Source organism: Dechloromonas sp. ZS-1 (assembly GCF_039649255.1).
In the GTDB taxonomy this organism is placed as follows: domain Bacteria; phylum Pseudomonadota; class Gammaproteobacteria; order Burkholderiales; family Rhodocyclaceae; genus Azonexus.
The window spans coordinates 57672-460401 of record NZ_JBDIYD010000003.1; the positions used below are offsets into that span (position 1 = coordinate 57672).

Below are 402730 nucleotides of genomic sequence, written 5' to 3' on the forward strand. Positions count from 1 at the left end.
GGGGTCCGGATCTCATGGCTCATATTGGCCAGAAAATCGCTCTTCGCCTGGTTGGCCGCCTCGGCGGCTTCCATGGCACGACGCAGGGCTTGCTCAGCCTCCTTGCGCTCGGTGATATCGACAATGGTGCCCAGCAGGCCGCTGATCGAACCATCCGGACGGGTCAGTGCCGCCTTGCGGTAAATGGTCTCGTGCAGCACGCCATCGCGCGAATGCACCGTCGCTTCATAGACCTGTGCACCGCCCTGGCTGAACAGTTCCTCGTCCTTCTCGACATGCAGGCGAGCATCTTCCGGCGGCAGCAACTCGTGCAAGGTCCGCCCCAGCATGTCTTCGCGGCGCACCGAGAAAAAGAGTTCGAAGGCACGGTTGAGGCGCAGATAACGCCCTGAGCGATCCTTGAAATACATCGGCAGCGGGATGGCCTCGATCAGTTCTTCGACCAGGCGCAACTGCTCCTGCAAGGCCGCTTCCATCTGCTTGCGCCCGGTGATTTCCGTGCGGATGGCGATGTAGCGCGTTGGCAAGCCGGCCGCATCGAGGAAGGGGACGACTGTCGCCGAGACCCAATACAGCGCACCGGCCTTGGTGCGATTACAGATTTCGCCATGCCAGACCCGACCGCTGCTGATCGTCGCCCACATCTCCTGATAGACCGCAGCGTCATGCACACCGGATTTCAGCAACTGGTGGGTTTTGCCCAACAACTCGGCTTCCGTATACCCGCTGATTTCACAAAACCGGGGGTTGGCATACAGGATCACGCCCTGGGTGTCCGTAATGCTGACGATGGCATGCTGGTCGAGGGCGAATTTCTGGTGATCGAGCTCCCGACGCCCCTGCTCGCGGGCCTCGATCAATCGTCCCATCAGGCCCGACAAGGCTTCCAGATCGCCTTGGCGCATGGCTTCCAGCGCCACTTCATCTTCACCCAGCAGCGAAGCCGCCGTGTCGCGCAGGGAATGCAGGGCACGGTCGCGACTGCCCAGTTCTTCACGCAAGCGGTCATTGGCCTCGGTCAGTTCAGCAGAACTGACTTCCAGGCTACGCGTACGCAAGGCCAGATCCCGTTCATACTGGGCGTAACCGGCATCCACCTTGTCAATGAACTGATCCAGCTTGTCGAGCAGCGCCGAGAGCGCGGGCGAACAATGCCCGCTTGCCGAAAGCGCCTTGGCTTCTGCAAACACCGCCGCCAGCCCGGCCTCATCACTGATGCCGGTGCTGCGTTTGAGCAGCCGAAACAAGGCGCCATGCATGACCGTCAGTCCTCTCCCAAATAGGTGATGGTCATGGTCTGATTGTGGAGCTTGCAGGCCACACCCGGTGCAAAGGGGCTGATCTCGCCGTAGGAATAAAACCCGGTCAGGCAGGCCCCCTGCCCCAGCACATCGCCAACGGCCTCGACCTCCTCATCGACGCGCGCGCCCATGACGAGCTTGCGCCCCACGCAACTGACCAGAATGGCCAGACCGCCATCGGGTGCGGCCAACATCGCCTGCGTTGCTTCGGCTGCCGCTTCGGCGCCGTCGACCAGGCGATCGGTACTCGCATGCATCAGTTTGAGATAACCGCCTTCGATGATTTCCCCGGCCAGCGTCAGGCTGCCATCCGTTTCGGAAACCGCGAGAATGGTCCGGATCAGGCCGGTTTCATCGTGATCGGTACCGAGCATGGCAAAGGGGAACAGCAGGCCGGAAGCCGGCAAATCCTTGGCGTAATCGCCGAGGTAACGCTTATAGACATCCAGCGCCGGCGCACCATCGAGTTCGTAGAGGATATTGCCCACCGCCCGGGTCACCTTGCGGGCCGGGCCGAACGGCTCCCAACCGCCAAAGGAGCCATGGCCAAAGCGCAGTGCTTCGCCGGCAAAGCCGATGGCCACCACCTGATCGTCCTGCACACCGGCCGGACCGAGGGTCCAGGTTTGGGCAAAGGCACCACCATCCCCCGCCAGGCCGCCGGTCAACGGCACCTGCGGCCCCAAAACCGACGCCATCCCATCCACCAGCGCACTGCCGTTAATCGCCACACCGGGTCCCCAGACCATGACGGCGCGCAAATCGTCCGCCTGCAATTGCGTGCCCAGACGCACACCGGCCGCGCCGGAATCATCCATGCCCGCCAGTTTGGTCGTTGCACAACGCAAGGTCACGCTGTCAAAACGCACGGCATTGACGACGCAGGCATCGTCATGCACGCCATCCTGAGCGATTTCACCCGCTGTGGAGCAACCGGTCAGCAGGGCATCAGGAAAGGCCGCGCGCAGCGTCGGCACAAAATCCGGCTGGGTCAGATAACGCAGACTGCCGAAGACCTGAATCCAATCCGGCTTGAGTTCGACCAGCGCCGACAAGGCAGTGCCCAATGCGTCGGGCTGGGTAATCACCGTTTGCAGGGTTTTCATGGGGCATGCCTCCTGATTAGCAAACCCAGAAGATAGCAGATTTCACAAATACCCCGCCAACACATCCACTATTTGCCTTTTTGGGAGATTTTTTCATCCATCTCCTCGCCCAGGCCATGCCCTTCCTCTTCGGCAGCATGCAGCAACCAGACCAGATCGCTGCCCTGAACCGGCATCGGGATCATCTGGTTCCAGCGCCAGCGGAAAACCGGGCCGAACGGCACATAACGCGCAAAAACATCACCATGCGGGCTGGCCCCGAAAAAGGGCCAGGGCGACAGAAAAGCTTCTCTCAATTGCGCTTCGGTCATGGGCTACGCTCCTCTCCTGACAGCACCATCATGGCCTGCCATGACAAGACGCCAGTGTGCGCCGCCCCCGCCGCCGCTGCAAGCGGCTCAGTCGATCTTGCTGTGGCCGTCGCCATCCCGGGCCTGGCGGCCCAGCGTCAATTCCGTATCCTGGCTGATGGCTTCGAAGAACGCCTGAACCGACTTGGGATCGCCCGAGGCGGCAAAGGTCGTCTGCCCGCAATCGCATTGCCCGACCCAGATCGACTCCAGCCCGCGCAGGCCGCGCGTACTGACCGGATTGATCGTCGTCACATCGGCTCCGCAGCCATTACAGACCAGTTTCTCCGGGCGGTTTGCCTCCAGTTTGGCAAATGCCTGAGCGACCCGTGCGTCACGCGAACCGCGCAGTTTGGCTTGTCCCATGATGAATCCCTGACAATAAAAGGCGCGAGGATAGCTGTGGTCAACCCGGATGTCGAATCAGGGAGGGCTATGGCAAGATGCCCCCATGCATGCACTTCCACATCTCTCTGCGGTCGACTGGCTGGCACTGGCCATTTTCTTTGCTTCCTGGGGCGGCTATGCCTGGTACTCGGAACACAGCCCGCAAGGCCGGGGCGGCCTGATTGCGACCAGTCATCGCTTTCGCCTCAAATGGGCCTATCAATTACTCAAACGCGAAAATCGCGTCATGGACTCGACCCTGATCGGCAATCTGGTCTCCAGCGTCTCGTTTTATGCGAACACCACCATTTACATCATTGCCGGTCTGATTGCCCTGCTGGGTGCCTCGGACAAGCTGGTCAGCTTTACCGCCGACCTGCCTTTTGGTGGTGCGGGTACACAGGTGATGCTCGAACTCAAACTGATGCTGGTGCTGGCCTCCTTCGTCTTCGCCTATTTCAAATTCACCTGGGCACTGCGCCAGTTCAACCTGCTGACCATCCTCGTGGGCGCAGCGCCGAACGGTACGACAGGCACCCCGGCCATCGACGATTACGCCCAGCGCCTGGCCGGCGCCAACAATCTGGCGGGCGATGACTTCAACCGGGGCATCCGTGCTTATTATTTTGGCCTGGCCGCTGCCGGCTGGCTGATCAACCCGCTGGTGCTGGCCGTCCTGGCCGTCCTCGTCCTGGTCGTGCTCTTTCGCCGCGATTACCGCTCGTCCGCCCTGCGTATCCTGAGCGACGCACCGTGACCGGGAACGCCACGCTGGCGGGCATTGGCTTTGGCCTGCTGGCCTATTGCATCTGGGGCTTCTTCCCGCTGTTCTTCCGCCAGCTCGGGCATGTGGCCCCAATGGACATCCTGTCCAATCGTGCCGTCTGGGCCTGCCTTTTTGTCAGCCTGCTGCTCACGCTACGCGGCGGCTGGCCCAAGGTGGCGGCAACCCTGCGCACCCCCGCCCACGTTGCCCGCCTGGCCCTGGCAGCCCTGCTGGTGGGCAGCAACTGGCTGATTTTCCTGTGGGCCGTCGAACAACGCCAGGTGCTGGCATCCAGTCTGGGCTATTTCCTGACCCCACTGGTCAATGTGCTACTGGCCCTGGCCATTCTGAAGGAACGACTGAACCGGCTGGAGTGGCTCTCGGTCGGCCTGGCGGCACTGGCCCTGATCAATGAAGTCATCACCCTGGGCAGCCTGCCCTGGGTTGCACTGATGCTGGCCGCCACCTTTGGTACCTACGGCCTGGTGCGCAAACAGGTCCCGGTCGATGCCCTCTCCGGACTCTGGCTGGAAACCCTGGCCATGCTGCCGATCTGCCTGCTCTACGCAGCCTGGCAAGGCACGCAGGGCCATGCCGTTTTTGTGCCCCCGGACCTGTCGACCGCCGGACTCCTGGTTGCCGCCGGCATCCTCACCGCGCTCCCGCTGATGGCCTTTGCGGCGGCCACGCAGCGACTCGATCTGGCCACGGTGGGCATGCTGATGTACATCAACCCGAGCATGCAACTCATCACTGCCGTCCTGCTCTTCGACGAGCCCCTGGCCAGCGGCCGCCTGATCAGTTTCGGCCTGATTTGGTGCGGACTACTCTGCTTTAGCGTCAGTTTGTGGCGCAAGACACGGTCAACGGCCAAAAACCCGTTAAAATCGAGCTAAAACGCAGCTCAGGGAAGATCGTGCCAACACCGCAAAGCGACGAATTCCGCGCCTCACTTCAGGAAGCCATCCTGAACCAGGCGCCGGATGGCATTCTGGTCGTCGACCAGCATGACTGCATCGCTTCCGTGAACCGCCGCTTTCTGGAAATCTGGCGGATTCCCGTTCCCGTGTCGGGGCTGGACAGCCTGATCGGCACTCCGGACAAGGAACTCCTCCCGCTCGCTCTCCCGCTGATCGACGACCCGGCGGCTTACACGGCACGGGTCCTTGATCTCTATGCCCACCCGGACCAGGAAGATATCTGCGAACACCGCCTGCGCGATGGCCGCACGCTGCGCCGCCACTCCAACGTCCTGCGCGGGCGGGATGGCAGCTACCTCGGCCGGGTCTGGTACTTCCGCGACATCTCCGACCTGGTCAATTCGCGCCAGGCCCTGGAAGCCAGTGAACGGCGTTACCGCACTGCCTTCCAGACCACCATGGACGCGATTGCCATCACATCGCTGTGCGATGGCACCTACGTTGACGTCAACGATGCCTTCCTGAACATGACTGGTTTCAGTCGGGACGAACTGATCGGTCACACCTCGCTGGAAATCAACGTCTGGGCAGATCCGGAAGATCGCCACCAAATGGCGGCCTCCATCCTGGCAGGCACCCCGTACATGAGCCTGGAAACCCGTTTCCGGCGCAAGAACGGGGACATTTTCTGGGGAGTTTTTTCCGTCTCCCCCATGGAGCTGGACGGCCATCCCTGCCTGCTCTCGATCACCCGGGACACCACCGAAAACCACCGCACCCTGACCGAACTCGAAGCACGGGTCGAAGCCCGCACCCTCGAACTGAAGCGCGCCAAGGATGCAGCCGAAGCCGCCAGCGTGGCCAAGACCGCCTTCCTGGCCAACATGAGCCACGAAATCAGGACGCCCCTCAACGCCATCACCGGTATGGCCCACCTGATTCGCCGTGGCGGGCTCAACGAGCGCCAGGCCGACCAGATGAACAAGCTCGAGGGCGCCAGCAAGCACCTTCTGCGCATCATCAATGCGGTGCTTGAACTGTCCAAGATCGAGGCCGGCAAGCTCACCCTCCATCCTCAGGTTTTCTCGGTCGCCGGCCTGCTGCAGGAAGTCGCCGACATGATCCAGACCCAGGCCACCCATAAGGGCCTGCGCCTGAGCACGGAGATCGACCCCGCCTTGCCCCGCCAACTGATGGGCGATGTCACGGTCCTGCAACAGGCCTTGCTCAACTACGCCAGCAATGCCGTCAAGTTCACCGAGCGCGGGCATATCCGCCTGCAAGCCAGCCTGGTCGACGATGACGGCGGCTCGGCACTGATCCGGTTTGCGGTCAGCGACACCGGGATCGGCATTCAGGAAACCGTGCTCAGCCGTCTCTTCGATGCCTTCGAACAGGCGGACAATTCGATGACCCGAAAACATGGCGGGACAGGCCTGGGCTTGGCCATCACGCGCCAACTGGCCCATCTGATGGGCGGGGAAGCCAACGCCAGCAGCACGCTCGGCCAGGGCAGCACCTTCTGGCTGAGCGCCCGCCTCATGCATGCGCCCGCCGAAGTTCCCCTGAGCAACGACACCCTCGCCCTGCCCCTGCGCCGCACACTGGCCCGCCCCTACCGCATCCTGCTCGTCGAGGATGAACCGATCAATCGCGAAATCGCCGAATTCCTGTTGCAGGATGCAGGCTATCAGGTGGACTGCGCAGAAAATGGCGTGGAAGCCGTCACCCGGGCCAGCACCACCCCCTACGACCTGATCCTGATGGACATGCAGATGCCGTTCATGGACGGGTTGGAAGCCACCCGGCGCATCCGTCGCCAGGGCGGACGCCCGGTGCCCATCGTCGCAATGACGGCCAATGCCTTCCAGGAAGACCGGGAGCGTTGCCTGCGGGCCGGCATGAACGATTTCATCGCCAAACCGATTTCACCGGAGCTCCTGCTCGGCAGCATTGCCCGCTGGCTCGGCCAGCATGCTTAAGACCGCCGATCCGGCGGCATCGATGCCGCTCCGGCAGCTCTACCTGATCGTTTTCATCGAGGGCTTTTGCTCACTCGGGGCCGAAGTCATCGCCCTGCGCCGCCTGGTGCCCCATGTCGGCAGCGCCATTCTGGTTACGGCCCCGACCATCGGCTTCTTCCTCCTGGCCCTCGCGCTCGGCTACGCTGCCGGCGGCCGGGTCAGCCAGGATTACCGCCGTATCGTTGCCCGCAACTTCCTGCTCTCGGCCCTGATCGCCGGCCTCGGTCTGGCGGGCTGGACGGTCGATCTCCTGTTCAAGCACGCGCAGCCCAGCCTGATCGCTTATCTGCTCTTTGTTGGTGCGGTGTTATGCCCGATTGCCTGGCTGCTCGGCCAGACCGTCCCCATCCTGACCAACCTGATGCACCATGAGCGCATCGGCCAAGCGTCCGGACAGGCACTGTATGCCTCAACCCTCGGCTCTTTTCTTGGCTCGCTCGCCCTCTCGCTGGGTCTCATGCAATGGCTGGGCGTTTCGGCGGCAGTCGTGGCCTGCAGCCTCGGCCTGATTGGCGGCTGCCTGGTGCTGGCGGGGCGAACGCCGAAAATGGCCCTCGCCAGCCTGTTGACCGTCGCCGCGACCGTCGCCCTGAACCTGCATGCACCCGCGACCGCAGAAACGGCCTATGCCGACTATTCGGTCACACCGGTTCAACTCCCGGGCCAGGATCATCCCCGGGCCTTCACGGTCAATCAGTCGGTGGCCTCCCTGATCGACGACAGCGAGCCCCCCCATTACACCCGCTATATCCGGCACCTGCGCCAGATCCTGCTGGAAGACCTGGGCTTTCGCGAACGCGACATTCTGGTTCTGGGCGCAGGCGGTTTTACCCTCTCGCACCGCGAACCGCTCAATCGCTACACCTACGTCGATATCGATCCGGCCATCCGCGAACTGGCCGAACAGCATTTCCTGAAAATCGGGATCAATGGCCGCTTCATCGTCGATGACGCACGCCGTTATGTGGCCGGCACGAGCGAGCGCTTTGATGCCGTGTTGGTCGATGTCTACAGCTCGCACACTGCCATTCCGAGCCACCTCATTACCGAGCATTTCTGGGCGGACACCCGCCATGCGCTCAAGCCGGAGGGCGTCCTGCTCGCCAACCTCATTCTGGATGGCAAGCTGGAAAGCCCCTACGCGCGCAATCTGCTGGCCACGATCGAACGGGTTTATGGACGCTGCGCCGTCGAGGTGTTGCACAAAGGCCGCCCGCTCAGCAATGTCGAAGTGATGTGTTTTGCGAGCAGCCATCCGGCGCACACGCAGCCCTACACCGACGAACTCAACCGCGCAGATCTGGATCGCCTGCAGACGGCGCAATAAACCTCAGGCCGGCTGCAGACGCTGTGCGCGGGCGCCCGCCACCTCGTTGCCAACCAGCGCGAGCAGGACCAACCCGCCCCCAAGCAAGGTTTCCCGGGCTGGCACTTCATCCGCCCCCAACCAGGCCCAGAGTACCCCGAACAGCACTTCAAGCAGTGCCAGCAAGGCAATTTCCGGCGCCGGCAGGGCGCGACTGAGCCAGACCATCAACAGGCACGGCAGGGCCAGCTGAAACACCCCAAGGAAAGTCAGCAGGCCGACATCGTGCCAGCCAGCCTGCAGCGGCCAGGCCAGCGGTAACATGGCGGCGGCAGAAAAGCCCGCCCCCAGCATCACGGCGGGCAGCATGTCCGGCATCTGGCGAGCGCCGCCGGCATGCTCGAGCAAGGTCAGGTTCGTGGCGCCGGCCAGCGGGACGGCACAGGCCACCAGCATGCCGAGCATGGCCCCGCCCCGCCCCAGCTCTGCGCCGAACATCCAGGCGATACCGAGGCCGGCCAGGCCGATTGCGGCCCAGGTCCGGGCCGGCAAGCGACGGCCCAGAAAAACACGCGCCAGGATGGCGGTCAGCATCGGCCCCAAGGCCATGGTGACCAAAACATTGGCGACCGAGGTCAGCGTCAGCGCCAGCATGAAGGCGGTAAACATCACCGACCAGCACAGGCCGGAAGCCCAGACGATCCGCGGCGCACGGCATAGCGCCCCCCAGAAGGCACGACCACGCCAGAACGAGAGCATGAGGGCCAGCGACAGGCCATTGGCGGCGCTGCGCCAGAATGTCACTTCCACACTCTGGGCGCTCTCCAGGTGGCGCGTGACGACACCCGCCATGCTCCAGAGCAGCGTCACCAGGACCATCAAGACCACCGCACGGCGATGGCTCAGAGCAAGGGGCACGACGCTCAGCCGAGACGGCGACGCGCCTCGAACAGGCAGACGCCGGCCGCCACAGAGACGTTCAGGCTTTCCACACTGCCATGCATCGGGATGCGCACCAGTTGATCACAGTTTTCGCGGGTCAGGCGACGCATGCCCTCCCCTTCGGCGCCCAGCACCCAGGCCGTCGCCTTCGGCCATTCAGCCTGATAGAGATCGTGTTCTGCTTCGCCGGCCGTGCCCACCACCCAGATCTCGCGTTCCTGCAGTTCGCGCAGGGTGCGGGCCAGATTGGTGACCATCACATAAGGCACGGTTTCGGCCGCGCCACAGGCCGTCTTGGCCGCCACGTCGGTGAGGCCGACCGCGCGGTCCTTGGGTGCGATCACGGCATGCACGCCGGCCGCATCGGCCACGCGCAGGCAAGCGCCGAGATTGCGCGGATCGGTAATGCCATCGAGCACCAACAGGAAAGGCGGTTCTTCCAGGGTATCGAGCACATCGTCCAGATGCGCGATCTTGCGCCCGCCTTCGACACGCGCAATGACCCCCTGATGGCGTGCGCCCGGCGACATCCCGTCGAGCCGTTTGCCATCGGCGAGGATGATGCGTACATCCTGCAGTTCGGCATGCTTGATCAGGTCGCGCGCACGCGCATCCTGACGCGTCGCATCGATATAGATTTCCTTGAGGGACTCCGGATCGTGGCGGAGCTTGGCGGTGACGGCATGAAAGCCGTAGATCAGGCGGGAGGACATGGTCAAGCAGTCAAAATCGAAACCGCGATTTTACCCTGCGCCCGACGGTCGACCGTCGGAAAATGGTCAAAGCTGCTGCGTGACCCGCTGCGCCGCCGCGTGACGCGCCACCCAGCGCACCAGCAGCATGTCGTGCATCAGGACATGGTTGGTGATCCAGCGCCCGAGCAGGTCGTCGAGTTCGCGCAGCAACTGCACGGTCATCCGGTTATCGAGCGCGGACACCAGCTTCTGGACCGCCGACGAAATCGCCGCATGGTCCTCGATATGGGCTTCGCAGACTTCACGATCCAGCGCGAGCAGCAAGGAATCACGCATGATCTGCTCTTCGGTCTTGAAGTGATCGAGGATGAAGGAGAGGAGATCGCCCAGCAGGCGAACGAGCTCCGTCTCACACTGCCGACGGCGCGCCGGAATACAGCAGCTGCAGGAATCAAACTGGCGGATGTCGAGACAGATCTGCCGGGTGGCCGTCATGCAGGCCAGCAACTGCCGGTGCTCGAAATCGAGCGTCCGATGCCCGGTTTCGAGCTCGGGCGGCAAAGGGGCACCCGGGATCCAGTCCGTTACCGGCACGGCATCCCCGATGTCCTGTTTGCATCCGCGTTCGCAGAGGTCGTTCATGAGACGGGCTTGGCAGAAAACAATCACGAAAGACTAATATTTTAAGCCAAGCTACGCCTTACCGCATAGAACGAAAGTCGGAGGATTTACAAAACCCCACAAATTTAAGGCTCAGCGCCGTCCTTTTTTGCTCGCCACCTTTTTATTTGCCGCTTTTTTTGGGGGCTTGCTCGCCGCTTTAGGCTTGCCTGCCGCCTTGCCTGCTTTGGCTGGTTTGGCGACCGGCTTGGCTGCGGGTTTCGCGACCTTGCCCGTCTTGCTCCCGAGCGGGGCAGCCTTGGGGGCTGGCGCGGCACGACGCGACGCTGCCGGCAGAGAGGTGGACGTACGAGGACGCGGCGTGCTGCGTCCTTTGCGCGCCCCCTCCTCCTTGATCAGGGTGAAGTCGATCTTGTTGTTTTCAAGATTGACCCGGGCCAGTTTGACGCGCACCCGGTCGCCCAGACGGTAACGCTGCGCGGTCCGTTCGCCCAGCATCTGATGCTTGACGTTGTCGAACTGGAAATAGTCCTCACCCAGTTCGGAAACATGGACCAGGCCTTCGACATACACCGCATCCAGTGCAACAAAAATACCGAAGGAGGTGACGGCCGAGATCGAGCCCTCGAAGGCCTCGCCAATCCGTTCCTTCATGTAGAAACACTTCAGCCAGTTGGTCACATCGCGCGTCGCTTCGTCAGCGCGACGCTCCGTGGCCGAACAGTGCAGACCGATGTCTTCCCAGGATTCATCCGGCGTGTACTTCTTGCCGGCCAGTACCGCCTTGATGGCGCGATGCACCAGGAGGTCGGGATAACGCCGGATCGGCGAAGTGAAGTGCGTGTAGTGCTCATAGGCAAGGCCAAAGTGCCCGACATTGTCCGGGCTGTACATGGCCTGCTTGAGCGAGCGCAGCATGACGGTCTGCAGCAGTTCGAAATCGGGGCGCGGCTTGATTTTTTCGAGCAGCGCGGCATAGTCCTTGGCCGTAGGCTCCTCGCCGCCCGGCATGTCGAGGCCGAACTCCCCCAGGAAACTGCGCAGATTCTTCAGTTTTTCTTCGCCCGGCGCGGCGTGAATACGGTACAGGTAAACCTGCTTGTGCTCGGCCAGGAACATCGAGGCACAGACGTTGGCCGCCAACATGCATTCTTCAATGATGCGGTGCGCGTCATTGCGTGAAGTCGGGACGATATTCTCGATCTTGCCCTGCTCGTTGAAGAGCATCTGGGTTTCGGTGGTCTCGAAATCAATCGCGCCACGCTTCCAGCGCGCCTGATTGAGCACTTTGAAGAGTTTGTAGAGTTCGTGCAGATGCGGCTGCAGCGCCACATGCACCGGATCCTCCGCCTGCGCCTCGCCCGACAGCCAGGACCAGACCTGGGTATAGGTCAGGCGCGCCTTGGAGCGGAAGACGGCCGGGTAGAACCGATATTCGCGAATTTTGCCGGTCGGCCCGATTTCCATGTCACAGACCATGGCCAGACGGTCGACCTCGGGATTAAGCGAACAAATGCCGTTCGAGAGTTTTTCCGGCAGCATCGGGATGACCCGGCGCGGGAAATACACCGAATTACCACGCGCCTTGGCCTCGACATCGAGGGCCATGCCCGGCTTGACGTAATGCGACACATCGGCGATCGCCACAACGAGCCGCCAGCAACGGCCCTGCTTGGCGCAATAGACGGCATCGTCGAAATCACGCGCCGTCTCGCCATCGATGGTCACCAGCGGCAAATCGCGCAGATCTTCCCGTCCCTTGTGATCGGTTTTCTTGACCTTGTCCGGCACCGCCTCGTTCTCGGCCAGCGCCGCCGAGGAAAACTCGAAGGGCAGGTCGTGCTTGCGCAAGGCGATCTCGATCTCCATGCCGGGATCGGCATAGTTGCCGAGCACTTCGCTGATCCGGCCGATCGGCTGCGAATAGCGGGTCGGCTGTTCGATGATATCCACCATCACCACCTGCCCGGACTGCACCTTCAGCTTGGACTTGCGATCCGCCGGAATCAGGATGTCCTGACCAATCCGGCGATTCTCGGGCACCACGAAGATCACCCCGTGCTCGACGAACACACGGCCGACCACACGGGTATTGGCGCGCTCGGTCACCTCGACAATATTGCCTTCAGGCCGCCCCTTGCGGTCAATCCCCATGACGCGCACCAGCGCACGGTCACCATGCAGGACCTTGGCCATCTGATGCTGCTCGAGAAAGATGTCGGCACTGCCGTCATCCGGAATCAGGAATCCATACCCCTCCGGATGCCCCTGAATCTTGCCGGCAATCAGGCTGGCCCGCTCCGGCACGATGTACGCATCCTTGCGGTTCTTCATCAACTGCCCTTCCCGCTCCATCGCCTTCAGACGACGCAGGAAAAGATCACGCTCGGCCGTGGTGATATCGAGGCGCTCGACCAACTCTTCGAAACTCAAGGGCTGAGCGGCCTCGGCCATGACCTGCAGAATGTATTCACGGGAAGGCAGGGGAAATTCGTAACGTTCCAGTTCCCGTGCCAGGAAGGGGTCCGCCTTACGGACCTTGGTAAGCTTTTTTCTTGACATCCGGACATTATCCCCTATAATTTGCGCTCTTCGCACCTGTGCCCAGGTGGCGGAATTGGTAGACGCACTAGTTTCAGGTACTAGCGCTTAACGGCGTGGAGGTTCGAGTCCTCTCCTGGGCACCACGAATTCAGATCAAAGGCTTCGCATTTGCGAGGCCTTTTTTCTTTTCTGCCTGCCCTCATTTTCGCACATCCTCCAAAAGCAGCCTGTTCCGGCCGCCCGAAAAAAAGCAGTTCACATTTCCCGAGAAATCGATATAATGCGCGCTCTTCACCTGTGCCCAGGTGGCGGAATTGGTAGACGCACTAGTTTCAGGTACTAGCGCTTAGCGGCGTGGAGGTTCGAGTCCTCTCCTGGGCACCACGAATTCAGATCAAAGGCTTCGCAAACGCGAAGCCTTTTTTCTTGGCGCCAGCCGGAGGCCACGACCTCGGAAACAATTGCACACAACTGCAAGACCGATGTCGGTCATCCGGACATGGCAACAGCGCGTTAATCAGGCATGACCGGAAGAACCTGCCCATGAACAAGCGCCTCCTCTCCCTGATTGCCGCCGCCCTGCTTGCCAGCGCAACCCAGCCCGCACTTGCCGACCGGGACCATCACCGCAGTTACCGCTACGGCGGCCACGAGCACCACCATCACCGACACTGGGTTGGCCCCGCGATCACACTGGGCATTGCCGGCGCCGCCATTGGCGCCACGATCTATCAGCAAGCACCCAGCCCACCGCCCCCAGCCTTCATCTATGGCGCGCCCCCACCCAGCCCGCGCATTTGGTATTTCTGCCCCACCGTCGGGCAGTACTATCCTTACATCCAATATTGCCCGGATGGCTGGCAAGCCGTGCCGGCCCGGTAAACGAAAAACGGGCCCACAGGCCCGTGACCTTCAGACAGCCCGTCTTATTTGAACGGGTGCTGCTTCAGGATGGTTTCGTCACGCTCGGGGCCGGTCGACACGATGGCGATCGGCACTTCGCACAGCGCCTCCAGACGATTCAGGTAAGCCTGCGCATTGACCGGCAGGTCTTCCCAACGCTTGACGCGGAAGGTGGTGCCCTCCCAACCCGGCATGGTTTCGTAGATCGGCTCGCAACGGGCGACATCATCGGCACCGATCGGCAACAGATCGATCACCTTGTCGTCCAGCTTGTAGCCGGTGCAGATCTTGATTTCCTTCAGACCGTCGAGCACGTCGAGTTTGGTGATGCACAAACCGGTCAGACCGTTGATACGGGCCGAGCGGCGCAGCAGGGCGGCATCGAACCAGCCGCAGCGGCGCTTGCGGCCAGTCACGGTACCGAACTCCTTGCCCACCGAGAACATCTGGTGGCCCGGCGTGCCTTCGGTATCGATATCCAGCTCGCTCGGGAAAGGACCGCCGCCCACGCGGGTGCAATAGGCCTTGGTGATACCCAGCACGTAGTGCAGCATGCCCGGACCCACGCCGGCGCCCGCAGCCGCCTGGCCGGAAACGCAGTTCGAGGAGGTCACGAAAGGATAGGTCCCGTGGTCGATGTCGAGCAGGGTACCCTGCGCGCCTTCGAACAGCATGTTATGGCCGGCCTTGTTGGCGTCGTAAAGGGCTGCGGACACATCGACGACCATCGGCTTGATGATTTCCGCATCGGCCATGGCCTGATCGTAGACCGCCTGGAAATCGACCGGATCCGCCTTGAAATACTGGGTCAGGACGAAGTTGTGGTAATCCAGGATTTCCTTCAGCTTTTCGGCAAAGCGTTCCGGATGGAAGAGATCGTAGACGCGCAGGCCGCGACGGGACACCTTGTCTTCATAGGTCGGGCCGATCCCCTTGCCGGTCGTGCCGATCTTCTTGTCACCGGCCTTGGCGGCTTCACGTGCTTTGTCGATAGCGGAATGGTACGGCAGGATGATCGGGCAGCCCGGGCTGACCTTCAGGCGCGAACGCACGTCGATGCCGCCCTTTTCCAGCTCGGCAATTTCCGCAATCAGGTGGTGAATGTCGAGCACGACACCGTTGCCGATATAGCAATCAACGCCATCGCGCACGATGCCGGACGGCACGAGATTGAGCTTGTAGACATTGTCGCCCACGACCAGCGTATGGCCGGCGTTATGCCCCCCCTGGAACCGCACCACCCCCTTGGCGTGATCGGTCAGCCAGTCGACGATCTTGCCCTTCCCCTCGTCGCCCCACTGGGTGCCCACCACGATGACATTCTTGGCCATTTCTTAGTCCTCTTGTATTGCTTCAATAATCCATTGCTCGCCCAACCGAACCAGCTTGCGATCGCAACGCGGGCCCTCGCAGGCGAATTCGCCCGGCAGCAGTTCGACGACGATTTCACCCTGCTCACGCAGGGCAGTGATATGGCCGGCAAGCGATGCATCCTTGCCCGCGTAGGGTGCCAGAATGGCACCGGCGGATTTGCCGGCAGGGACCAGACGGGCCACTTCGCGCAAATCCATGGAAAACCCCGTCGCGGCACGCGCACGGCCAAAGGCCTTGCCCACGCCGTCATAACGCCCACCCAGCGCCACTGCGGCGGGGTAGCCATCGCAGTAAGCCGCAAAAATCACGCCGTTATGGTAGTGATAGCTGCGTAGGTCAGACAAATCAAACGACAGCGGCAAACCCGGCGCCTGTTCAGCCACGTGACGCAGGCTTTCCAGGGCGGCACGAATGGCCGGCAGGTCGGGCAGCACACGGGCCGCCTCGTCGAGCACGCCGGCATCACCATAGAGCGCCGGCAAACGCAGCAACGCCTCACGCCACGGCGCAGCCACATGCGCGGTCGCCTCGGCCAGGCCGGTCGCATCCTTGGATTGCAGCAGGCTCAGTACACTTTCTTCCGCCTCGGGCGGCAGGCCGGCAGCCTCCGCCAAAGCACGGAAAATCCCGACATGGCCGAGATCGATACGACGAATCGGCAGACGAATGGCCTCGAAGGCCCCCGCCATCAGGCGGATGACTTCAAGATCTGCCTCGATACCCGCGTAACCGTACAACTCGGCGCCCACCTGGACCGGCTCTCGGCTGGCAGAAATGGTGGCCGGCAAGGTATGCAGGACGCTGTCGCAATAGCACAGGCGCGTCACACCCTGATGATTGAGCAGGTGCGCATCGATCCGCGCCGCCTGGGTCGTCATGTCGGCACGGATGCCGAGGGTGCGCCCGGAAAGCTGATCGACGAGCTTGAAGGTCCGGAGTTTCAGATCCTGCCCGGAACCGGTGAGCAGGGAATCCAGATACTCCAGCATCGGCGGCATGACAAACTCGAAACCGCGCACGCGAAAATGATCAAGCAACTTGCGGCGCAAGCCCTCGATACGGCCAGCCTCATGCGGCAAGGCATCGGCAATGTATTCAGGTAACAGCCAGTTCATGAAAAGACCATGAGCAGGACGAGGCCGATGATCATCGACGTCAAGCCGACGAAACGGATCTGCCCGTCCGAGAATTGAATAAGGCGGCGGAAGGTTTCCCGCCACGCCGCCGGCGCAACAAAGGGCATCAGACCTTCCAGCACCAGCATCAGTGCGAAGGCCAGGAGCAGCGTCGAGGTCATTTGCCCTTTTCGTTTCCGCGACCGCTGTGCTTCATGTACTTGAAGAAGTCCGAATTCGGTTCGACGACCAGCACATCGTTCTTGCTCTTGAAGCTGCTGCGATAGGCCTCGAGGCTGCGGTAGAAGGCATAGAACTCCGCATTCTGACCGAAAGCCGCACCGTAGATCGCGGTCGCCTTGGCATCGCCCTCACCCTTCAGCTTCTGGGCATCGCGATAGGCTTCAGCAATGATGACTTCGCGCTGACGATCGGCATCGGCACGGATTTTTTCAGCCTCGGCAGCACCTTCGGAACGCAGTTCGTTGGCCACGCGCTTGCGCTCGGCTTCCATGCGACGGAAGACGGCATCGCTGACCTCGGTAGGCAACTCAACGCGCTTCAGACGGACATCGACAATTTCGACACCGATCTTGCGGGCATCGGCATCCGCCTTTTCGCGCATCTTGTCCATGATCTTGTCACGCTCGCCGGACACCACGTCATGCACGGTCCGCTTGCCGAATTCTTCACGCAAACCGGCGTTGACCGTCTGATTCAGGCGGGTACGGGCACGCGACTCATCGCCGCCGACCGAAATGTAATAAAGCTTGGGATCGACAATCCGCCACTTGATATAGGAGTCGACCAGAACGTTCTTCTTCTCGGAGGTGATGAAACGCTCCGGCTCGGCGTTATCCAGCGTGATGATGCGCTTTTCGAAATAACGCACATTCTGGATCATCGGCACCTTGAAGCTCATCCCCGGCTCGGTGATGACCTGCTTGACTTCACCCAACTGGAAAACCAGCGCGTACTGGCGCTGATCAACCGTGAAGATGGACATGGCAAGAATCAGCAGCGCCGCTGCAACAACGCCGCCAGCTACATGAATACGCGAGCTCATCAACGCCCCTCCCGATCACGCGAACGCAGCGATCCCTCGCGCGAACCGGATGAATATGCACCCCCACCGACCTTCGGTGCGGCCTCAACCTGCGGCGGCACCTCGCCACCCAGCGGCGTGCCGTTACGCACCGGCGCATTGGTCACACCCTCCGCCGGCGCGGCGCCGGCAACAGCAGGCACCGCACCCGCCTGCATCAGCTTGTCGAGCGGCAAATAGAGCAGATTGCCCTGCCCCTTTGCATCGACCATCACCTTGCTGGTGTTGCTGAAAATCTGCTGCATGGTGTCGAGATACATGCGTTGGCGCGTCACTTCCGGGGCCTTCGCATACTCGGTGACAACCTGCTTGAAGCGGGAGGCATCCCCCTCGGCAGAAGCGATCACGCGGGAGCGATAACCTTCCGCCTCTTCCATCAGACGGGCCGCCGTCCCCTTGGCTTTCGGAATGACGTCATTGGCATAGGCCTGACCTTCATTCTTCTGACGCTCACGATCCTGCCCCGCTTTCACGGCATCATCAAAAGCGGCCTGCACCTGCTCCGGCGGCTGGGCATTCTGCATCGTCACCTTGGAAATCAGGATGCCGCTCTTGTAGCGATCGAGAATGTCCTGCATCAGCTTGGCGGCCTGGGTTGCAATCTGCTCGCGGCCTTCATAGAGCACGAAATCCATCTTGCTCTTGCCGACAATCTCGCGCACCGCCGTTTCGGCCGCGCCCATGACCGCTTCGTCCGGATGACGGTTGTTGAACAGATATTCAACCGGATCCTTCAGGATGTACTGCACGGCAAACTGGATGTTCACGATGTTCTCGTCATCGGTGAGCATCAGGGCTTCTTTCAGCACCTTGTTGCGTTCGCTGCCGCGATAACCGATTTCGATCGTGCGCACCCCATTCAGGTTAACCAGTTCGTGTGACTGGATCGGGTAGGGCAAGCGCCAGCGCAAACCCGGCTCGGTGGTTTCCTTGAAACTGCCGAACTGGAGCACGACACCGCGCTGAGAGGCATCAACGATATAAAACCCGGAGGCCAGCCAGACTACGGCCACCAATCCGGCCAGCAAGCCAAGGCCGCTACCGACGAAGCGTGGATTGAAATCGATGTTCGGCATGCGTGGACCGTCGCCCCCGCCACCGTTGCCGCCGCCACCGTTCTTTTTACCCAGAACACCGGACAGCTTGTTATTGAAATCCCGCCACAACTCTTCCAGGTCGGGAGGCCCATCGTTGGGACGCCGGGAACCGCCCGGCTTGTCGTTGTCATTGCCGCCGCGATTCCCCCACTGCGGGTCATTCAGCGACATGAAGATACCTAGAGTTGGGATCATGGGTCTCGGGAATCAGTTAATGTAATCGTCAAGAAACTCGCGCTCGGCTTCTTCAATCGCCTTCTGGCGCGCCTCAGCCTTGGCTCTGGCGTATTCGGCCACGGTTTCCCGTAAATGTTCCAAACCTTCACCAGTGCGCGCACTCAGACGGACGCGCGCGATATTACCATACTCGCCTCGATCCACCCCGGGCGAGGCCTCGGTCAGATCGATCTTGTTCCAGACGATGACCTGCTCAACCTGATCAGCACCGATCTCGGCCAGAACCTTGTTCACCTCGGTAATCTGCTCGTCACGCGCATGGCTGGCACTATCCACCACATGCAGCAGGAGGTCCGCATCCGTCGCAACCTCCAGCGTGGCGTGGAAGGCATCGACCAGCGCATGCGGCAGATCCCGGATAAAACCCACCGTATCCGAAATCACGACATTACCCGCGCCCTCGATCCAGAGTTTGCGTGAGGTGGTATCCAGGGTGGCAAACAACTGGTTGGCCGCATAGACGCCGGCGCGGGTCAGGGCATTGAACAGGGTCGACTTACCTGCATTGGTATAGCCGACCAGTGAGACGGTGAGCATGTTGCCCCGTGTCCGGGCCTTACGCTGCACATGACGCTGACGCGCCAGTTTGGCCAGGCGCTCCTTGAGCAACTTGACCCGTTTTCCAAGGAGGCGACGATCTGTCTCAAGCTGGGTTTCGCCGGGCCCGCGCATACCGATCCCGCCCCGCTGACGCTCCAGGTGAGTCCAGCCCCGCACCAGGCGGGTCGACAAATGCTCCAGCTGCGCCAGCTCGACCTGAAGCTTGCCCTCTGCGCTCGCAGCACGCAAAGCAAAAATATCCAGGATCAGGCTGGTACGGTCGACAACACGACACTTGAGTTCACGCTCGAGGTTGCGCTGCTGCGCCGGTGAAAGCTCGTGATTGAACACCACCAGATCGGACTGGGTGGCGGCGATCATGGCCGCCACTTCATCGACCTTGCCCTTGCCTGCATAGGTTTTCGGATCGGGCGCCTGGCGCCGCCCGGTGACTTCGGCTGCGACAATGCCACCGGCCGATTCGACCAGCAGACGTACTTCTTCCAGTTGATCGGCGAGATCCATCTGGCCGAAGTCGAGCTGAACGAGCACCGCACGTTCACCGGCGGCGGGTCGTTCCATCATGGGCGTATCCTGAAAAGAGAAAAGGCCCGCCGCACCGGGCGGGCCAAATGGTGCGGCGGATTACTCCGCAGCCTGTTCCTGCTGGAGGTTGACCGGGCGGGCCGGGACAACCGTGGAGATGGCGTGCTTGTACACCATCTGGGTAACCGTGTTCTTCAAGAGCACGACGTACTGGTCAAAAGATTCAACCTGGCCCTGCAATTTGATCCCGTTTACCAGGTAAATTGAAACGGGAACATGTTCGCGACGCAGCGCGTTAAGGAAGGGGTCTTGTAAAAGTTGCCCTTTGTTGCTCATGGTGTGGACTCCATGTGTGTTGTTATGAGTGGCCTAATGTACAGAAAAAAGCGCGCAATGCCAAAACATTTACCGCTTATTTCTTCCCCTTGTCCGCAAACGGATTATTGCTGGTCACGAACTGGATACGCAGCGGCGTACCTTGCAGCTTGAAAGCTTCCCGGAAGGTGTGTTCGAGATAACGCTTGTAGCTGTCACCAATATGATCGACGGCATTGCCGTGAATCACGATGATCGGTGGATTGGAGCCCCCCTGGTGCGCGTAACGCGGCTTCGGACGGAAGACGTTATGCTTGGGCGGCGCCTGACGCGCCACGGCATCGGCCAGCACGCGGGTCAGGCGCGGCGTGGACATCTTGGTCATGGCGGCGGCGTAGGCCGAATCGACCGACTTGAACAGATTGCCCAGACCGACGTTCTCACGTGCGGAAATGAAGTGGAACTTGGCGAAATCCAGGAATTTCAACTTGCGCTGCAGCATCAGACGCGTTTGTTCGCGCACGTACGGATCGAGGCCGTCCCACTTGTTGACCGCAACGACCAGCGCCTTGCCGGATTGCACGATGAAATCGGCAATATGGGCATCCTGATCGGAAACATCGGCTTGTGCATCGACCATCAGGATGGCAACGTTCGCATCTTCAACCGCCTGCAGGGTCTTGATGACCGAGAATTTCTCGATGGCATCGAACACCTTGCCGCGCTTGCGCATACCGGCGGTATCAACAAGTACATATTTGCGACCATCCCGCTCGAAATCGATCTCGATCGAATCGCGGGTCGTACCCGGCGCATCGAAGGCGATGACGCGCTCTTCGCCCAGCAGGGTATTGATCAGCGTGGACTTGCCAACGTTGGGACGCCCCACGATGGCAACGCGGGTGGCATCGGAGTGCCACTCATCGTCTTCCGGCTCGGGGAAGGGTTCCAGCGCCAGTTCGATGATGCCGCGGACGCCTTCGCCATGGGAGGCAGACATCGCATTCGGCTCACCCAGACCGAGTTCATGGAACTCGGCCTCAACCATGCCGTGATTCATGCCTTCCGCCTTGTTGACCGCAACCAGCACCGGGCGGTTGATGCAACGCAGCTTGTTGGCAATTTCCTTGTCGTGCGGCGTCAGGCCGGTCCGGCCATCGACGACGAAAATCACGGCATCGGCTTCTGCAATGGCCTGCTCTGTCTGGCGGGCCATCTCATGGAGGATACCCTCCTTGACGAGCGGCTCGAAACCACCGGTATCGACCACCAGAAAAGGCTTTTTGCCCAGACGACCATGACCATAATGGCGATCGCGGGTCAGGCCCGGCAGATCGGCCACAATCGCATCACGCGACTTGGTCAAGCGGTTGAAGAGCGTGGATTTGCCGACGTTAGGCCGGCCAACTAGAACAATAGTGGGTTTCATTGCGCCTCGATTGCGCTGACATAACCGCCGGCCGTCTGGACCACCAGACCGCCGCCGAGGCCCTGCGGCTGGCTACGGATGGGATCGCCGTCGGTTTTCTGGCGAGCGACAAAACTGCCGTCCTCGCGAGAGAGAAAATGGACGATGCCTTCGGCATCGGCAACCGCCACGAGACCACGGCGGACGACCGGGCCTGAAACGCGACGATTGAGCAACTTGTCCTGCTTCCAGAGGCTGCTCCCCGACAAACGATCGAGGGCATACACCGCGCCCTTGTCATCCGTCACGAAGAGATAGCGGCCATCCAGCGCCAGACCATTGGACGAGGAAATATCGCGCGACCAGACCATGGCCCCGCCCTGCCCCATGTCAAAGCAGGCCACTCGGCCCTGAAAAGCGGCCGCACAAATCTGTCGACCGTCGACCACGGGCGATGCCACGATGTCAGCCACCCGGTCCAGTTCCGTCGCCCCCTTGGGCAGGGCAACCGCACCCTCCCAGACCGGCGCGCCATTCTGAAGCCCCAGGGCCACCAGCTTACCCCCTGGGAAGCCTACAAACAGGTAGCGGTCGGCAAATACCGGCGAACCCGCACCGCGCACAGACAGCGAGGGCGTGGCACGCTGATAGACCCACTTGCGGCTACCGTTGTTTGCATCGAAGAGGAAGACCGAGTTATCACCGCTCTTCACAGCCACACCGTCATCGCCGATTACCGGCGCAGCCAACACCTCGCTCGAGACACGGGCCGACCACAACGGTTTGCCATCGTCGGCCGCGAAGGCCAGCACCTCGCCCTTCGGCGTCGCCACAATGACACGCTGCGCATCAGCCGCCACCCCGGCGGACAGCCCCGGCGCTGCCTTGACCTTCCAGACAACCCGACCGTCCTCAATCCGGCTCAGCGCACCTTCCGCGCCGGCAACGTAAACCACATTACCCACCACGGCCGGCGTGAATATGTAATCAGCCGCCTTGCCTGCCTTGGCCGACCACAGAACACGGACCTCCGTCGACGCCTTGAAGGGCTGCAAAGCGGCCATCTTCGGCGCGGACGAGGAGAACGGATTCAGCGAGTCCAGGGTAGAACATCCAGCCATCAGGCCGGCAATCACCATCAAGGAAAGCAGGCGACGGGAAATCATCATGCGGCCTCGCCCAGGCTATCCAGTTTCTGCTGGAGCAATTCACGGGTCGGACCGGCTTTGTCGGTCATCTTGTCGAGTGCCGCCTTGTACGCGGCCTTGGCATCAGCACCCTTGCCCTGCGCTGCCAGAATATCGCCTTTGAGCTCAAGGAAACGGGTATCAAACGCCGGTGCATGAGCCGCCTCCAGATGCTTCAGGGCCTGATCGTAGGCCTTCTCGTCGAGTTGCACCGCAGCCAGGCGCAGACGCGCCAGATCACGGACCTCGTCCTTGCCATTCTCGACGGCCCAGGTCAGCTGAGCGGTGGCGGTCTTCAGGTCGCCCGCCTCAAAGGACTGGCGTGCAGCGACCAGCGCCCCCATGCCGGCATAAGCGGTACCGCCGAATTTTTCGGCCAATTCACCGGCAGCCGCCTTCACTTTTTGCGCATCACGCGCCGCTACAGCCTGCTCCAGCACACCGTAAATGGCGGAAGCCTGAGCAGCCTGGCCACGCTGATGCCAGTTCCAACCCTGCCACCCAACAACGGCGACTGCACCGGCCACCACCACACCCGTGATGAGGTTGCCGTACATGTTCCACCAGGTTTTCAGGGAATCAATCTGTTCCTGTTCTTCGAGGTCGTAATGCGCCATGCCCTTATTCCTCTTCGTCCGAATCGATCAGTTGGCCGATGATGGCTTCCGCCAGATCATCCACCTTCAATTTAAGCTGCGCCGCACCTTCTTCGCGCAGGAATTTCAGTTGGGCCTCGCCCGTTGCGGCTTCATCATCGCCGATCACGACGGCAAAGGTTGCGCCACTGCCGTCGGCTTTCTTCATCTGTGACTTGAAGGAACCGCCGCCGCAATGCAACAGCACATCGATGCCCTGATCGCGCAGACCTTCCGCCACGCGGAACGCCAGCCGCGAGGCCTGTTCGCCCTGATGCACAACATACACATCCGGCGCAGGCGCCGCCGGCTCACCGCCAGACTCCTTGATCAGCGCAATCAAACGCTCGACACCCATGGCGAAACCGCAGGCCGGCGTTGCTTTGCCGCCCAGTTGGCCGACCAGGCCGTCGTAGCGACCACCAGCACAGACCGTACCCTGCGCGCCCAACTTGTCGGTCACCCATTCGAAGACCGTCAGGTTGTAGTAGTCGAGACCGCGCACCAGGCGGGGATTGACCGTATAAGGCACGCCTGCGTCCTTCAGGACTTGCTGCACCCCTTCAAAGTGAGCCAGGGATTCTGCCCCCAGATAATCGATCAGTTTCGGCGCTTGCGCACACATTTCCTGCAAGGCGGGATTCTTGGTATCCAGAATGCGCAGGGGATTGGTGTAGAGGCGACGCTTGGCGTCCTCATCGAGGATGTCCTGATAGCGCTCGAAGTAGGCGATCAGGGCGGCGCGGTGCTGAGCGCGCTCTTCCGGCTGACCCAGACTATTGATCTGCAGTTCGATGCCATCCAGACCGAGGTCATCCCACAAGCGGGCGCCCATCAGAATCATTTCGGCATCGATATCCGGCCCGGCGAAGCCGATGGACTCGACCCCGACCTGATGAAACTGGCGATAACGGCCTTTTTGCGGGCGCTCGTGACGGAACATCTGGCCGATGTAGTACAAGCGACGCGGAATCTGATTCGCCAGACCGTGCTGAATCACGGCACGAACGCACCCGGCCGTCCCTTCCGGACGCAAGGTCAGCTGTTCGCCGTTCAGGCTGTCCTCGAAAGAGTACATTTCCTTCTCGACGATATCCGTCACTTCGCCAATGGCGCGCTTGAACAGCGGCGTCGGCTCAACGATCGGCATGCGGATCGGACGATAACCGTAGCTCTTCAGCCAGGAACGTACGGTTTCTTCAAAAACTTCCCAAAATTCGGCTTCATCCGGGAGGATGTCATTCATCCCGCGCACGGACTGGAGGGTCTGGCTCATGCTTGCAGTTTCTTCTTGTAAGTGCGCTGGACGTAGCGCTCGATGATGTCCTTGAACTCGGCGGAGATGTTGTCGCCCTTCAAGGTGACGGTTTTGACGCCATCTTCGTAAACCGGTGCAGACGGGGCCTCGCCGGTACCCGGCAAGGAAATCCCGATATTGGCGTGCTTGGATTCCCCCGGCCCGTTCACGATGCAGCCCATGACGGCCAGCGTCATGTTCTCGGCACCATCGTACTGCAGCTTCCACTCGGGCATGCGGGCACGGACAAAATCCTGCACATCACCGGCCAGTTCCTGGAAGAAGGTGGAGGTCGTCCGGCCACACCCCGGGCAGGCTGCAACCATCGGGGTAAAGGCACGCAAGCCCATGGTCTGCAGGATTTCCTGCGCCACGATGACTTCCTGTGCGCGCGAACCGCCCGGCTCCGGCGTCAGGGAAACGCGGATCGTGTCGCCGATCCCTTCCTGCAACAGAACGGAAAGGGCGGCGGTCGACGCGACAATGCCTTTGGATCCCATGCCGGCTTCGGTGAGCCCCAGATGGAGCGCATAGTCGGCACGCTTTGCGAGTTCGCGGTAAATGGCGATCAGATCCTGCACGCTGGACACCTTGCAGGACAGGATGATCTTGTCGCCGGCCAAGCCGACTTCCTCAGCCTTCGCAGCAGACTCCAGCGCCGAAGTCACCATGGCGTGACGCATCATCTCGGTCGCATCCAGCGGCTGCGGTCGACGCGAATTTTCGTCCATAATCCGGGCCAGCAGTTCCTGATCCAGGCTGCCCCAATTCACGCCGATGCGCACCGGCTTGTCATAACGACAGGCCAGCTCGACCATCTGCGCAAACTGCTCATCCTTCTTTTTGCCGAAACCGACATTACCCGGATTGATCCGGTACTTGGCCAGGGCTTCGGCACAAGCCGGATGTTCGGTCAGCAAACGGTGACCGTTGTAGTGAAAATCCCCGATCAACGGCACGTTGCAGTTCATCTTGTCGAGATGATCACGAATGTGCGGTACGGCTGCAGCCGCTTCCAGGGTATTCACCGTGATCCGGACCAGTTCGGAACCGGCACGCGCCAGTTCGGCACACTGAATGGCGGTTGCCAGATAGTCAGCGGTGTCGGTATTGGTCATGGACTGGACCACGACCGGGGCGCTGCCGCCCAGACGGACATGGCCAATCGCCGTCGCACGCGTCAAGCGCTTGCCAGGATGCGTCATGTATTACTCCAGAACCAGGCGCGCCACATCGCCCCGCGTATGGGGCGCCAAGTCAATCGGCTGGCCACGCCAGAACAGACGAACGCCGGGCGCATAGCCAATCACGAGGGAGAACGGCCCTTCGCCGGCCACCTGTTGCTCGCTGCCCATACCGTTACGCTGAGAAAAAATCACTTTATTGCTGCGATCCCGGACTTCAATCCAGGATTCCTTATCAAAAACGAAGCGCAAGGGTGCAGCCTCCAGGGCGGGCGGAGCTACCATTTCAGCCTGCGGATTCAACACCTGCTGCGGCGTCGTCCCAGGCGGAAGAACGGGATCCTGAGCGGTCGTTTCGGCGGCAGGCACCGGCTCCTCCTTACGGGAGAGCGAATCGAGCGCCCCCTGCAAGCCCTCTCGCCAAGCACTCAGATCATCCGGCAAGGCAATGTACACGACCGCAGCCAAAGCCACCGCAACCAAACCGCTCAGCACGACATTGCGATCGCGGCGGGACAATCCCCGGCCGGTTGTCGGCAGGACAGCGGCGCCGGATTCAACGACATCCAGACTGGTTTTGGGCTTAACCAGGGTCCGATCGAGACTGGCCATCAATTCAGCCGCATCAAGCTCGACCAGGCGGGCGTAATTGCGCACGAAACCACGGATGAAGGTATGTCCAGGCAAGGCCTCCCAATTCCCATCCTCGAGCGCCTCGACCTGCCGGGCTCCGAGTTTCAGTGTGTTGGCAATATCATGCAGGGAGAGTGAACGCGCCTCACGGGCGGCACGCAGACGCGCCCCCACGCTGGGGCCTGCTTCCGCAGGAGAAATCGGCTGCTCGACAAGCACCTCGGTGTATTGCTCACTCATTCAAAATTGCCCTTGAGGAATTCCTGATACTCCGGCGAGGTCGGATAACGATTGCGGAGTTGGGTCGCATGGGTGGCCTCCGCCGCCCGGTTGCCCAGACGCCGTTCGAGACGCAGCGCCAGCCACAACATTTCCGCACTGGGCGGATCAATCGCCTTCATCGTCTCTGCCAGATAAATACGGGACTCACTGAGATTGCCCCGACGGTAGAGCAAGTCAGCCAGATGGAAGCGCGCCAGATAAGCACCGTCACGCCCCACCCGGATTGCATTCAGCAAATAGCCCTGTGCGGCATCCAGATCGCCGGCACGAATCGAACACATCCCGGCATTCGTATAGGCGTGCCACGGCGTTTCATAGAGCGGATCCCTGAGCGCCTGGACGAAATAGTTCACGGACTGTTTGGCCCGCCCCGTCTGACAGAGAAACCAACCATAGTTGTTATTCACTTCGGGGTCGCGCGGCGCAATTTCCAGGGCGCGACGAAAATCGGCGTCCGCCTTGGCATCCTCTTTCAGATGGGCATGCACCAGACCACGCATGCTGTAGGCCGGCGCATACGCGGAGTCTGCCTCCAACGCGATCTTCAGCTCATCCAGCGCCGCCCCCATATGGGCGGCCTCGAAATACGCCGCCCCCAGTTCGGTATGGACCCGAGCGCGCGAACGCGCATCGGAGGCCGACATGCGCGCCCCGCCCTCATAAGACGACTGGGCAAAACTCCCGACACTGGTCAGCAGCACACACACCGACAAGCAGATCCGCCACACCACCTTGCTCATGAGTGCTCCTCACGCAAAGGAATCACGCGTCCGGCCGTACGCCGGGTCTTATCCTTGACCTGACCGGCCAACTGGCCACAGGCCGCATCGATATCATCGCCTCGCGTCTTGCGCGTTGTCGTCACGATACCCGCCTGCATCAGGATATCGGCAAAACGCCGCACCCGCTCAGCGGCGGAACGACGGAACGGCGACCCCGGGAAGGGATTGAAGGGAATCAGGTTGAATTTGCACGGCACATGGCGCACCAGCCCCAGCAACTCGCGGGCATGCGCATCCGTATCGTTGATGCCGTCAATCATCGTGTATTCGAACGTCACGAAATCGCGCGGCGCTTTTTCGAGATAGCGCTGACACGCCGCCATCAGTTCCTTGAGCGGATATTTCTGGTTGATCGGCACCAGTTGGTCGCGCAGCGCATCGTTCGGCGCATGCAGGGACACTGCCAGGGCCACCGGACATTCTTCACGCAGCCGATCCATGACTGGGACCAGGCCGGACGTCGACACCGTCACACGACGACGTGACAGACCGTATGCATGATCGTCCAGCATCAGTCGCAAAGCCGCGACCGTGTTCTCAAAGTTGGCCAGGGGCTCGCCCATGCCCATCATGACGACATTGGAAATCACCCGCTCATCACCGTGCACGACGCCCAGCGCATTGTTGGCCTGCCAAAGCTGGCCGATGATTTCCGATACCGTCAGGTTACGGTTAAAACCCTGCTTTCCGGTCGAACAGAATGCGCAATCCAGCGCACACCCTGCCTGAGTGGAAATACAGAGGGTCCCCCGATCATCCTCGGGGATGAAGACGGTTTCAACGGCATTACCGTTGCCGACATCAATCAGGAATTTGCGCGTACCGTCATCCGACAACTTATCGGACACGACAGCAGGCGGGGCCACGACCGCCCTTGCCTTGAGCTTCTCGCGAAGGCTCTTGGCAATGTCGGTCATGGCGTCGAAGTCCGCCACACCGGATCGATGCATCCAGCGCAACACCTGTTTCGCCCGGAAAGGCTTTTCACCCTGTTCGGCAAACCAGGCGGTCAGGCCATCGGCATCGAAATCCAGCAGATTGACGGTCATCGCTTTAAACGTCTACGCAGAATTAACGGCCAGCGTAGGTGTTCATGCCCGGGAAGAAGAAAGCCACTTCCACGGCAGCGGTTTCCGGGGCATCGGAACCGTGTACGGCGTTGGCATCGATGGACTCGGCGAAGTCAGCACGAATGGTGCCCTTCTCGGCCTTCTTCGGATCGGTGGCGCCCATCAGTTCGCGGTTCTTGGCGATGGCGTTCTCACCTTCGAGAGCCTGAATCATGACCGGACCGGAGGTCATGAAGGAAACCAGATCCTTGAAGAAAGGACGCTCTTTGTGGACAGCGTAGAACTGGCCAGCTTCCTGCTCGGACAGCCAGGTCATGCGAGCAGCGATGACCTTCAGGCCAGCGCCTTCGAAACGGGAGTAGATCTGGCCGATCACGTTCTTCTTGACGGCGTCCGGCTTGATGATGGAGAGGGTGCGTTCGATAGCCATGTATTTGCTCCGCAAAAGCTAGTCAGTTGAAAAACAGAACATTTTATCAGATAAGACGCCCGCCGGGCGGACGTACTGTGCCAGCGCTTATTTAAGCAAAGGATCGCGCAAGCGGGCGAAATCCCGAGGGGCAACATACTGCAGCAACTCCTTGCCCGCCTCATCAACCACCACATCGAGCCCCTTGTCCGGATAGAGCAGATGCACACGCTTGTCTCCGACCGCCACACGCTCGCCCGGTTCGCCAAAGCGCTGAATAATCGTGCCAATATCCAGGTTGACCGTCGGGATCACGCTGACCGAGCGAACAGGCAACCGATCCGCCGCGACCAGATCGTCCGGATGCAAGGAAATCTTGCGCGTGGCACTTTCCATGAATTCCGCTTTGGGTGCGCGCTCGCGCATCGCCTGCAACACGGCATCCGGCGCATCCACCGTCAGAATGACGCGGGCCATGACAAAACCCAGCGCCACCTGGTTGTAATACACCTCGAGCGCCCCGACCTCGTTCGGCGCCGCCACAATCGCCACCTGACGATCTTCGCCCAGACCCGCCTTCACTTCACCCAGCAGACTCTCCCCGGGACGAATGCCGAAAACACGGCTCCCCCCCTGGCCATCCAGATCAATCTGCCACGGCAAATTAGCCTGCGGATCCACGCCCGCCTGCGTGCCGATTCCCGGCAAAAAGAAAGGCAGCACAATGGCCGCCGCAATCAAGGCCAACACCAGCAAAACGCGTTTCATGGTCACCACTCCTGAACAAGTTCGCGATTCTGCCATACCCCCATGACAAAAAACCCCGCCGAAGCGGGGTTTGGTCACGGCCAGCGTCGATCAAAGCATGCCCAACTGACGCGGCAACCAGAGGGACAAATCAGGCCAGTAGGTCACCACAACCAGGAAGCCGAGCATCGAGAGCAACCACGGCCAGACCGCGATCGTCAGCTCGGTAATCCCCATCTTGGTGATCCCGGAGGCCACATACAGGTTCAAGCCCACCGGCGGATGGCACATGCCCACTTCCATATTCACCACCATCAGGATGCCGAAGTGCACCGGATGAATGCCCAACTGCATGGCCACCGGGAAGAGAATCGGCGCGAAAATCAGCACGATCGACGAGGGCTCCATGAAGTTGCCGGCCAGCAACAGGATGATATTCACCGCCAGAAGGAAGGTGATCACACCCAGACCGTTGCCCAGCATCCAGTCCGCCAAGGCCTGCGGGATATTCTCGTTGGTCATGATGAACGAGAAGAGCACGGCATTGGTGATGATGTAGAGCAGCATCGCCGACATGTTGGCCGAATTGAGCAGCACCTTCGGCACATCCTTCAGGCCCATGTCCTTGTAGATGAAAACAGCCACGATAAAGGCGTAGACCGCAGACATCGCCGCCGCCTCGGTTGGCGTGAAGATACCGGTATAAATCCCCCCCATCACCACAACGATCAGGAAGAGACCCCAAACCGACTTGCGGAAGCTATCCCAGCGCTCACCCCAGGATGCCTTCGGCTGACGCGGGTAGTTATATTTCTTGGCACGGTACCATGTCACGCCACCCAACACCCCCGCCAAGGCCAGACCCGGAATCACCCCGGCCATGAACAAGGCGCCGACCGAGGTATTGGTCGCCACCGAGTACATCACCATGACGATGGACGGCGGGATCAGAATCCCCAGCGCCCCCGAGGTCGCGATCACCCCGGCACCAAAACGGTTCGGAAAACCCGCCTTGACCATGGCCGGCAGCAAAATCGAACCGATCGCCACCACGGTTGCCGGGCTGGAGCCAGAGACAGCGGCAAACAGGGCGCAGGCCAGCACGCCCGCCAACCCCAGACCGCCATACCAATGCCCCACCATCGAGGTGGCAAAATTGATCATGCGTTTTGCCACACCACCATGGGTGAGGAAGTTACCCGCCAGGATGAAGAACGGAATCGCCATGATTTCGAACTTCTCGATCCCGGTAAACAACTTCAGTGCAACCGACTCCAGCGGAACCTGGGTCATCGTAAAGAGGAAGGTGAGCACCGTCAGGCCGAGCGAAATCGAAATCGGCATGCCGGTCAGCATGAGGACAGCCAGCAGGCTGAAAATCACCAGTGCGTTCATTGCTGGCCCCCTTTCTTGCCCTCATCGCCGATGGGCTTATGTTTCAGGTCATGCATGTGCAGGTTGTCATCCATGTTGTAGGGATTGGCTTCCACATGCGCCCCCTCCTCTTCCAGGCCGTCCACATGACCATGGTCGTGATGCGGCAGTTCGCCGGTTTTCAGAAAGCCCCAGGTCACCTGCAGGAAACGGAAACACATCAGGGAGGAGCCCAGCGGAATGGCGCTGTAGACAATCCAGGTCGGCCACTCGAGATCCGGCGTGATCGGCCCCTCGAACATCTCCGGCGTGGCAATCCCGAGCGCACTGTACAGCGCATAGTGCGCACCGTTTTCCCAGACGAAATGCCCGCCCAGGGTCGCCACAATCCCGGTAAACAACGCACCGGCCAGCAGACCAAAGACAATGAACTTGCTGCGATTCCGATCGTTGAGACGATTGATCAGCACATCCACACCCACGTGGATCCCGGTGCGAACACCGTAGGCGGCACCGAATTTCGCCATCCAGACAAACATGATGATGCAGAGCTCTTGAGCCCAACTGAAATTCAGGCTGAGCAGCCAATCCTGCAGACCGGGAATTTCCACCCCGGCAAGATAACGGTGCGCGACCGAAACGAAGATGATCAAGGTCGCCGCCCCCATCAGGAAGGTGACCAGCAACTCTTCCAGATGATTGAGTGCGCGGTTTAGCATGGTATTTCCCCCAGTTCAGCACCGGGAGCCGAAGCTCCCGGCAAGCGTGCAGCGAACAACTTACAGGCTATCCGGCTTGAAGCCGATATCCTTATAGACAGCCTGGATCACATCCTTGCCGACACGCCCTTCCATCTTCTGATGCACCGGCACCATGGCCTTCTTGAAGGCCAGACGCTCTTCCTTGGACGGGGCATACACGGTGGTCTTGCCGCTCTTCTTCACCGCATCCAGTGAACTGTCGTTCTCGACCTTGGCAATCTGGTTGGCATAACGAGTCGCCTGCTCCATGGCATCTTCCAGTTGGGAGCGCACATCGGCCGGCAACCCATCCCAGAACTTCTTGTTCACGATCACGGCATAGCCGAGATAACCGTGCTCGGTCAGCGTCAGATGCTTCTGCACTTCATGCATCTTCTGGGTATAGAGGTTGGAAATCGGGTTTTCCGTCCCGTCGACCACCCCCGTCTGCAAAGCCTGATAGACCTCGGAGAAAGCCATCACCTGCGGCATGGAGCCAAGGGAGCGCATCTGCTCTTCCAGCACCTTGGAAGACTGAATACGCATTTTCTTGCCCTTCAAGTCAGCCGGTGCCTTGATCGGCGTGTTGGCGGAGAAGGACTTGAACCCGTTATCCCAGTAGGCCAGACCGCGAATGCCCTTCGGCTCCAGTTTGGACAGCAACTGCTTGCCAACAGCGCCGTTGGTGACCTTGCGCAGATCGTCATAGTTACTGAAGATGAAGGGCAGATCGAATACTTCAAATTCCTTGACGCCGAGCGGGCCAAACTTGGCCAGGGAGGGCGCCAGCATCTGAACTGCCCCCAACTGCAGGGCTTCCATCTCTTCCTTGTCCTTGTACAAGGTGGAGTTGGCATAGACCTCAACCTTGACCTTGCCCTTGGTCAGTTCGCCGGCTTTTTTGGCGAACATTTCAGCCGCCTTGCCCTTCGGCGTATCTGCAGCCACCACGTGGCTGAATTTGATGACGATCGGCTGTTGCGCATAGGCACCCAACGAGGCAGCACACACGAACAGACCTGCAAGCAGTTTGGAAACTTTCATATTTTTCTCCTCCAGTGAGTTGTCGCAAATTACGACATGGTTGAAGTATTACGAAAGGAGTAAAAACTGCGTATTGTGGTTATCCACAACTGACAAAACTTCCTGACCGTTTCCTGACCACTCGACCAAGTACTCACCCGACGCCAAAAGTGACAGACAAAAAAACCGCCGGACCAGCCGGCGGTATTCAAGTGCAGCCTAAACGCAGGAATCAAATTAATTGTGCTCGACAATCGGGCGCGGCGAGTGCGGAATCACCGCCTCCGGCGCATCGTCCAGCACCAGTTCCGGATAATTTGCCTCATCATCAGTTTCGCCATTCAACACACGCGTCAGCTTGTCGCTATCCAGCGCCTTGCACCACTTGGCCACCACGAGGGTCGCCACGCTGTTGCCGACGAAATTGGTCAGGGCCCGTGCCTCGGACATGAAACGATCGATCCCCAGAATCAGCGCCAACCCAGCCACCGGCACCGTCCCGACTGCAGACAAGGTTGCCGCCAGCACGATGAAGCCCGAACCGGTCACGCCCGCCGCCCCCTTGGAGGTCAGCAACAGGATCAACAACAGGGTGATCTGGTGCTCCAGGTCGAGCGGGGTATTCGTTGCCTGAGCAATGAACACGGCCGCCATCGTCAGATAGATCGAGGTGCCGTCCAGGTTGAAGGAATAACCGGTCGGCACAACCAGACCGACAACCGATTTTTCCGCCCCCGCGTTTTCCATCTTCGCCATCAGGCGCGGCAGGGCCGACTCAGACGAAGAGGTGCCCAGAACCAGAAACAACTCTTCCTTGATGTACTTGATCAGCTTGACGATCGAGAAGCCGTGCAACTTGGCGATCGTGCCCAGCACCACGAAGACGAAGACAACACAGGTCAGATAGAACGCACCCATCAGGTTCGCCAACTGGACAAGGCTGCCCACACCATGCTTGCCGATGGTATAAGCCATGGCACCAAACGCGCCGATCGGGGCCACCTTCATGATGACGCCAACAATACCGAACAACACGTGCGAGAGCTTTTCGATCAGGTCGAAGACCGGCTTGCCGCGCTCACCGAAGGCGTGCATCGCGTAACCGAAGAGGACCGAGAAAAAGAGTACCTGCAGCATGTCGCCCTTGGCGAAGGCATCAACCACGCTGGTCGGAATGATGTTGATCAGGAAATCAACCGTACTCTGCATCTTGCCCGGGCCGACATACTTGTCGATCCCCTTGGTATCCAGCGTGGTCGGGTCGACGTTCATGCCCGCCCCCGGCTGCCAGACATTGACGATGATCAGGCCAATGACCAAGGCGATGGTACTGACCACCTCGAAATACAGCACGGCATAACCACCTGTTTTACCGACCTTTTTCATGTCCTCCATGCCCGCGATACCGACCACGATCGTGCAGAAAATGATCGGTGCAATGATCATCTTGATCAGCTTGATGAAGGCATCGCCGAGCGGCTTCATGGCCGCCCCGGTTTCGGGATAGAAATGCCCCAGGCCCACCCCGACCACGATCGCGACCAGAACCTGGAAATAAAGGGATTTATAGAACGCGCGTTTTGCCATCTTCTCCTCCGGCAAGCCCGGTATGGGCATTATTTTCGAGAGTCCGCAGTATCCGGATTCAGGTTCGCGGCTACCATTGTGGATTTCCGAATTGTGGATAACCACAATGGCCAGAGACGCCACTCCCCTGGGTAACATTCCCGGCATGCTGGATACACCGCCCGCACGCCATTTTTCAGCCCGTCACTGGCGCTGGGTACTCGCACTGCCCAAGTTCGGCATCGTGCTCCTGCTCTCTGCCCTGCTCGCCCTCCTCTGGCTCCTTCACCTCAACGAAATCGAGGAAGAGCGCACGGCGCTGATCAAGGATGTGCTCTGGCTGGAGCAAAACCTGCGCTTTCACCTGGGCGGCACGGAGGAATCCCTGCAGCAACTGGCGGTCGACATCGCCACCCTGCCTGAAACCCGCCGCATGTTCCGCTTGCGTGCCAGCCACCTGCTCAAGAACACCCCGGAAATTTCTCAACTGATCTGGTTCAATCCGCAACGCAAGATCATTGACGCCCTGCCCAGTACGGCCCCTCCCGATGAGGACGCCGAACCTTTCGGCCCCCCCGTCACCGAACGGGTTTTCGAATACTCGAGAAAACTGGCCAAGCTGACCTACAGCGAGCCTTTCCTGGTTGGCAGCAACCAGGCCATGATCGAAATTGCCGTACCCATCTTTCAGGAACAGCACTTCGCCGGCACGCTGATCGCCGTCGTCTCGCTGGACGGTCTGATGAACAATTTCGTGCCGTGGTGGTTCACCGAGAAATACAAGGTCGACATCGTCGACGACAACGACATCGTCTATGCCAGCAAAACCCGGGTCGAAGGACTGGGCAATCAAAGTTACGAAATCCCCTTTGACCCTCCCGGCTATGGCTTGCGCCTGCGGGTGACGAGCTATCGAAGCAGCAGCAATCCCCTGCAGATCATTCTGACAGCCGCCATCATCATTCTGGGCAGCGGCGTTTTCTGGAGTCTCTGGGTTGTCCGCGACCTGATGAAAAAACGGACTCAGGCCGAAGATGCGCTGCGTGCCGAGCATGCTTTCAGAACATCAATGGAAGACTCGTTGACCGTCGGGATGCGGGCACGCGACCTGCAGGGCAAGATCATTTACGTCAATTCGGCCTTTTGTCGGATGACCGGCTTCTCACAGGAAGAACTGGTCGGCGCCATCCCACCCATGCCCTACTGGGCGCCGGAGGAGATGGAAGAAAGCTACGCCATGCTGCACACCGTCCTGACCGGGAATGCCCCGCTGGACGGCTTTGAAATGATCTTCATGCGCAAGAATGGAGAACGCTTCCACGCGCTGGTTTATGAAGCCAAGCTGATCGATGGCAAAGGACAGCACACAGGCTGGATGGCCTCGATTCTCGACATCACCGAACGCAAACACGCCGAAGAACTGGCCCGACAGCAGCAAGAGCAACTCCAGTTCACATCGCGCCTGGTCACCATGGGCGAAATGGCCTCCACCCTGGCTCACGAACTGAATCAGCCCCTGGCCGCCATCGCCAGCTATAACAGCGGCTCACTCAATCTGCTGCAACACGCCGATTGCAAACCGGAAGACATCCGCCCGGCACTCGAAAAAATCGGCATCCAGGCCCAGCGGGCCGGCAAGATCATCCGGCGCGTTCACGACTTCGTCCGGAAAAGCGAACCCAAGCGCGCGCCCTGCCGACTGGCCGAGGTGATCGAGGACTGTCTGGGCTTTGCCGAACCGGAAGCCCGCAAACGGCAGGTCACCCTCACCGCCGAACTCCCCCCGACGATCCCCGACGTTCCCGCTGATCGCCTGATGCTCGAACAGGTTTTGCTGAACCTGATCCGCAATGGCATGGAGGCCATGTCGGACACCCCGGACGGCCTGCGACGACTAGATATCAGCGTCCGTGCCGAGCAGCAGGAGCTGATTGTCAGCGTGGCAGACAGCGGCAGCGGCATCGCACCAGACATCCGTGACAAGCTCTTCACCGCTTTTTTCACCACCAAACCGGAAGGCATGGGGGTCGGCCTGTCGATCTGTCGATCGATCATCGAGTTTCACCGAGGTCGACTGTGGGCAGAGGATCATTTTCAGTCCATCAGCGGACACGGTACGATATTCTTCTTCACCCTACCGCTGGAGGAAAATGCATGACCCTGCCGCAGGCCTATCTGGTCGACGATGACGAAGCCATCCGTGACGCCCTTTCCTGGATGCTCAAGTCACGCGGCATTCCATGCACCACCTTTGCCAGCGCCGAGGCCTTTCTCAGCGCCTGGCACCGCGACCTGGCCGGCTGCGTCGTCCTCGACATGCGGATGTCCGGGATGACCGGCCTCGACTGCTTTGATCGCCTGCGAGACATGGAAGCCACCTTGCCGGTGATATTCCTGACCGGTCACGGCGATGTACCCCTCGCGGTCGCCACCCTGAAAAAAGGCGCCTTCGATTTTTTTGAAAAGCCGTTGAACGACAATGAGTTGGCCACCCGCATCCAGGAAGCCATCGCATTGGACACTCGCCAACGGGAGGCCAATGCCTCCGTCGACTCGCTGAACGCCCGACTGGCCAGCCTGACCACGCGCGAACGCCAGATCATGGAGCTCGTGCTCGCCGGAAAATTCAACAAGGTCATCGCTGACGAGCTCAACATCAGCATGCGCACCGTCGAAGTGCATCGCGCGAACCTTTTTGACAAGATGCAAGTCAAAACCGCCGTCGAGCTTGCAAACCTGATGAAACCGGGACGCTAACCCTTCCCTAAGGTCCGGTTTTTCGCTAGCATCCGAACCAAATCCATGACGCGCCCCCTGGCGCGCAATTCTGATCCACCCCGCTTAACTCCACCCAAGAGGCATTTTTCATGAGCGAGCACATCCATTACGTCACCGACGACACCTTTGAAGCCGAAGTGCTGCAATCGCAGCAGCCGGTTCTCGTCGACTACTGGGCAGAATGGTGCGGTCCCTGCAAGATGATTGCTCCGATCCTGGACGAAGTTGCCGCCGAATACGCCGGCAAGCTGAAGGTCGCCAAGGTCAACATCGACGAAAACCAGGCCACGCCGGCCAAATTCGGCATCCGCGGCATCCCGACGCTGATGATCTTCAAGAACGGCAACGTCGAAGCCACCAAGGTTGGCGCACTCTCCAAGAGCCAGCTCGCCGCCTTTATTGACAGCAACCTGTAATCCCCGTACTGTCCTGACCTGAAGGTGCAAGCGCGCCTTCAGGCGACGCCCCGGCACCCACTGCCCAGCGCGTCATCCCTCTCTTACCCCCAAGCCCATACGCTCCTGCGCCCAATCCGGGCTCCTGCCCGCTTTGCCTATTGCGGCGCCCAAATTCCCAATGCAACTCTCAGAACTCAAGACACTACACGTCAGCAAGCTGCTCGACATGGCGACGGAACTCGGCATCGAGAACGCCAACCGCATGCGCAAGCAGGAGCTGATCTACGCAATCCTCAAGGCCAAGGCCAAGAATGGCGAAACCATTCATGGCGACGGCACGCTGGAAGTCCTGTCCGACGGCTACGGCTTCCTGCGCTCTGCCGACACCTCCTATCTGGCCAATCCGGATGACATCTATGTCTCGCCCTCCCAGATTCGCCGTTTCAATCTGCGGACCGGCGACACCATCGAAGGGGAAATCCGTACCCCGAAGGATGGCGAACGCTACGTTGCGCTGACCAAGCTGGACAGCATCAACGGCTTCCCGCCCGAAGCCAACAAGAACAAAATCATGTTCGAGAACCTGACGCCGCTGCACCCGACGCGTCACCTCAAGCTCGAGCGTGAGATCAAGTCGGACGAGAACATCACCAGCCGTGTTGTGGACATGATCGCGCCGATTGGCTGCGGCCAACGCGGCCTGCTCGTCGCCCCGCCGAAGTCCGGCAAGACCGTGATGCTGCAAAACATCGCCCACGCGATCACCGCCAACCACCCGGAAGTCGTGCTCATCGTGCTGCTGATCGATGAACGCCCGGAAGAAGTCACCGAAATGACCCGTACGGTCAAGGGCGAAGTCGTTGCCTCGACCTTCGACGAACCGGCTACCCGCCACGTTGCGGTGGCCGAAATGGTCATCGAAAAGGCCAAGCGCCTGGTCGAACACAAGAAGGATGTGGTCATCCTGCTCGACTCGATCACCCGTCTGGCCCGCGCCTACAACACGGTGCAACCGGCCTCCGGCAAGGTGCTGACCGGCGGCGTGGACGCCAACGCCCTGCAGAAGCCCAAGCGTTTCTTCGGTGCCGCCCGCAACATCGAAGAAGGCGGTTCGCTCACCATCCTCGCCACCGCGCTGATCGATACCGGCTCGCGCATGGACGAAGTGATCTACGAAGAATTCAAGGGTACCGGCAACTCGGAAATCCACCTTGACCGCCGCATGGCCGAAAAGCGCATGTACCCGGCGATCAACGTCAATCGCTCCGGCACCCGTCGCGAGGAGCTGCTGCTCAAGCCGGATGTGCTGCAGAAAATGTGGGTACTCAGAAAACTCTGCTACCCGATGGACGACCTCGAAGCGATGGAATTCCTGCTCGACAAGGTCAAATCGACCAAGGGCAACCAGGAGTTCTTCGACGCGATGCGCCGCGGCTAAGACTGTGGCGTACTGACAACAAGAACGGCGGGCGAGCCAGCAGGGACTTGCAAGCGCGTGATGATTCGATGATAATCACGCGTTTCCCAGATCGGCCAAATTCGCCGTTCGCTTGATTAAAGGATAAATCCATGAAAGCCGATACGCATCCGAATTACAAGGATCTGCAGGTTCAGTGCTCCTGCGGCAACACCTTCACGACCAAGTCCACGATGAGCAAGGACGCCTTCCACATCGAAGTCTGCTCCCTGTGCCACCCGTTCTACACCGGCAAGCAGAAGATCGTTGACACCGCTGGTCGCGTTGAGAAGTTCAACCAGAAGTTCGGCGCCATGCGCGGCAAGTCCGCTGCCTGATCGTTCAGACGGTCGACCGGATGAAAAGGCAGCCTTTGGGCTGCCTTTTTCTTTGTCAAAAAAGATGAGCGCCTTGTCACTGATCCGCCGCGGCATCCGCCTCCCGCCTTCGGGCTGGGTACTCGCCGCACTCCTCGCCTTCTACGTGCTGGCCGGCCTGTTCGGTCGCGACCCCTGGCGTGGGGAAGATGCCATTCATATTGGCACGGCCTGGCACATGCTCCAGTTCAACGACTGGCTCTCTCCTGATCTGGCCGGGCGCGCTTTCCACGAGCCCCCACTGTATTACTGGAGTGCCGCGCTCACCGGCAAACTGTTTGGCTGGCTCTTGCCGGCCCACGAGGCCATGCGACTGGCCAGCGGACTCTGGGTCACGCTGGCACTGGTGGGACTGTATTACGCCGCGCGCGAACTCTACGGCCAGCAATATGCCGCAGCCGGCCCGCTGATGCTGGCTGGCTCCGTCGGTCTGATCCTGCACGCTCATGATGCCCAGCCCATGCTGGTTGCCCTGGCCGCATACGGCGGCTGCATCGGCGCGCTGGCTGCCATCAACCGACGCCCCCGCCTGAGCGGCCTCTTCTTTGCGCTCTCCGTAGCAGGCTGCCTGCTCGGCGCAGGCATCGCGCCCACCTTACCCCTGCTTGCCCTGCTCCCGATTGCCTGGTGGTGCAGCAGTGACCGGATTCATACTCTGCAGACGCTGGCCATTGGCCTGACGGCAGCCGTGCTCATCGCCGCACCGTGGCCCATCCTGCTCTACACCCTCGAGCCACTGCGCTTCGCCCCCTGGCTGAGTGCGGAACTCAGCCCGCTGCTGACCCCGTTTTATTGGCACGATATCGGGCGCTACGCCGCCATGTTGCCCTGGTTTGCGTTCCCGAGCCTGCCACTCGCCATCTGGACCCTGCGCTTGCGCCGCCGGACCTGGCGGACACCCGCCATTCTCCTGCCGCTCGCCCTGCTGTTGCTGACCCTGGCCATGCTGGCACTGGCCTACCGCCCACGCGAAATCCCGGCCCTGCTCCTGCTCCCGCCCCTCGCGCTGTTGGCCGTTCCCGGCGTACTTGCGCTGCGGCGTGGTGCAACCAATGCCTTCGACTGGTTTGCGATGATGACCTTCACCCTGGCCGTCAGCCTCGTCTGGCTGGCCTGGTCGGCAATGGCATTGGGTTGGCCAACACGCCTTGCCGCACGCGTGGTGACCTTGCGCCCCGGTTTTTCGGGTGAATTCAGCCCGCTGGCTCTGGCCATCGGCTTGACCGCTTCTCTCTGGTGGCTGTGGCTGATTGTCACCGCACCGCGTTCGCCTTATCGCAGCCTGACCCACTGGACCATGGGCCTGACCACACTGTGGCTGCTGGCGACAACCCTGATCCTGCCCTGGTTCGACTATGGAAAGAGCTATCGCCCGGTCGCGCAAGCCATTGCCTCTGCCTTGCCGGCGGAGCACGGCTGCATCGCCGAGCGCGGACTGAGCGACGCCCAGCGGGCTTCGCTGTCTTATTTCATCGGACTGGAACCGGTTGCCCTCAACACACCGGCGGGACGCCAATGTGAATGGCTGCTCGTGGCGGGCGATACGCCCCAGGAACTGGCCTCACCGGATCGCCGCTGGCGCCTGGTGGCGGAAGGCATGCGCCCGACCAACCGCAAGGAAAAAATCCGCCTCCTGGCACGTTGACCGTCGCCCATCCCTGCGTTGCCCTCCGGCAACACAGGGTGGCGGACAACTCAGGCGCCAGTGCTCCCTTTCAGGAAATGCACCCGGTAATACTTGAGCTCTTCGATGGACTCATGGATATCGGCCACCGCCGTATGCTTCCCCTGCTTCTTGAAGCCCTTGTGGATTTCCGGCTGCCAGCGCTTGCACAGTTCCTTCAGCGTGCTGACATCCAGATTGCGGTAGTGGAAAAAGGCTTCCAGCGTCGGCATGTAGCGCGCCATGAAACGGCGATCCTGGCCGATCGAATTGCCGCACATCGGAGAATGTCCTTTCAGGGAATATTTCTCCAGGAAAGCCAGCGCCTCAGCCTCGACCTCGGCCTCGCTCTGGGTTGAAGCACGCACCTTGTCGATCAGACCCGAGCGGCCATGCGTCGTCTGGTTCCACTCGTCCATGCCGGCCAGCACCGCATCAGACTGATGCACGACCCAAGCCGGCGACTCTGCCACCATCTCCAGCTCGGAGTTCGTGACGACGATGGCCATTTCGAGAATACGGTCGCCATCGGGATTCAAGCCGGTCATTTCCATGTCCAGCCAGACGAGGTTGTTTGCTTTGCCTGCCATATAATTGCCTGACTTACTTAAAGACAGGATTTTCTCACAGTTGGCCCCCAGCGATTTCACCCAGTTTTTCCTCGGTTGTTTCCTGTTCAGTCTGGCTACCCGGCAATGGCTGAAACTCCGTCACATCCGCCACATCACCCAGCACCGCGAGCAGGTCCCGGCAGAGTTTGCCGAGCGCATCGCACTGAGTGCCCACCAAAAAGCCGCCGATTACACCGTCGACCGTAGCCGGACAGCACTTCTGGAAAACCTGATCGACGGCGGCCTCCTGCTCGCCCTGACCCTGGGTGGCGGACTGGCCGTCCTGCATGCCTTCTGGTCAGCCCAGCTGAGCGGCCTGAGTTATGGCCTGGCAATGATTTTCAGCCTGATGGGCATTTCCGCACTGATCGATCTGCCCCTCTCGCTCTACCGCCAATTCGTCGTCGAAGCCCGACACGGCTTCAACCGCATGACCCTGCGCCTCTTTTTCAGCGATCTCGGCAAACAGACGGCCCTGGGACTCGTCATCGGCACGCCGCTGATCCTCGCCGTACTCTGGCTGATGGCAAGCATGGGCGAGCAGTGGTGGCTGTATGTCTGGCTCTTCTGGAGCGCGTTCAACCTCCTGATGCTGTTCATCTACCCGACCTGGATCGCGCCCCTCTTCAACAAATTCCAGCCGCTGGAAGACGGCGAGATGAAGCAGCGCATCGAAGCCCTGCTCGCCCGCTGTGGCTTTCGCAGCTCCGGCCTGTTTGTCATGGATGGGTCCAAGCGCTCCAGTCACGGCAATGCCTACTTCACCGGCTTCGGCAAGAACAAGCGGATCGTCTTTTTCGACACCCTGCTCAGCCGCCTGACCCCGGCCGAAACCGAGGCCGTGCTGGCGCATGAACTGGGGCATTTCCACCACCGCCACATCGTCAAGCGCATTGCCTTGATGTTCCTGAGCTCATTGGCCTTCCTCTGGCTGCTCGGACAGCTCATCGATGCGAGCTGGTTTTACACCGCACTCGGCCTGCCGGCGCAGAACACCACATTGGGACTGATCCTCTTTTTCCTCGTGATGCCAGTGTTCACTTTCCCGCTGACGCCGGTCGGCAGCCTGCTCTCCCGTCGTGACGAATTCGAAGCAGACGCCTACGCGGCCGCCCATGCCGACCGGCAAGATTTGGTGCGCGCCCTGGTCAAACTCTACGAAGACAACGCCAGCACGCTGACCCCGGACCCGCTGCACTCCATTTTCTACGACTCGCACCCGCCTGCCGCCCAGCGCATTGCCCACCTGCAGGAAGCCACCTGATGCAAGGCCGTGTCGTTGCCGCCCATGGCCGCCAGTATTACATCGAACTGGAAGGGGGCGAACTGCTCCCGTGTTTTCCCCGTGGCAAAAAAAGCGATATTGCCTGCGGCGATGAGGTCGATGTGGCGCGCAGTTCCAAGGACCAGGGCGTCATCGAGGCCATCCGCCCCCGGCGCAGCCTGCTCTATCGCTCGAATGAGATCCGTCAGAAGCTGATTGCCGCCAATGTCGACCAACTGGTCATTGTCGTGGCGACCGAGCCGGCCTTTTCGGAAGAGCTGGTCACCCGGGCCCTGCTCGCCGCGACCAGTCAGGAGATCGAGATCCTGATCGTCCTCAACAAGATCGATCTTACCGACAAGCTGCCCGCCGCCCGCGCCCGCCTCGCCACACTGGCCGGCCTGGGCTACCGCATCCTCGAACTCTCGGCCCGCGACCACGCCGAAGACCTGCGCCCGGCCCTGCAGGGCAAGACCAATGTGCTCGTCGGCCAATCCGGGATGGGCAAATCCACGCTGGTCAATGCGCTGATCCCGGCGGCCAACGCCGCCACCCGGGAAATTTCCCAGGCCCTGGACTCCGGCAAACACACGACCACCCACGCGACCCTGTACCACCTGGATCCGGAAAGCGACCTGATCGACTCACCCGGCCTGCAGGCATTCGGCCTTGGACATCTGAGCCGTGACGATATCGAAGCGGCACTCCCCGAATTCCGCCCCTTCATCGGCGCCTGTCGTTTCCGGGATTGTCGGCACGATCAGGAGCCGGGCTGCGCGATCAAGGCGGCGGTCGACGCCGGTGAAATCAGTGAAAAGCGGTTTGAGGCCTATTGCCGGATTGTCGGCAGAAGCTAAATCTCCATCTCGCGACATCACACTCGCACGCTTCGGGTGAAAATCTGATAATCTGGCAAAAGTTCAAATAGTGGGGACAGCATGCCGGACGGCCAATTCACCATCCTGATTGTCGACGACACACCCGAGAACCTGGCCGTCCTGGGTGAGCTGCTGCATCCCACCTACCGTGTGCGTGCGGCCAACAACGGCCGTCGCGCCCTGCAGATTGCCCAGGGCCACCCGCCCCCCGACCTCATCCTGCTCGATGTGATGATGCCGGACATGGATGGCTATGCCGTCCTCAACGAACTCAAGGCACACGAGAAAACACGCAGCATCCCGGTCATCTTCGTCACGGCCATGGATGCCACCGAGGATGAGGAATACGGCCTCGACTGCGGCGCGGTCGACTACATCACGAAGCCCATTCGCCCCGCCATCGTCCTGGCCCGCGTGCGCAGCCAACTCGAACTCAAGCGGGCCCGCGATTTCCTGCACGACCAGAACACCTATCTGGAAGCTGAAATCGTGCGACGGATGGGGGAAAACCAGCTGATCCAGCAGATCAGCATTCACGCCCTGGCCCGCCTGGCCGAAACCCGCGACCCGGAAACCGGGAACCACCTGCGCCGCACACAGGAATATGTCCGCACTCTGGCACTGGCCTTGCAGACCCATCCGCGCTTTGCCAGTTCGCTCGATGCCCGCACCATCGACATGCTCGCCAAATCGGCCCCGCTGCACGACATCGGCAAGGTCGGCATTCCCGACCACATCCTGCTCAAGCCCGGAAAACTGACGCCGGACGAGTGGGAGATCATGAAAACCCATGCCAAGCTGGGTAGCGACGCCATCGAACAAGCCGAACGCGACGCCGAACGCCCCGTCGAGTTTCTCTCCATTGCCAAGGAAATCGCCCACTACCATCATGAAAAATGGGATGGCAGCGGTTACCCCGAAGGCCTCAAGGGCGATGCCATCCCGGTCTCCGCCCGGCTCATGGCGCTGGCCGACGTGTTCGATGCCCTGATCTGCCGGCGGGTCTACAAGCCGCCCATGCCCTACGATCAAGCCCGCGCTCTGATCGAAGAGGGACGCGGCAGCCACTTCGACCCGGATGTCGTGGACGCCTTTATCCGGCAGTTCGACGTGTTTTGCCGGATTGCAGACAACTATTCGGATTAGCCCCGGGGATCTCATCGCATGCCGGATGACCGCCTTCCAGCCAGTTCGCTCAGCGAAGCCCTGACTCAGGTTGTCCTGCCCTATCTGCTGCTGGGTGTTCTCTGGATCCTCGGTTCCGATGCCCTCCTGGCCGCCCTGATCGACGACCCCATCCATCAGCAACAGGCCCAAACCCTGAAAGGCTGGTTTTTCATCGGCCTGACCGCCGGCCTGCTCACCCTCCTGATCCGTCGCATGCAGTCCCGCCTGCTGCTCCAGCAAAGGGCGATCCTTGCTGCCAAGGCTGCCGTTGCGCTCGGCAAACAGGCTCAGGAAGACGACCACGCGCGCCTGCGTGCCCTGATCGACACCATCCCCGATCCGGTGTGGATGAAGGATGAGAACGGCGCCTATCTATTCTGCAACCGCCGTTTTTCCGCACTCTACGGCGCGCCTTTCTCCGACATCGCCGGCAAGACCGACTTTGATTTTGTCGATGCCGAACAAGCCCGCTTTTTCCAAGCTCACGATCAGGCCGCACTGGCAGCAAGCCAGCCGCTGAGCAATGAGGAGTGGGTGCGCTATGCCGCCGACGGGCACGAAGAGTTGCTGCACACCACCAAGGTCGCCGTCCGCGATGCGCACGGGAAAGCCATCGGGGTGGTGGGTATCGGGCGCAACATCACGCATGAGCATGAATTGCAGGCACGTTTCCGGGTTGCTTTCGAAGCCAGCCCGGCGGCGATTTCCATCTCCGACCTTGAATCCGGCGTCTTCCTCGACATCAACCCCCGTTACTCCGAAATGCTGGGCTGGGACAAGGCATCACTCCTCGGCAACAGCGCCGTCGCAGCCGGTATCTGGCCTTCCCTGGATGCCCGTGCGACCTGGCTGAACGCCCTCAAGGCAGCCGGCACACTGCGCGACTACCAGGCAAGCTGGGTCACGCACGACAAGCAGTTGCTGGATGTCAGCCTGTCGGCCGAAATCATCCGCCTGCATGAAAAAGCCTACGCCCTCGTCTTTGCCCTCGACGTTTCGGAACGCAAACGTGCTCAGGATGAAATCCTGCAACTGGAAATCCGTCTTGCCACGGCCTTTCGTGCCGCCCCTGTTGCGGCCTGCATCACACGCATGACGGATGGCCACATCATCGATGTCAATCAACGGCTGCTCAGCGAATATGCCTGGACGCGCGAGGAACTGATCGGCAAAACCACCCTTGAAGCCGGCTTGTGGGGGAATGACGCAGACCGGCTGGCGATGGTCGAGATGATCCGACAGGATGGCCGCGTCATCGACTTCGAAAGCATTGGCATGTCACGCGACGGCAAGGAACGCATCATCAGCATTTCAGCTGAGCGCGTGATGATGGAAGACACGCCGCATCTCGTGGTCTTCATCGATGACATCAACGAACAGCGCCACGCTGCAGTGGAACTGGAACGCCACCGGCATCACCTGGAAGAACTGGTCACGGCACGCACGGCGGAACTCGAACTGGCCCGCCAGCAGGCTGAAGAAGCCAATCGCGCCAAGAGTACCTTCCTGGCCAACATGAGCCACGAAATCCGTACGCCCATGAATGCCATCATCGGCCTGACCCACCTCGTTGAATCCCAGACCTCGGACCATAGCCAGCATGAGCGCCTGAGCAAGATCGACACCGCCGCCCACCACCTGCTCTCGATCATCAACCAGATTCTCGATATCTCCAAAATCGAGGCAGGCAAACTGGAGCTGGCCCCCGCCGATTTCTGGCTGCCACGCCTGATCGAGGAAACCGAGGCACTGATTGCCGACCAGATTGCCTCCCATCAGGTCCGCTTCCATTACACGCTCGACCCGGCACTGCCCAAGTGCCTGCATGGCGACGCCCTGCGCCTCGGTCAGATCTTGCTGAACTATCTCTCCAATGCGGCCAAATTCACCGAGCACGGCAGCATCGATGTGGATGTCCGCCTCACAGCACAAGACGAAGAAGGCTTTCTGGTCCGTTTTGCCGTGACCGATACCGGCATCGGCATCCCGCAGGATCAGCAAACCCGGCTCTTCGAGGTGTTTGAGCAAGGCGACCAATCGATGACCCGGCGCTTTGGCGGGACCGGGCTCGGCCTCGCCATCGCCCGCCGCCTGGCCCGCCTGATGGGAGGCGATACAGGGCTGAGCAGCGAGGTCGGCAAAGGCAGCACCTTCTGGTTCACCGCGCACCTCGGGCAGGGGCAGGAAACCGAGGAGCCGGCACGCATGAGCCACGCTCCGACGGTCAACGATCCCTTTGCCACCCGTTTTGCCCATTGCCGCATCCTGCTGGCCGAAGACAATCAGATCAACCAGGAAGTGGCACTCGATCTCCTGAGAACAGTCGGCCTTGAAGCGGATGTGGCCAACAACGGGCAAGAGGCCCTCGACAAGCTTCAGCAACAGCACTACGACCTGATCCTGATGGATGTGCAGATGCCCGTGATGGACGGCCTGGAGGCCTGCCGCCGCATTCGCGCCCTGCCCGATCCGGTCAAGGCAGGCATTCCCGTGCTGGCCATGACCGCCAATGCCTTCAGCGAAGACAAAGCCGTCTGCGAAGCAGCCGGCATGAACGCCCACGTTCCCAAGCCCGTCAATCCCAGCGACCTCTACACCGCCCTGCTCAAGTGGCTGCCGCCCCCTCAGGGTAACAGTGCATCCGCAGGCACGGCATCGCAGGCAACGCCCCCCCGCCCTGGAACCCCGGCCGCGGAAGGCAATGTGCTGGATCGCCTGAGTGCCGTGCCCGGCCTCGATCCCAGCCTGGGCTTGAATGCGGTCCGCGGCCGAATGAAGAGCTATTTGAGACTGCTCGGTGCCTTTATCGCCAACCATGCCGAAGATCCGCTCCTGATCGCCACCTCGCTCGACCAATCACGGCTGGATGAGGCGACGCGTCAGGCGCATACGCTCAAAGGCGCAGCCGCGACACTCGGCCTCCAATCCGTGCGGGAAGCCGCTGCTGCCCTGGAAGCCGCACTCCGCACCCAGGCCGATGCCAGCGATATTCATCGGCAACTGGACACCCTCAAGCTCGCCCACACCCGCATGCGCGCCGACCTCCAGGCCCTGCTCGACAGCTTGCCACCACCGCCTGCCAACGGACCCTGACGCCCATGTCGCACCACCCCACGCACGCTCGACTACTGGCCGAAATCAGCCAGGCCGGCACCTGGCAGTTCATGCAGGAACGCAGCATCTTCGCCATCGACCCGGCAACGGCACGCCTGCTGGGCTTGAACGAAGCCGCAAGCCAACTCACGCCAGCAGCGTTTCATGCCTGCTTTCACGCCGATGACCGGGCTCGCCTGGAAAGCACCTGGCACGACTTCACCCGGCATCAATCGTCGCGTTTCCAGTGCGAAGCCCGCCTCTCGGCACTTGGCCCCACGGATATCTGGGTCGAATTGCGTGCCGACTGGTTGCCGGACCACAAGGCCATCGCCGGCATCATCCTCAACATCAGCCATCGCCATGCGCTGGCCCATCTGCAGGACGCCCAGCATCGTGCCCTGCATCTGATGACCTGTGCCGCGCAGTCCCTGATCCGGCACGACAACGAGGTCGCCATGCTGGAAGACCTCTGCAACCAGCTGGTCGAACTGGGCGGCTACCAGCATGCCTGGATATCCCAGGCGGTCGACGATCAAAACAAGCAGGTTTTGCCGCTGGTCGCCTCGGACGTGATTCGGCAACTGGTGGCCGATCTGGATGTCAGCTGGGCGGATGTGCCAAGCGGCCAGGGCCCGACCGGACGCGCCATTCGCAACGGCGTGCCGGTGGTCATTCAGGACATTCTGAACGACCCGAGCTACCACCGCTGGCATGCCTTTGCCCTCGCCACCGGCGCCCGTTCGACGGTCTCGCTGCCGTTGCGTGTCGAAGGGAAGGTCATCGGCACGCTGAATCTTTATGCAGACCGGGCGAATGTCTTCGATGACCAGGAAATCCAGATGCTCTGCAATCTGGCTGGCGAGATCAGCATCGGCATTGCCATGCAGCGTTCGCGCGCTGCCCTCATCAAGCGCGAATTCAATCTGCGTCAGGCTGAACGCATGGCCCGCCTCGGCCATTTTGAATTCGACCCGCACCTGGATCGCTGGCGCAGTTCCCCCATGCTGGACGAAATCTTCGGGATCGATGCCGATTTCGTCCGCTCCAACCAGAGCTGGATGGAGATCGTCCACCCCGATGATCGCGCCCTGCTCAAGGCCGATTTCCGCCACCTGATCCGAACCCGGCAAACCCATTTCGACATCCATTACCGCATTATCCGGCGCGATGACGGCGCGCTCTGCCACGTGCACGGCATCGGCGAGATGGAAATGGACGAAAACGGCTGGATGACCCGGATGTTCGGGACCATCCAGGACATCACCGAACAACGCGAGGCAGAAGAGAACCTGCGCAAACGCACCCAGGCCATCGAGCAAAGCCCGCACAGCATCGTCATCACCAACCTGGAACCGAAGATCGAGTACGTGAACGCAGCCTTCACGCGGGTGACCGGCTACGGTCCACACGAAGTGATCGGCGAAAATCCGGCGATTCTCCACTCCGGCCTGACGCCAGCTGCCACCTTCCAGCAGCTGTGGACCACCTTGCAGCGTGGCGAAATCTGGCGCGGCGAATTCACCAACCGGCGCAAGAATGGCCAGACTTACACCGAATTCGCCATCATCTCGCCGATTCGCCAGCCGGATGGCAGCGTCACGCATTATCTGGCGATCAAGGAAGACATCACCGAGAAAAAACGGATCGAGGCCGAACTGGAGCAGCACCGGCATCACCTTCAGCGCCTGGTTGAAGAGCGGACACATGAACTGCGTCAGGCCAAGGAACAGGCCGAAGCCGCCAGCCACGCCAAGAGCGCCTTCCTGGCCAACATGAGCCATGAAATCCGTACCCCGATGAATGCCATCCTGGGCCTCACCCACATTTCCCTGCGGGAAAGCCAGGAGCCGGAACAGCAGCAACGCCTGACCAAGGTTTCCAATGCGGCCCAGAACCTGCTGGCGATCATCAACGACATCCTCGATTTTTCGAAGATCGAAGCAGAAAAACTGGTCCTCGAAGCACGGCCGCTCTGCCTCGACACCCTGTTCAAGAACGTCATCGGCATGGTCTCCGAACGCAGTGAAAACCGCGGCCTGCCCATCCTGACCCACATCGATCCGGAGCTACCCGGCACCCTGATGGGCGATGCCCTGCGTTTGCAGCAGATCCTGCTCAATTACCTGACCAATGCCCTGAAATTCACCGAGCGCGGTCACATCACCCTGCGCGCTTTTCAGGAGAGCCGCTGCCAGGACGGCATCCGGATTCGCTTCGAGGTACAGGACACCGGGATCGGCATTCCCCAAGACATCCAGCAACGCCTCTTCCAGCCCTTTGAGCAGGCCGATACATCGACCACGCGCCGTTACGGCGGGACAGGCCTGGGCCTGGCCATCTCGCGCAAACTGGCCGAAGCCATGCAAGGCGAAACCGGCGTCATCAGCCACATGGGGCAAGGCAGTACCTTCTGGTTTACCGCCTGCCTCGGCATCGACACGCCCGCTGTACTCAGCCCGGCCACGCCCGGCCTCCCAGCCATGCCCCCGGCAAGCGGGATGCAAGCCTGTTACCAGGCCATGCGCGTCCTGCTCGTCGAAGACAATCCGATCAATCAGGAAGTCACGCGGGAACTGCTGGAGAGCATCGGCCTGACGGTCGACATCGCGGACGATGGCAAAATCGCCTGCGAACGCGTGCAAGCACAGCCCTACGACCTCATCCTGATGGACATGCAGATGCCGGTCATGGACGGCCTGGAGGCCACCCGCTTCATTCGCAGCCTGCCCGCTTATCGCACCGTCCCCATTCTCGCCATGACGGCCAATGCCTTCAGCGAAGACCGGAATGCCTGCTTTGCTGCGGGCATGAACGACCATGTGCCCAAGCCTGTCCAGCCGGAAGTGCTGTATCACGCCATCGCCACCTGGCTCGCCCCGGAGCATGCTGCCGCCAGCACCCAGGCCATCCGGTACGACTTGCCGAGCACCATGCCCCCGCTGGAACAGCGCCTGAACAGCGTCATCGGCCTGGATGTCGCGGCCGGTCTGCATGCCGTCCGTGGCCGGCTCGACAGCTACGCCCGCTTACTGGGCAAATTTGCCGAAACCCATGCGGGTGACTTTGCGGCCATACGCCAGGCCCGTCGTCATGGCCACGATGATGAAGCCCGCCGCCTGGCCCATTCACTCAAAGGAGCGGCTGCCACGCTGGGGATTACGCCGGTACACACCATTGCCAGCAAGCTGGAAGCGGCCATCCGCAACCAGGAGCCCGGCGTGCCCGCCCTGCTCGCGGAGTGCGAGAGCCGCTATCACGAAATAGCACATCAGCTGGCCACTGTGCTGGTAGCGCAGAGCCCGACGCCGGAAAGCAGCCCGGTCACGCCGGACGAAATTCAACAGGTGCTGAGCAGCATGCGCCAACTCCTGACGGAGAGCGACCTCGGCTGCCTGATGCTACTCAAGGAAAATCGGGCAGCCCTGCGCGAAGGGCTGGGCGCGCGTCACGGTGCATTCGAAACGGCCGTGTCGAACTTCGACTTCGACGCAGCCCTGAGCCTGATTCGCGAGGCGGAAAAACAGATTTGAGACGCGGGGTCTGGCACGCCGCCAGCCCCACTCAAGCCCCCTCAGGCGAGGCGGATGACGGCGCAGACCTCGTTGCCCCTGCCACGGTACTCCAGCGCATCAAAGCTGATCATGCGGGACATGGCAATACCGCGGCCGTGCGTATCAAAAGCACGATCCGGGCTCATTTCAAGATAGCCGTTCCAGTCGAAGCCCTGCCCTTCGTCGCGGATCAGGAAAGAGAGGCTGTCCGCCGTCCGCTCGATTTCGAGGACCGCACGCCGTCCGGAGAACGGCGCCTGAGTGAGCAAACGGGCGATTTCATCCTGCAGGCAGCCGGCTTCGAGCAGGCGGGTTTTTTCGTCATACCCGATGCCCAGGTTGCCATGCTCGATGGCGTTCAACATGAGTTCGGACAAGCCGAGCACGACACGCCCGGGGTCCGGCGCCGCATTGGCCACCAGGGTCGCCAGATTGCGTGCTTCGTCCGGGGTACGGAAGACAAAGCGGGCCTGCTCCAGGCAGGTCAGCATCTTGCCCTGGCGCTGCACTTCCTCGGCGAGCAAGCGGTGACCGCGATAATCGCGGGTCGCCGCGGCCACGATGGCCAGCAGCGTATCGGCGGAGAAAGGCTTGGTCAGGTAGTAATACGCACCGGCGCGCAAACCGTCCAGAATATCGCCATCCCCGGACATGCCGGTCTGCATGATGACCGGGACTTCCATCATTTCAGGACGGGATTTGACGCGGCGGAGGATTTCGATGCCATCCATGTCGGGCATCATGCGATCCAGCAGGATCGCATCAAAACGTTGCGGCTCGGCATCCAGCAAGGCCCAGGCGGCCTGCCCGCTGCTGGCTTCGACGACGCAATACCCCTCTTCGGTCAGATTTTCGACCAGGGTTTCGCGTCCGATCGGCTCATCGTCGACCACCAGCACACAGGTTTGATCCAAGTTCATTGCTCCCGAACTGCCCGATCGGTATCCGTGATCGGGTACGTCCGCAAGAGTAACCGATTTTTCCCCTTGCGTGGGAGAAAAATCTAAATAATGAACAAAAATAACAAAATCATCACTTCGTGATATTCGCCAGCCATTCTGCCACGCCCAAGGCCGCACAACGGCCGCTGGCAAAACAGGCCGTGAGCAGATAGCCCCCGGTTGGCGCCTCCCAGTCGAGCATCTCGCCCGCCACGAAACAGCCGGGCAATGCCGCAAGCATCAAATGTTCGTTCAGGGCGTCGAATGCGACCCCGCCGCCCGAACTGATCGCTTCATCCAGCGGGCGCGGTGCCGCCACCTGCACAGGCAAGGCTTTGATCGCAGCAGCCAGCGTCGCGGGATGATTCAGTGTCTCCGGCGTACAGCATTCCCGGAGCAAGGCCGCCTTGACGCCCTCGATGCCGGCTCGCCGCCGCAGGTGATTGGACAAGGAGTCACGGCCGCGCGGCTTGGCCAGGTCGGCGCTCAGTCGGGCCAGATCACGGCCCGGCGCAAGATCCAGCGAGAGCGTCCCGGCCTCACCGGCCGCCAACTGGTCGCGCAATGGGGCCGACACGGCATAAATGAGCCCGCCCTCGATCCCGTTGGCCGTGATGTTGAATTCCCCCTGCTGGCGCAGGCGACCCACCGTCGCAATCACCGCCTTGACCGGCGCGCCGGCAAAACGCTCGCGAAACACCGGACTCCAGTCCACATCAAAACCGCAGTTGGCCGGACGCAAGGGGGCAACGGGAATCGCTTTCGCCTGCAGGATACTGACCCAGGCGCCATCCGATCCCAGGCGCGCCCAGCTGCCGCCCCCCAGTGCCAGCACGCAGGCGTCCGGGGCGACGGTCAACGGCCCCTGCGGGGTCGAAAACAGCAACTGACCGCGCTCATCCCAGCCCGTCCAGCGATGCCGCACATGAAAGCGCACGCCGGCCTCGCGCAACCGATGCAGCCAGGCGCGCAACAGGGGCGCCGCCTTCATTTCGGTCGGGAAAACCCGGCCCGAGGTCCCGACAAAGGTCTCGATACCGAGGCCATGAATCCAGGCCCGCAAGGCTTCAGGCGGAAACGCCTCGACCATCCGCCCGACTTCCGCCGCCCGCGCGCCATAGCGCCCGATGAAGGTCGGCAACGCTTCACTGTGCGTGATGTTCATGCCGCCCTTGCCGGCCATCAAAAACTTGCGGCCGAGCGAGGGCATGGCGTCGAAAACATCGACCTGCAGGCCGTCGACCGTCGCCAGATGCTCGGCGGCCATCAGACCGGCCGGTCCGCCCCCGATGATGGCAACCCGTTTCACGAATCGATCTCCGGCGGCGCCGCCTCGGCGAGCGGCGTCACCGTGACGGCAACCTCGGGCTCATGCCCGCCCCCGCCGAGAATGATGCCGCGCAGGGGCGAAATGTCGCCGAAATCCCGGCCAAAGGCGATGGTGATGTGTTCGGTGTCCGGCAAGAGGTTATTGGTCGGATCGAAATCTACCCAGCCCTGCCCCGGCACATAAACGGAAACCCAGGCATGCGACGCATCGGCACCGATCAGTCGGGGCTTGCCGGGCGGCGGACGCGTCAGCAGGTAGCCGCTGACATAGCGCGCGGCCAGACCGAGCGAGCGCAAACAGGCAATCATCAGGTGCGCGAAATCCTGGCAGACGCCGCGTTTCTTTTCCAGGACCTCGAGGACCGGGGTCGACACCGTGGTGGCGGCCGGATCGAACTTGAATTCCCGGAAAATCTTCGCCATCAGGGCCTGTACGCCGAGCAAAACCGGGCGCGCCGGCGGAAAGCAGTCTGCTGCATACGCCGCCAGTTCATGCTTGATCCGCACATAGGGACTTTCGAACAAGAACCGGCAGGCATCCAGGGCCGCCTCATCCGGCGCCGACGCATCGTAGGCCAGACAATCGCGCACGCTTTCCCAGGCGGGTGAATCCGCGAGATCGGCCGGCACGTGCGGCGTGACGGCCACCGTCATCACCGAGCGAATGAACAAGGCCTCATGCGGCGCATGAAAAGCCACCCAGGTCACCGGATTGCCAAAGGCATCAATGCCATCGCGCCGCCAGGAGGGTGCCGGCAGGATATCGATCTGCTGGCTATCGATCTGCTGCCAGGCCAGGATGCGCGGCGACAAATGCAGTTGCTGCTGCGAGAGGCTGACCGGGCTGCCGTAGACGTAACGCGTCTCGTGCAGCACGTGATAGAGAACCGGTTCAGGTGCGGACATCGTCATCGGGCTCACAAGGCCATGGTCTGCCGGCTGACATCGCCGACATGGGTAAAGAAGCGCATGGCCAGCCAATCGGACAGATGCCCTGCGGCCTCGTCCAACTGCTCCAGGCGCGCTGCCAAGCCGTCGATCGGCGAGCCCTGACGGCGACGCAGACCGCCCCCCTGCTCGAAGCGGGTCAGATCGAAGCTGCGCAATTCATCGAGTGCCAGCGCCAGCCGATCTTCGCGCGGCAACGCCAAGTCGCGGCACAGACGATCCAGATAACGGGCCAGCGCCATGCCCTGAAAGAGGACACCGTGCGGATTGCTGTCGTCAAAGACGAGCAGATCGAGCACCGGCAAGAGTTCCGGCGTGCGGGAATAGCGGGAACGATAGGTGATGATCGAATCGGCGAGTTCGAGCAGCCACTCAAGGCAGCCGGCGCGCTCCGCCGCCCCCATGCGCAGGAAGGATGCCAGCGTCTGGCTCAGGAAGCTCAGCCGCTCCAGGCGACGACCGATGATCAGGAAGCGCCAGCCATCGTCACGTGTCATGTTGTCCATGGCAAAGCCGGTGAGCGACGACGAAACGCCCAGCACGCGGTCGAGGAAGGCCATCGCCTCAGTCATCGACGGATGTTTTTTCTGCGCCGCCATCTGCTCGCGCTGCAAGCGGTTGAGCGAATGCCAGTGGTCGAGCGACAAACGCTCGCGCACGTGCATGGCCGACCACATCAGGCTGCGGATGTTGCCGGCCAGGCTGCCCGGCTGATTCGGATCATAAATCGCCTCGAGGAGGACATGCTCGCTGCCCGCCTTGACCGGCTCATCCTCGTCCGGCTCCGGCAGAACACCGAGTTTCTCGGCCAGCATCAAGGCGGTATCGACGGCCGGCGTCTTGCTCCCGCCGGCTTCGACAAGGCGCGACAGCGCGACGCGCAGCATGCGGGCGCTGTCATCGAAGCGCTCTGAATAGCGCCCCAGCCAGAACAGGTTTTCGACGACGCGCGAGGAAAGATTGGCCCCGGCCCGCACCAGATCCCGCACCCCGACCGAGGGCTTGAGCAGGGTGAAGTCGCTGACTGGGCCATCGGTCAGCACCCAGGCATCCTTGGAGGCGCCACCGCGCTGCATCGAGATGATGCGCGTGTTGGCCCCTGTTGCCACGCGGGCCAGACCGCCCGGCATCACGGAATAGCCATCCGGCGTCCACACGGCGTAAGCGCGCAGGCCGACCGGCCGGGCCAGCAGGCGGCGTTCATGCGCCCGGCTCCAGGTCGGGGCCTGCGACAGGTTGACCATTTCCTGAGCGACATAGGCATGCGGACGGGCTTCCATGCGGCGCAACATCTCGGCGCGCGCTTCGCCGGTCAGCTCGTTGCCGAATACCGGGTCCATGCGCTGGGTCGGGTAGGCGGGCTTGATGACCAGTTCGTCGAAATGCTCGCGCACGTACTCCAGCGCGGGCTTTTCGCCGCACCACCAGGTGGCCACCGACGGCATGGCCAGGGGCTCGCCGAGCAGCCGCTCGCTGATCGCCGGCAAGAAGCCCATCAGGGCGCCGGAGCCGAGCAGGCCGCTGCCCAGCGCGTTGGCAATCGCCACGCGACCGGCCCGGGCGACATTGAGCAAGCCGGGAATGCCGAGCGCGGAATCGCCCCGTAACTCCAGCGGATCGCAGAAATCGTCGTCCTGGCGGCGCAGGACCACATGCACCCGCTTCAGGCCGCGCAGGGTCTTCAGGTACAAGGTGTCGCCACGCACCGTCAGATCCTGCCCTTCGACCAAGGGGTAGCCCAGATACCGGGCCAGATAGGCGTGCTCGAAGTAGGTTTCGTTGTACGGCCCCGGCGTCAGCAGGACGATGTGCGGCTGTTCGTCGCCCTCAACCGGCGCCAGCGCCGCCAGGCCGGCTTGCTGGTCGCCGAAGAAACCGGCCAGATGCTCGACCCGCAGATCGCGGAACATTTCCGGGAAGACATGCGAGACGATCAGGCGGTTTTCCAGCGCATATCCCGCCCCGGACGGGGCCTGGGTCCGGTCCGCGATGGCCCACCATTGACCGTCCGGCGAACGCGCCAGATCGACGGCATAGTGATGCAGCCAGACATCGCCCGGCGGGCGCATGCCGTGGCAGGGCCACAGATAGCCGTGCTGGCCATAGACCAGCGCCGGCGGCAGCAGGCCCTCGGCGAGCAAGCGCTGTTCGCCGTAAAGATCGCCCAGCATGGCATTGAAGAGGCTGGCCCGCTGGGCCACGGCGGCCGCGATCTCGGCCCATTCATCCGGCGGAATGATCAGGGGCAGCGGATCGAGCGCCCAGGGCCGGTCTGAACCACCCGGCTCGGCATAAACGTTGTAGGTCACCCCGTTTTCCTGGATGCGACGATCGACGACCGCGAGACGCGCATGCATCTCGTCGGGCGACACGTCGTCCAGATGCCCGAAAAACTGCCGCCAGTGCGGACGGACGTCGCCGTCCGGGCGCAGCAGTTCATCGTAGCGACCGGCGGTCCGGGGATAGATTGCGAGTAAGGTACGGGCCATGCGTGAAGAAAAAGGGGGCCAGTGAAAAAGGCTGAAAAGCGGTCTTTGCGGTGCTTTTCAGCCCTTAGCGGCGGTCAACGCGCCTTTTTCGGTCAAAAACGGCGCAAGTCTAACGTAAACGGATGCTCGGCGCTGACTTCAGGCGCCCCGGCCTCCACCCTGCCCGGCGTATGCCCGAAGCGGAAGAAGCGCGCCAGACGGCGGCTTTCGGCCTCGAAGGCATTGACCGGAAAGACATCGAAATTGCGCCCGCCCGGATGCGCCACATGGTACTGGCAACCGCCCAGCGAACGCTGCATCCAGGTATCCACCAGATCGAAGACCAGCGGCGCATGCACACCGATGGTCGGATGCAGGCAGGAGGCCGGCTGCCAGGCGCGGTAACGCACTCCCGCCACGAACTCGCCCTGGATCCCGCTGGGTTGCAGCGGCACCGGCACACCATTGCAGGTGAGCACATAACGATCGGGCGCCATGCCGCTGACCTTCACCTGCACACGCTCGACGGACGAATCGACATAGCGCACCGTGCCGCCGATCGCCCCCTCTTCGCCCATGACATGCCAGGGCTCGAGCGCATGACGGACCTCCAGGGTCATCCCCTTGACGGCAAAATCGCCGTACTTCGGGAAGCGGAATTCGAAATGCGGCGCGAACCACTCGGGCTGGAAGGCGTAGCCGGCCAGGTTCATTTCCTCGATCACATCGCGGAAATCCTGCTCGACAAAATGCGGCAGCATGAAACGATCGTGCAGCGTGGTCCCCCAGCGCACCAGACGCTGCGGCGCATACGGCTCCTCCCAGAACCGGGCGATCAGGCCGCGCAGCAGGAGTTGCTGCGCCAGCGACATGCGCGCGTGCGGCGGCATTTCGAAGGCGCGCAACTCAAGCAGCCCCAGGCGTCCGGTCGGACCGTCCGGGGAAAACAGCTTGTCGATGCAGAATTCCGAACGGTGGGTATTGCCGGTCACATCGACCAGCAGGTTACGGAACAGCCGATCCACCAACCAGGGCGGACAGGCTTCGCCGAGCGGCGGAATCTGGCGGAAAGCGATTTCGAGTTCATAGAGGCTGTCGTTGCGCGCCTCGTCGATGCGCGGCGCCTGGCTGGTCGGGCCGATGAACAGGCCGGAGAACAGGTAGGACAAGCTCGGATGGTTGTGCCAGTAAGCGACCAGGCTGCGCAGCAGGTCGGGACGGCGCAGGAAAGGCGAATCGGCCGGCGTGGCGCCCCCAAGGACAAAATGATTGCCGCCGCCGGTGCCGGTGTGGCGACCGTCGAGCATGAACTTTTCGGAAGTCAGACGCGACTGGTGGGCGGCCTCGTAGAGATGCGTCGTCTGATCAACCAGTTGCGCCCAACTCTTGGCCGGATGGATATTGACCTCGATCACGCCCGGATCGGGCGTCACGCGGAAATGCGTCAGACGCGGGTCGGCGGGCGGCTCGTAGCCTTCGAGGATGACCGGCATGTCCATCTCCTCGGCGGTCGACGCCACCGCGGCCACGATTTCCAGGTAATCCTCCAGACACTGCGTCGGCGGCATGAAGATGTACAGGCGGCCATCGCGCGGCTCGGCACACATGGCAAGGCGCGTGATCCAGGCGGCCGATTCCTTGAAGCCCGGCACGGTCTCGGACGCCTTCTCCCAGGGATGGCGACCGCGCGTAGCCTGCTGCGTGGCCTGCGCCTGTCCGACGGTCGACGCCGCCCGTGCCCGCAAATGGGCGGCAGCAGGCAGAGGCCCCTGGCAGGCGGCGGCATCCGGCGCATGCACATAGGGGAACTCGCTGCGCGCCGTCCAGGGCTGTGAATCGAGCGGCAGGCGGTAGCCCAGGGGCGAATCGCCCGGCACCAGATAGCAGCGCTCCGTGCGCAGGAACCACGGGCCGGTCTGCCAGACCTGGGCGGTATTTTTCATGATCGGCAGGACATGCCCGACCGTGTGCGACAAACCCTGCGCAAATACCTTGGCCAGACGTTCGCGCTCCAGCGGATCGTCCAGACGGGCATCGAAGGGATCGACGTTGGCGGGCAGGCGGCGTTCGCGCCAGAGGTAGTAGAAAACATCTTCGTAGGCCGGGAAGACGTATTTCGCCGCCAGTCCCAGCTTTTCCGCGACACGCGACAGGAACAGCGCGGAATGGGCGCTGGTTGCGCCGTAATCGAGCTTTTCGTTGGCATACAGGCGCGGCGTCGGCCAGATCGGTTCGCCATCCTTGCGCCAGAAGCAGTTGAGCGACCAGCGCGGCAGCTGTTCGCCGGGATACCACTTGCCCTGGCCAAAATGCATCAGCCCGTGCGGCCCGTATTTCTCGCGCAGGCGGTGGAAAAGTTCGGTGGCGCGCACACGCTTGGTCGGCCCGAGGGCATCGGTGTTCCATTCCGCCCCATCCGGATCATCGGCCGCGATGAAGGTCGGTTCGCCGCCTTGCGTGAGGCGGACATCCATTGCCTGCAGGCGGGCATCGATCTGCCCGCCCAGCGCATCGATCTCGGCCCACTGCGCGTCGGTATAGGGTTTGGTGACACGGGGCGCTTCCCAGATCCGGGTCACGCTCATCTGATGCTCGAAGGTGGTTTCGCATTCGTCGAGGCAGCCCGTGACCGGCGCCGCCGAGGCCGGCTCCGGCGTACAGGCGAGCGGAATGTGCCCCTCCCCGGCGAAGAGCCCGGAGGTCGGGTCGAGCCCGACCCAGCCCGCCCCCGGCAGATAAACTTCACACCAGGCGTGCAGGTCGGTGAAATCGGCATCGGGGCCGCCCGGGCCATCGAGCGGCTTGACGTCGGCGGTCAACTGGATCAGATAGCCGGAAACGAAACGGGCCGCCAGCCCGAGGTGACGCAACAGCTGAACCAGCAACCAGGCCGAATCACGACAGGAGCCGGAACGCTTGCTCAGGGTTTCTTCCGGCGTCTGCACGCCCGGCTCCATCCGGATCGTGTAGCGGATGTCACGCTGCAGCTGGGCATTGAGGGCAACGAGAAAATCGACACTGCGCGCCGGTTCGCGCGAAATCCCGGCGAGATAGGCCTCAAACGCCGGGCCGCCGGGCACGGCATAGAGGAAGGGCGCCAGCTCGTGACGCTGCCAGGCCTCATAGGTAAACGGCACCTGCTCGGCATGCGGCTCGAGGAAGAAGTCGAAGGGATTGATCACCGACATTTCGGCAACCACATCGACCTCGATGCTGAACTCCCGGGTCGGCTCGGGGAACACAAGGCGCGCCAGATAATTGCCCTGGGGATCCTGCTGCCAGTTGATGAAATGCTTGTCCGGGCCGACTTTCAGGGCATAGGACAAAACCCGCGTCCGGGCATGCGGGCAGGGACGCAGGCGGATCACTTGCGGCCCGAGATTGATCAGGCGGTCATAGCGATACGTGGTGACGTGGTTCAGCGCAACATGAATGGACACAGGACAGCTCCCGAAATGGACTCAGCCATCCCGATAGCAAGACGCGAACCAGGCTGTAAAACGCTGTTTTAATTGAATTTCATGGCAGGGGCATTGCCTGCATGCACCAGTGCGAGGCTGCTTTCAGGCTGCCTCGCACCGCTTCGGTGCCTCAGCCGAGCTGGCCCAGGGCGGTACGCAGGGCATCCACCGTCCGCTCGGGCTGAGTCAGTTTATCGAGCCCGAAGAGACCGATCCGGAAGGTCCGGAAGCCGGCCGGCTCGTCGCATTGCAAGGGCACGCCCGCGGCAGTCTGCAGGCCGAGGGCGATGAATTTCTTGGCATTCTGAATATCCGGATCGGTCGTATAGCTCACGACCACGCCCGGCGCCTCGAAACCCGGGGCGGCCACGCTGGGATAACCCGCCTCGGCAAGCAGGGCGCGCACCGAGCGGCCCAGCGCCCATTGCGCCTCGCGCAAGGCCTCGAAGCCGATCTGTTCCATTTCCAGCCAGGTGGCGTGCAACTGGGCCAGGCCGTCAGTGGGCATCGTGGCGTGATAGGCATGGCCACCGGCTTCATAGGTTTCCATGATCTGCAGCCACTTCTTCAGGTCGCAGGCAAAGCTGGTGCTCGTCGTGCCATCGATGCGAGCCCGGGCGCGCTTGCCCAGCATGACCAGGGCGGCACAGGGCGTCGAGCTCCAGCCTTTTTGCGGGGCGCTGATCAGGACATCGACACCGCAGGCACGCATATCGACCCAGGCGCAGCCCGAGGCAATGCAATCGAGCACGAACAGGCCGTCGACTGCCCGCACGGCCTCGCCGACGGCTTTCAGGTAATCGTCAGGCAGGATCATGCCGGCCGCCGTTTCCACATGCGGGGCAAAAACCACGGCCGGACGCTCGCGCAAAATGGTCGCCACCACGGTGTCGACCGGCGGCGGCGCGAAGGGGGCGGTATCGCCGGCACTGATCTGGCCGGCCTTCAGAACCTGGGCCGAGGCCGGGATGCGCCCCGCCTCGAAAATCTGCGTCCAGCGGTAACTGAACCAGCCGTTACGGATGACCAGGCACTTCTGGTCGGTCGCGAACTGACGCGCCACCGCCTCCATGCCATATGTCCCCCCGCCCGGCACGATGGCCACCGAGGTGGCGCCATAGACCTGCTTCAGGCCGCGCGAGAGGTCGCGCATGACGCCCTGAAAGGCCTGCGACATGTGATTCAGGGAGCGGTCGGTATAGACGACCGAAAATTCGAGCAGGCCGTCAGGATCGACGGCGGGCAACAAACGGGACATGGGCGGCTCCGGCGCTGGGTGAGGAATCACGCAGCATAGCGGGCCGCCCCGCCCGCTTCAATCCCCCGCGCTCAGGCCGCCTCGCCCATCGGCACGAGGAAGTCGCGACTGATGCCGTTGCCCAGCTGATAAATGCGATCCATGAAGTCAGTCAGCCACTCATGCAGGCCCTCCGCCAGGATGTCTTCGACCCGCCCGTAGCGCAATTGCGCTTCGAGCAGACCGGCCTGACGGCGGGTTTCGCCGGATTGGCGATTGGCCAGCAACTCCAGGTTCTTGAGCACGCCTTTCATGCAGAAACGCAGGGAGCGCGGCATGTCCTGATTGAGGATGAGCAGTTCGGCAACGCGCTCGGGCGTGATCACATCGCGATAGACCTTGCGATAAACCTCAAAGCCGGAGACCGACCGCAGCAAGGCACCCCATTGGTAGAAATCGGTCGCCACTTCTTCCGCTTGCGGATGCAGGCCGTGGTACTTGATGTCCAGGATGCGCGCCGTGTTGTCCGCCCGTTCGAGCAGGGTGCCGAGGCGGATGAAGTGGAAGGCCTCATCCTGCAGCAGGGTGCCCAGCGTGGTCCCGCGCGACAGCGAGGAGCGCATCTTGACCCAGTCGAAATACTCGCCGATGCCGGCATTGAGAATCTGGTCGAATTTGCGGTCCTTGGCCTCCAGCCAGGTGTAGTTCATGGTTTCCCACATTTCCGTGGTCACCGTGCCGCGCACCGCATGGGCGTTTTCACGCGCCAGACGCAGGCAGCTGTGGATGGACGACAGGTTATCGGGATCGCTGACCATGAATTTGAGGACATTTTCACCGTTGACCGTGTCGTAACGGGCGGCGAAAGCCTCCTCCAGACTGTTCAGGGCGATGATCGCGTGCCAGCTCTGATTCGCCGCGCTTTCGGACTGCGGCACGAGCGACATCTGGTAAGTCACATCGAGCAAACGGGCGAGGTTCTCGGCACGCTCGATGTAGCGCGACATCCAGAACAGGTGATCGGCAGTACGGCTCAGCATGATTCATCCTCCAGCACCCAGGTATCCTTGGTCCCGCCGCCCTGCGACGAATTGACCACCAGCGAGCCCTTGGTCAGGGCCACCCGGGTCAGGCCACCCGGCACCATGTTCACGCACTTGCCCGAAGACAGCACGAACGGCCGCAAATCGAGGTGGCGCGGGGCAATGCCCTCCTCGACAAAGGTCGGGCAGTTGGACAGCGCCAAGGTCGGCTGGGCGATGTAGCCGTCCGGCTTGGCAATCAGCAACTGGCGAAAGCGCTCGATCTGTTCCTTGGTCGAGGCCGGCCCGACCAGCATGCCGTACCCCCCGGCCCCGTGCACTTCCTTGACGACGAGCTCCGGCAGATGATCGAGGACGTACTTCAATTCCTCCGGCTTGCGACACATGTAGGTCGGCACGTTGTTCAGGATCGGCGACTCGTCCAAATAGAAGCGGATCATCTCCGGGACATAGGGATAGATCGACTTGTCGTCGGCCACCCCGGTCCCGATGGCATTGGCCAATGTGACATTGCCTGCCTGATAGGCCTTCAGGATGCCCGGCACGCCGAGTGCGGAATCCGGACGGAAGGCGAGCGGATCGAGAAAGTCGTCATCGATGCGGCGATAGATCACATCCACCCGCTGCGGCCCCTGCGTCGTCCGCATATAGACCACATTGTCCTTGACGAAGAGATCGCGCCCCTCGACCAGTTCCACACCCATCTGCTGAGCCAGGAAGCTGTGTTCGAAATAGGCGCTGTTATACGCGCCGGGGGTCAGCACGACCACCGTCGGATCGGCCACGCCTTGCGGTGCCACCGCCCGCAGTTTTTCCAGCAGCATGTCCGGATAGTGCTGTACCGGCGCCACCTTGTGCTTGGCGAAGAGTTCAGGAAAAAGCCGCATCATCATCTTGCGGTCTTCCAGCATGTAGGAGACGCCGGAGGGCACGCGCAGGTTGTCTTCCAGCACGTAGAATTCGCCCGCCCCGGCCCGTACCACATCGACCCCGGCAATATGGGCGTAGATGCCACCCGGCACATCAACGCCCTGCATGACCGGCCGGTACTGGGCATTGTTCAGCACCTGCTCGGCCGGAATGATGCCCGCCTTCAGGATTTCCTGATCGTGATAGATGTCCCACAGGAAGAGGTTCAAGGCCTTGACGCGCTGGCGCATGCCGCGCTCCAGGGCTTTCCACTCGCTGGCCGGAATGATGCGCGGCACGATATCGAACGGGATCAGCCGCTCCTTGCCCGCCTCTTCGCCATACACCGCAAAGGTGATGCCGACACGGTGAAAAGCCAGATCGGCCTCGGCCCGCTTGCGCTCGATGCGCTCGCTCGGCGTTGATTTCAGCCAGGCATCGTACCCCTGGTAATGCGCCCGGACGCCACCATTGGCGTCATACATCTCGTTATAGAAGTTCATGATGGACACTCGTCTCTGAGGATGCTCCCGGCTTAACTACAGCAGCAAGCATGCCACCCGAAAAACATCCATCAAATCAAGGCCATTCCCTGCACCAAACATGACATACGCACCAGCGCGGTGCGATACAGCCTCAGCGTGGTGCAAAGAAAAAGCCCTGCGGGCACAGGCCGGCAGGGCTTGGGGCGAGACGGCCGGAAGGCCGTCGCTGCATCAGGCGCGTTCGAAGATGACCGCAATACCCTGACCGCCGCCGATACACATGGTGACCAGCGCGTACTTGCCGCCGATGCGTTCCAGTTCGTACAGGGCCTTGGTTGCGATGAAGGCACCGGAACAGCCAACCGGGTGACCCAGGGCGATGGCACCGCCGTTCGGGTTGGTCTTGGCCGGATCCAGACCCAGCACCTTGGAGACCGACAGGGCCTGCGCGGCAAAGGCTTCGTTGGATTCGATGACGTCCATCTGATCCAGGGTCAGGCCAGCCTTTTTCAGGGCCAGCTTGGTCGCCGGGATCGGGCCTTCGCCCATGACGTCGTTCGGCACGCCGGCCACGGCGTAACCAGCGATGCGGGCCATGGCCTTCTGGCCATTCTTGGCAGCCACATCGGCTGCAGCCAGCACGAAGAAGGCAGCGCCGTCGTTGATACCGGAAGCGTTACCGGCGGTGACCGTACCGTCCTTCTTGAACGCCGGCTTCATCTTGGCCAGGGTTTCGACGGTGGTGCCACGCTTGATGTACTCGTCGGCATCGAAGACCACTTCGCCCTTGCGGGTCTGCTTGACGATCGGCACGATCTGCGACTTGAAGTAACCGGCATCCTGTGCGGCAGCGGCACGACGCTGGGACTCAGCGGCGAATTCGTCCTGCTGTTCGCGGGTGATGCCATGCTTGGCAGCCAGGTTTTCTGCGGTGATACCCATGTGGCCGACGCCAAACGGGTCGGTCAGCACGGCCACCATGGAGTCGACGGCCTTGGTGTCACCCATGCGGGCGCCGGAACGCAGCGCCGGCATCAGGTAAGCGGCCTTGGACATGACTTCGACACCGCCACCGATCCCGTAGTCGGCATCGCTCAGCATGATGTTCTGGGCGGTCGTGACGATACCCTGCAGGCCGGAGGCGCACAGGCGGGACACCTGCATGGCCACGGACTCCATCGGCAGACCGGCCTGAATGGAAGCAACGCGGGAGGCGTAAGCGTAGCGGGAGTCGGTCGGCATGGTGGTGCCAACGGTGACATAGTTGATCTGCTGCGGATCGACGTTGGAGCGGGCAACCGCTTCCTTCATCACGATGCCGGCCAGTTCGCTGGTTTCGAAATCGGCCAGGGAACCACCGAAAGAACCGATGGCGGAACGGACTGCGCTCAGAACGACAACTTCTCTGCTCATGTAAACACCTCCACTAGAAATTGATTCAGCCCACCAGACTGGCGAGCCCCAACAAAAAGAGCAACAACATCCACAGCACCGTGGCTCGCCAGACGAGCCCCACGGCGCTTTGCATGAAATCGGCGTCAGGCGGATCCCCCACGCCCAGCGCGGCACGATCCGTCACTTCGCTGCCATCGACAATCGGCGAGCCGAGTTCGACCCCCAGCGCGCCCGCCCCTGCCGCCAGCACGATCCCAAGATCGCGATCCGGCCAGGCGGCAGCCTGATTGCGCCAGCAATACACGGCATCCTCGAAATCACCGACGATGGCAAAAGCGCTGGCCGTGGCACGCAACGGCAACCAGTCGATCATACCGAAAATGCGTTGTGAAAATGTAGCAAAATTGTTTCCCTCCGCGATCTCACGGCGCGACCAGCGCTCGTAGACGATGTGCGCCAGGCGGTAGAGAACGGCACCGCACGGTCCGGGCAACAGGACAAACCAGAACAGCACGGCAAAGACATGGCGATGCGAGGCCGCCAAAGCCATCTCGATACTGAGACGGGCAATCGCCTCGCTGCCCAGATGATCGGCCGAGCGCCCCTGCCAGGCGGCGAGTTGTTCACGCGCCCGCGGCAAATCCTCAAGACGCAGCGCCAGTTGGATTTCGGTGTAATGGTGGCTGAACTGCCGGAAGCCCATCGTCAGGTACAAGACCAGTACGTTCAGGATGAAGCCAAAGAGCGGATTCAAGGCACAGAGGGCAACGTACAACCCGCCGATCACGAGTACGGGCAAGGCCACCGCAATGCCCCAGGCGAGCACGCCATGCCGGTGCGCACCGGCATTAACCTGCCCCTCCACGAAATCCGCCCAGGCCGCCAGCGGGTCCGCCACGAAACGGCGGTAATTCAGCGGTTGCAGTTGCTCCAGCAGGAAAACGGCGATCAGGGAAAACAGGCTCATGGTGCGACGTCGACGGCCTCTATGGGCAGAAATTCAATCAGGCTCACCACCATACCACAGCACGACGCAGTCACGTGGGCAGCAATCCCATGCGGGCGCACAACGAGCGGATCATGCCGGCGGTCGCCCCCCAGATGAAATACTCTCCCCAGGGCATCGCATAGTAGCTACGTAATGCGCCGCGGTAATGCAGACTGTGCTGCTGATGATTGGCAGGATCAAGCAGGAAGGCGAGCGGAACCTCGAAGGCCTCGGCCACCTCGAAGGGATCCAGCTGCAGTTCAAAAGGCGGCTGCACCAGGGCCAGCACCGGCGTGACGGCAAAACCGGTACCGGTTCGGTATTCCGGCAGATAGCCAAGCGGTTCGACATGACGACGGGCCAGCCCGATTTCCTCTTCCGTCTCGCGTAGGGCGGTATGGAGCGGGCTCAGATCCTCCGGCTCGACGCGCCCACCGGGAAAGCTGATCTGCCCCGCATGGTCCTTCAGATGCGCCGTGCGCTGGGTGAGCAACACGGTCAAGCCGGTCGCATGCTGCACGATGGGGAAGAGGACTGCCGCCGGCGTCAAGGCCAGGGCATCCGATCCATCCTCCTGGACAACGACGCCCTGAAGCGGTTCAGGGGCAGCCGCCGCGCGCAATTGATCCAGGCTGATCGTCATGCTGCGTCGGAATCTTCCTCGATTTCGGCGTTGACCGCCGCCAGCGCATCCTGGAGCGTCTCTTCAGACAGCAGATTGATCGAGGTGGCGACCACATCGGCCGCCTCAACGGCAGCCACGGGCAGGCGCTTGCTGTCCAGGCTGGCGATCAGCGCAGCAGAAGCGCCCACCACCTTGAGGAGTGCTTGCCGCTCGCCCATCAGAAGTTCCAACTCTGTGCGCAGAAGCGCTATTTCCTGATCGCGTTGCGGCATCGTGTTTCTCCTAGAAGCGTTTTTTCAATGTCATCGTGTTGCCGTCCCGCTGCATTTCCATGCGATTGAGGAAACTCATGCCCAGCAAGGCTTCCGGCATTTCGGTCGGCATCACGACAGCCTCGACATTATGCAACGTAATGTCCCCGATCCGCACGGTATTCAACACAACACGGGAAACCACGGCGTTGCCGTTGGCCGTGCCGACCAGCCCCTTCTGCCCCTGATTGGGATCGATCCCGATCCGCCGGGCATCGGTGGGGCCAAGCGCGATGGAGGTCGCACCGGTGTCGACCAGGAAGCGCAAGGAAGTGCCATTGACGTTGCCGGTGGTGATGAAATGGCCGCGCCAGTCCGCGGTCAGGATCACCTTGCCGGAGCCATCTGCGGCCGGTGCCCCCACCGCATGCTGACCGACGCGCAGCGGACGCTTTTTGCCGCCGATCTCGACGATCACCTGATCCCCGCTGATCGAAATCACCCGGACCCCATCGAGCGACTGCCCCACCGGCACGGACTGAGGTTCGCTACCGTTGATGATCAGCATGGCCTTGCTCCCCATGATGCCGGCCAGCCCCACGTTTTGGGCGAGCACGGGCATCGCGGCGAGCGCCCCCACAACAGCCAACGTACAATACCGTGTCATTTTCTGGAGGCTGCCCACCATGTTGCCTGTTGCCATTTTTCGTCATGCTCCCATTGAAGGACCGGGCTATTTTGCCATATTCCTAGAGAATAACCGGATTCCCTGGCAGCTCATCGCAGTGGATGCGGGCGCCCCCATTCCAGCGCAAGCCGCCGACTTTTCCGGCCTCTGTTTCATGGGCGGCCCCATGAGTGTCAATGACCCTTTGCCCTGGATCGAACAGAGCTGCGCCCTGATCCGCGATGCCGACCGCCTCGGCAAGCCGGTGATCGGCCACTGTCTGGGCGGACAGCTGATGAGCAAGGCCCTGGGCGGCGAGATCACCCGCAATCCGATCAAGGAAATCGGCTGGGGGCCTGTTTTTGCAGAACGCCACGCCCTCGCTCAAACCTGGCTGGGCGAACAGGCCGGGCAATCTGTCCCGCTCTTTCACTGGCACGGGGAAACCTTCAGCCTCCCGCCGGGCGCAAGCCGCCTGCTGGGCAACACCGCCTGCGCCAACCAGGCCTTTGTCCGAGGTCCGCATCTCGGCATGCAATGCCATGTCGAGATGACGCCGGAGATGATCGCCAGCTGGTGCGAGCATTGGCCTGAGGAAGTCGCCGGCGTCGAGGTGCGCGAAGCGATCCAGACACCGGAGACCATGCTGCGCGAGGCGCCGGATCGCCTGCCGGCCATGCGGCGCTTTGCCGACGCGCTCTATGGCCACTGGATCCGCGGTCTGGCACGCTGAAGACCGACCGAGAACGCAGCATACAAAAAGGGGCCGCTTCCGCCGCCCCTTTCTCTTTCAGATTTTCCCGCCGCGCCGACGGTCGACCGTCGGGAAAAGCCAAAAATCGCCAAAAATCCGGTGCCTAATCAAGCGCCGATCAATCGCGGTAGTTGCCGTCCTTGATCGGGAAATCGGTGATTTTTGAACGGACGAGCGTGATGGCCTCGCGCAGTTCATCGATCTTCTTGCCGGAAACACGCACGGCATCGCCTTGAATCGAGGCCTGGGCCTTCAGCTTGGCATCCTTGATCAGCTTGACGATCTTTTTGGCGAGTTCGCTGTCGATCCCGTCCTTGATCTTCATTTCCTGCTTGGTCTTGTTGCCGGAAACGCTTTGCACCTTCTGGACATCCAGACGCTTGACGCTGTCCTTCTCCTTCTTTTCCATGGCCGGGAAAAGCAGGTCCTTGATCTGGTCGAGCTGGAACTCGGAATCGCCCCAGAGCGTGATGACCTTGTCCTTCTCGTTCAGCTCGACCTTGGCCGAGGTGCCCTTGAAGTCGTAGCGGTTGTCGATCTGGCGTGCGGCGACATCGACGGCGTTCTTCAGCGCCACCATGTCGGCTTCGGACGTGAAATCAAAAGACGGCATTTTGAAACTCCTGAAATGAAAAACCCGGCACGCAGCCGGGTTCCAACCGGTTAACCCGGAAAATCTTAGCCGAAGTGGCAGACGTAGTGGTACGGCTCGTCACAGGCGATCTCGAAGGACGAGTTGCCCGGCACGTCGAAGGACTGACCGGCACCGTAGGTGGTCCACTCGGTCTGGCCCTTGAGCTTGACGCGGCAGGATCCGCCAACGCCTTCCATGATTTCCGGCGCGCCGGTGTTGAAGGTCAGGCTGGACGGCAGGATGACGCCAACGGTCTTCTTGGTGCCATCGGCGAGGATGACGGTGTGGCTGACGCACTTGCCGTCAAAGTAGACATTGGCCTGCTTGACGACGGAAACTTGATCGAATTGAGACATTTAAATTCCCCAGATTTTCTGAATGACGGATTTGGCGATGAAGCCCACCATGCCGAAGGCCAGCACGAAAAAAAGCACAAAGGTGCCCGTCTTCCCGGCCTTCGACTTCCAGGCGATCTCGCCAATGATGAAGAGCATGAACAGGATGAAAGCACCGACCCCCCAGGTGGAGAAGAAGTCGGTGATCTGTTCTTCGGTCAACCCGAACAGGGTGCCGTTTTCCATCGTGACTTAGCCCTTGCGCGCTTTCAGGTTGGCGGCAATGCGCATGCGCAGCGCATTGAGCTTGATGAAGCCACCGGCATCGCGCTGGTCGTAGGCACCGGCATCGTCCTCGAAGGTGGCGATGGTCGGATCGAACAGCGAGTCGGTCTTGGAGTCGCGGCCGACGACGATCACGTTACCCTTGTACAGCTTGACGCGCACGTTGCCGTTCACGGTCTGCTGGGTGTGATCGATCAGGGTCTGCAGCGCAACACGCTCCGGGCTCCACCAGTAACCGTTGTACACCAGGCTGGCGTAACGCGGCATCAGGTCGTCCTTGAGGTGGGCGACTTCGCGGTCCAGAGTGACCGATTCGATGGCGCGGTGGGCCTTCAGGATGATCGTTCCGCCCGGGGTTTCGTAGCAGCCGCGGGACTTCATGCCGACATAACGGTTTTCGACCAGATCCAGACGACCGATGCCGTGCTTGCCGCCCAGTTCGTTCAGCTTGGTCAGCACCTGAGCCGGGCTCATGCGCACGCCGTTCAGGGCCACGATGTCGCCCTGCTCGAAATCGATGTCGAGGTATTCGGCGGCATCCGGTGCCTGTTCCGGCGACACGGTCCAACGCCACATGGATTCCTCGGCTTCAGCCGACGGATCTTCGAGGTGACGGCCTTCGAAGGAGATGTGCAGGAGGTTGGCGTCCATCGAGTACGGGGAACCGCCATTGCGGTGCTTCATGTCGATGGGGATACCGTGGGTTTCGGCGTAGTTCAGCAGCTTTTCGCGGGACAGCAGGTCCCACTCGCGCCACGGCGCGATGACCTTGACGCCCGGCTTCAGCGCGTAGGCGCCGAGTTCGAAGCGAACCTGGTCATTACCCTTGCCGGTCGCACCGTGCGAAATGGCATCGGCACCGGTCATGTTGGCGATCTCGATCAGACGCTTGGCGATCAGCGGGCGGGCGATCGAGGTACCGAGCAGGTATTCGCCTTCATAGACGGTGTTGCAGCGGAACATCGGGAAGACGAAGTCACGCACGAACTCTTCGCGCAGGTCATCGATGAAGATGTTTTCCGGCTTGATGCCGAACTGCAGAGCCTTGGCGCGCGCCGGCTCCAGCTCTTCACCCTGGCCGAGGTCAGCCGTGAAGGTGACTACTTCGCACTGGTAAGTGTCCTGCAACCACTTCAGGATCACGGAAGTATCGAGGCCGCCGGAGTAGGCCAGCACCACTTTCTTGATATCGCTCATCGTCGTTTCCTTACTTCGTTTCAATCCTGCCCAAGTGCAGGTATTCCATCAAAGCCTTCTGGACATGCAGCCGGTTCTCGGCTTCGTCCCAGACCACGGATTGCGGGCCGTCGATCACCTCGGCGGTCACTTCCTCGCCCCGGTGTGCGGGCAGGCAGTGCATGAACAGCGCGCCCGCATTGGCCACGGCCATCATTTCCGCATCCACGCACCAATCGGCAAATGCCTTCATGCGCGCTTCGTTTTCCGCCTCGAAACCCATCGAGGTCCACACGTCGGTCGTCACCAGATCGGCGCCGCGGCAGGCATCCATCGGATCGGCAAACACGTCGTAATGGGCGGTGTTCACGCCCTTGATCAGATCCGGATTCAGCTCGTAGCCCGGCGGAGTCGACACATTGACCTTGAAGTCGAGGACTTCGGCTGCCTGCAGCCAGGTGTTGCACATGTTGTTGGCGTCCCCCACCCAGGCCACCGTCTTGCCCTGGATCGAACCGCGATGCTCGATGAAGGTGAAGATGTCGGCCAGAATCTGGCAGGGATGGTATTCGTTGGTCAGGCCGTTGATCACCGGCACGCGCGAGTGCTTGGCAAAGCGCTCGATGATGTCCTGCTCGAAGGTACGGATCATCACCAGATCGCTCATGCGGGAGATAACCTGGGCCGCGTCTTCGACCGGCTCGCCGCGCCCAAGCTGGGAGTCGCGGGTATTCAGATAGATGGCGGCACCGCCCAGCTGATGCATGCCGGCTTCGAAAGACAGACGCGTGCGCGTGCTCGCCTTTTCGAAAATCATGACCAGGGTTCGGTCTTCCAGCGGCCAGTACTTGTTGAAGGACTTGAACTCCTTCTTGATCCAGGCGGCACGCTCGAAAACGTAGTTGTGCTCTTCACGCGTGAAGTCGCTGAACTGCAGAAAATGCTTGATTGCCATGCTCGTTACCCTGCGAGGAAAGCCTTGATCAACGGGGCGACACGGTCGACCAGTTCACGGGCCTCTTTTTCGGAGAAGATCAGCGGCGGCAGGAAGCGCACCACGGTATCCGCCGTCACGTTGATCAGCAGCCCTTCCGCCAGCGCCTTGCCGACGAGTTCGCCACAGGGGCGATCCAGCTCGATGCCGATCATCAGGCCATGGCCACGGATATCGACCACCCCTGCCTGCCCCGCCAGCGCGGTCGCGAATTCCTGACGGATCAAGGCACCGATACGGGCCGCATTGTCCAGCAGCCCCTCTTCTTCCATGACAGCCAGGGTCGTCAGCGCCGCCGTAGACACCAGCGGATTGCCGCCGAAGGTGGAACCGTGATTACCCGGCCCGAACAGGCCGGCCGCCTTGCCGCCCACCATGCAGGCGCCGATCGGCACCCCGGAGCCCAGGCCCTTGGCGAGCGTGGCCACATCCGGCTGGACACCGGCGGTCTGATAGCCGAACCACTTGCCGGTACGGCCCATGCCGCACTGCACTTCGTCGCACATCATCAGCCAGCCCTGGGCGTCGCACAGTTCGCGCACGCCACGGTAGAAAGCCGGATCGACGAGGTGAATCCCGCCTTCGCCCTGAATGATCTCAAACATCACGGCGACGACATTCTTGTTCTCTTCGGCCACCGCCTGAATGGCAGCCAGATCACCGAAAGGCACGCGCACAAACCCGCTGAGCAGCGGCTCGAAACCGGCTTGTGCCTTGCGGTTGGCGGTGGCGGAAACCGTCGCCATGGTACGGCCATGGAAAGCCTTTTCCATGACGATCACGGTCGGGAGGTCAATCCCTTTCTTGTGACCGTAAAAACGGGCCAGCTTGATCGCCGCCTCGTTGGCCTCGGCACCGGAGTTGCTGAAAAAGACTTCCTGCATGCCCGACAAGGCGCACAGCTTGTCAGCCAGCTGCTCTTGTTCGGCAATACGGTACAGGTTGGAAACATGCAGCATGCGCCCCGCCTGGTCGGCAATCGCCTTGACCAACTTCGGGTGGGCGTGGCCCAGCGTGGAGACAGCGATGCCGGACAAGGCATCAAGGTATTCCTTGCCTTCGGTATCGTACAAGCGGCAACCCTTGCCATGACTGAAGGTCACCGGCAAACGGGCATAGGTATTCATGACATGCGACATGAGGCCAACCCCAGAAAACAAAACGGCGGCCATCGCCGCCGGAACGACCGCCCCTTGACAGGCCGAAATGACCTGAAAAAGTTGCAGAAACCTGAATGTTAAGTGAAAAATAGAGCCTTGTATAGAATGACTGAGCCATGCGCATCGCCATTTTCAACCAGAAAGGCGGCGCCGGAAAAACCACGACGACCCTCAATCTGGGCGCCGCCCTCCAGCGCGCCGAGGCCCCGCCCCTGCTGATCGACCTCGACCCGCAAGGGCACCTCTCCAGCATCCATGGCGACGCCCCCCTGGAGGCCAACCGCAGCCTCTTTGCCTTCTACCAGCACAACGCACCGCTGCAGCAACTCGAAGTGGAATGGGCGGGCCTGGGCCAACTCCTGCCGGCCCATCAGCAACTGATCAAGGTCGACTCCATTTTCGGCAAAGGACCGGCGATTCTGAACAAGCTCCGCCACGGCCTGGAGGAACTGGACAGCGAACTGCCGGGCCGCCCGGTGCTGATCGACTGCTGTCCCTACATCGGCGTCCTGGCACTGAACGCCATTTTTGCCTGCGACCGGCTGATTGTCCCGGTCTCCACGGACTACCTGTCGCTGCAAGCCGCCGAGCACATCACGCGCACCCTCAAGGTGCTGGAACCCGTGCTCAAACGCCGTGTCGAGCGACGCTACCTGCTCACCCGCTTCGACCGACGCCGCCGCATGAGCGACGATGTCCGGAACAAGCTGCGCGAGCGCTACGGCGACGAACTGCTGGACACCGCCATCTCGGAAAACGTGGCCGTCGCGGAAAGCCCGTCGCTGAACCAGGACGTCTTCAGCTACAACCCGAGCAGCCCCGGCGCCCACGATTACAAGCAACTGCTGCACGAACTGCGCGAACGCGGCGACCTCTGATTTGCCCCCACCCCGACGGTCGACCGTCGGCGCAGGGCAAAAATGCCGCTGAAACCGCTTTTCACATTTTGGTAAGACCACCGTGTTCTGCTAGAATCCGCCTACCAAAGGAAGGTCGTACAGCCCGCATCCGCAGCAGAGTAAAACAATGACAACTCAAGCATCGACCACATTCATCATTGTCGGCCTCACCCGGGAAGGCCGCAAATTTCGGCCCAGCGACTGGGCCGAACGCCTGTGCGGCGTCATGTCCGCATTCGGCGCCGAACGCAAGATGAAATACTCCCCCTACGTCGGCCCCGGCGACTATAACGGCGAAAAAGCCGTGTTCGTGGATGGCCGCCTCGGCGAAATCGAGCCCATGGCTTATCGCTTCATGCTCAACTTCGCGCAGGACAACGATCTCCAGATCGTGGACGGCGTCTGCTCCCTGGAAGACCGGGACAAGAAATAAACCCCAAATACCCAATAAAAAACGCCCTTCAACGGGCGTTTTTTATTGGGTCAGAGAGGCAACAACCCGCCGGAAGCCCTGGCAAGCTTTCATTTCCACCTGCGACCACAGGACTGGCCCAAGCGCTCGCGAGCCACCCTGGCCCAATCAAAAAATGAGGCTCGCACACACAATACGCCAGCCTTCAAAAATTTTCAGGCAACAAAAAAGGCGCCTGCGGCGCCTTTTTCATCAACCTTGGTGCTGATTAAGCAGCAGCCAGGGCCTTGATCTGGGAAGCAAGACGGCTCTTGGTGCGCGAGGCCTTGTTCTTGTGAATGATCTTCTTGTCGGCGATACGGTCGACAACAGCAACGGATTGCTGGAAGACTGCCTGGGCGGCAGACTTGTCGCCAGCTTCGATTGCCTGGCGAACGCGCTTGATCGCGGTACGCAGGGTCGAACGCAGGCTGGCGTTGTGGGCGCGCTGCTTGTCAGCTTGACGGGCGCGCTTGCGGGCTTGTGCGCTATTGGCCATGAATTGAATCCAGGTTAGATGACAGTAAGCCGTCTACTATACGAGATGAAATATAAAAAAGCAAGAAGCAATGCCTACATTTTCCACTTATCACTGGGCGTCTTGGCGCCCGAGGTACTCAAGGTCAAGTTTCCATCCGTTGACTGAGCGCCACTCGACGTTGCCGTCACAGTAGCCACACCACCATTCACAGCACACGCCAATGCGTACATACTGGGATTGGTCGGGAGGTTCACACCACAATTACCCCCGTTTGCATAAGAGCCATTGACCGTGAAATATCGCTCCAGCGACTGCATGTACTCCACCATCACGCGCTGCGCATCCGCGCGACGCGACTCAATCACGTGACGGGTATACGACGGATAAGCAACACCAGCCAGAATGCCCATGATCGCTACTGCAATCATCAATTCAACCAGACTAAAACCTTTTTCACGCATGTTTTTCCTCCTCTTTCAAGCTGGGCACAACCATGTCACCACTTGCAGGATCACCACCGCATCAGCATCAGCCCCCTGCCCCCGCCCCATGATACTGTAGGCTTTGCAGTTCGCGTCAAATGCCCCCCCTCCTTTGGGCATACCTTGCCCAGCCGCATCACGAAAACGCGTGATTGCAAAAGACCCAGACGAATAACCTGCCTGCGCAGACGCCAAGTCCATGGGCACGGGTGTTCCTGCTGTTGCCCAGGTATTCGGCATCGATGTCGGCAAAGTTGTACCGGAAGGGATTGCTGTTGCCGTACCAGTAGCGGCCACACTGCAGCCAAGAGCAGATTCAAAACAAATCGTCGTATTTGACATGAGAAGGGCTTTTCCTTGCTGGACAGCCTGCTCCGCAGCTTGATATGCACGGGTACGATCCATGTAAGCCCCTGTCATACGCTCGTTCAGCACATTGCTACGCACCGCATTCAGCACAACAATACTGAGCAGCAACAAAACGATCATGCTCATGATCAAGGCAAATCCACGCTGTTTAGGATACATACAGCTCTCCTAGCGGTTACGCAACAAAACCGTCGTCCGGAAGGTTCGGTAGAGACGGTTATCACTGGCAGAACCCGCAATATCATTTCCGGAGCAATCCTTGATCACCGGCTTCGCAAGCGAGGTATCCGTCCGCTCCGTTCGAAGCACCAGACACGCCTTGACGGCCATAATCTGTGTCTGATTAGCCTGTGCCACAACCAAATCATAGGTATCCGGAACACAGTCGCGCGGACGGGTTGTCGGCGTAATCGTGTTACCACACCCAATCGATGCCGCCGTTGGGTTTGGTCCAGTATCCGTTCCATACTGCAAACGGAACGAAGCCACTTCCGTACCATTTCCTCCTGACGGAGCAATCCAGTTCACCGCCGCCCCCCCCTGCGCAGAACACTGCAACGACGTGCCATTCAGCGCAATGGTCAGCCGCTTGTTGCCATTCGACATCGAGCCATCACATTCCACACCGCTAATACTATCCCCCGTAAAACCGACGGTCACCGACGTTGCCGAGTTGGGCACAAGGTAATCATTCCCCAAGGCGAGACCCGGGTTATCGCGAAAACCCGCCTGACTTACCACCTGCTGAAACATATGCATGACGAAACGCCCATCCTGAGTGAGCGCATCTTGCATTTGCTGAATGCGATTAGTCTGCTTGGTTGTCAGATACATGGTCGAGCCTGCGAGCAATGCAATCAGGGCGATCATCATGGCGACCATCAACTCGACCAGCGAGAAGCCATGTTGCCGGGAATAAGAGGGATTCATTCGATCACCGTTGTATAACTGAATTCAGCCCCACTGGTTCGATCATCGCTCCAGGTGATGGTCAAGGTGTAGCGGTAAAAACCGGAAACGGGGCTGGTTGGCACGACAGATGCAGCTGTCTGAGCCAAAACAAACCGGGCATTGGGGAGTTGGTCGCGCAACGCAGTATTCCACTCCGACATTTCAATTTGAACCAAATAGGCTTGATGCCCCGCATCCTGCGCCGCACAGGTGACGGTCGCACCATTCTGTGTGCACTTGGCAAAATTTGGCGGCAATGCTGTCGCAAATGCAGGCTCGAGTGCTGTCGCACCCTGCATTGCAAGAAACGGCGTACGATTGACACGAATGCGCTCCGCCAGGTCTGCCGCCAGATCGGTCGCGATACTCCGATAAAAAACGCTTTGCGACACGGCAAGCGCCCGCCCCTGCAATGCAGCCAAACCCAGAATACCTGCCGCCAGTATCAAAACCGCCACTACGGACTCAACGAGCGTGACACCTTGTTGATGCTTGCGCATACCTCCTCCGTTACGGACAGACTGTCGCATTAATCTGTTTTGAAACACGGCCAACCAAGGAAACACTCACCTGTTGCTGACGCACGCCCGTTGCGCAAATCGTCCAAGAGGTTGCCGCCCGCGCCGCGCCAATGGCATTAGTGAAATCAATGGCCGTGGCAGCACTGGTAATCACGACACCTTGACCAACCTGAGCACGATGCACGATACCCGTATTGTCTACGATCAAGATTCCCTTGGACCAATCACCTGCCGCATTTGAGCACGCCGTGGCCGCGTTGGGGTCGGCACCAGGACAAACTCGCATAACAAAGGGGCCTGTACCTACTCCACTTAGATCAATCCCCCTGACTCGCCCCTCCTTGATGGCAGCCCCACGTGCCTGGTTAAGAATGGCAACCAGCTGATCCGACTGTGCTGACACACGTGCCTCAGACATCATATTTTGCATCGATGGCAAGCCCACAACAGCCAACATCCCGACAATCACCAGGCTCACCATGATTTCGACGAGAGAAATCCCTGACTGAGATTTACAGGCCGGCAGCATTACTTGATTTCCCGCCATAAGGTGGTTTCCATGCGAACAGCGTTACTACTTGAGGGCCCTGAACCACAGCTCACTGATGCAGTACCAGAAGCACCCACGCAAAGCTGGCCGCCGCCACCGCCCCCACCCTCATCCGGGCGACCAATGGGATTACCGGTCGTCACACCACCGCCACTGGGCTGCCCACCCGTAAACACCCCCATCGCATTCGCACCATCCAGGGCAATTGCGGCGCCCGCATCACCCAAACCAGAATTCCCTGCACCGGAAGGCATCGTGGTCGAACTCGAATTAGCCAGCCAAGTCAGCTCCGTTGGAATGCCTTGAATATCAAAGCCACTGGCAAACGCTTTCCCGCCAGCAAAGCTGATTTTGTCATCATCAGAAGAACGGCTGTCACCATTGATATCGATGAAGGAAAACTCCTGCCCGTATTTGCTCTTGGTCACGGATCCTGTCAGGGGATTGAGACCCATGATCCAGCCCTTACCCCCTGGCACACATTTTTCGGCTGCCTTAGGGATGCCCGTACCGAACATCAGACGATCCGGCAAGAGAAAAGGAGTCGTCACAAGCCGCTCAGTTTCTTCCGGCAAATCGAGATACCAGCCTTTGTAACTGCTTGTCCCTGAGCGAATATCAAATTCGGGCGAAGTCGATATCTGCCGATAATTTCCCGCTCGCAAGCCATTTGCACTCAATGCCTTCACGTCCAAGACGGTTCGAGGCGCCAATTCTGATCGACTGACTGTCGCCATCGTAGGGGACATCGTATCCAAGACGCCATAGACTGTTTGTGTAGCAGTATCAGTACGATCGCTATCGACTTGCAACTTCCCCGTGCCAAAGAAAATCATATGCCCCAGGGAAGAATCATCCGCACTCTTCGTCACGTGCAAAATGGCGGGGCGCGTCGTAATGGGCTTCCCTGCCTGAAAGAGAGGGGCAGAAGAGACCGAGAATGCGGCTGGCGATGAGGCCGTCAAGTCAAAACGCCACAAATTGCCATTGATATCGCCAGCGTACACATAATCCAGCACCCCATCCTGACCAATATCCACCCCTGCCGGCGAAGAGAGCCCCTGGCTGGTATAACCAATATTGGAAACAGAAATTTTTCTGAGCAGCGCCCCTGTTTCTGCATTCAGGATATACAAGGCCGACGTTTTGGCCGAATTTTTTTGACCTCCACTTGCCGTATCATCAAAATCGTTCTCGTACCCGTTGGCAATGATCACAGCCGGTACAGCGGTCGAATTAGAAGTACGAACGTCGTAGATCAATGGCGTCGGGAAGCTATACCCCATTTCTGAATCCTGTACATCCGTCCACTCCCACTTAACCGCCGCATTGGTCGACAACGAAGTCTCGCTGGTGGCATTCAAGGCGAAATATCCCTGCCCACCCTGAGCCAGCCCGCCAACCAACAAGGTTTGCCAAGCGCCCCCCAGTTTCACATCTGCCTTACGCTGTTCACCATTCACGTGATAGGCATGCGGCGTCCCACCCGAATCACCGTAGTTGGTTTCTTTCAGCGCCTTGAGATTTCGATAAACCGAAGAGGGAACATACCCCATTATCTCGGTCATGTCTGACATGCGAAAGCCATGCAACATCCCATCATTGGCACCGATAAACACCATGCCACGGTTGGCATACGTTTGCCTGAAGGCCTCGTAGGTCAAATCCGAGCTGACACTGACCGGGGGACCCACCGTCAATGGTTGACTGTCGATGATATCGCCCAACAAACCATTGGCACGAGAACGATAGCCGGAAATCGTGGTATCACCACGGACATATTTGATGACGTTTTTGCGCTCCAAAGCCGAGTTATCAGCGCTCCCCAACAACTCCTGCTGCTTGGCGGTCATTGTCGTCAGATTGGCGGTGGTGAAATCAAATGCGGTAGTCTGAAAGCCAACCACCTTACTCGAATAGATTTTTCGGGATGACTCGGCCGGAATTGTCGCTTTGGCATTGGGTGAGCATGCGGTGCCCAATGAATTACTCAGCAATGTCCCCGTGTTATCAAAGCAACGCAGTTCACCATACCAACCCTTTGGATTAAATACAGGTTGGAAAAACTTATTGCCAGAACCAACAACTGCGCTTTTTACCGCCAAGCCCCCCGCATTGGAGGTCATGTCGCCGATGCTGGACATCACATTCTTCAGGGAATCCGCCAGCTGTGTCTCATTATTCGCTTGATAATATTTCCCGCCACCAACTTTCGCTGCCGAGGGCAAAACGGCATTATTCACCGCAAACCCAACAGTATATGTAATCAGATTTTGTAGCGAGAACTTGGGATCATCGAAGCTCTTATTATCGAGATCATTCCCACCGACCCGCAAATCAGCGCGGTTCGCATACATCGCCACATCCCGCAAGGCACTCGGGCGATTTGAACTGTCACCAAAGGAGCGGGCAGAGCCATCGGAGTCATACGTAGACGGACAGGTCACGTTGTATCCATCATCGGTAGTGCTTCCGGATGAAGTGCAAATGGAAAAGCTTTTAGAAACAGCATTTCCACTCGCATCACGCGCCGTATAACTCTGCGCCCCCACAACCGAGTTACCATCCTCCCCTGCTCGCCCGGTACCCGGCAAATTTTGGTCATTAGAAGCATCACCATCCGTGATAATGATGGCGAAGTTTTTCTGACACCGATATTGAACTGGGCTTGAATAAGCTTGGCCACTATTCAACCCGTAAAGCGAAGTTTTACCGCTGTAGTAACGGGTAATTTCAAGCAGCCCTTCTGCCAGCGGAGTCGCGGTACGCCCATAGAGCCCAGTAATCGCATTGGTGATCACATCGCGGTCTGCATCACTCACCACATCCCGGACCCCCGCCCGCATGACGGCAGATTGAGCACGCTCGTTCCCACCGACATCCGCCTGCCGATCCCGGAACGAGAACACACCAAAACGCAACGAGCGATTTGCATTCACCAGATTTCTTGCCACTCGCTTGGCAATATTCATTTTGGTATTCGGCGAAGTTGTTTCGCTATCGATCGCAGTGCGATACCCGTTGGTGTTGTTATTAACGCAAGCCGACCAATTGGTGTTCGAGTTGCACAAGCCAGTCAACATCCAAGCATTGTTCTGATCCTGCAACATACTCCCCGAGGTATCGATATACAGCACGATATTCGGTGCGACGGAGGTCGAGAGTGAAGGCGGCAACGGCGGATAGGGCTCTGCGGCCCATGCCGGCATGAGCGGGAAGGCGGCCATGAGGGCCAAGCCGATGGTCTTCAGGCGAAATTCGCGTTGCATGGGAACCTCCAGAATCTGAATCCGGGCACGGATTGGCCCTGTTTGATGTGCAGATTAGCAGGCTTGCATGCGCGCAGGCAGGATGACCGGATCAGCGGTCATTTTCCGGGGCTGAGCGTTGCCCCGGAACAGTGCTTAAAACGGGAGCGGCTTAAGCCAGCTCTTTCGGCAGAGGGAAATAAACGCCCTCTTCGACCCCGCTCAACTGACCGACCTCAGCGCCGGTCAGGCTGCGGATACGGTCGACCACGCGTTCGACCAGGATTTCCGGGGCGGAGGCGCCGGCGGTGATGCCGATCCGGGTTTTGCCGGCCAGCCAGGCCGGCTCGATTTCGTCCGGGCCATCGACGAGGTAGCCGTCAATCCCGCGCGAGACGGCGACTTCCTTCAGGCGGCGGGAGTTCGAGCTGTTCGGGCTGCCGACGACGATAACCAGATCGCACTGTTCGGCCAGCGCCTTGACGGCATCCTGGCGGTTTTGCGTGGCGTAGCAAATATCGTCCTTCTTCGGCCCTTCGATGCTCGGAAACTTGTCCTTCAGGGCATCGATGACCACCATGGCGTCATCCACCGAGAGGGTGGTCTGGGTCACGAAGGAGAGTTTTTCAGGCTCGGCCACTTGCAACTGGGCGACATCGGCGATGGTATCGACGAGGTACATGCCGCCCTCGCTCTGCCCCATCGTCCCCTCGACCTCCGGGTGGCCCTTGTGGCCGATCATGACGACTTCGCGTTCCTGCTTGCGGACCTTGGCCACTTGCAGATGCACCTTGGTGACGAGCGGACAGGTGGCGTCAAACACCTTGAGGCCACGCGCTTCGGCTTCGGTCCGCACCGCCTTGGAAACACCGTGTGCGCTGAAGATCACCGTGCTGCCGGTCGGCACTTCGGCCAGTTCTTCAATGAAAATCGCCCCCTTGGCCCGCAGGTTGTCGCACACGAACTTGTTGTGCACGACTTCGTGGCGCACATAGATGGGCGCCCCGAATTTCTCCAGCGCCTTTTCGACGATGGCGATGGCGCGCTCGACGCCGGCACAGAAACCGCGGGGATTGGCGAGGACGATCTGCATTTACATGATTCCGATGATTTTCACCTCGAAGCGGATGGTCTTGCCCGCCATCGGATGATTGAAGTCGAAGAGCGCATGCGTGGCGCTCAGTTCGCGCAAAAAGCCGGCAAAGGTGCCGCCATTCGGCGCGCTGAATTCGACGACGGAGTTTTCCTTGAGTTCCATGCCGGGCGGCAAGGCATCGAGCGCAATACGCTCGACCAGGCGGGCATTGTGCTGGCCAAAGGCCTGCTCCGGCGGCAACTCAAAGACAAAGTGTTCCTGAGCCGGCAAGCCGATCAGGACATTTTCGAGGTTTTCGGCGAGTTGACCGCTGCCCATCTGCAGGGTGGCCGGGCTCATGTCGAAGGTGGACAGGAACTCCTCGCCATCCTGCGCCGTGATGCGGTAATGCAGGGTCAAATAGCTGTCGCCACGAACGGTATCACTCATCGGTAGACTCTTTTCTTGCGGTCAACGACGCCAGAACCAGCAAAACGGCGCCCAGGGTAATCGCCGAATCGGCGACGTTGAAAGCCGGCCAGTAGTAGCCGGCCACATGCCATTGCACAAAATCGACCACGGCACCAAAGCGCACGCGATCGATCACATTGCCGAGCGCCCCGCCCATGACGAGGGTCAGCGCGAGCGCCTGAAGGCGCGGCTGGGGACGTTTCAGCTCGACCATCACCCAGGCCGAGACGGCCAGGGCCAGGGCGGTAAAGAACCAGCGCTGCCAGCCCGGCTGATCGGCCAGGAAACTGAAGGCGGCGCCCGGATTCCAGGCCAGCACCCAGTTCCAGAACGGGGCCACGTAAATCACCTCGCCCGGCCCGATCGTGCTCAGGACCACCCATTTACTGAGTTGGTCGAGCACCACCACCAGACCGGCCAGCCCATACCAGCCAGCGGCTGTCTTAGGCACAGGTACGTACCTCACCCGCCCCGTGCAGGTTGCTCACGCAACGGCCGCACAGGCCCGGATGCGCGGCATCGGCACCGACATCCTCACGCACATGCCAGCAACGCTCGCACTTGGCGTGATCGAGCGGGGTGGCGCTGACGGCCTCGGTCTCATCCTCAACGACGACGGTCGACGAACAAATGAAGATGAATTTCAGGTCGTCGCCCAGAGAGGACAGCGCGGCAAACTTGTCACCGGCGCAGCGGATCTCGACGGCGGCCTGCAGCGCAGCACCGATCTTGCCGGCTTCGCGCTGCGCTTCCAGCGCCTTGGTCACATCGGCACGGGCGGCACGGATGATCGCCCACTTGGCGAGCAGTTCGCCTTCGGCGGCCGGTTGCGGCAGTTCGTGCCAAAGCTGGAACATCACGGAATCATCCGCCTTGCCGGTCAGCACCGCCCAGACTTCTTCGGCCGTGAAGGCGGTAATCGGCGCCAGCAAGCGCACGAAGGCCTGGGTGATGTGCCAGAGCGCCGACTGTGCAGAACGGCGCGCCACCGATTTCGGCGCAGTGGTGTAGAGACGGTCCTTCAGGATATCAAGGTAGAAGCCCCCCAGATCTTCGGAGCAGAAGGTCTGCAGCGCCTGCACGACGCGATGGAACTCGTATTTGTCGTAGTCGGCACGGCAGGTTGCCTGCAACTCGCGGGTCAGCGCCAGGGCGTAACGGTCGATTTCCAGCCACTCGGTGACCGGCAGCATGTCGGCGGCGGCATCGAAGTCGGACACATTGGCCAGCAGAAAACGCAGGGTGTTGCGGATGCGGCGGTAGCCTTCGACCACACGCTTCAGGATTTCGTCGGAGATCGACAGTTCGCCGGAATAGTCGGTCGAGGCGGTCCACAGGCGCAGGATGTCGGCGCCCATCTTGTCCGACACCTGCTGTGGCGCAACCACGTTGCCCTTGGACTTGGACATCTTGTGGCCCTTGCCATCGACCACGAAGCCGTGCGTCAAGAGCGCCTTGTACGGGGCACGGCCGTCGATTGCGGCGCCGGTCAGCAGCGAGGAATGGAACCAGCCGCGATGCTGGTCCGAGCCTTCGAGGTAGAGGTCAGCCGGCCAGCCCAGCTCGCTGCCGTGGGAGCCGCGCATCACGCTCATGTGGGTGGTGCCGGAGTCGAACCAGACATCGAGAATGTCGGTGGTCTTGACGTAATCCGCAGCATCGGCGCCCAGCAGTTCGGCGGCATCCAGCTGCGTCCAGGCCTCGATACCGCCCTGCTCGACGCGCTTGGCGACGGCTTCCATCAGCTCCAGCGTGTTCGGGTGCAGTTCGCCGGTCGCCTTGTGGGTGAAGAAAGGCAGCGGCACGCCCCAGTTGCGCTGGCGCGAGATGCACCAGTCCGGGCGGTTGGCGATCATCGCGTGCAGACGGTTCTTGCCCCAGGCCGGGTAGAAGGCGGTGTCCTCAACGCCCTGCAACGCGGCTTCGCGCAGCGTGTGGCCAGCCGGCTCGGTGGCGGCGACGCCCTGGCTATCGACGTCCGGCGCATCCATGCGCACGAACCACTGGCTGGTGGCGCGGTAGATCAGCGGCGTCTTGTGGCGCCAGCAGTGCATGTAGCTGTGTTCGATGGTCGCGTGCTTCAACAGCGCGCCGACTTCGGCCAGTTTCTCGACGATGACCGGGTTGGCCTTCCAGACGTTCATGCCGCCGAAGAAAGGCAGATCAGCGGCGTAGGTGCCATCGCCCTGGACCGGCGTCAGGATCTGCTCGTTGTGCATGCCGTACTGCTTGCACGACTGGAAATCCTCGATCCCGTAAGCCGGGGCCGAGTGCACGATGCCGGTACCGGCGTCCATCGTCACGTAGTCACCGAGGAGGACCGGCGACAGGCGATCGTAGAACGGATGACGGAAGGCAATGCGCTCGAGCGCGGCGCCCTGGCAGCTGGCAACGGTCGTCCCCGCCAGGCCGTAACGGGCCAGACAGGCTTCCTGCAGTTCGGCGGCAAGGATCAGGCAACCCTTTTCGGTCTGTACCAGGTTGTAGGTGATTTCCGGGTGAGCGTTGAGCGCCTGGTTGCCGGGGATGGTCCACGGCGTCGTAGTCCAGATCACGGCATAGGCTTCGCCGGCGGGCAATGCCTTGAGGCCGAAGGCAGCGGCGAGCTTGTCGCGTTCGGCAGCAGCAAAGGCCACATCGATGGCGGGCGATTTTTTGTCCTGGTATTCGACCTCGGCTTCAGCCAGCGCCGAACCGCAATCGAAGCACCAATTCACCGGCTTCAGGCCGCGATAGACAAAACCGCGCTTGACCATCTGACCCAGCGCACGGATTTCGTCCGCTTCGGTCTTGAAATTCATGGTCTTGTACGGATTTCCCCAGTCACCCAGTACGCCCAGGCGGATGAAATCCTTCTTCTGGCGCTCGATCTGCTCGCCGGCGTAGGCGCGGGCGAGCTTCTGCACTTCGGCGCGCGGGATGTTCTTGCCGTGGGTTTTCTCGATCTGGATTTCGATCGGCATGCCGTGGCAATCCCAGCCCGGGATATACGGCGCATCGAAACCGGACAGGGTTTTCGAGCGGACGATAATGTCCTTGAGCACCTTGTTGACCGCATGGCCGATGTGGATGTCGCCGTTGGCGTACGGAGGGCCGTCGTGCAGGATGAACTTGGGACGCCCGGCGCTGATCTCGCGAATGCGCTGATAAAGCTGCTTTTCCTGCCATGCGGCAACCCATTGCGGCTCGCGCTTCGGCAAATCGCCCCGCATCGGGAACGGCGTATCGGGAAGATTCAGAGAGTCCTTGTAGTCAGCCATCGTGTTTGCTCACAGCTTGAAAAAGGCCCGCGCAGCCGCAGCATCTGCTGCAATCTGCGCCTTAAGGGCGTCAAAATTGGGAAAACGTTGCTCATCGCGCAGCTTCTGAAGGAAACGCACGGCAATGTGCGCGCCATAGATGTCGCGATTGAAATTGAAAAGATGCACTTCCAGCAGCGGGCGCGTGCCGCCCACGGTGGGACGGATGCCGAGGTTTGCAACCCCGGGCAGGGGTTCCGGGCCAAGACCATCGACCGCAACTGCAAACACCCCGGTCATCGGCAGCGGGTTGTGCTTGATCCGCAGATTGGCCGTTGCGAAGCCCAGCTGGCGGCCGAGCTTCTGACCATGGGCAACCTGACCGTCCATGGTGTACGGACGCCCCAGCAGCGCGGCCGCCCGCGCCATATCACCCTCGGCCAGCGCCCGACGCACGCCGGAGCTCGAAACCCGGTCATCGTTCAGCTGCACGCTGCCAATCGCCTCGACCGTAAAACCATGGCGCTCGCCCGCCGCCTGCAGAAAGGCGAAATCGCCGGTGCGCCCCCGCCCGAAACGGAAGTCGTCCCCCACGATGACATGCCGCACCTGCAGCGCCCGCACCAATACCTCACGCACGAATGCATCAGCGGAGAGCGCCGCAAAGGCGGCATTGAACGGACACACCATGGTTTGCGCCACGCCTTCCTGGGCCAGCAGCTCCAGCTTCTCACGCAAGGTGCTCAAGCGCGCCGGGGCCGCCTGAGGTGCAAAAAACTCGCGGGGATGCGGCTCGAAGGTCAGGACCGTCGCGGGGGCACTGTAGCGCTGTGCGGCGGCCTGCAAACGCGCCAGCAACGCCGCGTGCCCGCGATGCACACCATCGAAATTACCGATGGCCAGCACAACAGGCTCAGGAACAGGACGGGAATGACCGCGAAAAACGCGCATGGCAAACGGAGGACGAAAAACGTTGAATTATAACGGTTTCACCCCGTCCCGGACCAAACCGGCGACACAGGATTCTTTCACGCCATCACCATAAGGCGGACATGCTTGGCGGTATAATTGACCGCCGAGCCCAGCCCCTGCGTCATTCATGATCAATCTCATCAGCCATATCGTGCATCTTTCTTCGTGCCGCGACCGCACGGAGATCAATGCCGCCATGGTCGATACGCTGAATGACCTTTTTCACCCGCTCGCCGTCACGATCTATCGCTGCTACCAGAACCGACGCCGCTTGGTGACCTTTTCCTGCGCCGGCATCAACGATCATGGCCGCTTTGTCCATAACGCCTACCAGCCCGATCCGCAGTACTGCCGCCCGATCGAGCGCGATCCGCAGTACTGCCGCCCGATCGAGCGCGATCCGCTGCTCAATCGCTGCCGCCAGGAGCGCTCCGCCGTGCTGGAGCCCACCGAGCGCGGAACGCACCGCATCGTCTTTCCGGTCAACCGCCTTGAGCATCCGGTTTACCTGATTTCACTTGAGCTCTCCGAGAGTTTTTCGGCAGACCAACGCGTTGCACTGATGGGGCTGATCGAATATTTCAGCAACCACATTGCCCTGCTCGACTACGGGGAAACCGACACCCTGACAGGTTTGGCCAGCCGCAAGACCTTCGACCGCCACCTGTTCGAACTGCTGGGCAAGGCCAGTTACGACGACCCCGACCTCACCACCGCACACCCCAAGCGCCGCCGCGGCACACGGGACGGCAGTTCGTACTGGCTCGCCGTGTGCGACATCGATCACTTCAAACGGGTCAACGATGAATTCGGCCACCTGATCGGCGACGAGGTCTTGATCATGCTGGCGCAGGTCATGCAGCAATCCTTCCGCTTTGACGACCAACTGTTCCGGTTTGGCGGCGAAGAGTTTGTCGCGCTGCTTCAACCCGCCAGCCAGGAAAACGCCCACGCCACATTTGAGCGCTTCCGCGCGGATGTCGAGGCAGAAAGTTTCAGCCGGGTCGGACGCATCAGCATCAGCATCGGCTACAGCGAACTGCGCCCGAACGACACGCCGACCGACGTCATCGACCGCGCAGACGAGGCCCTCTATTACGCAAAACGCCACGGACGCAACCAGGTGGCCTGCTTTGAAACCCTGGTCAGCCGTGGCGAATTGCCGGAGCGCGCAGCACCCAACGGGGAAGTCGAGCTGTTCTAGCCCAGCGCGGCGAGCTTGGCCTTCGGCCCGGGCGGATGCTTGATGAAGTACTGCCGCACACCGCGTACCAGCGCATCGGCCAGCTTGTCCTGATAGGCATCGTCGTTGAGACGGCGCTCCTCTTCCGGATTCGAGATAAAGGCTGTCTCGATGAGCGCTGACGGAATATCCGGCGCTTTCAGGACCGCAAAGCCCGCTTGCTCGACATTTGCCTTGTGCAGGGTATTGATCGATCCCAGTTCGCCCAGCAAATATTTGCCGAGTTTAAGGCTATCGTTGATGGTGGCCGTCTGAGAGAGATCCAGCAGGGTTCTCGCCAGAAAGAGATCCTTCGCCCCCAGATTCACGCCACCGATCATATCGGCCTCATTCTCGCGCTGCGCCAGCAAACGGGCCTGCGTACTCGAAGCGCCTTTTTCCGAGAGCACGAAAACCGAGGAACCGCGCGCATCGGGCTTGATCCAGGCATCGGCATGAATGGACAGGAAGAGATCGGCCTGCACGCGGCGCGCTTTTTGAACACGCATCTGCAGCGGCACAAAGAAATCCGCATCGCGCGTCAGCACCGCCCGCATATTGGGCTCGGCATCGATACGCGCCTTGAGGCGCTTGGCCACAGCCAAGGTGACGTTTTTCTCGTAGCTGCCACCCTGCCCGACCGCGCCCGGGTCTTCGCCCCCATGCCCGGGATCGAGCATGACCGTCACCAGACGGTCGACGATCGGGCGACCGGATTTTTTGCTGGTCTGCACTTCCGGCGCTTCGATGGACTTACGCTCCGGCTCGCCCCGCTTGTCTGCGGAGGCCAGTTCCTGATCCATCCTGAGCGGCTCAACCGCCTCCTTGCGCCCTTCCACCAGCGCCATCAGCGGGTCGGGCGGCGTCGTGGGATACACATCGAGGACCAGACGATGGCCGTACTCGCCCACCGGCTTCAATTCAAAGACCTGCGGGGTAACGCGCGTCTTGAGTTCCATGACCAGACGCACGACACCCGGCTTGAAACGCCCGGCGCGCAAGAGCTTGATATACGGATCATCCCCCGCCACTTTGCGGGCGAGACTGTCGAGCACCGTGTTGAACTCGACGCCTTCGATGTCGACCACCAGGCGATCCGGGTTCTCGACGGTGAAATGGGTGTATTTCAGCGGGGCGTCACACTCGAGGGTGACGCGGGTGTAGTCGGCGGCCGGCCAGATGCGTACCGCCAGGATCGAACTCTGCTTCACAGCCGCCCCGGCCAGCGGGGAGACGGAAAGGATCAGCGAGGCGCCGGCGTAACGCAGGAGCTGTCGGCGCCCGGCACTGGGAGCGCGTTTAGACATGCTTGCCCTTTCGGTGAATTTGCCACGGCTTCGAGGAGACGCCCGACACGCGCATGATGAAGGCGCAACTGCAGGTCTGGCGACGGCACGCAGCCTTGAGCGCGCTCGGGCCATTCGACAAGGCAAACAGAAGCGTCATTAAAGTATTCGTCAAAGCCCGCATCGAGAAACTCCTCAGGTGACTCGAAACGATAAAAATCAAAGTGATATAAGTATAAGCTCGAAATTACGTAAACTTCAACCAGCGCATAGGTCGGGCTCTTCACCGGGCCGGTGTGCCCAAGGGCGCGAATCAGGGCCCGCGACAGGGTGGTCTTGCCCGCCCCCAGGTCGCCTTCGAGATAGATCACCAATCCGGGCGAAAGCCTCTCCGCCAGGGCCGCACCGAAGGCCTCGGTCGCCGATTCGTCGGGCAGATTGAAAACAGCGGTAACATCGGGGCTATGCACGATCAGGACTCCACGGTGGATTACGCGGCCCTCAAGGAAAACATTCGCTCCCTGGGCCAGAAACTGGGCTTTTCAGCAATCGGCGTGGCGCGCGCCGAACCGGACGCCAGGGCCGTTGCCCGCTTGCGCGACTGGCTGGCTGCCGGCAAGCACGGGGACATGGATTATATGGCCCGGCACGCCGATTTGCGCGCCCGCCCGGCCGAGCTTCACCCCGGCACGCTGACCGTGATCTCGGCGGCGGTCGACTACCTTCCGCATGCCAAAATCGCCGACCAGCCCGAGCAGGCCGCCATCTCGCGCTATGCGCAGGGACGCGATTACCACAAGGTCATCCGCAACCGCCTGCAAAAACTGGCCGAAGCCATTGCCGCTGAAATCGGCCCTTACGGCTACCGGGTCTTTTCCGATTCGGCCCCGGTCATGGAGGTCGAGTATGCCCAGCAAGCCGGCATCGGCTGGCGCGGCAAACACACCTTGCTACTCTCGAAGGAAGGCTCCTGGCGCTTTCTTGGCGATATTTACTGCGATCTGCCGCTGCCGCCGGACGCCCCCATTGAACCGCACTGCGGTACCTGCACCGCCTGCATCGATGCCTGCCCGACCGGTGCGATCACCGCGCCTTACGAAGTCGACGCCCGGCGCTGCATTTCCTACCTGACCATCGAACTGGCCGGGCAGATTCCGAACGAACTGCGCCCCCTGATCGGCAACCGCATCTACGGCTGCGACGACTGCCAGCTCTACTGCCCCTGGAACCGCTTTGCCCGCCTGGGCGACGCCGACTTTGCGCCGCGCCACGGCCTCGACAGCGCCCGCCTGGTCGAGTTGTTTGCCTGGGATGAAGCCACGTTCAATGAACGGCTGGCCGGCAACCCGATCCGGCGCATCGGCCACGAACGCTGGTTACGGAATATCGCCGTCGCCATCGGCAACGCACCGCCGACGGTCGACCTTACGCAGGCACTTAAATCGCGGGCAGACCATGCGTCCGAGCTGGTCAGGGAACACGTCGCCTGGGCGCTGGCTCGGCACGCAAAGGCGGCCGACGACTAAAGCAAGCGAGGCCAAGCGAGCACCTGCGCTTGGCGATTCAGACCTAGCGTGCCACCGGCCGTGCCGGATCGGCACACCACTCGCTCCAGGAGCCGGCGTAGAGCCGGGACCCCGGCATGCCGGCCACTTCCATGGCCAGCACATTGAGACAGGCTGACACACCGGAACCGCACTGATGGACGACCGTATCGGCCGGCGCCCCGGCCAGGATGGCCTGCCATTCGGCACGCAGCACATCAGCCGGCTTGAAGCGACCATCGGGCAGCACATTGTCCTTGAAAAAGCGGTTGACCGCGCCCGGGATATGCCCGCCCACGGGATCGATGGTTTCGTTTTCACCACGAAAACGATCCGGCCCGCGCGCATCCACCAGGCGCATGGCAGGATCATTCAGATGGGACTGCACCCAGTCGACCGATACCCATGCTGACTGCAGACACAGCGGCAAGGTGCGGGGCTGCGGGGTAACCACTGTCTGCGTCAGCGGCTCGCCTGCGGCCAGCCAGGCCGGCAGCCCGCCATCCAGAAGCGCCACCCGGGTGTGCCCCAGCCAGCGCAACAGCCACCACACGCGGCCCGCAATCATGCCCTGCGCATCGTCATAGACCACAACCTGGGTGTTCGGGCCGATCCCCACGGCACCGAGCCGTTCGGCCAGCACCGCCGGATCCGGCAAAGGATGACGGCCGTTCTGCCCGGTCAAGGGCCCCGAGAGGTCACGATCGCAATGAAGAAAGACTGCGCCCGGCAAGTGGCCTTCGGCATAGACACGCTCGCCATAAGCGGTATCGCTCAACTGATGGCGCACATCGACGACCAGCCAGTCCGGATCGTCCAGATGCGCCTTCAGCGTGGGCACATCGACCAGGGTCGTCCAGTTCATGTCGCCTCGGTTTCTTCGTCCAGCCACTGCCGTGCCTTGACGGCGCTGTCGAAGACCTCGACATCGGCATTGACGAAGGTCTGGGAAATCCAGGCGCTCCAAGTTACCCACTGACTGTCGGTGACCACGGCGACACGATTGAAGTCATCGGCATGCGCCCGCGAGAACTTGATTTCCTCCCACGCCACGTCCAGCGTCAGCGCGGCCATTTGCGAGAGGTCGAAAAACAGATCGACCGGCCCTTCAAAACGGACCTTGTAATTGACGACTTCTTCGAATTCCTTGTAGTCGGCCAGGGTGAATTCCCCAAAGACAGCCACATTGACGCGATTCGGCTGATGGTCGATGACGATCATGACAGGACTCCTGTTGTGGTTCTTCTTGAGAACAGTTTAATCCTGTTCCACCGGGCTGGCGCGGGAAAAATGCGTCGCCGCGATGCCGGACAAAATGATCAGCACAATCGCCGCCCAGGCAGACGCATCCAGCACTTCGCCCCAGATCAGCATGCCGAACAGACTGGAAAAAATCACCGTCGAATAGGCCAGCGCGGCGGACACCAAAGTCTTGCCGCGCGAATAGGCACGCGTCATAGCGAGCTGCGCCAGGGTCGCAAACCCCGCCATGGCGAGCAAAATCAGGCCGGTTTTGAGGTCGACCGCATGCAACTCGGTAAACAGCAGCACCAGCCCCGTCCCCACCGATGCAACGAGCGAAAAATAGAACACCGTCCGCGTTTCCGGCTCGCCCCGCGCCCCGAGTTCGCGCACGCTGAAATAGGCCATGCCGGCAATCACCCCGGAACCCAATCCGACCAGGCCGCCGTAGAGCTGATCCGCGTGAAAGGTCGGCTTGAGCAGCAGCGCCACCCCAAGCAGCCCCAGGACCAGCGCACCGATGATCCCGGGCCGCATGCGCGCCCCATCAAGGACCAGATAGATGGCAAGGAAGATGGCCGAGGTGTAGTTCAGCGTCACGGCCGTCGCCAGCGGCAGCAAGGTGATCGCGTAAAAGTAGCTGAACACGGCGAGAAAGCCGACAAAGCCGCGAATCAACTGCCAGCGCCAATGCGGTGTCGCCAGCGGCACGCGCTGGACGCGGACCAGCACACAGAGCAGGAGCAGGGAAATGAAGCTCCGGTAAAAGGTGATCTCAACCGCTGAATGCGTGGCCGATGCGAGCTTGACGCACACGCCCATGCAGGCGAAGAGCAGGCTGGCAACGATCATCCACAGGGCTTGCATGCACGCTTTCAGAATCAGAAAACAAGGGCGCTGCGCCCATCAGAGACGAGCGCGGCTGAAAAAAAGGCGCCGGTTTTTGCACCCGGCGCCTCGTTGACCGTCGGCGGAGCGCTTAGCGGGCCTCGATCGCGGACTGCATGACGCGACGATAGAACTCGTGGAAATGCTGCATGCCGTCTTCCATCGGGCTCTGGTACGGCCCCACTTCGCTGCGCCCTTCGGCCAGCAGGGCCTTGCGGCCGCGGTCCATACGCTCGCCGATATCGTCGTCCTCGATCGCCGTCTCCATGTAGGCCGCGCGTTCGGCCTCGATGAACTCGCGCTCGAAATCGACGATCTCTTCCGGGTAGTAGAACTCGACCACGTTCATGGTCTTGTTCGGCCCCTGCGGGATCAGCGTGGACACGACCAGCACGTGTGGATACCACTCGACCATGATGTTCGGGTAGTAGGTCAGCCAGATGGCGCCCTGCGGCGGGGTTTCGCCCCGGTCGCCGTAATACTCGCGCACCACTTTCTGCCACTTGTCGTAGACCGCAGAGCCCGACTTCATCAGGGAGGTGATGCCCACCTTCTGCACCGAGTACCAGTCGCCGAACTGCCAGGTCAGATCATCACAGGTCACGAAGTTGCCGAGGCCCGGGTGATAGGGCACAACGTGGTAATCCTCCAGATAAACCTCGATGAAGGTCTTCCAGTTGTAGTTGCACGTGTGCATCTCGACATGGTCGAGCTTGTAGCCGGTGAAATCGAGATCGCGGGCAACATGCATGCCGGCGAGGTCGGCATTGGCCGAACGCGGCCCCTTGAAGAGCAGCCCGTTCCAGTTTTCCAGCTGCGCCTTGTTCAGGTTCAGGCAGGGATTCTGCGGAAAATGCGGGGCGCCGATCAGTTCGCCGCTCTGTTCGTAGGTCCAGCGATGGATCGGGCAGACAATCGGCCCTTCCAGCGTACCCGCCCCTTGCAGCATGATGGCCTGACGATGCCGACAGACGTTGGACATCTGCCAGATGCCGGCATTCGGCCCAGCATCGCCGCCATTGAGCAGCATCTGGCCGTGATCCTTCCATGCGAGCGAACGGTAATTGCCTGCCTCCGGCACCATCAGCTGATGCCCGACATAGCCCGGACCGGCATCGAAGATGAGCTTTTTCTCCAGCTCATGAATCGATTCGTCGAAGTACCAGTCCACCGGCAGTTGAGAAACTGCGGGGGCCAACCGGGACAAGGTCGCCAAGTCAGACATTGCACGCCTCCAGCAGGGTTATAACAGGCTAAACCGTTAATTTTACCCCAAAATTTGACCGTACTACCCCGGATGGAGTATTTTCGCTTGTTTTCCTGAATGCCCCGGACCATGGACCAGACTCCCATTGCCGACATGAAGTTCGAAACGGCGCTCGCCGAACTCGAAGCCATCGTCGCCAGCATGGAGGGCGGCAAGCTCGCGCTCGAAGAATCGATTGCCGCCTACAAGCGTGGCACGGCCCTGATGCAGCACTGCCAGGCCCAGCTTGACGATGCTGAAACGCAGATTCGCGTCATCGAAAATGGCCAGTCCCGGGACGTCGACCGTAGCCAACTGGAGTCCTGATGACCATGCCGTCCCGCACCGCGCCGTTTGCCGACTGGATGGCCGCCACACAGGCCCGGACCGAAGCGGCCCTGGCCCGCTTTCTGCCCGCCCAGGACACCATTCCGGCCCGCCTTCATGACGCCATGCGCTACGCCACGCTCGGCGGCGGCAAGCGCGTTCGTCCCCTGCTCGCTTTCGCCGCCGGCGAACTGACCGGCGCCCGCCCGGAAAACCTCGACGTGGTCGCCTGCGCCGTCGAGATGATCCACGCCTATTCGCTGGTCCATGACGACCTGCCCTGCATGGACGACGATGTCCTGCGCCGCGGCCGCCCGACCTGCCACGTCGAGTACGACGAACCGACCGCCCTGCTCGTCGGCGACAGCCTGCAAACCCAGGCTTTCGAACTCCTGGCCGGCAGCGCGCTCGGCGATGCGCGCCAGCAGCTTGAAATGATCACCCTGCTCGCCCACGCCAGCGGTTCGCGCGGCATGGCCGGCGGCCAGGCCATCGACCTGGCCTCGGTCGGCACGCCGCTGACCCAGCCCGAGCTGGAGCTGATGCACGCCCTGAAGACGGGTGCCCTGATTCGCGCCGCCGTGCTGCTCGGCGCCCTGGCAGGCGCCCCGCTCTCTGCCGAAGAACGTACCGGCCTCGACCGCTTTGCCAAGCGCGCCGGCCTGCTCTTCCAGGTCGTCGATGACATCCTCGACTGCACCGCCAGCACCGCCACGCTCGGCAAAACGGCCGGCAAGGATGAAGCCGCCGACAAACCGACCTATGTCGCGCTGCTCGGCCTCGAACGCGCCCGCGCTTACGCCGAAGAACTGCGAACCGACGCCCTCTCGGCGCTGTCCATGTTCGGCGAACGCGCCAGCCGCCTGACCCAGCTGGCGGATTTCATCTGCCACCGGCAATTCTGAACATGACCGCTGCCTCGACCTTTCCGCTGCTTGAAAGCATCAACGCCCCGGCCGACCTGCGCCGCCTGGAGCGCAAGCAACTCAAGCCCCTGGCTGACGAGTTGCGCCAGTTCCTGATCGAATCCGTCTCCCAGACGGGCGGCCACCTGTCATCCAATCTGGGCACGGTCGAACTGACCATTGCCCTGCACAGCGTCTTCAACACCCCCTACGACCGTCTGGTCTGGGATGTGGGCCACCAGTGCTACCCGCACAAGGTGCTCACCGGCCGCCGCGAGGGCATGAACCGCCTGCGCATGCGGCACGGCCTCGCCGGCTTTCCGAAGCGCTGCGAGAGCGAATACGACACCTTCGGCGTCGGCCACTCGTCCACGTCGATCTCCGCCGCCCTCGGCATGGCCCTGGGGGCCAAGCTGAAGGGCGAGGACCGCAAGACCATCGCCATCATCGGCGACGGGTCGATGTCTGCCGGGCAGGCCTTCGAAGCCCTGAACAATGCCGGCGTCGCCGATGCCGACATGCTGGTCATCCTGAACGACAACGAGATGTCGATTTCGCCGCCGGTGGGTGCGCTGAACAACATCCTGACCCGCCTGACCTCGAGCAAGACCTACAACGCGGCGCGCAGCGCCGGCCGCCACATGCTCGGCTTTGCGCCGCCGCTCCTGGAACTGGCCCGCCGCGCCGAAGAGCACGTCAAGGGCATGATCGCCCCCGGCACGCTGTTCGAGGAGTTCGGCTTCCACTATTACGGCCCGATCGACGGGCACGACCTCGACGCGCTGATCCCGACCCTGGAAAACCTAAAGGCCATCAAGGGCCCGAAATTCCTGCACGTGATCACCAAGAAGGGCCAGGGCTACAAGCTCGCCGAAGCTGACCCCATCCTTTACCACGGGGTAGCCAAATTCGCCCCGGAACAAGGCATCCAGTCCGGCAAGGGCGGCGGCAAGCTGACCTACACCCAAGTCTTCGGTGACTGGCTCTGCGACATGGCAAAGGCCGACTCCCGCCTGGTCGGGATCACCCCGGCCATGCGCGAAGGCTCCGGCATGGTGCGCTTTGCAGCGGAACACCCGGATCGCTATTTCGATGTCGGCATTGCCGAGCAGCATGCCGTTACCTTTGCCGCCGGCCTCGCCTGTGAAGGCCTGAAGCCGGTTGTCGCCATCTACTCCACCTTCCTGCAGCGCGCCTACGATCAGTTGGTGCACGACGTGGCCATCCAGAATTTGCCGGTCATTTTTGCGGTTGACCGTGGCGGTCTGGTCGGCGCCGATGGCCCGACCCATCACGGCACCTTCGACCTCTCCTACACGACCTGCATCCCGAACATGGTGGTCATGGCGCCTGCCGACGAAGCCGAGTGCCGGCGCATGCTGAGCACCGCCATGACCCTCGACGGCCCCAGCCTCGTGCGCTACCCGCGCGGCGGCGGCACGGGCACCCAACCCGCACCGACGCTCGACACGCTCCCTGTCGGCAAAGGCGAACGTCGCCGCCAAGGGAAAGACATTGCCCTCCTCGCCTTCGGCAGCCTCGTTCCGGCCGCCGAAGCCGCGGGCGAGGTGCTCGATGCCACCGTGGCCAACATGCGCTTCATCAAACCGCTCGATGCCGACCTGGTGGTCGAACTGGCAGGGAACCATTCCCTGCTTGTCAGCATCGAAGAGAATGCCGTGATTGGCGGCGCCGGCTCGGAGATCGAGCGCGTCCTCGCTGAACGTGGCATCCACACGCCCGTGCTGCGCCTCGGCCTGCCCGACCGTTTCATTGACCATGGCGAACAAGGCCAGTTGCTGGCCGAACTTGGCCTCGACAAGGACGGCATCGTCCGTGCCGTCCGCGCCGCCATCCAACCATAACATCGCAAGAACAGCCCCATGAGCACCCCCAACACCGCCATTCCCGACGTTCAGAATTCGGCCGACACGCGCCAGATCGCCATCAACAAGGTGGGCATCAAGGCCATCCGCCACCCGATCAAGGTGCAGGACAAATCCGAAGGCGTGCAGCACACCATCGCCGTGTTCAACATGTACGTCGGCCTGCCGCACAACTTCAAGGGCACCCACATGTCCCGCTTCGTGGAGATCCTGAACAGCCACGAGCGTGAAATCTCGGTCGAAAACTTCCCGGCCATGCTGCAGGACATGATCGTCAAACTCGAAGCCGAAACCGGCCACATCGAGATGAACTTCCCGTACTTCATCAACAAGACGGCGCCGGTTTCCGGCGTGCAGAGCCTGATGGACTACGACGTCACCTTCATCGGCGATATCGAAAACGGCAAGGTCAGCACCGCCGTCAAGGTCGTCGTGCCGGTGACCAGCCTCTGCCCCTGCTCCAAGAAGATTTCCGAGCGCGGCGCCCACAACCAGCGTTCGCACGTCACCGTCACGGCCCGCACGAACGATTTCATGTGGATCGAGGAAATCGTCCAGCTGGTCGAGTCCGAAGCCTCCTGCGAACTGTTTGGCCTGCTCAAGCGCCCGGATGAGAAATACGTCACCGAACGCGCCTACGACAACCCGAAGTTCGTCGAAGACATGGTGCGCGACGTCGCCGCCCGCCTCAATGCGGAAAAGCGCATCGACGCCTACATTGTGGAATCCGAAAACTTCGAGTCCATCCACAATCACTCGGCCTACGCCCTCATCGAGCGCGACAAGACCCAAGCCTGATTTTTGCTGGTTTCCGACGGTCGACCGCCGGAAACCAGCCAATTCCGGACATAAAAAAACGGGGTGCCAGGCACCCCGTTTTACATACTGCTCGGTAAAGAACCGAATCAGTCCTTCTTGGTCAGCTTTTCCTTGATACGTGCGGACTTGCCCGAACGCTCGCGGAGGTAGTACAGCTTGGCACGACGGACGTCACCGCGGCGCTTGACTTCGATGGAAGCCAGCAGCGGGGAGTAGGTCTGGAAGGTACGCTCGACGCCTTCGCCGGAAGAAATCTTGCGGACGATGAAGGAGGAGTTCAGGCCGCGGTTGCGCTTGGCAATCACAACGCCTTCGTAAGCCTGCAGACGCTCGCGGTTACCTTCCTTGACCTTGACCTGGACGACAACGGTGTCACCCGGGGCGAATTCAGGGATGGTCTTGCCAGCGGTCAGGCGGGCGACTTCTTCTTGCTCGAGTTGCTGAATCAGGTTCATGTGAGTTCCTTGTTAAGTTCATTGCTCACCGCATTGCTCCTCTCCGGAAATTTCCGTGAGGAGTTGCGTTTCTTCCGCAGTCAGACTGCGGTGCGCCAGCAGATCCGGCCGACGCCGCCGGGTTCGTGCCAGCGACTCCTTGAGCCGCCAGCGGCGAATTTTTTTGTGATCACCGGACATCAGCACCGCCGGCACCCCCATCCCCTCATAAACCTCGGGGCGGGTGTAATGCGGGCAATCCAGCAAACCACCAACAAAACTGTCCTCGACAGCGGAGGCCGCATCACCGAGGACGCCCGGCAACTGACGGACAACGGCGTCAATCAACACCATCGCCGGCAACTCGCCACCGGACAGGACAAAATCTCCGATCGAAATTTCTTCATCGACACAGCGCTCGATCAAACGCTCATCGACGCCCTCGTAGCGACCACACAGCAGGACCAAGCCGGCATCGCCGGCTGCCAACTGCATGACCCGCTCGTGGGTCAGCGGCGCACCCTGAGGGGAGAGGTAAATGACCCGGCTCGTCGCCAGACCTGCCTCGCGCTGCGCTGCCTTGGCGGCATCAATCGCCTTTTCCAGCGGACCGGGCTGCATGACCATGCCAGGCCCCCCGCCAAACGGGCGATCATCCACACGCCGCCAGGCATTTTCGGCGAAATCACGGGGATTCCAGCCCTGCCAGGCCCAGCGCGCTTCTTCAAGCGCCCGGCGTGTGATGCCACTGTGCGTGACTGCCGCAAACATCTCCGGAAAGAGGGTAATGCAATCGAACCGGATCACCGGCCGTTCCCGCGACTCACCAGTCGCGCCCCCACTCAACACGGATCTGCCCCGCAGCCTTATCCACCGACAGCACCACTGCCTCAACAAACGGCAGCAGACGCTCGGTGTCGCCATCCACCACCCGGAGAACGTCATGCGCACCGGTTTCGAGCAAGCCGGCCACCTGGCCCAAAGCTTCTCCTTCGGTATTCACAACGGCCATTCCGAGCAGGTCGGCCCAATAAAACTCATCCTCGTCGGTGTGCGGCAACGCATCGCGCGGCGCACCGACCAGCACCCCCTTCAAGGCTTCGGCGGCAGTGCGATCCGGAACACCATCCAGAAGCACCACCAGCCCCTCGCCGTGATTTTTCAAGCCACACAGCTTGACCTCACGCCAGGGGCCGCCTTCCTTGCCGAGCCACCAGACAGGCATCTCGGACCAGGACAAGGGATCATCCCCAAAGGGATGCAGCCTGAGCCAGCCTTTGATCCCGTAAGGATCGGCAAGCCGACCCAGGACAACGATATCTTGACTGGACAAGGTTTGAAACTGGATTAAGCAGCCTGCTTGGCGGCGTATTGCTTGACCAGACGAGCAGCCGTCGGGGTCAGCTGGGCGCCGTTCTGCTGCCAGTAGGTCAGACGATCCATAGCAACGCGCAGACCTTCTTCGCTTTCGGCAGCAACCGGGTTGTAGAAGCCGATACGCTCAACGAAACGGCCATCACGGCGGTTACGGGAGTCAGCAACAACCAGATTGTAGAAGGGACGCTTCTTGGCGCCACCACGGGCAAGACGGATAACAACCATGACAGTACTTTCGTAAGCTGGAAAAAAGACCCGGAATTATAGCGCTTTACCAAGGAAAAACAAGCCACTTAGAACACCACCCCGCGCAAACCGCTCAGACCGGCATTTCCGCCCTCCATCGGCCGGCTTGGCAAGGCTGTTAAGATTTGTATATGCTCGCCCAGAATGAGCACCCATTCGCCGACACTCGCTTCGCCGCATGATACCAATGTCAAGCTGATCCTTGAGTGGCTGGCGCTCGCCCATCACAATCCAGAGCAAGGCGATGCCACCCTGCTGCAGCAACATCTGCTGCTGCTGCGCGAAAGTCCGATTCCGGCCGGAACGCGCCTGAAAGTACTCGACCTGATCTACCAGCACGCGGAACAGATCGTTCATCACGAACTTCCGTCGCTGCGCAGCACCTCACTCCCCATCTCCCGCAGCCTGCGCCAGCGCATCCGCCCGCTGCTCGATGCCTTGAGCACACTGACACAGGATTACTTCAACTCGCTGGCCGATTTTTTCGACCCCGAGATCAGCAAACGCCAGGCGCCCCACACGGCACTGCGCCGGGTCATGCAGTGCATCGCCTGGCAGATCCACGTCGCCCACCTGAGCGCCAGCCCCCCCAAGCCGGGGATCTGGCAAGAGTTGCACGCTGCCTACAGCGCCGCTCGCAAGCTCGGCATCGAACAGGACGAAGGCCCACGCCAAGGGCAGAGCATCCACGCCATTTATATTGGCATGCTTCTGGGGGCCATCGCCCAGCCCGCCTCGTTCAATGGCGAGGAAATCGAATTCATCCAGGCCTACATTCAGCAACTGGCCAATCCTCCAGGGCTCTCCAGTTCAGCCGGCGACATGCCGGACTCAACCTTCTGGGTCGACACGGAAAAGGACACCCCGCCCAACGCGATGGTTCGCCGCCCGCCCCCTGCCAGCCGAAGCATTCTGTTTTTTTCCTGTGGCCAGGTAGCAAGACAAACCCGCGCGCTGATCGAGGCATTACCGACATCGCTGCCCCCAAGCCTGCCCGACTTTGCCCGCTCCCGTGCCGGCACGGCCATCCTGAAGCGACTGGAAGCGCTCTGGGGCAGCCCGCAAAAGCGCCGCTTTCCACGTCGCCGCAACAGCTACCGCGTCCGGCTCTGGACCGGCTTCGAAAATCTCTGGCAACTGGCGCGCACACCGGCCAACGCGGCAGAGTCCAGCGAATGGATGGTGACGGACGAGAGCCCGGACGGCTACGCCCTGATGCACGTGAGCGGCCCGACACGACACCTGAAGGTCGGCGACATCATCGCCATGCGGACGCAGGACGATCAGGAAGCGCAACGCCCAACCTGGCAGATTTGCCTGGTCAGACGCGCACTGTCTGAAAATCCGGAACACATTGAACTTGGCGTTCAACTCCTGGCCGCTCGCGCCACTGCGGCCGAAATCGCACAACCACACGACCCGCCGCTTCCGCCCACGGCCGCTCTGATCCTGCCGCCAACGCCCCCACTTCGGCCCAACGAGGCCCTGATCCTGCCCAGCGGCACCTTACAGGACGAGAACGCCAAGATCATCGTGATGATCGAGCGCAGCAATCTTGAAATCAGGGAAATGCGGGCCAGTCACCTCGACGAGCAGACCAGCACCCTCGAGGTGTTCAGCGTTTTGCCGGACGAAAACTAGCCACCAGCAAGCCGCCCACCAGCACGATCACCCAGGACAACTGGAGCCAGACAAGAAAGACGGGAAAAGCGGCAAAAGCGCCATACACGCTTTTCAGGACCGCCGTGCTGGCCAGATACAACTCGAACAGTTTCTGCATGCCGGCAAAAGCCAGGGCGGCAAAAACACCCCCGAGAAGCGCTGCGCCGCGCGACACCGAAACATTCGGCACGGCGTAGTACAAAAAAGAGAAAAAGAAGGCGAGCAGACCCACCGACATGCCTTTGAAGACAACCCGCCGCATCCACGCCGGCTCGTCAAACAAACCCAGCGATGTCGATACCGCAAACGAGGTCGCCGCGACCACCGCCCCGAGAATGAAGGGCCACACCATCATCACGAACGCATAGAGGCGCAAACGGGCCAACAAGGGTCGTGGCTGCACCCGCCAGACATGATTAAAGGCGCGCTCGATGGTATTCATCAGCATGAATGCCGTGATCGCCAGAAAACCGAGGCCAGCGGCGGTCAACTGCTGCGCACGCTGCGAAAAATTACCGATATTGCTGACGATCGGCGCCGCTGCCCCACCGGGCAGCAAGGCTTCACGAATCAAGCCTTCCAGACGCACTACCAGGGTATCGAGATACGGCAGAGCACCGGCCACCGCCAGCACCACCGCGACCAGCGGTACCAGCGAGAGAAGGGTCGTGAACGCCAGCGCGGCGGCCGTCTGCATCATGTTCTCGCTCTTGAAGCGATGCACGATGCCGGACAGGCGCCCTGTCGGCGGGCGTAAGCGGCGATAACGGGAGTGGGCTTGCATGGGGCCGTATAATAGCCGACCCCATGCACGACATCCTTGTTCTCTATTACAGCCACCGCGGGTCTGTACGCGCCCTCGCCGAGCGCATTGCCCGCGGCATCGAATCCGTTCCCGGCATGCAGGCACGCCTGCGCACGGTGCCGCGCGTGTCCACCGTCTGCGAAGCCAGCGAACCAAGCCTGCCAAGCAGCGGCGCCCCCTATGTCGAACCGATCGACCTCGCGGAATGCGCCGGACTCGCGCTGGGCAGCCCGGTGCGTTTCGGCAACATGGCAGCCCCGATGAAATATTTCTGGGACGGCACCATCGCCGAGTGGCAAAACGGCACGCTGACCGGCAAACCCGCCTGTGTTTTCACTTCCAGCAGCAGCCAGCACGGCGGCAATGAAAGCACGCTCCTGACCATGATGCTGCCCCTGCTCCATCATGGCATGCTGCTCATGGGACTGTCCTTTTCCGAACCCGAACTGGGGTCGACCGTCGGCGGCGGCACCCCCTACGGGGCCAGCCATGTTACCGGTCATACCGGCACGCCCACCCTGACAGAGGCCGAGAGCCGCCTGGCATTTGCCCAAGGCGCCCGCCTTGCCCAACTGGTCAAACAACTGAATCCATCGTGAATCCTGCCCGTTACCAATTCATCACCAGCGCCAGCCTGATCGCGCTCATCGCCCTTTGCCTGGCCTGGGAAGGCTGGCTTGCCCCGCTGCGCCCCGGTGGCTCCTGGCTGATCCTGAAAGGCTGTTTCCTGCTCCTGCCGCTGTTCGGCATCCTGCGCGGCAAGCGCTATACCTACAAGTGGCTCTCCCTGTTCATCCAGTTTTATCTGCTGGAAGGACTCACCCGCGCCACCAGCGACACCGGGCTGACCCAATGGCTGGCGATCGGCGAAACCGTCCTGGCCACCCTCCTGTTCATCAGCAGCATCCTGTTCATACGGTCAACCCGCCAGGACGCGCCAAAAACAGAACAGGCCGCCCAGTCAAACTGAAGCGGCCTGCCGTTTCGCGCGAAGGGGACGCTTAGACGTCGCCCTGCGCCTTGACCTTACCGGCGGAAGAATGCAGCTTGTTCAGGGCATTCAGGTAAGAGCGCGCCGAAGCGATCACGATGTCGGTATCCGCCCCATTGCCATTGACGATCCGCTCGCCCTTCGCCAGACGGGTCGTCACCTCACCCTGGGCATCGGTCCCGGTCGTGATCGCATTCACGGAATAAAGCAGGAGTTCGGCACCGCTGCTGGCGATGCTTTCGATCGCCTTGAAGGTCGCATCGACCGGACCACCGCCCTCAGCTTCCGCCTTATGCTCGGTGCCGCCGACATTCAGGATCACGGTTGCGCGCGGCATTTCACCGGTTTCAGAGCAGACGCGCGAATACACCAGCTTGTAGTGCTCCTGGTCCGGCGTCACCACCTCGTCGGAAACCAGCGCGTGCAGATCTTCGTCAAAAATTTCGTGCTTCTTGTCAGCCAGTTCCTTGAAGCGGGCAAACGCGGCATTCAGCGCCTCGTCACTCTCCAACTCGATCCCGAGCTCCGAGAGACGCGTCTTGAAGGCGTTACGGCCGGAATGCTTGCCCAGCACCAGCTTGTTCTGGGTCCAACCCACATCCTGTGCCCGCATGATCTCGTAGGTTTCGCGATGCTTCAGGACGCCATCCTGGTGAATCCCGGATTCGTGCGCAAAGGCATTCGCCCCGACCACCGCCTTGTTCGGCTGCACCGGATAGCCCGTGATCTGTGAAACCAGCTTGGAGGCCGGCACGATCTGGGTCGTGTCGATACGCGTTTCCACCGGAAAAATATCCGGGCGCGTCCGCACCGCCATCACGATTTCTTCCAGCGCGGCATTCCCCGCGCGCTCACCCAAACCGTTGATGGTGCACTCCACCTGCCGCGCCCCTGCGAGCACGGCGGCCAGCGAGTTGGACACCGCCAGCCCCAGGTCGTTGTGGCAATGCACCGACCAGACCACCTTGTCCGAGTTCGGCACGCGCTCAATCAGCTGGCGCATGGTTTCGGCGTACTGGAAGGGAATGGCATAGCCAACGGTATCCGGCACGTTGATGGTCTTGGCCCCGGCCTTGATGACCGCCTCGAAAATCCGGCACAGAAAATCGATCTCTGAGCGCCCGGCATCCTCGGCCGAAAACTCGATGTCATCGGTGTACTGACGCGCCCAGCCAATCGCCTTGACCGCCTGCTCGACCACCTGATCCGGGGTCATGCGGAGCTTCTTCTCCATATGAATCGGCGAGGTGGCAATAAAGGTATGAATCCGCCCCGAATTGGCCGGCTTGATCGCCTCGCCCGCCCGCGCAATATCGTTTTCGTTGGCGCGCGCCAGCGAACACACGGTGGAATCCTTGATGGACTGGGCAATGGCGTGGATCGAATCGAAGTCGCCCGGCGAGGCCGCCGCGAAACCGGCCTCGATCACATCGACGCGCATCTTTTCAAGCTGGCGGGCAACACGCAGCTTTTCTTCCTTGGTCATCGAGGCGCCAGGGCTTTGCTCGCCGTCGCGCAGGGTCGTATCAAAAATGACGAGATGCTGCTTCATGAAAACACTCCGACAATCAGGCCGGCTTGCGCTTGAGCAAACCAATGGCCGCCAGCACATAGCCGGACAAGCCGTAGAGAACAAAGAACCCAAAGAGGGCAATTTCAGGACTGTAAGCCGCGAGCGCGAAAACCAGCGCAATGGCGGCAATCACGAAGAAGGGCACGCTCTTCTTCAGATTCACATCCTTGAAGCTGTAGTAACGGATATTGGAGACCATCGTGACACCGGCAAAGATGGTCAGTGCACAGGCCAGCCCGCGCACATCCGAGCCCGGGATACCCGTTTCAATCATGACCCAGACCAGACCGGCCACCAGCGCCGCTGCTGCCGGCGACGGCAGGCCCTGGAAGAAGCGCTTATCAACGACTTCCAGCGTGGTGTTGAAACGGGCCAGGCGCAAGGCAGCACCAGCACAATAAATAAAGGCGGCGATCCAGCCCAGGCGGCCGAGGTCGCGCAAAGCCCATTCGTACATGACGAGCGCAGGCGCCGCGCCGAAGCTCACCATATCGGACAGGGAATCGTATTCGGCACCAAAGGCGGATTGCGTATTGGTCAGGCGCGCCACGCGACCATCGAGGCCATCCAGCACCATCGCAATGAAAATCGCCATGGCCGCCCGGGCAAAATCGCCCTGCATGGCCTGCACGATGGCGAAGAAACCGGCGAACAAGGCCGCCGTGGTAAACAGATTGGGCAGCACGTAAATACCGCGCCGCTTCACTTCAGGATTGAACAACGATTTACGGGGCTTGAGTTCGGTCATGGGTCAGGAAAAGAAACCGGGATGGTGCAAGGATACACCCATCCCTCAAACAATTTGGGCGGTGCAGGTAACCCACACCGCCCAAAGCGGGAGTCGCCTCATGCGGCGCTCGACAAACCGGCCATCAGCCAGCCTTGCCAGGCGCGCACGGCGCAACCAAGCTGATGCTCGACCAATCAGTTCTTGGTCTGGTCAACCAGCTTGTTCTTCTTGATCCACGGCATCATGTCGCGCAGCTGGCCGCCCACCTTTTCGATGGCGTGGTCAGCATTCAGACGACGACGCGCCGTCATGCTCGGGTAGTTGGTACGACCTTCGAGGATGAACATCTTGGCGTATTCGCCCGTCTGGATACGCTTCAGGGCGTTGCGCATGGCTTCGCGGGACTGAGCGTTGATGACTTCCGGACCGGTCACGTACTCGCCGTATTCGGCGTTGTTCGAGATCGAGTAGTTCATATTGGCGATGCCGCCTTCGTACATCAGGTCGACGATCAGCTTCAGCTCGTGCAGACACTCGAAGTAGGCCATTTCCGGGGCGTAACCAGCTTCAACCAGGGTTTCGAAACCCATCTTGACCAGTTCGACGGCGCCACCGCAGAGCACAGCCTGCTCACCGAACAGGTCGGTTTCGGTTTCTTCGCGGAAGTTGGTCTCGATCACGCCACCCTTGGTGCCGCCGTTGGCAGCCGCGTAGGACAGGGCGATGTCCTTGGCCTTGCCGGAGACGTCCTGGTAGATCGCGATCAGGGACGGCACGCCGCCACCCTTCAGGTATTCGGAACGCACGGTGTGGCCCGGGCCCTTCGGGGCAACCATGATCACATCGAGGTCAGCACGCGGCACGACCTGGTTGTAGTGCACGTTGAAGCCGTGCGCGAAGGCCAGGGTGGCGCCCTTCTTGATGTTCGGCTCGACGTCGTTCTTATAGACCTCGGGAATGTTCTCATCCGGCAGGAGAATCATGACCACGTCGGCAGCGGCGACAGCGTCCTTGACTTCAGCAACCTTCAGACCAGCACCTTCGGCCTTGGCCCAGGAAGCACCGCTCTTGCGCAGACCGACGGTGACATTGACGCCGGAATCACGCAGGTTCTGGGCGTGAGCGTGGCCTTGGGAGCCGTAACCCACGATGGTGACATTCTTGCCCTTGATCAGGGAGAGGTCAGCGTCCTTGTCGTAATAAACTTTCATGAAACCCTCTTCGTAATTTACAGATAGTCAGACTTTGAGAATGCGATCGCCACGACCGATGCCACAGACACCGGTACGGACGGTTTCGAGAATCAGGCCGGCATCGAGCGCGGCAATGAAGGAGTCAAGCTTGGCGCTGGCGCCGGTCAACTCGATCACATAGGTCGATTCCGTGACGTCGATGATGCGGCCTCGGAAAATATCGGCCATCCGCTTCATCTCTTCGCGATCCTTGCCGGTGGCGCGGACCTTGATCAGCATCAGCTCGCGCTCGACATGCGCGGCTTCGGAGAGATCGACCACCTTGACGACATCGACCAGCTTGTTGAGCTGTTTCGTGATCTGCTCAAGCACCTCGTCGGAGCCGGAGGTCAGGATGGTCATCCGGGACAACGAGGGGTCTTCCGTCGGTGCCACGGTCAGCGATTCAATGTTGTAGCCACGGGCCGAAAAGAGGCCCGCAACACGGGAAAGCGCACCCGATTCGTTTTCGATCAGGATGGAAATGATATGACGCATGTTCTATTCCTCCCCCGCTTACAGATCTTCGGCGAGGATCATTTCGGTCAGGCCCTTGCCGGCCGCAACCATCGGGAAGACGTTGGCCGCCGGATCGATGATGAAGTCCATGAAGACCAGATCATCCTTGTGTTCCGTAAAGGCCTTGCGCAATGCCGGTTCGACGTCTTCCGGCTTTTCGATGCGCATGCCGACGTGACCGTAGGACTCCGCCAGCTTGACGAAATCAGGCAGCGAGGTGACATACGACTGCGAGTAGCGCTTGGAGTAGAACATTTCCTGCCACTGGCGGACCATGCCCAGCATGCCGTTGTTCAGGTTGATGATCTTGATCGGCAGGCCATATTGCTTGCAGGTCGACATTTCCTGGATACACATCTGGATGGACGCCTCGCCCGTCACGCAGGCCACCTGCGCATCCGGATTCGCCATCAGCACGCCCATGCCGTACGGCAGGCCCACACCCATCGTCCCCAGGCCACCGGAGTTGATCCAGCGACGCGGCGCATCGAATTTGTAGTATTGGGCAGCAAACATCTGATGCTGGCCGACGTCGGACGTCACGAATGCCTTGCCGCCCGTGACCTCATAGAGCTTCTCGACCACGAATTGCGGCATGAGATGTTCGCTCTGGCGATACGCCAGCGAATTGCGCGCACGCCAGGCGTCGATCTGTTTCCACCAGTCGCCGACAGCAGGATCGGTCTTGTAGCCGGCATCCATCAGTTTCAGCATTTCATCCAGCACATCGGCCACGTTGCCGACGATGGGCACATCCACCTTGACGCGCTTGGAAATGGAGGACGGATCGATATCGATGTGGATGATGCGGCGCTTTTCGCTACCGAAATGCTCCGGATTACCGATCACGCGGTCATCGAAACGAGCACCGACGGCGAGAATCACGTCGGCGTAGTGCATGGCATTGTTGGCTTCAAAGGTGCCATGCATGCCCAGCATGCCAACGAACTGCGGGTCAGTGGCGGGAAAGCCGCCCAAGCCCATCAGCGTATTGGTCACCGGGAAATTGAGCTTGCGGGCAAGCTGGGTCAGCTGCGGCGCGGCATCCGAGAGAATGACACCACCACCAGTGTAGATGATCGGACGCTTGGCTTCCTGCAGCATCTGCACGGCCTTCTTGATCTGCCCAAGATGCCCTTTGACCACCGGATTGTAAGAGCGCATCTGGATCGACTTCGGATAGTCGAACTCGCACATCTGCGCCGTAATATCCTTGGGAATATCGACCACCACCGGGCCAGGACGACCGGTCGCGGCGATATGGAACGCTTTTTTGATCGTGACAGCCAGATCCTTGACGTCCTTCACCAGGAAATTGTGCTTCACGCACGGACGGGTGATCCCGACCGTATCGCACTCCTGGAAAGCATCCTGACCGATGTATTGGGTCGGCACCTGGCCGCACAACACGACCATCGGAATCGAATCCATGTAGGCCGTGGCAATCCCGGTGACCGTATTGGTCACACCCGGACCGGAAGTCACCAGCGCAACACCGACTTTCTGGGAAGAACGGGAATAGGCATCAGCGGCGTGTACAGCAGCCTGCTCGTGACGAACGAGAATGTGCTTGACCTCATCCTGCTTGAAAAGGGCATCGTAAATGTGCAGTACGGACCCACCCGGGTAACCGAACACACAGTCGACCTTTTCTTCCTGCAGGCACCTGATTACAATTTCCGCTCCGCTGATCATCATTCTTGAGCCCAAAAAAAGCTGTTGCCTAAAAAGGGCATAACCTTAATCGACGCCCCCCATGGCGGTCAAGGTAAACGGTACCCACCACTCGGCTCAAGACCACTTTTCGGGAAGAACACCCTGGCTTCACCCAACGAACTCTCGAATTTTCTCGAATCCATCGAGCGACGCGCCTTCAAGCAGGCCATGTTTGCTGTTCACGAAGAAGAGGCCGCCCTCGACATCGTTCAGGACAGCATGCTGAAACTGGCCGAAAAATACGGCGACCGGCCTGCGGAAGAATTCCCCATGCTGTTCCAGCGCATCCTCCAAAACACGATTCGTGACTTTTATCGCCGCAGCAAGGTGCGCTCGATGTGGACCACGCTGCTTTCGGCCTTCTCCTCGGACGATGACGAGGATCACGACCCGCTGGAAACGCTGGCTGCAGACGAAGATGACGCCGGCCCCAGAACTCCGGAGAGCAAACTCCTGCAGAGTCAGACACTGAATCTGATCGAAGACGAGATAAAAAAATTGCCGGCACGTCAACGGGAAGCCTTCCTCATGCGTTATTGGGAGGACATGGACGTCGCTGAGACCGCAGCGGCGATGGGCTGCTCAGAAGGCAGCGTGAAAACCCATTGCTCGCGCGCCACCCACGCGCTGGCAGCCGCCCTGTCGGCGAAAGGCATAAAACTATGAACGAAGAACGCTACGGATACCGCATTCGGCAAGCCCTCAATCACGGCCTGCCGGATATCTCACCTGCCGCCAGCCGTCGCCTGGAAGCGGCCCGGCACATGGCGCTGAGCCGTCAGAAGCAGCCCAGTCCTGCGCTGGCCTCGGCTACCTACGGGCAGAACAGCACCCTGCGCCTGAGCGCCCCAGGACAGCACCCCTACCTGCGCCAGGCACTGGCCATCATGGCCTTGCTGCTGGGTATGTGGATTTCGTTCTACTGGCATAGCCAGCAATATGTTTCCGAGGTTGAAACCATCGACAGCGCCCTGCTGGCAGATGATCTCCCCTTCGAAGCCTTTCTCGACAAAGACTTCCTCGAATGGCTAAAAGACGACTCTGCGGAATAATTCTGGCACTTCACCTTGCCGTTGCAATGGCCGATGGACCACCCACCACGGCCGTCATCGGCACCCCGCCGCAACCGAGCTGGAACCAGCTTTCAGCCCAGCAAAAAGCAACGCTTGCACCACTCGCCGGCAGCTGGGACCAACTGGAGCATATTCGCCGCAAAAAATGGCTGGGGATCGCAGAACGTTACCCCAGCATGTCTCCGGACGAGCAGCGCCGCCTGCAGGAGCGCATGCGCGAATGGGCCGCACTCACGCCCGACCAGCGCGCCCGGGCGCGTGACAGCTACAAGGATTTCAACCAGCTCCCAGCCGCACAAAAGCAAACCGTGAAGCAAAAATGGGAGGCCTACAACGGCCTGAGCGAAACCGAACGACAACGGATTCGCGAAAGCGGCAAGTCCTCGCGCCTACTCACCCCGACCACAGACACCCCCGCACCGACCCCGGCAGAAAGCCAAAAACCCTGATGACCGACACCCCCCCCAGCAGACGCCGCTTTCTGGCCTGTCTGCTTTACGAAAGCCTCGTCGTTTTTGCCATCCTGCTCATCGGCTTTTTGCTACCGCAAGTTGTTCTGTCAGGGTTTCACATGGAGGCTGGTGGCCGCCTGCTGTGGATGCATGTCGTTGCACTACTGGGCGCCTACTTTGTCTGGTGCTGGCTGAATGGCGGCCAGACACTCCCCATGAAAACCTGGCGCATTCGCGTGGTCGACCGTAGCGGCAAGCCACTCCGCCCACTGCAGGCCATCGTTCGTTATGGCGCCGCCTGGCTCAGCACGATTCTGCTGGGTGCCGGCTTCGCATGGGCCTTGCTGGACCCGCAGCGGCGCACGCTACATGACCTGCTGGCCGGGAGCATGCTCCAGCAGACGCCGGAAACGAAAAACTGACAGTGCGGCGCTGGTCAGCGCCGCTCAACCCACCACAACAAACCCGCTGCGGCCAGCATGAATAGGCCGGAAGGTGCAGCCGCACTGGCCAAGGGCGGCCAGGCATTGATCGCGCCCAGATTTGAGAAGAGGCCGTTCAGGGCATAGAAAAGAATCCCCAGCATCACGCCGGAAAAGATTTTCAGGCTGACGCCGCCGACTCGATCATGCGAATAGCCAAACGGCAAGGCCAACGCCACCATGACCAACGCGGAGAGGGGGTAGATCAGCTTTTTCCAGAGCGCGATCTGGTAACGCTCGGTCTTTTGACGGTTATCGACCAAATGCCGGGTGTAATCAAACAACCCAACGAGCGACATGCGCTCGGGCGACACCATCAACACCGCAAGCAGATCAGGGGTCACGGCAGAGACCCAATTCCGCTCATCAAAACGTTCGATGCGTGCCGCATCGCCATCAAGGCGGGTTTCAACGCCCGATTTAAGCACCCACTGCCCCTGATGAAACTCGGCAAAGCCCGCCTCGGTGACTGCCAGCAGGGCATTGCGCTCATCAAACTGATAAATACGCAGTTCTTCGAGCTTCGCATCCGGGGTTGCCCGCCGAACATTGACGAAAGCACGCCCATCCTTCAGCCACAAACCGCTTTCAAAGCCTGTCTGGGCAATCACCTGGCTCAATGCCTTCGCACGGATTTCCTGCGACAAGCGTTCAGAAAACGGTACCACAGCCTCACCCACTACAAAGGTCAGCAAGGCGAGCAACCCTGCCACGCGGAACAGGGTGCGCAGCAAATCACCGGTTGCCAACCCCGCAGCGCGCAGCACCGTGATCTCTGAATGGCGCGCCAGGGTCGACAAGGCGTACAAGGTGCCAATCAGCGTCGCAATCGGAATCAGTTCGTACACCAACCCCGGCAACGACAGAAGCACCGTCACCAATGCATGCCATAACTGGTAACCGTTCTGTCCGACCCGGCGCAGTTCGTTGATCACATCAAAAAAGCTGAAGAGGGCCAGAAACGCCGCCAAAACCAGGAATACAGCGGCCAAAGTCTCGCGCATCAAATAGCGCTGATACAGGGACAACTTGAACATCAGCGCCTCCAGACCGCCCAAAATGGCCGGACAACCATGCGCTTATAGAACAGCAAGGCCATCGGGAGCAACATGAACGCATGCACCGCCCAAACACCAACCCAGAACGACAGACGCCCTTGCGCAACCCAGGACTGGCTCACCGCCAGCAGATTGTTGTAGACCGCATAAACAAGGATCGCCATCAGCATATTGGCGGAACGGCCGGCACGAGGATTCACATAAGACAAAGGAATCGCCAGCAGAACCAGTACCAGCGCGGTGACCGGCACACCTATACGCCACAGGAGTTCGGCACGCGCAGCCACATTCTCCTGACCCAGCAACTCCGGCAAGGTCAGACGATTGGGCGAGAGTTCGGTCGGCTTGACCTCGGCATCCTCGGTACGAACCCGATAACGTTCAAATTCCATGATGCGAAAATCGAGGGCCCCCGGCTCAACCTCATAGCGCCGCCCCTTTTCAAGCACCAGGAAGCGGTCCCCATTCGGCGCAAACTCCTGGAACCCTTCTTCGGACACCACGACGCCCATCCGGCCTTCCTGAGAAAAGGCAACGAAGACATTGGCAACCTTGGAGGCGTCATCGGCCATCGCCTCGACAAACACAACACGCTGCCCCCGGCGCGCCTCCCGGAATGCCCCCGGAGAAATCTGCGAGAGATCGCTCCGCCCCGCCAAACGCTCCTTGTATTCCGCTGTCTTGTAATTCGCCCAGGGCGACAAAAAACCGGACAGGATGACAATACCCAGCACAACCGGCAAAGCAAAACGTAATACGGGGCGCACCCAAGCCGTGAGCGGCTGGCCGCAAGCAAACCAGACCGCCATCTCGGAATCGCGATACATCCGCGACATCGCCATCACGACCGTGACGAACAATGCCAAGGTCAGAACACTGGGCAAATAGTTCAATGCCGCAAAGCCCAGCAGGGACCCCACTGCTTCAGGCGCAATCCGCCCCCCTGCCGCATCCTTGAGCAGACGGATCAATTGGGTGGAGACCAGGATAGCCAGCAGGGCAACGGTGATGCCGGCAGCTGCCTGAGCAAATTCACGCCGGGCGGCGCGCTCGAATATCATGCTTTGACGAAACCAAAAAAATGCAGGGATAATCCCTGAAGATACTGATATTTCCTTGACCAGGAGCAGCGCGTGGAATTTAGCATAAAAAGCGGAAGCCCGGAAAAACAGCGTACGGCCTGCGTGGTCGTCGGCGTGTTTGAATCGCGCAAACTGACCTTGCCGGCAGAATTGCTCGACAAAGCCTCGAACGGCTACATCGCCGACATCATCCGGCGCGGCGACATGGAAGGCAAAGCAGGCACGACATTGCTGCTGCACAGCGTGCCCGGCACGCTCGCCGACCGCATTCTGCTGGTCGGCCTGGGCAAGGAAAAGGACTTCCGCGAAAAGGAATTCGGCAACGCCATCCGCGTCGCCGTCAAAACACTGAACGACACGGGTGCGTTCGATGCCACCTTTTTCCTCACCGAACTGGCCGTACGCAAGCGCAGCACCGCCTGGCGCATCCGTCAGGCCACACTGATTGCCCTCGACACCACCTACAAGTTCGATCAGTTCAAGAGCAAGAAGGACGATGTACGCCGCCCCCTGCGCAAGCTGACGCTCGCCGTCGAGCGCCGCAACGAGCTGAGCGAGGCTGAAGAAGCCCAGGCACAGGGCGTCGCCATTGCCGAAGGCCTCGCCCTGACCAAGACCCTGGGCAATCTGCCGCCCAATGTCTGCCACCCGAGCTACCTGGCCGACCAGGCGCGCAGCATGGCCGAGACCTTCAAGCTCGACTGCGAGATTCTCGAACGCGCCGACATGGAAGCCCTGGGCATGCACGCCCTGCTCGCGGTGGCACGCGGCTCGCACCAGCCGCCAAAACTGATCGCGCTGACCTACAAGGGCGCCAAGGCCGCCGACAAGCCGATCGTGCTCGTCGGCAAAGGCGTCACTTTCGACACCGGCGGCATTTCGCTGAAGCCGGCAGCCGAAATGGATGAAATGAAGTACGACATGTGCGGCGCCGCCAGCGTGCTCGGCACGATGCAGGCCGTGGCCCGCATGCAGTTGCCGATCAACCTGACCGTGATCGTCCCGGCCACCGAGAATATGCCCGGCGGCAATGCCACGCGCCCCGGCGACATCGTCACCGCCATGTCGGGCCAGACCATCGAAATTCTCAACACCGATGCCGAAGGCCGGCTCATCCTGTGCGATGCGCTGACCTACGCCGAGCGCTTCGATCCGGACACCGTGATCGATGTCGCCACACTGACCGGCGCCTGTGTCGTCGCGCTGGGCAATATTGCGAGCGGGGTCTTCTCGAACAAGGACAGCCTGGCGCGCGACCTGCTGGATGCCGGCGAGGAAGCGCATGACCGCGCCTGGCACATGCCGCTCTGGGACGACTACCAGGATCTCCTGAAGAGCCCCTTTGCCGACATGGCGAACATCGGCGGCCGCTGGGGCGGCGCCATCACGGCGGCCTGCTTCCTGTCGCGCTTCACCAAGAAATACGACTGGGCTCACCTCGACATCGCCGGCACGGCCTGGAAATCGGGTGCCGACAAAGGTGCGACCGGGCGTCCGGTACCGCTGCTCACGCACTATCTCCTGCAACGCGCTGGGAAACTCGATTGAGCCAGGTTTTCTTCTATCACGGCGCGGCCGACCGCATCGCGGCGGCCTGCGCCCTGCTCGGCGGTGCGTGGAGCAAGCGCAAGGCCATGCTGGTTTACGCCACGGAAAATGAGGTCGCCCATCAGGTCGACCGTCAGCTCTGGACCCATCCGGCGCTGAGTTTCGTGCCGCATTGCCGCGCCGACTCGCCGCTCGCTGCCGAAACCCCCATTCTGATCACCGACCAGTTGGGCGCACCGCCGCAGACGGAACGCCTGATGAATCTTTCACGCGACCTGCCGCCCGGCTTCGAACGTTTCGACAACCTGATCGAGGTGGTCGGGCAGGACGAGGCCGATCGCGACGCTGCACGCGAACGTGTCCGCCAGTACAAGCAACTCGGCCACGATGTCCGTTTTTTTGACTTGAGCGACCGAGGCTGACCCCATGCCCAGTCCCATCCTTGCACGCGCCGACGCCCTGATGCACCGCCGCCGGCAGGGCAGCACCGAAACCGCCGAGCCGCCCGTCCTGACCGACGCCATCGACGAAGACGACATTCCGCTCCTGCTCGACATCGATGACAGCCCTGCGGCCACCCCGACGGTCGACGTCCAAAACACGGCTGAAACCAACCCCGCCCCGCTCGAGACCACAGCCCACTCGGCCAACCCCGACCTCCCGCCCGACCTGCTGGCCGAACTGACCCGGCGTGTCGAGACCCACCTGCATGCCCTGCTCCCCGGCCTGATTCAACGCTGCCTCGACGAATTGCTTGCCGAACAAGCCGAACAGCCGCCCGCCTCACCACGTTAATCGCTGCTTCGACAGCACAAAGCGCAGCATCGGCGCCTGAGCGCCTCCCGGCTCCGGTATAATCGCGGGTTTTCCCCTTTCTTTCCAGACAGATGGAACTCGCCAAAGCCTTCGAACCTGCGGATATTGAACGCCGCTGGTACCCCGAGTGGGAATCCAAGAATTACTTCGCTGCCGGCGCCGACCGCAGCAAGGCCGACAATTTCTGCATCCTGCTGCCGCCGCCCAACGTGACCGGCACGCTGCACATGGGTCACGGCTTCAACCAGACCATCATGGATGCCCTCACCCGTTACTACCGGATGAAGGGCCACAACACCCTGTGGCAACCGGGCACCGACCACGCCGGCATCGCGACGCAAATCGTCGTCGAGCGCCAACTGGACGCTCAGGGCATCTCCCGCCACGATCTCGGCCGCGAGAAGTTCCTGGAAAAGGTCTGGGAATGGAAGGAATACTCGGGTGGTACCATCACCCGCCAGATGCGCCGCATGGGCACCAGCCCGGATTGGACGCGCGAGCGTTTCACGATGGATGCCGGCCTCAACAAGGTCGTCACCGAAACCTTCGTCCGCCTCTACAACGAAGGCCTGATCTACCGCGGCAAGCGCCTGGTGAACTGGGACCCGAAGCTGCACACCGCCGTGTCCGACCTGGAAGTCGTGCAGGAGGAAGAAGACGGCTTCATGTGGCAGATCCGCTACCCGCTGGCCGATGGCTCGGGCAGCCTGGTGGTCGCCACGACCCGTCCGGAAACCATGCTCGGCGACACCGCCGTGATGGTTCACCCGGAAGACGAGCGCTACAAGGCCATGATCGGCAAGATGGTCAAGCTGCCGCTGACCGATCGCGAAATCCCGGTCATTGCCGACAGCTATGTCGACCTCGAATTCGGCACCGGCTGCGTCAAGGTCACGCCGGCGCACGATTTCAACGACTACGCAGTCGGCCAGCGCCATAACCTGCCGATGATCTCCATCCTGACCCTGGATGCCAAGGTCAACGACCACGCACCGGAAAAATACCGCGGCCTGGACCGCTTCGATGCCCGCAAGGCCATCGTCGCCGACCTGGAAGCGGCCGGCCTGCTCGTCCAGATCGACAAGCACAAACTCAAGGTGCCGCGCGGCGACCGGACCGGCGTCGTCATCGAACCGATGCTCACCGACCAGTGGTTCGTCGCCATGTCCAAACCGGGCGCCGATGGCAAGTCGATCACCGAGAAGGCCCTGGAAGTCGTCCATTCCGGCGAGATCAAGTTCTATCCGGAAAACTGGGTCAATACCTACAACCAGTGGCTGAACAATATTCAGGACTGGTGCATCTCCCGTCAGCTCTGGTGGGGCCATCAGATTCCGGCCTGGTACGGCGTCAATGGCGAAGTGTTTGTCGCCCAGAACGAAGAAGAAGCCCGCAAGCTGGCCGATCAGGCTGGTTACGCCGGCCAGTTGAACCGCGATGCCGACGTGCTCGACACCTGGTACTCCTCCGCCCTGTGGCCGTTCTCGACCCTGGACTGGACCGGCAATGACGCCGAAGATGCGGCCAACCAGATGCTGCAGCAGTACCTGCCGTCGTCGGTGCTCGTCACCGGCTTCGACATCATCTTCTTCTGGGTCGCCCGCATGGTCATGATGACCAAGCACATCACCGGCAAGATTCCGTTCAAGCACGTTTATGTGCACGGCCTGATCCGCGATGGCGAAGGCCAGAAGATGTCCAAGTCCAAGGGCAACGTGCTCGATCCGATCGATCTGATCGACGGTATCGGCATCGACGCGCTGGTTGAAAAGCGCACCTTCGGCCTGATGAATCCGAAGCAGGCGGAAAGCATCGCCAAGAAGACCAGGAAGGAGTTCCCGGAAGGGATTCCGGCCTTCGGCACCGATGCCTTGCGCTTCACCTTCGCCTCGCTCGCCTCGCCGGGCCGCGACATCAAGTTCGACCTCAACCGCTGCGACGGCTACCGCAATTTCTGCAACAAGTTGTGGAACGCCACGCGCTTCGTGCTGATGAACGTCGAAGGTCACGACCTGGCCCTCGAACACCAGCAGGGTACCAACGGTGCCTGTACGGTCGACGGTGAAAAACGCCTCAAATTCAGCTTTGCCGATCGCTGGATCGTCAGCCAGCTGCAACGCGTCGAGCAGGAAGTCGAACGTCACTTCGTCGATTACCGCTTCGACCTGATCGCCCAGGCCATCTACAAATTCGTCTGGGACGAGTTCTGCGACTGGTATCTGGAAATCGCCAAGGTCGAGATCCAGACCGGTGACGAGGCCCAGCAGCGCGGCGCCCGCCGCACCTTGGTGCGCACGCTGGAAACCATCCTGCGCCTGGCCCATCCGCTGATTCCCTTCATCACCGAAGAACTGTGGCAGACCGTCGCCCCGATCGCCGGCCGCAAGACCGGTGACTCGCTGATGCTGGCAGCCTACCCGACGGCCAACATCGAGCGCATCGACGCCGATGCAGAAGCCAAGGTCGACCGCCTGAAGGCACTCGCCTACGCGTGCCGCAACCTGCGCGGCGAGATGGGCCTCTCCCCGGCCCAGCGCACCCCGCTGCTGGTCGCCGGCGGCGGTGACGAGATCGCCGAGTTCGCCCCGATCCTGGCTGCGCTGGCCAAGCTCTCGGAAGTCCAGATCGTTGCCGACATGCCGGCCGATGCGCTGGCACCGGTGGCCGTGGTCGGCGAAACCCGTCTCATGCTCAAGGTCGAAATCGACGTCGCCGCCGAAAAAGAGCGCCTGAAGAAGGAAATCGAGAAGCTGGAAAAGCAGATCGCCATCGCGCAGGGCAAGCTATCCAACGAGGGCTTCGTCGCCCGCGCGCCGGCCGCCGTGGTCGAGCAGGAGAAGCAGCGCGTCGCCGACTTCAGCGCCACGCTGGAACAGCTGAAGCCGCAACTGGCCAAGCTGGGGAACTGAGCGATGAGCGCGCCCGCCACGCAACCGGGAGATCGCTTCACGGCGATCTTCACGGCCTTCATGGTGTTTTGCGTGCTGGTCTGGCTGTGGGGGCTGGGGCTGTTCATGCTCTGGCCCTGGCAGAAAGGCGGCGACTGGCTGCCTGACTACCCGCTGGCCGTGACCTGCGCGGACGGTAGCGCCTGTGCGCTGCCGGTCGGTGAACTCCCCAAAGCCAAGGCCGAGGGCCGCATCAAAAGCGTGACGCCGCCGGAAACGAGCGGCGAAACCTTTTACGAGCTGATCACGGTTCAATGGCAGGCACACGCCATCGGGATCGAATCGAAAGCCAGCGCCTGGAACTTCCAGACCAAGGTGCGTTACCGCATCGCTGAAGACACGCCGGTCCTCGTTGAGTATCAGGAAATCGGCGGCAAGGTCTTCCTCTATGCCGTGCTCGGCGCCCTGGTCAGCCTCGGCCTGCTTTATCTGCGCAAGCTGAGCAAGTAATCGCCCTCATCCCGACGGTCAACCGTCCTGACTGCCTGAAAAACGGCCCGTTCAGGACGTTGACCGCAGGGCAACCGGAATCAGCCCACGCAGGGCATTCCCCAGCCAGAACCCGCCCGCCAGATCCGCCGGCATCAGCACCGCTTCGCGCGCGCGCCCACTGGCCAGCAACGCCGCCCGCAAGACACCAGGCAAGGCGCCACTGCTCAGCGGCGGTGTCAGCAACACACCATCCCGCTCGACGAACACCGAACTGCGCGCACCTTCTGCCACTTCGCCGCGCTCGTTCAGGAAAACCACGTCAAAAATCTCCGGCTGCGCCGCGATCCCGGCCAACGCCGCGTCATACACGGCCCGCGCGGTGGTCTTGTGCGCGCGCAACGGATCCGCACTGACAATCGGCGTTGCGGCCAAGGTGGCATGGCGCGGCCCGGCCGGCTCCGGCGCAAGCGGGAAATGGGCCACGACAAGCTGACCGGCTTTATCCAGGGTGACACGTACGCGCCAGACACCGGTCTTCGGCAACGCATCCAGACGCCCCCGCAAATCGGCCTCATCCAGCGGAAAAGCGAAACAGGCTGCGGAGCGGCGCAGACGCGCCACGTGCCCGGCCAGATGAGGAAACTGTCCGTTTTCCAGGCGCAGGGTTTCGATCAATTGCACGCCCGGATCGGCATCGGTCAAAAAACGGCCCTTGAGCAGGCACTCCTGCCATTCAGCCGAGGCCACGGAATCGGCGACGATGCCACTGCCCACGCCCATGCGCCCCCGCCCATCCGCCTCTAGCGCCAGGGTCCGGATAGCCACATTGAGACGGAAGTCGCCATTCGGCGCCAGCCAGCCGAGCGCACCGGTATAAAGCCCGCGCGGCATTTGCTCGAGTTCGGCCGCAATCTGCATGGCGCGGATTTTCGGTGCACCGGTGATCGAGCCACACGGAAACAACGCCCGCAGGATCGCCTCAAAGTCGCCCCCCGGCACGCGCGCCGAGATTTCCGAAACCATCTGCCAGACCGTCGGATAGGCCTCGATCTCGAACAGGCGCTCGACCCGCACGCTACCGTGTTCCGCCACTCGGCCGAGGTCATTGCGCAGCAGATCGACAATCATCAGATTCTCGGCGCGATCCTTGGTCGATTCACGCAGGACATCCGCCGACACGGCGCGCGGCGCCGTGCCCTTCATTGGCCGGGTACGCACGATCTCGCCCTGACGCTCGATGAAGAGTTCGGGCGAGAGCGACACCCAGGCCGACGCGCCATCCGACACGCAACCGCCATAGCGCACCGGCTGCCGTGCCCGCAGGCGACGATAGAGGGCAAGCGGGCTGCCAAACCAGCGGAAGGAGAGCGGAAAAGTGAAATTCACCTGATAGCAGTCGCCCTCGGTAATCCAGTGCTGGATACGGTCAACGGCCTGGCAATAGGCTTTTTCATCGAGTGCGGGCGACAGATCGACCACGCCGGCAGCCGCATCGCCGGCGTGTTGAGCCAGCCAGGCCTCCGCCACCTCGGCAGAACACGCGATCCGCTCGGAAAAACGCCAAAAGCGCGCCAAGGGGCGTGCCGGTGAAGGCATCCACCCCGCCGGGGCGGCATGCGGCTCAAGCACATAACCCAGCTCATAATCGAGGGCGAGTACGGTCCAGGCCGGTTCCGCAGCCAGACGCGCCAAGACCGCCGCCAGCGAGGCCGCATCGTGCGCCTGCAGGCAGTCGATCAGGCCCTCAAAACGCCACGCGGCAGGGTCGCCGGCGGGCGCCTGCCGATCTTCAAAAAACGCGACGGCGTGCAGCTTACTTACGCTTCAGGAAAAAAATGAAGGTGCGGTCATCCTGACCATCCGCCACCAGCTCGTTGCCGGTTTGCTTGGCGAAAGCCGGAAAATCCTTCAAGGAACCCGGATCGGTGGCCAGCACGCGCAGAATCTGTCCAGACTCCATTTCCGCCAGCGTTTTCTTGGTCCGCAGGATGGGCAAGGGGCAGTTCAAGCCCGTGACATCGAGATCGCGATCAAATTCCATGGTCAGTGCTTCTCAGGAAATCCAAGGGAGGGATTTTAACCCCAATCAGCGGCGTTCCCGCATTTCCTCGGCCAGTTGCTTCTTCAACTCGCGCAGACGCGCATCGATCACCGACTGCTCGTAGAAATTGGCATCCCCGGCCCGCTGGGCCAGTTGCAGTTGTTCAACCGCCGCACCGGTCTGCCCCTGCAACGCGAAGGCCTCCCCCAGGGCCTGGTGCTGCGGCGCCCGTCGTCCCTGGCCGGCAAAGCTTTCGGCACGCATCCGATGCAGGCGGACATCTGCCGGATAATTCTGGAGCTGGCTTTCCACAAATCGCAGCGACTCGTCAAAACGCCGCGCCTTGATCAAGGCCGCGCCATAACCGTAGACCAGGCCCATGTTGAGCGGAAAACGCAGCATCGCTTCGCGATACACCGCCAGCCCGGCCTGCGTCTCGCCCTGCGCCAGGCGCGTTTCGGCAAGCAGGCGTTCGAGCATCGCACTTCCGCCCTTCAAACGGCGTGCGGCGAGCAACTCGCGTTCGGCCGCCCCCCAATCCTGGGCCCGATAGTAGGCAAAGGCGAGGCCATAGCGCGCCGCAGCCTCGGAAGGATATTTCTGTTCTTTCAACAAGCTGCTGAAATCGCGCACTGCCTCGACCGGAATGCCGCGCATGGCGCGCAGCTTGGCCCGAACGAGCTGGAAATCGGGACTATCCACCACCTGCCGGTACGGCACACCGACCTCCCGGTTCTGCATGTCACTCATCCGCTCACCGGAGAGCGGGTGGGTTCGCAGATAGGCTGTGGCATTGTTTTCGTAGAGCCGGACCGCTTTCTGCAAGCGGCCAAAGAACGCCGACATGCCGCGCACGTCATAGCCCGACTTGCGCAGGATCTCGAAACCCAGACGATCCGACTCGCGCTCGAAATCGCGCGAAAAAGCCAACTGGGCGGACAAGACCCCCGCCTGTGTACCCGCGATGGCCGCCGTCGCCCCCTGCGTACTCGAACGTGCGGCCAGCAGGGCAAGCCCCATCGCCACCATCGAGGCAATGCTGAGCTTTTTCGATTGATAGACCTGGCGCGCAATGTGGCGCTGGGTCACATGGGAAATTTCGTGTGCGAGCACCCCGGCGAGCTCGGACTCACTTTCGGCCGCCAGCATCAGCCCGGCGTGCACGCCAATGAACCCGCCGGGCATCGCGAAAGCGTTGATGCTCTGATCATTGATCGGAAAAAAGAAAAAACCCATCCCGGGGTCGGTGCTCACCGCCACCAGGCGCCCCCCCAGTTGATTGAGGTAAGTCTCGATGTCCGGATCGTCGAGATAGGCCATGTCACGCGCCTGAATCTCATGCATGATCTGCTGGCCGATGCGCTTTTCTGTCGCCAGGGAAAGATCGTTGCTGGCCACATCGCCCAATTCAGGGAGGTTATCCGCCCCCACCGGCGGCACAGCCAGGGTCAGGGCAAGCAAGGCGGCGAGCAGGCGGCGGGTCAAAGGCATGGTGCTATGATAGCGCACCCTGTTCCAGGCCCCCGGGCCGGATCGTAACCAAACGTAAGCCAACGTGACCGAAAACACCCTTACCCACTTCGATGCCAGCGGCCAGGCACACATGGTCGACGTCGGCAGCAAGGCTGAAACCGCACGCGTTGCGCGCGCCGCCGGCAGCATTCGCATGCATCCCGACACCCTGACCCGCATCCAGGCAGGTAACGCCCAAAAGGGCGACGTCATCGGCATCGCCCGCATTGCCGCCATCCAGGCCTCGAAGCGCACCGGCGACCTGATTCCGCTGTGTCACCCGATCGCCCTCACCCGGGTTGCGGTCGACTTCGAAATCGATGCCAAAACCAGCACCGTACACTGTGCCGTCACCGCCGAGTGCCATGGCCGCACCGGCGTCGAGATGGAGGCCCTGACCGCCGTTTCAGTCGGCCTGCTCACCATCTACGACATGTGCAAAGCCGTTGATCGCGGCATGGTGGTTGAAAATATTCGACTGCTGGAGAAGAAGGGCGGCAAGTCGGGACACTGGACAGCGGACGAATAAGTCACAGGCTCATCGCCAGGCTTCGGACCGCGCCGCGCACCGATTTCTCAGATTCGGAAAGAGGATCGGGGTACGGAACCGCTGACCGGCCCCCTGCGAAACATCCTGCCCCATACTTAACCGATGGTTTATGCCCATTTTTATCCCAGCGGGGGAGAAAGGGCGGAGATCAGACGGTTTGGTCAACGCCCCTCAGCGCTCTGGCCAGCGCGGCGTCTGCTGCGGCGGGTTTTCGCAGTTATTGCACTCCCCGCAGAATCGCGCCAAGGCAAGCAGTGAACGGGCCGACTCGGAACACGCGGTCACCTTGCCACCACGGTCACGAACGGACAACATCAAGCCGACACCTGCGCTATCCATGCTGCGCACCCCGGCAAGACAGACTGTCATGCCTTGCATATCCACATCAAGCAGGGCTGGCCAAGCATCGAATCCCAGGTGACCTTCAACATGCAGGACATCGCGAGCCTGACGGACTGCATGCGTCTTGGCTCGCCCCGCCATTCCCACAGTTTTTCCCATTGCGCCTCCTGAAAACACACCGCACCCAATACTGAAGAGCGGACATTATCACCCTAGGATGACACCCAGGTTTAACCTATCGCAAAACATGGTTTGATTTTTGTTTTGCCAACCAAGCCCGCTAGAATGGGCGGTCAACATCCCTCACCTTTCAGACACCATGCCCCTTTCTCGACGGACCTTCCTCAAGGGTAGCTGCGCCACCCTGATCACCCCCTGGCTGGGCTCAGGCTTGCTGCTCCCCACCGCAGTGCTGGCAACCGAGTGGTCGCGGCCGGCCTTTACCGCCAAAACCCCCATGGACGCGCTGAAGGCCTACGGTGCAGCAAAGGCTGCCGAAACCCGCGACATCCAGATCCAGGCACCTGAAATTGCAGAAAACGGGGGCAAGGTCGAGGTCGAAATCACCTCGAACATCCCGAACACCCGCAGCCTGGCCGTATTTGCCGACAAAAACCCGATGCCGCTCTGTTCAACCCTGGAATTTTTACCCCCCGCCCTGCCCTACACGCGAATTCAGCTCAAACTCGCGGAGAGCACCCGGCTACGCATCGTGGCGAAGACCGCGGACGGGAAGCATCACGTTGCATTTCGTGAAGTAAAAGTCACCCTCGGTGGCTGCGGAGGCTGACATGGCAGATCAAATCAAGATTCGGGCACAAATCAACGGCGACCTGACCGACATCCGGGTACTCATGCAACACCCGATGGAAACCGGTCAACGCCGGGATGAACGCGGACAATCCGTGCCGGCCCACTTCATCCAGACCTTTTCGGTACTGCTGAACGGCAAGCCCATGATCAACGGCCAGCTGAACACATCAGTCTCGAAGAACCCGCTCTTCAGCTTCCGCGCCAAGGGCATCAAGAGCGGCGACAAACTTGCGGTCACCTGGACAGACAACCGTGGCGAACAACGCCAGGATGAAATCACGCTGAACTGAGCCCCAGAACTCAGGAGACACCGTCCCGACGGTCAACAAAAAAAGCCCGCCTGAAATCAGGCGGGCTTTTTAGCTTGATCGCTGGACCAGATCAGGCGCGCTGAATGTTCGACGCCTGCTTGCCCTTCGGGCCTTGAACCACTTCGAAGGAAACCTTTTCGCCTTCCTTCAGGGTCTTGAAACCGTTCATGTTGATCGCCGAGAAATGCGCAAAGAGGTCTTCGCTGCCATCATCCGGCGTAATGAAACCGAAACCCTTGGAATCATTGAACCACTTAACAGTACCGATTGCCATGCTTGAAACTTTCTTACAAAAAACACACGAATTTCCGGGTTTCCCCGACTCCCCTGTTTGTGCTCAACAGCGTGGTGCTCACGGCAACCTTGATGCAAATTGAATCCAAACAATTGCTTTCTACGCCCGATCAGATGGCGACGTCAAGTGATTTTTCGTGCTGCTCTGCAACAATGTAATCCAGTAGATTCAAGGCGCTGGCGCCGGAATCACGCGCTGGTTGCACATTGAAGCGAACCCATTAGAATCGGACTCATGGCTACGAAGTTTCAAGAAGATGGCGTGCTGCAGGCCAGCAAAGGCAAGCTGCAGCCGCCGCGGATGTATAAAGTGGTGTTGCTGAACGACGATTTCACCCCGATGGATTTCGTCATCGCCGTTCTGCAGCGTTTTTTTTCTATGGACACTGAACAAGCGACGCGAATCATGCTCAAAGTTCATAACGATGGCCGCGGCGTGTGCGGGGTTTTCCCGCGTGACATTGCTGCCACCAAGGTCGAACAAGTCAGCGCATTCGCTCGCCAGCACCAGCATCCGCTGGCGTGCATCATGGAGGAAAACTGATGATTGCCCAGGAACTCGAAGTCAGCCTGCACATGGCCTTCGTCGAGGCGCGCCAGAAACGCCACGAATTCATCACGGTCGAGCACCTGCTGCTAGCCCTGCTGGACAATCCCTCGGCTGCCGACACCCTGCGTGCCTGCGGCGCCAAAATTGACCTGCTGAGGAAGGATCTCAGCGAATTCATCGATGAGCACACGCCCAGCGTCTCCGGTGAAGACGACATCGACACGCAGCCGACCCTGGGCTTCCAGCGCGTGATTCAACGCGCCATCCTGCACGTTCAGTCGTCGGGCAAAAAGGAAGTCAATGGCGCCAACGTGCTGGTCGCCATTTACGGCGAAAAAGACTCGCACGCGGTCTATTTCCTGCAAAAACAGGGGGTCACCCGGCTGGATGTCGTGAATTACATCTCGCATGGCATCAGCAAGGTACCGCAACAGAAGGCCCCGGCAGAGGCGGAGTCCGAGAGCGAATCCGGCGAAAAGAATGAAGCCGGCCCGCTCGAGCAATACACGATCAACCTCAACGCCCTGGCCCTGCAAGGCAAGATCGACCCGCTGATCGGGCGCGACAAGGAACTGGAGCGCGTGATCCAGACCCTCTGCCGCCGCCGCAAGAACAATCCGCTGCTGGTCGGAGAAGCCGGCGTGGGCAAGACCGCGATTGCCGAAGGGCTCGCGCGCAAAGTCGTCGAAGGCGACGTCCCCGAGGTGCTGGCCAAGGCCAATGTCTTCGCGCTCGATATGGGCGCCCTGCTGGCCGGAACCAAATACCGTGGCGACTTCGAGCAACGCCTCAAAGGCGTCCTGAAGGCCCTGCAGGACAATCCGCATGCCATCCTGTTCATCGACGAAATCCATACCCTGATCGGGGCGGGCTCGGCCTCCGGCGGCACGCTGGATGCCTCCAATCTGCTCAAGCCGGCCCTCTCCTCCGGCCAGATGAAGTGCATCGGCGCGACCACCTACACCGAATTCCGTGGCATTTTCGAGAAGGACAGCGCTCTCTCCCGCCGTTTCCAGAAAATCGACGTCATCGAGCCCTCGGTGGCCGAAACCGTGGAAATCCTGAAAGGCCTGAAGGCCCGCTTCGAGGCACACCACGGCATCAAGTACTCGGCCACGGCCATCTCGTCTGCCGTCGAGCTTTCGGCCCGTTACATCACCGACCGTCACCTGCCGGACAAGGCAATTGATGTCATCGACGAAGCCGGCGCTGCGCAGCGCATCCTGCCGAAATCGAAGCAGAAAAAGGTCATCAGCAAGACGGACATCGAGGAAATCGTTGCCAAGATTGCGCGCATCCCGTCACAGCACGTCACGATGGACGACCGCAATGCCCTGAAGAACCTCGACCGCGACCTCAAAGCAACCGTCTTTGGCCAAGACAAGGCCATCGATGCGCTCGCCAAGGCCATCAAGATGGCCCGCTCCGGTCTCGGCAATCCGGGAAAGCCGATCGGCGCTTTCCTCTTCTCCGGCCCCACCGGCGTCGGCAAGACCGAGGTTGCCAAGCAGCTGGCCTACTTCCTCGGCATCGACCTGCAGCGTTTCGACATGTCCGAATACATGGAGCGCCACGCGGTTTCCCGCCTGATTGGCGCGCCCCCGGGCTACGTCGGTTTCGATCAGGGCGGCTTGCTCACCGAAGCGATCACCAAGAAGCCCTACTGCGTGCTGCTCCTCGACGAGATCGAGAAAGCGCATCCGGACATCTTCAACATCCTGCTGCAGGTGATGGATCACGGCACACTCACCGACAACAACGGGCGCAAGGCAGATTTCCGCAACGTCATCATTATCATGACGACCAACGCCGGCGCCGCTGACTTGCAAAAGACCGCGATGGGCTTCACCTCGACCAAGGAAACCGGCGACGAAATGGTCGAAATCAAACGCCTCTTCACACCGGAATTCCGCAACCGGCTGGATGCCACCATTTCCTTCCGCCCGCTCGACCACGACATCATCCTGCGCGTAGTCGACAAGTTCCTGATGCAACTGGAAGAGCAGTTGCATGAGAAGAAGGTGGATGCCAACTTCACGGAGAAGGTGAAGGAGATGCTGGCCGACAAGGGCTTTGATCCGCTCATGGGCGCCCGCCCGATGGCCCGCCTGATCCAGGACACGATCCGTTCCGCGCTGGCCGACGAACTGCTCTTCGGTCGCCTGGCCAGTGGCGGCAAGGTCACGGTCGACCTCGATGGCGAGGGCAAAATCAAGCTACAGTTCGAAGAGGAAAAAGCGACCGCCGAAGTCTGAGGATTGCCATCTCCCCAAAAAGCCGTGCAAGATTGCGCGGCTTTTTCATTTTGGGAGACAGAGAATGAGCTTCAAAACCCCCGACCTGTGCGATCAGTACGAAGCCGAGCTCGGCAAAAGCGTCCGCGTCGTTGCCCCGATGTTCCAGCGTTACGGCGGCCGCGCTGCCTTCAGCGGCGAGATCGTCACCCTCAAGATCTTCGAGGACAACACCCTGGTCCGCGAAATTTTCAATGAACCCGGCCACGGCAAGGTGCTGGTCATCGATGGCGGCGGCTCCCTGCGCTGCGCCCTGGTCGGCGACCAGCTGGCCATCCTCGCCCACAAGAATGGCTGGGAAGGCGTGGTCGTGTATGGCTGCATCCGCGATTCGGCCGACATCAACGGCATCGACATCGGCGTGCGCGCCCTCAACACCCACCCGCAGAAAACCGTCAAGAAGGGCATCGGCGACCGTGGTCTGGCCCTGACCTTTGGCGGCGTCACCTTCCACCCGGGTGAATACCTCTATGCAGATGAAGATGGCGTGCTCGTCGCCAACACACCGCTGATCTGACAAACCGCATTCGTGGACGTAAAAAGGGCGCCTTGAGTGAGCACACGCTCACCCAGGGCGCCCTTTTCCGTGAAAGTTAATCAGGCCTTGCCGGTACTCCCGAAGCCACCTTCGCCACGCAGCGAGGCGTCAAAGTCCTCCACCACGTTGAAGGCCACCTGCAGGACAGGCACGATCACCAGCTGGGCGATGCGGTCCAGCGGGTTCAGCGTGAAACTGCTCTGCCCGCGGTTCCAGACCGACACCATCAACTCGCCCTGGTAATCGGAGTCGATCAACCCGACCAGGTTGCCGAGCACGATGCCATGCTTGTGGCCCAGCCCGGAGCGCGGCAGGATCATCGCGGCCAGACCCGGATCAGCCAGGTGAATGGCCATTCCGGTCGGCACCAGCACGGTCTGCCCCGGCTCGATGGTCAGGCTCTCAGCAACACAGGCGCGCAGGTCCAGCCCGGCCGAGCCCGGCGTGGCGTATTGCGGCGGGGAATCATGGAGGCGGGCATCAAGAATCTTGATATCGATACGGTGCATCAGTCGTTTCCTGTCAAAAGTTGGGCAATGTGTTCGATCAACTGGCGCGCCAGCACGGATTTCGGCGCCGGCGTCAGTGGGTGAGTCCCCTTGTCGTCGAACAACACCAGTCGGTTGTCGTCCCCGCCAAATCCGTCCTGAATCAGGTTACCGGCGATCAGCGGAATATTTTTCTTGCGCCGCTTGGCCTGGGCGTAGGCTTCCAGATTCTGGCTCTCGGCCGCAAAGCCGACGCAGAACGGGCCATCCGGCAAGGCCGCGACGCCCGCCAGAATATCGGGATTCTCCACCAGTTCGATCGGCGGGATCCCGCCTGTGTCCTTTTTCAGCTTGTGTTCTGCTGCATTGGCAACCCGGTAATCGGCCACAGCGGCCACACCAATGAAAATATCGCTGCCGGCCGCCCGCGCCATCACGGCGTCGTGCATCTCCAGCGCACTCCGCACCGGGATACGGTCAACGCCCTGCGGGGCAGCAAAACCGACCGGTCCGGAAACCAGGGTCACCTTGGCCCCGGCATGTCGTGCCGCACGCGCCACGGCATAGCCCATGCGCCCGGAAGAGAGATTGGTGATGCCGCGCACCGGATCAATGGCCTCAAAAGTCGGCCCCGCCGTAATCAGGACCGAACGTCCAGCCAGCACCTTCGGCGAAAAGAAAGCGATCACCGCCTCAAGGATATCCTCCGGCTCCAGCATGCGCCCGGCACCCACCTCACCGCAGGCCTGTTCACCGCTGGCCGGTCCAAGCAACGCGACGCCGTCCGCCGCCAATTGCGCCATGTTGCGCTGGGTGGCCGGGTTCTCCCACATCTGGCGATTCATCGCCGGCGCCACCAGCAAGGGGCAAGTGCGCGCCAGCACCATCGTGGCCAGTAGATCATCCGCCATGCCATGCGTGATGCGCGCCAGAAAATCTGCGGAGGCCGGCGCCACCAGCATCAGGTCGGCCTGCCGGCTCAAGTCGATATGCGCCATGGCATTCGGCATGCGTGCATCCCACTGATCGAGATACACCGGCCGCCCCGAGAGCGCCTGAAAGGTCGTCGGCGTCACGAAATGCGTTGCCCCTTCCGTCATCGCCACCTGAACTTCCGCCCCCTGCTTGCCCAGCAGACGGACCAGTTCGGCCGCCTTGTAGGCGGCAATGCCCCCGGTAACGCCGAGGACGATGCGCTTTCCAATTAATTCCATTGTCATACAATGCCGATTCGAATGTTTCATTCTACTGGAAAGCCCATGTCGATCACCGATTGGCCCGCCGGAGAACGCCCGCGGGAACGCCTGCTGAGCCAGGGGGCCGGCGCCCTCTCGGATGCCGAGTTGCTGGCCATCTATTTAAGAGTGGGCGTGCGCGGCAAGAGCGCGGTGGACCTGGCCCGCGACCTGCTCCGACGCTTCGACGGTCGGCTCGCCTTATTAGTAGACGCCGCCCCGGGCGAGCTGGCCCGCACGCCGGGGATCGGCCTGGCCAAGGCGGCTCAATTGAAAGCGGCCTTCGAACTGAGCCGGCGCGCCCTTTCCCAACACATGCGCGAGCGTGATCTCCTCACCTCGCCCGGCCAGGTTCGCGACTGGCTGCGCCTCAAGCTGGCGCATGAGCCCAAGGAAATCTTCATGGCGCTCTGGCTCGACAGCCAGAATCGCCTGCTCGCCGCCGAGACGCTGTTCACCGGCACGCTCTCCCAAACAGCGGTCTATCCGCGCGAAGTGGTCAGTGCAGCCCTCACACACCGTGCAGCCGCGGTGATTCTGGCGCATAATCACCCCTCTGGCGTGGCCGAGCCATCCCGTGCCGATGAAGAACTGACCCAGCGTTTGAAAGCCGCGCTGGCGACGGTCGACATCCAGGTACTGGATCATTTCATCGTGGCCGGAAACAGCCAGCCCCTGTCCTTTGCCGAGCGCGGTTTACTCTGGGCCCCGGATAAAGGATGCAAAAAACACTTGTAATTACCTGAACTTATTCGCTACAATCGCGGGCTTTCTTCTAGCGAATTCTGGAGCACCAATCATGGCGCGAGTCTGCCAAGTCACGGGTAAAGCCCCGATGGTTGGGAACAACGTTTCCCACGCCAATAACAAAACGAAGCGCCGCTTCCTGCCGAACCTGCAGTATCGTCGCTTCTGGGTCGAAAGCGAGAACCGCTTCGTCCGTCTGCGCGTTTCCAACGCCGGCCTGCGTATCATCGACAAGAACGGTATCGATTCCGTCCTGGCCGATCTGCGCGCCCGCGGCGAAATCTGATTAAGGAAGGATTAAAAAATGGCTAAAGGCGGTCGCGAAAAGATCAAGCTGGAATCCACGGCTGGTACCGGACACTTCTACACCACCTCCAAGAACAAGCGCACGACGCCTGAAAAACTGGAGTTCATGAAGTACGATCCGAAGGCCCGTAAGCACGTCGCTTACAAGGAAGTGAAGCTGAAGTAATTCGGCTCCTTCTCCAGCTTTCGACAAACCCGCCTCACGGCGGGTTTTGTTTTTTCAGCCCGGCCCCCCCCCATCAGCAGCACATACCCGGCTCAAGCCCCGATACGCAGCGCAACCCCTGGGGCAACTCGGAAAACGGCACATTCTCGCTGTCGACCGTCGGACGGGCCGCAGCCCGCCCTCAAGGCCTGCGAGAAATCAGGAACGACGCGCGCGCGCCAGCAACAAACCAAACCCCAGGATGCCGGCAAACAGGATGAAAGACCAATTGGCCATCGAGAGGCCAAGCCACTCCCATTCGCGGCTGGTGCAAAAACCGGTCGCCAGGAAAAGGGCGGGATACTGCATGCCCAACCAATCGACCAGGCGCTCGATCAGGCTGGGATCACTGAAACCACACTCCGTCGCCAGTTGCGGAAAAGCCTGCATCCAGGTCTGATACCCGGCCACCCCGGCCCCCAGCAAGGCCACCGGCACCAGCGTCAGGGGAACCGCCTTTGCTGCACGCGGACACACCGCCCCGGCCAAACCCAGCCCCGCCGCCAGCAGATAAAGCAGACGCTGGAAGATGCACAACGGGCACGGCGCCAGACGGTAAGCCTCCTGCAGGTACAAACCGAAGCCGACCAACCCCAGACATCCCAATGCAAAAGCAGCCAGCCAGGCACGTACCGGATAACCCCAAAACATCATCACGACCTCATTCAGAATACCGCTCAACGGCAAGTTGAATATTCTACGTGAGCGCCGGACGGAAAAAAGGTATAACGAAAGCGATAGCCATCCATTCCATTTGGTACAAATCGGCTGTTAGAATCCAAGCATTCGACCAGAGGGAGTGCAACGCATGCGATTCCTGAAGCAACTGGCTGCTGCAGGTGTTTTCGCCTTTTCTACCGCAACTTGGGCCAACGACACCGGCATCACCGACACCAGCATCACCATCGGTATGTCCGCCCCGCTGTCCGGCCCGAACGGGGCGTACGGTATCGACATGCGGCAAACCATTTCCGCCTATTTCGAACAGGTGAACAAAAACGGCGGCGTACACGGCCGCAAACTCGATCTGGTGGCACTCGACGATGGCTACGAAACCGAACGCACCGTCGCCAACACGCGCACGCTGATCAACGACAAGCGCGCCTTCGCCCTGCTCGCCTACTACGGCTCCAGCCCGACCACCGAAGCCATGAATACGGTCTTCGGCCCGGCCAAGGTCCCGCTCATCGGCACCATCTCCGGCGCCGATACCCTGCGTGAGCCGGTCAGCGCCAATGCAAACAGCCGCTACATGTTCAATGTGCGCGCGAGCTACGCCGACGAAACCGAAGCCATCGTGAATCAGCTGGTTTCCCTCGGCCTGAAGAGCATTGCCGTGTTCTACCAGAACGACGGCTTCGGCAAGTCCGGCCTGGATGGTGTCACCAACGCGCTCAAGAAGCACAATCTCGCACCATCCGCCACCGGCACGGTCGAACGCAATGCCATCGATGTCAGCAAGGCCGTGACCAGCATCAGCAAAGCCAACCCGCAGGCGGTAATCATGGTCACCCTCTACAAGCCGACGGCAGCCTTCGTGAAGGCCATGCGCAAAGCCGGCCAGAGTCCGATGTTCATGACCCTTTCACCGGTCGGCACCGAGCATCTGGTGCAAGAACTGGGCATGGATGCGCGCGGCATCGGCATCTCGCAAGTGATGCCCTACCCTTGGAACGACATCCAGCCCATCGTCCGCGACTACCAGCGCCTTTTCCCGAAGCAAGGGACGACCTACTCCTACTATGGCATCGAGGCTTACATCATGGCCCGCACGCTGGTTGAAGGCCTGCGCCGCACCGGCCCCAAAGACCCGACCCGGGAAAAACTGGTGTCGGCCCTCGAAGGCATGAACAATGTCGATCTGGGCGGCTACCGCGTGCAGTACTCCGGCAACAGCCGGACGGGATCACGCCACGTGGAACTGACCGTCATCGGCCCCGGCGGCAAAGTCCTCAAATAGCGGGCAGCACACGGCACGCACCCGCATCTCGTCGGCGCCGCAAAACAAAAGGCCATCCACAAACATGGATGGCCTTTTTGCATCCCGGGAGCTGGAAAAAACGCCTCCCCCGGAAAGAGGACGCCTTACTTCTTCAGCGAATCGCGAATCTCGCGCAGCAGAACGATATCTTCCGGGGTCGGTGCCGGTGCCGGATCGGCTGCCGGCGCTTCCGGCGTACGCAGGCGGTTGAGTTGCTTGACCATCATGAAAATGATGAAGGCCAGGATGGCGAAATTGACCACGATGGTCAGAAACGAGCCGTAGGCAAAAACCGGAATCCCGGCTTTTTTCAGTTCAGCCAGCGTCAGGAGGTTGTTCGGGTTATCACCCAGCACGACGAAGAGGTTGGAAAAATCGATCTTGCCGACGACGCGGCTGACCAGCGGCATGATCAGATCGCCCACGATCGACTCGACAATCTTGCCGAAGGCACCGCCGATGATCACGCCGACGGCGAGATCCATCGCATTGCCTTTGACTGCAAATTCCTTGAATTCTTGAATCATGCCCATGTGCATTCCTTTTTAATAATGTGATTGAGGGGGTTGGTAGCGGATTATTCGTATCCTGGCCGATCCCGGTCAAGTCTCCATGCCGTGCTCATTACAAGACTTTACAAAGCCCGCTTCAAACGATGGGCCGCCTCGGCCAGCGTTTCCTCGCGTTTGGCAAAGCAAAAACGCACCACACGCTCATCCCGGCCATCGTGATTGAAAGCCGACAACGGGATCACGGCCACCCCGACCTCGCGGGCCAGCCACTCGGCAAAAGCCCGGTCGGGGAGATCGGAGAAATGGCCGTAGCGTGCCAATTGGAAATAGGTCCCGCGACAGGGCAACCACTCAAACGGTGTACCGGCCATCAGATCCAGGAAGCAATCCCGCTTCTGTTCATAGAACCCCGCCAGGGCCGCATGACGCGCTGCATCCTGCATGTAATCGGCGAGCGCCAGTTGCGACGGCGCATGCACGGTAAACACATTGAACTGATGCACCTTGCGGAACTCTGCCATCAGGGCCTGCGGGCCGACGATGTAGCCAATTTTCCAACCCGTGATGTGATACGTCTTGCCAAAGCTCGACACCACCAGCGAACGCGCCGCCAGTTCAGGATGCGCGCACAGGCTCTCATGTTGCGCCCCATCGAAAACAATGTGTTCGTACACCTCGTCCGAGAGCACCACAATGTCCGTCCCTCGCACGATTTCGGCCAGTTTTTCGAGGTCGACCGCCGAGAGCAGACTGCCGGTCGGATTGTGCGGTGAATTCACCACGATCATCCGGGTCCGCGGCGTCACCAGGGCCGCCACTTCCGACCAGTCCGGGGCGTAGTCCGGAAAACGCAGATGCGCATGCACCACCGTCCCGCCCACCGTTTCGATGGCCGGTGCGTAACTGTCATAGACCGGATTAAAGACGATTACCTCATCGCCCGGGCGGACGAAAGCGGCAATGGCCGTGAACAAGGCCTGTGTCGCCCCCGCCGTCACGGTGACCTCGCGCTCGACATCGAAGCGTGTGCCATAGAGGCTCGCCACCTTATCGACGATGGCCTGACGCAAGGCGGGCATCCCCGCCATCGGGGCATACTGATTGTGGCCGGCCAGCATGTGGCGATGCAAGGCATCGAACAACACCGGCTCGGCCTGAAAATCCGGAAAGCCCTGCGACAGATTGACGGCCCCGACTTCTGCCGCCAGGGCAGACATGACCGTAAAAATGGTGGTCCCGACCTGCGGGAAACGGGAGTCGATACGAACAGCGGATTCCATGCGGTCACCCGGCAATACACAGTGAAAGCCGCATGATCCGGAAAAGCGGCCTGCCGGGCAAGCAGGCCGCCGCCATCATGCTCAGTACTGGGCCGCCAGCGCCTGCAAACGATCCAGGCGCTGCAGCAAGGCTTTCAGTTCCTGCACATTGCCGGCGAGTTGATCCGCGCCTTCCAGGCGCTCGGCAATCAGGCCCTGTTCCCGCTGCGCATCGTCGTTCATCTGCCGGATCTGCCCCTGCGCGGCTTCGCTGCGCGCCATCAACTCACCGATGGCGCTCACCGTCTGCGCCGCAACCTGGCGGATGCTACCAATCGTGCTCACCGCCTGACGAATGCTTTCCGACGTCGCATCGGCCTGGCTCTTGGCCGATTGCGCCAGTTTGCGCACCTCATCGGCCACCACGGCAAAGCCACGCCCGGCCTCGCCGGCCCGCGCCGCCTCGATGGCCGCATTCAGGGCCAGCAGGTTGGTCTGGTCGGCAATGCTGCTGATGCCGCCGGTGATGGACTGGATATCCCTGGAGAGGCGCTCCAGATCATCCAGCCCTGTATTCAGGCTGGCCTGCGTGGCCTGCGAGGCCTGTGCGGAACGGCCTACCGAATCAATCAGGCTCATCGCCTGCGTCATGGTCTCGACCTGCCGGGAAAAGCCCTGCGCCAAGGCCGGCAGGGTCTCGACAAAGGGCTGCACGGACTCTTCGTAATGCACCACCTGATCCACCATGCCGCGCTGCATGTCGTTGAGCGTTGTCCAGCGCTGCAAGGCCCGCTGGGCATAGTGGGAATGAAAGGCGGCATAGCTGGCCGGGAAGCCATCCATGAACGGATCCGCATGGCGCCCGTTATCGCGGAAGAAAACCAGCGCCGACAAGGTCTGGTTGATCGGAATACCGAGAATTTCACCAAAGGTCGAGAACCCGGCAGCCGGCAAATCCGAGAAGAAGTCTGCGCGCGCCAGCGCCCCGGCATTGCCAAGACGGCGCAGGACGCAATCGTTGAGCAGCATGGCCAGCGGCTCACCTTTGCCTCCCAGAAACTGCTGCCAGTCACGCCGGGTCGTCTCCAGGAAATCCGTGGATTTTATGAGATGCAAACGATCGCCGAATTCGATATCGCAGAAGAAGGCCGTACGATCCTCGCCGAGGGCGGCAATCGAACGGATGAACATTTCGCCGTCGACCGAGACCGCAAAGGTATGGCCTTCCAGGCGCTTGGCCAATTCACCGATCGAACACCGGAAATGGGCTGCCAGTGCCGCCGCAAACCCTTCGGTCTGGCCATTGTCGGAGAACACGGAACTGACCGTACGGCCAACGGGGTCGGCATCTGCAACCAGCCAGCTCTTGCCGGTCGGCACGAAATTCTGCGACTTGAAGGGCGAGAAACGGATGCCGGGACGCACCTTGCAGAAAATCACCAGCGCCTTGCCGGTCACGATCTGCTGACCATCGTGCATGAAGGTCCCGGAGAAATCGAGCTTGCCACCGGCCGAACCGCCAATTGTCAGGCAGGGAAAACGCTTGCTTTGGTACCAGGCCTGCATCAGGAAACCTTCGGAAGCGGAGAGGCCATCGCAGAAGATCAGCGCAAAGGTATCGCCGGCATTGATCGGAAAGCCGGGACGTACCTTGGCCAACTCTGCACCGATCAGACTGACACGCTCGCTGACGGTTTTCCCCTGCCCCATGCGCAGATCCACCGCAAAAGTCTCGCTGCGTTCAATCAGGGCATCCGACAACCAGAGATAGCTCCCCTCCCGGTCACCGGGCTCGGCACCACAATAGGTCGTGGTACCGCCACTACAGAGCGCCCCGGTCGAGGACATGGCGGCAAAACGCCCGCCACTTGCTGCAGCCAGGCGCGCCAGCCCCTGACTGGTCGCCTCAAAGCGCGCATGCGGCGGCACGAAGGCCAGGAACAAACCGCCGGTACCGATGCCGAGTTCCGACAAGGATGCCGGCAAACGCTCGCTATCGAAGCGCCCGCGCAAGGCGGGCGGCATCGCTGACTGCGCCTTTGCCTCGGCCCCTTTTTTGAATAGCGAAAACATCCCTCTCTCCTTTCGTACCGGCGTACCGACGTACTGGGGCATGCCCCGCATCGCCTGATTTTGATCAAGCCTTTATTGATACGCTTGGCGCCATCGCAATGCAAGCCCCCGCCACTGCCCGGCCGGGCAAAGCCGCTACAATGCCGGGCATGAAAATCCACGGCATCCCCTCCCGCACCCTGCGCGCCCATCCGGCCTCGCAAACCCTCGACATCATCGACCAGACCCGCCTGCCCCATGCGCTCCACTGGGTCAGCGTACAGACGCTGGAAGAAGCTGCGCATGCGATTCGCGCCATGCAGGTACGCGGCGCACCGCTGATCGGTGCGACCGCCGCCTACGGCCTCGCGCTGGCCCTGAAAACCGGGGCGGACGATGCGCATCTGGCCCATGCAGTCAGCACCTTGTGGGCAACCCGCCCGACGGCGGTCAACCTGCATTGGGCACTCACCCGGATGCGCGCCCATCTGCAGCCCTTGCCCGCCGAGGAACGGCTTGCCGCTGCCTGGGCGGAAGCGGCCCGCATCGAAGAAGAAAATGTCGCGCAGAACACGGCAATTGGCGAACACGGCCTGCGCCTACTGCGGACGCTGAAGCCCGCCGGCAGCGCCTCCCTGAACCTGATGACCCACTGCAATGCAGGCTGGCTGGCCACCGTCGACCGGGGGACCGCCCTGTCGCCGATCTACGCAGCAGACGAAGCCGGTCTGCCGCTGCATGTCTGGGTCTCGGAGACCCGGCCACGCAACCAGGGCCTCCTGACCGCCTGGGAACTGGCCCAGCAAGGTGTGCCACACACCCTGATCGCCGATAACGCCGCCGGCATCCTGATGCGTGAAGGGAAAGTCGATGCCGTCATCGTCGGCGCCGACCGCATCACGGCCAATGGCGATGTAGCCAACAAGGTGGGGACCTATCTCAAGGCGCTGGCCTGCGCCGACAACGGGATTCCCTTCTACGTCGCCGCACCGCGCTCGACCATCGATTTCGCCCTCGCGGACGGCAGTGCCATCGAGATCGAGGCCCGTGACGGCGACGAATTCCGCGACGTGCACGGCCTCGACTCGCGCGGCACTCCGGCCTGCCTGCGCCAACTGCCCGCCGCCGAGGCCGTCGCCAACCCGGCCTTCGACGTGACACCGGCGCGCCTGATCAGCGGCATCATCACCGAACGTGGCGTCTGTGCCGCCAGCACGGCTGGCCTGCTCAGTCTCTACCCGGAGGCCCGCCGTGACTGATCTGCGCGACACACTCATTGCCACCGCCCGCACCATGCAAACGGCGGGGCTCAACAAAGGCACCTCCGGCAATGTCAGCGTGCGCCAGGGCCAGGGCTTCCTGATCACGCCCACCGGCCTGCCCTACGCCGATCTGGTCGCCGACGACATCCCGCTGATGGCCCTCGATGGCAGCCACACCGGCCGCTGCAAACCCTCCTCGGAGTGGCGCTTCCATCGCGATCTCTACGCCAGCCGCCCCGAAGTCGGCGCAGTCCTGCACGCGCACTCGCCCTTCGCTGTCAGCCTGGCCTGCCTGCGCCGCGAGATTCCGCCGTTTCATTACATGATTGCCCGCTTTGGCGGCGACACCATCCGCTGCAGCGACTACGCCATTTTTGGCTCGCAGGCGCTGTCGACCGCCGCCCTCGCCGCACTGGAAAGCCGCAAGGGCTGCCTGCTCGCCAACCACGGCCTGCTGGTCGCGGGGCGGGACCTCGCCGAAGCCTTCGCACTCGCCGTCGAACTGGAAGAACTCTGCGAGCAATACTGGCGCGCCTGTCAGTTGGGCGAACCTGTCCTGCTTTCGGCGGTCGACATGGCCGATGTCCTCGAAAAATTCAAAGGCTATGGCCAGCAATGACCGATCTTTCCACACCCCATGACCTGACGCGCTGGGCCCACCGTCACGACTACACCGTCAGCAACGCCCGCGCCGAGCGCAATACCCGCCGCGTGCTCTGGATCACGCTTGCCACCATGGTGCTCGAAATCGTCGCCGGCTGGTGGTTCAATTCCATGGCCGTGCTCGCCGACGGCTGGCACATGAGCTCGCACGCCCTGGCCATCGGTCTCGCGGCGTTTGCTTATGCTGCCGCACGCAAATACGCCAGCGACCCACGCTTTGCCTTCGGTACCTGGAAAATCGAAATCCTGGCCGGCTACACCAGCGCCCTCGCGCTGATCGGCGTGGCCGGGATGATGCTCATCGAATCGGTCAGCCGCCTCTTTTCTCCGCAGGCGATCCATTACCCTGAGGCCATGGCCGTGGCTGCCCTCGGCCTGACGGTCAACCTCGTCTGCGCCCTGATTCTCGGGCACGGGCACGGGCACGATCACGACCATGGCCATGCGCACCACACCGGGCATGACCATCACCATGCCGATCATAACCACACGGGCGACCTGAACCTGAAAGCCGCCTACATCCACGTCCTGACCGATGCACTGACCTCCGTCCTCGCCATCGTGGCGCTGGCCGGCGGCTGGTGGAAAGGCTGGGACTGGCTGGACCCGATGATGGGCATCCTGGGTGCCGTCCTGGTCGCGCTCTGGGCCAGGAACCTGTTGGCCCAAACCGGGCAAGTCCTGCTGGATCGCGAGATGGATCATCCGGTCGTCGCCGAAATCCGCGAGGTGATTGCCGACCTGCCGGGCGACACCACGCTCACCGACCTGCACGTCTGGCGCGTCGGCAGCGGCGCCTATGCCTGCGCCCTGTCGCTCCTCACGCACGATGCCGCGCTGACCCCCCTGGCGGTTCGGGCAGCGCTGGGCATCCATGACGAGATCGTGCACGTCACCGTGGAAATCCATCGCTGCGACCAGTGCCCGGCCTGAGGCCGGGCCGTTACTTCAAGCGCTGACCGAGAACGACGCTGCGGCCGACTGGTTGTGGCCATAGGCGTGCATCAGCTGCATGATTTTCAGCATGACCTGAGCCTCCGTATTGCTGGCCGTGTTGCTGCCACTGGCATCGCTCGAACTGCTGCCGGAGGCAGTCGTCACGGTACTGCTTGCCGTCGTGCTGCTTGAGGACTGGGACTGGTCATATGCCATCGCCTCCTGGCGGGTCACCTTGCCATCGCCATCCGCGTCCGCATCCTCGAAATTGGCCACAATATTGGAAATCAGCGACGCACGCTTGTTGTCCGTCGAGCCGATTTCGTCCAACTGGCTTTGCAGTTCATCCTGTGTGAAACCGCTGTCGTTCTCACCGGACGGCGGCGGGGGTGGCATGCCGCCCCCCATCCCCTGCGGACCATGACCATGCCCGCCCCCCTGCATGCGCATCTGGCCAAACTGCGCATCCAGTTCTTCCTGCAGGCGGCTCAGGGTTGAGGAAAACTCACTTTCCGTGACCTTGCCGTCACTGTCGCTATCCAGTGCCGAGAAAACATCGTCAATCGAGGTATCGCTGCTACTGCTCCCGCTGGCCAGACTTTGAAAGGCCGATTGGAAATCCGCCTTTTCCAGATACCCCTGCCCCTTGCTGTCCAGACGAGAAAAGAGCTGACTGAACATCTGTGTTGAACTGCCAATTGCACCAAGCATGATGAACTCCTTCATTAAAAGCACCCAAAAATGAACACTTCGGCAGCCTGCTTGAGCAATTTATCGGCCAAAACCCGCTCCATTTCTCCCGCAACGAGGTAAAAATCCGTTAAGGCGGGTTAAAAGACGATCAAATCACCTTTTAAAAGCCCTGCCAGGCGCCAAAAAGCGGCAAAATATGCCGACCATCACCCCAGCCTCTGATTGTTTTCCGTCTACGGAATTGCTTTCAGAACAATGACCTGCCGGCCGCCCCGTTGGCACCACCCGTAATATTTGCCGCTCATGCACAACCTTCTCCTGATCGACGACGACATCGAACTTTCGGACATGCTCGGGGACTACCTGCGCCACGAAGGCTATGCCATCACCCATGCAGCCTCCGCTGAAACGGGCCTGCAGGAAGCCCTGAGCGGGCGCCACGCGCTGGTCGTCCTGGATGTGATGCTGCCCGGGCGCTCGGGCATCGAAGTGCTGAGCCAGATTCGCCAACGGACCGCCCTGCCGGTACTCATGCTGACGGCGCGCGGGGATGATATGGACCGGATCGTCGGGCTTGAGCTGGGGGCCGACGACTACGTGCCCAAGCCCTGCCAACCGCGCGAACTGGCCGCCCGGATACGGGCCATCCTGCGCCGGACTCAACCCAGCACCCCGCAGCAGGAAGCCCTGTGCGTCGGCGCCCTCACGCTCCGCCCGGCCTCCCGGAGTGCCAGTTGGGGGGGGTGCCCGCTGGAGCTGACCAGTACCGAATTCAACCTGCTGGAACACCTGGCCCGCCACGCCGGACAAACCGTCAGCAAAAGCGTGCTCTCCGAAGCCGCACTGGGCCGCCCGCTGACCCGTTACGACCGCAGCATCGATGTTCATCTGTCCAGCATCCGCGCCAAGATCGGCCCCATGCCAGACGGACGATCCTGCATCCAGACGGTTTTCCGGCAGGGCTACCAGTTGATTCCGGAGTAAGCCGATGGGGCGCCTCTTCTGGAAATTTTTCCTGATGGTCTGGCTGGCACAAGCCACGGCGGTCGTCGCAACCAGCGCCTATTTCTGGCACGAGCGTCCGCCGCACCCGCACGCACCGCCGGGCATCCCCCCCGCGCCCCCGGATGGCCCGCCCCCGCCCGACCACAAACCCCACGGACCACCCCCACCCGTGCTGCATTTGTTGAGCGGGCTGCTCGCCAGCCTGCTCTCAGCGGCCGGGATTGCCTGGTATGTGGTTCGTCCGGTCCGCCGCCTGCAATCCGCATTCACCGAGAGCAGCCGGGGCAATCTGGCTGTGCGCATCGGCCCCAGCATGGGCACGCGCCGGGATGAACTGGCCGACTTGGCGCACGATTTTGATCGCATGAATGCCCAGCTGGCACACCTGATGGATGCGCAACGCCGCCTGCTGCACGACGTCTCACATGAACTGCGTTCCCCGCTGGCGCGCATGCATGCTGCCATCGGTCTGGCCCGGCAATCGCCGGAACGCATGCAGGAAACAATGGCAAGACTGGAGCGAGAAGGCGCACGCATGGACCATCTGGTCGGCGAACTGCTCACCCTCTCTCGCCTGGAGGCCGGCCCTGCGGCCGAAGCAGACTGGATTGACCTCGACGAGTTGCTGCATGAACTCGTCTGCGACGCCCGCTTCGAAGCCAGCCAGCGGTCCATCGAGATTGCCCTGCAGGCGCAGCCGGGCAGTGAAGTCTTCGGCAATCCGGCCCTCCTGCACCGGGCGCTGGAAAACGTGCTGCGCAATGCCTTGCGCCATGCACCGCAGGGTTCGGCGGTCACCATTCAGGTCACCCCGATGACGCCGGCGCGTCTGCGCATCGCCATCCTGGATGGCGGCCCAGGGGTTCCAGAAAGCTTGCTCACAGCCATCTTCGAGCCTTTCCGGCGCCATGGACAGCATGGCGGCTACGGCCTTGGCCTGACCATCGCCCAACGCATCATCGAAGGGGCGGCAGGCCAGATTCACGCCGAAAACCGACCGGAAGGCGGGCTGGCGGTCCTGATCGAGTTACCTAGCCGCTCAGGCGGCCAGCACGCCGCCGGAAGCCCACAAATGGGCGGCGACCAAGGCACGGAAGGGGCGGCAATCCGCTAACCAGCGCTCCACCGTCGCGGCGGAAAGCGGGCCATCACTGCCCAGCAAGGCCTGCACGGCCCGCCGCACCGCCGCATCGCCATGCAGCGCGCCGTCCAGCCAGCCATACCCGCGCAGCAGCGTGTAATTGACCGTCCACGGACCAATGCCCGGCACGGCCAGCAGCCTCTCGCGCATGGCCTCGACCGGGCACGTATCACGCCAGTCGTCGAGGGGCAGCGCCCCCGATTGCACCGCCTCGGCCACCGCCAGCAGGCACCGGGTCTTGCTGCCGGAAAAGCCCGCGGCGCGCAGCCCCGTCTCACGCATCCCCAACACGGCATCGGCATCCGGGTAAGCCCATAAATCCCCTACCGGCAGGGCGGCCGCCAGGATGAGTTTGCGGCGCAGGGCCACGGCGGCGGCAACGCTGATTTGCTGGCCGGTGATGGCCCAGGTCAGCGCTTCAAACGGCGTCGCCGTCTGCGGGACCCGCAAACCGGGACGCTCGCGGAGCAAGGGCCCCAGCACCGGATGCGCGGCAAATCGGGCCGCAAATTCCGCCACCGGCTGATCCAGCCCGAGCAGACGGGAAATCAGGGTTGTCAGACGGTCGACCGTCTGAAACGGCTCAATGTCATCCACCGTCGCATGGACCTGCCCCGGGACAAACTGCAACGAAAGGCGAACATGCTGACCGTTCAGGCAAAACGCCTTGTCCAACGTGATGCCCGCTGCGCCATGCTCGGTCCAGCGCTCCCCGATCTGCTGCGGATCGCGACGGTGAAAAGTGCTGAGATCGCTGATGCGATAATCGGCCGGCAGGTCCAGCGAAAGGGTCGTGGCAGACATCCGATCAGCCCAGCAGCTCACGGCGCTCGTGCTCGATACGCACGATGTAACGTTGCAGGCGATGCTCTTCCGCCACCGGCAGGTCGACAAAGGCGCAGCCGATACGCCACTGGCGCTGGCCATTGCGCGCGGTTTGCTCGGTCAGATGACGGATGCGCAGGTCGACCAAAGTCGGCTGCACTTCATCCGGCAGCAAAAAGCGTCCGCGTGCAAGGACAACGTCTTCCAGCAGCGTTTCCGGCAGCACGCCGGCAGTCAGACCCAAACCCGCCACGGACAGGTCATGGAGGGGAAGGGAGAGGGTTCCGCCGCCCGGCAGGCTCGCACTCAGCTGGACGGGACGCGCCTGCGGCAGGTCAATCCGGAAGGACTCGCGGCGCTGCAAACGCAGCACCTGCCGTGGCAAGGGCACGGAGAAGGCGCGCCCACCGTCAAAACGCGCCTCGACCGGCGCCGGCGTCTGGAACTGGACATGGATGCCCTCCGGCCGCCCGGCAAACACCAGGTGATCCGCCGAGAGCGCCAGCCGATTCATCTCCGGACTGCCGCTGTAATCGAAATACAAACGGCCCTTGTCGGCATCGACCCCGAGCAGGGTGGTCATGAACTGGGTTTCCGCCGTACCGAGACGGACCGAAAAGCCCACGGCATCACGCGCATAGCCGGCCAGCATGAAGCGGATCGGGGTCTGCCCGACAATCAGGAAACGGTCTTCGAAGTCGCTGTCGGCCAGCGGGGCGGGATGGCTCACATGGACTCCAGCACGCGCAACAGGGAAGCGGTATCGTCCTTGCCCCAGCCTTGCGCCATCAGCGCATTCAACTGCTGCGCCACCACGGCGGTCAGGGGCACGGGCGCCCCGGCACGCCGTGCCGCATCGAGCACCAGGCCATAGTCCTTATGATGCAGGCGCGCCTCGATCCCCGCCTTGAAATCACGCTCGACCATGCGCTGCCCCATGACATCGAGCACGCGAGATGCCGCCGAACCGCCGGCCAGAGCTGTCCGGACCTTGGCCGGATCGACACCGGCCGCACCGGCCAGACGCATGGCCTCGGCCACCGCCTGAATCGCCGCCACCATGATCATCTGATTGCAGGCCTTGGCCACCTGCCCGGCCCCATTCGGACCGATGTGGACAATACGCTTGCCCAGGCATTCCAGCAGCGGCCGGACCCGGTCGAGCACGGCCGCGTCGCCGCCAGCCATGATGGCCAGCGTCGCATCGATGGCGCCTTGCGCCCCGCCGGAGACTGGCGCATCGAGCATGTGAATGCCGCGCTCGGCCAGACGGGCGGCGATCTCCCGCGCCGCATCGGGGGCGATGGTCGAGCAATCGACCAGAATCGAGCCGGGCGCCATCCCCTCGCACAAGCCATCCTGCCCGAGCGCTACGGCCGCGACATCGGCACTCGCGGTAATGATGGTAAACACCACGTCGACCGCCGCCCCGAGCGCCGCCGGGGTGGCATGACGAACCGCCGGCAGATCCGCCGCGCTTTCCGGACGACGGGCCCAGACGTGCAATTCGTGGCCGGCATGCGCCAGATGCAGGGCCATCGGACGGCCCATCACACCCAGACCGATGAACCCGACTTTCATGCCTGCCCCGACAGCGATTCCAGCAATTTCAACACGGCAATCGAGTCGTCCTCGCCAAGCCCCGAGCCCACCATCGCGTTGAACATCTGGGCGGTGGCCGCCGAGCCGGGCAGGCACAAGCCCAGTTCATGCGCGGTCTGCATGACGATGTTCAGATCCTTTTCATGCATCCAGCTCTTGAAGCCGGGCTTGAAATTGCGGTCCAGCATGCGTTGACCGTGGTTCTCCAGGATACGCGAGTAGGCAAAGCCGCCGAGCAGCGCTTCCCGCACCTTGCTCCGGTCGACCCCGTTTTTACTGGCAAAAGCGAAGGCCTCCGCCACCGCCAGCACGCCCATGCCGGTGACGATCTGGTTGGCAGCCTTGGTCACCTGACCGGCCCCCGTGTCGCCCACGTGCACGACATTCTTGCCCATGCACGCGAACGCCGGGCGCGCCGTTTCAAAGGCGGCCGCCGTGCCGCCCGCCATGATGGAGAGGGTTGCGGCAATGGCGCCCACTTCGCCACCGGACACCGGCGCGTCGATGAAGTCGATGCCCGCCTTGGCCAGGTCCGCACCGATGCTGCGGGCCGCAGCCGGCGCGATGGTGCTCATATCGACGGCCACCAGACCCGGTGCCGCCGCCCGGACCACGCCCTGCTCACCGAGCATGACCTCGCGCACATCGGGCGCATCCGCCACCATGGAGATCACGAGGCTGTTGCCCCGTGCGGCTTCGGCCGGCGAAGCAGCGGCAATCGCCCCGGCCTCGAGCAAAGGCTGCATCGATTCGGCGCGACGCGCCCAGACGGTGACCGTATGGCCGCCCTTGATGAGATTGAGCGCCATCGGACGCCCCATGATGCCCAAACCGATGAACCCGATTTTCATGCTGCTCTCCTGAAGAAAGAGCGGGGATTGTAGGGGCGAGGCCGCCCTGCCTTCAACTGCTGGTTGCCAGTTCGGGCGAGGCCAGGGCGATATGCTCGGCCGCACCCGGACGGCAGAAATGGAAACCCTGGACCCGCTCGCAAGCGATCTCCCGCAGGAACGCCGCCTGCGCGGCATTCTCGACCCCCTCGGCCACCAGGCGCAGACCGAGCGACCGGCCCAGCGCCACGATGGAGGCCACGAGCGAGGCGGCTTCCGGATCGGACTCCAGATCGGCCACGAAGGTGCGGTCGATCTTCAGGCGGTCGATCGGGAAGCGCCGCAGGTAGGCGAGCGAGGAATAGCCGGTCCCGAAGTCGTCGATGGCCAGCTTGACGCCCATGGCCTTGAGTTCGCTCAGGGTCGTCACGGAGGAGTCGGCGCTATGCATGACGGCCGTTTCGGTGATTTCCAGCTCCAGCCGGTCTGCCGGCAGACCGGTGTCAGCCAGTACGCGACGGACGGATTGCACGAAATCGGGCTGGCGGAACTGCACGGCTGAAATATTCACGGCCATCTCGCCCATCTCGATCCCGGCGTCCATCCAGGCCCGGGCTTGCCGGCAGGCGGTCAGCAATACCCAGTGGCCCAGCGGAATGATGAGCCCCGTTTCCTCCGCCACGGGAATGAACTCGGCCGGGGAAATCATGCCGCGCTGCGGGTGACGCCAGCGCACCAGCGCCTCGACGCCGACCACGCCCCCGGCGAGCAGATCGACCTGCGGCTGGTAATGCAGCAGCAGCTGATTCCCGGCCAGGGCCTGCCAGAGCTCGCTCTCCAGAACCAGGCGGCGACTGGCCGCGACCGACATCGAAGGGTCGAAAAAGCGGTAGGTGCTGCGACCGCCCGCCTTGGCCTGATGCATGGCCGCATCGGCGTTGCGCAGCAGGGTCTCGGCCGAATCGCCATCCTCGGGAAAGACGCTGATCCCGACCGACATGCTGGCATGCAGCTCATGACCGTCGAGGGTGAACCCTTCGCTCACCACGTGCAGCAGGTCCTCGACACGATAGACGAGGTCATCGTGCACCTCCGCCTGGTCGATGATCAGCACGAAGGCATCCCCGCCCTGCCGCGCCAGACGATCTGCATCGCCCGCCAGGCGCTGCAGACGGCGCGCCAGCTCGCACAGCAGCTGGTCGCCGGCATCGTGGCCCAGCGAGTCATTCACGGTTTTGAAATTATCGAGGTCGAGCAGCATCACCGCGCAACGGCGCCCGCTCATCCGGGCGCGCTGCATGGCCTGTTGCAGGAAGCCAGCCAGGGCCGCCCGATTTGGCAAGCCGGTCAGGGCATCATGGTGTGCCAGGTATTCGATGCGGGCTTCTTGCGCCTTTTGCAGGCTGATATCGGAAAACACCGCCACATGCCGGCGCGGCATGCCCGGCAGGTCCACCTGCCGAATCGTCAGTTGCTGCAGGTACACCTCGCCCTGCTTGCTGCGATTCCAGACCTCACCAGACCACGCCCCTTGTTCGCGCACGGTACGGTACACATCGGCATGGAAACCGCCGCCCTGACGGCCGGACAGGAGAAAGGCCGTGGTTTCGCCCTGCACTTCGCGGGCCGCATAGCCGGTAATCCGCTCAAACGCAGGGTTGACCGCCAGAATGCACCCCGTTTCGTCCGCCAGAAGCATGGCTTCGCTGGAGAGGTCGATCAGCTGGCCCTGCAATTCGGCGCAGCGCTGCTGCGCCAGAACACGTTGCATCACATGGCGCCACAAAGCATAAAAGCAGGCACTCAGGGCCAGGATGCAGCCGACCGCCGGCCAGGCACAGTCGGCAAGCACGCAGGCCAGCAGCCCCCAGGCCAACAGCAGGCAAAGCAGCGCAAAGAGATAAAAACGGCGGCCCAGTACGGCCGGAGGATGAAGCAAGATTGAAACCCCGAAAAGCGAACAGTTCTTTTTTCGGGCAAAAGTTTAACTTAGCCTCAACACTGTTTCACCGAAAACACAAAGCGAACTGGAAATATTTCTTAAGTAATAGGCAATCAGGCGACAGGGGATTTCCCTAGCGCCTGTCTTGTCACAATCAGGCCGCCGTTTTGAGGCTGTGCCAGATATTCCGGCAACGCGTCTCGACAATCCACCAGGAACAGGCCGCCCCGGTCACCGCACACGCCAGCACCACGCTCAGGCCATGACGCCACGCGGCCAGATCATAGACACGCGCGCCGCCGACCATCTCGCCATGCCAGCCCTGATCCATGAGCCAGCCCACCAGCGGCTGCAACAAGGCCGCCGCCAAAAAGCTGCCCATGTTGGTCACGCTGGTCGACATTCCCGAGAGCATGGGTGGATTGACTTCCTTGGCACAGGCCCAAGTCAGGCTGAATCCGGCGGTCGACACGCCCAAAAGGGCAAAAAGCACATAGGACATCGAGGCCGGCAAACTGACGCCGGCCAGCAGGATGGCCCACACTGCGGCAAAAACGTGCGTGGTCGCGATGATCACCGGCTTGCGGCGTCCCAGGCGGTCCGAGAGCGTCCCCAGCAACAGGCAGCCGACGGCAAAACCACCGAACCACAAGGACAGATGCGTCGCGGCAACCGGACGCGACATGCCATGGACCTGCATCAGGTAAGGCACGGTCCACAGGCCGGCAAAGGTGAAAAAGGCGCCGCAGGTCCCGGTATTGACCAGGATGGCCGGCCAGGTTGCCCGGTTGCGAATCACCGACAGCAAGGCACCGAACAGGGCGGTACGGTCGAATTTCACAGCGGGGGCGGCCTCCGGGGCATCCGGCCGATCGCGCACAATGAACCAGCAGGCCGCTGCCAGCAGCAACGACAAGGCGCCTACCCCGACAAAAACGCCCCGCCAGCCGGTCGCCTGCGCCAGCGCCGACAGCGGTGCCCCCGCCAGGACCGAGCCCAGGTTGCCGATCAGCATGCACACGCCGACCAGCGTTGCAAAACGGTTTTCCTCAAACCAGACGGCAATCAGCTTGAGCATGGCAATGAAGGTGACGGACACCCCCAGACCGATCAGGGTCCGCCCCACCAAGGCAATATCCAGCGTCGGCGCCATCCCGAAGAGGACGCTGCCAGCACCGCCGATCACCCCACCCAGCATCAGGATGCGCCGCGGCCCCAGGGTATCGGCCAGCATGCCGGTCGGTACCTGCATGACGGTATAGACATAAAAATAGGTCGCCGCCAGGACACCCAGCGAGGCCGCCGAGGTCTGGAAGGAGGCCGCCAGATCCTGCGCGATACCGGCAGGGGCAAAGCGCTGGAAAAAGGACAGGACATAGGCCAGGGCAACGACGCCCAAGGCCAGCCAGCGGCGACGCCGCTGGGCAGGATTCAGGTTCAGCATGTTCTCTCTCGGGATTTTTATTATGCTGGCCGGGCCGCCAGCGGCCGCCCGGCCGAGGATCAGACGCTTATTTGAGCGTCAGGATCCATTTGGCGAGCGTGGCGGCTTCCGCCTCGGTCACATTGTTCGGTGGCATGGGCACGGCACCCCACTCGCCCTTGCTGCCCTGCTTGATTTTCTGTGCCATCGCTGCCTCGGTCGGCTTTTTGGCCAGAATGTCGCGATAGCTCGGCCCGACGATCTTGCGCTCGACCGAATGGCAAGTCATGCAGTTCTTTTCCTTGGCCAGGGCTTCGGATGCCTGTGCCTGCGCGCTCAAGCCCAACCCCAGGGCCAGTGCGGCGTATCCCAGATGACGGATCATGTTCTTTCCTCCATAAAGCGGGCCAGTCGGATGCCGGCCTCTGCGCCACAGTCTAACCCGCCCGGAATCGCCTTGGCGACTGCTTTGGCGATCGCCCAACAAAAAAGGCCGGGCTGCCATGCAGCACCGGCCTTCGGAATCGGATTCGGACGTTCAGCGGGCGTCGACCGTCGCCGGCACGGTGGCCGCCGGAGGCGCAGGGAGTTCAGCTGCACGATGCAGCGGCTCCGGATGCCAGCCCAGCACGACGGCCATGACTGCAAAACCGACCACATAGGCCAGCGCCACGTGCCAGCCGTGACGCAGCCACTGCCCGACCGACTTGGCTTCCGGATACATGTTGGAGAGCGCCACGCCAGCCGATGAGCCAAACCAGATCATGGAACCGCCAAAGCCTACGGCATAGGCCAGGAAGCCCCAATCGTAGCCCCCCTGCTTGATGGCCAGCGCCGTCAGCGGAATGTTGTCGAACACCGCGGACACGAAACCCAGCCCCAGAGCCGTCACCATCGAGGCCGAGGGCAATTCCTCAACCGGCATCATCGAAGCACAGAGCACCAGGGAAAGCAGGAAAACCGTCCCCTTGGCGGTTTCGGGCAGAATTTCCCAATCCGGGCGGCGCACGCCCATCGAGACCAGAATGGCCAGCCAGACCGCCACACCGATGAAGGGGAAGTGATCGGCCAGGTGGTTGAATTTCACATTGACCACCACATTGGTCAGGATGGCGGAAACCAGAATCAGGGCGACGATGCCCACCCGCCCCCAATCCACGCGGGTATGGTCATGCGACGCTTTCAAGATCGGCGAGTACGCATGCTGCTGCTTGGCTGCCACATAGCCGGTAATGCAGAGCGCCACGACCGCTGCCACATAAGCGTCCAGCACCTGCAGCGGCGACACGCCGGCAATCCACATCATGGTGGTGGTCGTATCCCCGACCACGGAGCCCGCCCCACCGGCGTTGGAGGCCGCAACAATCCCTGCCAGATAACCGATATGCACCCGCGACTTAAACAGTTGGTGCGCCATCGCCCCGCCGATCAAGGCGGCAGCAATGTTGTCGAGGAAGCTGGAGAGCACGAAAACCATGACCAGCAGGACAAAACCACCCTTCCAGTCATTCGGCAGATACTTCGGCAACACGACCGGCACATGGCTCTTCTCGAAGTGACGGGAGAGCAGTGCAAAGCCCATCAGCAAGCAGAAAAGGTTGATCAGGGTCACGGCTTCGTGCCCGAGATGGCCGACAAAGCCGAGGACCCCGGCACCGGTCTTGAAGCCCGTAAACAGGATCTTGTACAGCGCAATGGTCGTCGCCCCGGTCAGGGCCACATACAGCGTCGCGTTGTGAAACAGCGCCACGCCCAGCAGGGTCAGTGCGAAGAGGATGAAATCGACGGGAATACCGCCCACCGTCGGCCCCGTTGCCGCCAGCGCGGGAAGGGTGGCCAAGGCCAGGCTGCCGCCCAGCATCATGCGAATCAAGGACATGGCGATCTCTGAAATAAAAATGTGGCGGGATTCTAGCACCGCCCCCTGACCGCTCGCCGCCGTGGAAATCCCTTAGAAAACGCGCTCAGGCGGCCGCGTCGATCAACGAGCGTTCAATTTCCATGCGCCCCACCGGACTCGCCATGGCAATCAGCATGAAGCCCGGCTTGATCAGGAAATCCTCATCCGGATTGAACTGCCACTCGCCGTTGCGTTCGCGCACCGCCAGCAGCACATAGTTCGCGCTACGGAGTTGCAAGGCACTGATCGGCTTCGGGATAAAACCAGCCGGCACCGGCACCTCCTCGACACGCAGGTTCTTCTCCGACTTCAGCATTTCATCGAGGAAGGACACGACATGCGGCCGGATCATCGCGGAGGCAATCCGCATCCCGCCGGTGAAATCCGGGGAAACAATGGCATCGGCGCCGGCCTTGCGCATCTTCTCGATATTGCGGGTTTCCTGGCAACGGGCCACCACCCGGACCTCGGGCTTCAACTGCTTGGCCGTCAGGACAATCATCAGGTTACGGGAGTCGTCCCCGGTCACGGCAAAGACGCCCTTGGCATCGGCAATGTCGGCCGCCAGCAGCACATCGTCGTCGCTGGCATCGCCATGCAGATAGAGGAAGCCCGGATTGCGCTCCTTGTAATCGTTCAGGCGCAGCGTGTCTTCATCCACCGCGACGTAATGGCGATGCGTCGCCTCCAGTTCGTGCGCAATGTTGCGCCCGACACGGCCGAAGCCGCACAAAATGTAGTGTCCCTTGAGTTTCTTGATTGCCTTTTCCATACGTTTTCTCTGCAAGGTGCCATTCAAGTCCGTTTCAAGCAGCGCGACCGTCACCACCGAAAACAGCATGGAGAGATTGCCCGCGCCCAGAATGCCGATCACCACGGTGAGGATACGCGCGGGCTGGTTGCTCGACATGTCGATGATTTCACCAAAGCCGATCGTGGCCACGGTGATGAAGGTCATGTAAAAACAATCGAACCAGGAATACTTGCCATCCGTCAGGACCATGTAGCCGATCGTGCCAAACAAATGAACCAGCACAAGCGCGACCAAAGCCACATACAGCAGGCGGAAAATGTAGCCGACCTGCGTCGGGTTGACCGTAGCCGCCATCCGGTTCTACTCCGCGACCGGCACAGCCTGGCTGGTAAACACGACCGCCTTGCCGCCATCCAGATTGGCATGCAGCGCCTCGACCAGCGGCGGGTTCATCGCCTGATCCGCATCCCAGCGCAGGACAAAATTGGCACCGGACCCGCCGGAGGCATCGTTCAGTTCGACGAACAACTCCAGCGTCCCCAAGGGGGGAATCACAACGGGTTGGGTCAGACGCTCGCCAAGCAGTTTGCCGGCCGTATCGTAATAACGGGCGGTCTGCACCCGCAAGGCGCGCCGGGGATCAACGTTACGCACGCTGACCAGCGCCGAAAGCAGGATGTAGGATGCTTTGCCGCTTTTGCCGATATTGCCGTACAGCATGTGCGAATAGATGGGCAGATAGAGGGTCTGCCCCCGCGACAAGGGACGCGCCTCCTGTGCCTGCCCGACGGTCGACAGCACGGACAAGCCTAAAACCAGGCTGAGCACTCGCAGCAAACGGCGCATCATGTCTCCCTCCTTATTGTTGATGTCAGGCGTCCGCCTGATCAGCCGGCATCATACCGCCCCGGGCGTCTGTTCGCAGCAGTTCGCTGAATATCCCGGCAATCTCCTGCCAATCAATCGGCTTGGCAAGATGATGCGCCCCCAGCTCGGCACAGGCGGCCAGGAAGGCCGCATCCTGCCGCCCCGTCAGCAACACCAGGGGCACCCCGGCATAGGCCGGCATCTGGCGCATCAACCCGGCCAATGCCAGGCCATCCATGCCGGGCATTTCGACATCCAGCACGACCAGATCGAAAGCGGCCTGCAGTAGCGCATCCCGGGCCGCCAGCCCATCCTCAAACACACTCAGTGCAAATCCTTTGCCTGCCAGTGCCACCGGCATCAGCAAACGCATGGTCGGATCATCATCCGCCACCAGTACGCGATGAACGCGCTCAGTCATGTCCCGCTTCCTCGCTGATAAACTCAAAGGCCTGCTCAATCCGCGCCCATTCAGCCTGTGCGGCCAGCGCCCGGAAGCGCAGACCACCCCAATCCTCCGTTCTGGCCAGGGATTCGATTTCCTTCATCAGTTCGCCCAGACCGTTGGCCCCGACGTTGAAGGAACTCGATTTCAGCGCATGCGCCGCCTTGGCCAGTGCTTCCGTATCGCCCCCGGTAAAGGCTTGCTCGAATTTGCCCATTTCCCGCTCAGCCGCACCGCGGTAGGCTGTCAACAGTTCCGCCACGAGACCATCGGCCCGCTCCGGTGCCAAGGCACGAATCCGGTTGATCGCGGCCTGATCGAATACCGGTGGCAATACGTTGGCGGCAAAAACAGCCCCACTGATCGCCGGCTCGCTGACGGCCGCATCCCGACCGCCGCCCCGGCGCCGCTCCAAGGGCAGCCAGCGGCGCAGCACCTGGATCATTTCATCGCCGGTGTAGGGCTTGCCAAGGTAGTCATCCATCCCCGCCGCAAGACAGCGATCCCGGTCGCCTTGCATCACATTCGCCGTCAAGGCCACCACCGGGACATGCGCCCCCCTCGCCGCTTCCTGTTCACGCAGACGGCGCGTCGCCTCGAATCCATCCATTCCCGGCATCTGACAATCCATCAGGACCAGATCAAACGCCCCATCTGCCAATGCCTGCAGCGCCTCTTCACCATCCATGGCAATGGCCACATCGAGTCCGGCCCGCTCCAGATAAGCGCGTGCCACCACCAGATTGCTTTCATTATCCTCAACCAGCAGAACATGCCCACGCAAACGGGGCACCTGGCTCTCCTCCACCGGCGCAGCGGCAGCATGTACCTCACTGTGCAGTACGGCATCCACCGCCTTGAACAACTGTGCCTGACGCATTGGCTTGGCCAGACAGGCCGCCACCTGCAAGCCCTCCTGCTCCTGACGCCCGATCATGGCCACCGACGATGCCAGCATGATGATCCGCGTTCCTGCCAGCCCCGGCTCGCCACGGATGGCCCGCGCCACCGCCAGACCATCCAGGCCGGGCATGGCCATATCCAGCAAGACCAGATCGTAAGGCTCCCCTTCCGCAACCGCCGAACGCAAGGCGGCCAAGGCGCTCACCCCGGAATACAGGGCGTCGACCAACCAGCCACGGCTGCGCAATTGGCGCGCCATGATGTCCGCACTCAAGGCATGGTCATCCACCACCAACACCCGATGCAGCGCGCCCTCGCGGAACAGGGGCACGGCCTGTGAAAATTCCCGGTTACAGCGCAACGGGATACAAACGCTGAAGGTCGCCCCCAGCCCGGGTCGGCTATCCAGCAGCAATTCACCGCCCATCATTTCCGCCAGTTTGCGGCAAATGGCCAACCCCAGCCCGGTGCCACCGTATTTGCGACTGGTGGAGCCATCTGCCTGGGAAAAATGCTCAAAAACCCGCGCCTGGGCCTCGAGCGGAATCCCGATCCCGGTATCCCGCACACTCAAGGTCACCGGCAGGATCGCCCCGCGCGCCTGCCCGAACTCAAGGCGCAGCACAACCTCGCCCTGCTCGGTAAATTTGACTGCATTGCTGAGCAGGTTCGCCAAAATCTGTCGCAACCGGAGCGCATCGCCCTGCACGCTCAAATTACCGCCGGCCGGAATATCCGCCACCAGTTCGAGCCCTTTTTTATGCGCCAGATGGATAAACAACTCCAGCGACTCTTCCAGCAGTTGGCGCAGGTCAAACTGCACCACTTCCAGCTCCAGTTTGCCGGACTCGATCTTCGAAAAGTCCAGGATGTCGTTGATGATCCAGAGCAGATGCCGACCAGAGCGCTCGATCGCTTCCACGTATTGGCGCTGTTCGGGCTGCAGGTTCGAAGCCAGCAAGAGATCCGCCATGCCGAGCACGCCATTCATGGGCGTCCGGATTTCATGGCTCATGGTTGCCAGAAACTCGCTCTTCGCCCTGCTACCGGCTTCTGCGGCATCCTTGGCTGCGCGGAGTTCGCGGGTCCGCTGCTCGACCATCTGTTCCAGGCCATCCAGATGACCGGAAACGCGCCGGTCGCGTTCGCGAATGCGGCTCAGCATGCCGTTCAGACTCTCGACCAGCAGGTCGATTTCGCGAATCCCCGTCACCCGCGGATTAACGCGCATCAGGCGCCCTCCCGTTTCAGCCAGGTCATCGGCCAGCTGGCGAACGGGGTGGAGCAGACGATGCACGCGCAACCGGAGTAGCCCACCACCACACCAATGCACGATAGCCAACGTCAGCGCGGCAAAGAGCAGATAAATCAGCAGGCCGTCGTAAAAGGGCTTCATCCACAGACGCAGCATCGCGACATGCGTTCCGGCATCGGGAATGACAACAGTACTGGAGAGCACGACAAAACGCCCCTGCATGGCGAAATCCGGTGTGTTATATGGCTGCAGCACGGGGAAACGTCTTTCCGGCATCCGCGCCACATCCAGCACACGCCGCCCGGCAGGGTCGTAGAGCGCAAACGCATCCACCTGCTCCATGGCCGCCAAGCCGACCAGCAAGGCCCGCTCCGAACCGCGCGGATCATAGACAGAGAGTTGACCGTAGGCATTGGCCCAAAGCACCAGTTGCCCCCGCCCCGCTTCAATCAAATGCTGCCAGGCCAGCACGCCCCCAACGGTACCACCGAGCAATAACAGGCAAGCCGCCCCGATCAACGTCCAGCGTTGGGCAATACGACTCAGGAGGGCGACGATCGAGGTGCTCACGCGTTAACCGGCCATCTTCAGGCAATAACGGTAGTTCGCCTGCGCAGCCGCTCCATGTGCGGTCCGCCAGCAATCCCGCAGGTAGCCCCGAACGGAAGGGGGGATCATGACTGCTTTACCGGACAAGCGGACCAGCAGCAACTCTTCCAATACAGCCGCTGCACAACTGACCTGATTGGCCCCGACATTGGCTGCGCCGCTGCGCAGGGCGTGGACACAACGCCGCTCGGCGGCATCATCTCCCTGGGCCGCGGACCACTCCGCCTCCCAATTGGCGAAGTGCTGCAAGAAAAGACACAGCGCCTCCCACCAGAGATCTTCCCGCCCCAGCATGCGGTCAATTGCCGCAGGCACATCGAATCCTTCAAGCGAATTCGGCACCAACTCCGTTTTCTCCGTCATAATCTGCATTCGCTTCGCATTCTGGAAGCCCCTCATCCCAAATGAGGAATTGCAAAACATTAAAAATAGTAAAACAATCTGACTGACCCATGTTGGCGGCGACAATTCCAAATACGCACACCATGAAACACACAGCCCTCATCGTTGAAGACGATCCTGCCACCCGGCACGTCCTGGCTACCACGCTGGGCACTGCGGGGATCGAGACCATTTTCGCAGAGACCGGCGCAGCCATGTGGCAACGCCTGAAAGATGAGCCGGACCTGATCGTACTCGACCTCAGCCTGCCGGATGCAGATGGGCTCGAATTATTGCGCCAATTACGCCAACAGTCGGAAATCCCCGTCCTCATTCACTCCAATCGCTCAGATGAAATCGAGCGCATTATCGGCATTGAAATCGGGGCAGATGACTTCCTGCCAAAGCCCTGCAATCTGCGCGAATTACTGGCACGCGTTCGCGGCCTGCTGCGCCGCTGTCAGACCAAACCCACCAGCGCACGCACCGAAGGCGGAAACCGCTTGCACTTCGGCAATTGGGTCCTGAATACGGCCTCACGCGAACTCGCCACACTGGACGGCACCCCCACGGCGCTCGGCGTCTCCGCCTACGCCTTATTGACCGCCTTCCTGGAAAAGCCGTTCGAACCCCTCTCCCGCGAGCACCTCTCCCGTGTGCTGAAGCGTGAATACACGCCCTACGATCGGATCATTGATGTTCACGTCAGTCAGATCCGGCGCATCCTGGGCGCACAACCGGATGGCAGCGCCTACATCAAGACGCTGCGCTCCCAAGGCTACGTTTTCATTGCACCGGTAGAGTGCCACTGAGCCGCTCGAGCACAACGGTCATTCACCTGCACCCGGCCGCGCCGGACAAACCCCTGGCAGGCGCCCCCTGCAATGGCTGCGGGGTATGCTGCGCCCTGGAGACCTGCCCCTTGGCCCGGCTACGCTACTGGCGCAGCGGCGGCCCTTGCCCCGCACTAACCTGGTCGCCCACAACGGGACGCTATCTTTGCGGCTTGCTGGCCACACCGGAGCAACTGTTCCCCATGCTGCCGGAAAGCCTGCATCCGATACTGCAAAAAATTGTCCGCCGCTGGATCGCAGCCGGGCACGGCTGCGACTGCAACGCTGAAGTCACGCCACCGGCAAACTGATGCGGGCGGCGGTCAACGCAATTTCAACCCGATATTCCGGTTTGGCCAGCCGCGCCTGAACACAGGCCCGCGCAGGCGCACACCCGGCCGGCACCCAGGCATCCCAAACCGCATTCATACCGTCATAGTCCGCCATGTCTGCCAGATAAATCGTGGCCATCAGCAGATGCTGACGATCACTGCCCGCTTGTGCCAGCAAGCGATCGACACTCGCCAGCATGTTTTCGGTCTGCGCAACCACATCGGCGGCCAGATTGGAGGGCACCTCGACCAGATATACCGTCCCTGCATGCACCACGCTGTCTGAAAAGCGTTGCGTCGTCCCAAACCGTTCAATCGACATGATTTATCTATTCCACAAAAGCGCGAAGCCCATGCTGTCAGGCATGGGCTTCTTTGACACAGACCCCGGCGCATCGTGTCGGGGCAATCCGGCCGTCAGGCCGTCACGGGGTACAGCTCAATTCGTTCAAGAAATTCTTCCTGCAAAAACTGCCATGGAATCTCCTGCAGCACAGCCTGACTACCAGAACCTCACAGCGACCGGCTGCGAATCACTGTGACTTCAGCTTAGCACGGGTTTGAAAAAAATCCAGGCGAATCATCCCGGCGGGCTTGGCCCTCAGCGTGGTATCGGCGAGAATATGCCATACGCCATCCCGAGCGCGCCCCGATGGACAACCTGATCAAGGACACCGCTTCCCTCGAACTCTACTGCTGGCTTGACGCAGGCTCTGACCTGCCTGGCTGGGACATTCTCAAGGGCAGTCCGTTTGGCGCCACACTGGCCGCACCTGAAGGCGGCAGCCCGGCCCCCGGGGAACAGATGCTGTCCGTCCAAAACTATTTTGCGGAATACCATCTGGAATACTTCAGACAGCGCCGCTACAACCACTTCCCCAGCCGCCTGCACGCGCTGCTGCTCTTTGCTACCCAGACGGATGCGATGACTTTCCGCAACAAGCACCCGGAACGGGTCTTCGGCAAACAGCTCTCCTGCGCAACCACTCAGGGTGCGTATATCTGCTCCTTCCACGATGCCAGTTGGCTGGACTACCTGCGCTTGCCGCATAGTCTCTCCCTCGCCGCGCTCGATGACGTGGCAGACCATTACTGGTCGGGACGCACCGTCGAGGAAATCGGCCTGTCTTTCATGGACCAGCCCTGGCGCGAGCCCCCCGTCATCGAAGCCCTGTACCAAGGGACGCTCCAAGCAGCACCAGGGTCACAGCAATCGGGCTGGCTGCCGGGGTTCCGCTGATCCCCGGCGGGCGTGGTAGAGTGCGTGTTCCCGTCATACCAATTCACAACACGAGGAGTCCAGCAATGACGTATTACATCGACCAACTGCAACCGGGCATGTCTGCCAGCACGTCCAAGACCGTCACCGAAGCCGACATCATTCTGTTTGCCGGCATTTCGACCGACGTGAACCCGGCGCACCTGGACGAGGAATACTGCAAAGGTACGATGTTCGGCACCCGCATCGCCCACGGCATGCTGTCCGCCGGCTTCATCTCCGCCACCCTGGCCAACAAACTGCCCGGCCCCGGCACCATCTACCTGTCGCAAACCCTGAAGTTCAAAGCCCCGGTCAAGCCGGGCGACACGGTTACCGCCACGGTCACCGTGCGCGAAGTCAATGCCGCCAAGAATCGCGTCATCCTTGACACCGTGTGCACCGTCGCCGGCAAAACCGTGATCGATGGCGAATGCCTGATGATGCCGCCGGTCCGCCCGGCCGCCTGATCCACGCCAGCCCCGCATGCAAAACGCCGGCGATGCCGGCGTTTTTAATTGGGGAACTCAACGCAAAACTCAGGCGAGCGCCAGCAAGACCTCTTGCCGCACAGCGCGAATGATCTGGGAAACCCGTCCCGGCGTCAGGTCATAACGTGCCGCCACTTCATGCTGGGTCGAACCATACAGTTCGCACGCAATGAAGATGTTGCGATCTCTTAACGCACAGGCCTGCAGGGCATCAATTGCCTTACGCAACAGCCGGTTGGCCTCGGTTCGCTGCTCCGGGCCCGGCTGCGGATCGGCCAGCAGCGGCCCATCTTCCAGCGTGGGGTCCAGAGGCACCGCCGGCAACCAGGCCTCCGCCAGAAAACGCTCGGCCCAGGCGCGCTCGGCCGGCGCCACCTCCACGCCGGCAGCCACGGCTTCGCGGATGCGCCGAGCCTGCGCGTAGTCGCCGCGCGATTGCTCACCGGCGGCACGATAACCGTCGATCACCGCACCGCGGATCTTGAGGCCGGCGTAGCCCAGGAAGGCCGGATCGGTCACATTCCCTTTATGGGAGCGGATGGCCCGCAGGAGCCCGATCATGCCATCCTGATAGGCATCCGCTTCTTCCAGCACCGGCGGGCGCATGGCTTGCAGCGCACCGACGATGTGCCGGACCAGTGGCGCATAACGCGCCATCAGGCGGGCCTCGTCAGTGCCCGCCGTCATGTCAGAACGCCTCGTCCTGGCGCAGGAAACGCCACTGTCCGAGCGGCAGATCCCCCAGGCGGATGCGTCCGATACGCACGCGCTTCAGGCCGATCACCTTGAGGCCAACGAGTTCGCACATGCGACGGATCTGGCGCTTCTTGCCTTCCTTCAGGATGAAGTGCAGCTGATCTTCGTTCAACTGTTTCACCCAGGCCGGCTTCAGCGGCTTGCCATCGAGTTCCAGACCATGACGCAGCAGTTCAAGACCGCCCGGGATCATCTGGCCATCGACACGGACCAGATACTCCTTCTCGGCCTGACTGTCTTCGCCGATCAGCTTCTTGGCCACCCGCCCATCACTGGTCAGCACCAGCAACCCGGTCGAGTCCACATCCAGCCGACCCGCCGGCGCCAGACCACGCAGCATCCAGGGCTTGAAGGGCTGATCGCCCGACTGCGGCAACTGGTTTTCCTCGGTGATCAGGGTCACGGCCGGCACACAGCCCGGTTCGGGCTGCCCGGAGACATAACCAACCGGTTTGTGCAGCAGGATGGTAACGGCCTTGGCCTGATCGCGCTTGGCTTCCTGCGAAATGGTGATCTCGGCGGCCGGATCGATCCGCGACCCCAACTCAGCCACTTGCTCGCCATTGACGAAGACCCAGCCGCGCTCGATCCAGAGGTCCGCTTCACGCCGGGAACACAGGCCACGCTCGGACATCACCTTGGACAAGCGAACACCGCTCGGCGTCGGGCGATCGGCGACGGTCGACGCCGCCACACCGGCCTTTTCCACCGGGGCAACAGGACGCTCAGCACGCTCGCTCTGCGGACGGGCCGGCTTCTTGAACGACGCGTCGCCGCGCCGGGCTTGTGCCCAGGGATCCACCGCATTGTCACGCGGCGCGCGCGGGGCGCCATCGCCTCGCGGCTTTCCGGACGAGGGCTTACTGCCTTCGGCGCGTGCGGGTCGTGCCGTACCGCTCGGCCGATCTTTACCTGCCGGTTTCTGCTTCTCGAAACGGGCGGCTTTTTTCTGCAGACGCTCAGCCTCGGCAGCCGCCTTGGCGGCCTTGTTCACTCCCAATGTCCGCCGCTCGGCACTGCCCGCTACTTCACCCGGCTCGCCATCGCTCGGCGCAACAGCGGCGGGTTCCAAGACGGACTCGGCCGATTTTGCCGGTGCGGGGGTGTCGACCGTCGGGGCCGCCGGCTTGCGCCAACGGGCCCACGGGTCCTGCGAATGATCCTGATCGCTCATTGCACGTCGAGGAGTTCAACCTCGAAAATCAGCGTGGCGTTCGGCGGAATGACGCCGCCCGCGCCGTAAGCGCCATAGCCCAGATTGGACGGGATGGTCAGCTTGCGCGTGCCGCCCACTTTCATGCCTTGCACGCCTTCGTCCCAGCCCTTGATCACATGACCGCGGCCCAGCGGGAACTGGAAGGAATCATTGCGATCCTTGCTCGAATCGAACTTGCTGCCATCGGTCAGCCAGCCGGTGTAATGCACGGTCACGAACGCGCCGGCCAGGGCCTCGGCGCCGTTGCCTTCAACGGTGTCTTCGTAGATCAGGCCGGAGGCCGTGGTGATTTCAGCCATGAAAAAGCTCCTTTTCGAAAGGCGCGAAGTCTATCATAAGCCATTGAAAAGCCTTTGACTTATCGGTTTTTTTCCGTATAATGCGCGATCCTTTGCAGTACCCTTCGTTATTAATTCGGAGTCCAACTCATGTATGCGGTCGTAAAAACCGGTGGTAAGCAGTATCGCGTTACCGCTGGCCAAAAACTCAAAGTAGAACAGATACCGGCAGAAGTTGGCGCAGAAGTCACCCTCGATCAGGTCCTCATGGTAGGCGAAGGCGAGAGCGTGAAGATCGGCGCCCCCACCGTTGCTGGTGCCACCGTCAAGTGCACCGTGGTTTCCCACGGTCGTCACGACAAGGTCAAGATCTTCAAGATGCGCCGTCGTAAGCATTACCAGAAGCGTCAAGGCCATCGTCAGAACTACACCGAACTGCGCATCGACACGATCGCTGCCTAAGTTCAGAGAAGGAGCTAGTTAAATGGCACACAAAAAGGCAGGCGGTAGTTCACGTAACGGCCGCGACTCACAGGCAAAACGTCTTGGCGTGAAGCGCTACGGCGGTCAATTCGTTCTCGCCGGCAACATTCTGGTTCGCCAGCGCGGCACCGAATTCCACCCGGGCGAAAACGTCGGCTGTGGCAAGGACCACACCCTGTTCGCACTGAAGGACGGCATTGTCCAGTTCTCCATCAAGGGCGAAAAGAAGCGTCGCACGGTGACCATCGTTCCGGCCGCCGAATAATCGGCCCGGCGGAACCGAAGAAGCCCTATCCGCCGGATAGGGCTTTTTTTATTGCTGTGCAAATTACCCCAAAAAAGCAGGTCGACCGTCTGTGACGCGCCTGCCGTAGTTTGCAAAGCAATAAACCCCTCGCCCCGGACAACCGGAAGGAAAGCACATGAAATTTATCGACGAAGCCAAGATTTTCGTAAAAGCCGGTGACGGCGGCAACGGCATCGCCACCTTCCGGCGTGAGAAATACATTCCGATGGGCGGCCCGAACGGCGGCGACGGCGGGCGCGGCGGCAGCGTTTTTGTGATCGCCGATCGCAACATCAACACCCTGGTCGACTATCGCTACACCCGCAAATTCTTCGCCCAGCGCGGCGAAAACGGCGGCAGCGCCGACTGCTACGGCAAGGGCGGCGACGATATCGTGCTGCGCGTCCCGGTCGGCACGGTCATCTCCGACCTGAACACCGGCGAAGTCGTGGCCGACCTCAACGCGCACGACAAGAAAATCCTGATCGCCAAGGGCGGCAAGGGCGGCCTCGGCAACACGCACTTCAAGTCCTCGACCAACCGCGCCCCGCGCCAATGCACCAAGGGTGACCCGGGCGAGGAATTCGAACTGAATCTGGAACTGCGCGTCCTGGCCGACGTCGGCCTGCTCGGCATGCCCAACGCCGGCAAGAGCACCCTGATCCGCGCCATCTCCGCCGCCCGCCCCAAGGTCGCCGATTACCCCTTTACCACACTCCACCCGAACCTCGGCGTGGTCCGTGTCGATGCCGAAAAGAGCTTTGTCGTGGCCGACGTGCCCGGCCTGATCGAAGGCGCCGCCGACGGCGCCGGTCTGGGCATCCGCTTCCTGAAGCACCTGCAGCGCACGCGCATCCTGTTGCACATCGTCGACATCGCCCCGCTCGATCCGGACGCGGATCCGGTGCACGACGCCAAGGCCATCGTTGATGAACTGATCAAACACGACCCCACGCTGGGCAGCAAGCCGCGCTGGCTGGTCATGAACAAGCTGGACCTGATTGATGAAGACGAACGCCAGGCCCGCATGGATGAATTCGTCGCCGCCTACAAAGCGGCCACGCACTACGACGGCCCGATCTTCGCGATCACCGCCATCAGCGGCGACGGTACCCGCCCCCTCATCTACGCCCTGCACGAAGCACTGGAAAAGCTGGCCATTCCGGACGAAGTCCCGGATGAAGAGGCAGCGGACGCCGCCGCCCACACCGAAGTCGAGATCGACAGCGACGACGACCTGGAAGACGAAGCATGAGCCAAACCCGCCTCGCCCACGCCAAGCGCCTGGTCGTCAAAGTGGGCTCGGCGCTGGTCACCAACAACGGGACCGGCCTCGACCTCGCCGCAATCCACGACTGGGCCCGCCAGATCAGCGCCTTGCGCCGCGACGGCAAGGAAGTGGTTCTGGTCTCCTCCGGCGCCATCGCCTGCGGCATGCAGCGCCTCGGCTGGGAAAAGCGCCCGAAGAGCGTGCATGAATTGCAAGCCGCCGCCGCCGTTGGCCAGATGGGCCTCGCCCAGGTGTATGACAGCGCCTTTCTGGAACACGGCCTCAATACCGCCCAGATCCTGCTCACGCACGACGATCTGGCGGACCGCAAACGTTACCTCAACGCACGTTCGACGCTGACCACCCTGCTCAACCTCGGCGTCGTACCGATCATCAACGAAAACGACACCGTGGTCACCGACGAAATCAAATTCGGCGACAACGACACGCTCGGCGCGCTGGTTGCCAACCTGATCGAAGCCGATGCGCTGATCATCCTGACCGACCAGAAAGGCCTCTACACCGCCGACCCGCGCAAGGACCCGAGCGCCACCCTGATCCAGGAAGCGACCGCGGGCGACACCTCGCTGGAAGCCATGGCAGGCGGCGCCGGCACGTGCGTCGGCACAGGCGGCATGATCACCAAGGTCATCGCTGCCAAGCGTGCTGCTCGCAGCGGCGCCCACACCGCCATTGCCAGCGGACGTGAAGACAATCCCATCGTACGCCTGGCCGCAGGCGAGCCCGTTGGCACCCTGCTCGTCGCGACCACCCAGCCGCTTGCCGCCCGCAAGCAGTGGCTTGCCGACCACCTGCAACTGGCCGGCCGCCTGCACCTCGACCAGGGTGCGGTCGACGCCCTCAAGGCCGGCAAATCCCTGCTCCCGATCGGCGTCACCAGCGCAGAGGGCGACTTTGAACGCGGCGCCGCCGTCGCCTGCATTTCCCCCGACGGCATTGAAGTCGCCCGCGGCCTGACCAACTACGGCAGTGGCGAAGCCCGCCTGATCGCACGCAAGACCACCACCGAGATCGAAGAACGCCTCGGCTACGTGGATGAACCTGAAATCATCCACCGGGATAACCTGATCCTGACAGCCTGATCTAGAAAGCCACAAAAAGCAAAAGCCCCGTCAAAAGCGGGGCTTCTTTTTTGCCTGCAATAACGGCACACCAGAAAGCAACACAAAAACAGCAGACAATAAAAAACGGGTGCCGAAGCACCCGTTTTCAGTTCTGAATCTAGCTAGGCCAGATTAGAAGGAGTGACGCAGGCCAACCATGTAGCCGGTGTAATCAGCGCCGTTACCGTTGGTGGTGCCGTTGTTAACCGGGTTGTTGTAGAAAGCGTAGTTCACGCCATCCTTGTTAGCCAGGTGGCTGTAACGAGCATGCACGATGGTGCGCTTGGAGAGCTCGTAGGTGTAGACAGCGGTCCACAGGGAAGCGCCGGAGTTAGCAACTTCACCAGCTTCGGTCTTGGTCTTGGCGGCCTTGGCGTATTCGAGACCAACGGTGTTCTTGCCGAAGGACTGAGCAACACCCAGGGAGAAGGCGTTACGCTTCAGGTAACCACCAGCAACATCGGTGTCAGCCTTGGTGTTGTCGTACAGAGCGGTCAGCTTGGTAGCGGTCGGCAGGGTGTAGACAGCAGCCAGACGGTAGACGCGAGCGTCAGCATTGTCGTTGCCCAGGGTACCAGCGGCGGAGGAATTCACAGCCTTGTGGTAGCCAGCACCAACGAACAGCGGGCCATTGTCGTACTGACCAGCAACTTGGAAGGAACGGGCTTCAGCTTGGTCAGCACCGTTCTTCTGGGTTTCGCCGTTAACGTAAGCAACGGTACCAGTGAAACCGCCAAAGGACGGGGAAACGTAAGCAACAGCGTTCTTGGCGCGGTCGTCAGCACCAGACTTAACGCCCTTGATGGCGCCGGTCAGGGAAGCGGTGGTACCGAAGCCAGCAGCAGCCGGAGCCAGTTCAACCTTGGCACCGAAAGCGCGCAGCGGGTGGGTCAGGGTACCAGCAACAGCGGTACCGAAACCACCGGTCAGGCCCACGAAGGAGTCACGGTTGTTGTCGATAGCGCCGGTGTTGTCCGGAGCAACGGTGCTTTCGATCTGGAAGACAGCCTTCAGGCCGTTACCCAGGTCTTCCACACCCTTGAAGCCGATGTAGGAAGAGTTGCTGTCCAGGCGGCCAACGGTCGACTGGTTGTTGGACGGGGTAGCAGCGGCATTGCCAGAGGACTTAACAAAAGCTTGGCCCAGATCGACCACACCGTAAACGGTGACGTTGGTTTGAGCAGCGGCGGAACCGGCGACAGCGGCCAGGGCCAGAGCAATAATCTTCGTTTAAAGCATGCAAAAATCTGTCCTGATGGTTTCTTATAGTGCTTTATTTTCAATAACTTATAAAAAATACGCACTACAATCCTTGGAGCTGAAAACATGTCAAACACGAAGAGAATTCAACTTTTACTTTAAAAGACCTCGTTTTTTTAATTTAAAAGACCAAAGAGATCGGTTGTTTGCGCTGTTTTTAGCTTACACCGCATAATCTACGTTAGCATAATAAAAATTTTAAACTATTGTTTTAATTGAATATTTTTAACATCAACCTGAGCAAAATCCGTTACCGGCAAAACACGTCCGGATTGTCATTTAAAGGATGCACTTCAGGGTAGCAGAAGCGGTGCAGCCCTTCTCCTACCGAGCGTCAATTTCCTTGACGCTCAGACCAGTTCAACTGCATTACGCAGCACACCTGGACGCAGATCAATGTAGCGTTGCGTCGTGGCCATATTGGCATGCCCGGCCAAGGCCATCATCACCCGCACGCTGACACCCTTTTCAGCCAAGTTCGTCAAAAAGCCACGGCGACCACTATGGCTGCTGGCACCGTCTAAGCCTGCTTGCTTGTAAATGCCGTTGACCACCTGCGTCAGCGAGTTGGCGGTGAAAGCGTCGCTGCGCTGACTGGCGAAGAGGGCCTGCTTCGGGTCCGCCACTGTTACGCCCTGCAGGTAGCGGGTAAGTTCAGCTCGCATGCGCTCATTCAGCAGCACCGTGCGACCACGCTTGCCCTTGGTTTGTTCTGCAGTGAGATTGATTTCGTCACGCACGCTGCCATCACTGGACACTACATCGCAGATACGAACCGCAGCCACTTCACCAATCCGCATACCCGCCAAGTGCGTGAGCAACAGGATGACCCTGTTACGCTTCGCATTCTTGGTTTTCGCTACATAGTCCAGCAGGCGCTGCAGTTCGCGCTCGTTCAGTGTTCTTGCATGCTTCGTCATTTTCGCTTCTGGCTTTGATAATGAAATCGCGCATGCATTATGTTTTCGTATCGGCAACTTTCCTACCCCACTTTTTCGTTTCGCTCGACCATTAAAAATCAATGACTTAGCGCCACTGATAATATTTTGTGCAAAACATGCTCAGTCGTATTTAGCCCGAAACGTGTGGCAAATCTGCCACTGCGATCGGGTCCGCGGCGAAAAACGCCCTGCTAAAGGCTCGTGCGGACACAGTCTGACATGGGTAACTGAACTTGGGCGAAAAGCGGGGGTTGGTCTTGCGGTGTGCGCCACAATGGGGAGTAAAGGTTTTATTACTTCAAGCAATAAAATGCAGCCCAGCACTCCCTATATGTCGGATAATTAACTCTTGGACTGTGCCGCCTTCTTGGCGCCCGACTTAGATTTTCTGGCTTTTTCAGCTGCTTTTTCGGCTCGCTTACGGTCTGCAACTATTTTCCCCTGGAATTCGGCGTTAGCCTTGGCAATGCGTGCCTCGCACTTGGCCTTGTTCTCTGCAGCTTTCTTTACTGCCTCGTATCGTTTAAGCAGCTGCTTGCTTTTTTTATCGGCCAAGTGGCGCTCCTCATCACGCCTGATATCGAACCACGGTTTGTGGCCTGCACGCTTGGCACTCTCGGTGATGTAATCGAAAATCAGCCGCTCCAGTTGCTCCGTGACCGGGATCTGCAGCTGCAGTTCGAGTTGATCGAGTGGATCCTTGTGGGCCAGCACGAGGCAATAGCCCCTGTCATCGTTGCTGAACCGATGGCGGTTGCTGGAATCGAGCTGCACCCGGGCCACAACCGGTAAGCGCCAAAGCATCTGGTAGCTGGCCGCACGATCTGCTTGTTTGCCATCCGTGTGCAAAACGCCTGCATCAGCCTTGGCAACCTTTGCAAATGCATGGCGAATTTTCTCCAACCCGCCCATCTCGTCGACGAAGGCTTGGAAGCTCTTAGGCTCGATCTCGTAGTTGTATGCCAGCACAAAGGAGCGCGAATAACTCAGCAGGGTCTTGTCCTTGGCATCCTTGAACAAGAACTTCAGCAGCACCGTCGCCGTTGGTGTGTCGTAGTGGGTCGTCACCCCATCGATGGTCTTCAGCACGCTCCTCAACTCGTCAAACACGCTGAGCGCTTGCTCTGAGTTGCAGATGGCACGGTAAAGAGCGTAGGCGTCTGCGAGGATGGTGAAGAGTTTTTTACGGGTCTGCGTTTCGAAGGCCCGCACCCGCTGACGCAGCACCTTGGCGGAGGTCATGAGCTGCCAGCGATCAGCCAGCTCATGAAGCTCTCGCTGGGACAGCCTCACCCCTTCCTTGAACCTGTCGCACTCCGGATACTGATGCGCCAGTTCGCTTTGCACCAAGATCGGCTTCCCTTGCTGCTCGCGCATGCGGATATAGGCGGCGTCAGCTTCGGCATCGAGCTTTGCCTGTGCCTCGGCGGCTGCTTGTTTGGCAGCTGCCCGCTTATCAGCATCGACATACCACTGTTTCTGCTCGCGGAACATCCGCTCCCGATCCATTGGCGGCCTACCTGTTCGCTCAAACAGCCCTGCAAAACTGGCGATCTTGGCATCGACCTGTCGGTAGATTTCCTCGTCCGAGGGGATGTAGGTGGCATCTGCAGACATAACGGCGGTATCTCAGTATCCTGGATAAAGGCCACCAGTTTATTGCTTAAAGCAATAAATTCGCCAGCACTGCCGTCCGTGATCTCGATGCCCTATGTGACACTTGTGCTGATTGTTACTGGCACTGCACATGATCGCCCTTCGAGCGATCAACTCGTTGTCGTTGCCGTCGCTCACTGCCGTTCGTGACACAACGCCATCTCGTATTTTGAATGAAGAAGCTCAATCGAAGATTGAGTGCTTTTTGATTTTGTTAGATTCGGATTGCTCGGTCTGACCATGCCCAGTGTAGGGCATCGTGGTCCTGTTATTTTGTTGAGTTCCTCAAAACTCGGGCTATCACACAGCTTGCTCACGCAAGCGAAGGCAGGTTCTGCGATCATCCTTCATTACGTGCTGTCCTTACGCAGATCGTTGCAGCCATAGCCAAGCACACCAACGACCTTGTGGGTTTACGTCGTCCCCACTCACTTTTTTCACGCATCGCTGCGCTACCAACCACGACAACATCGCAAACGGAACTGCCACAGAGGGGCGTCGTTTCAGGCATCCAGCCATCAGCTGGGTAGTGCGATGAGGCGAACAGCAAGAAGTTCGTTTGCTTACCGTCACACATCAGAACGGATTTCGCGGCACAGTAACAGTCGGCGTGCCAACCTTCGCCTTGCTTGTATGTTTTTATTTATGCAGGCTGATATGAAAAGCCGTGAAATCCGGCGAAAAGCCATTCAAATCCCATGCTTCTCTCGGTTGCCCATGCGCCGAGGCCGACCATACAGTTGTTCTACCCGGTAACGACAGCCAAGGACAACGCAATGAGCACCCTTTCCAATCTCAAGTTGATTACCAGCAAACGCCAAGCCTCGGGCGGTGCCGTGGCCCATCGGCGTGGCAAGCTGGCAGAAAAGATCGACGAGCAGATCGCACTGATCACCGCGCAGCAAGAGGGCCGCGTCTACGCCCCAAAGAAGACCAAGATCATCGTGAACAAGGCCACTGGTCAACGCGGCAGCATCGAGGTTATCAAGCGGGTCAAGGAATGGTTTTGGTACGGCGAAGGCGGCAAGATCCATCTCAACATCCGCTACGGCAGCAAGATCATCGAACTGGCCAAGGGGAAAAATGCCATCGAGGTAGCCGACACCAAGGAACTGCTGGATACCCTGGCCTTGATTCGAACGGCGGTCATGGCTGGCGAGTTGGACAGCCAGATTGAAGCCACCAGCGAAAAACTTCGTGCCGTATTCACCAGGTAGCCCAAAAAGGATAACTACAACAAAGGGAGAGACCATGCGGCTATTTGAATTTACCAACGCGGAAGAACAACTGGCGCTGCTGCGAACCATCATTGACAACACATGGCGGGCCATCGAGCAACAGGCCCAGCAACAAAGGCAGGCCGCCAGTGAGACAAAGACAAAAACTGCATCGAAACCCCGTAAGGGCAAAGGTAGCAAAGAAGCAAAGTCAATCACACCGCCGCGCAGCCGGTCTGCTCCACCACCGTCTCCTGCTCAGCCTGTTAAAAATTTGCCGACCAACACGAAGCCCATATCGCCGCCTCAGCGTAATCGCGTTGGCAACATCAAGCCTTTTGGCGCGAAAACGCAGTTTTCCGGCGCTGATCAGGCTGCAGCAAGCCATCGATGAAGTGGCGATGTGGAAGACGCCAAAAATGGTCTGTGCCCGGCAATCTGTGTCGCGCAGTTTTTTCGGGTGAGCTACTTAAGTTTTCTGCCTGGTGATTTTTGACCATACCCCCTGCCCTGCAGCGTCATTTTTATTGACGCTTGACCAGCACTGCCAAGGATCATGACACGCAAGACCCCACACACAGCGCCGACTGCCACCTACCAGCAGGTGTTCGAGCAGTGGCAACGTTCATCGACCAAGCGTCGTATGACCACCGTTGTGGACTATCAGAAAGTTTTCGATGCGTTTGCCAGCTTTGTCCAGCACAAGGACTTGGCAAGCATCGAGAGGAAAGATGTGCTGGCCTTCCGCGATCACTTGCTGACGCTGGGGCAAAGTGCCGTAACCGCTAATCATAAGGTGGGCATTCTCAAGGGCATTTTCAGGGTCGCTGTGGAATACGAACAGATCCCCAACAATCCCGTAGCCGATGTGCGTTCGATAGGCACGCAGCGGCAAAAAGCTCGTGTGGCCTTTAGCGCCGATGATCTCAATCGACTATTTCAGTCGGAGGTGTTCACTGCTGGCCTGCGTCCCAAAGGTGGTGGCCGAGATGCGGCTTACTGGCTACCGTTACTGGCACTATTTACTGGGGCGCGAGTTGAGGAGTTGGCGCAGCTGTTGGTTTCCGATGTCAGGCACGAAGAGGGACTGGGGCACTATCTCAATATCACCGACGAAGCTGCACATGCTCAACTGAAAAACGCAGCGTCCCGTCGTCGCATTCCGCTACACACCGCTGTGCTCGATTGTGGTTTTCTGGAGTATCTGGCTCGATGCAAGCGCCCCGGATTGCTGTTTCCTGATCTGCGCGCGAACTCACGCCGCAAGTTGGGGGGCTACTTCAGCACGTGGTTTTCAATTTATCTGCGGCAGAAAATGGGCATCCACGATGCTCGTAAAGTCTTCCATTCGTTTCGCCATACCTTCAAAGATGCCTGCCGAGCCGTGGGCATCGAAGAGGAAGTGCATGATGCGCTGACCGGCCATACGGGTAATTCAGTCAGCCGGCGCTATGGCAACGATCAGTATCCGTTAGAACCGCTGTTCGAGGCCATAAATCGGCTTGAGTTTGCAGGGCTTGATCTCAGCCATCTTTACACCCGGCCGGTATCGCAGAAACTGTCGATGAATGAGCTCAGGATGATTTCGGCCTATCACGGCATCATCGTGGCTTTTCCTACGCCCAAAACCAGGCGTAGCAGTCAGCCCTTCGTGCTGGCAATGTGCGATGGGCTCCAAGCTGGTTTCGATATCGCTGCCAACAAACCCATCTTCGGCGAGTTACCGCGCAACAAGCAGATGCTGGTCAATGCGTGGGTGGAAATACACAAGGAAGAACTGGTGGCCAACTGGCACGCTGGGCAGATCACGGGCGAGTTTTTTAAACTGGACCCGCTACGCTGAATGTCGTTCAAAACGACAAACTGCGGGCAGCGTGATACAGGCGGGCGGCGCAAACTTGCAACAGGCCCCCTACAAACGCTGATCGCTTGAGGCCAAAGGCTCGGGCTGCTGGGCTGGGCTAAAAAGGCGCTATAGACGGCTGCAGGTGCTGATTTGCTTGATGTCGTTTTAAACGACACTTTTTCAACAGCACCATAGCAAACAGCCACCCGAAGGTGGCTGTTTTGGTTTCTAACTAAGTCTTAACTTAGATTAGAAGGAGTGACGCAGGCCAACCATGTAACCGGTGTAGTTAGCACCAGCAGCATCAACGGTAGCAGCACCTTGGTTAACCGGGTTCAGGTAGAAATTGGTGTTCATTTCGTCCTGATTGGCCAGACGGCTGTAACGAGCATGCAGCATGGTGCGCTTGGACAGCTCGTAGGAGTAAACAGCAGTCCACATGCTAACCTTGGTTTGGTCTGCGGTACCAGCATCGGTCTTGATCTTGCCGCTTTGTGCATATTCAACACCAACGGTGTTCTTGCCGAAGGACTGAGCAACACCCAGCGAGAAAGCATTACGCTTGATGAAGCCATCACCGCTAACCTTGGTATTGTCGTACAGAGCGGTCAGCTTGGTAGCGGTCGGCAGGGTGTAAACAGCGGCGAGACGAATAACGCGAGCGTCAACACCGTCGGCGGCAGCAGTAACCGGAGTCGCTTGGAAGGAGTTGTAACCCAGTTGCGGTTCTTTAGCCTTGTGGTAGCCAGCACCAACAAACAGCGGGCCATTATCGTACTGGGCAGCAACTTGATATGCGCGAGTATTCACGTTTGCGTCAGCAGTTGCAGACGCAGCAGCATTGGTCTTTTGCTCACCATTGATATAAGCAACGGTACCCGAGAAACCGCCGAAGGACGGGGAAACGTAGGCCACTGCATTATTTGCACGGTTATCAGCACCAGTGTGCAGACCAGCAATAGTACCCGTAACGGAAGCCATCGTACCGAAACCAGCAGCAGCCGGGGTCAATTCAACTTTGGCACCGAAAGCACGCAGCGGGTGAGTCAGGTTACCTGCGACAACAGTACCGAAACCACCGGTCAAACCAATATAAGCATCGCGGGTACCGTAGGTGTTGGTGGTGCCAATCACGCCAGTATCAGCAGCAAAACCAACTTCATACGTGAACAGTGCCTTCAGGCCATTGCCCAGATCTTCAACACCTTTGAAGCCGATGTGGGAAGAGTTGTTGTCCAGACGACCAACGGTGCCCTGTTCGGTGTTAGCAACGGAAGAGCCAGAGGACTTAACAAAAGCCTGACCCAGATCAACTGCACCGTAAACGGTAACGTTGGATTGGGCGAAAGCGGCGGAAGAGGCAGCAGCAGCAACGGCCAGAGCAATAATCTTCTTCAGCAGCACAAATCTGCTTTTAGGTTAGCAAATATTTTTCCTTTTAATAACAATTGACTAAATTAATTTCCGTTTGGTTTTTCTGCCAAAACATTACATTCCAAACGAATTTTTATACCAATTTTTATGCTAAACGACTGCAAATTTCGGTATAAAAGGCTGAGCTTTTTTCGCCATTCACATAAAACGCTCAGTTTTAACTTGCCATCAAGCCAGAAAGACCAAATAAAAACCGAAGGCAACAACGGCGGCGCAATGGAATAAAATGCTTTGTTCTAAAGCGCCCTATCGGCTTTACCGCGCAAAATGGCCTTTTACATTTTTTTTGGGATGCAAAGATGCCCGCACGAAGCGGGCTATCTTTAGCAGCGCAGCTACTGATCAGCGCAACTGACGTAACCCGGCACGCATTACATTGTGCGCAACATTACGCACCGAGCCATTACAGCCGGCAATGATGGCTTGTAGTTGCGTGTCGTCTAAAACGACGTTGAGTTGAGCACAGATTTTTTGTGCGAATGGCATTAACTGCTCAGTTTTCGCCGCGTTCATTTCAACGAGCACGCACCGATCGAGTAGGCCACGCTCGATAGCCGAAATATGATTAGTGGTTAAAACGAAGATTGCTCGGTTCGTGTTCATTGCCGACTTCAGACTTTGCTGGGCCAACTTTGTTAAGTTATCGACCTCGTCGAGTATGAAGTAATGAAGGCTGCTGCTGTTAAGGGATAACACACTAAGCTGCTTTTTGATCAGCTCCATAACTTGCGGCCCAGTAAAGCCTTGCTGGCACCCAATGAACTCGGGTTGCATAACCAAATCGTCATTATATTTAATCTGTTCAATAGCCTCTGGCAGCAGATTTGCCAGTGCTGTTTTTCCTGTTCCCCATACGCCATACAACAGGATGCCGCTCTTACCAAAAGCGGGCAATGGCTCCTCGCCGCTGATAATGTCGCAGATACGCTGCTTGGATTCGTCGTTTCCAAAGACAATATCGGCAACAGAGGTTGGCTGAAGATTATTGATATCAAACATAGTAATTTTCCTTTTAAAAGTGATTTCATTTGCACGGGCAGCAGCAGCTAAACTGCTGCCCGTTGCTATTTCGTTGTTAAGCTGCAGCCTTCATTGCACCGTCAGCTTCGTTTGCTGCCGTCAGTTCCTTTAGCGCCGCTTTGTGCTTTTCTTGTTCGCAGCCATACAACGACACAAACGCTGCATTGACTGCTGTATTGCTGCGCAGCACAGCACGAACGGCATAGGTGCTATCGGCTTGTTGCGTTGCCAGCAGCACACAATCGCAGCCGACAAAATCGCTGTCGCTGAGGCCAGACAATGCTTCCGAATGGACATTGGCCAGCACAGGCAAACTGTCAAAGTTTTGCTGTGCAATTTCTACTTTTTGCTTCGGACTGACAAACGTGGCACTACGCGACATACGAATTTCTTGCACCCCTCCTTCCTGCTCAATCCAGTCAGCCAGGTTAGTTGCCAGAACTTGTTCGGCTTTGGCTGCACGCAGCACGAGTGAGTAGGTGCTGAGACGACGACGATCTATGTCGCCGAAAACGGCACGCACAATGCGGGTCATTAACGGCGTATCTTTTTTAATGCGATAGCCGCGCTCTTTGTAGAATGCTTCGAGTGCAGCGCTGCGCTGTTTCGACTCAGTCACGCCCAGCTCGCCAGCGAAGGCGTAGCACTCGGCAAGAATGGCGTAGAGCTGTTGATTGCTCGTGCGATAAGCCCCCTCTTCCCATTCCTTGCGGCTGCATTCCAAGCGGCTAAGCGTGTCGATTGGCGAATAGGTTTTTGAGGGAGCCACACGGGTGTCGTTTTGAACGACATTGGCGGTTTCGTTGGCTACGGACTTGATAACGATTGCTTCCATTTTTAACTCCTTTGTTAGTGATTAAGTTGTTGTCTGAATGTCGTTTTGAACGTCGTTCAGCACAGGAGTTATTGTCTTACTTTAGGGTAAAATGCGAGACTGACTACATATTCGACGCAATTTACTTGATAAGAAATGAAAAGCCGATTTCTTGCACTACACCCCTTGCTCGGGACTAAGAACAAGCCAGCAGCCCTACATTTACAAGAACGCAGTCCCTATTACTGGTGGTGGGCGTATTTACGAAGGAATGCAGACTACTTGGCTTGCTGCGAAGCTGGTGGTGTCGGCGAACTGGGCTGGCTATATGCCGATTTCGGTGATGTGCGCACCGATGATTTCAGAAGCTGGTGGGGAGGCAGCGAGCAGCGCGGGGCCAAGCTTTTTGGGGAACAAGCCATTGAACATCGTCTGACTGAAATCACCGAAGTCGACGTGTTTCAAAATCATAAGGACATCGGACTTGCCGTTATTTCAGTCAATCTGAATATCAACAAGCGGAAGTTGCAGCAGTATTTTGCTAATTGGCTGACAACAGTCCATAAAGGTAAGCCCGGGCGGCGCTCACTGGGCAAGGAAGGCGTTAGTAGCGCCAAGTATCCATTACATCGAAATTTCAGCCAGCATAATCTGCGGCTGATGCTGGCCGTCTATGATGCGTGGACAGCCAATCAGGCCTTACCGAAGCCCGAGCGGAAAACAATGTGGCAAGTGGGCGAGGCATTGAAGCTGGTGCCTACTGCGATTACCAAAGCCAGAGATACGCAAGCCGAACGCACCAACAAGCTCAACGTAATGACCGTCGCCGTCAGTCGGTATGTCAAACAGGCGAAGGCCATCATTGCCAATACGGCGAAAGGCCAGTTTCCCAACAGCAAGCTATGAATGTCGTTTTGAACGACGTTTTAAATCAAGTTGGCCGCTGCTTTGAGTTGCGACGGACTGCTGTAAAGATAGACTGCCGTTGTTGAAATACTGCGGTGCCCAGCCAGCGTCTTCAATATGTGGATCGAAGTGCCTTTGTTAGCCAAATTTGTGAGGTAACTGCGCCGCCCACTGTGACTGCTTGCGCCTTCAATGCCCACTTTGCGATAAAGGGAGTGGAAGAACTGAGCGAGAGTGTTGGCAGTAAAACCGCGCGTTGCTTCTTTCTGTGTGGCAAAAAGCACAGCTTCGATTGAAGTAGGTGGAACTGCTTTTACATAAGCAGCCAATTCCTTTTGTAGTTTGCTGCCCAAATACACCGTTCTGCTGTGCCGTCCTTTCGTCTGCTCTGCTGCCAAGTAAATTTCCTCTTTCACAGCACCGCTACTGTGCAGCACGTCGCAGTAGCGTAGCCCCGCAATTTCCTTACAGCGCATTCCAGCCAAGTGCGACAACAACACAATGGCACGATTGCGTTCGGCGTGTTGTCGCGTCGACACATAGTCTAATACGCGTCGCAGTTCGGTGTTGTCAAAAACTTTCGCTTGCGCCATTGCTTCCTCCCAAAATCAAATAATTCGCGTGCAGTTATTATGTTTTCTTTGTTTTATGATTCGCAACCAAAATTGCAATCCGTTAAGTCGTTGAATTACAAATGAACCAAATACAATAGTAATTTTATTTATTTTTATGACTACAAAAAGCCTCGATTCGATCTGACATTAAACCAATTGCGCACTTCTTGATAATAATCCTTTGGCTCATCGGCTACATCTTGATCCAAAGTCATCTCATCGGTCTCCTCACTCCTAAAGTCAAAGCGCTCAATCGCATAGTGCACAGACTTGAAAGCCAAAGTATCCAAATTTTCTTCGATGTAATCAGCCCCTTCACCATTGAAGAGCCAGTCAACTGCATACTCAAACTCTCCATTTCGATCGGCTTTCTCAAGCCATTCAGAAATGATGTAATTTCCTTGTTCAATCATTTCCTCTTGAGCATTCCAGATCATCTTGTGCAGGGCGCTGTGGAGGTCATTCATTTCTTCACTCATCAAAAATCTCCAAATCAAATTAGACAGAGGGCCAAAGACCAAAACCGTAAATTATGCCAAATTTTACAGTAGCGCGAAAATTTTTAGGGAAGTACTTACGCTTTCTGCCTGGTGATTTTGCACCACTACACTACGTATAACTGAGTGCGTTGCACTCAGCAGCTTCAACGCTCGCACACTCGCGTTTCGCAGTATTTCTGTTTTTTATTTTAATGCTTTAAGCAGTTTGTTATTTTGCTAGATTCAAGTCACACTGAGCCTTAAGCACAAGGCCCAGTGTGAAAAGACGTCATTTGCTGAGTTCTTTATTACACACCTACTTCGGCACAACCATATACTGGCAAGGGCGGTTTTGCTGTCTCCTTTTACGTGCAGTGATAAACGCAACCAATGTATGCAGCAGAAGTAGCTACTACATACCGGTTCGCAAGTTACTGTGTTAAGCATTGCTTGCTCGTGTCGCTGAGCTTTCGGCTCCGACTTGTGCTGTTATTTGTTACCCCTTGTTCTAGTCCGACGTAGCAAACGTGGATAGCAGCCATAAATGGTTAGTAGAACAAGTCTCCGACACTACACGGAACTTCCATCCCTATGCACACGACTGGCTAGGTTTAGGGCATCTAATCGACTCAGCGATGCAACTGTTGATTTAGTGTTGATTGGGTGACGACTGTGTATCGCGCCATAGTTATTTAGCAAAACCAAATAAAATCAGAATATTTTTTAGGCCAATCTTCAGCCATTATCGGTTGTCCATATTGCTGGCCTGACCATAAAGTTAAGTCACATAAACAACTTTATGGATAATCAAATGGCAATCCTTTCTAATCTAAAGCTGGTTTCGGCACAACGCAATACCCACAGCTCGCCGGTCATTCAACGCCGCAATAAGCTTTTGAAGCAGCTCTTTCAGCAGATCAATTTGGCCAAAGCACAAGAGTCCGGCGAATGTTATGCGCCTACTTATTTGAAAAAGGTGACCAATTCAGTAACTGGCGAAACAGCAACGATTCAAGCGACCAAACAAGTAAAACAATGGTGGTCTTATTCCGACAACGGAAAAATCAATCTGTTTATTCGCTATGGTGCAAAGATTCTAACGCTCGGCAAAAACACGAATGCCATTGAGCTATCGGACAAGAGTAAGCTGGTTGAAACTTTGGAGCTGATTAAGCAAGCAGTCGAAGCCGGAGAAATGGATGCTGCAATTGAGACCGTAAGCCAGGCTACTCGAAAGCAATTCAAATGAGTTCGGTGATGCCAAATCCAAAAGCTCAATATCGGCACAGCACACACTCATTCGTCTATTTTGAATTGTCTTTTTAAACGACAGACGCATTTCGTCTTCATAAATACATAAAAGGAGAACGCAATGCGTCTATTTGAATTCGCCAGCGCAGAAGAGCAATTGGCATTATGGAAATTGGTATCTGGCAGCGTATGGAGTGCAATCAGCCTTCAAGCTAAAGAAGAGGCCGAACAGCAAGCCATAAAACAGCAAGCAGCAAAGCTCAAAAAGGGGGGCAAAGGAAAGCAACAGCGAGTAGCACCCAAGCCATATCAAGCCAAACCCCTACCTACCCCCAAGCAGGCCAAGCCCATACAGCAACCCAAGCCAACGCCCTCTTCCACACAAATACCCCAAAAAAATACTGTGGGAATCGCCCCAAATCCCACACAAACGAACGGGGCTCAAGCTCAGATTAATACCCCCAATCCGTATCGTCGGCAGGCATAGTTAAAATGGATATCGCAGTTAGCCAATACCATCCCAGCAGCACCGATAGTTCCTACCACTCGGATACTGACCACTATCAGCAGTTGTTCGAGCTTTGGAACAAGGCTAGTAAGTCGCGCCGCAATACGACGGTCGAAGAATATCAGCGGGTGCTGTTCCAGTTCGCCGACTTTGTGGGTTACAAGGCTCTGACGGAAATTACGCGACGTGACATAGCTGATTTTAGGGATTCAGTATTGGCCAGTGGCAAAAGCAGCACGACAGCAACGCACAAGGTTGGAATGCTCAAAAGCCTCTTTGTCACAGCGATCAATTACGAGCTGTTAGAACAGAACCCCGCCGAAACAATCCGCTCTCAAAGCAAGCCTCAAATCAAGCAGCGTGTGGCGTTTTCAGCTGAGGACTTACAACGAATTTTCACCAGTCGTATCTACAGCAAAGGCTTTCGTCCCAAGGGCGCAGGACGGGAAGCTGCCTACTGGCTGCCTTTACTCGCCTTATATACAGGCGCTCGGGTTGAGGAACTGGCACAGCTACTGGTAAGCGATATTTACTACGCAGAAGGCCTTGGGCATTACATCAACATTAGCGACGCTGGCGAAGATCAGAAGCTAAAGAATGCCGGGTCGCGTCGTCGAGTCCCCGTGCATCCGCTTTTGATCTCGTGTGGTTTTACTGATTACGTTGCAGCGTTGGGTCCTGCCCCACGCTTATTCCCACATTTAAAACCCAATCCACGCGGCAAGCTTGCGGGCTATTTCAGCAACTTTTTTTCGGGCTATCTTCGTAATGATGTGGGCATCAAAGACACTCGAAAGGTCTTCCACTCGTTTCGTCACACCTTCAAAGATGTATGCCGTAAAGTCGGCATTGAAGAAGCAGTGCACGACGCATTAACAGGCCACAGCAGCGCCAGCAGCATTGGTCGCCGTTATGGTAATGAGCAGTATCCATTGGAGCCGTTATTTGAAGCAATTGAGCGCTTTGAAATTACGGACTTGGACTTGTCGCATCTGTATGTGCGTCCTTTGACTCGACAACTAAGGGCCGGTGATCTAAAAATGATTTCGGTCTTTTTTGGAATCCTTGTCGCGTTTTCGGCAAGCAAGCAACAACGTGATAAAGCGCCCTTTATCATCGCTATGTGGCAAGGCAACGACGTAGCTATCGACATTGCCAGCAATGATGTAATTTGGGGCCAGCTTCCTGCCAACAAACTCCTACTGGTCAATGCTTGGGTAGAAATTCACAGAGACGAATTACTCGCCAGTTGGTATGCAGGGTGCTTAACAGGCGAATTCTTCAAACTTGACCCGTTGCGCTAAAACGTCGTTTTGAACGACAAACAGCAAGCGTCACAGATTTGCAGCAGGCGCCCTACAAGCGCTGATCTCAGAATTCCGAATAGCAGCGTAGCTGAGTGGGCCGCAAAAGGCGCTATGCGGCGTTTTTTGCTAATGTGCAAAATGTCGTTTTGAACGACAGAAAATAAAAAACGGGTGCCGAAGCACCCGTTTTCAGTTCTGAATCTAGCTAGGCCAGATTAGAACTTGTGGTTGATGCCCATTGCGAAGATGGAGCTGTTACCGCCGGTAGCCGGAGCGATAGAGTCCTTGCCAACGTAGGCGTTGCTGTTGCCAGCTTCGTAGATACCAAAGGCGCCCAGCTTGGCGTTATCCTGATTGGACAAGCGGGTGTAGCCAGTGTACAGGGTGGTACGCTTGCTCAGACCATGGGTATAAGCCAGGGTCCAAGCGGAGGTGCCGTCGTTGGACGTGGTGTTTTCATCCATCTTGTTCTTGGCGTACATCACGTGAGCAGCACCAGTAGCGGTGGTCGGAACGGTGGCGGAAACTTGCCACTTCTTGTTCTTGCCATCGGTTGCCTTGGAGTCAGCAACTTGGTACGAAGCATTCAGCTTGGCGACACCAAAGTTGTACGAACCGCGAACACCCCATTCAACCAGATCCTTGGCCAGGAAAGAAGCGGAGCCAGGGGTGGAGGTGCCAACGCCATTCTGATAAACGGTATTGCTGTCGCCGGACAGGTCAACACCAGCGTTGTTACCACTGATCTTGGAGTAAATAGCACCAGCCGAAATCGGGCCATTTTCATACGAAGCAGCCAGCAGGTTGGCGTAGATGTCCTTCGTGTTGGTAGCACCTGCGATTTCGGTCACACGAGCGTGGTTGTAGGACAGGGTCAGGCCACCGAAATTCGGGGAGACATAAGCAACAGCGTTGCTAGCACGGCCCTTGGCGCCGCAGCTCAGCAGGGCAGAGCCACCGGAAACCAGAGTGTAACCATCAAGCGGGCCACCAGCCAACGGGTTGGTAGCGCAAGCGAAGTCATAACCAGCGGTCTGCAGGTAGCCGGCGACGACGGTACCAAACTTGTCGCTGGTCAGGCCAACGAGCTGCTGGCGAGCCTGGTTGGAGGATTGGTCACCAATGAAGCTGTTCTGATCGATAGCCAGACCATATTCCAGGGTGAACAGAGCCTTCAGGCCATTGCCCAGATCTTCGGTACCCTTGAAGCCGATACGGGAACCAGACAGACCACCGGAAACGATGGCGCTAGTGCGCTTGGCACCAGAAGCAGAAACGCTTGCGAAGCCAGCATCAGCAACACCGTAGATGGTCACGTTGGTTTGAGCAGCGGCGGAACCGGCGACAGCGGCCAGGGCCAGAGCAATAATCTTCTTTTGCATCAGAAAATCTCCTTAGTGGTTAGTTTTTAGCCCGACCTTGCGGACCGGGCTAAGCTTTACCTCTCGGATCGAGAAGTTGAAACGATTGTGACAGAGGGCAATTCGGGAGGACAAGCTGGAATCGGGCTTAATCGAATGCCATGACGGCTTTTGTTGTGTTAACGCAACATGCGTTCACACAGAACTATACAAATAGACGCGACAGCTCCTGACCCGGCTCCTCTGCCCGCATAAAGGCTTCGCCGACCAAAAAGCTGTGAACGGCGTTTTTCCGCATCAGATGGACGTCTTCGGGTTTCAGGATGCCACTCTCGGTGACCACGATACGGTCTGCCGGCATACGGCCCAGGAGGTCCAGCGTGGTTTGCAGGGTGACCTCGAAGGTGCGCAGGTTACGGTTATTGACCCCCACCAGCGAGGTCTTGAGTTGCAGGGCCGCATCGAGTTCTTCACCGTTATGCACCTCGACCAGCACGGCCATGCCGTAGCCGTGGGCCTGTTGTTCCAAGGCCTGCATTTCCGGCAAGGTCAGCGCAGCGGCAATGAGCAGGATGCAGTCGGCCCCCATCGCGCGGGCTTCGGCCACCTGGTAGCGGTCGACCATGAAATCCTTGCGCAATACGGGCAAGGCGCAGGCGGCGCGGGCGGCTTGCAGGTATTCCGGGCAGCCTTGGAAGTACAGGCGATCGGTCAGCACGGACAGGCAGGCAGCACCTGCTTTTTCATAACTGCGGGCGATGTCGGCCGGCCGGAAATCCGGGCGAATCACGCCCTTCGAGGGGCTGGCCTTCTTGATTTCGGCAATCACGGCCGGTTGACCGTCGGCCAGCTTGGCGCGGATTGCGCCGATGAAATCGCGCGGTGCAGCCTGCGCTGCGGCCTCCGCCTCGACCTGTGCGAGCGGCTTGAGCGCCTGTGCGGCCGCCACCTCTTCGTGCTTGGTTGCGATGATTTTGTTGAGAATGTCACTCATTGGAAAGCCTTTGTTGCCTGGACGAATTGATCCACTTTGGCCCGCGCCGCGCCGCTGGCGATGGCTTCGCGGGCGCGCTCGATACCGGCACCAATGCTCTCCACCACATTGGCCGCATAGAGTGCCGCACCGGCGTTGAGACAGACGATTTCACGCGCACCACCCGCCTTGTTCTCCAGCGCGCCCAGCAGCATGGCCTTGGACTCCGCCGCCGTGCTGACCTTGAGGTTGCGCAGCGACAACATCTGCAAACCGAAGTCTTCCGGATGCACTTCATATTCGCGGATCACGCCGTCCTTCAATTCGCCTACGAGGGTGGTGGCACCCAGCGAGATTTCATCGAGACCATCCTTGCCATGCACCACCAGCACATGCTCGGCCCCCAGTTCGCGCATCACGCGCACCTGAATGCCGACGAGGTCCGGGTGGAATACGCCCATCAGGGTGTTGGGCGCGCTGGCCGGGTTGGTCAGCGGTCCAAGGATATTGAACAGGGTACGCACCCCCATCTCACGCCGCACCGGGGCCACATTCTTCATGGCCGAATGGTGGTTCGGCGCAAACATGAAACCGATGCCGGTCTGCTCGATGCACTCGGCCACCTGCTGCGGATTGAGCATGATGTTGGCGCCCAGCGCTTCCAGTACGTCCGCACTGCCCGAGCTGGACGAGACGCTGCGCCCGCCATGCTTGGCGACCTTGCCGCCGGCAGCCGCCACCACGAATATCGAAGCGGTGGAGATATTGAAACTGTGTGCCGCATCGCCGCCGGTACCGACCACGTCAACAAAGTGACGGTCATACGGCACCTGCACCGGCGTTGCCAGCTCGCGCATGACCTTGGCCGCCGCCGTAATTTCACCGATGGTTTCCTTCTTGACGCGCAGGCCGGTCAGGATGGCCGACACCATGACTGGCGACACTTCGCCTGCCATGATCTGCCGCATCAGGTGCAGCATTTCGTCGTGAAAAATCTCACGGTGTTCGATGGTGCGCTGCAGCGCCTCCTGCGGGGTAATCATGCGGCCTCCTTCTTCGGCGCGTGCTGGATCAGGAAATTATTGAGCAGATCATGCCCGCGCTCGGTCAGGATGGATTCCGGATGGAACTGCACCCCCTCGACCGCCAGCGTCTTGTGACGCACGCCCATGATCTCGCCGTCTTCGGTCCAGGCGGTCACTTCCAGACACTCCGGCAGCGAGGCGCGCTCGATGGCCAGCGAGTGATAGCGCGTACAGGTCAGCGGATTGGGCAAGCCCTTGAACACGCCTTCATCCTTGTGATGCACCGGCGACACCTTGCCATGCATCAGTTGCTGGGCATGCACGATCTTGCCGCCGAAGGCCTCGCCAATCGACTGGTGCCCCAGACACACCCCCAACAAGGGAATCTTGCCGGCAAATTCACGGATCGCCGCCAGCGACACCCCGGCCTGCGCAGGCGCACAAGGCCCCGGCGAAATCACCAGATAATCCGGCTTCAGTCGGGCAATCTCGGCCAGCGTGATGGCGTCGTTCCGGAAAACACGCACCTCCTGCCCCAACTCGCCAAAATACTGGACGATGTTGTAGGTGAAGCTGTCGTAATTGTCGATCATCAGCAGCATAGCCATTCCATCCTATCGAATTCGCACCTGCGCCCCCTGCCCTGGACTGTATCAGGGGCAGTACATCCATCCCGGTCGGCACGCGGCCCGGAAAAGTGACGCAAAGGTCGCCATTTTCGGTCAGAACCGGGGCGGCATCAACCGGCATGGCGCGCAAAAAGGGATTCAATACCCTCCCCAGAACAGGCACCGCGTACAGCCCGGGATAAAGCAAGCCCAAAAGCGACAGCGGCACGGCGATCGCCCATGACGCAATACACCCGCCCCATCGTCATCAAAACCCGTGACGAGCACGGCTAACGGCGTATGAAACGCCCTGCAACAGCTTGGTTACGCACGGATACACAGGCTTACGTTTGTGCTGACATCCGTGCAGTCTGCCGGCGCGTTATTCGCTCCAAGGTGCTGCAAAAAAGAGTCCGCACCGAACACCGAAGACACTCACTCAATCTGGAGAAATGATCATGCAAGTTACCAAGACCCTCATCGCCCTGACCGTTGCCGCTGGCTTTGCTTCCGCCGCCTTTGCCCAGGGCAGCACGGCCGCCCCGGCCGCTGCACCGGCCCCGGCAGCCAAGGTCAGCGCCCCGGTGGCCGCCGTGGAAAAGAAGGTGGAAGCCCCGAAGGCGGCCGAACCGGCCAAGGCCGAGGTGAAGGCCGAAGCCGCCAAGACGGACGCCAAGCCGGCCAAGAAGGCCAAGGCGCACGGCAAGAAGGCAGAGGGCGCGGCCAAGCCGGCTGAAGCCAAAGCCGCCCCGGCCGCCGCTGCCGCACCGAGCACCCCGGCACCGGCCGCCGGCAAGTAAGCCCCGCCTAACCGGAAGCCCCCGCAGGTTTATGCCTGCGGGGGCTTTTTTACGCGAGCAGATCGGTAGGCCGACGGTCAACAGCGCCAGCGGCATGAATTTGGGCTGAGCGGACGGAGCAAGGCGGACGATCGCGCCTCGTGCCAAATGAAACCACAGCGCACACAACAATGAAGCGCACAACTGAACCCGCCCTTCGGGCGCATGAGGCGCGGCAGCATGGCGCTGCCCGATGACGGCCCGGCCTAGAGAAAGCCGTATTTCTTCAGTTTGTCGTGCAGGGTGGTGCGCGCCACTTTCAGAGCTTCGGCTGTGCGGGCGATGTTCCCGCCCTGCCGTTCGTACTCGCTGGCGATGAGCAGGCGCTCGTAGTTATCCACGGCTTCCGGCAAGGACAAGGCGCCGCCCGCCGGAGAGGCTGGCTCACGGGCCAAGCCCAGGGCATGGCAATCGGCGGCGTTACGCAATTCACGGATATTGCCGGGCCAGTCGTGGGCCATCAGGCGGCGCAGGTGTTCCGATTTGATCTCCGGCGGAGGCCGGTTGTAACGCTTGGCGGCCTGCAGCAGAAAGGCATCGTACAGCGCCGGAATGTCTTCCCGGCGTTCGCGCAGGGGCGGCAGGTCGATACGAACCACATTCAGACGGTAATACAGATCGCTGCGGAAACGCCCCTGATCGGACAACTGTTTCAGGTCCGACTTACTTGCCGCCACCACACGGCAGGCGACGGGCAGCAACTGGTTGGAGCCCAGACGTTCGATGACGCGCTCCTGCAGGACGCGCAACAGTTTGATCTGCATGGGCATGAGCATCGTTTCCACCTCGTCGAGGAAGAGCGTGCCGCCGCGTGCGTATTCGATCTTGCCGATGCGCCGTTTCTGAGCGCCGGTGAAAGCACCCGGTTCATGGCCGAAGAGTTCGCTGTCGAGCAGGGTTTCCGCCATGCCGCCGCAGTTGAGCGCGACATAGTTTTCCTGGCCGGGACAGGAGAGGTCGTGCAGGCAGCGGGCGACCATTTCCTTGCCGGTCCCGGTTTCGCCATGAATCAGGACGTCGACCGCCGCCCCCGCCACATCGAGGATCAGGCGGCGCACCGTCTGCATCTGCGGCGAGCGGCCGATCAGGCGGGCTTCGAGGTCATCGCGATAATCGAGCCGACGGCGCAGGGATTCGACCTCCAGCACCAGTTCCCGCTTTTCCAGCGCCCGCCGCACCACTTCAACCAGATCGGCCGTGGAAAACGGCTTTTGCATGAAGTCGTAGGCCCCCGCCCGCATGGCCTCGACGGCCAGCGTGATGTCCCCGTGGCCGGTGATGATGATCACCGGCAGGTCCGCATCCTGCTCGCGCACCCAGCGCAGGAGGCCCATGCCATCCATGCCGGGCAGGCGCATGTCGGTGACGACGATGCCCGGGAATTCCGGCACCAGATGACGCTGCGCCTCTTCCGCACTGCCCACCGCGATGACGCGCATGCCGGCGAGCAGCATGGCCTGCTCGCAGCCCAGACGCACATTCGGATCATCTTCGACGAGCAGGACGCTGAGGGCGGATTTCATGCCTTGTCTCCTTGGGGCGGCACCGGCAGGCGGATGGTGAAGCGGGCGCCGCCGGTCGACGCCCGGGCGGCGCTCAAATCGCCGCCGAAGTCACGCAGGATGTCGCGCGAAATGGTCAGTCCCAGGCCGAGCCCCTCGCCGGGACGCTTGGTCGTGAAGAAGGGCTCGAACAGATGCGACAGGGCTTCATCGGTAAAGCCGCTGCCGCTGTCCTCGACGGTCAACGCCAGAAAACGGCCATTTTCTGGCTGCACGGCAAAAGCGAGCCCACGCGCAGGCGCGTCGCTCATGGCGTCCAGCGCGTTGGCGATCAGATTCACCAAGACCTGCTGCAACCGGTTCTGGTCGCACCAGGCAACCCATTGGCCGGGCGCGAAGGACTTGTCGACCGTGACCGCCATCTTGCGCAACCGTTGTTCAAACAGGAAAAGGGCAGCATCCACCGCCTGCGCCACATCGACCGTCTCTGCCACGGCGGGCGATTTGCGGGCAAAGGTCTTGAGCGGCGTGATCAGACCGCCCATCTGGCCGGCCAGTTGGCCGACGATGTTGAGATTTTTCTCGGCGGTTTCCAGATCGCCTCGCTTCATGAATTCGGCGGCATTGGCCGAGAGGGTCTGAATAGCGCCCAACGGCTGGCTCATCTCATGCGTGATGCCCGTCGCCATCTGCCCGAGCACCGCCAGTTTGGCCGCCTGAACCAGCTCGCCCTGCGCGGCGCGCAGGGTCTGTTCGGCCCGTTGGCGTTCCGCCACTTCGCGCTGCAGGGCGCCGACGGTCAACTGCAGATCGGCGGTTCTTTCGCCGACCTTGCGCTCCAATTCCTGGTTGGCATGCATCAACTGCCGGCGCGCCGCTTCCCGCTCATTGGCCCGCCGGCTGCGTTGCCCCAGGAAGAGCATGCCGAAGAGCAGGCACCCGAGGGCGGCCACGGCCAGCGCGGCATGCGTCACCGCCTCGGCCGACACCTGGCGCAGATCGGAAAAGACGATGAGCCGCCAGGCCGTCCCCGGCAGATTGCGCGACAAGGCCAAATAAGGCTGCGGCAGGCCATCGCCCTCGACATCCTCGCGCAGGTGTTTGGGCAGGCGCACGACCTGGCCGGCTTCCAGCCCGCCCCAACCGATATCGAGACTCATGCTGCCGATGCTCTGGCCGGCAAACTGGGCCTGGGCAATGCGCGACAAGGTTTCGGGCGGCAGCGGCTGCAGGCTGGCATAGCGCCACTCGGCCGGCGAGGCAAACAAGACGATCCCGTTGGTGTCGACCACCACGGCCGGCGCTTCCTGCGCCAACCAGTTGCGCTCCAGCTCGCGCAGGCCGGATTTGACCACCACCACGCCGATGATGCGCCACTCCTGCGCCGGGTCACGCACCGGTTGGGCGAAGTAGAAGCCCGGCTCCTGGCGGATGCTGTCGATGGCGTAATGGCGCGCGGCCACGCCCGACATGGCACTTTGAAAAAGCGGCAGGTAGGACAGATCGCGCCCAAGCAGGTTGTCCGAGAAAATCCAGTCGCTGGACGCGATCACCTTGCCGCGCGTATCGAGCACGAAGATGACCGGACCACCGAGGTTGTCGTTGAGCTGCTGGAGAAAGTGATTGGCATCGGCCTGATGCACGTCCTGCAGGTCGGACTGGGCGCGCAGCAGGGCCAGGATGTCCGGATTGAGTTCGACGGCAATGGGCATCGAGGCATGCCGCGTCACTTCGCTGTCAATGGCGGCGGCCAGGATGTCCAGCTGGTGGCTGGCGGCCTGGCGCAGGCGGCTCATGGCGGCGCCTTCGGCACCGCGAAAGGCCGCCACGGCGACCAGGATGAAACTGAGCACCAGCGCCCCGAGCACGAGCCCCCGCTGCAGCGGCGAAAGGCTCGAGAATCGGGGCAGGCGTTGCAGCATCGATCAGTGTTGCAGGATCTTGGCCAGGAACTGCTGGGCGCGCTCCGAACGCGGATTGGCGAAGAAGGCGTCCTTGCTGTCGTCCTCGACGATCCGGCCGTGGTCCATGAAGATGACGCGATGCGCCACGCGCTTGGCAAAGCCCATTTCGTGCGTGACGCACATCATGGTCATGCCTTCCTGCGCGAGTTCGGTCATCACATCCAGCACTTCGTTGATCATTTCCGGATCGAGCGCCGAGGTCGGCTCATCGAACAGCATGCAGATCGGGTCCATGGCGAGCGCGCGGGCAATCGCCACACGCTGCTGCTGGCCACCGGAAAGCTGCCCCGGAAACTTGTGGGCATGGGCCTTGAGGCCAACGCGGTCGAGTAGCTTGAGGCCCTTCTCGGTCGCCTCATCCTTGTTGCGGCCCAGCACCTTGACCTGCGCGATGGACAGGTTTTCGGTGATGCTCATGTGCGGGAACAACTCGAAGTGCTGGAAGACCATGCCGACCCGCGAACGCAGTTTGGACAGGTTGGTCTTCGGGTCACCCACCGAGGTGCCATCGACGATGATCTCGCCGGCCTGGAAAGGCTCCAGGCCATTGACGCACTTGATCAGGGTGGACTTGCCCGAACCGGACGGCCCGCACACCACCACCACTTCGCCCTTGCTGACGGTCGTGGAGCAGTCCTTGAGGACCTCGAAATTGCCGTAATGCTTGCTGACGTTTGCAATCTTGATCATGTTGGAATCTCCTGGGCCGCTCAGGCCGGCTGATATTTTTTCTGGAGGCGCTTCACGATGGTGGAGGCGCAGAAGCAGATGACGAAATAGACGAGGCCGGCAAACAGCAGCAGTTCGACGAGTCGACCGTCGCGATCACCCACCTTGTAGGCAGCACCGAAGAAATCGGCCAGTGCGGACACATAGACCAGCGAGGTGTCCTGGAACAGGATGATGGCCTGGGTCAGCAGGAGCGGCACCATGTTGCGGAACGCCTGCGGCAGGATGACCAGGCGCATGGATTGCCCATAGGTCATGCCCAGCGCCTGACACGCCGCCATCTGGCCCTTCGGCACGGACTGAATACCGGCACGGATGATTTCCGAGTAATAGGCCGACTCAAACAGGGCGAAGCCGATCATCGCCGAGGTCAGGCGCAGGTCGGTGCCCGGCGGCAGGCTGAACAGCTGCTCGATGAACTTCGGCACGATCAGGAAGAACCAGAGCAGCACCATGACCAACGGCACGGCACGGAACAGGTTCACATAGCCGGCGGCAAACAGCGACAGCGCCTTGATCGAGGAGAGGCGCATCATGGCCAGCAGCGTGCCCCAGACAATCCCGACGATCACGGCGGTCAACGTGATTTCGAGGGAGATTTTCATGCCATCCCACAGGAAGGGCAGCGCGCCCGGGATGGAGGACCAGTCAAATTCGTACGTCATGTCACTTCCCTCCCATGTAGCCGGGGACACGCACCTTGTCTTCCAGCTTCTTCATCAGGGTCATCACGACCACATTGATGGCGATGTAAGCCACCGTGACCGCGATGAAGGACTCATAAGGCTGGGCCGTGTAATCGACCAGCTGGCGACCTTGCGCGGCGAGTTCGAGCAGGCCGATCGTCGAGCAGACAGCCGAGTTCTTGAAGATATTGAGGAACTCGGAGGTCAGCGGCGGCACGACCAGGCGGAAGGCCATCGGCAGAAGCACATGGCGATAGGTCTGGCCGAGCGTGAAGCCGAGCGCCAGGCCGGCATTTTTCTGGCCTTTGGGCAGGGAATTGATCCCGGCACGCACCTGCTCCGCCACACGGGCACTGGTAAACAAGCCCAGACACAGCAGCGAAGCCGAGAACATCTGGAAGACCGGGTTGGACTGCTTGAAGGCATTGCCCACGGCTTCAGGCAGCAGTTCGGGGAGCACGAAATACCAGATGAACAGCTGGACGAGCAGCGGCACATTGCGGAACAGTTCCACCCAGGCCGTCGCAAATCCGGACAGCCATTTGTTCGGCACCGTGCGCAAGACACCGATCACCGAACCGATCAGCAAGGCCAGCACCCAGGCGGACAACGACAGTGTGATGGTCATTTTGAGGCCGGCAAACATCCAGCCCAGATAGGTATCATCTCCCGTCGCCGACGGCTGCAGGAAGATATCCCAATTCCATTGGTAGCTCATGGCACCCCCTTGTTATGAAAGCCGTCGCCCACCCGGCGGGCAGGCGACGGTCGACGCTCAGTATTCCCAGAAAATGCGTTGCAGTTCGCGCGAGTCCTGCGTCTTGGTCAGGGCAACCGAGGCCAGGATGCGGGCTTTCTGCGGGTTCAGGTCATGCGCCACGACCCAGTCGTACTGGTCATCGGGCTGCTCGGCGTTACGCAGCACGAAACCACCGCCCGTGACACGGGCCGAACGGATGATCTGCACGCCCTTGGCGCGCAAGTCGCGCAGCGCCGGCACCACCTGATTGCTCACCGAGCCATTGCCCGTCCCGGCGTGGATCACCGCCTTGGCGCCCTGCGCGGCAAAGGCCTGATAGGCGGTCGGTGCGGCATTGCCGTAACCGTAGGCGATCTCGACGGCCGGCAGGCTGTCGATGCGGTCGATGTCGAACTCGGAATTCACCGTGTGACGCTTGGCCGGCAGGCGGAACCAGTAGTTCTTGCCCTCGACGACCATGCCCAGTGCGCCCCAGGGGCTCTTGAAGGCATCGGTGCGGATATTGACGGCCTTGCTCACGTCGCGGCCGCTGTTGATTTCATCGTTCATCGTGACCAGCACGCCCTTGCCGCGCGCATCCTTGCTGGCCGCCACGGCCACGGCATTGAACAGGTTCAGCATGCCGTCCGCCGACATGGCCGTCCCCGGACGCATGGAGCCAACGACGACGATGGGCTTGTCGCTCTTGACGACGAGGTTCAGGAAATACGCGGTTTCTTCCAGCGTATCGGTACCGTGGGTGACGACCACGCCATCCACATCGGCCTGCTTGAGCAGCGCGGAAACGCGCTTGCCGAGCTGGAGCAAGTGGGCGTTGGTGAAGCTCTCGGAGGCGATCTGGAAGACTTGCTCGCCGCGCACCGCCGCCACATCGGAAAGGGTCGGGATACCGGCGATCAGCTTGTCGACCGGGACTTTGGCTGCCTGGTAGGTGGCGCTCTTGGCAGCATCTGCGCCGGCGCCGGCAATCGTGCCGCCGGTCGCCAGGATGACGACCTGGGGTTTATCAGCCGCGTGGGCCAGGGCAGCGAACAGGATGCCAGCAGCGAGCAGGCAGCGGGACAGCAAACGGGACATCATGGTGTGGGTCTCCTGCGGCAGGCGACGTGGCCTGCCGTCTTCTCTGTTGGGGTTGGGGAGGGCTTATTCGAATGCTTTGTCGTTCGGGGCCTTGTACAGCGCCTTCATGTCATCGGACAGCGGCATGTTCAGGTTCAGGCCCTTCGGCGGGATCGGGTTCAGGAACCACTTGGCGTAGATCTTTTCAGCATCGCCGGAGGTCATGGCCTTGGTCAGCGCGGCATCAACCACCTTCTTGAAGCCCGGATCATCCTTGCGCAGCATGCAGCCATAGGCTTCCTTGGACTGGGCGGTCCCCACCACGGTCCAGTCACCCGGCTTCTTGGCCTTGGCCATTTCACCGAAGAGCAGCGCATCGTCCATCATGAAGGCGACCGCACGGCCGGTTTCCAGGGTCAGGAAGGCTTCGCCATGGTCCTTGGCCGAGATGATGTTCATGTTCATCTTCTTCTCTTCGTTCATCTTGCGGATGAGACGCTCGGAAGTCGTACCGGCGGTGGTGACCACGTTCTTGCCCGCCAGATCCGGGAAATCATTGATGCCGGCATTTTTCTTGGCCATCAGCTTGGTGCCGATCACGAAGATGGAGGTCGAGAAACCCACCTGCTTCTGACGCTCGGTGTTGTTCGTGGTGGAACCGCACTCGATATCGACGGTACCGTTCTGCACCAAGGTAATCCGGTTGGCGGAAGTCACCGGCATCAGCTTGGTATCCAGCTTGGCCAGCTTCTGGTCGGCCTTGATGGCCTCAACCACCTTCAGCATCAGTTCATGGGAGTAACCGATGACCTGCTGCTTGTCATCGTAGTAGGAGAACGGAATCGAGGACTCACGATGGCCGAGGGTGATGCTGCCGGTATCCTTGATCTTCTTCAGGGTCTGCGACTCCTGAGCAACGGCGGAAGCAGAACAGGCAGCCAGGACAGCTGCAACGAGGGCGAGTTGTTTCATGCGTATGTCTCCAGTCAAGGGAAGCCGCCTCCGGCTCCTTGAATCATGATACGCAGGCAGCGTGCCAATTTAAAGAAAAATCAGCACGCGCATAAGCCACTGTTTTTAATTGATTTTTCACCAAAAAACAGGGGTAAATCATCGGAAATCCGACACCCACCCCAAAAGCCCCGTCGGATTTCCGATGCCCCCATGAAAAAACCGCCCCGGAGGGCGGTTGACCGTCGGGCAGGACGGGATCAGTCGAAGCGGGTATCCAGCCCCTGCTCGGCTAGCTCAGCCGCACGCAGCACGGCCCGCGCCTTGTTCTGGGTTTCTTCCCATTCCGACTGCGGATTGGAGTCGGCCACGATGCCCGCCCCGGCCTGCACATGCAGACGCCCGTCCTTGACGACGGCGGTGCGGATGGCGATGGCCAGGTCCATATCGCCATTGAAGCCGAGGTACCCGACCGAACCGGCGTAAATACCGCGCTTGACCGGCTCCAGCTCATCGATGATTTCCATGGCACGCACCTTCGGCGCCCCGGAAACAGTCCCGGCCGGGAAAGTGGCTTTCAGGACATCCAGCGCATTGAGGCCGGATTCGAGGCGCCCTTCCACGTTGGAGACGATGTGCATCACGTGCGAATAGCGCTCGATGCTCATGTTTTCAGTCACCTTGACCGAGCCGATCTTGGCCACGCGACCGCAGTCATTACGTCCCAGATCGAGCAACTGCGTGTGCTCGGCCAGTTCTTTCTGGTCGGCCAGCAGGTCTTCCGCCAGCGCCACATCTTCTTCCAGCGACGCCCCCCGCTTGCGCGTGCCGGCAATCGGCCGCACCGTGACCCGGTCGCCTTCCAGGCGCACCAGAATTTCCGGCGAGGCGCCGACCACGTGGTAATCCTCGAAGTCGAAATAGAACATGTAGGGCGAGGGATTCAGGCTGCGCAGGGTCCGGTACAGCGCCAGCGGGCTCGCATGGAAGGGCTTGGTCATGCGCTGCGAGAGCACGACCTGCATGATGTCGCCCTCGGTGATGTAGCCCTTGGCCTTGAGCACGGCCTGCTTGAAGGCTGCTTCGCCGAACACCGAGACCGCCGGTTCGGAACGGGCCGGCTGCTCGCTCGGGATGGAGACCGGCTGGCGCAGCTGCGCCAGCAATTCCTTCAGGCGGGCCCGTGCTTTCTGGTAAGCACCCGGATAGCCCGGCTCGGCAAAAACGACCAGAGTCAGCTTGCCGGAGAGGTTATCGACGACGGCCAGTTCTTCAGAGAGCAGCAGATGGATATCCGGCGCCCCGATCTCATCCGGACGCTGGGTCCGCGTCAGGCGGGTTTCGACATAGCGCACGGTGTCGTACCCGAAACAGCCGACCAGGCCGCCCAGGAAACGCGGCAGGCCGTTTGCCTCCGGCGCGCGGAAGCGCTGCATGTATTTGCCGATGAAGTCGAGCGGATTGGTATCGTCCTCACGCTCGGCGATGCGGTTGCCGGTCAGGACCAGCACCTCGTGGCCACGCACGACAATGCGCGTCGGAGCGGAGAGGCCAATGATGGAATAGCGCCCGAAACGTTCGCCGCCCTGCACGGATTCGAGCAGGTAGGTATAAGGCCCGTGCGCCAGTTTCAGGTAGATGGAGAGGGGCGTATCGAGATCGGCGAAGGTTTCCAGGGTTACCGGAATACGGTTGTAGCCCTGCGCCGCGAGCGCGTTGAATTCGGTTTCGGTCATGGGGTCAAGCCTCGAAAATGACGTTGGTGATCTTGCAGACTGGGTGCGCCCGGAGAAACTCGACGGGCGCGGGATGCGCGTGAGTTATGGACGCCAGGGGCGCCAACGCAGCTCGATGTTCCAGAAAAGCAAGGCAGTCATTTGATCAGGCAGTCTTGTGAGTGAGCGCTTGCCGGTACGCGGCAAGCAGATCGGATACTAGCGCATCGCAATCGACGGTGTCCACCGGCTTGCCCTCGTTGTAGCCATACGGCACGCAGTAGGCGGAAGAACCGGCAGCACGTGCTGCCAGAATGTCGTTTTCCGAATCGCCGATATGCAGATTACGATCCGGGCGCACACCAAACAGGCGGCAAGCGTGCAGGATCGGTTCCGGATGCGGCTTTTTATGGGTCGTGGTATCGCCGGAAACCACCACCTCAAAATAATCGAGCAGACCGGTACGTTCGAGCAGCACCTCCGTGAACATCCCCGGTTTGTTGGTCACCACCCCCAGTTTCAACCCACTCGCCTTCCAGGCCGCCAGCCCCGCCAGCACGCCCGGATAAATCACGGCCTGCGCGCCGTTGACCGTCGCGTAGTGGCGCTTGAAAGCATCAATCCCGGCCTGCAGCCGCTCAGCCGTCGGCGGCGTTTCCCAGGTCAGGCAACGTTCGACCAGCACCGCCATGCCTTTGCCGACAAAACGATGCACCTCGGCGACACTGCGCTGTGGTGCGCCAAGGTCATCCAGCATTAGCCGACACGCCTCGGCAAGATCGGCCACGGTATCGAGCAGCGTCCCGTCGAGGTCAAAGGTCACGGACTGGAAGTGCATCGTCGTCGCCCGCTCAGACCTTGGCCAGTTCAGCACGCAGGGCGCCGATGATCGAATCGTAGCGATGCGGGTCGCTGTCCTTGCCGGCGCCATACACGGCAGAGCCGGCGACGAAGGCATCGACCCCGGCGCGGGCGATCTCGGCGATGTTGGCCGTATTCACACCCCCGTCGATTTCCAGGCGGATGCGGCGCCCCGTCTCGCGCTCGTAGGCGTCGAGCTTGGCGCGCGCAGCGGCGGCTTTCTTCAGCGTGGCCGGAATGAACTTCTGGCCGCCGAAGCCGGGGTTGACGCTCATCAGCAACACAACATCGATCTTGTCCAGCACGTAATCGAGGTAGTCGAGCGAGGTGGCCGGGTTGAAAACCAGGCCGGCCTGGCAGCCCCCATCGCGGATCAACGACAGGCTGCGATCGATGTGCTCAGAGGCTTCGGGGTGGAAAGTGATGATATTGGCCCCGGCTTTCACGAAATCGGGGATGATGCGATCCACCGGCTTGACCATCAGGTGTACGTCGATCGGTGCGGTGGTGCACGGACGAATGGCCTCGCAGACCAGCGGCCCGATGGTCAGGTTGGGAACATAATGGTTGTCCATCACGTCAAAGTGGATCCAGTCCGCACCCGAGGCGATGACGTTGGCCACTTCCTCGCCCAGCTTGGCGAAATTGGCAGACAGAATACTCGGGGCGATCACAAAATCTTTGGCGGACATGCTGCTTCCTGAAAACGATAAACAGACGAAATTATCCCATGCCCGACGCCGACAAGTACCGCATTGAAGTTCGCCCCATCCCGCAATTCATCCCCGACCAGTCCGATCCGGAAAACGGGCGCTATGTGTTCAGCTACACGATCACCATCCGCAATACCGGGCGCATTGCGGCCCAGCTGATCTCCCGGCACTGGGTGATCACCGACGCCAACAATGCCGTGCAGGAAGTACGTGGCCTGGGCGTGGTCGGCCATCAGCCGCTGCTGCAACCGGGCGAAAGCTTTGAATACACCAGCGGCTCGTCGATTCCGACGCCAATCGGCACGATGAAAGGGACTTACCAGATGGTGGCCGAAGACGGCACGCATTTCGCAGCCGACATCCCGGAATTCGTGCTCGCCCTGCCCCGCGCCCTGCACTGAATGCGGTATTTCCGCGGCAGCGGCTGATAGCAACAGGCGCTGCCGCAGTCATCGATCAACGTAGCGTGTCGGTTTTGGCCGCCATGATGAAATCGTTCTCGTGCAGCCCATCGATCTTGTGGGTCCACCAGGCGACCGTGACCGATCCCCAAGCGACAGTCATCTCCGGGTGATGCCCCTCGCGCTCGGCAAGCGCGCCGACCCGGTTCACAAAATCCAGCGCACTTTGAAAATCCGCAAACGGATAGCGTCGGACCAGCCGCCGGCCTGTTTCAAACAACGACCAGCCCGGCGTGCGCGCCAAAAAAGCCTCGGCTTCCGCCAAAGTCAGCGGCGGGACACCGCCACGGCAGGGGGTACAGCTCAGTTCGCAAAGATTATCAGGCATGTGCTCTTGCTCCACAGTCAGCCGATGCGCTCAGGGATAGCGATCTGACACGGCACAACCGACAATCGTTCCTGGCGGCCCGCGAACGGGACATCAGGCGATCGTATCCTCGCGCTCATCCGGCCCCAAGGCATCCGCCAGCCAGGCCTGCAGCAGGGTCCAGGTGACGGCCAGCGCCACCGGCCCGATAAAGAGACCGATCAGGCCAAAGGACAACAAGCCGCCCAATACCCCGGCAAAAATCAGCAGCAGCGGCAGATCAGCACCACGCCGGATCAGCATCGGGCGCAGCACATTGTCGAGCGAGCCGACGATGAGCGCCCAGACAACCAGAAAAATCGCCCAGCCCGGCTCGCCGCTCCAGTACATCCAGCCGGCAGCAGGCAGCAACACCACCACAGGGCCGACCTGGGCAATACAGAGCATCAGCATCACGGCGGACAGCAACGAGGCAAGCGGCACCCCGGCCACCCCCAGGCCAACCCCGCCCAGCACGGTCTGCACCAGCGCCGTGCCGCCGACGCCAAGCGCCACGCCACGGATCGCCTGAGCGGCCAAAACCATGGCATGCTCGCCCCGGGCACCCGCCAGTCGCTTGCCAAAACGGCGCGCCAGCACGGCCCCCGCTTCACCCTGCCCGTACAGGATGGCCGTGATCGCCACGATGAGCAGGAACTGGATCAGCATGCCGCCGATCCCGCCCACCTGAGCGAGCACCCACTTACCGGCTTCGGCAGCATGGGGCGTTACTTTGGCCAGCAGGCCGGCATTACCGCCTGCGGCAAGCTGCGCCCAGGCGGCATGGAGCGAATCCCCGACCAGAGGAAGCGGCCTCACCCAATCCGGCGGTGGTGGCACACCGTTATCCGTGATTGCATGCAGCCCGACGGTCAACGTGTCCGTATGCTCGGAAATGGTATCAACGGCCAGCCAGAGCGGCAGCACCAGCACGACCAGCATGGCCAGGGTCATCAGGGCGATAGCCGGGCTGCGCCGGCCGCCCAGACGGGTTTCCAGCGACAGGAAAAGCGGCCAGGTGGCGACGACGATCATGGTGGCCCACACGGTGGCGGCCAGGAAGGGGCGCAAGACCCAGAGGCTGAGGCCAATCAGCCCGAGGATGCACAGGATGGCGAGCGTGTTGCGGGCCAGGTCGCGACGGATATCGGTCATGCATCCTCCTTGAACGGGGCGGCCAAGCCGCCCCAGAGGCGATCAGCTGCGGTAATCCGCGTTGATCTTCACGTAGTCGTAGGAAAAATCGCAGGTGTAGACATTGGCTGCGGCGGCTCCGCGTCCGAGGTCAACGCGCACGGTGATCTCGGCCTGGGCCATCACGCGCGCGCCATCCGCCTCCTGGTAAGCTGCGGCACGTCCGCCATTTTCGGCAACCAGCACCTCGTCCAGCCAGACCTTGACGCCATCAACATCGAGATCGGCAATGCCGGCATAGCCGACAGCAGCCAGGATACGGCCCAGATTGGGATCGGAGGCAAAGAAGGCCGTCTTGACCAGCGGCGAATGGCCGATGGCGTAGCCCACCTGGCGGCACTCTTCGACCGACTTGCCGCCCTGCACGGCGACCGTGATGAACTTGGTTGCGCCCTCGCCGTCACGCACGATGGCCTGGGCCAGTTCGACGGAAACGGCAATGATGGCGGCCTTGACTTCGGCCCAGCCGGCATCCTGCTCGGAGGCGAACTGCGCGCCGGACTGGCCGGAGGCGATCATCACGAAGGAGTCGTTGGTGGAGGTATCGCCATCAACCGTGATGCAGTTGAAGGAGGCATCGGCCGCCTCCTTGACCAGCGCATCCAGCAGCGGCTGGGCGATGCCGGCATCGGTGGCCAGGAAGCCGAGCATGGTGGCCATGTTCGGCTTGATCATGCCGGCGCCTTTGGAGACCCCGGAAATGGCAATCTTTTTGCCGTTGACCGTCAGGCTGCGCGACGCGGCCTTGGCGATGGTGTCGGTGGTCATGATGGCGTGCGCGGCGGCATGCCAGTTGTCCGCCTTGAGGTCGGCGGCCGCCTTGGGCAGGCCGGCCACGAGACGCTCGACCGGCAGCGGCTCCAGGATGACGCCGGTCGAGAACGGCAGCACCTGATCAGCCGCCACGCCCAACTGCGCTGCCACGGCATCGCAGGAGGCTTGTGCCGTCTGGCGACCCGGCTCGCCGGTGCCGGCATTGGCGATCCCGGTATTGATGACCAGGGCGCGCATCTCCTTGCCCGTCGCCAGATGCTTGCGGCAGAGCTGCACCGGTGCGGCACAGAAGCGGTTCTGCGTGAACACGCCGGCCACCGTACACCCTGCATCCAGGGCAACCAGCGTCAGGTCGCGGCGGTTTTTCTTGCGGATTTCGGCTTCGGCAACACCGAGGCGAACACCGGCAACCGGCAGAAGCTGATCGGCAGCGGGCGTAGCGTAATTGACGGGCATGGCACAGGCTCCAATGGCAGCAAGGCAGCCCGCAGGCTGCCTTGGGTCGGGGTCAGGAAAAAACGGGAATCAGGACAGTTTACCGTGGCAGTGCTTGTACTTCTTGCCACTGCCGCACGGACACGGATCGTTGCGGCCAACCTTCGGTCCGGCATCGGCCGGCTGCGGGGCAGCGGCGGCATTGTCGTCCGACTGACCGAGGGCTTCGTCGTAGTCGGCGTGCTGGTACTGAACGTTCTGGACCTCAGCGTGCGGCGCCGTTTCTTCGACATCTTCCGCCGAACGGATCTGCACGGTGAACACGATGCGGGTCACTTCGCGGCGGACGAGATCGAGCAGATTCTCGAAGAGCTCGAAGGCTTCGCGCTTGTATTCCTGCTTCGGGTTCTTCTGGGCGTAACCGCGCAGATGGATCCCTTGGCGCAGATGGTCGAGCGCCGCCAGGTGTTCGCGCCAATGCGTATCCAGGCTCTGCAGCATGATGTTGCGCTCGAACTGGCGGAAGGTGTTTTCACCCACCAGCTCGACCTTGGCCGCATACGCGGCGTCGGCCTGTTCGATCAGGCGGGCCAGCATGTCCTCGTCGGACAGCGTCGGCTCCTGCTTGAACCAGTCGGCCAGCGGGGAGTCGAGCAACAACTCGGCGGCGAGTTCGCGCTGGGCGGCTTCCAGATCCCATTGCTCTTCGACGGAATCGGCCGGCACGTGGTTGCGGAAGATTTCAGCGATCACGCTTTGACGCATGGCCGTGATCGTCTCGCCGATATCTTCGGTTTCCAGCAGTTCATTGCGTTGCTGGTAGATCACTTTGCGCTGGTCGTTGGCGACGTCGTCGTATTCGAGCAGCTGCTTCCGGATATCGAAGTTGCGGGCCTCGACCTTACGCTGCGCCGACTCCAGCGAGCGGGTCACGAGCGGATGCTCGATGGCCTCGCCTTCCGGCATCTTCAGCTTGTCCATGATGGCGCGCAGACGCTCGCCGGCGAAGATGCGCAGCAACTGGTCGTCAAGCGACAGGTAGAAGCGCGAGGAACCGGCATCGCCCTGACGGCCGGCGCGGCCGCGCAGCTGGTTGTCGATACGGCGGGATTCATGACGCTCGGAGCCGATGATGTGCAGGCCACCGGCCGCCAGCACCTGCTCATGCACCTTTTGCCACTCGGCTTTCATGGCGGCGACCTTGGCGGCCTTGTCGGCATCGGACAGCGCCGCATCGGCATTGACCGCATCGATCTCCTTCTGGATGTTGCCGCCGAGGACGATGTCGGTACCGCGACCCGCCATGTTGGTGGCGATGGTGATCATGCCCGGACGACCGGCCTGGGCAACGATTTCGGCTTCGCGGGCATGCTGCTTCGCATTCAGCACCTGATGCGACAGCTTTTCCTTGTCGAGCAGATGCGAGAGCAGTTCGGAGTTTTCGATCGAGGTCGTGCCGACCAGCACCGGCTGGCCGCGCTTCGCACAATCCTTGATGTCCGCGATGATTGCCGCGTGTTTTTCGTCCGCCGTCTTGTAGACCAGATCGTTCATGTCCTTGCGGGCCATCGGGCGATTGGTCGGAATGACCACGGTTTCCAGGCCGTAAATCTGCTGGAATTCGTAGGCTTCGGTATCCGCCGTGCCGGTCATGCCGGACAAGCGGGTGTACATGCGGAAATAGTTCTGGAAGGTGATCGAGGCCAGGGTCTGGTTCTCGGCCTGGATCGCCACGCCTTCCTTCGCTTCGACGGACTGATGCAGGCCATCGGACCAGCGGCGGCCAGCCATCAGGCGGCCCGTGAATTCATCGACGATGACCACTTCGCCGTTCTGCACGACGTAATGCTGATCCTTGTGGAACAGGGTCAGCGCGCGCAGGGCCGCATTCAGGTGATGCATCAGCGAAATATTGGCGGCATCGTACAGGCTGGAACCTTCGCGCAGCAGACCGGCCTCGGCAAGCAACTGCTCGGCACGCTCGTAGCCGGCCTCGGAGAGGTGAACCTGATGGCCCTTCTCGTCCACCCAGTAGTCGCCCTCGGCCTTCTCTTCGGCGGCGCGGCTGAGCAGCGGGACGACATCCTTCATGCGCAGATAGAGATCGGTGTGATCGTCCGCCTGACCGGAAATGATCAGCGGCGTGCGGGCTTCGTCAATCAGGATGGAGTCGACTTCATCGACGATCGCGAAATTCAGGGCGCGCTGCACACGCTGGTCAGCGGTGTAGACCATGTTGTCGCGCAGATAGTCGAAGCCGAATTCGTTATTCGTACCGTAGGTGATATCGGCAGCGTAGGCGGCCTGTTTTTCCTCATGCGACATCTGCGAGAGATTCACCCCCACGCTGAGGCCGAGGAAACGGTGCAGACGCCCCATCCACTCGGAGTCACGCGTGGCGAGATAGTCGTTCACGGTGATGACGTGCACGCCCTTGCCGGAGATGGCATTGAGATAGGCCGGCAAGGTGCCGACCAGGGTCTTGCCTTCGCCGGTCCGCATTTCAGCAATTTTGCCGTAATGCAGGACCATGCCCCCGATCATCTGGACATCGAAATGACGCATGCCCAGAACGCGCTTGCCGGCCTCACGCACCACGGCAAAGGCTTCGGGCAGCAGGGCATCGAGGCTTTCACCATTGGCGTGACGCTGACGGAATTCGTCGGTTTTGGCCCGGAGTTGGTCGTCCGTGAGGGCCTGCATGGCAGGCTCGAGCGCATTGATGCGCTGCACGGTCTGGGAATACTGCTTGATCAGCCGGTCGTTGCGGCTGCCGAAAATCTTTTTGAGTAGGCCGGAAATCATCGCGAAAAATAAAGGGTTGCGCGCGTCAGCAAAGCGGCGATTCTAGCACGCCGCCATTCCCCGGCAGTGCGGATGAATCAATTACCATCGGAGTACGACCGCCCGGCGTCAGCGCCGTTTCAATTGGGCGTAGTCCGCCCCCTGTTTCAGGAAGACTGCCGGGTTCTGGGCCACACCGCCCTGACGTACCTCAAAATGCAGATGCGGACCGGTCGACCGTCCGGTGTTGCCGACCGCCCCGATCTCCACGCCGCGTCGCACCAGGGCGCCCGGCTGCACCGCCATCCGCGACAAGTGGGCATACCGTGTCAGCAGGCCTTCGCCATGGTCGACCTCGACCAGATTGCCGAATTCGGGATGAAAGGCTGCGGACAAGACGACACCATCCGCGGCCGCGTGCACCGGCGTGCCGACCTCGGCATTGAAATCAATGCCTTCATGAATCGACCGGACACCGGCAATCGGATCTGTGCGCGTTCCGAACGGCGACCCCAGCGCAGCCTGGGCCACCGGCAATGCGGTGGGCAGCCGACGGGCCTTGACCTTCTCCGCCATCTGATGCGCCTCGATCACTTGAAAGCGATCGGTCTGACGCTCGACCGCCTGCGCCAAGCGATCCAATGCTTTCGCCAGACCATCCGTATCCAGCGGCGTCGGCAGGAAAGCCCCGCCCTGACCACGGCGCCCCGTTTCGGCAGCGGCCGGCAAACGCACACCGGCACCGCTCGCCAGGCGCTCACCCAGTGCATCCAGCTGGATCAGGCGCGCCTGCAGAGCACCAATGCGCGAGGCCATCATTTCCAGGTTGTGGCCGACGTACTCGCGCGTCTTGCGCGTTTCTTCCAGATGCAGCGACACCATCAGTTCCTGCACCACCGGCAAGCGCCAGTACACGGAGAGCCAGGCCACCAGCACGGCGGTCGACACGACCAGCGCGGCAAAAATGGCGAGCGCGGCCAGCACGTGACGCGGCATAATGGTGAGGGTACGCGCCGTTTTCAGGTGCGGCGAAACCAGAATGATCTGCATACGGAACTCCCATGTACTACGGGCCTGAACATTTTCTCGAACAGGACAACAGCGGCGGCCGCCTGATGGCGCACGCACGCCTCCTGCTCAAGCTGTCGCGGCGATTTGAAGCGATTGCCCCGGCACCGTTTCGGCATGCGGCACGGGTGGCAAATTATCGGTCGGGGAAAATTGTGATCCACGCCGAGAACGGCGCGGTCGCCGCCAAGATCCGCCAGATGAGCCAGCGTTTGTGCGACGAGTTATCGAAAGGCGGGACGGAGTGTAACGCGCTCGAAGTCAAAGTACAACCGCGCCAATCGCCTTTCCAATCAAGTACTTCGACCTACAAACCGCTCTCGGGCAAGACTTTCGATGTCCTGCGGTCGACCCAGGAAAATCTGCCGAAAGGCGCCCTGCGCGACGCGCTCGCCCACCTGATCGAGCGCGCCGGACGGCAGGACTAAGCGCGCTTTCAACCCACCTCGCCGCCCTTGAGGGGACAGCGAGGCTGTTCGGCACGCGCAGCCGTCAAATCGACATGCCTCAGTGGGCGCGACTGTCCAGCCAGAACGTCAGGCCTTGCGTGTTGAGTTCAAGGTCGGTCGCCCAGATTTCCAGCAAAACGTCCTCGGACAGGGTGCAGCCATGCGCCCGCACCTCATCGAGCAGATAACGCGTCATGCCGGCTTTCAGGCTGGCGTGACGCGCCTCGCCCGTACCGGTTTCCGCTTCAGCCATGGCGACCAGCGCATCGAGACGGCGCAGCAACGCAGCCCCCTGCTGCTCGACGTCCGGCAAGCGGCTGTAGTGCGTCAGGTACATGGCTTCGGGCTGGCAGGCCAGGAGGCGCCGGATCGAGGTGCGCATTTCCTCCGGCTCGAACTGGGTCGGCGTCGTCGTCGGGAAGATGAACTGGCGCCCATCGACATCCAGTTCGCGATAGGACAGGCCGAACATGTCGCCCGTAAAAATGGCCTTGGCCTGATCATCCACGATGCAGATGTGGTGACGCGCATGCCCCGGCGTATCCAGACAGCGCAGCGGGCGTCCGGCGAGCGAAATGACCGTACCTTCCGGCGCTTCGATGATGCGCTCGGCCGGAATCGGCAGGATGTGACCATACACACGCGCCACGTACTCGGCACCATAAACAGCCGTCACGCCGGCCACCAGCTTGCTCGGCTCGGCCATGTGCCGCGCCCCGCGCGGATGCACCACGAGTTTGGCATTCGGGAAGGCCTGCATCATCACGCCGGCGCCACCGGCATGATCGAGGTGAATATGGGTCAGGAAAATGTAGTCGACCGCCTCCGTCCCCAAGCCGAGCTTGGCCAGCGCGGCCAGGGCGTTGGGCAGCGCATCGTTACTGCCGGTGTCGATCAGGGCAACCCGCCCCTGCTCGACCACCATGTGAATGGACGCCAGAATGGGGCGCACATAACCGGCATCGAACGCAACGATGCCATTCTTGTAGTCTCTCCAGTCAAACATGCTGTACTCCTCCGTATGGGAGGGGCGATTATACTGGCCACGCTTTTCGATTCGCCAGAGATGCCCATGTCACATTTCATTGCCGATGACGGCGCCAAAATTCACGTCAAGATTTCCGGCGAGGGATCGCCCCTCGTCATGCTGCATGGCTGGACCTCCAGCCATCAGGAGTGGTTTCCCTTCCTTGGCGAACTCCAGAAACAGCATCAGGTGTTCCGCTGGGATGCCCGCGGCCATGGCGGCCACGCGCTGGGCGATGCGGCGGCACCAACCGCTGAACGCATGGCGCGCGACCTGGCCAATCTGCTCGACCATTACCAACTGGACCGCGTGTCGGCCGTCGGCCACTCGATGGGCGCCCTGACCCTCTGGCAATACATCCGGGATTTCGGCACGGAGCGCCTGTCGCGCCTCTGCTTCATCGACCAATCCCCGAAACTAATGACGGACGAGACCTGGTCGCACGGCATCTACGGTGATTTTGACGAAACCAAGGCCGGTGAAATGATGGGGTGGCTGCACGAGGACTTTGCCGAGGCCGTGCTCAAGCTCACCGCTTTCGGACTCAATGAACGGGCACGGGAAAAATACCTGGCCGGCGCCAGTGGCTGGGAAAAATCACGCCAGGCCCTGCGCGCCCAGGCACCCGCGCCGCTCATCGATTGCTGGGCCAGCCTGACGGCGGCCGATTACCGCGACGTCCTCGCCCGGATCGACGTCCCGTCGATGCTGGTCTATGGCGGCCAGAGCAATTTCTACAGCCTGGAGACCGCGCGCTACGTTGCCAGCCGGATTCCTGACGCGCTGCTCCACATCTACGACGGCACCGACCACTCTCCGCACCAATGGCAGCGTGAACGCTTTGCGCGCGAACTGCTCGCTTTTCTGAATCCCTGATCGCCCGCGCCTCAGCCCCAGAGACGGGTCGCACCCAGCGACCACAAACCCAGATAGGTGGCCAGCAAGGAACCGCACAGATGCACACCCGCCAGCATCAGGGCCAGCCCGAGCTGGCCGGCCAGCATGCGTTCGACCACTTCGGCCGAAAACGTGGAAAAGGTGGTCAGCCCCCCCAGGAAGCCGGTAATGGCAAATAATTTCAAGGCAGGCGCCAGGCCGGCATGCAGGTGAAACACCGCCACCGCCACGCCCACCAGATATCCTCCCAGCAAATTGGCGGCCAACGTGCCGAGCGGTACGCCCAGCACCAGCGGATTCAGCCAGACACCCAACTGCCAGCGCAGACACGCGCCCAACGCCGCGCCCAGACTTACTGCCAACGCCCCGTTCATCAAATTTCCCAGCCTCCTGCTCGCACGCGATTACGCCTTCTGACGGTCAACTGCTATATTCGGAGCATATCCCAGAAATCTGACCGTAATGATCGGTAGCCCTCCCATCACGCGAAAACATGACAGCCTGACCTTGCTCGCGGGAGGAATTGCCCTGCTCAGCATCATTCTCGCGCTGACCATTTACGAAACCCTGCAGATGCGGGAGCGCATGTTCCAGGAAAACGACCGCAGCCTGCGCCTGCTGGTTACCGCGCTGGGGGAATATACCGAACGGACGATTCAGGGCGTCGACACCCTGCTCCATAACATCGAGGGCGACCTGGGGCACATCGACATCAGCACCCCGAATGGTCTGCGCAAAGCCACCGAAATGTTGCGTCAGCGCCATACCGATTTCCCGGAGATTGCCTCGCTCAACATTCTGGATGCCAAAGGGGCCCTGCTCGCCGCCTCCATTCCCATCCCGCCCGAACGACCGCACTATGGTGACCGGGATTATTTCAAGGCGGCCAAAATTCGTCCGGCCCCGGCGCGCCTGCTGGCAGAACGGCCGATTTTCGGCAGGAAAAGCCAGCGCTGGGCCATTCCACTCGTCCTGCCACGCTACGACAGTCAAGGCCGCTTCATCGGCGCGATCTATGCCGGCCTCGATATCGAAAAGCTGATCGACTACTACCGGAACACCCTGCCCTACGCTGGCGGCGCCGTCACCCTCTACCGCCTGGACGGCATCCTGCTGGCGCGCTACCCGATGATCACCAAGGCCTTTGACAAGGACTACGCCGGCATCGATTTATTCACACAGCATGTCAAGGCATCCCCGCTGGGCGATTACCGGGCGGAAAGTGCCATCGACGGCATTCTGCGCCGCATTTCCTATCGCACCCTGCGCCAGCACGACCTGCTGATCAATGTTTCCATCGACGAGCGACAGCTTGAGCAGGCATGGCGCAACCGCCTCTGGGCCCCGGCCCTGATCGGCGGCGTCTGCCTCCTGATCATTGCCGGCCTGATCCTCGTCACCCTGCGCCAGTTAGCCCTGCAACGCAGCCTGCAGGCCCGCATGGCCTGGCAGGCCAGCCATGACGCAGCCACTGCGCTGCCGAACCGCTTCCTCTTCGAAGACCGCCTGCACAAGGCCATCCAGCAAGCCGAGCGGAAAGGCCACAAGCTCGCCTTGCTGTTCATCGACCTCGACAACTTCAAGCGCATCAACGACTCGCTCGGCCATGCCATCGGCGACGAAGTACTGCGCACGGCGGCAGTTTGGCTGCGCGCCTGCGTTCGCGAAAGCGACACGGTTGCCCGCTTTGGCGGGGACGAATTCGCCATCCTGCTCCCCGAGGTGCAAAGCACCGGCGACCCCAACCGGATCGCCAGCAAGATCCTGCAGCAGTTCAACGAACCCATGCGTTTTGCCGCAAGGGAAATCAAGGTCACGACCAGCATCGGCATCGCCCTTTACCCACAGGACGGCGAATCCCCGGCGCACCTGATGGCCAGCGCCGACGCCGCCATGTACCGCGCCAAAGAGAGCGGCCGCAACCTGGCCTGCCTGTTCGACCAGACCCTTGCCGAACGCATTCGCGAACGCATGGACATTGAAGGGGCCCTGCAGCATGCCCTGGGGCGCAATGAATTCTGGCTGGCCTTCCAGCCGATTGCGTGCAGCCGAAGCGGCGACATCATTGGCGCCGAAGCCCTGCTGCGCTGGCACTCGCCGACCCTGGGCGCGATCCCGCCCGACCGCTTCATCAGCGTGGCGGAAGGTTGTGGCCTGATTGATGCAATCGGCGAATGGGTACTGACCGAAGCCTGTCGCGAGGCGGCCCACTGGCCGACCGTCAACGGCAAATCCCTGTACGTGGCCGTCAATCTCTCCCCGCGCCAGCTCACGGCGGACAATCTGGTGCCGCACATTGATGCTGCGCTGGCCGAAAGCGGCCTGCCCGCACAGCGCCTGGCCCTGGAAATCACCGAGAACCTGCACATTGCCCCGGACTCTCGCATCAGCCGCAATCTGGACGCCCTGCATCAGCGCGGCATCGATCTGGCGGTCGACGACTTCGGGACAGGCTATTCCTCCCTCTCCTACCTCTCCCGTCTGCCAGTCAGCACCCTGAAGATCGACCGCGCCTTCGTGTCACGCCTGGCGCAACACCCGCAGGATCTGGCCCTGTCCCGCGCCATTGTTGCGCTGGCTCACAGCCTGCACCTGAAAACCGTGGGAGAAGGGGTCGAGACGGCAGCCCAACAAGCCATTCTGACGGAGATGGGCTGCGACTGCCTGCAAGGCTACCTGATCAGCCGCCCCAAACCGGCGCTTGAATTTGCGGCCTGGCTGCGCACACTGACGCACTGATTCAAGCGGGCCGCACCGGAAAGCGGGGCGGGCAAGGTAAAATGCGGGGATTGCACTCGCGTTTCACCAACATGACCGCCCCCAACGACAAGAATACCGCTCCGGCCCCAGCCGCCAATTTCATCCGTAACATCGTCGAAGCCGATCTGGCTGCCGGCAAGCACGCCCAGCGCCGCTGGGCCGGTCAGCCGGGCACGGCGGCCGACCATGCCGCCGCCCCGCTCGACGCTGCCAAGCTCCGCACCCGTTTTCCGCCGGAGCCGAACGGTTACCTGCACTTCGGCCACGCCAAATCCATCCTGCTCAACTTCGGGCTGGCTCAGGAATTCGGCGGCCGCTGCCACCTGCGCTTTGATGACACGAATCCGGAAAAGGAAGATCAGGAATACGTCGATTCCATCATCGACGCCGTGACCTGGCTTGGCTGCTCCTGGCAGAAGGATGGCGAAACCAACCTCTACTACGCCTCCAATTACTTTGACTGGATGGTGCAGTTTGCCGAATACCTGATCTCTGCCGGCCATGCCTACGTGGACAGCCAGTCGGCCGAAGAAATGCGCGCCAATCGCGGCACCCTGACGCAAGCCGGCAAGGATTCGCCTTTCCGCAACCGCAGCATCGAAGAGAACATGGATCTCTTCAAACGCATGCAGGCGGGCGAGTTCGCCGACGGTCAACACATTCTGCGGGCCAAAATCGACATGGCCTCGCCGAACATCAACCTGCGCGATCCGGCCATCTACCGCATCCGCCACGCCACCCATCACAACACCGGCGACAAGTGGTGCGTGTACCCGATGTACACCTTCGCCCATCCGATCGAGGATGCGCTGGAAAACATCACCCACTCGCTGTGCACGCTGGAGTTCGAAGACCAGCGTCCGTTCTACGACTGGCTGCTCACGCGCCTGGCCGAAGGCGGCCTGCTGCAGCGTCCGTTGCCGCAGCAGATCGAATTTTCCCGCCTCAACCTGACCTATGTCGTGCTCTCAAAGCGCAAGCTGATCCAGCTCGTCGAAGAAAAGCACGTCGAAGGCTGGGACGACCCGCGCATGCCGACCCTGGTCGGCGCCCGTCGCCGTGGTTATGCACCGGAAGGCTTCAAGCTGTTTGCCGACCGCATCGGGATCTCGAAGAACGACTCCCTGATCGACTACGTGCTGTTCGAAGACGCGATGCGCGAGGTCATGAACCTCGCCGACGAACGCCGCGTCGCCGTACTCGATCCGCTCAAGCTGATCATCGACAACTATCCGGCAGGCCAGTTCGAGGACTGCCACGCCCCCAACCACCCGCTCAAGCCGGAACTCGGCGAACGCACGATGCCGTTTGGCCGCGAACTGTGGATCGAGGCCGAGGACTTCCAGGAAGTCCCGGAAAAGGGCTTCCGCCGCCTCTTCCCGGGCAACAAGGCCCGCCTGCGCTACGGCTATGTCGTCGAATGCACCGGCTGCGACAAGGATGAAAACGGTAAGGTCATTGCGGTCCACTGCACCTACCTGCCGGAAACCAAGTCCGGCACGCCGGGCGCCGACAGCGTCAAGGTCAAGGGCAACCTGCACTGGGTCTCTGCCGCGCACGCCTACCCCGCTGAAATCCGCCTCTACGACCGCCTGTTTGCCGTCCCGGCCCCCGGCGCCCGTCGCGAAGGCGATGCCCCGGAACTGGAACGCAATTTCCTCGACGACCTGAATCCGGCGTCCAAGACGACCATCACCGCCATGCTCGAGCCGTCGCTCAAGGATGCCGCTGCCGAACAGCGTTTCCAGTTTGAGCGGCACGGTTACTTTGTGGCCGATCGCGTGGATTCGAAGCCGGGCGCCCCGGTCTTCAACCGCGCCGTGACGCTCAAGGATTCCTGGGGCAAGGCAGGCTGATCGCCGGCATGCCGACGCGCAACGTCGCCCAGCTTGGTCAGGTCTTCACGCCACCCAATGTGGTGGCGTTCATGCTCGACCTGTGCCGCAACACCGGCCGGGTCCTGGAACCCTCTGCCGGCGACGGGGCGTTTTACGCCCCGCTGCGCGCTCAGGGACGCGACTGCACCGCCATCGAGATCGATGCTGGCGTTGCGCCCGCGGGCGTGCGCGTCATGGATTTCTTCGATTTACCGGCGGACGAACAGTTCGACACCATCATCGGCAATCCGCCCTACGTTCGCCTGCAGGACGTGGCGGCCGACACCCGCCAGAAGCTCAAATCACCGCGCTTCGACGGACGCAGCAACCTCTTCCTGTTTTTCATCGAAAAGTGCGTGCAGCACCTGAAACCGGGCGGCGAACTGGTCTTCATCGTCCCGCGTGAATTCATCAAGCTGACGGCCGCGAAAAAGCTGAATGCCTGGCTCTACAGCCAGGGCAGCATCACGCACTTTTACGAAACCGGCGATGTGCGGGTTTTTGCAGGGGCGACGCCCAACTGTTGCATTTTCCGTTTTGAAAAAGGCCGCCTCGACCGCCGCATGGCCGATGGCCGCACCTTCACGGAAATCGCCGGTCAGCTGATGTTCCTGCGCGACGACTATCGCGTGCGCCTCTCGGACCTCTTCGACGTCAAGGTCGGCGCAGTCTCCGGGGCCGACCACATTTACGCCCACCCCAAGGGCAACATGGAATTCGTCTGCTCGAAGACGGCGGCCACCGGCCACACCCGGCGCATGCTCTACGGCATGCCGCACCCGCACCTCGAACAGTACAAGGACGCCCTGCTCGCCCGCCGTGTACGCAAGTTCGACGAGAGCAACTGGTGGCAATGGGGTCGTCAGTTTCCGATCATGCCCGCCCCGCGCATCTATGTGAACGGGCGGACCCGCCGTCCGGAGCCGTTCTTCCTGCATGACTGCGATGCCTACGACGGCTCCATCCTGGCCCTGTTCCCCAAACGCCAGGACATCCCGCGCCGCGATCTGATCGAGTGCACGCTGATGCTCAATCGCGAAGTCGATTGGCAGGAACTCGGCTTCGTCTGCGACGGCCGCTATCTCTTTACCCAGCGCAGCCTGCAAACCTGCGTGCTGCCTGACAAGTTTTCCCGTTATCTTCCGAAGGACGCATCATGACCTTTACCCAACAACTCGCCGCTGCTTGGCAGACCAACAACTCCCTGCTCTGCGTTGGTCTGGACCCGGACCCGGCCAAGTTTCCGGCCCATCTCAAAGGTCGCGATGATGCCATTTTCGAATTCTGCAAAGGCATCGTCGATGCCACGGCCGATCTTGCCTGTTCCTTCAAGCCGCAGATCGCCTACTTTGCCGCCCGCCGCGCGGAAGATCAGCTGGAAGCCCTGATCGAGCACATCCACACCCGCCACCCGGGCATCCCGGTCATTCTCGACGCCAAGCGCGGCGATATCGGCTCGACTGCCGAACAATACGCCGTCGAGGCCTTCGAACGCTTCAAGGCCGATGCGGTCACGGTCAACCCCTACATGGGCCGCGATTCCGTCGAGCCTTACCTGGCCTATCCGGACAAGGGCGTCATCCTGCTCTGCCGGACCTCGAATGCCGGCGGCTCCGACCTCCAGTTCCTCGATGTGGGCGGCGAAAAGCTCTATGAGCGCGTGGCCCGTCTGGCGGCCCAGGAATGGAATACCACCGGCCAGATCGGTCTCGTTGTCGGCGCCACCTTCCCGGCCGAAATCGCCCGCGTACGCGCCCTGATTGGCGACATGCCGCTGCTCGTGCCGGGCATCGGCGCGCAGGGCGGCGACATCGAAGCCACCGTCAAGGCCGGCCGTACCGGCAACGGCACGGGGCTGATGATCAACTCGTCGCGCGCCATCCTCTACGCCGGCAAGGACGAGCATTTTGCCGCCGCCGCACGCCAGGCCGCACAAGACACCCTGAACGCCATCAACCAGTTCCGCTAAATCACGCCCGGAGGCCCCGCCATGCGCATGGACGATTACCGCGAAAGTGACAATGTCGAAGACCGTCGTGGCGGCGGCGGTGGCGGACTGGGGGGGGTCGGGATCGGCGGGGTTGTATTGGCGCTGGTCATCAGCTACTTCACCGGGATCAACCCGATGACGCTGCTGGGCATCATGGAACAGACGCCGATCGCCCGTCACGAAGCGCCCGCGCATAAGCCCCCCGCCAACGATGACACCGCGCGCTTCGTCTCGCGCGTCCTCGCGTCGACGGAAGATGTCTGGCAAGCCGGCTTCCAGGCCAACGGCAAGCGCTATGAAGCACCCAAACTGGTGCTGTTCACCGGCGCAACCCCGACCGCCTGCGGTACCGGCCAAACGGCCATGGGCCCGTTCTACTGCCCGGGCGACCAGAAGGTATATATCGACCTTGCCTTCTTCCGCGAACTGAAGACCCGCTTCCAGGCGCCGGGCGAATTTGCCCAGGCTTACGTCATCGCCCACGAAGTCGGCCACCACGTACAGAACCTGCTTGGCGTTGCGGGCAAGGTCCATGAAGCCCAACGCCGCCTGCCCAAAGCCGAAGCCAATGCACTCTCCGTGCGCATGGAACTGCAGGCCGACTGCCTCGCCGGCGTCTGGGGCAAGCGCGCGGACGACATGAAGCGGATTCTCGACAGCGGCGATCTGGAAACCGCACTCGCCGCCGCCACCGCCATCGGCGATGATCGCCTGCAACAACAGGCACAAGGACGCGTGGTGCCGGAAAGCTTCACCCACGGCACGTCGGCCCAACGCGTGCGCTGGTTCAAGCGCGGCTTCGAAACGGGTGATTTCAACCGCTGCAACACCTTCCAGGCCGACACGCTCTGATGCACCGGGCGCTCTGTTTGGGGCTGCTCCTGAGCAGCCCGGCTGCATTTGCTCTGCCGCCAGACACGCCCGTTCCCGGCGGCATTGCCGTGATTGATGCAGGACCGGCCACCGCTAACGCCGCCCAGGCAGCCTGCCCGAAGGCATTCTGGGATCAACAGCCGCTCGCCGTGGCGCAAGCACGCGGACGCTGCCACGTCCTGTTCGGCATTCCCCTGGAAAGTTTGCCGGGAACGCTGGAAATCCGCTTGGAAATTCGCACGGACAGCGGGTCGACCGTCAGCCAGCAGCGTGAAATCCTGATCCGCCCCAAAAACTATCCGGAGCAACGCCTGACCGTCAAAGACAAGCGCAAAGTCGAACCGGACCCTGCCGACCTCGCCCGCATCGAGCGCGAGCAGCAGATCACGGCCGCCATCAAGCGCCAGTTTTCACCCGGTGAACCGCCCACAGCGCTCGCCCAGCCCGCCCCCGGCCCGCTCTCATCCCGCTTCGGTCTGCGCCGTTTTTTCAACGGGCTGCCGCGCAATCCGCACAACGGCCTGGATGTTGCTGCGCCAACCGGCACCCCGGTCCTCGCGCCAGCGGATGGCATCGTCGCCAATACCGGCGACTATTTTTTCAACGGCCAAACCATCTTCATCGATCACGGCCAAGGCATGATCAGCGCTTACATGCACCTCTCACGCATCGAGGTACAGACGGGCCAACGTGTGCGCAAAGGCCAGCTCATCGGCGCTGTCGGCGCTACCGGTCGCGTCACCGGGCCCCACCTGCACTGGGTCACCCTGCTCAACAACACACCCGTTGACCCGGAACTGCTCCTGCCACGCCCCTGAGCCGCATGGCGCAACGAGGCCACATCGCGTACGCCACCGCCCAAGCCTTCCTCCCCCCAGACCGCCCGATGTGTGTCACACAGGGTGTGCAACCAAAAACAGGCCAGCACCGGCAACCGGCAATAAAAAAGCCGCCCGGCGTACCGGACGGCTTCTGGTGCAGGTGTTCAGCAGGGCTTAACGCTTGCAACCGCCACTCGTGCTGCCAGAGCACGGCACCGAGCTTTCGCGGTTGATCAGCCACTTGCCGCCGGTTTTGATCATTTCCAGGGTCTTCTGGGTCGAATCACGATACTGGTTCGACGAATAGATCTGACGGAATTCGACGAAGGCGCGATCGTTGCCATCCATCTTCACGCGCACATCCTGCAAATCGACACTGATCGCATCGCGGCTGGAAATCCGGCTACGGCGGAGTTGTGCCCAATCCTCACGATTCAAGCCGCCATCCGGCGTGAAGGTCGGTGCATAGAAACCGATATAGTCGGAGTAATTCTTTGCAGACCATGCAGCAGCCCAGGCACGGACACGTGCCGACAGTTCGGCATCCGGCCCTTCGGCGACCGCAGCAGGTGCCGGCATGACAGGCGCCTGCTTGGCAGTCAGCTGCGCCATGGCACGCGCGTTCAGCGCCTCACGATCCGGCGTCGCAATGCCGACATGTTCATTCGGGCAAAGCTGACTGGCATCGACGCTGGCCAACTCACGGGCTTCCGGGTCCTTGGATTCCAGCTTCTTCAGGCCCAGGAATTCCAGCAGAGTCCCCATACCGGCGTAGGTACGCAGGTAGGCAAGGCTCAGATCCGTATCGGCATTCACCGCATTACGACGTGCCGAGAGCAGTTCGTTTTCGGTATCGAGCAAATCGAGCAGCGTGCGCTGGCCAATGTTGAACTGGTCACGATAGGCATCGCGAGTTTTTTCCAACAGACTGACCTGAGTGGCCAGATAAGCCGACTGCTCTTTCAGGCGCTGCACATCATTGAAGGCGATGGCCAAGGTCTGACGCGTATCGCGGCAGGCCTTCTCGCGCAGATCCATGGAGAGGTTCTTGCGCTCGGCGTACTGCTTTTCGCGGGCCATATCGGCACCGCCATTAAAGAGGTTCCAGCTGACCACAACTTCGGCCACCTGGTAATCACGATCACCGATCGTACCCAGGTAATTGGTGTTGGAGTCAGTACGGGCCTTCAGGTCCACGCGCGGCATGTAGGCGGCCTTGCGTGCTGCCAGATCGTGGGTCGCAGATTCAATGTTCTCCACCGATGCCAGCAGGGTCGGATTCCGCTTGTAGAGCAGTTCCAGGGCCGCCTTTTGGCTGGCCGGCATGGCATTGGAGAGTTGGCTCGGCGCATCCATCGTCCCCGCCGGGGCGCTATTTACGAGACGTTGAAAGCGTGCGCTGACGTCGTGCAGGTTGGCCGTTTCGGTGGTCAGGTTGATTTCTGCCAGGGCAAGACGGCTGCCTGCCTGTTCCAGATCGACACGACGGGCCACGCCGGACTGGGTACGGCGCAGCAACTGCTCGTAGGTCATTTTGTGCTGAACATAGTTATCTTCAGCCAGATTGACCAGGAAGCGGTAGCGCAACACATCGAGGTAGGCCTTGGCGGATTCAAGCGCCACATTCTCGGAGGCCTCCAGCAGTTCGTAATAACGAACCAGGCGCGCCTTATCGAGGCGACGGACCTCGTTGTAGGTGGCGAAACCATCAAACACCATCTGGCTCAAGCCCAGGGTGTAGCCACGACGCGTGTAATCATTCTTCACATTGGTGGGAGGTTGCTTCAGGCTTTCACGGCCAGCCCCCGCCGTCAGGTCGACACGCGGGAGATATCCGCCACGTGCAACGCCAACCTCTTCTTCCGCTGCCTTGAAGTTGTGCCATTTGGAAGTCACTTCCGGGCTGTTCAGTACAGCCTGTTGTGCCACTTCCTTCAGGCTCGCGGGTGCGCTACCTGCATTGGCAGAGGCCAGCGCGGGAAACACCCCGGTCAGCAGCAGCATCAGAATCTTGTTAGGGTTCATGTTCACTTATCCTGTTTGCCCCCCCCTCAGGGGTATTGGTTGATATCGACGATACGTGGGCAAAATGAGGCACCCAAAGCGCCGAGAGTCCGAGCGCATTATAAAAAGCAAACTGTTTCAGGATGTAAGAAATTGTGAAAAATACCGATTTAAAAATGTCATTTAAATCAATTTTTTAACATTTAAACGCAACAACTGACATATTACATAGATTAGGCAAACAAATTATCACCGAACTTGTTGCAGTTTCCGATACGCCGTCCGTTCACTGACCCCGAGAATGCGGGCCACTTCAGCAGGTTGTCCGGCAACCTGCTGATGCACCCAGGTCACATATCGACCTTCCAGTTCTTCAAGGGACACCGGATCGTTCACGACAAAAGCCCGATCGCCGGATGCCCCCCCCTCGTCCCAAACCGCTGCACGGAGTTCATCCGCCCCCAACACATCGCGATCACTGAGCAAACTGGCACGTTCGATCAGATTTCTCAATTCGCGTATGTTTCCTTCATAACGCCGATCACTAAGCCAATCGCAGGCTTCGGGCGACAGGCTGCGACTGGCTTTACGATCGACCCGCCCCAGCAATGAGGCAGCCAGCAAGGGAATATCCTCGCGTCGCTCATGCAGGGCTGGCGTGTGAATCGGAAAGGTGTTGATGCGGTAATACAGATCCCGTCGGAAGGTCTCGGCTTGCACCATGCCCCGCAAATCGCGGTGGGTTGCTGCCACCAGACGAAAATCGGCCGGCAGCCAATCCAGGCCGCCGACGCGACGATAGGTGCCGGTTTCCAGCAGACGCAGCAGCTTGACCTGCAGTGAAAGCGGGAGTTCGCCAATTTCGTCCAAGAAGAGGGTGCCGCCGGCCGCCGCCTCGACCAAGCCTTGCTTCCTGTGGGTCGCGCCGGTAAACGCCCCTTTTTCGTAGCCGAAAAGTTCGCTCTCAAACAGCGTTTCGGTCAATCCGGCACAGTCGACCGCGACAAACGGGCCATCCTCGCGTGCACTCGCTTCGTGAATGGCATGCGCGACCAGTTCCTTCCCCGTCCCGGTTTCCCCCAGCAGCAGGACGGCCGCATTCGAGGGGGCCACCCGCAACACCCGGTCGAGCATGGCCAGGAAGGCCGGGGCGCGCCCGACCAGCCCTTGCGCTGCCGCACGCCCGCTGGCCTGGCGCACGACACGCATGGTTTCGACAAAATAGGCAATCTGCCCACGTTCATCGCGGATCGGCGTGGTCTCGACAGCCACATGCTCCTCGCCACGCGGAGTATGGTGCAGATGCAGGACACGCTGTGGCACCCCGCTGTCGAGACTCAGTTTCAGCGGACAGGATTCGCCAGCCTGATCGCAAGGCGTATCGAAGTGATGCGAGACGGCATAGCAATGCCGCCCGATCACCGGTACATCGTCGCCGAACTCGCGGACATAGGCGGCATTGGCCGCAATGATGCGGTAATCCGCCCCCATGACGATACGGGGCTCGGGCAGGCCATCGAGAAAAGACAGCAGTTCGGATAAGGGTGGCGCAGACATCGGGAAGTCACCGGACAAATTTGTCAGCCAATTTTGACACATCCTTTTGAATTAGTCCGCACGCACTGCGCCAAGCCCCTGATTTATATCGCCCTCGCTTGTAACCGGGATCAGGCACGCATCTTGATTAACAGATCAAATCCGTTTCAACCCAAGGAAGCCCATGAGCGCTCAAACCAGCCCCGACCCGTCGCCCAAGCAGGTGTCGTTCTACGAGAAACGCAAAAAGATCCACGCCAAACGTGCGCGTGGCTTGTTCGACAACTGGCGCGTCGCGCTGGTGCTGTTTACCCAGGTGCTGTTCTACGGCGGTCTCTGGCTGGAATGGAATGACCGCCAGGCGCTGCTCTTCCATCTTGTCGAACGCAAGTTCTACATTTTCGGGCTGGTCTTCTGGCCGCAGGACGTCATTTATCTTGCCGCCCTGCTCATCGTTTCGGCCTATGCGCTCTTTCTGGTGACCGCCGTTGCGGGGCGGCTCTTCTGCGGCTACGCCTGCCCGCAGACGGTGTACACCCAGATCTTCATGTGGGTGGAAAACTGGGTGGAAGGGGATCGTAACGCCCGCCTGAAACTCGACAAAGCCCCGATGGATGCCCGCAAGTTCCGTCTGCGCGCCACCAAATACCTGCTCTGGGGCGTGATCGGTCTATGGACAGGCTTCACGCTGGTCGGCTACTTCACTCCGGTCGATGAACTCATCCACAACGTGATGACCAACAGTCTCGGCCCCTGGGAGACCTTCTGGATCTTCTTTTACGGCGGCTTCACGATCCTGATGGCCGGCTTCATGCGTGAGCAGGTCTGCAAATACATGTGTCCCTATGCCCGCTTCCAGAGCGTGATGTTCGACCCGGACACCCTGATCATCACCTACGACCCGGAGCGCGGCGAACCGCGCGGCATCCGCAAGAAAGACGCCGATCCGAACAAGTTGGGCGATTGCGTGGACTGCGGCCAATGCGTGCACGTCTGCCCGACCGGCATCGACATCCGCAACGGCCTGCAGTACGAATGTATCGGCTGTGCCGCCTGTATCGACATCTGCGATCAGGTGATGGACAAGGTCAATCTGCCGCGCGGCCTGATCCGCTATTCGACGGAAAACGCGATGGCGCAGCATCTTGGCAAGAAGGAGATCCTCAGCCACATCGTGCGCCCGCGCATTCTGCTCTACACGGCCATCCTGGCACTCATCCTCGGCCTGTGCGCCTGGTTCCTGGCGCACCGCATTCCGCTCAAGGTGGATGTCATCCGCGACCGTTCCGTACTCGCCCGCGAGGCAGAAGACGGACGCATCGAAAACGTCTACATGCTGCAGATCATGAACACCGAAGAACGTGCGCACCGCTACCGGATTACGGTCGACGGCCTGCCGGGGGCCGAAATCGCCGGCGAGGCGGAAGTCGATGCGCCGGCCGCCGCGCTCACGTCGTTCAACACCGTGGTGCGCGTGCCGCCGGAAGCCGGCAAGTCAGGCTCGAATCAAATTCACTTTGAAATCGTCGCGATGGAAAACCCGGATATCCACCTGCGCGAGAAAGCCTCTTTCCTCCTGCCCTGACCGCCAGGGCAGACTCCGGTTGGGCGGGCCTGATTCAGGTCCGCCTTTTTTTCGCCCGGCGCCAGGCGGGCGTAGACAAGACCAGAAGACGCCAGCGGCGCGAGACTGAGCCGCTTATTCAGCCACTTACTCGGCGCTCAACTCAATGCGCTGCCCTTCAAACTCCACATATTGGCCCGGGCGCAATTTGGCGCGTTTGCGGGTGTCGACCGTCCCATCGACCCGAACCCGCCCTTCGGCGATCGCGGCATGCGCAGCCCCGCCGGATTCGACCAGCCCGGTGGCCTTGAGCAGTTGATCGAGTTGAATGTATTCGCCACGCACGGCAAAGCCTTGGTTCATGCCTGTTCCACCAGAATGAGATGTACCCGGCAGGGCCCGTGGGCGCCGAGGACGATGGTTTGTTCGATATCGCCGGTTCGTGAAGGACCGGAGATGAAATTGAGGGCACGCGGCAGCGTAACCCGTTCGGCCCGCACGCAGGCAAACGCAGCTTCCATGGTGTCGAGGATACGGGACACCGGGACGATGGCGATATGCGTTTCCGGCAGCAGGCTCACCGTAGCCGGCGTCTCCGGAGAAGAGAGGAGCAGCAGCGTCCCGGTTTCGGCAATCGCACAGAAGCAGCCGGAAATCCCGACCCGATCGGCGTCGACCGCCGGACGCACCGCCGTCGTCAAGCCTGCGGCAGCCCAGTCGAGCCCGGCGAGATCGGCCGTCATCACGGCATCGCAGGGCAAACCGAGGCCGCGCAGGTAGCCGGCCACGGCAGCCGGCACATCGGCCAAGGCCGAGACCTGCTGCACCGTGCTGGCCAGACTGACCGCCTTGTCGATAAAACGCCGGGGCAGATCCGCCCCGCACGCGGGTTGCGGCCCGGCGGTCCGCGCCGCCAGATAAGCCAGTACAGCGGCCTTGCGCGACGCGGCATCGCCTTGGGCAACACCGGCCCGCACCTGGCGCAGGATCTCGTCACGGGCGCTCATGCGACACGGTTCCTCGGCGCACCCGCCATGTAAGCATCGATGTTGTCGATCAATTGATCCGCCAGCGCCTGCATGGCCGGCCGACTCGACCAGGCGACATGCGGCGTCAGCATGAAATTCGGCAAGGCGAGCAGATCGGCCGCGAGCAAGGGATGGTCGTCCGCCGGCGGCTCCGCACTCAGCACATCGAACCCGGCGCCGGCAATCCAGCCTTCCCGCAGGGCCTGCGCCAGCGCGGCTTCATCGACGATGCCGCCGCGCGCGGTATTGATCAGCAAGGCCGAGGGTTTCATGGCGCGCAGGGCATCGGCATCGATCAAATGCTGCGTCTCCGGTGTCAGCGGGCAGTGCAGGCTGATCGCATCGGCCTCGGCCAGGACCTGGGCAAACGGCGTATAACCGGGACGCACACGGGTCGCCCCCTTGCGCTCGGCACGCAGGATGCGCATGCCAAAGGCCTCGCCCAGCCGCGCCACACCGTCCCCCAGTGCACCGCTGCCGATCAGACCCAGGGTCGCGCCGTGCAGATCGCGGATCGGATGGTTGAACAGACAGAATTGCTCGGCACGCTGCCAGGCGCCCGCCTGCAAGGTCTCACGCCAGGCAAACAGGTTGCGGGAAAGCGCCAGCAGCATCGCAAAGACGTGCTCCGGCACGGTGTGCACGGCATAGCCCCGGATATTGGCGACGACAATCCCGCGCCGCTGGCAGGCGGCCAGATCGACGTTATTGGTCCCGGTGGCGGAAACGGCGATCATTTTCAGGTCCGGCAGGGCGTCGACCGCCGCCGCATCGATCGGCACCTTGTTGGTGATGGCGATCTGCGCCCCGGCCAGACGCTCGATCACCTGCGCCGGGCTGGTTTTTTCGTATTCGACCCAGTCGTGCGCGCCCAGCGGCCGCCGTACCGTGGCAATCAGCGAGCCGGCTTCGAGCTGGACAATACGCATCAGGCCACCGTCACGCATTCCACGCCGGCCGCGGCGGCCGCTGCGGCCACCTGCTCGCCCAGCGCCACTTCGCCCCGGTAGAGCACGCGATCCACCCCGGCCGCGCACAGGCCTTCCAGCGCCGCACGATCGCCCTGCAGGAGATTGACGACCCCGGCCGGCCAATCGGCACGCGCCGTGAGTTCGCACAGCGCAAACAGCGCGGAGGGCGCCTTCGGGCTGGGTTTGACGACCACCGTCGCCCCGGCAAGCACGGCCGCACCGACCACGCGCGCAAAGCCCAGCACCGGCGCGCTCGCATCCAGCACCACCCCGACCGAACCCGTATCACCGACGGCCGGCTCACGCAGGGCCACCACGGCTGCTTCCACCTCGGCCTTGGCCGCGGCCTCGTCGAGGCCGGTTTCCTGGCGCAGCAACTTGGCAAAATGACCGGTGTAACGATCGAGCGCTTCGGCCAGCTTGTCCAGGCAGACCCGGCGGGCCATCAGCCCCATCGCACCCCAGGCCGGCTGGGCGGCACGCGCTGCGGCAACGGCTTCCGCCGCTTCCTTGGCGCCGCACAAGGGCACGCGGTAACGGGTTTCCCCGGTCACCGGATCAGTCAGCATGAAGTAGTCATCGGCCAAGGTCAGGAGGGCGTGGCCATTGACCCACATCGGAATGGCCATCGGCCCGTCAATCGTAAAAGACATGGTTCAGTGTCGCTTTCTGGCTGCGTAAAGTTCGTGAAAAGTCTTGCCGGCCGGTGCCGGCAGGTCGCGCCCGACGGTCCACCCCGGCGCCAGGCCCAAAATGCGGATGCGCCCGCTGTCATCGGCCAGCCAACGCAAATAGCCGGCAGCACGACGCACCAGCCAGCGATACAGACGCGGTTGGCGGGCCAGCCAGCCCCAGAGGCGGAAGGCCCAACGCTCGCGCTGCGGACGCAGCCCGAGCTCGAGTTGGTCTTCGCGCAAGCGGTGCATCAGCTTGGGCAAGGGAATGCGGACCGGACACACGCTGCCGCATTGATTGCAGCCGGTGCTCGCATGCGGCAGATCGAGCGCGTTTTCGATGCCGGTGTAGAGCGGAGTCAGCACCGAGCCCATCGGCCCCGGATAGACCCAGCCGTAGGCATGACCGCCGAGGGAAAAATAAACCGGACAGTGGTTCATGCAGGCGCCGCAGCGGATGCAGCGCAGCATGTCCTGATAGGCCGAACCGAGCAGCTTGGCGCGCCCGTTATCGACCAGGATGAAAATGGTCTTCTCCGGCCCCTCCGTCTCCGCCGGTGCCCGCGTGCCGGTGAGCAGGGAGACGTAGTTGGAGATGCTCTGGCCGGTGGCCGAACGCGGCAGCACGCGCATCAGCGTGGCGAAATCTTCCAGCGTTGGCAGGATTTTCTCGATCCCCGTGACCACCACGTGGATACGCGGCAAGGTGGTTACCATGCGGCCATTGCCTTCATTGGTGACCAGCGCGGCCGTGCCGGTCTCGGCAATCAGGAAATTGGCACCGGTGATGCCCATCTCCGCCGTCAGGAAATGCTGGCGCAGCACCTCGCGCGCCTCGCGCGTCATCGCCGGAATGTCATCTGACGTACGCGGTACGGCGGGGCGACCATGCTCCTTGGCGAACAAGGCCTCGATCTCCTCGATGGTCTTGTGCACGGCCGGCGCGATGATGTGCGACGGCGCCTCGCCGGCCAGCTGGACGATGTATTCACCCAGATCGGTTTCGACCGGACGCACGCCGGCGGCCTCCAGCGCCGCATTCAGGTGTGCCTCTTCCGAGAGCATCGACTTCGACTTGGTCGCCTTGGTCACGCCATGGCGCTGCGCGATCTCGACCACGAGGCGGCTCGCCTCTTCGCCATCGCGCGCCCACAGCACTTCGGCCCCGCGCGCCGTGGCACGCTCCTCGAAGATCTCGAGCCAGACATCCAGATCGGCCAGGACGCGATTCCGGATGTTTTCAGCGGTTGACCGCAGGGCTTCGAAATCGAGCCCATCCTCAGCCAGGGCTGCCACCCCCTTGGCCCGCTTACCGACAAACAGCGGCTTGGCTTTTTTCAGCGCGCGCTGCAGGACGGGGTTGGTGACCTTCTCCCCGGCTCGCGCCCGGAAGAACATGGCCTGCGAATGTTTGGCGGCCGCGCTCATTCGCCGCTGCCCCCGGCCAGCACTTCGGCGACATGGAGCACCCGGGTTGTTTCATCGCCCCGTCGACGCAGACGCCCTTCGATGTTGAGCAGGCAGCCCAGATCGCCCCCCACCACCGCATCCGCCTGCGCGGCAGCAATCGACTCGCACTTGCGGTCAACAATGCGCGTGGAGACATCACCAAACTTCACGGAGAAAGCCCCGCCAAAGCCGCAGCACTCCTCGCACTCGCTCATTTCGGCGAGACTCAGGCCGCGCACCTGTTGCAGGAGGCGGCGCGGCTGTTGTTTGATGCCGAGGCTGCGCAAGCCCTTGCAGGAATCGTGATAGGTCACGCTGCCGGCGAACGTGCCCGGCACCGCATCCACTTTGAGCACATCCGCGAGAAACTGCGTCAGCTCCCAGGCCCGCTCGGCCACCTGACGCGCCCGATCGGCCCAGGCCGGATCGTCGGCCAGGAGTTGGGGATAGACCGTGCGAATCTGGTCGGCACACGAACCGGAGGGAATCACCACGGCCTCGAAGCCTTCGAGCTCGGCAATGGCCTTTTTGGCCAGATCGATGGCGACGGCACGATTTCCGGCACTCCAGGCCGGTTGACCGCAGCACGTTTGCCCGGATGGCACCACGACATCGCACCCGGCCGTCTCCAAGAGACGCAAGGTGGCAAACCCAATCGATGGCCGCATCAGATCGACGAGGCAGGTAACGTAGAGCGCTACACGCATGCTAATATTGCGCCGCACAAGAAGAAAAGTGGCTAATGCTACTCAAACCACACCCATAAAGGAACCCAGTTGTCTCTACCAGCCAAGGACACGAACAGCGAGTCCGGCAAAACCCCCGGCTCCATCCAGGTCATCGAGCGCATGATGTCGCTGCTCGACGCCCTGGCCGCATCGCCGGAACCGGCCAGCCTCAAGCAGTTGGCCACCTCGACCGAACTGCATCCGTCGACCGCGCACCGCATTCTCGCCGCGATGACCAATGCCCGCTTTGTCGAGCGTCAAGAAGCCGGCACTTACCGCCTCGGCATTCGCCTGCTGGAACTGGGCAATCTCGTCAAATCCCGCATCAACCTGCGCGAAGTGGCCCTGCCCTTCATGCAGGAACTGCATGAAAAGATCGGTGAAGCGATCAATTTGGGGACCCGCCACGATGACGACATCGTCTATCTGGAACGGACCTCCTCCGGGCGCTCGCTCGTGCGCGTCGTGTATCTGGTCGGTGGCCGTGCGCCGCTGCACCTGACCTCGCTGGGCAAGCTTTTCCTGGCCGCGGAAAACCCGAACAAAGTACGCGACTACGCCAAGCGGACCGGCCTCCCCGGCAAGACCGAACACTCCCTGACCACGCTCGCCGCGCTGGAAAAGGAACTCGACAAGGTGCGCCGCCACGACATCGCCTACGATGACGAAGAAGCGGAAGTCGGCCTCAAGTGCGTCGCCGCCCCCATCCGTGACGACGAAGGCCATATCGTTGCCGCCCTCTCGGTGTCCGCCCCGGCCGACCGCCATGACCCGGAATGGGCACGCCAGGTCAAACAGTCGGCGGATGCCGTCTCGCACGCCCTGGGCTATACCGGCCCGCGCAAATAAGTCCCGCCCCGACGGTCGACCGTCGGACAGCACCGAAAACCAGGACAATAAAAAAGGCCGCTCACGCGGCCTTTTTGCTGTCTGGCGTCAGCTCACGCCTTGCGTGCGCTGCCCAGACCCGCACTTTCCATCCAGCGCTTGATCCGGTTGGCATCGCCCACCCGGGTCATCTTGCCCTGCGAGTCGAGCAGGACAATGACCACCGGCTTGTCCGCCACCCGCGCCTGCATCACCAGACAACGCCCGGCTTCGGAAATGTAGCCCGTCTTCGAGACGCCGATTTCCCAGCTGTCGCTGCGTACCAGGGCATTGGTGTTGCCGAAGTCGCGCACACGACCATTCAGTTCCACCTTGGCCTCGGCCGTGGTCGAGAACTGGCGGATTTCGGGGTAACGCGCCGCCGCCGTGACCATCCGGGCCAGATCATGCGCCGTGGACACATTGTTGCTGGAAAGGCCGGTCGGCTCTTCAAAACGCGAGTTGTACATGCCGAGGGCGTGCGCCTTGCGGTTCATCGCAGCAACAAATGCGGAAAGACCCCCCGGGTAATGACGCCCCAAGGCGTTGGCCGCGCGATTTTCCGACGACATCAGCGCCAGCAGCATGGCGGTTTCACGCGTCATCGTGGTCCCGACCGGCAGGCGCGAACGCGTGCCCTTCATGGTGTCCACATCGGCATCGGTGATCGTGATCACCTCGTGCATGTCGAGCTTGGCATCCAGCACGACCATGGAGGTCATGAGCTTGGAAATGGACGCAATCGGCACCACGGCATCCGGCTGCTTCTCGATGACGGCATGCCCGGTGCTCTGGTCGATAACCAGCGCCGACGAGGAATACAGGGCGAGTTTGCCGGGATCGATCTCACGCATCGAGACACGGCGCACGGCCTTTTTATCCACGTCTGCCGCTGCGGCCAGCTTCGATGCCGGGACAGCCTTCGTGTTTTTAGCCTGCGATTTGGCCGGCGCGCGCTCGGGGGCTGCAGCCAGCTTGCCGACAGGTTTACTGTTCTTGGCCACCACTTTCGGGGCGGACTTGCTGGCGGCGGACTGTGTCGCGGCCTTGTTACCGGTTTTTTTGGCGGCGACCGGTTCGCTCTTGCGGGCAGCGCCATGGCCTTCCGGCTTTTTGCTGGTTGCCGCGCCGGCGGGAACCCCGGTCAGCATGCCCAGCAATGCCGTCCCCAGCACTGCAAGCTTGAATCGATGCATCATTCACTATCTCCTGCCAATATCACGCGATTGTAAAACAGATTAGCAAGAGATAGCGAATTTGCAATAAAAATAAACAGATACAACAATTACTTAAAGCCTTCCGTCAGGGCTCAGGCTGCATCCACCACGGTCAGGGCCACCATATTGACGATACGGCGCACGGTAGCCGTCGGCGTCAGGATATTCACCGGCTTGTCCGCCCCGAGCAGGATGGGGCCAACCGTCAGGTTGTCACCGGCCGCCACCTTCAACAGGTTGAACGAGATGTTCGCCGCATCCAGGGTCGGCATGACCAGCAGGTTGGCCTGCCCCTTCAGACGGGAATTCGGGAAGGCGGCCTGGCGGATCTGTTCGTCGAGCGCGGCGTCGCCGTGCATTTCACCTTCGACCTCGAGTTCTGGTGCCCGCGTATTGAGCATGGCCAGCACGTCGCGCATCTTCGAGGCCGTCGGCGTGTTGTCGGTTCCGAAGGTCGAATGCGAGAGCAGCGCCACCTTCGGCGCAATCCCGAAGTTACGGATTTCTTCGGCAGCCATCAGGGTCATGTCGGCCAGCTGCTCGGCGGTCGGATCGTAATTGACGTAGGTGTCACCGATGAAGACCGTACGCCCCGGCAGGAGCAGCAGGTTCATCGCGTAGTAGCGATCCAGCCCCTCACGCGTGCCGATCACGCTCTGCACGTATTCACGGTGCGTTTCGTGGCGACCGAAGACACCGCAGATCAGGCCGTCGGCATAGCCCAGCTTGACCATCAGCGCGCCATACAAGGTATTGCGGCGGCGCACTTCGCGACGCGCAAACTCGGGCGAGACGCCCTTGCGCTCCATGATGCGGTGATAGGTCGTCCAGAACTCTTCGTAGTGCTCATCGAAGAAGGCCGAATTATCGGAATGCACCACTTCGAAATCCTCGCCTGCACGAATACGCAGGCCGGCTTCTTCGATCCGGCGATTGATCTCGGCATGGCGCCCGATCAGGATCGGCCAGGCAATCCCTTCGTCACGAACGACCTGTACGGCACGCAGCACACGCTCGTCCTCGCCCTCGGCAAAGACGATGCGCTTGGGCGCCATCTTGGCCTGCGAGAACACCGGCTTCATGATCAGGCCGGAGTGATAGACGAATTCATTCAGGCTTTGCAGATAGGCATCCCAATCCTTGATCGGGCGGGTTGCCACACCCGAGTCCATCCCCGCCTGCGCCACCGCCGGGGCGATCTTGACGATCAGGCGATGATCAAACGGCTTCGGGATCAGGTATTCCGGACCAAAGCCACTGATCTTCTCGCCGTAGGCGGAAGCCACGACTTCGGACTGCTCGGCACGCGCCAGTTCGGCGATGGCCTTCACGGCCGCCATCTTCATTTCTTCGGTAATGGTGGTGGCACCGACGTCGAGCGCCCCGCGGAAGATGAAGGGGAAGCACAGCACGTTATTGACCTGGTTCGGATAATCCGAACGACCGGTACAGATGATGGCATCGTCGCGCACGGCCTTGACCTGCTCCGGCAGGATTTCCGGCGTCGGATTGGCGAGGGCCATGATGACCGGGGTAGGCGCCATTTTGGCGACCATTTCCGGCTTCAGGACACCGCCAGCGGACAGGCCGAGGAAGACATCGGCCCCGTCGATCACTTCACCCAGGGTGCGGGCATCCGTTTTCTTGGCGTAACGCGCCTTGATCTCGTCCATCTCTTCGACGCGGCCTTCATAGACCACGCCCTTGATGTCGGTGACCCAGATGTTTTCGACCGGTGCGCCGAGCATGACCAGCAGATCGAGACACGCCAGGGCGGCGGCGCCGGCACCGGAGGTGACGATCTTGACCTTGGTCAGGTCCTTGCCGATCAGGTGCAGGCCATTCAGGATGGCCGCGCCGACCACGATGGCGGTCCCGTGCTGATCGTCGTGGAAGACGGGAATCTTCATGCGCTCACGCAGCTTCTTCTCGATGTAGAAGCATTCCGGCGCCTTGATGTCTTCGAGGTTGATGCCGCCAAAGGTCGGCTCCAGCGAGGCGATGGTATCGATCAGCTTGTCCGGATCGCGCTCTTCGATTTCAAGGTCGAACACATCGATATTGGCGAACTTCTTGAACAGCACGCCCTTGCCTTCCATGACCGGCTTGGCGGCGAGCGGACCAATCGGACCAAGGCCCAGCACGGCAGTCCCGTTGGTGATGACCCCCACCAGATTGGCGCGCGCGGTCAGGGTGCTGGCTTCCGCCGGATCAGCCACGATTTCTTCGCAGGCGAAGGCCACGCCGGGCGAATAGGCCATCGACAGATCGTACTGGTTGGTCAGCTGCTTGATCGGGGTAACGGCAATTTTCCCCGGCTTCGGTTCGCGGTGGTAATAGAGCGCGGCTTCGCGCAATTGGCGTGGATCCATGTCTGCCTCCGTTTTATATCGTGGAACGACGTTTCGAATTGCGAAAGATCATAGCACGCATATTTTGGGTTTTCATCCCCTCGGATATCACGTATCCGATTACGGTCAAGTAGATGTTTACCCTAATTTGATGCATAATTATGCGCTTCCCAGCCGACGGCCTTTCAGCCGCTCGCAGTCTTGGTGGCAGCTCCCGGCGACTGGCGTAAAACCTAGCTATTTCAGTTACTTACATAGAGAGACATATCGCCATGACCGCACCGCTGAATGCGCCCGATTACGTCAAACACGAAGGCCTGAAGAAATGGGTCGCTGACATTGCCGCCCTGACCCAGCCTGACCGTATCGTCTGGGCCGACGGTTCGCAGGAAGAATATGACCGCCTGTGCGCCGAAATGGTTGCCGCCGGCACCCTGATCAAGCTGAATCAGGAAAAGCGCCCCAACTCCTACCTCGCCTTCTCCGACCCGTCCGACGTGGCACGCGTTGAAGACCGCACCTACATCTGTTCCGAAAACAAGGACGACGCCGGCCCGACCAATAACTGGGAAGACCCGAAGAAGATGCGTGAGACCCTGAACGGACTGTTCAAGGGCTGCATGAAGGGCCGTACCATGTACGTCATCCCGTTCTCGATGGGTCCGCTGGGCTCCCCGATCGCCCACATCGGCGTCGAGATTTCCGACTCCGCCTACGTCGTCGTCAACATGCGTACCATGACCCGCATGGGCAAGGCCGTTTATGACGTCCTCGGTGCCGACGGCGAATACGTGCCGTGCGTGCACACGGTGGGCGCCCCGCTGGAAGCCGGTCAGGCTGACGTCAAGTGGCCGTGCAACCCGACCACCAAGTACATCGTTCACTACCCGGAAACCCGCGAAATCTGGTCCTACGGTTCGGGTTACGGCGGCAACGCCCTGCTCGGCAAGAAGTGCTTCGCCCTGCGCATCGCCTCCACCATGGCCCGCGATCAAGGCTGGCTGGCCGAACACATGCTCATCCTCGGCGTCGAATCGCCGGAAGGTGAAAAGTCCTACGTTGCTGCCGCCTTCCCGTCGGCCTGCGGCAAGACCAACTTCGCCATGCTGATCCCGCCGAAGACCCTGGACGGCTGGAAGATCACCACCATCGGTGACGACATCGCCTGGATCAAGCCGCGCGTCGACAAGGATGGCGTGACCCGCTTCTACGCGATCAACCCGGAAGCCGGCTTCTTCGGCGTCGCCCCGGGCACCTCCGAGAAGACCAACTACAACGCCCTGGCCACCCTGAAGGAAAACATCATCTTCACCAACGTCGCGCTGACCGACGATGGCGACGTGTGGTGGGAAGGCCTGACCAAGCAGGCACCGGATCACCTGATCGACTGGCAGGGTAACGACTGGACGCCGGAAGACGGCAAGGCCGGCAAGAAGGCCGCCCACGCCAACTCCCGCTTCACCGCCCCGGCCAACCAGTGCCCGTCCGTCGACGCCGCCTGGGAAGACCCGGCTGGCGTGCCGATTTCCGCCTTCATCTTCGGCGGTCGTCGTGCCACCACCGTGCCGCTGGTGTACCAGGCCTTCAACTGGAACTACGGCGTCTACATGGCTGCCACGCTCGGCTCCGAAACCACGGCTGCCGCCTTTGGCCAGCAGGGCGTCGTCCGTCGCGACCCGTTCGCCATGCTGCCGTTCTGCGGCTACCACATGGGCGACTACTTCAACCACTGGCTGAAGATGGGCAAGACCGTGGATGCCACCCCGAAGATCTTCTGCGTGAACTGGTTCCGCATGGATGCCGATGGCAACTTCATGTGGCCGGGCTTTGGCGACAACATGCGCGTCCTGAAGTGGATCGTTCAGCGTTGCAAGGGCACCGTCGCCGCCAAGGAAACCGCGCTGGGCTGGATGCCGAAGTTCGAGGATATCGACTGGACCGGCCTGAACATCACCAAGGACGAGTTCGACGCGCTGACCACCATCGACGCCGATGCCTGGAAGTCCGAACTGGCCGGCCACAAGGAGTGGTTCGACAAGATGGGCGAAAAGCTGCCGAAGGAATTCAACCTGAAGCGCGAGCTGTTCGAAATGGCCCTGTTCAAGGACGCCGCCTGAGTCGCGCTTGAGCGCTGACATGACGGCCACCTCCGGGTGGCCGTTTTTCATTGAGGAAGACCATGACCGCACCCTACGCCCAGGCCCGCCTGGATGACATTTCGCCCTTCCACGTCGTCGAGTTGCTGACCCGGGCGCGCCAACTGGAAAGCGAAGGCCGCGACATCATTCACATGGAAGTCGGCGAGCCCGACTTCCCGACGCCCCCCGCCATCACCCAGGCGGCGGTCGACGCCATCCAGCAGGGCAAAACGCTCTACACGCAGGCCCTCGGCCTGCCGGAACTGCGCGAAGCGATCAGCGAGTTCTACCGCACTCGTTATGGCGTGAATGTGCCGGCCCGCCGCATTGCCATCACCAGCGGCGCTTCCGGCGCCCTCAACCTGGCTTTTGCCTGCCTGGCCACCCCCGGCAGCGAATGGCTGCTGGCCGATCCCGGCTACCCGTGCAATCGCCACATCATGCGTACTTATGAAGGTCGCCCGGTGAGCATTGCGGTCAGCCCGGAGAGCAATTTCCAGCCGACCCCGGCGCACGTCTCAGCGGCCTGGACTGCGCAGACCGCCGGCCTGCTGGTCGCTTCCCCGGCCAACCCGACCGGCACCCTGCTCACACTCGATGAAATCCGCGCCCTGGCCGAGACCGTCCGCGCCCATCAAGGACAGTTCCTGGTCGACGAGATTTACCACGGCCTGACCTACGGCATCGATGCCCCCACCGCCTGCGCCGCCGGCGACGACATCTGGGTGCTGAACAGCTTCTCCAAATATTTCCAGATGACCGGCTGGCGGCTTGGCTGGATAGTGATCCCGGAAGCCCATGTCCGGCATGTCGAAAAACTGGCCCAGAACCTGACGCTCTGCCCCTCCACACCGGCCCAGCACGCTGCCTTGGCTGCCTTTACACCCGAGACCATCGCCTTGCTGGAAACCCGGCGTGCCGAATTCCGCCGTCGCCGGGATTTTCTGGCACCGGCGCTCGAAGCCCTGGGCTTCCGCATCACCGCCAAACCAGAAGGGGCGTTTTATCTGTATTGCGACTGCAGCGCACTGTGCGCAGACAGTTTCACGTTCGCCAAGGATCTGCTCGAACAAGCGGGCGTGGCAGCCACCCCGGGGCTGGATTTTGGGGCCAACGCACCGGAAAAACACATCCGTTTTGCCTATACCACGGACGTCGACCGTCTGGCCGAGGCGGTGCGTCGCCTAGGTGCCTACCTCGGGCGGTAACGCCAGATCGGGAAAGCGGGCCGCCACGGCAGCCCAGTCGAAATACGGCCCCGGATCGGTTTTTCGTCCGGGCGCCACATCGCTGTGCCCCGCCACATCCGTGATCGGATAGCGGGCGCGCAATTGCGCCATCAAATCGAGCAGGGCGACATACTGCGCCGCCGCAAAAGGCGTGTCGTCCGAGCCCGCCAGTTCGATCCCGATCGAGTAGTCGTTGCAGTTCTCTCCTGCACACCAGCGCGACTGCCCGGCATGCCAGGCCCGATGATCGCAGCCGACAAACTGCACGATGCGCCCATCGCGCTCGATGTAAAAATGGGCGGACACCTGCACATCGGCAATGGTCTCGAAGTACGGGTGAGCGCTGCGATCCAGTCGATTGAGGAAGAAGTCCGCAACCCACCGCCCTTCGAATTCGCCGGGCGGCAGGCTGATGTTGTGGATCACGATCAGCGAGACGGGCCGCCCCGCCGGCCGCGCGCCAAAATTGGGCGATGCCAGACGGTCGACCGTCGCCAGCCAGCCATTATCGAGCCAGTCGCTCATTCGATCCCCAGCCGCTCCAGGCGATAACGCAGCGAACGGAAGGTCACGCCCAACAGGCGCGCCGCCGCCGTCCGGTTGCCGCCGGTTTTCTCCAGGGCTTCCAGAATAGCCTGACGCTCGAGGCGATTGAGGTAGTCATCCAGATTTTCCGCCCCCCGCCCGGGCAGCACCGCCTCGACGGCATCCGGCTCCAGACGCAAATCGGCGACCTCGATGCGCTGACCGCTCGACAAGGCCACCGCCCGCTCGAGCACGTTCTCCAGCTCACGCACATTGCCGGGGAAAGCATAGGCCAGCAGCGCGTCGGCGGCTTCCGGCGACAGGGTCAGCCCCATGTTGCCGCCCATCCGTGCCAGCAGTGCCTCGGCCAGCGGCACGATGTCCTCGCGGCGCTCACGCAGCGGCGGCATGCGCAGTTCGATGACATTCAGGCGGTAATACAAATCCTGGCGGAAGAGCCCCTCCTCCACGGCATGGCGCAAATTTTTGTGCGTCGCGCAGATGATGCGGACATCCACCGCCTCCTCGGTCACGCTGCCGACTTTGCGCACGCGCTTTTCCTGAATGGCACGCAGCAGCTTGACCTGCATGGCCAGCGGCAAATCGGCCACTTCGTCGAGGAAAAGCGTGCCGCCATCGGCCGCCTGGAAAAAGCCTTCGCGCTCGGCATCGGCGCCCGTAAACGCCCCCTTTCGGTAGCCGAAGAACTCGCTCTCGACCAGGGTTTCCGGAATTGCCCCGCAGTTTACCGGCACGAAAGGCGCGGCCTGGCGCGGGCTTTGCGCATGAATCAGGCGTGCCGCCCGCTCCTTGCCGCTGCCCGACTCACCGGAGATGTAGATCGGCGCCTGACTGCGCGCCAGCTTCCCGATCAGTTCGCGCACCTGCTGCATGCAGGCAGAGTCCCCCAGCAGGGACTGCGCCGCCACAGCGGGCGCCGCCCCCACTTCCGGCAACTTGAGCGCGGATTTGACCAGGGTGCGCAGCTGATCGAGCCCCACCGGCTTGGCCAGGTAGTCAAATGCCCCGGCCTTCAGCGCCGCCACCGCATTGCCGGCGCTGCCATAGGCCGTGATCACCGCCACCGGCGTCCGTGCGTGATGCGCCGCGATGTACTCGACGATGGCCAGCCCCTCACCATCCGGCAAGCGCATATCGGTCAGGCAGAGCGCAAAGGGCTCGGCATCCAGCACCGCCTTCGCCTCACTCACGGAACCGACACACACCGCATGCAGCCCCATGCGGCACAGGGTGAGATCGATCAATTCCCGGATATCCGGCTCATCATCCACGACCAATACGCGTGGCATTGCGTTTTTCAATACGCTCACGTTCTTGCCTCTCCGGCAATGATGAAATGCCCACCCAAGGCCCCGTCACCCAAGGTCAAGCGCGCCCCGTTGGCTACACACAATTCGCGGGCAATGAACAAGCCCAATCCGGTTCCTTGAGTATGGGTCGTATAAAACGGTTCGAAAATCTGCTCTCGGCTCTCTGGCGGGATCCCCGGCCCGTCATCCAACACATGCAACTCCGCCCAGCCATCCACATGCCGGACCAACAAGCGCACCGCCCCCACCTGTGCCGATGCGTGACGCAAGGCATTGGCGACGAGATTCCAGAGCACCTGCTGCAATTGCGCCCGATCAAAACGCAGGATTGCGGGTGCCGGGCAATCGAGCGCAAGCCGCTCATGCGCCACATCCGCCGGCAACTGATCGAGGAACTGTTGGCAGAACGCCCCCAGTTCAATTTCCGTGACGTCCATCCGGCTCTGCCGCCCCAACTCCAGCACATCGCTGACAATGCGGTCCAGCCGTGCCACGTTGTCGCCCACAATGCGCAATAAACGATGCTGCATGTCGGTCTGCGCATCCTCGCGCAGCAAATCGCTGGCGTGGCGGATCGCAGAAAGCGGGTTACGGATTTCATGCGCGATGCTGGCGGTCAACCGGCCCAGGGCCGCCAATTTCAACTGCTGTGCCTGCGCCTTCACCTGCGCCATGTCTTCCAGAAAAACCAGGATTTCCCCATCGCTGCTGTGCGTCGACTCAATCCGCACGCGCAAGGTATGGCCATCCGGCAGGGGCAGGGAAAAGGCCCCGTCACGCGCACCACGCCGCCAGTCTTCGCAGGCCTCGGCCAGCAAAGGCACGTGATCCGACAAGCGGCAGGGGCCTTCCGGCGGCAAACCGAGCATCGTCCCGGCCACCGGGTTGTGCCGGACCAGTCCGCCCGCGCGATCGATCACCAGCATGCCGTCCTGCATCCGCTCGACAATCCGCTGGCTGATCAGGCTCTGATTGGCCAGTTCCTCGCCACGCCGACGCGCCAGCTCCTCGTTGGACATGACGTGCTGGCCGAGCAAGCGGGCCAGGATCGCCGTCGCAAAAAAACCTGCGGACAACAGGCCGGTCGGCAACAGGGTCGCCACATCAAAACGCCCTGCCGAAATGCCCCAAACCTGGGACAACAAGGTCGCAATCGCCGAAATGGCCGCATAAAACAACACCAGGCGCCCCCGCCCGACCAGGCAGGCTCCCGCCAGCGAAACCACCTGCAGAATGCCGTAGCCGCTGGCCACGCCCCCCGCCGCCAGGGAGAAGGCGCTGACCACCAGCGCATCGACGACGACCTGAATGGAAAGCTGCAGATTGAAGCGGTGCTGCCAATGCAGTGAAAACGCCAACGCCAGCACCACGGTGCTCAAATACGCGAGGGCAAGCCCAATCAGGCCATGCGTTTCACCCAGTTCGATCCGCGCCAGAAACTCATGGGGCAGCAGGACGGCCAGCACAAACAGCACGGCCATCAGCAAACGATAGGCGTTGTAGTACTGAAAGGACCGCCAATTGGCTTCCCAGGTGGTCGACAGCCAGTCGCTCATCGCTGCCGGGATGCCTCACGGTGCGCAGCAGAACAAAATGCCTGCCCGTCCGCTGACACACCGTCTCCCTCCGGGAAATGCACACCGCAGTGCGCGCACAGCAGCATGGCTGAGGCCGGCTTTTCCGGGGCACGAGGCGATGCCGGCGGTACCTGGCGCTTCTTCCAGGACACCCAGAGCACGCCCAACACCAACAGAAGCAGTAGATATTTCATGACATTCCTCGTGCGACCATCATGCACCGGGCGGCCTGGCCCGGCAGGGGATCAGGGCATCATGTTAACGTGCCACCGGCCGCATCGTCCATGACGGGAGATCGCGTCACAAGATAGGACCGGTCCAGCAAAGTAAAAGCCCCTGTAAATCGATGATCTACAGGGGCTTGAATTGGTCGGAGTGACAGGATTCGAACATGCGACCCCTGCGTCCCGAACGCAGTGCTCTACCAGGCTGAGCTACACTCCGAGTTCCAACGCGTTGCGTCAGAAGTAAAACGGCGCGCATTATATCCGCTTCCGAAGAGCTCGGGAAGAGGTTACGCAAACAAATTGGGCCGTAGCCCGAGCAATCCTTGCCCCGCCAGCGCACAAGGAGTGCCGGAATGCAAAAAGGAGACCTTGATTTCTCAAGATCTCCTTTTCATGTTGGTCGGAGTGACAGGATTCGAACATGCGACCCCTGCGTCCCGAACGCAGTGCTCTACCAGGCTGAGCTACACTCCGAGTTCCGCACCGAGATCAATCAGTGATTTCTCTCAACTGCGAAGAAGGTCAATTGTAGCAGCGCTTCCTTGTATTGGGAAGCCCCCAGCGACGAAATTGCCGTTCTCGCCAATTCAGCCTCCTGCTCCGCGCGGCGGCGGGCATGCGCCAGCGCACCACTGTTCCGGATGGCATCGAGCACCCGCGGGAAATCATCACGCCCGCCGTCCTCGATCGCCTTGCGGACACACGCAGCCTGCTCGGGGGTGCCGTGCTGCATGACATAGATCAGCGGCAGGGTCGGCTTGCCTTCCGCGAGATCATCGCCCAGATGCTTGCCGGTATCGGCTTCCTGTCCGGAATAATCCAGCACATCGTCGATCAACTGGAAGGCGGTCCCCAGGTGCATGCCGTAGGCAGCCAGGGCCTGCTCCGTCTCGCCGTCATGCTGGGCGAGGATGGCGCCGAGTTGCGCCGCCGCCTCGAACAGCTTGGCGGTCTTGTAATGGATGACCTGCATGTAGCGGGCCTCATCCACATCGGCATCATGGCAGTTCATCAACTGCAGGACTTCACCCTCGGCGATGATATTGGTGGCATCCGAAAGGACCTGCATGACACGCATGTCGTCGACCGCCACCATCATCTGGAAAGCGCGCGAGTAGAGAAAATCGCCGACCAGCACGCTGGCCGCATTGCCGAACATGGCATTGGCCGTATCGCGCCCGCGCCGCAGCGCCGACTCATCGACCACGTCGTCGTGCAACAGGGTCGCGGTATGGATGAATTCGATGACGGCCGCCATTTCATGATGGCGCACACCCTGATAACCGAGGGCACCGGCGGCCAGTAGCACGAGGGCCGGGCGCATACGCTTGCCGCCGCTGTTGATGATGTATTCGGCAACTTGCCGGACCAGCACCACATCGGAGTAAAGACGATCGCGAATGACCGCATCAACGGCCTTCATGTCGGGCCCGATCAGGGCGTAGAGCTGTTCCAGTGTCACGTTGGCAATTCCCGAGATAAGCGCGGAATGTTAGGGTTGCCGCCCCCCTCCCGTCAAGGTCGGAAAATCATGAAATGACTGCGTCAGGGCCGGAGTTTGGGCTAAACTAGGTCATCAGACCATCGCCAGGGAGAGAGCCATGGACATCCGCACCATCGTCATCCAGGACCGCGAGTTGCTGGAAGAATTTGCCGATGCATTGAGCGACCGCGCACCGGATATCGAGCGCGACGTTGCCCGCCTGAAAAAGACCCCGCATGACCGCGAATTGACCGCGGACCTGTTCCGGGCCATTCACAACATCAAGGGCGATGCCGCCCTGTGCAAATTCGAGCTTGGGACAGCCATCGCGCACCCGATCGAAACGATGATGGCCCGCTTTCGTGAAGGCGAAATCCCCTTCTCCGACCTGCTGGCCGAACTGATCCTGCTCGCCATCGACCGCCTGGAACTGGCCACCGATGCCCTGCTGGCGCTGAAGCCTCTGGACAACCTGCGCCTGGTCGATCTCGTTCACGGCCTGGACGAACTGGCCCAATCCACGACTCAGGAAGTCGATAAGCACTGCGCCAATCTGATCGAAGCCGTCACCGGTTTCCCGCCCGTGATCAGCGACATGTCGGTCCGCGCCCCGCGCGCCTCGACCGCAGAAAAGAAAACTGCGCCGGACCAGGCCTCGGCCGACCTGCAGTTTTTCCGCTCCCTTGCCCTGCAACTGGAAAGCCGTTCTCCGCTGTTCAAGGGCCGGACCATGCGCATCCTGCGCCTGGCGCTGGAAACGAACAAGGCCGCCGGCCTGCCGGCCGACCCGCGCCAACTGGAGGCGGCGGTCTACATGCACGATGTCGGCATGATGCTGCTGCCGGAAGCCGTCTGGCTGAAAATCGGCAAGATGACCGAAGAAGAAAAACAGATTCTGCGTAACCATCCGGGCTTTGCTGCCGGCCTCCTGCAACGCATGCCCGGCTGGGAAGGCGCGGCTGAAATGGTGGCCCAGCACCACGAAATGCCGGATGGCGGCGGTTATCCGAATGCCATTGGTGGCGACCAGATTGCGGCCGGGGCCAAGATCCTGGCCATCGTCGATGCTTTTGAGGCCGTCATGCTCAAGCACATCCACCGCGGCAAGAACCGCTCGGTGCTGCGCGCCATTGCCGAAGTCAACGCCTGTGACAACCAGTTTGCCAGCGAACTGATCGCGCCCTTCAACCTCGTTATCCGAAAAACCATCGAAGCTTGATGTCTGCTGATCTGGAAAGGCGCTTTGGCGGCGTCGCTCGTTTGTACGGCGCCGATGGCGCCCAGCGTCTGCGTGAGGCGCATGTGTGCATCATTGGTATCGGCGGCGTCGGCACCTGGGTTGTGGAGGCCCTGGCCCGCACCGGTATCGGCAGCCTGACCCTGATCGACCTCGACATGGTGGCCGAGTCCAACACCAACCGGCAGATCCACGCACTGGACGACCAGTACGGCAAGGCCAAGGTCGACGCCATGGCGGAACGTGTTCGCGCCATCAATCCGAGCTGCAGCGTGCAATGCATTGAGGACTTTGTCACCCCGGAGAACGTCGACCGCATGATCGACGCCCGCTACAGCCTGGTCATCGACGCCATCGATCAGGTTCGCGCCAAAACCGCGATTGTCGCCCGCTGCCGCCAACTCGGGTTGCCGGTCATCGTGGCAGGCGCAGCCGGCGGCCAGATTGATCCGACCCAGGTCCGCGCAGCCGATCTCAGCCAGACCACCCAGGATCCGCTCCTGGCCAAACTTCGCTCGCAGCTGCGGCGCGACCATGGTTTTCCGCGTGACGCGAAGAAGAAATTCGGTGTCACGGCCATCTATTCAACGGAGCCGCTGCGCTATCCGGACAAAGGACAGACCTGCGAGACGGATCGCGGCCCGGCGGGTCTCAACTGTGCCGGCTTCGGTTCGTCCGTCTGCGTCACCTCCGTGTTCGGCATGGCGGCAGCGGCGCAAGCCATCGCCCGCCTCACCCGAGCAGCATGAGCAAGGCACGCAAGCTTCGCTCGCGTAAAGCCGGCCTGCCGCCCGGTTCCCTGGTGCACATCGGGGAGGCGCGCCTCCCCGCCGCCCGCATCACCCTCATCGACTTCGATGCGCACGGCCTCAGCGAATGCGAGGACATTACCCGCCCGCGGCATCACGCCACGCGCTGGATCAACGTGTATGGTGCACAACAGGCGACCGATCTGGCCACGATCAGCCAGCAACACGACCTGCACCCGCTCGTCCAAGAAGACATCCTGAATACCGCGCAGCGCCAGAAAGTCGATCACTACGCGGATTACCTTTATCTGGTTTTGCACCGCTACAGCCTGTCGACCGTCGGACTTGAGCTTGAGCAGGAACAAATCAGTCTGATCATCGGTCGCGACTACCTGCTCAGCTTCCAGGAACGTCCAAGCCAGACCTTCGAGCCGGTACGCCAGCGTTTGCGCAACCCGCACAGCACGCTGCGCAAGGGCGGCCCGGACATGCTTGCCTATTCCTTGATCGATGCGGTGGTGGATAGCTATTTCGGGGTCATCGAACAGCTCGACGAGCAGGCCGACAGCCTGGAAAGCCAGCTCCTGCACAAACCCCGCCCGCAGACACTGGAACGTATTCATCAATTGAAGCGCTGCGTCAGCCAGCTGCGTCGCAACCTGCACCCCTTGCGCGAAGTGCTGGGGAACCTGCATCGGGATGCCGACGATTTCTTCGGTGCGGAAATCCAGCTCTATCTGCGCGATGTGTATGACCATACCGTGCACATCCTCGAATCCCTTGAAGACCTGCGCGATCAGGCCACGGGTTTGCTCGATGTGTATCTGTCGACCGTCAGCCACCGGGTCAATCTGGAAGTACGCGCCCTGAGCGTAGTCGCCACCATTTTCATGCCGGCAACGCTGATCGCCGGGGTTTTCGGCATGAATTTCAAACTGATGCCCTGGCTGGAGGAGGCCGGCGGATTCAGTTACGCGCTGGGCCTGATGGGCTGTATCGCCGTGGTCATGCTGGCGCTCTTCTGGCGCCGCAAACTGGTTTAGAGAATCAGGATCACGCGCTCAAGGATCATCACGGCAAAGACGATCAGCGCAAACAGGACGCCATAACGCACGATTCGCCAGGCGAACGCCAGGAAGCGCGGCTGCCGGGTCAGGGCATAGAGTGCGAACGAGACGCCCACACCGACCAGAGAGAGGCCGGCCAGCAGGGTCAGAAGCCACATGAACGTGGGCTCGAAAGGGAATCAGGCGGCTTGGGCCAGCCAGCGGGTGACGCCCTGCGGGGCGGCCGATTCGTCTTCGAAGGTCACGAATTCCCAGGCATCGGTGCGCTGCAGGAGTTCGCGGGCAAGCTGATTGTTCAATGCGTGCCCGCCCTTGTGTGAAGCATAGGCCGCCAGCAGAGGATGGCCGAGCAGGTAGAGATCCCCCACGGCATCGAGAATCTTGTGCTTCACGAACTCATCGCTGTAACGCAGACCGTCCTGATTCAGAACGCGGAATTCGTCGAGCACGATGGCGTTTTCCAGCCCGCCCCCGAGCGCCAGACCGTTCTCGCGCAGGTATTCGACTTCCTGCATGAACCCGAAAGTGCGCGCACGGGAAATCTCCCGTACATAGGACTGCGCAGCGAAATCGATCTCGGCCTGCTGGGCCGACTTGTCGATGGCGGGATGGTTGAAAACGATGGAGAACGCCAGCTTGTAACCGTCGTAAGGCTCGAAACGAGCCCATTTGTCGCCGTCACGCACTTCAATCGGTGATTTCACGCGAATGAACCGCTTGGGTGCGCGCTGCTCTTCGATCCCGGCAGACTGGATCAGGAAGATGAAAGGTGCGGCAGAACCGTCCAGGATAGGCACTTCCGGTGCATCCAGATCGATCCAGGCATTGTCGATGCCCAGCCCACACAGGGCCGACATCAGGTGTTCGATGGTGCCCACCTTGACCCCGTCCACTTCGAGACAGGAGCACATGCGGGTATCGCCAATCAGCACGGCCTTGGCCGGAATGTCTTTCGGCTCGGGCAGATCAACGCGGCGAAAGATGATGCCGGTATCCGGTGCGGCAGGACGCAGGGTCAGATTGACCTTGACGCCACCGTGCAGACCGACGCCCGAGGCGTGGATAACCGTCTTCAACGTGCGTTGCTTGAGCATGCTAAGTGCTTGAATGATTGGGGAAGGCAGCGGATTGTAACACAACCCGCCGCCACCCTTTTTCAGAGAAAGGTTTTGTTACGACTTAATCGGCTTGCTTGCGCAGGAAAGCCGGGATGTCGTAGCGGTCCACACCGCTGTTGGCCAGGGCCTCAACCGTCACGTTGCGCTTGCGCACCACGGCCGGCACATCGGCGATCTGGTTGTAATCGATGGCCGGACCGGAGGAGAAGGCCACGGCATCATGCGTCCCGGTCGCCACAGCCTGAATGACCGGCGTATTGACCACTTCGAACGCCTGACGACGGGCGGCCGCCTGACCCAGGCCGGTCGCAACCACGGTCACGCGCAGGGCATCACCCATGGTTTCGTCGTACACAGCGCCGAAGATGACGTGCGCGTCTTCAGCGGCAAAGGCCTTCACCGTGTTCATGACTTCGGTGACTTCCTTCATCTTCAGGTTGCCCTTGGCGGCGGTGATATTGACCAGCACGCCGCGCGCGCCGGACAGATTCACGCCTTCCAGCAGCGGAGAGGCCACGGCCTGCTCAGCGGCGATGCGGGCGCGATCCAGACCGGAGGCGGACGCGGAGCCCATCATGGCGCGGCCCATTTCACCCATGACCGTGCGAACGTCTTCGAAGTCGACGTTCACCAGACCCGGGTAGGTAATGATTTCGGCGATCCCGCCGACAGCGTTTTTCAGCACATCGTCGGCAGCCTTGAAGCAGTCGTCCACATCGGCATCCTCGCCCATGACTTCCATGAGCTTGTCGTTCAGGATGACGATCAGGGAATCGACATGCTTGGAGAATTCTGCGATGCCGGCTTCTGCGGCCTTCATGCGCTTGCCGCCTTCGAAGCTGAACGGCTTGGTGACCACGCCGACGGTCAGGATGCCCATTTCACGGGCGATTTCAGCCACCACCGGTGCGGCACCGGTCCCCGTACCACCGCCCATGCCGGCGGTGATGAAGGCCATGTGCGCGCCTTCGAGGGTCTTCTTGATGTCCTCGCGATGGGCCACCGCGGCTTCCTGGCCTTTTTCCGGCTTGGCACCGGCACCCAGACCAGACTCACCCAGGGACAGCTTGCTCGGCGCCGAGTTGCGGGTCAGCGCTTGGGCATCGGTATTGGCGGCGATGAATTCGACACCATTAACCCCCTCACGAATCATGTGTTCAATGGCATTACCGCCGGCACCGCCGACGCCAAAGACCTTGATGATCGTGCCGCTTTCGTCTTTTTCGATGATCTCAAACATGACAACCTCCTCTGAAAAAACCTTTAAAAAACTTTAGAAATTCTTCGCAAACCATTCTTTCATACCGGAAAAGACATCTTTAATACCCTGCTTTTCCTGAATCTTTTGTCCCCGCTTCCGCTGTGCTTGGGCTTCTAGCAACAATCCGAAAGATGTCGAAAAACGAGGATTTTGCACTACATCTGCCAAACTGCCACCATATTTCGGTGCGCCCAGGCGAACCGGCATATGGAAAATTTCTTCGCCCAGCTCAACCATGCCCGGCATGACACTGGCACCCCCGGTCAAGACGATGCCGGAAGAGAGCACTTCCTCGAATCCGGCGCGACGCAATTCGTTCTGAATCAGCTCGAAAAGCTCCTCGACGCGGGGCTGGATGACGTCAGCCAGCGCGCGGCGGCTCAATTTGCGGCTCGGGCGATCGTCGACCCCGGCGACGTCCAGGTTCTCGTTCAAATCAGCCAGTTCGGACAGGGCGCAACCGTATTTGCACTTGATGTCCTCGGCTTCGCGGGTCGGCGTACGCAGGGCCATGGCAATGTCGTTGGTGATCTGGTCGCCAGCGATGGGGATCACCGAGGTGTGGCGGATGGCGCCTTGCGTCCAGACAGCGATGTCCGTCGTGCCGCCGCCGATGTCGATCAGGCAGACACCCAGATCCTTTTCGTCTTCGGAGAGGACGGCGTAACTCGAAGCCAGCGGCTGCAGCACCAGATCATTCACTTCCAGACCGCAGCGGCGCACGCATTTGACGATGTTCTGCGCAGCGGAGACGGCACCGGTCACGATATGGGTTTTCACTTCCAGACGCATGCCGCTCATCCCGATCGGCTCGCGGATACTGTCCTGGCCATCGATCACGAATTCCTGGGTGAGGATGTGCAGGATTTCCTGGTCAGCCGGGATCGGCATGGCCTTCGCTGTTTCGATGACGCGCTCGACGTCGCTGGCGGTGACTTCCTTGTCCTTGATCGCCACCATGCCGTTCGAGTTGAAGCTCTTGATATGACTGCCTGCGATGCCGGTGTACACATCGCGCACCTTGCAGTCGGCCATCAGTTCTACTTCCTGAATGACACGGCTGATCGTGCTCACGGTCTCCTCGATATTGACCACGACGCCCTTCTTCAGGCCGCGCGAATCCTGGGAGCCCATGCCGATGACGCTGAGGTGACCCTCCTGGTCCACTTCAGCCACCAGCGCGACGATTTTCGAGGTCCCGATATCGAGACCGACCACCAGATCCTTGTTATCCCTGCTCATAGTCTTACTTTCCCTTTCCTTCGGCTGCGACCCGCATCGCAAAACCATTCGGATACCGCAAATCCACAACTGCCGGACGCGTTGAGCGCTGCGCCACCGCCTCCGGATAAATTTCGATGAAACGCGCCAGACGCACACCAATCGGGGCCTTTGGCTGCTCACGCCCGATTTCGACCAACATGCCGTTCTCCAGACGCAACTGCCAGGCCAGGCGCGGCGACAAGGTCACGGCCACCGGCTTTTCATGCACCTGCTTGAAGGTTTCGACGAGTTCGCCGTAACGCTTCAGCACTTCCGGGGCCGTACCTTGCGGCCCGAACAGCAGGGGCATGCCGGTGATCTCGGCCTCCTGAGCAACGGCGGCAAACACTTCGCCATAGCTATTGACCAGTTCTCCGCGGCCGTCACCCCAACGCGCCACGGCCTTGTGCTCTTCAACCCGAACCTCCAGCTTGGCCGGCCAGACCCGACGCACCTCGACCTTGCGCACCCAGGGCAGGCTCTCCAGCGCACCGCGCACACTCTCCAGATTCAGGCTGAAGAAATTGCCGCGCAAGGCAGCCGGCATGACCTGCTCGACTTCCGCCTTGCGCGTATGGGCCAGCGGCTCCAGGAACACCACCTGACTGATCGGCAAAGCCGGCACCCGCACCAGCCAGACCGCTGCGGCCGCCAGCAAGGCAGCCGAGGCGACCAGCAGGAGCAGGTCAGCCAGCGCGTTCAGGAGATGGGGTTTGTGCCACATGGCGGTCTCGGAGTCCTATCGTTCAGTCGTTTGCCGCAAGCTCAAGCACGCGACGCACCAGGGCCGGATAGTCCAGCCCTTGCTGACGTGCCGCCATCGGTACCAGGGAATGATCGGTCATGCCCGGCGCCGTATTCACTTCGAGGAAATAATGGTTGCCGGCCTCGTCCATCAGGAAATCTACCCGGCCCCAGCCGCGGCCATCCAGCATGCGGAAAGCCGCCAGGGCTTCCTTGCGAATGGCCATTTCCTGGTCTTCCGGCAGCCCGCACGGGCAGCGGTACTGGGTATCGTCGCGGTTGTACTTGGCTTCGTAGTCGTACCACTCGGTGGCCGGCTCGATCTTGATGATGGGCAGGACCTCGTCACCGATGATGCCCACCGTGTATTCACCACCCATGATCCCCTTTTCGGCAATGACCAGCGGGTCGTGTTCGGCGGCGGCCTCATAGGCGGCCTTCAAGGCGCCCGGGGTGCTGACCTTGGTGACACCGATCGAGGAGCCTTCACGGGCCGGCTTCACGAACATCGGCAGGCCCAGTTGTTGTTCGACCGCAGCAAAATCGGCGTCGGCCGTCAGGATGGCGTAGGCCGGAACCGGCAGGCCGGCAGCTTGCCACATCAGCTTGGTGCGGAACTTGTCCATGGCCAGCGCGGAGGCAAGCACGCCCGAACCGGTATAGGGAATGTGCATGACTTCGAGCGCACCTTGAATGGTGCCGTCTTCGCCATGGCGACCATGCAGGGCGATGAAGGCCCGATCATAGCCCTTCAAGGCATCCAGCGGCTGCTCGGCCGGATCGAAGGCATGCGCATCGATGCCCTGCCCTTGCAGCGCGGCCAGTACCCGCGAACCGCTGTTCAACGATACCGCCCGTTCGGCGGAGGTTCCGCCAAACAGCACGGCGACTTTGCCAAACTCGCTCATTGCATGTCCACCAGCTTGCCGGGCACCGCACCGATCGAGCCGGCACCCATGGTCAGTATCACGTCGCCGTCACGGGCGACATCCAGAATGGTTTGCGGCATGGCCGCGATGTCTTCAACGAACACTGGCTCCACCCTGCCCGTCACGCGCAGGGCGCGCGCCAGGGAGCGACCATCCGCCGCCACGATCGGGGCTTCCCCGGCGGCGTAGATTTCGGCCAGGCAGAGGGCGTCGACCGTCGACAACACCTTCACGAAGTCTTCGAAACAATCGCGGGTACGCGTATAGCGATGCGGCTGGAAGGCCAGCAGCAGGCGGCGCCCAGGGAAAGCACCGCGGGCGGCGGAGAGTGTGGCGGCCATTTCCACCGGATGATGACCGTAATCGTCGATCAGCGTGGCGGTGCCGCCCTGCGGCAGCTTGATCTCGCCGTAGCGCTGGAAGCGGCGCCCGACGCCCTTGAATTCAGCCAGGGCCTTGACGATGGCGGCATCCGGCACCTGCACTTCGGTCGCCACGGCAATGGCAGCCAGCGCGTTGAGCACGTTGTGCATGCCCGGGGTGTTCAGCGTGATCGACAAGCGGGAAACCGAACCATTGACGCGCACACAGTCGAAACGCATCTGACCGCCATCGGCCACGATATTTTCGGCGTAGAAGTTGCAGTCGCTGGACAACCCGTAGGTAAGGATCTGCTTGTTCACACGCGGCATGATGGCGCGCACATTGGCGTCGTCGCCACACAGCACGGCCACGCCGTAGAAAGGCAGGCGATTCAGAAAATCGACAAAGGCGCCCTTGAGCCGCTCGAAGTCGTGACCGTAGGTTTCCATGTGGTCCGCATCGATGTTGGTGACCACGGAAATGACCGGCGACAGGAAGAGGAAGGACGCATCGGACTCGTCAGCCTCAGCCACCAGGAAGTCGCCGCTGCCCAGACGGGCATTGGCGCCGGCGGCATTCAGCCGCCCCCCGATCACGAAGGTGGGATCGACCCCGCCTTCGGCCAGGATAGAAGTCACCAGACTGGTCGTCGTCGTCTTGCCGTGCGTGCCGGCGATCGCGATGCCCTGCTTCAGGCGCATCAGTTCGGCCAGCATCTGGGCGCGCGGCACGACGGGAATTTTCTTCTCGCGGGCGGCAATCACTTCCGGGTTGTCGGCCTTGACGGCCGTCGAGGTCACCAGGGCATCGGCACCGGCAATATTCTCGGCGGCATGGCCGATCAGGACCTTGACGCCCTCGCCTTCGAGACGACGGGTCGTGGCGCTCGCGGCAATGTCGGAACCGCTGACCGTGTAATCGAGGTGGGCCAGGACTTCAGCGATGCCGCTCATGCCCGAACCGCCCACACCGACGAAGTGAATGTGTTTGACCTTATGTTTCATTTTGCGCTCTCCGCACACAGGGTGGCCACATCGGCGGTGGCGTCGGGTTTTGCGAGGCTGCGGGCTTTTTCGGCCATTTCCAGCAGTTGACCGCGGGCATAGTTGCGGATCAGGGCAATGGCATCCGGCGTCAGTTCGTTTTGCGGCAGCAGGAAGGCCCCACCGGCGTGCACGAGGAATTTGGCATTGCTCGTCTGGTGGTCATCCACCGCATGCGGGAAGGGCACCAGAATGCTGGCCACCCCGGCCGCAGCGAGTTCGGCCACGGTCAGCGCGCCAGCCCGGCAAATCACCAGATCGGCCCATTCGTAGGCGCCCTGCATGTCTTCGATGAAGGGAATGCAATGGGCTTGAACGCCAACCGCCGCGTAATTCGCCTTGAGGGTATCGATATGCTTTTCACCGGCCTGGTGCACGATCTGCGGCAGTTCGGCCTCGGTCAGCTGGGCCATGCCCTGCGGGATCACCTCGTTGAGCGCCTGAGCGCCCAGGCTCCCACCAATCACCAGCACGCGCAGCGGGCCGCTGCGTTCGGCAAAGCGTTCGGCAGGCGCAGGCAGGTTGGCGATTTCAGGACGCACCGGATTGCCCAGCCACTGCCCCTTGGGCAGCACATCCGGGAAGCCCGTCACGATCTTGTCGGCCACGCCGGCCAGCACCTTGTTGGCCAGGCCCGCCACGGAATTCTGTTCATGCAGGACCAGCGGCACGCCGGTCAGCGCGGCCATCATGCCGCCCGGGAACGTGATGTAGCCGCCCATGCCGAGCACGACATGCGGCCGCACCTGGCGAATGGCTTTCAAGCCCTGCCAGAAGCCGCGCAACAGGTTGAACGGCAGCATCAGCTTGCGCAGCAGGCCCTTGCCGCGCAGGGCAGAAAACTTCACCCAGACCATTTCAAAACCGTGCTGCGGCACCAGGCGGGCTTCCATCCCGTCCGGGTTCCCCAGCCAGACCACCCGCCAGCCGGCTTCGCGCATCTTGTGCGCCACTGCCAGGGCCGGGAAGATGTGGCCGCCGGTGCCGCCGGCCATGATCAGAATGGTCTTGCTCAGAACTTGCCTCCGCGCATCAATTGACGATTCTCCCAATCCACGCGCAGCAGGATGGCCAGAGCAATACAGTTGGCAACGATGCCGGAGCCGCCAAAACTCATCAGCGGCAGGGTCAGCCCCTTGGTCGGCAAGAGGCCCATATTCACACCCATGTTGATGAAGGACTGAACGCCGATCCAGATCCCCATGCCCATTGCCACCAAGGCCGGATACAGGCGATCCAGCTGGACACACTGACGGCCGATGGCAAAGGCGCGCTGGACGACGACAGCAAACAAAGCGATCACGGCGACCACGCCGAAAAAGCCCAGTTCCTCGGCAATCACGGCCAGCAGGAAGTCGGTATGGGCTTCCGGCAGGTAGAAAAGCTTTTCCACGCTGGCGCCCAGGCCAACGCCAAACAGTTCGCCCCGACCGAAGGCGATCAGCGAATGCGACAACTGATAGCCCCGACCGAAGGCATCGGCCCACGGATCCATGAAGCCGAACACGCGGTCACGGCGGTAGGGCGAGACGATGATCATGATCGTGAAGGCAATCAGCAGGCCGACGATCAGCATCGCGAACAGACGGGCCTTGAGCCCGCCCAGGAACAGAATGCCCATGGCGATCGAGATGATGACCACAAATGCCCCGAAATCCGGCTCCTTGAGGAGCAGCATGCCGACGATGGCCATGGCGCCGAACATCGGCAGGAAGGCCTGCTTCAGGTCATGCATCACGTTGATCTTGCGCACGGTGTAGTCGGCGGCATAAAGCACGGCAAACAGCTTCATCAACTCGGAGGGCTGCAGGTTGGCAAAGCCCAGCGAGATCCAGCGACGGGCGCCATTCACATCGCGGCCGATGCCCGGAATCAGCACCAGGGCGAGCAGGACGACGCCTGCCATGAACAGGTACGGGGCATAGTGCTGCCAAATTTTCAGCGGCACCTGGAAAGTGACGGCGGCGGCCACCATGCCGATGCACAGGAAGACGCCCTGACGCAGCAGGAAATAACCCGGCTGGTGACCGGTGGCCCGTCCGCCTTCGGCAAATGCGATCGAGGCGGAATAGACGAAGACCAGGCCCGTAAACAACAGCATCAGGACGCTCCACAGGAGCGCGTAATCGATCTCGGAAACCTGGCGGCGCGGCGCGTCGAGTGCGGCGATCAGCATGACAGCCCCTCCACGGCCTCAATGAAGGCCTGGGCGCGGTGCGCGTAGTTCTTGTACATATCGAGGCTGGCACAAGCCGGTGAGAGCAGCACGCAGTCGCCAGCCTGCGCTTGCGCAGCAAGCCAGTGCACGGCATCGGCCATGTTGTCCACGCGTTGCATCGGCACGCCACACCCTTCGATGGCCATGGCGATGGCCTCGGCATCGCGGCCGATCAAGGCCACGGCACGACCATGGGCAGCCAGCGCGGCCTTGAGCGGGGAGAAATCCTGTCCCTTGCCATCGCCGCCGAGCACGATGGCCACTTTGCAGCCCATGCCCTCGATGGCGGCCAGCGTGGCCCCCACGTTGGTCCCCTTGGAATCATCCACGTAACGCACACCGGCACGCTCGGCGACCAGTTCGACGCGATGCGGCAGGCCCTTGAAGGACCGGAGGGCCGGGATCAGGGCTTCCGGCGAGACACCCACGGCCTCGCACAAGGCCAGCGCGGCCATGGCATTGGCCGCGTTGTGCAGACCGGCAAGCTGGAGGTCGGCCAGCGCCACCAGCGGCACCTTGCCGCGGCAGAGCATTTTGCCGTCAAAACCATAGTCGACCGTACGCGGTGCCGGCTTCAGGCCGAAGGTCACCATCTTGCGCCCGCAACGCCCATTGGCCATCGACCAGTCATCGTCGCGGTTGAGCACCATGACGCCACGCCCCTGGAAAATGCGGGATTTGGCATCGGCGTACAGGGTCATGCTGCCGTCGTAGCGATCCAGATGATCTTCCGAGAGGTTGAGCACCGTGGCAGCGTGCGCATGCAGCGCGTGCGTGGTTTCCAGCTGGAAGCTGGAGAGTTCGAGCACCCAGACTGCCGGTAGCTGACCCGCATCCTGTGCGTCCATCAGGGCATCCAGCGCCGACGGCGAAATGTTGCCGCAGGCGATCGCCGGCACGCCGCTCTCGTTCAAGAGATGCGCGGTCAGCGCGGTCGTCGTCGTTTTGCCATTGCTGCCGGTGATCGCGATGATCTTGGCATCCGGCTGCAGATCGCGCACGCCGGCGGCAAAGAGTTCGATTTCCGAGATCAGGGGCAGGTCGACCGCAGCGATGGCTGGGGTGGACTTCGGCACGCCCGGCGAAATCGCCATCAGGTCGATGCCGGCGAAGGTCTCCGGCGTAAACGGCCCGGTCAGCAATTCGACCTCCGGCGCCACGGCAGCCAGCGCCGCGACATTCGGCGGATTGCTGCGCGAATCGGCGACGCGGACGCGCGCGCCCCGGCGGCCCAGCCACTTGGCCATGGCCAGCCCGGACTCGCCGAGACCGATCACCAGTACGCGCGGATTGCGAAAGTCCATCTCCGTCCCGTCCTCAGCGCAGCTTCAGGGTCGACAAGCCGATCAGCACCAGCATGATGGTGATGATCCAGAAACGCACGACAACCTGGGTTTCCTTCCAGCCCGTCTGCTCGAAATGGTGGTGCAGCGGCGCCATGCGCAGGATGCGCCGGCCCTCGCCATATTTTTTCTTGGTGTATTTGAAGTAACTGACCTGCAGCATCACCGAGATGGTCTCGATGACGAACACACCGCCCATGATCAGCAGCACGATTTCCTGGCGCACGATCACCGCCACGGTGCCGAGCGCAGCACCGAGCGCGAGCGCGCCGACATCGCCCATGAAGACTTCGGCCGGATAGGCGTTGAACCAGAGGAAGCCCAGCCCCGCGCCGGCAATCGCACCGAGCAGGATGCACAACTCCCCGGCGCCCGGCACGTACGGAATGAGCAGATATTTCGCGTAGACCGCGTGGCCGGTCACGTAGGCGATGATCGCGAACGCAGCGGCGACCATGACGGTCGGCATGATGGCCAGGCCATCGAGACCATCGGTCAGATTCACGGCATTCGAGGTCCCGACGATGACGAAATAGGTCAGGGTGATGAAGCCAACCACACCCAGCGGGTAAGCCACTGTCTTGAAGAAGGGGACGATCAGTTCGGTCTGCGCCGGCGTCTTGGCCGAAAACGCAATGAACAGCGCAGCGCCCAGGCCAAGCACGGATTGCCAGAAATATTTCCAGCGTGCGGCCAGACCGTTCGGGTCGCGATAGACCACTTTCTTCCAGTCGTCGTACCAGCCGATGATGCCGTAGCCGAGCGTCACGACCAGAACAGTCCACACGTATTTATTGGTCAGATCGCCCCAGAGCAAGGTCGTGATGCCGATGGCGATCAGGATCAGGACGCCGCCCATGGTCGGCGTGCCGGATTTGACGAGGTGGGTCTGCGGGCCATCGGTGCGTACCGCCTGACCGATTTTCTTGGCCGCCAGCCAGCGGATCACGCGCGGCCCGGCGGCCAGCGAAATGAGCAGGGCCGTCATCGCGGCCAGCACCGTGCGCAGGGTAATGTAGTTGAAGACGTTGAAAAAGCGAACGTCCTGCGCCAGCCATTGAGCCAAAGCGAGCAGCATCAGTGTTTCTCCGGGAGATTGTCGGCAGAGGTCGTTGCCACCAGGGCATCCGCCACCCGCTCCATTTTCATGAACCGCGAACCCTTCACCAGCACCGTGGTCTCTGGGCCCAATTCCTTGTCGACCGCCGCGATCAGCTTGTCGACATGGCAGTAATGCCGTGCGCCGTCGCCAAAATTGCGAACGGCGGCTTTGGTGGCTTCGCCCAGGGCAAACAGGCGATCCACGCCCTGGCTCTTTGCATAGCCACCGATTTCGTCGTGATACTGGCCGCTGGCCTCGCCGATTTCGCCCATGTCGCCTAGAACCAGCAATTTCTTGCCAATGGTCGTGGCGAGCACGTCGATCCCGGCCTTCACCGAATCCGGATTGGCGTTGTAGGTATCGTCCAGAATGTCCGCGCCCGCCTTGCCGGCGCGGCGCTGCAAACGGCCCTTCACGCCATCGAAGGCCGCCAGACCGGCCACCACGGCAGCGAGCGGGATGCCGGCTGCCAGACAGGCAGCGGCCGCCGCCACGGCATTGCGCGCGTTGTGCCGGCCGGGAATGCGCAGGGCAATCTTGGCCGCCCCCTCCGGGGTCGTCAGGTCCAGCGTGATTTCCAGGCCATGCTGATGCACGGCTGCCTGCACGTCAGCCGGATGATCGATCCCGAAGGTGCGTACCGGGCGCTGCCCGGCAAGCTTGCGCCAGAAGTCGGCGTAGGCGTCATCCGCATTGACCACGGCCACACCGGTCTCACCCAGGCCATTAAAGATGGCGCCTTTTTCACGCGCTACCTCATCCAGATCGCCCATCCCTTCGAGGTGGGCGCGCTGGGCATTATTGACCAGGGCCACGGTCGGCTTGCCGAGGCGGGTCAGATAGTCGATTTCACCCGGATGGTTCATGCCCATCTCGATCACCGCGGCCTGATGCGTGGCGTTCAGGCCCAGCAGGGTGAGCGGCAGGCCGATGTCGTTGTTCAGATTACCGCGCGTGGCCAGCACGGCATCGCCAAACGCTGCCTGGAGGATGCCGGCGATCATTTCCTTGGTGGTCGTCTTGCCGTTGGAGCCGGTCACGGCGATCACCGGCATGGAAAACTGGGCACGCCAGGCTGCCGCCAGTTGCCCCAGCGCCAAACGGGTGTCGTCGACCAGCACCGCTGATACGCCTGCCGGCACCTTGGCAGCATCCGAGACGAGCAGCGCGCCAGCAGCCTGCGCCGCAGCGGCCAGGAAATCGTGGGCATCGAAACGCTCGCCCTTGAGCGCGACAAAAAGCTGGCCGGCCGCAATGGCACGGGTATCCGTCGATACGCCTTGCAGCGGGACATCCGCCCCGATCAGGCGCCCCCCGACCGCGGCGGCGACTTGAGAGAGCAACCAGTTCATGCGCTCCCCCCCTGCTGCGTACGGCGGCGCGCCAAAGCGTCGGCGGCCACCTCAAGATCGGAAAAGTCGTGACGGACGCCGGCGATTTCCTGATAGGCCTCGTGGCCCTTGCCGGCCAGCAGGATGACATCGCGCTCGTCCGCTTCGGCCACGGCACGCTGAATCGCGGCCCGACGGTCGACCTCGGTTTCGGCATGAATCATCCCGGCCACGATGTCGGCAATGATGCTGTCCGGCACTTCGCTGCGCGGGTTGTCAGACGTAACCAGGACGCGATCGGCGTGCGTTTCAGCCACGCGGCCCATTTGCGGACGCTTGCCCTTGTCACGATCGCCGCCACAGCCGAAGACGACGCTGAGACGCCCACCGCGCGGCGTGGCCACGTCACGCAAGGCGATCAGGGCATTCTCCAGGGCATCCGGCGTATGCGCGTAATCCACCACGACCAGCGGCTCGCCCATCCCGCCCAGGCGTTCCATGCGCCCCGGCGGCGGCGTCAGTGCGTTCAGGCGGCGGGCGACATCGTCGGCAGCCAGCCCGGCATCGTGCAGCACAGCGGCCACCGCCAGCAGATTGGAGACGTTGTAACGCCCGACCAATGCCGTCTCGACCTCAACGCGGCCATTCGGCAGGATCAGTGAAAACGCCTGACCAAACGGCGTGTCATGCAGGTTTTCAGCCCGCACCAGCGCCGGGAATTCACGATCCACCGGACCGATGGCGTAGCCCAGCACGCGGCTGGCCGTCGTTTCGCGGAACAGGCGACGCCCGAAGTCATCATCCAGATTGATCACCGCTGCACGCAGGCGCGGCCAGGCAAACAACTTGGCCTTGGCTTCTGCATAGGCTTCCATCGTGCCGTGATAATCCAGGTGATCGCGCGTCAGGTTGGTGAAGACAGCCACATCGACGCGCGCACCATTCAGCCGGCTTTCTTCGATACCGATCGAGCTGGCCTCCAGCGCACAGGCGGCGGCACGGTTGGCGCGGAACTCGGCCAGATAGCGCATCAGGGTCGTCGCTTCCGGCGTGGTGAAGCCGGTTTCGGTCAAAGCATCCGGGAAGCCGGCCCCCAGCGTGCCGATGATCGCGCAGGGCTTTGCATAGGCACGCGCAATGCATTGGCTGATGGTCGTCTTGCCGTTGGTACCGGTGATCGCGATCAGGGAAAGACCTTCGCTCGGGTGGCCATACACCAGGCTGGCCAGCGGGCCGGCCAGCGGGCGCAACTGCGCGCAGGCCAGGTTGGCGACGGTCCACGCCGGATTCCAGGCAAAATCGCCCTCCGGCGACCAGCACACTGCCACCGCACCGCGTGCAATGGCGTCTTCAATATAACGGCGACCATCGGCAACACCCCCCGGATAGGCCAGGAAGACATCGCCCGGACGCACCTGACGGCTGTCATCGGCCACCCCGCTCGGCGTGATGCCCAAGGTAGCCAGATGATCGAGAAGCTGACGCGGCGTCATAGGGTCTTGTCCTTTCCTGTGGCGGCGGGCAGCGGTGCATCCAGCGGCACACCCAGCGTCCGCAATGCGCCGCCGGTAATCTGGGAGAAGGCCGGCCCCGCCACATCGCCACCATAGTGAGAACCGCCACTGGGCTCATCGATCATGACGGCCACCACCAAGCGCGGATCGCTCATCGGCGCAACACCGACGAAAGAGGCGATGTATTTCCGCGCATAGACACCGTTTTCCAGCTTGTAGGCCGTCCCGGTCTTCCCGCCGACGCGATAGCCTGGTACGCGTGCCTTGGGCGCCGTCCCCTCCGGACCGGCCGCCATTTCCAGCATGCTGCGCACTTCCCGCACCGTCTGCGGCGAGAAAATGCGGCGGCCATGGACCGGCGTTTCATCCAGACGCAGCAAGGAGAGCGGCAACAATTCGCCATCGCGGGCAAAAACGGTATAAGCCCGGGCCAACTGAACCAGGCTGACGGAGATGCCATGTCCGTAGGACATCGTGGCTTGCTCGATCGGACGCCAATTCTTCCAGGGACGCAACCGGCCATTCACCTCCCCGGGAAAACCCAGATTCGGCGACTGACCGAATCCCAGGGCATCGTAGAGTTCCCACATTTCCTTGGGCTGGAACGACAGCGCCAACTTGGCCGTACCGATGTTCGAAGACTTCTGAATCACTTGCGCGACGGTCAGCGCGCCATGCGGATGTGCATCGGAGATGGTGGCGGTGCCAATGGTCATGCGACCCGGCGCGCAATTGATGATCGTGTCGTAACGCACCTTACCCCGCTCCAGCGAGAGGGCCGCAGTAAACGGCTTCATGACCGACCCCGGCTCAAAGGTATCGGTCAAGGCACGATTGCGCAGCTGCGCCCCGGTCAGCGTCTGGCGATTGTTCGGGTTGTAGGTCGGCCAATTGGCCAGCGCGAGAATTTCACCATTGCGCGCATCGACCACAATTGCGCCGCCCGCTTTGGCTTTATTCGTTTCAACCGCAGCCTTCAACTGGCTGTAGGCGATGTATTGCACTTTGGAATCCAGCGCGAGACGGATTTCCTTGCCATCCTGTGGCGGACGAATGGAGCCCACATCTTCAACGATATTGCCCCGGCGATCACGGATTACCGTCCGCGAACCGGCACGTCCCAGCAGGGCAGACTGGTAAGCCAGTTCCACTCCTTCCAAACCCTTGTCATCGACCCCGGTAAAGCCAACGATGTGAGCAGTCATATCGCCCGCAGGGTAATAGCGACGATATTCGCGTTCCTGATGCACCCCCGGCAACTTCATGGCAGCGATGCGCTCGGCGGTCTCCGGCGGCACCTGACGCTTGACGAAGGTGAAGGTCTTTTCCGATGCCAGCTTGCCGTCCAGTTCGCGCACGGACATATCCAGCAGTGCCGCCAGCTGACGCTTCTGATCGGACGAGATCGTGCGCGCATCGCCCGGAATCGCCCAGATCGACTTCATCGGGGTCGACACCGCCAGCATGTCGCCATTACGGTCGGTAATCTTGCCGCGCGAGGCCGAGACCTCGATATCGCGACGGTAACGGGAATCACCCTTTTCCTGCAGGAAATCGTTATTGATCACCTGCAGGTAAAACCCGCGCGCGACGAGCGCCAGAAAAGCCCCCATCAGGAGCAGCCCGACCATGCGCGAGCGCCAGCCTTGCAAAGCCAGTTGCAGCAAGGGGCTTTCGGTAAAACGATGCCCACGCTGGACGCGGCGGCGCACGACCATCAGCGCCCCCCTTTCTTGGGCACGATGACCACGCGCCCCGCTGCATCCGGCACCACCATGTGCAGACGTTCGCGCGCGATTTTCTCGATCCGCGGGTGCGTTGCCCAGGTCGACATTTCCAGTTGCAGCTGACCATATTCCACGTCCAGCTGGCGCGCCCGTTCCTGCTCGTTTTCCAGATCCTGAAAGAGCTTGCGCGCCCGATGCTGGGAGGTCACCACACCCAGGGCGCACATCACGGCGATCACCAGCAGGAACATGTTGAAGCGGATCATCAGACCTTCTCCGCGATCCGCATTACCGCGCTGCGCGCACGCGGATTGGCCTCGACTTCCTGCGCCGACGGCTTGATGGCCTTGCCGACCAAACGCAGCTTGGGCTGGGGCAGCTGATCAGCACGCAAGGGAAGATTCTTAGGCAGCGCATCGGCCGTTGCCTGCGCACGCATGAAATTTTTGACGATCCGATCTTCCAGAGAATGAAAGGAAATCACCACCAGACGCCCGCCCGGCTTCAACAGATCGAGCGCCTGCGGCAGGGCTACTTCCAGCTGGCGGAGTTCCTGATTGATATGAATCCGTAGAGCTTGAAAGCTGCGCGTCGCCGGGTCCTGCCCTGGTTCACGGGTGCGCACGGCCGAGCGTACAAGGGTCGCGAACTGACCTGTTGTGACAATAGGTTGTTCGAGCCGAGCAGCCACAACCTTCTTTGCAATCTGGAAAGCAAACCGTTCTTCGCCATAGTTCTTGATGACCTCCGCAATTTCCCTCTCCTCAGCCCGCGCCAACCACTCAGCCGCCGTCTCGCCCTGCGTCGTATCCATACGCATGTCGAGCGGTGCGTCGTAGCGGAAGCTGAAGCCGCGCTCCCCGTCGTCAATCTGCGGCGACGACACGCCAATATCAAACAGAATCCCGTCAACGCCGGCGACACCCGCCTCGGCTGCGGCCAAGCCAATCTCGCCAAAGGCACGATGCACCAGACGGAAACGCGGGTCGGCAATGGCTGCCCCCGCCGCAATCGCCATCGGGTCACGGTCAACCGCAACCAGACGCCCTTTTTCAGACAGACAGGAAAGAATTCGGCGACTGTGGCCGCCACGGCCAAAGGTGGCATCCATGTACACGCCATCGGCATTGACCGACAACGCTTCCACCGCCTCCTCGAGCAGCACCGTGATGTGGGCGCCGCTCGTCGTCACAGCACGAGATCCCCGAAACCAGGCGGCAAGTCGCCCGACAGCGCCTCAGCAGCCAGATCGTTCTGACGCTTCCAGCCTGCCTCACTCCAGATTTCGAAATGCGAACCCATACCCACCAGATAGACGGTTTTTTCAAACTGCGCGTACTCGCGCAACTCCGGCGCCACCAGGAGACGCCCCGCGGAATCGAGTTCCTCGGTACGCGCATTCCCGACCAGCACACGCTTAATGGAGGCCGCCCGCGGATCCAGGCTAGACGCCTTGAGGATCTGGTCGCGAATCGGCTGCCATGCCGGCGAGGGATACAACAGCAGGCAACGATGTGGGTGCGCCGTCAGGACGAGACCGCCCTCAGCGGCTGCGAGCAGGGACTCGCGGTGCCTTGCCGGAATGGCAAGCCGCCCCTTCGCATCCAGACTGATCGCTGTCGCCCCCTCGAACATTTCCCCTCGTCGCTCCCCGTTTACCCACTTTTCGACACGTTTACCCACTTTAGTGCAACGGATTTGGCGCGTCAATAGAAAAAATGGATTTTTTTCTTTTACAACAAGGACTTAGAGCACTTTTAAAAGCGTTTTTTATTAAAAATTTCCCTTAAAAATCAAGACTCGTGAAATGACACTTAAAGTGACTTGTCAGGATTTGAGAGAAATCAAACGCGCTCCAGGGCTGCCATGCCATGAAAATAAAAAAGGGGTGGCCTGAGCCACCCCTTGAAGGCGCAAAAAACAGCGATCAGCGCGCTTGATTCAGCTTTTGCTCGATTCGAGCCAGCGGCATGGCACCCGGAACGCGCTCACCATCCACAAAGAAAATCGTCGGCGTCCCCGTGATATTGAGACGACGCCCCAGTTCCTGATTACGCGCAATGGCCGAGACATCACAATCCTCCTTGCCATTCAGGGCGCGTCCTTCCACCATCCAGTCGCTCCATGCCTTTGCACGATCAGAAGCACACCAGATCTGGCGCGACTTGCGCACCGAATCCTCGGAGAGAATGGGATACAAGAACGTGTAGACCGTCACGTTATCGAGTTTTTGCAAGTCTTTGGCCAAGCGCTTGCAGTAACCGCAATTTGGATCTTCAAAGGTAGCCAGCACGCGCCGACCATCCCCTTTGACTTGCTTGATGGCACGTTCGAGCGGCAATTCCGAGAACTTGATTGCACTCAGCTTCTTCATCCGCTCTTCGGTCACATTCTTCATGGTCTTGGCATCGATCAGCTGCGCGCCAACCATGATCGCCGTCATCTTTTCGTCGGTGTAGAGCACATTGCCGTCGGCGTAGACCTCATACAAACCCATGTAACCGGACTTGGTCACACTCTCCACCTTGGTCCCCAGCTTGGCCTCCATTCCCTTGCGAATATCCGCCTCGTCGGCCATCACACCCAATGAGAGGCACGCCGCCAGCACCGCGGGAAAGCGTTTTCCAAACATGCAATACTCCTAAACGTAGCCTAATGCGTAGCGCACCAAGGCATTCTTGAGAAAAGACAAATTGTCCGTCAAACCCAGACCCGCATTTCTCAGGAACGCAGCGCCAGGCAAACGTGATGCAAACAAACCGCGCAACGCATGCGTCGTTTGCTGCAACAAAAGCGTCTCTTCCTTGCGCATACGCTGATAACGCGACAAGAAACGCTCACTACCAATATCCTGCCAAGGCGACGCCTGCTGGAGCAGTTGCGCCAGCGCGCGCGCATCCTGGAAACCCAGATTGATACCATGCCCAGACAAAGGATGAATGCCATGCGCTGCATCACCCACCAGCGCAACCCGGGCAGCCACGGTCTTCGGCACCCGAATCAAGCGCAGCGGAAACGCTGCCGCAGGCGTCAATAACGACAAATCACCCAACACCCCGCCCCCTGCTTCCGCGACCCGCGCAGCCAGGGCGTCCGGCGCCAGGTCCAGCAAGGCATCCGCGTGCTCGTTCGGCGTAGACCAGACAATGGATATTCTGTTCCCCGGCAAAGGCAGATAGGCCAGCACCCCATCCTCACGGAACCATTGATAAGCCACACCCGCATGCGGACGCTCAGTCTCGAAATTGGCAACCACGCCTTTGTCGCCATAATGGGTGACAGCCTCGGCCAAGCCGGCGGACTGACGCACCCACGAATCCCGGCCATCTGCCCCCACCAGCAAGCGGCCACCCAATACCCGCCCATCGTCCAGGGTCAGCACAGCCCTATCGGCATCCACCGCCATGGCGGCCGGGCACGCCGGACAGAACAGGGTGAGATTGGATTGGCGCTTCAAGCCCTCCCAAAATTCGCACGCCATCAAGGCGGACTCGAGAATCCAGCCTAATTCGGAAACACCGCTCTCATAAGCGGAAAAGGCAAGGCGCCCCCCCCGGTCTCCCGCGACCGCCATGCTGCGAATCGGCTCAATACGACTCGTATCGAGATGCCGCCAGGCACCAATTTCATCGAGGAATTCAGCATTGGCAGGGCTGACCGCATAGACCCGCGCATCCCATCCTGCCGGACGCACCGGTGCACGCCCCTCGACCAATGCAATGCTCAAAGAGGTGTTGCGTAGCGCAAGCGCCAGACTGGCACCGGCCAAGCCGCCGCCAACAATAATCAGATCAAACTGCTGCATAAAATTTCGGCCTCACCCAAGAGGCCCACGCCGATCAGGCTGCAGGCGTCCCGCCGGCATCACCCGGCCCCTTTTTCTGGCGGGGGCGACGGTTATTGTTGCCGCCATTATTATTGTTGTTATTGTTATTGCGCGGACGATGCTTCTTCTGCTGCTGGCCGCCACCGCCACCACCATGCGCCTGCTTGCCTGCATGGCCATGACCACCACCGCCGGCACGGTCGTTACTACCGATACGGTTGCCCGGGGCCAACTGGATTTCCAGTTCGATGATTTCATCCCACTGCTCGTCCGTACGATCCCGTTCCGGAATGGAGAGCAGTTCACGCAAACGCCGACGGCTATCAGTCAGCGACGAGGAGCCGGTATCGACGACCGGCGGATTTTCGGGATTTGGATTCGTCATTTCAAAAATAAAAGGCGGAGCCCCCAATCGGAGAACTCCGCGTACAGATCAGCCAGATTACTTCTTCTTGGCAGCCGGCTTCTTGGCAGCCACTGCAGCCTTGAAGGCAGTACCCGGGGTGAATTTCGGGACCGTAGTGGCCGGGATCTTCAGGGTAGCGCCCGTCTTCGGGTTCTTGCCGGTACGCGCAGCGCGCTTTGCGGACTTAAATGTGCCGAACCCGACGAGGGTGACAGACTCCCCTTTCGACACGGCCTGAACGACCGCACCGATGATGGCCGACAGCGCCTTATCGGCAGCAGCCTTGGTAATACCAGCTTCTTTTGCAGCAACTTCGACCAGCTCGGATTTATTCATCTAAGTGCCTCCTGTTACCTGTTAATTTGAAGAAAACTGGCCGTCGGAACGGCAGCACGATAAAAGTAGCATACCTTATCGTATTCGTGTTGGTCGAAAACCCCCTATTTACAGGGGGTTTCAGGAAAATTTGCAATTTCCCCACGTCGACCGTAGCGCAGCGGCAATAAAAACCCCGGCCGAGGCCGGGGCGGGTCTTTCAAGGCCGGATGGCTTACTTCGCTTCAGCCGGCTTTTCTGCGCCTTTCTCGCCATGCGAGATTTCCAGCGCCCCCTCGTTCTGCTTACCAATATGCTGGTCGATACGCGGCAACTGGTGCGCAATCCCCTTGTGGCAATCGATGCAGGTTTTACCCTCATCGAATGCAACCGGATGGGTACGGGCGGCACGCGGCCCCTGTTCGGTGTAATCCATGTAGTCGTAACGGTGGCAGTTGCGGCACTCACGTGAATCGCTGCTCTTCATGCGATCCCATTCATGCTGCGCCAGTTCGTGACGCTTGGCATTGAATTTCTCCGGCGTATCAACGCTCCCCAGAATCTTGTGCAGCACCTCGTTGGAAGCCTGGAGCTTGCGAATCATCTTCGGCCCCCACTCCTTCGGCACATGACAATCCGGACAGGTGGCACGAACGCCAGTACGGTTGGTGTAGTGAATCGTGTTCTGATATTCCTTGAACACGTTCTCTTCCATCTCATGACAGGAGATACAGAAGGATTCCTTGTTGGTTGCCTCCAGAGCCCAGTTGAAGCCCCCCCAGAACACGATACCGGCCACAAAGAGCAGCAGCGCCGATGTCAGACCGATGCGCTTGAGCCAGCCGGGCATGCATTTTTCGAGATTCATCATTCCCCCTTAGTTCTTGGCAGACGGCTTGTAGTTGTTCTCAACCAGCGGCTTGGCATCGAACTGCGGCACATGACACTGCATGCAGAAATAGCGGCGCGGCGAGATGGTTTGCAGCTTTTTATCGTCGCGGTCCAGATAGTGCGACTTGGCCACCTTGGTTGCCCCGGTTTCCTCCGCGCGCTCCTTCGAATGGCAGTCCATGCACTTGTTGAAGTTCTGCGTGACGTTGTAGCCCTTGATGCTGTGCGGAATCAGCGGCGGTTGTTTCTGGAAATTACGCGGAATATTTTCCTTGTCCTTTTCCGGACGGAACATATCGACCTTGGACGTCTGGTCGATCGCGATATCACCCCGTTCAGAGATGACCTTTTCCTGCGCACTGGCAACACCCGCCCCCGAAAGAAGCATTGCTGCCGCCAGGGCCAGAGCAGGGAATAGTTTCATGGTTTCTTTACCTCCGGTGTGCGGCCGGACAACAGCCGGCCGCTTATCGTTCATGTCTGCGAGACTCAGGCCTTGACCACCTTGACGGCACACTTCTTGTAGTCCGTTTCTTTCGAAATCGGGCAAGTCGCATCCAGCGTCAGTTTGTTGATCAAACGACCCGCATCGAAGAACGGCACAAAGACCAAGCCGCGCGGCGGCTTGTTACGGCCGCGGGTTTCCACACGCAGCTTGATCTCGCCACGACGGGACGCCACCTTGACCTCCATGCCCCGCTGCAGACCACGCGCCTTGGCATCTTCCGGGTGCATGAACAGCACGGCATCCGGGAAGGACTTGTATAGTTCCGGCACACGACGGGTCATCGTACCGGTGTGCCAATGCTCCAACACGCGACCGGTACAGAGCCACAGGTCGAACTCCTTATCCGGCATTTCAGGGGGATCCTGGTACGGCAGGGCGAAAATCACGGCCTTGCCATCTTTATGCCCGTAGAACTTCACGCCATCGCCCTTCTTGACGTAGGGGTCATAGCCCTCACGGAAGCGCCACAGGGTTTCCTTACCCTCGACGACCGGCCACCGGAGGCCACGCGCCTTGTGATACGTATCGAACGGCGCCAGATCGTGACCATGGCCACGGCCAAACTGCGCATACTCCTCGAACAAGCCCTTCTGAATGTAGAAACCGATCAGCTTGGAGTCATCATTGTCATGACCGGCCTGGGTTTCGTTCAGCTTGTACTTGTTAACCACGCCATTGGCGTAGAGGACATCAAACAGGGTCTTGCCCTTCAACTTGGGTGCCTTGGCGATCAGCTCTGCCGGCCAGACATCTTCAACCTTGAAGCGCTTGGAAAACTCCATCACTTGCCACAAATCCGAACGGGACTCGCCCGGCGCCTTGACCTGCTGACGCCAGAACTGGGTACGGCGCTCGGCGTTACCGTAAGCGCCTTCCTTCTCGACCCACATCGCGGTCGGCAGGATCAGGTCGGCCGCCATGGCGGATACCGTCGGGTACGGATCGGATACGACCGCAAAGACCTCCGGATTACGCCAACCCGGATAGAGTTCGCCGTTGATGTTCGGACCGGCCTGCATGTTGTTGTTGCACTGCTGCCAGTAGAAGCCGATCTTGCCGTCCTTCAGCGCGCGCGCCATGGCCACAGCGTGCAGGCCGATCTTGTCGGGGATGGTACCTTCCGGCAATTGCCAGATTTCTTCAGTATGCTTGCGGTGATCCGGATTGGTCACCAGCATGTCGGCCGGCAAACGGTGGGCAAACGTCCCGACTTCGCGCGCCGTACCACAGGCAGACGGCTGGCCGGTCAGCGAGAACGGGCTGTTACCCGGCTCGGAAATCTTGCCGACCAGCAGGTGCACGTTGTAGATCATGTTATTGACCCAGGTACCGCGCGTATGCTGGTTGAAGCCCATGGTCCAGAAGGACATGACTTTGGTCTTCGGATCCGCGTACACCTCGGCCATGGCGATCAGATCCTTGACCGGCACGCCCGAAATCTTGGAGGTCTTCTCGGCCGTGTATTCAGAAACGAATTTCTTGAATTCGTCGAAGCTGATGTCGTCTGCCTTGGCCGGATTACCCTTCGGCTTGCCATCTTCACCCGGATAACCGTTATTGGTCGCCTTCTTTTCCAGATCGTGATTCGGGCGCAGGCCGAAACCGATGTCGGTTTCACCCTTCTTGAACTTGACGTACTTGCTGACGAAGTCCTGATTGACCTTGCCGGTCGAGATGATGTGGTGGCAGATGAAGTTCAGAATCGCCAGATCAGTGTTCGGCTTGAACACCATCGGGATATCGGCCAACTCGAAGGAGCGATGTTCGAAGGTCGACAGCACGCCCACTTTGACATGCTTGTTCGAGAGCTTGCGGTCGGTGATGCGGGTCCACAGAATGGGATGCATCTCGGCCATGTTCGAGCCCCACAGGAAGAAGGCATCGGCGTGCTCGATGTCATCGTAGCAGCCCATCGGCTCATCGATCCCGAAGGTACGCATGAAGCCCGCAACTGCCGACGCCATGCAGTGGCGGGCATTGGGATCCAGGTTATTCGTGCGGAAGCCGGCCTTCATCAGCTTGGATGCGGCGTACCCTTCCCAAACCGTCCACTGCCCCGAGCCAAACATGGCCAGGCCGTTCGGTCCTTTGGCCTTGAGGGTCGCCCGGACCTTCTCTTCCATGATGTCAAAGGCTTGCTTCCAGGAAATCGGCGCAAACTCGCCGTTCTTGTCGTACTTACCATTGGTCATGCGCAGCATCGGCGTCTTCAGACGGTCCGAGCCATACATGATCTTCGACAGGAAATAGCCTTTGATGCAGTTCAGACCACGGTTGACCGGCGCGTCCGGATCGCCCTGAGTGGCCACCACGCGGCCCTCCTGCGTCCCCACGAGCACGGAACAGCCGGTGCCACAAAAACGGCACGGTGCCTTGTCCCAGCGAATTTCATCCTTGCCGCCCGCAGCCACGGCCGTCCCGGCCTGCATGCCTGCCGCAGTCATGGCTGCAGCAGCGGCATTGGCCTTGATAAAGTCGCGTCGATTGAGTTTCACGCTTGTACCTCCTCGGTATCTGATGTTTCTGGTTCGTCGTCGCTGTACTGATAGACCATGGCTACCGAGGCGACGCCGGGAATACCATGCAGGGCCACGTAGGTATCCGCGGCCGAATTTGTATCGCTGTCTTCGATGACCACCACCATCTTGCCCTCCGGGCTTTCGGCGTGGATTTCCACACCGGGCAGTTCCTCGATTGCCGTGCGCGCGGCCGTCAATTGCAGCGGCGCAACATGCAGAATGGCACTGGAAATATTCATCCCGCCTATACCTCCATCAACCCAAAGGTTATTCAGATGCCGCTATCTTCCGGAGGGGGGGGGCTGGCAAGTTTGATATGCGTCAACTTCATACCCCTGGCAGGTACAACCTACGACTTTGGTGATATTCGCGACTAGTTAATTGGTAGTAGAAAAGGCGACCGATCAATTAGCAATCACAATCGATCAAATTTAAAAGATCAATTGGATCAATCAAGCGTCGATTCCTACAATGCGTCCTGTTGTTACTTCAAACCCACACAGGAGCACACCATGTCGCTGATCAACACCCAAGTTCAACCGTTCAAGGCCCAGGCTTTCCACAATGGCAAGTTCATCGAAGTCACCGAAGCCAGCCTGCAGGGCAAGTGGTCCGTCCTGATCTTCATGCCGGCCGCCTTCACCTTCAACTGCCCGACCGAAATCGAAGATGCCGCCAACAACTACGCCGAGTTCCAGAAGGCCGGCGCCGAGGTGTACATCGTCACCACCGACACGCATTTCTCGCACAAGGTCTGGCACGAAACCTCGCCGGCCGTCGGCAAGGCCCAGTTCCCGCTGATCGGCGACCCGACCCACGCCCTGACCAACGCGTTCGGCGTGCATATCCCGGAAGAGGGCCTGGCCCTGCGCGGCACCTTCGTGATCAACCCGGCCGGCGTGATCAAGACCGTTGAAATCCACTCCAACGAAATCGCCCGCGACGTTTCCGAAACCCTGCGCAAGCTGAAGGCCGCCCAATACACCGCCGCCCACCCGGGCGAAGTCTGCCCGGCCAAGTGGAAGGAAGGCGAAAAGACCCTGGCCCCGTCGCTGGACCTGGTCGGCAAGATCTAAATCTCAAGCCCGATCTCAACAGAGAAACGCTTCCCGCCGCATCCCCGGCGGCGGGATTTCAGCGCTTTGCGACGGTCGACCGTCGCAAAGCAGTGAAAATCAGCCTAGGGAGAACACCATGCTCGACACCACCATTCAGGCCCAATTGAAGGCCTATCTCGAACGCCTCCAGCGCCCGGTCGAACTGGTCGCCTCACTGGACGACAGCGACAAGGCGCAGGAAATGCGCAGCCTGCTGGACGATATTGCCGCCCTCTCCGACAAGGTCAGCATTCGTAACGACGGGCAGCACCGCCTGCGCCCCTCCTTCGGCATCGCCGAAGCCGGCCATGCGCCGCGCATTCACTTTGCCGGCCTGCCGATGGGCCATGAGTTCACCTCGCTGGTCCTCGCCCTGCTTCAGACCGGCGGCCACCCGCCCAAAGTCGACCAAACGGTGATCGATCAGATCAAGGCCCTGCCCGGCCCCTTCGATTTCGAAACCTTCATCTCGCTGTCCTGCCACAACTGCCCGGATGTCGTGCAGGCGCTGAACCTGATGGCGGTGCTGAACCCGAACATCACCAGCACCATGATCGATGGCGCCCTTTTCCAGGACGAGGTCAACGCCCGCCAGATCATGGCGGTCCCGACGACCTACCTGAATGACGCTGAATTTGGCGCCGGTCGCATGCTGATCGAAGAAATTCTGGCCAAAGTGGACACCGGCGCCGCAGCGCGCGCCGCCGCCGAACTCGGCCAAAAGGAAGCGTTCGATGTACTGGTGGTCGGCGCCGGCCCGGCTGGTGCTGCGGCAGCGATCTACGCCGCACGCAAGGGCATCCGCACCGGCGTGCTGGCCGAGCGTTTCGGCGGCCAGGTCATGGATACGCTGGGAATCGAGAACTTCATCTCGGTCTCGCATACCGAAGGCCCGAAACTGGTTGCCTCGCTCGAACAACACGTCAAGGACTATGCCGTCGATGTGATGAACCTGCAGCGTGCAAACAAGCTGGTCCCGGCGGCTGACAACGGCGGCCTGGTCGGCATCGAACTGGAAAACGGCGCCAAGCTGCAGGCCAAGACGGTCATTCTTTCAACCGGCGCCCGATGGCGCGAGATGAATGTGCCCGGCGAAAAGGAATACAAGGCCAAGGGCGTCTGCTTCTGCCCGCATTGCGATGGACCGCTCTTCAAGGGCAAGCGCGTCGCCGTGATCGGCGGCGGCAACTCCGGTGTCGAAGCCGCCATTGACCTGGCAGGCATCGTCGCCCACGTCACCCTGCTGGAGTTTGCCGACACCCTGCGCGCCGACGCCGTGCTGCAAAGCAAGCTGAACAGCCTGCCCAACGTGACCGTGATCAAGCAAGCCCAGACCACGGAAGTCACCGGCGACGGCCAGAAGGTCAACGGGATTCGCTACACGGATCGGACGACCGGCGAGTCACACCACGTCGAGCTTGAAGGCATCTTCGTTCAGATCGGACTGCTGCCGAATACGGATTGGCTGAAGGGCACGCTTGAGCTCAGCCGGTTTGGCGAAATCATCATTGATGCCAAGGGGCAAACCAGCCTGCCCGGGGTGTTTGCAGCCGGTGACTGCACGACCGTGCCCTACAAGCAGATCATCATCGCCATGGGTGCTGGCGCCACGGCATCGCTCTCCGCCTTTGATCACCTGATCCGAAGCTCGGCCCCCGCCTGACGCTGGCTCGAAAACGATCACCACCCGTTCGCCCCCGTTTATCGGGGGCTTTTTTTCGCCTGCGCTTTGCCGCCTGGATTCAGAGAAGCCCACCCGGCGACGGTCGACGCAAAACGAGGCCAGAAAATGGGCGAAAAAAAACGCGGCCTATTGAGCCGCGTTAAATCCACACCAAAGGAGGAGGGTGGAGGAGACAAATCTGAACTGGAAGAATGCTTCGCTTGCAGTTCGTACGCTTCGCATTCTGCCGGAAGGGGCCCTAGGGCGCAACAACATTTTGTGCATCGCACAATAATATATTCTATTAGTACATATGCTTTATTTATTAAATATAACTTATTGAACTTTATAAATAATGAATAACATTAAACAAACAATAACGCATTGTTAAACCAAAAACACAACCCCGTAGGCCACGCGCCAAATCACACCATTTGCTGCACCGCAGCATTTTTTGAAGAAGCCCCAGCCCGGCACGATATCCGCTAGAATTCGCCCTCTTTCAAGGAGATAGCCAAGATGGAATGTACGGTTCGCTGGATGGGAAATGATGCAGGCATGTCCTTCGTGGCCGAGACAGGCAGTGGACACGCCGTGGTCATGGATGGCGCCCCGGAGGCTGGCGGGCGCAACCTGGCCGCCCGCCCGATGGAAATGATCCTCGCCGGCACCGGCGGTTGTACTGCGTTCGATGTCGTCCTGATCCTGAAGAAAGGCCGCCATGCCGTGAGCGCCTGCGACGTTCAGCTCAAAGCCGAGCGCGCAGAGACCGACCCGAAGATTTTCACGAAGATTCACTTCCACTACCGGGTCAAGGGACACAACCTGAAACCGGAAGCCGTGGCGCGCGCCATTGAGTTGTCCAAGGACAAATATTGCTCGGCCTCGATCATGATGGCCAAGACGGCAGAGATCACGCACGACTTCGAAATCATCGAAGAAGCCTGACCCCGCCACAACAGCAAGGCAGCCGGCACGCCACAGCGCGTGCCGCCCTCCTGCTTAAATGCGATACGCCGTCCGCGTCATGATCTGGCCAGTCAGCTTCATGGCAAATTTGATCGGCGCAGGCAGCTCAGCCGCACCGAATTCAATCGCCGTTTCCGCGTGCTTGATTTCGTCCAGACGCATTTGATCGACGATCGCACGGGAGCGCTGATCCTGCACCGGCAAGGCCTCAAGGTGGCTGTCCAGATGCGCTTCGACCTGGCGCTCGGTCTCGGCCAGAAAACCGAGATTCCACTTATCCCCCAAGACCCCGGCCAGCACGCCCAGCGAGAGTGAGCCCGCATACCACAGCGGGTTCAGCAGGCTCTTGCGCCCACCCAGTTCGGCAATGCGCTGCTCGGTCCAGGCGAGATGCTCGGTTTCCTCATCCGCCGCATGACGCAAGGCATCACGCACCTCGGGATCGCGCGACGTCAGCGCCTGCCCTTGATACAAGGCCTGCGCACAAATTTCACCGCAGTGATTGACCCGCATCAGGCCAACGACGTGATGCTTTTCAGCCTCAGAGAGCGGTGCATCCGGCAACGCGCCCCCTGGCGTCGGGCGTACGCTGCGCGCGGGCGCCGCCAACGTGCGCAAGGCACGGTCGAATTCAAGAATCCAGCGATCAGCAGCCATCACGCCCCCGAACGCCGAGTGGCCGGGTGCCCGCCACGCCTGAGCGCGTCGCGTGCCTCATCGGCACTACGCACAACGATCCCGTCCGGGCAGAAATACTCCAGGAACAGAGCAGCGTGCTGACGGTTCTGCGGCACATCCTGAATGCGCTGCCAGGTTTTCACCCGTGACGGGGACCAACTGCCATCCAGACGCCCCGTGGCATACAAACGCCACTCACGCGTATCGCAGCGCATGCCTTCATAAGACACATTGCGTGCGCCGCCTGCCGTCTGGACCTTCAGGGCGTAACGCACCACGCCGTCATTTCCCACGGAGAGACTGCTGCCATCGACAAAAAAACGATTTTCGGTGGCCGCGCTGACGAAAAACGGCATCCAGGCACTCTCCGCCGGAGAAGGCGGCAAAGTGACGGCACCCTCCTGCCAACCCTTCGGCAAATCATCCTCGTCGCCAGCGGCAGCATACGCGCCGGCACAAAGAGACAGAGACGCCACCAGCGCCATCCACAGACCGGACTTCATTCATCGCTCTCCACGGCATGCCCCTCATCGCTCGAACGACGTACGCGCGTACGCCGATCCTGGTCGAGATAACGTACCAGTTCGTTCAGCGCCTGTTCATAGACACCGCGCTTGAATTCGATGACCGCATCGAGCGGGACCCAGTACTCGTTCCAACGCCAGGCATCGAACTCCGGCTTCGGGGTCGCGCGCAGACAGACGTCGCTGTCACGCCCAACCAGTCGAAGCAGAAACCAGATCTGCTTTTGCCCCTTGTACGATCCGCGCCACTCGCGCTTGATCCAGTGTGTCGGCACCTCGTAACGCAGCCAACCCTTGGTTCGGCCAAGGATGCGCACGTGCTCGGGCAACAGCCCGACCTCTTCGAACAGCTCCCGGTACATGGCCTCTTCCGGGGACTCTCCCCGTTTGATGCCACCCTGCGGAAACTGCCAGGAATGTTCACGAATGCGCTTGCCCCAGAAAACCTCGTTTTTGGCGTTACAAAGAATGATGCCGACGTTCGGGCGATAGCCTTCACGGTCGAGCATAAAAATCCTGCAAAAATTAATGGTTGCCCGAATTCTTTCACAAAGGCCGCCCGCGTGCAAAGGCACGCCAGCGTGTAAAATCCGGTTTTTGCAACGAATTCAAGAGCATCCCATGCGCACCTCGCAGTTTTTCTTCACCACCCTCAAGGAAGCCCCGGCCGACGCCGAGGTGATCAGCCAGAAAATGATGCTGCGCGCCGGCTATATCAAGCGCTCGGCGACCGGCATTTACACCTGGATGCCGCTCGGCCTGCGCGTGCTGCGCAAGGTAGAAAACATTGTTCGCGAAGAGATGAATGCGGCCGGTGCGCTGGAGTTGCTGATGCCCGCCGTGCAGCCCTTCGAACTCTGGGAAGAGTCGGGCCGCGGCCCGGCCTACGGCCCGGAGCTGCTGCGCTTCAAGGATCGTCACCAGCGCGACTTCGTGATTGGCCCGACGCACGAAGAAGTCATCACCGACGTCGTGCGTCGCGACGTGAAAAGCTACCGCCAGCTGCCGATCCACCTCTACCAGATCCAGACCAAGTTCCGCGACGAAATCCGCCCCCGTTTCGGCGTCATGCGCGGCCGCGAATTCCTGATGAAGGACGGCTACTCCTTCCACACCTCCTTCGACGACCTGGTGCGCGAGTACGGCAACATGTACGCGACCTACAGCCGCATCTTCAGCCGCCTTGGCCTGAAGTTCCGCGCCGTGGCCGCCGACACCGGCTCGATCGGCGGTGATGGCTCGCACGAATTCCACGTTCTGGCCGACTCCGGCGAAGATGACATCGCTTTCTGCGCCAACTCCGACTACGCCGCCAACGTCGAACTGGCAGAAGCCGTCGCCCCGAGCACCCCGCGTGCCGCAGCCGGCAAGACCCTGGAAAAGGTCGCCACGCCGGGCAAGACCGCTTGCGTTGATGTCGCCGCCTGCCTGACGGTCGACCTCAAAAATATCGTCAAATCCATCGCTGTGGTCAGCGAGCAGGAAGAAGGCGCCAAAAAGTTCGCTCTGCTGCTGCTCCGTGCCGATCACGAACTGAACGAAATCAAGGCAGGCAAGATTCCGGCCCTGGGCGCTTTCCGCTTTGCTTCGGACAGCGAAGTGCAGGAATACCTCGGCTGCGTGCCGGGCTACATTGGCCCGGTCGCGGTCGACCGCGAAAAAGTGGCCGTTTTTGCCGACCGCACGGTCGCCGCCATGAGCGACTTCGTCTGCGGCGCCAATGAAGCCGGCTTCCACCTCTGCGGCGTCAATTTCGGCCGCGACCTGCCGGAGCCCGAGGTGTTCGACATCCGCAACGTCCTCGCCGGCGACCCGTCCCCGGACGGCAAGGGCACGCTGGAAATTTGCCGCGGCATCGAAGTCGGCCACATCTTCCAGTTGCGCACCAAGTATGCGAAGGCCCTGAACTGCGCCTTCCTGGACGAAAACGGCAAGAACCAGATCATGGAAATGGGCTGCTACGGCATCGGCGTTTCCCGGATCGTCGGCGCGGCCATCGAGCAGGGCAATGACGAACGCGGCATCATCCTGCCGGCTTCGATCGCACCGTTTGCCGTCAGCATCGTGCCCATGGGCTATCACAAGAGCGATGCCGTCAAGGCGGCCGCCGACCAGCTCTACGCCGACCTCAAACAAGCCGGCGTCGATGTCGTGCTGGATGACCGCAACGAGCGCCCCGGCGTCATGTTTGCCGACATGGAACTGATCGGCATCCCGCACCGCGTGGTCATCGGCGAGCGCGGCCTCAAGGAAGGCCAGCTCGAATACAAGGGCCGCACCGATGCCGACCCCACCATGGTGGCTCAGGGCGACATCCTCGCCTTCCTGCAAGGGAAACTGTGCGCCGCCTGATCGCGGCCTGGCTGTACCTCTGTGTGTCGGCCAGCGCGCTGGCCGGTGCACAGAAATACGAACCGCTGTCGGCCAGTGTCCAGGCGGCCTTGTACAAGGCCGTATCGGACAGCCGACCGCAGGTATCGTCGTTCAAAACGCCGCTCGAGGCGGCCGATTGGCTGGGTGAAATGTCACGCCGGCTGGAAAAACGGATTCCGGACCGCGAGTACCGCATCGATCTGCTGCGCAGTGTCCACTACGAAGCGACCCGCGCCGGGCTCGACCCGCAACTGGTGCTCGGCCTGATTCAGGTTGAATCCGGGTTCCGCAAATACGCGGTGTCTTCGGCCGGCGCCCGCGGCTACATGCAGGTCATGCCATTTTGGGTCAAATTGATCGGTCGACCGGATGACTCGCTCTTCGAGCTGCGCACCAACCTGCGCTATGGCTGCACCATCCTGCGTCACTACCTGGATATCGAAAAGGGCGACCTCTATCGCGCCCTGGGCCGCTACAACGGCAGCCTGGGCCAGCCGGAATATCCGAATTTGGTCCGCGGGGCCTGGCACAAACACTGGGCCTACGGCGAACCGGCCGCGACGCAGCCGGTTGCCCAAAACACGCGCTGATCAGCGGCCGAAGCCGCCCATCCCGCCCATCCCCCCCATACCGCCGCCCATCAGGCCCTTCATGCCACGCATGAGTTTGCCGATGCCGCCCTTGGAGAACTGCTTCATCATCTTCTGCGTCTGCTCGAACTGACTGAGCAGGCGATTCACTTCCTGTACCTGCACGCCCGCACCCATCGCAATGCGGCGCTTGCGGCTGGCCTTGATCAGCTCCGGCTTGGCGCGCTCCTGCGGCGTCATCGAATTGATGATGCCTTCCACCCGCCCGATGATCTTGTTTTCCGCCCCGGCCGGCAGTTGACCGGCAGCCTGCGAAAACTGGGCCGGCAACTTGTCCATCAGGGAAGACAGGCCGCCCATGTTGCGCATCTGGGCAATCTGCTCCTTGAAGTCGTTCAGATCAAAGCTCTTGCCCGCCTTGAGTTTCTTGGCGAACGCAACGGCCTTCTCTTCGTCGATTCCCTTGCGCGCCTCTTCGATCAGGGAGAGGACGTCACCCATGCCGAGAATACGCGAGGCCATCCGCTCCGGATGGAAGGCCTCCAGGCCCGTCAGCTTTTCACCGACCCCGGCAAACTTGATCGGCTTGCCGGTGATGTGGCGCACGGACAGTGCCGCACCACCACGCGCATCGCCGTCCAGCTTGGTCAGCACGACGCCGGTCAGCGGCAGCGCTTCATTAAAGGCCTTGGCCGTATTGACGGCATCCTGGCCCAGCATCGCATCGACCACGAACAAGGTTTCGATGGGCTTGATCTCGGCGTGCAGGCGCTTGATTTCGTCCATCATTTCGGCGTCGACCGCCAGACGACCGGCCGTATCGACCAGCAGCACATCGTGGTAGTGACGCTTGGCCCAATCCACGGCGGCGGCCGCAATCGCTTCCGGCTTCTCGCCCGTCGAGGACGGGAAGAAGTCAACGCCAGCCTGAGCGGCCACCGATTTCAGCTGCTCGATGGCCGCCGGACGATATACGTCACAGGAAACCACCAGCACCTTCTTCTTGTGGTTTTCCTTCAGGAACTTGGCCAGCTTGCCGACGGTGGTCGTCTTGCCCGCCCCCTGCAAGCCCGCCATCAGAACGATGGCCGGCGGCTGGGTATTGAAATTGATCCCTTCATGGGCATCACCCATGATCTTGGTCAGCTCGCCATGCACCACCCCGATCAGGGCCTGACCCGGATTGAGGGAGCCGATGACCTCCTGGCCGACGGCTTTCTCCTTGACGGCAGCAATGAAATCCTTGACCACCGGCAGGGCCACATCGGCCTCCAGCAAGGCCATGCGCACTTCGCGCAGGGCATCGGCGATATTGGATTCGGTCAGGCGGGCTTCGCCCTTGAGCGTCTTCATGACGCGGGCAAGGCGTGTCGTCAGGTTGTCGAGCATGTCAGATGGGCTTCTAGTAGAATTCGCGAATGGCCGATATTGTAATTCAGCTTCTGCCCCACATCCTCGCTGCTGTGCTGTACGGGGCGCTGGGCTTCCATTTCTGGAACACGCGCTGGCGCGATGGCGAACATCGCGCGGTCGCCATTCCCATGCAAACCTGGGAGCGCAGCGCTATTGCCGCCGCGCTGCTGATCCACGCCGGCGGACTCTACAGCGCCCTGTTTGCCGAAGCCGGCATGCGCTTCTCGTTCAGCTTTGCCCTGTCGCTGATGATGTGGCTGGCCGTGCTCATCTACTGGCTGGAAAGCTTCATGGCCCGCATGGAAGGCATGCAGCCCATGGTCCTTCCGCTCGCTGCAGCCTGTGCAGCAGCCCCGGTCGCCTTCCCGCAAGTCCATCTGGTCGCCAACGCCGGCGCCACCGGATTCAAGCTGCACTTCCTCGCCGCGATGCTGGCCTACAGCCTGCTGACCCTGTCGGCCCTACACGCCATTTTCATGGGGTTCACGGAAAACGCCCTGCACAAACGTACGCTGACCCGCAGCCTGGCCAGCCTGCCGCCGTTGCTGACCATGGAAGCCCTGCTCTTCAAGATGCTGGGCCTCGGCTTCGTCCTGCTCACCTTGGCCGTTGGCAGCGGCGTATTTTTCTCCGAGCGGCTGTTTGGCAAGCCCTTCGCCTTTGATCACAAAACGCTGTTTGCCTTTGCCTCCTGGGGCATTTTTGCCACCCTGCTGATCGGCCGCCACGCCTGGGGCTGGCGCGGCAAGCGCGCGCTTCGCTGGACCATGGCGGGCTTTGCACTGCTGGTGCTGGCCTACATCGGCAGTCGCTTCGTTGCCGAAGTGCTGCTGACCCGCTAACGCGCCGTGGAAGAACTTCCGCTCTCCGCCTTGGGCGCTGCACTTGTCCTGCTCCTGGCCATGTCGGCCTTTTTCTCCTTGAGCGAGACGGCGATGATGGCCTCCAATCGCTTCAGGCTCCGCCACATGGCTCAACAAGGGCATCGCGGCGCACAAAAGGCGCTCGATCTGCTGGCCCGTACGGACAAGATGTTGGGCGTCATCCTGCTCGGCAACAATCTGATCAATTCGGCCGCCGCCACCCTGGTCAGCGTCATCGCCATGGAGCTTTTCGGCGACAGCGAATGGGCACTCGGTCTGGGTACCCTGGCTGTCACATTCGCCATCCTGGTTTTTTCCGAAATCACCCCGAAAATCATTGGCGCGACGCACGCCGACCGCCTCGCCCTGCTTCTGGGCTACATTCTTCACCCTTTGCTGCGACTCTTCTATCCGGCCGTCTGGTTCATCAACCTGTTTGCCGACGCCCTGTTGCGCCTCCTGCGCCTGAAGCCGGAACAGCACGACCAAGCTCCTCAACTGTCGCCGGAAGAGTTGCGCAGCCTGGTGCTGGAGTCCTCGCATCTCATCCCGCAGAAGCACCGCGCCATTCTGAGCAGCCTCTTTGAGCTGAATGACATCACCGTCGAAGATGTCATGACGCCGCGCGGCCAGATTGAAATCCTGGACCTGGATCACCCCTGGGAGGATGTACTCACCCAACTGGCGACCAGCCACCACAGCCGGCTTCCCGTTTGCCGAGGCTCCCTGGACCAGTTGATCGGCATCCTCTCTGTCCGGCGCCTGCTCGGCAACCTGAACTCGGATGATTTCGACGAGCCACGCCTGCTGGAACAACTACAAACGCCTTATTACATCCCTGCCGGGACGCCGGCATTTTCGCAACTGGCCTTTTTCCAGGAAAACCGCCAGCGCATCGGGTTTGTGGTCGATGAGTACGGCGATATCCTGGGGCTGCTGACGCTCGAAGACATCATTGAAGAATTTGTCGGCGACTTCACCACCTCACTGCCGGGCCTGGGCAATACCCTGCACTGGGACGAAACGGGCGCGGTGATTGTTGACGGCGGCCGCCCCTTGCGCGAGATCAACCGCATGCTGGGGCTGGACTTTCCCCTGGATGGCCCCAAAACGCTGAACGGGCTGATTCTGGAACACTTCGAAGACATCCCGGAAGCCGACCTCTCGATCAAGTTGGCCGGCATTCCGATCGAAGTACTGCAAACCCACAACCGCAGCGTCATCACTGTCCGCCTCTTCCGGCCAAAGCCGGCGGGGCCCAATCTTTACAAATCGACCTCCGAGTAGCATCATCGGGCGATCTCAACGGCATCATTTCTGACACCTAATGGCAGCGACTCCAGCCTCCACCTCCCCGCTCAGCGGCCTTGCACGCGCACTCGTCCAAGCCGGCCGCATCAAGGAAATCGAAGCGGAAGAGTTGATCAGCCAGGCTGCAGCAGCCAAAGTGCCGCTGATTGAACAGATCATTTCCAGCCAGAAAGTGTCCGCCAGCGACATTGCACGCTTTGTCGCAGACACCTTCGGCTACCCGCTGCTCGATCTGGCTGCATTCGACGAGATTCATATTCCCGCATCGGCCATTGATCGCAAATTGATCGCGGCCCATCAGGTCATCCCGCTGCACAAACGCGGCAACCGGATTTCTGTCGCCATCGCCGACCCGACAAACCTGCGCGCACTCGACGAAATCCGCTTTCAGACAGGCCTGGCGGTCGACCCCATCGTCGTCGAATATCCAAAACTGACTCCGCTGGTCGCCAAACATGCGGAGTCAGCGGAAGACACCCTTAAAAACCTCACCAACGAGGACATCAACCTCGACTTTCTGGACGAAGAAGCCGCCGGCAAAACGGAAGAAGCCACTCAGGAAATCGATGACGCCCCCGTCGTCAAATTCATTCAGAAAATTCTGCTGGATGCGATCAATGACGGGGCATCCGACATCCACTTCGAACCCTACGAGAAGTACTACCGGATTCGTTTCCGTGTCGACGGCATTTTGCGCGAAGTGGCCACCCCGCCTTTGGCCATCAAAGAAAAAATCGCATCCCGCATCAAGGTGATCTCCCGCCTGAACATTGCGGAAAAGCGCATCCCGCAGGATGGCCGGATGAAATTGGTACTCTCCAAAACCCGCGCTATCGACTTCCGGGTCAGCACGCTGCCCACCCTGCAGGGTGAAAAAATCGTGCTGCGTATTCTCGACCCAACGTCTGCCACGCTGGGCATCGAGGCGCTGGGCTATGAACCCGAACAACAAGCTGCACTGCTGGAAGCAGTCAACCGGCCCTACGGCATGGTTTTGGTGACCGGCCCGACCGGCTCAGGCAAAACGGTGTCGCTGTACACCTGCCTGAACATCCTGAACAAGGATGGCGTAAACATCTCCACCGCCGAAGACCCGGCTGAAATCAATCTATCCGGGATCAACCAGGTCAACGTCGATGACAAGGTTGGCCTGACCTTCGCCGCCGCGCTGAAATCGTTCCTCCGCCAGGATCCGGACATCATCATGGTGGGCGAAATTCGCGACCTGGAAACAGCCGAAATCGCCATCAAGGCTGCCCAGACAGGCCACATGGTGCTGTCCACCCTGCACACCAACGATGCACCGCAAACCCTGACCCGCCTGATGAACATGGGGGTACCGACCTTCAACATTGCCTCCAGCATCCAGTTGATCACCGCCCAGCGCCTGGCTCGGCGACTGTGTTCCTGCAAACAGCCGATGACCATACCGCATGAAGCACTGATCAATGCCGGTTTCAAGGAGGAAGAACTCGACGGATCGTGGCAGCTTTATGGCCCGGTCGGCTGCGAACGCTGCAAAGGCAGCGGCTACAAAGGCCGCGTCGGTATTTATCAGGTCATGCCGATCTCGGAAGAAATGCAACGCCTGATCATGAGCGGCGCCAACGCCATCGACCTGGCGCAACAGGCCAAGCGCGAAGGCGTCAAGGACCTGCGCGAATCGGGGCTTCTCAAAGTCAGGCACGGCCTGACCTCGCTCGAAGAAGTCCTGAGCACCACCAACGCTTAACGGAAAATTCGCATGGCTGCAGCCAAGACTGTCAAGGAAAGCACCTTTACCTGGGAAGGCCGGAACAAGGACGGCAAGATCGTTCGCGGCGAGATGCGTGCCGCCAGCGAATCCGTGGTGCAATCAACTCTGCGTCGGCAGGGCGTGCTCAACCCCAAGATCACCAAACTTCGCTTTGCGCGCGGTCGCAAAGTCACCGATAAGGACATCGCTCTCTTCACTCGCCAGCTCGCCACGATGATGAAGTCCGGCGTACCGCTACTGCAGGCTTTCGATATTGTTGGCAGGGGTCACGCCAATCCTGCAGTCGGAAAATTACTGCTCGACATTAAGGGAGATATCGAATCGGGCAGTTCCCTCTCGCAGGCCTTCCGGAAATATCCGCTGTATTTCGATGCACTGTATTGCAATCTCATTGCTGCCGGTGAGCAAGCGGGGATCTTGGACTCTCTTCTGGACCGGCTTGCAACATACAAAGAGAAGATACTTGCAATCAAAAGCAAAATTAAATCGGCAATGTTTTATCCGATTTCAGTATTAGTGGTTGCTTTTATTATTACCGCGGTGATCATGATTTTCGTCATCCCCGCATTCAAAGACGTTTTCAAAAGCTTTGGCGCCGACCTACCTGCACCGACCTTGTTAGTGATTGCAATATCCGATGTGTTTGTCGCTTATTGGTGGCTGATATTTGGCACCATTGGGGGGGGTATATATGCTTTTATGGAAAGCTGGAAGCGCTCCGAGCAAATTCAAATGGCCATGGACCGATTACTGCTAAGAACACCAATTTTTGGCGAAATCATCCGCAAATCAGTCATCGCAAGATGGACACGCACCCTAGCCACGATGTTTGCAGCAGGCGTTCCTCTTGTAGAGTCACTTGAATCAGTCGGGGGGGCTGCCGGCAACTACGTATATAAAATTGCCACACGGCAAATCCAAAGCGAGGTTGCAACAGGAACCAATCTGACAACTGCCATGCAGAACGTCGACCTCTTCCCGAACATGGTGACCCAAATGGTAGCGATCGGCGAAGAATCAGGTGCTCTTGACTCTATGCTAAGCAAAGTCGCAGATTTTTTTGAACAAGAAGTGGACGATGCCGTAGACGCTCTATCCAGTTTAATGGAACCATTAATCATGGTGGTGCTGGGCACTCTCATTGGCGGGATGGTTGTGGCCATGTACCTGCCTATATTCAAGATGGGATCGGTGGTCGCATGATCCAAGGCCTTTTCCAAACACCAGAGTTCTTCCTTGCGCTTGTCTTCTTTATATCTCTCTGCATCGGCAGTTTCCTGAATGTCGTCATCCACCGCCTCCCGCGCATGATGGAGAACGAGTGGCGACAGCAGTGCGCGGAATTGGCCGGCGAAACAGCGTCGACCGCAGGTGTCCCCTACAACCTGATCACCCCGCGCTCCCAATGTCCTCATTGCCAGCGGCCCGTGCGCGCGGTGGAGAATATTCCGCTCATCAGCTATTTCGTACTTTTGAGAGGACGATGCGCAGGCTGCCAGGCGCCCATTTCGCTTCGCTACCCGATTATTGAGGCCAGCACTGCCCTGCTCTCGACGTTTGCCGTCTGGCATTTTGGCCCAACAGCCCAGGCTATCGGCGCTCTCGTCCTGATCTGGGCACTCATCGCTCTCACAGCCATTGATCTGGATACGCAACTCCTGCCTGATGCCATCACCCTGCCCTTGCTCTGGCTCGGCCTCCTGTTCAATCTCGATCAGACCTACACGCCGCTGCCGCATGCAGTCATTGGCGCCATGGCCGGCTATCTCGTCCTCTGGTCCATTTTCTGGCTATTCAAGCTGGCCACAGGCAAGGAGGGAATGGGATATGGTGATTTCAAGCTGCTGGCTGCACTGGGCGCCTGGCTGGGATGGCAAATGCTCCCGGCCATCATCCTGCTTTCTTCCGTGGTTGGCGCCGTTATCGGCATTGGACTCATCGTATTTGCCCGCCATGGTCGCAACGTACCGATCCCCTTCGGACCTTATCTGGCAGCAGCCGGCCTGATTGCCCTGTTTTGGGGAGAAACGCTGACACGGCAGTACTTGGCAATTGCCTCTTGAAACCGAGTTAGCGCACCCCAATTTCAGGTGTTGCAACTCTCAGTTATAATTCAAGGTTTTGGAGGATTCCCATGCCGATTTACGAGTATCGCTGCGACTCCTGCGGACATCAGAAAGAGCACCTGCAGAAGATCAGTGACCCTGTGCTCACCACCTGCCCGGCCTGCGGCAAGGAAACCTATGGCAAGCTGTTGTCGGCTGCCGGTTTTCAGCTCAAGGGCAGCGGTTGGTATGCCACCGATTTCAAGGGCGGCAGCAAGCCGGCCAGTCCCCCGCCCTGCCAGACCGGTGAAGGAAGCTGCAATTCGTGCGTAGCCAACTGATCAAACGCTATTTCATTACCGGCCTGCTGATCTGGGTCCCGCTGGTCATCACCGGCTGGGTGCTGTCGCTTATCGTCAGCACCCTGGATCAATCCCTGCGCCTGTTGCCGGAGACGATTCACCCGCAACACCTGTTTGGCTTCGCCATTCCCGGTGTAGGCGCGGTATTGACGCTCCTGATGATTTTCCTCACCGGACTGCTGGCCGCCAATTTCATCGGCCAGAAACTGGTCGTGTGGTGGGAAAAGCTGCTGGCCCGTATCCCGGTCGTCAATTCGGTGTACAACAGCGTCAAACAGGTTTCGGATACGCTGTTTTCGCCCAACGGCAACGCTTTCCGCAAAGCACTCCTGGTCCAGTACCCGCGCCGTGGCTGCTGGACAGTGGCCTTCCTGACCGGCCAGCCCGGGGGGGACATCATCAACCATCTGGATGGTGAACACGTCAGTGTGTATGTACCAACCACCCCCAACCCGACCTCAGGATTTTTCCTGATGATGCCGGTCACCGAGGTCGTCGAACTCGACATGACGGTCGACGAAGCCCTCAAATACATCATTTCCATGGGCGTGGTGGCCCCGCCGCCTGCGCCACGTAGCAACACGAACACCCAATAAGACATTAACCGGATCGTTTCATGCGTACTCATTACTGCGGACAACTCAACGCCTCCCTCGACGGCCAGATCGTCACCCTGTGCGGCTGGGCCCACCGTCGTCGCGACCACGGCGGCGTCATCTTCATCGACCTGCGCGACCGCGAGGGCCTGGCTCAGGTCGTCTGCGACCCGGATCGCGCCGACAGCTTCAAGATCGCCGAATCCGTCCGCAACGAGTTCTGCCTGAAGATCACCGGCAAGGTCCGTCCGCGCCCGGCCGGCACAACCAACGCCAACCTGGCCTCCGGTGAAATCGAAGTCCTGTGCCACAAAATCGAGGTGCTGAACCCGTCGGTCACGCCCCCGTTCCAGCTCGATGAGGAAAACCTCTCCGAGAACGTCCGCCTGACCCATCGCGTCATCGATCTGCGCCGCCCGCAGATGCAGAACAACCTGATGCTGCGCTACAAGACGGCGCGCGCTTTCCGCCGCTTCCTGGACGACAACGGCTTCATCGACGTCGAAACCCCGATGCTGACCAAGTCGACCCCGGAAGGCGCCCGTGACTACCTGGTGCCGTCGCGCGTGCATGCCGGCCAGTTCTTCGCGCTGCCGCAGTCGCCGCAGCTGTTCAAGCAGTTGCTGATGGTTGCCGGCTACGACCGCTACTACCAGATCACCAAGTGCTTCCGCGACGAAGACCTGCGCGCCGACCGCCAGCCGGAATTCACCCAGGTCGATATCGAAACCTCGTTCATGAGCGAGGCCGAAATCACCGCGCTGATGGAGCAACTGATCCGCCGCGTCTTCAAGGAAGCGATCGACGTCGAACTGCCGGAATTCCCGCGCATGACCTACGCCGAAGCCATGCGCCGCTTTGGCTCCGACAAGCCGGACCTGCGCGTCACGCTCGAACTGGTCGACGTCGCCGACGCCTTCAAGGACGTCGCCTTCAAGGTCTTCGCCAGCATCGCCAACAGCGAGGGCGGCCGCATCGCCGCCATGCGCATCCCGGGCGGCGCCAGCCTCACCCGTGGCGAGATCGACGAATACACCAAGTTCGTCGGCATCTACGGTGCCAAGGGCCTAGCCTACATCAAGGTCAACGACGTCACCCAGGTCAATGAAACCGGCCTGCAGTCGCCGATCGTCAAGAACCTCTCCGAAGCCTCCCTGCGCACCGTGCTCGAACGCACCGGCGCCCAGTCCGGCGACCTGATCTTCTTCGGTGCCGACAAGGCCAAGATCGTCAGCGACGCACTCGGTGCCCTGCGCATCAAGATCGGCCACGAAAAGGGCTTCGTCACCGGCGCCAAGTGGGCCCCGCTGTGGGTGATCGATTTCCCGATGTTCGAGTACGACGACGAATCCAAGCGCTGGACCGCCTGTCACCACCCCTTCACCAGCCCGAAGGACGAGCACCTGGAATTCCTGGCGACCGATCCGGGCAAGTGCCTGGCCAAGGCCTACGACCTGGCACTGAACGGTTGGGAACTGGGCGGCGGCTCGGTGCGTATCCACCGCGCCGACGTGCAGGAGAAGGTCTTCGCCGCGCTCAACATCGGCCCGGAAGAACAGCAGGCCAAGTTCGGCTTCCTGCTCGACGCGCTGAAGTACGGCGCCCCGCCGCATGGCGGCCTGGCCTTCGGCCTGGATCGCATCGTCACCATGATGACCGGTGCCGAATCGATCCGCGACGTGATTGCCTTCCCGAAGACCCAGCGCGCCCAGTGCCTGCTCACCGATGCCCCGTCGGCGGTCGACGAGAAGCAGCTGCGCGAACTGCACGTCCGCCTGCGTCAGAAGGTCGAGACGCAGGTCGAAGTCGCAACGCAAGGCTGATCGACCCATGCGAACCTGGCTCCGTTCCTGCATCGTTGCCTGGTTCGCCCTGCTCGGCGTGCTCGGCTTTGTCCCCGCGCACGCCTTCAGCAATCCGGCGGTCGACTGGGTTTCAGCCGCCGAATTGCCCATCGAGGCCAGGCAGACCCTGGCCCTGATCAAGGTCGGCGGCCCCTTCCCCTACACTCGGGACGGCATCACTTTCGGCAATTACGAAAAGCGACTGCCGATGCAACCGCGCGGCTACTACACCGAGTACACCGTCAAGACCCCCGGACGCAAGGATCGCGGCCCACGACGCATCGTCGCGGGTGAGCGTCAGGATTACTATTACACCGACGATCACTACCAGACCTTCCGGCGCATCCGTGAATAAGCCCACTCATACCCTGCTGACCGAGCATCGCCAAGCCGGCCTGTTTCGCGTCAGCCAAAGTCAGCTCGGTGCGCTACAGAAAGCGGCAGCCGCCTTGCCCATGCTGGTGCACGAGGTCGATATCGGCTGCCAGCCCGTACACCTTGCCCTGGTCACACTGGGCAAGGCCCTGCACTTTCCGGCATGGTACGGCGCCAATCTGGATGCCCTGTGCGACTGCCTGAGCGACCCGGACAGTTTCCCCGCACCGGATGGATTTTTGCTGGTGCTGCGCGGCCACAGCCAGACGCTGGCTGCCCTGGCTGAGGCATTGCGTGCAGCGGCAGAAGCCCGCAACACGGCGAAAACACCGGCCTGGATCCTGCTCCTCGACGACCTGACCGAGATTCCCCCGTTACCGGCGGCATGAAGCCTTACAAACAACCTGTTTCCGTCCTGGTCGTCATTCACACCCCCGATCTGCAAGTGCTGATGCTCGAACGGGCAGCCCACCCCGGCTACTGGCAATCCGTGACCGGCAGCCGCGAAGGGGATGAAGCCCTGATCGATACGGCGCGCCGAGAAGTGGCCGAAGAGACCGGCATCACCGGCGGCTCACTGACCGATTGGCAGCGCACCAACACATACGAGATTTTCCCCGAGTGGCGACATCGCTACGCCCCCGGCGTGACGCAGAACACCGAGCATGTCTATTCGCTTGAGGTCGCCACCGCACTGACGGCACACATCGCCCCGGACGAACACCGTGCCTGGTGCTGGCTGCCTTGGCAGGACGCAGCGGCACGCTGCTTCTCCGAGAGCAACCGGGTGGCAATTCTGGCCCTGGCTGCCGGTCGACCGTCGGAACGCTGAACTGCGCCCCGCTCACGCTGCATAAATCCCCGTTTCTTTGTACAATCCGCCGCGATTCCTTCTGGAGCCTGCCATGAGTACCGATACCCTCGCCCCCGGCATCAAGGCCGCCGTTCTGGCCGAAGCCCTGCCCTACATTCAGCGTTTCCACGGCAAGACCATCGTCGTGAAGTACGGCGGCAACGCCATGACCGACGAGCACCTGAAGCGCTGCTTCGCGCGTGACGTGGTGCTGCTCAAGCTGGTCGGCTTCAACATCGTGGTTGTCCATGGCGGCGGCCCGCAGATCGAAAACCTGCTCACCCGCGTTGGCAAGAAGGGCGAATTCATCCAGGGCATGCGCGTCACCGACGCCGAAACCATGGAAGTGGTTGAAATGGTCCTCGGCGGCCAGGTCAATAAGGAAATCGTGAACCTGATCAACCAGCATGGCGGCAAGGCCGTTGGTCTGACCGGCAAGGACGGCAACTTCATCCGCGCCAAGAAGCTGATGCTGGAAAACAAGGACAACCCGGGCGACCTGATCGACGTCGGCCAGGTCGGTGACATCACCTCGATTGACCCGTCCCTGATCGCCCTGCTCGACACCGGCGCCTTCATCCCGGTCATCGCCCCGATCGGCGTTGGCAAGGATGGTGAAACCTACAACATCAACGCCGACGTGGTCGCCGGCAAGATTGCCGAAGTCCTCAAGGCGGAAAAACTGGTTCTGCTCACCAACACCCCGGGCGTCCTCGACAAGGCCGGCAACCTGCTGACCGGCATCACGCCGAAGGACATCGATGCCATGGTTGAAGATGGCACGCTCTCCGGCGGCATGCTGCCGAAGATCGGCTCCGCCCTCGACGCAGCCCGCAATGGCGTCCAAGGCGTCCACATCATCGACGGCCGCGTCGAGCATGCCCTGCTCCTGGAAATCCTGACCGACCATGGCGTCGGCACCATGATCAAGGCAGACTGAGCGCCCCGCCGCCCCGACAAGCCCGCGCCAGCGGGCTTTTTCATATCCGCCATGCACGCAAATCCGACCTGGTTGTTCGATCTCGACAACACCCTGCACGATGCCAGCCCGCACATTTTCCCGCACATCAATCGCTCGATGCGCGCCTACATCGAGCGCCACCTGGGGCTCGAGCGGGAAGCGGCCAATCGGCTCCGTCAGGACTACTGGATGCGCTATGGCGCCACCCTGCTCGGCCTGATCCGGCACCACGACATCGATCCGGCCCATTTCCTGTGGGAAACCCATCAGTTTCCCGATCTGAAACGCATGCTGGCGTTTCATCAGCCCACCTTGAATGCATTGCGCCGACTCCCCGGGCGCAAACTGATTTTCTCGAACGCGCCGCGCCACTACGCTGAGGCCGTGCTCACGCTGACCGGCCTGGCCCCGATTTTCGATGCGGTATACACCATCGAGAGCACGCGTTTTCAGCCCAAGCCCTCACTGGAGGGTTTTCGCGCCCTGCTCGCCGCAGAGCGCCTCGACCCCAAGTGCTGCATCATGGTGGAAGACACCCTCGACAACCTGCGCCCAGCCAAACGCCTGGGGATGAAAACCGTGTGGGTGAGCGCTTCCTCACGTAGCGCACCTTGTGTTGACGTCAAAATCCGTCATGTCACCGCCTTGCCGGCGCGCTACGGTCGACTATAATTTTCGACCATAAATCAAAGCGCAGTACCGACATCGGGAGGGGTATCATGGCAACGAAACCAGGCGAACGCCGCCTGCACATTCTGCAAACCCTGGCCGGCATGCTGGAAGTGCCCAAGGGTGAAAAAATCACCACAGCCGCACTGGCTGCCCGCCTCGACTGCTCGGAAGCCGCGCTTTACCGGCATTTCGCCAGCAAGGCGCAGATGTACGAGGGCCTCATCGAGTTCATCGAACACAGCCTGTTTGGCGTGATCAACCAGATCAGCAGTGAAGAAAGCCAGGGCCTGAAACAGGTTGAACTGATCCTCGGCCTCCTGCTGCGCTTCGCCCAGAAAAACCGGGGCATGACCCGGGTGCTGATCGGGGATGCGCTGGTGCATGAGCACGAGCGCCTGCAGGGGCGCATCAACGCCTTGCTGGAGAAAATCGAAGCCGCCCTGAAGCAGGCACTGCGTATCGCCGCCACCCAGGAAAACCTGAAGCCGGATGCCGATTTCGGCGCCCTGGCCAACCTGCTGCGCTGCTATGTCGTCGGACGCTGGGAGCAATACGCGCGCAGCGGCTTTACGCGCGAACCGCTGGCGCAATGGCCTCAGCAATGGCCCATGCTGTACTTCGCCTGCCTGTCGCAATCCGGCCTGCCCGGCGCGTAAACGACAACGGGCGGCCAAGCCGCCCGTCCATCGCATCACGGACAAGTGGGCACCTTCTTCAGGCGCGCCCACTCGTCGTACGTTCAACGCTTCAGATACTCCGCCGCATCGAGTGCGAAATAGGTCAGGATGCCATCGGCCCCCGCCCGCTTGAAGGCCAGCAGGCTTTCCAGCACGCAGGCCTCTTCGTTCAGCCAGCCATTCTGGGCAGCCGCCTTGAGCATCGCGTACTCGCCGCTGACCTGATAGGCGTAGGTCGGCACACCGAAGGCTTCCTTCACCCGGCGCACGATGTCGAGGTAAGGCATGCCCGGCTTGACCATCACCATGTCGGCACCTTCATCCAGGTCCAGCGCCACTTCGCGCAAGGCCTCGTCGGTATTGGCCGGATCCATCTGGTAGGTGTACTTGTTCCCCTTGCCCAGATTGCCCGCCGACCCCACCGCATCGCGGAACGGGCCGTAAAAGGCCGAAGCATATTTGGCGGAATACGCCAGGATACGGGTGTAGATCTGCCCGGCTTCTTCCAACGCTTCCCGGATGCAACCGATACGACCATCCATCATGTCGGACGGCGCCACCACATCGGCACCGGCTTCGGCGTGGCTCAATGCCTGCTTGACCAGGACGGCCAGAGTCTCGTCGTTCAGGACGTAGCCCGTCTCGTCGATCAACCCATCCTGACCGTGACTGGTGTAGGGATCCAGCGCCACATCGGTGATCACGCCCAGATCGGGAAATTCACGCTTCAACGCACGGATCGTGCGCGGCACCAGCCCCTCCGGGTTATATGCCTCCTCGGCCCCCAGCGACTTCAGGGAGGCATCCACTACGGGAAACAAGGCCAACGCAGGAATCCCCAGCTTGGCAGCCCGCTCCGCCGTTTTCAGCAGATGATCGATGGACTGGCGCGCCACGCCCGGCATGGAAGCCACGTGCTCGATGCGGTTTTCGCCATCCAGGACGAAAACGGGGTAGATGAAATCGTTGACCGTCAGGACGCTCTCCCGCATCAGACGACGGGAAAAATCATCGCGCCGCATCCGGCGCATGCGGGTTCCAGGAAAACGGCCGGCGACAACCTGCTTGGTGCTCATCGTGACAACCTCAAAACAAGAGAACAGCAAAAAATTTAGTTGAATGCGGAACTATTCGCATTGACGTCGATCAGAGCATGCAGATGGCACGCGCTGTCTCCCGCTTCACCTCCCTGAGCGGGTGTCTTGACCACGTCAAGGCATTTTGGCCCCCGGACCCCCCTTATCCGGGGGCCCTTTGTTTTCTTTGGCCGCTTTTTTCGGCATTTCAATATCCAGCCAGCGCGCCAGCACCGTCTCCGCCTCTTCGACACCCGTCTTTTTCAGGCTGGAAAACAGCTGCACGGAATACAGTTCGGCATCGCCCCACAAGGCGATCTCGGCCTTCACCGAGCGCAAAATTTTGGTCTGATCCTGACGGCTCAGCTTGTCGGCCTTCGAGAGCAGGATATGGATCGGCCGCCCGGTCGGGCGAAACCAGTCGATCAGTTTGAGGTCCAGATCGGTAAAGGGGCGACGGGAATCCATGATCACCACCAGACCGGCCAGCGGCGCCCGCTTGCTGAGATAAGGCCCGATCAAGCCCTCCCACTGGGAACGGATCTCTTCCGGCGCCTTGGCAAACCCGTAGCCCGGCAAATCGACGAAATATTTGCCTTCGGCCAGGGTGAAATAATTCAGATGCTGCGTACGCCCCGGCGTTTTACTGACAAACGCCAGACGGGTACGGCCGGACAGGGTATTGATCGCGGAAGATTTTCCGGCGTTGGAACGGCCGGCAAAGGCCACCTCGGCAACGGCATCGGTCGGCAAATCGCGGAGATGGGCGACGGTCGTATGAAAAACCGCCTTCTGGAACAGTGGCATAAAAAACTCGCAAGAACCGCCAAGGGGCAGCTAACTGATATAGAATAACAGGTTTGAAAATTCCGTTCCGGCCAAAGCGCCCAGAAAACGCGTACAAGGAGCTCGAAAATGATTCGTTCCGCGGCAATGGCAATCCTGCTCGCCACCAGTTTCATCGCACAGGCTTCCGACGAAGCCAAGGCAAAGGCTGATCCTGCCAAGGGCAAGGTCATTGCCGAGACCATTTGTGTCGCCTGCCACGGCGCCGACGGCAACAGCCCGGCCTCTGCCAACCCGCATCTGGCTGGCCAGCACCAAGAATACATCTACAAGCAGCTGAAGAATTTCAAGGCTGCCGACGGCAAGCCGGCCGCCCGTAACAACCCGATCATGGCCGGCATGGCTGCCCCGCTGTCCGACGACGACATGAAGAACGTTGCCGCCTGGTTTGCCAGCCAGAAGGCCAAGCCGGCCGCCGCCAAGGACGAAAAGCAGATCGCGCTCGGCCAGCAACTGTGGCGCCAGGGCGACTTCAAGAAGGGCATCCCGGCCTGCGCCGGCTGCCACGGCCCGGCTGGTGCCGGCCTGCCGGCCCAGTACCCGAAGCTGGCTGGCCAGTTCCCGGAATACACCGAAGCCCAGCTGAAAACTTTCCGCACTGGCGAACGCGCCAACGATCCGGAAAAGATGATGCGTACCATCGCCGCCAAGATGTCTGACGTCGAAATCAAGGCTGTCTCCGAATACGCTGCCGGCCTGCGCTAACCCGCAGCGGCATCCCGAAAAGGCAGCTTCGGCTGCCTTTTTCTTTTTTGGCATGCCAAGGTCTTGGCAGCACGCGCCCTCAGGACTAGACTCGACCTACCCGCCCCAACCGGAGGAGACGACCATGAAAACCCTGAAGCAATTGCTGTCTGACAAGCAACGCCCGCTGGCTGTCGTCGCACCCGCCGACACCGTCTTTCACGCCCTCTCCGTGATGGCACAAAACGATGTCGGCGCCCTGCTCGTGCTCGACGGCGAACGACTCGTCGGCATTTTTTCCGAGCGCGACTATGCCCGCAAGATCATCCTGCAAGGCAAGAGCTCCAAAGAAACCCAGGTTCGAGAGATCATGAGTGACCGGGTGGTCTATGTCACCCCCAGCGCCACACTGGATGAATGCATGGCCCTGATGACGCAAAAGCATTTCCGGCATTTGCCCATCCTGAACGACGACCAAAGCGTGGCGGGCATCATCTCGATTGGCGACCTGGTCAAGGAAACAATCAGCAGCCAGCAATTCCTGATTGCCGAACTGGAGCGTTACATTGCCGGATAACGGTACTGCTGCAAGCCCTCACTTTTCACTGATTGACGACATCGCCCAGGAGCTCTCGGGCGATGTCAATTTCCCCACCTGCATGTCGGCGGCGGCGCTCATACGGGATGCCCTGCGCGACCCCGAGGCCGACCTGCTGACCGTCGCCCAGGCACTCTCCCACGAGCCCCTGGTCGCCAGCCGGCTGATGCGCCTGGCCAACGCCGCGCTTTACAATCCCGGCGGTCAACCGGTCCGTGACCTGGGAAATGCGATCGGACGACTTGGCCTGAACATCGTGCGCACCGCTTCGTTGTCGGTCGTCCTCGACCAGATGTTACGCACCCGCGAACTGGCCGACTGGCAGCCGGAAGCGCACGCGCTCTGGGAACGCGCCATTCATGTCGCCGCCATTGCCCGGGTGTTGGCGCAGCGTCTCGGACGCGCCAATCCCGACGAAGCCATGCTGAGCGGACTGGTGCACAACCTTGGCGCCTTCTACCTGCTTTACCGGGCCTGCCAGCATCCGGACTACGCGAGCACACCGGAACGCATGGCCTGCCTGCTCAATACCTGGCAGATCGAAATCGGCGAAAACCTGCTCGCCCATCTCGGACTGCCCGAGAGCATCGTGCATGCCGTTGCCACCCAGCGCCTGGCCTGCACCGCCAATCAGCCCTGCTCGGTGCGTGACATCCTGCACTTTGCCGTCCTGCTGGCCGGCGACGACGCGACACTTTCGCCCGAGGAATGCGCCGAGCGCGCGCCGTTTCTGGACCTGATCCGCGACGCCCATGAGGCCATCGAAGAAGCGCGCCATCTGCTCGACACGAACTGATTTTTCTCATGCAACTGTAAGAAATCCTGGCGGTCAGACGACTAACCTCTCATCGACCGCCAGTGAGCACATCATGCGCTTCAGCACCGCCCCCAAGCCCTCAGAGATCACCCCGCCAGCCGTCTGGACAGCACGCCGCGAAACGCTGCGCAAACTGGCCGCGCTGGGCGGCCTGGCCGCCAGCCCATGGGCGTTGGCTCAGACCGCCTCCACCCCGTGGGGAACACCCCGCAGCAGCCCATTCTCCCTGACCGACGACAAGCCCACGCCCTTCAGCACGGTCACCAGCTACGGCAATTTTTACGAGTTCGGGCCGGACAAGGACAGCCCGGCCAAACATGCGCATCGCCTGCGCACGCAACCCTGGCAAATCCGTGTCGAAGGCGAAGTGCTGAAGCCCACCACCTTCGGGCTCGATACCCTGCTCAAGCTGGCGGCGATGGAGGAGCGGGTTTACCGGATGCGCTGCGTCGAAGGGTGGAGCGCCGTCATCCCCTGGATCGGCTTTCCGCTGGGCGAGCTGATCCGGCGCGTCCAGCCCACCGGCAATGCGAAATACGTCGAGTTCATCAGCCTGGCCGATCCCGAGCAAATGCCCTACGTACGCCTGCCGCTGCTCAGCTGGCCCTACACGGAAGCCTTGCGCCTTGACGAAGCCCTGCACCCGCTCACCCTGCTCGCTTTTGGCATGTACGGCGAAGTGATGCCAAAACAGAATGGCGCCCCGGTACGCCTGGTCGTTCCCTGGAAATACGGTTTCAAGAGTGCGAAATCCATCGTCCGCATCCGTCTCGTTGAACAGCAACCCCAGACCGCCTGGATGAAAGCGGGTCCGAGCGAGTACGGTTTTTATTCAAACGTGAATCCGGATGTACCCCACAAGCGCTGGAGTCAAAGCACGGAACGCCGCCTGGGCGAGTTTTCCAAGCGCAAGACGCTGCCTTTCAATGGCTACGCCGAACAGGTGGCCCAACTCTACAGCGGGATGGACCTCCGCACCCATTTCTGATCATGACCCCACAGAGCCCAGCCCCCACCGCCGTACAGATGCCGATCGGCCTCGCGAAAACCATTTTGTTCGTCCTCTGCCTGCTGCCCGCCGGTCGACTGCTCTGGGCGGCCCAAATCGGTGATTTCGGGCCGAACCCGGTGGAGTTCGTACAACGCTGGACCGGTACCTGGACCTTGAGCCTGCTGGTGCTGACCCTCTGCATCACCCCGCTCCGAACGCTGAGCGGCTGGCACTGGCTGCTCCGTCTACGCCGGATGCTGGGGCTATTCACGTTCTTTTACGCCGTCCTTCACATGCTGTCCTGGCTCGGTTTCGATCATGGGTTCGATGTGACCGAAATGGCGCTGGACGTGCTCAAACGCCCCTTCATTCTGGTCGGTGCGCTGGCGTTCCTGTTACTGGTCCCGCTGGCGGCGACCTCATCCAATCTGGCGATCCGGCGCCTCGGCGGGCGCCGCTGGCAGTCGCTGCATCGCAGCACCTATCTGATCGCCATCCTGGCCTGCCTGCATTATTTCTGGCTGGTCAAAGCCACCGCCCTGCTCTGGCCGATCGGCTACAGCCTGATCATGGCTGCCCTGCTGGGCTGGCGCATCCGGGAACGTCGCCGCAAGGCGATCCCGGTGCCACGCCCGCCGGCCCAGGCCATCCCGCTGCGCTTTCACGCGCAGCGACCGGAACAACGCCATTGAGCACTGCGCCGCTCAGCGGCGCTTCAAGCCATCTAGGCGGATGATCGCGCGGCCATCCGCGGTCTGCTTCGGCTCGCCTTTCCAGGCATGGCCGTAGATCACCTCGAAGGTCGCCGGCAGCTTGCCGGCCACGCGCAGGCGCTCATAGGCAGCCCGAACCTGAGCCCAGCGAGCACGCCCCATCAGGCCACGCGGACGATCACGCATGGCGCAGCTCGAGCCCGCGGCCCGCAGGTCGGCCAGCATTGCATCGAAATCATCGTAGGTCAGGGTGATGACTTCCATGTCCATCACCGGGTCGGCAAAGCCGCACTCGACGAGCATGTCGCCCAGATCATGCATGTCGGCAAAACGCTGAGTATGGGCTTGAGCATCGCCAAAAGCCGTGCGCAGCTCGCGCAAGGTGTCCGGCCCCAAGGTCGAGAACATGAGCAGCCCGCCGACCTCAAGTACGCGGCGCGCCTCGGCCAGCGCCGGAATCGGGTCATCCAGCCAATGCAACAGCAGATTGGACCAGACGACGGCGGTCGACCGTGCGGCAAGGGGCAATTTCGCCGCATCCGCCACGATCCGGCTCGGACCGTCCTGACCCAGGCCAAGCCAGCGCTGCCAGCCGGGGCGACGTACCTGCCCTGCCAGCAACATGGCTTCGGAGAGATCAAGTCCGATCAGCTCGGCCTGGGGATAACGCGCCGACAGGGCAGCAAAGCTGCCGCCGCGGCTGCACCCCAGATCCAGAATGCGGCGCGGCGTCACACGGACGTAATCGAGCCGCTCCTGCATCCGGCGATCCACCTCGCGGGCGAAGAAATCCCCCGCAGGGTAGTCCTGCGCGGCCCGCGAAAAACGGCGGGCCACCTGACGCCGGTCAACGAAACCGGCGTGTGCGGCAGCGGAACTCAAATTGCCTTGAGGCCGAGACGGGCAAACAGCTGATCGTCGCGCTCGACATCCGGGTTGCCGGTGGTGAGCAGACGATCGCCGTAGAACATCGAATTGGCCCCGGCCAGGAAACACAGGGTCTGCAATTCGTCGGTCATTTCCTGACGGCCGGCCGAGAGTCGGACCCAGGAAGACGGCATGGTGATGCGGGCTGCGGCGATGGTGCGCACGAACTCGAACGGATCGAGACGATTGTTCTCGGCCATCGGCGTACCGGGGATCGGCACGAGGTTGTTGATGGGCACGGACTCCGGCGGTTTCGGCAGATTGGCCAGCTGCACGATCAGGCCTGCGCGGTTCTTGCGCGACTCGCCCATGCCGATGATGCCGCCGGAACACACGTTGATACCGGCGTCGCGCACTTGTTCCAGCGTATCCAGGCGGTCGTTGTGGGTGTGCGTCTTGATGACCTGACCGTAGAATTCCTTGTCGGTATCCAGGTTATGGTTGTAGTAATCGAGACCGGCATCCTTCAGCTTTTCAGCCTGACCGTCCTTGAGCATGCCCAGGGTGACGCAAGTCTGCATGCCCAACGCCTTCACCTCGCGGACCATCTCGAGCACCTTGTCGAGATCGTTGTCTTTCGGACCACGCCAGGCAGCGCCCATACAGAAGCGGGAAGCGCCTTTTTCCTTGGCCAGCTTGGCAGCCGCCACCACTTCGTCGATCGGCATCAGGCGCTCACGTTCGGTATCCGTCTGGTAGCGTGCCGATTGGGAACAATAACCGCAATCTTCGGAGCACCCGCCGGTCTTGACCGACAGCAGCGTGGAGCGTTGAATGGCATTCGGGTCGAAATGCTGGCGATGCACTTCCTGGGCGCGCCAGATCAGATCCATCAGGGGCATTTCGTAAAGCGCCATGACCTCTTCGACGGTCCAGCGATGAACGGGCGTGGCAGAAGCCGCGACCGCAGCTTGGGAGCATGCTTGCATGAATGGCCTTGCAAAAAATCGATTAAAATCAGGGACGAAGCAAATCGTAATTATGTATTATCGAAGAGCTCTCGACTAAATGTCAATTTTACCCCAGCCCTCCGCACTCCGGCGGCTGGCAGCGCGCTGCTTAGACAGCCTTCTGCCGGGAAGTTGCCTGCTCTGCGCAGAAGATGCGACCGGCAGTCCTTTGTGCACAGGCTGCCAAACTGACCTGCCCTGGCTGCACGGACCGCACTGCCCGCGCTGCGCCCTCCCGACCACGCATGGCGAACAATGCGGTGCCTGCCTGGTTCGCCCACCGGCCTTCACGGCCACGCATGCGCTTTTTCACTATGAATTTCCGGTCGACCGTCTGATTCAGGCCTTCAAATACGGCCATCGCCTGAGTTTGGCTCCCTGGCTGGCAAGGCAACTGGCCGAACGCATTGACCCGGCGGGGTACGACTGCATCATGCCCTTGCCACTCCACCCCACCCGGCTGACCGAGCGCGGCTTCAATCAGTCTGCTGAAATCAGTCGTCGCCTGGCCAGGTACTGGCACATGGCACACGATCCGGACAGTCTGGTGCGCGAGCGCCCAACCTTGCCGCAAACCGGATTGGCACGCGAAGCCCGCCAGGACAATGTCCGTCGCGCCTTTGCCTGCCAGCGGGGCCGCCACGGCCTGCGCATCCTCCTCATCGATGACGTGATGACCAGCGGCGCCACGCTGGATGCCGCTGCCCGCGCCTTGTTGCAGGGCGGCGCGGCCCGGGTCGAGATTGCGGTGGCGGCACGGGCTTTCAAGGACTGAGGCTGGCGTGGTCTAATCGCGACCTTTGCTTCCTGTTGCGCCGCCATGTTTGCTGTCGTGCTTGTTAACCCCGAAATCCCGCCGAATACCGGCAATATCATCCGCATGTGCGCCAATACCGGTGCCGAATTGCATCTGGTGGAGCCGCTGGGATTCGATTTGTCCGACAAGAACCTGCGTCGCGCCGGCCTCGATTATCACGAATACGCCCGCATCGTGCGCCACCCGGACTGGGCGCACTGCCGCACGGCGCTGGCCGGGCGCCGCCTGTTCGCCATGACCACCAAAGGACAGCACAGCCCGTACGAGGTTGCCCTGCATGCTGACGATGTCTTTGTCTTCGGCTGCGAAACACGCGGACTGTCGCCGGAGATTCTGGCCGAGTTCCCGCCCCAGCAACGCATGCGCCTGCCCATGTTGCCCGGACAGCGCAGCCTCAACTTATCGAATGCCGCTGCAGTAACCGTTTTTGAAGCCTGGCGGCAAGCGGGATTTGCCGGTGCCTGCCAGCCGGCCAGCCCGCAAACACCCGCCTAACGCACCCGATCAGGCGATCTCGGCTTTGGGATCGCGCGCCATCAGCAGGTCGACTGCCGCCCGCGCCGTCAATTTCCCGTCAAGCAAGGCCGCCACGGCCTGGCTGATCGGCATATCGATGCCGAGATCACCGGCCAGCCGCGCCACTTCCCGTGCGGTGTAAACCCCTTCCGCAACATGGCCCAGTTCTTCGAGAATCTGAGCCAGGGACTTGTCCTCCGCCAAGGCCAAGCCCACCCGACGATTTCGGGAGAGATCGCCGGTACAGGTGAGGATCAGATCCCCCATGCCGGCCAGCCCCATGAACGTCTCGCGGCGCGCACCGAGCGCCACCCCGAGCCGGGCAATTTCGGCCAGACCACGGGTCATCAAGGCAGCCCGGGTATTGAGCCCCAGCCCCAGGCCATCACACACGCCAGTGGCAATAGCCAGAACATTCTTCACCGCACCACCGACCTCGACCCCGGCCAGATCATCGTTGGCATAAATACGCAGCCGGGTCGTGTGCAACTCAGCCGCAACGCGCGCGGCAAATTCAGCGTCATTAGCCGCCAGCGCAACGGCCGTCGGCTGACCAGCGGCAACTTCTTCAGCGAAACTCGGTCCGGAAAGGGCACCATGCGGGACCGATTGCCCCAGCACCTCACGCACGACCTGATGCGGCAATTTGCCGCTACCGGCTTCGAATCCCTTGCACACCCACAGGACTGGCAAAACGGAATCGAGTGCTTTCAGGCGGTCGACCGTCGGCCGCAGACCGGCAATCGGCGTGGCCACTACCAGCAGTTCAGCACCCGAAATGGCCTGAGCAAAATCCGTCTCGATCTGGACGGTCGGCGGCAAATGATAACCGGGGAAAAAGCGGCGATTCTCGCGCAGCGTGCGCAAATCTTCCGCCACATCCAATTCACGCGACCACAAGGTGACCGCATGCTTGCCCGCAAAGGCGATGGCGAGTGCCGTTCCCCAGGCCCCCGCACCTAACAGCGTGATTTTCATAATCCCCAGACCTGGGTCAAACGCATGTAGCCGGTTGCGCCATCACGGTGGCGCACCTTGGCCCAGCCGGCGGCGCCCGGCTCGATCAATTCAACCGCCACCCACTTGTCGAGTTCAGCCACGAGGGGGGCGTCCGGACGCTCGGCCTGACGAATCTCCCCTTTGGGCGAGGTCACGACGAGCATCCGTTTTTCCGTGAGGGCACGCGCCTGAACCCAGGCCAGCGTCCCCTCTGCATCGCGCACCTTGACCCACCCATCCAGCTTGACCAGCACTTCCACCGGCGTGAGCGGCTTGATCAGGTACAGCTTCTTGCCTTTGGCCGACGGGGCATCGTAGAGGATGGCAGCCTGCGCATCGACCGAGCGAAACTCGGCTGCGGCGGCAGACAGCCCCCATGAGGCCAGGAGCAGGAGGGTCAATAAGGCGCGCATGGTCTTATTGCAGCGAGGTCGGCTGGCCTTCAGCCGCAGCCGCTTCTTCCTGCATGCGCTGCATGTACATGGCCTCGAAGTTCACCGGCTGCAACACGATCGGCTGGAAACCGGCGCGCGTGATGGCATCGGAGACGACTTCGCGAGCGTACGGGAACAGGATGTTCGGGCAGGCGACGGCCACCAGGCCTTCCATCTGGGCTTCCGGAATATTGAGCATGCGGAACAAACCGGCCTGACCTACCTCAACGAGGAACAGGGTCTTTTCACCCGCCTTCGCGGTCACAGTCACCGTCAGCACGACTTCGACCACGCCTTCGGCCACGCCACGCCCGGCCGTATTCAGTTGAATTTCGACTTGCGGCGCTTCCTGCTCGAGGAAGATTTCCGGGGCGTTCGGGACTTCAACCGACAGATCCTTGACATACAGTTTTTCGATGCCGAAGACGGGTTGCTGTTCGTTTTGTTCCATGATGTGCTTTCTAGAAAGAAGTCTTTAAAGGGTCAGGCCTTGCCATCGAGCAAAGGCATCAGATCACCCGCGCGATCCAGCGCGATGAGATCGTCACAGCCACCGACATGCCGTTCCCCGATGAAAATCTGGGGTACCGTCCGGCGCTGGGTCAATGCAGTCATTTCATCGCGACGCGCCGGATCGAGGTCCACACGGATTTCCTCGATCTGCTGCACGCCACGCGCGTTCAGAAGCTGTTTGGCGCGAATGCAGTAGGGGCAGACGGCCGTGGTGTACATGCGAACAGGAACGGTCACTTCTTGCCGCCCTTCTTGATCGGGTAACCAGCACCGACCCAGCCATCCACACCTTCGGCCAGGCTATGCACGCGGGAGAAGCCGAGCTTGGCGAGTTCCGCACAGCCCTTGCCGGAACGCATGCCGGCCGCGCAGCACAGGATCACCGGCTTCTCTTTGTACTTTTCGATCTCGCCGACGCGCTCAGCGAGCTTGTCCAGCGGAATATTGAGGGCATCCGGCAGATGGCCGGCGGCAAACTCGTCCGGGTTGCGCACATCGATCACGATGGCCGCTTCACGATTGATCAATTGCGTTGCGGCCGCAGCGCCGACCTGATTGGCCGCCGTACGCGTGAGCATCGGCCAGATCAACCCGAGGCCGCTGACGACCACGATGGAGATGAGCAGGATGTTCTGGTTGATGAATTCCATGGGCACGACTTATTCCCCTTCGCCGCAAAACACTTCGCGCATCATGCCAACCAGTTGCAGCGTGCGCTGGTCGCCAACACGATAAAAGACCCGATTCGCATCCTTGCGCGTAAGCAGCACGCCCTTCTCGCGCAGGATGGCGAGATGCTGGGAGATGTTGCTCTGCGAAGTACCGACGGCATCGACGATTTCCTGCACGCAGGCTTCCTGATCGCCGAGCACGCACAGAATCTTCAACCGCAGCGGATGCGCAATGGCTTTCAGGGCCCGCGCGGCCATTTCAATATGTTCCTGTTTGTCGATCAGGTTGACGTATGGTTTTTCCAAAATTACAAAACCTCGTTCAGGTGAATGGGGCATTATAAAATAATGGTTTGCATTTAGCTGACCTTAATCGACGTCAAGCCACCGCCTACATGCACCTCCGTCACCTGCTGTTTTTGCTTGCCCTGAGCCTGACCACCTCGTTGCACGCCGCCAAGGAAGCGCCCGCCCGCGCCAACAAGCCGGCCACGCCCGAACTCGCCGAAAAACAGGCTGACCTCGGCGAACTGCGCCAGCGCATCGACCATTTGCGCAAGGAGCTCTCCTCCAACGAGGAAAGCCGCGATGCGGCAGGCGACCGCCTGCGTGAATCCGAACGCCGCATTTCGAGCCTGCAGCGGGAATTGCACGACCTGGCCGAGCAACGCAACCAGATCCAGGCGCGCCTCAAGGTGCTCGAACAGCAATCGAAGGAACTGGGCAGCACCCTGCAACAGCAACAGGGCCAACTGGAAAAGCTGCTCTACAAACACTATCTGCGCGGTACGCCCGATTCACTGCAACTCATGCTCAACGGCAACGACCCCAACCAGGTCGCCCGCGATCTGCACTACCTTTCCATGATCGCCCACAGCCGGGCCGACCTGGTCGAGCAGGTCAGCGCCACACTGGAGCGTAAAAAGGCGCTGGCCACCGATGCCAAGGAACGCAGCGCCGAGCTGGCCGATGTCGAGGCCGAACAGCAAAAACGCCACGCTGAACTGCAGAAACAACGCCAGGAACGCCAGGCGCTCTACGCTCAGATCTCCGAAAAGGTGAAAAACCAGAAAAAAACGATCGGCTCCCTGCAGCAGGATGAAAAGCGCATGAGCCAGCTGATCGACCGCCTGAGCAAGATCATCGCGGCACAAGCAGCGCAAGCGGCCAAAGCCGCCGAGGCGGCACGCGCAGCAGAGGCGGCCCGCGCTGCCGAAGCCGCGCGCCTCGCCGCTGCCCGACAGAAAGAACGTGAAAACCGCCCCGAAAAACCCGTCGACCGTGAACCAACCCGCCCCACGGTGATCGCCGAGGCCCCCAAAACCAGAACACCCGAAGCGGAAAACCAGCACCTGCCGAGCGCCGGCGACGGCGCTTTCCTGCGCCAACGCGGCAGCATGCGTCTGCCGGTACGCGGCACGGTGAGCGGCCGGTTCGGCAGCCCGCGCGACGGCGGCGGCACCTGGCGCGGCCTCTTCATCAAGGCAGGCAACGGCAGCGAGGTCAAGGCTGTCGCCAATGGGCGCGTGGTTTTCGCTGACTGGATGCGCGGATTTGGCAATCTGCTGATCGTCGACCATGGCGATGCCTACCTGTCGATCTACGGCAACAACGACTCCCTGCTCAAACAGGTCGGCCAGAGCGTGCGCGCCGGCGACACGGTCGCCACCGTCGGCAACACGGGGGGCAATCCGGAATCCGGTTTATACTTTGAACTCCGCCACCAGGGACAACCGATCGACCCGATGAAATGGGCCAGCCTGAAATGAGCAAACTGAAAACCTTGACCCTGACGACCGGCGCTTTTGTCGCCGGCGCCCTGATCAGCCTCCACCTGCCGGCCCTGGCCGAAAAGGACACCAAGGCCGGTCTCCCCATCGACGAACTGCGTACCTTTGCCGAGGTGTACAGCGCCATCAAGCAGGGCTACGTCGAGCCGGTGGAAGACAAGCAGATGATCACGAACGCGATCTCCGGCATGCTCTCCAATCTGGACCCGCACTCGGCCTATCTCGACGTCGATGCCTTCAAGGACCTACAGGTTGGCACCCAGGGCGAATTCGGCGGCCTCGGCATTGAGGTCGGCATGGAAGATGGCCTCGTCAAGGTGGTCTCCCCGATTGAGGACACCCCGGCCTATCGCGCCGGCCTGAAGGCCGGCGACTTGATTTTCAAGCTCGACGACACCCCGGTCAAAGGCCTGTCGCTCTCCGACGCCGTCAAGAAAATGCGCGGCAAGCCCAAGACCTCGATCAAGCTTTCCATCATCCGCAAGGGGGAAGCCAAGCCCATCGAAGTGACGCTGGTGCGCGAAGTCATCAAGGTCCAGAGCGTCAAATCCAAGCTGATCGAACCTGGCTACGGCTGGGTTCGCATCACCCAGTTCCAGGAAAACACCGTGGCTGAACTGGCCAAGCACCTGGGCACCCTGTACAAGGACGGCAACAAGCTGCAAGGGCTGGTGCTCGATCTGCGCAACGATCCGGGCGGCCTGCTCAATGGCGCCATCGGCGTGTCCGCCGCCTTCCTCCCGCCCGACGTGAAAGTCACCTCCACCGACGGGCGTACCGAGGACGCCAAGCAGGAATTCAAGGCCCGCGCGCAGGATTATCTGCGCGGCGGCAAGGAAGACCCCCTGCGTACCCTGCCGCTTGAAGCCAAAAAGGTGCCCCTCGTCGTGCTGGTCAACAGCGGCTCGGCCTCGGCCTCCGAAATCGTGGCCGGCGCGCTGCAGGACCACAAGCGCGCCGTCATCGTCGGCACGCAGACCTTCGGCAAGGGCTCGGTGCAGTCGGTACTGCCGCTCCCTGGCAACACGGCCATCAAGCTGACCACTGCCCGCTACTACACCCCGTCCGGCCGCTCCATCCAGGCGAAGGGCATCACGCCCGACATCGTGGTCGAAGAAAGCCCGGATGGTGCACCGTCTGCACCGCGCATCCGCGAAGCCGACCTGGAACGCCATCTGATCAATGATCGCGAGAAGGAAGCCCCCAAGGAGCCGGCCAAGAGCGACGCCAAGGCTGGCGGCAAGGCGCAGAAATCCGGCAAGGGCAAAGAGGACGAGAGCGAGGAGTTGCCGCAACGTCTCGAATACGCCAGCAAGAACGACTACCAGTTCCAGCAGGCGCTGAATCTTCTCAAGGGTCTGCAGATCATGCAGAATAAGCCGAAAGATTAATTTCAGCCGGGAGGCGCCATGACTTCGTCTGACCTGAAGAAACACCGCGACATCCTGTTCGCCAAGTTTCCACCGGGACAGGTTCCGGAGGCGGCAGACGATCTGTCGCGGCTCGACGAAGTCGAGGCGGCCCCCAAGAACGAAAAGCGCGCGGTGGGTGTCACCTACGAACTGCAGCAGCACACGCTGCAGGAACTGGAGACCCACCTCGAAGACAAGGGTTACCACCTCGACAACACCCTGATGAGCAAGCTCACGCGAGCCCTCATCCACTACGTCGAGGATACCCAACTGCACAACCTCGACGCCCCGGAAAAGCGCCTCAAGCGCTCCTCTCAGGAAGCCTACGTCAAGGCCTGGGAGCACCGTCCGCACGGCGACCACGACGACACGCCGCCGGAGTGGCGCGAGTACAAGTAAGCCTTCGCACCAGGCCCCCGGGCTTGCCGTAGCGGCTGAACGCACCTGCGCCCAAACCGGCCCAAGCCCGATGAACGATCAGCAACTTCTCCGTTACAGCCGCCACATCCTGCTCGACGCCCTGGGCGTCGAAGGCCAGCAGCACATCCTCAACAGCCATGCGCTGATCATCGGCGCCGGCGGGCTGGGCTCACCCGCCGCCCTCTACCTGGCTTCGGCCGGCATCGGACGCATTACGCTGGTCGATGACGACACGGTGGACTTCACCAACCTGCAGCGCCAGATCATGCACACCCAGGCCCGGGTCGATCAGCCCAAGGCTCTCTCCGGCCAGGCCGCCCTGCAGGCGATCAATCCCGATATCGAGATCGTGCCGCTGACCACCCGCCTCAGCGGACAAGCGCTGGTCGATCTGGTCGGCACGGCCGATCTCGTGCTCGACTGCACGGACAATTTTGCGACCCGCCACGCCATCAACCGGGCCTGCGTACACCACCGCAAACCCCTGGTCTCCGGTGCCGCCATCCGCTTCGACGGGCAGATCAGCGTCTATGACCTGCGCCATGACACCGCCCCGTGCTACCACTGCCTGTTCCCGGAAGGCGAAGATGTCGAGGAGGTCCGCTGCGCGGTCATGGGCGTCTTTGCACCGCTGACCGGCATCATCGGCAGCATGCAAGCCGCCGAAGCCCTGAAGCTGGCGGCCGGCATTGGCGAAACGCTGAATGGCCGTCTGCTCCTGCTCGACGCCTTGAGCATGACCTGGCGCAACATCAAGTTTCAGCGGGATCCGGCCTGCGCTGTGTGTGGCGAAACGAGCGAGGTACGCGCACGCGACTGGCAGGAAACAACCAGCGAAACCGCCGGGATGGCCTGCAGCCTGGATTCGCAGTAATCGCACGATCGTCTGCTCACGCGCACTCCGAACAGGCCAATCCGACGGTCAACGCGGCCTGCAGGCCTAAAATGCCGGGCGTGGCTCAGGCCAGACGGGCCAGAATCCGGATATCGCCCCCCACCTGCCGGACATCGCGGAGGGAGAGCGGGCGCTTGCCGGCCAGATCGCTGAGCTCGGGCAGGTTGAACAAACCGGCCGCATGGTGGCCGATCAGGCACGGCGCCATGTAGAGCAGGAGTTCGTCGACCAGCCCTTCGCGCAGCAGCGAGCCGTTCAGTTTCCAGCCCGCCTCGACGTGCACTTCGTTGATCCCCCGCGCCGCCAGGGCGTTCAGCAATGCCGGCAGTTCAACCTTGCCTGCGGCATTCGGCAAAAGCAGGATTTCTGCCCCGGCCGCCTTGAGCAAATTGGCCCGTTCTGCATCGTCGACCGCCGCCGCCAGCAAGACCGGGCCGCCCTGCAAAATCCGGGCAGTCGGCGGCGTTTCCAGGCGACTATCAACGATCACCCGCAAGGGCTGGCGCGTTGTTTCCACCTCGCGCACATCCAACCTCGGATCATCGTCACGCACGGTGCCGATGCCGGTCAGGATGGCACAGGCACGGGCCCGCCAGCGATGGCCGTCGCGGCGTGCATCCGGGCCGGTGATCCACTGACTGACGCCGTTATTGAGCGCGGTCTTGCCATCCAGGCTGGCCGCCGTTTTCAGGCGCACCCAGGGCCGGCCCCGCGTCATGCGCGAGACAAACCCGATGTTCAGTTCTTGCGCCGCCTCCGCCAACAGACCACAGGCCGTGTCGATGCCCGCAGCACGCAGCATGGCCAGGCCCCGCCCCGCCACCAGCGGATTGGGATCTTCCATGGCGGCCACCACACGGGAGACGCCCGCGGCGATCAAGCCTTCCGCACAGGGCGGCGTGCGGCCGTAATGGCTGCAGGGCTCCAGCGTCACATAAGCCGTCGCACCGCGTGTCCGTTCACCGGCAGCACGCAATGCATGTACTTCGGCATGCGGCTCACCGGCGCGCACATGCCAGCCTTCACCGACAATCTCGCCATCGCGCACCAGCACACAACCCACCCGGGGGTTGGGCGAGGTGGTCCATAGCGCCCGCTCCGCCAACTGGAGGGCGCGCGCCATCATGCCGTGATCGACGGCGGAAAAACTCATTTTTTGCGTGGAGAAGCGGGCGAGACTTCGCGGATCGCCTTGGAAAAGGCATCCACGTCTTCGAAATTCCGATACACGGAGGCGAAGCGGATATAGGCCACTTTGTCGAGTTTCTTCAACTCGCGCATGACCAGTTCGCCGACCTGCTGCGAGGTCACTTCGCGCTCACCGGCAGTGAGCAGCTTTTCTTCAATTTCAGCGACGGCTGCATCCACCAGTTCAGTGGAAACCGGTCGCTTGCGCAAGGCCAGATCGAGACTGGCGCGCAATTTATCGCGGGAAAACTCGGTCCGCGAGCCGTTCTTCTTGACCACCTGCGGCAGGCGGATTTCCGCCCGCTCGTAGGTCGTAAAGCGTTTGTCGCACACGTTGCACTTCCTGCGGCGACGCACGATATCGCCTTCGTCCGACAAGCGCGTGTCGACAACGGCAGTCTCGTCGTGGCCGCAGAAAGGGCACTTCACGGCGACTTAGGCCCCGTAGACCGGGAAACGCTTGCACAGTGCGGCGACCTTGTCGCGCACGGTGGCCGCCACGGCCTCATCGTTCGGCGCATCCAGCACGTCGGCGATCAGGTGAGCGATTTCTTCGGCTTCGATCTCGGTGAAACCGCGGCTGGTCATGGCCGGGGAACCGATGCGGATACCGGAAGTGACGAACGGCTTCTGCGGGTCGTTCGGGATACCGTTCTTGTTGACCGTGATGTGTGCACGACCCAGAGCAGCCTCGGCATCCTTGCCGGTGATGTTCTTGGCGCGCAGGTCGATCAGGAAAACGTGGCTTTCGGTACGGCCGGAAACGATGCGCAGACCACGGTCAGCCAGCACGCGGGACATCACGCGGGCGTTGTTGATGACCTGTTCCTGATAAGCCTTGAAGGCCGGGGAAGCCGCTTCCTTGAAGGCCACGGCCTTGGCGGCGATGACGTGCATCAGCGGACCGCCTTGCAGCCCCGGGAAGATGGCGGAGTTGATGGCCTTTTCGTGCTCGGCCTTCATCAGGATCACACCACCGCGCGGACCACGCAGGGTCTTGTGGGTGGTCGAGGTGACGACGTCGGCGTGCGGCACCGGGTTCGGGTAGTAACCGGCGGCGATCAGGCCGGCGTAGTGCGCCATGTCGACCCAGAAAATGGCGCCGACTTCCTTGGCGATCTTGGCGAAGCGCTCGAAGTCGATGCGCAGGGCGTACGCAGAGGCACCGGCCACGATGATCTTCGGCTTGTGCTCGCGGGCCAGGGCTTCCATCTTGTCGTAGTCGATCTCTTCCTGCTCATTGAGACCGTAGGAGACGACATTGAACCACTTGCCGGACATATTCAGCGGCATGCCGTGGGTCAGGTGGCCGCCTTCAGCCAGGCTCATGCCCATGATCGTGTCGCCCGGCTTGGCAAAGGCCATCAGGACGGCCTGGTTGGCCTGGGAGCCGGAGTTCGGCTGCACGTTGGCGGCATCCGCGCCAAACAGGGACTTGAGGCGATCGATGGCGATCTGCTCGACGACGTCGACGTGCTCGCAACCGCCGTAGTAGCGCTTGCCGGGATAACCTTCGGCGTACTTGTTGGTCAGCTGGGAGCCTTGGGCTTCCATGACAGCGTTGCTGACGTAGTTTTCAGACGCGATCAGTTCGATGTGATGTTCCTGACGCTGGTTCTCGGCCGTGATGGCCTGCCAGAGTTCGGAATCAACGGTTGCCAGGGTGTCTTTCGCGGAAAACATGGGGAGATGCCTCAAGCCATTGAAGAAAAGGGGGAAGATTTTATCACGAAGGAAGTTCATCCAGCGCACCCGGCGCCAGATGGTCTGTCTGCGCCCAGGATTCAAGCTGCCAGACACCGTCGACCGTCGAGATCCAGTTGATCCCGGCATTCGGAATCAGGAAATCGCGCGGCGCCTCGAGCGAACTGCCGCGCACGAAACGGTTGATCACATCCAGCACGCCGCCATGCAGGACGACCACCACCTTGCCGCCCGGATGCGCCGCCGCAATGGCTTTGAGCGCCGTGGTCACACGCTCAAACATCTCCGCCAGGCTCTCGCCCGTTTCAAACGCATACGCGGCATTGCGCCCTTCAAAGGCCGCGTAGCCATCCGGATAACGCGCCCGCGCCTCGTCGTAGGTCAGCCCTTCGAACACCCCGTAACGGCGCTCACGCATGGCCGGCACCGCCACCGGCGACAAGCCCAGCGCCTTGCCAATTGCCTCCGCAGTCGTCCAGGCACGCTTGAGATCACTACTGTAAAGGGCGACAATGCCAGCCCCTTTCAACCAAACTCCCGCCGCCCGCGCCTGTTGGCAGCCGACCTCGTTCAAGCCGATGTCGATCTGGCCCTGAATCCGCCGCGCCGCGTTCCACTCCGTTTCGCCATGCCGGACGAGACAGAGATGCGTTGCCGTATTTGTAGGGATTTCCACCATGTCGCAGCCTGCTTCCTTCAGAGTAAATTTCTGACCGTGTTCAAGCACTTATCCCGGCCATATCTAGAAGCCGGGAATTTTACCAACCGAGGAGGATTTTAAGTGTCCCTTCTACTGAAGCTCTCGCAACTGATCGACACGCTCATCGAACGTGTCGGCAAAGGCGCGTTCTGGCTCATCCTGCTGATGACGATTGTCAGTGCAGGAAACGCCGTTGTTCGATTCATCTTTGACTACAGCTCCAACGGTCTGCTGGAAATCCAGTGGTATCTGTTTGCTGCCGTCTTCCTGCTCTGCTCGCCGTATGCATTGCAGAAAAACGAACACGTCCGCATCGACGTGCTTTCCAGCCGCTTCGGCCCACGCGGCCTGGCGGTCATTGACATCATCGGCACCATTTTCTTCCTGTTGCCGATGGTGATCCTCGTCCTCTGGCTCTCCATCCCGATCGTCTATGAATCCTTCCATATCGGCGAAATGTCGGCCAATGCCGGCGGCCTGATTCGCTGGCCGGTCAAGATCCTGCTGCCGATCGGCTTCACGCTGCTCGCCCTGCAAGGGATTTCCGAACTGATCAAGCGCTTCGCTTACCTGCAAGGGCTGATCAGCGACCCGAACGCCAAGGACAGCGCACCGTCGGCAGAAGAAGAACTGGCCGCCGCCATCGCTGCCGCCAAAGCACAGGAGGCAAAATAATGGAGTGGATCATCGCCAACATGGCGCCCCTGATGTTCGGCGCCCTGGTACTTTTCCTGCTGTTCGGCTACCCGGTGGCCTTTGCCCTGGCCGCCAACGGCATCGTCTTCGGCCTGCTCGGGATCGAACTGGGCCTGCTGCAGCCCGCGCTGTTCCAAGCATTGCCTGAACGCATCTTCGGGATCATGGCCAACGACACCCTGCTGGCCATCCCGTTCTTCACCTTCATGGGGCTGATTCTTGAGCGCTCGGGCATGGCGGAAGACCTGCTCGACACCATCGGCCAGCTCTTTGGCCCGATGCGTGGCGGCCTGGCCTACGCCGTGATCTTCGTCGGCGCCCTGCTCGCTGCCACGACCGGCGTGGTGGCCGCCTCGGTGATCTCGATGGGCCTGATCTCGCTGCCCATCATGCTGCGCTACGGTTACGACAAGCGCCTGGCTTCGGGCGTGATTGCCGCTTCCGGCACGCTGGCTCAGATCATCCCGCCCTCGCTCGTGCTCATCATCATGGCCGACCAACTGGGTCGCTCCGTCGGTGACATGTACGAAGGCGCGATGGTGCCGGGTCTCGTACTGACCGGGCTGTACGTCGGTTACGTCGCTCTGCTGACCATTTTCAAGCCTGCCGCCGCCCCCGCCCTTCCGCCGGAAGCCCGCACCCTGCGCGGGGCCCAGCTGCTGCTGCGCGTCATCACCACCATGGTGCCGCCGCTCGCCCTGATCTTCCTGGTTCTCGGCACCATCTTCCTCGGCATCGCCACGCCGACCGAAGGCGGCGCAATGGGCGCGGCCGGCGCGCTGATCATGGCCCTGCTCCGCAAGCGTCTGGACTGGAAGCTCCTGAAGCAAGCCATGGCGACGACCGGCAAGCTGTCCTCCTTCGTCGTCTTCATCCTGGTTGGCTCGACGGTCTTCGGCCTCGTCTTCCGTGCGGTCAACGGCGACCTGTGGGTGGAACACCTGCTGCTCTCCCTGCCGGGCGGCGAACTCGGCTTCCTGATCGTGGTGAACATCCTCGTTTTCGTCCTGGCCTTCTTCCTGGACTTCTTCGAACTGTCCTTCATCATCGTGCCGCTGCTGGCACCGGTGGCCGACAAGCTGGGCATCGACCTGATCTGGTTCGGCGTGCTGCTTGCGGTCAACATGCAGACCTCGTTCATGCACCCGCCGTTCGGCTTCGCGCTGTTCTACCTGCGTTCGGTCGCGCCGCCGTCGATCAAGACCACCGATATCTACTGGGGTGCTGTCCCGTTCGTCTGCATCCAGATCATCATGGTGGCCCTGATCATCATCTTCCCGAACCTGGTCAGCTACGGTGACCCGGCCGCCAAGGCCGCCATCGATGCGCAAGGCACCGTTGAACTCAATACGCTGATGCAAGGCGACGAGGACAGCGGCGAGAAGTCCGACGACAGCGCTGCCGACCTGCTGAAGAATCTGCAACAGCAGAACGAAGGCAAGTAAGCGCAAGGCGCCAACACCCCAAAAAGCGGAGGGCTTTCCCTCCGCTTTTTTTATGCCTGCCATAGGCCCAGCCAATCAAGGGCATCACGAGAACTCATTGGCAAGCGGGAACCCATCGTCGCACAATGACGTCAAGATGATTTCAACCTGAAGAAAGGACCATCATGGACATCGGCATCAGCAAGAAAGACCGCGAAAAGATTGCAGAAGGCCTCTCCCACCTCCTGGCGGACTCCTTCACGCTCTACCTCAAAACCCATAACTTCCACTGGAACGTCACGGGTCCCATGTTTAATACCCTGCACGTGATGTTCATGGACCAATACACGGAACTGTGGAACGCCCTCGACCTGATTGCCGAGCGGATTCGCGCCCTGGGCGTTCAGGCGCCGGGCACCTATCGCGAATTTGCCAAGCTCACCGTGATCAAGGAAAGCGAAGGCAAGGTCAGCGCCGAAGAGATGATCAAGCAACTGGTTGCCGGGCAGGAAGCCGTCACCAAGACGGCACGCAGCCTGTTCCCGCTGGTTGATAAGGCCGGCGACGAGCCGACGGCCGACCTGCTGACCCAGCGCATGCAGATCCACGAGAAGAATGCCTGGATGCTGCGCAGCCTGCTTGAAAACTGAGCCAAGACCACGTTTGACAACACCGCCCACGGTGCTCGCCCTAAAACATCAGGCGTAAAAAAACCCGCGAACCGAAATTCGCGGGTTTTTTGTTGTCGACCGCCGGGATTACTTGCGGGACTGCAGGAAGCGGTCCATGCGCATTTCGGCGACGCTGAACCAGGCATTCTGCTGTTTGCGGTACTTTTCCCACTCGGTGTAAATCTTCTTGAAGGCCGGGTTCTTGGCGGCTTCATCGCTGTACACCTGCTGCGCGGCCTTGTAGGCGGCGTTCAGGATTTCGTCGGAGAAGGACTGCAGCTTGACGCCATTCTGCAACAGCTTGGAGAGGGCGATCGGGTTCTTGTGATCGTACTCGGCCATCATCGTGACGTTGGATTCGTACGCAGCTGCCTGGAAGGCTTCCTGGTACTCCTTCGGCAGCTTGTCCCATTCCTTCTTGTTCACGAAGAAGTGGATGGTCGGGCCGGATTCCCAGAAACCCGGGTAGTAGTAGTTCTTGGCAACCTTGAAGAAGCCCAGCTTCTCGTCATCGTACGGACCAACCCACTCGGCCGCATCGATGGTGCCCTTTTCCAGCGCCGGGTAGATGTCGCCACCAGCGATCTGCTGCGGCACCACGCCCAGTTCGGAGAAGACCGTGCCGCCCAGGCCGGCGATACGCATCTTCACGCCCTTGAGGTCAGCCAGGGTCTTCACTTCCTTGCGCCACCAGCCGCCCATCTGGGTGCCGGTGTTGCCGCCCGCGAAGGAGACGACGTTGTAGTTACCGTAGAACTCGTCCAGCAGCTTCTGACCGCCACCGTAGTAGATCCAGGCATTCATCTGGCGGGCGTTCATGCCGAACGGCACGGCGGTACCGAAACCGAAGGTCTTGTCCTTGCCGACGTAGTAGTAGGAGCAGGTGTGGCAGCACTCGACGGTGCCTTGCTGCACGGCATCCAGCGCCTGCAGACCCGGGACGATTTCACCGCCCGGGAAGACGCGGATGTCGAACTTGCCACCGGTCATGGCGCGCAGACGGTTGGCCAGCACTTCAGCGCCACCGTAGATGGTGTCCAGGCTCTTCGGGAAGCTGGACGTCAGGCGCCACTTGATGGTCGGCAGTTCAGCCGCAATGGCCGGTGCGGCGACGGTAGCGGCTGCGCCGGCAGCGGCACCGAGGGAAGCCTTCTTCAGAAAATCGCGACGTTGCATGGTGTCTCCTCCAGTATTTTGGGTTGGGGTGGATCTATCGCTAGGACATTCTAACGAAAGTCAGTGTTCCCGGAATATGCGGAAAACCCTTATCACTCACCGGCCACGGTCATCTTGTCGAGCAGGATGGAACCTGTTTGCTTGCTGCCGCGAATCAGCACATCGCGACCGACCGCCTGCACCCCGGCAAACATCGTGCGCAAGTTGCCCGCGATGGTGATTTCCTCCACCGGATAAGCGATCTGGCCATTCTCGATCCAGTAGCCCGCTGCACCGCGCGAGTAATCGCCCGTCACATAGTTGATGCCGTGCCCCAGCAGTTCGGTGACCAGCAGGCCGCGCCCCATGCGCTGCATCAGCCCGGCCAGATCGAGCTCGCCCGGCTCGAGGATCAGGTTGTGACTACCGCCGGCATTGGCGGTCGTCTGCATGCCGAGTTTGCGTGCGGTGTAGACCGACAGGAAATAGCCCGCCAGGACACCATCCTTCACCACATCCCTTGCCTGGGTGGCCACGCCATCATTGTCGAAGGCGGCACTGCCCAAACCGCAGCGCACATGCGGCTGCTCGGAAATCTGCACAAATTCCGGAAAAATACGCTGTCCCAGCTGATCCAGCAGGAAGGAGGATTTGCGATACAGGGCACCGCCGCTGGCCGCGTGCACCAGGCTGCCGAGCAGACCGGCCGCGATGGGGGCCTCGAAAATCACCGGATACTCGCCGGTCTTGACCTTACGCCCACCCAGACGCGCCACGGCACGCTGGGCTGCGCGCTGCCCCACTTCGCCCGGCGCATCCAGACGACGGGCATCGCGGTGCGTGGTGTACCAGTCATCGCGCTGCATTGCATCCTGCTCGCCGGCGATGACCGAACAGGAAATATAGTGACGCGAGGTCGGATAGCCCCCCATGAAGCCGAGGCTGTTCGCCGAAATGAAATGCGCCTGCTGCGTCGAAATCGACGCCCCCTCGGAATTGGAAATCTGCGGATCGGCATCGAAAGCAGCTTGCTCGCAGGCACGCGCCCGCTCGATCGCCTCTTCGACGGTCAACGCCCAGGGATGGTACAAATCCAGTTCCGGCACCGTTTTGGCCAACAAGGCCGCGTCGGCCAGACCGGCGCAGGAATCTTCTGCGGTAAAGCGCGCGATGTTCAGCGCCGCCTCGACGGTATCCCGCAAGGCCTGCGGCGAGAAATCGGAGGTGCTCGCATAGCCTTTGCGCTGACCGGCGTAGACCGTGATGCCCACGCCCTTGTCGCGGTTGAACTCGATGGTCTCGACCTCATCGCAGCGCACCGTGACGGACTGCCCGAAGCCTTCCGACACATCGACCTCGCAGGCCGACGCGCCCTTGACCTGAGCATGGCGGAGCACATCCTCGGCCAGTTGCTGCAGGTCGGCATGGGAATAGGAAAACGTAGCAGTATCGGACATGGGAAAGGCGTCAAAACGGGAAAGTCGCTATCATAGCAGCCCACTATTGCTTCCCCCGTTCGCGCACCATGCAAGAAGAAGATTTCACCGAACATACCGGCCGCCCCTCCAAAACCAAGCAGAAGGAGGCCATGCACGAGTTGCGCGACCTGGGCGCCGAACTGGTTGAGTTGTCCGTCGGCCAGCTCAAGCGCATCAATCTGCCGGAGCACATCCTGAGCGCCGTCCGTGACTGCCAGCGCATCACGGCGCACGGTGCCCGCCGCCGCCAGATCCAGTACCTCGGCAAACTGCTGCGCAACGAGGACGACGCCCCGATCCGCGCCGGCCTGGCCATGCTGCGCGGCGAATCTGCCGCCGAGAATGCCCGCTTCCACCGCCTGGAGCGCCTGCGCACCCGCCTGCTGGAAGATGAACAGGTCTTGAGCGAAATCGCCAGCACCTGGCCGGCGGTCGACCTGCAGCATCTGCGTCAATTACGCCGCAATGCGCTGAAGGAAAAAGAGCAGAACAAACCGCCCAAGAATTTCCGCGCCCTCTTCCAGGTCCTGCGCGACCTCGAAGAAGGCAAGGTGTCGGTGGCCGACGACGATGCCATGGATGAATTCGACGATGAGTGAAGTCCTGCGCATCGGCCTGGTCTCGATCAGCGACCGGGCCTCGACCGGCGTCTATGAAGACAAGGGCCTGCCCGCCCTGCAGGCTTGGCTGGGCACTGCGCTGACCAGCCCCTGGACGGCCATCACCCGCCTGATCGCCGATGACCAGCCGACCATTGAACGCACCCTGATCGAACTGACGGACCAGGAAGGCTGCCACCTGGTGCTGACCACTGGCGGCACCGGCCCGGCCCTGCGCGATGTCACGCCCGAAGCCACGCTCGCGGTGGCGGACAAGGAAATGCCGGGTTTTGGCGAAGAGATGCGCCGCATCAGCCTGAACTTCGTGCCGACGGCGATTTTGTCGCGTCAGGTGGCCGTGATCCGCAAACAATGCCTGATCATCAACCTGCCGGGCCAGCCCAAATCCATCCAGGAAACCCTGGAAGGGGTGCGTAACGCTGAAGGCAATGTGGTCCATGCCGGCATTTTTGCCGCCGTGCCCTACTGCATCGATCTGATCGGCGGGCCGTATGCCGAAACCAACGAATCGGTCATTCGGGCATTCCGCCCGAAATCGGCACAACGCCCGAAGTAATCAAAGGCCCTGCGGGCGATAGGCAGCCAGTTCGTAATCGCTGCCGCGCCCGATCAGGCCAACCGGCGCCAGACGCTGCAGGCGACCGTCTGCATCGACATAGGCCAGCGCATCGCGCGGGTCATACGTGGCGTGGGGCAAGACCACCCGCCACTCGGCGGGATCCCCCCCCTCGCGCAAGACCAGGCCTTGCACCATCCCCATATTGCGCCCGGCGGCCCGCGCCATCGGCACGAAATGCATGGTTTCGGCGCGCCGGGCCAGCGTCTCGATCCCGACATCGACTTCGCCATTCGGCCGGCGCTGACAGCGTCGGACCACGCCCACCAGCCAGTTTGCCCCGCCTTCAGGCTGAACAGCCAGCAAGGTGCCCACGCTGATGGTGTTGCCATCGACACGCTGCAGGCGGGCGCCAAATCCGCCCTGACTGACGTTCTCGACCAGCCAGCGCTCAGCCGGCGCAGGCGAGAGGCCTGCACTCGAAAAAATGGCGGAAACCGGCCCCAGGCCCAGGCGTACATTCATCTGATTGGCCACCGCATGGCGTATATGGCGCCGCTGCGGCGGCACCGCCGCCAGATGTCCCATCAGATGACGGATCACGCCCTGCAGCACACGGGGCGCGTATTCCCCGCCCAAATTCAAGCCATCCGGGAGAACCCCCTGCCCCAGCTGCTGGGTCAGCGTCAGCAACATTTCGCTGGCGCCCGCCGGACGGAAAAAGCGCTGCGTTTCGCACAAGGTGGCCGGCAAGCGCGCCAGACGCTGCGGGGGCAAGTCGGTCGCCGGATCGACCCAATACACACTCTCCCGCTCGGCATCCGGGCCGAAGACGAAAGCAGGCTGGCAATAGGTGATCAAACGCTCGGCGATCTCCATCTCGACCGGATGGAGACAGTCCATGGCAGCCACCTGAGAGGCCACGGCCATGACGTATTCGGCACGCACGGAGCGCTTGTCCCGAGCTGTGGTCTGATCAACCTGCAGGACATCCAGCCCAAGCGATTCAGCCGCCAGCAAAATCCGCCCCATGCGGGACCAGGTATCACCCGGGATCGGGCCATAACAGAAACAACGCCATTTGAACTGCATGCGCAGCGCGCCCAGCGCATGGGTGGCCACACCGGCCTGCATCTCCCGGTCAGTCTGCCGGGCGAGCTGCTGCCCGCACAACTCGTAAGCGTCCGCGGCCAGGCTCCAGAAACGATGGGCGCTCGTCCACAAGGTTTCCACCTCGGCACGGTGCAAGCTCAGATTCTGGAAATACAAGGCCAACAGGTGGCGCCACAAGGGCTGCATCACCGCCTCGAACTGGCGGACGATATCGAAACGCCGATCAACCGGCACATCTTCCGTAGCGGCCAGCGACTCGAGCCAGACGATCACTTCCTGCAGGGTTTTCAGCGGCGCGCTCAGCGGCAAATCTGCCAGCGCCTGGCGCAGGCCCTCTGCATCGGCCAGCGGGTGATCTGAATGCCCGCCAAATACGGCCTTCAGTTTTTTGAAACCCTTGATCATCCTTTCCTCTGTCATACAGTGGGCGCAAGCGAATAGTCTACCCAGAAACGGACCGGATTATCGATTTTCTTCACACATCATTACAAATTCATAAGTCATACATTAACTCCATGTGATTGCCATCAGGTCGCGCTAAAATGGCGGTTTTGTTCCGGACTTGCCGACCATGCAGCAATACCTTGACCTGATGCGCCACGTTCTCGACAAAGGGCACGATAAGTCAGACCGCACCGGTACCGGCACCCGCTCGGTGTTCGGCTGGCAGATGCGTTTCGACCTGAGCGAAGGTTTCCCTGTCCTGACCACCAAGAAGCTGCATCTGAAGTCCATCATTCACGAACTGCTCTGGTTCCTTCAGGGCGACACGAACATCAAATACCTGCAGGACAACGGCGTCCGCATCTGGGACGAATGGGCCGATGCGCAAGGCGACCTCGGGCCGGTCTATGGCAAGCAATGGCGCCGTTGGGAAACCCCGGATGGCCGCCTGGTCGACCAGATCAGCCAACTGGTGCATAGCCTCAAGCACAATCCGGATTCCCGCCGCCACATCGTCTCGGCCTGGAACCCCGGCGATGTGGACAACATGGCCCTGCCGCCTTGCCACTGCCTCTTCCAGTTCTATGTTGCCGACGGCAAGCTGTCCTGCCAGCTCTATCAACGCAGCGCCGACATCTTCCTCGGCGTGCCGTTCAACATCGCCAGCTACGCGCTGCTGACCCTGATGCTGGCGCAGGTATGCGGCTACCAGCCGGGCGAGTTCGTGCACACCCTGGGTGACGCCCACCTGTACTCGAACCATGTCGAGCAGGCCCGTCTGCAACTGACGCGTACGCCGCGTCCGCTGCCCACGATGTGGATCAATCCGGCGGTCAACGACATTTTCGCCTTCAAATTCGAGGACTTCCGCCTCGAAAGCTACGACCCGCATCCGCACATCGCGGCCCCAGTTGCCGTCTGAGGACACCTCATGTTGCGTACCCTGCCCGCCTGGCAAGCCCTCGCTGAACACGCCCAAAGCCTGCGCCCGACGCATCTGCGCGAGCTGTTTGCCGGCAACCCCGCCCGCTTCGATCACTTCAGCCTGCGCCACGGCAAACTGCTGCTCGATTTCTCGAAGCAGCGCGTCACCGAAGAGACGCTGGCCCGGCTGCGCCAGCTCGCCCAGGAGCTCAGGCTCGACGCCTGGACCGCTCGCCTGCGCGCCGGCGAGGCGATCAACCACACCGAAGGCCGCGCTGTCCGTCACATGGACCTGCGCGCCGGCGACAGCGCCCCGCCCGAAGTCAAAGCCGTGCTCTCCCGCATGGCGGCCTTCTGCGATGCCATTCACAGCGGTACCTGGCGCGGTTATTCCGGCGACTGCATTACCGACGTCGTCAATCTCGGCATCGGCGGCTCCGACCTCGGCCCGCGCATGGTGGTGCAGGCCCTCTCGGCCCAGCACCAGCTCGACATCAAGGTCCACTTCGTCTCCAACCTGGATGGTGCCGACCTGGCCAGCACGCTGGCCCACCTGAACCCGCGCACGACGCTGTTCATTGTTGCCAGCAAGACCTTCTCGACCCTGGAAACCCTGACCAACGCGCGCACCGCCCGCGACTGGCTGCTCGCCGCCGCCGGGCAGACGGCGGAGGCCGTGGCCAAGCATTTCGTCGCCGCCTCGACCAACCTCAAGGCCACCCGCGAGTTTGGCATCGCCGACGAAAACGTCTTCGAATTCTGGGACTGGGTCGGCGGTCGCTTTTCGCTCTGGTCCGCCATCGGCCTGCCGATTGCGCTGGCGGTCGGTTACCGCAATTTCACCGAACTGCTGGCCGGCGCCCACAACCTCGACCGCCACTTCCTCGAAGCCCCGGCCGAAGCCAACCTGCCGCTGACCCTGGCCCTGCTCAGTTTGTGGAATACCGACTTCCTCAACGCCGCCAGCCACGGCATCTTTCCCTACAGCCAGTCGCTCTCGCTGTTCCCGCGTTACCTGCAGCAACTGGAAATGGAAAGCAACGGCAAGCTGTACGACCGCGCCGGCGACCCGGTCGATGTGCCGACTTGCCCGATCATCTGGGGAGAGGCCGGCACCAACGGTCAGCACTCCTTCTTCCAGCTTCTGCATCAGGGCGGGCAGCCGATCCCGAGCGACTTCATCGCCCTCGGCAAATCCGACTACCCGCTGCACGGCCATCACACGGCCCTGCTCGCCAACTGCCTCGCCCAATCGGCCGCGCTCGCCTTTGGGCAGACCGCGGAAGAGGCGAGCGCCAGCGGCATTCCCGAGCACCTGCTGCCCTACCGCACCTTCCCCGGCAACCAGCCCTCGACCACGCTGGTCCTCGGCGAACTGACGCCCTACACGCTGGGCCAGCTGATCGCCCTCTACGAACACAAGGTGTTCTGCCTGAGCGTGCTCTGGGGCCTGAATGCCTTCGATCAGTGGGGCGTCGAGCTGGGCAAGGTCCTGGCCAGCCGCCTGACCCCGGTCGTCCGGGGCGAAGCCGACGATCACACGCTGGACAGCTCGACGGCCGGCCTGATCACTCACCTGCGCCAATTCCGGATGTCCTGAGATGACCGAACTCGTCCTCATCGCCGCCGTTGCCGAAAACCGCGCCATCGGCCGCGACAATCAGCTGCTCTGGCACATTCCGGAAGACATGGCGCATTTCCGCACCCTCACCGCCGGACAAACCGTGATCATGGGCCGCAAGACCTGGGAGTCGCTGCCGCCGCGTTTTCGCCCGCTACCCGGACGGCGCAATATCGTGATCAGCCGCCAGGCCGATTACGCCGCCCCCGGCGCAGAACTGGCCGATTCGCTGGAAAACGCCCTTGCCCTGGCGTCGACCGCCGGGACCGCTTTCATCATCGGCGGTGAGCAGATCTACCGCCAGGCCCTGCCGCTGGCACAGCGCCTGGAAATCACCGAGGTCGCCCTGCAGCCCGAGGCCGACGCCTGGTTCCCGGAGATCCCGGCCAGCGACTGGGAGGTGACGCAGCGCGATGACCTGCCCGCCACCGAGGCCCGCCCGGCCTGCGCATTCGTGACCTATCGGCGTCGCTGAGTGCGGGACAACCCTGCTTTCGCAGGGCCACCCCGCCCGCTAGACTGCCCGTTTTTCCCTTAACCGACAGCCCTGCCATCAGGAGGTCTTTGTGGATCGTCGCCTTACCCTGAAACTCACCGCGGCCGCCGTGGCCAGCGCCCTGCTCGCTGCCTGCGGCCAGCAGGAAGCCCCGAAACAAGCCGCCGCACCGGCTGCAGCACCGGCCCAGGTCGTCAAGATCGGTTTCGCCGCCCCGCTCACCGGCGCGCAGGCCCACTACGGCAAGGAAATGCAGAACGGCATCGTCCTCGCGCTGGAAGAAGTAAATGCCGAGCAGCCCAAGCTGGCCGGCCAGCCAGTCCGCTTTGAACTGATTTCAGAGGACGACCAGGCCGATCCCAAGCAGGGCGCCGCCGTCGCCCAGAAGCTGGTCGATGCCAAGATTCAGGGCATGCTCGGCCACTTCAATTCCGGCACCTCGATCCCGGCCTCCCGCATCTACATGGAAGCCGGCATTCCGCAGATCGCCATGGCGACCTCGCCGGCCTATACCACGCAGGGCTTCAAGACCACCTTCCGCGCCATGACCTCGGACACCCAGCAAGGCGCCGTGGCCGGCCGCTTCATGGTCGAGACCCTGAAGCTCAAGCGCATCGCCATTGTCGATGACCGCTCCGCCTACGGCCAGGGCCTGGCCGATGAGTTCGAGAAGGCCGCCAAGGCGGCCGGTGGCGAGATCGTCAAACGCGAATTCACCAACGACAAGGCCGTCGACTTCAAGGCCATCCTGACCAGCATCAAGTCGGCCAAGCCGGACCTCGTCTATTTCGGCGGCGCCGATGCCCAGGGCGGCCCGATGATGAAGCAGATGAAGGAACTCGGCCTGGATGCCACCTTCGCCGGCGGCGAAATGATCAAGTCGCCCAACTTCCTGAAGCTGGCGGGCGCTGCCGCCGAGGGCGCCATCGCCTCGCTGGCCGGTCTGCCGCTCGCCAAGATGCCGGGCGGGGCCGCCTATGCCACGAAGTACAAGGCCCGCTTCAACATGGAGGTGGAAGTCTATTCGCCGTATTCCTACGACGCCGCGAAGAGCCTGACCGGCGCCATGCGTCGTGCCGACAGCGCCGATCCGGCCAAGTACTTGCCGGAGCTGGCCAAGACCAAGCTCGCCGGCGTCACCACCGCCAATCTCGAATACGACGAGAAGGGCGACCTGAAGGATGGCGGCATCACCATCTACCGCGTTGAAGGCGGTGAGTGGAAGGAACTGCAGTCCGTCGGCCAGTAAGCTGGTTTTGGCCTCTGTCCGACGGTCGACCGTCGGACAGGGCCGAAATCCGTTCTACCGCTCGCGTCCGCCGATGACCGCCGGTTAACGCCACGGCGGTAGCAAAAAAAAGCCCGCATCATCGCGGGCTTTTTGTTGAGCCGCTTGTCAGCGGCAGCGCGTTCGTCTCAGCGCACGCAATCCACGTAGTACTCGCCGTCCTCGCGCTTCACGAGGCCGTGGATGTCGGTCTCGAAGCCCGGAAAACGGGCGTTGAAGTCACGCGCGAACTTCAGGTAGCGGACGATGGTGGCATTGAAGCGCTCGCCCGGGATCAACAGCGGGATGCCCGGCGGGTACGGGGTCAGCAGCACCGAGGTGATACGCCCTTCGAGATCGTCCAGACGCACGCGCTCGATCTCGCGGTGCGCCATCTTGGCGAAAGCATCCGACGGGCGCATGGCCGGCACCATGTCCGAGAGGTACATCTCGGTGGTCAGGCGGGCGATGTCGTTTTCCTTGTACACCTTGTGAATCTGGGTGCACAACTCGCGCAGGCCGACACGCTCGTAGCGCGGATGCTTCTGCACGAACTCCGGCAGCACCTTCCACAGCGGCTGGTTCTTGTCGTAGTCGTCCTTGAACTGCTGCAGTGCGGTGACCAGCGAGTTCCAGCGGCCCTTGGTGATGCCGATGGTGAACATGATGAAGAAGCTGTACAGGCCGCACTTCTCGACGATCACGCCGTGCTCGGCGAGGTACTTGGTGACGATCGCCGCCGGGATGCCGAATTCATCGGCAAAGTCGCCATCGACGTCGAGGCCCGGGGTGACGATGGTCGCCTTGATCGGGTCGAGCATGTTGAAACCATCGGCCAACTGGCCAAAGCCGTGCCAGCGGTCACCCGGGTTGAGCATCCAGGCTTCGCGCTCTTCGATGCCTTCTTCGGACAGGTCGTCCGGGCCCCAGACCTTGAACCACCAATCGGCGCCCCACTCCTCGTCGACCTTGCGCATGGCACGACGGAAATCGAGGGCTTCGGCAATCGATTCTTCAACCAGCGCGGTACCGCCCGGCTCTTCCATCATCGCCGCCGCGACGTCGCAGGACGCGATGATCGAGTACTGCGGCGAGGTCGAGGTGTGCATCAGGTAGGCTTCGTTGAAGGCGTCGCGGTCAAGCTGACGCGCTTCGCAATCCTGCACCAGAATCTGCGAAGCCTGCGAAAGGCCGGCGAGCAGCTTGTGCGTCGATTGCGTCGAGAAAATCATCGACTCCTTGCAGCGCGGGCGGTCGGCACCGATCGCATGGTAATCGCCGTAGAAGTCGTGGAAGGCGGCGTGCGGCAGCCAGGCTTCATCGAAATGCAGGGTGTCGATCTTGCCGTCCAGCATCTCCTTGATGTCCTCGACGTTGTAGAGCACGCCATCGTAGGTGGACTGCGTGATCGTGAGGACGCGCGGCTTGGCGGTCTTGTCGGTGATGAAGGGGTTGGCGTCGATCTTCTTCTGGATATTTTCCCAGGCGAATTCGCTCTTCGGGATCGGACCGATGATGCCGAAGTTGTTGCGCTTGGGCATCAGGAAGACCGGGATCGCGCCGGTCATGATGATCGCGTGCAGGTTGGACTTGTGGCAGTTACGGTCGACGACCACGATGTCGCCCGGCGCCACGGTCGAGTGCCAGACGATCTTGTTCGAGGTCGACGTGCCGTTGGTCACGAAGAACAGGTGATCCGCGTTGAAGATGCGCGCGGCGTTGCGCTCGGAAGCGGCCACCGGACCGGTGTGGTCGAGCAGCTGACCGAGTTCTTCCACCGCGTTGCACACGTCGGCGCGCAGCATGTTTTCACCGAAGAACTGGTGGAACATCTGGCCGACCGGGCTCTTCAGGAAGGCCACACCGCCGGAGTGACCCGGGCAGTGCCAGGAGTAGGAACCGTCGGCAGCGTAATGCGTCAGCGCGCGGAAGAACGGCGGCGGCAGGCTGTCGAGGTAGGCATTGGCCTCGCGCTTGATGTTGCGGGCGATGAACTCCGGCGTGTCTTCATGCATGTGGATGAAGCCATGCAGCTCGCGCAGGATGTCGTTCGGGATGTGGCGGCTGGTACGCGTTTCGCCGTGCAGGAAGATCGGGATTTCAGCGTTCTTGTGGCGAATTTCTTCGACGAAGGAGCGCAGTTCCATCAGGGTTTCCTCCGGCTCCAGCGCCAGTTCCTCGTCGTCGATGGAGAGGATGAAGGCCGACGCACGGCTCTGCTGCTGGGCAAACGAGGTCAGGTCGCCGTAGCTGGTCACGCCCAGCACCTCCAGGCCCTCCTTCTCCAGCGCTTCGGCCAGCGCACGGATACCAAGGCCGGAAGCGTTTTCCGAACGGAAGTCTTCGTCAATGATGATGACGGGGAAGTGGAAGCGCATGTTGAATCCTTGAAAAGCGGCGACCCGCCGCAGCGGGTCGAACAGTAAGACGTTTTCGTGACAGCCTGAGGTCAGATCTTGGGCAGGGTCACGCCTTCCTGACCCTGATACTTACCGCCACGATCCTTGTACGAGGTTTCGCAGATCTCGTCCGACTCGAAGAACAAGACCTGGGCACAGCCCTCGCCCGCATAAATCTTCGCCGGCAGCGGCGTCGTATTGGAGAACTCCAGCGTTACATGGCCTTCCCACTCCGGCTCGAAGGGGGTCACGTTCACGATGATGCCGCAGCGGGCATAGGTCGATTTGCCGAGGCAGACGGTCAGCACCGAACGCGGAATGCGGAAGTACTCCATGGTGCGGGCCAGCGCGAAGGAGTTCGGCGGAATGATGCAGACATCGGACTCGACCTCGACGAAGGACTTCGGATCGAAGTTCTTCGGATCCACCACCGTCGAATTGATGTTGGTGAACACCTTGAATTCGCGGGCGCAGCGGATATCGTAGCCGTAGCTGGAGGTGCCGTAGGAGACGATCTTCTGGCCATTGACCTCGCGCACCAGATCCGGCGCAAAAGGTTCGATCATGCCGTGTTCCTGCGCCATGCGGCGAATCCACTTATCTGATTTGATGGCCATTTTCTCGTTCGCGATCGACAAAAAACAAAGGCGGGATTTTACCCGCCTTTGTGCCTGAAAATGTCGACAAATATCAGGTGTTTTGCACCACGATGTTCGGGAATTTCGAGCTCATGTCCTTGGCCTTCTCGGCGATCTTGATCGCGACGCGGCGGGCGATGGCGCGGTAGATCTCGGCGGTGCGGGATGCCGGCTCGCCGACCACGGTGGGTTTGCCGCCGTCGGCCATCAGGCGGATGCTCATTTCGAGCGGCAGGCTGCCGAGGAACTCGACGTTGTAGTCCTTGCACATCTGTTCGCCGCCGCCGTGGCCGAAGATGTGTTCTTCGTGGCCGCACTTGGAGCAGATGTGGATGCTCATGTTTTCGACGATGCCGAGGATGGGGATATTCACCTTCTCGAACATCTTGAGACCCTTGCGGGCGTCGATCAGGGCGATGTCCTGCGGCGTGGTGACGATCACGGCACCGGTCACGGGGACCTTCTGCGCCATCGAAAGCTGCACGTCGCCGGTACCCGGCGGCATGTCGACGATCAGGTAATCGACGCCGCCCCAGTTGGTCTGCCCGATCAGCTGGTCGAGCGCCTGGGCGACCATTGGGCCGCGCCAGACCATCGGGGTTTCGACATCGACCATGAAGCCGATGGAGTTGGCTTTGACGCCATAGGCCTCCAGCGGCTCCATGCTCTGGCCGTCCTTGGATTCCGGCTGCTGCCCGGCCAGGCCGAGCATTTGCGGCTGCGACGGGCCGTAGATGTCGGCATCCAGCAGACCGACGGAGGCGCCTTCCTGGGCCAGGGCCAGGGCCAGGTTCACGGCGGTGGTGGATTTGCCGACGCCGCCTTTGCCGGAGGCCACGGTGATGATGTTCTTGACGCCCGGCAGGAGCTTGACGCCCATCTGCACGGCGTGGGCCACGATCTTGCAATAGACGTTGGCCGAGACGTTGCCGACACCCGGCACGGCGCGCACGGCGGCGATCACCTGCTTGCGGATGAGGTCAATCTGGGTCTTGGCCGGGTAACCCAGCTCGATGTCGAAGGCGACATCGTCACCGTCGATCTTCAGGTTCTTGAGCGCCTTGGCGCTGACGAAATCCTTGCCTGTATTGGGGTCGACCGCCGCCGACAAGGCAGCCTTGATATCCTGTTCAGTGAAGGGCATGACAACTCCGGAAAGGGAAACACATCGCCCGGAAATACCCGAGCAATTTTGTAAAGTATAACCCGAAACCGGCGCACTACGCTCAGGCCTTGACCGTATCCAGACGGTAGCCCTGACCGTACACAGAGGTCAGCATCAGTCCGCTTTCGCCGGCCAGACCGAGCTTCTTGCGCAGGCGGCTGGTGTGGGTATCGACGGTGCGCGTATCGACATCGGCCTCGCGGGCCCAGACGGTCGACAACAGTTCATCGCGGCCGAGCACGCGACCGACGTTCTGCAGGAAGACCACCGCCAGGTCGAATTCACGCTGGGTCAGGTCAATTTCCTGGCCCGCCAGGGTAACGCGGCGACCGCTCGGGTCGAGTTCGATGCCACCAACGCGAATCTGGGCCGGGGCAACCGGCTTGCGGCGGCGCAGGATGGCCTGGATACGCGCCATGAATTCCATGTAGCGAATCGGCTTGGGAATGTAGTCGTCGGCGCCGAGACGCAGAATGTCTGCCGCATCTTCTTCGTCGGTACGGGCCGTGCAGAAGACGACCGGGACATCCCAGCCGCAACGGGCGCGAATGGCCTTCAGGACTTCATCCCCGCCAATGTCCGGCAAGGTCCAGTCCACGACGAAAAAGTCGAAGGTATGCGTCGCCAGGGCATCGACCAGGGCCTGCCCTTCGGCAAACACCTCGACCTGATACCCCTCGCTTTTCAACAAGGCCTTGAGCACTTCCGCCTGGCTGCGGCTATCTTCGACAATGGCAAAGTTCATTCATCCCCCTCCTGCAGCCGCCTATTCTGCCCCCGAGGGCCATGCACACGCAATACGCATTTGGCTGGAATCCCCGCCGGCCACATGGGTTTTGGCGGTTTTTTGTCCGAATCCAACACCCGGTGCCGTCAAACTCGGCGCAGGGCCCCGGCTCGCGGTAAAATCAGCCCTTTCATCTTTTCGCAAGACCCTGCCCATGCCGCGCAAGATTCTCGTCACGTCCGCCCTGCCCTACGCCAACGGCGCGATCCACCTCGGCCACCTGGTCGAGTACATCCAGACCGATATCTGGGTCCGCTACCAGAAGATGTCCGGCAACGAATGCTGGTACGTCTGCGCCGACGACACGCACGGCACGCCGATCATGCTGCGCGCCGAGAAGGAAGGCATCACCCCGGAACAGCTGATCGAGCGCGTGCATGGCGAGCACTTCCGCGACTTCTCCAGCTTCCACGTCGGCTTCGACAATTACTACAGCACCCATTCACCGGAAACCCGCGCCTGCGCCAACGACATCTACGGCAAGCTCAAGGCGGCCGGGCTGATCGAGGTGCGCACCATCGAGCAGTATTACGACCCGGTCAAGCAGATGTTCCTGCCGGATCGCTTCATCAAGGGCGAGTGCCCGAAGTGCCACGCCAAGGACCAGTACGGCGACAACTGCGAGGTCTGCGGTGCCGCCTATGCGCCGACCGACCTGATCGAGCCCTTCTCCGCCGTCTCTGGTGCCAAGCCGGAACTGCGCAATTCCGACCATTATTTCTTCAAGCTCTCCGACCCGCGTTGCGAAAGCTTCCTGCGTCAGTACACCAGCAGCGGCGTGCTGCAGGCCGAGGCCGCCAACAAGATGCAGGAATGGCTGGGCGAGCCGGGCGACAACAAGCTGACCGACTGGGACATCTCGCGCGATGCGCCCTACTTCGGCTTCGAGATTCCGGATGCGCCGGGCAAGTACTTCTACGTCTGGCTCGATGCACCGATCGGCTACATGGGCTCGTTCAAGAACCTGTGCGCCCAGAAGGGCCTCGATTTCGACGAGTTCTTCAAGAAGGATTCGACCACCGAGCTGTATCACTTCATCGGCAAGGACATCCTCTATTTCCACGCGCTGTTCTGGCCGGCCGAGCTGGAACACGCCGGCTTCCGCACGCCGAGCAAGATCTTCGCGCACGGCTTCCTGACGGTCGACGGCGCCAAGATGTCGAAATCGCGCGGCACCTTCATCACCGCGCAGAGCTTCATCGACAACGGCCTCAACCCGGAATGGCTGCGCTACTACTTCGCCGCCAAGCTGTCGGCGACCATGGAAGACATCGACCTCTCCTTCGATGACTTCACCGCCCGCGTCAATTCCGATCTGGTCGGCAAATACGTCAATATCGCCAGCCGCTCGGCCGGCTTCATCGCCAAGCGCTTCAACGGCCAGCTGGCCCCGGCCGATGAATCCCTGCCGGCCAGCCGCGCCATCCGCGAGGCGGCCCCGCGTATTGCCGAGCTGTACGAGGCCCGCGAATTCGGCAAGGCGATCCGCGAAATCATGGCCCTGACCGACGGTGCCAACCAGTACGTCGATAGCGTCAAGCCGTGGGAACTGGCCAAGCAGGAAGGCAAGGACGCCGAACTGCACGCCGCCTGCTCCAACGCGCTCAACCTGTTCCGCCTGCTCACCGTGCTCCTGAAGCCGATCCTGCCGGCCGTCGCCGAAAAGATCGAAGCCTTCATGAACATCGCGCCGCTGACCTGGGCCGACAGCCAGACCCTGCTCGCCGCCGGCCACGCGATCAACGCTTACAACCACCTGATGACCCGCGTCGATCCGAAGCAGATCGAGAAACTGATCGAGGCCAACAAGCAGTCGCTCGCCCCGGCCACCGAGGCCCCGGCGGTCGACGCCAAACAGGCGGCCAAAACCGCTGCCAAGGCTGAAACCCCCGCCAAGAAGGAAGCCGCCCCGGTCGCCGACGGCCTGTGCAGCATCGATGACTTCATGAAGGTCGACCTGCGCATCGCCTTGATCGCCAACGCCGAACACGTCGAAGGCGCTGACAAGCTGGTGCGCCTGACCCTGGACATCGGCGAAGAGAAGACGCGCAATGTCTTCGCCGGCATCAAGGCCGCCTACGATCCGGCCCAGCTGATCGGCCGCCTGACCGTGATGGTCGCCAACCTGGCCCCGCGCAAGATGAAGTTCGGGATGTCCGAAGGCATGGTCATGGCCGCTTCCGACCCGGACGGCAAGACCCCGGGCATCTTCCTGCTCTCGCCGGACAGCGGCGCGCAGCCGGGGATGCGCGTCAAGTAAGCGACGCACCCCACGCCCAAAACAGCCCGCCCGACAGCGTGTCGCGCGGGCTGTTTTCTTTTGTGCACCCGCACATGAACTTAAAGTGACACTTTAAAGACAGGCCCCAATCCCCCTTCCCGAATCAGGGTTTGCCATCTATCCACAAAACCTGTGGATAAGTCTGTGAATTCAGCGGGGGCGCAAACGCTAAGTCACGGACCACAAAGGATTTTTCTTACCCTGCCCAAAACTTGAGCCAGATCATAAAGCATTGATTTTTAATGAAATTAAACTATGCACATCTTTAGGGCAGGCCCCACTGAATCGCCCTTGACATTCCTCGAAAAGACGCTCCGTTTCTGTGCATAAACCACACCTCCGCCCCCTTGACACGGCGGCCGCCACCCGTCGCCGACTCCTCACCGGCCTCTTGAGCAGCCTGGCCCTGCCTGGCCTGGTGCGCGCCCAGCCTGCTGCGCCGCGCATTGTCGTGATCGGCGGCGGCTGGGGCGGCCTCGCCGCCGCCCGACGCCTGCGCCAGCAGCAGCCGGACGCCGAGGTGCTGCTCATTGACGCCAATCCGGCCTTCACCAGCCTGCCGCTCTCCAATCGCTGGCTGGTCGGGCTACCGCCCGCGACGCTGATGCAGCAGGACTACACGCAGATTGCCGCCCGCCAGGGCTACCGCTTCCTGCAGGCGCGCGTGGCAGGCATCGACCCCACCCGGCGCCGCGTTCATCTGGGCAGCACCCGTCTGAACTATGACTGGCTGATCGTCGCGGCCGGCATCGAGGAAGACTTCAGCCCCTGGATCGGGCAGGACACAGCCACCACCGAACAGATGCGCCAGACCTCACCCAGCGGTTTCACCGGCCTGACCAGCCTGCAGGCGCTAAAAACCGCGCTGGCCCGCTTCACGGGCGGCACGCTGCTCATGAACCTGCCCCCCGCGCCCTACCGCTGCCCCCCTGCGCCCTACGAGCGGGCGGTACTGCTGGCTGACTGGCTGAGCCGCACGCAGACCAACGCCCACCTCGTCATCCTCGACCCCAACCCGCCCATGCCGGCTTTCGAGCGCGTCTTTCGCGATACCTACCGGCACATGATCACCTATGTCCCGCAAGCCGCGATTCGCCAGATCGACCCCGGCCGGCAACGCGTCAGCACGGAATTCGACACGGTGGATTACAAGCAGGCCATCCTGATGCCGCCCCAGCGGGCTGCCCGATTGAGCCAGGAAAGCGGTTTCTGTGACCGGGATGGCTGGGCCAAGGTCAATCCGGACAGTCTGCAATGGCCGGACGATGAGCGGATCTTCCTGATCGGCGATCAAGTCGGGCGCATCTCGCCACTCTTCGGCGCCTACCCCAAAACCGGCCAGATGGCCACCCGCCAAGGACATGTTGCAGCCGATCACATCAGTGCCCGGATCAAGGGCCACGCGACGCCCGCTGAACTGCCGGACAGCACCTGCCAGATCATCCAGCGCGCCACGCCGCTCGAAATGCTGCGCATCGACACCCGCTACCGCCGCCGCGGCGACGGCCTGATCCAGCAGCAGGTGACGCAACGCCACAATCCGCAGCCGGACGATGACGATCTGCGCTGGGCAATGGCGATGTATGGGGAACTGGGGCTGGGCTAAAGACGACGTCGATCCGGCAGCGCTGACGCAGCACGGGTGCTGCAGGATGTCGGGCCAGCCCTGGCCGGCCCGACGGTCAACCTAGTGACGGGCCCAGGTTTTGGTCTTGCCGTTGGGCAGGACGAGCAGGGTGTCGAAGAGCTCACGCTTGGGCGGACGCTCGCCGGAGGTGAGATCGAGGGTGGTGCAGGCGGTTTCGCAGGTCGGGTTGGAATACTCCCGCCCCGGGGCACCGATGGGCAGGCCCGGCACGGCGATGCCACGCGCCTTCGGGCGGTCACGCAGCAGTTCGTGGATGTCCTCGGCGTAGGCATGGCCTTCGACGAAATAGCCGCCGACCACGGCCGTGTGCGCAGATTGCACGGCGGCCGGTACCTTGAGGCGCTTTTTCACGGCGGCCATGTCGGTGCTTTCCTTGTAAACCACCTTGAAGCCGTTATCTGCGAGATAGGCGCCCCAATCGATGCAGGCCAGACACGGCGACGGCATGTGGATTTCGACCACCGGCAGGGCCTGGGTTGCGGCAGGCTCGGCGTGCACCGGCGCGAGCAGGCCCAGCGCCAGCAGCGCGCCCGTGACAGCGCGGATCAGTCCTTGAGCGGCAGCCATTTGCCCCCCTTCACGGTCATCATCACGCGGGCACGCTGATCCATGCCGTTGTGGTTTTGGGCGGTCATGTTGAAGACCCCTTGAGCCCCCACCACTTCCTTGGCCCCCTCCAGACTCTCGCGCAGTGCACTGCGGAACTCCGGCGTTCCCGGCTTGGCCTTCTTGAGTGCGGCCGGCACCGCCTTTTGCAGCAGCAGGCCAGCATCCCAGGTGTTGGCGCCGAAGGTCGAGGTGCTGCCGGCGCCATACTTCGCCTCGTAGGCCTTGATGTAACCCAGCGCCATAGCCTTGATCGGGTTGCCCGCCGGCAGGTCATCGGCCACCAGCATCGGGCCGCCCGCCATCAGGGTGCCTTCGACAGCCTTGCCGCCCAGGCGGATGAAGTCATTAGTCGCCACGCCGTGCGTCTGATAAACCTTGCCCTTGTAGCCTTTATCGAGCAGGCCGGCTTGCGGCAGCACGGCAGGGCCACCGGTGGCAGCGATGAACACAGCATCCGGGCGGGCCGAAATGAGCTTCAGGACCTGACCGGTCACGGATTGATCGGTGCGGTTGTAGCGTTCATTGGCCACCAGGGAGATGCCCGCCTTGTCAGCAAGCGTCGAGAAAACCTTGAACCAGTTCTCACCGTAGGGATCGTTGAAACCGACGAAACCCACCGTCTTCACGCCATTGGCCAGCATGTGGGCGATCACCGCATCGGCGATCAGGTCGTCGTTCTGGGTCGTCTTGAACACCCAGCGTTTCTTCTCGTCCATGGGCTGCACGATGGCGGCGGAGCCGACAGTAGTCAGCAGCGGCGTTTTCGACTCGGCGACGAAATCAAGCATGGCCAGCGCAGCAGGCGTCGTGGTCGGCCCGATCAGGGCATCCACCTTGTGTTCGGTGAGCAGTTTCTTCACACCGGTCACGGCATTGGTCGGATCGGAGGCATCGTCGAGGACGATGTATTCGATTTTCTGGCCGGCAATCTCGGTCGGCAGCAGGGCGACGGTATTCTTTTGCGGAATGCCGACCACGGCGGTGGGACCGGTTGAGGAGGCAATCACCCCCACCTTGATCTCGGCGTGGGCCAATCCGGCGGCACAGAGAACGGCAAGCAGCGGCAGGAGACGGGAATTCTTGGGCATCGGAGCGTTCCTTAAGGCAAAATGCGCAATCCGCGCATTATAGCCACCGCCATGCTCCAGAACCCGTTGACCGCCCCCCGCCCCCGCCTGACCGGCGCGATTTTCCTGTTCGGCCTGATCGATATTTTTGGCCTGACCTGCGTGGCCTTGGGGGCCAGCTGGTTTGCGATTGGCAAGGGCGCGTTGATCGAAAGCTTCCCCGGATCAATGGCGGAAGCCGTGGTCAGTATTGCCGGTGGCGTCGCGGTCATGATCTGGGCCGTCGGACGCATCCTGCGCGAACTGGCCAAGCAGGCACCAGAAATGCAGGCCAAGTACGACGCCCTGCTCCGCGCCCGCGGCCAGGTGCCCGCTCAGCGCGAGGACGAGCCGCCTGCCGCCTGATTACTCCTTGGCCGCGCCGGGCTTCAGCCACTCCGGCAAGTCACGCCCATCGGCGTGCTCGATGATGTACTGACGAACCAGACGCCGCACGACCTGTGACGGCGTCAGGTCGTTGGCGGCACAAATTTCCTCAAACAGCTTTTTCTTGCGGGGATCGATCAGCAAGGTCAAGCGGGCAGTGCGGTTCTCCATAAGACCTCCGTGATTATCTTTATTGCATCATATTAACATATGATTAACATTGACAGATAAGCAGGTGCTCATACAATGCTCCGCTTCACCTGCTGAGCCTCTGCCATGAAGATCGCCTTCCGCCCGAAGTTGCTCGATTGCCTGCCCGACTACACGCGTGCGCAGTTTGGCAAGGATCTCGCGGCGGGGATCACGGTCGGCGTTCTCGCCCTCCCGCTCGCCATGGCCTTCGCCATCGCCTCTGGTTGCTCGCCGAGCGCGGGAATCTGGACGGCCATCATCGCCGGCCTGATCACCTCGGCCCTGGGGGGTTCCCGCGTCCAGATCGGCGGCCCGACCGGCGCCTTCATTCCCATCGTCTATGGCATCGTGGCCGCCCACGGCTTCGGCAACCTGCTCGGGGCCACCATGCTGGCCGGCGTGATGCTGCTCGCCATGGGGATTGCCCGGATGGGCCAGTTGATTCGCTTCATTCCGGTCACCGTGGTCATCGGCTTCACGAACGGCATCGCCGTGGTGATTTTCCTGGCGCAGCTGAAAGACTTTTTCGGCCTCAAAATCGACACCCTGCCCGCCGAGTTTTTCCTCCGCCTGAAGACCTTGGCCGCCCATGCTCACACCGTGGATTTGCCCACCCTGGGCCTGTCGACCGCCTGCCTCGCCGTCCTGCTCTCCTACAACCGGCTGGCCCAACGGATCGCACTCCTGCGCCGGGCGCCCGGCCCGCTCGTCGTGCTCGTGGGCGGCACCGTGCTGGCGGCCCTGCTCGATTTGCCCGTCGAAACCATCGGCAGCCGCTTCAACGGCATTCCGCAGGAAGTCCCGCCAATCGGGCTGCCACCGCTCTCGATCCACGATTTCGGCAAGCTGATTTCGCCGGCGCTGACCATTGCCCTGCTCGGCGCCATCGAATCGCTGCTCTCGGCCCGCGTGGCCGACAGCCAGATCGATGATCGTCACGACCCGAACCAGGAGCTGATCGCCCAGGGCCTGGCCAATCTGGCCGCCCCGCTCTTCGGCGGTTTTGCGGCAACAGGCGCCATCGCCCGCACGACCACCAACGTGCGCACCGGCGGCCGCACGCCGATTGCCGGGATCATCCATGCGCTCATCCTGCTCAGCATCGTGCTGGTGGCCGCACCGCTCGCTGCCTACGTGCCGCTCGCCGCCCTCTCGGCCATCGTCATGGTGGTCGCGGTCAACATGGGAGAATGGCACGAATTCCGCGAACTGCGCCGTTACTCCTACAACTACCGGATCATCCTGCTCGCGACCTTCTTCGTGACCGTGGTTTTCGACCTGACCATTGCCGTCGAGCTGGGCATGGTGCTGGCCTGCCTGTTCTTCATCTACCGCATGTCCGAACTCACCCGCATCGAGCGCCGCACCCTGCCGGAACTGGCCGACGAGCCCCGCTGCCAATACCCGGATGGCAGCCTGCGCGTGGCCGCCTGGGAAGTCTTCGGCTCGCTGTTCTTTGGCGCGGTCAACAAACTGGAAGACCTGCTCGACCCGCGCGCCGGTCACCCCGAGGTCGTCATCCTCGATGTCACCCGGCTCGTGCAGCTCGACACCACCGGCCTCGAAGGCCTGGAAAACCTGCGCGAAAAACTGCACATGCGTGGCTGCACCCTGCTACTCTGCGGCCTCAACGCACAACCCGGCTCGCTCCTGCGGCGCGCCGGCTTCCTGGACCATCTGGGCGAGGCCAACGTCTGCCCGGACTTCCTGACGGCGTGCCAACGCGCACGCGCCCTGCTGCCCGACCTGCTGGGCGGCGATGAACTTTGATGAAAGCCTGACATGAGCCAACTGCCCCCGTGCCCGCAATGCGCCTCCGAATTCACCTATGCCGACGGCGAGATGCTGATCTGCCCGGAATGCGCCCATGAATGGCCGGCCAAAGCGGCTGAAAGCGTCGAGGAAGTCCGTGTCTGGAAGGACGCCAACGGCAACGTGCTGCAGGACGGCGACAGCGTCACCGTGATCAAGGACCTGAAAATCAAGGGCTCGTCTTCAGTGGTGAAGGTCGGCACCAAGGTCAAGAACATCCGCCTGATCGACGGCGATCACGACATCGATTGCAAGATCGACGGCTTTGGCGCGATGCAACTGAAAACGGAATTCGTCCGCAAGGCCTGATGATCGACGCGGGGCAAAGCGCCCCGCCCCAACGCCCCGCTTCAACGCCCAAACCCCGCCGCCCAGGCCTGTGCGGCCGGCCGCACGATATCCAGCCAGGGCGCCGGATAGAGGCCGATCACCAGGATCAGGCCAAACAGGCTCCACAGCACGGCACGTTCGCGTCCGGTCAGATCCTGCATCGGGGCAACCGGCGCAGTCCGCACCTCACCCCAAAACGCCTGCCGATACAGCGCCACAAACGCGGAGGCACCAATCGCCAGCCCGAACAAGGCGGCCATGCCGGCCCCGGTATGGCGACCGAGGGTGGCGGCAATGAGCATCCATTCGCCGTGAAAGCCGCTGGTCAGCGGCAGGCCGATCCCGGCCAGCCCGCAGAACAGCACCCCGGCTGCCAGCCAGGGGGCCCGTTGAACAATGCCGCCGAGTGCCGCCACATCGGTCGAACCGGTACGCTGATGCAGACAGGCCAGCAGCAGAAAACTCCCCCCCGTCGCCAGCGCGAAATTGAGCAGCAGGGAAATGCCCCCCAAAACACCGTCGACCGTCAGGGAAGCCACCCCAAGCACGACCAGACCGACGTGGCTGATGCTGCTGTAGGCCATGGCAACGCGCAGATTGCTCTGCGCCAGCATGCCCACTGCCCCATAAATCACGCTCACCGTGCCCAGGCCCGCCAGCAGCCAGTAGGCATCCGCCGCCGCCTGGGGCGCCAGCGGCAGGGCAAAGCGGATCAGGCCATACGCGCCGATCTTCAAGCCGACCAGCAGCGCCGTCAGCCCGCCCGGCCCGGCCAGGGCAATCGGCGGCAGCCAGGTATGCAGCGGCACCAGCGGTACTTTCAGGCCAAAGGCCAGCAGACCCAGCCCGAGGATCAGGTATTGGCGGCCCAGCGGCAGCGGTTCGGCAAGCAGGCTCGGCAGATCGGCCGCCCCGGCCGGCGCCCCCCCGATCAGGATCACGATGGCCAGCAACAGCGGGAAACCGCCGCCCAGCATGAGTAAGGCGTAACGCGTCGCCGCCGCCCGCGCCCCGGCTGTCACGCCAGCCTGACAGAGCAGGGCATAGACCGGCAGGATGCTCAATTCCCAGCACAGGAAAAAGAGCACGAGATCCATGGCGCAGAACACGCCCACGGTGATCGACTGCAGCGCCAGCAGGCTGACCGCCACCCCGCGCCCATCGCGCAGCCCGGGCTGCCGCCACCCCACCACCAGCGTACCGAGGAAGAGCAAGGCCGTGGCCGGCAAAAACAGCACGGACAGGCCGTCGACCGCCAGAAAGTAATCGATGCCCAGCATCGGCACCCAAGGCATGCGCTCGATGAGCTGGAAGCGCGCCCCGGCCGGCACAAAGGCGAGCAAGGCCGCCCCCGCGGCCAGCAAGCTGCCGCCCATGCTCGCCGCAGCGAGCCAGCGCGCCCAGCGCACCGGCGCCAGCGCCACCAGCAGCGCCGCGAGCAAGGGACCGAGAAACAGAATGGACAACCAGGGCAAACTCATCGCGCAAACCTCGCCGCTGCGGCCTCGCTGGCCGCCTCGGTCAATTGCAGCCAGGGCTCCGCGAGAAAGCCGGTGAGCAGCAGCGCCAGCAGGGCGATCCCGCAGACCAGATACTCCATTGGCAAGGTGCGATCCACATCGTGTCCGTCGCTTGATGGCGACAGGAAGGCACGCTGAAAAGCCCACAGCAGAAAGCCGGCTGCCGCCACGTTGCCGAGCGCCGTGGCCACCGTCGACAGGGCGCCAAACTGGTCGATGGCCGCTTCAAGCACCAAATGGGCGGCATCGAAGCCCGGTGTACCGGGCATGCCGACAATGGCCAGACCGAAGATCAGGAAGGCGATGGCCAGGAAGGGAATGCGCTCGAACAGGCCGGACAGTTCTCCCAGTTCGGTGGTACCGGTGCGGCGGAACACAAAACCGACAACAAACCACATCCCGGTCACGGCCAGGCCAAAGTTGGCCGAGAGCAGCACCGCGCCCTGAATCCCCGCCGCATGCAGGCTGAACAGTCCGATCACCAGCAGGCTGGTATGGCTGACCACGGCAAAGGCGAGCAGGCGGCGCAGATTGCGCTGCTGCACAGCGAGGGCCGCGGTAAAAAAGACCCCGGCCATGGCAAAACCCACGACATACGGCTGCCAGGCCAGGACGGCCTCTGGCGTGAGCGGCAGGACAAAACGCAGCATGCCGAAAATGCCGACCTTGACCCCCACCATCAGGGCGGGTGCCACGGCGATCAGGCCGTGCTGGGCCATGTTGGGCAACCAGCCATGCAGGGGAAAAAGCGGCGTCCGGACAGCCAGCCCGTAAAACAGCAGGTAGAAGGCAGCCGTCTGAAACCGGCCCGGCGGCAGCGTGCCGCGCAAATCGAAGAGATCGAAACTCCAGCGCCCGCCATGGGCATCGGCAAAGCCCCAGCCGAGTACCACGCAACCGGCCACGAACAACAGCCAGCCGAAGCCCTGGTACTGGATGAAACGGGCCAGTGCCTGCACTTCGGCCCGCGAGGAGGCCCAGCGACGCAGCAGATAGACCACCGCCCACAATTCCAGTGCGGAATAGGCGGCAAACCAGGCGATATTGAGCGTCACCAGCATGCCGATCAGGCCGGCCTCGGCCAGCAGCAGCACGGCAAACAGGCGGCCCGGCGAAATCATGCCGCGGCTCATGCCATAGAGCGTCATCAGGAAGGTGAGCAGCGCCGCCGCCAGCACAAACACAACGGCAATCCCATCCACCCCGACGTGATAGGCCAGCGGCGCCCACCATTCGGCAAACTGAAAGGCCGGCGAGCGCCCATCCAGATACCAGGCCACATGGGCCGCCAGCGCCAGTTCCAGGAGCGCCACCAGTTTGCCGACGATGACGGCCGCTGCGCGCTCGCCCAGCGCCAGCACGACCCCGGCCCCGAGCACAGGCAGGACTTGCAGGCACAACAGCCAGGGCAGGCGCGCCTGCTCGAACCAGTAGAGTTCACTGAAGCCCATCAGAGGATCACCACAAAGGTGGCCATCACGGCCATCATCAGATAACGCGGCTGTTCCAGCAGCCCTTCCAGCGTCCGCAGGTAAGCCCCCAACTGGCGCAGGGCCTGCTCCGCCAGCCCGCCGCGTCCGCGCAACAGCAAGCGATCCTCCAGCCGCTGGCACAGCGCGGACAGCGCCGCCAGGGTCCGGCCGGGCACGCCATCCGCCGTGACCAGCGGACGCCCCGGCGCAATCGCCTTGCCCTGCCCGACCTCACCGATCATCCGGTCGATGAAACGGCTTTCGAGGCGACGGATATCCTGGGCAAAGCCGAGGGTCGGCAGCAGGAGCAGAATTTCGGCCAGCCGATCCAGCCAGCCGCGCTGCAGGGCGGCGGTATACAGCCACTGCTGGCGCGCCAGCCAGGCGGGCGGCGCCGCCGGTCGTGACGAGACCACCTGCAACCAGGACGGCGAACGCAGGAAATGCCCGAGGCGCCAGGCGGCATGCAGGCACAAATGCACGGTCGCCAGCGTCGTCCAGCCCAGACCGATGCTCAGCACCATGAGCCCGACCTGGAAGACCGTGGCGAAAATGAGGGAGGATTTGATGTCGGTCTGCACCAGCCCGACCAGCCAGGCATACGCCGCCGTCAGCGCCCCGACCATGACCAGGGCAAGCAGCAGATCCGGCACCTGCACGAGCAAGGGAAACAGGCGCAGCAGCAGAAAGACCCCGGCATGCACGAGAATCGCACCATAAAAAATGGCAGAGGACGGCGTCGGCCCCTCGATGGCGCGCGCCAGCCACGGCGTAAACGGCAACTGGGCCGATTTGACCAACGCTGCCAGGACAAAGCCCAAGGCCAGGATGCGGGCATCGACCCGGCTCAATTGCCCGGGCGCGAGCAAATCGGCCCAGGCCACGCTGCCCACCCAGGCCACGGCCAGGCCCAATCCGAACAACAAGGCGGTGTCGCCGATCCGGTTGGTGACGAACGCGAACAACGCGTGCCCGGTTGCCACCGGACGCTGCCAGGCGTAGCCGATGAGCAGGAAGGAAGCGATCCCGCACAACTCCCACCCGACAAAGGTGAGCAAGGCATTGCCGGCCAGCACCAGGAGTTGCATGCCGCCGAGGAAGACGCCCAGCAGCATGAAGAAGCGGTGATAGCCGCTTTCCCGATGCAGGTAGTGCTGAGAAAAGCGCGCCACAAGCCCCCCGGACACGGCCACCAGCAGCGCCACCGGCAGGGAGAGCGCATCGAGCAGAAAACTCAGGCGGACCGACCAGTCGCCGGCCGCCAGCCAGAGCGGCCCGGGGACAGTCTCCGGCCAGCCCCAGCGCAGCGCGCCTGCCAGGAGTGCGGCCAGCAGAGCACTGGCCGCCCCCATCCCCCAGACCATCAGCCCCGCCAGCGGCCCCTCGCAGGCATCATCACGCCGCCTGCCGGCCAGCAGGGCGATGCCGGCGTACGCGCTGACCAGCAAGGGCAGCAAGGGCGCCAGCCAGGCCAGATCGACCAGATGAAGCCACAGTGCTTTCATGGATGCGCTCCCAGCAGCAAGGCCGGCGGCAGCGGCCCGGATTCACCGGCAAACCAGTCGCGCGAGCGCGCCACCTGCGGCAGGACCGCCCGCCCGGACCAGGGCAGCCAGCCGCGCCGCGGGCAATAGCGGGCCAGCCCGCCGGTCGACGGGTCCTGCGCGGCCAAAATGATCCAGGCATTGCCGACCAGTTCCTGCAGAGCCGGCTGGCGCCCCAATATCTCTGTCAGGCGCGCGGTCTGCTGCTCGACCACCACCAGCAGGCGCATCGGTTCGTGAATTTCGACCATCTGCAACGGCAGGCCGGTCCGCAGGTCGGATTCGCCCCCGTCCATCACGCCGAAGGCGCCGGTCAGGTTATGCGTGACCTTGGAACCGCAGCCGAAACGCGCGTTATCCACGGTCGAGAAATAGTATTCGAGCGAAATCCCGGCCCCCACCGGCCCCGCCGCCAGCAGGATGTTTTCGACAATGCGGCCATCCTCGTCCTGGGTCGGATCGTAGGAAATCAGGAATACCCGGCGATCGAGGAAGAGCCCCCGGCTCATGCTGCGCCGGCCAATGAAGGCCGCCGCATTGGTGGCATGTCCGAGTTCCGGCCGTGCCTGCGACAAGTCTTCGGCCCGCCCCTGCACATGGCGCAAGGCCCGCCAAGGGGTCGGGCGCGGCGGCGCCGAGGCGAGCCGCCGGCAGCGCTCGACCGCGTGCGCCCGGCACGCTTCGGCGAGTTGCGCGACCAAACGATCCAGGGCGGCCTGCCAGACAGCCGGCACCTGTGCCAGGTCATACCAGGTGATGCTGTCGTCGCAGGTGTCGTGCTGGGCGGCGACAAACCAGCAGGATTCGGGAATGTGGATACCGCGCGCAGCCAGACCGGCCCGCACGGCGGGCTGATTGGCCATCTGGGCGAAGGCGCGGGCATTGGGCCCGCCGTGCCGCCCGGAGCAGGCGCCGCAATCGTAGGCCGAGGCATGCGGATTGTTCTGGCTGTGCGAACCGTGGCCGAGCATCAGCACCAGTGGCGCGAACGCCGAGGTCAGGCCGATGGTGCGCAGGAAGGCCGCCACACGGTCGACCTGCTCGGCGAGGGTAAAACCGGCCTGCACGCCCGCAGCGGCCGGCGCCGACGCATCGAGCGCGAGGCAGGTGTCGAGTTTGCCATCCCAGGCCTCACGCCAGCGTCGCTTGACCTCCCCGCTCCCGGCCGGCGCAAAGAGCCCTGCTGCCAGGCCGAACAGGGCCGGCACGGCGGCCAGATTGGCGAGCAGGCTTCCGGCCAGGGGCTGCAGACGCGTGGCCTGATACAGGCGCTCGCGCCAGCGCAAACGCGCCGTCCGCCGACGCACATGCGCCGCCCGACGGGCCGGCGGCACCGAGGCCGCAGCCACTTCGTTAACCTGATGCTGCGGTGTCACCACCACCGGACACAAGGCGGTCGGCGCCGCATCGTCGAGGCCCTGCCAATACATCGGCACCCCGAAAAATCCGGCCGCCCCGAAGGTCTGGATGTCCGGAGCGATTTCTTCGAGATGGCGCCGCGTGCCTTCTTCGCGGTCATCCATGCACAGCACGACCTGAGCCGAGCAGGCCGGTTCCGGGGCCGCCGGGCTGCGCTTCCGGTTGGCAGCCAGCGCAGCAAACACGTGCTCACGGTAATGGTGCTCATAGGCCAGCAACCAGCATTCACCGCGTTGCAGCGCGCTCAGGCTGTCTGCGGTACGGTAGAGTGCATCGGCCATCGCGGGCGTCAGCGTGCTCACGTCCGGCGGCGCGGCATCTCCCAGCGCGCCCCAGCACTGCGTCAGTTGCCAGGCCCGCCCTTCGGGATCGGCCAGTGGCAATTGTGCGGACGCGGCAAGTCGCTGCCACAGCGCATCGTCGGCGTCCCCCGCCATGGCAGCGGCGGCCTCGGCCAGCCAGGCCTCACCGCCTTCGCCGCGCGCGTGCATCAGGCGCACATGGCATTCGGCCAGATGCGCGTTGAAATAGGCTGCCAGATCGGCCAGCCCCATCGGATAACCGACCAGGTGGCGCGTCAGGTCTTCGCAGATCAGGCGCTCCAGCAGCAGGCGAACGGCCAGGTAATCGACCATCGCCACCGGAGTCGCATCACCCCGGCCCGGATGATCGGCACGCCAGAGGAACATGCCGGACCAGCCCGGTAACTCGAGCGCCAGTCGGGCCAGGTAAGTGTACGCCTGCGCCGGATCGGGCAAAACGCGGGCCAGTTCCTCGCTGAGCAGGGCGAGCGGATCGTCGGGCAAATGCAGGATTTCTTCGCGCAGGGTGTGCTGCTCATCGAGTTCCCAGCGCAAATCCATGCCTGCCGACGCCCGCCAGGCAGCATAAAAACCGGCCTCACGCGCCGGGTTGCGCCAGGCGGCCAGTCCGAGGTCGAGGTGGGCGGCGAGATGGCGCTGCAAGGTCTGACGCACCCTCTCCAGCACATCGACGCCGGTCAGGGCATGCAGCACACTGCGCAAGGAAGGCGCCCCCGCCGGATCATCGAACAATCCCCGACAGCGCGCCTGGGCCACCTCGCGCCAATCCGCGGCGGGCTCACCGACGGTCAACCGTGCAAAATGCGCAAAAACCGGCGCCTCGGCCGAGCCGGTTTCCTGTTTCAGCCAGGCCAGATGCTGCGGTGGCGGCGCCGGTGACCAGGCTTTCAAACTCGCCAGCAGGATCTGCCGGCGAGCGAGTCCACCAACAACCGGCTGATCGAGATCGGCGATGCCGGCTTCGCAGAGCGCCACATCCAGATCGGCATCGGTGATGCGTCCCGCCGCATGGGCCTCGCGAAAACGCTGTTCGGGCCAGTAGGGCCGAGCCCCGGTCAGCGCCTGCGCGGCCGCCAGCGCGTCGGGAAAAGGCAAATGCTGGAAACCGTGCAGGGTGTTGTGATGCACGAAATCGCGGATCGGCGCCTGGGCCGGCAGCACATGCGCGAGATGCGCGACCCAGTGGGCAACGTGATCGGCAAAGTTCGTTCCGTGCGCCGACATCGCTTACCCCTGCCACGCCGCCGCGAGCGCCTGCAGCGCCGGCGCCATCAAATTCAGGACGCCATTCGGCCACACCCCGAGCCCGACGATGGCCAGGACCAAGACGCCGACACCGAGCCGCTCCGAAGACGACAAATCCGGGACGCCACTGCCGCTACCGGGCCGCCACACCTGTCCGATGACCCGCACACTGTAGGCGGCCGCAATCAGCAGGGCCACCCCGAGCAAGACCACCCAGCCCGACCAACGCGTCCAGACCGCCAGCAGCACCTGCCACTCGGCAAAGAACCCGGCACTCCCCGGTATCCCCAGGGCCGCCACGAAAGCAAAGGCCAGGGCGCCCGCCAGGCGCGGCGCGTCCGCTGCCAACGGCGGACAATCGGCCAGATCGCGGCTGTGCGTACGCTGATACAGCAAGCCCACCAGCAGGAAGAGCAGCGCTGCCGTCAAACCATGCGCCACCATCTGCAGGACCGCGCCACGCAAGCCGTTCGGATCGAGCGTGGCAATCCCCAGCAACACCAGCCCCATATGGGAAATCGAGGAATAGGCGACCATCGCCTTCAGATCCTGCTGGCGCCAGGCCAGCATCGCGCCATAGAGCAGGCTGATCAGACCCAGCGCCGCCAGCCCCGGCTGCAAGGCGAGCATGGCCGCCGGCAGGGTCTCGGCCGCCCGGATCAGGCCATAGGCCCCCATTTTGAGCAACACCCCGGAGAGCAGGATGGAGACCGGGCTGGGCGCCTCGACGTGCGCCAGCGGCAACCAGCCGTGCAGGGGCACGACCGGCATCTTGACCCCGAAACCCAAAAAAAGTCCGGCGAAGATCAGGACCTGCATGCCGGTTGCCAAGCCTCGCCCCCCTTCGGCCATGTCGGCCATGGCAAAGCTGTGCCCCGGCGCCGCGTCATACAGGAACAGCAGGGCGACCAGCATGAACACCGAACCGCCCAGGGTATAGAGAAAGAAATTGAGCGCCGCACGCTGACGGTTTTCTCCCCCCAGCCGGTCGATCAGGAAAAAGAGGGGAATCAGCGTCGCTTCCCAGAAGACGTAAAACAGGGACCAGTCCCGCGCCGAAAAGACGCCGAACATGGCCGATTCGAGCAGGAAGACAAGACACAGGTACAACTTGCCGCCGTAACCCGAACGGGCAGAAATCAGCACGACGATCCAGGTGAGTCCGGCGGTCAACGCCAGCATCAGCACGGAAATGCCATCCACCCCGAGCGCGAAGTACGATCCCAGACGCACATTCCAGGCACGGCTCTCCACCATCTGGAACGCGGGCCCGGCAGGATCAAATTGCACGCCCAGCCAGGCTGCATAAGCCAGAATCAGCGTGGACATGACGAGCGCCACCCCACGCAACGCGCGGGCGCGAACCGCCGGCAACACGGCGAGCAACGCCGCCCCCAGCACAGGCATGAAGACCAAGGCCTTCAGCACAGCCTACCCCTCCGCAGGTTCATCAAGGAACCCATCTCTTTATATAGGAGCTTTCGATTATGCCAGCATGTCAGCCCGCCGGGGCAAGTCCGGAAAGGCCGAAGCGTGTTTGACAGCCGTACCCCGCTTGGTTAAATTGGTCCTTTACCCCAACCTGAAACCAAAACTCTACCCAAGGAGATTCATATGGCCGTTCTCGTCGGCAAGCAAGCCCCCGACTTCACCGCCACCGCCGTCTATGGCAACAACGAAATCAAGGAGCTGAAGCTCTCCGATTTCCGTGGCAAGCCGGTCGTTCTCTTCTTCTACCCGCTCGACTTCACCTTCGTCTGCCCGTCCGAACTGATCGCCTTCGATCACCGCCTGGAAGAGTTCAAGCAGCGCGGCGTCGAAGTCATCGGCGTCTCCATCGACTCCCAATTCACCCACCTGGCCTGGAAAAACACCCCGGTTAAGGAAGGCGGCATCGGCCAGGTCGGCTACCCGCTGGTCGCTGACATCAAGCACGACATCTGCCGTGCCTACGACGTCGAACTCGAAGCTGCCGGCGTCGCCCTGCGCGGTTCCTTCCTGATCGACAAGAACGGCGTGGTCATGCACCAGGTCGTCAACATGCTGCCGCTGGGCCGCAACATCGACGAAATGCTGCGCATGGTCGATGCCCTGCAATTCTTCGAAGAGCACGGCGAAGTCTGTCCGGCCGGCTGGAACAAGGGCAAGCCGGGCATGGTTGCCTCGACGGAAGGTGTCGCCGCCTACCTGGCCAAGAACGCCAAGAAGCTGTAATTCGCTGCCCCGCAAGGGGGCGCAGCGCCAAGACCCCGGCCCGCCAAGCGCCGGGGTTTTTTATTTACTATTTTTTACGCGCCGATGAAGCCCAAGTCGCGCTAAAATTTGGCACTTTTGTAATTCTGAATGCATTTCCATGGCTGATACCGAATACCTCAGCACACGCCAGGCCGCCATCCGCCTGGGTGTCTCCTTGGGCACCGTCCAGAACATGGTCGAGAACGGTGTGCTCGAGGCCTGGAAAACGGCGGGCGGACACCGCCGGATTCCCGTGGCCTCCGTCGAGGCCATGCTGGCCAAACGCCGCAATCAGGCACCGAGCGCAGCTGACAGCAATGCGCCGCTCGAACTGATGATCGCCGAAGACGACCCCACCCTGCAGACGCTTTATCGCGTTACGGTCGAAACCTGGAACCTGCCGATCCGCCTCCGGATTGTCGGCAATGGTTTCGAAGGTCTCGTTCAGGTCGGCCAAAATCCGCCGGACATCATGATCGTTGACCTGATGATGCCGGGCATGGACGGCTTCGAAATGATCCGACAGTTGCGCGCCAACCCTGATCTGGCAAAAATGGATATTATTGTCGTTAGTGCCATCGACCACGATGAAATTGTGAAAAAGGGCCTGCCGTCGGACATCACGGTGTTTGGCAAGCCGATCCCCTTTCACGAGATCAAGGGCTTCCTGCTCGGCCGATTGGCAGCAAGGCAACGCGCTAGCTAGTCGCCGGCAACCGCCGGCCGCGCACCCCCACCAAAATAGCAGAGGAGGCATAAATGGGGTTGTTCGGAAATAACAAGACGCTGGACAAGATCGACCGTGACATCGCGGCCATCGCCGACGGGCAGGCCGATCTTTCCCATAATATCGGCCTGCCCGGACAAGATCCGGCAGGCCGTATTTCCAGCAATCTCAACCGTTTCTTCGGCCGCGTGCGGAGCCTCATCACGCACGCCCGCGAGCGCAGCGTCAGCATTGCCGCCGATGCCGCCCGCATGAACTTCCTGGTGCAGCAAACCGGTGATGCCGTACGACGTCAGGAGTCCCTGGCTGCCGATATTTTCGATTCCAGCAACCGCGTCAATCTGGCCGTCGCCGAAGTGGCGCAGAATTCGGATGCCATCCGGACCTCGACCCAGAACAACCTCGATCTCGCCCAGCGCTCGCTGACCCAGATGCAGACGGTGGCCGAGACGATGCGCAGCACCAACCAGCACATCGAGCATTTTTCGGGCACGGTGCAGGAACTGCACGGCAACTCGATGAAGATCAACGAGATCGTTTCGCTGATCAACGACATTTCCGACCAGACCAACCTGCTGGCACTCAATGCGGCCATCGAAGCGGCCCGAGCGGGCGAAGCCGGCCGCGGGTTTGCGGTGGTCGCTGACGAAGTCCGCAAGCTGGCCGAGAAGGTCAAGACCGCGACCCAGGTGATTCAGCAAAACACCCAGTCGATGATCAATCTCGTGGCAGATACGGCCAACAAGACTGAAACCATCGTCGGCGAAGTCACCCTGGCCAATCAGTACATCGAGACCTCGGCGACCGATCTGAATACCATGGTGGGCGATTTCCGCCGAACCACGGACCAACTGACCACCATTTCCGACGCCATTCACAACCTGAGCGAGAGCAATCAGGCGATTCACCGTGAGGTCGAGGAAATCCGCGACCACTCGATCGAGATTTCCGGCCGCATGCAGCAATGCCTCGGCTCCGCAAAAACCCTGCGCGAATCGACGGAAGACCTGCAATGCACCCTGGCCGACTTCCGCACAGGCAACAGCAAGTTCGATGACCTGCACGACAAGTGCGAGTCGTTCCGCGATCGCGTCACGGCCATCCTGAAGACACTGCAGTCCCGTGGCACGAATATCTTCGATCAGGCCTACAAGGAAATTCCGGGCTCCAATCCGAAGCGCTACACCACGGCCTACGACAATCAGTGCGATAGCGAACTGACCCGCCTGTATGACGCGCTGCTTCAGGAACTGCCGGGCCTGACCTATTCGCTGTCGGTCGATCACAACGGCTACGCGCCGGCGCACAACAGTGTCTTTTCCAACGCACCGAGCGGCGATCCGGCGGTCGACCTGGTGAAATGCCGCCATAAGCGCATCTTCAACGACCCGGTCGGCCTCAAGCTGGCACGCAACCAGAAGCCCTCGCTCTTCCAGACCTATGTGCGGGATACCGGGGAAATCCTGAACGATCTGTCGATGCCGATCATCATCGATGGCCGCCACTGGGGCGCCGTCCGGATCGGCTTCAAAACCGATCTGGTCATGTAAAACCGGGGGAACAACAAAAAGGCCAGCAGATGCTGGCCTTTTTTTCGTCCGCGATCAGGTGTTGTAGACGATATCGACGTTCTCGGGCGACAGCCATTCGCCCAAGGCCTCCAGCAGGAGATCATCGAGCCGCACCCGGGCCCGTTCGCCCAGCACCAGTTCGCACTCGGCATCCGCATTGCGATAGCGCACCCGCACCGTCGCCGGTCCCGGCGCAAAGGGCATGAGCAGGGACTTGAGTTTCTTGGCATCGGCCGAGCCATTCATCTTGAGCAGCAGATGCTTGGCAAAACGGGCGCGCGCCTCGCCCAGGGTGAGCAGGCGCTCGGCAACCACGCTATTGCCGCCGGAGAAATCATCGTGGCGGACCTTGCCCTCAATCACCAGAATTTCGTCGGTGACGATCTTGCTGCGCTCGGCTTCGAAGAGTTCGTTGAAGACCGAGACTTCCACCATCGCCGTACCATCGTCGAGCTGGACGAAGAGCATTTTGCCCCGGCGCGTCATCTGCGTGCGGATACCGACCACGACCCCGGCAATCACCGTGAACTCCTTGGCCGGCTCCAGACGGGCCAGCGGTCGACGCACGAAACGGCTCAATTCCTTCTTGTAGGTGTTGTAGGGATGGCCGGAGAAGAAGAAGCCCAGGGCGGTCTTCTCCTGCATCAGTTGCTCGCGCTCATCCCAGGGCTTGACGTTCACATACTCGGGCGCATGCTCCTCGGCTACCTCGGCGATATCGAAGAGGCTGGTCTGCATGGCATTGCGCTCGGCCTGCTCGGCGAATTCCATGGCCACGCCGACCGAGGCAAGCAGCTTGTGCCGGTCTGCATCGATGCTGTCGAACGCACCGGCACGGATCAGGGCCTCGATGGTGCGGCGATTGACCATGCGCTTGTCGCAGCGCTTGCAGAAATCGAAGAGATCCTTGAAGGCCCCGCCCTTGGCGCGCGCTTCCAGAATCACATTCACCGCCTGCTCGCCGGTGCCTTTCACCGCCCCCAGGCCGTAGCGAATGGTTTCGCGGTCGACCGGCTCGAAGCGGTACTGCGAGGCATTCACATCCGGCCCGAGCATCTTCACCTTGTTCGCGATGGTGTCTTCATAGAAGATTTTCACCGTATCGGTGTTGTCCATATCGGACGACAAGGTGGCGGCCATGAACGCCGCGCAGTGGTAACGCTTGAGCCAGGCCGTGTGATAAGTCACCACGGCATAGGCGGCGGTGTGCGACTTGTTGAAGCCGTACTCCGCAAACTTGGTCATCAGGTCGAACAACTGCTCGGCCAGCGCCGGATCGTAGCCCTGCTTCTTCGCCCCCTCGGCAATCGTGGCGCGGTGCGCGGCCATTTCCTCGGGCTTTTTCTTACCCATCGCCCGGCGCAGCATGTCGGCGCCACCCAGCGTATAGCCGCCGATGATCTGCGAGATCTGCATCACCTGTTCCTGGTACACGATGACGCCATAGGTTGGCGACAGGCAGGCGGTGAGGTCGGGGTGGAAGTAATCGATCTTCTGCTGACCCTTCTTGCGCAGGATGAAGTCATCCACCATCCCGGAGCCAAGCGGGCCGGGACGATAGAGCGCGAGCACAGCGATGATGTCTTCAAAACGGTCGGGCGCGAGCTTCTTCAGCAGCTTTTTCATGCCTTCCGATTCGACCTGGAAGATCGCCGTCGTATTGGCGTCCTTCAGAATCTGGTAGGCCCCCGGGTCGTCGAAGCCGAGCGACATCAGATCGAGCTTCTCGCCGGTCATGCGGCGGATGTACTCGACCGCCAGTTCGATAATCGTCAGGTTGCGCAGGCCCAGGAAGTCGAACTTCACCAGACCGGCCTTTTCCACGTCGTCCTTGTCGAACTGCGAGACCGGCGACGCATCCGCGCCGGTCGCCTGATAGATCGGGCAGAAATCGGTGATCTTGCCCGGCGCGATCAAGACGCCGCCGGCATGCATGCCGACATTTCGGGTCAAATCTTCGAGTCGACCGGCGAGATCGAAGAGTTCGCGGATGGTCTCGCCATCCTGCTCGTCTTCCATCATGTCCTTGAGCGCCGGCTCCTGCTCCAGCGCCTCCGACAGCGAGACCGGCTTGTTCTGGACGATGGGGATGAGTTTCGAAATGCGGTCGCACATCGAATAGGGCAGCCCGAACACGCGACCGACGTCGCGGATCACCGCCTTCGAGGACATCGTGCCGAAAGTCGCAATCTGCGACACCGCCTCGGCGCCATAGCGCTGACGCACATATTCGATCACCCGCCAGCGGTTGTCCTGGCAGAAGTCGATATCGAAGTCGGGCATGGAAACCCGTTCCGGATTCAGGAAGCGCTCGAAGAGCAGCGCGTATTGCAGCGGATCCAGGTCGGTAATGCGCAGCGAGTAGGCGACCAGCGAGCCGGCACCGGAACCCCGGCCGGGGCCGACCGGCACGCCGTTGGCCTTGCCCCAGTTGATGAAGTCCGCCACGATCAGGAAGTAGCCCGGGAAGCCCATCTGCAGGATGGTCTTGCACTCGAACGCCAGGCGATCCTCGTACTCCGGCCGTTTCTGCTCGCGCAGCACGGGGTCGGGATAGAGTTCTTCCAGGCGCTTTTCCAGGCCAGCCTTGGCTTCCTGCACCAGAAAATCATCCAGCGACATGCCATCCGGCGTCGGGAACAAAGGCAGGAAGTTCTTGCCGAGCGTCAGTTCGATATTGCACCGCTTGGCGATCTCGAGCGTGTTTTCCAGCGCTTCGGGCAGATCGGCAAAGAGCGTGCACATCTCGTCCTGCGACTTGAAATACTGCTCCGGCGTGTAGATCTTGGGCCGGCGATGGTCACCCAGCACATAGCCTTCGGCAATGCAGACCCGGGCCTCGTGCGCCTGGAAGTCGTCGCGCTCCATGAACTGGATCGGATGCGTGGCGACCAGCGGGATGCCCGTTTCACCGGACAGATCGGCCGTCTGCTGCACCATGGCCTCCTGCTGCGGCTGACCATAGCGCTGCACTTCCAGGTAGAAGGCATCCGGAAAGATCGCCGACCAGGCACGGGCACGCTCGCCCGCCAGATCGAAATTGCCGTTGAGCAGCGCTTCGCCAACGTCGCCCAGATGCGCCCCGGACAGCGCCAGCAAACCGCTGGTCCCGATTTCGGCAAACCACTCGCGGCGAATTTCCGCCCGATCGCGCCGCCCTTCGGCGATATAGGCCTTGGTCAGGAGCTCGCAGAGCTGACGATAGCCCTCACGGTTACGCACCAGCAGCAACAGCCGGTACGGCGACTCCGGCGCATCCGGATTGGCAATCCAGCAATCCGCCCCGGCAATCGGCTTGACCCCCTTGCCACGGGCGCCGGTGTACAGCTTGACCAGGCCGAAGAGGTTGGCCAGATCGGTCAGCGCCATGGCCGGCATGCCGTCGCCGGCCGCCCGCTTGACGGCATCACCGATGCGGACGATGCCATCGGTGACGGAATATTCGGAGTGGAGGCGGAGGTGAACGTAGCGCGGGGAAGTCATGGGGCGCTATTTTACCTGCGCCCTGCCCTAACGCGGACGCAACATGCGACGCACCGCCATCCCCAGGAGCAGCCCCCAGAAAGCGCTGCCGATCCCGAACAGGGAAATGCCGGACAAGGTGCACAAAAAGGTCACCAGTGCCGCCTCCCGCTCCACCTCGTCCGCCAAGGCCCCCGCCAGCCCGTTGCCGATGGTGCCGAGCAGGGCCAGCCCGGCAATGGCGGCAATCAGCGCATGCGGCAGGGCAGAAAACAAACTGGTCACGGTGGCGGCAAAAATCCCCGTCCCCAGATAAAACAGGCCGGCCCAGATGGCGGCCCGATAACGCTCCTCGGGGCGAGGATCGGCCGCCGGGCTCATGCAGATGGCGGCCGTGATCGCGGCCAGATTCAGGGCATAGCCGCCAAAAGGCGCCAGCACCAGGCCGGCCACGCCGGTCCAGGTGATCAGCGGCGAGGCCGGGGTCGTGTAGCCATTGGCCCGGAGCACGGCAAGGCCGGGCACATTCTGGCTGGCCATGGTCACCACAAAAAGCGGCAGGCCGACGCCGATCAGCGTCGACAGCGAAAACTGCGGCGTGGTCCAGACCGGCACAGCCAGCGCCAGGTCGATCGCCGCCACCCGGATCATTCCGCCGCCAGCTGCCCAGGCCAGTCCGGCCAGGAAGGCGAGCGGCACGGCGTAGCGTGGCAGCCAGCGGCGCGCGGCAAGATAGACGCCGAGCATCAGCCCGACCAGCGCCAGTTCAGCGCGCAGGGACACAAAGAGTTCCAGCCCAAAGCGCGCCAGCACACCTGCCAGCAGCGCCGCCGCCAACGATTTCGGAACCTGCTTCATCAGCGCATCGAACAGCCCGAATACGCCACACAGCACGATCAACAGGGAGGAAAACAGGAAGGCACCAATCGCCTCCGCCATCGGCACACCGGCCAAGGCCGTCACCAGCAAGGCCGCCCCCGGGGTGGACCAGGCGGTCAGAATGGGCGCCTTGAAGCGCAGGGAAAGCCCGACGGAGGTGGCGAACATGCCGAGACCCAGGGCCCAGAACCAGGAGGTGGTTTCGGCCTGAGTCGCGCCCAGCGCCGATACCGCCGAGAAGATGATGGCGGCAGAACTGGTAAATCCGACCAGCACGGCAATAAAGCCGGCGGCCATGTGAGACAACGAAAAATAGCGACGCATCGCCTGGATTCCTGAAGCGTGAGGCGAGCATCCTAGCAGCCCCCTGCCCGCATTCCAATGCAATACCGCAGTCGACCGTCGGCCTCCCGCAGCGAGGAGGCTGGCGATGCAGCGAGCCCTGCGGTACGCTCCTGAATTCACCTAAAAACACATGAGGAGACAGCATGACCGATACAGCACACGACCCGAACGCCCTCGTTCTTCGTTCCGACCGCGCCGACGGGCTGACCACCCTGACCCTGAACCGCCCGAGCCAGTTCAACTCGCTCTCGGTCGATATGCTGACCGCCCTGCAAACCGAGCTGGATGACATTGCGGGCAGCGAGACCGTGCGCGTCGTGGTCATTGCCGGTGCCGGCAAGGCGTTCTGCGCCGGGCATGACCTGAAGGAAATGCGTGCCAATCACGACAAGGCCTTCATGCAGGCGCTGTTCAAGCAATGCGGCGAACTGATGCTGACGATCACCCAGATGCCGCAACCGGTCATTGCCCGCGTGCATGGCATCGCCACGGCAGCCGGCTGCCAGCTGGTCTCGATGTGCGACCTGGCCGTCGCCGCCGATGTCGCCAAATTTGCCGTTTCCGGCATCAATGTCGGACTTTTCTGCTCGACCCCGGCCGTCGGGCTGGCGCGCAATCTGGGCCGCAAGGCCGCACTCGAAATGCTCCTCACCGGCGGATTCATCGACGCCATGGAAGCGCGCGCCAAGGGCCTGGTCAACCGCGTGGTCCCGGCCGATGCGCTGGATGCCGAGATTGAACGCCTGGCTGGCAGCATCCTGGCCAAGAGCGCCGTCGCCGTGCGCATGGGCAAAGGCATGTTCTACGAACAGCTGGAGATGAACCTCGACGATGCCTATGCCTACGCCGCCGAAGTGATGGCCTGCAACATGATGAGCGAAGATGCCGGCGAAGGCATCGATGCCTTCATGGCCAAACGCGCCCCGGTCTATCGCGGCTGCTGAACTGAAAATGCCTGCCTGGCGACGGTCGACCGTCGGCAAGCAGGCATTTTCACAAACACTCACGTTAGAATGCCCGGCGCCGTTCCTGCGGCCCTCGTCCCTGACCCCACCTGCCGCCGCGCATCCCGCCATGCCCTTGCCTGACACGCTCCGCCGCCTCGCGCCCCGCCTGCTGCCGCTCCTGGCCTGCGCCCTGGCCCTGACCGCCGCGCTGAGCCGCATCCCGACCAGCGACGCCCCGCACTGGCTGGTCGACGCCCCGCAGGAGAGCGCCCTGCCGCCAGCCCTGCACGGCGAACGCATCCCGGAAAGCCAGGACGCTGAAAGCGCCAGCCTGACCCAGCTGGCCGACGGTCGCCTCGCTGCGGCCTGGTCGCTGCCCGGCGAACAGCCGGCCATTGCCTTCAGCATCCTGGAACGCAATGGCTGGCAAGCGCCCGGCCTGATCGCCAACCGCGAAAGCACCGCCGGCAGCACCTTTGCCTTCAGCCGGCGCATCGATGCCCCGGTCCTGCACGCCGAAGGCGGCTGGCTGCACCTCTGGTACGCCGCCCATGCGGTCGACGCCCGCGCCCTGGCCGAAATGCATCACCTCGAATCCACCGACAGCGGCAAGCGCTGGCAGCCGCCCCGCCGTCTCAACACCGGCACGCCGAGCGGATACCGCCCCGTCGCGCCGGCCCTGCCGCTCGCCGATGGCGGCCTTGGCCTGAGCGGCCTGTCCGGCGGCGACGCCGCCTGGTTCCGCTTCAGCCCAAGCGGCCAGCTACTGGAGAAATCACGGCTGGCCAGCGATACCGACGTGCATCATCTGGCGGTCACCGCGCTCAGCCCGACGCGCGCCCTGGCACTGCTGCGTGCGGACGCGACCCCGCACTTGCAACGCCAGATCAGCGACAACGCCGGCCTCGCCTGGCAAGCCGGCGAAACCAGCGATCTGGCCCTGGCGCGCGCGCCCTTTGCCCTGACCCGTCTGCAGGATGGCCGTCTGCTGCTGGCCGGCCACCCGGCCGGCGACAGCGCCACGCTGGCCCTCTGGCTTTCGGCGGACGACGGCGTGCATTGGCAGGCCGCCCGAACGCTCAGCCAAGCAGCCGAAGGCGCCTCGGATTTTGCCTTTCCCGCCCTGTTGACCGCCCGAGATGGCCGGGTGCACCTGATCTATCGCGAACGCGGCCAAGGCCTGCGCCACCTTGTCTTCACACCGGCCTGGCTGCGGGGGGAAGCAGCATGAGCATGACCCTGACAGCGGCCTACGGCCTGCTCGCCCACGGCCTCATCTTCGGCGCCCTGGCCGCCCTGCTGCCCTTGGGCGAACTGCGCCCGCGCGTGGCACTCGCGGCCACCGCCATCGCGCTGATTGCCGGGATTGCCCCGGTCATGCACGGTTTCTTCGGTGCCCCCTCGCTGACCTTGCTGCAACTGGCGCTGCTGCAACTGGCCAACCGCACGCCCTCACCGTTTGGAGTCGTTCAGGCGAGGGGGCTCTTGTTCTGCATGGTGCCGTTCTATCTGACGACGAGCGGCTGGGGGCCCTTCGACCCGTACGGGCTGGGCTATCAGCCCTGGGCGCTGCTCGCCGCGCTTGTCCCGGTGGCCGGTGCGCTGGCCTGGCGCGGCCAGTCGGTCTGGCTGTGGATCCTGGCAGTGGATCTGGCCGGCTATGCCTGCGGCCTCTTCGCCAATCTGTGGGATGCGCTCTTCGATCCCCTGCTCGGCCTGCTCGCCCTGATCCTCGTCGGGCGGCAAGGGGTCATCCGGCTTATCGCAGCAAGGACTCGGCGATCAGTTTCCTGATGCTGCCGGCCTCGAACGGCTTGTCGCAGATCGCCGACACGCCGGCCCGCTCCACAGCGGCCAGGCGGCCCATGTTCTGTTCGCTGGTCACCATCAAGACCGGCACGGTGTTCTGCCAGCTCTGGGTGCGGATGTATTCAGTCAGTTCCCGGCCATCCATTTCCGGCATGTTGTAGTCCGTGATCACCAGATCGACCATGGTTTCCTGCAGCAAGGCCACCGCGGCTTTCCCGTTCTCGGCCTCGACGACGCGGGTGATACCCAGTTCAGCCAGCAGGCGCAGGATGTGCCGGCGCGAGGCCATGCTGTCATCGACCAGCAGCACGCGCAGGTTTTCGATGTCTGCGGCGTCGATGTCATCCGGCGGATTGAGATAGTCGGCAGCGGCATAGAGGGCGCGCGACAACTGCTGTTCGTTGAAAGGCTTGGCAACGATGCTGCAGGCGCCGGACTGGCGCACCGGTTCCAGCACCTGCGGCCGGATCTCGCTGGAAATCAGGATGAAGGGAACGGCTTCCAGTGCCGCGTCGTCGCGCATGGCCATGACCAGATCCGTCCCCGCCATGTCCGGCAGGTAGAGGCTGCTGATCACGACCCAGCCTTCCTGAGACTCGGAGAGGGCTGCCAGGGCGGCATTCCCCTCGCCCACGGTATGGATGCTGCGGACACCCTGGTGCTGCAACATGCGGGTGACGAGTCCGGCCTGCATTGAAGAAGGCTCGACCAGAAGAACGGACAGATCAGCGAGGGAAGCGGTCAGTGACATGCGGGCTCCGGCAGGAGAAGGCCAATGCCTTCACTATAGCAGCGCACCGGCCGGCCCGCATCGGCCGGTGCATCGTCGCATCAGGCGCGCAGGCGGGCGGCGATGGCGGCAACGCGCTCGCCGTAGCGGGTGGCCGTATCGAGGTCACCCTGCGGGATCTGGTCGGCACCGGCATCGGACGGGCACTGCACCATCAGGCCCACGGAACCGCCCAGGCTGTTCACATCGTTACGGGTCGAGGCGGTGGCATTGCTCGGCATCAGGCCGAGGCTGACCCACAGACCGCCATGCTGGGAGCCCAGGGTCTGCAACGCCATCATGGTCGCGCCCTTGTCGCCGATCAGGCTGGCGCTGCAGGTGAAACCACCGAACACCTTGTCCTGCCAGGCACGGGTGAACCAGGCCTTGGACGAAGCATCGGCGAACTTCTTGAACTGCCAGCTCGGGCCGCCCATGTAGGTCGGCGTACCGAAAATGATGCCATCGGCAGCAGCCAGGGTGTCCCAGGCGCCTTCCGGCAGATTGCCTTCGGCATCAATGGCCAGCAGTTCGGCCTGGGCGCCGGCGGCAACCTGCTCGGCAACGCGGCGGGTGTGGCCGTAGCCGGAATGGAAAACGACAACGATCTTGCTCATGGTGAATCCTTTCAACTGTCAGGGAGGAGGGGGGAGGGAAAAATCAGGGGGCCGGCGGCAGATCGAAGAGCAGCACTTCGCTCGCTTCTGCCGCGCTCAGGTGCAACTCGGTTTCATCGGCGATCTTGGCACCGTCGCCGGTACGCAACGTCAGGCCATTCAGCTGCAACTGACCGCGCACCACATGCAGATAGGCCAGACGGCCGGGAGCAAGGGCGATATCCCGCGCCTGCCCGGCGGCAATCTGCGTCGCCCAGAGGCGTGCATCCTGGCCGATCGTGGTGCTGCCATCCGCACCATCCGGCGAGGCCACCAGGCGCCAGCCGGCTTGCAGGGCCTCGACGGCCAGGGGCTGCTGCTCGTAGCTGGCCGTCGTGCCACGCCGGGCCGGCTCGATCCAGATCTGCAGGAGATGGGTCTCGGCCTCGGCAGAGGGATTGAACTCGCTGTGCAGGATGCCTTTGCCGGCACTCATGCGCTGCACTTCGCCGCGCCGGATGACGCCCCCGTTGCCCAGGCTGTCCTTGTGCTCCAGCGCACCATCCAGGATGTAGGTCACGATTTCCATGTCGCGGTGGCCGTGCATGCCGAAACCGGTGCCCGGTGCCACACGGTCCTCGTTGATCACGCGCAGCACGCCCCAGCCCATTTCATCCGGGTCGTAGTAATTGGCGAAGGAGAAGCTGTGCCGGGCAACCAGCCAGCCATGGTCGGCAAAACCGCGGGCTTCGGCAGGGCGTCGAACAATCATGATGAATCCTCTTGAATAATCTCTGTAGCTTTGAGGACATGTTAGGCGTACAGTTCAGGGCATTCCAGCGAATTATTCTGGACATTCCGTTCAATATTTTTCACATGAAGATCTCGCTCGAACTGCTGCAAATTCTCGACGCCATCGACCGCCATGGCAGCTTCACGGCCGCCGCCGCCGCCCTGCATCGCGTGCCGTCCGCCCTCTCCCACGCCGTCTCCAAGCTGGAGAGCGATCTCGATGTGCAACTCTTCATCCGGGAGGGGCGACGCGCCACGCTCAATGAAGCCGGGCGCACCCTGCTGGAGGATGGCCGCCACCTGCTACGCGCCGCCGGCGAACTGGAGCGCCGCGTCCGCCGCATCGCAACGGGCTGGGAGGCCGAGCTACGCATTGCCATCGACAGCATCGTCCCGGTCGAACGCATTTATCCACTGCTCGATGCCTTTTATGCGGCCGGTCACAGCACCCAGATTCGCCTCTCGCAGGAGGTCCTGGGCGGCACCTGGGATGCCCTGGCCACCGACCGCGCCGACCTGGCCATCGCGGCCCCCGGCGACATGCCGCCACGCAGCGGCATCAGTTCGCGCCTCTTGTGCACACGCACCGATTTCGTCTTTGCCATTGCCCCGCACCACCCTCTGGCCAGCGTGCCGGAGCCGATTCCAAACAGCGAAGTGCGCCGCCACCGCGCCATCGTCATCGCCGATACCTCACAGGAACTGCGGGCACGCAGCGTCGGCCTGCTCGACGGCCAGGACATCCTGCGCGTGCCCAACATGCCCGCCAAGGCGGCCGCCCAGGTGGCCGGCCTGGGCATCGGCTACCTGCCGCGCTGGCTGGCCGAACCGGAACTCGCCACCGGCCATCTGGTCGAGAAGCAATTGGCCGAGCGGCGCCAGCCCATGCCCCTGCATATCGCCTGGCGCTCGCGTCAGATCGGACGCGCCCTGGCCTGGTTTCTCGATGCACTGGAAAATCCGGCCTATCTGGGGCCGTTGACCGTCGGGCTCTGAGCACCTTGCCATGCCGCCCCGCGACTTTCTCGAACTCGACTGTGCCGGCCTGAATCGCCAGCATGTCTTCCCGCTCGCCGACCTGCCCGCCGGCCTCCGCCAGCATCTGCCGGATACCGGCTACCGCCAGCTGATCCTGATCGGCCACGCCGGGCGGGCCTTGTGGGTGGCCGTCCAGCGCCAGCGGCCGCCCGGCCCGGACCCGATCGACGCGCACACTGTCCAGACGCTCCAGCGCTGGCTGGGCGACACCCGCCACCACCTGCTCTACCCCGGACCGGCGCCCGTCGGGCTGCAGGCCCTGGGCAGCCTGGCCGGCTGGCATCATCCTTCGCCCATGATGATCGGGGTCGATGCGACCTGGGGCAGTTGGCATGCCTATCGGGCCGTTGTTCTGGCCGATACCGATTTTCCGGCCACGCCTCAGGCTGCACCCAACGCGGCCTGTCCGACCTGCGCGGCGCGTCGGTGCGTCTCTGCCTGCCCGGCCGACGCCTTGAGCGGTCCGCACTTCGATCTGAGCCGCTGCGCCGGCGAACGTCTGCGCCCGGGCTCAGCCTGTGCCGAAGGCTGCCTGGCCCGTCTGGCCTGCCCGGTGGGCAGCGAACACCGCTACGACGCGGCCCAGATCCGGCACAGCTACCGCCAATCGCTGGCCTGGCTCAAAGCGATGAAATAGGCGCTTGCCCGACGGTCGACCGTCGGCAAGCAGGCAAATTGGCGGATCACCCCGCTCGGCCCGGACAGTCCGGCGCACTGGCGCGCACCGGACAAGCGCTCAGCCTCGTTCGGCCCAATCGATGATCGCCTGCCACTGCTCGATGTCGCGCTCGGCACGGGAAGGCGGGAGGTCGAACAAGGTCATGCCGGCGGCCGTGGCCTGGACATAAACCTGCGTGTCGCGCAGATAGGCCAGCACCGGCAGGTCGAAGGTGGCAAAAAACCGCTCCAGCTCGCCCGCCGCACGCGTCCGTGCATCGACCCGCATGCCGATCACCGCGACGTCGGCCTTGCCCTTGCGCACGGCTTTTTCGGCCAGCAGTTCTTCAAGGAATTGGCGAGTCGCCAGCATGTCGAACATGGAGGGCTGCACCGGCACGATGACCCGCGTGGAGAGCTTCAGCACCTTGTCGAGCAACTTGCCGTGCAAACCGGCCGGCGTATCGAGCACGACATGCGTCGTCCCCTTGGGCGGCCGCGCGATGTGGTCGTGACCGATTTCCCAGGTTTCGATGGTGGGCAGCTCGAAAGGCCGGATGCCCAGCCAGGCCCGCGAAGACTGCTGGCGATCGATGTCGCCCAGCATCACCTCATGCCGTTGCGCGGCAAAGTAACCGGCCAGGTTGGTGGCCAGCGTACTCTTGCCGGAACCGCCCTTCGGATTGGCCACGAGAAACGCCTTCATGCCTGCGCCTCCCGCTTGGCCAGAATGCTGCGCACCAGATTCACGTGTTCGCGCAGGGTATAGACCAGGTCGGTGAAGCCCAGCGGCACGTGCAACTGAGCTGCCTCGTCATCCAGCGCATCGAGGCGGGCGCGATAGTCACCCAATTTCTCGGGATCGAAGTGATTTTTCAGATCGTCCTCGAGGAACTTGAGTTCGCCATAGCAGCGGAAGACCTTCGAGCGCACACGCCAGGTGTACACCGCCGGCGCAATCTTGAGCAGCGGGATCATCAGGGCAAAGAGCGGAACCAGCAGGACGATCAGCCGATCTGCCAGGACCGCCAGCCAGAAGGGCAGATAGCGCTGCAGGAAGGGCGGCCCCGACTTGTAGTAACGCGCCGCCTCGGGAGACAAGGGCAGCATCTGGTCCTTGTAGGCGGGGAACTCGCCGGCATCCTGGAAGAAGCCGGTTTTCCCATGCACTTCGCTGGCAGCCTGCAGGAGCAGGGTCTGCAGGGCCGGATGCAGATCGTCACGGATGATCAGGTTGGCGGTCGGTGCCAGCAGACGAATATCCTCAGGCGGGAAATCGCGGACCAGATCCGCCACCCCGTGTGGGAAGGTCAACTTGGTCAGGAAGGGAAAGCGGCGCTGATAGGCGCTTGATTGCGAAAAGCTCATCAGCTTGACGCCCGGCGAACGCAGGAGCACCTGCACGACCGGCGCTTTTTCCGAGGCAATGATGAAAGCCGCATCAATCCGCCCTTGCTGCAGCTCCTCCGCCGCTTTAAGACCGGACAGGGCCACCAGATTGCTGCCCACGGCAATTTCGTTCGCTTTGAGCAGTTGCTGTGCCAACTGGCGTACCCCCGAGCCTTCCTGACCGATGGCGATGCGCTTGCCACGCAGCTCGGTCAGACGCTCCAGTTTCCTGTCGCCCCGATAGAAGACCCAGACCGGTTCATAGAACACGCTGCCCAGCGAACGCAGGCCGTTGTCCTCTTCATTCTCCGGATCGTCCGGCGGCTCGATCACGCCCCCCTGGACGAACCCCACCTGCGCGGCATCCTCCTTGAGGCGCGCGAGGTTATCCAGCGAGCCCGCCGAAGCCTTCACCTCGAGCGTGATGCCATGACGCGCCAGAATGGTCGCGTAGCGCTGGGCAAACTGATAGTAGGCGCCGGATTCGCTCCCCGTCGTGATCACGATGTGGCGCGGTGGCGCCGGCTCGACAAACTGATAGGCCACGACAAAACCAATGCCGACGATCAGGAAAATCCACCAGGCCGTGGCAAACAGGTCGCGCAGCGACAGCAATCCCGCTTTGAGCTTGGCCATCACGGCACCAGCACGGTCGAACCGGTGGTCTTGCGCGCCTCGAGATCACGATGCGCCTGCGCTGCATCACGCAAGGCATAGCGTTGATGCACTTCGATCTTCACCTGACCGTTCGCCACCACCTCGAAGAGCGCCGCCCCCAGGGCCACGAGGTCCTCGCGCTTGGCGGTGTAGCTCATCAGGGTCGGACGCGTGATGAACAGCGAGCCCTTTTGCGACAGCTGGATCAGGTCGACCGGCGCCACCGGCCCGGAAGCATTGCCGAAGGAGACCATCATCCCCATCGGACGCAGGCTGTCCAAAGAGCCGGCGAAAGTGGCCTGACCGACCCCGTCGTAGACCACCGCCACGCCCTCACCGCCCGTCAGCTCGCGCACACGGGGCGCAAAGGCGGCTTCGCTGTAATTGATCACATGATCGCAGCCATGCGCCCGCGCCAGCTCAGCCTTGGCCGCCGAGCCAACGGTGCCGATCACCGTTGCCCCGAGCGCCTTCGCCCACTGACAGGCAATCAGCCCAACGCCGCCTGCCGCAGCGTGGACCAACACGGCATCGCCCGCCTGTACCGGGAAAGTCCGGCGCAGCAGATACGCCGCCGTCAGCCCTTGCAGCATCATGGCGGCCGCCGTGTCGAAATCGATGCTGTCCGGCAGGATCAGCAGCCGATGGGCAGGCATATTGCGCACTTCGGCGTAGGCGCCAATCGGCCCGCCGGCATAGGCCACGCGATCGCCCACCCGCAGCTCGGTCACGCCCTCGCCCACCGCCTCGACCACCCCGGCCCCTTCCAGCCCAAGGCCGGACGGTAGCGGCACCGGATAGAGGCCGGTGCGATGGTAGGTATCGATATAGTTCAAGCCCACCGCCGCCTGGCGAACCCGAACCTCGCCGGCTGCCGGTGACGGCACGTCGACCGGCTCCCAGGACAAGACCTCGGGACCGCCGATCTGATGGATACGGATGGCATGTGGCATGACGTGCTCCTCATTATTATTCTGGGAAAAGAAGAGGGTATCACTCTGGTCGGGCGCGATCTACCGTGGGGCATTGCGGTGGCGTTAGCCCCCATGCACGCCCCCGCCAAGCAGCAGGCGCAAGCACGGAACTCCGGCGCCCGCCGCCACTCCAAGCGCGCATGAACCATCCTGGCAACAAATCCCATCTCCCGAGCAAGCCCTGCCTCGTCTGCGGCCGCCCGATGACCTGGCGGCGCAAGTGGGCGCGCACCTGGGCCTCGGTCAAGTACTGCTCCAGCGCCTGCCGGATCAAAGGCGCGGCGTGAGCCGGCTGTTCCTGATCCTCGGCGACCAGCTGCATCCGGACCCGCATCCGCTGCTGGTCGATTTTGATCCGGCACGCGATCGGCTCCTGATGATCGAGGCACCGGTCGAATCCACCCACGCCTGGAGTCACAAGGCACGCATCGCGCTCTTTCTGGCCGGCATGCGGCATCGCGCGGCGGCCTTCCGGGCGGCAGGCCAGCCCCTCGATTACCTGCAGCTGGGCATGCACCCGCACGCCGATCTGGCCAGCGCACTGGCGGCGGCCATTCGGGCCACGCCCACGCGCGCCGTGGTCATGCTGGAGGCCGGCGATCACCGCGTCCAGGAAAGTCTGCAGCAGACCTGCGATGCCGCCGGCTGCCCGCTCCTGATTCGTCCGGATCCGCACTTCCTGTGCTCGCTCGATGACTTCATGGCTTGGGCGGGCGAGAAGCCCAATCTGCGCCTCGAGTTTTTCTACCGCTGGCAGCGCAAACGCCACCATATCCTGATGCAGGACGGCCAGCCGCTGGGCGGCCAGTGGAATTTCGATGCGGACAACCGTCAGGCCTTCGGCCGCCAGGGGCCGGGCATGGTCCCCGAAGCGCTGCGTTTTGCACCGGATGCAATCACCCAAAACGTGCTCGCCGATGTTGAACAGCACTTCCCTCGCCATCCGGGGCGCCTTGACCGCTTTGGTTGGCCGGTCACCCCAGCCCAGGCCAAGGCCGCGCTCGATGACTTTGTCCGGCATCGCCTGCCCGCCTTTGGCCAGTGGCAGGATGCGATGTGGGAGGACGAGGCGTTTTTGTGGCATTCACTGCTGTCGACCGCCCTGAACCTGAAGTTGATTCATCCGCGCACGGTGATCGACGCCGTACTCGCCGCCCATGCCGCCGGGCGGGTCCCGCTCCCCGCAGCCGAAGGCTTCATCCGGCAGATTCTCGGCTGGCGCGAATTCGTGCGCGGCATTTACTGGCGCCAGATGCCGCACCTCGCCCGGGCCAATCAATACGGCCACGACACGCCGTTGCCAGCCTGGTTCTGGACAGGCAACACGCAGGCCCGCTGTCTGTCAGCGACCACCCGGCAGACGCTGGAATACGGCTATGCCCACCATATTCAGCGCCTGATGGTGACCGGCAATTTCGCGCTGATTGCCGGCCTGAATCCGGCCCAGGTCGCGGATTGGTATCTCGCCGTGTATGTCGACGCGGTCGACTGGGTAGAAGCGCCCAATACCCTGGGCATGGCGCTGCACGCCTGGCCGGGCATGACGAGCAAGCCCTACTGCGCAAGCGGCGCCTACATCAAGCGCATGAGCAATTACTGCCAGGGCTGCCGCTACCAGCCGCAGCAGCGCACCGGCCCCGACGCCTGCCCGTTCACCACCTTTTATTGGGACTTTCTGAGCCGCCATGCCGAACGCTTCCGGCAGAACCCGCGCATGGCGATGCCCCTGAAAAACCTGGATCGGCTCAGCCCGGCCGAACGTGAAGCAATCCGCAGCCAGGCAGCGCAGCTTCGACGTCAGCTGGATACGCTCTGAGTTCAGCAGGGCGTCAGCTTGGCGTACTCCAAGGCCAGCCACTTCATCCCGACGCCACCGCCGAAATTGACCTGCACGCGGGCATCCGCCCCGCGCCCTTCGGTCGCGACGATAACCCCGACACCGAACTTGGCATGCGCCACCGTCTGGCCGATGCGCAGGCCGCCCGGCGCAGGCGATTCTTCGTAGCGGGTGGCGGTCGACCGTCGCCCAGTGCCATAAACCGGCTCCGGCGCGGCCCGCTTGTTCAAGCGCAACAGCAGCGTGTCCGGAATCTCATCGAGGAAGGAGGACGGCGTGCAGTAGCGCGTCTGACCGTGCAGCATGCGGGTCTGGGCGCAGGAAATGTAGAGGCGCTGGCGGGCCCGGGTCACCGCCACATACATCAGACGGCGCTCTTCCTCCAGGCCGTCGCGACCTTCATTGACCGAATTGTCGTGCGGGAAGAGCCCCTGCTCCAGGCCGGTGATGAAGACGATATCGAATTCAAGCCCCTTGGCCGCATGCACGGACATCATCTGGACCGCCTCCTGGCCTTCGCCCGCCTGGTGCTCGCCGGCCTCCAGCGAAGCCAGGGTCAGGAAGGAAACCAATGCGCCGCCTTCACCGATGGCCCCTTCGTCATCGACGAAGCTGGCGGCGGCGTTGATCAGTTCATCCAGGTTTTCCAGACGGTCCTGCCCTTCCTTCTCGGTGCGGTAATGCTGCGTCAGGCCGGAACGCTCGATCACATGCTCGACCATCTCCGGCAGCGGCAGATTGGCAGTTTCCTGGCGCAGGCCTTCAATCAGGCGAATGAAGGCCCCCACAGCCTGCCCGGCCTTGCCGGTCAGGGAGGCGGCGGCGTTGTAGAGGCTGGAATTGGTCTGATGCGCCGCAGCCTGCAGATTTTCCAGCGAACGCGCCCCAATGCCGCGCGTCGGGAAATTGACCACGCGCAGGAAGGCCGTGTCGTCATCCGGATTGGTCAGCAGACGCAGATAGGCCAGCGCATGCTTGATTTCCTGACGCTCGAAGAAGCGCAGCCCCCCATACACCTTGTAGGGCACATTCTTCGTGAACAGCTCGTTTTCAATGACGCGGGACTGGGCATTGGACCGATACAGGATGGCGATTTGCGTCGGCGAGGCCCCATCGCGGACCAGCTCGCGGATTTCATCGACGACGAAACGCGCCTCATCCAGATCGGAATAGGCCTCAAAAGCACGGATCGGCTCGCCATCGCCCGCCGCCGTCCACAGGTTCTTGCCCAGGCGGTCCTGATTGTTCTTGATCAACGCATTGGCCGCCGCCAGGATATTGCCGTGCGAACGGTAGTTCTGCTCCAGACGGATGATGTTGTCGCCCGCGTAATCACGCTCGAACTCGCGCATATTGCCGACCTCGGCGCCCCGGAAACGGTAGATCGACTGATCGTCATCCCCCACCGCAAAGACTTTACCGCCGCCCCCGGCCAGCAACTGGAGCCAGGCATATTGCAAACGGTTCGTATCCTGGAACTCGTCGACCAGGATGTGACGGAAGCGATCCTGATAGTGGCGGCGCAGCGGTTCGTTGCGCTGCAGCAATTCATAACAGCGCAACAACAGCTCGGCAAAATCGACCACGCCTTCGCGATTGCACTGCGCCTCGTACTCGGCGTAAAACTCGACGCGTTTCTGGGTAAAACTGTCGTAGGCCTCGGCCTGTGCGGCGCGCAGCCCCTGCTCCTTGTGCGCATTGATGAAATGGCACAGCTCGCGCGGCGGATACTTTTCGTCGTCGATATTGAGGTTCTTGAGCAGACGCTTGACCATCGCCAGCTGATCCGCCGAATCCAGAATCTGAAAGGCCTGCGGCAGGCCCGCCTCGCGGTAATGCGCGCGCAGCAAGCGATTACACAGGCCGTGGAAGGTCCCGATCCACATCCCGCGCACATTCACGGGGACCAGCGCCGACAAGCGGGCGGTCATTTCCTTCGCGGCCTTGTTGGTAAAGGTGACCGCCAGCAAACCATGCGGCCCGACCTGGCCGGTTGAAATCAGCCAGGCGATGCGCGTCGTCAGCACACGCGTTTTACCACTCCCCGCCCCGGCCAGGATCAGGGCATGCACCGGCGGCAGCGTCACTGCCTGGAGTTGTTCGGGGTTCAGGTTTGCAAGGAGATCCGACATCACCAATCACTCAAAAATCGGTTACAAAACAAAAGCATAAAACAACGGGATAATTGGTCATACCAATATGTTGCGTAAACGCACACCCGCGGGTTCAAACGCACGTTTTTTTACTATTTCGTGACGCCCCGAGAGTATACTTGCGTAAAAAATATTGCAGTGCACAAAACTTTTTTGCCCACAAGGCGTCTCAGGAATACGTGGTCACCGCCACACCAAGCAGGAGTCCCACCATGAAGAACAGCATGAATGCACCGAAGATCCTTCCCTGGATCGCCAAAAAGGCCGGCATCAGCGACGAACTGGCCCTCAAACTCTGGCGCCGCGCCGTCTCCGAAGCGGAATACCTGACCGGCAAGACCGAGGGTTCCGAATACTACGGCCTGGTACTGGAGCGTCTGCTCGCCCTGGTCGAAGACGAAACCGGCAGCGTGCCGCAATACAATCTGACCCCGGCCCCGCGCCTGTCCTGGATGTGGCACCACCAGAACCGGATGTCGATGCTCTCGCTGATGGCCGCGCAGAACACCTACCGCTTCTGGCAAAACGCCTGGGGCAACCTGTACGGCCAGCAAAAAGCTGCCTGATGGCCGCATCGGCAGGCTGCATAGGCCGCCTGCCGACTACAAGGCGACGCCGCAGCGTCGCCTTCTTTGATCAAGGTTTCTGCCGAATCTCGGCGAGCGGCAGTTGCAAGGATGCGACCAGACGCTCGGCCAGTGACTGCGCTTCGCGCTCCGTCACCAGATTCAACAGGCGCAATTCATAGCGATGACCGCCGGCCACCGCCTGCGGCACGATGCGTGGCGCGAAGCCGGCCGCACGCAGGCGGTCGTGCAGGGCCAGCACCTCGTTTTTCTCGAAGACGCCAAAGCGCAACCACCAGCGCCCCTGCTTTTGCTGCGAGCCGCCGTCGTAGAAGGGCTGGGTACGCAGGCCCCAGGTCGCGCCCTCGAAACGATCAATGGTCTGAACGGTGGGCGCTTCGCCGTGACGCGCTTCATAGACGGACAGCGGCGTAGTGAGCTCGGTCTTTTCCGCCGCCATCGGATGGCTGAACACCGCCGCGCCATCGCGCAAGGCCACGGCATCACGTGCGCTGTCGGCCGTACCGGTCAGATCGCTTTCGCTGCGCACAGCGGCGACCACCTCGCCAAAACGGACATTGATCGCCCGCTTGACCGGTGATTCTTCGTAATCATGGGAAATCAGGCGCAGATCGCCGGATTTGAGATCGATCCCACCGGAGAAGCGCCCCCCGGCCTGCTGCATCGCGTTGACCAGCACTTCGGAGCGCTCGCCGATCCGGAACGCCGACCCATCGGCGAACTCGACCACCACACGGGCCTCGGCGCCGGTCAGGATGCGGTCACGGTTCTTCAGTTGCGTCCCGGCCTCCAGCGGCAGCTTTTCGCCCCCGCGCAGCAGCCAGGCCGGTGCCTGCACGGTCTCGATGCGCGCATTCGGCGCGGCCCCGACGGTCGACGTGACGCCAACGGCCAAAACCGCAGCCAAAATCGCCGCCCCACGTTGCAGGTGATGTCGCCCCTTCGCCATCTTTGCCTCTCCAAGCATGCTCAGCCGGTATAATTGACCGATTATCGATCATTCGACGCCACTTAGCGACATCCCCATGCAGGACAAATACCTCCCCGCCGACATCGAACGCGCCGCCCAGGCGCACTGGGACAAGACTGGCGCAGCCCGCGCCGTCGAAGACGCCACCAAGCCGAAATACTACTGCCTCTCCATGTTCCCGTATCCGTCGGGCAAACTGCACATGGGGCATGTGCGGAACTATACCATCGGCGATGTGCTCTCCCGATTCCACGCGATGCAGGGTTTCAACGTACTGCAACCGATGGGCTGGGACGCCTTCGGCATGCCGGCTGAAAACGCCGCACTGGCCAACAATGTGGCGCCGGCGGGTTGGACCTACTCCAACATCGAATACATGAAGCAGCAGCTGAAGTCGCTTGGCTTTGCCATCGACTGGGAACGCGAGCTGGCCACCTGCACCCCCGAGTACTACCGCTGGGAGCAGTGGCTGTTCACCCGCCTCTATGAAAAGGGCCTGGTGTACAAGAAGCTCGGCACCGTGAACTGGGACCCGGTCGACCACACCGTGCTGGCCAACGAGCAGGTGATCGACGGCCGTGGCTGGCGCTCCGGCGCCCTGGTCGAAAAGCGCGAGATCCCCATGTATTACATGAAGATCACTGCTTACGCCGAAGAACTGCTCAGCGAACTCGACAACCTGCAAGGCTGGCCGGAACAGGTCCGCCTGATGCAAAAGAACTGGATCGGCAAGAGCACCGGCGTGCGCTTCGCCTTCCCGCTGGCCGACAATGCCGACGAGAAGCTGTGGGTATTCACCACCCGCGCCGACACCATCATGGGCGTCACTTTCGTCGCCGTCGCCGCCGAGCATCCGCTGGCCACCCGCGCCGCCGCGAACAATCCGGAACTCGCCGCCTTCATCGAAGAATGCAAGAAGGGCGGTGTCGCCGAAGCCGACATCGCCACGATGGAAAAGAAAGGGCTGCCGACCGGCATTTTCGTCACGCATCCGCTGACCGGCGAACAAGTCGAAGTCTGGGTCGGCAACTACGTGTTGATGAGCTACGGCGACGGTGCCGTGATGGCCGTGCCGGCGCACGATGAGCGCGATTTCGCATTTGCCAAGAAATACGACCTGCCGATCAAGCAAGTCATCACCGCCGAAGGCGAGACCTTCAGCCTCGACGGCTGGCAGGAGTGGTACGGCGACAAGACCAAAGGCACCTGCGTCAATTCCGGCAAGTACGACGGCCTGGCTTATGAAGCCGCCGTTGACGCCGTGGCAGCAGACCTCGCCGCCAAGGGCCTGGGCGAGAAGAAAGTGCAGTTCCGCCTGCGTGACTGGGGCATTTCCCGCCAGCGTTACTGGGGCTGCCCGATCCCGATCATCCACTGCCCGACCTGTGGCGATGTGCCGGTGCCGGACGACCAGTTGCCGGTCGTCCTGCCGGAAGACGTCGAGATCACCGGCGCCGGTTCGCCGCTGGCCCGCATGCCCGAATTTTACGAAACCACCTGTCCGAAGTGCGGCGGCCATGCCAAGCGCGAAACCGACACCATGGACACCTTCTTCGAGTCGTCCTGGTACTTCCTGCGCTATGCCTGCCCGGACAACACCACGGCCATGGTCGACGAACGCGTCCAGTACTGGTGCAAGGGCGGGATCGACCAGTACATCGGCGGCATCGAGCACGCCATCCTGCACCTGCTCTATTCGCGCTTCTTCACCAAGCTGATGCGCGATGTCGGCCTGATCGGTGATCTGGGTGAGCCCTTCGCCAACCTGCTGACCCAGGGCATGGTCGTCGCCCCGACCTTCTACCGCGAAGGCGAAAACGGCAAGAAGCTGTGGTTGAACCCGGCCGATGTCGATGTCGTGACCGACGAGCGCTGCCGCCCGACCGGTGCCACCCTCAAGGCCGACGGCCAGCCGGTGATCATCGGCGGCACCGAGAAGATGTCGAAGTCGAAGAACAACGGCGTCGACCCGCAAGCCCTGATCGAGCAATACGGTGCCGATACCGCCCGTCTGTTCATGATGTTCGCCGCGCCGCCAGATCAATCCCTGGAATGGTCCGATGCCGGCGTCGAAGGCGCCTTCCGCTTCCTGCGCCGCCTGTGGAAACTGGTGCACGATCATGTGCAACAGGGCCTGAGCGTGGCCTGCGTCAGCAATGACGGCCTCTCCACCGCCCAGACCGACCTGCGCCGCAAGCTGCACCAGACCATGCAGAAAGTGGCCGATGACTACGGTCGCCGCAAGCAGTTCAACACGGCCATCGCCGCCGTGATGGAGCTCCTCAACGCCTACGACAAGACCGATCTGGCCGATGCCGCCGGCCGCGCTCTCGGCCAGGAGTTGCTCGAAGCCGTCACCCTGCTGCTCTTCCCCATCGTGCCGCACATCGGCCAGGCCCTCTATGCCGAGCTGAAGCCGGGCGCCGATGCCGGTCGCGCAGTCTTCCCGAAGGCCGATCCGGCCGCCCTGAAGCAGGACGAAATCGAGCTGATGGTGCAGGTCAACGGCAAGCTGCGCGGTTCGATCCGGGTCGCCGCCGAAGCCGACAAAGCCAGCATCGAAGCCCTCGCCCTGGCGTCCGAAGGTGCCGTCAAGTTCATGGAAGGCAAGCCGGCGAAGAAAGTGGTCGTCGTGCCGGGCCGCCTGGTCAATATCGTCGTCTGAGGTCGCCCATGCGCCAGCGTCTGCTCCTCCTGATCGCGCTGCTTGCCACGCTCGTCGTGGCAGGCTGCGGTTTCCACCTGCGCGGTTCAGGCGGCGCAGCGATGCCCTACAAAACGCTGATGATCGCGCTGCCGGAAACCTCGGATGTCCGCATCTGGCTGGAGCGCTACATCAGCGCCGGCGGCACGACCCGGATCGTGGAGGAAGCCAGTCAGGCTGAAGCCGTTTTCCAGCAGCTGAACGACAGCCGGCAGCAAACCATCCTGAGCGTGAATGCCCAGGGCCGGGTGCGGGAATACCGCCTGCAATTGACCTATGCCTTCCGCGTCGTGGATGCCAAGGGCCGTGTGCTGGTGCCGCCGAACGAGATCCAGCTCTCGCGGGATATCAGTTTCGACGACTCCAACGTGCTGGCCAAGGATCTCGAAGCCGGGCTGCTCTGGCGCGACATGAACAACGATCTGGTCAACCAGATCATGCGTCGCCTGAGCATCGTCAAACCACGTAATCCGGACCTTGAGGCCGACGACGAGTAAATGCTGCTCAAAGGAGAACAGCTCGGCGCGCATCTCGAACGCGAGTTGCGCCCGCTCTACGTGCTTTACGGGGACGAGCCCCTGCTCGTTCTCGAAGCTGCCGACGCCATTCGCGCCAAGGCACGTCAGCAAGGCTTCAGCGAACGCGAAGTCCTGACCGTGCTGCCGCAGTTCGACTGGGGCCAACTGCTGGCTGCCGGTGGCAATCTCTCGCTGTTCGGCGACAAGAAACTGATCGACCTGCGCATTCCGGGGGGCAAGCCGGGCAAGGACGGCAGCGCCGCCCTGCAGCAGTGGTGCCAGAACCTCTCGTCCGACACCCTGCTGCTCATCACCCTGCCGGAACTCGATTGGCGGGAAGAAAAAGCCGCCTGGTTCACCACCCTGGTCAATGCCGGGGTTGCACTCAAACTGAACGCCCCGCCGCTGCTCGAATTGCCGAGCTGGATTGCAGGCCGGCTACGCCGCCAGCAGCAAACCGTCGACATGGACGGCCTGAAGTTCATTGCTGAGCGCGTGGAAGGCAACCTGCTCGCTGCCCATCAGGAAATCCAGAAGCTGGGGCTGCTTTATCCGGCCGGCAAGCTCTCGCTGGAACAGGTACGCGATGCCGTGCTCAACGTGGCCCGCTACGATCTCGATGGCTTGCGCGAAGCCCTGCTCGCCGGCGATGTGGCGCGTCTGACGCGCACGCTGGATGGCCTAATGCAGGAAGGAGAAGCGCCGCCGCTCGTGCTCTGGGCGATGAGCGAGGAAATCCGGGCCTTGTGCACAATCCGGGCGGGCCTGGATGCAGGACGGCCGCTGGATCAGTTATTGAAAGACGCGAAGGTCTGGGGACCGCGCCAGGTAGCGGTAAAAAAAGCCCTGCAAAGGCTGTCGACCGCCGCCCTTGAAGGGGCGCTACGGCATGCCGGCAAGATCGACCAGCTGGCCAAGGGGATTGGCCAGGGCAACCTGTGGGAAGAGTTCCTGCGCCTCGGCCTGCGCCTCGCCGCACTCAAGCGCTGAAGCCCTCCGTCCCGAGCCCTCGGCAGCGGGTGCTCCGGCGACGGATAGCGGCAAACCTTACTCGGCAGCGCGGGGCTCAGCCGCCGAATCGGCAGCGTCCGGTTCGAGGTCTTCCCACATGCAATCGCACTCGCAGCGAATATCGTGCAATCCCGGCTTCGATGCTTCCTGAACCAGGCACTCACCCTCGCATTCGTGCGACACCACCACCACTTTCATCTCTGCATCCACCTGGCGTTCACCATCCCAGTAGCTGCAGGTTGCACAGACCTTGACCTCGGTCGGCAGGATCAATTTTTCGGCCATGTGTTCCTCAATGGAAAGCCTTGTTTTCGTTAGGGCTAAGAGTTTACCTGCTTCTGGAAGTTCCCAGTTATTTGTATCGCTATAATCAGCTTTTGCTCAATTGCCGAAACACCATGGATATCAAGGAATACATGCAGACCGTCGGCCGCCAGGCGCGTGCCGCCTCGCGCCGCCTGACGATGGCCACGACGGCTGAAAAGAATGCCGCGCTGATGCACATCGCCAGCGCCATCCGTCGCGAAAAAGCCGCCCTTGTGGCCGCCAACCAGCTGGATCTCGATGCCGCCCGCGCCAACGGCCTGGAACCGGCCATGCTGGATCGCCTGACGCTCTCCGAAAAAGGCGTGGAATCGATGGCCGAGGGCGTCGAACAAGTCGCCAAGCTGCCGGATCCCGTCGGTGAAATCCGCGACATCAAATTCCGTCCGTCCGGCATCCAGGTCGGCAAGATGCGCGCGCCGCTCGGCGTCATCGGCATCATTTACGAAGCCCGTCCCAACGTGACCGCCGATGCGGCCGCGCTCTGCCTGAAGTCCGGCAATGCCGCCATCCTGCGCGGCGGTTCCGAAGCCATCAACAGCAACCGCGCCATCGCCGCCCTGGTTCAGGAGGGCCTGCAAGCCGCCGGCCTGCCCGCCGAGTGCGTGCAGGTGATCAACACCACCGACCGCGCCGCCGTCGGCGAACTGATCACCATGCGCGAGTTCGTCGATGTCATCGTGCCGCGCGGCGGCAAGGGCCTGATCGCCCGCCTGCTGGCCGAAGCCCGCGTGCCGATGATCCAGCACCTCGATGGCAACTGCCACGTCTATATCGAAACCGATGCCGACCCGGCCAAGGCCCTGAAGATCGTCGAAAACGCCAAGACCCAGCGCTACGGCACCTGCAACACGGCCGAGTCGCTGCTCATCGACCGCAGCATCGCCGCCGCCCAGTTGCCGGCCATCGCCGCCATGCTCACCGGCAAGGGCGTCGAACTCCGCGGCTGCGCCGAAACCTGCGCGCTCGTGCCGAACGCCGTGGCGGCGAGCGACGAGGATTACTACACCGAATTCCTGGCCCCGATCATCTCGGTCAAGGTCGTCGGCGGCTTCGATGAGGCCGTCGCCCACATCAACCAGTATTCCTCGCACCACTCGGAAGCCATCGTCACCCAGGATCACTCGAAGGCCATGCGCTTCCTGCGCGAGGTCGATTCCAGCTCGGTGATGATCAACGCCTCGACCCGTTTCGCCGATGGGTTCGAATACGGTCTCGGCGCCGAGATCGGCATTTCCACCGACAAGATCCACGCCCGCGGCCCGGTCGGCCTTGAAGGCCTGACCAGCGAGAAATGGATCGTGCTCGGCGACGGACACGTCCGCGCCTGATCCCTGAACGGGGCAATCTCCGGGATTGCCCCGCTCGCACAACAAGATGCCGCCCAGCGGCACGACACTGAGGAGACAGCACCATGAGCAAACCGACTTTCAACTGGGAAGACCCGCTGCTGCTGGACAGCCAGCTGGCCGCCGACGAGCGCCAGGTGCGTAACGCGGCGCGCAGCTTTGCCGAGAAGGCCCTGAAACCGCGCGTGCGCGACGCTTTCCGGCACGAGACGGTCGACCCGGCCATTTTCCGCGAAATGGGCGACATGGGCCTGCTCGGCCCGACCCTGCCGCCGCAATTCGGCGGTGCCGGCCTGAACTATGTCTCCTACGGCCTGATCGCCCGCGAGATCGAACGCATCGACTCCGGCTACCGCACCATGCTCAGCGTGCAATCCTCGCTGGTCATGCTGCCGATTTTCGCCTTTGGTACGGAAGCCCAGAAACAGAAATACCTGCCCAAACTCGGCAAGGGCGAATGGATCGGCTGCTTCGGCCTGACCGAGCCGAATTCCGGCTCCGACCCGGCCAGCCTCGCCACCCGCGCCCGCGCCGTGCCGGGCGGCTGGAAGCTCTCGGGCAGCAAGAACTGGATCTCCAATGCGCCGATCGCCGATGTCTTCGTCGTCTGGGCCAAGGACGACGACAACGTGATCCGCGGTTTCATCCTCGATAAGGGCATGGCCGGGCTGTCGGCGCCGGTCATTCACGGCAAGGTCGGCCTGCGTGTCGCCGTGACCGGCGAAATCGTCATGGATGAGGTGTTCGTCCCGACCGAGAACCTGCTGCCCAACGTGACCGGCCTCAAGGGCCCCTTCACCTGCCTCAACGCCGCCCGCTACGGCATCGCCTGGGGCGCGCTCGGTGCAGCCGAGGCCTGCTGGCACACGGCGCGCCAATACACGCTGGACCGCAAGCAGTTCGACAAGCCGCTCGCCGCCAACCAGCTCGTCCAGAAAAAGCTGGCCGACATGCAGACCGAAATCACCCTCGGCATCCAGGGCGCGCTGCGCCTCGGGCGCATGATGGACGATGGCAGCGCGACGCCAGAAATCGTCTCGATGATGAAACGCAACAGTTGCGGCAAGGCCCTCGACATCGCCCGCACGGCGCGCGACATGCTGGGCGGGAACGGCATTTCGGATGACTTCGGAGTGATCCGCCACGTCGTGAATCTGGAAGTGGTGAACACCTACGAAGGGACGCACGATGTGCATGCCCTGATCCTCGGGCGGGCGCAAACCGGCCTCTCGGCCTTCTGATTTTTGCCGTTTTCCGGCGGTCGACCGTCGGAAAACGCTGATTTTGCGAGCCCCCATGAAACCCGCCCCGACGCCCTACCAGGCCATCGTTGCCGCCCCCGGCTTTGCGTTGGGCATCGCGTGCGATGAGCACGCAGTGCACCAGATCGAGTTTCTCGAAGCGCAACCCGAGCAGGCGCCGGCCAATGCGCTGGCGGCAGAGGCTGCGCGCCAGATCAAGGCCTACCTCGCGGACCCGACCCGCCACTTCCAGCTGCCGCTCAGCCCCGCCGGCACGCCCTTTCAACAACGCGTCTGGGCAGAGATTGCGCGCATTCCGCTCGGGCATGTGCACACCTATGGTCAACTCGCCACCCGCCTGCACAATGCCCCCCGCGCCGTCGGCCAGGCCTGCGGTGCCAACCCCTATCCGCTGGTCGTGCCCTGCCACCGCGTGGTGGCCGCCGGCGGGCTGGGCGGCTTCAACCAACACAGCGCCGGTTTCCTGCTCGATGTGAAACGCTGGCTGCTCGCCCACGAAGGCATGCCCCTTGCCCATCCGCCCTGCTGACCAAGGCGAGATCGACGCCTTCTGCGATGCCTTGTGGCTGGAGGACGGCCTCGCCAAAGCCACGCTCGACAGTTACCGGACCGACCTCGGCCAGCTCGCACGCTGGCTCGACGCAGGGCAACACGAAGCCCTGCTCGACCTGCGCGATCTCACGCTGAGCGCCTTCGTCGCGCATCTGGCCGCCCAGACCAAGGCCAGTTCGCAAGCCCGCTACCTGTCGACCCTGCGCCGCTTTTTCCGCTGGCAGGTCGCACGCGGGCGGCTGGCCAGCGATCCGACCCTGAAACTCGCCAACCCCAGCCGCCCGAGCCGTCTGCCCAAGGTGCTCTCGGAGAAACAGGTCGAGGCTTTGCTCAATGCGCCGGACACCGGCAACGAACTGGGCCTGCGCGACCGCGCCATGCTGGAGACGCTCTACGCCACCGGTCTGCGCGTCTCGGAACTGGTCAATCTGAAGCTGCATGAAGTCAGCCTCGCCGACGGTGTCCTGCGCGCCTTCGGCAAGGGCAGCAAGGAACGGCTGGTACCGCTCGGGGCCGAGGCCATCGACTGGATTCAGAACTATCTCGATGCGGCCCGCCTCAGCCTGCTCAAAGGCCAACACAGCGACGACCTGTTTGTCACGGCGCGCGGCGGCGCAATGACCCGCCAGGCCTTCTGGCAGCTGATCAAGCGCTATGCGCTGCAGGCCGGCATCGACCCCGCCCGCCTCTCGCCCCACGTGCTGCGCCATGCCTTTGCCACCCACCTGCTCAACCACGGCGCCGACCTGCGCGTGGTCCAGTTGCTGCTCGGCCATGCCGATATCACGACCACGCAGATTTACACCCACGTCGCCCGTGAACGCCTGAAAACACTGCATGCAGTTCATCATCCCAGAGGCTAGAATAGGGATGCAGTCATCGATAGAACAATAATCAGTGCGCCCGACAGAGACGCACGGGGGAGAGGAATCGAATGAACGCATGGATTCGATGTGTGTGCCTGCCGGCCCTGGCTTTTTTGGCCCTGGCAGGCTGTGGACCGCAGGAACCGATCCGGATCGGCCTGATGGCCGGCTTATCCGACAAGGGCTCCGATTTTGGCGAAAGCGTGCGCAATGGCGTCATCCTCGCCATCGAGCATCAGAATCAGGCCGGCGGCATCCACGGCCGCCCGATCGAGCTGATCGTCCGTGACGACGGCCAGGACCCCGACCTGGCCATTCGCGCCGCCCGCGAACTGATCGCCCTCAAGCCGGAAATCGTGATCGGCCCGGTGACCAGCGCCATGGCCAAGATCGTCATCCCGATGATGAATGAAGCCGGCCTGACCGCGATCAGCCCGACCGTGGCCTCGACCGACTTCAAGGGGCTGGACGATGCCTTCTTTCGCGTCAACCGGACCACCGCCGAGGCGGCCGAGCATCACGCCGGCGTGCTGTACCAGCGCGGCGCGCGGCGGGTGGGCCTGGTCTACGACATCGCCAACCGTCCCTATTCCGAAACCTGGCTCAAGGCCTTCACGCAGCGCTTTGAAGCGCTGGGCGGCACGGTCAGCGGCAGCGTGAGCTTCGATTCGATCGGCGCCCCCACCTACGCCGACCTGATTCAGAAACTGCAGCGCCAGCATCCGGACGCCCTCCTCTTCATCGCCAGCACCCTGGACACCGCCCGCCTCTGCCAGCAGGCCCGCCGCATTGCCCCCAATCTGCCCCTGAGTAGCACGGAATGGGCGGCTTCCGGCGAACTCCTGGCGGAGATGGGCGGCAGCGCCGTCGATGGTCTCCTGATCGCCCACGCTTACAACCGGGATGATCCGAATCTGCCCTACCAGAATTTCAAGCACGCCTTCAAAGCGCGCTTCCAGCGGGAGTTCGGCTCGTTTTCCCTGCTGGCCTACGACACCGCCAATGTGGTCTTCACCGCGCTCAAGAAACGCCAGCCCGGAGAAAGCATGAAACAGGCGTTGCTCCGCCACGGCCCCTACCAAGGGCTGCAACAGGAAATCCGTTTTGATGACTTCGGCGACACAACGCGCCAGGTCTTCTTCACCGAAATCCGCAACGGCCAGCCGGTACAGGTGCAATGAAGCGTTTTCTACCCAGCGAACTCCGGCTGCCGACCTACCTCGGGCTGCTCCTCGGCCTGACGTCGCTGCTCACCTTTGCCGTACTGACGACGATTTTCCTGCTCACCCGCATTCCGCAGCTGGAAAACGAAATCCGCATTCGCGCCGAGGGCGACGCGCGCGAGCAGGTCTTGCGGATCGAACTGCAATTGGGCGCGGTACAGGATCAGCTCGCGCTGCTCAGCGAAGCCCTCGCCCGGGGCGCGCCGGACGCGCTGCTGCGGCGCGTCGTCGGCGAAGGGCAAACCTTTCGGGCGCTGTATCTGGTCAACGGCCGCGGCCTGGTCACGGCCGCCGCACTCGCGCCGCAATACGCACATCTGGAAACCGAAGCCCTCGGCAGCGACCTCTCTGCGGCGCCGATCCTGACCGAGGCACGCCGCCAGCGACGCGCCTTATGGACGGACAAATACCTCTCCGCCCTGACCGGCATCGTCACCGTGGGCGTCACGCTGCCGGTCGGCAACGATCAGGTGCTGCTCGGCGAAATGCCGCTCAGCTACCTGCTCAATATCGTGAAGCAGACGCGCGGCGAAAGCGGGCGGGCCATCTGGGTGGTCGACCAGCGCGGCGAATTGCTCGCCGATACCGAATCGGAAACCCGTGCCGGCAGTCAGAACCTCTATTCCTCGCCGCTCCTGAAGGCCATTCTCGCCGATCAGCCCCTGCCCCACCAGTTTTCGCTCGACGGCCACGATTACTACGTGGGCGGTGCCCGTTCCAAAACCATCGGCTGGTCCTTCATCGCCCGCACCCCGGCGGGGCTGGAACACCCGGAAATCCGCACCACCATCCTGATCGTCTGCGGCGGCTTCCTGGCCTCCCTGCTGATTGGCACCTCGCTGGCACTCTCCGGGGCGGGACGCCTGCTCCGGCCGCTCTCCGGCATCGTCCAGCAGGCCCACCAGACCGCACAGGGCAAGCTCGCGCCCGCCTGGCCACGGGGCCGCATTGCCGAATTCAACCGCCTCTCGCAGGACATTGGCGCCATGGCGAGCGCCATCCTGGCGCGCGAACAGAAAGCCCTGGCCGTCTTCAACACCTCGCCCGTCCCGATGCAGTTTTCCCGCTTCGATGGCGACTGCGCCATCCTCGACATCAACGAGGCCTGGGTTCGTCAGTTTGAACGCCCCAAGCCTGCCGTACTCGGCCGCACCGGGCTGCAAATCGGGCTGTGGCAAAACCCGCCCGACCGCAACGCCCTCATTGCGGCGGCACAGCGGCATGGCCATGCCGCAGGCGAAGCCACGCTGCTGACGGCAAGCGGCACCGCGCTGCTCTGCAAGATTTCCGTGCAGGTCATGGAAACCCATGGCGAGCGCTTCCTGATCTGGGCCGAGGAAGACATCACCGATCTGCGCCGTTACGAGAACAGCCTGCACGAACTGAACGCCACCCTCGAAGCCCGCGTACAGGAGCGCACCGCCGCCCTGACCGAGGCCAAGGAAGCCGCAGAAGCTGCCAGCCGCGCCAAGAGCGCCTTCCTGGCCAACATGAGCCATGAAATCCGCACGCCGCTCAACGCCATCAGCGGCATGGCCCACCTGATGCGGCGCAACGGCCTGCCTGCCGAGCAGGAAACCCGACTGAGCAAACTGGAAACCGCCTCCACACACCTGCAGGAAATCATCAACATGGTGCTCGATCTCTCAAAGATCGACGCCGGCAAACTGGTCCTGGAGCATGCCCCTTTCCAGCCCGCCGCCCTGTTCGAGAATGTGCGCAGCATGCTGCAGGAGCGGGCGCAGGCCAAACACCTGGCCCTGACGGTCGACCTGCCTGCACTGCCCGAAACCCTGCTCGGCGACGCCACCCGCCTGCAGCAGGCGCTCCTCAACTACGCCGCGAATGCGATCAAATTCACGGAGCGGGGCGAAGTCGCCCTGAGCGCCCGGATCGAAGACGAAACGGCCCAAGACATCAGCCTGCGCTTCATTGTCCGCGACACCGGCATCGGCATTGCGCCCGAAGCGCAGGCACGGCTCTTTTCCGCCTTTGAGCAGGCCGACAACTCGATCACCCGCAAATACGGCGGCACCGGCCTCGGCCTCGCCATCACCGCCAAAATTGCCGAAGCCATGGGCGGCAGCGTCGGCGTCAGCAGCATTCAGGGAGAAGGAAGCACCTTCTGGTTCACGGTGCGTCTGACCCGCCCCGATCAAACCCAGGCGCACCCGCCGCGCCCGAACGAACGTGATCCGGAAGAACGCTTGCGCAAGCACTATGCCGAACGCCGCATCCTGCTCGTCGAGGATGAGCCGATCAATCGCGAGATCGCCCTCATGCTGCTGGCCGATGCCGGCCTCAGCGCTGACGTCGCCGAAAATGGGCTGGAGGCGGTTGCGGCCGCAGAAGCCCGCACCTACGACCTGATCCTGATGGACATGCAGATGCCCGAACTGGACGGCCTCGCCGCGACGCAACGCATCCGGATGCTGCCCGCGCATCGCCAGACGCCGGTCATTGCCCTCACGGCCAACGCCTTCGCCGAAGACCGGACGCGCTGCCGCGACGCCGGCATGACGGACTTCATCGCCAAACCGGTCGATCCCGAACTCTTCTACCACCTGATTCTGGCCACGTTTTCGGGTCGACCGCCGGTGGCGTAAACTACGCATCTGACGACTTTTTCCCGAGCACCACCATGAGCAAGCAGGACCACGCCCCGGAAACCCAGGCCACGAAATTTCTCAAGGCCCACAAAATTCCGTTTTCGAACCACCTGTACGCCTACGAGGAACATGGTGGCACCAAGGTCTCGGCGCGCGAGCTCAACGTCGATGAGCACGCCGTGGTCAAAACCCTGATCTTCGAAGACGAAAACGCCAAGCCGCTGGTCGTCCTGATGCATGGCGACTGCAAGGTCTCGACCAAGGAACTCGCCCGCCAGGTGGGCTGCAAGAAGATCGAACCCTGCAAGCCGGAAGTCGCCAACCGCCATACCGGCTATCTGGTCGGCGGCACCAGCCCCTTCGGCACCAAGAAGGCAATGCCCATCTACCTGGAAAAGACCATCCTGGACCTGCCGCTGATCTATATCAACGGCGGACGTCGCGGCTATCTGGTCGGCGTGCATCCGCACGACATCGTGCGCACGCTGCAGCCCAAGGTGGTTGAAGCCGCCCTGAAGGGTTGATTTAATAAAACAATCGCATTGATTCAATCAATCGATTGGATCAATCAAGCCAGCGGGCGTATCGTTCTCCCATCACGCAGGAGAACCGCCATGACCCAGCTTGTCATTCGTCACTACGCCCGCCCCACCGCCCGCCGCCATCTCTGGATCGGCCTGGCCATGGCCCTCATCGGCCTCGCCTTCGGGCTGGAACAGGCCGGGCACTGGTTTGCCGCCCATCCGATGGCGGCCGCCGGCTTGCAGGCCAGTTTTCTGGCCGGATTGGCCACCGGCCTCGGCGCAATTCCGGTGCTGTTCATGCGTCGACCGCAGGCCGACTGGATGGCCCCGATGCTCGGTCTCGCCGGCGGCATGATGCTCGCGGCCAGCCTGTTTTCCCTCCTTGTCCCGGCCGTCGGCCATGTCGCGGAGAGCGTCACGCCGCTTGCCCTCGGTCTCGCCACGGCAGCCGCGCTGATGGGCGGCGCCTGGGCCATGCACACGATGGATCGCCGCATGCCGCACGCCCATGTAGAAAACATCGATCAGGCCAGCGTGGCGCCCCGCCTCGGCCTCGTCGTCACGGCCATTGCCTTGCACAACGTGCCGGAAGGACTGGCCGTCGGGGTCGCTGCGGCGGCCGGAGTGGATCACGGCATGAGCCTGGGCATTGCGCTGCAGAACATTCCGGAAGGCTGGATCGTCGCCAGCGCCCTCCTCGCCATCGGCACCGCGCCCTGGCGGGCTGCCCTCTTCGCCCTGGGCACGGGCTTGGTCGAGCCAGTGGGCGGTCTCTTCGGTGTGCTCGCCAGCAGCATCGCCGGTGATGCCTTGCCGCTCGCCCTCGCCGCCGCAGCCGGTGCCATGCTCTGGGTGGTCAGCCACGAGCTGATTCCAGCCTCGCACCGCCCCGGCAAGGAAGCCGCCGGCACCGCCGGCCTGGTCACGGGTTTTGCGGCCATGGCCCTGATTGCCGGGCTGGCCTGAGCATGAAAAAAGCCCGCCAAGCGGCGGGCTTTGGGTGTCTGCCAGCGCCCCGATCAGGCCTTGGCAAATTCGGCCAGCAGCGGCTGCAGTTCGCCAGCCTGGTACATCTCTTTCATGATGTCGCAGCCACCGATGAACTCACCCTTGATGTAGAGCTGCGGGATGGTCGGCCAGTTGGCGTAGTCCTTGATGCCTTGGCGGATTTCGGCGTCGGCCAGCACGTTGACCGTCACGAAGTCGGTCACGCCGCACAGCTTGAGGACCTGCACGGCAGTGGCCGAGAAGCCGCACTGCGGGAAGCGGGCATCGCCCTTCATGTAGAGGACAACCGGGTTGGTGGTGACGGTTTCGTGGATGCGTTGCTGAACGTCGGACATGCTAACTCCAGTTTAAAGATGGGCCCCTGAAACACGGTCGATGCCGGCCAGGTCGGGATGGGTGAATGCGGCTTGGAACCCTGCCGCGGTCAATAAGTTCCGGCTGGCTTCGCCCTGGTCGTAACCGTGCTCGAAGAGCAGGTGGCCAGCCGGTTTCAAGCAGGACGCCGCATCCGCCACGATGGCGCGGATGCAGGCGAGGCCATCGGCGCCGTCGGTGAGCGCCATCTGCGGCTCGAACGGCAGGCCGTTCAAGGCCAGGTGCGGGTCGCCCGCCGCCACGTAAGGCGGGTTGGAAACGATCAGATCGAAGCGTTCACCGGCCAGCGGCGCAAACCAGCTCCCTGCGCGGAAATCGACGCGGGCACCGAGGCGCCCGGCATTGGTCCGGGCCACGGCCAAGGCGGCGGGCGACAGATCGACCGCCAGCACCTCGGCCTGCGGGCATTCGAGCGCCAGCGAGATGGCGACGATGCCGGAGCCGGTGCCGAGATCGACGATGCGCGGCCGCTCAAGCCCCTGCATCCGGGCCAGCGCCAGTTCGATGAGGACTTCGGTTTCCGGGCGCGGGATGAGCACATCCGGCGAGACCTGAAAAATACGCCCGCGGAACTCGGCTTCGCCGACCAGATACGCCAGCGGCTCCCCGGCGGCGCGGCGCTCGACCCACGCCAGGTACTGCGCCCAGGCCGGGGCGATGACCGGCGTTTCCGGGCGGGCCAGCAGGTCGGTATGCGTGCAGCCCGTCGCGTATTCGAGCAACAGGCGGGCATCCAGCCGGTCGATCTTGCCGCGGGCGACGGTCAACGCTTCGCCAAGGGTCATTTTCAGTGCTGCTCCGCCAGTTCGGCCAGGAGGTCGGCCTGATGTTCGGCAGCCAGCGCATCGAGCACTTCATCCATATCGCCTTCCATGATCGCGCCAATCTTGTACAAAGTCAGGTTGATACGATGGTCGGTCACGCGGCCCTGCGGGAAGTTGTAGGTACGGATGCGTTCGGAACGGTCACCGGAGCCGATCAGGCTCTTGCGCGTACTGGCGATCTTGTTCTGCTGCTCGCGCAGCTGGATGTCCTTGATCCGGGCCGCCAGCACCTTCATGGCCGAGGCCTTGTTGGCGTGCTGCGAACGGCCGTCCTGACATTCGGCCACGATGCCGGTCGGCAGGTGGGTGATGCGCACGGCCGAGTCGGTTTTGTTGATGTGCTGACCGCCCGCGCCCGAAGCGCGGAAGGTGTCGATGCGCAGGTCGGCCGGATTGAGGTTCACATCCTCGACCTCGTCGGCCTCCGGCATCACGGCCACGGTACAGGCCGAGGTGTGGATACGCCCCTGGGTTTCGGTGGCCGGCACGCGCTGCACGCGGTGGCCGCCGGATTCGAACTTGAGGCGCGAATAGGCGCCGTAGCCGCCAATCCGGCAAATGACTTCCTTGTAGCCGCCGAGATCGGACTCGCTGGCCGACATGACCTCGACCTGCCAGCGCTGACGCTCGGCATAGCGCGAATACATGCGGAAGAGATCGCCGGCAAACAGCGCGGATTCATCGCCGCCCGTCCCGGCACGGATTTCCAGCAGCACGCTCTTGTCGTCGTTGGGATCTTTCGGCAGCAGCAGTTTTTGCAGCGCGAGCTCGAGCGCAGGCAGACGGGCCTTGGCGGTGGCGATTTCCTCTTCGGCAAAGTCACGCATGTCCGGATCGGCCAGCATGGCCTCGGCATCCAGAATGTCGTTCTCGGCCTGACGGAAGGCATTGAACTCCAGTGCCACCGGCTCGACCTCGGCGCGCTCCCGCGTCAGTTTGCGGAACTGATCCATGTTGTTGGCGGCGTCCGGCGCGGCCAGCATGCGGTCGATCTCGTCCAGGCGGTCGACAAGCAATTCAAGTTTCTGACGGATGGAGGGTTTCATGGGCGAACGGTCAAACGACAACGAGCCGGCCCCGGCACGCGGCCGGTGCGCTACTCGCCGGAATGCAGGTGGAAAAGACGCTCGGCGGCGTGCTGCAGGCTGGCCCGCTCGCTGCCCTCGGCAGCATTCAGGGTCTGCGTCGGCGCGTGCAGGAATTTATTGGTCAGGCGCTGCGACAGGTGCTCCAGCACCTTGTCCGGCGCTTCGCCCTTGGCCAGCAGCTTCATCGCATGCTCCATCTCGTGGCGGCGCATGCGCTCGGCGCTGTCGCGCAGGGCGCGGATGACCGGCACGGTATGGCGGGATTGCAACCAGGACTGAAAATCCTGAACGCGCTGGGCAATGATGTCTTCGGCCTCGATCACGGCCGCCTGGCGGGATTCAAGCCCGCTCTCGACGACCTGCGCGAGGTCATCGACGGTGTACAGGAACACATCGTCGAGCTTGCCGACTTCTTCTTCGATGTCGCGCGGCACGGCCAGATCGACCATGAACACCGGACGATGCCGGCGCGCCTTGATGGCGCGTTCGACCATGCCGAGCCCGATGATGGGCAGCGGGCTGGCCGTACAGGAAACCACGATGTCGTGCTGGGCCAGATGTTCGCCCAATTCGTCGAGACGGATGGCGGTGCCACCATATTGCTCGGCCAGCGCCCGACCGCGCTCGATGGTACGGTTGGCGATGGTGACCTGCTTCGGCTTCTGGGCGCAGAAATGGGCGGCGCACAGCTCGATCATCTCGCCGGCCCCGATGAACAGGATGCGCTGATCGGCAATCCGCTCGAAGATGCGCTCGGCGAGATGCACGCCGGCCGCCGCCATGGAGACGATATTGGCGCCGATGGCGGTGGTCGTCCGCACTTCCTTGGCAACCGAGAAGGAACGCTGGAAGAGTTTGTGCAGTTGCGTGCCCAGCGTGCCGGTTTCTTCGGCGGCACGCACCGCATCCTTCATCTGGCCGAGGATCTGCGGTTCCCCGATGACCATGGAGTCGAGGCCGGAGGCCACGCGGAACGCATGGCGGATCGCTGCCGGCTGGTCGTGGGTGTACAGGTAGGGCGCGATGTCATCGCGCGGAATCTGGTGGTAGTGCGAGAGCCAGTCGATGACGACATCGGGCGTCTCGGCCGCGCAGTAGATTTCGGTCCGGTTGCAGGTCGACAGGATGGCGACCTCCTTGACCGGCTGATTGTGCGTCAGGTCGGCCAGGGCATGCTGCAATTTATCGGCGCCAAAAGCCACGCGTTCGCGGATCGCGAGCGGAGCGGAATGATGGTTGAGGCCGAGCGTGAAAATCACCGGAGATGCCGAAACGAGGGAAAACGGGGGCCGATTATACCATTCAGCCCCCGTGGCCTTTTTCGATCTGAATCAGAACAGGAAGGCTTGTTTTTCCGGCGCCGGGCGCGGCTGGTTGTCGGCCCCGAACACGCGCATCTGGCGGGGACGGAACCAGACCTGCTGGCCAACCACCAGTTGCAGGGCTTCGTGACGCTCGCGCGAGAGCTCGACCTCGACGATTTCGGCATCGTGCTGCAACTCGATCCGCACCACCGGCCCGATCGGATGCACATGCGACACGGTGGCCGGCATGCCGTTTTCCAGGAGCACATTGGAGAGATCGATGTCGTGCGGACGCACAAAGGCCGTGGCCTTGTCGGCCTTGTTCGCCGTGGCTTCACGCTCGACCTCGGCGTAACCGCCCTGCACCCGGCTGTGGAAAACGTTCACATTGCCCAGGAACTGATAGACGAACGGCGTGGCGGGCGAGGAATACACCTCGTCCGGCGAGCCGATCTGCTCGATCTTGCCGTGGTTCATGACGACCACACGGTCGGCGACCTCCAGCGCCTCTTCCTGATCGTGCGTCACGAACACGGAGGAGATGTGCATGTCGTCGTGCAGGCGGCGCAGCCAGCGGCGCAGTTCCTTGCGCACCTTGGTATCGAGCGCGCCGAACGGCTCGTCGAGCAGGAGCACCTTGGGTTCGACGGCCAGGGCGCGGGCGAGCGCAATCCGCTGACGCTGACCGCCGGAGAGCTGCGAGGGGTAACGGTCGGCCAGCCAGTCCAGCTGGACGAGGCCGAGCAGTTCCATGACCCGGCGCTTGATCTCGGCATCCGACGGGCGTTCCTTGCGCGGTTTGACGCGCAGACCGAAGGCCACATTCTCGAACACCGTCATGTGACGGAACAGCGCGTAATGCTGGAAGACAAAACCGACATTGCGCTCACGGGCGTGCAGATGCGTTGCCTCGGCACCGGAGAAGAGAATGTCGCCCTGATCGGCGGTTTCCATGCCGGCGATGATGCGCAGCAGCGTGGTCTTGCCGCAACCGGAGGGGCCGAGCAGTGCAACCAGTTCGCCGGTCGGGATATCGAGGTTGATATTGTCGAGCGCGACGAAATTGCCGAAGCGCTTGGAGATATTGCGGATTTCGATGCTCATGATGTTTTCTCGCCGGGTAGTTCTGCATTCAGCATGTCGGTTTCCTTCTTCATACGCCATTCAACGATGGTCTTGGCGACCAGCGTGACGAGCGCCAGCAAGGCGAGCACCGACGCTGCAGCGAAGGCGCCGATGGCGTTGTATTCGTTGTAGAGGATTTCGACGTGCAGCGGCAGCGTGTTGGTCTCGCCGCGGATGTGGCCGGAGACCACCGACACCGCGCCGAATTCGCCCATCGCCCGGGCATTCGACAGGATCACGCCGTAGAGCAGGCCCCACTTGATGTTGGGCAGGGTGACGCGCCAGAACATCTGCCAGCCGGAAGCGCCAAGCGAAATCGCCGCCTCCTCCTCGTCTTTGCCCTGCGACTGCATCAGGGGAATCAGTTCGCGGGCGATGAAGGGGAAGGTGATGAACAGCGTGGCGATGATCATGCCGGGGACAGCGAAGATGATCTTCACGTCCTTGGCTGCCAGCCACTCGCCGAAATAGCCCTGGGAACCGAACATCAGGATGAAGATCAGGCCCGCCACCACCGGCGACACGGCAAAAGGCAGGTCGATCAGCGTGATCAGCAGGCTCTTGCCCCGGAAATCGAATTTCGCGATGGCCCAGGCCGCTGCCACGCCAAACAGGATATTGAAAGGCAGCACGGCGAGTGCGATGACGACGGTCAACCAGATGGCGGAGCGGGTTTCCGGATCGCCCAGCGCCGCCAGATACACCGGGACGCCTTGCGCCAGCGCTTCGACGAACACGGCCAGCAAGGGCATGCCGAGGAAGAAGAAGAGGAAGCCCAGCGCGATGGCGAGCAGGGTATAGCGTACCCAGGCCGGTTCCTGGGTGGCGCGGGTCAGTTTGTTGTGGCTCATGCGCCCTCCCCTTGCTTGGCTTTACCGGCAGCCACTTCGAGCGGCTCGGTGTTTTTGTGCCGATTCGCCGCCCACCATTGCAGGGCATTGATGACCAACAAGAGCACGAAGGAAATGGCCAGCATGACCACGGCCAGCGCCGTCGCGCCGAGCACGTCGTACTGCTCCAGTTTGGAGATGATCAGCAGCGGCACGATTTCGGAGACCAGCGGAATGTTGCCGGCAATGAAGATGACCGAACCAAACTCGCCGAGCGCCCGCGCGAAGGCCAGCGCAAACCCGGTGAGCAGGGCCGGGCCGATGGCCGGAAAGATCACCTTGGCAAAGGTCTGCCAGCGCGAGGCGCCCAGCGTCGCCGCCGCCTCCTCGACCTCGGTTTCGATATCCTCGATCACCGGCTGCAGGGTCCGCACAACAAAAGGCAGTGTGACGAAAGTCAACGCGACGATGATACCGAGCGGCGTATACGCCACCTTGATGCCCAGCGGCTCCAGATACTGGCCAAGCCAGCCGTTGCCGGCATACAGCGTGGCCAGCGTGATCCCGGCCACGGCGGTGGGCAGCGCGAAAGGCAGATCGACCAGGGCATCGACAAAACGCTTGCCCGGGAAGGTATAGCGCACCAGTACCCAGGCCACGATCAGGCCAAAGAAGGCATTGATCAGGGCCGCGATCAGCGAGGAAACGAAGGTCACGCGAAACGCTGCAAGTGAGCGCTCACCTAACGCAATATCGAGAATCTGCGCGAAGCCCAGCTCGGAGGCCTTGAGGATCATGCCGCCGAGCGGAATCAGGATCAGAAGCGAGAGATACACCAGCGTGTAGCCCAGCGCCAGGCCAAAGCCGGGCAACACGCGTCGGGAAGGAGAAGCCATGATTTTGGGACTCTGTAGAACGTCGACCGTCGGACACGAAAAACAAAGGCCGGGCGGTCTCACCCGGCCTGTTCAAGATACCGCCGGTACTTACTTGGCGACGTACACCTGATCGAAGCTGCCGCCATCCTTGAAGTGGGTCACGAAAGCTTTGTGGGCGCCGCCGAAGACTTCATCGACGGTAAAGGTTTTCACCGGCGGGAAGAAGTGCGCGTACTTCTTGAGCAACTCGGCATCACGCGGACGCAGGTAATTCTGAGCCGCATTTTCCTGGCCTTCCTTGGACCACAAATACTCCAGATAGGCCGTTGCCTGCTTGCGCGTACCCTTCTTGTCGACCACCTTCTCGACCACGGCGACCGGGAATTCGGTCTGCATGGTCAGGCTCGGATAGACGACCTCGAAATCCCCTTTGCCGAATTCCTTGGCAATCATTTCCGCTTCGGACTCGAAGGTGATCAGCACATCGCCCAGGCGACGCTGCATGAAGGTGGTGGTGGCATCGCGGCCGCCGGCGGCAAAGAGCGGGGCATTCTTGAGCAGCTTGCCGACAAACTCCTGCGCCTTGGCATCATTGCCGCCCGGCTGCTTGAGCGCCCAGGCCCAGGCAGAAAGATAGGTATTGCGGCCGTTCCCGGTGTTTTTCGGATGCGGCACGATCACCTGCACACCCGGTGCAGCCAGGTCGCCCCAATCCTTCAGCGCCTTCGGATTGCCCTTGCGCACGATGAAGACCATGGCCGAGGTGTAGGGCGAGGCATTGTTCGGGAATTTCTTGGCCCAGTCTTTGGCGACCAAGCCCTTCTCGGCCAGGAACTCGATGTCGTTGGCCTGGTTCATGGTCACCACATCGGCTTCCAGGCCATCGGCCACGGCGCGTACCTGCTTGGTCGAACCACCATGCGACTGCTTCAGCTCCAGGCTTTCCCCCGTTTTGGCCTTCCAGTGTTTCTGGAACATCGGGTTGTAATCCTTATAGACATCGCGGGCGACGTCGTAGGAAGCGTTGAGCAGGGTCGCATCCGCCAGGGCCGCCGAAGCGGTCAGGGCAAGAATCAGCGCAGACAGGGATTTGCGGAAAACAGCCATCACAGACTCCTCTATAACCAATGGCCTAAATTTAGCCGAGGTTTATATAACGACAAAGATAATTTTTGAATTTGTTTATCTCAAAATTAAATAACAACCACCCTGTGCCACGCAGATAGCTGGTGGGTAACTCGCCAAGCGGCTATCATTCAGGTCTCCTTAGTCGCCCAATCCATCATGCGCGTTCCCTTTTCCCGTTCGTTGCCGCTCATCGCGACCGCCCTCATCCTGAGCGCCTGCGTCTCCACGAAGGATGTTCCGGTCAACAAACACATTTCGCAAAGCGGGCAACTCAAGGTGCATCCGGGCCTGCTCGGCATGCCCGTCCCGGCAGAACTGGCCGACACCATGCCGGGCGCCACCGTCGCCGAAGCACCGATCAAGATGGACGAAGTCGGCTTGCGCACGCAGCGCAGCGTCTACTTCGACCTCGATGCCACCGCCATCCGCGCCGAATTCAACCCGATGCTGCAAGCGCATGCGCGCTACCTGCAGGCCAACCCGAAGGCCCGCGTGCGCATCGAAGGGAATGCCGATGAACGCGGTAGCGCCGAATACAACCAGCGCCTCGGCATGCGCCGCGCGGAAAGCGTCCGTCAGGCCATCATTGGCCATGGCGCATCGGACAAGCAGGTGGTCCTGAAGTCGCTGGGCGAAAGCCGTCCGAAGCTGAAGGGTCACGACGAAGAATCCTGGACAGAAAACCGCCGCGCCGACGTGGTGTACGAGAAGGAAAACTGATCGCTCAAGGCGGTCATGCAAAAAGGCCACCCGCGGGTGGCCTCTTTCATGCCTTCAACGCTGCCCTTTCGCCAGGGCGGCATCGAGATAGCTGTTATAGAAATCCGGCAGGCGCGCACCGATGATGGGGTCGGCCAGCACCTTGCCCTGCTCGCCATAAAAGGCCACCACCGGCACAAAGCGGATACGCTCGCGCCGGGCAAATGCGGCATGGGTGGTTTTTTCGCCGGCAAAATCCAGCAGCGGCGTTTCCTTGTCCTGATCGATCTGGCGCACGACGACACGCCCGCCGTATTCCGGGCTTTTGGTCAGCGGCAGCAGATGCTCGCGCCGCACCGCCGCGCAATAGCGGCAATCCTGACGGCTGTACAGAATGACCAGCGGATAGCCGGCCGCCCGCGCCATTTTGGCCTCTGCCTGGAGGTTGACCGCCGGCGGCAGGCTGGCCGCCTGCGCCAGCGCCGCCCCCGCAAGGAGCAAGCTCCCCAGAAACAAACGCCGGATCATTGTTTGAACTGGTAGTACTGCTGGTTCAACCAGGCTGCAACGCTGGCTTCATCCTCCGGAAACCAGCCGGCGCTGACCTGCGCGTTGCATGAAGCCACCCGCTGCAGGATGTCGAGTTGCGACGACAGCAGCCGGCCGTCGCGGGAGTACATCTTGCTGCCGTCGCCGCCATAGAGCCGGACATGGCAGGCCACGCACTTCTCCCGATGCAATTCGGCCGCCTGCTTCAGGTCGACCGCCGTGCCCCAGGGCGCCTCGGCCAATGCCTGGCCCGTCAATCCCAGACACAAGATCCATCCTGCCTTATTCACGCTACGCCCCCTTAAAAACCCGCCGCCTCGGCTTCCAGATAGGCCAGGCTGACATACTTGCCGATATTCGCCTCAAACCCCTTGGTGTCCTTGGCGCGCGAAGCCACGCGCGCATCGCGCAGGACCAGGTCCTTCGCCGCCTCCAGCGGCAGCCCATCGCGAATGGCCTGCTCACAAGGACGATAAATCCCCTCGAAGAGTTCCCGGTTCCATTGCAGCACCTGCGCCCCCGGCAAACCATGTCCGGGCAGCCAGAGACGGCTGGCGGCATGCTGCTCCAGCGCAGCAAAAGTAGCCAGGCTGCCGAGGTAGGAACCATCGTCCATATTGGCGATACGGCGATCCATGGCCACATCGCCGACACAGGTCAGGCGATCTTCCAGGACTTCGACGCAAATGTCCGAGGGCGTGTGTGCCTTGCCGTAATGATGAATCCGCAGGCTGACATCGCCGAATTTGAGCACCTCACCGTGGTTGACCGTCCGGTTCGGCGGCACGACCTGAGTGCCCATGGTCGCCTGATTGGTCCATTGTTCCATCAGGGTTCGCCAGAGATTGCCTTGCATGCCGCGAATTTCCGCCTGCGTGCCGGGATGGGCATAGATCGGCAGCGCCGCCCCGTAGGCCTCGGCAAAAGCATGGTTTCCCAGCCAATGGTCGCCGTGATAGTGGGTATTGATGATGGCCACCACCGGCTTTTTCCACTGCTTGCGGACCTGGCGGATTGCCATCTCGCCAATCTGGACCGATGCCCCGCTATCCACCACGACCAGGCCGTCCCGCGTGTCCACAAACGTGATGTTGCACATCATCCCCTGGTTTTCCGGCGTCGGAAAAGCGTCGGGCGAATGGATCATCCAGACATGCGGTGAAATCTGACGCAGCGGATGATCGCGTACCACCGGGCCGCGCACGAAGTCATCGACCTCGCGGGCCAGGGCCAGCATGCCCGACCACGGCGCACACTCCGCTGCAAGCAGGGCACTCAGGCCCGCCGCATTTCTGAGAAACTGACGACGTTGCATCCCGCCTCCTTTTTTTATCGCCAGATCAAGGATCATGCAGCCGAATCGGCACATCCTCGATACTGGACTGCAGCACCTGCCCATTTGAAAGGCAGGCGTAAGATAATTATTATTTCATTATGTACTACTTTAACAATACACGAGGGGATACTCCAATGCATAACACCCGCCACCTGCTGGCTACCGTCCTGCTCACGCTGGGGCTCTCTGCCGGGGCGCTGGCCGGCGATGCCGAACGTGCCGCCGAGATCGTCAGCGGCCGCTGCTTCCTCTGCCACGGCCTGAACGGCGAATCCGCCAGTGCGGTCTTCCCGCGACTGGCTGGCCAGCATGCCGAATACGTCAGCAAGCAGCTGGGCGATTTCAAATCCGGCCGCCGCAAGAGCGACACCATGAAGCCGCAGGTCGATGACCTCACCCCGGCTGAAATGAAGGCCCTTGGCGCCTATTTCGAAAGCAAGGTAGTCGGGCCGCGCAAGGGCAAGGATGGCGAACTGCTCGCCGTCGGCAAATACATTTTCAACCGCGGCAACACCTTCAGCGGCCTGCCGTCCTGCGCCAGCTGCCACGGCGAACGCGGTCTCGGTACGCCCCAGCTGCCGCGTCTGGCCGGACAGCATCCGCGCTACATCGAGGATCAGCTCAAGCAGTTCAACAGCCGCGAGCGCAACAACGACAACGCGGTCATGCACACGGTCGCCTCCAAGCTGAGCGAACTGGAACGCCACGCCGTCGCCGAGTACATCGCCACCCTCGACTGAGCCCTTTCCGCATACCTGGCGCCGCTTGCCGGCGCACCAAAAACAATGGCCGCTTGACGCGGCCATTGTCGTTTCAGCATCCGGCGAATCAGGCGAGCATGTCTGCCCAGATGTTCTTGGCCCAGGCCAGGGCAATCTTGCCTTCGATCTCGTTGCGCGCCGCCGAGACACCGCCCGCCCCCTTGACCGGCTGCACCACCTTGGTAGCGGCATCGTACTGATGCACGGACGAAACGTGGATCACGTTCTTCGCATCCACGAAGCTGTAGCAGGTGTTCATCACGACCGGCTCCGGATTCGGCGCTTCGCCTGCAAGCAGGTTGAGAATGGCCGCCGCGGCCAGCTTGCCGTGCTGGTTGGCCATATGACCGGACTTCGGCATGGTCGGCGCCGGGAAGATGGCATCACCCAGGATGTGAATGCCGGCCATGTTGGTGGATTCCATGGACAGCCAGTTCACATCGACCCAGCGGTTGTTGATCAGCTTGATCCCGGACTTGTGCGCCACATCGCCCGCACGGTGCGGCGGGATGATGTTGAGCACGTCGGCCTTGAACTTGTCGAACTCGAGCACGGCCGTGTTGGTGGCGGCATCGACTTCCTTGACTTCGCTGTTCGGGCGGTACTCCAGCGTCCCCTTGTAGAGGTCGGCCCAGGCCTTCATGAAGAGCGCCTTCTTGGACTGCACATCTTCGTTGGCGTCGAGAATGACGACCTTGGACTTGGGCTTGTGCTTCTTGAAGTAGTCGGCCACCAGGCTGGCACGCTCGTACGGCCCCGGCGGGCAGCGATACGGTGCTTTCGGGATGGAGATGGCGTAGACGCCGCCGTCCTTCATGCTTTCCAGCTGCTTGCGCAAGGCCACGGTCTGCGGGCCGGCTTTCCAGGCATGCAGGATCTTGCCCTGTGCATCTGCGGCAGCGAGGCCGGCAATCTCGTCCCACATGAAATCCACACCGGGCGAGAGCACCAGACGGTCATAGCTCATCGAGCCGCCCGCCTTCAGGGAAACCGTCTTCTTTTGACCGTCGACCGCCAGGACCTCATCCTGAATCACACGCACGCCCCAGGTATTCTTCAGGCCGTCATAGCTGACGGTGATGTCTTCCATGGACTTGGTGCCACCGATCACCAGGTTGGAAATCGGGCAGGAAATGAAGGTCGGGTTGCGCTCGATCAGAGTGACCTGAACCGCGCCCTGGCTCCACATGCGCAGGTACTTGGCCACCGTGGCGCCACCATAGCCCCCACCGACCACCACCACATGGCCGCCCGCCTTGCCGGCACCGGCACAGCCGTACAGGGAGGCCATGGCGCTGGCCGCAGCGCCGACTTTCAGGAAATCGCGTCGTTTCATGAGCATCATCGTGATTTCCCCCTTATTTCTGCGCCGCAAAGTAAGCGGCGATCAGGTCAAGTTGCGCATCGGTATAGCCCTTGGCAATCTGATGCATGATGGTGGCCGGTCGGTCGCCCGCCTTGAATTCCATCAGCTTCTGCATGGTTTTGTCCTTGGGAACCCCTGCCAATGCGTCCAGGCCTGCGCCTTTGACCGCATGACCATTCGTACCGTGGCAGTTGGCGCAGGTTGCCGCCAGGTTACGCCCGAGGTTGGGATCCGCAGCATGGGCAGTCCCGGCAGTTGCCAGCACCCCCAGCGCAATCAGCATCGAAAAACGCGTCATCGGTTCATCTCCTCCTTCTGGTTGATATCGGGTTATAGCCGTGCCATCCCCGTTGCTGCAAGCATTCTAGCCCACTCTCCAGAACCGTCCGGGCAGCTGTGTTGCGACGCAACAATATTAGATGTTGACTATATAAGTATGTAGTTATACATTGATTTGTGACTTAGATCAAAAAATATCATGGACGAGACATCCCGCATCTTCGAGCAGGTTGCGCATTACTTCAGCCTGCTGGCCGACCCGACCCGACTGCGCATTCTTTCCTGCCTGTGCAGCGAGGAGCGCCCTGTGCATGAGGTCGTGGAGAGCATTGGCCTGACCCAAGCCAACATCTCCCGACATCTGAACATTTTGTATCGGGCCGGCGTGGTTGACCGTCGGCGCGAGGGATCTGCGGTCTATTACCGCGTCATTGACCCGAACTTCGTCGATATCTGCCGCACGGTCAGCATCACCGTGGCGAGCCGGGACATCGGGGAGGCCATGGGCCTGATCCCGTCCAAGCACTGAACAGCACACCAAGATCACCATTCATCATGGAGGGGAAAACAAGCTTATGAGCAATCATGACCACACGCCGGGACAGTTGAAACGCGCCCCGGAGAATTTTCTCGATGCGGCCGCCATCGAGGCGGTCGGCAAGGGACGCCGCGACTTCCTGCGCAAGAGTTTCCTGGCCGCCGGGGCGGCCGTTGCAGCCCCGTTTGCCGCCCGCGCCAGCGAAGGCGATCCGGCCATCCTGAACCTGCCGGAATGGACGACGAGCCTGGGGCAGCCGGTGGCGACCCGGCCCTACGGCACGCCGTCGAAGTACGAGAGCCAGTTGCTGCGCCGCGAATCGCCGGGTCTGACCCGCGTCGGTGGCGCCTCGGTCTCCTTCTGCCCGCTCCAGGGCCTGTTCGGCATCATCACGCCCTCCGGCCTGCACTTCGAGCGCCATCACCAGGGCTGGCATGACGTCGATCCGGCCCGCCATCGCCTGATGATCAACGGTTCCGATCCGGCTTTCCTGAAAAAACCCAAGGTCTACACGATGGACGAACTGATGCGCCTGCCCTCCGTGTCGCGCATTCACTTCATCGAATGCGGCGCCAACACCGGGCTGGAATGGGGCAATGTCGCCGTGCCCACCGTGCAATACACCCACGGCATGCTGTCCTGCTCCGAATTTACCGGCGTGCCGCTCAAGCTGTTGCTCGAGGATTGCGGCGTCGATTACAAAAAGGCCCGCTATGTGCTGGCCGAAGGCGCGGATGGCTCCTCGATGACGCGCACCATCCCGATGGAGATGGTCGAAAACGGCGAGGTTTTCGTGGCCTACGGCATGAACGGCGAGATGCTGCGCCCGGAAAACGGCTACCCGCTGCGCCTCGTGGTCCCCGGTGTACAGGGCGTTTCCTGGGTCAAATGGCTGCGCCGCATCGAAGTCGGCGACAAGCCTTATGCGACCAAGGACGAGGCGGTGCATTACATCGACCTGATGCCGAATGGCCTGCATCGCCAATACACCTCCATCCAGGAATGCAAGTCGGTCATCACCACCCCCTCGGGCGGCCAGACCCTGCTCAACCCCGGCTTCTACAACGTGACCGGCCTGGCCTGGTCCGGGCGTGGCCGCATCAAACAGGTCGATGTTTCCTTTGACGGCGGCATCAACTGGCAAACGGCCCGTCTTGAAGGCCCGGTGCAGAACAAGGCGCTGACCCGTTTCAACATCGGCTGGGTCTGGGATGGCAAACCCGCCCTCCTGCAATCGCGCGCCATCGACGAAACCGGCTACGTGCAGCCGACCTACGGCCAATTGCGCAAGGTGCGCGGCACCAAATCCATTTATCACAACAATGCGATCCAGTCCTGGAAGGTCGTTGAAAGCGGGGAGGTCACCAATGTCCAGGTTCTCTAAATCGTTGCTGGTTTTGGCCCTGTTCGGCGCGTCGACCGCCGCCCTGGCCTTTGACAACTTCAAGGGGATTGGTCGGCAGGCAACGTCGGCCGAGGTGAAAGCCTGGGACATCGATGTGCGCCCGGACTTCAAGGGACTGCCCAAAGGATCGGGTAACGTCGAGCGCGGTCAGGAGCTGTTCGAGGACAAATGCGCCTCCTGTCACGGCTCCTTCGGCGAATCGAACGAAGTGTTCACGCCGCTGATCGGGGGCACCACCGCCGAGGACATCAAGAACGGTCGCGTCGGCGGTTTCCTGAAGGGCGACATCCCCCAGCGCACGACCTTCACCAAGGTCGCCACCATTTCCACGGTGTATGACTACATCTACCGTGCGATGCCCTGGACGGCACCCAAGTCGCTCAAGCCGGACGATGTCTACGCCATCCTCGCCTACTTCCTGAACCTCGCCGAGATCGTCCCGGCAGACTTCACGCTGTCGGACAAGAACATCGCCGAGGTACAGCAGAAGATGCCCAACCGCCACGGCATGACCACCGACCACGGCATGTGGCCGGGCGCGTCAGCCAAGAAGGGCGGGATCGGCAATGGCGGTACGCCGGACGTGAAGAACACGGCCTGCATGAAAAACTGCAAGCCGGCGGTTCAGATCGGTTCCACCTTGCCCGACTACGCCCGCACCGCGCATGGCGAACTGGCCGACCAGAACCGCAGCTTCGGTCCGGTACGCGGCACGCGCACGCTGGGCGAAGCCGCGAAACCGGCCGCCCCGGCCAATCCGACGCTGGAGATGGCCACCAAGCACGGGTGCATGGCCTGCCACGGCATCAACGCCAAGATCGTCGGCCCCGGCTACAACGAGGTGGTCGCGCGCTACAAGGATCAACCCGATGCGGCAGCCCGCCTTGTGACCAAGGTAAAGAACGGCGGCCAGGGCGTCTGGGGCAGCATCCCGATGCCGCCCAACGGCCATCTGCCTGAAGCCGATATCCAGAAACTGGTGCAGTGGATTCTGTCCGGTGCCAAGTAAGTCGAATTTCTACAGAGGAGAAGTCATGAACACGCAACGTCGCAATGTCCTGAAAGCCGGCTCCGGTGCCGCGCTGCTCAGCCTGCTGGCCACCGCCGGCATCATCACCCCGGGCATGGCCCTGGCCGACTGGAACAAGGCTGCTTTTGACGCCAAAAGCATGGCCGACACCCTGAAAGCCCTGGGGGCCGAAGCACCGGCAGACAGCAAGGATGTCCAGGTAACCGGCCCGGACATCGCCGAAAACGGCGCCGTCGTCCCGGTCGGCATCACCACAACCCTGCCGGGCGTGACGATGGTCGCCATCCTGATCGACAAGAACCCGAATGCCCTGGCCGCCAGCTTCACCCTGCCGGAAGGCACCGAAGCCAACGTCCAGACGCGCGTCAAGATGGGCCAAACCTCGAACGTCTACGCCCTGGTCAAGGCCAACGGCAAGTTCTTCATGGCGACCAAGGAAATCAAGGTCACCCTCGGCGGCTGCGGCGGCTAACAGACAGAACACAGGAGAAAAAACATGGGCAACCCAATGAAAATCCGCGCCGCCAACAAGGACGGCATCACCGAAGTCAAAGTGCTGATCAGCCACGAAATGGAAACCGGCCAGCGCAAGGACGCCAACGGCGCCATCGTGCCGGCCTGGTTCATCACCGAACTGCAGGCCAAGCATGGCGACAAGGTCGTCCTGCAGGGCGAGTTCGGCACCGCCGTCTCGAAGAACCCCTACCTCGCCTTCAAATTCAAAGGCGGCGCCAAGGGCGAGAAAGTCACCGTGTCCTGGAAGGACAACAAGGGTGACAGCCGCACCGACGAAGCCGTGATCGCCTGACCGCAGACGCGAGACGCCGGTGGCAGGCGACACAGATCGCCGCCACCGTTTTCCCCTGGAGGAGAAAATGAGACAAACACTTTGGATCAAAACGCTCGCTGCAGCGGCGTTGACCGCAGGCCTGACGTCCCTGCCGGCACACGCCCAGGACAGTCGGGTCAATGATGAACTTGCCAAATACCGCGAAGCCCTGGCTGACGGCAACCCGGCCGACCTGCTCGAAGTGCGGGGCGAAGGCCTCTGGCGTGAAAAACGCGGCCCCAAACAGGCCTCGCTCGAAGCCTGCGATCTCGGCCTGGGCCCGGGCAAGCTCGAAGGGGCCTACGCCCAATTGCCGCGCTATTTCAAAGACACCGGCAAGGTGATGGATGTCGAATCCCGACTTGTGCACTGCATGGTCAGCCTGCAAGGCTTCAAGGCCGACGAGGTGACCCGGCACTGGTATTCCAAACCGGGCACCGAATCCGACATCGAAGCACTGGTCACCTTCATCGGCGCCAAGTCGAACGGACTGAAGATTCATGCGCCCGCCAGCCACCCGGAAGAAGCCCGCATGGCCAAGATGGGGGAATACATCTTCTATCGCCGCTCAGGGCCCCAGGACTTTTCCTGCGCCATCTGTCACGGCCAGGAAGGCAAACGCATCCGTCTGCAAGAGCTGGGCAACCTGACCACCCCCGCCGGCGCCGGCGAAGCCATGAAAACCTGGCCTTCCTATCGGGTTTCACAAGGGGCGGTCTGGACCATGCAGCGCCGCCTGATCGACTGCATGCGCCAGGCGCGCTGGCCGGAACCGAACTATCTGTCGGACGCTGTCATCGCCCTGGAAACCTTCCTGCAAAAAACCGCATCCGGCACCGTGATGGAAACGCCGGGCATCAAACGTTGAGCAAGGGGACGCGCATGAAACTGAAATTTGCCCTGCTGACGGCGTTGACCGTCGCCACCGCCTCCGCCTTCGCCGAAAAAGCCCCCGAACCACCGGGCGGCAAACACGCCCAGGCGGCGGAGCAACTATTCCGCGCCTCGTTCCGCGCCGACAATCCCAAATACTGGATGACGCGCCTGGATCAGGACGAGACCATGAAAACCTGCGGCCTGTATCGCGACAACCCGCCACGCAAGATCGGCGCCGCGCTGGAAAAGCAGAACCGCGCTACCATCCGCTATCCGGTCGACGGCAAGCTGATGGGCGACTGGCGCGAAGGCGAGAAGCTCGCCGCCGTGGGCACCGGCGGCCACATCGGCTTCATCCAGCCGGACCCGCCAGGCCGAACGCGCGGCGGCAACTGCTACGCCTGCCACGAACTGGCCAAGAAGGAGCTGGCCTACGGCACGATCGGTCCCAGCCTGCACCACTTCGGCAAGATCCGGGGCAACTCGGACGAGATCGTCAAATACGCCTACGACAAGATCTACAACTCGAATGCCTTCACGGCCTGCACCAACATGCCGCGCTTCGGCCTGCACAGCTGGCTGACGCCCGAGCAGATCACCCACATCGTGGCCTTTCTGATGGACCCGGCCTCACCGGTCAATCAAGACTAACTTGCGTGACTTGGGCCCGGCCGGCCAAACCGCCGGGCCATTTTTTCAAGGGATGGAATCATGAGCATGAATCGTCGGGAATTTCTTCAGGTGCTGGCCGTGGCCGCCGCAGGTGGCATGGCCTTGCACAGCGACTTTGCACAGGCCGAAAAGGGGGCTGCCAGGCTCTATGACCTGCCCAAATTCGGCAATGTCAGCCTGATGCATATCACCGACTGCCATGCCCAGCTGCTCCCGATCTATTTTCGCGAGCCCAACGTCAACCTCGGCCTGGGCGATCAGCGCGGCCAGGTGCCCCACCTGGTCGGCGAGCATTTGCTCAAACACTTCGGTTTTCGCCCCAACAGCCTCGAAGCCCATGCCTTCACCTATCTGAATTTCGAAAAGGCCGCCCAGACCTACGGCAAGGTCGGCGGCTTTGCCCATCTGGCCACCCTGGTCAAACGCATGAAGGCCAGCCGGCCGGGCGCCCTGCTGCTCGACGGCGGCGATACCTGGCAAGGCTCCGGCACGGCGCTGTGGACCAACGCGCAGGATATGGTCGATGCCTGCAAGGCCCTCGGCGTCGATGTCATGACCCTGCACTGGGAAGCCACCTATGGCGAGGAACGCGTCAAGGAAATTGAAGAAAAGGACTTCGCCGGCAAGATCGACATCGTGGCCCAGAACATCAAGACGGCCGACTTCGGCGATCCGGTCTTCAAGCCCTATGTGATGAAGAAGATCAACGGCATCCCCGTCGCCATCATCGGCCAGGCCTTCCCCTACACCCCGATTGCCAACCCGCGCTGGCAGATCCCGAACTGGAGCTACGGCATCCAGGACGACAACATGCAGAAAACCGTCGATGAAGCCCGTGCTGCCGGCGCGCAGGTCGTCGTCGTGGTGTCGCATAACGGCATGGATGTCGACCTCAAGATGGCCAGCCGGGTGCGCGGCATCGATGCGATCATGGGCGGCCACACGCACGATGGTGTCCCGGCGCCGGTCATCGTCAAAAATGGCGGCGGCCAGACCCTGGTCACCAACGCCGGCTCCAACGGCAAATACCTGGGCGTCCTCGATTTCGATGTCAAAAACGGCAAGGTCGCCGACTTCCGCTACAAGCTCTTGCCCGTCTTCGCCAACATGCTGCCGGCCGACAAGGACATGCAGGCCCTGATCGACAAGGTACGCGCCCCCTATCTCGGCAAGCTGAACGAAAAACTCGCCGTCACGGAGGGCCTGCTCTACCGTCGCGGCAACTTCAACGGCACCTTCGATCAGCTCATCCTCGATGCCCTGCTCAAGGAAAAAGAAGCCGAAATCGCGTTTTCGCCCGGTTTCCGCTGGGGCACCTCGCTGCTGCCCGGCCAGCCCATCCTGATGGAGCATGTGCTCGACCAGACTGCCATCACCTACCCCTGGACCACGGTCACGATGATGAGCGGCGAAACCATCAAGACGGTGCTGGAAGATGTCTGCGACAACCTCTTCAACCCCGATCCCTACTACCAGCAAGGCGGCGACATGGTGCGCGTCGGCGGGCTGCAATACACCTGCGACCCGACCGCCAGGATGGGCCAGCGCATCCAGAACCTGACCCTGAAGGGCAAACCGCTGGATGCCGGCAAAACCTACAAGGTGGCGGGCTGGGCACCGGTCTCCGAAGAAGCCAAAAACTCAGGCGAGCCGATCTGGGAGCTGGTTGCCCGCTATCTGCGCGACCTCAAAACGGTCAAACCGGTCAATCTCAATCTCCCGACCCTCAAGGGCATCGGCAACAACCCCGGCATGGTCTGAGCCCGACATGACATCCGGCATCCCGTTTCCCGACGGAATGCCGGATAATGAAGCGCTAATTTATGGGAGGAAACATGAAAAAGACGCTCAGCGCCGCCGCTTTCTGCATGCTTGTAACCCTGGCCAACGCACAGGAATGGGCCCCGGGCAATGCAGACTGGAACACGCTGCCCAGCATCAAGCAAAGCAAACAGGGACGCTACCTGACCCCGCAGCAGGCGCTCGACATGGTGCAACGCGATGGCAAAAATGTCCTTTTCCTGGACATCCGCACCCGCGCCGAAGCCATGTATGTCGGCATGCCCGCCCCGGTGGATGCGCTGGTGCCCTACGTCGAACATCAGGAAATCATGGCCGAATGGGATGACAAGCGGGGCATGTACCTGCTCGAACCGAATGTCGACTTCCCGAACGAAGTAGCCCGCCGCCTCGCCGCCAAAGGCCTCAACAAACACAGCCCGATCATCCTGATCTGCCGCTCGGGCGATCGCAGCGCCAAAGCCACCGACCTGCTCAGCCTGCATGGCTACACCCAGGTCTATAGCATTCCGGAAGGTTTCGAAGGCGACATGGGAAAAACCGGCGCCGCCAACGGTCGTCGTGCGGTCAACGGCTGGAAAAACGCCAATTTGCCGTGGAGCTACAAGCTCGACAAAGCCAAGATGTATTTCCCGGCGCAGTAATCCTGCACCACCGCCGGCAGCCCTGACTGGCTGCCGGTTGCCCCCTTGCGCACGGAACTCATCAGAGCGCTGCGCCGTACAAACAGCAAGACCGGGGGCGATACGGACTCAATCCCTTAAAAAGCAAAAAGCCCCGGCTTTTGACCGGGGCTAAGTGCCTGAATTCATTGGTGCCGTTGAAGTGAATCGAACACTCGACCTACTGATTACGAATCACACAATCAGTCAATCTAGAACAATCCAGATCAACACAAAAAAGCATATTAATACAATACTATCAATAATATACATAAAATTCCAGTTGATAAGCATTGATTGCCATTGCTAACATAGGGAGCAATTGAGGAGCAATTGTCATGGCAACCACCCGCATTCATCTGACACTGGAACGCATTCGAAAACTACAATCGCCACAGGGCAATCAAGCTGTCTATGTATTCGATGACGCCCCTCGCCAGTTATCGGTTAGGGTTACTCCAGCCGGCTCAAAATCATTCGTCTATTCTGGCAAGCTGAATGGCATCCCTCTTCGCGTCACTATTGGCAGCGTAGACACATGGAATCTTGATGATGCCCGAGAAGAAGCCCGACGCCTGCAACGGCTAATCGACACAGGAATTGACCCTCGCGAACTGGCCAAGGAAGAAATCGCCGCCAAAGCCGCAGCAAAGGCAGCTGAAGTTGCCGCAGCAACCGAGGCTGAGAACCGCAAGCGATACACCCTTCGAGCACTCTGTGAGACTTATACGAAACATCTTGAAGTTAACGGCAAGGGTAGAAGTGCTGCTGCTACTCGCTCAGCATTTAAGTGCCACGTTTTCAGCAATGATGTAGCCAACCTGCCTGCCAATGAGGTTAGTTCCCTGCTGATAGCCGGATTGGTTCGCAAAGTACGTGAGACCGGGAAGGAACGAGCAGCCGGCATACTTCGCAGCTACCTATCTGCTGCATATAACGCTGCCAAGAAAGCGCCGTTTGATGCCTCACTACCTGCTGACCTGATCCCGTTTAGTATCTCGTACAATCCGGTAGACGCAATTCCTGCCATTAAAATCAAAGCAGGCAATCGCACTCTGTCTACCAATGAGCTGAAGACCTACATGGCTTCACTCGGAAGCGACCTATCTGACCAATCCCTAAAATTGGCGCTTTATGCCGGCGGGCAACGCATGGCACAACTGCTCCGCGCAAAAATTGGCGACTACGACGACCAGACGCAAACACTACGCCTTTGGGATAGCAAGGGAAAGCGCACTACACCACGCGAACATCTACTGCCGCTTGCACCCGAGGCCGCGAAAATCGTTTCCAGCCTCGTTACCAGAGCGAAGGAACGGGAAACCGCGAAGGCCAAGGAACAATGCAGAGAGCCTATTTATAGTAATCTTTGGCTCTTCTCCACCCATGGCCGCGTGGCAATGACTTTTGAGACACCGGGCATTCGTGCCGCTGAAATATGCGCGGGCATGAAGGGAGAATCATTCAATCTGCGAGACATTCGCCGTACTGTCGAAACGATGCTAGCTGGCATGGGTATCAGCAAGGACACTCGCGCCCAACTACTCAGTCATGGGCTATCGGGAGTGCAGTCAGCCCACTATGACCGGCACACCTACACTGACGAGAAACGGAGAGCACTGAAAGCTTGGGAAGCTAAGCTCGAAGCCATTCTTTCATCCCAAAATACCAAACACTAAGCCCCTGTTCTATCTAATTCCAGAAGCACGTGATGAACCGGACAGAGTGCCATGCAATCAGCGCCCTCCTCACATATCATGCAGTTGGATACTGATAACTGATCCACTGGAGCCTACACATGAGCCACAAAGCGGATGGACTCGCAAACAACCCCGAGCAAAATTCAGACTCCGAAGACTTTATTTCAAAATTAGAAAGATTGAGAAAAGAGCAGCCCTACATCACCTTACAATCAGTGCTGGATGCTATTGCTCAAGGGATTGATATACCCCAAAGTGAGTTGAACCAATACCGTTGGCCTCCTCTGGTCAATATAAGCAGTAGCGACATAGATTCGATGCCTGATCTTTACCCCAGTACCTTGCCAAGCTTCCTAAACTACTCACGAGCAGCGAGAACGCTACACCTACTTATTGCAGAAGAAGCCCCCGAAGCCAAATGTTATGACTTCAATCATGAGTCGACCAACATCGTCGCCACCATTGATGCAAAGAACAGATGCTTAAATCTTTTAGCAGAAATAGCCGGCGCGGAACGAAAATTCTCTAACGAATGGTACAAAGCAGTTGAGCGATTCCGATATGCAATTCAGTTTTCCTTCGATCACACATCTATTCACGCACCAAATTCTCAATTAATGATACCAACAGAAGCTGAGCAGATTGGCTTCAAATTTGACAACATCACGGACTTGTTGAGTAAACACAAGGTACAGTGCATAGCACCACAAAAAGACCCATTTTTTCCTAACTGGCACACCTACCTAGAGCCAGACACCATACAAAGCAAAACCAAAACGCCTGACAACAAATCCGAAACAAAGAAAAGTCTGCCGGATGGCGTTAGCTGTTATCCAAATTCAAAAGAAATAGCGGATGCATTTGCAGGCATCCTAGGAAAGAACCGAAGGCAGTGGGCGACTATGCTGAAATCCCCTCCTCATTGGCTTAATCCCGCCAGAATCGAAAGGGGACGTCGAGGAGTCAAAGGTGGCGCGACTTGGGATCCACTCATAATTGCGCAGAGCCTCATAGGTGGTGTGAAAATCGAGCTCCCCAAGGAATCATCATCTCGTTACAACGACAATATGCAAGTAACCCCAAAGCAATTAGAGAAAATTTTTACCTCTCATTTACGCTGTTGGGAAGATGCCTGGAAAAAGCTGGCTCTTGATTTGGACTCTTACTTGTAAGGTGAGAGCGCATCCTCATAGCAACCATCTCAATTGGACTTTTCGGGTCCACTCAGATGCTCCCGAAACATGCCTCATATCCTGGCAGATGCGGCCAAACGGCTGCAACGCCGCATGGATACTAGGTCTTTAATGCGCCCCAAAATTACTCATTGGGATGCATGAGGTGATAGCGATGTTCTTCAACGAAATCGACGAAGAACATTTTCTTACCTCATCTGGAGACCGCAATGCCCAAAACCCCCCCAAACAACCAATCGCCATACATTGTCGATAGCGACCTAACCACCAAGCAAGCAGCCGGAATTCTACATCTTCGTCCGCAAACCTTGCGAAAAGCGCTTTCCAAAAATGGATCGTACTTCGGCGTCCGGCCTCGAAAGGCAGCTAATCTGCGCCTTTTCTGGAATGCCGCTGAAATCAACAATCTCAAAAATACCAACGGTGCACAAAAGGGGGAGGCAGCATGAACGCCCCTCACAATCAGGCAATCTATCCTCTGGGGGCATTTTTCAAACCGATTTCGCTGGCAATGGAAGAAGTTTTTGAGGCCATCCAGGTACCTATGTCCATGGTCGGACCATCGTTTCTATCGACCATGGCTGCTGCGGTTCAGCGAGTTGCCGACGTCCGATTACCCACGGGACAGATCAGGCCTACATCCATGTTCACACTGACGATTGCCAACAGCGGAGAACGCAAGACGACCTTGGACGAATTGGTCGCGAAACCCCTGCACCAAAGGGACCTGCTTGAAGAAAAACGTCTCTTGCAACAACGTCAAGCCTTTGAAATCGAAAAAGATCGCTGGCAAACGATACGTTCCGCCCTCACTCGACGGATGTCTAAACTCATCGAAAAAGGCGAATCCACCGCCGTAATCGAAATAAAGCTAGCAGATCTCGATAATTCCAAACCGGAACCTATCCGAATTCGTCGCCTCGTTCGCCAAGACTTAACCCACGCCGCCATCATGAACGCACTCGAAGGGAATGGCGAATCTATTTTTATCAGCGCGAGCGAGGGAGATGCAGTCCTGAAGAGTGACCTATTGCAGCAGCGCTTCACCAGTCTCAACATGGCCTGGGGCGGGGAGTCGATCATCATCGACCGAGCAGACGATACTCACACAGCCATAAATCCTCGCTGCACCCTGTCGGTGCAGGTTCAGGAAGCGATATTATCCGAATTTATGCAAAAAAAGGGCGAATCGTTCCGAGGTTCGGGTTTTCTTGCTCGATGCCTTGTAACCCGCCCCATGTCGATGATTGGCTATCGATTAGTCCAAAGCGAACCACCGCAATGGAATCATCTAACTGCCTTCCATCTTCGCCTCAACGAACTACTCGAAGAAGGTGACCTACGTTTCGTGGCAGGGGTACCTCGTCAAATCATCGAATTCGACGAGGACGCCAGCTATCAATGGTCCGTCCGACGTCCCCCCGGAATTGAGTAGCGCCTGACTTTAGAGTCCAATCCATCACGACAAGGAGATTGGACATGAAGAAG

The 402730-nt window shown here is 61.5% G+C and carries 398 protein-coding genes and 4 tRNA genes (1 of these 402 running past the window's edge); 167 read left to right on the forward strand and 235 right to left on the reverse strand.

Annotated elements, in window-relative coordinates:
- From AACO21_RS05355 to AACO21_RS05370, 4 genes are all read right to left on the reverse strand, one after another.
- Window positions 1-1259: the 5' portion of a response regulator gene (locus tag AACO21_RS05355; RefSeq protein ID WP_346191473.1), read on the reverse strand. The gene continues 1825 nt to the left of window position 1, outside the view; 1259 of the gene's 3084 nt are visible here — the first part of the coding sequence; the start codon lies at window positions 1257-1259; its stop codon lies beyond the left edge, outside the window.
- A gap of 5 nt (window positions 1260-1264) precedes the next feature.
- Complete coding sequence (locus AACO21_RS05360; RefSeq protein ID WP_346191474.1) at window positions 1265-2407, reverse strand: FIST N-terminal domain-containing protein; 1143 nt, start codon at window positions 2405-2407, stop codon at window positions 1265-1267.
- 68 nt (window positions 2408-2475) lie between these two features.
- Complete coding sequence (locus AACO21_RS05365; protein ID WP_346191475.1) at window positions 2476-2718, reverse strand: hypothetical protein; 243 nt, start codon at window positions 2716-2718, stop codon at window positions 2476-2478.
- An 87-nt stretch (window positions 2719-2805) separates the two neighbouring features.
- Entirely contained in the window at window positions 2806-3123 is a 318-nt protein-coding gene (locus AACO21_RS05370; RefSeq protein WP_346191476.1) for a hypothetical protein, read from the reverse strand.
- A gap of 85 nt (window positions 3124-3208) precedes the next feature.
- On the opposite strand from AACO21_RS05370, the gene AACO21_RS05375 reads away from it, so the two are divergent.
- The 4 genes from AACO21_RS05375 to AACO21_RS05390 are packed head-to-tail and all read left to right on the forward strand — an operon-like array spanning window position 3209 to window position 8181.
- Window positions 3209-3901 (forward strand): DUF599 domain-containing protein, encoded by a 693-nt coding sequence (locus tag AACO21_RS05375; RefSeq protein WP_346191477.1) that lies wholly within the window; start codon window positions 3209-3211, stop codon window positions 3899-3901.
- A complete protein-coding gene (rarD, locus tag AACO21_RS05380; protein ID WP_346191478.1) occupies window positions 3898-4806 on the forward strand; it encodes an EamA family transporter RarD in 909 nt (302 codons plus the stop codon). The genes AACO21_RS05375 and rarD overlap by 4 nt, the downstream gene beginning before the upstream one ends.
- Before the next feature lie 20 nt (window positions 4807-4826).
- A complete protein-coding gene (locus AACO21_RS05385) occupies window positions 4827-6812 on the forward strand; it encodes a response regulator (RefSeq protein WP_346191479.1) in 1986 nt (661 codons plus the stop codon).
- On the forward strand, window positions 6805-8181 hold the full coding sequence (locus AACO21_RS05390) for a fused MFS/spermidine synthase (RefSeq protein ID WP_346191480.1): 1377 nt from the start codon (window positions 6805-6807) through the stop codon (window positions 8179-8181). The genes AACO21_RS05385 and AACO21_RS05390 overlap by 8 nt, the downstream gene beginning before the upstream one ends.
- 3 nt (window positions 8182-8184) lie before the next feature.
- Here AACO21_RS05390 and AACO21_RS05395 read toward each other — a convergent pair whose 3' ends face one another.
- The 4 genes from AACO21_RS05395 to rnr all read right to left on the reverse strand — a co-directional run bounded on the left by AACO21_RS05395 (window position 8185) and on the right by rnr (window position 12980).
- Window positions 8185-9078 (reverse strand): DMT family transporter, encoded by an 894-nt coding sequence (locus AACO21_RS05395; protein WP_346191481.1) that lies wholly within the window; start codon window positions 9076-9078, stop codon window positions 8185-8187.
- Between the two features lie 5 nt (window positions 9079-9083).
- Entirely contained in the window at window positions 9084-9815 is a 732-nt protein-coding gene (gene rlmB, locus AACO21_RS05400; protein WP_346191482.1) for a 23S rRNA (guanosine(2251)-2'-O)-methyltransferase RlmB, read from the reverse strand.
- Window positions 9816-9881: 66 nt separating this feature from the next.
- Window positions 9882-10439: a hemerythrin family protein gene (locus tag AACO21_RS05405; protein ID WP_346191483.1), complete on the reverse strand. Its 558-nt coding sequence runs from the start codon at window positions 10437-10439 to the stop codon at window positions 9882-9884.
- 111 nt (window positions 10440-10550) lie between these two features.
- Entirely contained in the window at window positions 10551-12980 is a 2430-nt protein-coding gene (gene rnr / locus AACO21_RS05410; protein WP_346191484.1) for a ribonuclease R, read from the reverse strand.
- Between the two features lie 40 nt (window positions 12981-13020).
- Here rnr and AACO21_RS05415 point away from each other — a divergent pair.
- From AACO21_RS05415 to AACO21_RS05425, 3 genes are all read left to right on the forward strand, one after another.
- Window positions 13021-13105, forward strand: a tRNA-Leu gene (locus AACO21_RS05415).
- Between the two features lie 156 nt (window positions 13106-13261).
- Window positions 13262-13346, forward strand: a tRNA-Leu gene (locus tag AACO21_RS05420).
- A 159-nt stretch (window positions 13347-13505) separates the two neighbouring features.
- Window positions 13506-13844, forward strand: a complete 339-nt coding sequence (locus AACO21_RS05425) for a hypothetical protein (RefSeq protein ID WP_346191485.1) — start codon at window positions 13506-13508, stop codon at window positions 13842-13844.
- A gap of 44 nt (window positions 13845-13888) precedes the next feature.
- On the opposite strand, the gene AACO21_RS05430 is transcribed toward AACO21_RS05425, so the two are convergent.
- The 21 genes from AACO21_RS05430 to AACO21_RS05530 form a co-directional block, all read right to left on the reverse strand.
- Entirely contained in the window at window positions 13889-15196 is a 1308-nt protein-coding gene (locus tag AACO21_RS05430; RefSeq protein ID WP_346191486.1) for an adenylosuccinate synthase, read from the reverse strand.
- 3 nt (window positions 15197-15199) lie between these two features.
- Window positions 15200-16354, reverse strand: a complete 1155-nt coding sequence (locus tag AACO21_RS05435; protein WP_346191487.1) for an ATP phosphoribosyltransferase regulatory subunit — start codon at window positions 16352-16354, stop codon at window positions 15200-15202.
- Complete coding sequence (locus AACO21_RS05440; protein WP_346191488.1) at window positions 16351-16536, reverse strand: DUF2065 domain-containing protein; 186 nt, start codon at window positions 16534-16536, stop codon at window positions 16351-16353. Before AACO21_RS05440 ends, AACO21_RS05435 begins: the two co-directional genes overlap by 4 nt.
- Complete coding sequence (hflC, locus tag AACO21_RS05445) at window positions 16533-17420, reverse strand: protease modulator HflC (protein WP_346191489.1); 888 nt, start codon at window positions 17418-17420, stop codon at window positions 16533-16535. Before hflC ends, AACO21_RS05440 begins: the two co-directional genes overlap by 4 nt.
- Complete coding sequence (gene hflK / locus AACO21_RS05450; RefSeq protein ID WP_346191490.1) at window positions 17420-18727, reverse strand: FtsH protease activity modulator HflK; 1308 nt, start codon at window positions 18725-18727, stop codon at window positions 17420-17422. The genes hflC and hflK overlap by 1 nt, the downstream gene beginning before the upstream one ends.
- Window positions 18728-18763: 36 nt before the next feature.
- Window positions 18764-19918, reverse strand: coding sequence for a GTPase HflX (hflX, locus tag AACO21_RS05455; protein ID WP_346191491.1), 1155 nt, complete (start codon window positions 19916-19918; stop codon window positions 18764-18766).
- 60 nt (window positions 19919-19978) lie between these two features.
- On the reverse strand, window positions 19979-20215 hold the full coding sequence (gene hfq, locus AACO21_RS05460; RefSeq protein ID WP_011288708.1) for an RNA chaperone Hfq: 237 nt from the start codon (window positions 20213-20215) through the stop codon (window positions 19979-19981).
- Window positions 20216-20291: 76 nt separating this feature from the next.
- Window positions 20292-21623 carry a ribosome biogenesis GTPase Der gene (der, locus tag AACO21_RS05465; RefSeq protein ID WP_346191492.1) on the reverse strand — a complete coding sequence of 444 codons (1332 nt, stop codon included), beginning with the start codon at window positions 21621-21623 and terminating at the stop codon, window positions 20292-20294.
- Entirely contained in the window at window positions 21620-22771 is a 1152-nt protein-coding gene (gene bamB, locus AACO21_RS05470; protein ID WP_346191493.1) for an outer membrane protein assembly factor BamB, read from the reverse strand. The genes der and bamB overlap by 4 nt, the downstream gene beginning before the upstream one ends.
- Complete coding sequence (locus tag AACO21_RS05475) at window positions 22768-23406, reverse strand: tetratricopeptide repeat protein (protein ID WP_346191494.1); 639 nt, start codon at window positions 23404-23406, stop codon at window positions 22768-22770. The genes bamB and AACO21_RS05475 overlap by 4 nt, the downstream gene beginning before the upstream one ends.
- Before the next feature lie 4 nt (window positions 23407-23410).
- Window positions 23411-24700: a histidine--tRNA ligase gene (gene hisS / locus AACO21_RS05480; RefSeq protein WP_346191495.1), complete on the reverse strand. Its 1290-nt coding sequence runs from the start codon at window positions 24698-24700 to the stop codon at window positions 23411-23413.
- Window positions 24697-25926 carry a flavodoxin-dependent (E)-4-hydroxy-3-methylbut-2-enyl-diphosphate synthase gene (gene ispG / locus AACO21_RS05485; protein ID WP_346191496.1) on the reverse strand — a complete coding sequence of 410 codons (1230 nt, stop codon included), beginning with the start codon at window positions 25924-25926 and terminating at the stop codon, window positions 24697-24699. The genes hisS and ispG overlap by 4 nt, the downstream gene beginning before the upstream one ends.
- A 3-nt stretch (window positions 25927-25929) precedes the next feature.
- Window positions 25930-26778: a helix-turn-helix domain-containing protein gene (locus AACO21_RS05490; protein ID WP_346191497.1), complete on the reverse strand. Its 849-nt coding sequence runs from the start codon at window positions 26776-26778 to the stop codon at window positions 25930-25932.
- Window positions 26775-27560: a type IV pilus biogenesis/stability protein PilW gene (gene pilW, locus AACO21_RS05495; protein ID WP_346191498.1), complete on the reverse strand. Its 786-nt coding sequence runs from the start codon at window positions 27558-27560 to the stop codon at window positions 26775-26777. The genes AACO21_RS05490 and pilW overlap by 4 nt, the downstream gene beginning before the upstream one ends.
- Entirely contained in the window at window positions 27557-28651 is a 1095-nt protein-coding gene (gene rlmN / locus AACO21_RS05500; protein WP_346191499.1) for a 23S rRNA (adenine(2503)-C(2))-methyltransferase RlmN, read from the reverse strand. Before rlmN ends, pilW begins: the two co-directional genes overlap by 4 nt.
- A gap of 22 nt (window positions 28652-28673) precedes the next feature.
- Window positions 28674-29102: a nucleoside-diphosphate kinase gene (gene ndk, locus AACO21_RS05505; protein WP_346191500.1), complete on the reverse strand. Its 429-nt coding sequence runs from the start codon at window positions 29100-29102 to the stop codon at window positions 28674-28676.
- Between the two features lie 87 nt (window positions 29103-29189).
- Entirely contained in the window at window positions 29190-29849 is a 660-nt protein-coding gene (locus tag AACO21_RS05510; RefSeq protein WP_346191501.1) for a hypothetical protein, read from the reverse strand.
- Between the two features lie 90 nt (window positions 29850-29939).
- Complete coding sequence (locus AACO21_RS05515) at window positions 29940-31223, reverse strand: TRAP transporter large permease subunit (RefSeq protein WP_346191502.1); 1284 nt, start codon at window positions 31221-31223, stop codon at window positions 29940-29942.
- Window positions 31220-31921, reverse strand: coding sequence for a TRAP transporter small permease (locus tag AACO21_RS05520; RefSeq protein ID WP_346191503.1), 702 nt, complete (start codon window positions 31919-31921; stop codon window positions 31220-31222). Before AACO21_RS05520 ends, AACO21_RS05515 begins: the two co-directional genes overlap by 4 nt.
- Window positions 31922-31981: 60 nt before the next feature.
- Window positions 31982-32986 (reverse strand): TRAP transporter substrate-binding protein, encoded by a 1005-nt coding sequence (locus tag AACO21_RS05525; protein ID WP_346191504.1) that lies wholly within the window; start codon window positions 32984-32986, stop codon window positions 31982-31984.
- A 216-nt stretch (window positions 32987-33202) separates the two neighbouring features.
- Window positions 33203-34552 (reverse strand): dicarboxylate/amino acid:cation symporter, encoded by a 1350-nt coding sequence (locus tag AACO21_RS05530; RefSeq protein ID WP_346191505.1) that lies wholly within the window; start codon window positions 34550-34552, stop codon window positions 33203-33205.
- Window positions 34553-34658: 106 nt separating this feature from the next.
- On the opposite strand from AACO21_RS05530, the gene AACO21_RS05535 reads away from it, so the two are divergent.
- The 6 genes from AACO21_RS05535 (at window position 34659) to AACO21_RS05560 (ending at window position 41185) form a co-directional block, all read left to right on the forward strand.
- A complete protein-coding gene (locus AACO21_RS05535) occupies window positions 34659-36689 on the forward strand; it encodes a PAS domain S-box protein (protein WP_346191506.1) in 2031 nt (676 codons plus the stop codon).
- Window positions 36686-37288 carry a response regulator gene (locus AACO21_RS05540; RefSeq protein ID WP_346191507.1) on the forward strand — a complete coding sequence of 201 codons (603 nt, stop codon included), beginning with the start codon at window positions 36686-36688 and terminating at the stop codon, window positions 37286-37288. The genes AACO21_RS05535 and AACO21_RS05540 overlap by 4 nt, the downstream gene beginning before the upstream one ends.
- A gap of 110 nt (window positions 37289-37398) precedes the next feature.
- A complete protein-coding gene (gene trxA / locus AACO21_RS05545; RefSeq protein ID WP_346191508.1) occupies window positions 37399-37725 on the forward strand; it encodes a thioredoxin TrxA in 327 nt (108 codons plus the stop codon).
- Between the two features lie 160 nt (window positions 37726-37885).
- On the forward strand, window positions 37886-39145 hold the full coding sequence (rho, locus tag AACO21_RS05550) for a transcription termination factor Rho (protein WP_346191509.1): 1260 nt from the start codon (window positions 37886-37888) through the stop codon (window positions 39143-39145).
- Window positions 39146-39276: 131 nt separating this feature from the next.
- On the forward strand, window positions 39277-39501 hold the full coding sequence (gene rpmE / locus AACO21_RS05555; RefSeq protein WP_346191510.1) for a 50S ribosomal protein L31: 225 nt from the start codon (window positions 39277-39279) through the stop codon (window positions 39499-39501).
- 73 nt (window positions 39502-39574) lie between these two features.
- A complete protein-coding gene (locus tag AACO21_RS05560) occupies window positions 39575-41185 on the forward strand; it encodes a hypothetical protein (RefSeq protein ID WP_346191511.1) in 1611 nt (536 codons plus the stop codon).
- Between the two features lie 50 nt (window positions 41186-41235).
- Here the strand turns inward: AACO21_RS05560 and orn are convergent, their stop codons facing one another.
- Window positions 41236-41793, reverse strand: coding sequence for an oligoribonuclease (orn, locus tag AACO21_RS05565; protein WP_346191512.1), 558 nt, complete (start codon window positions 41791-41793; stop codon window positions 41236-41238).
- Between the two features lie 40 nt (window positions 41794-41833).
- On the opposite strand from orn, the gene AACO21_RS05570 reads away from it, so the two are divergent.
- The 5 genes from AACO21_RS05570 (at window position 41834) to AACO21_RS05590 (ending at window position 51749) form a co-directional block, all read left to right on the forward strand.
- Window positions 41834-43078: a M48 family metallopeptidase gene (locus tag AACO21_RS05570; RefSeq protein ID WP_346191513.1), complete on the forward strand. Its 1245-nt coding sequence runs from the start codon at window positions 41834-41836 to the stop codon at window positions 43076-43078.
- Entirely contained in the window at window positions 43078-43935 is an 858-nt protein-coding gene (rsgA, locus tag AACO21_RS05575; RefSeq protein ID WP_346191514.1) for a ribosome small subunit-dependent GTPase A, read from the forward strand. Before AACO21_RS05570 ends, rsgA begins: the two co-directional genes overlap by 1 nt.
- Before the next feature lie 81 nt (window positions 43936-44016).
- Window positions 44017-45102, forward strand: a complete 1086-nt coding sequence (locus AACO21_RS05580) for a two-component system response regulator (RefSeq protein ID WP_346191515.1) — start codon at window positions 44017-44019, stop codon at window positions 45100-45102.
- Between the two features lie 18 nt (window positions 45103-45120).
- The gene (locus AACO21_RS05585) at window positions 45121-48216 is read left to right on the forward strand and encodes a PAS domain S-box protein (protein ID WP_346191516.1); all 3096 of its coding nucleotides are present in this window, start codon (window positions 45121-45123) and stop codon (window positions 48214-48216) included.
- Window positions 48217-48221: 5 nt separating this feature from the next.
- Window positions 48222-51749, forward strand: coding sequence for a PAS domain S-box protein (locus tag AACO21_RS05590; protein WP_346191517.1), 3528 nt, complete (start codon window positions 48222-48224; stop codon window positions 51747-51749).
- Between the two features lie 41 nt (window positions 51750-51790).
- Here the strand turns inward: AACO21_RS05590 and AACO21_RS05595 are convergent, their stop codons facing one another.
- From AACO21_RS05595 to AACO21_RS05655, 13 genes are all read right to left on the reverse strand, one after another.
- Entirely contained in the window at window positions 51791-52690 is a 900-nt protein-coding gene (locus tag AACO21_RS05595) for a response regulator (RefSeq protein ID WP_346191518.1), read from the reverse strand.
- Between the two features lie 112 nt (window positions 52691-52802).
- Complete coding sequence (locus tag AACO21_RS05600; RefSeq protein WP_346191519.1) at window positions 52803-54020, reverse strand: TIGR03862 family flavoprotein; 1218 nt, start codon at window positions 54018-54020, stop codon at window positions 52803-52805.
- Window positions 54017-54946, reverse strand: coding sequence for a transglutaminase family protein (locus tag AACO21_RS05605; protein ID WP_346191520.1), 930 nt, complete (start codon window positions 54944-54946; stop codon window positions 54017-54019). Before AACO21_RS05605 ends, AACO21_RS05600 begins: the two co-directional genes overlap by 4 nt.
- 11 nt (window positions 54947-54957) lie before the next feature.
- The gene (locus AACO21_RS05610) at window positions 54958-57477 is read right to left on the reverse strand and encodes a circularly permuted type 2 ATP-grasp protein (RefSeq protein WP_346191521.1); all 2520 of its coding nucleotides are present in this window, start codon (window positions 57475-57477) and stop codon (window positions 54958-54960) included.
- 92 nt (window positions 57478-57569) lie between these two features.
- Complete coding sequence (locus AACO21_RS05615; RefSeq protein ID WP_346191522.1) at window positions 57570-60896, reverse strand: transglutaminase family protein; 3327 nt, start codon at window positions 60894-60896, stop codon at window positions 57570-57572.
- A gap of 151 nt (window positions 60897-61047) precedes the next feature.
- The gene (locus AACO21_RS05620; RefSeq protein WP_346191523.1) at window positions 61048-62175 is read right to left on the reverse strand and encodes an alanine--glyoxylate aminotransferase family protein; all 1128 of its coding nucleotides are present in this window, start codon (window positions 62173-62175) and stop codon (window positions 61048-61050) included.
- A gap of 71 nt (window positions 62176-62246) precedes the next feature.
- Window positions 62247-63194 carry an alpha-E domain-containing protein gene (locus AACO21_RS05625; RefSeq protein WP_346191524.1) on the reverse strand — a complete coding sequence of 316 codons (948 nt, stop codon included), beginning with the start codon at window positions 63192-63194 and terminating at the stop codon, window positions 62247-62249.
- On the reverse strand, window positions 63188-64609 hold the full coding sequence (locus tag AACO21_RS05630) for a circularly permuted type 2 ATP-grasp protein (protein ID WP_346191525.1): 1422 nt from the start codon (window positions 64607-64609) through the stop codon (window positions 63188-63190). The genes AACO21_RS05625 and AACO21_RS05630 overlap by 7 nt, the downstream gene beginning before the upstream one ends.
- Window positions 64610-64822: 213 nt before the next feature.
- The gene (locus AACO21_RS05635; protein WP_346191526.1) at window positions 64823-66004 is read right to left on the reverse strand and encodes an acetyl-CoA C-acyltransferase family protein; all 1182 of its coding nucleotides are present in this window, start codon (window positions 66002-66004) and stop codon (window positions 64823-64825) included.
- A gap of 25 nt (window positions 66005-66029) precedes the next feature.
- Entirely contained in the window at window positions 66030-66953 is a 924-nt protein-coding gene (locus AACO21_RS05640) for a CobD/CbiB family protein (RefSeq protein WP_346191527.1), read from the reverse strand.
- A gap of 70 nt (window positions 66954-67023) precedes the next feature.
- The gene (locus AACO21_RS05645; protein WP_346191528.1) at window positions 67024-67617 is read right to left on the reverse strand and encodes a CoA pyrophosphatase; all 594 of its coding nucleotides are present in this window, start codon (window positions 67615-67617) and stop codon (window positions 67024-67026) included.
- A complete protein-coding gene (locus AACO21_RS05650; protein WP_346191529.1) occupies window positions 67614-67871 on the reverse strand; it encodes a hypothetical protein in 258 nt (85 codons plus the stop codon). The genes AACO21_RS05645 and AACO21_RS05650 overlap by 4 nt, the downstream gene beginning before the upstream one ends.
- A 10-nt stretch (window positions 67872-67881) precedes the next feature.
- Window positions 67882-68553, reverse strand: a complete 672-nt coding sequence (locus AACO21_RS05655; protein ID WP_346191530.1) for a TIGR02281 family clan AA aspartic protease — start codon at window positions 68551-68553, stop codon at window positions 67882-67884.
- Here AACO21_RS05655 and AACO21_RS05660 point away from each other — a divergent pair.
- A complete protein-coding gene (locus tag AACO21_RS05660) occupies window positions 68537-69250 on the forward strand; it encodes a type 1 glutamine amidotransferase (RefSeq protein ID WP_346191531.1) in 714 nt (237 codons plus the stop codon). The two genes, AACO21_RS05655 and AACO21_RS05660, sit on opposite strands and share 17 nt — an antisense overlap.
- A 139-nt stretch (window positions 69251-69389) precedes the next feature.
- Here the strand turns inward: AACO21_RS05660 and AACO21_RS05665 are convergent, their stop codons facing one another.
- The 6 genes from AACO21_RS05665 to AACO21_RS05690 form a co-directional block, all read right to left on the reverse strand.
- Entirely contained in the window at window positions 69390-69884 is a 495-nt protein-coding gene (locus tag AACO21_RS05665) for a YajQ family cyclic di-GMP-binding protein (RefSeq protein ID WP_346191532.1), read from the reverse strand.
- 65 nt (window positions 69885-69949) lie between these two features.
- A complete protein-coding gene (locus AACO21_RS05670; RefSeq protein WP_346191533.1) occupies window positions 69950-70261 on the reverse strand; it encodes a pyrimidine/purine nucleoside phosphorylase in 312 nt (103 codons plus the stop codon).
- Window positions 70262-70486, reverse strand: coding sequence for a DUF2788 domain-containing protein (locus AACO21_RS05675; protein ID WP_346191534.1), 225 nt, complete (start codon window positions 70484-70486; stop codon window positions 70262-70264).
- Between the two features lie 6 nt (window positions 70487-70492).
- Window positions 70493-71722, reverse strand: a complete 1230-nt coding sequence (locus AACO21_RS05680; RefSeq protein WP_346191535.1) for an argininosuccinate synthase — start codon at window positions 71720-71722, stop codon at window positions 70493-70495.
- Between the two features lie 10 nt (window positions 71723-71732).
- A complete protein-coding gene (argF, locus tag AACO21_RS05685; protein WP_346191536.1) occupies window positions 71733-72656 on the reverse strand; it encodes an ornithine carbamoyltransferase in 924 nt (307 codons plus the stop codon).
- Between the two features lie 5 nt (window positions 72657-72661).
- The gene (locus AACO21_RS05690; protein ID WP_346191537.1) at window positions 72662-73834 is read right to left on the reverse strand and encodes an aspartate aminotransferase family protein; all 1173 of its coding nucleotides are present in this window, start codon (window positions 73832-73834) and stop codon (window positions 72662-72664) included.
- A 137-nt stretch (window positions 73835-73971) separates the two neighbouring features.
- Here AACO21_RS05690 and AACO21_RS05695 point away from each other — a divergent pair, with 137 nt between their 5' ends.
- Both AACO21_RS05695 and AACO21_RS05700 read left to right on the forward strand, forming a co-directional pair.
- A complete protein-coding gene (locus tag AACO21_RS05695; protein WP_346191538.1) occupies window positions 73972-74733 on the forward strand; it encodes a ParA family protein in 762 nt (253 codons plus the stop codon).
- A 148-nt stretch (window positions 74734-74881) separates the two neighbouring features.
- The gene (locus AACO21_RS05700) at window positions 74882-75187 is read left to right on the forward strand and encodes a DUF3579 domain-containing protein (RefSeq protein ID WP_346191539.1); all 306 of its coding nucleotides are present in this window, start codon (window positions 74882-74884) and stop codon (window positions 75185-75187) included.
- A gap of 247 nt (window positions 75188-75434) precedes the next feature.
- Here AACO21_RS05700 and rpsT read toward each other — a convergent pair whose 3' ends face one another.
- The 12 genes from rpsT to AACO21_RS05760 form a co-directional block, all read right to left on the reverse strand.
- The gene (rpsT, locus tag AACO21_RS05705; protein ID WP_346191540.1) at window positions 75435-75704 is read right to left on the reverse strand and encodes a 30S ribosomal protein S20; all 270 of its coding nucleotides are present in this window, start codon (window positions 75702-75704) and stop codon (window positions 75435-75437) included.
- 74 nt (window positions 75705-75778) lie between these two features.
- The gene (locus tag AACO21_RS05710; protein ID WP_346191541.1) at window positions 75779-76147 is read right to left on the reverse strand and encodes a type IV pilin protein; all 369 of its coding nucleotides are present in this window, start codon (window positions 76145-76147) and stop codon (window positions 75779-75781) included.
- A 15-nt stretch (window positions 76148-76162) separates the two neighbouring features.
- The gene (locus tag AACO21_RS05715; RefSeq protein WP_346191542.1) at window positions 76163-76696 is read right to left on the reverse strand and encodes a PilX N-terminal domain-containing pilus assembly protein; all 534 of its coding nucleotides are present in this window, start codon (window positions 76694-76696) and stop codon (window positions 76163-76165) included.
- 9 nt (window positions 76697-76705) lie between these two features.
- Window positions 76706-77467, reverse strand: a complete 762-nt coding sequence (locus AACO21_RS05720; protein ID WP_346191543.1) for a PilW family protein — start codon at window positions 77465-77467, stop codon at window positions 76706-76708.
- Window positions 77464-77988: a type IV pilus modification protein PilV gene (pilV, locus tag AACO21_RS05725; RefSeq protein WP_346191544.1), complete on the reverse strand. Its 525-nt coding sequence runs from the start codon at window positions 77986-77988 to the stop codon at window positions 77464-77466. The genes AACO21_RS05720 and pilV overlap by 4 nt, the downstream gene beginning before the upstream one ends.
- 10 nt (window positions 77989-77998) lie before the next feature.
- Entirely contained in the window at window positions 77999-78556 is a 558-nt protein-coding gene (locus AACO21_RS05730; protein WP_346191545.1) for a GspH/FimT family pseudopilin, read from the reverse strand.
- Window positions 78538-81828 (reverse strand): PilC/PilY family type IV pilus protein, encoded by a 3291-nt coding sequence (locus AACO21_RS05735; protein WP_346191546.1) that lies wholly within the window; start codon window positions 81826-81828, stop codon window positions 78538-78540. Before AACO21_RS05735 ends, AACO21_RS05730 begins: the two co-directional genes overlap by 19 nt.
- A gap of 151 nt (window positions 81829-81979) precedes the next feature.
- Window positions 81980-82900, reverse strand: a complete 921-nt coding sequence (gene ispH, locus AACO21_RS05740) for a 4-hydroxy-3-methylbut-2-enyl diphosphate reductase (RefSeq protein ID WP_346191547.1) — start codon at window positions 82898-82900, stop codon at window positions 81980-81982.
- Window positions 82901-83332, reverse strand: coding sequence for an FKBP-type peptidyl-prolyl cis-trans isomerase (locus AACO21_RS05745; RefSeq protein ID WP_346191548.1), 432 nt, complete (start codon window positions 83330-83332; stop codon window positions 82901-82903). It abuts the gene before it with no gap.
- Window positions 83325-83804: a signal peptidase II gene (lspA, locus tag AACO21_RS05750; protein WP_346191549.1), complete on the reverse strand. Its 480-nt coding sequence runs from the start codon at window positions 83802-83804 to the stop codon at window positions 83325-83327. The genes AACO21_RS05745 and lspA overlap by 8 nt, the downstream gene beginning before the upstream one ends.
- Window positions 83797-86613, reverse strand: coding sequence for an isoleucine--tRNA ligase (gene ileS / locus AACO21_RS05755; protein WP_346191550.1), 2817 nt, complete (start codon window positions 86611-86613; stop codon window positions 83797-83799). The genes lspA and ileS overlap by 8 nt, the downstream gene beginning before the upstream one ends.
- A 9-nt stretch (window positions 86614-86622) precedes the next feature.
- Window positions 86623-87543, reverse strand: coding sequence for a bifunctional riboflavin kinase/FAD synthetase (locus AACO21_RS05760; RefSeq protein ID WP_346191551.1), 921 nt, complete (start codon window positions 87541-87543; stop codon window positions 86623-86625).
- Window positions 87544-87691: 148 nt separating this feature from the next.
- On the opposite strand from AACO21_RS05760, the gene AACO21_RS05765 reads away from it, so the two are divergent.
- A complete protein-coding gene (locus AACO21_RS05765; protein ID WP_346191552.1) occupies window positions 87692-88768 on the forward strand; it encodes a GGDEF domain-containing protein in 1077 nt (358 codons plus the stop codon).
- On the opposite strand, the gene AACO21_RS05770 is transcribed toward AACO21_RS05765, so the two are convergent.
- Complete coding sequence (locus tag AACO21_RS05770) at window positions 88765-90093, reverse strand: N-acetylmuramoyl-L-alanine amidase (protein WP_346191553.1); 1329 nt, start codon at window positions 90091-90093, stop codon at window positions 88765-88767. The genes AACO21_RS05765 and AACO21_RS05770 overlap by 4 nt on opposite strands.
- Entirely contained in the window at window positions 90030-90542 is a 513-nt protein-coding gene (gene tsaE, locus AACO21_RS05775; protein ID WP_346191554.1) for a tRNA (adenosine(37)-N6)-threonylcarbamoyltransferase complex ATPase subunit type 1 TsaE, read from the reverse strand. Before tsaE ends, AACO21_RS05770 begins: the two co-directional genes overlap by 64 nt.
- On the opposite strand from tsaE, the gene queG reads away from it, so the two are divergent.
- Window positions 90537-91598 carry a tRNA epoxyqueuosine(34) reductase QueG gene (gene queG / locus AACO21_RS05780; RefSeq protein WP_346191555.1) on the forward strand — a complete coding sequence of 354 codons (1062 nt, stop codon included), beginning with the start codon at window positions 90537-90539 and terminating at the stop codon, window positions 91596-91598. The genes tsaE and queG overlap by 6 nt on opposite strands.
- Before the next feature lie 43 nt (window positions 91599-91641).
- On the opposite strand, the gene AACO21_RS05785 is transcribed toward queG, so the two are convergent.
- The 4 genes from AACO21_RS05785 to AACO21_RS05800 form a co-directional block, all read right to left on the reverse strand.
- Window positions 91642-92481 carry a sulfurtransferase gene (locus AACO21_RS05785; RefSeq protein ID WP_346191556.1) on the reverse strand — a complete coding sequence of 280 codons (840 nt, stop codon included), beginning with the start codon at window positions 92479-92481 and terminating at the stop codon, window positions 91642-91644.
- Window positions 92478-92837, reverse strand: coding sequence for an STAS/SEC14 domain-containing protein (locus tag AACO21_RS05790; RefSeq protein WP_346191557.1), 360 nt, complete (start codon window positions 92835-92837; stop codon window positions 92478-92480). Before AACO21_RS05790 ends, AACO21_RS05785 begins: the two co-directional genes overlap by 4 nt.
- Before the next feature lie 36 nt (window positions 92838-92873).
- On the reverse strand, window positions 92874-93725 hold the full coding sequence (locus tag AACO21_RS05795) for a DMT family transporter (protein ID WP_346191558.1): 852 nt from the start codon (window positions 93723-93725) through the stop codon (window positions 92874-92876).
- A 112-nt stretch (window positions 93726-93837) separates the two neighbouring features.
- Window positions 93838-94971 (reverse strand): aromatic ring-hydroxylating dioxygenase subunit alpha, encoded by a 1134-nt coding sequence (locus AACO21_RS05800; protein WP_346191559.1) that lies wholly within the window; start codon window positions 94969-94971, stop codon window positions 93838-93840.
- Window positions 94972-95082: 111 nt separating this feature from the next.
- Here AACO21_RS05800 and xseB point away from each other — a divergent pair, with 111 nt between their 5' ends.
- Genes xseB through folE2 form a run of 4 tightly spaced genes read left to right on the forward strand, consistent with a single transcriptional unit; the run spans window position 95083 to window position 98908 of the window.
- On the forward strand, window positions 95083-95319 hold the full coding sequence (gene xseB, locus AACO21_RS05805) for an exodeoxyribonuclease VII small subunit (protein ID WP_346191560.1): 237 nt from the start codon (window positions 95083-95085) through the stop codon (window positions 95317-95319).
- Window positions 95319-96224, forward strand: coding sequence for a polyprenyl synthetase family protein (locus tag AACO21_RS05810; RefSeq protein WP_346191561.1), 906 nt, complete (start codon window positions 95319-95321; stop codon window positions 96222-96224). The genes xseB and AACO21_RS05810 overlap by 1 nt, the downstream gene beginning before the upstream one ends.
- Window positions 96225-96226: 2 nt before the next feature.
- The gene (gene dxs, locus AACO21_RS05815) at window positions 96227-98089 is read left to right on the forward strand and encodes a 1-deoxy-D-xylulose-5-phosphate synthase (RefSeq protein ID WP_346191562.1); all 1863 of its coding nucleotides are present in this window, start codon (window positions 96227-96229) and stop codon (window positions 98087-98089) included.
- An 18-nt stretch (window positions 98090-98107) separates the two neighbouring features.
- The gene (gene folE2, locus AACO21_RS05820) at window positions 98108-98908 is read left to right on the forward strand and encodes a GTP cyclohydrolase FolE2 (RefSeq protein WP_346191563.1); all 801 of its coding nucleotides are present in this window, start codon (window positions 98108-98110) and stop codon (window positions 98906-98908) included.
- Between the two features lie 107 nt (window positions 98909-99015).
- On the opposite strand, the gene rplS is transcribed toward folE2, so the two are convergent.
- Genes rplS through rpsP form a run of 4 tightly spaced genes read right to left on the reverse strand, consistent with a single transcriptional unit; the run spans window position 99016 to window position 100965 of the window.
- Complete coding sequence (gene rplS / locus AACO21_RS05825) at window positions 99016-99384, reverse strand: 50S ribosomal protein L19 (protein ID WP_346191564.1); 369 nt, start codon at window positions 99382-99384, stop codon at window positions 99016-99018.
- 18 nt (window positions 99385-99402) lie between these two features.
- A complete protein-coding gene (gene trmD / locus AACO21_RS05830) occupies window positions 99403-100170 on the reverse strand; it encodes a tRNA (guanosine(37)-N1)-methyltransferase TrmD (RefSeq protein ID WP_346191565.1) in 768 nt (255 codons plus the stop codon).
- A gap of 16 nt (window positions 100171-100186) precedes the next feature.
- A complete protein-coding gene (gene rimM, locus AACO21_RS05835; RefSeq protein ID WP_346191566.1) occupies window positions 100187-100696 on the reverse strand; it encodes a ribosome maturation factor RimM in 510 nt (169 codons plus the stop codon).
- Window positions 100697-100710: 14 nt separating this feature from the next.
- Complete coding sequence (gene rpsP, locus AACO21_RS05840) at window positions 100711-100965, reverse strand: 30S ribosomal protein S16 (RefSeq protein ID WP_346191567.1); 255 nt, start codon at window positions 100963-100965, stop codon at window positions 100711-100713.
- Window positions 100966-101130: 165 nt separating this feature from the next.
- Between rpsP and AACO21_RS05845 the strand changes: the two genes are divergently transcribed.
- A complete protein-coding gene (locus AACO21_RS05845; RefSeq protein ID WP_346191568.1) occupies window positions 101131-102627 on the forward strand; it encodes a hypothetical protein in 1497 nt (498 codons plus the stop codon).
- Here the strand turns inward: AACO21_RS05845 and AACO21_RS05850 are convergent.
- Complete coding sequence (locus AACO21_RS05850) at window positions 102602-103432, reverse strand: YihY family inner membrane protein (RefSeq protein WP_346191569.1); 831 nt, start codon at window positions 103430-103432, stop codon at window positions 102602-102604. The genes AACO21_RS05845 and AACO21_RS05850 overlap by 26 nt on opposite strands.
- A gap of 23 nt (window positions 103433-103455) precedes the next feature.
- Here AACO21_RS05850 and wrbA point away from each other — a divergent pair, with 23 nt between their 5' ends.
- Both wrbA and AACO21_RS05860 read left to right on the forward strand, forming a co-directional pair.
- Window positions 103456-104052 carry an NAD(P)H:quinone oxidoreductase gene (wrbA, locus tag AACO21_RS05855; protein ID WP_346191570.1) on the forward strand — a complete coding sequence of 199 codons (597 nt, stop codon included), beginning with the start codon at window positions 103456-103458 and terminating at the stop codon, window positions 104050-104052.
- Complete coding sequence (locus tag AACO21_RS05860) at window positions 104049-104423, forward strand: DUF2069 domain-containing protein (RefSeq protein ID WP_346191571.1); 375 nt, start codon at window positions 104049-104051, stop codon at window positions 104421-104423. The genes wrbA and AACO21_RS05860 overlap by 4 nt, the downstream gene beginning before the upstream one ends.
- A 31-nt stretch (window positions 104424-104454) precedes the next feature.
- Here the strand turns inward: AACO21_RS05860 and AACO21_RS05865 are convergent, their stop codons facing one another.
- The 5 genes from AACO21_RS05865 to ilvB form a co-directional block, all read right to left on the reverse strand.
- Complete coding sequence (locus tag AACO21_RS05865) at window positions 104455-105996, reverse strand: 2-isopropylmalate synthase (RefSeq protein WP_346191572.1); 1542 nt, start codon at window positions 105994-105996, stop codon at window positions 104455-104457.
- A gap of 16 nt (window positions 105997-106012) precedes the next feature.
- Entirely contained in the window at window positions 106013-106765 is a 753-nt protein-coding gene (gene pssA, locus AACO21_RS05870; RefSeq protein WP_346191573.1) for a CDP-diacylglycerol--serine O-phosphatidyltransferase, read from the reverse strand.
- Window positions 106766-106941: 176 nt separating this feature from the next.
- Window positions 106942-107958, reverse strand: a complete 1017-nt coding sequence (gene ilvC, locus AACO21_RS05875) for a ketol-acid reductoisomerase (RefSeq protein WP_346191574.1) — start codon at window positions 107956-107958, stop codon at window positions 106942-106944.
- A gap of 27 nt (window positions 107959-107985) precedes the next feature.
- Window positions 107986-108477 carry an acetolactate synthase small subunit gene (gene ilvN / locus AACO21_RS05880; protein ID WP_346191575.1) on the reverse strand — a complete coding sequence of 164 codons (492 nt, stop codon included), beginning with the start codon at window positions 108475-108477 and terminating at the stop codon, window positions 107986-107988.
- 18 nt (window positions 108478-108495) lie between these two features.
- Complete coding sequence (ilvB, locus tag AACO21_RS05885) at window positions 108496-110196, reverse strand: biosynthetic-type acetolactate synthase large subunit (RefSeq protein ID WP_346191576.1); 1701 nt, start codon at window positions 110194-110196, stop codon at window positions 108496-108498.
- Between the two features lie 21 nt (window positions 110197-110217).
- Here ilvB and AACO21_RS05890 point away from each other — a divergent pair, with 21 nt between their 5' ends.
- Genes AACO21_RS05890 through AACO21_RS05905 form a run of 4 tightly spaced genes read left to right on the forward strand, consistent with a single transcriptional unit; the run spans window position 110218 to window position 112161 of the window.
- On the forward strand, window positions 110218-110880 hold the full coding sequence (locus AACO21_RS05890) for an RNA polymerase sigma factor (RefSeq protein ID WP_346191577.1): 663 nt from the start codon (window positions 110218-110220) through the stop codon (window positions 110878-110880).
- Window positions 110877-111266 (forward strand): DUF3619 family protein, encoded by a 390-nt coding sequence (locus AACO21_RS05895; protein WP_346191578.1) that lies wholly within the window; start codon window positions 110877-110879, stop codon window positions 111264-111266. Before AACO21_RS05890 ends, AACO21_RS05895 begins: the two co-directional genes overlap by 4 nt.
- Window positions 111267-111292: 26 nt before the next feature.
- Window positions 111293-111736 carry a DUF3106 domain-containing protein gene (locus AACO21_RS05900; RefSeq protein ID WP_346191579.1) on the forward strand — a complete coding sequence of 148 codons (444 nt, stop codon included), beginning with the start codon at window positions 111293-111295 and terminating at the stop codon, window positions 111734-111736.
- On the forward strand, window positions 111736-112161 hold the full coding sequence (locus AACO21_RS05905) for an RDD family protein (RefSeq protein ID WP_346191580.1): 426 nt from the start codon (window positions 111736-111738) through the stop codon (window positions 112159-112161). The genes AACO21_RS05900 and AACO21_RS05905 overlap by 1 nt, the downstream gene beginning before the upstream one ends.
- Window positions 112162-112175: 14 nt before the next feature.
- On the opposite strand, the gene lptG is transcribed toward AACO21_RS05905, so the two are convergent.
- Window positions 112176-113258, reverse strand: a complete 1083-nt coding sequence (lptG, locus tag AACO21_RS05910) for an LPS export ABC transporter permease LptG (protein ID WP_346191581.1) — start codon at window positions 113256-113258, stop codon at window positions 112176-112178.
- Window positions 113258-114340 (reverse strand): LPS export ABC transporter permease LptF, encoded by a 1083-nt coding sequence (gene lptF / locus AACO21_RS05915; RefSeq protein WP_346191582.1) that lies wholly within the window; start codon window positions 114338-114340, stop codon window positions 113258-113260. The genes lptG and lptF overlap by 1 nt, the downstream gene beginning before the upstream one ends.
- Window positions 114341-114412: 72 nt before the next feature.
- On the opposite strand from lptF, the gene AACO21_RS05920 reads away from it, so the two are divergent.
- The 5 genes from AACO21_RS05920 (at window position 114413) to AACO21_RS05940 (ending at window position 120123) form a co-directional block, all read left to right on the forward strand.
- Complete coding sequence (locus AACO21_RS05920) at window positions 114413-115909, forward strand: leucyl aminopeptidase (RefSeq protein ID WP_346191583.1); 1497 nt, start codon at window positions 114413-114415, stop codon at window positions 115907-115909.
- Entirely contained in the window at window positions 115906-116331 is a 426-nt protein-coding gene (locus AACO21_RS05925) for a DNA polymerase III subunit chi (protein WP_346191584.1), read from the forward strand. Before AACO21_RS05920 ends, AACO21_RS05925 begins: the two co-directional genes overlap by 4 nt.
- 4 nt (window positions 116332-116335) lie before the next feature.
- Entirely contained in the window at window positions 116336-116704 is a 369-nt protein-coding gene (locus AACO21_RS05930) for a hypothetical protein (RefSeq protein ID WP_346191585.1), read from the forward strand.
- Between the two features lie 92 nt (window positions 116705-116796).
- Window positions 116797-119634, forward strand: a complete 2838-nt coding sequence (locus AACO21_RS05935) for a valine--tRNA ligase (protein ID WP_346191586.1) — start codon at window positions 116797-116799, stop codon at window positions 119632-119634.
- Between the two features lie 3 nt (window positions 119635-119637).
- A complete protein-coding gene (locus AACO21_RS05940; protein ID WP_346191587.1) occupies window positions 119638-120123 on the forward strand; it encodes a hypothetical protein in 486 nt (161 codons plus the stop codon).
- 51 nt (window positions 120124-120174) lie between these two features.
- Here AACO21_RS05940 and pabB read toward each other — a convergent pair whose 3' ends face one another.
- The 3 genes from pabB to AACO21_RS05955 form a co-directional block, all read right to left on the reverse strand.
- Window positions 120175-121797 carry an aminodeoxychorismate synthase component I gene (gene pabB, locus AACO21_RS05945; protein WP_346191588.1) on the reverse strand — a complete coding sequence of 541 codons (1623 nt, stop codon included), beginning with the start codon at window positions 121795-121797 and terminating at the stop codon, window positions 120175-120177.
- A gap of 121 nt (window positions 121798-121918) precedes the next feature.
- Window positions 121919-122146 carry a sulfurtransferase TusA family protein gene (locus AACO21_RS05950; RefSeq protein ID WP_346191589.1) on the reverse strand — a complete coding sequence of 76 codons (228 nt, stop codon included), beginning with the start codon at window positions 122144-122146 and terminating at the stop codon, window positions 121919-121921.
- A gap of 45 nt (window positions 122147-122191) precedes the next feature.
- Complete coding sequence (locus AACO21_RS05955; RefSeq protein ID WP_346191590.1) at window positions 122192-123637, reverse strand: M48 family metalloprotease; 1446 nt, start codon at window positions 123635-123637, stop codon at window positions 122192-122194.
- 64 nt (window positions 123638-123701) lie between these two features.
- Between AACO21_RS05955 and moaC the strand changes: the two genes are divergently transcribed.
- Window positions 123702-124187, forward strand: a complete 486-nt coding sequence (gene moaC / locus AACO21_RS05960) for a cyclic pyranopterin monophosphate synthase MoaC (RefSeq protein WP_346191591.1) — start codon at window positions 123702-123704, stop codon at window positions 124185-124187.
- 192 nt (window positions 124188-124379) lie between these two features.
- Here moaC and AACO21_RS05965 read toward each other — a convergent pair whose 3' ends face one another.
- The gene (locus AACO21_RS05965; protein ID WP_346191592.1) at window positions 124380-124709 is read right to left on the reverse strand and encodes a hypothetical protein; all 330 of its coding nucleotides are present in this window, start codon (window positions 124707-124709) and stop codon (window positions 124380-124382) included.
- 160 nt (window positions 124710-124869) lie between these two features.
- Between AACO21_RS05965 and soxY (AACO21_RS05970) the strand changes: the two genes are divergently transcribed.
- Together soxY (AACO21_RS05970) and soxZ (AACO21_RS05975) are read left to right on the forward strand one after the other, a co-directional pair.
- Complete coding sequence (gene soxY / locus AACO21_RS05970; protein WP_346191593.1) at window positions 124870-125340, forward strand: thiosulfate oxidation carrier protein SoxY; 471 nt, start codon at window positions 124870-124872, stop codon at window positions 125338-125340.
- Between the two features lies 1 nt (window position 125341).
- Entirely contained in the window at window positions 125342-125653 is a 312-nt protein-coding gene (soxZ, locus tag AACO21_RS05975) for a thiosulfate oxidation carrier complex protein SoxZ (RefSeq protein ID WP_346191594.1), read from the forward strand.
- A gap of 91 nt (window positions 125654-125744) precedes the next feature.
- Here soxZ (AACO21_RS05975) and AACO21_RS05980 read toward each other — a convergent pair whose 3' ends face one another.
- Entirely contained in the window at window positions 125745-125948 is a 204-nt protein-coding gene (locus AACO21_RS05980) for a cold-shock protein (protein ID WP_028994647.1), read from the reverse strand.
- A 255-nt stretch (window positions 125949-126203) separates the two neighbouring features.
- On the opposite strand from AACO21_RS05980, the gene clpS reads away from it, so the two are divergent.
- The 3 genes from clpS (at window position 126204) to rraA (ending at window position 129329) form a co-directional block, all read left to right on the forward strand.
- A complete protein-coding gene (clpS, locus tag AACO21_RS05985) occupies window positions 126204-126512 on the forward strand; it encodes an ATP-dependent Clp protease adapter ClpS (protein WP_346191595.1) in 309 nt (102 codons plus the stop codon).
- The gene (gene clpA / locus AACO21_RS05990; RefSeq protein ID WP_346191596.1) at window positions 126512-128773 is read left to right on the forward strand and encodes an ATP-dependent Clp protease ATP-binding subunit ClpA; all 2262 of its coding nucleotides are present in this window, start codon (window positions 126512-126514) and stop codon (window positions 128771-128773) included. Before clpS ends, clpA begins: the two co-directional genes overlap by 1 nt.
- 64 nt (window positions 128774-128837) lie before the next feature.
- On the forward strand, window positions 128838-129329 hold the full coding sequence (gene rraA / locus AACO21_RS05995) for a ribonuclease E activity regulator RraA (RefSeq protein WP_346191597.1): 492 nt from the start codon (window positions 128838-128840) through the stop codon (window positions 129327-129329).
- A gap of 80 nt (window positions 129330-129409) precedes the next feature.
- Here rraA and dut read toward each other — a convergent pair whose 3' ends face one another.
- Both dut and coaBC read right to left on the reverse strand, forming a co-directional pair.
- Complete coding sequence (gene dut / locus AACO21_RS06000; RefSeq protein ID WP_346191598.1) at window positions 129410-129859, reverse strand: dUTP diphosphatase; 450 nt, start codon at window positions 129857-129859, stop codon at window positions 129410-129412.
- Window positions 129859-131058: a bifunctional phosphopantothenoylcysteine decarboxylase/phosphopantothenate--cysteine ligase CoaBC gene (coaBC, locus tag AACO21_RS06005; RefSeq protein WP_346191599.1), complete on the reverse strand. Its 1200-nt coding sequence runs from the start codon at window positions 131056-131058 to the stop codon at window positions 129859-129861. The genes dut and coaBC overlap by 1 nt, the downstream gene beginning before the upstream one ends.
- Window positions 131059-131097: 39 nt before the next feature.
- On the opposite strand from coaBC, the gene radC reads away from it, so the two are divergent.
- The 3 genes from radC to rpmG all read left to right on the forward strand — a co-directional run bounded on the left by radC (window position 131098) and on the right by rpmG (window position 132292).
- Window positions 131098-131811: a DNA repair protein RadC gene (gene radC / locus AACO21_RS06010; RefSeq protein WP_346191600.1), complete on the forward strand. Its 714-nt coding sequence runs from the start codon at window positions 131098-131100 to the stop codon at window positions 131809-131811.
- A gap of 61 nt (window positions 131812-131872) precedes the next feature.
- Window positions 131873-132106 carry a 50S ribosomal protein L28 gene (gene rpmB, locus AACO21_RS06015; protein ID WP_290894891.1) on the forward strand — a complete coding sequence of 78 codons (234 nt, stop codon included), beginning with the start codon at window positions 131873-131875 and terminating at the stop codon, window positions 132104-132106.
- A gap of 18 nt (window positions 132107-132124) precedes the next feature.
- Complete coding sequence (gene rpmG / locus AACO21_RS06020) at window positions 132125-132292, forward strand: 50S ribosomal protein L33 (protein WP_011288870.1); 168 nt, start codon at window positions 132125-132127, stop codon at window positions 132290-132292.
- Between the two features lie 198 nt (window positions 132293-132490).
- Here the strand turns inward: rpmG and AACO21_RS06025 are convergent, their stop codons facing one another.
- The gene (locus AACO21_RS06025) at window positions 132491-132985 is read right to left on the reverse strand and encodes a disulfide bond formation protein B (protein WP_346191601.1); all 495 of its coding nucleotides are present in this window, start codon (window positions 132983-132985) and stop codon (window positions 132491-132493) included.
- Window positions 132986-133139: 154 nt separating this feature from the next.
- Here AACO21_RS06025 and AACO21_RS06030 point away from each other — a divergent pair, with 154 nt between their 5' ends.
- Window positions 133140-134291: an ABC transporter substrate-binding protein gene (locus AACO21_RS06030; RefSeq protein WP_346191602.1), complete on the forward strand. Its 1152-nt coding sequence runs from the start codon at window positions 133140-133142 to the stop codon at window positions 134289-134291.
- A 125-nt stretch (window positions 134292-134416) separates the two neighbouring features.
- Here the strand turns inward: AACO21_RS06030 and mscL are convergent, their stop codons facing one another.
- The 3 genes from mscL to AACO21_RS06045 all read right to left on the reverse strand — a co-directional run bounded on the left by mscL (window position 134417) and on the right by AACO21_RS06045 (window position 138156).
- Entirely contained in the window at window positions 134417-134845 is a 429-nt protein-coding gene (mscL, locus tag AACO21_RS06035) for a large conductance mechanosensitive channel protein MscL (RefSeq protein WP_346191603.1), read from the reverse strand.
- Between the two features lie 101 nt (window positions 134846-134946).
- Window positions 134947-136104, reverse strand: coding sequence for a pyridoxal phosphate-dependent aminotransferase (locus tag AACO21_RS06040; RefSeq protein ID WP_346191604.1), 1158 nt, complete (start codon window positions 136102-136104; stop codon window positions 134947-134949).
- 81 nt (window positions 136105-136185) lie between these two features.
- Complete coding sequence (locus tag AACO21_RS06045) at window positions 136186-138156, reverse strand: methyl-accepting chemotaxis protein (protein ID WP_346191605.1); 1971 nt, start codon at window positions 138154-138156, stop codon at window positions 136186-136188.
- 149 nt (window positions 138157-138305) lie between these two features.
- Here AACO21_RS06045 and mtnA point away from each other — a divergent pair, with 149 nt between their 5' ends.
- The 3 genes from mtnA to dmeF are packed head-to-tail and all read left to right on the forward strand — an operon-like array spanning window position 138306 to window position 140993.
- On the forward strand, window positions 138306-139394 hold the full coding sequence (gene mtnA / locus AACO21_RS06050; RefSeq protein ID WP_346191859.1) for an S-methyl-5-thioribose-1-phosphate isomerase: 1089 nt from the start codon (window positions 138306-138308) through the stop codon (window positions 139392-139394).
- Complete coding sequence (locus AACO21_RS06055; protein WP_346191606.1) at window positions 139387-140016, forward strand: class II aldolase/adducin family protein; 630 nt, start codon at window positions 139387-139389, stop codon at window positions 140014-140016. Before mtnA ends, AACO21_RS06055 begins: the two co-directional genes overlap by 8 nt.
- Window positions 140013-140993, forward strand: coding sequence for a CDF family Co(II)/Ni(II) efflux transporter DmeF (gene dmeF / locus AACO21_RS06060; protein WP_346191607.1), 981 nt, complete (start codon window positions 140013-140015; stop codon window positions 140991-140993). The genes AACO21_RS06055 and dmeF overlap by 4 nt, the downstream gene beginning before the upstream one ends.
- 15 nt (window positions 140994-141008) lie before the next feature.
- Here the strand turns inward: dmeF and AACO21_RS06065 are convergent, their stop codons facing one another.
- On the reverse strand, window positions 141009-141707 hold the full coding sequence (locus AACO21_RS06065; protein WP_346191608.1) for an EF-hand domain-containing protein: 699 nt from the start codon (window positions 141705-141707) through the stop codon (window positions 141009-141011).
- A 285-nt stretch (window positions 141708-141992) separates the two neighbouring features.
- Here AACO21_RS06065 and AACO21_RS06070 point away from each other — a divergent pair, with 285 nt between their 5' ends.
- Together AACO21_RS06070 and AACO21_RS06075 are read left to right on the forward strand one after the other, a co-directional pair.
- Window positions 141993-142673 (forward strand): response regulator transcription factor, encoded by a 681-nt coding sequence (locus tag AACO21_RS06070; RefSeq protein ID WP_346191609.1) that lies wholly within the window; start codon window positions 141993-141995, stop codon window positions 142671-142673.
- 4 nt (window positions 142674-142677) lie between these two features.
- Complete coding sequence (locus AACO21_RS06075; protein ID WP_346191610.1) at window positions 142678-143808, forward strand: ATP-binding protein; 1131 nt, start codon at window positions 142678-142680, stop codon at window positions 143806-143808.
- On the opposite strand, the gene AACO21_RS06080 is transcribed toward AACO21_RS06075, so the two are convergent.
- The 13 genes from AACO21_RS06080 to AACO21_RS06140 form a co-directional block, all read right to left on the reverse strand.
- Window positions 143734-144639 (reverse strand): AlkA N-terminal domain-containing protein, encoded by a 906-nt coding sequence (locus AACO21_RS06080; RefSeq protein ID WP_346191611.1) that lies wholly within the window; start codon window positions 144637-144639, stop codon window positions 143734-143736. The genes AACO21_RS06075 and AACO21_RS06080 overlap by 75 nt on opposite strands.
- Window positions 144640-144643: 4 nt before the next feature.
- Window positions 144644-145390, reverse strand: coding sequence for a flagellar brake protein (locus AACO21_RS06085; RefSeq protein ID WP_346191612.1), 747 nt, complete (start codon window positions 145388-145390; stop codon window positions 144644-144646).
- Complete coding sequence (locus tag AACO21_RS06090) at window positions 145387-146241, reverse strand: NAD(P)-dependent oxidoreductase (RefSeq protein ID WP_346191613.1); 855 nt, start codon at window positions 146239-146241, stop codon at window positions 145387-145389. Before AACO21_RS06090 ends, AACO21_RS06085 begins: the two co-directional genes overlap by 4 nt.
- Complete coding sequence (locus AACO21_RS06095; RefSeq protein WP_346191614.1) at window positions 146238-147113, reverse strand: NAD(P)-binding domain-containing protein; 876 nt, start codon at window positions 147111-147113, stop codon at window positions 146238-146240. Before AACO21_RS06095 ends, AACO21_RS06090 begins: the two co-directional genes overlap by 4 nt.
- A gap of 52 nt (window positions 147114-147165) precedes the next feature.
- Window positions 147166-149031 carry an EAL domain-containing protein gene (locus AACO21_RS06100; protein WP_346191615.1) on the reverse strand — a complete coding sequence of 622 codons (1866 nt, stop codon included), beginning with the start codon at window positions 149029-149031 and terminating at the stop codon, window positions 147166-147168.
- Between the two features lie 157 nt (window positions 149032-149188).
- Window positions 149189-150478 (reverse strand): MFS transporter, encoded by a 1290-nt coding sequence (locus AACO21_RS06105; RefSeq protein ID WP_346191616.1) that lies wholly within the window; start codon window positions 150476-150478, stop codon window positions 149189-149191.
- A 67-nt stretch (window positions 150479-150545) separates the two neighbouring features.
- Window positions 150546-150842 carry a c-type cytochrome gene (locus AACO21_RS06110; RefSeq protein ID WP_346191617.1) on the reverse strand — a complete coding sequence of 99 codons (297 nt, stop codon included), beginning with the start codon at window positions 150840-150842 and terminating at the stop codon, window positions 150546-150548.
- Window positions 150843-150995: 153 nt separating this feature from the next.
- Window positions 150996-152336, reverse strand: coding sequence for a citrate transporter (locus AACO21_RS06115; RefSeq protein WP_346191618.1), 1341 nt, complete (start codon window positions 152334-152336; stop codon window positions 150996-150998).
- 85 nt (window positions 152337-152421) lie between these two features.
- Window positions 152422-153465: a potassium channel family protein gene (locus AACO21_RS06120; protein ID WP_346191619.1), complete on the reverse strand. Its 1044-nt coding sequence runs from the start codon at window positions 153463-153465 to the stop codon at window positions 152422-152424.
- A 6-nt stretch (window positions 153466-153471) separates the two neighbouring features.
- Window positions 153472-153960 (reverse strand): DUF3124 domain-containing protein, encoded by a 489-nt coding sequence (locus AACO21_RS06125; RefSeq protein WP_346191620.1) that lies wholly within the window; start codon window positions 153958-153960, stop codon window positions 153472-153474.
- Window positions 153961-153982: 22 nt separating this feature from the next.
- A complete protein-coding gene (locus AACO21_RS06130; RefSeq protein WP_346191621.1) occupies window positions 153983-154399 on the reverse strand; it encodes a response regulator in 417 nt (138 codons plus the stop codon).
- Window positions 154392-157151, reverse strand: a complete 2760-nt coding sequence (locus AACO21_RS06135; RefSeq protein WP_346191622.1) for a response regulator — start codon at window positions 157149-157151, stop codon at window positions 154392-154394. Before AACO21_RS06135 ends, AACO21_RS06130 begins: the two co-directional genes overlap by 8 nt.
- 3 nt (window positions 157152-157154) lie before the next feature.
- A complete protein-coding gene (locus AACO21_RS06140) occupies window positions 157155-157562 on the reverse strand; it encodes an Hpt domain-containing protein (RefSeq protein ID WP_346191623.1) in 408 nt (135 codons plus the stop codon).
- A 113-nt stretch (window positions 157563-157675) separates the two neighbouring features.
- Here AACO21_RS06140 and AACO21_RS06145 point away from each other — a divergent pair, with 113 nt between their 5' ends.
- Window positions 157676-158383 carry a response regulator transcription factor gene (locus tag AACO21_RS06145; RefSeq protein WP_346191624.1) on the forward strand — a complete coding sequence of 236 codons (708 nt, stop codon included), beginning with the start codon at window positions 157676-157678 and terminating at the stop codon, window positions 158381-158383.
- A 312-nt stretch (window positions 158384-158695) separates the two neighbouring features.
- Here the strand turns inward: AACO21_RS06145 and AACO21_RS06150 are convergent, their stop codons facing one another.
- On the reverse strand, window positions 158696-159058 hold the full coding sequence (locus AACO21_RS06150; RefSeq protein WP_346191625.1) for a RidA family protein: 363 nt from the start codon (window positions 159056-159058) through the stop codon (window positions 158696-158698).
- Window positions 159059-159388: 330 nt separating this feature from the next.
- On the opposite strand from AACO21_RS06150, the gene AACO21_RS06155 reads away from it, so the two are divergent.
- Window positions 159389-159976, forward strand: a complete 588-nt coding sequence (locus AACO21_RS06155; protein WP_346191626.1) for a hypothetical protein — start codon at window positions 159389-159391, stop codon at window positions 159974-159976.
- Between the two features lie 65 nt (window positions 159977-160041).
- Window positions 160042-160464 carry a MaoC family dehydratase gene (locus AACO21_RS06160; protein WP_346191627.1) on the forward strand — a complete coding sequence of 141 codons (423 nt, stop codon included), beginning with the start codon at window positions 160042-160044 and terminating at the stop codon, window positions 160462-160464.
- Window positions 160465-160533: 69 nt separating this feature from the next.
- Here AACO21_RS06160 and AACO21_RS06165 read toward each other — a convergent pair whose 3' ends face one another.
- Genes AACO21_RS06165 through AACO21_RS06175 form a run of 3 tightly spaced genes read right to left on the reverse strand, consistent with a single transcriptional unit; the run spans window position 160534 to window position 162756 of the window.
- Window positions 160534-161172: a sigma-70 family RNA polymerase sigma factor gene (locus tag AACO21_RS06165; RefSeq protein ID WP_346191628.1), complete on the reverse strand. Its 639-nt coding sequence runs from the start codon at window positions 161170-161172 to the stop codon at window positions 160534-160536.
- Between the two features lies 1 nt (window position 161173).
- Complete coding sequence (locus AACO21_RS06170) at window positions 161174-162415, reverse strand: pseudouridine synthase (protein WP_346191629.1); 1242 nt, start codon at window positions 162413-162415, stop codon at window positions 161174-161176.
- Entirely contained in the window at window positions 162412-162756 is a 345-nt protein-coding gene (locus tag AACO21_RS06175) for an FKBP-type peptidyl-prolyl cis-trans isomerase (protein ID WP_346191630.1), read from the reverse strand. Before AACO21_RS06175 ends, AACO21_RS06170 begins: the two co-directional genes overlap by 4 nt.
- A gap of 129 nt (window positions 162757-162885) precedes the next feature.
- On the opposite strand from AACO21_RS06175, the gene rplU reads away from it, so the two are divergent.
- From rplU to proB, 4 genes are all read left to right on the forward strand, one after another.
- Complete coding sequence (gene rplU, locus AACO21_RS06180; RefSeq protein ID WP_346191631.1) at window positions 162886-163197, forward strand: 50S ribosomal protein L21; 312 nt, start codon at window positions 162886-162888, stop codon at window positions 163195-163197.
- Between the two features lie 22 nt (window positions 163198-163219).
- Window positions 163220-163483 carry a 50S ribosomal protein L27 gene (gene rpmA, locus AACO21_RS06185; protein WP_346191632.1) on the forward strand — a complete coding sequence of 88 codons (264 nt, stop codon included), beginning with the start codon at window positions 163220-163222 and terminating at the stop codon, window positions 163481-163483.
- Window positions 163484-163640: 157 nt separating this feature from the next.
- Window positions 163641-164759, forward strand: a complete 1119-nt coding sequence (gene cgtA / locus AACO21_RS06190; protein WP_346191633.1) for an Obg family GTPase CgtA — start codon at window positions 163641-163643, stop codon at window positions 164757-164759.
- Complete coding sequence (proB, locus tag AACO21_RS06195; protein WP_346191634.1) at window positions 164756-165877, forward strand: glutamate 5-kinase; 1122 nt, start codon at window positions 164756-164758, stop codon at window positions 165875-165877. The genes cgtA and proB overlap by 4 nt, the downstream gene beginning before the upstream one ends.
- Before the next feature lie 153 nt (window positions 165878-166030).
- Here proB and AACO21_RS06200 read toward each other — a convergent pair whose 3' ends face one another.
- From AACO21_RS06200 to AACO21_RS06210, 3 genes are all read right to left on the reverse strand, one after another.
- Window positions 166031-167122: a porin gene (locus tag AACO21_RS06200; protein WP_346191860.1), complete on the reverse strand. Its 1092-nt coding sequence runs from the start codon at window positions 167120-167122 to the stop codon at window positions 166031-166033.
- 386 nt (window positions 167123-167508) lie between these two features.
- Complete coding sequence (locus AACO21_RS06205; protein ID WP_346191635.1) at window positions 167509-168078, reverse strand: site-specific integrase; 570 nt, start codon at window positions 168076-168078, stop codon at window positions 167509-167511.
- A 363-nt stretch (window positions 168079-168441) separates the two neighbouring features.
- A complete protein-coding gene (locus AACO21_RS06210; protein WP_346191636.1) occupies window positions 168442-169716 on the reverse strand; it encodes a hypothetical protein in 1275 nt (424 codons plus the stop codon).
- A gap of 737 nt (window positions 169717-170453) precedes the next feature.
- Between AACO21_RS06210 and AACO21_RS06215 the strand changes: the two genes are divergently transcribed.
- From AACO21_RS06215 to AACO21_RS06225, 3 genes are all read left to right on the forward strand, one after another.
- Window positions 170454-170972 carry a DUF6641 family protein gene (locus AACO21_RS06215; protein ID WP_346191637.1) on the forward strand — a complete coding sequence of 173 codons (519 nt, stop codon included), beginning with the start codon at window positions 170454-170456 and terminating at the stop codon, window positions 170970-170972.
- A 34-nt stretch (window positions 170973-171006) separates the two neighbouring features.
- Window positions 171007-171366: a hypothetical protein gene (locus AACO21_RS06220; RefSeq protein WP_346191638.1), complete on the forward strand. Its 360-nt coding sequence runs from the start codon at window positions 171007-171009 to the stop codon at window positions 171364-171366.
- A 162-nt stretch (window positions 171367-171528) separates the two neighbouring features.
- Window positions 171529-172815: a phage integrase SAM-like domain-containing protein gene (locus AACO21_RS06225; protein ID WP_346191639.1), complete on the forward strand. Its 1287-nt coding sequence runs from the start codon at window positions 171529-171531 to the stop codon at window positions 172813-172815.
- A gap of 252 nt (window positions 172816-173067) precedes the next feature.
- Here the strand turns inward: AACO21_RS06225 and AACO21_RS06230 are convergent, their stop codons facing one another.
- From AACO21_RS06230 to AACO21_RS06240, 3 genes are all read right to left on the reverse strand, one after another.
- A complete protein-coding gene (locus AACO21_RS06230) occupies window positions 173068-174222 on the reverse strand; it encodes a porin (protein WP_346191640.1) in 1155 nt (384 codons plus the stop codon).
- 372 nt (window positions 174223-174594) lie between these two features.
- Window positions 174595-175251, reverse strand: a complete 657-nt coding sequence (locus AACO21_RS06235) for an AAA family ATPase (protein WP_346191641.1) — start codon at window positions 175249-175251, stop codon at window positions 174595-174597.
- Between the two features lie 76 nt (window positions 175252-175327).
- A complete protein-coding gene (locus AACO21_RS06240; RefSeq protein WP_346191642.1) occupies window positions 175328-176107 on the reverse strand; it encodes a hypothetical protein in 780 nt (259 codons plus the stop codon).
- 135 nt (window positions 176108-176242) lie between these two features.
- On the opposite strand from AACO21_RS06240, the gene AACO21_RS06245 reads away from it, so the two are divergent.
- Window positions 176243-176992 carry a hypothetical protein gene (locus tag AACO21_RS06245; protein ID WP_346191643.1) on the forward strand — a complete coding sequence of 250 codons (750 nt, stop codon included), beginning with the start codon at window positions 176243-176245 and terminating at the stop codon, window positions 176990-176992.
- Window positions 176993-177012: 20 nt separating this feature from the next.
- Here AACO21_RS06245 and AACO21_RS06250 read toward each other — a convergent pair whose 3' ends face one another.
- Window positions 177013-177585 carry a site-specific integrase gene (locus tag AACO21_RS06250; protein WP_346191644.1) on the reverse strand — a complete coding sequence of 191 codons (573 nt, stop codon included), beginning with the start codon at window positions 177583-177585 and terminating at the stop codon, window positions 177013-177015.
- Between the two features lie 140 nt (window positions 177586-177725).
- Entirely contained in the window at window positions 177726-178085 is a 360-nt protein-coding gene (locus AACO21_RS06255) for a hypothetical protein (RefSeq protein WP_346191645.1), read from the reverse strand.
- Between the two features lie 799 nt (window positions 178086-178884).
- On the opposite strand from AACO21_RS06255, the gene AACO21_RS06260 reads away from it, so the two are divergent.
- The 3 genes from AACO21_RS06260 to AACO21_RS06270 all read left to right on the forward strand — a co-directional run bounded on the left by AACO21_RS06260 (window position 178885) and on the right by AACO21_RS06270 (window position 181148).
- Complete coding sequence (locus tag AACO21_RS06260; protein ID WP_346191646.1) at window positions 178885-179334, forward strand: DUF6641 family protein; 450 nt, start codon at window positions 178885-178887, stop codon at window positions 179332-179334.
- A 123-nt stretch (window positions 179335-179457) separates the two neighbouring features.
- On the forward strand, window positions 179458-179823 hold the full coding sequence (locus tag AACO21_RS06265; protein ID WP_346191647.1) for a hypothetical protein: 366 nt from the start codon (window positions 179458-179460) through the stop codon (window positions 179821-179823).
- Between the two features lie 5 nt (window positions 179824-179828).
- Window positions 179829-181148 (forward strand): DUF4160 domain-containing protein, encoded by a 1320-nt coding sequence (locus tag AACO21_RS06270; RefSeq protein WP_346191648.1) that lies wholly within the window; start codon window positions 179829-179831, stop codon window positions 181146-181148.
- Between the two features lie 218 nt (window positions 181149-181366).
- Here AACO21_RS06270 and AACO21_RS06275 read toward each other — a convergent pair whose 3' ends face one another.
- The 4 genes from AACO21_RS06275 to AACO21_RS06290 form a co-directional block, all read right to left on the reverse strand.
- Complete coding sequence (locus tag AACO21_RS06275) at window positions 181367-182533, reverse strand: porin (protein WP_346191649.1); 1167 nt, start codon at window positions 182531-182533, stop codon at window positions 181367-181369.
- 184 nt (window positions 182534-182717) lie between these two features.
- A complete protein-coding gene (gene trpC, locus AACO21_RS06280) occupies window positions 182718-183506 on the reverse strand; it encodes an indole-3-glycerol phosphate synthase TrpC (RefSeq protein ID WP_346191650.1) in 789 nt (262 codons plus the stop codon).
- Window positions 183503-184528, reverse strand: a complete 1026-nt coding sequence (trpD, locus tag AACO21_RS06285; protein ID WP_346191651.1) for an anthranilate phosphoribosyltransferase — start codon at window positions 184526-184528, stop codon at window positions 183503-183505. The genes trpC and trpD overlap by 4 nt, the downstream gene beginning before the upstream one ends.
- Window positions 184525-185112 (reverse strand): aminodeoxychorismate/anthranilate synthase component II, encoded by a 588-nt coding sequence (locus tag AACO21_RS06290; RefSeq protein ID WP_346191861.1) that lies wholly within the window; start codon window positions 185110-185112, stop codon window positions 184525-184527. Before AACO21_RS06290 ends, trpD begins: the two co-directional genes overlap by 4 nt.
- A 464-nt stretch (window positions 185113-185576) precedes the next feature.
- Between AACO21_RS06290 and AACO21_RS06295 the strand changes: the two genes are divergently transcribed.
- Entirely contained in the window at window positions 185577-185918 is a 342-nt protein-coding gene (locus tag AACO21_RS06295) for an amine oxidase (RefSeq protein ID WP_346191652.1), read from the forward strand.
- Between the two features lie 245 nt (window positions 185919-186163).
- On the opposite strand, the gene AACO21_RS06300 is transcribed toward AACO21_RS06295, so the two are convergent.
- The 8 genes from AACO21_RS06300 to trpE form a co-directional block, all read right to left on the reverse strand.
- On the reverse strand, window positions 186164-187480 hold the full coding sequence (locus tag AACO21_RS06300) for a sigma-54 dependent transcriptional regulator (RefSeq protein WP_346191653.1): 1317 nt from the start codon (window positions 187478-187480) through the stop codon (window positions 186164-186166).
- Window positions 187477-189381 (reverse strand): ATP-binding protein, encoded by a 1905-nt coding sequence (locus tag AACO21_RS06305; protein WP_346191654.1) that lies wholly within the window; start codon window positions 189379-189381, stop codon window positions 187477-187479. The genes AACO21_RS06300 and AACO21_RS06305 overlap by 4 nt, the downstream gene beginning before the upstream one ends.
- Before the next feature lie 3 nt (window positions 189382-189384).
- Window positions 189385-190113 (reverse strand): amino acid ABC transporter ATP-binding protein, encoded by a 729-nt coding sequence (locus AACO21_RS06310; protein WP_346191655.1) that lies wholly within the window; start codon window positions 190111-190113, stop codon window positions 189385-189387.
- A 20-nt stretch (window positions 190114-190133) separates the two neighbouring features.
- A complete protein-coding gene (gltK, locus tag AACO21_RS06315) occupies window positions 190134-190817 on the reverse strand; it encodes a glutamate/aspartate ABC transporter permease GltK (protein ID WP_346191656.1) in 684 nt (227 codons plus the stop codon).
- 1 nt (window position 190818) lies between these two features.
- Entirely contained in the window at window positions 190819-191556 is a 738-nt protein-coding gene (locus AACO21_RS06320; protein ID WP_346191657.1) for an amino acid ABC transporter permease, read from the reverse strand.
- Between the two features lie 57 nt (window positions 191557-191613).
- Window positions 191614-192678 carry an asparaginase gene (locus AACO21_RS06325; RefSeq protein ID WP_346191658.1) on the reverse strand — a complete coding sequence of 355 codons (1065 nt, stop codon included), beginning with the start codon at window positions 192676-192678 and terminating at the stop codon, window positions 191614-191616.
- Between the two features lie 63 nt (window positions 192679-192741).
- Entirely contained in the window at window positions 192742-193629 is an 888-nt protein-coding gene (locus AACO21_RS06330) for a glutamate/aspartate ABC transporter substrate-binding protein (protein ID WP_346191659.1), read from the reverse strand.
- A 239-nt stretch (window positions 193630-193868) separates the two neighbouring features.
- Complete coding sequence (gene trpE, locus AACO21_RS06335; protein WP_346191660.1) at window positions 193869-195344, reverse strand: anthranilate synthase component I; 1476 nt, start codon at window positions 195342-195344, stop codon at window positions 193869-193871.
- Here trpE and AACO21_RS06340 point away from each other — a divergent pair.
- Window positions 195343-195489 carry a hypothetical protein gene (locus AACO21_RS06340; protein WP_346191661.1) on the forward strand — a complete coding sequence of 49 codons (147 nt, stop codon included), beginning with the start codon at window positions 195343-195345 and terminating at the stop codon, window positions 195487-195489. The genes trpE and AACO21_RS06340 overlap by 2 nt on opposite strands.
- Here AACO21_RS06340 and AACO21_RS06345 read toward each other — a convergent pair whose 3' ends face one another.
- Complete coding sequence (locus AACO21_RS06345; RefSeq protein ID WP_346191662.1) at window positions 195490-196161, reverse strand: phosphoglycolate phosphatase; 672 nt, start codon at window positions 196159-196161, stop codon at window positions 195490-195492.
- Between the two features lie 13 nt (window positions 196162-196174).
- Window positions 196175-196876 (reverse strand): ribulose-phosphate 3-epimerase, encoded by a 702-nt coding sequence (gene rpe / locus AACO21_RS06350; protein WP_346191663.1) that lies wholly within the window; start codon window positions 196874-196876, stop codon window positions 196175-196177.
- A gap of 38 nt (window positions 196877-196914) precedes the next feature.
- On the opposite strand from rpe, the gene apaG reads away from it, so the two are divergent.
- A complete protein-coding gene (gene apaG / locus AACO21_RS06355) occupies window positions 196915-197298 on the forward strand; it encodes a Co2+/Mg2+ efflux protein ApaG (RefSeq protein ID WP_346191664.1) in 384 nt (127 codons plus the stop codon).
- 55 nt (window positions 197299-197353) lie between these two features.
- Here the strand turns inward: apaG and AACO21_RS06360 are convergent, their stop codons facing one another.
- The 5 genes from AACO21_RS06360 to AACO21_RS06380 all read right to left on the reverse strand — a co-directional run bounded on the left by AACO21_RS06360 (window position 197354) and on the right by AACO21_RS06380 (window position 203941).
- Complete coding sequence (locus AACO21_RS06360) at window positions 197354-197686, reverse strand: 4a-hydroxytetrahydrobiopterin dehydratase (protein ID WP_346191665.1); 333 nt, start codon at window positions 197684-197686, stop codon at window positions 197354-197356.
- 93 nt (window positions 197687-197779) lie between these two features.
- Window positions 197780-198859, reverse strand: coding sequence for an AI-2E family transporter YdiK (ydiK, locus tag AACO21_RS06365; protein WP_346191666.1), 1080 nt, complete (start codon window positions 198857-198859; stop codon window positions 197780-197782).
- 42 nt (window positions 198860-198901) lie between these two features.
- Window positions 198902-200128, reverse strand: coding sequence for a bifunctional glutamate N-acetyltransferase/amino-acid acetyltransferase ArgJ (argJ, locus tag AACO21_RS06370; RefSeq protein WP_346191667.1), 1227 nt, complete (start codon window positions 200126-200128; stop codon window positions 198902-198904).
- Between the two features lie 69 nt (window positions 200129-200197).
- A complete protein-coding gene (gene secA / locus AACO21_RS06375; RefSeq protein ID WP_346191668.1) occupies window positions 200198-202912 on the reverse strand; it encodes a preprotein translocase subunit SecA in 2715 nt (904 codons plus the stop codon).
- A 108-nt stretch (window positions 202913-203020) separates the two neighbouring features.
- The gene (locus tag AACO21_RS06380; protein WP_346191669.1) at window positions 203021-203941 is read right to left on the reverse strand and encodes a M23 family metallopeptidase; all 921 of its coding nucleotides are present in this window, start codon (window positions 203939-203941) and stop codon (window positions 203021-203023) included.
- A gap of 11 nt (window positions 203942-203952) precedes the next feature.
- Between AACO21_RS06380 and AACO21_RS06385 the strand changes: the two genes are divergently transcribed.
- The gene (locus AACO21_RS06385) at window positions 203953-204387 is read left to right on the forward strand and encodes a DciA family protein (protein WP_346191670.1); all 435 of its coding nucleotides are present in this window, start codon (window positions 203953-203955) and stop codon (window positions 204385-204387) included.
- 79 nt (window positions 204388-204466) lie between these two features.
- Here AACO21_RS06385 and AACO21_RS06390 read toward each other — a convergent pair whose 3' ends face one another.
- Complete coding sequence (locus AACO21_RS06390) at window positions 204467-205414, reverse strand: MBL fold metallo-hydrolase (RefSeq protein WP_346191671.1); 948 nt, start codon at window positions 205412-205414, stop codon at window positions 204467-204469.
- Between the two features lie 66 nt (window positions 205415-205480).
- Here AACO21_RS06390 and AACO21_RS06395 point away from each other — a divergent pair, with 66 nt between their 5' ends.
- Complete coding sequence (locus AACO21_RS06395) at window positions 205481-206311, forward strand: alpha/beta hydrolase (RefSeq protein WP_346191672.1); 831 nt, start codon at window positions 205481-205483, stop codon at window positions 206309-206311.
- Window positions 206312-206322: 11 nt separating this feature from the next.
- On the opposite strand, the gene crcB is transcribed toward AACO21_RS06395, so the two are convergent.
- Complete coding sequence (gene crcB / locus AACO21_RS06400; protein ID WP_346191673.1) at window positions 206323-206706, reverse strand: fluoride efflux transporter CrcB; 384 nt, start codon at window positions 206704-206706, stop codon at window positions 206323-206325.
- 88 nt (window positions 206707-206794) lie between these two features.
- Between crcB and AACO21_RS06405 the strand changes: the two genes are divergently transcribed.
- The 6 genes from AACO21_RS06405 (at window position 206795) to AACO21_RS06430 (ending at window position 214650) form a co-directional block, all read left to right on the forward strand.
- Window positions 206795-209071, forward strand: coding sequence for an EAL domain-containing protein (locus AACO21_RS06405; protein ID WP_346191674.1), 2277 nt, complete (start codon window positions 206795-206797; stop codon window positions 209069-209071).
- 71 nt (window positions 209072-209142) lie between these two features.
- Window positions 209143-210948, forward strand: coding sequence for a glutamine--tRNA ligase/YqeY domain fusion protein (locus AACO21_RS06410; RefSeq protein WP_346191675.1), 1806 nt, complete (start codon window positions 209143-209145; stop codon window positions 210946-210948).
- Between the two features lie 8 nt (window positions 210949-210956).
- Window positions 210957-212129: a class I SAM-dependent methyltransferase gene (locus tag AACO21_RS06415; protein WP_346191676.1), complete on the forward strand. Its 1173-nt coding sequence runs from the start codon at window positions 210957-210959 to the stop codon at window positions 212127-212129.
- Window positions 212126-212938, forward strand: coding sequence for an orotidine-5'-phosphate decarboxylase (gene pyrF / locus AACO21_RS06420; RefSeq protein ID WP_346191677.1), 813 nt, complete (start codon window positions 212126-212128; stop codon window positions 212936-212938). The genes AACO21_RS06415 and pyrF overlap by 4 nt, the downstream gene beginning before the upstream one ends.
- Before the next feature lie 21 nt (window positions 212939-212959).
- A complete protein-coding gene (locus AACO21_RS06425) occupies window positions 212960-213811 on the forward strand; it encodes a neutral zinc metallopeptidase (protein ID WP_346191678.1) in 852 nt (283 codons plus the stop codon).
- Window positions 213811-214650 (forward strand): peptidoglycan DD-metalloendopeptidase family protein, encoded by an 840-nt coding sequence (locus AACO21_RS06430; protein ID WP_346191679.1) that lies wholly within the window; start codon window positions 213811-213813, stop codon window positions 214648-214650. Before AACO21_RS06425 ends, AACO21_RS06430 begins: the two co-directional genes overlap by 1 nt.
- A 177-nt stretch (window positions 214651-214827) precedes the next feature.
- Here AACO21_RS06430 and AACO21_RS06435 read toward each other — a convergent pair whose 3' ends face one another.
- Window positions 214828-216678: a TolC family outer membrane protein gene (locus tag AACO21_RS06435; RefSeq protein ID WP_346191680.1), complete on the reverse strand. Its 1851-nt coding sequence runs from the start codon at window positions 216676-216678 to the stop codon at window positions 214828-214830.
- A gap of 228 nt (window positions 216679-216906) precedes the next feature.
- Window positions 216907-218214 carry a sigma 54-interacting transcriptional regulator gene (locus AACO21_RS06440; protein WP_346191681.1) on the reverse strand — a complete coding sequence of 436 codons (1308 nt, stop codon included), beginning with the start codon at window positions 218212-218214 and terminating at the stop codon, window positions 216907-216909.
- Window positions 218215-218377: 163 nt separating this feature from the next.
- On the opposite strand from AACO21_RS06440, the gene ccoG reads away from it, so the two are divergent.
- Entirely contained in the window at window positions 218378-219778 is a 1401-nt protein-coding gene (gene ccoG / locus AACO21_RS06445; protein WP_346191682.1) for a cytochrome c oxidase accessory protein CcoG, read from the forward strand.
- Window positions 219779-219904: 126 nt separating this feature from the next.
- Here the strand turns inward: ccoG and AACO21_RS06450 are convergent, their stop codons facing one another.
- From AACO21_RS06450 to AACO21_RS06475, 6 genes are read right to left on the reverse strand one after another with little or no spacing between them, the layout of a single operon-like run.
- Complete coding sequence (locus AACO21_RS06450) at window positions 219905-220120, reverse strand: RNA-binding S4 domain-containing protein (RefSeq protein ID WP_346191683.1); 216 nt, start codon at window positions 220118-220120, stop codon at window positions 219905-219907.
- The gene (locus AACO21_RS06455; protein WP_346191684.1) at window positions 220117-220764 is read right to left on the reverse strand and encodes a lactate utilization protein C; all 648 of its coding nucleotides are present in this window, start codon (window positions 220762-220764) and stop codon (window positions 220117-220119) included. Before AACO21_RS06455 ends, AACO21_RS06450 begins: the two co-directional genes overlap by 4 nt.
- Window positions 220761-221717, reverse strand: coding sequence for a D-2-hydroxyacid dehydrogenase (locus tag AACO21_RS06460; protein ID WP_346191862.1), 957 nt, complete (start codon window positions 221715-221717; stop codon window positions 220761-220763). Before AACO21_RS06460 ends, AACO21_RS06455 begins: the two co-directional genes overlap by 4 nt.
- Window positions 221714-222409: an aldehyde dehydrogenase family protein gene (locus tag AACO21_RS06465; RefSeq protein WP_346191685.1), complete on the reverse strand. Its 696-nt coding sequence runs from the start codon at window positions 222407-222409 to the stop codon at window positions 221714-221716. The genes AACO21_RS06460 and AACO21_RS06465 overlap by 4 nt, the downstream gene beginning before the upstream one ends.
- A 3-nt stretch (window positions 222410-222412) precedes the next feature.
- On the reverse strand, window positions 222413-223858 hold the full coding sequence (locus AACO21_RS06470) for a lactate utilization protein B (protein ID WP_346191686.1): 1446 nt from the start codon (window positions 223856-223858) through the stop codon (window positions 222413-222415).
- Window positions 223855-224586: a (Fe-S)-binding protein gene (locus AACO21_RS06475; protein ID WP_346191687.1), complete on the reverse strand. Its 732-nt coding sequence runs from the start codon at window positions 224584-224586 to the stop codon at window positions 223855-223857. Before AACO21_RS06475 ends, AACO21_RS06470 begins: the two co-directional genes overlap by 4 nt.
- A gap of 141 nt (window positions 224587-224727) precedes the next feature.
- Between AACO21_RS06475 and AACO21_RS06480 the strand changes: the two genes are divergently transcribed.
- Entirely contained in the window at window positions 224728-225456 is a 729-nt protein-coding gene (locus AACO21_RS06480) for an IclR family transcriptional regulator (RefSeq protein WP_346191863.1), read from the forward strand.
- 92 nt (window positions 225457-225548) lie between these two features.
- Here AACO21_RS06480 and pbpG read toward each other — a convergent pair whose 3' ends face one another.
- Both pbpG and AACO21_RS06490 read right to left on the reverse strand, forming a co-directional pair.
- Complete coding sequence (gene pbpG, locus AACO21_RS06485; protein WP_346191688.1) at window positions 225549-226673, reverse strand: D-alanyl-D-alanine endopeptidase; 1125 nt, start codon at window positions 226671-226673, stop codon at window positions 225549-225551.
- A gap of 110 nt (window positions 226674-226783) precedes the next feature.
- Window positions 226784-229063: an NADP-dependent malic enzyme gene (locus AACO21_RS06490; RefSeq protein WP_346191689.1), complete on the reverse strand. Its 2280-nt coding sequence runs from the start codon at window positions 229061-229063 to the stop codon at window positions 226784-226786.
- Window positions 229064-229314: 251 nt separating this feature from the next.
- Between AACO21_RS06490 and AACO21_RS06495 the strand changes: the two genes are divergently transcribed.
- Together AACO21_RS06495 and AACO21_RS06500 are read left to right on the forward strand one after the other, a co-directional pair.
- Complete coding sequence (locus tag AACO21_RS06495; protein ID WP_346191690.1) at window positions 229315-231159, forward strand: phosphoenolpyruvate carboxykinase (GTP); 1845 nt, start codon at window positions 229315-229317, stop codon at window positions 231157-231159.
- 62 nt (window positions 231160-231221) lie between these two features.
- Window positions 231222-232388, forward strand: coding sequence for a pyridoxal phosphate-dependent aminotransferase (locus AACO21_RS06500; RefSeq protein WP_346191691.1), 1167 nt, complete (start codon window positions 231222-231224; stop codon window positions 232386-232388).
- Here the strand turns inward: AACO21_RS06500 and ampD are convergent.
- From ampD to ispB, 6 genes are all read right to left on the reverse strand, one after another.
- Complete coding sequence (gene ampD, locus AACO21_RS06505; RefSeq protein WP_346191692.1) at window positions 232365-232934, reverse strand: 1,6-anhydro-N-acetylmuramyl-L-alanine amidase AmpD; 570 nt, start codon at window positions 232932-232934, stop codon at window positions 232365-232367. The genes AACO21_RS06500 and ampD overlap by 24 nt on opposite strands.
- Complete coding sequence (locus tag AACO21_RS06510; RefSeq protein ID WP_346191864.1) at window positions 232931-234244, reverse strand: sigma-54 dependent transcriptional regulator; 1314 nt, start codon at window positions 234242-234244, stop codon at window positions 232931-232933. The genes ampD and AACO21_RS06510 overlap by 4 nt, the downstream gene beginning before the upstream one ends.
- 17 nt (window positions 234245-234261) lie before the next feature.
- Entirely contained in the window at window positions 234262-235821 is a 1560-nt protein-coding gene (locus AACO21_RS06515) for an ATP-binding protein (RefSeq protein WP_346191693.1), read from the reverse strand.
- Window positions 235822-236209: 388 nt separating this feature from the next.
- A tRNA-Pro gene (locus AACO21_RS06520) sits at window positions 236210-236286 on the reverse strand.
- Window positions 236287-236466: 180 nt separating this feature from the next.
- Window positions 236467-236543: transfer RNA gene (locus AACO21_RS06525), tRNA-Pro, on the reverse strand.
- Window positions 236544-236562: 19 nt separating this feature from the next.
- Window positions 236563-237531, reverse strand: coding sequence for an octaprenyl diphosphate synthase (gene ispB, locus AACO21_RS06530; RefSeq protein ID WP_346191694.1), 969 nt, complete (start codon window positions 237529-237531; stop codon window positions 236563-236565).
- A gap of 139 nt (window positions 237532-237670) precedes the next feature.
- Here ispB and AACO21_RS06535 point away from each other — a divergent pair, with 139 nt between their 5' ends.
- Genes AACO21_RS06535 through corA form a run of 3 tightly spaced genes read left to right on the forward strand, consistent with a single transcriptional unit; the run spans window position 237671 to window position 240581 of the window.
- Entirely contained in the window at window positions 237671-238771 is a 1101-nt protein-coding gene (locus tag AACO21_RS06535; RefSeq protein ID WP_346191695.1) for an HD domain-containing phosphohydrolase, read from the forward strand.
- A complete protein-coding gene (gene tcdA, locus AACO21_RS06540; RefSeq protein WP_346191696.1) occupies window positions 238771-239538 on the forward strand; it encodes a tRNA cyclic N6-threonylcarbamoyladenosine(37) synthase TcdA in 768 nt (255 codons plus the stop codon). The genes AACO21_RS06535 and tcdA overlap by 1 nt, the downstream gene beginning before the upstream one ends.
- The gene (gene corA / locus AACO21_RS06545; protein ID WP_346191697.1) at window positions 239535-240581 is read left to right on the forward strand and encodes a magnesium/cobalt transporter CorA; all 1047 of its coding nucleotides are present in this window, start codon (window positions 239535-239537) and stop codon (window positions 240579-240581) included. The genes tcdA and corA overlap by 4 nt, the downstream gene beginning before the upstream one ends.
- On the opposite strand, the gene AACO21_RS06550 is transcribed toward corA, so the two are convergent.
- The 25 genes from AACO21_RS06550 to AACO21_RS06670 form a co-directional block, all read right to left on the reverse strand.
- Window positions 240578-240763, reverse strand: a complete 186-nt coding sequence (locus tag AACO21_RS06550; RefSeq protein ID WP_346191698.1) for a hypothetical protein — start codon at window positions 240761-240763, stop codon at window positions 240578-240580. The genes corA and AACO21_RS06550 overlap by 4 nt on opposite strands.
- Before the next feature lie 21 nt (window positions 240764-240784).
- Window positions 240785-241699: a UDP-3-O-acyl-N-acetylglucosamine deacetylase gene (gene lpxC, locus AACO21_RS06555; RefSeq protein WP_346191699.1), complete on the reverse strand. Its 915-nt coding sequence runs from the start codon at window positions 241697-241699 to the stop codon at window positions 240785-240787.
- Window positions 241700-241784: 85 nt separating this feature from the next.
- Window positions 241785-242963 (reverse strand): cell division protein FtsZ, encoded by a 1179-nt coding sequence (ftsZ, locus tag AACO21_RS06560; protein WP_346191701.1) that lies wholly within the window; start codon window positions 242961-242963, stop codon window positions 241785-241787.
- A 33-nt stretch (window positions 242964-242996) separates the two neighbouring features.
- On the reverse strand, window positions 242997-244226 hold the full coding sequence (gene ftsA / locus AACO21_RS06565) for a cell division protein FtsA (protein WP_346191702.1): 1230 nt from the start codon (window positions 244224-244226) through the stop codon (window positions 242997-242999).
- Between the two features lie 4 nt (window positions 244227-244230).
- Window positions 244231-244971: a cell division protein FtsQ/DivIB gene (locus tag AACO21_RS06570; protein WP_346191703.1), complete on the reverse strand. Its 741-nt coding sequence runs from the start codon at window positions 244969-244971 to the stop codon at window positions 244231-244233.
- A 22-nt stretch (window positions 244972-244993) separates the two neighbouring features.
- Window positions 244994-245899, reverse strand: coding sequence for a D-alanine--D-alanine ligase (locus AACO21_RS06575; protein WP_346191704.1), 906 nt, complete (start codon window positions 245897-245899; stop codon window positions 244994-244996).
- On the reverse strand, window positions 245896-247287 hold the full coding sequence (murC, locus tag AACO21_RS06580) for a UDP-N-acetylmuramate--L-alanine ligase (protein ID WP_346191705.1): 1392 nt from the start codon (window positions 247285-247287) through the stop codon (window positions 245896-245898). The genes AACO21_RS06575 and murC overlap by 4 nt, the downstream gene beginning before the upstream one ends.
- Window positions 247284-248342, reverse strand: a complete 1059-nt coding sequence (gene murG, locus AACO21_RS06585) for an undecaprenyldiphospho-muramoylpentapeptide beta-N-acetylglucosaminyltransferase (protein ID WP_346191865.1) — start codon at window positions 248340-248342, stop codon at window positions 247284-247286. Before murG ends, murC begins: the two co-directional genes overlap by 4 nt.
- Entirely contained in the window at window positions 248339-249502 is a 1164-nt protein-coding gene (gene ftsW / locus AACO21_RS06590) for a putative lipid II flippase FtsW (RefSeq protein ID WP_346191706.1), read from the reverse strand. Before ftsW ends, murG begins: the two co-directional genes overlap by 4 nt.
- Window positions 249496-250848, reverse strand: a complete 1353-nt coding sequence (gene murD, locus AACO21_RS06595) for a UDP-N-acetylmuramoyl-L-alanine--D-glutamate ligase (protein WP_346191707.1) — start codon at window positions 250846-250848, stop codon at window positions 249496-249498. The genes ftsW and murD overlap by 7 nt, the downstream gene beginning before the upstream one ends.
- Window positions 250849-250861: 13 nt before the next feature.
- Window positions 250862-251965: a phospho-N-acetylmuramoyl-pentapeptide-transferase gene (mraY, locus tag AACO21_RS06600; RefSeq protein ID WP_346191708.1), complete on the reverse strand. Its 1104-nt coding sequence runs from the start codon at window positions 251963-251965 to the stop codon at window positions 250862-250864.
- On the reverse strand, window positions 251965-253341 hold the full coding sequence (gene murF / locus AACO21_RS06605) for a UDP-N-acetylmuramoyl-tripeptide--D-alanyl-D-alanine ligase (RefSeq protein ID WP_346191709.1): 1377 nt from the start codon (window positions 253339-253341) through the stop codon (window positions 251965-251967). The genes mraY and murF overlap by 1 nt, the downstream gene beginning before the upstream one ends.
- A complete protein-coding gene (locus AACO21_RS06610) occupies window positions 253338-254813 on the reverse strand; it encodes a UDP-N-acetylmuramoyl-L-alanyl-D-glutamate--2,6-diaminopimelate ligase (protein ID WP_346191710.1) in 1476 nt (491 codons plus the stop codon). Before AACO21_RS06610 ends, murF begins: the two co-directional genes overlap by 4 nt.
- Complete coding sequence (locus AACO21_RS06615; protein ID WP_346191711.1) at window positions 254810-256552, reverse strand: penicillin-binding protein 2; 1743 nt, start codon at window positions 256550-256552, stop codon at window positions 254810-254812. Before AACO21_RS06615 ends, AACO21_RS06610 begins: the two co-directional genes overlap by 4 nt.
- Window positions 256552-256827 (reverse strand): cell division protein FtsL, encoded by a 276-nt coding sequence (gene ftsL / locus AACO21_RS06620; RefSeq protein WP_346191712.1) that lies wholly within the window; start codon window positions 256825-256827, stop codon window positions 256552-256554. The genes AACO21_RS06615 and ftsL overlap by 1 nt, the downstream gene beginning before the upstream one ends.
- Window positions 256827-257753, reverse strand: a complete 927-nt coding sequence (gene rsmH, locus AACO21_RS06625; protein WP_346191713.1) for a 16S rRNA (cytosine(1402)-N(4))-methyltransferase RsmH — start codon at window positions 257751-257753, stop codon at window positions 256827-256829. The genes ftsL and rsmH overlap by 1 nt, the downstream gene beginning before the upstream one ends.
- The gene (mraZ, locus tag AACO21_RS06630) at window positions 257750-258196 is read right to left on the reverse strand and encodes a division/cell wall cluster transcriptional repressor MraZ (protein WP_346191714.1); all 447 of its coding nucleotides are present in this window, start codon (window positions 258194-258196) and stop codon (window positions 257750-257752) included. The genes rsmH and mraZ overlap by 4 nt, the downstream gene beginning before the upstream one ends.
- A 292-nt stretch (window positions 258197-258488) precedes the next feature.
- Window positions 258489-259193 (reverse strand): DsbC family protein, encoded by a 705-nt coding sequence (locus AACO21_RS06635; protein ID WP_346191715.1) that lies wholly within the window; start codon window positions 259191-259193, stop codon window positions 258489-258491.
- Between the two features lie 9 nt (window positions 259194-259202).
- Window positions 259203-260366, reverse strand: coding sequence for a UbiH/UbiF family hydroxylase (locus tag AACO21_RS06640; RefSeq protein WP_346191716.1), 1164 nt, complete (start codon window positions 260364-260366; stop codon window positions 259203-259205).
- A gap of 34 nt (window positions 260367-260400) precedes the next feature.
- On the reverse strand, window positions 260401-260772 hold the full coding sequence (locus AACO21_RS06645) for a hypothetical protein (RefSeq protein ID WP_346191717.1): 372 nt from the start codon (window positions 260770-260772) through the stop codon (window positions 260401-260403).
- 57 nt (window positions 260773-260829) lie between these two features.
- Window positions 260830-261129, reverse strand: a complete 300-nt coding sequence (locus AACO21_RS06650; protein ID WP_346191718.1) for an HU family DNA-binding protein — start codon at window positions 261127-261129, stop codon at window positions 260830-260832.
- A 214-nt stretch (window positions 261130-261343) separates the two neighbouring features.
- Window positions 261344-261958: a NapC/NirT family cytochrome c gene (locus AACO21_RS06655; RefSeq protein ID WP_346191719.1), complete on the reverse strand. Its 615-nt coding sequence runs from the start codon at window positions 261956-261958 to the stop codon at window positions 261344-261346.
- Between the two features lie 27 nt (window positions 261959-261985).
- Complete coding sequence (locus tag AACO21_RS06660) at window positions 261986-262423, reverse strand: nitrate reductase cytochrome c-type subunit (protein ID WP_346191720.1); 438 nt, start codon at window positions 262421-262423, stop codon at window positions 261986-261988.
- Between the two features lie 65 nt (window positions 262424-262488).
- The gene (napA, locus tag AACO21_RS06665) at window positions 262489-265002 is read right to left on the reverse strand and encodes a nitrate reductase catalytic subunit NapA (RefSeq protein WP_346191721.1); all 2514 of its coding nucleotides are present in this window, start codon (window positions 265000-265002) and stop codon (window positions 262489-262491) included.
- Window positions 264999-265265 carry a chaperone NapD gene (locus AACO21_RS06670; RefSeq protein ID WP_346191722.1) on the reverse strand — a complete coding sequence of 89 codons (267 nt, stop codon included), beginning with the start codon at window positions 265263-265265 and terminating at the stop codon, window positions 264999-265001. Before AACO21_RS06670 ends, napA begins: the two co-directional genes overlap by 4 nt.
- Before the next feature lie 273 nt (window positions 265266-265538).
- Here AACO21_RS06670 and ahpC point away from each other — a divergent pair, with 273 nt between their 5' ends.
- The 3 genes from ahpC to AACO21_RS06685 all read left to right on the forward strand — a co-directional run bounded on the left by ahpC (window position 265539) and on the right by AACO21_RS06685 (window position 268734).
- Window positions 265539-266102, forward strand: coding sequence for an alkyl hydroperoxide reductase subunit C (gene ahpC / locus AACO21_RS06675; RefSeq protein WP_346191723.1), 564 nt, complete (start codon window positions 265539-265541; stop codon window positions 266100-266102).
- Window positions 266103-266220: 118 nt separating this feature from the next.
- The gene (ahpF, locus tag AACO21_RS06680) at window positions 266221-267786 is read left to right on the forward strand and encodes an alkyl hydroperoxide reductase subunit F (protein ID WP_346191724.1); all 1566 of its coding nucleotides are present in this window, start codon (window positions 266221-266223) and stop codon (window positions 267784-267786) included.
- A gap of 519 nt (window positions 267787-268305) precedes the next feature.
- On the forward strand, window positions 268306-268734 hold the full coding sequence (locus AACO21_RS06685) for an OsmC family protein (RefSeq protein ID WP_346191725.1): 429 nt from the start codon (window positions 268306-268308) through the stop codon (window positions 268732-268734).
- A 54-nt stretch (window positions 268735-268788) separates the two neighbouring features.
- Here AACO21_RS06685 and coq7 read toward each other — a convergent pair whose 3' ends face one another.
- Genes coq7 through AACO21_RS06700 form a run of 3 tightly spaced genes read right to left on the reverse strand, consistent with a single transcriptional unit; the run spans window position 268789 to window position 270466 of the window.
- Window positions 268789-269412, reverse strand: coding sequence for a 2-polyprenyl-3-methyl-6-methoxy-1,4-benzoquinone monooxygenase (gene coq7, locus AACO21_RS06690; RefSeq protein ID WP_346191726.1), 624 nt, complete (start codon window positions 269410-269412; stop codon window positions 268789-268791).
- A complete protein-coding gene (locus AACO21_RS06695; protein WP_346191727.1) occupies window positions 269412-269936 on the reverse strand; it encodes a CNP1-like family protein in 525 nt (174 codons plus the stop codon). The genes coq7 and AACO21_RS06695 overlap by 1 nt, the downstream gene beginning before the upstream one ends.
- A complete protein-coding gene (locus tag AACO21_RS06700; protein ID WP_346191728.1) occupies window positions 269933-270466 on the reverse strand; it encodes an RNA pyrophosphohydrolase in 534 nt (177 codons plus the stop codon). Before AACO21_RS06700 ends, AACO21_RS06695 begins: the two co-directional genes overlap by 4 nt.
- Window positions 270467-270578: 112 nt before the next feature.
- Between AACO21_RS06700 and AACO21_RS06705 the strand changes: the two genes are divergently transcribed.
- Both AACO21_RS06705 and AACO21_RS06710 read left to right on the forward strand, forming a co-directional pair.
- Entirely contained in the window at window positions 270579-272309 is a 1731-nt protein-coding gene (locus AACO21_RS06705) for a proline--tRNA ligase (protein WP_346191729.1), read from the forward strand.
- Window positions 272297-272920: a lytic transglycosylase domain-containing protein gene (locus AACO21_RS06710; protein WP_346191730.1), complete on the forward strand. Its 624-nt coding sequence runs from the start codon at window positions 272297-272299 to the stop codon at window positions 272918-272920. The genes AACO21_RS06705 and AACO21_RS06710 overlap by 13 nt, the downstream gene beginning before the upstream one ends.
- Here AACO21_RS06710 and ffh read toward each other — a convergent pair whose 3' ends face one another.
- Window positions 272921-274309 carry a signal recognition particle protein gene (gene ffh / locus AACO21_RS06715; protein ID WP_346191731.1) on the reverse strand — a complete coding sequence of 463 codons (1389 nt, stop codon included), beginning with the start codon at window positions 274307-274309 and terminating at the stop codon, window positions 272921-272923. It lies immediately after the preceding gene.
- A 29-nt stretch (window positions 274310-274338) separates the two neighbouring features.
- Here ffh and ccsA point away from each other — a divergent pair, with 29 nt between their 5' ends.
- The 14 genes from ccsA to slmA all read left to right on the forward strand — a co-directional run bounded on the left by ccsA (window position 274339) and on the right by slmA (window position 286627).
- Window positions 274339-275175 carry a cytochrome c biogenesis protein CcsA gene (gene ccsA / locus AACO21_RS06720; protein WP_346191732.1) on the forward strand — a complete coding sequence of 279 codons (837 nt, stop codon included), beginning with the start codon at window positions 274339-274341 and terminating at the stop codon, window positions 275173-275175.
- 6 nt (window positions 275176-275181) lie between these two features.
- Window positions 275182-276483 carry a CNNM domain-containing protein gene (locus tag AACO21_RS06725; RefSeq protein WP_346191733.1) on the forward strand — a complete coding sequence of 434 codons (1302 nt, stop codon included), beginning with the start codon at window positions 275182-275184 and terminating at the stop codon, window positions 276481-276483.
- A 40-nt stretch (window positions 276484-276523) separates the two neighbouring features.
- The gene (pilB, locus tag AACO21_RS06730) at window positions 276524-278239 is read left to right on the forward strand and encodes a type IV-A pilus assembly ATPase PilB (protein WP_346191734.1); all 1716 of its coding nucleotides are present in this window, start codon (window positions 276524-276526) and stop codon (window positions 278237-278239) included.
- A 12-nt stretch (window positions 278240-278251) separates the two neighbouring features.
- Complete coding sequence (locus AACO21_RS06735) at window positions 278252-279466, forward strand: type II secretion system F family protein (protein ID WP_346191735.1); 1215 nt, start codon at window positions 278252-278254, stop codon at window positions 279464-279466.
- On the forward strand, window positions 279463-280326 hold the full coding sequence (locus AACO21_RS06740; protein ID WP_346191736.1) for an A24 family peptidase: 864 nt from the start codon (window positions 279463-279465) through the stop codon (window positions 280324-280326). Before AACO21_RS06735 ends, AACO21_RS06740 begins: the two co-directional genes overlap by 4 nt.
- A 71-nt stretch (window positions 280327-280397) precedes the next feature.
- Window positions 280398-280649, forward strand: a complete 252-nt coding sequence (locus AACO21_RS06745) for a zinc ribbon domain-containing protein (RefSeq protein ID WP_346191737.1) — start codon at window positions 280398-280400, stop codon at window positions 280647-280649.
- A complete protein-coding gene (locus AACO21_RS06750; RefSeq protein WP_346191866.1) occupies window positions 280649-281266 on the forward strand; it encodes a DUF502 domain-containing protein in 618 nt (205 codons plus the stop codon). The genes AACO21_RS06745 and AACO21_RS06750 overlap by 1 nt, the downstream gene beginning before the upstream one ends.
- A gap of 20 nt (window positions 281267-281286) precedes the next feature.
- Window positions 281287-283089, forward strand: a complete 1803-nt coding sequence (aspS, locus tag AACO21_RS06755) for an aspartate--tRNA ligase (RefSeq protein WP_346191738.1) — start codon at window positions 281287-281289, stop codon at window positions 283087-283089.
- Window positions 283090-283096: 7 nt separating this feature from the next.
- Window positions 283097-283465: a ribonuclease domain-containing protein gene (locus tag AACO21_RS06760; RefSeq protein ID WP_346191739.1), complete on the forward strand. Its 369-nt coding sequence runs from the start codon at window positions 283097-283099 to the stop codon at window positions 283463-283465.
- Window positions 283458-283874 (forward strand): barstar family protein, encoded by a 417-nt coding sequence (locus AACO21_RS06765; RefSeq protein WP_346191740.1) that lies wholly within the window; start codon window positions 283458-283460, stop codon window positions 283872-283874. The genes AACO21_RS06760 and AACO21_RS06765 overlap by 8 nt, the downstream gene beginning before the upstream one ends.
- On the forward strand, window positions 283871-284317 hold the full coding sequence (gene nudB, locus AACO21_RS06770) for a dihydroneopterin triphosphate diphosphatase (RefSeq protein WP_346191741.1): 447 nt from the start codon (window positions 283871-283873) through the stop codon (window positions 284315-284317). The genes AACO21_RS06765 and nudB overlap by 4 nt, the downstream gene beginning before the upstream one ends.
- A 73-nt stretch (window positions 284318-284390) precedes the next feature.
- A complete protein-coding gene (gene argB / locus AACO21_RS06775; RefSeq protein ID WP_346191742.1) occupies window positions 284391-285278 on the forward strand; it encodes an acetylglutamate kinase in 888 nt (295 codons plus the stop codon).
- A gap of 51 nt (window positions 285279-285329) precedes the next feature.
- Window positions 285330-285971 (forward strand): pyrimidine 5'-nucleotidase, encoded by a 642-nt coding sequence (locus tag AACO21_RS06780; protein WP_346191743.1) that lies wholly within the window; start codon window positions 285330-285332, stop codon window positions 285969-285971.
- Window positions 285972-286018: 47 nt separating this feature from the next.
- Window positions 286019-286627, forward strand: coding sequence for a nucleoid occlusion factor SlmA (slmA, locus tag AACO21_RS06785; RefSeq protein WP_346191744.1), 609 nt, complete (start codon window positions 286019-286021; stop codon window positions 286625-286627).
- An 83-nt stretch (window positions 286628-286710) separates the two neighbouring features.
- On the opposite strand, the gene hemB is transcribed toward slmA, so the two are convergent.
- Together hemB and yihA are read right to left on the reverse strand one after the other, a co-directional pair.
- Complete coding sequence (gene hemB / locus AACO21_RS06790) at window positions 286711-287724, reverse strand: porphobilinogen synthase (protein ID WP_346191745.1); 1014 nt, start codon at window positions 287722-287724, stop codon at window positions 286711-286713.
- 135 nt (window positions 287725-287859) lie between these two features.
- Entirely contained in the window at window positions 287860-288531 is a 672-nt protein-coding gene (gene yihA / locus AACO21_RS06795; RefSeq protein ID WP_346191746.1) for a ribosome biogenesis GTP-binding protein YihA/YsxC, read from the reverse strand.
- Between the two features lie 108 nt (window positions 288532-288639).
- Here yihA and AACO21_RS06800 point away from each other — a divergent pair, with 108 nt between their 5' ends.
- From AACO21_RS06800 to AACO21_RS06820, 5 genes are all read left to right on the forward strand, one after another.
- Window positions 288640-289275 carry a c-type cytochrome gene (locus AACO21_RS06800; RefSeq protein WP_346191747.1) on the forward strand — a complete coding sequence of 212 codons (636 nt, stop codon included), beginning with the start codon at window positions 288640-288642 and terminating at the stop codon, window positions 289273-289275.
- A gap of 124 nt (window positions 289276-289399) precedes the next feature.
- Entirely contained in the window at window positions 289400-289831 is a 432-nt protein-coding gene (locus AACO21_RS06805) for a CBS domain-containing protein (protein WP_346191748.1), read from the forward strand.
- Window positions 289800-290648 (forward strand): HDOD domain-containing protein, encoded by an 849-nt coding sequence (locus AACO21_RS06810; protein ID WP_346191749.1) that lies wholly within the window; start codon window positions 289800-289802, stop codon window positions 290646-290648. The genes AACO21_RS06805 and AACO21_RS06810 overlap by 32 nt, the downstream gene beginning before the upstream one ends.
- 73 nt (window positions 290649-290721) lie before the next feature.
- The gene (gene msrP / locus AACO21_RS06815; protein WP_346191750.1) at window positions 290722-291657 is read left to right on the forward strand and encodes a protein-methionine-sulfoxide reductase catalytic subunit MsrP; all 936 of its coding nucleotides are present in this window, start codon (window positions 290722-290724) and stop codon (window positions 291655-291657) included.
- A gap of 2 nt (window positions 291658-291659) precedes the next feature.
- Window positions 291660-292352, forward strand: a complete 693-nt coding sequence (locus AACO21_RS06820) for a protein-methionine-sulfoxide reductase heme-binding subunit MsrQ (RefSeq protein ID WP_346191751.1) — start codon at window positions 291660-291662, stop codon at window positions 292350-292352.
- Window positions 292353-292364: 12 nt separating this feature from the next.
- On the opposite strand, the gene AACO21_RS06825 is transcribed toward AACO21_RS06820, so the two are convergent.
- Both AACO21_RS06825 and bioB read right to left on the reverse strand, forming a co-directional pair.
- Entirely contained in the window at window positions 292365-293255 is an 891-nt protein-coding gene (locus AACO21_RS06825; RefSeq protein WP_346191752.1) for a methyltransferase domain-containing protein, read from the reverse strand.
- Window positions 293252-294229 carry a biotin synthase BioB gene (bioB, locus tag AACO21_RS06830; RefSeq protein WP_346191753.1) on the reverse strand — a complete coding sequence of 326 codons (978 nt, stop codon included), beginning with the start codon at window positions 294227-294229 and terminating at the stop codon, window positions 293252-293254. Before bioB ends, AACO21_RS06825 begins: the two co-directional genes overlap by 4 nt.
- Before the next feature lie 79 nt (window positions 294230-294308).
- Between bioB and AACO21_RS06835 the strand changes: the two genes are divergently transcribed.
- Complete coding sequence (locus AACO21_RS06835) at window positions 294309-295025, forward strand: ComF family protein (protein ID WP_346191754.1); 717 nt, start codon at window positions 294309-294311, stop codon at window positions 295023-295025.
- A gap of 45 nt (window positions 295026-295070) precedes the next feature.
- On the forward strand, window positions 295071-295562 hold the full coding sequence (locus tag AACO21_RS06840; RefSeq protein ID WP_346191755.1) for a tRNA (cytidine(34)-2'-O)-methyltransferase: 492 nt from the start codon (window positions 295071-295073) through the stop codon (window positions 295560-295562).
- Window positions 295563-295571: 9 nt separating this feature from the next.
- Here AACO21_RS06840 and AACO21_RS06845 read toward each other — a convergent pair whose 3' ends face one another.
- From AACO21_RS06845 to AACO21_RS06870, 6 genes are read right to left on the reverse strand one after another with little or no spacing between them, the layout of a single operon-like run.
- Complete coding sequence (locus AACO21_RS06845; RefSeq protein ID WP_346191756.1) at window positions 295572-296561, reverse strand: NAD(P)H-dependent glycerol-3-phosphate dehydrogenase; 990 nt, start codon at window positions 296559-296561, stop codon at window positions 295572-295574.
- A complete protein-coding gene (locus AACO21_RS06850) occupies window positions 296558-296995 on the reverse strand; it encodes an SH3 domain-containing protein (protein WP_346191757.1) in 438 nt (145 codons plus the stop codon). Before AACO21_RS06850 ends, AACO21_RS06845 begins: the two co-directional genes overlap by 4 nt.
- A gap of 4 nt (window positions 296996-296999) precedes the next feature.
- Window positions 297000-297467, reverse strand: a complete 468-nt coding sequence (gene secB / locus AACO21_RS06855; RefSeq protein ID WP_346191758.1) for a protein-export chaperone SecB — start codon at window positions 297465-297467, stop codon at window positions 297000-297002.
- Between the two features lie 32 nt (window positions 297468-297499).
- Complete coding sequence (gene grxC, locus AACO21_RS06860; protein WP_346191759.1) at window positions 297500-297766, reverse strand: glutaredoxin 3; 267 nt, start codon at window positions 297764-297766, stop codon at window positions 297500-297502.
- Complete coding sequence (locus AACO21_RS06865) at window positions 297763-298179, reverse strand: rhodanese-like domain-containing protein (RefSeq protein WP_346191760.1); 417 nt, start codon at window positions 298177-298179, stop codon at window positions 297763-297765. Before AACO21_RS06865 ends, grxC begins: the two co-directional genes overlap by 4 nt.
- Window positions 298180-298188: 9 nt before the next feature.
- A complete protein-coding gene (locus AACO21_RS06870; RefSeq protein ID WP_346191761.1) occupies window positions 298189-298506 on the reverse strand; it encodes a metalloregulator ArsR/SmtB family transcription factor in 318 nt (105 codons plus the stop codon).
- An 89-nt stretch (window positions 298507-298595) separates the two neighbouring features.
- On the opposite strand from AACO21_RS06870, the gene AACO21_RS06875 reads away from it, so the two are divergent.
- The 4 genes from AACO21_RS06875 to AACO21_RS06890 all read left to right on the forward strand — a co-directional run bounded on the left by AACO21_RS06875 (window position 298596) and on the right by AACO21_RS06890 (window position 302696).
- Window positions 298596-299969 carry a peptidoglycan DD-metalloendopeptidase family protein gene (locus tag AACO21_RS06875; protein ID WP_346191762.1) on the forward strand — a complete coding sequence of 458 codons (1374 nt, stop codon included), beginning with the start codon at window positions 298596-298598 and terminating at the stop codon, window positions 299967-299969.
- The gene (locus AACO21_RS06880) at window positions 299966-301381 is read left to right on the forward strand and encodes a S41 family peptidase (RefSeq protein ID WP_346191763.1); all 1416 of its coding nucleotides are present in this window, start codon (window positions 299966-299968) and stop codon (window positions 301379-301381) included. The genes AACO21_RS06875 and AACO21_RS06880 overlap by 4 nt, the downstream gene beginning before the upstream one ends.
- Before the next feature lie 18 nt (window positions 301382-301399).
- Window positions 301400-301801: a hypothetical protein gene (locus tag AACO21_RS06885; RefSeq protein ID WP_346191764.1), complete on the forward strand. Its 402-nt coding sequence runs from the start codon at window positions 301400-301402 to the stop codon at window positions 301799-301801.
- A gap of 70 nt (window positions 301802-301871) precedes the next feature.
- Window positions 301872-302696: a HesA/MoeB/ThiF family protein gene (locus tag AACO21_RS06890; RefSeq protein ID WP_346191765.1), complete on the forward strand. Its 825-nt coding sequence runs from the start codon at window positions 301872-301874 to the stop codon at window positions 302694-302696.
- Window positions 302697-302781: 85 nt separating this feature from the next.
- Here AACO21_RS06890 and ribD read toward each other — a convergent pair whose 3' ends face one another.
- The 4 genes from ribD to AACO21_RS06910 are packed head-to-tail and all read right to left on the reverse strand — an operon-like array spanning window position 302782 to window position 306336.
- Window positions 302782-303870 (reverse strand): bifunctional diaminohydroxyphosphoribosylaminopyrimidine deaminase/5-amino-6-(5-phosphoribosylamino)uracil reductase RibD, encoded by a 1089-nt coding sequence (gene ribD / locus AACO21_RS06895; protein WP_346191766.1) that lies wholly within the window; start codon window positions 303868-303870, stop codon window positions 302782-302784.
- Window positions 303867-304334 (reverse strand): transcriptional regulator NrdR, encoded by a 468-nt coding sequence (gene nrdR / locus AACO21_RS06900; RefSeq protein ID WP_346191767.1) that lies wholly within the window; start codon window positions 304332-304334, stop codon window positions 303867-303869. Before nrdR ends, ribD begins: the two co-directional genes overlap by 4 nt.
- Window positions 304335-304340: 6 nt before the next feature.
- Complete coding sequence (glyA, locus tag AACO21_RS06905) at window positions 304341-305588, reverse strand: serine hydroxymethyltransferase (protein ID WP_346191768.1); 1248 nt, start codon at window positions 305586-305588, stop codon at window positions 304341-304343.
- 43 nt (window positions 305589-305631) lie between these two features.
- On the reverse strand, window positions 305632-306336 hold the full coding sequence (locus AACO21_RS06910) for a histidine phosphatase family protein (protein WP_346191769.1): 705 nt from the start codon (window positions 306334-306336) through the stop codon (window positions 305632-305634).
- Between the two features lie 54 nt (window positions 306337-306390).
- Between AACO21_RS06910 and AACO21_RS06915 the strand changes: the two genes are divergently transcribed.
- From AACO21_RS06915 to AACO21_RS06925, 3 genes are all read left to right on the forward strand, one after another.
- Entirely contained in the window at window positions 306391-306984 is a 594-nt protein-coding gene (locus tag AACO21_RS06915) for a TRAP transporter small permease subunit (protein ID WP_346191770.1), read from the forward strand.
- The gene (locus tag AACO21_RS06920; protein ID WP_346191867.1) at window positions 306981-308450 is read left to right on the forward strand and encodes a TRAP transporter large permease subunit; all 1470 of its coding nucleotides are present in this window, start codon (window positions 306981-306983) and stop codon (window positions 308448-308450) included. The genes AACO21_RS06915 and AACO21_RS06920 overlap by 4 nt, the downstream gene beginning before the upstream one ends.
- A 164-nt stretch (window positions 308451-308614) precedes the next feature.
- Window positions 308615-309079: a Dps family protein gene (locus AACO21_RS06925; protein WP_346191771.1), complete on the forward strand. Its 465-nt coding sequence runs from the start codon at window positions 308615-308617 to the stop codon at window positions 309077-309079.
- 108 nt (window positions 309080-309187) lie between these two features.
- Here AACO21_RS06925 and AACO21_RS06930 read toward each other — a convergent pair whose 3' ends face one another.
- Together AACO21_RS06930 and pmbA are read right to left on the reverse strand one after the other, a co-directional pair.
- Entirely contained in the window at window positions 309188-310276 is a 1089-nt protein-coding gene (locus AACO21_RS06930; RefSeq protein WP_346191772.1) for a TRAP transporter substrate-binding protein, read from the reverse strand.
- Window positions 310277-310368: 92 nt separating this feature from the next.
- Window positions 310369-311712 (reverse strand): metalloprotease PmbA, encoded by a 1344-nt coding sequence (pmbA, locus tag AACO21_RS06935; RefSeq protein ID WP_346191773.1) that lies wholly within the window; start codon window positions 311710-311712, stop codon window positions 310369-310371.
- A 68-nt stretch (window positions 311713-311780) separates the two neighbouring features.
- Between pmbA and yjgA the strand changes: the two genes are divergently transcribed.
- Both yjgA and mog read left to right on the forward strand, forming a co-directional pair.
- On the forward strand, window positions 311781-312332 hold the full coding sequence (yjgA, locus tag AACO21_RS06940) for a ribosome biogenesis factor YjgA (RefSeq protein WP_346191774.1): 552 nt from the start codon (window positions 311781-311783) through the stop codon (window positions 312330-312332).
- A complete protein-coding gene (gene mog, locus AACO21_RS06945; protein WP_346191775.1) occupies window positions 312325-312909 on the forward strand; it encodes a molybdopterin adenylyltransferase in 585 nt (194 codons plus the stop codon). The genes yjgA and mog overlap by 8 nt, the downstream gene beginning before the upstream one ends.
- On the opposite strand, the gene AACO21_RS06950 is transcribed toward mog, so the two are convergent.
- Window positions 312910-314427 carry a hypothetical protein gene (locus AACO21_RS06950; protein ID WP_346191776.1) on the reverse strand — a complete coding sequence of 506 codons (1518 nt, stop codon included), beginning with the start codon at window positions 314425-314427 and terminating at the stop codon, window positions 312910-312912.
- A 166-nt stretch (window positions 314428-314593) separates the two neighbouring features.
- Between AACO21_RS06950 and AACO21_RS06955 the strand changes: the two genes are divergently transcribed.
- The 4 genes from AACO21_RS06955 (at window position 314594) to AACO21_RS06970 (ending at window position 318756) form a co-directional block, all read left to right on the forward strand.
- Window positions 314594-315388, forward strand: a complete 795-nt coding sequence (locus AACO21_RS06955; protein WP_346191777.1) for a thymidylate synthase — start codon at window positions 314594-314596, stop codon at window positions 315386-315388.
- A 9-nt stretch (window positions 315389-315397) separates the two neighbouring features.
- The gene (gene pgi / locus AACO21_RS06960) at window positions 315398-316990 is read left to right on the forward strand and encodes a glucose-6-phosphate isomerase (protein WP_346191778.1); all 1593 of its coding nucleotides are present in this window, start codon (window positions 315398-315400) and stop codon (window positions 316988-316990) included.
- 1 nt (window position 316991) lies between these two features.
- On the forward strand, window positions 316992-317486 hold the full coding sequence (locus AACO21_RS06965) for a dihydrofolate reductase (RefSeq protein ID WP_346191779.1): 495 nt from the start codon (window positions 316992-316994) through the stop codon (window positions 317484-317486).
- A gap of 91 nt (window positions 317487-317577) precedes the next feature.
- On the forward strand, window positions 317578-318756 hold the full coding sequence (locus AACO21_RS06970) for a branched-chain amino acid ABC transporter substrate-binding protein (RefSeq protein ID WP_346191780.1): 1179 nt from the start codon (window positions 317578-317580) through the stop codon (window positions 318754-318756).
- A 167-nt stretch (window positions 318757-318923) separates the two neighbouring features.
- Here AACO21_RS06970 and AACO21_RS06975 read toward each other — a convergent pair whose 3' ends face one another.
- From AACO21_RS06975 to AACO21_RS06990, 4 genes are all read right to left on the reverse strand, one after another.
- A complete protein-coding gene (locus AACO21_RS06975; protein ID WP_346191781.1) occupies window positions 318924-321152 on the reverse strand; it encodes an arginine/lysine/ornithine decarboxylase in 2229 nt (742 codons plus the stop codon).
- Window positions 321153-321223: 71 nt separating this feature from the next.
- Window positions 321224-321790 (reverse strand): dCTP deaminase, encoded by a 567-nt coding sequence (dcd, locus tag AACO21_RS06980; RefSeq protein ID WP_346191782.1) that lies wholly within the window; start codon window positions 321788-321790, stop codon window positions 321224-321226.
- Window positions 321791-321863: 73 nt separating this feature from the next.
- Window positions 321864-322955, reverse strand: a complete 1092-nt coding sequence (apbC, locus tag AACO21_RS06985) for an iron-sulfur cluster carrier protein ApbC (protein WP_346191783.1) — start codon at window positions 322953-322955, stop codon at window positions 321864-321866.
- An 82-nt stretch (window positions 322956-323037) separates the two neighbouring features.
- Entirely contained in the window at window positions 323038-323721 is a 684-nt protein-coding gene (locus AACO21_RS06990; RefSeq protein ID WP_346191784.1) for a response regulator transcription factor, read from the reverse strand.
- A 196-nt stretch (window positions 323722-323917) separates the two neighbouring features.
- Here AACO21_RS06990 and metG point away from each other — a divergent pair, with 196 nt between their 5' ends.
- Both metG and AACO21_RS07000 read left to right on the forward strand, forming a co-directional pair.
- Window positions 323918-326023, forward strand: a complete 2106-nt coding sequence (gene metG / locus AACO21_RS06995; protein ID WP_346191785.1) for a methionine--tRNA ligase — start codon at window positions 323918-323920, stop codon at window positions 326021-326023.
- A 343-nt stretch (window positions 326024-326366) separates the two neighbouring features.
- Entirely contained in the window at window positions 326367-327650 is a 1284-nt protein-coding gene (locus tag AACO21_RS07000) for an FAD-dependent oxidoreductase (protein WP_346191786.1), read from the forward strand.
- An 81-nt stretch (window positions 327651-327731) separates the two neighbouring features.
- Here the strand turns inward: AACO21_RS07000 and AACO21_RS07005 are convergent, their stop codons facing one another.
- Together AACO21_RS07005 and AACO21_RS07010 are read right to left on the reverse strand one after the other, a co-directional pair.
- Complete coding sequence (locus AACO21_RS07005) at window positions 327732-328259, reverse strand: DUF411 domain-containing protein (protein ID WP_346191787.1); 528 nt, start codon at window positions 328257-328259, stop codon at window positions 327732-327734.
- Window positions 328238-329389: an ABC transporter substrate-binding protein gene (locus tag AACO21_RS07010; RefSeq protein ID WP_346191788.1), complete on the reverse strand. Its 1152-nt coding sequence runs from the start codon at window positions 329387-329389 to the stop codon at window positions 328238-328240. Before AACO21_RS07010 ends, AACO21_RS07005 begins: the two co-directional genes overlap by 22 nt.
- A gap of 21 nt (window positions 329390-329410) precedes the next feature.
- Here AACO21_RS07010 and AACO21_RS07015 point away from each other — a divergent pair, with 21 nt between their 5' ends.
- Window positions 329411-329773 carry a hypothetical protein gene (locus AACO21_RS07015; protein WP_346191789.1) on the forward strand — a complete coding sequence of 121 codons (363 nt, stop codon included), beginning with the start codon at window positions 329411-329413 and terminating at the stop codon, window positions 329771-329773.
- Here the strand turns inward: AACO21_RS07015 and AACO21_RS07020 are convergent, their stop codons facing one another.
- Window positions 329774-329965, reverse strand: a complete 192-nt coding sequence (locus tag AACO21_RS07020) for a CopG family transcriptional regulator (RefSeq protein WP_346191790.1) — start codon at window positions 329963-329965, stop codon at window positions 329774-329776. It lies immediately after the preceding gene.
- Window positions 329966-330070: 105 nt separating this feature from the next.
- Here AACO21_RS07020 and AACO21_RS07025 point away from each other — a divergent pair, with 105 nt between their 5' ends.
- Together AACO21_RS07025 and AACO21_RS07030 are read left to right on the forward strand one after the other, a co-directional pair.
- Window positions 330071-331756, forward strand: coding sequence for a SulP family inorganic anion transporter (locus tag AACO21_RS07025; protein WP_346191791.1), 1686 nt, complete (start codon window positions 330071-330073; stop codon window positions 331754-331756).
- Window positions 331757-331768: 12 nt separating this feature from the next.
- Window positions 331769-332107, forward strand: a complete 339-nt coding sequence (locus tag AACO21_RS07030; protein ID WP_346191792.1) for a zinc ribbon domain-containing protein YjdM — start codon at window positions 331769-331771, stop codon at window positions 332105-332107.
- A gap of 41 nt (window positions 332108-332148) precedes the next feature.
- Here AACO21_RS07030 and AACO21_RS07035 read toward each other — a convergent pair whose 3' ends face one another.
- The 5 genes from AACO21_RS07035 to AACO21_RS07055 are packed head-to-tail and all read right to left on the reverse strand — an operon-like array spanning window position 332149 to window position 341079.
- Window positions 332149-333609 (reverse strand): NADH-quinone oxidoreductase subunit M, encoded by a 1461-nt coding sequence (locus tag AACO21_RS07035; protein WP_346191793.1) that lies wholly within the window; start codon window positions 333607-333609, stop codon window positions 332149-332151.
- The gene (locus tag AACO21_RS07040) at window positions 333606-335099 is read right to left on the reverse strand and encodes an NADH-quinone oxidoreductase subunit M (protein ID WP_346191794.1); all 1494 of its coding nucleotides are present in this window, start codon (window positions 335097-335099) and stop codon (window positions 333606-333608) included. The genes AACO21_RS07035 and AACO21_RS07040 overlap by 4 nt, the downstream gene beginning before the upstream one ends.
- Complete coding sequence (locus AACO21_RS07045; protein ID WP_346191795.1) at window positions 335099-336625, reverse strand: proton-conducting transporter membrane subunit; 1527 nt, start codon at window positions 336623-336625, stop codon at window positions 335099-335101. The genes AACO21_RS07040 and AACO21_RS07045 overlap by 1 nt, the downstream gene beginning before the upstream one ends.
- Complete coding sequence (locus AACO21_RS07050) at window positions 336622-339630, reverse strand: DUF2309 domain-containing protein (protein WP_346191796.1); 3009 nt, start codon at window positions 339628-339630, stop codon at window positions 336622-336624. Before AACO21_RS07050 ends, AACO21_RS07045 begins: the two co-directional genes overlap by 4 nt.
- A 3-nt stretch (window positions 339631-339633) precedes the next feature.
- On the reverse strand, window positions 339634-341079 hold the full coding sequence (locus tag AACO21_RS07055; protein WP_346191797.1) for an NADH-quinone oxidoreductase subunit M: 1446 nt from the start codon (window positions 341077-341079) through the stop codon (window positions 339634-339636).
- 186 nt (window positions 341080-341265) lie between these two features.
- Between AACO21_RS07055 and AACO21_RS07060 the strand changes: the two genes are divergently transcribed.
- The 3 genes from AACO21_RS07060 (at window position 341266) to AACO21_RS07070 (ending at window position 344163) form a co-directional block, all read left to right on the forward strand.
- On the forward strand, window positions 341266-341865 hold the full coding sequence (locus tag AACO21_RS07060) for a peroxiredoxin (protein WP_346191798.1): 600 nt from the start codon (window positions 341266-341268) through the stop codon (window positions 341863-341865).
- Window positions 341866-342004: 139 nt separating this feature from the next.
- Entirely contained in the window at window positions 342005-342592 is a 588-nt protein-coding gene (locus tag AACO21_RS07065; RefSeq protein WP_346191799.1) for a response regulator, read from the forward strand.
- A gap of 53 nt (window positions 342593-342645) precedes the next feature.
- On the forward strand, window positions 342646-344163 hold the full coding sequence (locus AACO21_RS07070) for a methyl-accepting chemotaxis protein (protein WP_346191800.1): 1518 nt from the start codon (window positions 342646-342648) through the stop codon (window positions 344161-344163).
- 54 nt (window positions 344164-344217) lie between these two features.
- On the opposite strand, the gene dnaE is transcribed toward AACO21_RS07070, so the two are convergent.
- Window positions 344218-347667, reverse strand: coding sequence for a DNA polymerase III subunit alpha (gene dnaE, locus AACO21_RS07075; RefSeq protein WP_346191801.1), 3450 nt, complete (start codon window positions 347665-347667; stop codon window positions 344218-344220).
- Between the two features lie 27 nt (window positions 347668-347694).
- Window positions 347695-348849, reverse strand: coding sequence for a benzoate/H(+) symporter BenE family transporter (locus AACO21_RS07080; RefSeq protein ID WP_346191802.1), 1155 nt, complete (start codon window positions 348847-348849; stop codon window positions 347695-347697).
- Window positions 348850-349013: 164 nt separating this feature from the next.
- Between AACO21_RS07080 and AACO21_RS07085 the strand changes: the two genes are divergently transcribed.
- From AACO21_RS07085 to AACO21_RS07095, 3 genes are all read left to right on the forward strand, one after another.
- Window positions 349014-349814, forward strand: coding sequence for an enoyl-CoA hydratase (locus AACO21_RS07085; protein WP_346191803.1), 801 nt, complete (start codon window positions 349014-349016; stop codon window positions 349812-349814).
- A 130-nt stretch (window positions 349815-349944) separates the two neighbouring features.
- On the forward strand, window positions 349945-351048 hold the full coding sequence (locus AACO21_RS07090) for an exo-alpha-sialidase (protein ID WP_346191804.1): 1104 nt from the start codon (window positions 349945-349947) through the stop codon (window positions 351046-351048).
- Window positions 351045-351611 (forward strand): hypothetical protein, encoded by a 567-nt coding sequence (locus tag AACO21_RS07095; RefSeq protein ID WP_346191805.1) that lies wholly within the window; start codon window positions 351045-351047, stop codon window positions 351609-351611. The genes AACO21_RS07090 and AACO21_RS07095 overlap by 4 nt, the downstream gene beginning before the upstream one ends.
- On the opposite strand, the gene AACO21_RS07100 is transcribed toward AACO21_RS07095, so the two are convergent.
- The 3 genes from AACO21_RS07100 to AACO21_RS07110 form a co-directional block, all read right to left on the reverse strand.
- Window positions 351577-352377: a response regulator gene (locus AACO21_RS07100; RefSeq protein ID WP_346191806.1), complete on the reverse strand. Its 801-nt coding sequence runs from the start codon at window positions 352375-352377 to the stop codon at window positions 351577-351579. The genes AACO21_RS07095 and AACO21_RS07100 overlap by 35 nt on opposite strands.
- An 80-nt stretch (window positions 352378-352457) precedes the next feature.
- Window positions 352458-353012: a flavodoxin family protein gene (locus tag AACO21_RS07105; RefSeq protein WP_346191807.1), complete on the reverse strand. Its 555-nt coding sequence runs from the start codon at window positions 353010-353012 to the stop codon at window positions 352458-352460.
- Between the two features lie 43 nt (window positions 353013-353055).
- Window positions 353056-353763 carry a pirin family protein gene (locus AACO21_RS07110; RefSeq protein ID WP_346191808.1) on the reverse strand — a complete coding sequence of 236 codons (708 nt, stop codon included), beginning with the start codon at window positions 353761-353763 and terminating at the stop codon, window positions 353056-353058.
- Window positions 353764-353867: 104 nt separating this feature from the next.
- Here AACO21_RS07110 and AACO21_RS07115 point away from each other — a divergent pair, with 104 nt between their 5' ends.
- Both AACO21_RS07115 and AACO21_RS07120 read left to right on the forward strand, forming a co-directional pair.
- Window positions 353868-354779 carry a LysR family transcriptional regulator gene (locus AACO21_RS07115; RefSeq protein WP_346191809.1) on the forward strand — a complete coding sequence of 304 codons (912 nt, stop codon included), beginning with the start codon at window positions 353868-353870 and terminating at the stop codon, window positions 354777-354779.
- A 10-nt stretch (window positions 354780-354789) separates the two neighbouring features.
- Window positions 354790-355458 carry a hypothetical protein gene (locus AACO21_RS07120; RefSeq protein WP_346191810.1) on the forward strand — a complete coding sequence of 223 codons (669 nt, stop codon included), beginning with the start codon at window positions 354790-354792 and terminating at the stop codon, window positions 355456-355458.
- A gap of 99 nt (window positions 355459-355557) precedes the next feature.
- Here the strand turns inward: AACO21_RS07120 and AACO21_RS07125 are convergent, their stop codons facing one another.
- From AACO21_RS07125 to AACO21_RS07135, 3 genes are read right to left on the reverse strand one after another with little or no spacing between them, the layout of a single operon-like run.
- Entirely contained in the window at window positions 355558-356184 is a 627-nt protein-coding gene (locus AACO21_RS07125) for a ParA family protein (protein WP_346191811.1), read from the reverse strand.
- Window positions 356181-357503 (reverse strand): TAXI family TRAP transporter solute-binding subunit, encoded by a 1323-nt coding sequence (locus tag AACO21_RS07130; protein ID WP_346191812.1) that lies wholly within the window; start codon window positions 357501-357503, stop codon window positions 356181-356183. The genes AACO21_RS07125 and AACO21_RS07130 overlap by 4 nt, the downstream gene beginning before the upstream one ends.
- A complete protein-coding gene (locus AACO21_RS07135; RefSeq protein ID WP_346191813.1) occupies window positions 357503-358477 on the reverse strand; it encodes a quinone oxidoreductase in 975 nt (324 codons plus the stop codon). The genes AACO21_RS07130 and AACO21_RS07135 overlap by 1 nt, the downstream gene beginning before the upstream one ends.
- A gap of 161 nt (window positions 358478-358638) precedes the next feature.
- On the opposite strand from AACO21_RS07135, the gene AACO21_RS07140 reads away from it, so the two are divergent.
- Window positions 358639-358785, forward strand: a complete 147-nt coding sequence (locus AACO21_RS07140) for a DUF2256 domain-containing protein (protein ID WP_346191814.1) — start codon at window positions 358639-358641, stop codon at window positions 358783-358785.
- Window positions 358782-360314, forward strand: a complete 1533-nt coding sequence (locus AACO21_RS07145) for a cryptochrome/photolyase family protein (protein ID WP_346191815.1) — start codon at window positions 358782-358784, stop codon at window positions 360312-360314. The genes AACO21_RS07140 and AACO21_RS07145 overlap by 4 nt, the downstream gene beginning before the upstream one ends.
- Window positions 360315-360316: 2 nt before the next feature.
- Here the strand turns inward: AACO21_RS07145 and AACO21_RS07150 are convergent, their stop codons facing one another.
- Window positions 360317-362467 carry a UvrD-helicase domain-containing protein gene (locus tag AACO21_RS07150; RefSeq protein WP_346191816.1) on the reverse strand — a complete coding sequence of 717 codons (2151 nt, stop codon included), beginning with the start codon at window positions 362465-362467 and terminating at the stop codon, window positions 360317-360319.
- Between the two features lie 233 nt (window positions 362468-362700).
- Here AACO21_RS07150 and AACO21_RS07155 point away from each other — a divergent pair, with 233 nt between their 5' ends.
- The gene (locus AACO21_RS07155) at window positions 362701-363054 is read left to right on the forward strand and encodes a hypothetical protein (protein WP_346191817.1); all 354 of its coding nucleotides are present in this window, start codon (window positions 362701-362703) and stop codon (window positions 363052-363054) included.
- 70 nt (window positions 363055-363124) lie between these two features.
- Here the strand turns inward: AACO21_RS07155 and AACO21_RS07160 are convergent, their stop codons facing one another.
- Window positions 363125-364024, reverse strand: coding sequence for a FecR domain-containing protein (locus AACO21_RS07160; RefSeq protein WP_346191818.1), 900 nt, complete (start codon window positions 364022-364024; stop codon window positions 363125-363127).
- Between the two features lie 76 nt (window positions 364025-364100).
- On the opposite strand from AACO21_RS07160, the gene leuS reads away from it, so the two are divergent.
- The 3 genes from leuS to holA are packed head-to-tail and all read left to right on the forward strand — an operon-like array spanning window position 364101 to window position 368257.
- On the forward strand, window positions 364101-366710 hold the full coding sequence (leuS, locus tag AACO21_RS07165) for a leucine--tRNA ligase (RefSeq protein WP_346191819.1): 2610 nt from the start codon (window positions 364101-364103) through the stop codon (window positions 366708-366710).
- 8 nt (window positions 366711-366718) lie between these two features.
- The gene (lptE, locus tag AACO21_RS07170) at window positions 366719-367246 is read left to right on the forward strand and encodes an LPS assembly lipoprotein LptE (RefSeq protein ID WP_346191820.1); all 528 of its coding nucleotides are present in this window, start codon (window positions 366719-366721) and stop codon (window positions 367244-367246) included.
- A complete protein-coding gene (gene holA / locus AACO21_RS07175) occupies window positions 367247-368257 on the forward strand; it encodes a DNA polymerase III subunit delta (protein WP_346191821.1) in 1011 nt (336 codons plus the stop codon).
- Window positions 368258-368314: 57 nt separating this feature from the next.
- Here the strand turns inward: holA and AACO21_RS07180 are convergent, their stop codons facing one another.
- On the reverse strand, window positions 368315-368563 hold the full coding sequence (locus AACO21_RS07180) for a hypothetical protein (RefSeq protein WP_346191822.1): 249 nt from the start codon (window positions 368561-368563) through the stop codon (window positions 368315-368317).
- A gap of 113 nt (window positions 368564-368676) precedes the next feature.
- On the opposite strand from AACO21_RS07180, the gene AACO21_RS07185 reads away from it, so the two are divergent.
- From AACO21_RS07185 to AACO21_RS07220, 8 genes are all read left to right on the forward strand, one after another.
- Window positions 368677-369933, forward strand: a complete 1257-nt coding sequence (locus AACO21_RS07185) for a glutamate-5-semialdehyde dehydrogenase (RefSeq protein ID WP_346191823.1) — start codon at window positions 368677-368679, stop codon at window positions 369931-369933.
- An 83-nt stretch (window positions 369934-370016) separates the two neighbouring features.
- Complete coding sequence (locus tag AACO21_RS07190) at window positions 370017-371192, forward strand: acyl-CoA dehydrogenase (RefSeq protein ID WP_346191824.1); 1176 nt, start codon at window positions 370017-370019, stop codon at window positions 371190-371192.
- 55 nt (window positions 371193-371247) lie between these two features.
- Window positions 371248-371742 (forward strand): methylated-DNA--[protein]-cysteine S-methyltransferase, encoded by a 495-nt coding sequence (locus tag AACO21_RS07195; protein WP_346191825.1) that lies wholly within the window; start codon window positions 371248-371250, stop codon window positions 371740-371742.
- Entirely contained in the window at window positions 371723-372628 is a 906-nt protein-coding gene (xerD, locus tag AACO21_RS07200; RefSeq protein WP_346191826.1) for a site-specific tyrosine recombinase XerD, read from the forward strand. Before AACO21_RS07195 ends, xerD begins: the two co-directional genes overlap by 20 nt.
- Window positions 372629-372699: 71 nt before the next feature.
- Window positions 372700-373812, forward strand: a complete 1113-nt coding sequence (locus AACO21_RS07205; protein ID WP_346191827.1) for an ABC transporter substrate-binding protein — start codon at window positions 372700-372702, stop codon at window positions 373810-373812.
- Window positions 373809-376460 (forward strand): response regulator, encoded by a 2652-nt coding sequence (locus AACO21_RS07210; protein ID WP_346191828.1) that lies wholly within the window; start codon window positions 373809-373811, stop codon window positions 376458-376460. Before AACO21_RS07205 ends, AACO21_RS07210 begins: the two co-directional genes overlap by 4 nt.
- 35 nt (window positions 376461-376495) lie before the next feature.
- Window positions 376496-376987 (forward strand): Cys-tRNA(Pro) deacylase, encoded by a 492-nt coding sequence (gene ybaK / locus AACO21_RS07215; protein WP_346191829.1) that lies wholly within the window; start codon window positions 376496-376498, stop codon window positions 376985-376987.
- Window positions 376988-377077: 90 nt separating this feature from the next.
- Window positions 377078-377953: a ZIP family metal transporter gene (locus AACO21_RS07220; protein WP_346191830.1), complete on the forward strand. Its 876-nt coding sequence runs from the start codon at window positions 377078-377080 to the stop codon at window positions 377951-377953.
- A gap of 53 nt (window positions 377954-378006) precedes the next feature.
- On the opposite strand, the gene grxD is transcribed toward AACO21_RS07220, so the two are convergent.
- From grxD to AACO21_RS07260, 8 genes are all read right to left on the reverse strand, one after another.
- Window positions 378007-378330, reverse strand: coding sequence for a Grx4 family monothiol glutaredoxin (gene grxD, locus AACO21_RS07225; protein ID WP_346191831.1), 324 nt, complete (start codon window positions 378328-378330; stop codon window positions 378007-378009).
- Between the two features lie 12 nt (window positions 378331-378342).
- Window positions 378343-379155 carry a peptide chain release factor N(5)-glutamine methyltransferase gene (prmC, locus tag AACO21_RS07230; RefSeq protein WP_346191832.1) on the reverse strand — a complete coding sequence of 271 codons (813 nt, stop codon included), beginning with the start codon at window positions 379153-379155 and terminating at the stop codon, window positions 378343-378345.
- Between the two features lie 2 nt (window positions 379156-379157).
- Window positions 379158-380240, reverse strand: coding sequence for a peptide chain release factor 1 (prfA, locus tag AACO21_RS07235; protein WP_346191833.1), 1083 nt, complete (start codon window positions 380238-380240; stop codon window positions 379158-379160).
- 50 nt (window positions 380241-380290) lie between these two features.
- Window positions 380291-381541, reverse strand: coding sequence for a glutamyl-tRNA reductase (hemA, locus tag AACO21_RS07240; RefSeq protein WP_346191834.1), 1251 nt, complete (start codon window positions 381539-381541; stop codon window positions 380291-380293).
- A gap of 72 nt (window positions 381542-381613) precedes the next feature.
- A complete protein-coding gene (locus tag AACO21_RS07245) occupies window positions 381614-382690 on the reverse strand; it encodes a sulfate ABC transporter ATP-binding protein (RefSeq protein WP_346191835.1) in 1077 nt (358 codons plus the stop codon).
- Window positions 382687-383562: a sulfate ABC transporter permease subunit CysW gene (gene cysW / locus AACO21_RS07250; RefSeq protein WP_346191836.1), complete on the reverse strand. Its 876-nt coding sequence runs from the start codon at window positions 383560-383562 to the stop codon at window positions 382687-382689. The genes AACO21_RS07245 and cysW overlap by 4 nt, the downstream gene beginning before the upstream one ends.
- Entirely contained in the window at window positions 383559-384437 is an 879-nt protein-coding gene (cysT, locus tag AACO21_RS07255) for a sulfate ABC transporter permease subunit CysT (protein WP_346191837.1), read from the reverse strand. Before cysT ends, cysW begins: the two co-directional genes overlap by 4 nt.
- Before the next feature lie 90 nt (window positions 384438-384527).
- Window positions 384528-385526 (reverse strand): sulfate ABC transporter substrate-binding protein, encoded by a 999-nt coding sequence (locus AACO21_RS07260; protein WP_346191838.1) that lies wholly within the window; start codon window positions 385524-385526, stop codon window positions 384528-384530.
- Between the two features lie 177 nt (window positions 385527-385703).
- Here AACO21_RS07260 and AACO21_RS07265 point away from each other — a divergent pair, with 177 nt between their 5' ends.
- Entirely contained in the window at window positions 385704-386267 is a 564-nt protein-coding gene (locus AACO21_RS07265; RefSeq protein ID WP_346191839.1) for an OmpA family protein, read from the forward strand.
- Window positions 386268-386321: 54 nt separating this feature from the next.
- On the opposite strand, the gene AACO21_RS07270 is transcribed toward AACO21_RS07265, so the two are convergent.
- Genes AACO21_RS07270 through AACO21_RS07280 form a run of 3 tightly spaced genes read right to left on the reverse strand, consistent with a single transcriptional unit; the run spans window position 386322 to window position 388110 of the window.
- Window positions 386322-386774, reverse strand: coding sequence for a thioredoxin fold domain-containing protein (locus AACO21_RS07270; protein WP_346191840.1), 453 nt, complete (start codon window positions 386772-386774; stop codon window positions 386322-386324).
- Complete coding sequence (locus AACO21_RS07275) at window positions 386771-387085, reverse strand: cytochrome c (RefSeq protein WP_346191841.1); 315 nt, start codon at window positions 387083-387085, stop codon at window positions 386771-386773. The genes AACO21_RS07270 and AACO21_RS07275 overlap by 4 nt, the downstream gene beginning before the upstream one ends.
- Window positions 387086-387096: 11 nt before the next feature.
- A complete protein-coding gene (locus tag AACO21_RS07280) occupies window positions 387097-388110 on the reverse strand; it encodes an MBL fold metallo-hydrolase (RefSeq protein WP_346191842.1) in 1014 nt (337 codons plus the stop codon).
- Window positions 388111-388265: 155 nt separating this feature from the next.
- Here AACO21_RS07280 and AACO21_RS07285 point away from each other — a divergent pair, with 155 nt between their 5' ends.
- Window positions 388266-388871 carry a c-type cytochrome gene (locus AACO21_RS07285; protein WP_346191843.1) on the forward strand — a complete coding sequence of 202 codons (606 nt, stop codon included), beginning with the start codon at window positions 388266-388268 and terminating at the stop codon, window positions 388869-388871.
- Between the two features lie 88 nt (window positions 388872-388959).
- Here AACO21_RS07285 and AACO21_RS07290 read toward each other — a convergent pair whose 3' ends face one another.
- Both AACO21_RS07290 and AACO21_RS07295 read right to left on the reverse strand, forming a co-directional pair.
- On the reverse strand, window positions 388960-390237 hold the full coding sequence (locus AACO21_RS07290) for an FCSD flavin-binding domain-containing protein (RefSeq protein ID WP_346191844.1): 1278 nt from the start codon (window positions 390235-390237) through the stop codon (window positions 388960-388962).
- Between the two features lie 13 nt (window positions 390238-390250).
- Window positions 390251-390556 carry a c-type cytochrome gene (locus AACO21_RS07295; RefSeq protein WP_346191845.1) on the reverse strand — a complete coding sequence of 102 codons (306 nt, stop codon included), beginning with the start codon at window positions 390554-390556 and terminating at the stop codon, window positions 390251-390253.
- Between the two features lie 180 nt (window positions 390557-390736).
- Between AACO21_RS07295 and AACO21_RS07300 the strand changes: the two genes are divergently transcribed.
- From AACO21_RS07300 to AACO21_RS07360, 13 genes are all read left to right on the forward strand, one after another.
- Complete coding sequence (locus AACO21_RS07300) at window positions 390737-391066, forward strand: metalloregulator ArsR/SmtB family transcription factor (RefSeq protein ID WP_346191846.1); 330 nt, start codon at window positions 390737-390739, stop codon at window positions 391064-391066.
- A 46-nt stretch (window positions 391067-391112) separates the two neighbouring features.
- Window positions 391113-392459, forward strand: a complete 1347-nt coding sequence (soxC, locus tag AACO21_RS07305) for a sulfite dehydrogenase (protein WP_346191847.1) — start codon at window positions 391113-391115, stop codon at window positions 392457-392459.
- Window positions 392443-393489, forward strand: a complete 1047-nt coding sequence (locus AACO21_RS07310) for a c-type cytochrome (protein ID WP_346191848.1) — start codon at window positions 392443-392445, stop codon at window positions 393487-393489. The genes soxC and AACO21_RS07310 overlap by 17 nt, the downstream gene beginning before the upstream one ends.
- A gap of 25 nt (window positions 393490-393514) precedes the next feature.
- Complete coding sequence (soxY, locus tag AACO21_RS07315) at window positions 393515-393982, forward strand: thiosulfate oxidation carrier protein SoxY (RefSeq protein ID WP_346191849.1); 468 nt, start codon at window positions 393515-393517, stop codon at window positions 393980-393982.
- 24 nt (window positions 393983-394006) lie between these two features.
- On the forward strand, window positions 394007-394318 hold the full coding sequence (gene soxZ / locus AACO21_RS07320; protein ID WP_346191850.1) for a thiosulfate oxidation carrier complex protein SoxZ: 312 nt from the start codon (window positions 394007-394009) through the stop codon (window positions 394316-394318).
- Between the two features lie 67 nt (window positions 394319-394385).
- On the forward strand, window positions 394386-395207 hold the full coding sequence (gene soxA, locus AACO21_RS07325) for a sulfur oxidation c-type cytochrome SoxA (protein ID WP_346191851.1): 822 nt from the start codon (window positions 394386-394388) through the stop codon (window positions 395205-395207).
- 14 nt (window positions 395208-395221) lie between these two features.
- Complete coding sequence (soxX, locus tag AACO21_RS07330; RefSeq protein ID WP_346191852.1) at window positions 395222-395866, forward strand: sulfur oxidation c-type cytochrome SoxX; 645 nt, start codon at window positions 395222-395224, stop codon at window positions 395864-395866.
- Window positions 395867-395926: 60 nt separating this feature from the next.
- Window positions 395927-397648, forward strand: coding sequence for a thiosulfohydrolase SoxB (gene soxB / locus AACO21_RS07335; protein ID WP_346191853.1), 1722 nt, complete (start codon window positions 395927-395929; stop codon window positions 397646-397648).
- 74 nt (window positions 397649-397722) lie between these two features.
- The gene (locus AACO21_RS07340; protein ID WP_346191854.1) at window positions 397723-398331 is read left to right on the forward strand and encodes a rhodanese-like domain-containing protein; all 609 of its coding nucleotides are present in this window, start codon (window positions 397723-397725) and stop codon (window positions 398329-398331) included.
- 356 nt (window positions 398332-398687) lie between these two features.
- Window positions 398688-400028 carry an integrase family protein gene (locus tag AACO21_RS07345; RefSeq protein WP_346191855.1) on the forward strand — a complete coding sequence of 447 codons (1341 nt, stop codon included), beginning with the start codon at window positions 398688-398690 and terminating at the stop codon, window positions 400026-400028.
- 119 nt (window positions 400029-400147) lie between these two features.
- Window positions 400148-401221: a hypothetical protein gene (locus tag AACO21_RS07350; RefSeq protein WP_346191856.1), complete on the forward strand. Its 1074-nt coding sequence runs from the start codon at window positions 400148-400150 to the stop codon at window positions 401219-401221.
- Window positions 401222-401451: 230 nt separating this feature from the next.
- On the forward strand, window positions 401452-401691 hold the full coding sequence (locus AACO21_RS07355; RefSeq protein ID WP_346191857.1) for a hypothetical protein: 240 nt from the start codon (window positions 401452-401454) through the stop codon (window positions 401689-401691).
- Complete coding sequence (locus AACO21_RS07360) at window positions 401688-402677, forward strand: YfjI family protein (protein ID WP_346191858.1); 990 nt, start codon at window positions 401688-401690, stop codon at window positions 402675-402677. The genes AACO21_RS07355 and AACO21_RS07360 overlap by 4 nt, the downstream gene beginning before the upstream one ends.
- Window positions 402678-402730 lie beyond the last annotated feature (53 nt).

What these genes read in the sequence shown, in the direction of transcription:
- ampD (WP_346191692.1), bottom strand. Translation starts at nt 232,934, where the DNA reads ATGAGCGACTGGCTCGATAATGGCTGGCTGGCGACGGTCGACCGTCTG.
- AACO21_RS05660 (WP_346191531.1), top strand. Translation starts at nt 68,537, where the DNA reads ATGTTGCCTGTTGCCATTTTTCGTCATGCTCCCATTGAAGGACCGGGC.
- AACO21_RS05510 (WP_346191501.1), bottom strand. Translation starts at nt 29,849, where the DNA reads ATGAAACGCGTTTTGCTGGTGTTGGCCTTGATTGCGGCGGCCATTGTG.
- AACO21_RS06780 (WP_346191743.1), top strand. Translation starts at nt 285,330, where the DNA reads ATGCACGCAAATCCGACCTGGTTGTTCGATCTCGACAACACCCTGCAC.
- AACO21_RS07115 (WP_346191809.1), top strand. Translation starts at nt 353,868, where the DNA reads ATGAAGATCTCGCTCGAACTGCTGCAAATTCTCGACGCCATCGACCGC.
- AACO21_RS05930 (WP_346191585.1), top strand. Translation starts at nt 116,336, where the DNA reads ATGCCCAGTCCCATCCTTGCACGCGCCGACGCCCTGATGCACCGCCGC.
- msrP (WP_346191750.1), top strand. Translation starts at nt 290,722, where the DNA reads ATGCGCTTCAGCACCGCCCCCAAGCCCTCAGAGATCACCCCGCCAGCC.
- AACO21_RS05735 (WP_346191546.1), bottom strand. Translation starts at nt 81,828, where the DNA reads ATGCAACGCGAATTTCGCCTGAAGACCATCGGCTTGGCCCTCATGGCC.
- AACO21_RS06615 (WP_346191711.1), bottom strand. Translation starts at nt 256,552, where the DNA reads ATGGTCGTGCGCCGCCGCGTCCAGCGTGGGCATCGTTTTACCGAAAGC.
- AACO21_RS06300 (WP_346191653.1), bottom strand. Translation starts at nt 187,480, where the DNA reads ATGAAATCCGCCCTCAGCGTCCTGCTCGTCGAAGATGATCCGAATGTG.
- AACO21_RS06480 (WP_346191863.1), top strand. Translation starts at nt 224,728, where the DNA reads ATGATGTCGCTGCTCGACGCCCTGGCCGCATCGCCGGAACCGGCCAGC.
- AACO21_RS06635 (WP_346191715.1), bottom strand. Translation starts at nt 259,193, where the DNA reads ATGTTTGGAAAACGCTTTCCCGCGGTGCTGGCGGCGTGCCTCTCATTG.
- hisS (WP_346191495.1), bottom strand. Translation starts at nt 24,700, where the DNA reads ATGAGCCAGACCCTCCAGTCCGTGCGCGGGATGAATGACATCCTCCCG.
- ahpF (WP_346191724.1), top strand. Translation starts at nt 266,221, where the DNA reads ATGCTCGACACCACCATTCAGGCCCAATTGAAGGCCTATCTCGAACGC.
- AACO21_RS06275 (WP_346191649.1), bottom strand. Translation starts at nt 182,533, where the DNA reads ATGCAAAAGAAGATTATTGCTCTGGCCCTGGCCGCTGTCGCCGGTTCC.
- AACO21_RS06930 (WP_346191772.1), bottom strand. Translation starts at nt 310,276, where the DNA reads ATGCAACGTCGCGATTTTCTGAAGAAGGCTTCCCTCGGTGCCGCTGCC.
- folE2 (WP_346191563.1), top strand. Translation starts at nt 98,108, where the DNA reads ATGAGCACCCCCAACACCGCCATTCCCGACGTTCAGAATTCGGCCGAC.
- AACO21_RS06890 (WP_346191765.1), top strand. Translation starts at nt 301,872, where the DNA reads ATGAACGATCAGCAACTTCTCCGTTACAGCCGCCACATCCTGCTCGAC.
- AACO21_RS05845 (WP_346191568.1), top strand. Translation starts at nt 101,131, where the DNA reads ATGAGCACCCATTCGCCGACACTCGCTTCGCCGCATGATACCAATGTC.
- AACO21_RS06550 (WP_346191698.1), bottom strand. Translation starts at nt 240,763, where the DNA reads ATGTGGCTTCTGACCCTGCTGGCCGGCCTCTCTCTGGTCGGTGTGGGC.
- AACO21_RS07105 (WP_346191807.1), bottom strand. Translation starts at nt 353,012, where the DNA reads ATGAGCAAGATCGTTGTCGTTTTCCATTCCGGCTACGGCCACACCCGC.
- rplU (WP_346191631.1), top strand. Translation starts at nt 162,886, where the DNA reads ATGTATGCGGTCGTAAAAACCGGTGGTAAGCAGTATCGCGTTACCGCT.
- AACO21_RS06390 (WP_346191671.1), bottom strand. Translation starts at nt 205,414, where the DNA reads ATGTTTGACTGGAGAGACTACAAGAATGGCATCGTTGCGTTCGATGCC.
- secA (WP_346191668.1), bottom strand. Translation starts at nt 202,912, where the DNA reads ATGATTTCCGGCCTACTCAAAAAGATTTTCGGCAGCCGCAACGACCGG.
- murD (WP_346191707.1), bottom strand. Translation starts at nt 250,848, where the DNA reads ATGGACTTTCGCAATCCGCGCGTACTGGTGATCGGTCTCGGCGAGTCC.
- AACO21_RS06455 (WP_346191684.1), bottom strand. Translation starts at nt 220,764, where the DNA reads ATGAGCGCCCGTGACGAGATCCTGCGCCAGGTGCGGGCCGGTGTTGCC.
- AACO21_RS05390 (WP_346191480.1), top strand. Translation starts at nt 6,805, where the DNA reads ATGCTTAAGACCGCCGATCCGGCGGCATCGATGCCGCTCCGGCAGCTC.
- ccsA (WP_346191732.1), top strand. Translation starts at nt 274,339, where the DNA reads ATGGCCGATATTGTAATTCAGCTTCTGCCCCACATCCTCGCTGCTGTG.
- AACO21_RS06115 (WP_346191618.1), bottom strand. Translation starts at nt 152,336, where the DNA reads ATGTCCTTGATTCGCATGATGCTGGGCGGCAGCCTGGCCTTGGCCACC.
- soxY (WP_346191849.1), top strand. Translation starts at nt 393,515, where the DNA reads ATGAACACGCAACGTCGCAATGTCCTGAAAGCCGGCTCCGGTGCCGCG.
- AACO21_RS06495 (WP_346191690.1), top strand. Translation starts at nt 229,315, where the DNA reads ATGACCGCACCGCTGAATGCGCCCGATTACGTCAAACACGAAGGCCTG.
- AACO21_RS06330 (WP_346191659.1), bottom strand. Translation starts at nt 193,629, where the DNA reads ATGAAACAACTCGCCCTCGTTGCAGCTGTCCTGGCTGCCTGTTCTGCT.
- AACO21_RS07180 (WP_346191822.1), bottom strand. Translation starts at nt 368,563, where the DNA reads ATGGCCGAAAAATTGATCCTGCCGACCGAGGTCAAGGTCTGTGCAACC.
- AACO21_RS05800 (WP_346191559.1), bottom strand. Translation starts at nt 94,971, where the DNA reads ATGTCTGACTTGGCGACCTTGTCCCGGTTGGCCCCCGCAGTTTCTCAA.
- AACO21_RS07185 (WP_346191823.1), top strand. Translation starts at nt 368,677, where the DNA reads ATGGATATCAAGGAATACATGCAGACCGTCGGCCGCCAGGCGCGTGCC.
- crcB (WP_346191673.1), bottom strand. Translation starts at nt 206,706, where the DNA reads ATGAACGGGGCGTTGGCAGTAAGTCTGGGCGCGGCGTTGGGCGCGTGT.
- radC (WP_346191600.1), top strand. Translation starts at nt 131,098, where the DNA reads ATGTCGATCACCGATTGGCCCGCCGGAGAACGCCCGCGGGAACGCCTG.
- pmbA (WP_346191773.1), bottom strand. Translation starts at nt 311,712, where the DNA reads ATGTCCGATACTGCTACGTTTTCCTATTCCCATGCCGACCTGCAGCAA.
- argJ (WP_346191667.1), bottom strand. Translation starts at nt 200,128, where the DNA reads ATGCCCGTCAATTACGCTACGCCCGCTGCCGATCAGCTTCTGCCGGTT.
- mscL (WP_346191603.1), bottom strand. Translation starts at nt 134,845, where the DNA reads ATGGGCATGATTCAAGAATTCAAGGAATTTGCAGTCAAAGGCAATGCG.
- AACO21_RS07040 (WP_346191794.1), bottom strand. Translation starts at nt 335,099, where the DNA reads ATGGGCTTCAGTGAACTCTACTGGTTCGAGCAGGCGCGCCTGCCCTGG.
- AACO21_RS06395 (WP_346191672.1), top strand. Translation starts at nt 205,481, where the DNA reads ATGTCACATTTCATTGCCGATGACGGCGCCAAAATTCACGTCAAGATT.
- soxY (WP_346191593.1), top strand. Translation starts at nt 124,870, where the DNA reads ATGCCCCTTTCTCGACGGACCTTCCTCAAGGGTAGCTGCGCCACCCTG.
- AACO21_RS06955 (WP_346191777.1), top strand. Translation starts at nt 314,594, where the DNA reads ATGCAGCAATACCTTGACCTGATGCGCCACGTTCTCGACAAAGGGCAC.
- ilvN (WP_346191575.1), bottom strand. Translation starts at nt 108,477, where the DNA reads ATGCGTCATATCATTTCCATCCTGATCGAAAACGAATCGGGTGCGCTT.
- argB (WP_346191742.1), top strand. Translation starts at nt 284,391, where the DNA reads ATGAGTACCGATACCCTCGCCCCCGGCATCAAGGCCGCCGTTCTGGCC.
- AACO21_RS06465 (WP_346191685.1), bottom strand. Translation starts at nt 222,409, where the DNA reads ATGTCTTTTACGATTGACGGGCCGATGGCCATTCCGATGTGGGTCAAT.
- soxZ (WP_346191850.1), top strand. Translation starts at nt 394,007, where the DNA reads ATGGGCAACCCAATGAAAATCCGCGCCGCCAACAAGGACGGCATCACC.
- AACO21_RS06360 (WP_346191665.1), bottom strand. Translation starts at nt 197,686, where the DNA reads ATGCCTGATAATCTTTGCGAACTGAGCTGTACCCCCTGCCGTGGCGGT.
- AACO21_RS07135 (WP_346191813.1), bottom strand. Translation starts at nt 358,477, where the DNA reads ATGCCACATGCCATCCGTATCCATCAGATCGGCGGTCCCGAGGTCTTG.
- metG (WP_346191785.1), top strand. Translation starts at nt 323,918, where the DNA reads ATGCCGCGCAAGATTCTCGTCACGTCCGCCCTGCCCTACGCCAACGGC.
- mraY (WP_346191708.1), bottom strand. Translation starts at nt 251,965, where the DNA reads ATGCTGCTCGCTTTGGCTCAATGGCTGGCGCAGGACGTTCGCTTTTTC.
- AACO21_RS07205 (WP_346191827.1), top strand. Translation starts at nt 372,700, where the DNA reads ATGAACGCATGGATTCGATGTGTGTGCCTGCCGGCCCTGGCTTTTTTG.
- AACO21_RS07140 (WP_346191814.1), top strand. Translation starts at nt 358,639, where the DNA reads ATGAACCATCCTGGCAACAAATCCCATCTCCCGAGCAAGCCCTGCCTC.
- rho (WP_346191509.1), top strand. Translation starts at nt 37,886, where the DNA reads ATGCAACTCTCAGAACTCAAGACACTACACGTCAGCAAGCTGCTCGAC.
- yjgA (WP_346191774.1), top strand. Translation starts at nt 311,781, where the DNA reads ATGCAAGAAGAAGATTTCACCGAACATACCGGCCGCCCCTCCAAAACC.
- AACO21_RS05430 (WP_346191486.1), bottom strand. Translation starts at nt 15,196, where the DNA reads ATGGCCAAGAATGTCATCGTGGTGGGCACCCAGTGGGGCGACGAGGGG.
- AACO21_RS05540 (WP_346191507.1), top strand. Translation starts at nt 36,686, where the DNA reads ATGACCCTGCCGCAGGCCTATCTGGTCGACGATGACGAAGCCATCCGT.
- AACO21_RS06570 (WP_346191703.1), bottom strand. Translation starts at nt 244,971, where the DNA reads ATGTGGCACAAACCCCATCTCCTGAACGCGCTGGCTGACCTGCTCCTG.
- AACO21_RS06255 (WP_346191645.1), bottom strand. Translation starts at nt 178,085, where the DNA reads ATGAGTGAAGAAATGAATGACCTCCACAGCGCCCTGCACAAGATGATC.
- aspS (WP_346191738.1), top strand. Translation starts at nt 281,287, where the DNA reads ATGCGTACTCATTACTGCGGACAACTCAACGCCTCCCTCGACGGCCAG.
- AACO21_RS06245 (WP_346191643.1), top strand. Translation starts at nt 176,243, where the DNA reads ATGAAAAGCCGATTTCTTGCACTACACCCCTTGCTCGGGACTAAGAAC.
- hflK (WP_346191490.1), bottom strand. Translation starts at nt 18,727, where the DNA reads ATGTCGCTGAATGACCCGCAGTGGGGGAATCGCGGCGGCAATGACAAC.
- AACO21_RS07190 (WP_346191824.1), top strand. Translation starts at nt 370,017, where the DNA reads ATGAGCAAACCGACTTTCAACTGGGAAGACCCGCTGCTGCTGGACAGC.
- AACO21_RS06450 (WP_346191683.1), bottom strand. Translation starts at nt 220,120, where the DNA reads ATGAACCAAGGCTTTGCCGTGCGTGGCGAATACATTCAACTCGATCAA.
- glyA (WP_346191768.1), bottom strand. Translation starts at nt 305,588, where the DNA reads ATGTTTTCCGCGAAAGACACCCTGGCAACCGTTGATTCCGAACTCTGG.
- AACO21_RS05935 (WP_346191586.1), top strand. Translation starts at nt 116,797, where the DNA reads ATGGAACTCGCCAAAGCCTTCGAACCTGCGGATATTGAACGCCGCTGG.
- AACO21_RS06990 (WP_346191784.1), bottom strand. Translation starts at nt 323,721, where the DNA reads ATGAACTTTGCCATTGTCGAAGATAGCCGCAGCCAGGCGGAAGTGCTC.
- AACO21_RS06045 (WP_346191605.1), bottom strand. Translation starts at nt 138,156, where the DNA reads ATGTTTTCGCTATTCAAAAAAGGGGCCGAGGCAAAGGCGCAGTCAGCG.
- AACO21_RS06820 (WP_346191751.1), top strand. Translation starts at nt 291,660, where the DNA reads ATGACCCCACAGAGCCCAGCCCCCACCGCCGTACAGATGCCGATCGGC.
- AACO21_RS07160 (WP_346191818.1), bottom strand. Translation starts at nt 364,024, where the DNA reads ATGGCGAAGGGGCGACATCACCTGCAACGTGGGGCGGCGATTTTGGCT.
- clpA (WP_346191596.1), top strand. Translation starts at nt 126,512, where the DNA reads ATGATTGCCCAGGAACTCGAAGTCAGCCTGCACATGGCCTTCGTCGAG.
- AACO21_RS06065 (WP_346191608.1), bottom strand. Translation starts at nt 141,707, where the DNA reads ATGCTTGGTGCAATTGGCAGTTCAACACAGATGTTCAGTCAGCTCTTT.
- AACO21_RS06645 (WP_346191717.1), bottom strand. Translation starts at nt 260,772, where the DNA reads ATGACGAATCCAAATCCCGAAAATCCGCCGGTCGTCGATACCGGCTCC.
- AACO21_RS07270 (WP_346191840.1), bottom strand. Translation starts at nt 386,774, where the DNA reads ATGATCCGGCGTTTGTTTCTGGGGAGCTTGCTCCTTGCGGGGGCGGCG.
- xseB (WP_346191560.1), top strand. Translation starts at nt 95,083, where the DNA reads ATGGACCAGACTCCCATTGCCGACATGAAGTTCGAAACGGCGCTCGCC.
- AACO21_RS05900 (WP_346191579.1), top strand. Translation starts at nt 111,293, where the DNA reads ATGGCCGATGGACCACCCACCACGGCCGTCATCGGCACCCCGCCGCAA.
- AACO21_RS05790 (WP_346191557.1), bottom strand. Translation starts at nt 92,837, where the DNA reads ATGATCGTCATCGACCATCAGCCGAATCGCGTCAATGTGGCTGTCTTT.
- AACO21_RS06845 (WP_346191756.1), bottom strand. Translation starts at nt 296,561, where the DNA reads ATGAAAATCACGCTGTTAGGTGCGGGGGCCTGGGGAACGGCACTCGCC.
- pyrF (WP_346191677.1), top strand. Translation starts at nt 212,126, where the DNA reads ATGACCTTTACCCAACAACTCGCCGCTGCTTGGCAGACCAACAACTCC.
- AACO21_RS06760 (WP_346191739.1), top strand. Translation starts at nt 283,097, where the DNA reads ATGCGAACCTGGCTCCGTTCCTGCATCGTTGCCTGGTTCGCCCTGCTC.
- gltK (WP_346191656.1), bottom strand. Translation starts at nt 190,817, where the DNA reads ATGACGTACGAATTTGACTGGTCCTCCATCCCGGGCGCGCTGCCCTTC.
- AACO21_RS06240 (WP_346191642.1), bottom strand. Translation starts at nt 176,107, where the DNA reads ATGGAAGCAATCGTTATCAAGTCCGTAGCCAACGAAACCGCCAATGTC.
- lpxC (WP_346191699.1), bottom strand. Translation starts at nt 241,699, where the DNA reads ATGCTCAAGCAACGCACGTTGAAGACGGTTATCCACGCCTCGGGCGTC.
- mog (WP_346191775.1), top strand. Translation starts at nt 312,325, where the DNA reads ATGAGTGAAGTCCTGCGCATCGGCCTGGTCTCGATCAGCGACCGGGCC.
- lptF (WP_346191582.1), bottom strand. Translation starts at nt 114,340, where the DNA reads ATGATATTCGAGCGCGCCGCCCGGCGTGAATTTGCTCAGGCAGCTGCC.
- rpmB (WP_290894891.1), top strand. Translation starts at nt 131,873, where the DNA reads ATGGCGCGAGTCTGCCAAGTCACGGGTAAAGCCCCGATGGTTGGGAAC.
- AACO21_RS06875 (WP_346191762.1), top strand. Translation starts at nt 298,596, where the DNA reads ATGCACCTCCGTCACCTGCTGTTTTTGCTTGCCCTGAGCCTGACCACC.
- AACO21_RS07290 (WP_346191844.1), bottom strand. Translation starts at nt 390,237, where the DNA reads ATGATGCTCATGAAACGACGCGATTTCCTGAAAGTCGGCGCTGCGGCC.
- AACO21_RS07265 (WP_346191839.1), top strand. Translation starts at nt 385,704, where the DNA reads ATGCGCGTTCCCTTTTCCCGTTCGTTGCCGCTCATCGCGACCGCCCTC.
- ribD (WP_346191766.1), bottom strand. Translation starts at nt 303,870, where the DNA reads ATGAGTTTTTCCGCCGTCGATCACGGCATGATGGCGCGCGCCCTCCAG.
- AACO21_RS05905 (WP_346191580.1), top strand. Translation starts at nt 111,736, where the DNA reads ATGACCGACACCCCCCCCAGCAGACGCCGCTTTCTGGCCTGTCTGCTT.
- AACO21_RS05360 (WP_346191474.1), bottom strand. Translation starts at nt 2,407, where the DNA reads ATGAAAACCCTGCAAACGGTGATTACCCAGCCCGACGCATTGGGCACT.
- soxA (WP_346191851.1), top strand. Translation starts at nt 394,386, where the DNA reads ATGAGACAAACACTTTGGATCAAAACGCTCGCTGCAGCGGCGTTGACC.
- proB (WP_346191634.1), top strand. Translation starts at nt 164,756, where the DNA reads ATGAGCCAAACCCGCCTCGCCCACGCCAAGCGCCTGGTCGTCAAAGTG.
- soxC (WP_346191847.1), top strand. Translation starts at nt 391,113, where the DNA reads ATGAGCAATCATGACCACACGCCGGGACAGTTGAAACGCGCCCCGGAG.
- soxZ (WP_346191594.1), top strand. Translation starts at nt 125,342, where the DNA reads ATGGCAGATCAAATCAAGATTCGGGCACAAATCAACGGCGACCTGACC.
- AACO21_RS05675 (WP_346191534.1), bottom strand. Translation starts at nt 70,486, where the DNA reads ATGGAAAACGGCACCCTGTTCGGGTTGACCGAAGAACAGATCACCGAC.
- AACO21_RS06475 (WP_346191687.1), bottom strand. Translation starts at nt 224,586, where the DNA reads ATGCGTGTAGCGCTCTACGTTACCTGCCTCGTCGATCTGATGCGGCCA.
- AACO21_RS06170 (WP_346191629.1), bottom strand. Translation starts at nt 162,415, where the DNA reads ATGAGCGATCAGGATCATTCGCAGGACCCGTGGGCCCGTTGGCGCAAG.
- AACO21_RS06685 (WP_346191725.1), top strand. Translation starts at nt 268,306, where the DNA reads ATGGAATGTACGGTTCGCTGGATGGGAAATGATGCAGGCATGTCCTTC.
- AACO21_RS06835 (WP_346191754.1), top strand. Translation starts at nt 294,309, where the DNA reads ATGTCAATTTTACCCCAGCCCTCCGCACTCCGGCGGCTGGCAGCGCGC.
- AACO21_RS06865 (WP_346191760.1), bottom strand. Translation starts at nt 298,179, where the DNA reads ATGGAATTCATCAACCAGAACATCCTGCTCATCTCCATCGTGGTCGTC.
- AACO21_RS06470 (WP_346191686.1), bottom strand. Translation starts at nt 223,858, where the DNA reads ATGAGCGCGGCCGCCAAACATTCGCAGGCCATGTTCTTCCGGGCGCGA.
- AACO21_RS05425 (WP_346191485.1), top strand. Translation starts at nt 13,506, where the DNA reads ATGAACAAGCGCCTCCTCTCCCTGATTGCCGCCGCCCTGCTTGCCAGC.
- AACO21_RS06510 (WP_346191864.1), bottom strand. Translation starts at nt 234,244, where the DNA reads ATGCCACGCGTATTGGTCGTGGATGATGAGCCGGATATCCGGGAATTG.
- AACO21_RS07060 (WP_346191798.1), top strand. Translation starts at nt 341,266, where the DNA reads ATGGCCGTTCTCGTCGGCAAGCAAGCCCCCGACTTCACCGCCACCGCC.
- AACO21_RS06500 (WP_346191691.1), top strand. Translation starts at nt 231,222, where the DNA reads ATGACCGCACCCTACGCCCAGGCCCGCCTGGATGACATTTCGCCCTTC.
- AACO21_RS07065 (WP_346191799.1), top strand. Translation starts at nt 342,005, where the DNA reads ATGGCTGATACCGAATACCTCAGCACACGCCAGGCCGCCATCCGCCTG.
- AACO21_RS07085 (WP_346191803.1), top strand. Translation starts at nt 349,014, where the DNA reads ATGACCGATACAGCACACGACCCGAACGCCCTCGTTCTTCGTTCCGAC.
- clpS (WP_346191595.1), top strand. Translation starts at nt 126,204, where the DNA reads ATGGCTACGAAGTTTCAAGAAGATGGCGTGCTGCAGGCCAGCAAAGGC.
- AACO21_RS07095 (WP_346191805.1), top strand. Translation starts at nt 351,045, where the DNA reads ATGAGCATGACCCTGACAGCGGCCTACGGCCTGCTCGCCCACGGCCTC.
- dxs (WP_346191562.1), top strand. Translation starts at nt 96,227, where the DNA reads ATGACCGCTGCCTCGACCTTTCCGCTGCTTGAAAGCATCAACGCCCCG.
- AACO21_RS05405 (WP_346191483.1), bottom strand. Translation starts at nt 10,439, where the DNA reads ATGAACGACCTCTGCGAACGCGGATGCAAACAGGACATCGGGGATGCC.
- AACO21_RS05760 (WP_346191551.1), bottom strand. Translation starts at nt 87,543, where the DNA reads ATGCGCGTTTTTCGCGGTCATTCCCGTCCTGTTCCTGAGCCTGTTGTG.
- AACO21_RS05625 (WP_346191524.1), bottom strand. Translation starts at nt 63,194, where the DNA reads ATGCTGAGCCGTACTGCCGATCACCTGTTCTGGATGTCGCGCTACATC.
- pilW (WP_346191498.1), bottom strand. Translation starts at nt 27,560, where the DNA reads ATGAGCAAGGTGGTGTGGCGGATCTGCTTGTCGGTGTGTGTGCTGCTG.
- pgi (WP_346191778.1), top strand. Translation starts at nt 315,398, where the DNA reads ATGTTGCGTACCCTGCCCGCCTGGCAAGCCCTCGCTGAACACGCCCAA.
- AACO21_RS06380 (WP_346191669.1), bottom strand. Translation starts at nt 203,941, where the DNA reads ATGCAGATCATTCTGGTTTCGCCGCACCTGAAAACGGCGCGTACCCTC.
- AACO21_RS06700 (WP_346191728.1), bottom strand. Translation starts at nt 270,466, where the DNA reads ATGCTCGACCGTGAAGGCTATCGCCCGAACGTCGGCATCATTCTTTGT.
- coaBC (WP_346191599.1), bottom strand. Translation starts at nt 131,058, where the DNA reads ATGACAATGGAATTAATTGGAAAGCGCATCGTCCTCGGCGTTACCGGG.
- AACO21_RS06175 (WP_346191630.1), bottom strand. Translation starts at nt 162,756, where the DNA reads ATGGCTGAAATCACCACGGCCTCCGGCCTGATCTACGAAGACACCGTT.
- AACO21_RS06155 (WP_346191626.1), top strand. Translation starts at nt 159,389, where the DNA reads ATGGACAACCTGATCAAGGACACCGCTTCCCTCGAACTCTACTGCTGG.
- murC (WP_346191705.1), bottom strand. Translation starts at nt 247,287, where the DNA reads ATGAAACATAAGGTCAAACACATTCACTTCGTCGGTGTGGGCGGTTCG.
- grxD (WP_346191831.1), bottom strand. Translation starts at nt 378,330, where the DNA reads ATGTCCGACGTTCAGCAACGCATCCACGAAACCGTCACCACCAACCCG.
- dnaE (WP_346191801.1), bottom strand. Translation starts at nt 347,667, where the DNA reads ATGACTTCCCCGCGCTACGTTCACCTCCGCCTCCACTCCGAATATTCC.
- AACO21_RS07155 (WP_346191817.1), top strand. Translation starts at nt 362,701, where the DNA reads ATGAAGAACAGCATGAATGCACCGAAGATCCTTCCCTGGATCGCCAAA.
- AACO21_RS05745 (WP_346191548.1), bottom strand. Translation starts at nt 83,332, where the DNA reads ATGAGTGATACCGTTCGTGGCGACAGCTATTTGACCCTGCATTACCGC.
- AACO21_RS05980 (WP_028994647.1), bottom strand. Translation starts at nt 125,948, where the DNA reads ATGGCAATCGGTACTGTTAAGTGGTTCAATGATTCCAAGGGTTTCGGT.
- AACO21_RS06140 (WP_346191623.1), bottom strand. Translation starts at nt 157,562, where the DNA reads ATGCAGATTATGACGGAGAAAACGGAGTTGGTGCCGAATTCGCTTGAA.
- AACO21_RS06415 (WP_346191676.1), top strand. Translation starts at nt 210,957, where the DNA reads ATGCCGACGCGCAACGTCGCCCAGCTTGGTCAGGTCTTCACGCCACCC.
- AACO21_RS06430 (WP_346191679.1), top strand. Translation starts at nt 213,811, where the DNA reads ATGCACCGGGCGCTCTGTTTGGGGCTGCTCCTGAGCAGCCCGGCTGCA.
- AACO21_RS06080 (WP_346191611.1), bottom strand. Translation starts at nt 144,639, where the DNA reads ATGTCTGCCACGACCCTTTCGCTGGACCTGCCGGCCGATTATCGCATC.
- pbpG (WP_346191688.1), bottom strand. Translation starts at nt 226,673, where the DNA reads ATGATGCATCGATTCAAGCTTGCAGTGCTGGGGACGGCATTGCTGGGC.
- AACO21_RS05650 (WP_346191529.1), bottom strand. Translation starts at nt 67,871, where the DNA reads ATGCCGCAACGCGATCAGGAAATAGCGCTTCTGCGCACAGAGTTGGAA.
- pilB (WP_346191734.1), top strand. Translation starts at nt 276,524, where the DNA reads ATGGCAGCGACTCCAGCCTCCACCTCCCCGCTCAGCGGCCTTGCACGC.
- AACO21_RS06225 (WP_346191639.1), top strand. Translation starts at nt 171,529, where the DNA reads ATGACACGCAAGACCCCACACACAGCGCCGACTGCCACCTACCAGCAG.
- apbC (WP_346191783.1), bottom strand. Translation starts at nt 322,955, where the DNA reads ATGCCCTTCACTGAACAGGATATCAAGGCTGCCTTGTCGGCGGCGGTC.
- ydiK (WP_346191666.1), bottom strand. Translation starts at nt 198,859, where the DNA reads ATGACCGATATCCGTCGCGACCTGGCCCGCAACACGCTCGCCATCCTG.
- AACO21_RS07025 (WP_346191791.1), top strand. Translation starts at nt 330,071, where the DNA reads ATGAAGATCGCCTTCCGCCCGAAGTTGCTCGATTGCCTGCCCGACTAC.
- wrbA (WP_346191570.1), top strand. Translation starts at nt 103,456, where the DNA reads ATGCACGACATCCTTGTTCTCTATTACAGCCACCGCGGGTCTGTACGC.
- AACO21_RS06040 (WP_346191604.1), bottom strand. Translation starts at nt 136,104, where the DNA reads ATGGAATCCGCTGTTCGTATCGACTCCCGTTTCCCGCAGGTCGGGACC.
- AACO21_RS07280 (WP_346191842.1), bottom strand. Translation starts at nt 388,110, where the DNA reads ATGCAACGTCGTCAGTTTCTCAGAAATGCGGCGGGCCTGAGTGCCCTG.
- prfA (WP_346191833.1), bottom strand. Translation starts at nt 380,240, where the DNA reads ATGAAACCCTCCATCCGTCAGAAACTTGAATTGCTTGTCGACCGCCTG.
- slmA (WP_346191744.1), top strand. Translation starts at nt 286,019, where the DNA reads ATGGCAACGAAACCAGGCGAACGCCGCCTGCACATTCTGCAAACCCTG.
- AACO21_RS05610 (WP_346191521.1), bottom strand. Translation starts at nt 57,477, where the DNA reads ATGGCCCGTACCTTACTCGCAATCTATCCCCGGACCGCCGGTCGCTAC.
- rnr (WP_346191484.1), bottom strand. Translation starts at nt 12,980, where the DNA reads ATGTCAAGAAAAAAGCTTACCAAGGTCCGTAAGGCGGACCCCTTCCTG.
- AACO21_RS06160 (WP_346191627.1), top strand. Translation starts at nt 160,042, where the DNA reads ATGACGTATTACATCGACCAACTGCAACCGGGCATGTCTGCCAGCACG.
- AACO21_RS07340 (WP_346191854.1), top strand. Translation starts at nt 397,723, where the DNA reads ATGAAAAAGACGCTCAGCGCCGCCGCTTTCTGCATGCTTGTAACCCTG.
- AACO21_RS05490 (WP_346191497.1), bottom strand. Translation starts at nt 26,778, where the DNA reads ATGAGTGAGCAATACACCGAGGTGCTTGTCGAGCAGCCGATTTCTCCT.
- AACO21_RS07345 (WP_346191855.1), top strand. Translation starts at nt 398,688, where the DNA reads ATGGCAACCACCCGCATTCATCTGACACTGGAACGCATTCGAAAACTA.
- AACO21_RS05585 (WP_346191516.1), top strand. Translation starts at nt 45,121, where the DNA reads ATGCCGGATGACCGCCTTCCAGCCAGTTCGCTCAGCGAAGCCCTGACT.
- AACO21_RS06840 (WP_346191755.1), top strand. Translation starts at nt 295,071, where the DNA reads ATGTTTGCTGTCGTGCTTGTTAACCCCGAAATCCCGCCGAATACCGGC.
- ffh (WP_346191731.1), bottom strand. Translation starts at nt 274,309, where the DNA reads ATGCTCGACAACCTGACGACACGCCTTGCCCGCGTCATGAAGACGCTC.
- rpmE (WP_346191510.1), top strand. Translation starts at nt 39,277, where the DNA reads ATGAAAGCCGATACGCATCCGAATTACAAGGATCTGCAGGTTCAGTGC.
- AACO21_RS05850 (WP_346191569.1), bottom strand. Translation starts at nt 103,432, where the DNA reads ATGCAAGCCCACTCCCGTTATCGCCGCTTACGCCCGCCGACAGGGCGC.
- hflX (WP_346191491.1), bottom strand. Translation starts at nt 19,918, where the DNA reads ATGATGGAACGACCCGCCGCCGGTGAACGTGCGGTGCTCGTTCAGCTC.
- AACO21_RS06490 (WP_346191689.1), bottom strand. Translation starts at nt 229,063, where the DNA reads ATGGATCCACGCCAATTGCGCGAAGCCGCGCTCTATTACCACCGCGAA.
- AACO21_RS05680 (WP_346191535.1), bottom strand. Translation starts at nt 71,722, where the DNA reads ATGAGCGATATCAAGAAAGTGGTGCTGGCCTACTCCGGCGGCCTCGAT.
- AACO21_RS06260 (WP_346191646.1), top strand. Translation starts at nt 178,885, where the DNA reads ATGGATAATCAAATGGCAATCCTTTCTAATCTAAAGCTGGTTTCGGCA.
- rplS (WP_346191564.1), bottom strand. Translation starts at nt 99,384, where the DNA reads ATGAACCTGATTCAGCAACTCGAGCAAGAAGAAGTCGCCCGCCTGACC.
- AACO21_RS06575 (WP_346191704.1), bottom strand. Translation starts at nt 245,899, where the DNA reads ATGAGCGAGTTTGGCAAAGTCGCCGTGCTGTTTGGCGGAACCTCCGCC.
- AACO21_RS07150 (WP_346191816.1), bottom strand. Translation starts at nt 362,467, where the DNA reads ATGTCGGATCTCCTTGCAAACCTGAACCCCGAACAACTCCAGGCAGTG.
- AACO21_RS06925 (WP_346191771.1), top strand. Translation starts at nt 308,615, where the DNA reads ATGGACATCGGCATCAGCAAGAAAGACCGCGAAAAGATTGCAGAAGGC.
- dmeF (WP_346191607.1), top strand. Translation starts at nt 140,013, where the DNA reads ATGACCGATCTTTCCACACCCCATGACCTGACGCGCTGGGCCCACCGT.
- AACO21_RS07125 (WP_346191811.1), bottom strand. Translation starts at nt 356,184, where the DNA reads ATGAAGGCGTTTCTCGTGGCCAATCCGAAGGGCGGTTCCGGCAAGAGT.
- AACO21_RS05635 (WP_346191526.1), bottom strand. Translation starts at nt 66,004, where the DNA reads ATGAGCAGAGAAGTTGTCGTTCTGAGCGCAGTCCGTTCCGCCATCGGT.
- AACO21_RS06340 (WP_346191661.1), top strand. Translation starts at nt 195,343, where the DNA reads ATGGGGTCAAGCCTCGAAAATGACGTTGGTGATCTTGCAGACTGGGTG.
- AACO21_RS06250 (WP_346191644.1), bottom strand. Translation starts at nt 177,585, where the DNA reads ATGGCGCAAGCGAAAGTTTTTGACAACACCGAACTGCGACGCGTATTA.
- AACO21_RS05515 (WP_346191502.1), bottom strand. Translation starts at nt 31,223, where the DNA reads ATGAACGCACTGGTGATTTTCAGCCTGCTGGCTGTCCTCATGCTGACC.
- argF (WP_346191536.1), bottom strand. Translation starts at nt 72,656, where the DNA reads ATGGCAATCAAGCATTTTCTGCAGTTCAGCGACTTCACGCGTGAAGAG.
- AACO21_RS07300 (WP_346191846.1), top strand. Translation starts at nt 390,737, where the DNA reads ATGGACGAGACATCCCGCATCTTCGAGCAGGTTGCGCATTACTTCAGC.
- cysW (WP_346191836.1), bottom strand. Translation starts at nt 383,562, where the DNA reads ATGAGCCACAACAAACTGACCCGCGCCACCCAGGAACCGGCCTGGGTA.
- AACO21_RS05640 (WP_346191527.1), bottom strand. Translation starts at nt 66,953, where the DNA reads ATGAGCCTGTTTTCCCTGATCGCCGTTTTCCTGCTGGAGCAACTGCAA.
- rpsT (WP_346191540.1), bottom strand. Translation starts at nt 75,704, where the DNA reads ATGGCCAATAGCGCACAAGCCCGCAAGCGCGCCCGTCAAGCTGACAAG.
- AACO21_RS07260 (WP_346191838.1), bottom strand. Translation starts at nt 385,526, where the DNA reads ATGGCTGTTTTCCGCAAATCCCTGTCTGCGCTGATTCTTGCCCTGACC.
- AACO21_RS07070 (WP_346191800.1), top strand. Translation starts at nt 342,646, where the DNA reads ATGGGGTTGTTCGGAAATAACAAGACGCTGGACAAGATCGACCGTGAC.
- AACO21_RS06290 (WP_346191861.1), bottom strand. Translation starts at nt 185,112, where the DNA reads ATGCTGCTGATGATCGACAATTACGACAGCTTCACCTACAACATCGTC.
- AACO21_RS06165 (WP_346191628.1), bottom strand. Translation starts at nt 161,172, where the DNA reads ATGACGGCGGGCACTGACGAGGCCCGCCTGATGGCGCGTTATGCGCCA.
- AACO21_RS06805 (WP_346191748.1), top strand. Translation starts at nt 289,400, where the DNA reads ATGAAAACCCTGAAGCAATTGCTGTCTGACAAGCAACGCCCGCTGGCT.
- cysT (WP_346191837.1), bottom strand. Translation starts at nt 384,437, where the DNA reads ATGGCTTCTCCTTCCCGACGCGTGTTGCCCGGCTTTGGCCTGGCGCTG.
- AACO21_RS05670 (WP_346191533.1), bottom strand. Translation starts at nt 70,261, where the DNA reads ATGTCTCAATTCGATCAAGTTTCCGTCGTCAAGCAGGCCAATGTCTAC.
- AACO21_RS05665 (WP_346191532.1), bottom strand. Translation starts at nt 69,884, where the DNA reads ATGCCGTCTTTTGATTTCACGTCCGAAGCCGACATGGTGGCGCTGAAG.
- AACO21_RS07245 (WP_346191835.1), bottom strand. Translation starts at nt 382,690, where the DNA reads ATGAGCATCGAAATCCGCAATATCTCCAAGCGCTTCGGCAATTTCGTC.
- AACO21_RS06305 (WP_346191654.1), bottom strand. Translation starts at nt 189,381, where the DNA reads ATGCTGCAACGCCTGCCCCGATTCTCGAGCCTTTCGCCGCTGCAGCGG.
- AACO21_RS07035 (WP_346191793.1), bottom strand. Translation starts at nt 333,609, where the DNA reads ATGAGTTTGCCCTGGTTGTCCATTCTGTTTCTCGGTCCCTTGCTCGCG.
- AACO21_RS07120 (WP_346191810.1), top strand. Translation starts at nt 354,790, where the DNA reads ATGCCGCCCCGCGACTTTCTCGAACTCGACTGTGCCGGCCTGAATCGC.
- AACO21_RS06880 (WP_346191763.1), top strand. Translation starts at nt 299,966, where the DNA reads ATGAGCAAACTGAAAACCTTGACCCTGACGACCGGCGCTTTTGTCGCC.
- ftsZ (WP_346191701.1), bottom strand. Translation starts at nt 242,963, where the DNA reads ATGTTTGAGATCATCGAAAAAGACGAAAGCGGCACGATCATCAAGGTC.
- AACO21_RS07195 (WP_346191825.1), top strand. Translation starts at nt 371,248, where the DNA reads ATGAAACCCGCCCCGACGCCCTACCAGGCCATCGTTGCCGCCCCCGGC.
- hemB (WP_346191745.1), bottom strand. Translation starts at nt 287,724, where the DNA reads ATGAGCACCAAGCAGGTTGTCGCCGGCCGTTTTCCTGGAACCCGCATG.
- AACO21_RS05785 (WP_346191556.1), bottom strand. Translation starts at nt 92,481, where the DNA reads ATGAACTGGACGACCCTGGTCGATGTGCCCACGCTGAAGGCGCATCTG.
- ftsA (WP_346191702.1), bottom strand. Translation starts at nt 244,226, where the DNA reads ATGAGCAGGGATAACAAGGATCTGGTGGTCGGTCTCGATATCGGGACC.
- ftsW (WP_346191706.1), bottom strand. Translation starts at nt 249,502, where the DNA reads ATGCTGATCGCCGCACTCGACGCGCCGCGCCGCCAGGTTTCCGAGATC.
- AACO21_RS06030 (WP_346191602.1), top strand. Translation starts at nt 133,140, where the DNA reads ATGCGATTCCTGAAGCAACTGGCTGCTGCAGGTGTTTTCGCCTTTTCT.
- dcd (WP_346191782.1), bottom strand. Translation starts at nt 321,790, where the DNA reads ATGGCCATCAAATCAGATAAGTGGATTCGCCGCATGGCGCAGGAACAC.
- AACO21_RS07090 (WP_346191804.1), top strand. Translation starts at nt 349,945, where the DNA reads ATGCCCTTGCCTGACACGCTCCGCCGCCTCGCGCCCCGCCTGCTGCCG.
- AACO21_RS06295 (WP_346191652.1), top strand. Translation starts at nt 185,577, where the DNA reads ATGCAAGTTACCAAGACCCTCATCGCCCTGACCGTTGCCGCTGGCTTT.
- AACO21_RS06150 (WP_346191625.1), bottom strand. Translation starts at nt 159,058, where the DNA reads ATGTCGATTGAACGGTTTGGGACGACGCAACGCTTTTCAGACAGCGTG.
- ndk (WP_346191500.1), bottom strand. Translation starts at nt 29,102, where the DNA reads ATGGCTATCGAACGCACCCTCTCCATCATCAAGCCGGACGCCGTCAAG.
- AACO21_RS06440 (WP_346191681.1), bottom strand. Translation starts at nt 218,214, where the DNA reads ATGTCTGCGCCACCCTTATCCGAACTGCTGTCTTTTCTCGATGGCCTG.
- AACO21_RS06130 (WP_346191621.1), bottom strand. Translation starts at nt 154,399, where the DNA reads ATGACTGAGCGCGTTCATCGCGTACTGGTGGCGGATGATGATCCGACC.
- mtnA (WP_346191859.1), top strand. Translation starts at nt 138,306, where the DNA reads ATGAAAATCCACGGCATCCCCTCCCGCACCCTGCGCGCCCATCCGGCC.
- AACO21_RS05365 (WP_346191475.1), bottom strand. Translation starts at nt 2,718, where the DNA reads ATGACCGAAGCGCAATTGAGAGAAGCTTTTCTGTCGCCCTGGCCCTTT.
- rpmA (WP_346191632.1), top strand. Translation starts at nt 163,220, where the DNA reads ATGGCACACAAAAAGGCAGGCGGTAGTTCACGTAACGGCCGCGACTCA.
- apaG (WP_346191664.1), top strand. Translation starts at nt 196,915, where the DNA reads ATGCCCGACGCCGACAAGTACCGCATTGAAGTTCGCCCCATCCCGCAA.
- bamB (WP_346191493.1), bottom strand. Translation starts at nt 22,771, where the DNA reads ATGATGATTTCCCGTCGCCTGCTTTCCTTGATGGTGATTGCCGGCCTG.
- AACO21_RS05695 (WP_346191538.1), top strand. Translation starts at nt 73,972, where the DNA reads ATGCGCATCGCCATTTTCAACCAGAAAGGCGGCGCCGGAAAAACCACG.
- AACO21_RS05530 (WP_346191505.1), bottom strand. Translation starts at nt 34,552, where the DNA reads ATGGCAAAACGCGCGTTCTATAAATCCCTTTATTTCCAGGTTCTGGTC.
- AACO21_RS05730 (WP_346191545.1), bottom strand. Translation starts at nt 78,556, where the DNA reads ATGGCGGGAAATCAAGTAATGCTGCCGGCCTGTAAATCTCAGTCAGGG.
- pssA (WP_346191573.1), bottom strand. Translation starts at nt 106,765, where the DNA reads ATGACCGAACTCAAGCCCCGTAAATCGTTGTTCAATCCTGAAGTGAAG.
- rlmB (WP_346191482.1), bottom strand. Translation starts at nt 9,815, where the DNA reads ATGTCCTCCCGCCTGATCTACGGCTTTCATGCCGTCACCGCCAAGCTC.
- holA (WP_346191821.1), top strand. Translation starts at nt 367,247, where the DNA reads ATGCTGCTCAAAGGAGAACAGCTCGGCGCGCATCTCGAACGCGAGTTG.
- AACO21_RS05710 (WP_346191541.1), bottom strand. Translation starts at nt 76,147, where the DNA reads ATGCGTGAAAAAGGTTTTAGTCTGGTTGAATTGATGATTGCAGTAGCG.
- AACO21_RS05645 (WP_346191528.1), bottom strand. Translation starts at nt 67,617, where the DNA reads ATGACGATCAGCCTGGATCAATTGCGCGCGGCGGCTGCCCCTGAACCG.
- AACO21_RS06345 (WP_346191662.1), bottom strand. Translation starts at nt 196,161, where the DNA reads ATGCACTTCCAGTCCGTGACCTTTGACCTCGACGGGACGCTGCTCGAT.
- AACO21_RS06325 (WP_346191658.1), bottom strand. Translation starts at nt 192,678, where the DNA reads ATGATGTCCCGTTTGCTGTCCCGCTGCCTGCTCGCTGCTGGCATCCTG.
- AACO21_RS06735 (WP_346191735.1), top strand. Translation starts at nt 278,252, where the DNA reads ATGGCTGCAGCCAAGACTGTCAAGGAAAGCACCTTTACCTGGGAAGGC.
- AACO21_RS07210 (WP_346191828.1), top strand. Translation starts at nt 373,809, where the DNA reads ATGAAGCGTTTTCTACCCAGCGAACTCCGGCTGCCGACCTACCTCGGG.
- AACO21_RS07350 (WP_346191856.1), top strand. Translation starts at nt 400,148, where the DNA reads ATGAGCCACAAAGCGGATGGACTCGCAAACAACCCCGAGCAAAATTCA.
- AACO21_RS06235 (WP_346191641.1), bottom strand. Translation starts at nt 175,251, where the DNA reads ATGTTTGATATCAATAATCTTCAGCCAACCTCTGTTGCCGATATTGTC.
- AACO21_RS07285 (WP_346191843.1), top strand. Translation starts at nt 388,266, where the DNA reads ATGCATAACACCCGCCACCTGCTGGCTACCGTCCTGCTCACGCTGGGG.
- AACO21_RS06745 (WP_346191737.1), top strand. Translation starts at nt 280,398, where the DNA reads ATGCCGATTTACGAGTATCGCTGCGACTCCTGCGGACATCAGAAAGAG.
- AACO21_RS06885 (WP_346191764.1), top strand. Translation starts at nt 301,400, where the DNA reads ATGACTTCGTCTGACCTGAAGAAACACCGCGACATCCTGTTCGCCAAG.
- AACO21_RS05770 (WP_346191553.1), bottom strand. Translation starts at nt 90,093, where the DNA reads ATGTCTAAACGCGCTCCCAGTGCCGGGCGCCGACAGCTCCTGCGTTAC.
- AACO21_RS06800 (WP_346191747.1), top strand. Translation starts at nt 288,640, where the DNA reads ATGATTCGTTCCGCGGCAATGGCAATCCTGCTCGCCACCAGTTTCATC.
- soxX (WP_346191852.1), top strand. Translation starts at nt 395,222, where the DNA reads ATGAAACTGAAATTTGCCCTGCTGACGGCGTTGACCGTCGCCACCGCC.
- AACO21_RS06535 (WP_346191695.1), top strand. Translation starts at nt 237,671, where the DNA reads ATGGACATCCGCACCATCGTCATCCAGGACCGCGAGTTGCTGGAAGAA.
- AACO21_RS06310 (WP_346191655.1), bottom strand. Translation starts at nt 190,113, where the DNA reads ATGATCAAGATTGCAAACGTCAGCAAGCATTACGGCAATTTCGAGGTC.
- cgtA (WP_346191633.1), top strand. Translation starts at nt 163,641, where the DNA reads ATGAAATTTATCGACGAAGCCAAGATTTTCGTAAAAGCCGGTGACGGC.
- yihA (WP_346191746.1), bottom strand. Translation starts at nt 288,531, where the DNA reads ATGCCACTGTTCCAGAAGGCGGTTTTTCATACGACCGTCGCCCATCTC.
- secB (WP_346191758.1), bottom strand. Translation starts at nt 297,467, where the DNA reads ATGGAACAAAACGAACAGCAACCCGTCTTCGGCATCGAAAAACTGTAT.
- AACO21_RS06425 (WP_346191678.1), top strand. Translation starts at nt 212,960, where the DNA reads ATGCGCATGGACGATTACCGCGAAAGTGACAATGTCGAAGACCGTCGT.
- AACO21_RS06110 (WP_346191617.1), bottom strand. Translation starts at nt 150,842, where the DNA reads ATGATCCGTCATCTGGGATACGCCGCACTGGCCCTGGGGTTGGGCTTG.
- tcdA (WP_346191696.1), top strand. Translation starts at nt 238,771, where the DNA reads ATGTCTGCTGATCTGGAAAGGCGCTTTGGCGGCGTCGCTCGTTTGTAC.
- AACO21_RS05520 (WP_346191503.1), bottom strand. Translation starts at nt 31,921, where the DNA reads ATGCTAAACCGCGCACTCAATCATCTGGAAGAGTTGCTGGTCACCTTC.
- AACO21_RS06265 (WP_346191647.1), top strand. Translation starts at nt 179,458, where the DNA reads ATGCGTCTATTTGAATTCGCCAGCGCAGAAGAGCAATTGGCATTATGG.
- rraA (WP_346191597.1), top strand. Translation starts at nt 128,838, where the DNA reads ATGAGCTTCAAAACCCCCGACCTGTGCGATCAGTACGAAGCCGAGCTC.
- AACO21_RS07015 (WP_346191789.1), top strand. Translation starts at nt 329,411, where the DNA reads ATGCGCAATCCGCGCATTATAGCCACCGCCATGCTCCAGAACCCGTTG.
- AACO21_RS05590 (WP_346191517.1), top strand. Translation starts at nt 48,222, where the DNA reads ATGTCGCACCACCCCACGCACGCTCGACTACTGGCCGAAATCAGCCAG.
- AACO21_RS06070 (WP_346191609.1), top strand. Translation starts at nt 141,993, where the DNA reads ATGCACAACCTTCTCCTGATCGACGACGACATCGAACTTTCGGACATG.
- AACO21_RS05765 (WP_346191552.1), top strand. Translation starts at nt 87,692, where the DNA reads ATGATCAATCTCATCAGCCATATCGTGCATCTTTCTTCGTGCCGCGAC.
- AACO21_RS06095 (WP_346191614.1), bottom strand. Translation starts at nt 147,113, where the DNA reads ATGAAAATCGGGTTCATCGGTTTGGGCATCATGGGGCGTCCGATGGCG.
- bioB (WP_346191753.1), bottom strand. Translation starts at nt 294,229, where the DNA reads ATGCAAGCATGCTCCCAAGCTGCGGTCGCGGCTTCTGCCACGCCCGTT.
- coq7 (WP_346191726.1), bottom strand. Translation starts at nt 269,412, where the DNA reads ATGGCTGCTGATCGCTGGATTCTTGAATTCGACCGTGCCTTGCGCACG.
- AACO21_RS06205 (WP_346191635.1), bottom strand. Translation starts at nt 168,078, where the DNA reads ATGACGAAGCATGCAAGAACACTGAACGAGCGCGAACTGCAGCGCCTG.
- AACO21_RS06145 (WP_346191624.1), top strand. Translation starts at nt 157,676, where the DNA reads ATGAAACACACAGCCCTCATCGTTGAAGACGATCCTGCCACCCGGCAC.
- rpsP (WP_346191567.1), bottom strand. Translation starts at nt 100,965, where the DNA reads ATGGTTGTTATCCGTCTTGCCCGTGGTGGCGCCAAGAAGCGTCCCTTC.
- nudB (WP_346191741.1), top strand. Translation starts at nt 283,871, where the DNA reads ATGAAGCCTTACAAACAACCTGTTTCCGTCCTGGTCGTCATTCACACC.
- lptG (WP_346191581.1), bottom strand. Translation starts at nt 113,258, where the DNA reads ATGTTCAAGTTGTCCCTGTATCAGCGCTATTTGATGCGCGAGACTTTG.
- AACO21_RS06640 (WP_346191716.1), bottom strand. Translation starts at nt 260,366, where the DNA reads ATGCAGCAGTTTGATCTGATTATTGTTGGCGGCGGCTTGGCCGGTGCC.
- AACO21_RS06650 (WP_346191718.1), bottom strand. Translation starts at nt 261,129, where the DNA reads ATGAATAAATCCGAGCTGGTCGAAGTTGCTGCAAAAGAAGCTGGTATT.
- AACO21_RS05370 (WP_346191476.1), bottom strand. Translation starts at nt 3,123, where the DNA reads ATGGGACAAGCCAAACTGCGCGGTTCGCGTGACGCACGGGTCGCTCAG.
- AACO21_RS05440 (WP_346191488.1), bottom strand. Translation starts at nt 16,536, where the DNA reads ATGACCTCGACGCTGCTCCTGGCCTTCGCACTGATGCTGGTGCTGGAA.
- leuS (WP_346191819.1), top strand. Translation starts at nt 364,101, where the DNA reads ATGCAGGACAAATACCTCCCCGCCGACATCGAACGCGCCGCCCAGGCG.
- AACO21_RS05580 (WP_346191515.1), top strand. Translation starts at nt 44,017, where the DNA reads ATGCCGGACGGCCAATTCACCATCCTGATTGTCGACGACACACCCGAG.
- corA (WP_346191697.1), top strand. Translation starts at nt 239,535, where the DNA reads ATGAGCAAGGCACGCAAGCTTCGCTCGCGTAAAGCCGGCCTGCCGCCC.
- AACO21_RS05475 (WP_346191494.1), bottom strand. Translation starts at nt 23,406, where the DNA reads ATGGCGCATTACGACCTCGAAGAACAGGAACAGATTGATTCCCTGAAA.
- AACO21_RS06210 (WP_346191636.1), bottom strand. Translation starts at nt 169,716, where the DNA reads ATGTCTGCAGATGCCACCTACATCCCCTCGGACGAGGAAATCTACCGA.
- AACO21_RS06975 (WP_346191781.1), bottom strand. Translation starts at nt 321,152, where the DNA reads ATGCGCTTCCACTTCCCCGTCATCATCATTGACGAAGACTTCCGTTCG.
- AACO21_RS06950 (WP_346191776.1), bottom strand. Translation starts at nt 314,427, where the DNA reads ATGATCAAGGGTTTCAAAAAACTGAAGGCCGTATTTGGCGGGCATTCA.
- AACO21_RS06695 (WP_346191727.1), bottom strand. Translation starts at nt 269,936, where the DNA reads ATGAAGTCCGGTCTGTGGATGGCGCTGGTGGCGTCTCTGTCTCTTTGT.
- AACO21_RS06660 (WP_346191720.1), bottom strand. Translation starts at nt 262,423, where the DNA reads ATGAAACTATTCCCTGCTCTGGCCCTGGCGGCAGCAATGCTTCTTTCG.
- ybaK (WP_346191829.1), top strand. Translation starts at nt 376,496, where the DNA reads ATGAGCAAGCAGGACCACGCCCCGGAAACCCAGGCCACGAAATTTCTC.
- rpe (WP_346191663.1), bottom strand. Translation starts at nt 196,876, where the DNA reads ATGTCCGCCAAAGATTTTGTGATCGCCCCGAGTATTCTGTCTGCCAAT.
- AACO21_RS06515 (WP_346191693.1), bottom strand. Translation starts at nt 235,821, where the DNA reads ATGAGCGACTGGCTGTCGACCACCTGGGAAGCCAATTGGCGGTCCTTT.
- trpE (WP_346191660.1), bottom strand. Translation starts at nt 195,344, where the DNA reads ATGACCGAAACCGAATTCAACGCGCTCGCGGCGCAGGGCTACAACCGT.
- AACO21_RS06405 (WP_346191674.1), top strand. Translation starts at nt 206,795, where the DNA reads ATGATCGGTAGCCCTCCCATCACGCGAAAACATGACAGCCTGACCTTG.
- AACO21_RS06965 (WP_346191779.1), top strand. Translation starts at nt 316,992, where the DNA reads ATGACCGAACTCGTCCTCATCGCCGCCGTTGCCGAAAACCGCGCCATC.
- AACO21_RS05715 (WP_346191542.1), bottom strand. Translation starts at nt 76,696, where the DNA reads ATGTATCCTAAACAGCGTGGATTTGCCTTGATCATGAGCATGATCGTT.
- rpmG (WP_011288870.1), top strand. Translation starts at nt 132,125, where the DNA reads ATGGCTAAAGGCGGTCGCGAAAAGATCAAGCTGGAATCCACGGCTGGT.
- lptE (WP_346191820.1), top strand. Translation starts at nt 366,719, where the DNA reads ATGCGCCAGCGTCTGCTCCTCCTGATCGCGCTGCTTGCCACGCTCGTC.
- AACO21_RS05795 (WP_346191558.1), bottom strand. Translation starts at nt 93,725, where the DNA reads ATGCAAGCCCTGTGGATGATCGTTGCCAGCCTGCTCTTCGCCTGCATG.
- AACO21_RS05940 (WP_346191587.1), top strand. Translation starts at nt 119,638, where the DNA reads ATGAGCGCGCCCGCCACGCAACCGGGAGATCGCTTCACGGCGATCTTC.
- AACO21_RS07045 (WP_346191795.1), bottom strand. Translation starts at nt 336,625, where the DNA reads ATGAAAGCACTGTGGCTTCATCTGGTCGATCTGGCCTGGCTGGCGCCC.
- rsgA (WP_346191514.1), top strand. Translation starts at nt 43,078, where the DNA reads ATGCAAGGCCGTGTCGTTGCCGCCCATGGCCGCCAGTATTACATCGAA.
- AACO21_RS05720 (WP_346191543.1), bottom strand. Translation starts at nt 77,467, where the DNA reads ATGAATCCCTCTTATTCCCGGCAACATGGCTTCTCGCTGGTCGAGTTG.
- AACO21_RS05965 (WP_346191592.1), bottom strand. Translation starts at nt 124,709, where the DNA reads ATGGGAAAAACTGTGGGAATGGCGGGGCGAGCCAAGACGCATGCAGTC.
- ispG (WP_346191496.1), bottom strand. Translation starts at nt 25,926, where the DNA reads ATGACGCATCCTGGCAAGCGCTTGACGCGTGCGACGGCGATTGGCCAT.
- AACO21_RS05620 (WP_346191523.1), bottom strand. Translation starts at nt 62,175, where the DNA reads ATGTCCCGTTTGTTGCCCGCCGTCGATCCTGACGGCCTGCTCGAATTT.
- AACO21_RS07030 (WP_346191792.1), top strand. Translation starts at nt 331,769, where the DNA reads ATGAGCCAACTGCCCCCGTGCCCGCAATGCGCCTCCGAATTCACCTAT.
- AACO21_RS07310 (WP_346191848.1), top strand. Translation starts at nt 392,443, where the DNA reads ATGTCCAGGTTCTCTAAATCGTTGCTGGTTTTGGCCCTGTTCGGCGCG.
- AACO21_RS06105 (WP_346191616.1), bottom strand. Translation starts at nt 150,478, where the DNA reads ATGCTGAACCTGAATCCTGCCCAGCGGCGTCGCCGCTGGCTGGCCTTG.
- ispH (WP_346191547.1), bottom strand. Translation starts at nt 82,900, where the DNA reads ATGCAGATCGTCCTCGCCAATCCCCGCGGTTTCTGTGCCGGCGTCGAG.
- AACO21_RS06075 (WP_346191610.1), top strand. Translation starts at nt 142,678, where the DNA reads ATGGGGCGCCTCTTCTGGAAATTTTTCCTGATGGTCTGGCTGGCACAA.
- AACO21_RS05435 (WP_346191487.1), bottom strand. Translation starts at nt 16,354, where the DNA reads ATGAACTGGCTGTTACCTGAATACATTGCCGATGCCTTGCCGCATGAG.
- AACO21_RS05535 (WP_346191506.1), top strand. Translation starts at nt 34,659, where the DNA reads ATGGCCAGAGACGCCACTCCCCTGGGTAACATTCCCGGCATGCTGGAT.
- AACO21_RS06270 (WP_346191648.1), top strand. Translation starts at nt 179,829, where the DNA reads ATGGATATCGCAGTTAGCCAATACCATCCCAGCAGCACCGATAGTTCC.
- trpC (WP_346191650.1), bottom strand. Translation starts at nt 183,506, where the DNA reads ATGAGTGACATTCTCAACAAAATCATCGCAACCAAGCACGAAGAGGTG.
- AACO21_RS05700 (WP_346191539.1), top strand. Translation starts at nt 74,882, where the DNA reads ATGACAACTCAAGCATCGACCACATTCATCATTGTCGGCCTCACCCGG.
- murF (WP_346191709.1), bottom strand. Translation starts at nt 253,341, where the DNA reads ATGAACTGGTTGCTCTCTCAAGTCGCCGCCGCGGTCGGGGGGCGCCTG.
- AACO21_RS05950 (WP_346191589.1), bottom strand. Translation starts at nt 122,146, where the DNA reads ATGGAATTTGATCGCGATCTCGATGTCACGGGCTTGAACTGCCCCTTG.
- AACO21_RS06320 (WP_346191657.1), bottom strand. Translation starts at nt 191,556, where the DNA reads ATGAGCTACCAATGGAATTGGGATATCTTCCTGCAGCCGTCGGCGACG.
- AACO21_RS06220 (WP_346191638.1), top strand. Translation starts at nt 171,007, where the DNA reads ATGCGGCTATTTGAATTTACCAACGCGGAAGAACAACTGGCGCTGCTG.
- AACO21_RS07100 (WP_346191806.1), bottom strand. Translation starts at nt 352,377, where the DNA reads ATGTCACTGACCGCTTCCCTCGCTGATCTGTCCGTTCTTCTGGTCGAG.
- AACO21_RS05605 (WP_346191520.1), bottom strand. Translation starts at nt 54,946, where the DNA reads ATGTCCGCACCTGAACCGGTTCTCTATCACGTGCTGCACGAGACGCGT.
- ilvB (WP_346191576.1), bottom strand. Translation starts at nt 110,196, where the DNA reads ATGATGATCAGCGGAGCGGAAATTGTAATCAGGTGCCTGCAGGAAGAA.
- AACO21_RS06740 (WP_346191736.1), top strand. Translation starts at nt 279,463, where the DNA reads ATGATCCAAGGCCTTTTCCAAACACCAGAGTTCTTCCTTGCGCTTGTC.
- trxA (WP_346191508.1), top strand. Translation starts at nt 37,399, where the DNA reads ATGAGCGAGCACATCCATTACGTCACCGACGACACCTTTGAAGCCGAA.
- orn (WP_346191512.1), bottom strand. Translation starts at nt 41,793, where the DNA reads ATGGCAGGCAAAGCAAACAACCTCGTCTGGCTGGACATGGAAATGACC.
- AACO21_RS05630 (WP_346191525.1), bottom strand. Translation starts at nt 64,609, where the DNA reads ATGAACTTCTATAACGAGATGTATGACGCCAATGGTGGCGTCCGGGCG.
- hfq (WP_011288708.1), bottom strand. Translation starts at nt 20,215, where the DNA reads ATGAGCAACAAAGGGCAACTTTTACAAGACCCCTTCCTTAACGCGCTG.
- pilV (WP_346191544.1), bottom strand. Translation starts at nt 77,988, where the DNA reads ATGCGCAAGCATCAACAAGGTGTCACGCTCGTTGAGTCCGTAGTGGCG.
- mraZ (WP_346191714.1), bottom strand. Translation starts at nt 258,196, where the DNA reads ATGTTCGAGGGGGCGACAGCGATCAGTCTGGATGCGAAGGGGCGGCTT.
- AACO21_RS05895 (WP_346191578.1), top strand. Translation starts at nt 110,877, where the DNA reads ATGAACGAAGAACGCTACGGATACCGCATTCGGCAAGCCCTCAATCAC.
- ilvC (WP_346191574.1), bottom strand. Translation starts at nt 107,958, where the DNA reads ATGAAAGTTTATTACGACAAGGACGCTGACCTCTCCCTGATCAAGGGC.
- AACO21_RS06125 (WP_346191620.1), bottom strand. Translation starts at nt 153,960, where the DNA reads ATGATGCGCCGTTTGCTGCGAGTGCTCAGCCTGGTTTTAGGCTTGTCC.
- AACO21_RS07110 (WP_346191808.1), bottom strand. Translation starts at nt 353,763, where the DNA reads ATGATTGTTCGACGCCCTGCCGAAGCCCGCGGTTTTGCCGACCATGGC.
- AACO21_RS07130 (WP_346191812.1), bottom strand. Translation starts at nt 357,503, where the DNA reads ATGGCCAAGCTCAAAGCGGGATTGCTGTCGCTGCGCGACCTGTTTGCC.
- AACO21_RS06655 (WP_346191719.1), bottom strand. Translation starts at nt 261,958, where the DNA reads ATGCCCGGCTGGCTCAAGCGCATCGGTCTGACATCGGCGCTGCTGCTC.
- AACO21_RS07050 (WP_346191796.1), bottom strand. Translation starts at nt 339,630, where the DNA reads ATGTCGGCGCACGGAACGAACTTTGCCGATCACGTTGCCCACTGGGTC.
- ccoG (WP_346191682.1), top strand. Translation starts at nt 218,378, where the DNA reads ATGAGCGCTCAAACCAGCCCCGACCCGTCGCCCAAGCAGGTGTCGTTC.
- ftsL (WP_346191712.1), bottom strand. Translation starts at nt 256,827, where the DNA reads ATGATCCGCTTCAACATGTTCCTGCTGGTGATCGCCGTGATGTGCGCC.
- AACO21_RS07355 (WP_346191857.1), top strand. Translation starts at nt 401,452, where the DNA reads ATGCCCAAAACCCCCCCAAACAACCAATCGCCATACATTGTCGATAGC.
- AACO21_RS05955 (WP_346191590.1), bottom strand. Translation starts at nt 123,637, where the DNA reads ATGCCTTTGACCCGCCGCCTGCTCGCCGCCTTGCTTGCCCTGACCCTG.
- AACO21_RS06610 (WP_346191710.1), bottom strand. Translation starts at nt 254,813, where the DNA reads ATGACGCCGCGTCAGCTTCTCGATCATCTGGCTACCTTGGGCATCACG.
- AACO21_RS05810 (WP_346191561.1), top strand. Translation starts at nt 95,319, where the DNA reads ATGACCATGCCGTCCCGCACCGCGCCGTTTGCCGACTGGATGGCCGCC.
- AACO21_RS07020 (WP_346191790.1), bottom strand. Translation starts at nt 329,965, where the DNA reads ATGGAGAACCGCACTGCCCGCTTGACCTTGCTGATCGATCCCCGCAAG.
- AACO21_RS06215 (WP_346191637.1), top strand. Translation starts at nt 170,454, where the DNA reads ATGCTTCTCTCGGTTGCCCATGCGCCGAGGCCGACCATACAGTTGTTC.
- AACO21_RS06385 (WP_346191670.1), top strand. Translation starts at nt 203,953, where the DNA reads ATGTACTACGGGCCTGAACATTTTCTCGAACAGGACAACAGCGGCGGC.
- AACO21_RS06705 (WP_346191729.1), top strand. Translation starts at nt 270,579, where the DNA reads ATGCGCACCTCGCAGTTTTTCTTCACCACCCTCAAGGAAGCCCCGGCC.
- AACO21_RS07010 (WP_346191788.1), bottom strand. Translation starts at nt 329,389, where the DNA reads ATGCCCAAGAATTCCCGTCTCCTGCCGCTGCTTGCCGTTCTCTGTGCC.
- AACO21_RS07220 (WP_346191830.1), top strand. Translation starts at nt 377,078, where the DNA reads ATGACCCAGCTTGTCATTCGTCACTACGCCCGCCCCACCGCCCGCCGC.
- ileS (WP_346191550.1), bottom strand. Translation starts at nt 86,613, where the DNA reads ATGGCTGACTACAAGGACTCTCTGAATCTTCCCGATACGCCGTTCCCG.
- AACO21_RS05375 (WP_346191477.1), top strand. Translation starts at nt 3,209, where the DNA reads ATGCATGCACTTCCACATCTCTCTGCGGTCGACTGGCTGGCACTGGCC.
- soxB (WP_346191853.1), top strand. Translation starts at nt 395,927, where the DNA reads ATGAGCATGAATCGTCGGGAATTTCTTCAGGTGCTGGCCGTGGCCGCC.
- AACO21_RS06670 (WP_346191722.1), bottom strand. Translation starts at nt 265,265, where the DNA reads ATGAATATTTCCAGTGCCATTCTGCATGTTGCGCCGCTGCAATTGACG.
- AACO21_RS05595 (WP_346191518.1), bottom strand. Translation starts at nt 52,690, where the DNA reads ATGAACTTGGATCAAACCTGTGTGCTGGTGGTCGACGATGAGCCGATC.
- ahpC (WP_346191723.1), top strand. Translation starts at nt 265,539, where the DNA reads ATGTCGCTGATCAACACCCAAGTTCAACCGTTCAAGGCCCAGGCTTTC.
- AACO21_RS06120 (WP_346191619.1), bottom strand. Translation starts at nt 153,465, where the DNA reads ATGGCGGCTACGGTCAACCCGACGCAGGTCGGCTACATTTTCCGCCTG.
- AACO21_RS06850 (WP_346191757.1), bottom strand. Translation starts at nt 296,995, where the DNA reads ATGCGCGCCTTATTGACCCTCCTGCTCCTGGCCTCATGGGGGCTGTCT.
- prmC (WP_346191832.1), bottom strand. Translation starts at nt 379,155, where the DNA reads ATGACCCTTGGCGAAGCGTTGACCGTCGCCCGCGGCAAGATCGACCGG.
- hflC (WP_346191489.1), bottom strand. Translation starts at nt 17,420, where the DNA reads ATGAGCTCGCGTATTCATGTAGCTGGCGGCGTTGTTGCAGCGGCGCTG.
- AACO21_RS06025 (WP_346191601.1), bottom strand. Translation starts at nt 132,985, where the DNA reads ATGATGTTTTGGGGTTATCCGGTACGTGCCTGGCTGGCTGCTTTTGCA.
- AACO21_RS07005 (WP_346191787.1), bottom strand. Translation starts at nt 328,259, where the DNA reads ATGGCTGCCGCTCAAGGACTGATCCGCGCTGTCACGGGCGCGCTGCTG.
- AACO21_RS05865 (WP_346191572.1), bottom strand. Translation starts at nt 105,996, where the DNA reads ATGAAGCAGCATCTCGTCATTTTTGATACGACCCTGCGCGACGGCGAG.
- trpD (WP_346191651.1), bottom strand. Translation starts at nt 184,528, where the DNA reads ATGATTACCCCGCAGGAGGCGCTGCAGCGCACCATCGAACACCGTGAG.
- AACO21_RS05525 (WP_346191504.1), bottom strand. Translation starts at nt 32,986, where the DNA reads ATGAAAGTTTCCAAACTGCTTGCAGGTCTGTTCGTGTGTGCTGCCTCG.
- der (WP_346191492.1), bottom strand. Translation starts at nt 21,623, where the DNA reads ATGAAACCCACTATTGTTCTAGTTGGCCGGCCTAACGTCGGCAAATCC.
- rlmN (WP_346191499.1), bottom strand. Translation starts at nt 28,651, where the DNA reads ATGACCGTCAATCTGCTGGATTTCGATGCCGATGGCCTGACCGCCTGG.
- AACO21_RS07295 (WP_346191845.1), bottom strand. Translation starts at nt 390,556, where the DNA reads ATGACGCGTTTTTCGATGCTGATTGCGCTGGGGGTGCTGGCAACTGCC.
- dut (WP_346191598.1), bottom strand. Translation starts at nt 129,859, where the DNA reads ATGCACCGTATCGATATCAAGATTCTTGATGCCCGCCTCCATGATTCC.
- AACO21_RS06435 (WP_346191680.1), bottom strand. Translation starts at nt 216,678, where the DNA reads ATGAACCCTAACAAGATTCTGATGCTGCTGCTGACCGGGGTGTTTCCC.
- AACO21_RS06090 (WP_346191613.1), bottom strand. Translation starts at nt 146,241, where the DNA reads ATGAAAGTCGGGTTCATCGGTCTGGGTGTGATGGGCCGTCCGATGGCC.
- AACO21_RS05690 (WP_346191537.1), bottom strand. Translation starts at nt 73,834, where the DNA reads ATGTCGCATGTCATGAATACCTATGCCCGTTTGCCGGTGACCTTCAGT.
- AACO21_RS05655 (WP_346191530.1), bottom strand. Translation starts at nt 68,553, where the DNA reads ATGGCAACAGGCAACATGGTGGGCAGCCTCCAGAAAATGACACGGTAT.
- AACO21_RS07360 (WP_346191858.1), top strand. Translation starts at nt 401,688, where the DNA reads ATGAACGCCCCTCACAATCAGGCAATCTATCCTCTGGGGGCATTTTTC.
- queG (WP_346191555.1), top strand. Translation starts at nt 90,537, where the DNA reads ATGCACGATCAGGACTCCACGGTGGATTACGCGGCCCTCAAGGAAAAC.
- AACO21_RS06410 (WP_346191675.1), top strand. Translation starts at nt 209,143, where the DNA reads ATGACCGCCCCCAACGACAAGAATACCGCTCCGGCCCCAGCCGCCAAT.
- AACO21_RS07080 (WP_346191802.1), bottom strand. Translation starts at nt 348,849, where the DNA reads ATGCGTCGCTATTTTTCGTTGTCTCACATGGCCGCCGGCTTTATTGCC.